The organism is Isosphaeraceae bacterium EP7, from assembly GCA_038400315.1.
GTDB lineage: Bacteria > Planctomycetota > Planctomycetia > Isosphaerales > Isosphaeraceae > EP7.
Window position 1 is genome coordinate 1,960,834 of record CP151667.1, and the last position, 461,373, is coordinate 2,422,206.

The 461,373-nt window shown below is 66.5% G+C and carries 331 protein-coding genes, 1 tRNA gene, 3 rRNA genes and 4 pseudogenes (2 of these 339 cut by a window edge); 144 read left to right on the top strand and 195 right to left on the bottom strand.

Features of this window, described 5'->3' with window-relative positions:
• Positions 1 to 704: the 3' portion of a beta-ribofuranosylaminobenzene 5'-phosphate synthase family protein gene (locus EP7_RS07580; protein WP_463527237.1), read on the top strand. It extends 259 nt beyond the left edge of the window; the window shows 704 of its 963 coding nt (coding positions 260–963); the start codon falls outside the window, past its left edge; it ends in the stop codon at positions 702 to 704.
• Between the two features lie 26 nt (positions 705 to 730).
• Here EP7_RS07580 and EP7_RS07585 read toward each other — a convergent pair whose 3' ends face one another.
• Together EP7_RS07585 and EP7_RS07590 are read right to left on the bottom strand one after the other, a co-directional pair.
• Entirely contained in the window at positions 731 to 1,402 is a 672-nt protein-coding gene (locus EP7_RS07585) for an IS630 family transposase (RefSeq protein ID WP_463528381.1), read from the bottom strand.
• 74 nt (positions 1,403 to 1,476) lie between these two features.
• Positions 1,477 to 1,884, bottom strand: a pseudogene (locus EP7_RS07590) (helix-turn-helix domain-containing protein); the annotation flags it as partial.
• Positions 1,885 to 2,339: 455 nt separating this feature from the next.
• On the opposite strand from EP7_RS07590, the gene EP7_RS07595 reads away from it, so the two are divergent.
• Together EP7_RS07595 and EP7_RS07600 are read left to right on the top strand one after the other, a co-directional pair.
• A complete protein-coding gene (locus EP7_RS07595) occupies positions 2,340 to 11,093 on the top strand; it encodes a beta strand repeat-containing protein (RefSeq protein ID WP_463527238.1) in 8,754 nt (2,917 codons plus the stop codon).
• A gap of 317 nt (positions 11,094 to 11,410) precedes the next feature.
• Complete coding sequence (locus tag EP7_RS07600; RefSeq protein WP_463527239.1) at positions 11,411 to 12,436, top strand: zinc-dependent alcohol dehydrogenase family protein; 1,026 nt, start codon at positions 11,411 to 11,413, stop codon at positions 12,434 to 12,436.
• A 691-nt stretch (positions 12,437 to 13,127) separates the two neighbouring features.
• Here the strand turns inward: EP7_RS07600 and EP7_RS07605 are convergent.
• The 6 genes from EP7_RS07605 to EP7_RS07630 all read right to left on the bottom strand — a co-directional run bounded on the left by EP7_RS07605 (position 13,128) and on the right by EP7_RS07630 (position 19,868).
• The gene (locus EP7_RS07605; protein ID WP_463527240.1) at positions 13,128 to 13,520 is read right to left on the bottom strand and encodes a hypothetical protein; all 393 of its coding nucleotides are present in this window, start codon (positions 13,518 to 13,520) and stop codon (positions 13,128 to 13,130) included.
• A gap of 86 nt (positions 13,521 to 13,606) precedes the next feature.
• Positions 13,607 to 14,212 (bottom strand): Imm31 family immunity protein, encoded by a 606-nt coding sequence (imm31, locus tag EP7_RS07610; RefSeq protein WP_463527241.1) that lies wholly within the window; start codon positions 14,210 to 14,212, stop codon positions 13,607 to 13,609.
• Positions 14,213 to 14,382: 170 nt separating this feature from the next.
• Positions 14,383 to 14,456: transfer RNA gene (locus EP7_RS07615), tRNA-Val, on the bottom strand.
• A gap of 138 nt (positions 14,457 to 14,594) precedes the next feature.
• Positions 14,595 to 14,702: ribosomal RNA gene (gene rrf / locus EP7_RS07620) — 5S ribosomal RNA — on the bottom strand.
• A gap of 262 nt (positions 14,703 to 14,964) precedes the next feature.
• Positions 14,965 to 17,781: ribosomal RNA gene (locus EP7_RS07625) — 23S ribosomal RNA — on the bottom strand.
• Between the two features lie 564 nt (positions 17,782 to 18,345).
• Positions 18,346 to 19,868 (bottom strand): 16S ribosomal RNA (locus EP7_RS07630).
• Together the 16S, 23S and 5S rRNA genes with 1 tRNA gene alongside form the textbook arrangement of a ribosomal RNA operon.
• A gap of 937 nt (positions 19,869 to 20,805) precedes the next feature.
• Here EP7_RS07630 and EP7_RS07635 point away from each other — a divergent pair.
• Positions 20,806 to 21,465, top strand: coding sequence for an SIMPL domain-containing protein (locus EP7_RS07635; RefSeq protein WP_463527242.1), 660 nt, complete (start codon positions 20,806 to 20,808; stop codon positions 21,463 to 21,465).
• Between the two features lie 378 nt (positions 21,466 to 21,843).
• Entirely contained in the window at positions 21,844 to 23,400 is a 1,557-nt protein-coding gene (locus EP7_RS07640; RefSeq protein ID WP_463527243.1) for an oligosaccharide flippase family protein, read from the top strand.
• Positions 23,401 to 23,421: 21 nt separating this feature from the next.
• Here the strand turns inward: EP7_RS07640 and EP7_RS07645 are convergent, their stop codons facing one another.
• From EP7_RS07645 to EP7_RS07660, 4 genes are all read right to left on the bottom strand, one after another.
• Positions 23,422 to 24,495: an SDR family oxidoreductase gene (locus EP7_RS07645; RefSeq protein WP_463527244.1), complete on the bottom strand. Its 1,074-nt coding sequence runs from the start codon at positions 24,493 to 24,495 to the stop codon at positions 23,422 to 23,424.
• Between the two features lie 219 nt (positions 24,496 to 24,714).
• Positions 24,715 to 25,869: a dienelactone hydrolase family protein gene (locus EP7_RS07650; protein WP_463527245.1), complete on the bottom strand. Its 1,155-nt coding sequence runs from the start codon at positions 25,867 to 25,869 to the stop codon at positions 24,715 to 24,717.
• Between the two features lie 25 nt (positions 25,870 to 25,894).
• Positions 25,895 to 27,091 carry a hypothetical protein gene (locus EP7_RS07655; RefSeq protein WP_463527246.1) on the bottom strand — a complete coding sequence of 399 codons (1,197 nt, stop codon included), beginning with the start codon at positions 27,089 to 27,091 and terminating at the stop codon, positions 25,895 to 25,897.
• On the bottom strand, positions 27,088 to 28,479 hold the full coding sequence (locus tag EP7_RS07660) for a DUF1501 domain-containing protein (protein WP_463527247.1): 1,392 nt from the start codon (positions 28,477 to 28,479) through the stop codon (positions 27,088 to 27,090). The genes EP7_RS07655 and EP7_RS07660 overlap by 4 nt, the downstream gene beginning before the upstream one ends.
• A gap of 473 nt (positions 28,480 to 28,952) precedes the next feature.
• On the opposite strand from EP7_RS07660, the gene EP7_RS07665 reads away from it, so the two are divergent.
• From EP7_RS07665 to hpnE, 5 genes are all read left to right on the top strand, one after another.
• A complete protein-coding gene (locus tag EP7_RS07665; RefSeq protein WP_463527248.1) occupies positions 28,953 to 29,849 on the top strand; it encodes a cyanophycinase in 897 nt (298 codons plus the stop codon).
• A 161-nt stretch (positions 29,850 to 30,010) separates the two neighbouring features.
• Positions 30,011 to 31,810 carry a pentapeptide repeat-containing protein gene (locus tag EP7_RS07670; RefSeq protein ID WP_463527249.1) on the top strand — a complete coding sequence of 600 codons (1,800 nt, stop codon included), beginning with the start codon at positions 30,011 to 30,013 and terminating at the stop codon, positions 31,808 to 31,810.
• A 185-nt stretch (positions 31,811 to 31,995) separates the two neighbouring features.
• Positions 31,996 to 32,946, top strand: coding sequence for a squalene synthase HpnC (gene hpnC / locus EP7_RS07675; protein WP_463527250.1), 951 nt, complete (start codon positions 31,996 to 31,998; stop codon positions 32,944 to 32,946).
• Complete coding sequence (locus EP7_RS07680) at positions 32,943 to 33,851, top strand: phytoene/squalene synthase family protein (RefSeq protein ID WP_463527251.1); 909 nt, start codon at positions 32,943 to 32,945, stop codon at positions 33,849 to 33,851. Before hpnC ends, EP7_RS07680 begins: the two co-directional genes overlap by 4 nt.
• Positions 33,845 to 35,332 carry a hydroxysqualene dehydroxylase HpnE gene (gene hpnE, locus EP7_RS07685; protein ID WP_463527252.1) on the top strand — a complete coding sequence of 496 codons (1,488 nt, stop codon included), beginning with the start codon at positions 33,845 to 33,847 and terminating at the stop codon, positions 35,330 to 35,332. Before EP7_RS07680 ends, hpnE begins: the two co-directional genes overlap by 7 nt.
• 84 nt (positions 35,333 to 35,416) lie before the next feature.
• Here hpnE and EP7_RS07690 read toward each other — a convergent pair whose 3' ends face one another.
• The 5 genes from EP7_RS07690 to EP7_RS07710 form a co-directional block, all read right to left on the bottom strand.
• Positions 35,417 to 37,195 carry an ABC transporter permease subunit gene (locus EP7_RS07690; protein ID WP_463527253.1) on the bottom strand — a complete coding sequence of 593 codons (1,779 nt, stop codon included), beginning with the start codon at positions 37,193 to 37,195 and terminating at the stop codon, positions 35,417 to 35,419.
• Positions 37,196 to 37,247: 52 nt separating this feature from the next.
• Entirely contained in the window at positions 37,248 to 39,047 is a 1,800-nt protein-coding gene (locus tag EP7_RS07695) for an ABC transporter permease (RefSeq protein ID WP_463527254.1), read from the bottom strand.
• 156 nt (positions 39,048 to 39,203) lie between these two features.
• Complete coding sequence (locus EP7_RS07700) at positions 39,204 to 39,878, bottom strand: DUF429 domain-containing protein (protein ID WP_463527255.1); 675 nt, start codon at positions 39,876 to 39,878, stop codon at positions 39,204 to 39,206.
• 20 nt (positions 39,879 to 39,898) lie between these two features.
• Positions 39,899 to 41,254 carry a replication-associated recombination protein A gene (locus EP7_RS07705; protein WP_463527256.1) on the bottom strand — a complete coding sequence of 452 codons (1,356 nt, stop codon included), beginning with the start codon at positions 41,252 to 41,254 and terminating at the stop codon, positions 39,899 to 39,901.
• A 54-nt stretch (positions 41,255 to 41,308) separates the two neighbouring features.
• Positions 41,309 to 41,524: a hypothetical protein gene (locus EP7_RS07710; protein WP_463527257.1), complete on the bottom strand. Its 216-nt coding sequence runs from the start codon at positions 41,522 to 41,524 to the stop codon at positions 41,309 to 41,311.
• Positions 41,525 to 41,734: 210 nt separating this feature from the next.
• Between EP7_RS07710 and EP7_RS07715 the strand changes: the two genes are divergently transcribed.
• Positions 41,735 to 42,985, top strand: coding sequence for a PP2C family protein-serine/threonine phosphatase (locus EP7_RS07715; RefSeq protein ID WP_463527258.1), 1,251 nt, complete (start codon positions 41,735 to 41,737; stop codon positions 42,983 to 42,985).
• A 23-nt stretch (positions 42,986 to 43,008) separates the two neighbouring features.
• Here EP7_RS07715 and EP7_RS07720 read toward each other — a convergent pair whose 3' ends face one another.
• Together EP7_RS07720 and EP7_RS07725 are read right to left on the bottom strand one after the other, a co-directional pair.
• Positions 43,009 to 44,475, bottom strand: a complete 1,467-nt coding sequence (locus EP7_RS07720; RefSeq protein ID WP_463527259.1) for a DUF1501 domain-containing protein — start codon at positions 44,473 to 44,475, stop codon at positions 43,009 to 43,011.
• Positions 44,476 to 44,479: 4 nt separating this feature from the next.
• Positions 44,480 to 47,584 carry a PSD1 and planctomycete cytochrome C domain-containing protein gene (locus EP7_RS07725; RefSeq protein WP_463527260.1) on the bottom strand — a complete coding sequence of 1,035 codons (3,105 nt, stop codon included), beginning with the start codon at positions 47,582 to 47,584 and terminating at the stop codon, positions 44,480 to 44,482.
• A gap of 207 nt (positions 47,585 to 47,791) precedes the next feature.
• Between EP7_RS07725 and EP7_RS07730 the strand changes: the two genes are divergently transcribed.
• Positions 47,792 to 49,144 (top strand): cytochrome P450, encoded by a 1,353-nt coding sequence (locus tag EP7_RS07730; protein ID WP_463527261.1) that lies wholly within the window; start codon positions 47,792 to 47,794, stop codon positions 49,142 to 49,144.
• Here EP7_RS07730 and EP7_RS07735 read toward each other — a convergent pair whose 3' ends face one another.
• The 3 genes from EP7_RS07735 to EP7_RS07745 form a co-directional block, all read right to left on the bottom strand.
• A complete protein-coding gene (locus tag EP7_RS07735; protein ID WP_463527262.1) occupies positions 49,145 to 52,633 on the bottom strand; it encodes a hypothetical protein in 3,489 nt (1,162 codons plus the stop codon). It abuts the gene before it with no gap.
• 132 nt (positions 52,634 to 52,765) lie between these two features.
• A complete protein-coding gene (locus EP7_RS07740) occupies positions 52,766 to 54,457 on the bottom strand; it encodes a PhzF family phenazine biosynthesis protein (RefSeq protein ID WP_463527263.1) in 1,692 nt (563 codons plus the stop codon).
• A gap of 83 nt (positions 54,458 to 54,540) precedes the next feature.
• Positions 54,541 to 55,107, bottom strand: coding sequence for a YceI family protein (locus EP7_RS07745; RefSeq protein ID WP_463527264.1), 567 nt, complete (start codon positions 55,105 to 55,107; stop codon positions 54,541 to 54,543).
• 504 nt (positions 55,108 to 55,611) lie between these two features.
• Between EP7_RS07745 and mug the strand changes: the two genes are divergently transcribed.
• From mug to EP7_RS07805, 12 genes are all read left to right on the top strand, one after another.
• Positions 55,612 to 56,163, top strand: a complete 552-nt coding sequence (gene mug, locus EP7_RS07750; RefSeq protein WP_463528382.1) for a G/U mismatch-specific DNA glycosylase — start codon at positions 55,612 to 55,614, stop codon at positions 56,161 to 56,163.
• Positions 56,164 to 56,220: 57 nt separating this feature from the next.
• Positions 56,221 to 57,444 (top strand): GspE/PulE family protein, encoded by a 1,224-nt coding sequence (locus EP7_RS07755; protein WP_463527265.1) that lies wholly within the window; start codon positions 56,221 to 56,223, stop codon positions 57,442 to 57,444.
• Positions 57,445 to 57,572: 128 nt separating this feature from the next.
• Positions 57,573 to 58,634, top strand: a complete 1,062-nt coding sequence (locus EP7_RS07760; RefSeq protein WP_463527266.1) for a type II secretion system F family protein — start codon at positions 57,573 to 57,575, stop codon at positions 58,632 to 58,634.
• Positions 58,635 to 58,682: 48 nt separating this feature from the next.
• Positions 58,683 to 59,774, top strand: coding sequence for a type II secretion system F family protein (locus EP7_RS07765; RefSeq protein WP_463527267.1), 1,092 nt, complete (start codon positions 58,683 to 58,685; stop codon positions 59,772 to 59,774).
• A gap of 34 nt (positions 59,775 to 59,808) precedes the next feature.
• Positions 59,809 to 61,185, top strand: coding sequence for a type II secretion system F family protein (locus tag EP7_RS07770; RefSeq protein ID WP_463527268.1), 1,377 nt, complete (start codon positions 59,809 to 59,811; stop codon positions 61,183 to 61,185).
• Positions 61,182 to 61,598: a PulJ/GspJ family protein gene (locus EP7_RS07775; protein WP_463527269.1), complete on the top strand. Its 417-nt coding sequence runs from the start codon at positions 61,182 to 61,184 to the stop codon at positions 61,596 to 61,598. Before EP7_RS07770 ends, EP7_RS07775 begins: the two co-directional genes overlap by 4 nt.
• Positions 61,595 to 62,110, top strand: coding sequence for a pilus assembly FimT family protein (locus tag EP7_RS07780; protein ID WP_463527270.1), 516 nt, complete (start codon positions 61,595 to 61,597; stop codon positions 62,108 to 62,110). Before EP7_RS07775 ends, EP7_RS07780 begins: the two co-directional genes overlap by 4 nt.
• Positions 62,107 to 62,535, top strand: a complete 429-nt coding sequence (locus EP7_RS07785) for a hypothetical protein (RefSeq protein WP_463527271.1) — start codon at positions 62,107 to 62,109, stop codon at positions 62,533 to 62,535. The genes EP7_RS07780 and EP7_RS07785 overlap by 4 nt, the downstream gene beginning before the upstream one ends.
• A complete protein-coding gene (locus EP7_RS07790) occupies positions 62,532 to 63,470 on the top strand; it encodes a DUF1559 family PulG-like putative transporter (protein ID WP_463527272.1) in 939 nt (312 codons plus the stop codon). Before EP7_RS07785 ends, EP7_RS07790 begins: the two co-directional genes overlap by 4 nt.
• A gap of 16 nt (positions 63,471 to 63,486) precedes the next feature.
• A complete protein-coding gene (locus tag EP7_RS07795) occupies positions 63,487 to 64,446 on the top strand; it encodes a DUF1559 domain-containing protein (protein ID WP_463527273.1) in 960 nt (319 codons plus the stop codon).
• A 117-nt stretch (positions 64,447 to 64,563) separates the two neighbouring features.
• Entirely contained in the window at positions 64,564 to 64,776 is a 213-nt protein-coding gene (locus EP7_RS07800) for a hypothetical protein (RefSeq protein WP_463527274.1), read from the top strand.
• Between the two features lie 93 nt (positions 64,777 to 64,869).
• Positions 64,870 to 65,604, top strand: coding sequence for a hypothetical protein (locus EP7_RS07805; RefSeq protein WP_463527275.1), 735 nt, complete (start codon positions 64,870 to 64,872; stop codon positions 65,602 to 65,604).
• A gap of 43 nt (positions 65,605 to 65,647) precedes the next feature.
• Here EP7_RS07805 and EP7_RS07810 read toward each other — a convergent pair whose 3' ends face one another.
• Positions 65,648 to 66,694, bottom strand: coding sequence for a peroxiredoxin family protein (locus EP7_RS07810; protein WP_463527276.1), 1,047 nt, complete (start codon positions 66,692 to 66,694; stop codon positions 65,648 to 65,650).
• A 218-nt stretch (positions 66,695 to 66,912) separates the two neighbouring features.
• Between EP7_RS07810 and EP7_RS07815 the strand changes: the two genes are divergently transcribed.
• On the top strand, positions 66,913 to 68,943 hold the full coding sequence (locus tag EP7_RS07815; RefSeq protein ID WP_463527277.1) for a hypothetical protein: 2,031 nt from the start codon (positions 66,913 to 66,915) through the stop codon (positions 68,941 to 68,943).
• Positions 68,944 to 68,946: 3 nt separating this feature from the next.
• On the opposite strand, the gene EP7_RS07820 is transcribed toward EP7_RS07815, so the two are convergent.
• Entirely contained in the window at positions 68,947 to 70,818 is a 1,872-nt protein-coding gene (locus tag EP7_RS07820) for a cation:proton antiporter (protein WP_463527278.1), read from the bottom strand.
• Between the two features lie 289 nt (positions 70,819 to 71,107).
• Here EP7_RS07820 and EP7_RS07825 point away from each other — a divergent pair, with 289 nt between their 5' ends.
• Positions 71,108 to 71,986 (top strand): creatininase family protein, encoded by an 879-nt coding sequence (locus tag EP7_RS07825; protein ID WP_463527279.1) that lies wholly within the window; start codon positions 71,108 to 71,110, stop codon positions 71,984 to 71,986.
• 5 nt (positions 71,987 to 71,991) lie between these two features.
• On the opposite strand, the gene argC is transcribed toward EP7_RS07825, so the two are convergent.
• Positions 71,992 to 72,933 (bottom strand): N-acetyl-gamma-glutamyl-phosphate reductase, encoded by a 942-nt coding sequence (argC, locus tag EP7_RS07830; RefSeq protein WP_463527280.1) that lies wholly within the window; start codon positions 72,931 to 72,933, stop codon positions 71,992 to 71,994.
• 27 nt (positions 72,934 to 72,960) lie between these two features.
• A complete protein-coding gene (locus EP7_RS07835) occupies positions 72,961 to 74,139 on the bottom strand; it encodes a M20 family metallopeptidase (RefSeq protein WP_463527281.1) in 1,179 nt (392 codons plus the stop codon).
• Positions 74,140 to 74,329: 190 nt separating this feature from the next.
• On the opposite strand from EP7_RS07835, the gene EP7_RS07840 reads away from it, so the two are divergent.
• Positions 74,330 to 75,556: an SGNH/GDSL hydrolase family protein gene (locus EP7_RS07840; protein ID WP_463527282.1), complete on the top strand. Its 1,227-nt coding sequence runs from the start codon at positions 74,330 to 74,332 to the stop codon at positions 75,554 to 75,556.
• Entirely contained in the window at positions 75,553 to 79,020 is a 3,468-nt protein-coding gene (locus tag EP7_RS07845) for a PVC-type heme-binding CxxCH protein (protein ID WP_463527283.1), read from the top strand. The genes EP7_RS07840 and EP7_RS07845 overlap by 4 nt, the downstream gene beginning before the upstream one ends.
• A 75-nt stretch (positions 79,021 to 79,095) precedes the next feature.
• On the opposite strand, the gene EP7_RS07850 is transcribed toward EP7_RS07845, so the two are convergent.
• Positions 79,096 to 80,157, bottom strand: a complete 1,062-nt coding sequence (locus EP7_RS07850; protein ID WP_463527284.1) for a TlpA family protein disulfide reductase — start codon at positions 80,155 to 80,157, stop codon at positions 79,096 to 79,098.
• A 301-nt stretch (positions 80,158 to 80,458) separates the two neighbouring features.
• Here EP7_RS07850 and EP7_RS07855 point away from each other — a divergent pair, with 301 nt between their 5' ends.
• Positions 80,459 to 81,556 carry a hypothetical protein gene (locus EP7_RS07855; RefSeq protein ID WP_463527285.1) on the top strand — a complete coding sequence of 366 codons (1,098 nt, stop codon included), beginning with the start codon at positions 80,459 to 80,461 and terminating at the stop codon, positions 81,554 to 81,556.
• 103 nt (positions 81,557 to 81,659) lie between these two features.
• Here the strand turns inward: EP7_RS07855 and nadB are convergent, their stop codons facing one another.
• The 4 genes from nadB to EP7_RS07875 form a co-directional block, all read right to left on the bottom strand.
• Positions 81,660 to 83,342 (bottom strand): L-aspartate oxidase, encoded by a 1,683-nt coding sequence (gene nadB, locus EP7_RS07860; RefSeq protein WP_463528383.1) that lies wholly within the window; start codon positions 83,340 to 83,342, stop codon positions 81,660 to 81,662.
• Positions 83,343 to 83,472: 130 nt separating this feature from the next.
• On the bottom strand, positions 83,473 to 89,280 hold the full coding sequence (locus tag EP7_RS07865; RefSeq protein ID WP_463527287.1) for a hypothetical protein: 5,808 nt from the start codon (positions 89,278 to 89,280) through the stop codon (positions 83,473 to 83,475).
• A gap of 178 nt (positions 89,281 to 89,458) precedes the next feature.
• Positions 89,459 to 90,562, bottom strand: a complete 1,104-nt coding sequence (locus EP7_RS07870; RefSeq protein WP_463527288.1) for a sugar-binding protein — start codon at positions 90,560 to 90,562, stop codon at positions 89,459 to 89,461.
• A 163-nt stretch (positions 90,563 to 90,725) separates the two neighbouring features.
• Positions 90,726 to 91,493: an SGNH/GDSL hydrolase family protein gene (locus EP7_RS07875; RefSeq protein WP_463527289.1), complete on the bottom strand. Its 768-nt coding sequence runs from the start codon at positions 91,491 to 91,493 to the stop codon at positions 90,726 to 90,728.
• Positions 91,494 to 91,861: 368 nt separating this feature from the next.
• On the opposite strand from EP7_RS07875, the gene EP7_RS07880 reads away from it, so the two are divergent.
• On the top strand, positions 91,862 to 93,421 hold the full coding sequence (locus tag EP7_RS07880; protein WP_463527290.1) for a glycerophosphodiester phosphodiesterase: 1,560 nt from the start codon (positions 91,862 to 91,864) through the stop codon (positions 93,419 to 93,421).
• Positions 93,422 to 93,434: 13 nt separating this feature from the next.
• Here EP7_RS07880 and EP7_RS07885 read toward each other — a convergent pair whose 3' ends face one another.
• A complete protein-coding gene (locus tag EP7_RS07885; RefSeq protein WP_463527291.1) occupies positions 93,435 to 93,824 on the bottom strand; it encodes an STAS domain-containing protein in 390 nt (129 codons plus the stop codon).
• 221 nt (positions 93,825 to 94,045) lie between these two features.
• Between EP7_RS07885 and EP7_RS07890 the strand changes: the two genes are divergently transcribed.
• From EP7_RS07890 to EP7_RS07900, 3 genes are all read left to right on the top strand, one after another.
• A complete protein-coding gene (locus tag EP7_RS07890; RefSeq protein WP_463527292.1) occupies positions 94,046 to 95,212 on the top strand; it encodes an amidohydrolase/deacetylase family metallohydrolase in 1,167 nt (388 codons plus the stop codon).
• A gap of 140 nt (positions 95,213 to 95,352) precedes the next feature.
• On the top strand, positions 95,353 to 96,681 hold the full coding sequence (locus EP7_RS07895; RefSeq protein ID WP_463527293.1) for a PQQ-dependent sugar dehydrogenase: 1,329 nt from the start codon (positions 95,353 to 95,355) through the stop codon (positions 96,679 to 96,681).
• A 67-nt stretch (positions 96,682 to 96,748) separates the two neighbouring features.
• On the top strand, positions 96,749 to 97,855 hold the full coding sequence (locus EP7_RS07900; RefSeq protein ID WP_463527294.1) for a DUF1559 domain-containing protein: 1,107 nt from the start codon (positions 96,749 to 96,751) through the stop codon (positions 97,853 to 97,855).
• Here EP7_RS07900 and EP7_RS07905 read toward each other — a convergent pair.
• Positions 97,852 to 99,456 carry an ATP-dependent DNA ligase gene (locus EP7_RS07905; RefSeq protein WP_463527295.1) on the bottom strand — a complete coding sequence of 535 codons (1,605 nt, stop codon included), beginning with the start codon at positions 99,454 to 99,456 and terminating at the stop codon, positions 97,852 to 97,854. The genes EP7_RS07900 and EP7_RS07905 overlap by 4 nt on opposite strands.
• Positions 99,453 to 100,517 carry a ligase-associated DNA damage response exonuclease gene (locus EP7_RS07910; protein WP_463527296.1) on the bottom strand — a complete coding sequence of 355 codons (1,065 nt, stop codon included), beginning with the start codon at positions 100,515 to 100,517 and terminating at the stop codon, positions 99,453 to 99,455. Before EP7_RS07910 ends, EP7_RS07905 begins: the two co-directional genes overlap by 4 nt.
• A 246-nt stretch (positions 100,518 to 100,763) precedes the next feature.
• Here EP7_RS07910 and EP7_RS07915 point away from each other — a divergent pair, with 246 nt between their 5' ends.
• Positions 100,764 to 102,974: a CotH kinase family protein gene (locus tag EP7_RS07915; protein WP_463527297.1), complete on the top strand. Its 2,211-nt coding sequence runs from the start codon at positions 100,764 to 100,766 to the stop codon at positions 102,972 to 102,974.
• A gap of 54 nt (positions 102,975 to 103,028) precedes the next feature.
• Positions 103,029 to 103,703: a DUF4956 domain-containing protein gene (locus EP7_RS07920; RefSeq protein WP_463527298.1), complete on the top strand. Its 675-nt coding sequence runs from the start codon at positions 103,029 to 103,031 to the stop codon at positions 103,701 to 103,703.
• Positions 103,704 to 103,763: 60 nt separating this feature from the next.
• Here the strand turns inward: EP7_RS07920 and EP7_RS07925 are convergent, their stop codons facing one another.
• The 3 genes from EP7_RS07925 to EP7_RS07935 form a co-directional block, all read right to left on the bottom strand.
• A complete protein-coding gene (locus tag EP7_RS07925; protein WP_463527299.1) occupies positions 103,764 to 105,110 on the bottom strand; it encodes a DUF3386 family protein in 1,347 nt (448 codons plus the stop codon).
• Positions 105,111 to 105,230: 120 nt separating this feature from the next.
• Positions 105,231 to 106,679, bottom strand: a complete 1,449-nt coding sequence (locus tag EP7_RS07930; protein ID WP_463527300.1) for a DUF1501 domain-containing protein — start codon at positions 106,677 to 106,679, stop codon at positions 105,231 to 105,233.
• A 38-nt stretch (positions 106,680 to 106,717) separates the two neighbouring features.
• Complete coding sequence (locus tag EP7_RS07935) at positions 106,718 to 109,564, bottom strand: DUF1553 domain-containing protein (RefSeq protein ID WP_463527302.1); 2,847 nt, start codon at positions 109,562 to 109,564, stop codon at positions 106,718 to 106,720.
• Between the two features lie 317 nt (positions 109,565 to 109,881).
• Here EP7_RS07935 and EP7_RS07940 point away from each other — a divergent pair, with 317 nt between their 5' ends.
• Positions 109,882 to 110,430, top strand: coding sequence for a GNAT family N-acetyltransferase (locus tag EP7_RS07940; protein ID WP_463527303.1), 549 nt, complete (start codon positions 109,882 to 109,884; stop codon positions 110,428 to 110,430).
• 15 nt (positions 110,431 to 110,445) lie between these two features.
• Here the strand turns inward: EP7_RS07940 and EP7_RS07945 are convergent, their stop codons facing one another.
• Positions 110,446 to 111,750, bottom strand: a complete 1,305-nt coding sequence (locus tag EP7_RS07945; RefSeq protein ID WP_463527305.1) for an MFS transporter — start codon at positions 111,748 to 111,750, stop codon at positions 110,446 to 110,448.
• Positions 111,751 to 111,941: 191 nt separating this feature from the next.
• Between EP7_RS07945 and EP7_RS07950 the strand changes: the two genes are divergently transcribed.
• The 5 genes from EP7_RS07950 (at position 111,942) to EP7_RS07970 (ending at position 119,897) form a co-directional block, all read left to right on the top strand.
• Entirely contained in the window at positions 111,942 to 113,666 is a 1,725-nt protein-coding gene (locus EP7_RS07950; RefSeq protein ID WP_463527306.1) for a hypothetical protein, read from the top strand.
• Positions 113,667 to 113,815: 149 nt separating this feature from the next.
• Positions 113,816 to 115,678 carry a M20/M25/M40 family metallo-hydrolase gene (locus tag EP7_RS07955; protein WP_463527307.1) on the top strand — a complete coding sequence of 621 codons (1,863 nt, stop codon included), beginning with the start codon at positions 113,816 to 113,818 and terminating at the stop codon, positions 115,676 to 115,678.
• 171 nt (positions 115,679 to 115,849) lie between these two features.
• On the top strand, positions 115,850 to 117,253 hold the full coding sequence (locus tag EP7_RS07960) for a hypothetical protein (RefSeq protein ID WP_463527308.1): 1,404 nt from the start codon (positions 115,850 to 115,852) through the stop codon (positions 117,251 to 117,253).
• A gap of 41 nt (positions 117,254 to 117,294) precedes the next feature.
• Positions 117,295 to 118,521 carry a hypothetical protein gene (locus EP7_RS07965; protein WP_463527309.1) on the top strand — a complete coding sequence of 409 codons (1,227 nt, stop codon included), beginning with the start codon at positions 117,295 to 117,297 and terminating at the stop codon, positions 118,519 to 118,521.
• Positions 118,518 to 119,897 (top strand): hypothetical protein, encoded by a 1,380-nt coding sequence (locus EP7_RS07970; protein WP_463527310.1) that lies wholly within the window; start codon positions 118,518 to 118,520, stop codon positions 119,895 to 119,897. Before EP7_RS07965 ends, EP7_RS07970 begins: the two co-directional genes overlap by 4 nt.
• Positions 119,898 to 119,904: 7 nt before the next feature.
• On the opposite strand, the gene EP7_RS07975 is transcribed toward EP7_RS07970, so the two are convergent.
• From EP7_RS07975 to metK, 9 genes are all read right to left on the bottom strand, one after another.
• Positions 119,905 to 121,371, bottom strand: coding sequence for a DUF1501 domain-containing protein (locus EP7_RS07975; protein WP_463527311.1), 1,467 nt, complete (start codon positions 121,369 to 121,371; stop codon positions 119,905 to 119,907).
• An 88-nt stretch (positions 121,372 to 121,459) separates the two neighbouring features.
• Positions 121,460 to 124,549 (bottom strand): PSD1 and planctomycete cytochrome C domain-containing protein, encoded by a 3,090-nt coding sequence (locus tag EP7_RS07980; RefSeq protein WP_463527312.1) that lies wholly within the window; start codon positions 124,547 to 124,549, stop codon positions 121,460 to 121,462.
• A gap of 58 nt (positions 124,550 to 124,607) precedes the next feature.
• A complete protein-coding gene (locus tag EP7_RS07985; RefSeq protein WP_463527313.1) occupies positions 124,608 to 125,534 on the bottom strand; it encodes an ABC transporter ATP-binding protein in 927 nt (308 codons plus the stop codon).
• Between the two features lie 68 nt (positions 125,535 to 125,602).
• Positions 125,603 to 127,855: a hypothetical protein gene (locus EP7_RS07990; protein WP_463527314.1), complete on the bottom strand. Its 2,253-nt coding sequence runs from the start codon at positions 127,853 to 127,855 to the stop codon at positions 125,603 to 125,605.
• Between the two features lie 61 nt (positions 127,856 to 127,916).
• Complete coding sequence (locus EP7_RS07995; protein WP_463527315.1) at positions 127,917 to 128,246, bottom strand: MazG nucleotide pyrophosphohydrolase domain-containing protein; 330 nt, start codon at positions 128,244 to 128,246, stop codon at positions 127,917 to 127,919.
• Positions 128,247 to 128,301: 55 nt separating this feature from the next.
• On the bottom strand, positions 128,302 to 131,142 hold the full coding sequence (locus EP7_RS08000; protein ID WP_463527316.1) for a tetratricopeptide repeat protein: 2,841 nt from the start codon (positions 131,140 to 131,142) through the stop codon (positions 128,302 to 128,304).
• Between the two features lie 126 nt (positions 131,143 to 131,268).
• On the bottom strand, positions 131,269 to 132,168 hold the full coding sequence (locus tag EP7_RS08005) for a diacylglycerol/lipid kinase family protein (protein WP_463527317.1): 900 nt from the start codon (positions 132,166 to 132,168) through the stop codon (positions 131,269 to 131,271).
• A gap of 41 nt (positions 132,169 to 132,209) precedes the next feature.
• Positions 132,210 to 133,433 carry a galactokinase gene (gene galK, locus EP7_RS08010; protein ID WP_463527318.1) on the bottom strand — a complete coding sequence of 408 codons (1,224 nt, stop codon included), beginning with the start codon at positions 133,431 to 133,433 and terminating at the stop codon, positions 132,210 to 132,212.
• A gap of 128 nt (positions 133,434 to 133,561) precedes the next feature.
• Positions 133,562 to 134,746, bottom strand: a complete 1,185-nt coding sequence (gene metK, locus EP7_RS08015; RefSeq protein WP_463527319.1) for a methionine adenosyltransferase — start codon at positions 134,744 to 134,746, stop codon at positions 133,562 to 133,564.
• A gap of 176 nt (positions 134,747 to 134,922) precedes the next feature.
• On the opposite strand from metK, the gene EP7_RS08020 reads away from it, so the two are divergent.
• Positions 134,923 to 136,350, top strand: coding sequence for an aminopeptidase P family protein (locus tag EP7_RS08020; protein WP_463527320.1), 1,428 nt, complete (start codon positions 134,923 to 134,925; stop codon positions 136,348 to 136,350).
• A 3-nt stretch (positions 136,351 to 136,353) separates the two neighbouring features.
• Here the strand turns inward: EP7_RS08020 and EP7_RS08025 are convergent, their stop codons facing one another.
• Complete coding sequence (locus tag EP7_RS08025; protein WP_463527321.1) at positions 136,354 to 137,181, bottom strand: hypothetical protein; 828 nt, start codon at positions 137,179 to 137,181, stop codon at positions 136,354 to 136,356.
• Between the two features lie 1,018 nt (positions 137,182 to 138,199).
• Between EP7_RS08025 and EP7_RS08030 the strand changes: the two genes are divergently transcribed.
• Positions 138,200 to 138,790: a hypothetical protein gene (locus EP7_RS08030; RefSeq protein ID WP_463527322.1), complete on the top strand. Its 591-nt coding sequence runs from the start codon at positions 138,200 to 138,202 to the stop codon at positions 138,788 to 138,790.
• Between the two features lie 140 nt (positions 138,791 to 138,930).
• Here EP7_RS08030 and EP7_RS08035 read toward each other — a convergent pair whose 3' ends face one another.
• From EP7_RS08035 to EP7_RS08055, 5 genes are all read right to left on the bottom strand, one after another.
• On the bottom strand, positions 138,931 to 139,632 hold the full coding sequence (locus tag EP7_RS08035) for a Calx-beta domain-containing protein (protein WP_463527323.1): 702 nt from the start codon (positions 139,630 to 139,632) through the stop codon (positions 138,931 to 138,933).
• Positions 139,633 to 141,849: 2,217 nt separating this feature from the next.
• Positions 141,850 to 142,884 carry an N-acetylmuramoyl-L-alanine amidase gene (locus tag EP7_RS08040; RefSeq protein WP_463527324.1) on the bottom strand — a complete coding sequence of 345 codons (1,035 nt, stop codon included), beginning with the start codon at positions 142,882 to 142,884 and terminating at the stop codon, positions 141,850 to 141,852.
• 175 nt (positions 142,885 to 143,059) lie between these two features.
• Positions 143,060 to 144,028, bottom strand: a complete 969-nt coding sequence (locus tag EP7_RS08045) for an amidohydrolase family protein (protein ID WP_463527325.1) — start codon at positions 144,026 to 144,028, stop codon at positions 143,060 to 143,062.
• 181 nt (positions 144,029 to 144,209) lie between these two features.
• Complete coding sequence (trhA, locus tag EP7_RS08050; protein ID WP_463527326.1) at positions 144,210 to 144,962, bottom strand: PAQR family membrane homeostasis protein TrhA; 753 nt, start codon at positions 144,960 to 144,962, stop codon at positions 144,210 to 144,212.
• 170 nt (positions 144,963 to 145,132) lie between these two features.
• Complete coding sequence (locus EP7_RS08055; protein WP_463527327.1) at positions 145,133 to 146,071, bottom strand: sugar phosphate isomerase/epimerase family protein; 939 nt, start codon at positions 146,069 to 146,071, stop codon at positions 145,133 to 145,135.
• Between the two features lie 290 nt (positions 146,072 to 146,361).
• Between EP7_RS08055 and EP7_RS08060 the strand changes: the two genes are divergently transcribed.
• The 7 genes from EP7_RS08060 (at position 146,362) to msrB (ending at position 154,570) form a co-directional block, all read left to right on the top strand.
• On the top strand, positions 146,362 to 146,748 hold the full coding sequence (locus EP7_RS08060) for a VOC family protein (RefSeq protein WP_463527328.1): 387 nt from the start codon (positions 146,362 to 146,364) through the stop codon (positions 146,746 to 146,748).
• 222 nt (positions 146,749 to 146,970) lie between these two features.
• Positions 146,971 to 147,876 carry a DMT family transporter gene (locus EP7_RS08065; protein WP_463527329.1) on the top strand — a complete coding sequence of 302 codons (906 nt, stop codon included), beginning with the start codon at positions 146,971 to 146,973 and terminating at the stop codon, positions 147,874 to 147,876.
• Positions 147,877 to 147,997: 121 nt separating this feature from the next.
• Complete coding sequence (gene rfbA, locus EP7_RS08070) at positions 147,998 to 148,885, top strand: glucose-1-phosphate thymidylyltransferase RfbA (protein WP_463527330.1); 888 nt, start codon at positions 147,998 to 148,000, stop codon at positions 148,883 to 148,885.
• Entirely contained in the window at positions 148,882 to 149,442 is a 561-nt protein-coding gene (gene rfbC, locus EP7_RS08075; RefSeq protein WP_463527331.1) for a dTDP-4-dehydrorhamnose 3,5-epimerase, read from the top strand. Before rfbA ends, rfbC begins: the two co-directional genes overlap by 4 nt.
• Positions 149,443 to 149,471: 29 nt before the next feature.
• Positions 149,472 to 152,279 carry a DUF1553 domain-containing protein gene (locus EP7_RS08080; RefSeq protein ID WP_463527332.1) on the top strand — a complete coding sequence of 936 codons (2,808 nt, stop codon included), beginning with the start codon at positions 149,472 to 149,474 and terminating at the stop codon, positions 152,277 to 152,279.
• Positions 152,280 to 152,307: 28 nt separating this feature from the next.
• Positions 152,308 to 153,735, top strand: coding sequence for a DUF1501 domain-containing protein (locus EP7_RS08085; RefSeq protein ID WP_463527333.1), 1,428 nt, complete (start codon positions 152,308 to 152,310; stop codon positions 153,733 to 153,735).
• Between the two features lie 118 nt (positions 153,736 to 153,853).
• Entirely contained in the window at positions 153,854 to 154,570 is a 717-nt protein-coding gene (gene msrB / locus EP7_RS08090; RefSeq protein ID WP_463527334.1) for a peptide-methionine (R)-S-oxide reductase MsrB, read from the top strand.
• A 99-nt stretch (positions 154,571 to 154,669) separates the two neighbouring features.
• Here the strand turns inward: msrB and EP7_RS08095 are convergent, their stop codons facing one another.
• Positions 154,670 to 154,831 carry a hypothetical protein gene (locus EP7_RS08095; RefSeq protein ID WP_463527335.1) on the bottom strand — a complete coding sequence of 54 codons (162 nt, stop codon included), beginning with the start codon at positions 154,829 to 154,831 and terminating at the stop codon, positions 154,670 to 154,672.
• 327 nt (positions 154,832 to 155,158) lie between these two features.
• Between EP7_RS08095 and EP7_RS08100 the strand changes: the two genes are divergently transcribed.
• Positions 155,159 to 156,127 carry an SMP-30/gluconolactonase/LRE family protein gene (locus EP7_RS08100; protein ID WP_463528384.1) on the top strand — a complete coding sequence of 323 codons (969 nt, stop codon included), beginning with the start codon at positions 155,159 to 155,161 and terminating at the stop codon, positions 156,125 to 156,127.
• 67 nt (positions 156,128 to 156,194) lie between these two features.
• Here EP7_RS08100 and EP7_RS08105 read toward each other — a convergent pair whose 3' ends face one another.
• Both EP7_RS08105 and EP7_RS08110 read right to left on the bottom strand, forming a co-directional pair.
• Entirely contained in the window at positions 156,195 to 158,072 is a 1,878-nt protein-coding gene (locus EP7_RS08105) for a CocE/NonD family hydrolase (RefSeq protein WP_463527336.1), read from the bottom strand.
• Positions 158,073 to 158,234: 162 nt separating this feature from the next.
• Positions 158,235 to 159,938 carry an ABC-F family ATP-binding cassette domain-containing protein gene (locus tag EP7_RS08110; protein WP_463527337.1) on the bottom strand — a complete coding sequence of 568 codons (1,704 nt, stop codon included), beginning with the start codon at positions 159,936 to 159,938 and terminating at the stop codon, positions 158,235 to 158,237.
• Positions 159,939 to 160,229: 291 nt separating this feature from the next.
• Here EP7_RS08110 and EP7_RS08115 point away from each other — a divergent pair, with 291 nt between their 5' ends.
• The gene (locus EP7_RS08115; protein ID WP_463527338.1) at positions 160,230 to 161,924 is read left to right on the top strand and encodes an N-acyl-D-amino-acid deacylase family protein; all 1,695 of its coding nucleotides are present in this window, start codon (positions 160,230 to 160,232) and stop codon (positions 161,922 to 161,924) included.
• Positions 161,925 to 161,976: 52 nt separating this feature from the next.
• On the opposite strand, the gene EP7_RS08120 is transcribed toward EP7_RS08115, so the two are convergent.
• From EP7_RS08120 to EP7_RS08165, 10 genes are all read right to left on the bottom strand, one after another.
• On the bottom strand, positions 161,977 to 162,621 hold the full coding sequence (locus EP7_RS08120; RefSeq protein ID WP_463527339.1) for an EF-hand domain-containing protein: 645 nt from the start codon (positions 162,619 to 162,621) through the stop codon (positions 161,977 to 161,979).
• Positions 162,622 to 163,145: 524 nt separating this feature from the next.
• Positions 163,146 to 164,054, bottom strand: a complete 909-nt coding sequence (locus EP7_RS08125; protein WP_463527340.1) for a dioxygenase family protein — start codon at positions 164,052 to 164,054, stop codon at positions 163,146 to 163,148.
• An 85-nt stretch (positions 164,055 to 164,139) separates the two neighbouring features.
• Positions 164,140 to 164,775 carry a choice-of-anchor R domain-containing protein gene (locus EP7_RS08130; protein ID WP_463527341.1) on the bottom strand — a complete coding sequence of 212 codons (636 nt, stop codon included), beginning with the start codon at positions 164,773 to 164,775 and terminating at the stop codon, positions 164,140 to 164,142.
• 339 nt (positions 164,776 to 165,114) lie between these two features.
• Positions 165,115 to 167,535 (bottom strand): protein kinase domain-containing protein, encoded by a 2,421-nt coding sequence (locus EP7_RS08135; RefSeq protein WP_463527342.1) that lies wholly within the window; start codon positions 167,533 to 167,535, stop codon positions 165,115 to 165,117.
• Complete coding sequence (locus tag EP7_RS08140; RefSeq protein WP_463527343.1) at positions 167,532 to 168,185, bottom strand: sigma-70 family RNA polymerase sigma factor; 654 nt, start codon at positions 168,183 to 168,185, stop codon at positions 167,532 to 167,534. Before EP7_RS08140 ends, EP7_RS08135 begins: the two co-directional genes overlap by 4 nt.
• Before the next feature lie 88 nt (positions 168,186 to 168,273).
• Positions 168,274 to 169,728: a DUF1501 domain-containing protein gene (locus tag EP7_RS08145; protein ID WP_463527344.1), complete on the bottom strand. Its 1,455-nt coding sequence runs from the start codon at positions 169,726 to 169,728 to the stop codon at positions 168,274 to 168,276.
• A 50-nt stretch (positions 169,729 to 169,778) separates the two neighbouring features.
• Positions 169,779 to 173,120, bottom strand: coding sequence for a PSD1 and planctomycete cytochrome C domain-containing protein (locus tag EP7_RS08150; RefSeq protein ID WP_463527345.1), 3,342 nt, complete (start codon positions 173,118 to 173,120; stop codon positions 169,779 to 169,781).
• A 741-nt stretch (positions 173,121 to 173,861) separates the two neighbouring features.
• Positions 173,862 to 174,506, bottom strand: a complete 645-nt coding sequence (locus EP7_RS08155) for an amino acid kinase family protein (protein WP_463527346.1) — start codon at positions 174,504 to 174,506, stop codon at positions 173,862 to 173,864.
• A complete protein-coding gene (locus tag EP7_RS08160) occupies positions 174,503 to 175,528 on the bottom strand; it encodes a hydantoinase/oxoprolinase family protein (RefSeq protein ID WP_463527347.1) in 1,026 nt (341 codons plus the stop codon). Before EP7_RS08160 ends, EP7_RS08155 begins: the two co-directional genes overlap by 4 nt.
• 1 nt (position 175,529) lies before the next feature.
• Positions 175,530 to 176,627, bottom strand: coding sequence for an ATP-grasp domain-containing protein (locus EP7_RS08165; protein WP_463527348.1), 1,098 nt, complete (start codon positions 176,625 to 176,627; stop codon positions 175,530 to 175,532).
• Here EP7_RS08165 and EP7_RS08170 point away from each other — a divergent pair.
• Entirely contained in the window at positions 176,611 to 177,357 is a 747-nt protein-coding gene (locus tag EP7_RS08170; protein WP_463527349.1) for a HisA/HisF-related TIM barrel protein, read from the top strand. The two genes, EP7_RS08165 and EP7_RS08170, sit on opposite strands and share 17 nt — an antisense overlap.
• Before the next feature lie 13 nt (positions 177,358 to 177,370).
• Here EP7_RS08170 and EP7_RS08175 read toward each other — a convergent pair whose 3' ends face one another.
• The 3 genes from EP7_RS08175 to EP7_RS08185 form a co-directional block, all read right to left on the bottom strand.
• Positions 177,371 to 178,084 carry a pirin family protein gene (locus EP7_RS08175; protein ID WP_463527350.1) on the bottom strand — a complete coding sequence of 238 codons (714 nt, stop codon included), beginning with the start codon at positions 178,082 to 178,084 and terminating at the stop codon, positions 177,371 to 177,373.
• A gap of 40 nt (positions 178,085 to 178,124) precedes the next feature.
• A complete protein-coding gene (locus EP7_RS08180; RefSeq protein WP_463527351.1) occupies positions 178,125 to 178,595 on the bottom strand; it encodes a DoxX family protein in 471 nt (156 codons plus the stop codon).
• Positions 178,596 to 178,677: 82 nt separating this feature from the next.
• Positions 178,678 to 179,181 carry a MarR family winged helix-turn-helix transcriptional regulator gene (locus EP7_RS08185; protein ID WP_463527352.1) on the bottom strand — a complete coding sequence of 168 codons (504 nt, stop codon included), beginning with the start codon at positions 179,179 to 179,181 and terminating at the stop codon, positions 178,678 to 178,680.
• 132 nt (positions 179,182 to 179,313) lie between these two features.
• On the opposite strand from EP7_RS08185, the gene EP7_RS08190 reads away from it, so the two are divergent.
• Positions 179,314 to 180,825 carry a hypothetical protein gene (locus tag EP7_RS08190; protein WP_463527353.1) on the top strand — a complete coding sequence of 504 codons (1,512 nt, stop codon included), beginning with the start codon at positions 179,314 to 179,316 and terminating at the stop codon, positions 180,823 to 180,825.
• On the top strand, positions 180,822 to 182,399 hold the full coding sequence (locus EP7_RS08195; protein WP_463527354.1) for a hypothetical protein: 1,578 nt from the start codon (positions 180,822 to 180,824) through the stop codon (positions 182,397 to 182,399). The genes EP7_RS08190 and EP7_RS08195 overlap by 4 nt, the downstream gene beginning before the upstream one ends.
• On the opposite strand, the gene EP7_RS08200 is transcribed toward EP7_RS08195, so the two are convergent.
• The 12 genes from EP7_RS08200 to EP7_RS08255 all read right to left on the bottom strand — a co-directional run bounded on the left by EP7_RS08200 (position 182,396) and on the right by EP7_RS08255 (position 197,988).
• Entirely contained in the window at positions 182,396 to 182,899 is a 504-nt protein-coding gene (locus EP7_RS08200; RefSeq protein ID WP_463527355.1) for a 6-pyruvoyl trahydropterin synthase family protein, read from the bottom strand. The two genes, EP7_RS08195 and EP7_RS08200, sit on opposite strands and share 4 nt — an antisense overlap.
• Before the next feature lie 45 nt (positions 182,900 to 182,944).
• Complete coding sequence (locus EP7_RS08205; protein WP_463527356.1) at positions 182,945 to 183,808, bottom strand: triphosphoribosyl-dephospho-CoA synthase; 864 nt, start codon at positions 183,806 to 183,808, stop codon at positions 182,945 to 182,947.
• Positions 183,805 to 184,698 carry an ATP-grasp domain-containing protein gene (locus tag EP7_RS08210; RefSeq protein ID WP_463527357.1) on the bottom strand — a complete coding sequence of 298 codons (894 nt, stop codon included), beginning with the start codon at positions 184,696 to 184,698 and terminating at the stop codon, positions 183,805 to 183,807. The genes EP7_RS08205 and EP7_RS08210 overlap by 4 nt, the downstream gene beginning before the upstream one ends.
• A 27-nt stretch (positions 184,699 to 184,725) precedes the next feature.
• Entirely contained in the window at positions 184,726 to 185,676 is a 951-nt protein-coding gene (mch, locus tag EP7_RS08215) for a methenyltetrahydromethanopterin cyclohydrolase (protein WP_463527358.1), read from the bottom strand.
• A 31-nt stretch (positions 185,677 to 185,707) separates the two neighbouring features.
• Positions 185,708 to 186,556 (bottom strand): formylmethanofuran dehydrogenase subunit C, encoded by an 849-nt coding sequence (locus tag EP7_RS08220; protein WP_463527359.1) that lies wholly within the window; start codon positions 186,554 to 186,556, stop codon positions 185,708 to 185,710.
• Positions 186,557 to 186,715: 159 nt separating this feature from the next.
• Positions 186,716 to 190,057, bottom strand: a complete 3,342-nt coding sequence (locus tag EP7_RS08225; RefSeq protein WP_463527360.1) for a WD40 repeat domain-containing serine/threonine protein kinase — start codon at positions 190,055 to 190,057, stop codon at positions 186,716 to 186,718.
• A complete protein-coding gene (locus EP7_RS08230) occupies positions 190,044 to 190,661 on the bottom strand; it encodes a sigma-70 family RNA polymerase sigma factor (protein WP_463527361.1) in 618 nt (205 codons plus the stop codon). The genes EP7_RS08225 and EP7_RS08230 overlap by 14 nt, the downstream gene beginning before the upstream one ends.
• Before the next feature lie 135 nt (positions 190,662 to 190,796).
• Positions 190,797 to 191,702 carry a formylmethanofuran--tetrahydromethanopterin N-formyltransferase gene (gene fhcD, locus EP7_RS08235; RefSeq protein WP_463527362.1) on the bottom strand — a complete coding sequence of 302 codons (906 nt, stop codon included), beginning with the start codon at positions 191,700 to 191,702 and terminating at the stop codon, positions 190,797 to 190,799.
• Positions 191,699 to 193,393 (bottom strand): formylmethanofuran dehydrogenase subunit A, encoded by a 1,695-nt coding sequence (locus EP7_RS08240; RefSeq protein WP_463527363.1) that lies wholly within the window; start codon positions 193,391 to 193,393, stop codon positions 191,699 to 191,701. Before EP7_RS08240 ends, fhcD begins: the two co-directional genes overlap by 4 nt.
• Before the next feature lie 39 nt (positions 193,394 to 193,432).
• On the bottom strand, positions 193,433 to 194,737 hold the full coding sequence (locus tag EP7_RS08245; protein ID WP_463527364.1) for a formylmethanofuran dehydrogenase subunit B: 1,305 nt from the start codon (positions 194,735 to 194,737) through the stop codon (positions 193,433 to 193,435).
• Positions 194,738 to 194,958: 221 nt separating this feature from the next.
• The gene (locus tag EP7_RS08250) at positions 194,959 to 196,320 is read right to left on the bottom strand and encodes a PhoPQ-activated pathogenicity-related family protein (RefSeq protein WP_463527365.1); all 1,362 of its coding nucleotides are present in this window, start codon (positions 196,318 to 196,320) and stop codon (positions 194,959 to 194,961) included.
• Between the two features lie 141 nt (positions 196,321 to 196,461).
• On the bottom strand, positions 196,462 to 197,988 hold the full coding sequence (locus EP7_RS08255) for a sigma-54 interaction domain-containing protein (protein WP_463527366.1): 1,527 nt from the start codon (positions 197,986 to 197,988) through the stop codon (positions 196,462 to 196,464).
• A 1,111-nt stretch (positions 197,989 to 199,099) separates the two neighbouring features.
• Here EP7_RS08255 and EP7_RS08260 point away from each other — a divergent pair.
• On the top strand, positions 199,100 to 199,483 hold the full coding sequence (locus EP7_RS08260; protein WP_463527367.1) for a hypothetical protein: 384 nt from the start codon (positions 199,100 to 199,102) through the stop codon (positions 199,481 to 199,483).
• Between the two features lie 95 nt (positions 199,484 to 199,578).
• On the top strand, positions 199,579 to 200,484 hold the full coding sequence (locus EP7_RS08265; RefSeq protein ID WP_463527368.1) for a hypothetical protein: 906 nt from the start codon (positions 199,579 to 199,581) through the stop codon (positions 200,482 to 200,484).
• Positions 200,485 to 200,557: 73 nt separating this feature from the next.
• Here the strand turns inward: EP7_RS08265 and EP7_RS08270 are convergent, their stop codons facing one another.
• The 3 genes from EP7_RS08270 to EP7_RS08280 all read right to left on the bottom strand — a co-directional run bounded on the left by EP7_RS08270 (position 200,558) and on the right by EP7_RS08280 (position 203,527).
• The gene (locus EP7_RS08270) at positions 200,558 to 200,899 is read right to left on the bottom strand and encodes a hypothetical protein (RefSeq protein ID WP_463527369.1); all 342 of its coding nucleotides are present in this window, start codon (positions 200,897 to 200,899) and stop codon (positions 200,558 to 200,560) included.
• A 40-nt stretch (positions 200,900 to 200,939) separates the two neighbouring features.
• Positions 200,940 to 202,277: a M24 family metallopeptidase gene (locus EP7_RS08275; RefSeq protein WP_463527370.1), complete on the bottom strand. Its 1,338-nt coding sequence runs from the start codon at positions 202,275 to 202,277 to the stop codon at positions 200,940 to 200,942.
• 425 nt (positions 202,278 to 202,702) lie between these two features.
• Positions 202,703 to 203,527 carry an alpha/beta hydrolase fold domain-containing protein gene (locus EP7_RS08280; protein ID WP_463527371.1) on the bottom strand — a complete coding sequence of 275 codons (825 nt, stop codon included), beginning with the start codon at positions 203,525 to 203,527 and terminating at the stop codon, positions 202,703 to 202,705.
• Between the two features lie 193 nt (positions 203,528 to 203,720).
• Between EP7_RS08280 and EP7_RS08285 the strand changes: the two genes are divergently transcribed.
• Positions 203,721 to 204,350 carry a response regulator gene (locus tag EP7_RS08285; protein WP_463527372.1) on the top strand — a complete coding sequence of 210 codons (630 nt, stop codon included), beginning with the start codon at positions 203,721 to 203,723 and terminating at the stop codon, positions 204,348 to 204,350.
• A gap of 73 nt (positions 204,351 to 204,423) precedes the next feature.
• Here the strand turns inward: EP7_RS08285 and EP7_RS08290 are convergent, their stop codons facing one another.
• Positions 204,424 to 204,975: a CAP domain-containing protein gene (locus EP7_RS08290; protein ID WP_463527373.1), complete on the bottom strand. Its 552-nt coding sequence runs from the start codon at positions 204,973 to 204,975 to the stop codon at positions 204,424 to 204,426.
• 195 nt (positions 204,976 to 205,170) lie between these two features.
• Here EP7_RS08290 and EP7_RS08295 point away from each other — a divergent pair, with 195 nt between their 5' ends.
• From EP7_RS08295 to EP7_RS08310, 4 genes are all read left to right on the top strand, one after another.
• Positions 205,171 to 206,004 carry a 3'-5' exonuclease gene (locus EP7_RS08295; protein WP_463527374.1) on the top strand — a complete coding sequence of 278 codons (834 nt, stop codon included), beginning with the start codon at positions 205,171 to 205,173 and terminating at the stop codon, positions 206,002 to 206,004.
• A gap of 114 nt (positions 206,005 to 206,118) precedes the next feature.
• Positions 206,119 to 206,724, top strand: coding sequence for a DUF6580 family putative transport protein (locus EP7_RS08300; RefSeq protein WP_463527375.1), 606 nt, complete (start codon positions 206,119 to 206,121; stop codon positions 206,722 to 206,724).
• A gap of 5 nt (positions 206,725 to 206,729) precedes the next feature.
• Complete coding sequence (locus EP7_RS08305) at positions 206,730 to 207,452, top strand: (5-formylfuran-3-yl)methyl phosphate synthase (RefSeq protein WP_463527376.1); 723 nt, start codon at positions 206,730 to 206,732, stop codon at positions 207,450 to 207,452.
• 150 nt (positions 207,453 to 207,602) lie between these two features.
• Positions 207,603 to 208,922: a DUF2142 domain-containing protein gene (locus EP7_RS08310; RefSeq protein WP_463527377.1), complete on the top strand. Its 1,320-nt coding sequence runs from the start codon at positions 207,603 to 207,605 to the stop codon at positions 208,920 to 208,922.
• 88 nt (positions 208,923 to 209,010) lie between these two features.
• On the opposite strand, the gene EP7_RS08315 is transcribed toward EP7_RS08310, so the two are convergent.
• Positions 209,011 to 211,029: a site-2 protease family protein gene (locus EP7_RS08315; protein WP_463527378.1), complete on the bottom strand. Its 2,019-nt coding sequence runs from the start codon at positions 211,027 to 211,029 to the stop codon at positions 209,011 to 209,013.
• Positions 211,017 to 212,183 (bottom strand): 1-deoxy-D-xylulose-5-phosphate reductoisomerase, encoded by a 1,167-nt coding sequence (dxr, locus tag EP7_RS08320; protein ID WP_463527379.1) that lies wholly within the window; start codon positions 212,181 to 212,183, stop codon positions 211,017 to 211,019. The genes EP7_RS08315 and dxr overlap by 13 nt, the downstream gene beginning before the upstream one ends.
• Positions 212,184 to 212,512: 329 nt before the next feature.
• Between dxr and EP7_RS08325 the strand changes: the two genes are divergently transcribed.
• Entirely contained in the window at positions 212,513 to 215,353 is a 2,841-nt protein-coding gene (locus EP7_RS08325; RefSeq protein WP_463527380.1) for a DUF4214 domain-containing protein, read from the top strand.
• A 26-nt stretch (positions 215,354 to 215,379) separates the two neighbouring features.
• Here the strand turns inward: EP7_RS08325 and EP7_RS08330 are convergent, their stop codons facing one another.
• Positions 215,380 to 216,585 carry a glycosyltransferase family 2 protein gene (locus EP7_RS08330; protein WP_463527381.1) on the bottom strand — a complete coding sequence of 402 codons (1,206 nt, stop codon included), beginning with the start codon at positions 216,583 to 216,585 and terminating at the stop codon, positions 215,380 to 215,382.
• A gap of 197 nt (positions 216,586 to 216,782) precedes the next feature.
• Between EP7_RS08330 and EP7_RS08335 the strand changes: the two genes are divergently transcribed.
• A complete protein-coding gene (locus tag EP7_RS08335; RefSeq protein WP_463527382.1) occupies positions 216,783 to 217,913 on the top strand; it encodes a mandelate racemase/muconate lactonizing enzyme family protein in 1,131 nt (376 codons plus the stop codon).
• Between the two features lie 10 nt (positions 217,914 to 217,923).
• Here the strand turns inward: EP7_RS08335 and EP7_RS08340 are convergent, their stop codons facing one another.
• From EP7_RS08340 to EP7_RS08370, 7 genes are all read right to left on the bottom strand, one after another.
• A complete protein-coding gene (locus EP7_RS08340) occupies positions 217,924 to 219,492 on the bottom strand; it encodes a hypothetical protein (RefSeq protein WP_463527383.1) in 1,569 nt (522 codons plus the stop codon).
• 37 nt (positions 219,493 to 219,529) lie between these two features.
• Positions 219,530 to 220,552, bottom strand: coding sequence for an HTTM domain-containing protein (locus EP7_RS08345; RefSeq protein WP_463527384.1), 1,023 nt, complete (start codon positions 220,550 to 220,552; stop codon positions 219,530 to 219,532).
• A complete protein-coding gene (locus tag EP7_RS08350; RefSeq protein ID WP_463527385.1) occupies positions 220,549 to 221,100 on the bottom strand; it encodes a hypothetical protein in 552 nt (183 codons plus the stop codon). The genes EP7_RS08345 and EP7_RS08350 overlap by 4 nt, the downstream gene beginning before the upstream one ends.
• A 128-nt stretch (positions 221,101 to 221,228) precedes the next feature.
• Entirely contained in the window at positions 221,229 to 221,456 is a 228-nt protein-coding gene (locus tag EP7_RS08355) for a hypothetical protein (RefSeq protein WP_463527386.1), read from the bottom strand.
• On the bottom strand, positions 221,453 to 222,262 hold the full coding sequence (locus EP7_RS08360) for a site-2 protease family protein (RefSeq protein ID WP_463527387.1): 810 nt from the start codon (positions 222,260 to 222,262) through the stop codon (positions 221,453 to 221,455). The genes EP7_RS08355 and EP7_RS08360 overlap by 4 nt, the downstream gene beginning before the upstream one ends.
• A gap of 272 nt (positions 222,263 to 222,534) precedes the next feature.
• The gene (locus EP7_RS08365) at positions 222,535 to 223,734 is read right to left on the bottom strand and encodes a hypothetical protein (RefSeq protein WP_463527389.1); all 1,200 of its coding nucleotides are present in this window, start codon (positions 223,732 to 223,734) and stop codon (positions 222,535 to 222,537) included.
• 37 nt (positions 223,735 to 223,771) lie between these two features.
• Positions 223,772 to 224,686 carry an LOG family protein gene (locus EP7_RS08370; RefSeq protein ID WP_463527391.1) on the bottom strand — a complete coding sequence of 305 codons (915 nt, stop codon included), beginning with the start codon at positions 224,684 to 224,686 and terminating at the stop codon, positions 223,772 to 223,774.
• 449 nt (positions 224,687 to 225,135) lie between these two features.
• On the opposite strand from EP7_RS08370, the gene hemE reads away from it, so the two are divergent.
• The 4 genes from hemE (at position 225,136) to acs (ending at position 231,098) form a co-directional block, all read left to right on the top strand.
• A complete protein-coding gene (hemE, locus tag EP7_RS08375; protein ID WP_463527392.1) occupies positions 225,136 to 226,185 on the top strand; it encodes a uroporphyrinogen decarboxylase in 1,050 nt (349 codons plus the stop codon).
• Between the two features lie 112 nt (positions 226,186 to 226,297).
• Entirely contained in the window at positions 226,298 to 227,257 is a 960-nt protein-coding gene (gene hemH / locus EP7_RS08380; protein WP_463527393.1) for a ferrochelatase, read from the top strand.
• Positions 227,258 to 228,790 (top strand): protoporphyrinogen oxidase, encoded by a 1,533-nt coding sequence (hemG, locus tag EP7_RS08385; RefSeq protein ID WP_463527394.1) that lies wholly within the window; start codon positions 227,258 to 227,260, stop codon positions 228,788 to 228,790.
• 343 nt (positions 228,791 to 229,133) lie between these two features.
• Entirely contained in the window at positions 229,134 to 231,098 is a 1,965-nt protein-coding gene (gene acs / locus EP7_RS08390; RefSeq protein ID WP_463527395.1) for an acetate--CoA ligase, read from the top strand.
• 236 nt (positions 231,099 to 231,334) lie between these two features.
• On the opposite strand, the gene EP7_RS08395 is transcribed toward acs, so the two are convergent.
• The 3 genes from EP7_RS08395 to rpmF all read right to left on the bottom strand — a co-directional run bounded on the left by EP7_RS08395 (position 231,335) and on the right by rpmF (position 233,269).
• On the bottom strand, positions 231,335 to 232,132 hold the full coding sequence (locus EP7_RS08395) for a hypothetical protein (protein WP_463527397.1): 798 nt from the start codon (positions 232,130 to 232,132) through the stop codon (positions 231,335 to 231,337).
• A gap of 504 nt (positions 232,133 to 232,636) precedes the next feature.
• Positions 232,637 to 232,957: a 50S ribosomal protein L28 gene (rpmB, locus tag EP7_RS08400; RefSeq protein WP_463527398.1), complete on the bottom strand. Its 321-nt coding sequence runs from the start codon at positions 232,955 to 232,957 to the stop codon at positions 232,637 to 232,639.
• A 126-nt stretch (positions 232,958 to 233,083) separates the two neighbouring features.
• Positions 233,084 to 233,269, bottom strand: coding sequence for a 50S ribosomal protein L32 (gene rpmF / locus EP7_RS08405; RefSeq protein WP_463527399.1), 186 nt, complete (start codon positions 233,267 to 233,269; stop codon positions 233,084 to 233,086).
• 291 nt (positions 233,270 to 233,560) lie between these two features.
• On the opposite strand from rpmF, the gene proC reads away from it, so the two are divergent.
• The 11 genes from proC (at position 233,561) to EP7_RS08460 (ending at position 242,354) form a co-directional block, all read left to right on the top strand.
• Complete coding sequence (gene proC / locus EP7_RS08410) at positions 233,561 to 234,400, top strand: pyrroline-5-carboxylate reductase (protein ID WP_463527400.1); 840 nt, start codon at positions 233,561 to 233,563, stop codon at positions 234,398 to 234,400.
• 67 nt (positions 234,401 to 234,467) lie between these two features.
• Complete coding sequence (gene guaA, locus EP7_RS08415) at positions 234,468 to 236,030, top strand: glutamine-hydrolyzing GMP synthase (protein ID WP_463527401.1); 1,563 nt, start codon at positions 234,468 to 234,470, stop codon at positions 236,028 to 236,030.
• A 100-nt stretch (positions 236,031 to 236,130) separates the two neighbouring features.
• Positions 236,131 to 236,403 carry a hypothetical protein gene (locus EP7_RS08420; protein WP_463527402.1) on the top strand — a complete coding sequence of 91 codons (273 nt, stop codon included), beginning with the start codon at positions 236,131 to 236,133 and terminating at the stop codon, positions 236,401 to 236,403.
• 20 nt (positions 236,404 to 236,423) lie between these two features.
• Entirely contained in the window at positions 236,424 to 236,795 is a 372-nt protein-coding gene (locus tag EP7_RS08425; RefSeq protein WP_463527403.1) for a helix-turn-helix domain-containing protein, read from the top strand.
• A 236-nt stretch (positions 236,796 to 237,031) separates the two neighbouring features.
• Complete coding sequence (locus EP7_RS08430) at positions 237,032 to 237,571, top strand: hypothetical protein (protein WP_463527404.1); 540 nt, start codon at positions 237,032 to 237,034, stop codon at positions 237,569 to 237,571.
• A 10-nt stretch (positions 237,572 to 237,581) separates the two neighbouring features.
• A complete protein-coding gene (locus tag EP7_RS08435; protein WP_463527405.1) occupies positions 237,582 to 237,962 on the top strand; it encodes a hypothetical protein in 381 nt (126 codons plus the stop codon).
• 103 nt (positions 237,963 to 238,065) lie between these two features.
• The gene (locus EP7_RS08440) at positions 238,066 to 239,268 is read left to right on the top strand and encodes a C45 family autoproteolytic acyltransferase/hydolase (protein ID WP_463527406.1); all 1,203 of its coding nucleotides are present in this window, start codon (positions 238,066 to 238,068) and stop codon (positions 239,266 to 239,268) included.
• A 133-nt stretch (positions 239,269 to 239,401) separates the two neighbouring features.
• Complete coding sequence (locus tag EP7_RS08445) at positions 239,402 to 239,995, top strand: hypothetical protein (RefSeq protein WP_463527407.1); 594 nt, start codon at positions 239,402 to 239,404, stop codon at positions 239,993 to 239,995.
• A 163-nt stretch (positions 239,996 to 240,158) separates the two neighbouring features.
• Positions 240,159 to 241,097, top strand: coding sequence for a hypothetical protein (locus tag EP7_RS08450; protein WP_463527408.1), 939 nt, complete (start codon positions 240,159 to 240,161; stop codon positions 241,095 to 241,097).
• Between the two features lie 25 nt (positions 241,098 to 241,122).
• On the top strand, positions 241,123 to 241,704 hold the full coding sequence (locus tag EP7_RS08455; protein ID WP_463527409.1) for a hypothetical protein: 582 nt from the start codon (positions 241,123 to 241,125) through the stop codon (positions 241,702 to 241,704).
• A gap of 68 nt (positions 241,705 to 241,772) precedes the next feature.
• On the top strand, positions 241,773 to 242,354 hold the full coding sequence (locus EP7_RS08460; protein ID WP_463527410.1) for a hypothetical protein: 582 nt from the start codon (positions 241,773 to 241,775) through the stop codon (positions 242,352 to 242,354).
• 15 nt (positions 242,355 to 242,369) lie between these two features.
• Here the strand turns inward: EP7_RS08460 and EP7_RS08465 are convergent, their stop codons facing one another.
• The 7 genes from EP7_RS08465 to EP7_RS08495 form a co-directional block, all read right to left on the bottom strand.
• Complete coding sequence (locus EP7_RS08465; RefSeq protein ID WP_463527411.1) at positions 242,370 to 243,164, bottom strand: esterase/lipase family protein; 795 nt, start codon at positions 243,162 to 243,164, stop codon at positions 242,370 to 242,372.
• Positions 243,165 to 243,403: 239 nt separating this feature from the next.
• Positions 243,404 to 244,798 (bottom strand): DUF1501 domain-containing protein, encoded by a 1,395-nt coding sequence (locus tag EP7_RS08470; RefSeq protein ID WP_463527412.1) that lies wholly within the window; start codon positions 244,796 to 244,798, stop codon positions 243,404 to 243,406.
• A 154-nt stretch (positions 244,799 to 244,952) separates the two neighbouring features.
• Complete coding sequence (locus EP7_RS08475) at positions 244,953 to 246,332, bottom strand: DUF1501 domain-containing protein (RefSeq protein ID WP_463527413.1); 1,380 nt, start codon at positions 246,330 to 246,332, stop codon at positions 244,953 to 244,955.
• 128 nt (positions 246,333 to 246,460) lie between these two features.
• The gene (locus tag EP7_RS08480) at positions 246,461 to 247,231 is read right to left on the bottom strand and encodes an SDR family NAD(P)-dependent oxidoreductase (protein ID WP_463527414.1); all 771 of its coding nucleotides are present in this window, start codon (positions 247,229 to 247,231) and stop codon (positions 246,461 to 246,463) included.
• Positions 247,232 to 247,314: 83 nt separating this feature from the next.
• Positions 247,315 to 248,139 (bottom strand): fatty acid desaturase, encoded by an 825-nt coding sequence (locus EP7_RS08485; protein WP_463527415.1) that lies wholly within the window; start codon positions 248,137 to 248,139, stop codon positions 247,315 to 247,317.
• A gap of 18 nt (positions 248,140 to 248,157) precedes the next feature.
• Positions 248,158 to 249,219, bottom strand: coding sequence for a hypothetical protein (locus EP7_RS08490; protein WP_463527416.1), 1,062 nt, complete (start codon positions 249,217 to 249,219; stop codon positions 248,158 to 248,160).
• A 150-nt stretch (positions 249,220 to 249,369) separates the two neighbouring features.
• The gene (locus tag EP7_RS08495) at positions 249,370 to 249,672 is read right to left on the bottom strand and encodes a hypothetical protein (RefSeq protein ID WP_463527417.1); all 303 of its coding nucleotides are present in this window, start codon (positions 249,670 to 249,672) and stop codon (positions 249,370 to 249,372) included.
• Between the two features lie 246 nt (positions 249,673 to 249,918).
• Between EP7_RS08495 and EP7_RS08500 the strand changes: the two genes are divergently transcribed.
• Both EP7_RS08500 and EP7_RS08505 read left to right on the top strand, forming a co-directional pair.
• The gene (locus tag EP7_RS08500) at positions 249,919 to 251,166 is read left to right on the top strand and encodes a Gfo/Idh/MocA family protein (protein WP_463527418.1); all 1,248 of its coding nucleotides are present in this window, start codon (positions 249,919 to 249,921) and stop codon (positions 251,164 to 251,166) included.
• Between the two features lie 144 nt (positions 251,167 to 251,310).
• Positions 251,311 to 252,192, top strand: a complete 882-nt coding sequence (locus tag EP7_RS08505) for an SPFH domain-containing protein (protein ID WP_463528385.1) — start codon at positions 251,311 to 251,313, stop codon at positions 252,190 to 252,192.
• Positions 252,193 to 252,309: 117 nt separating this feature from the next.
• Here EP7_RS08505 and EP7_RS08510 read toward each other — a convergent pair whose 3' ends face one another.
• Positions 252,310 to 252,747 (bottom strand): RrF2 family transcriptional regulator, encoded by a 438-nt coding sequence (locus EP7_RS08510; RefSeq protein WP_463527419.1) that lies wholly within the window; start codon positions 252,745 to 252,747, stop codon positions 252,310 to 252,312.
• A 133-nt stretch (positions 252,748 to 252,880) separates the two neighbouring features.
• Between EP7_RS08510 and EP7_RS08515 the strand changes: the two genes are divergently transcribed.
• From EP7_RS08515 to EP7_RS08530, 4 genes are all read left to right on the top strand, one after another.
• Positions 252,881 to 253,489: a protoglobin family protein gene (locus tag EP7_RS08515; RefSeq protein ID WP_463527420.1), complete on the top strand. Its 609-nt coding sequence runs from the start codon at positions 252,881 to 252,883 to the stop codon at positions 253,487 to 253,489.
• A 684-nt stretch (positions 253,490 to 254,173) separates the two neighbouring features.
• Complete coding sequence (locus tag EP7_RS08520; RefSeq protein ID WP_463527421.1) at positions 254,174 to 255,217, top strand: ThuA domain-containing protein; 1,044 nt, start codon at positions 254,174 to 254,176, stop codon at positions 255,215 to 255,217.
• Positions 255,218 to 255,528: 311 nt separating this feature from the next.
• The gene (locus EP7_RS08525) at positions 255,529 to 257,784 is read left to right on the top strand and encodes a PQQ-dependent sugar dehydrogenase (protein WP_463527422.1); all 2,256 of its coding nucleotides are present in this window, start codon (positions 255,529 to 255,531) and stop codon (positions 257,782 to 257,784) included.
• A gap of 167 nt (positions 257,785 to 257,951) precedes the next feature.
• Positions 257,952 to 259,610, top strand: coding sequence for an OprO/OprP family phosphate-selective porin (locus EP7_RS08530; protein WP_463527423.1), 1,659 nt, complete (start codon positions 257,952 to 257,954; stop codon positions 259,608 to 259,610).
• On the opposite strand, the gene EP7_RS08535 is transcribed toward EP7_RS08530, so the two are convergent.
• Entirely contained in the window at positions 259,601 to 260,941 is a 1,341-nt protein-coding gene (locus EP7_RS08535) for a tetratricopeptide repeat protein (RefSeq protein ID WP_463527424.1), read from the bottom strand. The two genes, EP7_RS08530 and EP7_RS08535, sit on opposite strands and share 10 nt — an antisense overlap.
• A gap of 83 nt (positions 260,942 to 261,024) precedes the next feature.
• On the bottom strand, positions 261,025 to 262,674 hold the full coding sequence (locus tag EP7_RS08540) for an ABC1 kinase family protein (protein ID WP_463527425.1): 1,650 nt from the start codon (positions 262,672 to 262,674) through the stop codon (positions 261,025 to 261,027).
• A 201-nt stretch (positions 262,675 to 262,875) separates the two neighbouring features.
• Between EP7_RS08540 and EP7_RS08545 the strand changes: the two genes are divergently transcribed.
• The gene (locus EP7_RS08545; RefSeq protein ID WP_463527426.1) at positions 262,876 to 263,202 is read left to right on the top strand and encodes a hypothetical protein; all 327 of its coding nucleotides are present in this window, start codon (positions 262,876 to 262,878) and stop codon (positions 263,200 to 263,202) included.
• Positions 263,203 to 263,536: 334 nt separating this feature from the next.
• On the opposite strand, the gene EP7_RS08550 is transcribed toward EP7_RS08545, so the two are convergent.
• Positions 263,537 to 264,859 (bottom strand): hypothetical protein, encoded by a 1,323-nt coding sequence (locus EP7_RS08550; RefSeq protein WP_463527427.1) that lies wholly within the window; start codon positions 264,857 to 264,859, stop codon positions 263,537 to 263,539.
• A 176-nt stretch (positions 264,860 to 265,035) separates the two neighbouring features.
• Between EP7_RS08550 and EP7_RS08555 the strand changes: the two genes are divergently transcribed.
• The 3 genes from EP7_RS08555 to uvsE all read left to right on the top strand — a co-directional run bounded on the left by EP7_RS08555 (position 265,036) and on the right by uvsE (position 270,828).
• A complete protein-coding gene (locus tag EP7_RS08555) occupies positions 265,036 to 265,410 on the top strand; it encodes a hypothetical protein (RefSeq protein WP_463527428.1) in 375 nt (124 codons plus the stop codon).
• A 365-nt stretch (positions 265,411 to 265,775) separates the two neighbouring features.
• Entirely contained in the window at positions 265,776 to 269,696 is a 3,921-nt protein-coding gene (locus tag EP7_RS08560; RefSeq protein WP_463527429.1) for an Ig-like domain-containing protein, read from the top strand.
• A gap of 229 nt (positions 269,697 to 269,925) precedes the next feature.
• Positions 269,926 to 270,828 carry a UV DNA damage repair endonuclease UvsE gene (gene uvsE, locus EP7_RS08565; protein WP_463527430.1) on the top strand — a complete coding sequence of 301 codons (903 nt, stop codon included), beginning with the start codon at positions 269,926 to 269,928 and terminating at the stop codon, positions 270,826 to 270,828.
• Between the two features lie 9 nt (positions 270,829 to 270,837).
• On the opposite strand, the gene EP7_RS08570 is transcribed toward uvsE, so the two are convergent.
• The gene (locus EP7_RS08570; RefSeq protein WP_463527431.1) at positions 270,838 to 271,539 is read right to left on the bottom strand and encodes a DUF433 domain-containing protein; all 702 of its coding nucleotides are present in this window, start codon (positions 271,537 to 271,539) and stop codon (positions 270,838 to 270,840) included.
• A 177-nt stretch (positions 271,540 to 271,716) separates the two neighbouring features.
• Between EP7_RS08570 and EP7_RS08575 the strand changes: the two genes are divergently transcribed.
• From EP7_RS08575 to EP7_RS08605, 7 genes are all read left to right on the top strand, one after another.
• Positions 271,717 to 272,202 carry an L-2-amino-thiazoline-4-carboxylic acid hydrolase gene (locus EP7_RS08575; RefSeq protein WP_463527432.1) on the top strand — a complete coding sequence of 162 codons (486 nt, stop codon included), beginning with the start codon at positions 271,717 to 271,719 and terminating at the stop codon, positions 272,200 to 272,202.
• A 120-nt stretch (positions 272,203 to 272,322) separates the two neighbouring features.
• Entirely contained in the window at positions 272,323 to 273,603 is a 1,281-nt protein-coding gene (locus tag EP7_RS08580) for a MotA/TolQ/ExbB proton channel family protein (RefSeq protein ID WP_463527433.1), read from the top strand.
• A gap of 38 nt (positions 273,604 to 273,641) precedes the next feature.
• The gene (locus tag EP7_RS08585) at positions 273,642 to 274,400 is read left to right on the top strand and encodes an Ig domain-containing protein (RefSeq protein ID WP_463527434.1); all 759 of its coding nucleotides are present in this window, start codon (positions 273,642 to 273,644) and stop codon (positions 274,398 to 274,400) included.
• 816 nt (positions 274,401 to 275,216) lie between these two features.
• Positions 275,217 to 276,647, top strand: a complete 1,431-nt coding sequence (locus EP7_RS08590; RefSeq protein ID WP_463527435.1) for a PepSY-associated TM helix domain-containing protein — start codon at positions 275,217 to 275,219, stop codon at positions 276,645 to 276,647.
• A gap of 197 nt (positions 276,648 to 276,844) precedes the next feature.
• Positions 276,845 to 278,158, top strand: a complete 1,314-nt coding sequence (xylA, locus tag EP7_RS08595) for a xylose isomerase (RefSeq protein ID WP_463527436.1) — start codon at positions 276,845 to 276,847, stop codon at positions 278,156 to 278,158.
• A gap of 435 nt (positions 278,159 to 278,593) precedes the next feature.
• Positions 278,594 to 279,508, top strand: coding sequence for a hypothetical protein (locus EP7_RS08600; RefSeq protein WP_463527437.1), 915 nt, complete (start codon positions 278,594 to 278,596; stop codon positions 279,506 to 279,508).
• 288 nt (positions 279,509 to 279,796) lie between these two features.
• Positions 279,797 to 280,465 (top strand): hypothetical protein, encoded by a 669-nt coding sequence (locus tag EP7_RS08605; protein WP_463527438.1) that lies wholly within the window; start codon positions 279,797 to 279,799, stop codon positions 280,463 to 280,465.
• Between the two features lie 29 nt (positions 280,466 to 280,494).
• Here the strand turns inward: EP7_RS08605 and EP7_RS08610 are convergent, their stop codons facing one another.
• Complete coding sequence (locus tag EP7_RS08610; RefSeq protein ID WP_463527439.1) at positions 280,495 to 281,019, bottom strand: TPR end-of-group domain-containing protein; 525 nt, start codon at positions 281,017 to 281,019, stop codon at positions 280,495 to 280,497.
• A 110-nt stretch (positions 281,020 to 281,129) separates the two neighbouring features.
• Positions 281,130 to 282,305, bottom strand: coding sequence for an ADP-ribosylglycohydrolase family protein (locus EP7_RS08615; RefSeq protein ID WP_463527440.1), 1,176 nt, complete (start codon positions 282,303 to 282,305; stop codon positions 281,130 to 281,132).
• A 594-nt stretch (positions 282,306 to 282,899) separates the two neighbouring features.
• Here EP7_RS08615 and EP7_RS08620 point away from each other — a divergent pair.
• Positions 282,900 to 283,643 (top strand): 3-keto-disaccharide hydrolase, encoded by a 744-nt coding sequence (locus EP7_RS08620; protein WP_463527441.1) that lies wholly within the window; start codon positions 282,900 to 282,902, stop codon positions 283,641 to 283,643.
• 4 nt (positions 283,644 to 283,647) lie between these two features.
• Here the strand turns inward: EP7_RS08620 and EP7_RS08625 are convergent, their stop codons facing one another.
• Positions 283,648 to 284,214: a DUF2617 family protein gene (locus EP7_RS08625; RefSeq protein WP_463527442.1), complete on the bottom strand. Its 567-nt coding sequence runs from the start codon at positions 284,212 to 284,214 to the stop codon at positions 283,648 to 283,650.
• A gap of 261 nt (positions 284,215 to 284,475) precedes the next feature.
• Here EP7_RS08625 and EP7_RS08630 point away from each other — a divergent pair, with 261 nt between their 5' ends.
• The 7 genes from EP7_RS08630 to EP7_RS08660 all read left to right on the top strand — a co-directional run bounded on the left by EP7_RS08630 (position 284,476) and on the right by EP7_RS08660 (position 293,254).
• The gene (locus EP7_RS08630; protein ID WP_463527443.1) at positions 284,476 to 285,195 is read left to right on the top strand and encodes a class I SAM-dependent methyltransferase; all 720 of its coding nucleotides are present in this window, start codon (positions 284,476 to 284,478) and stop codon (positions 285,193 to 285,195) included.
• Positions 285,183 to 286,682: a lipopolysaccharide biosynthesis protein gene (locus EP7_RS08635; RefSeq protein WP_463527444.1), complete on the top strand. Its 1,500-nt coding sequence runs from the start codon at positions 285,183 to 285,185 to the stop codon at positions 286,680 to 286,682. Before EP7_RS08630 ends, EP7_RS08635 begins: the two co-directional genes overlap by 13 nt.
• A 26-nt stretch (positions 286,683 to 286,708) precedes the next feature.
• Positions 286,709 to 288,601: an ArnT family glycosyltransferase gene (locus EP7_RS08640; protein ID WP_463527445.1), complete on the top strand. Its 1,893-nt coding sequence runs from the start codon at positions 286,709 to 286,711 to the stop codon at positions 288,599 to 288,601.
• On the top strand, positions 288,598 to 289,425 hold the full coding sequence (locus tag EP7_RS08645) for a CDP-alcohol phosphatidyltransferase family protein (RefSeq protein WP_463527446.1): 828 nt from the start codon (positions 288,598 to 288,600) through the stop codon (positions 289,423 to 289,425). The genes EP7_RS08640 and EP7_RS08645 overlap by 4 nt, the downstream gene beginning before the upstream one ends.
• Positions 289,426 to 289,566: 141 nt before the next feature.
• Positions 289,567 to 290,673 (top strand): Gfo/Idh/MocA family protein, encoded by a 1,107-nt coding sequence (locus EP7_RS08650; protein WP_463527447.1) that lies wholly within the window; start codon positions 289,567 to 289,569, stop codon positions 290,671 to 290,673.
• Between the two features lie 35 nt (positions 290,674 to 290,708).
• Positions 290,709 to 291,551, top strand: coding sequence for a sugar phosphate isomerase/epimerase family protein (locus tag EP7_RS08655; RefSeq protein ID WP_463527448.1), 843 nt, complete (start codon positions 290,709 to 290,711; stop codon positions 291,549 to 291,551).
• The gene (locus EP7_RS08660; protein ID WP_463527450.1) at positions 291,551 to 293,254 is read left to right on the top strand and encodes an ABC transporter permease; all 1,704 of its coding nucleotides are present in this window, start codon (positions 291,551 to 291,553) and stop codon (positions 293,252 to 293,254) included. Before EP7_RS08655 ends, EP7_RS08660 begins: the two co-directional genes overlap by 1 nt.
• Here the strand turns inward: EP7_RS08660 and EP7_RS08665 are convergent.
• Positions 293,226 to 294,293 (bottom strand): Gfo/Idh/MocA family protein, encoded by a 1,068-nt coding sequence (locus tag EP7_RS08665; protein WP_463527452.1) that lies wholly within the window; start codon positions 294,291 to 294,293, stop codon positions 293,226 to 293,228. The genes EP7_RS08660 and EP7_RS08665 overlap by 29 nt on opposite strands.
• A 175-nt stretch (positions 294,294 to 294,468) precedes the next feature.
• Between EP7_RS08665 and EP7_RS08670 the strand changes: the two genes are divergently transcribed.
• From EP7_RS08670 to EP7_RS08685, 4 genes are all read left to right on the top strand, one after another.
• A complete protein-coding gene (locus EP7_RS08670; protein ID WP_463527453.1) occupies positions 294,469 to 294,966 on the top strand; it encodes a hypothetical protein in 498 nt (165 codons plus the stop codon).
• A gap of 54 nt (positions 294,967 to 295,020) precedes the next feature.
• Complete coding sequence (locus EP7_RS08675) at positions 295,021 to 295,902, top strand: alpha/beta fold hydrolase (RefSeq protein ID WP_463527454.1); 882 nt, start codon at positions 295,021 to 295,023, stop codon at positions 295,900 to 295,902.
• Positions 295,903 to 296,067: 165 nt separating this feature from the next.
• Complete coding sequence (locus tag EP7_RS08680; protein ID WP_463527455.1) at positions 296,068 to 297,036, top strand: DUF1559 domain-containing protein; 969 nt, start codon at positions 296,068 to 296,070, stop codon at positions 297,034 to 297,036.
• Between the two features lie 603 nt (positions 297,037 to 297,639).
• Entirely contained in the window at positions 297,640 to 298,419 is a 780-nt protein-coding gene (locus EP7_RS08685; protein WP_463527457.1) for an XDD4 family exosortase-dependent surface protein, read from the top strand.
• A 516-nt stretch (positions 298,420 to 298,935) separates the two neighbouring features.
• On the opposite strand, the gene EP7_RS08690 is transcribed toward EP7_RS08685, so the two are convergent.
• Positions 298,936 to 300,042 (bottom strand): WD40/YVTN/BNR-like repeat-containing protein, encoded by a 1,107-nt coding sequence (locus tag EP7_RS08690; RefSeq protein ID WP_463527458.1) that lies wholly within the window; start codon positions 300,040 to 300,042, stop codon positions 298,936 to 298,938.
• 140 nt (positions 300,043 to 300,182) lie between these two features.
• Entirely contained in the window at positions 300,183 to 302,540 is a 2,358-nt protein-coding gene (locus EP7_RS08695; protein ID WP_463527459.1) for an FG-GAP repeat domain-containing protein, read from the bottom strand.
• A gap of 188 nt (positions 302,541 to 302,728) precedes the next feature.
• On the opposite strand from EP7_RS08695, the gene EP7_RS08700 reads away from it, so the two are divergent.
• Both EP7_RS08700 and EP7_RS08705 read left to right on the top strand, forming a co-directional pair.
• Positions 302,729 to 303,619 carry a hypothetical protein gene (locus EP7_RS08700; protein WP_463527460.1) on the top strand — a complete coding sequence of 297 codons (891 nt, stop codon included), beginning with the start codon at positions 302,729 to 302,731 and terminating at the stop codon, positions 303,617 to 303,619.
• Positions 303,616 to 304,611 (top strand): DUF362 domain-containing protein, encoded by a 996-nt coding sequence (locus EP7_RS08705; RefSeq protein ID WP_463527461.1) that lies wholly within the window; start codon positions 303,616 to 303,618, stop codon positions 304,609 to 304,611. The genes EP7_RS08700 and EP7_RS08705 overlap by 4 nt, the downstream gene beginning before the upstream one ends.
• 2 nt (positions 304,612 to 304,613) lie before the next feature.
• On the opposite strand, the gene EP7_RS08710 is transcribed toward EP7_RS08705, so the two are convergent.
• A complete protein-coding gene (locus EP7_RS08710; protein WP_463527462.1) occupies positions 304,614 to 305,984 on the bottom strand; it encodes a hypothetical protein in 1,371 nt (456 codons plus the stop codon).
• A gap of 271 nt (positions 305,985 to 306,255) precedes the next feature.
• Here EP7_RS08710 and msrA point away from each other — a divergent pair, with 271 nt between their 5' ends.
• Positions 306,256 to 307,131 (top strand): peptide-methionine (S)-S-oxide reductase MsrA, encoded by an 876-nt coding sequence (gene msrA / locus EP7_RS08715; protein WP_463527463.1) that lies wholly within the window; start codon positions 306,256 to 306,258, stop codon positions 307,129 to 307,131.
• 31 nt (positions 307,132 to 307,162) lie between these two features.
• Positions 307,163 to 307,552 carry a hypothetical protein gene (locus EP7_RS08720; protein ID WP_463527464.1) on the top strand — a complete coding sequence of 130 codons (390 nt, stop codon included), beginning with the start codon at positions 307,163 to 307,165 and terminating at the stop codon, positions 307,550 to 307,552.
• A gap of 76 nt (positions 307,553 to 307,628) precedes the next feature.
• Here the strand turns inward: EP7_RS08720 and EP7_RS08725 are convergent, their stop codons facing one another.
• Both EP7_RS08725 and EP7_RS08730 read right to left on the bottom strand, forming a co-directional pair.
• Positions 307,629 to 308,759, bottom strand: coding sequence for a glycoside hydrolase 5 family protein (locus EP7_RS08725; protein WP_463527465.1), 1,131 nt, complete (start codon positions 308,757 to 308,759; stop codon positions 307,629 to 307,631).
• A gap of 209 nt (positions 308,760 to 308,968) precedes the next feature.
• Positions 308,969 to 310,003, bottom strand: a complete 1,035-nt coding sequence (locus EP7_RS08730) for a DUF1559 family PulG-like putative transporter (protein WP_463527466.1) — start codon at positions 310,001 to 310,003, stop codon at positions 308,969 to 308,971.
• Between the two features lie 463 nt (positions 310,004 to 310,466).
• Here EP7_RS08730 and EP7_RS08735 point away from each other — a divergent pair, with 463 nt between their 5' ends.
• Positions 310,467 to 310,889 (top strand): hypothetical protein, encoded by a 423-nt coding sequence (locus EP7_RS08735; RefSeq protein ID WP_463527467.1) that lies wholly within the window; start codon positions 310,467 to 310,469, stop codon positions 310,887 to 310,889.
• A 162-nt stretch (positions 310,890 to 311,051) separates the two neighbouring features.
• Here EP7_RS08735 and EP7_RS08740 read toward each other — a convergent pair whose 3' ends face one another.
• Together EP7_RS08740 and EP7_RS08745 are read right to left on the bottom strand one after the other, a co-directional pair.
• Positions 311,052 to 312,050 (bottom strand): LIC_10091 family protein, encoded by a 999-nt coding sequence (locus tag EP7_RS08740; protein ID WP_463527468.1) that lies wholly within the window; start codon positions 312,048 to 312,050, stop codon positions 311,052 to 311,054.
• Entirely contained in the window at positions 312,047 to 312,316 is a 270-nt protein-coding gene (locus tag EP7_RS08745; protein ID WP_463527469.1) for a hypothetical protein, read from the bottom strand. The genes EP7_RS08740 and EP7_RS08745 overlap by 4 nt, the downstream gene beginning before the upstream one ends.
• 314 nt (positions 312,317 to 312,630) lie before the next feature.
• Here EP7_RS08745 and EP7_RS08750 point away from each other — a divergent pair, with 314 nt between their 5' ends.
• A complete protein-coding gene (locus tag EP7_RS08750; protein WP_463527470.1) occupies positions 312,631 to 313,704 on the top strand; it encodes an ankyrin repeat domain-containing protein in 1,074 nt (357 codons plus the stop codon).
• A 35-nt stretch (positions 313,705 to 313,739) separates the two neighbouring features.
• On the opposite strand, the gene EP7_RS08755 is transcribed toward EP7_RS08750, so the two are convergent.
• From EP7_RS08755 to EP7_RS08765, 3 genes are all read right to left on the bottom strand, one after another.
• Positions 313,740 to 313,967 (bottom strand): hypothetical protein, encoded by a 228-nt coding sequence (locus tag EP7_RS08755; protein WP_463527471.1) that lies wholly within the window; start codon positions 313,965 to 313,967, stop codon positions 313,740 to 313,742.
• 128 nt (positions 313,968 to 314,095) lie between these two features.
• On the bottom strand, positions 314,096 to 314,509 hold the full coding sequence (locus EP7_RS08760) for a hypothetical protein (protein WP_463527472.1): 414 nt from the start codon (positions 314,507 to 314,509) through the stop codon (positions 314,096 to 314,098).
• Between the two features lie 430 nt (positions 314,510 to 314,939).
• Complete coding sequence (locus EP7_RS08765) at positions 314,940 to 315,302, bottom strand: hypothetical protein (RefSeq protein ID WP_463527473.1); 363 nt, start codon at positions 315,300 to 315,302, stop codon at positions 314,940 to 314,942.
• A gap of 233 nt (positions 315,303 to 315,535) precedes the next feature.
• On the opposite strand from EP7_RS08765, the gene EP7_RS08770 reads away from it, so the two are divergent.
• The gene (locus EP7_RS08770) at positions 315,536 to 316,999 is read left to right on the top strand and encodes a di-heme oxidoredictase family protein (RefSeq protein ID WP_463527474.1); all 1,464 of its coding nucleotides are present in this window, start codon (positions 315,536 to 315,538) and stop codon (positions 316,997 to 316,999) included.
• Between the two features lie 90 nt (positions 317,000 to 317,089).
• On the opposite strand, the gene EP7_RS08775 is transcribed toward EP7_RS08770, so the two are convergent.
• From EP7_RS08775 to EP7_RS08810, 8 genes are all read right to left on the bottom strand, one after another.
• Positions 317,090 to 317,380 carry a hypothetical protein gene (locus EP7_RS08775; RefSeq protein ID WP_463527475.1) on the bottom strand — a complete coding sequence of 97 codons (291 nt, stop codon included), beginning with the start codon at positions 317,378 to 317,380 and terminating at the stop codon, positions 317,090 to 317,092.
• Positions 317,381 to 317,501: 121 nt separating this feature from the next.
• Positions 317,502 to 318,296, bottom strand: coding sequence for an NADH-quinone oxidoreductase subunit B family protein (locus EP7_RS08780; RefSeq protein ID WP_463527476.1), 795 nt, complete (start codon positions 318,294 to 318,296; stop codon positions 317,502 to 317,504).
• A gap of 70 nt (positions 318,297 to 318,366) precedes the next feature.
• Positions 318,367 to 319,899 carry a hydrogenase large subunit gene (locus EP7_RS08785; RefSeq protein ID WP_463527477.1) on the bottom strand — a complete coding sequence of 511 codons (1,533 nt, stop codon included), beginning with the start codon at positions 319,897 to 319,899 and terminating at the stop codon, positions 318,367 to 318,369.
• Positions 319,899 to 321,374, bottom strand: a complete 1,476-nt coding sequence (locus tag EP7_RS08790; protein ID WP_463527478.1) for a proton-conducting transporter transmembrane domain-containing protein — start codon at positions 321,372 to 321,374, stop codon at positions 319,899 to 319,901. The genes EP7_RS08785 and EP7_RS08790 overlap by 1 nt, the downstream gene beginning before the upstream one ends.
• A 6-nt stretch (positions 321,375 to 321,380) precedes the next feature.
• Complete coding sequence (locus EP7_RS08795) at positions 321,381 to 322,025, bottom strand: NADH-quinone oxidoreductase subunit K (protein ID WP_463527479.1); 645 nt, start codon at positions 322,023 to 322,025, stop codon at positions 321,381 to 321,383.
• Positions 322,022 to 322,945, bottom strand: coding sequence for a respiratory chain complex I subunit 1 family protein (locus EP7_RS08800; protein WP_463527480.1), 924 nt, complete (start codon positions 322,943 to 322,945; stop codon positions 322,022 to 322,024). Before EP7_RS08800 ends, EP7_RS08795 begins: the two co-directional genes overlap by 4 nt.
• Before the next feature lie 137 nt (positions 322,946 to 323,082).
• Positions 323,083 to 325,089: a proton-conducting transporter transmembrane domain-containing protein gene (locus EP7_RS08805; protein ID WP_463527481.1), complete on the bottom strand. Its 2,007-nt coding sequence runs from the start codon at positions 325,087 to 325,089 to the stop codon at positions 323,083 to 323,085.
• A 4-nt stretch (positions 325,090 to 325,093) separates the two neighbouring features.
• The gene (locus EP7_RS08810; RefSeq protein WP_463527482.1) at positions 325,094 to 325,807 is read right to left on the bottom strand and encodes a PTS sugar transporter subunit IIA; all 714 of its coding nucleotides are present in this window, start codon (positions 325,805 to 325,807) and stop codon (positions 325,094 to 325,096) included.
• A gap of 686 nt (positions 325,808 to 326,493) precedes the next feature.
• Here EP7_RS08810 and EP7_RS08815 point away from each other — a divergent pair.
• On the top strand, positions 326,494 to 327,285 hold the full coding sequence (locus EP7_RS08815; protein WP_463527483.1) for an inositol monophosphatase family protein: 792 nt from the start codon (positions 326,494 to 326,496) through the stop codon (positions 327,283 to 327,285).
• 95 nt (positions 327,286 to 327,380) lie between these two features.
• Here EP7_RS08815 and EP7_RS08820 read toward each other — a convergent pair whose 3' ends face one another.
• Positions 327,381 to 329,411, bottom strand: a complete 2,031-nt coding sequence (locus EP7_RS08820; RefSeq protein ID WP_463527484.1) for a M13 family metallopeptidase — start codon at positions 329,409 to 329,411, stop codon at positions 327,381 to 327,383.
• Between the two features lie 452 nt (positions 329,412 to 329,863).
• On the opposite strand from EP7_RS08820, the gene EP7_RS08825 reads away from it, so the two are divergent.
• On the top strand, positions 329,864 to 330,178 hold the full coding sequence (locus EP7_RS08825) for a plasmid stabilization protein (RefSeq protein WP_463527485.1): 315 nt from the start codon (positions 329,864 to 329,866) through the stop codon (positions 330,176 to 330,178).
• Positions 330,179 to 330,239: 61 nt separating this feature from the next.
• Here the strand turns inward: EP7_RS08825 and EP7_RS08830 are convergent, their stop codons facing one another.
• From EP7_RS08830 to EP7_RS08845, 4 genes are all read right to left on the bottom strand, one after another.
• Entirely contained in the window at positions 330,240 to 331,559 is a 1,320-nt protein-coding gene (locus EP7_RS08830; protein ID WP_463527486.1) for an MFS transporter, read from the bottom strand.
• Positions 331,552 to 333,141 carry a N,N-dimethylformamidase beta subunit family domain-containing protein gene (locus EP7_RS08835; protein WP_463527488.1) on the bottom strand — a complete coding sequence of 530 codons (1,590 nt, stop codon included), beginning with the start codon at positions 333,139 to 333,141 and terminating at the stop codon, positions 331,552 to 331,554. The genes EP7_RS08830 and EP7_RS08835 overlap by 8 nt, the downstream gene beginning before the upstream one ends.
• Positions 333,142 to 333,242: 101 nt before the next feature.
• Complete coding sequence (locus EP7_RS08840) at positions 333,243 to 334,661, bottom strand: DUF1501 domain-containing protein (RefSeq protein ID WP_463527489.1); 1,419 nt, start codon at positions 334,659 to 334,661, stop codon at positions 333,243 to 333,245.
• A gap of 20 nt (positions 334,662 to 334,681) precedes the next feature.
• The gene (locus EP7_RS08845) at positions 334,682 to 337,771 is read right to left on the bottom strand and encodes a PSD1 and planctomycete cytochrome C domain-containing protein (RefSeq protein ID WP_463527490.1); all 3,090 of its coding nucleotides are present in this window, start codon (positions 337,769 to 337,771) and stop codon (positions 334,682 to 334,684) included.
• A gap of 185 nt (positions 337,772 to 337,956) precedes the next feature.
• Here EP7_RS08845 and EP7_RS08850 point away from each other — a divergent pair, with 185 nt between their 5' ends.
• From EP7_RS08850 to EP7_RS08860, 3 genes are all read left to right on the top strand, one after another.
• Positions 337,957 to 341,247, top strand: coding sequence for an NACHT domain-containing protein (locus EP7_RS08850; RefSeq protein ID WP_463527491.1), 3,291 nt, complete (start codon positions 337,957 to 337,959; stop codon positions 341,245 to 341,247).
• Between the two features lie 156 nt (positions 341,248 to 341,403).
• Positions 341,404 to 342,771: a Gfo/Idh/MocA family protein gene (locus EP7_RS08855; RefSeq protein WP_463527492.1), complete on the top strand. Its 1,368-nt coding sequence runs from the start codon at positions 341,404 to 341,406 to the stop codon at positions 342,769 to 342,771.
• Between the two features lie 90 nt (positions 342,772 to 342,861).
• The gene (locus tag EP7_RS08860) at positions 342,862 to 343,311 is read left to right on the top strand and encodes a DUF6228 family protein (RefSeq protein ID WP_463527493.1); all 450 of its coding nucleotides are present in this window, start codon (positions 342,862 to 342,864) and stop codon (positions 343,309 to 343,311) included.
• Between the two features lie 59 nt (positions 343,312 to 343,370).
• Here the strand turns inward: EP7_RS08860 and EP7_RS08865 are convergent, their stop codons facing one another.
• The 8 genes from EP7_RS08865 to EP7_RS08900 all read right to left on the bottom strand — a co-directional run bounded on the left by EP7_RS08865 (position 343,371) and on the right by EP7_RS08900 (position 354,379).
• Positions 343,371 to 344,510 carry an ABC transporter ATP-binding protein gene (locus EP7_RS08865; RefSeq protein ID WP_463527494.1) on the bottom strand — a complete coding sequence of 380 codons (1,140 nt, stop codon included), beginning with the start codon at positions 344,508 to 344,510 and terminating at the stop codon, positions 343,371 to 343,373.
• Between the two features lie 25 nt (positions 344,511 to 344,535).
• The gene (gene devC / locus EP7_RS08870) at positions 344,536 to 345,753 is read right to left on the bottom strand and encodes an ABC transporter permease DevC (protein WP_463527495.1); all 1,218 of its coding nucleotides are present in this window, start codon (positions 345,751 to 345,753) and stop codon (positions 344,536 to 344,538) included.
• A 29-nt stretch (positions 345,754 to 345,782) separates the two neighbouring features.
• Entirely contained in the window at positions 345,783 to 347,051 is a 1,269-nt protein-coding gene (locus EP7_RS08875; RefSeq protein WP_463527496.1) for an FtsX-like permease family protein, read from the bottom strand.
• A gap of 10 nt (positions 347,052 to 347,061) precedes the next feature.
• Positions 347,062 to 348,015 carry an HlyD family efflux transporter periplasmic adaptor subunit gene (locus EP7_RS08880; protein WP_463527497.1) on the bottom strand — a complete coding sequence of 318 codons (954 nt, stop codon included), beginning with the start codon at positions 348,013 to 348,015 and terminating at the stop codon, positions 347,062 to 347,064.
• Between the two features lie 261 nt (positions 348,016 to 348,276).
• Positions 348,277 to 349,038 carry a 3-keto-disaccharide hydrolase gene (locus tag EP7_RS08885; RefSeq protein ID WP_463527498.1) on the bottom strand — a complete coding sequence of 254 codons (762 nt, stop codon included), beginning with the start codon at positions 349,036 to 349,038 and terminating at the stop codon, positions 348,277 to 348,279.
• Between the two features lie 111 nt (positions 349,039 to 349,149).
• Entirely contained in the window at positions 349,150 to 350,433 is a 1,284-nt protein-coding gene (locus EP7_RS08890) for an ABC transporter permease (protein WP_463527499.1), read from the bottom strand.
• Positions 350,434 to 350,487: 54 nt separating this feature from the next.
• Positions 350,488 to 352,113 (bottom strand): efflux RND transporter periplasmic adaptor subunit, encoded by a 1,626-nt coding sequence (locus EP7_RS08895; protein ID WP_463527500.1) that lies wholly within the window; start codon positions 352,111 to 352,113, stop codon positions 350,488 to 350,490.
• Positions 352,010 to 354,379, bottom strand: coding sequence for a TolC family protein (locus EP7_RS08900; protein ID WP_463527501.1), 2,370 nt, complete (start codon positions 354,377 to 354,379; stop codon positions 352,010 to 352,012). Before EP7_RS08900 ends, EP7_RS08895 begins: the two co-directional genes overlap by 104 nt.
• Before the next feature lie 214 nt (positions 354,380 to 354,593).
• Between EP7_RS08900 and EP7_RS08905 the strand changes: the two genes are divergently transcribed.
• Entirely contained in the window at positions 354,594 to 355,985 is a 1,392-nt protein-coding gene (locus EP7_RS08905) for a Gfo/Idh/MocA family protein (RefSeq protein ID WP_463527502.1), read from the top strand.
• Between the two features lie 772 nt (positions 355,986 to 356,757).
• On the opposite strand, the gene EP7_RS08910 is transcribed toward EP7_RS08905, so the two are convergent.
• Positions 356,758 to 360,273, bottom strand: a complete 3,516-nt coding sequence (locus EP7_RS08910; protein WP_463527503.1) for a sigma-70 family RNA polymerase sigma factor — start codon at positions 360,271 to 360,273, stop codon at positions 356,758 to 356,760.
• A 369-nt stretch (positions 360,274 to 360,642) separates the two neighbouring features.
• Between EP7_RS08910 and EP7_RS08915 the strand changes: the two genes are divergently transcribed.
• Genes EP7_RS08915 through EP7_RS08930 form a run of 4 tightly spaced genes read left to right on the top strand, consistent with a single transcriptional unit; the run spans position 360,643 to position 363,768 of the window.
• Positions 360,643 to 361,755: a mandelate racemase/muconate lactonizing enzyme family protein gene (locus EP7_RS08915; RefSeq protein WP_463527504.1), complete on the top strand. Its 1,113-nt coding sequence runs from the start codon at positions 360,643 to 360,645 to the stop codon at positions 361,753 to 361,755.
• Complete coding sequence (locus tag EP7_RS08920) at positions 361,752 to 362,630, top strand: amidohydrolase family protein (protein WP_463527505.1); 879 nt, start codon at positions 361,752 to 361,754, stop codon at positions 362,628 to 362,630. The genes EP7_RS08915 and EP7_RS08920 overlap by 4 nt, the downstream gene beginning before the upstream one ends.
• Positions 362,631 to 362,681: 51 nt before the next feature.
• Positions 362,682 to 363,080 (top strand): RidA family protein, encoded by a 399-nt coding sequence (locus EP7_RS08925; RefSeq protein ID WP_463527506.1) that lies wholly within the window; start codon positions 362,682 to 362,684, stop codon positions 363,078 to 363,080.
• 4 nt (positions 363,081 to 363,084) lie between these two features.
• Positions 363,085 to 363,768 (top strand): RraA family protein, encoded by a 684-nt coding sequence (locus tag EP7_RS08930; protein ID WP_463527507.1) that lies wholly within the window; start codon positions 363,085 to 363,087, stop codon positions 363,766 to 363,768.
• A gap of 9 nt (positions 363,769 to 363,777) precedes the next feature.
• On the opposite strand, the gene adhP is transcribed toward EP7_RS08930, so the two are convergent.
• Positions 363,778 to 364,794: an alcohol dehydrogenase AdhP gene (adhP, locus tag EP7_RS08935; protein WP_463528386.1), complete on the bottom strand. Its 1,017-nt coding sequence runs from the start codon at positions 364,792 to 364,794 to the stop codon at positions 363,778 to 363,780.
• Between the two features lie 278 nt (positions 364,795 to 365,072).
• Here adhP and EP7_RS08940 point away from each other — a divergent pair, with 278 nt between their 5' ends.
• Positions 365,073 to 366,182: a redoxin domain-containing protein gene (locus tag EP7_RS08940; RefSeq protein WP_463527508.1), complete on the top strand. Its 1,110-nt coding sequence runs from the start codon at positions 365,073 to 365,075 to the stop codon at positions 366,180 to 366,182.
• A 170-nt stretch (positions 366,183 to 366,352) separates the two neighbouring features.
• Here EP7_RS08940 and EP7_RS08945 read toward each other — a convergent pair.
• Positions 366,353 to 366,813: pseudogene (locus EP7_RS08945) on the bottom strand (IS3 family transposase); the annotation flags it as partial.
• Between the two features lie 312 nt (positions 366,814 to 367,125).
• Between EP7_RS08945 and EP7_RS08950 the strand changes: the two are divergent.
• Both EP7_RS08950 and EP7_RS08955 read left to right on the top strand, forming a co-directional pair.
• Positions 367,126 to 368,001, top strand: a pseudogene (locus EP7_RS08950) (recombinase family protein); the annotation flags it as partial.
• Positions 368,002 to 369,793: 1,792 nt separating this feature from the next.
• Positions 369,794 to 371,770: a hypothetical protein gene (locus EP7_RS08955; RefSeq protein ID WP_463527509.1), complete on the top strand. Its 1,977-nt coding sequence runs from the start codon at positions 369,794 to 369,796 to the stop codon at positions 371,768 to 371,770.
• Between the two features lie 203 nt (positions 371,771 to 371,973).
• On the opposite strand, the gene EP7_RS08960 is transcribed toward EP7_RS08955, so the two are convergent.
• Positions 371,974 to 373,203 (bottom strand): IS4 family transposase, encoded by a 1,230-nt coding sequence (locus EP7_RS08960; protein WP_463527510.1) that lies wholly within the window; start codon positions 373,201 to 373,203, stop codon positions 371,974 to 371,976.
• A gap of 263 nt (positions 373,204 to 373,466) precedes the next feature.
• Here EP7_RS08960 and EP7_RS08965 point away from each other — a divergent pair, with 263 nt between their 5' ends.
• Positions 373,467 to 374,861: a hypothetical protein gene (locus EP7_RS08965; protein ID WP_463527511.1), complete on the top strand. Its 1,395-nt coding sequence runs from the start codon at positions 373,467 to 373,469 to the stop codon at positions 374,859 to 374,861.
• A gap of 228 nt (positions 374,862 to 375,089) precedes the next feature.
• Positions 375,090 to 376,334 carry a Bcr/CflA family multidrug efflux MFS transporter gene (locus tag EP7_RS08970; protein WP_463527512.1) on the top strand — a complete coding sequence of 415 codons (1,245 nt, stop codon included), beginning with the start codon at positions 375,090 to 375,092 and terminating at the stop codon, positions 376,332 to 376,334.
• Between the two features lie 81 nt (positions 376,335 to 376,415).
• Here EP7_RS08970 and EP7_RS08975 read toward each other — a convergent pair whose 3' ends face one another.
• From EP7_RS08975 to EP7_RS09005, 7 genes are all read right to left on the bottom strand, one after another.
• Complete coding sequence (locus EP7_RS08975; RefSeq protein ID WP_463527513.1) at positions 376,416 to 378,701, bottom strand: PQQ-dependent sugar dehydrogenase; 2,286 nt, start codon at positions 378,699 to 378,701, stop codon at positions 376,416 to 376,418.
• 218 nt (positions 378,702 to 378,919) lie between these two features.
• On the bottom strand, positions 378,920 to 379,912 hold the full coding sequence (locus EP7_RS08980) for a lipase family protein (RefSeq protein WP_463527514.1): 993 nt from the start codon (positions 379,910 to 379,912) through the stop codon (positions 378,920 to 378,922).
• Positions 379,913 to 380,036: 124 nt separating this feature from the next.
• A complete protein-coding gene (locus EP7_RS08985) occupies positions 380,037 to 380,441 on the bottom strand; it encodes a hypothetical protein (RefSeq protein WP_463527515.1) in 405 nt (134 codons plus the stop codon).
• A 23-nt stretch (positions 380,442 to 380,464) separates the two neighbouring features.
• Entirely contained in the window at positions 380,465 to 381,562 is a 1,098-nt protein-coding gene (gene arsB, locus EP7_RS08990) for an ACR3 family arsenite efflux transporter (RefSeq protein WP_463527516.1), read from the bottom strand.
• Positions 381,559 to 382,518, bottom strand: a complete 960-nt coding sequence (locus EP7_RS08995; RefSeq protein WP_463527517.1) for a low molecular weight phosphatase family protein — start codon at positions 382,516 to 382,518, stop codon at positions 381,559 to 381,561. The genes arsB and EP7_RS08995 overlap by 4 nt, the downstream gene beginning before the upstream one ends.
• Before the next feature lie 283 nt (positions 382,519 to 382,801).
• Positions 382,802 to 383,680, bottom strand: coding sequence for an arsenite methyltransferase (gene arsM / locus EP7_RS09000; protein WP_463527518.1), 879 nt, complete (start codon positions 383,678 to 383,680; stop codon positions 382,802 to 382,804).
• A gap of 79 nt (positions 383,681 to 383,759) precedes the next feature.
• Positions 383,760 to 384,086, bottom strand: coding sequence for an ArsR/SmtB family transcription factor (locus EP7_RS09005; RefSeq protein WP_463527519.1), 327 nt, complete (start codon positions 384,084 to 384,086; stop codon positions 383,760 to 383,762).
• A 342-nt stretch (positions 384,087 to 384,428) separates the two neighbouring features.
• Between EP7_RS09005 and EP7_RS09010 the strand changes: the two genes are divergently transcribed.
• Both EP7_RS09010 and EP7_RS09015 read left to right on the top strand, forming a co-directional pair.
• On the top strand, positions 384,429 to 386,939 hold the full coding sequence (locus EP7_RS09010) for a hypothetical protein (protein WP_463527520.1): 2,511 nt from the start codon (positions 384,429 to 384,431) through the stop codon (positions 386,937 to 386,939).
• 176 nt (positions 386,940 to 387,115) lie between these two features.
• Positions 387,116 to 388,360, top strand: a complete 1,245-nt coding sequence (locus tag EP7_RS09015) for an anion transporter (RefSeq protein WP_463527521.1) — start codon at positions 387,116 to 387,118, stop codon at positions 388,358 to 388,360.
• Between the two features lie 5 nt (positions 388,361 to 388,365).
• Here the strand turns inward: EP7_RS09015 and EP7_RS09020 are convergent, their stop codons facing one another.
• From EP7_RS09020 to EP7_RS09050, 7 genes are all read right to left on the bottom strand, one after another.
• Positions 388,366 to 389,775 carry a DUF1501 domain-containing protein gene (locus EP7_RS09020; protein ID WP_463527522.1) on the bottom strand — a complete coding sequence of 470 codons (1,410 nt, stop codon included), beginning with the start codon at positions 389,773 to 389,775 and terminating at the stop codon, positions 388,366 to 388,368.
• A 13-nt stretch (positions 389,776 to 389,788) separates the two neighbouring features.
• Complete coding sequence (locus EP7_RS09025) at positions 389,789 to 392,791, bottom strand: PSD1 and planctomycete cytochrome C domain-containing protein (RefSeq protein WP_463527523.1); 3,003 nt, start codon at positions 392,789 to 392,791, stop codon at positions 389,789 to 389,791.
• Between the two features lie 341 nt (positions 392,792 to 393,132).
• Complete coding sequence (locus EP7_RS09030) at positions 393,133 to 394,101, bottom strand: alpha/beta fold hydrolase (protein ID WP_463527524.1); 969 nt, start codon at positions 394,099 to 394,101, stop codon at positions 393,133 to 393,135.
• Positions 394,102 to 394,426: 325 nt separating this feature from the next.
• Positions 394,427 to 395,269 (bottom strand): alpha/beta fold hydrolase, encoded by an 843-nt coding sequence (locus EP7_RS09035; RefSeq protein ID WP_463527525.1) that lies wholly within the window; start codon positions 395,267 to 395,269, stop codon positions 394,427 to 394,429.
• Positions 395,270 to 395,375: 106 nt separating this feature from the next.
• Positions 395,376 to 396,023: a cysteine hydrolase family protein gene (locus tag EP7_RS09040; protein WP_463528387.1), complete on the bottom strand. Its 648-nt coding sequence runs from the start codon at positions 396,021 to 396,023 to the stop codon at positions 395,376 to 395,378.
• Between the two features lie 531 nt (positions 396,024 to 396,554).
• On the bottom strand, positions 396,555 to 397,910 hold the full coding sequence (locus EP7_RS09045; protein WP_463527526.1) for a DUF1552 domain-containing protein: 1,356 nt from the start codon (positions 397,908 to 397,910) through the stop codon (positions 396,555 to 396,557).
• 5 nt (positions 397,911 to 397,915) lie between these two features.
• Complete coding sequence (locus tag EP7_RS09050; RefSeq protein ID WP_463527528.1) at positions 397,916 to 400,888, bottom strand: DUF1592 domain-containing protein; 2,973 nt, start codon at positions 400,886 to 400,888, stop codon at positions 397,916 to 397,918.
• A gap of 339 nt (positions 400,889 to 401,227) precedes the next feature.
• Here EP7_RS09050 and EP7_RS09055 point away from each other — a divergent pair, with 339 nt between their 5' ends.
• A complete protein-coding gene (locus EP7_RS09055) occupies positions 401,228 to 402,076 on the top strand; it encodes a spherulation-specific family 4 protein (protein WP_463527530.1) in 849 nt (282 codons plus the stop codon).
• A gap of 341 nt (positions 402,077 to 402,417) precedes the next feature.
• Here the strand turns inward: EP7_RS09055 and EP7_RS09060 are convergent, their stop codons facing one another.
• From EP7_RS09060 to EP7_RS09140, 17 genes are all read right to left on the bottom strand, one after another.
• Positions 402,418 to 403,980: a TonB-dependent receptor gene (locus EP7_RS09060; RefSeq protein ID WP_463527531.1), complete on the bottom strand. Its 1,563-nt coding sequence runs from the start codon at positions 403,978 to 403,980 to the stop codon at positions 402,418 to 402,420.
• 173 nt (positions 403,981 to 404,153) lie between these two features.
• On the bottom strand, positions 404,154 to 404,828 hold the full coding sequence (locus tag EP7_RS09065) for an acetyltransferase (RefSeq protein WP_463527532.1): 675 nt from the start codon (positions 404,826 to 404,828) through the stop codon (positions 404,154 to 404,156).
• Positions 404,825 to 405,451 carry a sugar transferase gene (locus EP7_RS09070; protein ID WP_463527533.1) on the bottom strand — a complete coding sequence of 209 codons (627 nt, stop codon included), beginning with the start codon at positions 405,449 to 405,451 and terminating at the stop codon, positions 404,825 to 404,827. The genes EP7_RS09065 and EP7_RS09070 overlap by 4 nt, the downstream gene beginning before the upstream one ends.
• Positions 405,452 to 405,470: 19 nt before the next feature.
• Complete coding sequence (locus EP7_RS09075) at positions 405,471 to 406,721, bottom strand: glycosyltransferase family 4 protein (protein WP_463527534.1); 1,251 nt, start codon at positions 406,719 to 406,721, stop codon at positions 405,471 to 405,473.
• Complete coding sequence (locus EP7_RS09080; protein ID WP_463527535.1) at positions 406,718 to 407,689, bottom strand: glycosyltransferase family 2 protein; 972 nt, start codon at positions 407,687 to 407,689, stop codon at positions 406,718 to 406,720. The genes EP7_RS09075 and EP7_RS09080 overlap by 4 nt, the downstream gene beginning before the upstream one ends.
• A complete protein-coding gene (locus EP7_RS09085) occupies positions 407,686 to 408,945 on the bottom strand; it encodes an O-antigen ligase family protein (RefSeq protein WP_463527536.1) in 1,260 nt (419 codons plus the stop codon). The genes EP7_RS09080 and EP7_RS09085 overlap by 4 nt, the downstream gene beginning before the upstream one ends.
• The gene (locus EP7_RS09090) at positions 408,942 to 409,850 is read right to left on the bottom strand and encodes a glycosyltransferase family 2 protein (RefSeq protein WP_463527537.1); all 909 of its coding nucleotides are present in this window, start codon (positions 409,848 to 409,850) and stop codon (positions 408,942 to 408,944) included. The genes EP7_RS09085 and EP7_RS09090 overlap by 4 nt, the downstream gene beginning before the upstream one ends.
• On the bottom strand, positions 409,843 to 411,033 hold the full coding sequence (locus tag EP7_RS09095) for a glycosyltransferase family 4 protein (protein ID WP_463527538.1): 1,191 nt from the start codon (positions 411,031 to 411,033) through the stop codon (positions 409,843 to 409,845). Before EP7_RS09095 ends, EP7_RS09090 begins: the two co-directional genes overlap by 8 nt.
• Positions 410,970 to 412,463, bottom strand: coding sequence for a glycosyltransferase family protein (locus EP7_RS09100; protein WP_463527539.1), 1,494 nt, complete (start codon positions 412,461 to 412,463; stop codon positions 410,970 to 410,972). The genes EP7_RS09095 and EP7_RS09100 overlap by 64 nt, the downstream gene beginning before the upstream one ends.
• Positions 412,464 to 413,654: a glycosyltransferase gene (locus EP7_RS09105; RefSeq protein WP_463527540.1), complete on the bottom strand. Its 1,191-nt coding sequence runs from the start codon at positions 413,652 to 413,654 to the stop codon at positions 412,464 to 412,466.
• Complete coding sequence (locus EP7_RS09110; protein ID WP_463527541.1) at positions 413,651 to 414,847, bottom strand: glycosyltransferase; 1,197 nt, start codon at positions 414,845 to 414,847, stop codon at positions 413,651 to 413,653. Before EP7_RS09110 ends, EP7_RS09105 begins: the two co-directional genes overlap by 4 nt.
• Positions 414,847 to 416,367: a lipopolysaccharide biosynthesis protein gene (locus EP7_RS09115; protein WP_463527542.1), complete on the bottom strand. Its 1,521-nt coding sequence runs from the start codon at positions 416,365 to 416,367 to the stop codon at positions 414,847 to 414,849. The genes EP7_RS09110 and EP7_RS09115 overlap by 1 nt, the downstream gene beginning before the upstream one ends.
• On the bottom strand, positions 416,364 to 417,611 hold the full coding sequence (locus EP7_RS09120) for an acyltransferase family protein (RefSeq protein WP_463527543.1): 1,248 nt from the start codon (positions 417,609 to 417,611) through the stop codon (positions 416,364 to 416,366). The genes EP7_RS09115 and EP7_RS09120 overlap by 4 nt, the downstream gene beginning before the upstream one ends.
• Before the next feature lie 69 nt (positions 417,612 to 417,680).
• Positions 417,681 to 418,865: a DegT/DnrJ/EryC1/StrS family aminotransferase gene (locus EP7_RS09125; RefSeq protein WP_463527544.1), complete on the bottom strand. Its 1,185-nt coding sequence runs from the start codon at positions 418,863 to 418,865 to the stop codon at positions 417,681 to 417,683.
• A 187-nt stretch (positions 418,866 to 419,052) separates the two neighbouring features.
• Entirely contained in the window at positions 419,053 to 421,809 is a 2,757-nt protein-coding gene (locus EP7_RS09130) for a polysaccharide biosynthesis tyrosine autokinase (protein WP_463527546.1), read from the bottom strand.
• A 143-nt stretch (positions 421,810 to 421,952) separates the two neighbouring features.
• Complete coding sequence (locus EP7_RS09135) at positions 421,953 to 422,372, bottom strand: hypothetical protein (RefSeq protein WP_463527547.1); 420 nt, start codon at positions 422,370 to 422,372, stop codon at positions 421,953 to 421,955.
• 186 nt (positions 422,373 to 422,558) lie between these two features.
• A complete protein-coding gene (locus tag EP7_RS09140; RefSeq protein WP_463527548.1) occupies positions 422,559 to 424,037 on the bottom strand; it encodes an O-antigen ligase family protein in 1,479 nt (492 codons plus the stop codon).
• A 71-nt stretch (positions 424,038 to 424,108) separates the two neighbouring features.
• On the opposite strand from EP7_RS09140, the gene EP7_RS09145 reads away from it, so the two are divergent.
• Positions 424,109 to 425,272: an IS701 family transposase gene (locus tag EP7_RS09145; RefSeq protein WP_463524442.1), complete on the top strand. Its 1,164-nt coding sequence runs from the start codon at positions 424,109 to 424,111 to the stop codon at positions 425,270 to 425,272.
• The gene (locus tag EP7_RS09150) at positions 425,269 to 425,436 is read left to right on the top strand and encodes a hypothetical protein (RefSeq protein ID WP_463524443.1); all 168 of its coding nucleotides are present in this window, start codon (positions 425,269 to 425,271) and stop codon (positions 425,434 to 425,436) included. The genes EP7_RS09145 and EP7_RS09150 overlap by 4 nt, the downstream gene beginning before the upstream one ends.
• 120 nt (positions 425,437 to 425,556) lie before the next feature.
• Here the strand turns inward: EP7_RS09150 and EP7_RS09155 are convergent, their stop codons facing one another.
• Together EP7_RS09155 and EP7_RS09160 are read right to left on the bottom strand one after the other, a co-directional pair.
• Positions 425,557 to 426,009 (bottom strand): hypothetical protein, encoded by a 453-nt coding sequence (locus EP7_RS09155; RefSeq protein WP_463527549.1) that lies wholly within the window; start codon positions 426,007 to 426,009, stop codon positions 425,557 to 425,559.
• A complete protein-coding gene (locus EP7_RS09160; RefSeq protein WP_463527550.1) occupies positions 426,006 to 426,506 on the bottom strand; it encodes a hypothetical protein in 501 nt (166 codons plus the stop codon). Before EP7_RS09160 ends, EP7_RS09155 begins: the two co-directional genes overlap by 4 nt.
• 344 nt (positions 426,507 to 426,850) lie before the next feature.
• Here EP7_RS09160 and EP7_RS09165 point away from each other — a divergent pair, with 344 nt between their 5' ends.
• Entirely contained in the window at positions 426,851 to 429,058 is a 2,208-nt protein-coding gene (locus EP7_RS09165) for a polysaccharide biosynthesis protein (protein ID WP_463527551.1), read from the top strand.
• Between the two features lie 369 nt (positions 429,059 to 429,427).
• Entirely contained in the window at positions 429,428 to 430,789 is a 1,362-nt protein-coding gene (locus EP7_RS09170) for a TolC family protein (RefSeq protein WP_463527552.1), read from the top strand.
• Between the two features lie 97 nt (positions 430,790 to 430,886).
• On the opposite strand, the gene EP7_RS09175 is transcribed toward EP7_RS09170, so the two are convergent.
• Positions 430,887 to 433,253: an arylsulfatase gene (locus EP7_RS09175; protein WP_463528388.1), complete on the bottom strand. Its 2,367-nt coding sequence runs from the start codon at positions 433,251 to 433,253 to the stop codon at positions 430,887 to 430,889.
• Between the two features lie 564 nt (positions 433,254 to 433,817).
• Here EP7_RS09175 and EP7_RS09180 point away from each other — a divergent pair.
• From EP7_RS09180 to EP7_RS09190, 3 genes are all read left to right on the top strand, one after another.
• Positions 433,818 to 436,841, top strand: coding sequence for a PSD1 and planctomycete cytochrome C domain-containing protein (locus tag EP7_RS09180; protein ID WP_463527553.1), 3,024 nt, complete (start codon positions 433,818 to 433,820; stop codon positions 436,839 to 436,841).
• Between the two features lie 23 nt (positions 436,842 to 436,864).
• Positions 436,865 to 438,313: a DUF1501 domain-containing protein gene (locus tag EP7_RS09185; RefSeq protein ID WP_463527554.1), complete on the top strand. Its 1,449-nt coding sequence runs from the start codon at positions 436,865 to 436,867 to the stop codon at positions 438,311 to 438,313.
• A gap of 146 nt (positions 438,314 to 438,459) precedes the next feature.
• The gene (locus EP7_RS09190; RefSeq protein WP_463527555.1) at positions 438,460 to 440,055 is read left to right on the top strand and encodes an Nramp family divalent metal transporter; all 1,596 of its coding nucleotides are present in this window, start codon (positions 438,460 to 438,462) and stop codon (positions 440,053 to 440,055) included.
• 238 nt (positions 440,056 to 440,293) lie between these two features.
• Here EP7_RS09190 and EP7_RS09195 read toward each other — a convergent pair whose 3' ends face one another.
• The 5 genes and pseudogenes from EP7_RS09195 to EP7_RS09215 form a co-directional block, all read right to left on the bottom strand.
• Complete coding sequence (locus EP7_RS09195) at positions 440,294 to 441,076, bottom strand: SDR family NAD(P)-dependent oxidoreductase (protein ID WP_463527556.1); 783 nt, start codon at positions 441,074 to 441,076, stop codon at positions 440,294 to 440,296.
• Between the two features lie 12 nt (positions 441,077 to 441,088).
• Positions 441,089 to 442,282 carry a dihydrolipoamide acetyltransferase family protein gene (locus EP7_RS09200; protein WP_463527558.1) on the bottom strand — a complete coding sequence of 398 codons (1,194 nt, stop codon included), beginning with the start codon at positions 442,280 to 442,282 and terminating at the stop codon, positions 441,089 to 441,091.
• A gap of 9 nt (positions 442,283 to 442,291) precedes the next feature.
• Positions 442,292 to 444,280: an alpha-ketoacid dehydrogenase subunit alpha/beta gene (locus EP7_RS09205; RefSeq protein ID WP_463527560.1), complete on the bottom strand. Its 1,989-nt coding sequence runs from the start codon at positions 444,278 to 444,280 to the stop codon at positions 442,292 to 442,294.
• Between the two features lie 616 nt (positions 444,281 to 444,896).
• Positions 444,897 to 446,318, bottom strand: coding sequence for a hypothetical protein (locus tag EP7_RS09210; protein WP_463527562.1), 1,422 nt, complete (start codon positions 446,316 to 446,318; stop codon positions 444,897 to 444,899).
• Between the two features lie 465 nt (positions 446,319 to 446,783).
• Positions 446,784 to 447,553, bottom strand: a pseudogene (locus EP7_RS09215) (IS3 family transposase); the annotation flags it as partial.
• 267 nt (positions 447,554 to 447,820) lie between these two features.
• Between EP7_RS09215 and EP7_RS09220 the strand changes: the two are divergent.
• Positions 447,821 to 448,099, top strand: a complete 279-nt coding sequence (locus EP7_RS09220) for a hypothetical protein (protein WP_463527564.1) — start codon at positions 447,821 to 447,823, stop codon at positions 448,097 to 448,099.
• 877 nt (positions 448,100 to 448,976) lie between these two features.
• On the opposite strand, the gene EP7_RS09225 is transcribed toward EP7_RS09220, so the two are convergent.
• Positions 448,977 to 450,926 (bottom strand): PAS domain S-box protein, encoded by a 1,950-nt coding sequence (locus EP7_RS09225; RefSeq protein WP_463527566.1) that lies wholly within the window; start codon positions 450,924 to 450,926, stop codon positions 448,977 to 448,979.
• 1,114 nt (positions 450,927 to 452,040) lie between these two features.
• Here EP7_RS09225 and EP7_RS09230 point away from each other — a divergent pair.
• From EP7_RS09230 to EP7_RS09240, 3 genes are read left to right on the top strand one after another with little or no spacing between them, the layout of a single operon-like run.
• Positions 452,041 to 452,196 (top strand): hypothetical protein, encoded by a 156-nt coding sequence (locus EP7_RS09230; protein ID WP_463527568.1) that lies wholly within the window; start codon positions 452,041 to 452,043, stop codon positions 452,194 to 452,196.
• Positions 452,193 to 452,651, top strand: coding sequence for a hypothetical protein (locus EP7_RS09235; protein WP_463527569.1), 459 nt, complete (start codon positions 452,193 to 452,195; stop codon positions 452,649 to 452,651). The genes EP7_RS09230 and EP7_RS09235 overlap by 4 nt, the downstream gene beginning before the upstream one ends.
• Positions 452,651 to 455,200, top strand: coding sequence for a response regulator (locus EP7_RS09240; protein ID WP_463527571.1), 2,550 nt, complete (start codon positions 452,651 to 452,653; stop codon positions 455,198 to 455,200). Before EP7_RS09235 ends, EP7_RS09240 begins: the two co-directional genes overlap by 1 nt.
• 228 nt (positions 455,201 to 455,428) lie before the next feature.
• On the opposite strand, the gene EP7_RS09245 is transcribed toward EP7_RS09240, so the two are convergent.
• The 6 genes from EP7_RS09245 to EP7_RS09270 all read right to left on the bottom strand — a co-directional run.
• Positions 455,429 to 456,535, bottom strand: coding sequence for a protein-glutamate methylesterase/protein-glutamine glutaminase (locus EP7_RS09245; protein WP_463527572.1), 1,107 nt, complete (start codon positions 456,533 to 456,535; stop codon positions 455,429 to 455,431).
• 40 nt (positions 456,536 to 456,575) lie between these two features.
• The gene (locus tag EP7_RS09250; RefSeq protein WP_463527573.1) at positions 456,576 to 456,965 is read right to left on the bottom strand and encodes a response regulator; all 390 of its coding nucleotides are present in this window, start codon (positions 456,963 to 456,965) and stop codon (positions 456,576 to 456,578) included.
• Positions 456,966 to 457,013: 48 nt separating this feature from the next.
• Positions 457,014 to 457,502, bottom strand: a complete 489-nt coding sequence (locus tag EP7_RS09255; protein ID WP_463527574.1) for a chemotaxis protein CheD — start codon at positions 457,500 to 457,502, stop codon at positions 457,014 to 457,016.
• A gap of 90 nt (positions 457,503 to 457,592) precedes the next feature.
• Positions 457,593 to 458,222, bottom strand: coding sequence for a chemotaxis protein CheC (locus EP7_RS09260; RefSeq protein ID WP_463527575.1), 630 nt, complete (start codon positions 458,220 to 458,222; stop codon positions 457,593 to 457,595).
• Positions 458,223 to 458,225: 3 nt separating this feature from the next.
• Positions 458,226 to 460,622, bottom strand: coding sequence for a chemotaxis protein CheA (locus tag EP7_RS09265; RefSeq protein WP_463527576.1), 2,397 nt, complete (start codon positions 460,620 to 460,622; stop codon positions 458,226 to 458,228).
• Positions 460,623 to 460,664: 42 nt separating this feature from the next.
• Positions 460,665 to 461,373: the 3' portion of a CheR family methyltransferase gene (locus tag EP7_RS09270; protein ID WP_463527577.1), read on the bottom strand. It continues 116 nt past the right edge of the window; only the last 709 of its 825 coding nucleotides appear in the window; the start codon falls outside the window, past its right edge; its stop codon occupies positions 460,665 to 460,667.

Below are 461,373 nucleotides of genomic sequence, written 5' to 3' on the forward strand. Positions count from 1 at the left end.
CCCCACCCGAGCACGTCGGCCTGGGGACCGGAACCCAGCTCGGCCTGGCCGTGGCCACCTTGATCTCGGCCTCGCTCGGCGACTCAACTCCGACCCTCGAACGCCTGGCCGCGCTGACCGGCCGCGGACTACGATCGGGCATCGGCCTCCACGGCTTCCAGCAAGGGGGCCTGCTCGTCGACGGGGGCCGAGGCCTCGGCAGCGAAATCCCTCCCTTGTTGACCCGACTCTCGTTCCCCCTCGATTGGAACATCCTCCTCGTCACCCCTCGGATCTCGCAAGGGATTCACGGCGAGGATGAACGACGGGCCTTCGCCCAGCTCCCGCCCATGTCGGGTGGCGACACGGACCGACTCTGCCGCCTCGTCCTCCTCAGCCTCCTGCCCGCCGTCGTTGAGCGAGACCTGCCCACCTTCGGACTCGCCGTCGATGCGATCCAGCGCATCGTCGGCCGAGCCTTCGCCCCCATGCAAGGAGGGGCGACCCTTCGCCCCGAACTCGAACCGATCGCCCAACGACTCCGCTCTCTAGGGTTATCCGGGGTCGGCCAATCCTCCTGGGGGCCCACCCTCTTCGGCTTTTCCGAGGCCGAAGGTCCGCGCCTTGGACAGATCGTCGATGCCATCCAAAGCGAGCATGGGATCGATCGAGCCGACATTCTCTGGACGCAAGCCAGCCAGTCTGGGCATGAACTCTGCCGATGATGCGGGATGTTCAGCGACTAAGTGGCTCATCCGGCAAGTGTCCTGACACCCGGTACGGCGGCGATTCCCGGCGTTCGGCGTGGTTGATGGCGACGACGACGGCCCCAGACGAAGGGGTGACGATGCGCGTTCCAGTACGCTGTCGCTCGTTCGACCGCCTGGCAGATCTCCTCCCAAGTCTCGAACCGGCGGCCCTTCAACGCCAGGCTTCTCAGCACCTTCCACCACGGCTCGATCAGGTTCAGGTACGCCGCGGAGACTGGCTGGAAGACGAACTCCCAGCGGGGATGGGCCAGGCTGAACAGCAGCACGTCGGTGGCGCGGTGGGCGCTCAGGTTGTCGAGGATGGCGTAGACCCGTTCGGCGTCCGCCGGGACCCACGCCTCGACCTGGCCGAGGAACTCGACCCAGTTGCGGGTCGAGCGGCTGTCGTAGGGGCGGGTGAAGGCTTCGCCAGTGGCGGGTCGGAAGGCGCCGAAGACGTAACCCTTGCCGCGGCGGCCGTAGTCGGCCTCCTGCCGAGCGCGGCCGGCGGGCTGGCGGCTGCCCTCGGCCGTCGTCTCGGGCTTGGTTCGCAGGGGGTTCTGTCCCGGGAAGCTTTTGGCGCTCTCCGGCCCCATTTCGTCGAGGCAGACGACCGCCGAATCCGCCGGAGGCTCGCGGTAGAGTCGCTCGATGGCCCCCTTTTTTCGGCGAATTCGGGGTCCACCCGCTCGCCGAACCACGTCTCCTGCTTGCGCCAGCGGAGGCCCTCCTCCGCGAGGATCTCGTCGATCCGACTCCGCTTGATGGCGATGTCCTTCTGCTCGTTGAGGTAGGCCTCCAGGCGGTCGAGCGTCCAGCAGCCGAAGGGCAGGCCCAGGTCCTGGGGGGCGGTCAGCGCGACGGCCAGGACCTCGGCCCGCTGGTCGACGGTATAGGTCGGCGGTCGGCCGGCGCGGGGCCGCTCCTGGAGGCCGGCCATGCCCAGCTCGCTGAAGCGACGGATCCAAGCATAGACGGTCGGCCGCGAGCAGCCGAGGGCCGCAGCGATGGTGGGGGCCGATCGGCCGTAGGCGGCCTCCTGGACGATGCGGGCTCGCTCGACCAGGCGGACCGGGGCGGTGCGCGAGTGGAGCAACTCGGCGATGGCCTGCTGCTCCTCGGACGTCATCGGGCGGAGAAGGACGCGGGCGGCCATGGCGAGGTCTCCTGGGAGATACCTCCATCCACCTGCAAATCACCTGCCGGATGAACCACTAAGTATCCTTCTCTTCTTGATTTACACCCCAGCATTGTCAGTTTTTGCAATTCCGTCGCCGGGGCAGAAGAGGCGTCGTAGGTTCTTTGCTAGAAGAACCTTCTCGCCAAAGATGAGCCGATTCCTCGTATGAATCGTGCTTACTCGTTGGAATCGAAGATGATTCCCGCCCGCAACACTCCATGTGACGTGGGGTGGTCGATCGCGCATCGCAGCCGGCGTGTCTCAGCTCCGGGAGCTGAGACACGCCGGACATTCTCCGAACGCTCGCTCACCGCGGTGATGAGTCTCGGCTGAAAACAATTGCACACATCGTCATATGACGTGCGTTGAGTTAATCGCGATGGTTCCCTCTCCGCCTATCGCACTCGCCCAACATCGTTGAGGAGCCTTTCATGTTCGGTCGCCCTCCCCGTTCGAAGCTCGCCGATGGACTTGCGCAATCCAGGAAGAACGAGCGGTCGCGGAGGCGGCAGCGGACGAATCTGAAATTCGAGCCCCTCGAAAATCGCCAGTTGCTGGCGACCCGAATCTGGGACGGCGGCGGCTCGGACAACCTCTGGACGACCGCCGCCAACTGGTCCACCGACGTCGCGCCCGTGGCCAACGATGACCTGACGTTCCCCACCAGCGGGGTCAGATACAGCCCGGTCAACGACTTCATCGCCACGACGTTCGGGACAATCACGTTCGGCGACTACGGCTACAACGTCACAGGCAACCCGATCAGCCTGACGGGCGGGATCACGTCCACCTACACCGGGGTCGTATCCTCGTCGCTCGACACGGATATCACGCTGCTCTCCAACATCGCCGTGAGCGTCTCCGGTGGTGGTCTTGGGCTGGGCGGGGCGATCAGCGACGGCGCCGATGCGTTCGGCCTGACGAAGACCGGCGCTGGGAGCCTCGGGCTTAACGGCGCCAATACGTACGACGGCACGACGACGATCAGCGCGGGGGCGATCTCGATCTCGAATGATCAGGCCCTGGGGAGCACCGACGGGAACACCGTGATCAACGGTGGCAGTCTCTATGTGCTCGGAGGTTCGCCGCGTACCGTGGCCGAGAACCTCTCGCTCACGGGGGGCGGTTCGGGCGCGTCGGTCCTCGTCGGGATCAACGGTGACTCGACACTCACCGGCAACATCACGATCGCGAGTCATCCCGGCATCAACGCATTGAACGGCACAACGCTGACTCTCAGCGGCGTGATCGATGACAGTTCCGGCACCTCCGCTCTGACGCTGTCGTCCGACTCGACGAGCAAGGTCGTCGTCGGGGGGACCAATCTCTACGACGGCGTCACCAACATCTCGACGGGCCTGGTCAATATCACCGCCGCCGGGTCATTGGGCGACGTCGCGACGTCGAACACAACGACGGTCGCCACGGGGGCCAGCCTGGAGATCTCGGGCGGTATCACGCTGCCGTCAACCAAGTCGATCAGGCTCAATGGCACGCCAATGTCCGGCCTGATGAAGCTGATCAGCAGCTCGGGCGACAACACAATCGCCGGCGGGGTCAGGCTGGGCAACAGCGCGACCGTTGATGTGGTTGCCGATTCGCTCACGTTCTCCGGCGTGATCAGTCAGGATGATCCCTTTAACCTCACCAAATACGGCATCGGCCTCCTCACGCTCGGGGCCGTGAATACTTACACCGGCACAACCACGATCAACGCGGGCACCCTGCTGTTAAACGGCACCGTCGCGGGGCCGGTGGCCGTCGCGGATGGGAAGCTCGCCGGATCGGGGACGATCTCGGGCGCCGGGATCAACACCAGCGGCACGGCCTCCATCGAGCCCGGCCCGATCGGGGGCGAGGGAATCCTCACGTACTCGGGCTCATCGGGCGTCACGCTGGCGTCGGACACCACGCTCACGATCGACCTCAACGGGACGACCGTCGGCACCGGCTACGATCAGATTGCCCTCACAAGCGGATCCGCCCTCTTCAACCCGAACGGCGCGATCCTGGACATCCACCTCGGGTTCATACCAGCTGTTAATCAGAGCTTTCAGATCGTCTCGCAAGCGTATTCTTCAGCGATCACGGGGCGATTCAACGGGATTTCCCAGTTCGGCAGCATCACGGTCGGGGTGGCGACGTTCTCCGTCGGCTACTTCAGCTCGGGCATCATTCTGACCGTCACCGCCGTGACGATGCCGACCTTCACCTGGGACGGCGGCGACGCGGACGACAGCCTCTGGTCGTCTCCAGACAACTGGCTCGGCGACGTGGCTCCGACAGCCGGGGCGAACCTGACCTTTCCGGCCGGCGCGTCAAGGCTCGCGAACGTCAACGACTTCTCAGCGGGGTCAGGCTTCCATTCGATCACCATCGCGGGGGCCGGCTACTCGATCCACGGCAACTCGATCGGCCTGGACGGCGGGATCACGACCAGCTACGCGTCGGGGAACTCGACGTTCGCCATCGAAACCACGCTCCTGGCCAACCTGACCTTCGATCTCGGGTCCGGCGGGACGCTCTCGATTGATAGCGACCTCGGCGATGGTGCCGGGGCGTTCGGCTTCACGAAGTCCGGAGCCGGGACGCTGGTCCTCTCGGGCACGAACACGTTCGATGGTGATGTGACGGTCCAGGGTGGTGGGGCAGTCCAGGTGGAGAGCGACCAGGCCCTCGGCTCAGCTCTTGGCATTACGACCATCGAATTCGCGAATGCCGTCCATTTTGCGGGTTCCGATCTGAATGTGCTCGAGTCGTTCATCATCTCGGGCTCGGGCATCGGCGACTCGGGGGCCTTGTCCGCGAGGAGCGGCTCGGCCATCCTCTACGGCACCGTCGACCTTTCTGCGGGTGCGGCGGTCGGCGCCTTGAGCGACGCGACGCTGACATTCAACGGCGTGATCGACGACAGCATCGGGACCTTCATCTTCGATTTCGCCAATGGTCCGACCGGGCGTACCGTCCTGGGTGGGACCAACCTCTTCGACGGTTCGTCCAGCAGCGTCCTGGGCGGCTTCCTCAGGTTGACAAACGACGATGCGCTCGGCCTCGCCACGGCGCCGAGAACCATCTACCTCGACTCGGGGGCCTCGCTCGAACTCGCGGACGGCGTCACGATCCCGTCGAACAAGGCACTGACCATCAGCGGTCTCCCCGTCTCCAACTTCTCCAAGATCATCAACGTCTCGGGCGACAACACCTACGCCGGCGACATCGGGATCACGGGCGGCAATAACGAGTCCACGGACGTCGCGTCGGGGACCACGTTGACGCTCTCGGGCGAGATCAGCGGCTCGAGAGACATGGACAAGAACGGCCCGGGGACGCTGGTTCTCTCGGGCACGAGCACGCATACGGGCAATTGGAACGTCGGCGACGGCTTCCTACTGGTGACGGGAGACATCTCGTCGAGCAACCAGGTCTTCGTCGACGGCACGCTCGGCGGGACTGGCATCGTTCCCGATGTTGTGCTGAGCGGAATCGGCACCCTCGCGCCGGGCATGTCGCCGGGAATTCTCCAGTCGGCCGGATTAACCTTCCAGGATGGGTCGAACTACAGCGTTCAGGTGAACGGGACGACCGCCGGTACGGGCTACGACCAGGTCGATGCGACCGGCTCCGTCACCCTCGGCGGCTCGCTCAGCCTCTCGATCGGCTTTTCGCCCGCGATGGGGGACGCGTTCACGATCATCAATAATGACGGCTCGGACCTCGTCAGCGGCACATTCAACGGCCTGGCGGAAGGCGCGAGCATCGTCATCGGTCATGCCACGTTCAACATCAGCTACAGCGGCGGGACGGGTAATGACGTGGTGCTGACGGTGGCCGACGTCACGTACATATGGGACGGCGGAGACGCCGACGATAGCCTCTGGTCCTCCCCCGACAACTGGGTCGGTGACGTGGCGCCGACGGCCGGGGCAAACCTGGTCTTCCCCGTCGGCGCGATGCGGTTCTCCAATGTCAATGACTTTGCCGCAGGGTTTGACGTCCACTCGGTCACCCTCGCGGCGGCCGGTTATTCGATCTTCGGCAACGCGATCGACCTGATCGGCGGGATCAACACCGACTACTCGTCCGGACTCTCGATGTTCTCCATCGACACGGACCTCGTCGGAAGCTCGAGCTTCGACGTTGCGACCGGTGGAAGAATGGTCCTCGGCGGTGTGTTGTTCGGCTCCGGCATCCTGGTCAAAGACGGCGGGGGGACTCTCCAACTCGACGGCACCAACTCTTACCTCGGCGGCACGACCGTCAACGCCGGCACCCTCGCCATCACCAAGTCCGAGGCCCTCGGATCCGGGACGGCCACCATCGGCGATGGCTCGATGACTTCGGGCCACCTGGAAATCAACCTCACCGGCCCGAGCATCGTCTCCAACACGTTCGTGTTCAACACACCAGTCGTCGCCGGCCTCAAGATCAACAGTGGAACCACCACGTTCAATGGTGGCACCACGCTCAACGAGGACCTGGTTGTCGACATCGCCTCGGGAGCCTCGCTCCAATTCGCGGGCCCCATCTCCGACGTCGGGCTGATCAGGTCTCTGACCAAGGACGGGACGGGCACCCTGATCTACTCCGGTGCCAATACCTACACCGGCACGACCTTCGTCAACCAGGGTCTGCTCCAGCTCAATAGCGGGACAGCCTCGATCCTGGGCAGTCTCGCCATCGGCGGGCTCGGCACGACCGCGACCGTCCAGGAACTCCAGGGGAATCAGATTGCCAACGGTTCCGCGGTCAGCCTGTCCAACCCCAATGCCACGCTCAATCTCAACGGCTTCTCCGACACGATCGGCTCGCTGGCGCTTATCGGCAGCACTGTGACCACGGGCGCCGGGATTCTGACCATCGCCTCGGGCGGATGTATCACCACGGTTGCGTCCTCGGTCACGGCGACCCTCAGCGGCCACCTCGCCTTCGGCGGCCCGAACAACCTGCTCAGCGTGGCCCAGGGGACGACCCCGAGCGGGATTGACCTCGCGATCTCGGCGGTCGTCTCTTCCGGCATGAACATCATCAAGGACGGGGCGGGCACGATGGCCCTCTCGGGGGCGAACACCTACAGCGGCGGGACCAACATCAACGCGGGCGTCCTGGCCATCAGCCACAACTCCGGTGCGGGCAGCGGGGTCGTGAACATCCTGGGGACCGGTACCCTCCAACTTTCCGGCGGGGTCACCGCGTCCAATTCCATCAACGTCGATTCGAGCACCACGGCGATCCGCAACTCGGCCGGGACCAACACGCTCAGCGGAATGTTCAACCTGGGGATCGACGCGACGATCGACACGGCCCAATCCTCCAGACTCGTGATCGCATCGACGGTGAACGATTCCGGGAACGCCTTCGGTCTGACCAAGACGGGCGCCGGCACCCTCGTCCTTAACGGCGCCAACACCTACGACGGCACCACGACCATCCTCTCGGGGACGATCGTCGCCAAGAACGAGCTTGCTCTTGGTTCGACCGCAGGCGGAACCATCGTCGCCGACGGCGCAACACTTTTATTCCAGATCGGCGGAGACACCGTCGCCGAGCCGATCACCCTGGGTAGCAATGGGGGGAGCGCGACGCTCGCGAGCGACACGGGCAACCTCGTCCTGACGGGCAACATCACCCTCCTGGCCACCGGCAACATCGTGACCGACGGCGAAAGCCTCGAACTCTCGGGCGTCATCGACGACGCCCACGCGGGGTTCGGCCTGTCCAAGAGCGGAAGCGGGACTCTCTTCAAGCTGTCGGGGGACAATACCTTCGATGGCGATATTCATGTCAACGCCGGTGAGCTCGAAGTCCTGAGTCTCTCGGCGCTCGGCTCGACACTGGGATCCACGACGGTCGCCGGAAACGGCGCCATCCTCTTTGACTTCCACGGCGGGACACTTGCCGAAACATTCCACCTTGGGTCGAGCGGCAACGGCGTGTTCCTCAGGAACCTGAGCGGCGAGACGACGCTCTCCGGTCCGATCGCCCTGGAGGGGATCAATCAATTCTTCAACGGCGTCGAGCCGCTCTCCATCAGCGGCGTGATCTCAGGCAGCGGGGGCATCAGGACCGTCGGCAACCGCCTGGTCTATCTCAGCGGAGCGAACACCTATCTGGGCGCGACCCAGGTAAACAATGGGACCCTCATCGCGACCAGCGCCGGTGCACTCAGCACTTCGGCGGTCACAATCAATACCGGGGCGACTCTGGCCATCCAGGGCGGCCACACCATCACGCCATCCTCGATCACGATGGGTGGACTCGGCGTTAGCTCCGGTGGAGCCCTCCAGAGCCTGGATGGAGTCAACGCTTATAACGGGCCGATCACGCTAACCAGCAACACCAACCTCGCCGTTAATACCGGCAGCATGACCCTTTCGGGCTCGCTCGGCGGGTCATACGCGGCGAGCATCCTCGGCGCTGGCACGCTCGTCCTGAGCGGTACCAACACGATCGGCGGCTTGTCCGTCCAGCAGGGGACGACGCTCATCAACGGCACTTCGACACTCCCCACGAATGGGGCCGAAGTGAACGTCGGAGCGACCCTCGGCGGCTCCGGAACGGTGGGGAACGTCCTGATCAAAAGCGGAGCCACGATCGCTCCCGGCAACTCCCCCGGCATCCTCAACGTCGGCAACGTGACCTTCCTTCCCATCTCGACCTATGCCGTACAGATCAACGGAACCGCGGTTGGCACCCAGTACGACCAGCTCGATGCCAACGGGACCGTCAATCTGGGAGGCTCGACGCTCAGCCTCTCCCTCGGCATGATCCCCACGGTGGGCGACACCTACACGATCATCAACAACGACGCCGTTGATGCGGTGATCGGCACGTTCGACGGGTTGCCCGAGGGCACCGTCTTCGCCTACCAGGGACAGCCCTTCAAGATCAGCTACGTCGGCGGGACGGGCAATGATGTGGTGCTCACCTCCGTCGCAATCGCGGCCGAACCCACCACGCTGACCAACCCCACCGTCGGCAGCGTCTACAGCCAGCAAATCACCGCCGTCGGAGGCTCTGGCACAGGGTATCTCTTCACCGCCACGGGCCTGCCCGCCGGCCTGAGCATCAGCCCGGGCGGCCTGATCTCGGGAACGCCGACGACTGCGATTTCCGACCCCGTCGAGGTCGCGGTGACGATCGTTGACAGCCTCGGAACCACGACCACGACGATTTACTTCGTCGCGGTCAACCCGGCAATCTCCGTCGCTCCGGGAACGCTGAGCACCTCGACCGTCGGCAGCTCCTACAGCGAGCAGCTCACGGCAACCGGGGGATCGGGCACCGGCTACACCTTCTCGGCCACGGGCCTGCCCGCCGGCCTGAGCATCAGTCTGAGCGGACTGATTACGGGCACACCGACGAGCACCTTGACGGCCTCCGTGCTGGTGACGATCACTGACGGCGACGGGGCGACGACCGTCAAGCCGTACGACGTCACTCCGGGCATCGCCGCAACCGCGACGAGCCTGAGCACATCACCCGATCCATCCCTCTACGGCCAGGTGGTCACCCTCACCGCGACGCTCACGTCGGGCGCCACGGGAATTGGCCTCCCGACGGGCACCGTTCAGTTCTTCCACGGCACCACACTGCTTGGCACCGCCTCGCTCAACAACCAGGGCGTGGCCACCCTCACGAAGACCCCGCTCTTGACCGGGTCGTCCACGGTTACCGCCGTCTACCTGGGCGATGCCAACTACGGCACGAGTACCTCGACTCCCACGACGCAAACCGTATCTCAGGCCGGCTCGTCGTCGAGCCTCACGGCCTCGACCACCACCCCGAGCCTCAACCAGCCGGTCACGTTCCAGGCGACCATCACCGGCCAGTTCGGCGGAGCCGTCAGCGGCACCGTGTCGTTCTTCGACGGCACCACACTGCTCGGCTCGGCCACGATCAATGATCAGGGGATCGCCACCTTCCTCACCTCCAGCCTCGGCTTGGGAATTCATTCGATCACGGCGGTGTTCAATGGAGATTCCAACTTCTTCGGCAGCACGTCCCCGGCCGTGACGATTACGCCGTCGGAGACGATCGCCGGCAGCGTCACGTCGTCGGATTCGCAGGTGTTCTACGGCCAGGACGTGACACTCACCGCCACGTTCTCCGCGACGTCGAATCGCGGTGCTTCGATGACCGGCACCGTGATGTTCTACGACGGGACCACATTCCTGGGCACGGCCACGCTGAATTCCACCACGAGTGGAACTGTGGCCAGCGCGTCCATCGGTGGTTTGCACGGTTCGATCGGGATCCTGGTGGATACAACCTCCGGCCAGGCCCAGTTCGCCACGACCGGGCTCACGGTTGGCAACCACATCATCCGCGCGGTCTACTCGGGCGACGCGAACTACTCGCCCGCGACATCCGAAACACCCGTTTCGGTCAACGTCGCCCTGGCGACGACCGTCACGACCCTCACGGCGAACCCCACGTCAACGGGCACAATCCTGACCGCCACGGTCGCGGTCACTTCCCCGGGAAACCCGCCAATCGTCGGGAACGTGACGTTCTTCGACGGCACGACACGCCTGGCCACGGTGCCGGTTGTGGACGGGATGGCATCGTACGACGCAGGAGTCTTGCCCCCCGGAATGCACAGCTTCAGCGCTGTGTACTCCTCTGACGGCGGAACCTCCTCCGGCAGCGGATCGACGGCGCAGGTCTCGACGGACGGCCCGAAGGTCATCGGCCTGAGCCGCTACGGGTTCCACAATCGGCCGACCAGCCTCGTCTTGAACTTCGACATGGTGCTGGATGCGTCGCGTGCCGCTAACGTGGCGAACTACCGTATCCTGGATGGCGCCGGAAGGCGGATCGCCGTGACGAAAGCGGTGTACAACCCGACGAACTTCACCGTGACGCTGACCACCGCGAGGTCCCTGAGCCTCTACAAGGTCTTCACCTTGACCGTGGCTGGCACGGAACCGAGCGGCCTGACGGGAGCAACTGGTATCCCTCTCAACGGCTCGGGGGCCAATCAATCCGGCTCAAACTTCACCTCGAAACTCACCTGGAAGACCCTGGCCGTCCCCGGATCCACCCCGGCGATCACATTCAGCAACGGCCAGACGATCTCTTACCATGGGAATATGCAGCGATACCTGAACGCCATCGTCCGAGCAACCAAGGCCCTCGCCTACCATACGCTCAGGTCGCCCGCCCAAGGTAAGCCCGGCCGTTGATCGTCGATCCGATACAACCCCGCATCGCCCCGGCGCTTCGAGCGAAGCGCCGGGGCGATTTCGCTATCCTTGCCCCTGAGCCGACGTGAACTGCGCTTTATGCACCATCACAATTGAGTGTTCGGATATGATGAAGACTCGAGGTTCAAGGAGCTCTGGCCCATCGAGAACTCGAGGCTCTTCTCCGAGCAGGTCGCCCTCACACAGGCATCCAACCCCGGGCGATTCCTAGGCCGTTTGAAGGCTGGAGCACTCTCGAACTGTCGAGAATCGGCTCGGGCCTCTTTATGAAGAATGGGTTGGGAGGTTCGATCTCAATGCGTGCGATGGTGCTTCGAAGCACAGGCTCACTTGACGAGAATCCCTCTCCCCTTGAGGCGGTCGATTGGCCGGACCCAATTCCGAAGCAGGGTGAGATTTTGATCCGGGTGAGGGTTTGTGGTGTCTGTCATACCGAGCTTGATGAGATTGAGGGGCGGACACCACCCTCGGTCCTTCCGGTGATCCTCGGGCATCAGGTGGTGGGGCACGTCGAGGCGTTGGGGGAAGGGGTCACGGACTTGAAACTGGGCAACCGTGTTGGAGTAGCCTGGATCTTCTCGGCCTGTGGAGTTTGTCCGCGATGCCAGCGGGGTGAGGAAAATCTCTGCACAAGATTTCGGGCCACCGGGCGTGATGCCAATGGCGGTTACGCCGAGCGAATGACGGTCGCGTCCGATTTTGCCTATCGCATTCCGAACGTATTTTGCGATGAAGAAGCCGCTCCGCTCCTCTGCGCGGGGGCTATCGGCTATCGGTCGCTGCGATTGACCGAATTGGTGGATGGCCAGACGCTCGGCCTGACCGGCTTCGGCGGCTCGGGGCACCTCGTCCTGAAACTGGTCAAGCATCGGTTCCCTCGATCGAAAATCTTTGTGTTTGCCCGCGACGAATCTGAGCGTGCTATTGCACGCGAGCTTGGCGCCACCTGGGCGGGAAACACCCGCGATGCCCCTCCCGAGCTGATGCAGGCCGTGATCGATACGACGCCGGCCTGGGAGCCGGTTGTTGCGGCACTCGAACACCTTGAGCCTGGAGGGCGCCTCGTCATCAACGCGATCCGAAAGGAAGAGAAGGACAAGAAAACCCTCCTCACGCTCGACTACGCTCGGCACCTCTGGTTCGAAAAAGAGATCAAGAGCGTGGCCAACGTGACCAGAGATGACGTCCGGGAGTTCCTCCGAGAAGCGGCCGAAATACCGATTCGGCCCGAGGTGACAACCTATCCCCTCGAAGAAGCCAACCGCGCCCTGAACGACCTGAAATCGCAGGCGATTCGAGGGGCGAAGGTGCTCATGATTTGAGACGGTCGAGCGAATTCAAGCCGGTCTTTTTCCGGGCGTCGATTCCAGACGCGAGACGAGGCCCGGAGTCGTGTCATGGATCATTCCGACCTCCGACACAAGCGACCCATCCCGCGCAATCGATGTCCCGAAATGGCGGCGGTTCACCACTCCTCACCGAGTCCTGCTCGTCATCTTCAGAGAGAATGATAGCGGTTCGCCACGACGGTTCTCCGATGAGTGGCCGCACGGCGCGGCAGTGAGCCGGGTCATGCTGAATCTCCTATCGACTTCCAGTTAGCCAGGTTCTTGCCCGACCGCTGGTGCGTCGCACTTTGGTCACCGAGGGGCCACAAGGCGGTGCTAAAGTACATCGGCTGCCATCGGGACGAAGTCTCCACGATCGCGGCTGTCAGCGTCGCCCCGCATCGGTGATGGGGCGGCAAACCAACCCGACCCACGGCATCGACGCGGCGGGAGTGATTGGGTTCCTTGGGGATCTTCCCCGGTACCTCCGCGGAATAGTCGGCGTGTTCTAGGACGGCGGCATCAAGCGCAAACAATGTCCAAGTGATGCGGGTCTCTATCGCGCATAGAACGATTGAGCCTTCGCGGGGGCGTAGCCCCGCGACTTGAAGTCTCGATCCCGTCGGCGAACTACTGTGAACCCTCGCTCATACTCCAGAGGTTGCGTTTTACAGGCACACCGGCGCTAGAGGCGATGAGATGTCAACTTGCCAAGATGCAACAAAATCAGACCGGGGATCTGTGCTTCGGCTCTCTTGAAGTCAAGATTGCTGATCTCTTCTTGATGATATAAGCCGAGCAAGTATCCGTTCGCAAGGGCGAAGAAAAACTTGACGTTATCCGAGTTCTCACCATATTCCCGTAATTCCTCCGTCGAGTAATCGTCTTCAATCCGAGACCTTACGAAATCGAAATGCCCTTTCGCCCATTCCCCAGTGGCAGAAGCATACGAGAAGCCAACGATTGCGGCCTTGATGGCCAGATCATCATCGGCGTTGGTGGTCTCTAAGCCCTTGGCGAGTTGGATATCGCGTTCAAAAGTCTCGATGAGCTGTTGTAGTTGTTGAAAAACAGTCACCGTCTGACCTCTCCTTGGATGAGGGGCGATCTGACAAAAGTGATCTCGACTTCACCAGATACAACCGGCGACTTGTAACGTTTCCTTCATACTCCAGGCGTTCCAGTCGGATCGCCGTTCGGTTGTAAGTCGTCCTCTTCACAATGCCAGCAGATGCCGATTCTGTAGATCCTCAAAGCGTAGGACCAGCATCCATCTTCGCCGCACGCCCGTCCCACGACGACACCCAATTCGCCCCTAACTTTGGAGAATTCTCGACGGGACCCGACGACGACGACCTTCTCATCGAAGTCGAACCGGGCATCGGAGCCCATCCAGGATACGTCAAGCGACATCCATCTCACCAAAGGTGCGAAACAAAGCCCCTCTTCGGAAGGGGTCCAAATCGCCCACAGATCGCTCCCCGATCCATGTCGATCCCATCCGGTGGCGAGCTCAGCTAACATGCACTCGACGGCGACAATCGTCTCGTCGTCCGGGCGTAGGTCGATACTGACCTCATAGTACTCCGGGATTTTCCAGTACCGCTCGACTGGTTGGGTCTGGACACCGCCAAGCTTTCCCGCCTTCGACTCGATCATAGCCGCAATATCGTTGGCGACCCTGGGGTCATCTGTCTCCGCGAACAATCGGAGGGAGATCAACCGCCAGCGGGTGGGAGCAAGGTCGTCTTTCGTAGCTGTCCTGTCCAATACAGGTCTCCAACCCTTCGCCCCCCCTCCATGAGGTTGTGGTTGAGCTGCACGTCCCTAAGTGGAGTTTAGCCGGACGGATTAGTATCCAGGAGCATATCCGCCGAATCGTATCTGAGAGTATCCAAGTTGCCTGAAACTTAAATCCTTGCTGACAAGAGACTTACTAATGGGCGATGAGGGACTTGAACCCCCGACATCCTGCGTGTAAAGCAGGCGCTCTAACCAACTGAGCTAATCGCCCTGATCATAGGTCGAATCATAAAGGATGGTCGTTTGATTCTCAACTGAATTGGAGCAAAACGTTTCGAGAGCCTTCGAAACGCCGAACGCCCCGCCGATTCCGTGGGGGGAATCGGCGGGGCGTTGGGCGATTGGGGGATCCCGGCGATGACCGACTTTCGCGCTTGCGCACTATCATGGGCCTGGCGGGCTTAACGGCCGTGTTCGGGATGGGAACGGGTGTGGCCCCGCCAGTATGGTCGCCGGGAAAGCGGACGGCGGGCGGTCAGGCCCGACGTTCGCGGTGGATGCTGCTCTGGCAATCCGGTCAGTCACGCGATCAGAATCTTCGGGCGGGATGCGATCGTCCGCGAGGGGCGTCGTTGGACGCCTCGTCTCGTGGCGAAAGATGGGCCGGAGCGGTGATTCCGCATCTCGACGGAGGTCGAGGGTGCGGGCACTCGCGGCAGGTTGAGGACACACCCTGTTCGTCTCGGGTGGCCCGCCTTGGGGGGCGGGGCCGAGTCGGGGTGGTCAAGCGTCTTGGCTGTTAGTACCGGTCGGCTGAGGCGGTCGCCCGCCTTACACTCCCGGCCTATCGACCTGGTCGTCTTCCAGGAGCCTTCGTGACCTGAAGTCACTGGAAACCTCGTCTTGGAGGGGGCTTCGCGCTTAGATGCTTTCAGCGCTTATCCGGTCCCGACCTGGCTACCCGACGATGCCCCGAGCGGGACAGCCGGCACACCAGAGGTCGGTCCTCCCCAATCCTCTCGTACTAGGGGAGACGCTCCGCAAGTTTCCGACGCCCACGGCAGATAGGGACCGACCTGTCTCACGACGGTCTGAACCCAGCTCGCGTACCGCTTTCATTGGCGAACAGCCAAACCCTTGGGACCTTCTCCAGCCCCAGGATGCGATGAGCCGACATCGAGGTGCCAAACCTCCCCGCCGCTATGGACGCTCGGGGGAGATCAGCCTGTTATCCCCGGAGTACCTTTTATCTGTTGAGCGACGGCCTTTCCATCCAGCACCGCCGGATCACTAACGCCGACTTTCGTCCCTGCTCGACTGATGGGTCTCGCAGTGAGGCACCCTTATACGTTTGCGCTCGTGTTGCCCGATTGCCGACCGGGCCGAGGGTACCATTGCACTCCTCCGTTACGCTTTGGGAGGAGACCGCCCCAGTCAAACTGCCCGGAGAACACGGTCCCGGCGCGAGCTCATCGCGCCGGTGAGGGCCAACGTCCAAGCAGGGTGGTATTTCACCGGTGGCTCCCCGCCGGCTGGCGCCGTCGGATCGTAGCCTCCCACCTATGCTACACAGCGTGGACGCAGGACCAATGTCATCTTGCAGTAAAGGTTCACGGGGTCTTTCCGTCTGACCGCGGGTACGTGGCATCTTCACCACGACTACAGTTTCACCGGGTCCCTCGTGGAGACAGCGCTCCAGTCGTTACGCCATTCATGCAGGTCGGAACTTACCCGACAAGGAACTTCGCTACCTTAGGACCGTCATAGTTACGGCCGCCGTTTATCGGGGCTTCGGTCGCCGGCTACGCTTGCGCTCACCGCCTCCCTTAACCTACCGACACCGAGCAGGCGTCAGACTCTATACGTCCTCTTGCGAGTTAGCAGAGTCCTGTGTTTTTGATAAACAGTCGCTAGAGCCGATTCTCTGCGGCTCCCATCTCGCGATGGGAGCTCCCCTTATCCCGAAGTTACGGGGTCATTTTGCCGAGTTCCTTCACGAGGGTTCTCCCGAACGCCTTCGGATGCTCGCCTAGCACACCTGTGTCGGATTGCGGTACGGGCCGACGGATCGTCCTCGCGGGGCTTTTCGTGGCCATGAAGTCATCAGGCTTCCAGATCGAATGCTGTCGGCCTTGCGGCACGGGGCAATCTAACGCCCCGACCTGACTCATCACGGCGTCCTCCGCGATTCAACCTCACCGCCGGGTGGAGGAATATTAACCCCCTGCCCATCGTCTACGCCCTTGGGCCTCGACTTAGGTCCCGACTGACCCTGGGCGGATTGACCTTCCCCAGGAAACCTTGTGCTTTCGGCGGATGGGCTTCCCACCCATCTTATCGTTACTCGTTCCGGCATTCGCACTCGGGGGCGCTCCACCGGTCCTTACGGTCCGGCTTCGATGCGGCCTCCGACGCTCTCCTACCATTCAATTAAGAATCCGCGACTGCGGCGCGACGCTTGAGTCCCCGTCATTTTCGGCGCGGGATGGCTCGACCGGTAAGCTGTTACGCACTTTTGAAATGGTGGCTGCTTCTAAGCCAACATCCCGGCTGTCACCGCGATCCCACTTCCTTTACCACTGAGCGTCGTCTTGGGGGCCTTGGTCGGCGGTCTGGGTTGTTTCCCTCTCGAGCATGGAGCTTATCCCCCACGCTCTGACTCCCGGAGTACATCGTGCGGTATTCGGAGTTGGGTTTCGGTGGGTAGGCGGGAAGCCCCCCATCCGAAGTCCGTCGCTCTACCCCCGCACGACAATGGTCCGAGGCTGGCCCTAAAGCCATTTCGGAGAGAACGAGCTATCTCGAGGTTTGATAAGACTTTGACTCCTCCCCACGGGTCCTCCCCCAGTTTTTCAACACTGGTGGGTTCGGTCCTCCACGGCCGGTTAGGGCCGCTTCAACCTGCCCATGGGTAGATCACCTCGTTTCGCGTCTACTGCGTGCGACTATGTCGCCCTGTTCAGACTCGGTTTCCCTGCGGCTCCCCTCCTGAAGAGGTTAACCTGGGGCCGCACACAGTAACTCGCCGGATCATTATGCAAAAGGCACGCGGTCAGGCTGGCACGAGGCCAAACGCCCTCCCACCGCTCGTAGGCACGGGGTTTCAGGATCAGTGTCCTCCCCTGGTCGGGGTTCTTCCCACCGTTCGGTCGCCCTACTGGGTTCGCTATCGGTCGTCATCGAGTGCTTAGCCTTGCGGGAGGGTCCCCGCCGATTCAGGCCGGGTTTCACGTGCCCGACCCTACTCGGGTACCGGATAGGAGGAGTTCCCATGTCGCCTACGGGACTATCACCCGCTGCGGTGCCGCATTCCAGCGGACTTCGGCTACAGAAACTCGCATTCCATGGCTCCGGCCCCACGACCCCGCCGGGTGTCCCCGACGGTTTAGGCTGGTCCCCGTTCGCTCGCCGCTACTGAGGGAGTCTCGGTTGATTTCTTTTCCTCCGGGTACTGAGATGTTTCAGTTCCCCGGGTCTTCCGCAGGTATTCCGGGATCAATGCTCGTTGGGCAGCTCCCCCGGACATTTCGCAGCCTTCCACGCCTGCATTCCTGATGACGCCTAGGCATCCCCCCCGTGCCCTTAGGAGCTTGACCACGCCGACCCGAACCCGCCCTGTCGGACCCACGACCTTTCGGCCTTGATCCAGCCTGGCTCATCCGGACCGATGCGGTCCTCTCTCTGCTCTGCAAGTCAATCGTCGCCTCACGGCGAGGACTGACTTATCACTATCGCTCCGAAGGTCCACTTTCGTGGAGATGAAACGTGCAAGTCGCCCCTCCGAGGCTCATGGGCCGAAGCCCACGCCCGCCGGAGGCGGAGATGTATCACGTCCTAGAAACTTCTTGCGTGACTGACACCGGATTGTCAAAGAGTGTCCCTCCGACGGCCGAAGCCGCCGAGAGACCCGGCCACCGGCCGGAGGGCGACGTCCGCACAGTCAAGTGCAGGCGACGCCCCCCGCCCGGTGAAGCAGGGGGGGGGACCGAATCCCCAAACCATCCGAGTGAACAATCGCCGGACGGGACGAACCCGGCCGGCGACTATCCGCGCGGTGATCGATCGAGCGAGAAGACAGATCCAGCGTGTGAACCTCTGAGGGAAGCCGACGCGTGCCGCCGCGGTTGCGGGCGGTGCCGATAACTTGGAGACATCCTTAGAAAGGAGGTGATCCAACCGCAGGTTCCCCTACGGTTACCTTGTTACGACTTAGTCCCCATCACGGGTTTCATCTTCGGCGCCTGCCTTGCGGCTCCGGCGACTTCGGATGCCCCCCGCTTTGGTGGCTTGACGGGCGGTGTGTACAAGGCTCAGGAACACATTCACCGCGGCATGCTGATCCGCGATTACTAGCGATTCCGGCTTCATGCGGGCGGGTTGCAGCCCGCAATCCGAACTGGGGGGCGGTTTTTGCGATTGGCGCACCGTTGCCGGTTGGCTTCGCTCTGTCCGACCCATTGTAGTACGTGTGCAGCCCCAGGCATAAGGGCCATGAGGACTTGACGTCATCCCCGCCTTCCTCCGGCTTAACGCCGGCGGTCTGTCCAGAGTCCCCGCCATGACGCGTTGGCAACTGGACACAGGGGTTTCGCTCGTTAGGGGACTTAACCCAACACCTCACGGCACGAGCTGACGACAGCCATGCAGCACCTGTGCACGTTGTACCTTGCGGCCTCACCGACGTTTCCGCCGGCTAATCCGTGCATGTCAAGCCTGGGATAAGGTTTTGCGCGTAGCCTCGAATTAAGCCACATACTCCACCGCTTGTGTGAGCCCCCGTCAATTCCTTTGAGTTTCAGCCTTGCGACCATACTCCCCAGGCGGGACACTTCACGGTTTCCCTGCGGCAGGGAGCCCATCGGCGAGCCCCCTACCCAGTGTCCATCGTTTACGGCTAGGACTACCGGGGTATCTAATCCCGTTCGCTCCCCTAGCTTTCGCGCCTCAGCGTCAGTAGACGTCCAGGGGCTCGCTTTCGCCACGGGCGTTCCTTCCGATCTCAACGCATTTCACCGCTCCACCGGAAGTTCCAGCCCCCCCTACGTCCCTCAAGACTGCCCGTTTCGGATCCAGTTCCCCGGTTGAGCCGGGGGATTTCAGACTCCGACGCGGCAATCCGCCTACGCGCTCTTTAAGCCCAGTGATTCCGAATAACGTTCGCACGGTTCGTCTTACCGCGGCTGCTGGCACGAACTTAGCCCGTGCTTCCTCCAGGGATCGGTCAAGGACGGCTCTGCGCCGCCCCTTCCTCCCCCTCGACAGGAGTTTACAACCCGAAGGCCTTCATCCTCCACGCGGCGTCGCTCGGTCAGGCTTGCGCCCATTGCCGAAGATTCTCGACTGCAGCCTCCCGTAGGAGTCTGGGCAGTGTCTCAGTCCCAGTGTGCCGGGCCACGCTCGCACGCCCGGTAGGCATCGAAGGCTTGGTGGGCCGTTACCCCGCCAACTACCTAATACCACGACGGCCCGTCCCACGGCGGAATCGCACCTTTGGTCGCGGGGAAATGCCTCCCCGCGACGTCGCTGGGAATTACCCGGGATTTCTCCCGGCTATGCCCAACCATGGGGTTGGTTACCGTCGCCTTACTCACCCTTGCGCCACTCACCTTGCGGTGCGTACGACTTGCATGCCTAATCCACGCCGCCAACGTTCATTCTGAGCCAGGATCAAACCCTTCGAGATGAGGTCGAGATAAGAGAAGCGTAGTCCGGGAATAAATCCCCGTCCCGCACTCCTCCTCCGAACCATTCCTCTGGGTCGAGGAAAAAAACTTGGTCGCACCAGCCAAGGGCTTTAACCCCCCCGGCCGGAGCTGAGTCCGCCCGCATCATCCGTCCGAGCGACTCCGAAGAGCCCCCCGTCCCGATGAGTGCGACGACTCGCATCGGCTTCCCTCAAGGGTCCACTCATGTGGACTGTCTTCTCGATCGACCGAATTGTCAAAGAACCGACTCGAACCGAACAGTCGATACCGGGGCCGCGATCGCTCGCCGCCCGTCGCGACCGGGTCGTCTCCGGGCGTCTGCACGCCCCTCGAACCCCCCGGCCACCTTCGACACCCGCATCCGCGTCACCGCGTTTCCGCAGCGTTTCGCGTCAGGAGGGGCCACTGTATCGCGTGGCCCCGTCAGGCGTCAACCCCGATTTTTTCGGCCCCGTCGTCTCGACCGGGCCACGTCTTGAATGATCCACCCGTCGGGTCTTGCGATCTTTGCCCCGAGAGGCCTGACCGCGGACTCGAGTGAACCGGACGTTTGAGTCACCCTTCGTGTCGTTTCGCGTCTCCGCGACTCGTCACTGGCGACAAGGGGGATATTACCCGAGCTTCACGGACAGTCAACACTTTCGTCTCGCTTCGTTTTTTATTCGAGCTTTTCGCTCAAGCCCTTCCTCTATATGGGGGCATTCCATATTCAGCCAAGATTCTTCGCCCAACTTCGTTTTAGAATCGCGGACTCGACACCTTTTTCACCGAACTTTCGAAGTGCTTACCGTTCGATTGGCCGATCTCTCCAACTCATGAGGTTTCCCGATGACTCGTTTCGTCCTCGCGGCCACCCCTCTCTTGCTCTCGCTTGCGGTTCAAAGCCCTACATTGGCGCAAGAAAAGGAGCATCGGATGCCCCCGACGATCACTGTGACTGGGATCGGCAAAATTTCGGCCGTCCCGGATATCGCTCAGATCAATGTCGGGGTCGTCACCCAGGCCGCCACGGCAGGGGAGGCCCTCGCCGGCAATTCGTCCTCGATGACCAAGCTTTACGCGATTCTCAAAGAGCGTGGTGTCGCCACCAAGGACCTTCAGACCTCTCAGGTCTCAATCTCCCCCGTCTATTCCCAGCCTGCACCCCATAATCCCCAGGCCCCGAACAACGAATTTGTCCCGCGAATCGTCGGCTATCGCGTGGACAATACGCTGGAGATCACCGCCCGGAAGATCGAGAAGCTAGGCGAGCTGCTCGACGCCCTGGTGCAGTCGGGGGCCAACCAGATTCACGGCATCTCGTTCCGCGTGGACAAGCCCGAGGGACTACTCGATTCCGCCCGCAAACAGGCGATGCAAGATGCCAAGCGGAAGGCCGAGATGCTCGCTGGTGAGGCGGGGGTCGTCGTCGGTCACCCCAGATCGATCTCGGAAGGCTCCGATTTCCAGCCCCCGGTGCCCAAGTTTGCCGGTGCCATGAGGATGATGGCCGCGGATTCGACGCCGGTGGCCGCGGGCGAGCAAGAATTGAGCGTGACGGTGAACGTCGTCTATGAGCTGATATTGCCCAAATAACCAGGATTAGCCACTTACCTTCAAGCTCCCGGTCGACGGAGGCCGAACACTTCGATTGACGCGACGTCGGGACGACACTACCATGCCGCCGCCTTCCGCTCCGCCGGCTTGTTGCGTTCGGCCAAGTTTTCCGGCCGCTCGCACGTGGCAGGATCCGGAGGGCGGTCCTCAATGGTCGAGTCCTTTCCCAATCGATACTGAACGCTCGATGCCCTGAGAGGGTGTCGGACGACCCGCCAGGTTCTGATCGAGACGTCCGCCAACGACCGAAGGTGGCCGAGTGCCCGCGAACGCGGATTCTTCGGCGGATGGGGTGTGGCCGACTCGCGGCGGCGAGCGACTCGGCGATACTCGCCCAAGAGGGAAGTGCGACCTCGCATGGCAACCATGACCCGACCGCCGCGCGTGCCGGCGATCCCACGCCGGGTATACCCCGATCGCCCCATCGCGGCGCCGCCGAAGGCTGCGAGCAAGGCCACGGGAACCCGCAAGATCGCAACGAACTTCCTGGCACTCAGCGTCGCTGAGATCCTCTGCCGGGGAATCTCGGTGGTCGTGACCCTGGGGCTTGCCAAGACCCTGGGCAGGGGCGGGTACGGGCGGATCGAGTTCGCCTTCAATGTCGTCTTCTGGCTGGTCTTGCTGGTTCGCGACGGATTCGAGGTCATCTCTTCGCGCGAGATTGCGCGTCATCCGCGCCTGGTCCGCCCGCTCGTCAATCACATCCTGGCCGTCAAGCTGCTCCTGGCAACGATCCTGCTGATCGGGCTGGTCGCGATTGGATGTGCGACGCTGACCGGCCCCCGCGAGCGCATCGTCCTGGGCTGTTATGGGCTGATGTTGCTGACGACGGCCCTCGGTTTAGACTTCGTCTTCCGCGGCAAGGAGCGGATGGGCCTGGTGGCCATCTCGCTCTGCATCAGGACGGCGCTCTATGCGGCGGGCGTCTGGCTGCTGGTCAGCAACGAGTCTCACATCATCTGGGTGCCTGTCTGCCTGGTCACGGGCGAGGCCTTCGGGATCGGCCTGGTCTGGGCGGCCTATGCACGCGAATACGGGATGCCCCGGCCTGTGCTCGGGGCCCGTTTCCTCAAGGTCTTCCTGCGCCGGGGTCGGCCGGTGGCCCTGATCCAGATCTCCCAGACGGTGATCGGGTCGGTTGACGTCATGCTGGTCGGCCTGATGAGCACCTACGCCAGCGTAGGCCTTTACAGTGCCCCCTACAGGATGATCAACGCGGTGTTGACGTTCGGCCTGATCTTCCAGCAGGTCGTCTTCCCCAGCATGGCCCGCTCCTGGCGCGAGACCCCCGAGGCCGGTCGACAGGCGCTTGATGCCCTGGTCCGGGTGCTCGTGTCGGTCTTGATCCCGCTTGCAGTCGGGACGACGCTGCTCGCCGATTCGCTGGTTGGCTGGATCCTGCCCGAGGATTTTGCCACCGCGGGGCTGCTTCTGGCCCTGGGTATCTGGCGGGCACCCCTGCTGACCCTGGCTTATCTCTATCAGATGGCCCTGATCTCATTGAACCGCGAGATCGCCGGGTTACGGCTTCTCTTCGCGGGTGCGATCGGGTCGGGCCCGCTCGTGGCGATTCTGGGTGCAACCTTCGGACTGGAAGGGGCTTCCGCGGCGGTCGTGATCGTCGGGCTGGTCTTGATGCTGGCCGGGTACATCTGCCTGGCGGGCGAAGGTCGAAGCCCCGCCTGGCACCATCACGTCGCCAGGCCCTTACTGGCCTCGCTGGCGATGGCACCCGTCTGTCTCCTGCTCCGAAACCGCAATCTTCCGCTCGCCGTGCTCAGCGGTGCGGCCACCTATGCTCTGACCCTCCTGGTTATCGGCGGACTGAGCATCCGCGACATCCGCGCCGTGCTGCACCCTGGACAGTTCGGGCTGGTGATCGCCGGCTCGGACGAAGCCGCCGAGCCGGCCTGATTCCACGTTCGTCCGCTCTGTTCAGCCGGGCCAGGTCGGGATGAGCCGGTCTTTCCTCAGCCTGGCGAACAGGTCGAGGAACGAGGCGAGGGTCGGCTGATATTCGGTGAAGCCGGCCACTCGACTTTTCGTCATGTCGGTGACGACTTCCATCTCGCGGCCCAGATCCAGGTCGGTGTGCCAGGCCGAAGCCAGCTTGCTCAGGTCCGGTTCGGCCAGCCCGTGTTTACCGGCGATCTCCGTCCAGAGTTGCCCTTTATCGGCCAGTTGTGGATCGAGCGGAGTCGCGTGCCCGGGGTAGGGGGCCGCCTCGAGGCCGAAATCGGCGGCGAGCCTCGGCCAGAGCCAGTTCCAGCGGAAGATGTCGCCGTTGACGACGTTGAACGCCTGGTTGCTGCCGGCCTCGCAGGTCGAGGCCCATTCCAGGTGCTTGGCCAGCAGCCGGGCATCGGTCACGTCCGTCAGCCCCTCCCACTGCTGGCGAGATCCCGGGAAGACGAACGGCAGGCCGGTCTCGCGGCAGATTGACGCATAGACCGCGAGCGTGACGCCCATGTTCATGGCGTTGCCGACCGCATACCCGATGATCGTATGCGGCCGATGCACGCTCCACGAGAAACCCCGCCGCTCGGCGGCCGCGAATAACTCGTCTTCCTGGGTGTAGTAGAAATTGTCGCCGGGAACTCGCGGCATCTCCTCGCGGAAGGGGGTCTCCGGCCTGGTCGCGGCGTAGGCGTCGAACGGCCCGAGGTAATGCTTCAGGCCGGTGACGAGCGCGACATGCCGGAGTTTTCCGGAGTGGCCGAACGCGTTCATCAGGTTCCGCACCATCGCCCCGTTCACCGCGCAATTTTCGGCCTCCGTGGCCTGGCGGAGCCACGTCGCGATGAAAACATGAGAAGGGTCGACCCCTTCCAGTGCCTTCCGCACTCCTTCGGGATCGACAAGGTCGACGGCCACCGGCTTCACGCCCTTAATGCCGATCGGCGGCTTGCGGGCGAGGCCATCGACCTCCCAACCGCGTTCAACGAGCAGGGTGGCGAGATTGTTCCCGACGATCCCGGTCACACCGGCGATCACTGCTCGGTTCGCCATGATAGGCCCTTTAAGGACGCGATCGTTCAACCGTGGTTCCGCAGCGAGCAGGTTCAATCACCTGCCGACTGTCGCCTCGCACATCGCACAAGCCGGCAGGGGACTCGTCGTTCGAAATCTCGAGTCGTCGGCCCACGAACTCTAGGCCGGTGACGGCCCCGGGACAAGCTGGGCCGTCACCGGCCGACGTCCGATTCTGCCCGTGTCGCTGCCAAACGCTCAGCGCGTCAGCCAGCGGTCGAACCAGTCGAAGGCCTCGGCCTGCATGGGGCGATCGAATTTGTGGGGGCCTGGATAGAAGCTGGCGCGGTAGCGGTCGGCGACGCCGGCCTTCTTGTAGACCTCACCCAGGATCGTGTCGGCCCGCTTCATCTCGGTGAGCGTAAAGAGCTCGTCGTCGATGTCGTTGAGGACGAGGGTTGGCCTGGGGACCCGCAGACCGAGGATTTCGGGATAATCCAGGTCCATGGGAAGGCCGGGGACGTAGCACATCCAGGTGTGGGTGTAGGCCTTGTTCAGGAGGTAGTCTCGCCAGGTGGTCATCATGCCGACGCAGACGGCGCAGGCGATCCGGTCGTCGGCACCGGCCAGGAAGACGGTCCGCAGCCCGCCCCCGGAAAGCCCCGCACAGCCGACCTTTCCGGCGTCGACGTCGGGCCTGGAGCAGAGGTAGTCGAGGGCACGCCGGTCCTCGGACAGGAAGATAGCCGGCCAGGTGGTCCCGGCGGAAAAGAGGGACTTGGCCATCAAGTCCTCGTGGTTCGAGGCCCAACGGTTGTAGGCCTTGATCTCGGCCTCGGTCTCGGTGGCCGGGTCGACATCCTTGCCTCCGTCACGCGCCTTGGGCGAGACGTCCTCGGGCCGGACCCTGCGGCTGGCGAATGCGAAGGTATCATGCACCAGCACGGCGTAGCCTCGCTTGGCCAGCTGGTTGGCCCAGGGGAGTCCGCCGTAATACTCTTCCTGATGGGACTTCATCAGGGGGTGTTGGTCGTCGCCCACCTTGGTGATCTTGCGGGCACCGAAGTATTTGTTGCCGCCGTGGTCGTGCAGACCGATGATCCCCGGCAGCCGCCCCTTGGCCCCTTCGGGCTTCAGGAAGTAGGCGTCGGTCGGAGGTCCGTAGGGGAGCGACCAGCGGAGCTGCTCGACGTCGAGGCCGTCGTAATTCCAGCGCCGGATCACCTCGGCCTTCGGGGTGCCGCCGGTGTCGGGGGTGAGTAACCGATCCTCGAACGCCTTGCGAGCCTGGACGCGCCAGACTCCGATCTCGTCGGCCTTGTAGCGATCCTGGCGGAACGAGAGTCGAGCGGGGCCATCGCCGGTGATGGAGGCCGCCCAGGGTCCGTACGCGCCGATCATTGACGGTTCCATGGCCGGTCGTCCTCTAGCTTTCGGTTCAAGGGAGATCCATCGAACGCTCGATGCGGACCTTACGGATGGCGTCGGCATAGGCGGGTGGCAGGGCCTTGGGGCGCCCGGCCTCGTCCCACCATCGGGGAGTCTCGGAATAGATCCAGACGTACCGATCACTGGCGTCGAGTGCGGCCCGCAAGCTGCTCGCAAACGATTCGGGAGTGAAGTAATTGCGCGACGGATCGTTCGCATCCCAGCCGCGTTCACGCCAGTCGAAGTCGAGCCAGAGCCCGAACGCCGCGTCGACCGTCCTGACGGGGGGTTCGCCCGGCTTGTGGAGTGGCTGGCGGATGTCCTCGGCCGCGAGTCGGAACTGGTCGGGCTCCCTGTAGCCGTAGGAGCTTTCGAAGCCGTCGACGATCCGCGAGTCGCCGCGGGCGGCCTCGACGAGCCCTCGAACGAACGGGACGAGCAGTGCATCGCTTACGTCGGCCAGCGGCTTATTCTCCCGACGCATACGCCGACGGGGGAGGCTCGGGCCGAAGGTCAGCAGGACCGTCAGGCCGGGCTGGCCCGCCTGGAACGCGTCCATCACCGCCCGGCCGCGAATCCTGGCCTGCTCGGCGCACTCGTCGAACGAATGCGCGGCGGCCCTGGGCTGGCCTGCGTAGTCGAACAGATGCCCCTGATACTGCTCCGTATCGAGCAGGATTCCTCGGGCTCCGCCGTCTCGGGCGAGCGACGCAGCAAGCCGGGCATTGGCCAGGACGGGGGCGAAGTCGTCGAACCAGTCGACGTCGCCGGGCGTCGTGTTGAACCGGAGGAAATTGGCTCGGAACTGGACGGGCTTGATCGCCTTGAGGTCAGCCCGAGCCGCGGCAACCTCGGGCTCAGAGAAGGCCCGACGTCCCCAGGCCTCCCAGGTGAAATTTTTCAGGGTGCCGTCGGGGAGTCTGGCGTGGACGCGGAAGACACAACCATCGAAGGGGTTGCGTTCCATCCCGGCGAGATGGGCTCGGAGATAGGCGGTGTCGGGCTCGTCCCAGCCGAATTCAATGAGGGCCTTCGGGGCGTCGGCGGCTGCGGCTGAACTGGTGGCCGTCATTGCCAGGCAGGCGAGAGTCAGAAACCGGGCGATCGCGATTCTCGCCGAGATGACAGGCCCGCTCCGAAGGACGTAGGGCAGGCCCAGTGATTGCATGGCCGCCGGAGATGAGTCGATCGGGGTGATCTGGGTCATCCGCCGTAGATCCCCTTGATGGGCTGGCCGGTGCAGAGGGCGAACGGGCGATTGAGGGGGTCGAGATATTCGTACGTCGGGTCGATGCCGAGGGCAGACCAGATTGTCGCGGCGATATCCCAGGGTCCGACGGCATCATGTGCGGGGTAGGCGGCGAAACGGTCGGATGCGCCGTAAACCTTTCCACGGCTCACACCTGCACCAGCCATCAGGATCGAGTAAGCCCCGGCCCAGTGCTTTCGGCCAGGCGTCGCTCCGTCGAACTTCGGTTCCAAGGCCACGAGCGGAGCCCGGCCGAACTCGCCCATGCAGACGACGAGGGTTGTTTCGAGCAAGCCGCTTTGATCGAGGTCGTCGAGCAAGGCTGACATGCTGCGGTCGAATCTCGGGAGGAGGTGGTCTCGCATGGTCTGGAAGATGTCGTTGTGCGTGTCCCACCCGTAAGCATCAATCTGCCCGGGGAACCGATCCTGGCCGCGAGCCGACTGGTTCCAGAACACCGTGACGAGCGGCACGCCCGCCTCGACGAGCCGCCTCCCGAGAAGGCACGCCTGGCCCGAACGATGGCGCCCGTAACGATTTCTGACCGACTCGGGTTCCAGGGACAGGTCAAACGCGGTGCGGCAGACGGGGGAGTCGATCATCTCGTAGGCGCGACGATAGTGGGCGTCCATCAGGTCGAGCGTGCGGTCGGATTTGAGCCCCCGGGCGGCGGAGGTGACCGATTCGAGCAGCGAGCGCCGGACCTGGATCCGCAGCGCATCGCCTCCAACCGGCCCGAGGCCTACCGGGAGAGGCGATCCGTCGGCCGGATCCTTCACCAATAATGGGTCGAACTCACCGCCGAGAAATCCTGCATCCTGTCCCGGCCCAGGGAGTTCGGGAACCAGGGCCGGCCCGTTGACGTGCACCGAAGGGTGGGGAAGGGGGCCGCCGGGCCTGACCTTGCCGAGGAGGGCGCCGAGCACGGGAAAGTCGGTGGGGGCGGGCGACGGGTTGCCCGATCGCTGGGGGTGATAGCGGCCCGTGAGCGCCAGATAGGTGGCCGATCCGTGGTCCAGGTCTTCGTGCGAAACCGACCGGATGAGTGTGTATTTGTCGGCCCTGCGGGCGAGCCCGGGGAGGTGCTCGCCAAGGAAGGTGCCGGGCACGGCCGACCGGATCGCGGCGAACTCACCCCGGATCTCGCGCGGGGCGTCGGGCTTGGGGTCCCAGGTCTCAAGCTGGCTCTGGCCGCCGTTGGCGTAGACCAGCAGCACCGACTTTGCCTTGCCGAACCCCGGGCCACGCCCCGAATCGGCCGCCCCGGACATGCCCGCGAGGCCGAACCCCAACCCTGTCAGGCCGCCGATCCGCAGGAATTCTCGCCTGGCGATAAATCGGATCAAGGGTTAACGCCTCCCGGTTCGACGATCGGATGTTTGATGTTATACGTGGCCCCGGGACGGCCCTCAAGCGATTGGGTTCGCGGCCGGGAGATTTTCGCATCAATAAAATAAGCATTATTTATAGGTTGCATCGATCGCCGGATCGCCCTCGAACGACCCTTCACGAAACGAACCCGGCGCGTCGCAACCCCTTGAACAATGGCAAGTTGGATCGGCGATCGGTCGCCGATTCGGTCGCCCATGCCGGCGATCCGGGACGAGGCCTGGATTCGCGCCGAGGTCCCGCTTGTCTCGACCGGAGGGGCGTGGTAGGTTTGAGAGATCCTGCCTCCGTCCACAGACGGCACACGGTTCCCTCCCCGGGCTGTGTCCCTCCTCGACAGCATCAGGCCGAACGGCCCGTTCGCCCTCCAGCTCCAACGAGGTCGCGCATGGAATCAAGGCATACCAATGCCCCAAAGCGGGGGGATCGCATGCGCCTTAACAGGCTGGCGTTGCTGGCAATCGCCGCGATCGGCCTCGGCACGGTTGCAGTGCTGGGCGGAAATCTAGCCCGATCGTCGACGGCCAAGGCCGCCGACCTCGAGGTCGTGGCCCCCGCCCCCAAAGGGAGTGGTGCCCTGGTCATCTGCGGAGGTGGGGCAATCCCCGACAGCGTCCGCAAGCAATTCGTCGACCTCGCCGGTGGCGCAGACGCCCGGATCGTGGTGATCCCCACGGCCCATTCCATTGCCGACAGGCCGAATGCCGCCGAGATGGTCCTCGCCCCCTGGAAGCAGTTCGGCGCCCGTTCGCTGACCGTCTTCCACACCCGGTCGAGGGAGAAGGCGGACGACGCCGAGTTCCTCCGCCCCCTCGTCGAGGCGACCGGCGTCTGGTTCGGCGGAGGTGTCCAGTCGAATCTGGTCGCGGCCTACCGAGGAACCGCCGTCGAGGCTCATCTCGCCGAACTGCTGAAGCGCGGCGGGGTGATTGGCGGGACCTCCGCCGGCGCGGCCGTGATGACCCGGGTGATGATCGCCAGCGGCCGCATCGAGGCCAAGCTCGGCGAGGGCTTCGACTTCCTGCCCGGCTCGGTAGTCGACCAGCACTTCCTCAAGCGGAACCGCTACAAGCGGCTCATGGGCGTGCTCAACAAGAACCCGAATCTGCTCGGTTTCGGAATTGACGAGCAGACCGCCCTGATCGTCCGCGGCCGTCGGCTCGACGTGGTCGGGAACTCCTATGTCGTCGCCTGCCAGGCCGCCGTCGGCGATCAAGGTCCTAGGACCGAGTTTCTCAAGGGCGGAGATCAGGCGGATCTCGATTCGCTCCGCGGGCCCAGGCCCATCGTGCTCCCCTCCCTCAAGGACTCCCTGGCCAGCGACTGATCGAAGGACTCGCCGGGGGATGACCCGGTAGGCACCATTCCCTGCCATCCACGGCTTGACGGTGGGACCGATCCGGCGAACAATCCCGCTCGGTCACCGAACCCGCGTGCACCCGACGAATCGTCGGTGCTCGACCGTCGCCGTCCGGCAGGGAGGCATCGTTGTCCGACGTCCAGCAGGACCGGCTCACATCCACGCCTCGCCGGAGGCCTACGGCCGAGACCCTCAATTCGGCTCTGGAAGACCACCAGGCCTGGCTCAACGCCGGCGGGGCCGACGGCCAGCGTGCCGACCTCTCCGGCCTCGACCTGAGCCGCCTGGACTTGCGGGGCGTTGACCTGCGCGGTGCGAATCTCTCTCAGGCGGACCTGACCGATACCAACCTGCGCGACGCGCAGCTCCAGAATGCCGACCTGAGCGACGTCCGGGGCCTACTCAGCAGCCAGGTTGGCGGGGCGAACCTTTCAGGCGCCCTGCTCCCCGAGTCGGTCCTCAAATTCGAGAATCTCGCAGGTGCGGCCGAGTCGTCTCGCGGCGCCCAGGGCCTCTTCACCTCGATTTTGCTGGCCTGCGCCTACACCTGGATCACGCTCGGCTCGACCACCGACACCCAGCTCGTCAACAAGGCGGCCCTGGCCTCGTCCAAGCTACCGATCCTGGGCATCGATATCCCGCTCGTCCGCTTCTACATGGCCGCGCCCATCCTCCTGCTCTGCCTTTACGTCTACTTTCACCTGGGGTTGCAGCGACTCTGGGAGGATCTCTCCGAGCTCCCCGCCGTCTTCCCCGATGGCCGTTCGCTCGACAAGAAGGCCCCGCCCTGGCTGCTCAACAGCCTGGTTCGGCCGAACTTCATCAGGCTCCGCGACGACCGACCTCAGCTCTCTCGCTGGCAGGCGTTTATCTCGGTCGCGCTGGCCTGGGGGCTCGTCCCGATCACGCTCCTGTTTCTCTGGGCTCGGTTTCTCCGGTGCCACGACCTGACCGTCTCGGGCATTCACGTCCTGATGCTCGCGGGAGCCATCGGTGCGGCGGTCGGATTCCATCGACTGACGATCAACACCCTTCGCGGAATGGGTCGCCGCAAGTTCTCCTGGCGTAAGAGCTGGCAGGATGCCCGGTTGCAGTTCATCCTCAATAGCGCACTTTCGCTCGTCATCCTCGGCCTGCTCACCTTCGGGGCCATCCTCGGCGTCAATCCAGACTCAGAGGGCCGGGGTGTCGTCGTTCCGAGTTGGTCCGAGAAGCCGCTCGATGTTCGCCACTGGGCCCCCCGGTTCTTCTCCTTCATCGGATACAGCACCTTCGCCCACCTCGACGGCACCGACCTCTCCGTCAAACCCCTCAACTGGAATGGGGAGAAGGCCACCCCTCAGGAGTTGGGGGAGGTCAAAGGGGCCGATCTCGGCGGCTCGAACATCCGCTACGGCAACGTCTTCGGCGCCTTCCTGGTCAACGCCTACCTCAAAGAGGTGAAGGCAGAAGGTTGCGACATGAGGGAATCGGACCTCCGACGTGCTGACCTGCGTGAGGCCCGACTCGTCGGCGTGAACTTCCGCTCGGCCGACCTCCGAGGGGCCGACCTCCGCTGGGCCGACCTCACCGGGGCCAGGCTCAAGGAGGCCAAGCTCGAGGGTGCGACACTGAATTCGGCCGACCTCACCAATGCCTGCCTCGACGATGCCAGGCTCGCCTCATCGAACGAGCAGGGGATCAAGCCGACCTCCTTGCGTGAGGCCAACCTCCACGGCGCCTCGCTCGTGAATGCTGATCTCCGCGGGGTCGACCTCCGAGGTGCCAACCTCGCCGATGCGATCCTCACCGGCGTGAATTTCAAAGGCGCCAACCTCGTCGATGTCATCGGCCTGACTCGCAAGCAGGTTGAGGTCAGCATCCGCGACGACACGACCAAGCTTCCGGCCTCACTCTCGCCTCTGGCAACTAACGTCAAATCGCCTTGATTGCCCGTTAAATTGCCCGCGTTTCCCCCAGTTTGAACTTGCGAATTCAGCTTCGTCACCCCGACCTGCGAATTCGCACCAGATGACCCCGGACGGTCCCGCGTCGTGGTAGACGCCGGGGTACGCCGGGGATACCATCGTCCGATCGACTCTCGCAAGCCCTCCCTACTCCCCGGCGCCGCTTAATGACGTTCGCCGACGATTTAGCCCTCTTCGGGCCCGATTCGCGCGCCCGCATCTCGCCGCCCGAGGCGGTCGCCTATTGCGCCGACCTCACCGCGCGGCATTATGAGAACTTCAGCGTCGTCACCTGGCTGACCCCGCGCGACCTTCGCCCCGCATTCCAGTCGATCTACGCCTTCTGCCGCTGGTCCGATGACCTGGGTGACGAGGTCGGCGATCGCGCCCGCTCCACCGAACTACTCGCCTGGTGGCGGGATCAGCTTCGGTCCATGTTCGAGGGCGAGCCGCCGACCCACCCGGTGATGATGGCCCTGGCCCCGACCGTCGCCGAATACGCCATCCCCATCGCCCCGTTCGAGGCCCTGATCTCGGCGTTTGAGCAAGATCAGACCCTCGTCGAATACCAGACCTTCGATCAGTTGCTCGACTATTGCGAACGCTCGGCCAACCCGGTCGGCCATCTCGTGCTCTATCTTGCGCGGGCGTATGACGCCGAGAATGCAGGGCTCTCCGACCTCACCTGCACCGGCCTGCAACTGGCCAACTTCTGGCAGGATGTGGCCCGAGACCTCGACATCGGCCGGATCTACTTGCCCGCCGAGGATCGGCGACGCTTCGGCTACGACGACGCCGACTTGCACGCTCGCCGGTTCAACCCCGCCTTCGCCCGCCTCCTCCAATTCGAGGTCGACCGGGCCCGCAGCCTTCTGGTTCGCGGTCAGGAACTGGTGGGACGCATGCCCAGGCCCCTGGACGTGGACGTGGACCTCTTCGGCCGAGGCGGCCTCGCCATCCTCGACCGGATCGAGGCACAAGGATATGACGTCCTGACCAGTCGCCCTTCGCTGGGGAAGGGGGCCAAGGTCGCCCTGGTGCTCAAGGCCCTCGTGGCCGGCCGGTTGCGGAAACCGGGGAGACGCCCGATCCCCGTCGGCGCGGGGACCAGATCATGACCGAGTCGCAGATGAAGGCCAGCCGGCGATTCTGCTGCAAGGTGGCCCGCCGCGAGGCACGCAACTTCTACATCAGCTTCCTGCTGCTCCCCCCCGAGCGGCGGCGGTCGATGTGCGCCCTGTATGCGTTCATGCGTCGGACCGACGACATCGCCGACTCCCCCGGACCCGAGGCCGGCCGTCGGGCCGCGCTCGATGCCTGGCGGATCGAGCTGGACGATGCCCTCGACGGCCGGATTCCCGCGGGAAGCTGGCCCGGCATGCCCGCGCTGGCCGAGACCGTGCACCGGCACGCGATCCCCGGATCGCTGTTTCACGACGTCATCGACGGCGTGGCGATGGACCTCGACCCCCAGCCGTTCGCCAACTTCGACGACCTCCGCGGGTACTGCTACCGGGTCGCCTCGGCGGTCGGCCTCTGTTGCTTGCATATCTGGGGCTACCAATCCGATGGCGGACGGGCCGAGTCGATGGCCGACTCCTGCGGCGTGGCGCTTCAACTGACGAACATCATCCGCGACGTACGAGAAGACGCGCTGAACGGCCGGGTCTATCTGCCTACCGCCGAGATGATTCGCTTCGGCGTGACCCTCGACGAACTCAAGGCCGCGAGCCCGAGCGCCAATCTCCGCGACCTTCTCGAATTCCAGGCGAATCGGGCGTATGAGTTCTACCGGGCGGCCGAGCCCCTCATCGAGCTGGTCGACCCGGTCGGCCGGCCGGTTCTCGCGTCGATCTCGGGCATCTATCGCTCGCTCCTCGACGAGATCGTGACACGGGATTACGACGTCATCTCCAGCCGGGTCTCGATCCCCGCCTGGCGCAAGGCCTGGATCGCCACCCGGTCGCTGTCGGCGCGATTCATCAGCCATGCGTCGATCCCCACGGAAGCACCCCGGTGCTGACGAACTCGCCGCGTCCGCGCATCCTCATCGTGGGGGGCGGACTCGCGGGCTTGGCCTCGGCCGTGTCGCTCGCCAATCGCGGACTCGACATCACCCTGGTCGAGTCTCGCCCCAGGCTGGGCGGGCGAGCCAGCTCATTCGTTGACCCCGCTACCGGCGAGCTGGTCGACAACTGCCAGCACGTAAGCATGACCTGTTGCACGAATCTGGCCGACTTCTGCCGCCGGGTCGGCACAGCCGACCTCTTCAAGCTCGTCCCCGAGATCACCTTCGTCGGCCACGACGGCGCGCTTTCCCGGCTCTCCTCGGGCCCGCTGCCCGCCCCGATCCACCTCTCCGGCAGCTTCCTTCGCACGCGATATCTCCGGATCGACGACAAGCTGCGGGTCGGCTATGGCCTGGCGAGACTCGCGCTTGACCGATCAACGCCCGCCGACACTTCGTTTGCAGACTGGCTGCTGGACCACGGCCAGACGACCCGGACGATCAACCTGTACTGGGCCACCGTCCTCGTCTCAGCGCTCAATGAGCGGCTGGAGCAGATGGATTTCGGCCATGCACGCAAGGTCTTCGTCGACGGCTTCCTTCGCAACAGGGACGGTTACCAGGTCGAGATCCCCACGGTCCCCCTCGGCGATCTTTACGGCACCCGGCTCGAATCCTGGCTGGCCGACAACCGCGTCCAAGTCCGACTCAAAACCGGCATCCGCTCGATCGATGCCGACCCCGCTGGCCCGATTCAAGGCGTCACGCTCCGCTCCGGCGAGACGATCGCAGCCGACCGCATCATCCTCGCCGTGCCGTTCGACCGCATCCTCGGCTTGCTGGACGACCCTCTCCGCGGCCGTCTTCCCTCGCTCGACGGGGTCGATCGACTCGAATCCTCACCAATCACCGGGATCCATCTCTGGTTCGACCACGGCGTCTTCCCTCTGAATCATGCAACCCTCCCGGGCGGCCTGGTCCACTGGGTCTTCAACCACTCATCGGACCGTCAGGACGAAGCCGAGGGCCAGTACCTCCAGCTCGTCATCAGCGCCTCATATGATCTCGTCCCTCTGAGCAACGACGCCATCCTCGACCTCGCGCTCGCCGATCTATCCGTTCATTGGCCCGGAATCCGCAGGGAAGGTCTCCGCCGCTGGCGGGTCGTCACCGAGCACGGCGCCACCTTCGCAGTCCGGCCGGGCGTCGACTCCTTCCGCCCCGACCAGCGTACCGAAGTGGCGGGACTCTACCTTGCCGGCGACTGGACCAGGACGGGATGGCCCGCCACGATGGAAGGGGCCGTGCGCAGCGGCTACCTCGCGGCCGAAGCGGTCCTCACCGACCTCGGTACGCCCGAGCACCTCGTCCGGCCCGATCTCCCCGCCTCGTGGCTCAGCCGCCTGCTCATCCCAGGCCTCACGCCCAATTCGCCGGCCGCACCGGGGCCAGGCTCTGCACGCGGCCCGACCGGCCGAGCCACAAACGACCCATGACGCCAATGCATGCCGAGTTATCTTGGAATCCCCGCGTCGAATCAGGGGAGCCTGCGGATCGTCACGAACGATCGGCGCCCGCCTTCAGAATCGCCGTGGCCGTTCGACGAACTCATCGAAACGCGCGTGGGATAGGCCGAACATCAACGCGGCTCCCGCCCCGTACCATAGGCTCCCCAGGACGCTGGCGAAGATGAGCTCGCCGAAATCTCGCCGATAAGTAAAAGCCGATCCGTTCCACATCTGAGTGTATTCCGTGGGCGTCAGCAGGGCCAACGCAACCAGGAACGGCCCGAATCCGGCGAAGAGTTCCATGCGCTCGTTCCTCATCATCGGGACGATGCAAAACAGGTAAGCCCCGTTCAGGAAGATCATCGTCCCGACCGTCGCCGCCAGGGCCCTGGCCGATGACTTCATCGTCAGCGAGAAGTAGACGCCGAGCGTCACCGCGAACGCGGTGAAGAGGCACAACTCCAGGAACGCGACGGCGGCCCCGAATGGGTGCACGGAGCCTACGGCCAGGCCGATGGCCCAGTAGACCATCATGAGCAGGGGGATCGGGAGGAGGCTCCAGATCGAACCCACGAGCTTGGCCCTCAGAACCTCGTGCGGATCGAGCGTCGAGGCCATCAGGCTGATCCACGTGTCGCCCTCGCGCTCCGACGTGATCGAGGCTGACGCGGCCGCCGCCACGGCCAGCAGCCAGCCCGCCGTGACGAAACCAGTCAGCACGCGCACGTACACATTGAAGTTATGCCTGGCCCCTCTCACCCCTCCATCCGAACCGAGAAAGTAGGCTTCGAGGGCGGCGTTCCTGATGAGTTCAATCGACGTAGCGATGATCGCGCCGATAATTCCCAGCGACACGAGCAGGATCAGGCCCTTGGTCAGGCCGCTGGTCCGGGCGACGAAACGCTCCTTCCAGAGCATCGCGTCGTCTCCGCACGCCGGCCTCGGCAACAACCGCCTGGCCCTCGCCATGTTCTTCGCCAGTGATCCGACCCTCGAAGGTCCCCCTTCCTTTCGGAACCCCGGACGCAATCGCAGGACCGCCAGCAGCACGAAGACCGACCCGTAAACGATCTGGAGGCCAACCATCCAGGCCAACGTCTCAACATATTGCCCCATGCTCGCGCGGAAGCTCATGTTGAGGAACGAAATCGGACTGATCACGCGGATCCAGTCATTGATGGGTCGGCACCACTCGTAGACCCAATCCCAGGGCCAGGCCAGCAATGCCCTCATCTGCTCGATCATCGGCGGCATCACGAGGCCGACGATCGCGAGCATGTACGCCACGGAGACCGCCTCGCGGGGGCTCCTTGACGTGGTGGAGACGAGGATCGAGAGCCCGCCGAGGAAGTAGGCCAGCGAGAGACTGAGGGCCGCCGAGAGGGCGACCAGTCGCGGGTCGATCCCGCCGAAGAGCGTCAGCAGGCTCATGACGGGAAGGCCCAGCGCCACGAAGACGGCGATGTGCAGGAGGCGGGCGAACAGCTTGCCCAGGACGATCTCTCCGCTGGAGAGCTGGCTGGCCAGTAAATAGTGCAAGGTTTTACGTCGGCGTTCATCGGCGATCACCCCGGCCACCATCGCAGGGGTCAGGAAGACGATCGCGAGGATCTGGACGACGAGGATTGAGGAGAAGATATTGTAAGCATACGTGCTCATTTCTGCGATCGTCATCTCGGACGTATCGCCCCCGGGCATCATCGTCCCGAAGCGGCGCGCGTTGCTCATCGAGTTATAAGCCTGACCGACGACCCAGAGAAGGATCAGCACGTAAAACGCGCGAAGCGCGAAATAGCGGGTCCGGCGGGCGCCCGTGATCAGTTCGATCCGGAAGACAGGTCCAGGCCCCATGCCGCTCGCCTCCTCACAATCGTGCCGTTCGGATCGAGAGACACGCCGAGACTCAGGGGATGAACTCAATTCCATCCTCGTCGGCAGGCTTGAGCATCCGCATCCGCCGGGCATGGTCGGAAGGGCCGAGATCTCCGCGTTCCTCTTCCAGCGTACGAACCGACGAAACCCAGAGGAGGTAAGCCGCCACGCCGTACCCGGCCCAACCGACGAACCCCGCGACGAATCCCATTCCGTCGAATGCGTCGAACAGCGTGGGCAATTCCGACGAGCTAAACAGGCTGCCGCCCATCGCGACCAGCGGAGAAGCGGCCAGCATCCAGGCTGTGGCCATGATCAAGGGCGAGCAGCAAAAGATGCCGATGCTCAGCATGAGCATGATTCCCACCGCGAACGCCTGGGCCCGCCATGTCGTCCGACTCTTCAATGAGAGGAACAGACCGAGCGATGCCGAGAACGCGGCATAGACCAGGATGAGCAGCGTGAAGAGGATGACACCCAGGGGGTGCAAGGTCCCGAACCCACTCCCGATGGCGACGAGCAAGACGAGCACGAGAGCGGGGATCCATGCCCCGGCGAGTGCGCCGGCCGCCTTTCCCGCCAGGATTTCGCGAGAACTGAGATCCGTCGCGATGAGGCTGAGCCAGGTATCCCCCTCTTTCTCCGACGTGATCGAGGAAGAGGCGGCACTGGCGACGGAGAGCATCAGAATGGCTCCCCACGCCGTCGCAAACGCCCGTATGCCCATCGTCAATGCGAAGTCGGGCCCAAACATTTGCGGTCCGGGGGGCGGATTCTGGCTCCACTGCTGGAAGACGACCGCCGCGAGATTGAACACGGTGATCCCCGTGAACGCGAGCATCATGACGCCGAGCAAGAGGACCAACAAACGGGCCACACCGCGGGTGTGGGCATGCCTCTCCTTCCAGACCATGGGCCAGTTGCCCACGGCCCTGGCGCGACGGAATCGGGCCGGGATCGGCAGCCTCCAGCGGCCATTCTCGACGGGCGATTGCGACTCTCTGCGGCGGAATGCAGGGCGGAGTTGGAACACCGCCAGCGTCGTGAACACCAGACCCAGGGCCAACTGCAACCCGACCATCAACCACAAGGCCCCGAAGAAGGCGGACGATTTCCCCTGATAGAGATCCCCGAATCGCGAGAAGACCGCGGACGGATTGATGGCCCATAGGGCTTCGGACACTATACCCAGGGCGACCAGCAGGGGGGGCCAGGCGAAATCCGAGATCATCCACATCAGCCAGGCGACGCACGCCGATCCGAGGAGCCAGATCGCCTCGATCGCATACGAGATGAGGACCGCGTCGCGCACCCGCCTCGCCAGGGTTGAGGCCAGGAGCGAGATCGAAGCCAGGAAGAATCCGGTCGCCGCCGACCCCACGATCAGGGCCATCTCCAGCCACGGGTCGACGCCCCCCGCCAGGCTGAGGATCGCCAGGATGGGGACGATGATCGCGATGAAGATGAAGATGTGGAGCAGCCGCGCCAGCATCTTCCCCAGGACGATTTCCGAGCTTGGCAGCGGCGTGGCGAGCACGAAATGGAGCGTCTTGCGCTGGGTCTCATCGGCGATTACACCGGCGACCAGGACCGGGGTCAGCCCCAGAACGGTGATGATCTCGACATAGGCGACCATCCCGAAGGTCGCCAGGCCGACCGCCGCGATCTCCTGAAAGGACATCTCAGCCCCATCCATCATCCGGCGGTACTGGCCGAACCACATCAGCATGAAGCCGAGGATGGCGGTGGCGTAGACCGTCCGGAAGACGTAGTAACGCCTTCGTCGTGCGGTCGTCAGCAGTTCCATCGCGAAGACAGGACCGGGGAGCATCTGCGCTGAACCTCCGCCGGCATTGATGGATCAACGAGCGATGCACTCACGTCGGGTGCCCGTCGTCGGATACCTCGAATGGACGCGCCTCTCTGGCGTCTGGAAATTCCAGGTTCGGCGAGACCCATGGCACCGCATGAGGGCATGATGACCGGTTCAGCGCGTCGTGGGAAGGGGGAGCTTTCGAGGGTCGGGGATGACCATCAGGCCCTCGTCGGCGATCCCCACGGTGCAGGTCTGCCGCTGCCGCCACATCAAGGCCGTGAGGGCGCAGACGACGGCATCGATCTGGTGTTCCGAGGCCCGGGGGTGATTCAGGCCGGGGACCAGCGGCTTCAAGGCTCGATGGATCTTCCGGCGTCCTAGCTTTGTCTTCTTCGCCTGCCAGGGGAGGCCCAGCAGCTTGAGCGTGGCGAACGGGTAGACCTCCAGGGGGTCGAAGCCACGTTCGCGGAGTGACGCGTCGAGGATTGCACCCCGGCGTGCCAGCACCTTGATGAGCGCGGTGGCCAGAGTGGGCACGCCCATCCGTCCGAGTTCGCGTTCCAGGGCCCTGCTGCGCGTACCCGGGTCGACCCGACATCGGCAGTCGTCTTCGAGGCAGCAACGACCCGCCGGTCGAGTCAGCGGTGCGTTGATCGCGATCGTTCCGCGGCGCCCCGCCCGGCTCGCGAGTTCGAGAATCTCGTCGTCGGTCGAAGCCGCGACGAGGAGGTCCAGCCGGCCATCCCGCAAGATCGCCACGCCGGTCTCGCGGTGCGGCACTCCGGCCAGGTCGATGCCGACGCAGATGCCCGGCACCCTGGGTCTCATCCGCGTGCGTGCGACCATCGCCTGCGACCCTCACAAGGTCAAACTGCGTCGTCATCCAACGGTGACTGTTCGTAGTAGACGTGCCCTTCCAGGGTTTCCGGGCGACAGGCCATCTCGCCACGCGCGGCGGGGTCGTCGTGGGCGTACCGATATCCCTGGCCGTACCCCTGCGCCTTCATCAGGTTTGTCACCGCGTTGCGCAAGTGCTTGGGAACCGGCTCGCTTGCCGTCGCGGAGGCGTCCTCGGCGGCGGCCTGGTAGGCTCGCTTGATCGCGTTCGACTTGGGGGCGCCGGCCAGGTAGATGGTCGCCTGCGAGAGCGGATAGAGGCCCTCTGGCAGGCCGATGAGCTGCACGATTTGCGCCGCCGAAGCCGCCTGCACCATCGCCTGAGGATCGGCCATGCCGATGTCTTCCGAGGCCAGGATACAGAGCCTACGCGCGATGAAGACGGGGTCGGCCCCCCCTTCGATCAGGCGGGCGAGCCAGTACAGGCCGGCATCGACGTCCGAATTGCGCAGCGATTTAATGAGCGCGGAGGCGAGGTTGTAATGCTCCTCGCCCCCCTTGTCGTACGCGTAGCGGGCGCGGCCCATCGCCTCGATGAGCGTGGCCTCGCTCATGCGACGCGTGCCGTCCTCATCCGGAGGAGTCGCCCGGACGGCGGCCTCCAGCGAGGTGAGTGCTGAACGCGCATCGCCGCCGGAGCCCGCCGCAAGTCGGCCGATCAGGCCTTCCGCCATCTCGGGCGAGAGGTCCGCGAGGCCTCGGGCAGCGTCTGCGAGTGCCCGGCGAATCAGGGCGGCGATGTCGTCGGGGCTCAGGGGGTTGAGGACCATGACCCGGCAGCGGGAGAGAAGCGCACCGATGACCTCGAACGAGGGGTTCTCGGTCGTCGCTCCCAGCAGTGTGACGGTCCCATCCTCCACCGCGGGCAGGAGTGCGTCTTGCTGGGCCTTGTTGAACCGATGGATCTCGTCGATGAAGAGGATCGTCCGCTGGCCGCGGCGCCTGGCGTCGGCCGCCTCGCCGATGGCCTGGCGCAGGTCCTTGACCCCGGCCAGGACGGCCGAGATGGCCGCCAACCTCGCCCCGGCGTGGGCCGCCAGCAGCCGGGCCAGGGTCGTCTTGCCGGTCCCCGGCGGTCCCCAGAAGATCAAGGAGGGGGGGAGCGAGCCGCGTTCGAAGAGGCGGCGGAAGGCCCGGCCCTCGCCGACGAGATGTCCCTGGCCGACGTACTCCGACAGCGACCTCGGTCGCATCCGGTCGGCCAGCGGGGCCTCGCCCGGGTCGCCGTCGCCCGGGGCCGTGGCGTACGGCTCGCCCGCGGTGTGGCCCCTCGGCTCGGGCTCATCCGGGTCGCCGAAGAGATTCCTGTGGATCGTCCTGGCCATCCGCGTCTCGCCCTCCATCCTGGCGTGGCGTTGCAGGCCAGATTGTCGCAAGTCTCAACCGGCGTGGACAGGTGAAGCAGCGTCCGGCTCGGCCTGACCCGGTTCGGGGAAGAGGGGGAGATCCCTGGACGCCCGAATGGAGAGTGCCTTGAGCTTCCGACCCAGCCTTGCGCTGACGCCGGCGTGCGCGGCCTGGCTCTGGAGGAGGTGATACAGCTTGGGCCCCGCGACCGGGCCATACTTCGACGCATAGCTGGACAACCGCCGCATTCGTCGTCTCCAAATCAGCCCCATTCGTCGACCGTTTTCCACCCCTATTCTACGACCAAAGATCGCCGCAAGTTCGTTTGGCACCAACAGATTTCGTCGATTTTTCCCTTCCTTGAAAGTCAGGCCCCCGTTCACGGGCATGGGTGTGACGGTATAGTCTCAACAAGGCCCGACCGCGTCCAACCGACCGAGATCCTGGAGCTGCGTTTGATGGCGACCGCGTCGAACTCTCTGCTGGTGGTCGACGATGACGAGAACAACCGCGACATGCTCTCGCGCAGGCTCGCCCGGCGTGGCTATGACGTGACCTGCGCCGTCGACGGCCAGCAGGCCCTCGAGATGATCGCCGCGCGTCCGTTCGACCTGATCCTGCTCGACGTGATGATGCCGGGCATCAGCGGCTTCGAGGTGCTGAAGATCCTCCGCGAGACGTACTCGGTCACCGACCTGCCGGTCATCATGGCGACCGCCAAGGACCAGAGCGACGACATCGTCGCCGCGTTCCAGGCGGGGGCGAACGACTACGTCACCAAGCCGCTCGACTTCCCGGTGGTGACCGCGCGGGTGCAGACGCAGCTCGCCTTGAAGAATGCGGTCGACCAGGTGCTGGAACTGGAGAAGCACCTCAGCGAGCGGAATCGCGAGCTTGAGCAGGTCAATGGCAAGCTGGCGACGACCAATGCGAGGATGGAGAAGGACCTGAGATCGGCCGCGAGGATCCAGGAGTCGACCCTGCCCCGTTCGGTCCCCAAGGCGCCCGAGGCCGAGTTCGCCTGGCACTTCCGCCCCTGTGACGAGCTTGCCGGCGACGGCCTGAACGTCTTCAGGCTGGATAAACACCTGATCGGGCTCTATGTCCTCGACGTGAGCGGGCACGGGGTCGCGTCGTCCCTGCTGTCGGTGGCCCTTTCACGACTGCTGACGCCGATCATCGACCCGACGGCCCTTCTGCGACAGCCGGTGGAAGGTTCGGACGAGTTCCGCGTGGTGCCGCCCGCCGAGGTGGCCGACCAGCTCAACCGGCGGTTCAGCTTCGACGACACGACCGAGCAGTATTTCACGATCCTCTACGGCATCCTCGACCTATCCACGGGTCTGCTGAAGTATGCCTGCGCCGGTCATCCGGGGCTGGCCCTGCTGCCGGCCGATGGGACGCCTCGGATCCTAGAGACGCCAGGTTTCCCGATCGGATTCTCCGAGGAGGGCTACCCCGAGCACACGGTGCAGATGCACCCCGGGGATCGAGTGTTGCTCTACTCCGACGGAGTGAACGAGGCCATGGCCCCGGGCAACGAGCAGTTCGGCGGCGGCCGGATCCTGGAGTCGATGTCCAGGGCCAGGCAAGAGCCGCTCCAGCAGAGCCTGCTCAGCCTGATGAGCGACGTCGAGACCTGGGTGGCCGGCGCCAGCCTTCGTGATGACATCTCGATGCTGGCCGTCGAGTACAAGGGGCCCGCCTGACCTACGGGCCCCCGAGCGGCGACTCAGGCGAGCAGGGGTTGGACCACCTTGCCGCTGATGTCGGTGAGGCGGAAGTCTCGGCCCTGGAACCGGAACGTCAGCTTGGTGTGATCCACACCGAGAAGGTGGAGCACCGTCGCCTGGAAGTCGTGGACGTGGACGCCGTCCTTGACGACGTTGTAGGCGAAGTCGTCGGTCTCGCCGTGCGTGATGCCGGGCTTGATCCCACCTCCGGCCATCCAGATGGAGAAGCAGCGGGGATGATGGTCGCGGCCGAACTTCTCGGCCGTGATGGCCCCCTGGCTGTAAGCGGTCCGGCCGAACTCGCCTCCCCAGATGACGAGCGTCTCATCCAGAAGACCCAGGCGCTTGAGGTCCTTGATGAGGGCGGCGGCGGGCCGGTCGGTGGCGTCGCACTGCCGCTTCAGCTCCTTGGGCAGGTCGCCGTGGTGGTCCCAGTCGCGATGGTAGAGCTGGACGAACCGGACGTCTCGCTCGGCCAGGCGACGGGCCAGAAGGCAGTTGTTGGCGAATGAGGCCTTGCCGGGTGTGGCGCCGTAAAGCTCGAGGACTTCCTTCGACTCCTGGCCGATGTCCATAAGCTCGGGGACGCTCGACTGCATCCGATAGGCCATCTCGTAGGCGCTAATGCGGGCCGCGATCTCGGGATCGCCGACGGTGTCAAGCTCGATCTGGTCGAGGTCGCGCACGCCGTCGATCAGCTTGCGTCGAGTCGCGGCGTCGATGCCCTCGGGGTTCGACACATAGAGCACCGGGTCGCCGGACGAACGGAATTGCGTCCCCTGATACTTGCTGGGGAGGAAGCCGTTGTGCCAGTAGCGCGAAAGCAGCGGCTGGCCGCCGCCGCCCGAGAGGAGCACGACGTACTCAGGAAGATTCTTATTGACGCTGCCCAGCCCATAGCTCAGCCACGAGCCGAGGGTCGGCCGGCCCGGCTGCTGGTTCCCCGAGAGCAGGAACGTGACGGCCGGGTCGTGGTTGATCGGGTCGGTGTGCATGCTGCGGACGATGGCGATGTCGTCGGCAACCTCGGCCAGCCTCGGCATCAGCTCGGTCAGCTCGGCGCCCGACTTGCCGGCCTTCACGAACTTGTTCGACGGCCCGACCATCAGGAGTTGCGACTGCCCGCTGGTCATCCCGGTGATACGCTGGCCGTTCCGCACCGAGGCGGGCAGCTCCTCGCCGGTGCGCTTGGTCAGGACCGGCTTGGGGTCATACAGGTCGATGTGGCTGGGGCCGCCCGACATGAACAGGTAGATGACCCGCTTGGCCTTGGGGGCGAAGTGCAGGTGCCCGAGCGCGCCGTCGGCCGGGAACAGGCCCGACGACGCGGCGCCTGCGCCCGCCCCGGCGAAGACGTCGCCGCCACGCAGCAGCGAGGCCAGGGCCATGGTGCCCAGGCCGGCGGTCGACCGGCCCAGGAGGGTCCGGCGAGTGATGGATCGGCTCAGCTCGTCACGCGGGTCCATTGCATCATCCCTTCGTGATCGTCTCGTCGAGATTCAGGAGCACATTGCCGATGGCCGTCCAGGCAGCAAGCTCGGCCTCGTCCATGTTCGCCGGCCGGGCCGACTCACCGATCGAGATCAGGGCCTTGGCGGCCTTGGGGTCGGCCTTGAAATGGTCGAGTTGCTCGCCGAAGACGCGGGCCAGGACTTCCATTTCGCGGGGCTTGGGCGGGCGAGCGAGGCAGAGCCTGAAGGCGTATTCCAGGCGACGCTCGGTGCCGTCGCCCCCCTCGGCGATAATCCGCTGACCCAGGGCCCGGGAGGCCTCGACGTAGGTCGGGTCGTTCATCAGCACCAGGGCCTGGAGCGGGGTGTTGGTCCGGGCCCGGCTGACGGTGCAGGTCTCGCGGTTGGGGGCGTCGAAGGCGCTCAGGCTGGGGTGTGGCAGCGACCGCTTCCAGTAGGTGTAGAGGCCGCGGCGGTTGAGGTCGGTCCCCTTGCTGGGGGTGTACTTCTGCGAGCTGAAGTCGCCGCCGAAGGAGACCTCTTCCCAGAGGCCGGGCGGCTGGTAGGGGTAGACGCTGCGTCCGCCGACGGCCGGGTTCAGCAGGCCGCTGACGGCCAGGGCGTTGTCGCGGATCGCCTCGGCGTCGAGCCGGAACCGGGGGCCTCGGGCGAGGAACCGGTTATAGGGGTCGCGCTCGAGCAGGTTGGCGTCCACCTTCGAGACCTGACGGTAGGCGGCGCTCGTCACGAGCAGGCGCTGCATGGCCTTCACGTCCCAGCCGGTGCGGATGAACTCGGTGGACAGCCAGTCGATCAGCTCGTGGTGGGTGGGCCACTCGCCCTGCGAGCCGAAGTCGTTGGCGGTCTTCACCAGGCCGGTGCCGAAGTAATGCTGCCAGTAGCGGTTGACCGTCACGCGGCTGACCAGCGGGTTGGCGGGGTCGACCAGCCAGCGGGCCAACGCCAGGCGGTCGGCCTTGACCCCGGCGGGCAGGGGGGGAAGGCTCTCGGGCACGCCGGCGACGACCTCGTCACCCTTGGACCGATAATCGCCCCGGACGAGGATGAAGGTCTTGCGCGGCTTGGGCATCTCCTCCATGACCATCGTGGTCGGGATGCTCGCCTCGAAGTCGGTCGCCGCCTTCTTCTTCGCGGCCAGGTCGGCGACGAGGGCCTTGGCTTCGGGAGAGATCTCGGCCCGGAAGTAGTCCTTCGCCGCCTTCGCCTGCTCGGGCGTACGCGTCTCGGGGGCAACCGCCAGGGCCTTCTCGACCGGCATCGGGTACAGCGGCACGATGGCGGGTGAGGGGGCCGAGGTGAGCGCCAGGCGGAATCGGCCGATTGTGTGCTGGCTGTACGGCGCCTCGAACTTCAGGCGGACCCGCAGGATCGTCCCGCCCGGGAAGCCGAACGGCTGCGAGGCGGCGACGGCCAGGTAACGCGGATCCTTGTACTGGTCGCCCTGAACGGACCACCCCGACTTGGCGTCGGCGTCGATCACCTTGACCGCCTGGAAGTTGCCCGGCTGGACGAAGTCGGCGGTGGCCGATGCGAGCGAGACGGGCTGGGCGACGTCGAGCTGGTCGGCGGGTGTCGCCTCGATTTCCAGGCCCGAGAGGACAAAGTTGCCGTTGCCCGAGCGGGAAAGGCTTTCCTTCGACAGACTCGGATCGGGCAGGGCCTCGACCCGCAGGCCGGTCAGGTCGGTGGCGTCGGTGCGAAGAACCGCCTCGTAGATGTCCCGGCTGGGGTTCTCGCCCGAGGCCAGCACCGATCCGTCGGCCTGCTTGGTCAGCGTGGCTCCGTTGCGGGAGAGGACGCTGGTGGGCTCGACCGTCTTCCAGATCGCGGCGGCCTGCTCGCGGGCGGCCTTGCGGTCGGCTTCCCACTTCACCTGGGCCGCGTCGATCTCGGGGAGGGGGCCGGCGATCCTGGCTTCCAGCGAGGCAACCTCACCCTTCAGCTCGTCCAGCCGCTTCGTCTGGGCGACGACCGGGACGGCCATGCGCGGGGCGGGCGACTCTTTGCTACCGTCCAGCCCCTTCTCCGGCACGTTGTGGAAGAAGGCGTAGAAGCGATAGAAGTCCTTCTGCGAGAACGGGTCGTACTTGTGGTCATGGCACTCGGCACATGCCAGGGTCGATCCCAGGAAGACCTGCGACGTGGTGGTCACGCGGTCGATGACGTACTTGCTCAGGTACTCATCTGGGTCGGCCCCGCCCTCGAAGTTGACCATGCCCGCGCGGTTGAATCCGGTGGCGATCTTCTGATCGACCGTCGGGTTGGGCAGCAGGTCGCCGGCCATCTGCTCGACGGTGAAGACGTCGAACGGCTTGTTCTTGTTGAAGGCGTCGATGACCCAGTCGCGGTAGAGCCAGATGTCGCGATGGTTGTCGATGTGATAGCCGTTGGTGTCGGCATACCGGGCCAGATCGAGCCAACTCTGCGCCATCCGCTCGCCGTAGCGGTCGCTGGCAAGCAGGCGGTCGACCAGCCGCTCATATGCATCGGGGGCGGAGTCGGCGAGGTAGGCGTCGACCTCGGCGATGGTCGGGGGGAGGCCGGTGAGGTCGAGCGTCAGGCGGCGGATGAGGGTCGCTCGGTCGGCTTCGGCCGCCGGGGCCAGGCTCATGTCCTCCAGTCGCTTCAGGATGAACTGATCGACCGGGTTCCTGACCCACTTGCGGCCGCGAACCTCGGGAGGCTCGCCTCGCTTCGGCGGCAGGTAGGCCCAGTGGCCGTCCCACTTGGCTCCTTGCTTGATCCAGGTCCGCAGCGTCTCGACCTGAGCCTTGGAGACGGCCTTGCCGAACTTGGGCGGCGGCATCATCTCCTCGGGGTCTTCGGAGACGAGCCGCTCGATGAGGGCGCTATCCTCGACGTTGCCCGGCACGATCACCGCGTGGCCGTCGCGGTCGCGGAACGGATCGTCCTTCAGGTCGAACCGCAAATCGGCCTTGCGCACGTTCTTGTCGGGCCCGTGGCAGGCATAGCAGTTCTCGGAGAGGATCGGCCGGACGTCTCGATTGAAGTCGATCACGGGCCCGTCGTCGGAGGCCGCCCGGAGACCGGGGCCCGAACCGAATACGACAAAAGCCATCGCGAGGATGAGCGTGCGAGTCATGGCGAGCATCCGCGGGGAAGGCGGGTCGGGCAGGAGAGACCCGTCGGGTTGCGGTGAGTCGCTCAATTCTAGGGCCTGGACGGTCGATGTGCAACAAGCGTCCATCACAGGAGCGGTCGTCCGACTGCCGAAGGGGCGGATTTTCGCGGTCGTGCCGGGCCGGTTAGGATGGGTGCTCACCGAACCTCTGAAGTTCAGGAGCCCCGCATGGCCAGCACGACCAAGAGCGATCCCCGGCCGCCGGGTCCCAAGGGCGGTTGGCTCAAGGGGAATCTGCCCGAGTTCGCGGCCGGCCGGCTGGAGGCCATCACACGCTGGTCGCAAACCTACGGCGACGTCGTCTCGGCGCGGTTCGGCCCCCGACCCATCTGGATGCTGAACCACCCCGACCTCGTCGAGGACGTGCTCGTCACCCAGAACAAGAGCATGAACAAGCACTTCGCCCTGAAGATGACCGGCGAGACGCTGGGAAACGGGCTGCTGACCAGCGAAGGGGACTTCTGGCGGCGGCAGCGACGGATGGCCCAGCCGGCCTTCCACAAGGAGCGGATCAAGGCCCACGCCGCCGTGATGGTCGACTATGCCGAGCGGATGATGGAGGGCTGGGACGACGGCCAGGCTCGCGACGCCCAGAACGACATGATGACGCTGACCCTGGAGATCGTCGCCAAGACGCTCTTCGACGCCGACGTGTCGGACGAATCGCGCGAGGCGAGCCATGCGATGGAGGTCGGCCTGGCCGCGTTCACACGCCGGGTCAGCGGCCTGATCCAGATCCCGACGTGGCTTCCTACCCCCGCGAACCGGCAATTCAAGAAGGCACTCGCGACGCTGGATCGGATCATCTACCGGATGATCGCCGAGCGGCGGGCCAGCGGCGAGGATCGGGGCGATTTGCTCTCGATGCTGCTGCACGCCAAGGACGAGGACGACGGCCGGGGGATGACCGACCGCCAGCTCCGCGACGAGGCGATGACCCTGTTCATGGCCGGACATGAGACCACCGCCAACACACTGGGCTGGGCCTGGTTCCTGCTGGCCAGGCACCCCGAGGTCGAGGCAAGGCTACACGCCGAACTGGACGAGGTGCTGGGCGGTCGGCCGCCGACACTCGATGACCTCCCCAGGTTGGTCTACACCGACCACGTGATCACAGAGACCTTGCGGCTCTATCCGACGGTCTGGCTGCTGGGGCGCGAGGCGATGGAGCCGATCGAGGTGGGCGGTTACCGCGTCCCGGTCGGCACCACGCTTTATATGAGCCAGTGGGTGATTCAGCGTGATCCGAGATTCTTCGACGACCCGCTCGCCTACAGGCCCGAGCGCTGGGAGGGGGGGCTGGCCAGGCGGATCCACCGCTACGCTTATTTTCCGTTCGGGGGCGGGCCGCGCATCTGCATCGGCAACAGCTTCGCGACGATGGAATCGGTGCTCTTGCTGGCCACCATCGCAGGCCGTTACCGGCTGACGATGGAGCCCGGGGCCGATGTCCAGAAGCTTCCCACGATGACGCTGCGGGCCAAGGGGGGCATCCCGGTGAGGCTACAGAAGAGGCGCTAGCTATCGGCGGGGGCGGGTCGAGCCCCGTCGTCCGCCGACTGGCACGAGCGGGAGCAGGCGGACTCCCTGGAGGAACCTCGGTGGGGTCTGGCCCATCAGGTCGCGTTGCCAGGCGAGCACCCAGCGCTCCCAGGGGACCTCGACCTTGGAGAAGAGAAGCCTTGAGGCCTCGAACGTCGGCAGCGAGATGGTTGGCCGGCCGTTGAGGGCTCGGGGGGTGAGCACCGGCGCGTCGAGGTCGTAAAGCGCCTCGGCGGCGGCATTGGTGGCGGGCCGGACGACGAGGCCCTCTTCGATCAGGTCGAACTGCGGATCCTGGGCGCCGAAGCTGGCTCGGACCTGTTCCGCGACCACCTCGACACCGGCCATCTTGTACAGGCCGGCGAGCACGGTGGTCAGCGACCGACGGCGAGCCTCGGTCAGGCTGGCCGACCAGCCGGGCTCGACGACCCGGGCGAAGAGCCAGCCGTGGCGGACCTCCAGGGCGAGCCAGAGCCCCGCCGACCCATGGCCGGCGCCCCCCGCGGTCAGCTCGATCAGGATCCGGTTGGTCGCCAGGTGCACCTCGCCCAGGGCGATGCCCAGCGGGCCCAGCGACCGGCTGCGCCGGACCAGGGCGATCAGCTCGCGCTCGACAAAGTGGCCGACCCCTTCTTCGATGTGATGCAGCGTGGCCTCGTGCTTGCGCGCCGACTTGCCCAGCCCGCCGAGCAACTCGTTGCGCTCGGCCCTGCGGAGCTTGGCGAACAGCTTGGGGAGCGTGCCCGAATGGAACCCCGGGCGGAGCAGCCGCGCGACGGTCTCGCCGTGGCTCCCCACCAGGACCGGCTGGAGCGACCTCGGCCGGTTGGCGCGGTACAGCCGCCAGTTCTCCTTCAGCTCCCAGGCCATGAATCCGAAGACGCCGGGCAACAACAGAACGGTGGAGACCGCGACGAACCGGGCGAGGTAGAGCCCCAGAAGCGGCATGAGCGCGGCCGACATCACGCGGGTCAGGGTGATCGACATCGGCAGGATCACCTTGTGCGAGACGGTGACCACCGGGAAGTGCTTGATCGGGTTGATCTGGGGCTCGATCAAGAGGTTGACATAAATCCGGACGAGATAGGCGACCGAGAACCAGAAGACCCCCAACGTCGCCTTGACCACCAGCGAGGCGCGGGACTCTCCGCCCCGGAAGCGAAGCCACTCGTCGACCGCATACAGCAGGCGTTCGACCCACTCCAGCAAGCGGTGGAAGGTGGCGATGATCCAGAGGACGAGGCCGGGGATCACTTCGAGGAAGAACCGCCGCCAGTTGCGGGCGATCGCCTCGGCGGTAATCTCCTGGAGGTCGCGGCCGTGCCTGGAATTCAACGCCAGGCTGAACACGCAGAAGAGGCCGCCCGTGGCCAGCCAGGCCCTCGGCCCGGTCAGGATGGGCGGCGGGCGCAGCAACAAGAAGGGCACCGCCCAGATCGGAGCCCCGGCCAGCGTGAGCCTCGACAGGAACGCCTCGGCGGCCACGAGGGGGGCGACGTACAGCGCAGGCTTGATCAGATAATTCCAGGCGTGATGGGCCGCCCGGCTATCGAGCAGGTCGCGGACCCAGGGAAGTCTCAGGAATCGGGCCGGCCAGACGAGAACCGCCTGCTTGAGCGTCAGGCCCGCGCGCCGCACGCCCCTCACGACCTTCCTCCGCACCGAGGGCAGGTTGATGAGCGTCATCACCAGCGTGCCCAGCAGCAGCAGCGAAGCGGGGGTGAGAAGGTGGATATGGATGTGGGCGATCCAGTTCAGCACCGGCCCGACGAGGTGCTGGAGCCCCTCGAGCGCCACGAAGGCGCCGCCGTAGGGAAGGAGGACGTACTTGGTGAGCACCCGCCCGGCGTGGGTGGCGAAGGCCAGCGAGCTGACGCGTTGGAGGGCGCGCAGATAGATCTCGCCCCGCCGATAGACGCCGTCGAGTGAGTCGTCCAGCGAGTGGTCGATGCGCAGGAGCCGGTCGCCGCGGAGGAACTCGCCCGGGCCGGAAAGGTCGGGCAGCTTGAGCTGGCTGCGCGAGCACGAGTCGCGCAGGTCGCCCATGGCGATGAAGCCGCGGTCGCTGATCTTGTCGAGTAGTTCCTCGACGAGCTTGTCCCGGGCAACCTCCTCGGGCAGGTTCGTCGGCACCAGGTCGTTCTCATCCAGGGCCTGCCGCAGCAGGGGCCTGAACCGCGACCTCAGGCTCTCGTGGGCCCGGTGCAGGGCCTGGTCGAGCAGCGCGGCCAGTGGGACTCGCTCGGCCTGGTCGAGCCTGGCGGCGCGGAGCCTTCGGGAGGCACCGCGGAGGTGGTTGGAGACCAGGACCTCGCGGAGATGGGGCAATGCCCTTCGCACCGGCTTGCGGCCGAAGGATAAGGCCCAGGCGACGAGGTCGACCTTGTAGACCTCGCGTTCGTGGTCCAGGCAGACTCGTTGGACGTCGTAGAGCACCCTCGCTTCGGGGGTCCAGAACCCGCGTGCGGCGCCGTCGAGCAGGGAGGGAAGGGCACGCCACCAGCGACCGGCCTCGGCGTCGTCGAAGCCGAGCGCGACCTGAAGACGGTCGACCAGCCGACGGATCTGGCCGAGAGCGGCCTGCCTGGCCTGGTCGTCCAGCGGCGATGAGCCGAACCGGGCGGCGCGAGTCCAGAGCACCGCCGATCGAGCCGCGTTGCCCCGCAGATCGGCCGTGTCGGCCCGGCCGATCAGGCGCTGGAATGAGGCGGCGAGCATCGCGCCGGCGGGGGGCTGGGGGAACCGCTCTGTATGCAAGGTAGGCGGCGGTTCATCGTCGCCGAAGTCTTCGCCCGAATCGGCATGCGGATCGGGCGCCCCTTCTGGCCGGGTCGTCAGGAAGTGGTCATGGTCGGCCACGTCCTCGCCGAAAACCTGGCGAGGGATCTCGCTGTCGGTGGCGGCCGGGAAATAATGCGGCACCAGGGCGGGCGCGAATCGGTCGAGTGTCAGATAGAGGGCGGCGAATTCGAGATAAATCTGGAAATCGTCGCCAGGAGGGAGAAGCAGCCCCTCCTGCGTCAGGACGATCCGGGCTTCTTCGAAGATCGTCCGGCCCATCCGGTCGACCCGGCCGGCCAGGGTCGCCGAATCGAGACGACCCGACTCGATCTTGTCGAGGATCGAACGCTGGATGGACGCGTAATAAAGCCTCGACCAGGACTCGATCAAGGAGTCGGCGGCGGGCTGTATCGCGAGCTCCGAAGGGTCGGGCCGGGGCAGGAGGGTCACCAGCTCAGGCCAGGGGCCGGCGCCGAGCGAGGCCAGCTCGTCGGCCTCGACGATCGATCGCAGGGTGGCGCCGCGGATCAGATAACAGGGGCGACGGAGGCTACGCCAGCCGACGAACCGCAGGCCACGATCGCGGCGGATCACCCGGGCCATGATCCGCGACGGCACCAGCACGGCCGAGGGTTCGACGGCCCGGATCAGACGCTCCAGCTCGATGAGGTCGATCGGAGCCGGCAAGGGTCCGCCGATTTCCGACGGGCGCGAGCCGGCCCAATCCGCGCCGGGATCGGCGGGACTTGAGGAGGCCGAGGGATGCCAGTCGATCGGCGTGGACAAAGGGGAAGCTCCGCTCGATTCGTCGAAAGAAGATCAGGCGTCGATCATAGCCGCGTCGGACAGCTCGCCCGCGAAAACCGTGACGGCCTGGCCTTCCAGGTCGACCCGGTCGCCGCGCAGCTCGACCCGCACAACGCCCCCTCGGGCCGAGATCTGTCGGCCGGTCATCCGGGTCTTGCCCAGCTTGGCCGACCAGTACGGGGCCAAGGCGCAATGGGCCGAGCCGGTGACGGGGTCTTCGGCGATGCCAACCGCCGGGGCGAAGAATCGGGAGACGAAGTCTTCATTCTGACCATCGCCGGCTGCCGTGACGAGGAAGCCGCGGGCCGGGATGTCTTTCAGAAGAGCCTGATCGGGGTTGAGGGCGAGCAGCGATTCAGCCGAGTCGACCTCGATGAGCCAATCATCTCCGGCACGCCCAGACCAGGTCGGGCGTGCGCCGAGGGCTTCGGCTAGGCCTTCCGGCAAGGCTTCGGCCGTGGAGACGACGGAGGGGAAATCCAGCCGGATCCAGTCGCCGTGATGGGTGGCGTTCAAGGTGCCGCTGCGCGTCAGGAACCGGGCGGGCTGGCCAACGTGCAGGTGGCCTTCTTCCCAGAGGACGTGGGCCGACGCGAGCGTGGCGTGGCCGCAGAGGTCGACCTCGACCATCGGGGTAAACCAGCGGAGACGGTAGGTTCCGGGTTCACCTTCGGAGTGGAGAAAGGCGGTTTCCGAGAGGTTCATCTCGGCCGCGACTCGCTGCATCCATCGGCCCGTCGCCTGGGTCGCAACGACGCAGACGGCGGCGGGATTCCCACGGAACGGGCGATCGGTGAACGCATCGACCTGGACAATTCGCTGACGCATCGGCGTAAAGTCCTTTCCAAAACCTTCGAGAGTATTCGGTGCCTCGGTCGGTGCTGCCCGATACGCCAGGCCCACTGCCGCGCCCAGCAGCACCGCGACTCCCAGCAGGCCCAGGGCGAATCGGATGGGCGTTCGAGCCGGCGTCACCAGGCCGAGCCAGGCACCGGCGGGGGCCGCGAGCACCAGGATGGCCGGGACCGCGGCGAGATTGCCGTAAACCTGGCCGATCAGGCAGAAACTCGCAAGTGCCGATCCCGCGACCGCCACGGCCCCAAGGCCCAGCCTTGCTGGTGGTTCCAGCGAGGAGATGAGGGAGATTCCAGCTACCGAAGCGGCAAATCCCAAGCCGAGTTGTCCGAGGACGAGATTCCCGGAGTAGGCCGCCTGGATCAAGCTGAGAATCAGGGCGGCGGCCAGCAGGATCAAGCCCAGGATCCAGCCGTCAAGCCGGCGCGACAACGCGGCGAGATTGCACCAGGACGCGGTGATCAGCAGTCCGATCACGGCGAACTGGGCGACGGATTCCCGACTGGACCACGTGTTCAGGGTCATCGGCCGCAGGAGCACGGCAAGGGTGCCGACGAGGAGTGCCGCATTCAGGCAGAGGCGGGCCCGCAGGCTGGGCATCCAGGCCGACTCGAACACGCCGACGACCGTGGCCGCACCGGCGATGAAGGGGAGCCAGTCCAGCAGGTCGAGCGGCGGGAACGGCGGGATCCCGCGGACGAACAGGTGCGAGACGATCCAGCCAAGGCCCAGCCCGAGCGCCAGGCCAATTTCCAGGCCGCGGCCGCGGCCGATCCGCCAGCCGACAAACGCGACGCCGCAGGCGAGCGCCAGCGGCGACAGGGCACCCAGGAGCAGGTAGTTGATCACGGCGGTGAGGCTCCCACGGTCAAGGGATGGCGACGGCCCCAGTTCGCTCGGCGGGGCCGCCGCGGCCTGGGCTCGGTCCTTGGTCAGGGGCGGTTGCCTTCGATGCTGACGATCAATCGGACGTCGTCGCCGATGGCCCCCGTCATGTTGGTCATGCCAAATTCGCTGCGCTTGATCGAGAACGTGGTCTCGAACCCGGCGAGCTTCTCCCCCTTCATCCCTTTGCCGGTGCCGCTGGGCTCGATCTTGAGGGTGAGGGGCTTGGTCACGCCGTGCAGGGTCAGGTCACCGGTCACGTCGAAGGCACCTTCGGAAGTCTTGGCCACCTTGGTGCTCTTGAAGCTGATGATGGGGAACTGCTTGGCGCTGAAGAAGTCGGGTCCTTGCAGGTGGCCTTCGCGGGCCTTGCTGGCGGTGTCGATGCTGGCGGTGGCCACCTTGATGTCGAGCTTCGACTGCGCCGGGTTCGTTTCGTCGAGGTCGAACGTGCCGACGATCTCGTTGAACCGGCCGTAGGCGTAGCTGACATTCATGTGCTTGACGCGGAAGATGACCGACGAGTGGACGGTGTCGACCTTGTAAGGCTCGGCGGCCTGGACCGGGGAAGCGGCGACGACCAGGGCAGCGACGGCCAAAATCTTGCGAAGCATGGATGCAGGCTCCGGTGGGCAATGAACAGGCGACCGCGGGCCTCCCGCGTCCCATGGGAATGAGGTTAGCCGGGTCGTCACTCCGTTGTCGACCGACCATCACCGCCAAGGTGTCGTCGATCGCCGGAGTCGCGCCGGGTTCGTTTCGTTTTCTGAGTTTTCGAGCGTTCGGGACGGTTGAGGTTTCTCGGGGACTTTGATTCAATCCTTCTTAAGGCGATTTCCAACAAAGGTTTACAGAAAACGTCTCATTCGAGAACCATGAGCGGCTCGGGCAGTTCGGTCGATCGAGAGACTCCAGATTCGCCCGAGGGGACGTTGTCGAATCGAGGACAATCGCCAAGGTTGGGCCGACCGAGAGAGCCCTTCCTAGAAACCATCGTAACTTTTTGAGATTTCGTCCTCTGTTTTTCGAAATTTTCTCAAGTTTTGACGAGTGGGGCTTCAACAGAACTCCCGTCGGCATGGGTTTCCTACTCGGCTTGGAGGTCGGACGTGGAACGATTGGGGCCATGGAAGCCGTCGAAGGCGGAGGTTGCGGCGGCGCAGGATGCCTCGGTTGCGGACGTGATCGGGCCGGGGCTGTCGGTGGTCTTCTGCGGGATCAACCCGAGCCTTTACTCGGCCGCCGTCGGACGGCACTTCGCCAGGCCGGGCAACCGGTTCTGGCCGGCCCTGCACGCGGCGGGGTTCAGCGATCGTCGGCTGTCTCCCTGGGATCAGGACGAGTTCTTGCGTATGGGCTTCGGCATCACCAACATCGCCGGCCGGGCGACGGCCACCGCCGCGGAGTTGTCCGCCGACGAACTGGTCGAGGGGGGACAGCTCCTCCGCGAACGCATGGAACGGTATCGCCCTCGGTTCCTGGCGGTGCTCGGCGTCACGGCGTATCGGGGCGCGTTCGGCCGGCCCAAGGCGGTCCTCGGGTTGCAAGCAGAACGGATGGGAGAAACCGGGATCTGGGTCCTTCCGAATCCGAGCGGACTGAACGCCCACTATCAACTGGCCGATCTCGGTCGGCTCTACGGCGAGGTCCGGCGGGCTGCGTTAGGATGAGCGGCGGGCGGCCTTCGCTTCGATCGAACGCCACCACCTCAGACGATCGGAGCCACCATGGCAGACACCCACGAAGACGAGTTTCGCAACGCGCTGACGGCCCTTGACGCGGCGGACCCCAGATTCGCCACTGACGTGGTCGAACTCGCCCTTCGGCTGGCCAGGGAGGCGGAGGCCAGCGACGTTCACCTTCTGCCGACGCCCGACGGGCTGGAGATGCGGTGGCGGGTCGACGGCGTCCTGCGTCCGGTGGCCATGCTGCCGGCCAGGCTTGGCCCGAACGTGGTGGCTCGCTTGAAGGTGATGTCCGACCTGCTGACGTATCGGACCGAGGTGCCGCAGGAAGGGCGGATCCGGGGTGAGGCCGGCGAGGTCGAGGTGCGGGTGAGCACCTTCCCCAGCCTTCACGGCGAGAAGGCCGTCGTCCGCATGTTCGCCGCGGCGGGCCGATACAACACGCTCGACGACCTGGGCTTGCCGGCCGAGATTTTGGCCGCGATGCGTCGCCTTCTGGCCGAGACCTCGGGGGCCATCCTGCTGGCGGGGCCAGCGGGAAGCGGCAAGACGACGACGCTCTACGCTTGCTTGCGCGAGCTGGTGGGACACGGCGGCGGCGGTCGCTCGCTGGCGACGCTGGAAGACCCGGTCGAGGTGGCGGTGGCCGGCGTGGCGCAATCTCAGGTGAACGAGGCCGCTGGCTTCACGCTCGAACTGGGCCTGCGATCATTGCTGAGGCAAGACCCCGAGGTCATCGCGGTGGGGGAGGTGCGCGACCGGACCACGGCCGAGGTCGCGTTCCAGGCCTCGCTGACTGGCCACCTCGTGTTGACGACCTTCCACGCGGGCAACGCCGCGGGAGTGCTGGGTCGGCTGGCCGACATGGGCATCGAGCCCTATCTGCTGCGTAGCGGGGTGCTTGCCGTCCTATGCCAACGGCTGGCCCGGAGACTCTGCGACTGCGCCATCTCCTGCGAGCACCCGGCCGCGAGGCTGGGCCTGCCGGTCTCGCAATGCCGCGAACCCGTCGGCTGCCCGCTCTGCGGCGGTACCGGCTATCGCGGACGGCTCATGCTCGCCGAGTTACTCTTGCCCGACATGGGAGACGTGGGCGCGTCGATCCTCCGTCGCGAAGACGTGGCCAAGATCGAGGCCGCGGCGCTCGCAGGCGGGATGGTCGGCCGTTGGCGGCGAGCCATCGACGCGGTCGAGGAAGGAATCACTAGCCCGGCCGAGATCCGCCGTGTTCTGGGTGTGGGCGAGCCGGTGCTGGAACCGTCCTGACCCCCGGGAAATGGTCCGACGCAGGGGAGACGGACGGAAAGTGACGCGAGGCCCTCGACATCCTTCGACAAACGTCGTAGACTCACGAACCATGCATCGTCGGAGCATGCTTTCGGGGGGGGTGGGCCTTGGGCAAGGCGGGCGGATCGGTCGACCTGACTCAGTTGATCGCGCTCAATGATGAGATTGCGGCGTTGGTGCGGGCCGGTGTGCCGCTGGAGCGGGGGCTATCGGCTGCGGGCGGGAGCCTGCCCGGACGGCTAGGCGCGATCTCGTCGAAACTCGCGGCACGAATGGAGCAGGGTGAAGGGCTGTCGGAGGCGCTTGCGGCGGAAGGCGACAGCTTCCCGCCCATCTATCGGAGCGTGGTCGAGGCCGGGGTCAAGTCGGGGCGATTGGCGGCGGCGCTGGAAGGCCTCGCGGGGTTTGCCCGCGGTTATGCGGAGATGAGGCGGGAGGTGGGGCTGGCGTTGCTCTATCCCGCGATTCTCCTGGTGGTGGCGACGGGATTGTCCCTGGTCTTAGTCGTCGGGGTGACGCCCCGGCTGGTGGCGATTTTCGGCGAATTGGGGTTGCGCTCGCCGGGGTTCCTGGTTGGTCTGGCGGGGCTTCGGGAGTGGGCCTGGGTCTGGGGTCCGCTGGTGCCGGCGTTGGTGGCCCTGGTGACGCTGGGATGGTTCGCTTCGAGGAAGTCGGCGAGCTTGCAGCCCGGGTGGTCCGGAGGCGTGCTCCGATGGGTCCCCTGGATGGGGGGGATGCTGGCGGCGGCGCGGGCGGCGAATTTCGCCGAGATGCTGGCGCTCCTGCTCGATCACGGCGTCCCGTACGCGGAGTCGTTGCGGCTGGCCGCGAGGGCGACCGGAGATGTCGCGCTGGCACGTCACTCGGGGCGACTGGCCGAGGCGGACGAGCGGGGCGAGCCGATCAGCGTGGCGATGGCCGCGGAGCTTCCGCCATTGCTGGCCTGGTTGATGTCGTCGGGCGGCGGTGGTGAACGAGGCCGAGTCGGGGCCCTGCGGGCGGTGGCGGCGAGCTACCGCAGGCGGGCGATCGAGCGGGCCTCGCTGATTCGCGTGTTCCTGCCGACGATCCTGCTGCTTGTGGTGGGAGGGACGACGGTGCTCGCCTACGGCCTGACGCTGTTCGTGCCGGTTTCCGAGCTTCTCTCGCGCCTGTCGAGCCCCGATTGAGTCGGTTCCAGTGATACGAATTCGACGTCGATAAAGGACAAGCCGAGGATGACTCCCGACGAGGAAAAGCGGCCCGACGTGGGGGCGAACGGGATCTCGGGCCGGCTGACGGCGGCCGAATCGGCGGAGTTCGCGCGGGGGCTGGCGAGCCTGACCGAGGGGTCGTTGCCGCTGCCGGGCGGGCTGCGGGCGTTGGCCGGCGAGCTGACTCAGGGCCGGGTTCGCTCGGCCTTGCTGGCGGTGGCCTCGCGGATCGAGCAGGGCGAACCGCTGCACGACGCGATCGACGCGGAGGGGAGGAGGTTCCCCGGCCATCTCCGGGGCCTGATCCTGGCGGGGGTGAGATCGGGACGGCTGGCCGAGGTTCTTGGCGGTTATGTGGCCGCGCACCTGACGGGGGCCGACTTGAAGCGTTCGATCTGGCTGGGCCTGGCGTACCCCGCGATGTTGCTCGTGGGAATGACCGGGGTGCTCGTGTTCGTCTGCGTCTCGGTGGTGCAAGACTACGATGAGGTTTTCCAGCAGTTCGGCGTCGCCCTTCCGGTGATCACGCGCAGGCTCCTGACGATCTCCCGATGGGTCAACGGGGTGACTGCGGGGATGGTGGCGGGGCTGGCCGTGCTGGTGCTGGCAATTGGCCTGATCGCTCGGTTCGCGATGGACGCGGTGCAGCGTCGGCAATTCCTGGTGGGCCTACCGTTATTCGGGCCTGCCTGGCGATTGCTCTCCCTGGCGGAATTTTCCAGGGTCCTGGCCCTGCTTCTGGAAGGGCAGGTGCCCCTGAAGGAGGCCTTACCTCTGGCCGGGGAAGGGTCACTGGACTCCGAGTTGGAAGAAGCCTGCCGAGAGGTGGCGGAACGGGTCGAGCGCGGAGAATGGCTGTCGGAGGCAATGTCCGACGTGAATGCGTTCCCGCCCACCTTGACGCAAGTCGTGGTCTGGGCCGAGGGACGCCGGACGCTGCCGGAGGCGTTGGGGATGGCGGCGGAGATGTTCGAAGCGCGGGCGCGGTCCCGGGTCCGGTTCGGGCAGATTCTCGTGGGAATCGTCGTGATGGTGCTGGCTCTGGTCGAGATCGGCTTCCTGCAACTGTCATTGATGCTGCCGATGACCCAGATCATCTCCAAGCTGTCGGGCTGAGCGGCGGAAAAACCATCGCAGGGGGAGATCGACCGTGGGAAACGAGGCAAGGCCGGGACAACGCAGACGAACGAGCCGGAAGCATGGGCTCCAGACCTTGATGCTGGTGATCGTCTATTGCGCGCTGACCTTCCAGATCGCCCGGCCTGCGGTGGAGACGGGGACGCCCGACGCCATCGCGTTGCTCGCCGCCTGGATCGGCCTGGGGATCACGCTGTTCGGAACACTGGGCCTGGCTCGTGCCTCGTCCGACGCGAGTCGCGTCCTCGCGTCGTTCGCGATCTTCCTGGGAATCATGCTGACGTGCGGCTCGGCTCTCGGGGTCTTCGGCCTGTTCGTGGGGCTCGCGCTGGTGGTTGCCCTGGTTGCGGCCATCATCCTGGGCCAGCGGGCCGAGTCTGAGTCGCTGCTCTGGACGATCGCGATCGCGGCCAGGCACGGAATGCCGCTGGCGGACGGGGTGTCGGCCTTCGCCCGGCAGAGCGGACGATGGGGTCGGGCCAGGGGGCTTGCCCTGAGCGACCGACTCAGAGAGGGCATCCCGCTGCCGCAGGCGATGCGGATGTCCAAAGGACTGATCCCCCAGGAAGGGGTACTGGCCGCGGCGATCGGGCTGGAGACGAACACGCTGGCCGAGAGCCTCGGCGAGGCCGCCGCGAGGCTGACCGGCCGAGGCACGGTGATCGGCCCCGCGGTGCGACGTCTGGTCTACCTGGGTCTCCTCGTGGTGGTGGGACAGTCGATCCTCGGATTCCTCGTCTACTTCATCCTGCCCAAGATGGACGCGGTCATGAGGGACTTCTCCATGCCGATGACAAACGGGACGATGCTGGTCCGGCAAGGGCTCGGCATCGTGACGGGCAATCAATTCACGGTGCTGGTGCCGTTGGCGGTGCAGTTCGGGCAATTGATGCTGGTGGCGGCGGGGCTGTTGCGGCTGATGGGCTGGCGGCTGGAGAACTCGTGGGCGTTCGCCTGGATCAACCCGGGCCGTCACTCGGCGGTCGTGATGCGATCCCTGGCTCTGGGGATCGAGGCGGGCCAGCCCCTGCGTGAGACGATCAACTCCTTGCGCAGGTGGTATCCGCCCGCGGGAGTGAGGCGACGCCTGGCGGGTGTGGACCAGGGCCTGGAACGGGGCGGAGACTGGATCGAGCTGTTGCGGACGACCCGCTTTCTCCGCCGGGTCGACTGCGCCGTGCTGGAGTCTGCGGTGCGTGCGGGCAACGTCCCCTGGGCCCTGCGCACCCTGGCCGGCCAGCGCGAGCGGGCGTTCTTCAACAAGCTGGAGTTCTGGACCCAGGTGCTCTTCCCGCTGGCGATGATCGCGATCGGGGCCGGCATCATGATGGTCGGCATGATCTGCTATCAGCCGATGGTCGAAATTATGGAGGTCCTGAGTAAGCCATGACCGGACCGGCAGGGCGCGGACAACGCCGCGCGGGATTCACCCTGATCGAGATCGTCGTCACCGGGGCTCTTGTGCTGGCGGGACTGACGCTCCTGGCGCAAACGCTCCTGCATGTGGCCGCCAGCCGCAAGCTCGTGGAGCGCCGCACGCTGGTGCAGCACGAAATGGGCAACCTGATGGAACGTCTGACCGCCGACGACTGGACGCGAGGGACGCCCGCGTGGGCTCAAAAGCCCGAGCTATCGGAGGACGCGAGGCGGCGACTCCCCGGCGCGATCCTGGCAGTCGCGGTCGACACGCCCGCCGGAGACCCGACGGCGAGGCGCATCTCGGTGACGCTGCGGTCGGGGAATCCGGAAGAGAAACCGGCCGGGCTGGTGAGCTGGATCTACCCGAGGGAGGCCGAGCGTTGAAGACTCGACGGCGCGGATTCACCCTCTTCGAGCTGCTGATGGTCTTGAGCCTGGGGATGGCCTGCCTGGGGACCATCGCGACGGTCATGCATGTGCTGCTCCGTCTCGACCGATCGGGCCGCGACCGGGTCGCCGAGGCGTCGAGCCTGATGAGGCTGGGCCGTGTTCTGAAGGCCGATGCTCATGCCTCGACGCGGCTCGAACCCGCCGAAGGGGGCATGGACCTGCACGGGCCGAATGGCCTGGTCGCGCGTTATCGATTGAAACAGGCCGGGATGGAGAGGGCCACCGAGGGAGCCGACGGCAAGGTGACGTCGCGGGCCTGGCACAGGCTGCCACCGGGCTGCAAGGCGTCCCTCGATGCGACGGATGCGAATGGGATCAGGCTGCTGGTGCTGACCGTGGCGAACGGAGGGGGCGGGCCGGGGAAGGCCAGGCCGCGCGTCGACCGGATCGAGGCGGCGCTGGGACGCGACTTCCGCTTCGTGCATCAGAAGGAGGTGGGCCGATGACTCCAAGAGGGACGATCGGCAGGCCGGCAATGATCGCCGTTCCCGCGATGGTCTGCCTGGTTCTGACCTTGATGCTGGCCGCCTCGCTATTACGCACCGGGCTGGCGGCGCGCGAGGTAACCCGCGAGGCCGAGCGTCGCCTCCAGGCCGACTGGCTGGCGGAAGCGGGCCTGGAGCGTGCTTCGGCCCGGCTGGCGGCGAGCGAGGATTATCGCGGCGAGACCTGGACCCTGTCGCCCGAGGATATGGGCGGTGCGGACGCAGGTCGGGTGACAATCGCGATCGAGGAGGCGGGAGATCGGCCGGGTCTGACGCTGGCGAAGGTGGTGGCCGAGTTCCCGGCGGGGGGCGCCTCGGTGGCGCGTTCGAGCCGGTCGGTGCGAATGGAACGGGTCAAACGAGACGACGAGGGAGGCGCCCCATGAGAGGTCGACGCGAGGGCTTCACCCTCATCGAATTGCTGGTCGTGATCTCGATTATCGCGGTGCTGATCGCGCTGCTGCTTCCGGCCGTCCAGAGCGCCCGGAGCGCGGCCAGGCGGGTCCAGTGCGTGAACAACATGATGCAATTGGGCCTGGCCCTGCAATCGTACGAGTCGTCGCACGAGGCCTACCCGCCGGGCGTGACGGACCTGGCCGGGCCGGTGGCCAACGCCCCGACTGGGATGCATCACAACTGGATCATCCGCATCCTTCCTTATATGGATCAGAGGAACGCCTACAATCGATTCAACTTCGATGTGTCCGTCTACGACGGCCGGCACGACACGGTCCGCGCCCTGAAGATCAGCACGCTGCTCTGTCCCAGTGAAGGCTTCCCGAGCATCGGCGGCAAGACGAACTACGCCGCCTGCCACAACGACGTCGAAGCGCCCATTGACGTGACCAACAACGGGATGTTCGTCCTGAACAGGAGCGTGCGGCACGACGAGATTACCGACGGCGCGGCGTTCACGATCTTCCTGGGCGAGATCACGCACAATCGCGAGGACCTGGGCTGGGCCTCGGGGACACGCTCAACGATCCGGAATACGAACAGCACGCCTAACCACCCGATCCTCAGTCTGATCGACGCGGGATACCAGGCGACCGTCCCCAAGGGAGAGCTCCCCGACGAGCCGGTGAATCCACTTGGGACGGCCGAGGTCGACGAGAATGGAGAGTCGATCGTCTCAGGACCGCTGGCCGGGCCCATCGTCCCGGGGCTGGTGGGAGGATTCAGCAGCACGCACGAGGGCGGGGCCGACTTCTCGTTCGGGGACGGCTCGGTCCGGTTCCTCAAGAATTCGATCAACCCGAAGGTCTTCCGCAACCTGGGCAACCGGGCCGACGGAGACCTGATCGGTGCCGACATGTTCTGAATCGAAGGGGAGACCGATGAGAAGGCCGGGACCTGGGGTGGGCCGCGGATTCACGATGATCGAGCTGCTGACCGTCATCGCCATCACGATGGTCCTGTTCGCGCTGCTGGTCCCCGCGGTGCAGTCGGCACGCGAGGCCGCCAGGCGGATCCATTGCGTCAACAATCTGGCTCAGCTAGCCCTGGCGTTGCAGCATTACCAGTCGGAACATCAGGTCTTCCCATCCGGGGTGGTCGACGGTGCCGGCCCGATCGCCAACAGGCCGCCGGGTTATCACATGGGCTGGATCGTTCAGATCCTGCCGGAGATCGAGCAGGGGCCGGCCTATCACCACCTGAACTTCCAGCACGGAGTTTACGCGGCGGCGAACTCGACCATCGCCGGCGTGCGAATCGCGACGCTCTCCTGCCCGTCGGACCCGTACAGGCCGATCTTCGAGCCCGACGAACCGGGGGCCCCGATTGCGGTCGAGCACGAGCAGTCGAACTTCGCGGGATGCCACAACGACCGCGAGTCGCGGATTCGCGTCACGGATCGGGGGATGCTGTTCCTGAACAGCTCCATCCGGCCGGAAGACGTCGGCGACGGGACGAGCCAGACGATCATGCTCGGGGAGAAGCTCCGGAATTACGGCGGACTTGGTTGGATGTCGGGTACCCGGGCAACCTTGCGAAACACCGGGTCGCGGCCCAATGCGAGGTCCTCGGTCGGGATCGACCAGATGGGACAGATGGAGGCCGACGACCCGCTCGACGAGCCGGTGCCGGATGCGATCATCAAGCTTCCCGACGGCACGATCACCCGTCGCTCGCAGATTGACCCTGTGGGGGGCTTCTCCAGCAGTCACCCCGGGGGGGCGAATACCGCATTCGCCGACGGGTCGGTGAAGTTCCTCAAGGACACGATTTCCAGGCCGGTGATGTGGTATCTCGGCAACCGCGACGATGGCGAACTGTTGGACTCCAGCAGCTATTAGGAGACCGGCAAAATTTGCCGCAACTCCTTTCCCTGGAACAACGAATCGATCGAACTTTGAGGCCCGTTTTGACGTAGAAGGGGGGTGGAAAACTCGGCACGTCTGGGGGAGATCGGGATGAGTCGCCTCGACCGCTACATCGAACGATATGGCCCGATCGCCGGGCCCAAGCTGTACCACGCGATCCAGAGCCGGTCGGCCTATATGGGAGTGAGCAGCCGGCGCCGCAAGGCGATTTCCGAGCTGACCGGTCGGCCGATCCGGGTCAGGCGCAAGGCCGAGCCAGCATCGGTCCAACCCCTTCTGGGCGGGATGGCCGAGGAGGGCTGACCTCGGCCGGTTGTGGGCGTCGGCCCCGTGGGTTACGATCCGGTCGGCGGTTGAGGGATGGTCCCGACGTCCGCCGACACGAGGATCCGCCGCATGCGACGCTTGACACCGGGAATCTGGGCGACCGTGGCCCTGCTTTCGGCCCTGGCAGGAAGCCCCGCCCGGGGACAGTTCGACATCATGTTCCCCTGGCCGATGCAGAATCAGCAGAGCCCCGGCGACTTCCTGAACGATCGGGCCCTTCAGAACGCCGCGACGGCACGGACCGCGCAGCAAGGGGGGGGCTCCGGCGGGGTCCAGCTCAACTCCGGGAACATGTACTGGAACAACCTGCGAGATCCCGCGTTCGTCGAGCGCTACGGCGCCGCGGACCGGGCTCCGCTCAGCCGCAGGACGACCACGCCGTTGAACCGTGCGCCCGCGGTCGCGGCCGCCGCGACACCCGCGGCGAGGCCGGCCGCGGCCCAGCCGAGCACCGCGGCGACGTCGATCATGGCCCCGGCGATCGTGCTGGATGCGTACTTCGACAGCATGGGTCGGTTCCGCTGGCCGGCGGACGCGGAGATCGCAGAAGACCTGGCGTCGAAGCGGCAGCGGGCCGAGGCCGAAGTCGTCGCGGCGCTCCGCGAGTGGCAGGCGTCGCGGGTCACCCGGTTGCAGACGGCAACAACGGCCAGACAGGCGCTGCTGGAGTTCGGGCAACCGACCTTGCAGAGGCTCCGGGAAACGACCTCGTCGCAGGTGGCCGAGACCTTCCATGTCTTCCTGCTCGGCCTGTACAACGGGCTCGAGCAGGCGACCATCCCCCCGCCCCCGCCGGTTCGCTGATCCGCGACACGGGACCGGGGGCGAAGAGACGATCGACCGGACGTTAGCGGGCTTCCAGGGCCTTCGAGATCGATCCGGTCATCGTCTGGCGGGTGAGGTCGAGATCGAGGACGTTCCCGTCGCGGCCGATCAGGACGTTGGCGGGGACCTCGGCCACGTGATAGGCCGCGGCGTGATTCTTCGGACCTTCGCCGTTGATGAGCGTGGGCCAGGTGACGTTGTTGTCCAGGGCATAGCGACGAACCAGCGCCAGGACCTTGGCGGGGTCGTCGTTGCCCGCCTGCAAGGCGTCGAGGTTCACGCCGATGACCTTCAGGCCCTTGGCTTGATAGGTCGCCAGGGCGTCGCGGATTGATCGGACGTCCTCGGCGTTGGAGAGCTGCCACGTCGTCCAGAACACGACGAGTACAGCCTCGCCCTTGAAGTCGGCCAGGCTCACGTTCTTGCCGTCCAGGTCGGGGCCGGCTAGCGCGGGCGCGGGCTTGCCCACCATCTCCAGGCGTTCAAGGCGGCCCTTGAGGTAGTCGACCACGACGGGGTCGGACGCGGCGGAGAGGGCCAGGGCGAAGTCTCGACGGGCGACGTCGAGGCGGCCTGCCCGCAGCAGGCGCTGGTAATAGGCCTCGCAGAGGGTGGTGACGATCGAAGAAGGGGGATACTCGGACGAGCGACCCGCCTTCGTCTTGGCGATGTCGATCGCGGCTCGCAGGTCGCGCGACGCCTCATCGAAGGCGCCCCGGTCGGCCTCGGCGATCAGGTTCACCAGCGACGCGTAGAAGCTGACGAGGGCCGGAGCGTCCCCTCGGGCGAGGATCTGGTCGGCGAAGGGCTCGGCCTGGCGGTACAGGTCGCCGTTCACCGCCATGCGCAGCAGGTGCTCGTTGGTGCGGGCCGCCTGGTCGGCGGGCTGGGTCGCGGCGAGTGCGGCCAGGCTCTCGAGTCGGCGCACTTCGAGGGCGGTCCTGGCCGTTTCGAACGCGCCATCGATGGCCTCGACGGAATTCGCCGGTGCGGCCTGCTGGGCCATGGCGGCCGGGGTCAGCATCAAGGCCAGAGGGGCCAGGCCCAGGGGCCATCGTGTCCATCGCATGGTCGTTCTTTGCTCCGGTTTGGGGCAGATCTGTCTCGGCGGTTTCGGGGAGTTTAACAGGTCGTTCCGGGGCCCGCCAACCGACCGGGTCCCCAGGGACAGCCGCTTGCCGCACGATCCGGGCTCCGCTACGGTGACGGCCGATGTCCAACGCCGGTCGGTCGCATGGGGCCACGCGAAGAGGGCCCACGCCGGCCGGTCATGAGGAAGCCACCACGATGCATTTCCAGGCAGGCCTGTTTCGCTCCTTGATGGTCTCGGCCGCAACCGCGGCGGTCCTGGCCTCCTCGCCGGGGGCCAGGGTTCACGGGCAGTCGGACAACTCGCCCGCCAACGTGAGGCCCGTCCCCAAGCCCGGCGTCGATGTGCCGGCCGCCGACCGCGAGGCCCTGGATGCGGGCCTGACGCAGCTCGGCGATGCGCTCAAGGAGCTGGGCGGGAAGAAGGGGCTGGATGACCTCATCCCCGACGTCGAGATCTATCACAAGGCGGTCCGCGACGCCCTGAAATACAACGAGTTCTTTGCGCCGGGCGACATCGCCAAGGCGCGTGCCCTGCTTGCCCAAGGACTTGAGCGTGCCAGGGCGCTGGCCAAGGGCGAGACGCCCTGGGCCACGCAGGCCGGTCTGGTCGTCCGCGGCTATCGGTCGAAGATCGACGGCTCCGTGCAGCCCTATGGGTTGGTGATCCCCAAAAGCACCTCCCCGACGGGACCGAGGCAGCGGCTGGACGTCTGGTTCCACGGCCGAGGCGAGTTGCTGAGCGAGGTGAACTTCATCGACGATCGCCAGAAGTCGCCCGGGACGTTCACGCCCGAAGACACGATCGTGCTGCACCCGTACGGCCGCTATTGCAACGCCTTCAAGTTCGCCGGCGAGGTCGACGTCCTGGAGTCGATCGACGCGGTGAAGCGGCAGTATCGCATCGATGAGGATCGGGTCTCGTCGCGAGGATTCTCGATGGGCGGGGCCGCCGCCTGGCAGCTCGGCGTGCACTATCCCGACATGTGGTTCGCCACCAATCCGGGCGCCGGGTTCTCCGAGACCCCGCGATTCCTCAAAGTCTTCCAGAACGAGACCCTGACCCCGACGCCTTATGAGAAGACCCTCTGGCGGATGTTCGACTGCAATGACTGGGCGATCAACCTGATCGGCCTGCCGGTGGTCGCCTACAGCGGCGATCAGGACTCGCAGAAGCAGGCGGCCGACGTGATGGAAGAGGCGTTACTCTCTCTGGGCGTGCGGATGACTCACATCATCGGCCCGAACACCAAGCATTCGTACGAGCCCAAGGCGCGGCTCGAAGTCGATCGCCGGATGGCGAGCCTGGCGGCGCATGGCCGTGACCGGACGCCCGAGGTTGTCAATTTCGTCACCTACACGCTGCGTTACAACAAGAGCCACTGGGTCGTGGTGAACGGCCTGACCGAGCACTGGAATCGTGGACTGGTGAATGCCAGACTGACCGGGCCGAGCCAGGTCTTGGCGAACACGAAGAACCTGACCGCGCTGAGCTTCGACATGGCCGCCGGAGAATGCCCGTTCCCGACCGATGCGCCGGTCGTCGTGACCATCGACGGCCAGTCATTTCAGGTGCCGGGCCCGATGTCCGATCGCTCGTGGAATGTGGCGTTCGCCAAGGACGGATGTCAATGGGTCGTCGGCACGATCGATGCTTCGAAGCCGCGCAAGGTGCACGGGCTGCAAGGGCCGATCGACGACGCATTCATGGATTCGTTCGTCTTCGTCAGGCCGACCGGAACGCCCGACAATGCAAAGGTCGGGGAGTGGGCCTCGAAGGAGATGGAGCGGGCGACGAAGCGGTGGCGGACCCAGTTCAGGGGCGAGGCCCGGGTCGTGGACGACTCGGCCATTTCCGACTCCGACATCGCCGGATCGAACCTCATCCTCTGGGGCGATCGGGCGAGCAATGCGGTCCTGAGGAAGATCGCCGACAAGCTGCCGATCGTCTGGACGGCGGCGACGATCAAGGCCGGGTCGCAGGAGTTCCCCGCCGCCGATCACGCCCTGATCCTGATCGCGCCAAATCCCCTCAACCCTTCGAAGTACGTCGTCCTGAACAGCGGATTCACCTTCCGCGAGTACGACGACCTGAACAACGCCCGCCAGGTGCCGAAGCTGCCCGACTGGGCGATCGTCGACGTGAAAACGCCGCCGGACAACCTGACGCCCGGGAAGGTGGTCGCGGCCGACTTCTTCGACGAATCCTGGCTGATCCGGCCCCGCTGAGCGTCAACCAGGGGGGTGATCATCACCCCTCTCGGTCAGGCCTCCGGCCACTTCCTCCGGATCGGTGGCCCGGGCCTCGGCCTCGCCGATCTCATCGGACCAGAGTCGGTTGGCGGGGATCTCCTCGGGGTCTGGCGACGCGATGAGGAACTCGGCGCGGATGCGTTCGCGTTCGCGGTCGATCTGATCGCCGCCGGCGTGGAGCTGGCGGAGGAGGAACTCGGTCATCGACATGGCGACCTCCCCCTCGCCCGAGAAGACGACGTCGGCACCCCGATTGCGCAGCGCGGCCATCTCGCGGACGTAGTTGGTCCGCACGAAGATGAGGATCTTGGGGTTGATCTCGCGAGCCAGGCGAATCACCTCGGGGGTCCCGGCCATACTCGAGCTGGTGAGGAAGAGGGCGACGGCGTGCTCCAGGCCGGCGCTCTCGAGGATCTGGCGGTGGATGGCGTCGCCGTAGATCGCCGAGGTCCCCTCGCTGTTGAGGCGGCGGACCGTGAGGTGATTCAGCTCGATCACGACCGGGTCGAACCGGTTGGCACTGAGGAGGCGAAGGAGCGTCCGGCCGACCGGGCCGTGGCCGACGATGACCGCCCGGTGCCGCGGCCTGTGCCCGCGCCTGGTCCGCCTGCGGTCGGTCCGGCTGTTGGTCTCGTCGACGTGTGTCGGCGTATCCCGCGGCCCCGGTAATGTGATGTGACGGCCGAGGAACCGCTCAATACGGCCGGCATTGCGATAGAGCGGCGGGTTCACGGAGATGGAGGCGATGGAGCAGACGACGAGAAGGCTCTCGACGGACTCGCCGAGTACGCCCAGGCCCTGGGCGGCGGAAGCCAGGATGAAGGAGAACTCGCCGATCTGTGCGGTGGCCAGGGCCACGGGCACGGCGACGCTGAGGGGATAACGCATCAGGAGCATGAACGCCGCGGCGATGGCGGGCTTGGCCAGCAGGACGATGGCCAGCGTGACGGCCACCGTGCCGGGGGCCTCCAGGATGTACGCGGGGCGGAACATGATGCCGACGGAGACGAAGAAGAGGACCGCGAATGCATCTCGCATGGGGAGGGCTTCGGTCGCGGCGCGGAGGCTGAAGTCGGTCCGGCCGACGATCATCCCGGCGAGGAACGCGCCTAGGGCCATCGAGACGTCGAAGATCCTCACCGATCCGACGGCGATGCCAAGCGCCAGCACCAGGACGGTGAGCGTGAACAGCTCGCGCGAGCGGGTGAGGGCCGCCTGCTCGAGCAGCCAGGGGATGAATCGCTTGCCCAGCACGAACGTCAACGCGATCATCCCGCTAACCTTGAGCAGGGCCAGGCCCGCAGCCCGGGCCAGGTCGACCGGCCCCGAGTGCTCGCCGAAAGCCAGGGGGAGCATGACGAGCACCAGGACGGTGAAGAGATCTTCCACGACGAGCCATCCCACCGCGACGTGACCGGACGGGGTGTGCAGCTCGTTGAAGTCTGCCAGGACACGCATCAGGACGACGGTGCTCGCCACAGAGAGCGACAGCCCGAGCACGACGCTCGCCGGCCAGCCCCAGCCCAGGGCCAGGCCCGCCAGAGCGCCCAGAATCGTGACGACAAGGCTGCGGGCGATCGCCCCGGGCACCGCGACGTGCCACACGGCCAGCAGTTCCTCCAGGTGGAATTGCAGGCCGACGCCGAACATCAGCAGGACGACGCCGATCTCGGCGAACTGGTCGGCTATCTCGGTGTCGACGACGATTCCCGGGGTATGGGGGCCGATGACAATGCCCGCGAGCAGGTAGCCGACGATCGGCGAGAGGCCGAGCCGGAAGGCGGCGTAGCCGCAGGCCAGAGCCGCGGCGAGGCCATAGGTCAGCGTGACGATCAGGTCGGGATGCGCCATACGTCGGGTCTTCCATTGGCAACGCGGCGAGGGGGGGCGGCGGCCAACTTTCGAAGACTGCTCCCGCATCTTCCAGTCTCGACAATTGGCCGGCGAATGGCGAGGCTTACGGCCCGGTTGTCGAGAACTCCGACTCGATGACTCCTCGCCCCGGCGGAGGCGGCCGGCACGCTTGACAGCGGGCCCCGGCGGGTCCAAGCTGTTCGGCACCGTGAGTCGGGCCGCGTCCTCTCTGGGAGAATCGTGGCCGACCGGACCCCGACTACCCTCCGACCGACGGCCCGCCCCCATGCCATCCCGCGCATCGACCGAACACCGCTACGAAAAGTTGACCTGGCCCGAGATCAACGACGCCGTCGAGATGGGGCCGGTCTGCATCATCCCCTGCGGCGCCGTCGAGCAGCACGGCCCGCACCTCCCGCTGGACGTCGACCTCGTCTGCCCCAACGGAATCGCGCACGGCGCGGGCCGGCTCTTGCCCGGATCGATCAAGGTACTGCCCATCGTGGCCTACGGCTACACCGGCCACGTGATGGACTTCCCCGGCACGATCAACGTCGACTACGACCACTTCATCCATCAGGTGCTGGACATCACCAAGAGCCTGGCCTACCACGGGTTCAAGAAGATCGTGCTCCTGAACGGGCACGGGTCGAACATGCCCAACCTCGACCTGGTGGCGAGGCGGACGAACCTGGAGACCGACGCCGAGTGCGCCCTGGCCGCCTGGTGGAACCTCCTGACGGTGGACAAGGAATTCCTGCCCAGCTGGCGCGAGAGCAAATTCCCCGGCGGGTGCAGCCACGCCTGCGAGCTGGAGACGTCGCTCTATCAATATCTGGATGGCGACGACGTGAGGACCGACCAGATCAAGAGCGGGACCATTTCGTTCAATGACGAAGGGAGCCCGTTCAACTGGGTCGACCTCTTCGGCGCCGGCCCCGCGACGACCGTGTCATGGACCAGCTCCTACTCCGACACCGGCGTGCTGGGCGACGCCGAGCTGGGCAGCGCCGAGAAGGGGAAGCGGGCCTACGACGAGGCGGTCAAGCAGCTCTGCCGGTTCGTGACCTGGTTCAAGGACCGGCCCAAGGACGTGCGCAAGGATATGCACCGGACCCCGCCGACCATGCCGATTCCCTGGGGACAGCGTTCGTTCGGGGGCTGACCTGATCAGGCGCGACGAGGTTCCAGGCCGAGCATCAGCTCCAAGTTCTGCACGGCTGCACCCGAGGCACCCTTGCCGAGATTGTCGAGCCGGGCGACCAGCAACACCTGGCGCTCGGCCGCATTCTCGAAGACGAACAATTCCAGGTCATTCGTGTCATTCAGAGCCTCAGGCTCCAGGTCATTGACCGGCCGGGGGTCCAACGGCATGACTCGCACGTGATGCGTGCCGGCATAATGCGCGACCAACGCCTGATGAATGGCCCGCCCGCTCACGTCGCCGGGCAAGGTGCGCAGATGGAGCGGAATCTGCACGAGCATCCCCTGGCGGAAGCGCCCCACGGCGGGAGTGAACAGGGGTTTAAAATCGAGATGCGCGTGTGCCTGGATCTCGCGAACATGCTTGTGCGAGAGTTCAAGTGCGTACATCTTATGGGCCGCGGCCGAGGCACCCGGGCCGGTTAATTCATAAGCCTCGATCATCCCCCGGCCGCCTCCGCTGTAGCCGGAGATGGCCTGGATGGTGACGGGAAAATCCGTCGGGACGAGCCCGGCGTCAATCAATGGGCGAAGCAATCCCAGCGCCCCGGTGGGGTAGCAGCCGGGGTTGGAGACACGAGCCGAGGCGGCGATGCGATCGGCCTGGCCGGGGGAAAGCTCGGGGAACCCGTAGGTCCAGTCGGGATGGACGCGGTAGGCCGTGCTGGCGTCAAGAATACGTGTCGTCGGGTTGTCGACGAGCGCAACGGCGGCGCGAGCCGCGTCGTCGGGCAGGCAGAGGATCGCCAGGTCGACGTCGTTGAGAATCCGCTTCCGCTCGGCGTCATCCTTGCGGCGCTCGGGGTCGATGTGGACGAGTTGCAGGTCGTCGCGACCTTCGAGCCGGGTGCGAATTTGCAGGCCGGTCGTCCCCGCCTCGCCGTCGATGAAGATCCTTGGCCGGCTCACGCTCAACGTCTCCAGGTTCGCGAATGACTACTGGCAGAAGACGAGTGCCGCCGTCGCATACAGGTTGGCCACGCGCACGAGGTCTTCCACCGAGACCCACTCATCGACGGTATGCTGCCCCCCCGCGCGAGGCCCGTGGGTGATCGCCGGGACGCCCGCGAGGGCGTAGACGCTGTTCCCGTCGTCGACGAATGGCTTCGGGCCGTCGGGCAGCCCGACGTTGCCCGGCGAGGTTTCGCGATAGGCGTCGCGGAAGACGGACACGAACGGGTGATCAAGGTTCAGGCGGAAGGCGTCGCGGATGAACCGGAACTGGACATCGGCGGTGGTGCCGGTCTTGGTCTCAACTTCGGCGATCAAGGCGCGGAACTCGGTCTCGACGTGCTCGCGGGACGTGCCGGGAAGCCAGCGTCGGGTGCCCTCGACGAAGCAAGAGACGGGCGCCTGATTGTAGATCTCACCGGCGTGGATCTGGCCGACGAAGACGGACTCGGCGCCAGCGACCGGGTCGGACTTGGCGGAAAGTCGGTCGTTGAGTTCCCAGGCCAGTTCGACGAGCCTGGCTCCCGCCGCGATGACGCTAGGCTGGCCAGCGGGGCGCATGACCTCGTGGACAGGAATCCCTTCGCGGCGGAAGGTAACCGTCCATGTGGCGGCGCCTCGGCCGGCGGTTGGTAGGCGGTCGAAAAGAGGTTCCGGGATCAAGACGGCGTCGCCCACGATGCCGTCGCGAATCAGACGGTCGAACTGGCGGCCGTCGCCCCAGGGGGCTTCATGATGGTCATGAGCGGTCAGAAGAATTCCGCCTGCGGCGAGCAGGCCCGAGTCTCGCACGGCACGTAGGGCCTCGACCGCGGCAGCCAGTCCACCCTTCATGTCGCACGACCCGCTCCCTTTCAGGAGATCGCCTTCGAGGGTGGGGGCGACATACGGGAGGTGGACGACGTCGATGTGGCCGTCAAACTGGAGGGTCCGCCCCGGTTTGGACGCCGAGAACCGGACGACAACGGCCGGGCTGGCGGGGTGATCGGCAACGGGTCGTTCGACCTCGAATCCGTCCTCGGCCAGGATTTGCGCGAGCATGTCGGCGGCGGGGCCGGCCTCGGCGGTGCGGCTGGGGACGGCGACCAGGCGCCTGGCGGTGTCGACCAGGCGATCGGGCCGGATGAAGGGTCGGATGGCGGCGGCGAATGCTTGGGCGTCCATGGGGCGGCATTCTATCCGCGAACGGGCGGCGACTCTAGTGCTCGACCCGATCCGGTCCTTCGGATAAAGTCATTTGCTGGATCGGGATCGGGCCGGCGGCCCGATCACCCCGACCGCCCCACCGCGCGGGATGCGAGCCCGCGAACGAGCCGCCCTGACGGCCTTCCTTACAGACCCGGAGGATTCCCCTTTGAAACGCACCACGGCCCTGGCGCTGGCCCTGGCGTGGCTGGCCACGTCGCCGGCCCAAGCCGCAGGCCCGGCACCCATCGAGCTGAAGGACGGCGACCGCGTCGTCCTGGTCGGCGGCACGTTCGTCGAGCGCGACCAGTCGTTCGGCTACTTTGAGACCGAAGTGACCCGGCGTAATCCCGGCAAGTCGATCCTCTTCCGCAACCTCGGCTGGAGCGGCGACACCGTCTGGGGCGAGTCGCGCGCCGGCTTCGGCACCGCCGAGGACGGATTTCGCCAGCTCAAGGGGCAGGTCGCCCTCATCAAGCCGACCCTGATCCTGGTGCACTACGGCGCGAACGAGTCGTTCGCCGGCTCGCAGGGCCTGCCGCACTTCGTCGAGGGGCTGGACAGGCTGCTCGACATGCTCGCGGAGACCAAGGCGCGAATCGCCCTCGTCTCGCCCATCAGGGCCGAAGACCTGGGCCGGCCTCTCCCCGACCCGTCGCGACATAATGCCGACCTGGCCCTGTACTCGGCCGAGATCAGCAAGGTGGCCGCGCGCCGGGGGTTGCCGTTCGTCGATATCCTCGATGTCGATGGGTCGAAGCTCAACCCGCCCGCCAAGCTGACCCAGGACGAGATCCAGCTCAACGCGCTGGGCTCGTGGCTGACCGCCCGCACCCTGGCCGATCGCGCCTTTGGAGCGGTTGAAGATGGCTGGCAGGTGGAACTGGAGCCCGGGAAGGCTATGTCGAAGGGGGCCGAGGTGGCGGTGGCTCCGGCGCCTTCGGATGGCTGGAAGTTGGGTCCGAAATTCCGCCTAACTGATGCCGTCCTGGCCGCCCCCGCGAGCCCGGCCGGCGGCCATACGGGCCGAAAACTGGCGGTGAAGGGCCTCGACGATTCGGCGAAATACACGCTCAAGGTCGACGGCAAGGCGCTCGTCACGGCCAACGGCAAGGCCTGGGCCGCCGGAATCGCGATCGAAGGGGGCCCCGACGCCGCCCAGGTCGAGACGCTCCGGTCCACGATCGGCCGCAAGAACTCGCTCTACTTCTACCGCTGGCGGCCCCAGAACGAGACCTACCTGTTCGGCTTCCGCAAGCACGAGCAGGGGAACAACGCCCGCGAGATCCCCATGTTCGACCCCTTGGTCGCGGAGCAGGAGTCGGCCATCGCCGGGCTCCGCGTCCCGACCCCCCGCACTTATGAGCTCGTCCGCGAAGGCGAGGTGAAGTCATGATCAAGCGCACTCATCCGTCGGGCCTTTGCCTGACGCTTGCCCTGGCGTGCGGGCTGCTCGCCGCCACCACGGCCCATGCCCAGCGGCCCCCGTTCGAGATCCCCAATCCGGACCCCGAGATCGAGCGCAAGTCGTTCCAGGTGGCCGACGGCTTCGAGGTGAACCTGTTCGCCGGCGACCCGCTGCTGGCCAAGCCGATCCAGATGAACTTCGACGCCAAGGGGCGGCTCTGGATCGCGAGCTCGGAGGTCTATCCGCAGATCCAGCCGGGGCAGACGGCCAATGACAAGGTCCTGATCCTGGAAGACAAGGACGGGGACGGCAAGGCCGATACCACCACCGTCTTCGCCGACGGGCTGCTGATTCCGACCGGGGTCGAGCCGGGCGACGGGGGGGCCTATGTCGCCAACAGCACCGAGCTTCTGTATATGAAGGACACCGACGGCGACGGCAAGGCCGACGTCCGCAAGGTGGTCCTCTCCGGGTTCGGCACCGAGGACACCCACCACATCCTGCATACGCTGCGATGGGGGTTCGACGGCCGCCTGAACATGAGCCAGTCGATCTACATTCATAGCCACGTCGAGACTCCCCACGGCGTCAGGCGCCTCAACGGCGGCGGGACCTGGCAGTTCCGCCCCGAGACGATGCAGCTTGATATCCTGATGAAGGGGCTGGTCAACCAGTGGGGCCACGCCTTCGACCGCTACGGCCAGTCGTTCGGCACCGACGGCGCCGGCGGCGAGGGGATCAATTACCTGCTTCCGGGCGCCTACTACGTCACCTCGCCCGAGGCCGTGCGCATCGTCCGTGGGCTCAACCCCGGCAGCCCGAAGCATGCGGGGCTGGAGATCGTCAGTGGCCGGCATCTGCCGGACGACTGGCAGGGGAACTTCATCACCAATGACTTCCGCGGCAATCGGGTCTGCCGATTCGTGGTCACCGAGGACGGCGCAGGCTTTGCCTCGCGCGAGCTTGGCGAACTGATCAAGACGTCTCACATGGCCTTCAGGCCGATCGACGTGAAGATGGGGCCCGACGGCGCGATCTACATCGCCGACTGGTACAACCCGATCATCCAGCACGGGGAGGTCGACTTCCGCGACCCCAGGCGCGACCACACCCGCGGCCGAATCTGGCGCGTGACGGCCAAGAACCGGCCGACCGTCGAGCGACCCAAGCTGGAAGACGCGCCCGTGACGGCGCTGCTCGACAAGTTGAAGTCGCCCGAGGATGCCACCCGCCACTTCGCCAGGCGCGTGCTCAAGGAACGTGGTGCGACCGAAGTGATTCCGGCACTCGCCGCATGGACTGCCGCGCTGGCGCCCGACGCCCAGGAGTTGCGGCTGGAAGCCCTCTGGACGTACCAGTCCCTCGACGTCGTCGAGCCCGCATTGCTGTCCGCGATGCTCGACGCCAAGGACGGCCGGATCCGCGCCGCGGCGGTTCGCGTGACGCGGAACTGGGCCGACCGGGTCTCCGATCCGCTGGCGCTGCTGGCCCCGCGCGTGCTCGACGAGCATCCTCGCGCCAGGCTTGAAGCTGTGCGTGCGCTGGCCCACATCCCCGATTCGCGGTCGGCGGGCCTGGCGCTCAAGGCGCTGGACAAGCCGCAGGATCGTTATCTCGACTACGCCCTCTGGCTGACGGCCCGCGAGCTTGCCCCGCAATGGCTGCCGCAGGCACAGTCTAAGGAAGGTCGCGAGGCGGCGTTCTCGAACCCGTCGCACCTGGTCTTCGCGCTCATCTCGCTGGGGAACAAGGACTCGGTGGCCCCCCTGATGGCCATGATCGCCGAGGGACTCGTGCCGGCCGACCGCGAGGACGCCGTGATGGACCTGATCGCCACCCAGGGAGGGCCGGCCGAGCTGACCAAGGTCTTCGAGATGGCGGTGGTCGACGGCCCGACGGCCGATGCACGACGGGCCTCGCTGCTGCAAGGCCTGATGAAGGCGACCCGCCAGAACAAGGGCCAGCCGACCGGCGACCTCGGCCGCCTGGCGAACCTGGCCAAGGCCGACCGCGACCCCGCCCTGAGGGCCACGGCCACCCGCGCCGCGGGCCTCTGGAAAGTCGAGCCGATCCTCGCCGCTCTCCGCGAGCAGGCCGGCAAGAATGTGGATGTCTCGCTGGCTCCCGCCCTGGTCGAAGCCCTTGCTTCGGCCGGCGACGTGCCGACGCTGGCGAAGTTGGCCGGCTCGGGCGACGTCCTGAGCAATCGATCGCTGGCCGTCGCCGCATTGGCGGGCCTTGATGCAACCCAGGCGGCCAAATTGGCCTCGGGGCTGATGGCCGGCGACTCCGCCGCGCCGGCGGTTCCGGTGCTGATCGGGGCCTTCTTGAACCGCAAGGGAGGGGCCGACGTCCTGGCCGGCGCCCTGAAAGAGACGACGCTTCCGGGCGACGTGGCCAGGGTCGCGGTGCGGCTGGCCCGTGGCTCGGGTGCCGAGAATCCCGGGCTGGTCAAGGCCCTGACCGTCGCGGGCAAGCTCGACGCGGCGCGCGAGCCGCTGGCGGGACCCGAGTTGACGGCGTTCCTCACGGACGTCGCGGCCAAGGGCGATGCGGCGCGGGGCGAGGCCCTCTTCCGCCGCGCCGAGCTGAACTGCATCAAGTGCCACGCCGTCGCTGGCGCAGGCGGACAGGTTGGTCCGGGTCTTGAAAGCATCGGGGCAAGCGCCCAGCCCGACTACCTGGTCGACTCGCTGCTCCAGCCCGCCAAGGCCGTCAAGGAGAACTACCACGCGACCGTGGTGGGAACCGTCGATGGCCAGGTCAAGACCGGCATCAAGGTACGACAGACCGACTCGGAACTCATCCTGCGAGACGCCGAGGACGCGGAGATCGCCATCCCGCTGTCGTCGATCGAGGACCAGAAGCCGGGCGGCTCGCTGATGCCCGCCGGCCTGACCGACTCATTGACCCGCGATGAGCTGCTGGACCTGGTCAAATTCCTGTCGTCGCTGGGCAAAGTGGGACCGTACTCGGTGGGCAAGGCCCGGCTGGCGCGGCGGTGGAGGGTGCTGGAGCCAAACGCGGCGACGGAAACTCTGCTCAGGCGCAACCGGCTGGACATCGCCGCTTCGGCCGACCCGGCCCTTCGGTTCCTGCCGGTCTACAGCATGGTCTCGGGGGTTCTTCCCCTGGCCGACCTCGCCCCGATTAACCTGACGATGAAGCTTGCCGGCCAGGATTACGGGTCGAAGTTCGGCTTCGCCCGGTGCGAGATCGACGTCTCGACGGCCGGGGCGGTGAAGCTGGGCCTGGAGGACATCTCCGGCCTGATGCTCTGGGTCGACGGCCGAGTGGTCGAGCCCAAGCCCGAGCTGACGCTCGACCTGCCTGCGGGCGTCCGGACCTTGACCATCGGCGTCGACCTTCAGAAGCGACTGACCCCCGTGCGGGTCGAGCTCGAGGAAGTCGCCGCGTCGCCGGCCCGTGCCCAGTTCGTCCTGGGCAAGTGATCGACGAATCCTGATGAAATCGAAACGGCCGGGGGAAGTCGCCGAAGGGCGGCCCCCCGGCCGTGTTCGTTCAGGTCACTTCGGGCTGGACTTCAGGGCCTTCTCGACTGCACTCCGGACCCGGTCGGGGCCAACTTCGATGTCGATGATCGTGCCATCACGGTCGACGAGGAAGCTGGCAGGGATCTCGTCGACGCCGTAGAGCTTGGTCGGGCACTGCTCGCTCGGTTCGCCATCAAGGACGATATTCGGCCAGTCGATACCCGCGGCGATGAGCAGCCTGCGGACGGCGGGGAGGGCCTTGGCCCGGGTGCCAACGTCGGACTTCTTGCTGTCGACGTTCACGCCGAGCACGACGAATCCGTCGCCCTGGTACGCGGCACTGGTGGAGGCCAGGGCCGGCATGGCTTCCAGGCAGGGGGGGCACCAGGTCGCCCAGAAGTCGACCAGGATGACCTTACCTTTGAAGTCGGACAGGTGAATGTCCTTGCCGTCGACATCCTTGCCGATGATCTCGGGGGCCGACTTGCCGAACATCGCCAGGCGGGCGCGACGGGCGGCGAAGTGGGCGCGGACGGGCTTCGACGGGCTCTCGCCGGTGATCTCGCAGACGAGGCGGGCCTGATCGAAGCGGCCGGCGCGGACGAGGCGTTGGATGGCGGCCTCGCCCAGGCTGATCAGGGTGGCCGCATCGGAGGAGTCGCCCTCGTCATCCGGGCTCGCCTTGAACGCGGCGGTGAGATCGGCGACCGCCGTCTTGTGATCGCCGCGATCGATCCTGGCGATGATCTTCACCAGCACCGCGAGGGCCCGGACGGCGGGGTCGCCTCCGGTTTTCGTCAGTCGGGCCTCGGCGGCGGGAAGGGCCTCTGCGTAGAAGTTGCCGGCGACGGCCACCTCGAACAGCTCGCGATAGGCGAGCTCGGATTCCTCGCCCTGGGCCTTGGCGGCCAGGGCCGTCAGTGCGACGATCCGGCCTCGTTCGAGTTCGGCGAGTCGCCTGGAATGCTCGGCGTTCAGGGCCTCGAGCCCGGCGAACGGGCTCTTCGAGGCCACGCCGGGCTCGTCGGCTCGGGCTGTGCCAGCCATGGCGAGTGCGGAGGCGGCGAGGAGCACGGCGCTGCGGGCGAGTCTCATGGTTCGCTCCTGAGTTCGCAGGGTGTCAAGGCCCGGCCGGGCCGCCTGGGACGGGCCATTGTCGCATGGATTGGTGACTTTTACTTGCCCTGAACCCAGGCGCGGGATACGTTTATCATAGTGCATTCCACGGCAGAAACCTGCCACCGATCGCCGGCGATCGAAGCCCTGAGAATCACCCTCAGGGAGCTCGACCGCGAGACCGGCGGCGGCGGGGCCGATGGGCATAAACCAACTCGTCGCGCCCGGGTCGTTGGCCGGTCGCTTCAGAATGAATGAAACCCAACAGGGAGTTGTCCCCATGATCCGACGACCGATTGCCTTTGCAACTCTCGCGGCGGGCCTGGCGTTTGCCATGCCGGCCCAGGCCCAGTTTGGCGGCTATGGCTGGGGCGGCTGGGGCGGGGCCAGCACCGCGCAGGGCGACTACGCGCGCGGGATGGGCATGTTCGCGGAAGGTGCCGGAATCTACAACCAGCAGACGGCCGTCGCCAACTCGATCAATGCCGACACCGCCATGCGGTTCAACCAGTACCTCTGGGAGTCGCAGCAGACGCTCAATCAGGAGCGTCAGGCCCGCGTGATCCGCACGCGCAACCTGAAGAACGAGTCGGTCAACTCGATCGCCAAGCGCCTGCGAGAGAACCCGTCGACCAGCGACATTCATAGCGGCGACGCCATGAACTCGATCCTGGACGAGTTGAACAACCCGAAGCTCTATGTCCGGGGCGTCTCATCGGCCAAGCAGACCGTGCCCGGAACCTTGATCCGCGAGATCCCGTTCCAGAAGGCCGCGGCAATGATCACGGCCAGCTATGACGAGCTGACCAAGGGCGGGCCCCCCGACTCGCTCAAGACCCCCGAGTTCGAGGCCGAACGGACCCAGTTCCGGGCGATTGCCGCGAAGATTCGCAAAGAGGAGCAGGAGCAGGGCAACCCGAATGTCGCGACCGTCGACGAGGCCCTGGAAATTATCCGCAAGACCCGCGCCAAGGTCGAGACGGTCTACCCGAACAGGACCAGCCGCCAACGCCAGCAGGCCGACCGCTTCCTGAAGGCGACCTATGGCCTACTGAAGATGCTGGAATCTCCCGGGATCGACGTCCTGCTCGCGGGCGTGGACAAGCGGCCCGAGGTCAGCCTGGGCGAGTTGCTCGCGTTCATGAACGCCTACAACTTCCGCTTCGGCTCGGCAAATACCTCGGCCCAGCGCAAAGCCTACTCCGACCTGTACCCGGCCCTGGTCAAGCTGAGGACCGAGGCCACCGAGGGCGTGCAGGGCGTGGCCGCCGCCGACACGCCGGCCCCCCCGGCACCCGACCGGACCAGGCACCCGCAGGAATTCTTCGAGAAGATGGAATACGAGCACGTCGCCCCGAAGGCGGTCCCGAAGAACTGACCGGGCCGGAATTCTCGGCCGGAACGCCTGACGCAAACACCCCCTGGGCCCATCCATTGGCCAACGTCAATGGATGGGCCCAGGGGGTTTCCGTCGACGGGGCTCAGGACGTTACGGTCTCGGCGAGGCGTCGGGGCTCGGCGGCGACCGAGGGACGCAGGACGACGTGCCTGGCCCACTCGGGCCGTGTCGTCGGGAAGTCGGATCGGGTGTGGACCCCGCGCGACTCCTCACGGGCAGTCGCCGCGGCGATCATCAGCCTCGCGATGGTGAGCATGTTCTGAAGGGTCCAGCCCGAGGGATCATCGAAGGTGGCGTTCAGGCCGTAGCGGCACCAGGCGTCGACCTGTTCGGCGGCGTCCCGCAGGCCGCCGGATTCGCGGGTGATCCCCACGGATCGCCACATCAGCGCGCGGAGCGATTCCCGGACGTCTGCAAGATCGAGAATCGACCGCTGGCCGTGAGATGAGAGGGACTCGACGGGGGGGACTTCCAGGCGGGCGGCCCCGGAGGCGAGCAAAGTCCGGCTGATGTCGTCGCCGGCGCGGGCGCCGTGGACGAGCCCTTCGAGCAGGCTGTTCGACGCGAGCCGGTTGGCCCCGTGCAGGCCCGAGCTAGTGACCTCGCCCGCGGCCCAGAGCCCAGGGACGGCCGTCCGGCCGTCGTCGTCGATGATCACCCCGCCGACCATGTAATGGGCGCCCGGGCGCACGGGGATGGGGTCCCGGGTGATATCGAGATCGAAGTTGCGGCAGAGCTTGTCGATTCCCGGGAAGCGGCGGCGGATGAATTCGGCGTCGAGATGCTTCAGATCCAGGTAAACGCACGGGTGCTGGGTCTTGGCCATCTGGGCGGTGATGGCACGCGACACGTCGTCGCGCGGGGCGAGCTCGGCCAGGCGGTGGGCGGCGGGCATGAACCGCTCGCCGTGGCGGTCGCGGAGGTAGGCCCCTTCGCCGCGGAGGGCCTCGGTGAGCAGGTGCCGCGACGACCCGGCGATGTAGAGCACGGTCGGGTGGAACTGCATGAATTCCATGTCGCGCAGGTCGGCCCCGGCCCGAAAGGCCAGGGCGTGGCCGTCGCCGGTTGCGATCGGAGGGTTGGTCGTCTCGCGGTAGAGCTGGCCGGCCCCGCCGGTGGCGAGCACGACGGCCCGCGCCCAGATGAGGCTGAGCCCTCGGCGGCGGTCCCAGACCAGGGCACCCCGGCACCGCCCTTCGTGGGTGAGCAAGTCGACGGTGAAGCTGTTCTGCCAGATGCGGATCCCGGCCCGGTGGCGGACCCGTTCGATGACGGCGCGCATGATCTCGCGGCCAGTGGCGTCGCCCATGGCATGGACGATCCGGGCATGCGAGTGGCCGCCTTCGAGCCCGAGCGACACGTGGCCGTCGACCTCGTCGAAGTGGGTGCCCCACTCGACCAGTTCGGCAATGCGCCTGGGGGCTTCGCGCACAACCAGGGCGACAACCTCGGGGTCGCAGAGTCCTTTGCCCGCGGCAAGGGTGTCGGCGATGTGGTCGGCGAAGCAGTCCTCGGGGTCGAGCACCCCGGCGATCCCCCCTTGGGCGTAGCTGCTGTTGCTCTCGCGGATCTCGTCCTTGGTGACGACCAGGACGCGCAAGGACTCGTCGATTCCAAGGGCCGCTCGCAGGCCGGCGACCCCTCCGCCGATGACGAGGACATCGGCGAAGTGGTGGGGGAGGTCGCGCGGGTCGAAACCGGCCAGATAGCGACGGAGCGGAGGCAGGGGGGTCAGGATCTCGGGTTCGAGCGGCTTGGGGTCCATGACGAAGCGTACCAAGGTCGACACGTCGAGGCCGCGGCTGGGCCAAGACGGCGGAGGCCGGCCCGGCACGAGCGTGGGGCCGGCCTCCGCGAGGATTCTACGAACGGGCCGATGCGGCAGGGGGCCGGCTTCAGCGGCTTCCCCCCTGCGGCGTGGCGGGGGTCCGGGCCGGGGGAGACGGCCGTGACAGGCTGCTGCGGTACGCCTCGACACGCGAGCGAACTTCGGCCGGGGCCACTGAGCGGGTGCCCTGGACATTGCCCTGGACGGTGTCCTGAGGCAGACCCTTCGTCGACACGGTCGACCGGCGATTGAACGACGTCCTGGGGTCGAGAGGCGGCAGGTCCGAAGCGGGAGTGGCCGCGCGACCCTGACCGGGCTTCACGGACAATTCGCGGCCTTCGCCCGCGGCGGCACTTTCCTTGGGCTTCTTGTAAGACTTGACGAACTGCTCCATCTCGCCGCGGGTCATCCCGGTCTCCTGCTCCATCTGTGGGGTGACCTTGTCGTTCTTCAGCAGATCGTCGAGTTTGCGCAAGACGAGCTCACTCTGGGGCATGTCCGGGGCCACCTGTTCACCGTCGTTGCCCGCGGGGGGCTCGGGCGCCCTGGGGCTGGGGGTGGTGGTGTCTGCCTTTGGCGTGCCGCCGTTGGCCTGTCCGCGCCCCCCATTCTGAGGATTGCCCTGGCCTTCTCCGGCCTCACCTTGCTGGTCTTTCGACTCGCCTTGCTGCCCATCGGGCTGACCCGGCTGAGGGCTGCCCGCCTTGCCGCCCGGCTGGCCCTGGCCACCGGCCTTCTGACCACCCAATCCGTCCTTGGGCTGACCCTGGCCCGGCTTGCCGCCGGCCTGAGTTGACGAGCCGGGCTGGGTTCCCCCGGGCTCGGACCCACCTTTTGCCTGTCCTTGTTTCTGGCCCGTCGAGCCGGAACCCTGAGAATCTCCGGCCGCCTCGCCCCCGGTCTTCCCGCTGGGAGTGCCTTTCGAAGAGGAAGAGTCGCCTTGTCCAGGCTTTCCGGGCTCACCCTGACCTTGTTGGCCCTGACCCGCCTGCTGCCCTAGACCCTCGCCCGCTTGACCCTCTCCCGCCTGGTTTTCACCAGCTTTGCCCTGACCTTGGCCGGACTGACCTTGGCCGGACTGACCTTGGCCGGACTGACCTTGGCCGGACTGACCTTGGCCGGACTGACCTTGGCCGGACTGACCTTGGCCTTGTCCCTCACCCTGACCTGTTTCTTGGCCCTTAGATTTTCCCTGTTGCCCCTGGCCCTGCTGGGCTTTTCCTTGTTGTCCCTGACCTTGTTGCCCTTGCCCCTGACCTTGCTGATCCTGACCTGATTGTGCCTGCTGACCCTCAGTTTGTTGACCCTGGCCCTGTTGGCCTGTCGCATTCTGACCCTCGCTCTGCTGACCCTGACTCGCTTTGCCCTGCTGGCCTTGTTGCCCTTGCTGTCCCTCTGCCTTTCGTCCTTGCTGGCCTTGCTGACCCTCGGACTTCTGACCCTGCTGGCCTTGGCTCTGCTGTCCTTGTGGACCTCGCTGCGGGTTGCTCTGATCCTGCTGACCCTGATCCTGCTGGCCCTCGGACTTTTGACCTTCCTGACCCTGCTGCGGTTGGGTCGACTGACCGGGAGGTTTTGAGGCTTCCGGGGTCTGCTGAGCTGGCTGCGAAGACGGTTTCGGCTGCACTCCGGTCTGGGCTTGCGGGTTCTTAGGCTGGCTGGAAGACGACTTCGGATCGGCCTGGGACGGATTCTCGGGGGCGGAAGGATCCTGCGACTTCTGAGTTGGATCCTGGGCACCAGGCTGACCTGGCGGCGTGTTTTCAGACTGGCGGCCGCCTTGCGGATTTGTCTGCGACTCACCCGGCTCGGGCTGGGCCTGAGCGGGGGAAGTCGGCAGGCCGGGCTTCGTGCCTGGTTGCGGCTGGTCGCCGAGCTTCGGGGGTTGGTCGCCGGTTTTGGGGGGCTGGCCGCTGGATCCGGGGGCGGGAGGCTTGGTTTCCGCTCCGGGCTTGCCGGATTGAGCCTGGGCCGAGTCCTGTGACTTGGTGCCGGACGGAGAGTCCTGATTGCGAGTTCCGGGCGTGCCGGACTTCGAGTCGGGATTGCCCGCTCCCTCCGGATTCTTCGAACCATCGGCGTTGGGCGACGCCTGCTTCGTGGGGTCGGCCTTCTCGGTCGCCGGCTGGCCGGGCTTGGTGGCCGGCGTCGTCCCCTTGGGCTGACCAGATTGCGTTGCGTCTGGCGAGGCACCCGGATTGCCGGACTTGGAGTCCTGTCCGGCTTGCGTCTTCGCGGAATCAGCGGGGCCACCGGGCTTGGCTTCGCCGCTGGCAGATGGCTGGTCAGCCTGAGGCTTGCCATCGGGACTGGCCTGGGAGGCTCCCTGACCCTCGGGGGTTTTCGCCTTCTGCGAGGCATCTCCGGGGGCCTGATTTCCCTTGGGCTGATTCGAATTCGAGGCCGAAGGGGAGCCGGCCTTGGAGTCGCCGGGAGCCTGAGCTTGATCGACTCCCTCATTCGCTCCACCGGGGGACTTCTGGGATTCGCCCTTGGCGGTTTCGCCGGACTTGGCCTGGGGATTCGACGACTTGGTCGCGTCCTTCGAGGCCGCAGAGCTTGCCCCGGATTTGCCAGGCTCGGCGGATTTCAATCCGGACTTGGTGTCGGCCGGATTCTCGCCGGGCTCGGGGGAAGTTGACTGGCCCGATTCTCCGGGCTGGCCGGCCTGAGGCTTCGTGGTCGAGCCTTCGGCGCCTGGATCCTTGGACTTCGTGGGGTCGGCCCCGGCGGGCGAGTCGGTCCCCTTGGGCTGGGCTGCAGAGCCGGACTGGTCGCCGCCAGCGGGAGGGTTGCCGGCTTTTGCACCGGACTTTGATGGATCCGTCTTCTGGGTTCCGTCCTCGGGCTGGGCACCGGTGGGCTTGGGGGCTCCGGTCTGATCGGCAGAGGAGCCTTCGGGCGTCTGGCCCGGCTTCGTTGTAGGCTTCGTTTCGCCCGGAGCGGTCCCGGATTTCGACTTCTCGGAGTCCGGACCCTTTTGGGAATTCGAGGGCTGACCGGCCTGGTCCTTAGCCGAGCTGGCTCCACCTTTAGTGGGGTTGGCTCCGCTCTGGCCGGTCTTGCTGGCGTCCCCGGACGGCGGAGTCTGTTCGCCAGTTTTGGTCTTCTGGGAGTCGGGTCGAGCGGCGGGGTCGGAACCCTGGGGTTGCGTTCCCTGCTGGCCGTCCTTCGAGTTCTTCGGGTCGCCCGATTGGCCCGGCTTGGTCGACCCAGTTTGACCAGAAGTGCCCGGCCTCTGGGGCTGCTGGTCGGGCTTGCCAGGTTGGCTCTCATCTCGAGTCGTGGAGTTCTGGCCCTGGGCGCCTTGCTGGCCGGGAGCCTGGTCCTTCACGTCACCCGGCTTTTTCGGCTCGCCCTTCTGCGGCCTTGTTTCGTCGGACTTCTGCCCACTCTGGGGCTGGGTTGTGCCCGTTGAGGAAGGCGGGGAGGTCTCGCCCGAGGGTTGCTGGGGTTTCGAAGAGTCGCTATTTGCCGACGGCTTCGACTCGTCCTTGCCTTGTTGGCCCTGACCAGCACCGTTGGGAGGCGATTGTTGCTTGGAATCAGCGGGGTTGGGCTTATCGGTCTTGGACGGCTCATTCGCCTGATCTTGCTTTGCGCCAGGCCGTTGCGCTCCCTGGCGGTTCTCCGCGCGGGAGACGGGCGACTTCCCGGAGTCGCCGTTCTGAGGCTGGTCTGTCGAAGTGCTTGGCTTGCCCTGCGGTTCGCGGGGCTCGCCAGGGTTCGCCGGATCGCGGGGCGCTGGGTCGGCCCTCTGGACTTGCTCATCCTGGGAACCAGGGGCGCCGGGAGGATTGGGTTGCGGCGGCGTGGGGTTGGACGAGCCGGGGTCGCGTCGCGGCTGGTTGGCAGCCTGAGGAGTCCCGGGCGGCTTGCCCTGGTCGCCGTTACGGGGGGCCTGCGGCTTGGAGTTTTCTCCCCCCTGGTTGGCGGGGGGGTTGCCCGACTGGGCGCCTTGCCGGTCATTGGCCGGATTGCCCTGCTCGGGAAGCTGCGGCCGGGGAGGGGTTCCGAGGGCTCGTTCGAGGCGTTTGAGCTTGTCCTCGAACTTCTGACGCTCCTGGGGGGTCATCTCCGGTTCGGACGGCGCTGGCGCGTTATTGCCCGGGTCGGCGCCTTCCTCGGGCTGGCCTTGATCCTGGCCTGTCTGCTCGACCTTGTCCTGATTGCCGGCCTGGCCTTCGCCGGTCTTGGCCGGTTCGCCGGGCTTGGGCTGGGGTTCTTCGGCGGGAGTCTGGTCAGGAGCGGGTTCTTCGGGTGCGGGCTGGGGTTCGGGCTCGGCCTGATCCTTGTCGAGCTGCGCCAGCTCGGCCGGGGGCTTGGGGGGGCCAACCTCGATGACCCGACGCGAGGTCTCGAACTTGTTCGACTGCGGCTGCTTGCTGTCGCGGACGGTCAGCCAGTACTCGATCTTCGAACCCGGCTGGACCTTGAACGCCTCCAGGTCGAGCACCTCGGAGCGGCGGAAGATGGGCTCGGGCTTGGCCTGAGTTTCCAGGAAGTTGGCGGCCGTGCGGAGGATCTCGTTCCCCTGGACGACGTGCAAAGTCACGTCCTGGAGCCCGAAGTCGTCGCCGGCCTCCATGTTCAGGCGGACCCGCGCGTTGGCGGGGGCCTTGAAGGGGTCTTCCGGCTGGGTGAATCGGGCCGTCGGCGGGTTGTCCTTGATCGACCGGATGTCGTAGACGACCGGGTCTGGATTCACCTGCCCGCCGGTGGTCGTGAACTTGATCGTGTAGGAGCCGGGCTTGGTGATGCCGAACTTGCCCACGAGGACGTCAGGGTCGTCGGGCGAGACGGACATCAGGGCCGGCGGGATGTTCTTGCCGAAGTCGAGCTGACCCGAGCGTGCGGGCTGGTTGGTCCGAGCCCTGACGGTCACCAATGTCCCTTCGAGCGCCTCGACGTTGCCCCCCTCGACGGCCGCTCGTCGTGCGACCCCGGCATAGGCGGGGAAGTCGAGGTCGTGCGTGACCCCGGTGACCATCGGGGCGGGGAGGACTTCGAGCTGATACCGGCGCGACTCGGCGTCGCCGGCGGTCAGGTAATACTCCATCCCCTGCTGCACGTTGCGGACGGTCGTCTGCCAGGGGTCGTAGCGGTTCGAGCCGGCGGCCAGCTCAATGGGGGCGAAGAAGTTGCCGCCGTCGGTGCTGACATGCAGGACGACCTTCTCGGGGGCGTTGCCTTGCACCTCGACGGAGAACGGAACATGCGTGCCGGCGACCACCCTGGCCAGCTCGGGATTGTCGCCCGGCTTGATCTTCTCCAACCGCGTGTTGGTCGGCCGGACGACGTCGGAGAGCAGGGCCCGCTTGGCCGAGTCGAGCAGGCTCTTGGGGGTCCAGAGCGCATAGAAGCAGTACAGGACGACGACGGCCGCGAGTGCGTAGGCCATCTGGGTGAGGCGGCCCTGGTTGACGACGCTCTCGACCTCGATGCGCGTCAGGTCATTGACCGCCTTGCGCTCGATCGCCGCCATGACCGACTTGGGCATCGTCTCGCGATATTTGCGGAGCTCGAGATAGTTGATCAGGCTATTCTTGAACTCGGAGTCGGTCTCCTCGATCGCCCGCGCGGCGTACAGCCCGTTGATCTTGAACAGCGATGGGCGGATGACCTGACGCCAGAGGTAATAGCCGGCCGCGGCAAGGCCGCCGTAGAGCATGATCCGCCTGGACCAGATGGGCAGGCCGAAGCGGTGGTCCAGGACGATCTCGACGAGCAAGACCGCTAGGGTGGCGAAGAGCAGGGTGAGCCCCGCGGTGATCAGGTCGGTGACCTTGATCCTGGCCCTGGTGCGGCCGATCTGGTGGTCGATGTACTGCTCGTAGTCGAGCAGTTTCCCTTGCGGCTGCGTTCCCAGGGCCATGCGGGGCTCCTTCCGATCCGGGCGAGGCCGCCCGGTGCGGTGCGTGGCGAAGGCGAGACGGGGCATCCGCGGGCGATGCCCAGCTATTATACGCCGCTCACGGCGGCCGGGAACAACCCTCAGACGAATGTCATGCGTGCATCGCCCGGGTCGGGGCCGCCGGCGTGGTCGGCGGGCCTCAACGGCCGGTCATCGCGGCTTCCTGGATCATCCGGGGGGTGACGGTGGCCAGCGGCTTGCCCGTCTTGGCCAGGACTCGGGCGGACGCGAAATAGGCTCCCGGGACGAATTCATCCACGGGCCATTTCGCGACGGCGCGGACGAACTCCCACTTCTCGGGCCCGAACGGCTCAATCGTGGCGGGGACCGTCTTGACGATGTGACCGCTGGAGTCGTGCAGGCGGAATTCGACCGAGCCGACGTAGGGGACGAACGTCGGAGGGATGGCGACCACCCCCACCACCTCGGCCCGCTCGGCCTGGACCCAGGGAGTCTCGACCCAGCAAGGGAACGACGCCGGGCCGGCCTGCGTGAAATAGTCGGGGTCGAACACATCGACCAACTGCATCGTGGCCTGGGAGGCCGGCTGCTGGACGGACAGCGGCGAGCCGAAGGCGAAGGTCCGGTCGACCCGGCCGGCGCCGTCGGCGCTGCAAAGCTCGGCGTCCAGGGCGATCAGCGATCCCGCTTTCGGCGTGAAGCCGGGGAAATTGATCCAGGGGATCTTCAGCTCCAGCTCATACCCGTCGGGGTTCCCCTTCGCCGCGATCTCGACCCCTTCCAGCACGACGTCGCTGGTGGCAATGCCCTTGCGCATTTCCCAGCGGGGCTTGACCTTGGTGCCCTCGAACGCGGAGAAGAAGAAGTGGATGGCCCCCTCGGACCAATCCTTGCTGCGGAATTTCTCGCCGGTGCGGGTGTCGAGATAGAACTCCACCGCGTCGCCATTCCAGAGCGAGCCCGGCTCGCCGATGTCGATCGGCCTCCGATCGAGAGACCGCAGCCCGATGTACAGCGAGCCCTCATCCCATGCGTAATAAAACTGGGCCGCTCGATCGTTGAGCTTGCCGTGGTTGTAGTGCACGGGGGTGCAGAACGCGTGCGACCACTCGTCGAGCTTGCCGTCGACCGCGATCGGCTTCTTGGCCCGGGTCACCAGCCCCCTGACCCCCTTGCCCAGCGGGGGTTCGTCGGCAACCGCCACCTTGCCCCCGACCGAGCCGAGGCAGGCAACCAACCCGAGGAGTAAGGTGAAACCGCGAAAGAGTGTCCGGTTGCTCATGGGAAATTCTCGAGCGGAGGGTGCAGCAGAATCGGCCCGCGGGGGCGGGAAACCCGCGAGGGGCGTGGGCCGACGCCCTGAGATGCTAGAGCGTTCGCCCAGAATTCTCAATGGCCTGAAATGTCCGGGCCGGATCACTTCCGACCGACGCGACCGGCCCGGTTCACTTCGAGCCTCGCTCGCGGATGACCGCCCAGATCGCCTCGGCGATGGCCTGCATCCCGCGGTCGCCCGGATGATTCGCGACGCCCGCATGGTCGATCTTTCGTTCGGCACCCGCCATGTTTTGGGGGTCGGCTCCGAGTTTCCCGAGGTCGACATGAAGGCCGCCCATCTCCTTGCAAATCGACCGCATGATCTCGTCTTTTGCGGGGTCGGCCCAGAAGCAACTCCGGACCACGATCGTGGGCTTGCCTTGACCCTGGATCGCGGAGATCAGACTGCGAAAGGCATCGCCGTACTCGGTCTTGAGCGCGTCTGACGTGAGGGCGGGGACGTTCTCCCCAATCGCGAGTACCACGAGATCTGCCTTGAATTCCAGTTCGCTCTTCAGGCTCTCCGCGGGGCGATAAGACTGGAAACCGCGTTCGAAGTCGGCGATATTCTTCGCCAGGATCCGCGGCTGTCCTTTCGCTTTCGTCGCGATCGTTGCCGTCAACAGATGGACGTAATCCTTCGTCTCCTCGCTGGCCGCCATGCCCCAGTTTCCCGTCCAGCCGATGTCCGGCTTCGGGCCATGCAACGTGATGCTGTTGCCGAGAAAGAGGATCTTGTTGACCCGAAGGCTCCCGACATGCAAGTCGGTGGGCTCGGCAGCCTTCTGGGGCAAGGCCATCGCTTGCAAGCCCATGAATCCCGCGAAAATGAGCGCCACGCCTACCACGACAATCCGACGCCGTCGGCCCACAAGGCCGGCCATCATTCCGTTCATCGCCATCGACGCTCCAATCGGACATTCGGGCCCTGAAACGCTTCTCACGCGGCCGACCTTGCGATCGAGTCGCGGATGAAAGCCCGCATCATAGAACGGACCTCGCAGGAAAGACATCTTCGGGATGCGGCTCGCGTTGGTTGGTGGCGGCTGCCCCAGGCGGCGGGCCCGACCCCCTCAATTTTCTGATCATCTTCCATGCTGGCCTACGGACTGATCTAAGGTGGTGATCGGATCTGGGTTCGAGTCGGACTCGATCACCTTCCCTTGCTCATCGGATCGACGGACCCGAGAGTCTTATCCCTTCGCCTTGATTCGGAATCCTGTCGAATCGTTGGCACGACATGACACGAACGGAGCGATTCGCGATGAGAGCTGGATCGAGTCGACACCCGACCACGCTGGCGATCGTATGCACGGCGAGCGTCCTGGGAGCAATCCGGGCCGGGGCCGGAGAATTTCCGTTCGTCCGGCCCGTTCATCCCACCGGCCGGGTCCAGGTGGTGGCACGACGCGGCGCCGAGGGGCTTGCACCCTACGCGACCGCACCGGCCATCGAACGCTCGATCGACAACGCCGTCGACTGGATCGAGGTCGAGGTCCGGTCGAGCCGCGACGGCCGGCATGTTCTCGTGGGAGACGATGACCTGTCCCACTCGACGGACGGGAAGGGCCCGGTTTCGAGACTCACGCTCGCGGAGCTGAAGCGACTGGATGCGGGATCGCACTTCGCCCCGAGATACGCCGGCACCCTGATCATGGAGCTGGGCGAGGCCCTGAAGCTGGCGAGGGGACGGATCAATGTCTTGCTCGAATGCGAAAAGGTCGACGCGGCCCGGCTCTCGGCCGAGGTGGTCGCGGCCCGCATGCAAAACCAGGTGGTCTTCGCCGGCACTCCCGACGTCTTGAAGAAACTGCGTGCAACCCAGGACGGCGGCCAACTTGGTCTGTTGCTAGGCAACCGCGCGGGGGGGCTTACCGACGCGAATTTCGATGGCCTGAGCCCCGCGGTGGTCTCGATCCCGGCCTCAGACGCGACGGCCGGTCGCTGCCGCGGCCTTCATGAGCGAGGGATTGTTGTGTTGGCGGAAGCGATCGGTGACGCGGATCGGCCGGAGGTCTGGGACCGGGCAATCGAGGCCGGGGCCGACTGGATCTTGAGCGACCGGCCCGAGGAGATCGTGGCCCGCGAGTCGATCCTGGCGGCGGGGGCGTCCCGCGTGAAAATTTCACACCACCGGGGGGCCTCTCATGACGCGCCCGAGAATACGCTCACGGCCTTCGACAAGGCGGCGAGGCTGGGCGCCGACTTCGTGGAATTCGACATCCGGACGTCGCGTGACGGCATCCCGTTCCTGCTCCACGACGCCCTGCTCGACCGCACAACCAATGGGCGCGGGCCGATTCGTGAGTGGGATTCTGCCGAGATCAACAAGCTCGATGCGGGGGCCTGGTTCGGGCGCCAGTTTGCCGGCACGCCCGTCCCCACGCTCGACGCGTTCCTCGGGTCAGTCCCCGCGGGAGTTGAGCTTTATGTCGACGCCAAGGACGTCTCGCCGGAGAACCTCGTCGCGGCATTGCGGAAGCATGCCTTGATCGAGCGATCGGTCGTCTATCAAGGGGCCGACTACCTCGCGAAACTGAAGGCGATCGAGCCGACATTGAGGCGGATGGCGGGCCTGGGCGACGCATCGGACGTCGAAGGGCTGGCGGTTCGCCTCGAACCTTATGCGTTCGACGCCCGCTGGAGCCTCCTCTCCAAACCGCTGATTGACGACTGCCACGCGCGGGGGATTCTCGTCTTCAGCGATGCGCTCGGGCTCCACGAGACCGCCGCGGAATACCGCAGGGCGATCGACGCCGGGGTCGACCTGATCCAGACCGATCACCCAATCCGGGTCCTGCGAGCCATCGCGGGCGGTCGTTGAGCTCCGTCGGAACTCAGGCGGCGTTGATCTCCAGGAGCTGATCCATGCGGGTGATCCGGAAGATCTCTTGCAGGTCGGGGCCGACGTTCCGCAGCTTCAGGCGTCGCGACGCGGACTTCTGCGTGCGATTGAGGCGGAGGAGCACGGCCAGCGTCCGGCTGCCCAGGAACGGGATCTGCTCCATGTCCAGGATGATCGCGGCCTTGGGATTGTCGGCCGACCAGGCGGCGAGGCCGGTGAGGGTGTCTGCCACGTCGACCTCGAACGCTCCCTCGAAGGCCGAGAGGCGGACGAGCAGGGTCGGGACACCCTCGGACTCGTCAAGAATCGAGGCCTGGCGGCAGGTCTGGCAGGGGACGGCGTAGGGCTGGCCGCAGATCGGGCAGAGGGTGAGCGGGAGCATTGGCGGTGTCCTTCAGCCCGGCGGGCGAGGTCTGGCGTGGCCCGACGCGAGCAATCCTACCGCGGATGTCCAGCGCAGCGGGGGGCCGGACGTCGTTCGTGACGCGGCGTCGTTCCCGGGGCGTCGGCTTCTGGGTTATGCTCGGCCAACGAGGCGTTGGGTGCAGGACCCGCGCGAACGACCGAAGTTGGCCGCTTGCCCGCACGCCCAGGAGGCCCGCCGTGGCCGTCCCGATCAAGTACGACATGCTCATCCGGGGTGCCCGACTGATCGACCCCGCCACCAGGATCGACGCCGTGCGAGACGTCGCCTTCGCCGGCGGACTGGTGGCCGAGGTCGGCACTTCGATCGACCCGGCGACCGCCTCCGAGGTGATCGACGCCCGTGGCAGGTTTCTTAGCCCCGGCTGGATCGACCTGCATACGCACGTCTATCACAAGGTGAGCCACTTCGGGGTCGACCCCGACGTCACCTGCCTGCCCAATGGGTGCACCACCGTCGTCGACGCCGGGACCGCGGGATCGCTGACCTTCGAGGGCTTCCGCTCCTTCGTCATCGACCGAGCAAAGACGCGGGTCAAGGCATTGGTGCACATCAGCGGGATTGGCCTGATCGCCGGAATTAACATGAAGCCCGCCTTCGGCGAGATTCAGGACCCGCTGTTCCTTTCCGCGGAGGGGGCCGTCGAGACGGCGCTCGCGCATGCCGACGTGGTGCTTGGCATCAAGGTCAGGCTGATGGACAACATCAGCGACGACGGCCGCGTCGAGCGCGAGGCGCTGCGCCAGGCGCGGGCCGCCGCCGATGCGATCAAGAAGCCGTTGATGCTGCACCCGACCCTGGCCGTCACGCCGACCGAGGAGATGGTCGAGGCGCTCAGGCCCGGCGACGTCTTCACCCACTGCTATCACGGCCTGTCCGGTTCGATCCTGGACGGGCGTGGCCTGGTCCTCGACTCGGTGCGAGCGGCCATCGAGCGGGGCGTTCGAATGGACGTGGGGCACGGGCAGGGGAGCTTCCATTTCGACGTGGCGGCCCGATGCCTGGAGCAGGGGGTCAGGCCTCACACGATCTCCACCGACCTGCACACCTACTGCGTCGACGGGCCAGTGTACGATCTGGCATGCACGATGACGAAGTTTCTGGCCCTGGGCCTGTCGGTGCGGGACGTGCTTGAAATGGTCACCTCCGAGCCCGCCTCCTGGATGGGTGAGGCCGGCGTGCTGGGCACCCTGGCCGTCGGGGCCGAGGCCGATGCCGTCCTCTTCGACCTGGAAGACGGGGACTGGGAGCTGGTCGACTCGATCGGCCAGGTCCGCCGCCATCCCACGAGGTTCGCCGTACGCTCCGTCTTCAAAGGCGGTCGGAAGGTGGGCGACACGCCCTGAGCCGGGACCCGGCAGGGAGTGGCGGAAGACACTCGTTGGCATTACGTTCGAACGGTATGCGACGGGGCGCCGGCTCGGCGGCGACCCAAGGCCCTCTCCGGCCCGCCCGTCCGCCGGTTCAATAGGCAGGAATCCACTCGATGAGCGACCGTATCCGACACGCAGCCCGCACCCTGGCCCTGGTATTGGCCGGCTGTGGGGGGGTGATCATGATGGCCGCCGCCCGGCCCGTCGCGCCGGCCGACACCCGGACGGGCAAGGACGCGCTGGGGGACTGGACGACCGACGCCCCCGGCGTCCGCCGCAAGATCACCCTGGACGACCTCGCCACGCCGTATGAGACCCCTTCGGCCAAGAACCACCCGAAGGTCATCAAGCGACCCGAAGGGGCCTGGCCCAAGGCCCCCGCAGGATTCAAGGTCACCGAGTTCGCCACCGGCCTGGACGCGCCGCGAGTCATCGTCCGGGCGCCCAACAACGACCTCTTCGTCGCCGAGAGCAAGGCCAAGCGCGTTCGCATCCTCCGCGACGCCGACGGCGACGGAAAGCCCGAGATCAACGCGGTGTTCGCCGAGGGCCTCGACCGCCCCTTCGGCATCGCCTTCCACCCGCCCGGGCCCAATCCCGAGCACGTCTACATCGCCAACACCGGCTCGGTCATCCGCTACGACTACAAGAACGGCGACACCAAGGCCGATGGCGAGGCCGAGGCGATCGTCCAAGATATCCCCACCGGCAACGAAGCGGTGGGCGGCGGCGGCCACTGGACCCGCGACATCGAGTTCTCGCCCGATGGCAAGACCCTGTTCGTCTCGGTCGGCTCGCGGTCCAATGCCGAAGATGACGGCCGCGAGAACCGACGCGCGAACATCCTGGCATTCGACGCCGACGGCAAGAACGAGCGCATCTACGCCTCGGGCATCCGCAACCCGGTGGGACTGGCCAAGGACCCCAAGACCGGCGAGATCTGGACATCGGTCAACGAGCGCGATGGCCTGGGCGACCAGCTCGTGCCCGACTACATCACGCACGTCAAGGAAGGGGGCTTCTACGGCTGGCCCTGGTACTACCTCAGCGGCAAGCATGACCCCCGGCACGAGGGGAAGCATCCCGAGCTGAAGGACAAGGTCATCACCCCCGACGTGCTGCTCCAGTCGCACTCGGCCTCGCTCGACCTGACCTTTTACGACGGCAAGAGCTTCCCCGACGAGTACAAAGGCGACATTTTCGCCGCCGAGCACGGGTCGTGGAACCGCGCCCGCCGCACCGGATACAAGGTGGTCCGCGTCCCCCTGAAGGACGGCAAGTCGGCCGGAGAATATGAGGACTTCCTCACCGGCTTCGTGAGCAATGACGGCGACGTCTGGGGCCGGCCCGTCGGCGTGGCCGTCGACAAGGACGGCGCGCTGCTCGTGACGGATGACGGCTCGGGAACCATCTGGCGGGTCAGCTATGCCGGGACGAATTAGCCCCCGCTTCAACCCCGGCCGGAGGGCACCCATGCGGCGCATACCCATGCCCTTTATGCCGGGGCCCATGCGATTCGGACGCGGAGGATTCCCCCCCGGTGTGGGGCTCCTCCTGTTCGTCGTGGTCGCGATGGGCGCGTTCGCGCTGCGTGCGCGATCCAGGAACGCCCAGGAGCCACCAAGGGGCTTCACGCTGATCGAGCTATTGGTCGTCATCGCGATCATCGCCGTCCTCGTCGCGCTGCTGCTCCCCGCGGTGCAGTCGGCACGCGAGGCCGCGCGGCGGGTCGAGTGCGTCAACCACCTGAAGCAGGTCGGCCTGGCGATGCACAACTACCACTCGGCCGTCGGCAGCCTCCCGGTCGGGTTCCTCTCCCCGACCGGGCCGGTCCCGGCTTACACCTCGGCCTTGCAATATCGGTGGTCGGCCCTGTCGCAAATGTTGCCGTATCTGGAGCAGTCCGCGCTCGCCCAGTCGATGAACTTCAATCTGCCTCTCGCCACGAAGCCGGCCGGAGGAGGCTCGGCGTTCTGGCCGTTCACGTCGGCCAATACCACGGCGATGGCCACGCGCGTCGCCGGCTTCGCCTGCCCCAGCGACGGTGCGCCGGCCCCCGCGACGGACACCGGCCCGACGAGCTACGCGTTCAGCTCGGGCGACGGTTCCAACGGCGGCGACGCCACCGGGGCCAACGGCGCGTTCATCCTGGGTCGGGCCCTCTCCCTGGCCGACCTCCAGGATGGATCAAGCCTGACCGCGGCGGCGTCCGAGCAGATCGTGGGCATCGCCGGCCCTTACACCCAGACCACGCCGACGCCCGTGCCCACGCCGCTCGCCCGTTCCTTCGCACGCGTGGCGGTTGCCCCGCTGACCGACGAGGCCTGCGCGAATGCGCCCGCCGGCTGGCTGCTGAACAAAGGGGCGGCCTGGTTCGACGGCAACTACTTGAACACCCTTTATAATCACCACTCAACGCCTAACGCCCGCCGTGCCGACTGCATCACCTACCACAACCCCGGCTGGAAGGCACCCCGCAGCGTCCATCCGGGAGGGGTGAATCTGCTCTTTTGCGATGGACACGTCACCTTCGCCCGGGACACCGTCGACCTTTCCGTGTGGCGTGCCCTCGCCACGAGAGCAGGCGGCGAGGTGGTCTCGGCCGACTCTCTCTAGGATCGAGGCATCTCCGGAAGCTGGGCTCGCAACGCTTTGAGCTGATCGGCTTCGGCCGGGACCTTGTCTTCGCGCCAGCGGACGATCCTCGGAAAGCGGACGGCCACGCCCGACTTGTGGCGGGGGGAGCGCTGGATCCCCTCGAAGGCGAGCTCGAAGACGAGCAGCGGCTTGACGCTGCGGACGGGCCCGAATTTGTCGACCGTGTTCCGCCTGACGAAGTTGTCGACCCGGCGGATCTCCGCGTCGGTGAGGCCCGAATACGCCTTGGCCACCGGCACGAGATGGCCCTCGTCCCAGAGGGCAAACGTGTAATCGGTGTACAGGCTGGCCCGCTTGCCGCTGCCTCGCTGGGCGGCGGTGAGCACTGCGTCGACGGTCAGCGGCACGATCTTCCACTTCCACCAGTCGCCGCGCACCCGTCCCACGCGATAGGGCGACCCTTTGCGCTTGAGCATCAAGCCCTCGACATTCCGGCCACGGCTATCGGCACGCGCCTCGGCCAGGTCGTCCCACGAGGTGGGGTCGACCACCGGCGAGGCCACGATCCGACCGTCCCAGCCCGAGGCCCGAATGATTTCCTCGAGCCTCGACCGGCGAAGCTCCAGCGGCCAGTTCCTCGTATCCTGCCCGGCATCCTCCAGCAGGTCGAAGGCCATGAGTACGACCGGAACGTCGGCAAGCAGCTTCTTGCCGACGACCTTGCGGCCGATCCGCCGCTGGAGCTGCGCGAACGGCATCACCTCGCCATCGCGCCACGGGAGAATCTCGCCGTCGATCGAGGTGCCGTCGGGTAAGTAAGGGCCGATCTCGGCGAGCTCGGGATAGCGGTCCGTGACCAGTTCCTCGCCGCGAGTCCAGACGAACGTGCGTCCTTGCCTGCGGATGAGCTGCGCCCGGATCCCGTCCCATTTCCACTCGGCGTGCCAGTCGGTCACGGGCCCCAGCGAATCCTCGGGCAAGCCGTCCAGGGCATGAGCCAGGCAGAACGGGTAGGGGCGGCTGACGTCGGCATCGGCCGATTCGAGGGAGAGCAGGCTTTCAAAGTAGGCCGGGGTCGGTTCCCAGTCTCCCATCAACCGATGTGCCACCGTCGCCGGCTCAATTCCCCCCACCGTCGCCAGCGCCCTGAGCACCAGCTGCTTGGAAACGCCCACGCGAAACGAGCCCGTGATGAGCTTGTTCAGCACGAACCGACGCCCGGTATCGAGCGACCGCCAGGCCGCCACGACGGCGTCGTGTTGCTCTCCTTCGGTCGCGGTGCGTAGGGGAAGCAGGCGATCCTCGACCCAGGTCGCGAGGTGCGTGTCATCCTCCCGGTCGGGGGGAGGTAGGAGCAACGCGATGGTTTCGGCGAGGTCGCCGACGGCGTGGTACGACTCCTCGAACAACCACTCGCTGACGCCCGCCTGGGCTCGGGCCCAGGCCCGCAGCCGGGCCGTGGGGATGACCTGACGGGGCCTGCGCCCGATCAGGAAGTAGACCGCCCAGGCGGCGTCGGCGCGGTCGGCATGCTCGAAATATCGGACGAGCGCGGCCACCTTCTCGCCGGTGCGGTTGGTCTCGTCGAGCGTGGCGTACAGGTCGGCGAACGCCTTCATGACGGCTCCTCCGCATCAGCCACGCCGGCGGCCGCGTCCTGCGGTTGCTCCTCGCCGGGGACGTCGTCCTGCTCGCCTCGGTACTGGGTGGCCAGCACGTCGGCATCCAGGCCTTGCTCCCGCAGCCAGCGCACGAGCACGGCGGTATATCCGTGGGTGACCAGGACCCGGCTCGCTCCGGTTGCTTCGATGGCCCCTTGAAGCCCCGGCCAGTCGGCGTGATCCGACAGGACGAAGCCGCGGTCGACCGCCTTGCGACGCCGGGGGCCCCTGATCCGCATCCAACCCGACGCGAACGCCGATGACGATGCACCAAATTTACGTGCCCAGGGGCTGCCGTGGGCCGAAGGCGGGGCCACCACCAGAGCCCGGCTGAAGTCGGCCCCCTTCGTCGCCTCCGACGCATAGGTGGTCGGTGGCAGCTCGATTCCCGTCGCTCGGTAGGCCCGGTTCATCGCCTCGACCGCGCCGTGGACATAGATCGGCCCGATCTCGGCGTCCACGCCCGCGAGTAGGCGCTGGGCCTTGCCCAGGGAGTACGCGAAGAGCAGGCTTGCGCGCCCCGCCTGCTGGTTCGCGCGCCACCAGGCGTTGATCTCGTCGAACACCTCAGCCTGCGGCGACCACCGGTAGATAGGCAAGCCGAAGGTCGACTCGGTGACGAACGTGTGGCAGCGAACCGACTCGAACGGGTCGCACGTCCGGTCGGGCTCGATCTTGTAGTCGCCCGACACGACCCAGATTTCTCCCTTGCTCTCCACCCGGACCTGCGACGAGCCGAGAAGATGCCCGGCCGGGTGGAACGAGACGTCCACCCCGTTCAGGTCGATCGAGCGACCCGGGCCGAGCCCGTCGACTTGCGCCTCCAGGCCCATCCGGCCTTGCAGCACGGCCATGCCATCCGTCGCGGTCAGGTAACGCCCGCAGCCGCTGGTGGCGTGGTCGGCGTGCGCGTGGGTGATCACAGCCCGGGGAACGGGACGCCAGGGGTCGACGTAGAAGTCGCCCCGGGCACAGTACAAACCCCGTTCGGTCGGCTCCAGCAATGGAACGCTCGCCACGTCCGCCCCCTCGAACCCCAGGCCCGCTCATCCCTGCACGACGCGTACGGACGAGACGAGTGTACACGCGCATGCCAGATCGGCCAGGCAAGCGAAGAGGGGCGCGCACTTTCGGGGTTGCTTCACGCTTTCTTTACAATCCAGTTCAGCAGAGCGGTCTCGCGCCGCTAGAATGCCGCGGTCCAGGTCGAGTCTCGCACGAATCGGCCACCCAACTTTCTTGAGATTCACGACGAGAGGCCCTTCATGATGACGCGATCTGCCGCGACCCAAGCGATGCTCGCCGGCTGCGTCGCCGTCTCCCTGGTCGCGTTGAAGACGGCATCCTCTCAGGATGGCGGGCCGCCGCCCGGAGGTCCGGGCGCCCAGAAAGGACAGTCCGGGCCGCCGGGATTCGGGCCTGGCACCTTCCTCGGCCCGCGGGTGATGGAGATCGCCGACGCCGACATGGACGAAAAGCTGACGCCCTCCGAGGCCGGCAAGGCGGCCGAGGAATTCGTCCGCTCGGCCGACCTGGACAAGAAAGGCTCGGTCGACGCCAGCACGCTCGGGCGTGCCATCAACCGGCGGCTGCGGCCGCCCGGCGAGGGGCCAGGGGATGGCCCCCCGGGGGGCGGCCCGGGCGACAACTTCGGGCCTGGTTCCATGATGGCCGGCCCCGCGCTGGCGGCGGCCGATGCGAACAAGGATGGCCGACTTAGCCCCGATGAGGCCTCCAGGGCCGCCGAAGCCTTCGTCCTCGATGCCGCCGGCAAGGCCGACGGAAGCCTCGACGGCGATGCGTTGGCCGGCGCGATGAACCGTCGGATGGGCCCCCCGCCGGGGTTTGGCCCGGGCGGGCCGATGGGCCAGGAACGCGCCATCGTCAAGGATCACGACAAGAACGGCGACGGCCGGCTAAACGCCGCCGAACGCCTCGCCGCTCGCGACGCCATGAAGAAAGCCCCGGCCGGCGGCCCTCGATTCGGCCCGCCGGGAGGCCCAGGTGGTCCGGGAGGCCCCGGCGGGCCGGGCGGAAGGCCGGGCGGCCCGGGAGGTGGACCCAGGTTCGGCCCGGGTGCCGATTCCCCCGACCCCACTCCCGGGGCGAAAGTCAGCCCCGCCGAAGTCACGGCCTACCCGGCCGACAAGCCCTTCTATGATCCGGCCGTCGTCCGCACCCTCTTTCTCGACTTCGAGGGGAAGGATTGGGAGGCCGAGATGGCCGAGTTCTACAAGACCGACGTCGAGGTCCCCGCCAAGCTCACAGTTGACGGCAAGGTTTACCCCGACGTCGGGGTCCACTTCCGCGGGCTGTCGTCATTCATGATGGTCAGGCCCGGCCAGAAGCGGTCCCTGAACGTCTCGGTCGACTTCGCCCACCCCAAGCAGCGGCTGATGGGCTACAAGACCCTGAACCTACTCAACGCGCACGACGACCCGACCTTCCTACACACGGTGCTCTACCTGGACATCGCCCGCAGATATACGCAGGCCCCGAAGGCGAACTTCGTCCGGGTGGTGATCAACGGCGAGGACTGGGGCCTGTATTCGAATGCACAGCAGTTCGACAAGACGTTCCTGGAGGAGAACTTCAAGTCGCCCAAGGGATCACGCTGGAAGGTCCCCGGAAACCCAGGCGGCGACGGTGGCCTCTCCTATCAGGGGGACGACGTCGAGGAATATAAGAAGCGCTATCAGTTGAAGAGCGATGAGAGCGACAAGGCCTGGAAGGCCCTGATCGACCTGTGCCTCACGCTGAACGAGACGCCCGCGGAGGAGCTTGAGCAGGCACTCAAGGGGAAGCTCGATATCGACGGGGCACTCTGGTTCCTGGCCCTGGAAAACGTGTTCATCAATAGCGACGGGTACTGGATCAGGGCCAGCGACTACAACATCTTCAGCGACGGCGCGGGCGTCTTCCACATCCTCACGCACGACGCCAACGAGACCTTCGGCCCGGCGGTGATGATGGGTCCGCCGGGCGGCATGCGGCGTGGCCCGGGTGCGCCGGGCAAGGGTGCTCCCGCCAAGAAGTCCGGCAGGCCGGGCGGCGGCCCTCCCGGTTTCGGGCCAGGCGGTGGAGGACCCGGCGTGGAGTTGGACCCGCTTCATGGCATGGACGACGCGCGCAAACCGCTCCGAAGCAAGCTGCTGGCCGTCCCGGCCCTGCGCGAGCGCTACCTGAAGAACGTGCGGACCCTGGCCGACCACTGGCTCGACTGGGACAACCTCGGGCCGCTCGTGGCCGAATATCGCACCAGGATCGATCCGATCGTCGAGGCCGACACAAAGAAGCTGGCCACGACCGAGGCCTACCACAAGGCCGTCTCGGAAGAGGTCGTGACGGACCAGCCGAAGGCACCCGAGCCCCCGAGGTTCGGGCCGGGTGGACCCGCGATGAGCCTACGGACGTTCGCAGAGCGACGCCGAGCGTACCTCCTCAATCACCCCGAGATCAAGAAGGCGGGACCGTGAGCATGTGCCACGCAACCGGCTTGCACCCGCGAGATGAGAGGAAAGGTTCGACCGATGCCTGAGTGGCTGGACGCGTCGCTGTCTGGGACCACCACGGTCACGCCCGCCATCCTGGCCTGGCGGATCGGCTGCGCCTTGGTGCTCGGCATCGTGGTCGCCGGCATCTGCCGCTTCGCCAGGCGCGGCGAGCCGGTGGCGGCGACCTTCTTGACGACGCTGGTGATGCTCTCGGCCCTGATCGCCATGGCCACCCAGGTCATCGGCGATAACGTCGCTCGCGCCTTCAGCCTGGTCGGTGCGCTCTCGGTGGTGCGGTTCCGCACAGTCGTCAAGGACACGCAGGACACGGCCTTCGTCATCTTCGCGGTGGTCGTCGGCATGGCCGCGGGGTCAAGCCACCTGGCGGTGGCCCTGATCGGCCTGGTCCTCTTCCTGCTGGTCACTCCGCTGCTCTGGCCCAGGCGCAGGGCCGATCCCTGGTACGCAGCCGAGAGCAAGCTCTCGATGCGGGTCGCGCTGGCGGAAGGGACGCGGACCTCGGCCGAGCTCAGGCTCGGCGAGGAATGCGAACGGTTCGCCCTGACCTCGGCGAGCACCGCCAAGCAGGGGTCGTGCCTCGACCTGACATACCGAGTCCGATTGCGGCCGGGCGTCGGCGCGGCCGATCTCGTGGCGGGCCTCGACGCCCTGAACGGGGTCGACAGCGTCGAGATTCGCCAGGCCGAATGATCGCGCAAACGCGTCGGCCCGGCCGATGATGGCCGGGCCGACGCGTCGCTCTGCCCTCAGTTACTTAGCGTCAGCAAGCTTATGCCCGGCCAGCGTGAATCCCCGGACGGCAAGTCCTTGAGACGTGGCATTCGTGACGGAATGCTCGACCGGCAGGTCGTACGCACCAACACGAGCCCATGTGTCGCGGACCGTCTCGACGCGATCGAGATTTCCGGTGCCCGCGTCCCAGTACTGCACGACATAGCCGCGAGGCAGGTCGCGGCCCTCGGCGTTCTTGGAGTCGTCGAGGGCAAGGATCGTCATGTCCATCTTGCCGACATGCCGATTGACCTCCGTGATCCGCCCGTCTTTCACCCGATAGCTCGACGCGAACCGCCCTCCCTGGAACAGCAACAGTCGCCCCAGCGGGTGCAGGTCGTCGGAGTCGGCGAACCGTAAAACCGGCGGGGGCGTGGATGCGGCCTCGACGCGCCGATGCATGGCCAGCGACCCGAGTTGGTCCTCGACCCAGGCCTTGGCGACGGCCTCGTCGGAAGTCATCTCGACCTTGCCCTCGGGCGAGACCGTCAGCTTGCCGTCGAAAGGCCGGCCCTCGATGGTCCCGCTCACGTCGGCCGAGAACCCGGGGAAGTCCTTCCACTGGGCCCTTGAGGCGATGGCGCCTTCAAACAGCGCAACAGCCTCGGGGTCGGCCCCCTCGCGGCCGAGCGGCCATTCGAGGGCGAGCGTGGCGAACTCGCGGATCTCGTCGTACTTCATGCCGCCCGTCTCGCCGGGCGTCTTCAGGTCGCGCCTGGTGTAGATGGAGTAGCGCCCTGGCGTGGACGGCTTCCAGGTGGCGACGCCATCAATTCCCGCGTTGATCTTCTCCTCGGTCAGATCGGCGGCCACCGAGTTGAACACGGCGCCCGGCATCGGCTTGCCGTCGACCAGGAGTTTGAGCTTCAGCGAGTCGTCGGCAACCTCGGCGACGATCTCCAGGGGGACGTCCGACTTCGGCTCCAAATGGGCCAGCTCGGTGGGAGATCCGGCGAGAGCCTTGGGGTAATAGCGGAGCAGGAACGGCGTCTGGTTGGGTCGTGCGATCACGCCATATTCGCTGATGCCAATGACGGAGACGCTCCCCATCGCGGGCAATTTCGCCCGCAGGCGGTCGACGGCCTTGGTCAGCTCGAGCGCCTTGAACTCGCCGGGCTTCTGCTGGATCCAGAGCTTCGACCCCACGAATCGCTCGACATACTTGGGGTCGCCGGCCTCGGCCTGCTCGCTGAAGAAGACCTCGGCGTAGCGGCCGGCCTCGGCGGTGGGGTTGACTCGGATGAACAGGAAATGCGCCCGCGCCTGACCGGCCCCGAGGGCCGCGAGCAGGGCGACAAGCGCCAGGGATCGTCGAGAAATCGGCATGGGTAAATTGTCCTGGATCGGCCTTGGTGAGGGCGCAAGCGGAGGGCCGCCGCAACGGTTGTACCCGCGCGACGGCCCTGTTGCAAAGTCGAGGCTCATCAAGGCAAGTCGGTTCGCAGCTCAGGCGAGGATCGACTTGACGACCTTGCCATGCACGTCGGTCAGGCGGAAGTCCCGTCCGGCGTAGCGATAGGTGAACGATTCGTGGTCGAACCCGAGGAGATGCAGCATCGTGGCGTGGAGGTCGTGGACGTGGACCTTGTCCTCGACCGCGGCGAATCCGAACTCGTCGGTGGCGCCATGCACGTGGCCCCCCTTCACGCCGCCGCCGGCCATCCACATGCTGAATCCGTAGTGGTTGTGGTCGCGACCGTTCATCTTGCCGGCGTTTGCCCCCGGAGTCGGTAGCTCCACCGTCGGGGTCCGGCCGAACTCTCCCCCCCAGAGGACGAGCGTGTCTTCGAGCATCCCTCGCTGCTTCAGGTCTTTGAGCAGGGCCCCGATCGCCTGATCGCAGTCGCCGGCAAGCCGCCTGTGCTCGGTGGCGATGTCGTCGTGGCTATCCCAGGGCTGGCCGGCGCCGTGCCAGACCTGCACGTATCGAACGCCGCGTTCCAGCAGCCGCCTGGCGGTGAGCAGCTGACGCCCTTGCAGGCCGTCGCCGTACATGGTGCGGATGTGCTCGGGCTCGCGGGCCACGTCGAAGGCGTCTCCCGCCTCAGACTGCATCCGGTAGGCCAGCTCGAACGACTGGATGCGTGCTTCCAGCTCGGCGTCCTTCTGGCGGCGCTCGCGGTGCTTGCGGTTCAGCTCCAGCAGCAGGTCGAGCTGATCGCGCTGGTCGCTGCCGGAGAGGCCCTTGTTGTGGATATGCTGAATCAGCTTCTCGACGTCGGTGTTATTCGTGTCGAGGTAGGTCCCCTGATAAATCCCGGGCAGGAAGCCGGCCTGCCAGTTCTGCGATTCCGCGATGGGCATGCCGCCGGGGCACATCACGATGAACCCGGGGAGGTTCTGATTCTCGGTTCCCAGGCCGTAAAGCGCCCAGGAGCCGACGCTCGGGCGCGCCTGGCGGGCGTCCCCGCAGTTCATCAGCATCAACGACGGCTCATGGTTGGGCACGTCGGCGTGCATCGACCGGATCACGCAGATGTCGTCCACGTGCTCGGCCGTCTTCGAGAAAATCTCGCTGACCTCGATGCCGCTCTTGCCGTACTTCTTGAACGAGAAGGGCGAGCCGAACGCGGCGCCGGTCTTGCGCTCCGTCGACAGGGTCGTCGGCAGCGGCTTGCCGTGGTACTTCGTCAGCTGCGGCTTGGGGTCGAAGGTGTCGACATGCGACGGGCCGCCGTTCATGAACAGGTGGATCACCCGCTTGGCCTTGGGGGCGAACTGCGGCGGCTTGCCGGCCAGGGGCGTGGTACTCTCGGCGGCGCGGGCCGAGCTCATCAGGCCCGACTCGGCCATCAGGCCGCCCAGGGCCAGGGCGCCGAAGCCCATGCCGCTGCGGCAGAGCAGCTCGCGGCGCGTCACGGGACGTTGGTCGAGCGAGAGCGGGAGGTGGGGCATGGGTCTCGGTCCGCCTGGGGCGATCGGTCGAGCTTCGATCAATCGACGTACGAAAATTCGTTGGTCAGGAGCAACGCCTGGGCGTAGGCCTCCCAGCCCGAGAGCCCGCCCGCGACGGGACTCTTGCCGGGTCGCGCCTGCACAAACCGCAGGGCCAGGTCACGCTCGTCGGTCTCGGGAAGTCGGCCCAGCCCCAGCCGATAGAGGCGGTCGACGCGTGCGCCCGGGTCGGTCAGTTGTTCCGCATCCAGCCGGGCGGCCAGGTGGCGGGCCTGCTCGGAGACGAACGGGCTGTTCATCAGGAAGAGGGCCTGCTGCGGGACGACCGTCACGAACCGACGCGGCGAGCTGGCGTCGGGGCTGGCGAAGTCGAAGGTCCGGAAGACGCCGTCGAGGTTCTGCCGGTCGATGAACCCATACACCGTCCGCCTCGTGGCGAACGGCTCGACCGTCAAGGGGACCGCTCGGCCGCCAACCCCCGTCTCGAGGCGGCCGGCGACCGCCAGCAAGGAGTCGCGCAGCCCTTCGAAGTCGAGCCGTCGCCGGTTCTGCCTGGCAAGCAGAAGGTTCATGGGATCGGCGGCCGCCATCGCGTCCGTGCCGTCGCTCGAACGCCGGTAAGCGGCCGAGGTGAGGATGATCCGGTGCAGATTCTTGACCGACCATCCCCCCTGGACGAACCGGCTGGCCAGCCAGTCGAGCAGCTCGGGATTGGTGGGGGCGTCGCTCCTCAGGCCGAAGTCGCTGGGGGTGGCAACCAGGCCGGCGCCGAAGTGATGCGTCCAGATCCGGTTGACCATGACGCGGGCCGTCAGCGGGTTGTCGGGGCTAGCGATGGCCTGCGCCAGCTCCAGCCGCCCGCTCCCCTTGCCGAATGGCTTGCGGTCGGGGCCCGAGAGGACCTGGAGGAACTGCCTGGGAACTTCCTTGCCGGGCCGGCCGGCGTTGCCTCTCAGGAAGACGTGGGGCTGAACCGGCTGCGGGCGGTCGACCATCACCATCGCCTTGGCGGGCACGCCGGGGTGGGTGGAGTCGAGCGAAGTGACGGCTTGCTGCTTCTTCTTGAGGACTTCGCGCTCGGCACGATCGGCCCCACGCACATCGGCGCCGGGCGGCGTCACGATCGGGCCGGCCTCACCGACCAGGAACAGTCGGAGCGGCTCCCATTCGGCATCGTTGATCGGGGCAGGCGCGGGCAGGCCGAAGGAGTCGGAAACGGCGCGGGCGAAGGCCGCGTCGGGTCCGCCTTGCAGGGCGGCCACCATCGCCGCGCCCATCCGATCGCCGGCCTCGTTCAGAGTCCTGGGCGGTATCACGCCTCGAAGGGCGCGGGCCAATGGCTGGGTGCGGGCCAACTCGTCGAGCAGTCCCGGGGCGCGGGCGGCGAACTCGGCCGGCGGCAGGGCGGCCAGTGCGTGCCAGGGGGCGAGAGGCGAATCCTTGGCGTCCTTGGTCGCCTTGAGGATCTCCGCCCAACGCGACGCGGCGAGCTTCAGCCGCGGGGGCGGCAGCTTCCGGCGACGCCCTTCGGCGTCGAGCTGCGGATGATCGCGGTGGAAGTCCAGGGCTCTTGAGGCAGCCCAGTATCCGGCCAGATCCCGACGCAAGTCTCCCTCGACCTTGCCACGCAACTCGGTCGCATAGGCGTCGAGCGTTCCCTTCAACTTGGCTCGCTGGGACCGGTAGTCGTCGATCTGGGCGCTGTTGGCCTGGGTCCGGATCTCGGGCAGTTCTTTCGGTTCTTCCGACGAGGCGAAGACGCCGAAGAGGGAGTAATAGTCGGCCGTCGGGATCGGGTCGTACTTGTGGTCGTGACAGCGGGCGCAGGCCACCGTCAGACCGAGCATCCCGCGTGTGACGGCGTCGATCCGGTCGTCGATGATGTCTTCGTTGTTGTTCAGGAACCGACGGCCGACCGTCAGGAAGCCCATCGCAGCGAGCCTGCTCGTGTCGCCGTCGGACGGGATCAGGTCGGCGGCAAGCTGCTCGGTCAGGAATCGGTCGTACGGCAAGTCGTCGTTAAACGCCTTGATGACGTAATCGCGATAGGTGTAGGCGAACGGATAGTTGCGATCCTCGACGAACACATAGCCCTTGGTGTCGGCATAGCGCGCGACGTCGAGCCAGTGCCTGCCCCAGCGCTCTCCATAACGGGGGCTGGAGAGCAAGCGGTCGATCACCTTGCCGTAGGCGTCGGCCGAGGGATCGGAGACGAAGGCATCGACCTCCTCGGGCGTCGGCGGCAGGCCGTGAAGGTCGAATGTGGCGCGTCGAAGGAGCGTCCGGCGGTCGACTTCGAGGGCGGGAACGAGGCCCTTGGCCTCCAGCTTCGCCTGCAAGAAGGCATCGACCGGGTTGGAGACCAGTTCGGTACGCTTGACAGCGGGCAGGGGGGGATCGGTCACTCGCTGGAACGACCAGTGCGAGGCTCTAGGATCCACGTCCGAAGCCGAGCTGGCCGCGGGTGCCACGGGCCAGGGGGCGCCCATCTTGACCCAGGCGGCCACGTCAGTCAGGGCCTGGTCGGCCAGCTTGCCCCCCTTGGGAGGCATCTTGTAGTCGCCAATGTGCCGCACCGCCTGCACCATCAGGCTGGCGTCCGGGTCTCCAGGGACGACCGACGGCCCTTCAAGGCCCCCTTCGAGCATCGCCTCGCGCGAGTCGAGCCGCAGCCCCGACGCCTGCTTGTCCGGCCCGTGGCACGAGACGCAGCGGTCGAAGATCATCGGCCGGATGCGCGTCTCGAAGAAATCGGCCGCCTCGGCAGCGACAGCCGGAGCGTCGGCAGCGGCCGGGCTCGCCCGGAGGAGCGAGACGCAGGCGATCGTCCAGGGAAGGATCACCCAGGACCAATCGGCGGTCCGGCAAGGTCGGGAACGCGGCATGGCAATCGCCTCGGGGGGCGACGGGTCCGACTGGGCGAACCCGTCAAGCAATCGTTCAACAGTCCGCGTGCAAAGGCAAGGGGAGTCGTGGAGAGATTGTCCGGTCGAGGGGCGGCACGCGGGCGGAGGTTCGGGGGGATCGGGGGCGGGTTGATCGTCGGAGGCGCATCGCGGATGCGCCCGTGCAACTTGGGCTAACGAAAGATTCTACACCCGTGAATGCCCGACGTCGACAGGTATCATCGTCGGCAAGCGTTGTGCGGGCCGACGCTTCGACCGGTTCTCGCATCTCGACCGATTTTCAGGAGGATCTCCCTTTGAATGCGGCCGAACACCTCCGGACCGAGCGACTGCTTTTACGTCCCTGGCGGGACGAAGATCGGGCCCCCTACGCGGCCCTGAACGCCGACCCCGCCGTGATGGAGTATTTCCTTGCCGCGCTCACCCGCGACCAGAGCGACGCGATGGTCGACCGCTTCATCACCCATCATGAAGAGCACGGATTCGGCCCGTGGGCCGTCGAGGTTCCCGGCATCTCCCCCCTCGTCGGCTACGTCGGCCTGCTGATCCCCCGGTTCGAGACCTCCTTCACCCCCTGCGTCGAGATCGGCTGGCGGCTGGCCCGCGAGCATTGGGGCAAGGGCTACGCCATCGAGGCCGCCCGCGCCGTCATCCTCGATGCCTTCGGCCGGCTCGGACTGGACGAAATCGTCTCGTTCACGGTGCCCGCCAATGTCCGCTCGCAGTCCGTCATGCAACGACTGGGCATGACCCGGTTTGAGGCCGACGACTTCGATCACCCGAATGTCCCCGAGGGCCACCCCCTGCGCCGGCACGTCCTCTACCGGATCAGGCGGCCCGCCTGAACGGACGACGTGGCCTCAGACCGGCTCGGGGATCTCGGACATTTCCGCGATGGCCGAGGGAGGGAGAGCGTCGGACAGGCGGGCGAGCCGACGGATCTGGGGCCAGATGGTGTCGGCGGCGACGACCACCAGCAGCGTGCCGATCCCTCCTCCGACCACCGAGGCGACCGGGCCGAACAGCTTGGCCGTCAGGCCCGACTCGAACGCTCCGAGCTCGTTGGAAGAGCCGATGAACAGGCTGTTCACCGCCGAGACCCGGCCGCGCATCGAGTCGGGGGTCAGGGTCTGCACCAGGGTCGAGCGGACAACCATGCTCACGTTGTCCAGAGCGCCGACGAGCAGCAGCATGGCGAACGACAGATAAGGGTTGCGCGAGAGGCCGAAGACGACCGTCGCCAGGCCGAAGCCCGCCACCGATCCCAGCAAGGCCCTTCCCGCGTGGCGCATCGGCGGCCGATGGGCCAGCATCATCGCCATGACCAGGGCACCGACCGCGGGGGCCGCGCGCAGTAGGCCGAAGCCGCGAGCGTCGACCTTGAGGATGTCCTGCGCGAAGATGGGCAGCAAGGCCGTCGCCCCGCCCAGGAGCACGGCGAACAGGTCGAGCGTGATCGAGGCGAGGATGAGCTTAGTGTCCCGCACGAAGCGGAACCCCGCCAGCAACGAGCCCATCGTCGCCTTCTTCGCCGCCCCCGGCACGAACTGGGGCGTCATCCGCGAGAGCATGGCGACCACGCTCATCCCGCAGAGGGCATCCAGCAGGTAGAGCGCCGCGGGTTGTCCGGTCAGGTAGATGAGCAGACCGCCCAGGGCGGGGCCCGAGACCGACGCGATCTGCAAGCCGCTGGTGTTCCAGGTCACCGCGTTCTGCAAGTGCTCGGCCGGCACCAGCCGGGGCAGGAGGGACGCCCTTGACGGCCTGAGCAGGGCGCTGGCAATTCCCGTCAGGCCGAGGCAGACATAGATGAGGAGAATCGAGCCCCTCGTCCACGACAGCCAGCCCATCCCCAGCGAGGCCACGATCATCAATGACTGCGCCAGGATCATGATCTTCCTGCGGTCATACTTGTCGGCCGCGTGCCCGGCGGGGATCACCAGCAGGACGACCGGCAGGAACTCGACGAGGCCGACCCAGCCCAGGGACATGGCCGATCCTGTCCGGCCATACAGGTCATAACCCACGACCATCGTCTGCATCTGCATGCCGAGCGACGACACCAGGTTGGCCACGATCAGGCGGCGACAATCGACGGCTCTCAAGGCGGAGTAGGGATCGTGCGCCGCGTGAGTCGGCGAGGCTGAGGTCGTTTCGGCGGGCATCCGGGCGGGTCTCGTGGGTCCGTTGTGTCTTGGAGCGGTGGAATCGGCGAGGCCGGCCGACCCCGAGATGATTCGCCGCGGCCATGCCTGCCGTCAAGCTCGCCCGGTCGCTTCCCAGGCCGGGCCGATTGCGGTTCAATGGCGTGGCGGGCGGCAAGTCGGAGAGGAAGCCGAGGACAGGAGGCTGCGCAGTGGCGTTGAGCTCAACCGTGGATCCCGCAACCGAGGAGCCAGGCGCCTCGGCGTTCATCCTGGGCATCGCCACTCTGCTCGGCTCCGCCTGGCTCACCCTCATCTCCCTCGACGCCACGAGACTGCCGATCTGGGACGACTTTCACATCGTCCCGGTGCTGACAGGCGTCGAGCCCCTCTCCGTCGGCTGGCTCTGGTCTCTGGCCAACGAGCATCGCCTGCCGCTGCCTCGCCTGATCCTGGTCGCGGCCTGTCACGCGTCCGGCATTGATTTCCGAGCGGGGATGGTCTTGAGCCTGGCAACTCTGACGCTCCTCACTGGCGTGTGGGTGCGTCTGGCGGCCCGGTTACGCGGCCGGACGAGCTACGGCGACGCGCTCTTCCCCTTGCTTCTTCTCGGATTCGGACATCACGCCAACATGCTCTGGAGCATCCAGTTCGCGTTCATCCTGCCCACGGCGCTCGCCGGCCTCTGGCTGGCGATCATGCTGGACGCTCCGGGCCCCCCGACCATCCGCAGGCTGCTGGTCTCGGCCCTGATCCTGTCCAGTCTCCCCCTCTGCGGCGCGACGGGCCTGGCTTATGTGCCCGCGCTCTCGGCCTGGACCGTCGGCTTTGCGATGACGGCTGCCGATCGGGCGCGCCGAGGGCTATTGGCGGCGTTGCTGGTCTCCCCGGCGCTGGCCCTGTCGGTGCTCTACTTCCGCGATTATCGATCCGTCGGCCAGCACGACTCGGCCGGTTCAATGACCGAAGCGTTGCGGGCCTCGCTTCAATTCCTGACCGGGGGACTGGGACCAGGCGCGTCGACCTTCTGGCCCTGGTCGGGCTGGCTGGCATCGGGGGTGTTGCTCACGGCATTCATGCTGCCTCTCCTGAGAGTCCGCAGGAACCCGGCCGCAGGGCCGCGACTCCTGGCGATCTCGGCCTACCTGGCGGGGACGTTCAGCCTGGCGCTGGGAGTTGGCCTTGGCCGGGCCGGCATGGGGCCGATGGCCGGATTCCAGGACCGTTATGTCACGATGGCCGCCCCCGCCTGGGGTGCCGCCGCGCTCGCATACGTGGCCTGCGGCTCGCCCCGGTGGAGTCGCCTGATGCCGATGGCGTTATTCACCCTCCTTTGCCTGCTCACCTGGCCCGCAGCCCAGGCGGCACTCGAGCACGGCCGGTCCCTCCGCGAGCAATCCGAGACCTTCACCCGCGACCTGAAGGCCGGGATGCCGCCGTCGATGCTCACCCGCAAGTACACACCGTTCCTCCACCCCTCGCAGGACCGCCTCCACCGCTTCCTGTTGATGCTCAAGGCCGACGGGGTCGAGCCGTTCCGGGCGATGCGCGACGACCCGTCGTATCGAGAGGTCGAGCTTCCCGTCCGGCCAAGCTCCCTCCGAATGGCCGAATGGCTCGACGGCAAGGCGATCATCAAGGGGGTCGACCCGCAACTCGTCTATGTCCTCGAAGCGCCGCAAGTCGTCGCGGGGGTGCGCATCCGCTACTCGCACCGCAATCCGGCGGGCACACCGGCCAGGTTCCAACTCTCCTGGCGCGACGACCAGCAGGCCGGCTTCTCTGAAGATCGCCGCTATTCCAACTGGGCCACACCCACGGGCGACAACCAGGAAATGACCATCTGGATCGGCCAGGCCGTCTCCCAGATTCGGATCCAGCCAGACAACCAGCCTTGCACCTTCGAACCCCACTCCATCACCCTCCTGATCCCCTAAATGCGCATCGCTTTGGCTCAACCGCGAGACCCAAGTGCATCGGAATCGGCACCCGGATAAGATGGAAGTCCGGGACCTCTCGCGCGGTTCTCTCCATGTCGCGGGCACCCTTCCCTCCTTTCGATCCGCACTCTCGGAGTTGCCCCTTCATGTCAAGTCTCCCGGTTCGCCTGCCCCGAGCCATGCTCGCCCTGGCCTTCGGCTCGGCCTTGTTCTGGCTCCCGACGCTCGCCCTGGTCGCTCAGGAACCCGCCCCCAAGGCCGACGAGCCGGCCAAGAAAGCCGATGACCCGGCGAAGAAGGCCGAGGTTCCCGGGCCGGTGAAGCAGGAGACGGCCGACGAGGTGGCCAAGAAGGCCGCGGACACTGCTAAGGACCAGGCCAAGGCCGACGAGGACCCGATCGAGCGGATCAAGAAGGAAGGGCTCGAACGGTCGCAGGTCATGGCCACGCTCAGCCACCTGACCGACGTGATCGGCCCCAGGCTCACCGCATCGCCGGCCATGAAGCGGGCCAATGAGTGGACCCGAGACCAGATGACCGAGTGGGGCCTGGTCAATGCCCACCTCGAACCCTGGGGACCGTTCGGCCGAGGCTGGACCCTCAAGCGGTTCAGCATCCAGGTGTCTGATCCCCAGTGCATCCCCCTGATCGCCTATCCCAAGGCCTGGTCGCCCGGATTCGACGCCCCCGTCACCGCGCCCCTCGTCTACTTCGACGTGAAGACCGAATCCGACTTCTCCAAGTATGCCGAGAAGCTCAAAGGGGCCATCGTCCTGGTGAGCGGCCCGCGCGAGGTCCCCGCCCGGTTCCAGCCTCTGGGACACCGGATCGACGACGCCGAGCTGCTGACCCTGGCCAACGCCGACGGCCCCGCCGCGCGTCGCCCTCGCGCCGACGGACCCGGCGGGCCCAACAGACCGGCTACCGGCACCGCCGTCGCGGGCCAGCCGAGCGTGCCCGACCGGATGGCCGGGATGCGCGCCGATCGCGAGCTGAACCGCAAGAAGATGGCCTTCCTCATGGAGAGCGGCGCCATCGCCCTGCTCGATTCCAGCCCCCAGGGAGACGGCGGCACCATCTTCGTCGCTCAGGCGAGCGTCCCCAATCCCGGCCCGGCCAACGCTGGTCCCGACGCCAAGCGCCCGTCGGCCTGGGACAAGGACGCCAAGATCCCGCCGCAGGTCACCCTGGCCAAGGAGCACGCCAACCGCCTGATCCGCATGATCGAGAAGGGCGAGCAGCTCAAGGTCACGCTCGACCTGTCGGTGCAATTCCACGAAGACGACGAGCTGATGGGCTTCAACACCCTGGCGGAGATCCCCGGGACCGACCTTAAGAATGAAGTCGTGATGCTCGGCGGCCACATGGACAGCTGGCACAGCGGCACGGGCGCCACCGACAACGCCGCCGGCGTGGCCGTGGCGATGGAGGCCGCCCGGATCTTGAAGGCGCTCGACCTGAAGCCGAGGCGCACCATCCGAGTCGCACTCTGGTCGGGCGAGGAGCAGGGGCTCTTCGGCTCACTTGCCTATGCCAAGGAGCACTTTGGCCAGGTCGATGGCCCCTCGCCGGGCTTCGGCGGTGGCGGTGGCGGTGCTCCGCCCAAGGTCAAGGTGAAGCCCGAACACGAGACGTTCTCGGCCTACTACAACCTGGACAACGGAACCGGCAAGATCCGCGGCATCTACCTGCAAGGCAACGAGGCCACCCGAGCCATCTTCCGCCCCTGGCTCGCCCCGTTCCGTGAGATGGGCGCCGCCACCATCACCAGCGCCACTACCGGCGGCACCGACCACCTCGCCTTCGACGGTCTGGGCCTGCCCGGTTTCCAGTTCATCCAGGACCCGGTCGAATACGACACCCGCACCCACCACTCCAACCAGGACCTTTACGACCGGGCCCAGGCCGACGACCTGAAACAAGCCTCCGTCGTCATGGCCGCCTTCATCTACAACACCGCCCAGCGCGACGAGAAGCTCCCCCGCAAGGCGATCGAGGTCGTCAAGTGACCCTCCAATAACTGGACTAACGTCCATTATTTCGAGGGCAAACCGCCATGACGAAACGAACCCGGGACCGCCTGGCGGCTCCCCGTCGCCGGCGGTCTCGGCTATGCTGGGGCCTTCCGCGGGCGGCGGGTTGGCCGCCCAGCTCCGGCCCGAAGGGGAGGACCGACCCCGGTGCATCCGATCGTCGTGGGACTGGTCGCCGCCCTCGCCCTGGCCGTCGGCCCCGGCGAGCCCGAGGCCCTGGTGGCAAGGCTGGGCGCCCCACGCCTGGCCGACCGCGAGGCCGCGGCCGCCGCGCTGACGGCGCTTGGGCCCGACGCCATCCCGGCCCTGCTCGCCGCCCGGCACACGTCCAACCTTGAGGCGAGGGCCCGCGTCGCCGCCCTTCTCGATGCCCTGGAGGCCACCAGGATCTCGGCCCCGACGAAGCTGCTGCTCGATTTCGAGCAGGCCTCGCTGGAGCAGGTGGCACGCACCCTGGGGCAACGGGCCGGCGTCCGGATCTTGCTGGAGCCGGAGAGCAGCCCCAACTGGAAGACCACCATCGTCAAGTTGGTCGATCCCGAACCGGTCCTGTTCTGGGAGGCCATCAACCGCCTCTGCAAGGTCGGGGGCCTGCGCATCGCGCCCGGCGACGCATGGAGGTTCCGCCAGATGGCCGGCAACGGCCGGCCCGAAGACCGAGGCTCGCCCTTGCTTGCCCTGATGGCCACGACGGTCGCTCCGGCCCCTTCGTCGATTGACGGAGCCTTCCTCGTCAGCCTGACTGGCCTGCACCGGAGCCGGGAGGTGGCCTTCCCGGCCCCCGTGGGGCCACCGGGCACCGCCCAGCCCGAGCCACTGCTTACCGACCGCTTCCAGGCCATGATCCAGGTGGCGGTCGAGCCCCGAATGAACATCGCTCAGGTGGGGCCGGCACAGGACGTCGAGGGACAGGACGACCGCGGCCAGGCCCTGAGCTCTCCAACCTCGACGGGCGGCGTCAGACCAATGCTCGAGCCCGGCCAGGGTCTGCCGATCGGCCCCGGGGACACGTCCATCGGCTCGATGCAGGTTCCTCTCGTCTACCCGGAGACCCAGGGCACGACCATCAAACGGCTCAAGGGGATGATCCCCGTCGTCATCTCAGGCCGTCGGCCCAATGCCCTGATTGCCTCACTGACGGAGGGCCTGGGCAAGGTCGTCCAGGACGACGACACCGCGATGCAGGTCCATTCCGTGCAGGTCGACCAGCAAACGAAGCGGACCACCATCGAGTTCTCGGTCTGGCCCAAGGCCGGCCAGCCGGGAGGGCCTCCGCGGCCGTCGATACCTGGGATCCCCAATCGACCCGGCAGCGGCCCCGGTCGCGCGGGTTTGCTGGTGGATCCCGCCCGCGTGGAGGTCCGCGACGCCGACGGCAAGCGGTGCCGACTGAACGCCTTCACCTCACGCCCCGAGGGCCTGGTCAGCCGCTGCCACTGGGTCCTCGACCCGGCCCCCGGCATCGGGCTCCCGACCGAGATTCGCTTCGAGACACACGTCTGGACGACCGTCGAGGTCTCCTTCGAGTTCCGCGACCTGCCGATGCCCTGAACCGGCCGGATCAGCCTATCCCCCAGGCCGGAGGCCTTTCGATGCTCGGACCGATGCTTGCCGCCTTCGTCCTGACGCTCGCCCCGGCGGACGACGCCATCCCCGTCCCGGCGAAGGCGACCGTGCTCACCCTGGACTTCCGCGACCGCCCCATCGGCGAGGCCGCCGAGGAGCTTGGCCGCCGCGCGGGCCTCAGCCTGGTCCAGGACAATCCCAGGGATGGCCGCTGGAAGAAGCGCACGATCACCCTGGAAGTCCCCGGGCCGGTCTCGCTGCTGGAGGCCCTCGACCGGTTCTGCGAGACGGCCTCGATCAGCCGATATTCCAACGCGTCACGCCAGCCGCTGGCCCCCCAGGAGCGTGAGATTAGGCTGACTCACCAGGGAGAACCGGCCCAGTCCTCGGCCACCGTTTACGTCGGCGCGTTCCGGCTGGGGCCGCTCACGCTCATCGAGCAAGGGGAGCTGAATTTCGTCTCGCCCCCCACCCCGGCCCTGCCAACAGGCCCGGTCCCACCCCCGTCCGACCCCTCGTTGTTGCCCGTCCCGGATGGTCCCGTCCACGTCGAGATCATGGTCACGCCGGAACCCGGCCGCCTTTGCCTGCAAGCTGGGCCCCTTCATTCCTTGGTGGCCGTCGATGAGCGGGGCCAGACGCTGCTCAGCCCCGGCGTGTCGAAGGATGGCCTGCCCCCTCCGCCGGGGGGCCTCGACCTGGGCGAGCTCGGCGGCTTGCTCAAGATTCCGCTGGAGATCCCCGCGAATCAACCCGGACGCGTCATCGCCCGGATCGCAGGCAAGCTGCCGCTGGATGTCGCCGCGAGGTCCGTTCGCGACCCGGTCACTGTCAAGCTCGCCGATGCCAAAGGGCGGACGATCCCCCTCGGAGGGGCCGCCCTCACCGTCCGCGAGGTGGCCTTCGACGGCGATCGCAAAGTCGACCTCCACCTGACACTCAAGCTCGATGGTCCACAGCCGGCCTCGACCAACCAGGCGAGGGATGAGTCCTTCGGCCGCTTGATGGGCTATGCCTCCCTGGCCGTCGAGGCCCTCGATGCGCAGGGCAAGCGGGCGAAGGGCCGGACCGTCAGCATGTCGGCATCGGCCGACGAGCTTCGACTCGGCCTGACCTTTGGTGCTTCCGCCGAGGCTGGGCTGCCGACCGAATTACGTACCTACGAGCTGGAACGGGCCCGCTGGGACCTCCCCTTCGAGTTCAAGGACATCCCGCTCGGCCCGGCGCCGGGCCCGCGAGGTGCCGATCGATGACCGCGATTCCAGCGTTCCTGGCATGCTGCCTCCTCGCGCAAGCCCCCAGCATCGACCGAGATCTCGCCGGCCTCGCCGCCTCCGACAAGTCGGTGAGTCTCGAAGCCGCGGGTGCCATCGAGGAACGGGGCAAGTCGGCCCTCCACGCACTCAGGACGTTCGAGTCCACTGCCCCGCCGGAGGCCAAGGTCCGGGCCAGGTCGCTCATCGACCTGATCGAGGACCAGCGGCTCCTCCGCGCAACCCCGGTTCGCCTCGACCTGCGAGAGACCCCACTGCCCGATGCCGTGGGCGAGCTGGCACGCTCCTCGGGCTATCGGATCGAGCTTCGGCGGGGCGTTGGGGCGGTTCAGCGGTCTCGCAAGGTCACGCTTCAAACCGACCCAGGTGTCGGTTTCTGGGAGGCCCTCGATCGGCTCGGCCAGGCCGGTAAGGTCGCCCAAGTCGCCGGAGCGTTCGGCGAGTTGCACCATGACGGCGCCTCGATCGTGCTCGCCGACGAGGACAGGCCAACACCGCCCACCTCCTACGCCGGCCCCTATCGCGTGCGTCTAAAGCGTCTCGAACGCGAGCGACGGACCACCCTGGCAACCAAAGCGACCGATTCGAGGCCCGTCGGCTCAATGACCGCCACGATCGAGGTGGCCGCCGAGCCAGGGATCATCCCCACACCCTCAGGCCCCGCCGTCGTGATCGAGGCGATCGACGACCTCGGCCAGGATCTCACCGCGCGTCCCTTCCCCAACTCCGGATCTCCCTCATGGAAGAGCCTCCGTGCACGTGACCTCGAACCGCTCCAGGTAGGCGGCGATGCCTCCTTCGAGGACGCGATCCCGTTGCACCTTCCCGAGCGTCCAGGTACTGCGATCCGACGCGTCAGGGGATACGCCCCGATCCAGGCGATCGCGCGCACGGGGGACACGCTCGAGATCCCGCTCGACGCCCCTCCCGAGCGAGAGCACACGCTCGGCGGCGTATCGATTCGCGTGATCTCCGTCCAATCGGGGGGCCCGCAGTCGGTCGTCCGGCTGTCAATCCTCGGGGCCACCCAGCCCCGGCCCGCGGTTTCCGCAGGCCGAAGGCAGGCTTCGCTGTCGGGCTTCAACCCGCCGTTCAGGGCAGAAGAGTGCCTCCTCCTGCTCGACGCCGACGGCCGACCCCTGCCACTCATGTCGACGCCCGTCGTCCCCGTCAATCCTCTGATCGTGCAGACTGGACCCGTCGAATTGACCCTGAAGACGATCGCCAACCCAGGTCTGGCCTCGATCCGCCCCGGTTCCGAACCCCAAAAGCCGCCGGTCCGCCTCATCTACGCCCGCGTCGTTGGGGTTTCGACCGAGGTTCCGTTCGAGTTCGCCGACCTCCCGATGCCCTGATCCACGCTCAGGCAAGGATCGAGTTGACCACCTCGCCGTGCACGTCGGTCAGGCGGAAGTTGCGCCCTTGATGGCGATAGGTGAGCCTGGTGTGGTCCAGGCCGAGCAGGTGCAGGATGGTCGCCTGCAAGTCGTGGACATGCACCGGCGATTCGATGATGTGGAAGCCCAGCTCGTCGGTAGCCCCCAGGGTCACCCCAGGCTTGATCCCGCCGCCGGCCATCCACATGGTGAAGGCCTGCGGGTGATGGTCGCGGCCCATGCTCCGGCCCAGGCTGGCGTTCGACTCGACCATCGGGGTCCGGCCGAATTCTCCCCCCCAGATCACCAGCGTGTCTTCAAGCAGCCCACGCCGCTTCAGGTCGGTGACCAGCGCTGCGGCGGCCCGGTCGGTCTGGCCACACTGCGATTTCAGGCCGCCCGCGACGTCGGAATGGTGGTCCCAGCCCTCGTGGAACAGGTTGACGAACCGCACTCCGCGCTCCACCAGCCGGCGGGCCAGCAGGCAGTTGTTGGCGAACGAAGGCTTGCCCGGCTCGGCGCCGTATAGCTCCAGGGTCTCCTTGCTCTCGCCCGAGACATCCATCAGCTCGGGGGCACTCGTCTGCATCTTGTAGGCAAGCTCGTAGGCCGCGATCCTCGTGGTGATCTCCGGGTCGCCGGAATCGGCCAGGTGGTCGCGGTTGAGCCGGCCGACCAGGTCGAGCGTGTCGCGTTGGAGGCCCGCGTCGACGCCCGCCGGGTTGCTCACGTTCAGGATCGGGTCGCCCTTCGACCGGAACGAGACCCCCTGATAGGCGGTGGGCAGGAACCCGCATCCCCAGTTGGCCGCGCCGCCGCTGGAGCCGCCGGCCGAGGAGAGCACGACGAAGCCGGGCAGGTCGTCGGCCTCGCTCCCCAGTCCATAAGTCACCCAGGCGCCCATGCTCGGGCGGCCCGGCAGCGACGAGCCCGTGTTCAGGAAGATCTGCGCCGGCGCATGGTTGAACTGGTCGGTACGCATCGACTTGACGATGGCGATGTCGTCGGCGATCTTGGCCAGATGAGGCAGCATCTCCGAAAGCTCGGCTCCGCTCGAACCGTGCCTGGAGAACTTGAACCGCGAGGCCATCAATGCGGCGTCGGGGCGGATGAAGGCGTAACGCTGGTTCTTGACCACCTCGGCCGGCACCGGCTTGCCGTCGAACTTCACGAGGCCCGGCTTGTTGTCGAACAGGTCTAGCTGGCTTGGCGCGCCCGCCATGAACATGTAGATGATCCGCTTCGCCTTGGGGGCGAAGTGCGACGACCGGACGAGCGGCGGGCCGTGGAGCGCCGCATGCACGGGCTCGTCGTTTCCCGCACGCGCCGCGCGGGCGCCACGATCCGCCAGGAGCGAGGCCAGCGCGATCTTGCCGACGCCGACGCCGCAATCGCGGAAGAATTGCCTGCGGGCGAGCGAAAGGGGCATGTCCGACTCGAATCCGTGGCTCATCGATCCGACCCTCTGCGTTGGGAACGTCCCGGACATCTCCGCTCATTCGGGGCCAGACTGGCACCCGCCCGGTCGAGTCGGGTCCCGCTCATTCCCTGGTGATCGTCTCGTCAAGATTCAGCAACGCCCGCGCGACGGTGGTCCAGGCGGCCCATTCCGGCTTGTCCACATCGGGCCGCGCCTTGGCGTCGTCCCCCAAGAGCTTCGCCGGATCGAGCCGGCCGGCCCTTGCGTGTTCGAGCTGAGAATCGTGGAACGCGACCAGCGCCGAGAGTTCTTCGGCCGACGGCTCGCGTGACAGGCAGCGGCGGAACGCCAGCCTCGCCCGGGCTTCCGTGTCCAGTCCGGTGGGCTCGAGGGCTCGCAAGGCCAGCGCCCGCGCGGCCTCGACAAAGACGACATCGTTGAGCAACGTCAGGGCCTGGAGCGGCGTGTTGCTCCGCTCTCGCCGCATGCAGGCAATTTCCGGGGTCGGCGCATCCATCAGGGTGAACGTCGCATAAGGCGCGGCCCGCTTGGTGAACGTGTACATCCCCCGGCGATAGCGATCGGCCCCGACGCTCGCCGGCCAGGCGGCCTGCCCGTAGGCGAGCGCGGTCACGCCGTCGGGCTGGGGCGGATAGACGCTGGGCCCGCCCACTCGTCGATCGAGCAACCCCGCCGCAGACAGCGCCAGGTCGCGCACCGTCTCGGCTTCCACGCGGAAACGCGGCCCTCGCGCCAGCAGCTCGTTGGCGGGGTCGCGAGCCAGAAGTTCCCGCCCCACGCGCGAGGTCTGTCGATACGTCGCGCTTGTCACCAACAGACGGTGAAGCGTCTTCAGACTCCAGCCCCGGTCGACCAGTTCGACGGCCAGCCAGTCGAGCAGTTCCGGGTGGCTCGGCCTCGCCCCCTGAACGCCGAAGTCGTCGGGCGTCGTCACCAGCCCACGACCAAACAGGGCCTGCCAGGCGTGGTTGACCGTCACGCGCGGGCTCAGCGGATTCTGCGGGTCCACCAGCCAGTGGGCCAGTGAGAGCCGGTCGGCGGGCCTGTCCGAAGGCAGGGGAGGCAGGACTGCGGGGACCCCGGTCTCGACCGGGACGGTCTCGCTGAGGAATTCCCCACGCTTGTGGATCTTCGTCGTTCGTGCATGCTCCGCGGGCCGCTCGACCATGACCAGGCTCGTCTGGTGTTTGGGCCTCGAACGCTTCAAGGCATCGATCTTCGCGCGGATCTCGGCCAGTTGCGGAGCCACGTCGAGGAAGTGCCCGCGGATCAAGCCCAGCTGCTCAGGCGTCCGATCTTCGGCCTTCACCAGCAAGGCTGCCTCAACGGCCGCCGGAAGTCCCGACGCCGAGACGGGCCGCGCCTGCGTGGTCGCCGAGATCCGGAACCGGCCAATCGTCGTCTGATGGATATATTGCTGCACCAACGTGAGGGCCAGCCGCGTCCCGGGGCCGCCTGCGAGCGGCTCCTTCAACTCGAAGACCGCGGCATGGGCCTTGCCGACGCCACCGGCGATCGACCAGCCGGTGTCGAAGATGCCGTCGATCGAGGTCGCGGCTCCATGCTTGGCCGCCCCGAAATCTTCGGTTGCCCGGCCGAACGCGAGCGGCGTCAGGTCGCCCGTGGCGGGACCTGCCTTGGCCTGGAACTCGGAGAGCATGAAGTCGCCGACGGAGAACAACGGGGCACGCCCCGGGCCATCGTCGGGCAGGCTCGGGTCGGGCAGAACCTCAAGCCTCAGCGCCGTGATCCCGGACAGGTCAGCCTCGAACTCGACGTCATAGACGTCCTGGTTCGGCTTGTCCCCGGTCGCCAGCACCGAACCGTCGGGGAGGACGTTCATCGTCGCGTGATTCTTGGAGACGACCCGCCGGGGAGTAAGCACCGTCCAGGCGACCGGAACCTGCGACGACTCCCAGGACGCCTGTCGTTCGGCGGCTCGGGCGCGTGAACGCTCCTCCGAGGGCCTGTCCAATGGCCCGACAAACTTGGGGTCGGCCGACTCGGGGAAATTCGCCTCGCGTGACGATTCCAGGGCGGCAATCTCGCGGCCGATCGCGGCGCGACGGGCGGAGACCGCCGGGTCGGGCAAGACCTCCTCGGGCTCGTCGACATTATTCAACAGGGCGAAGAAGGAATAGTACTCGCGATGCGTGATCGGGTCATATTTATGCGTGTGGCACTGGGCACACTGGATGGTCATGCCCAGCCAGACGGTGCCGGTGGTGGCCACGCGGTCGACGATCGAGGCGAATCGGAACTCCTCGACGTCGATGCCGCCTTCCTCATTCGTCATCGTGTTGCGGTGGAAGCCCGTGGCCACTTTCTGGCTCACGTCAGCCCCCGGCAGCATGTCGCCGGCGATCTGCTCCACAGTGAATTGGTCGAAAGGCATGTCGGCATTCAGGGCATTGACGACCCAGTCTCGATAGGGCCAGATCGGCCGATCCCGGTCCTTCTCATAGCCGTTCGTGTCGGCATATCTCGCCCGGTCGAGCCAGAGCCGCCCCCAGCGCTCCCCGTAGTTGGGGCTGGCCAGCAGGCGGTCGACTAGCCGCTCGTAAGCGTTAGGGGTCACGTCGGCGACGAACGCGTCGACCTCCTCGACCGTCGGCGGCAGACCGATAAGGTCGAGACTCAAGCGGCGGATGAGCGCGGCGCGTGGTGCCTCCGGGGAGGGGGCGAGCCCTTCCTTCTCAAGCCGCGCCAGGATGAACGCGTCGACCGGGTTGCGGGGCCAATCCGAATGAGTGACCGCGGGAAGGGTCGATCGGACGGGCTTCCGGAATGACCAGTGATCGAGCCTCGGGTCCTTCTCGTCGGAGTCGACCGGCCATGCGGCCCCCTGATTGATCCAGGAGGTGAGCAGGGCGATTTGCGCGGGTTCGAGCGGCTCGCCGGCGCCTTCCGGGGGCATCAGGTGGTCTTCGTCCTGGCCCGAGACGTAGCGGATCAGACGGCTTTCGGCCGCCTTCCCCGGGACGATCACCGCCCCATCGTCGCCGCCTGCGAGTGCAGGGGCGCGAGCCGCGAGATTCAGGCCCGCCTCGCGCTTCTTCGTCCCATGGCAGCCGTAGCAACTGCGTTTCAGGATCGGCCGGATATCGCGAGCGTAGTTCGCCGGCTCGTCGGCGGTGGCCAACTGCGAGAGCGCCGAGATCAGGGCGAGACTCAAAATCGTCCGGGGCATAAGCCGTGCGTCCCGTTGAGAGAGATCGGGAGGGCAGGGTGGATGCGACTTGCTCGGGTCAGCTCGTGATGCCCTTGGTCAGGTGCATGAAGGCCGACTCGAGGTTGATCTCATCTTCCTTGAACAGGGTCAGGTCGAACCCCTCGTTGATCAGGCGGCTGGCCAGCCCGCTGTACTGGACGACCCCCACGTTGAGCTTCACGATGAGCACGCCGGCCTTGTCCTGGACGCTCTCGACCTCGGGCTGACTCTCCAGCAGGTTGGCCGCGTCGACCTGACGATCGGCCACGCCGACGTTCAGGACGATCTCGGTGCGCACCTGCTTCATCACGTCGACGACGGTGCCGTTGACCAGCAGCTTTCCCTGCTCGATGATGCCGATCTTGTTGCAGATATCGGCGAGCTCTGGCAGGATGTGGCTGGAGACGAGGATGGTCTTGCCCATCGCCCGAAGCTCCTTCAGCAGCGCCCGGATCTCGATGCGAGCCCGGGGGTCGAGGCCCGAGGCGGGCTCGTCCAGCAGAAGGACCATGGGGTCGTGTAGCAAGACTCGGGCCAGGCCCAGTCGCTGGGTCATTCCGCGCGAGAGGCTCGTGACCAGGGCGTCCCGCTTGTACGTCAGGTCGACCAGCTCCAGCACTTCCTCGCAGATCTTCTTGCGCGCCGGGCCTTTGATGCGATAGGCTGCGGCGAAGAATTCGAGGTATTCGATGACCTTCATGTCGTCGTACACGCCGAAGAAGTCGGGCATGTAGCCGATGGCTCGGCGGATGTCTTTCGCGGAGGTGTAGATCGAGTAGCCGCAGACGGTGGCCTCGCCCCAGGTGGGGTTCAGGAGCGTGGCCAGGATGCGCATGGTCGTCGTCTTGCCGGCGCCGTTGGGGCCGATGAAGCCGTAGACGTCCCCCTTGTCCAGGGTGAGGTTCAGGCGATTCAGGGCGTAGAGGTCGCCGTACATCTTCGTGAGGTCGTGCGTCTCGATCATTGGGGTCGGCGCCTCGGCTCGTCTTCGCGTGCGTTGTGTCTGGGTCGTTGTTCGGACGCTTGCAGGGCTTATCTGGGGGTCGCGGCGGACGACTTCGGCTTCGGCTTGCCTTCGGTGTCGGCATCGGACAGGCCCAGGATGACCCGCAGGACGGTGGTCCGGTCGGTCTGGGGCGGGGCCGAGGCGTTGGACAGGTTCAGGATCGCACCGGGGCGATCGACGGTCGCGACGAGCATCGGCCGGTCGAGTGCGAGCTGGCCGGAGAGGTCGATGTAGCTCAGTGGGTCGCTCGACATCTGGCTGGTGATGGTCTCGGCGCCGGCGTCGTGGAACATGATCGACCGCACCAGCTTCGCCCGGGCCGATCCCGCAGTCGCCTGCAAGTCGTTCAGGTAGTTCGACAGCCGACGCTCCTCCTTGCGGTCGAGCTCCACGCGCACCGTCGCCCCCGGCTCGATCGTCGGCATCAGGTAGACCTGATCGTTGAAGGCGACCATCACGTCCTTGAGTGCCACGTCGAGCAGATTGGTGATCGTGCCGTTGAGCTGGTTGACGTTGAACGCCGTCAGCTCCGACTTGATCAGAGGGCGGGGCGCAGGCCCGAACCAGCGGGTCGAGACGCAGCGGGTGCTCCAGATGGGCACGCGCACGTCCGACAGCCGCTCTGCACCGCCGACGGGCTCGTACGAGTAGCCGCCGCCGGAGAACCCGATCCCGCCGCCGCCCATGCCTCCGAAGCCCGATTCGGGTGAGCTGAACCAGCTTGTGAGCGTCTCAATCCCCTGAGGTGCCTTCGCCTGGGAAGGGTCGTCGGGCGTCGTTGCGTCAAACGCCTGCGGGACGATCGAGACGTCGTAATCGCGGTTCTGGGGGCTGAAGAGGTTCACCCAGCTGGTGCCTCGCATCAAGCCCGCCTCCTGGTCGACGTCCACCGCGTCGACCTGATTGACTCGCAGCGCGGTCCCCTTCACCACATAGGCCGCCCAGTAGGCCAGCGAGCTGACAACGACGACAATCGCCGGGAAGGTCAGCCAGGTCAGCTCCATCCGGCCCTTCAGCACCTTCTTCAGGAAGAAGTAATCGCCGGGGCCGATCAGGAGGATGTAGAGGAAGATGAAGAAGGCGACCCAGCCGAACGGGATCAGGCGGACACCCGGGAACTGCTCCAGGTCGGTCCGCAGGGCGCCCGCCAGGTCCCTGACCCCATTCTGAGCGAATCGCCCGCCGCCGACCTGCGTGCCGCTGAGGACCACGTCGCCGCCTGCCCGCCTCAGGTCGATTGCCTTGACCCAGAATTGCGACCGGTCGTCCCAGGTCGAGAACGGTCGTTGGTCGACGTCGATCGCCAGCAAGGTGACACGGCCGAACCCGTAGCGGCCCCGGACGACCAGCGGCACCGACGACGAGGCGCTCAGCACGCGGGCGCCTCGCTCCTTGATCGGCTCTAACTTGGTGACCTGGATCCGCCGCCCTTCCGGGACCTCGATCTGTGCGGTCGAGCCGGCGAACGACTCCAGGGCACGCAGGTCGTCGATCTCGATCTGCCCGCTCGGCAAGGCGGGCAGGATCTCGCGCAACGAGCTATCCATCAGTTGCTGCCAGCGGGATCCGGCCGACAGGATCAGGTGGCCGCCGCGTGCCACCCATTGCTTGAGCGCCTCGCCCCGGCCGGTGTCGAGCGCGGACAAGACCTCTCGGGCGTTGCCATCGAGGACCACGGCCTCGGCGGCGTCGTAGCCATACCAGCGGCCGGGCAGCTCCTGCTCGGGGGCGTCGAGCTTCAGGGCCTCGAACCGCTTGACGATCGACGTGTTGACGTTCGAGAAGCCGGGCAGGGTGGAGACGCCTTCGACCCCCTGAGGGTTGCCGAGCAGCAGCACGAGCGTGTCGTCGGGCAGCAGGGCGTTGGCACCGGAGGAACTGCCCGCGCTGGAGCCGGTGAACCGCGCGCGGCCCCCGGTGTCGACCAGGCGAACCTGGATCTCGCCGTCATGCCCGCCCGACCGTACGTAGCCGGTGACGGAACGCGTCTCGCCGGGCGCGACGTCTACCGGTTGGCGGATCGTGGTCGGGGTCCCGCTGTCATCGGGGACGGTCAGTTCGAGCGTGCCCGTGAACCGCTCCGTCCCCCCGATCAGGTCGCCCCGGACGGGGGTCCAGGTCCCGATTTTCGATTGTCCCTTAAAGCCGACGCGGATGTTCTGGAACTCGACCCCCTTGGGAGCCCCGGTCTGCCCCGCCGCAGGCTGGCTGGCGAGCGGCAAGATCACGGCGGCGATCAGGGCCAGGGTCCAGGGTCGTCGTCGAGGGCCGGCGGGCATGGGGCGAGATCCTCGGGAGGGGTCGGGCGGCTCGAGCGTGCGTTCGAAGGGAAGATGCGGCTCAGGGCTTCTCGGCGGGGTCGCAGTCGCAGCTGAATTTGCCGCAGCCGGGGCATCCCATCCCATATTTCTTCATCAGGGCCGCCTCCAGGTCGATCTCGCGGATGTTGGCCAGGGTGACGAGCCAGGCGATGACGTCGGCCATCTCCAGGGCAAGCGCCTCCTTGGATTCGGAGCGGAGCGCCGTGGCAAGCTCGCCGAACTCCTCGGCCAGCCAGAGGAACGTGGCCGCGTCTCCGCGCGCCGCGTCCTTCTCGCCGTACATGTCCAGGATCAGGCGCTGGAAGGCGCGAAACGTCAGGCCGTCGGGATTGGAAGTCGGTTCAGTCATGGGACCTGTATCTTACGGCCGGCGGCCCCGCCTTGCCAGGCCCGGGGCGTCACGTTCATTTGTCCTTGAGCGACTTGCTCAATTCCAAGGCTCCGGGATGCTCGGGGTCGGCCTTCAAGATCGACTCGACCGTCGTGCGGGCGGCGTCGGTCGCGCCCATCGCCTGCTGGGCCTTGGCCAGCCGTACCTTCAGGTCGCCGGGCTTCTTCGGCTTCAGGGTGAGGGCGACCTCGTATTCCTCGACGGCGTCCTTGTACTTCTCCAGGCCCGCGTTGGCGTCAGCCAGGACGACGTGGCCGACGGGGTCGTTGACGTCGACGAAGAGGCATTCCGTGGCCCAGTGGATCGCGTCCTTCCAGGCCTTCGAGGCCAGGTGACGCTCGGCCAGGGCCTTGCGCACGCCCAGGTCGTCGGCGTCGCTGTCGGCCAGCATGGCCAGGTCGGCCAGGAACTTCGGCTCGTCCTTCTGCCTCAGGTGGACCCGGGCCAAGCTGGCGATCCACTTGGTGTGGAACGGGTCCCCTTTGTGGGCGATCTCGTAGAGCCTCCCCGCCTCGTCGAGGTTCCCCGCCTTCATCTGAAGTTCGGCCAGCAGGTCGACCACGCGCTCGTCGGGGTTGGCCTCGTCGAAGGCGGGAACCAACACCTCGCGAGCCGCGTCATCGTCGCCGATCGTTACCAGCAGGCGGGCTTTCACGTAGCTGGCCAGCGGCTGGTTGGGTTTCAGCTTCAGGGCCTTGTCGGCCAGCGGGCGGGCTGCCTTCAGGTCGCGCCTGGCGAAGTGCTCATAGGCCATCCGCGCGTTCAGGCCGGCGTCGTCGGGCTTAGCGGCGAGCTCACGCTCCAGCTCGGAGAAGGAAACGGGCTTCTCCTCGCTCACGCGGGTCTTGATCGTCTTGACCACGCCGTCGAGGAACTCGAGGTACTTGGCCTCGAAGTCTTTCTTCTCGACCTTGAAGCAGTAGCCGATCGCCTTCTCGGTCGTCATCCCCCGGCGATAGGCATCGAGCATCTTCATCAGGGCATCGTCGCCGAATCGCTTGAGCATGTACTGGGCATAGAGCTGGGCCTGGCAATAGGCCATCTGGCGGTCGTCGGGCTGCTCGGGCCGGATGAAGCCGAGGTTGATGTTGTCCAGGTTCAGGAGCTTCCGCGCGGGCACTCGCTCCTGGAGCAGTTTGTTCCAGGGCTGCGGCCGGGGGAAGCCTTCGCTCTCGACGGCCAGTGCTTCGGTGTACCAGTGCGGAATGTTGAACTCGGTCTGTTGCAGGGTGATGACGTGGACCACCTCATGCTTCAGGACCCGCGCCCAGTTGAATGGCTTCTGCGTCGCGCCCGGGCTGGCCAGGGCGACCACCTTCCCGGTGCAGGCGCCGACGGTCGGGATGAACGGCAGGCCGATCGTCCGGCCGCTGAACCAGGCGTGGTCCTTCATGATCTCGATCTTGGTCAGGCCCGGCGGCGAGTAGCCGAACCTCTTGGCCAGTTCGTCGTGCGTCTCCTCTAAGTAGCGCGACATGTATTTGCCCAGCAGGGCGTCGCGGCCGGGGAGGATCGCCACCGAGTAGCGCGGGCTCTCGATCGGCCGGTAGCCGGCCATGTGCTTGAGCACCTTGCGCATATTGTCGGCGCGAACATTGAACGGGTCGGCGGCGAAGGCGGCGTCGAACAGGTCGCGGGCCTCGACCTCGCGGCCGATCTGCATGTAGAGCATCCCCAGGCCGATCCGGTTGTCGGCACGCTCGGGGTCGGCGCGTGCGGCGAGCAGGAACGCTCGCTCGGCCTCGGGATACTTGCGTCGATCGGCGAGGCGCTCGCCCAGCATCGAGTAGAACGAGGCCGGCCGAGGGTTGTTGGACAAGACCACGGCCTCGGTGGCCAGGGCACTCTCGGGGTCGACCAGCAGCCGATATGAGGCGGCGAGACGGGCCAGCGAGTCCTCGTCCTTGGGGTTCTCGCCGAGCGCCTTCTTCGAGGCGTCGAGCGCCTCGGCGAACCGCTCGTCGGAGATGTTCACGTCGGCCTTCAGCACGAAGGCGGGGGCGTATTTTGGGTTGATTTCCAGGGCCAGGTCGGCCTTCTCGCGGCCCGCGGCGAGCTTGTAGCCTTGCAGGTCAGACTGGCCGAGTGTGACGATGACCTCGGCGGCCCTCGGGTTGATCTTGATGGCTCGTTGGAGCTCCTTGCGGGCGGCCCCTTCGCTGTAGCCCGAGAGGAACAGGCGTGCCTCCAGCCAGGGGGCCTGCCAGCATCTGGGATCGGCCTTGAGCGCGGCCTCGTAGATCTCATTGATGACGTCGTTGAGGGTCTCGCTCAACTCCTCACCGCGTGCCTTGGCCCGGTAGTATCGCTCGGCGGCCTGTCCGATGACGAGCAAGGCGTTGGCGTCCTTGATGTACTTATCCTGGTCGGCATTGAAGCTGTCGACGAACCACTTCCAGGCATCGAGGGCATCGCCCTGGCGGCCCTGGGCTTCGGCCAGGCGGGCGCCGACCCAGCGGCCGAGCAGGTGGTCGGCGTTGAGGTCGGTCGCGGCCTTGGCGGCGAGCGTTGCGCCGGCCCAGTCTCCTCGGTCGAACAGGAGCAATCCGAGCCTTGCGAAGGCGTCGGCGTTCTTTGGTTGGTCGGCGGTGAGTGTCGTCAGTCCCTCTTTCGCCTTGTCGATTTGGCCGGTGCTGGACCAGGCTTCGACACGGCCGAGGACGAGGGCGGCTTTCTGTTCCGGCTTCAAATCTTCGGGCTTGGCGAGCAGGACGTCGTAGACCTCGATGGCTTCGTCATACTTGCCGACCTGCCAGAGCTTGCGGGCCGAGGCGGCCCCCTCGTCGGGGTCGGCGGCCGTGGCCGAGGCGGCGGCCAGGCATCCCAGCGCGGCGAACCAGAGCATGCGTGCCATGCCGAGCCCTCATGGATTTGGCGGGTCGGTCGACCGGCCGCCCGGACCCCACGCGGGCCGGGCCGCCCTCCGACGGCCATAGATCCACGTTACCCGAGATCGACCCGAGCGATCTAGGGGCGGCGTTCAGGCGGGTCCGGCGACCAGCACCCGCAAGGCCCCCGCGTTGACCTCGATGCGCACGGGGGTCTCGCCCACCACCTCGCCGTCGGCCTGCACGGGCAGCGAAGGGCGGGCGTCAATCGTCACTTCGCGAGCGGCCTTCCAGTACTTCAAGTGGCTGTTTTGTTTGTGCTGTCCGCGGGCTACATGCCAGATCAGGCGTACGGTATCGGCGGCGTTCCAGACGTCCACCAGGCAGACGTCCACGCGGCCATCGTCGAGAGCCACGTCGGGGCCCCAGCGGTAAGGGGGTTCACCCAGAATTCCGCTGTTAGCGACGACCACCTGCACCCCTTTGATCGTCAGAGTCTTGCCGTCGATGCCGATCGTGAAGGTGCGACGTTTAAAGCCCGCCCAGCGTGCGACGGCCGTCCAGAGGTAAGCCACCCGGCCGAACCGACGCTTGTCGACGGTCGTGGTGTCGCGGATCATCAGCGAATCGAGTCCCACTCCGACCTGGGTCAGGTAGCTCCGACCGTTGATGCACATGGTGTCCACGGAGCGCTCCGCGGTGACGCCGGCCAGCAGCGCACAGCCGGCCTGGAGGTCGAGCGGCAGGTTCAGGTCCCGTGCCAGTACGTTCGCAGTTCCGAGCGGTAGGATTCCCAGAGGGACGCCAGTGCCGGCCAGGATGTCGGCGACCGCCGAGACGGTCCCGTCTCCGCCAGCGGCGATAATCGGACGCCGACCGCGGGCGACCGCGTCCTTCACCGCCGCGGCCAGATCGACTCCCTCGACGAGTTCGAAGATCTCGGCCGCGACCTGGAAGTGAGACTCGATGGCTCGTCGGACGTCCTCGGGCGAGCAATGGCCCGAGTTGGGGTTGATCACCACGAACGGCCCGGCGGGGCTGCTGGTCGTCATCGAGGCTCCTGAAACCTGGGGAATCTGGGCGGCCGCTCGATTCAACCGGCGAACGGGGCCGCGGTGGCTCCTTGGGCAGCCTGGCAAGTGGAGACGCCGGCGAGCAGGCCGGTCCTGCGACGATAGCCCTCGATGACCGCCGAGGCGAACTCTTCGGCCAGCTCAGCACGCACGAGATTGACGGTGCAACCCGCCCAACCGGCTCCCGAAAGCTTGCCGCCGAGAAATCCGGGGGCCTCTTGGGCCGACTCGACGAGGGCATCCAGCTCGCGCGAGCTATTCTCGAAGTCGTCGCGGCTCGACCTGTGCGAGGCAGACATCAATCGCCCGAATCCCTCGACGTCGCCGATGCGGAGGAGTTCGGTCCCCTCTTCGACACGAAGGTTCTCTGTTAGCACATGCCGCGCCCGTAGCCGGCCCACGCCGTCCAGCAATTCCCAGTCGGCCATCAGCTGGCCCAGGGAGACGTCGCGCAACTGGGTCACTCCTTCTTCGGGATTTCTGGCCCGAAAGAAGTCCACGACCCGATCGCACTCGGCCCGTCGGCGGTTATACATCCCCTCGGCCAGCTGGCGCGAGGTTGTGCTGTCACAGACCACGATCGCCGGGGCAGGGTCGCCCAGCGACAGCCGCTCGAAGGCCAGGGTCCGGCAGTCGAGCCGTAACGCGTGCCCGGTACGCCCGAGCAGGACCGAAGCCTGGTCAAGCAGGCCCGAACCCACGCCGACAAAGTCGTTCTCGGATCGCCTGAGTACACGGGCGAGATCCATCCGGCCTGCGTCGTCGTCCAGCGTCGAGGCCGGTCGGCCGGGCACTAACCCTGCCGCGACGAGCCAGGAGCCGAGCGCGGCCTGAAGGCTCGCCGAGCTCGAGAGGCCGCCACCAATTGGGACGTTGCCGACGAGCGTCACGTCGAAGGCCGAGGTCAGGGGGGCCTTGGCGTCGGCCTGGAGCGCCCAGGCGACGCCCCGGACATAGCGGGCCCAGCCCTGGGGCTCGGTCGACTCGGGGTTCAAGCCGGCCAGGTCGAAGGTGTCGCCCTGGTTCATGTTGAGGGACAGGACGCTGGCCCGCGTCCCGGCCGACGCGGTGCCGGCGACTGTAGTGAAGCGGTCGACGGCGGCAGCCAGGACCAGGCCGCCGTTATAGTCGGTATGGTTGCCGAGCAGTTCGACCCGGCCCGGGGCCCGTGCGACGAATTCCGGATTAGCGCCGGTAGAGCGGCGAATGTCGGCGAGAAGCCGGCCGTCGATGGCCTCGGACATGGCGGTACCCCCGGGGGAACAGGGAAGGGACCGGGCCGGGCACATTGGCCCGGCCCGGTCCCTTTTTTATCGGCGATCCCGGGGGGCTCGCCTTGCTCAAATCCGCCGGACGTGCCCTTCCGGGTCGTTCAGACGGCGACGGCCTTGATGCCGGCAGCCTTGCGGATGGCGTCAGCCTTGTCGGTCTTCTCCCAGGTGAAGTCGGCGCCGGAACGGCCGAAGTGGCCTCCCGAAGCCGTCTGGCGGAAGATGGGCCGACGCAGGTCGAGGTGCTTGATGATCCCGGCGGGCGTCAGCGGGAAGGTCTGGCGGATGATCTCGGCGATCTTCTGATCGTCGATCTTGCCAGTCCCCTCGGTGTCCACGTGGACGCTAACCGGTTCGGAGACGCCGATGGCGTAGGCGAGCTGAACCTCGCAGCGATCGGCCAGGCCGCTGGCCACCACGTTCTTGGCGACGTAGCGGGCCATGTAGGCCGCCGAGCGGTCGACCTTCGTCGGGTCCTTGCCGCTGAAGGCACCGCCGCCGTGACGGCCCCGGCCGCCATAGGTGTCGACGATGATCTTGCGGCCCGTGACGCCGGCGTCGCCGTGAGGCCCGCCCACGACGAAGCGGCCGGTCGGATTGATGTAGAACTTGGTGTTCTCGTCAACCATCTCCGGGGGCAGCTCGGGCAGGATCACCTGCTCCTTGACGGCCTTGCGGATGGTCTCGATGTCGATGTCTTCGGTCTGGGTCGAGACGACGACCGCGTCGATCCGGACGGGCTTGTCGTCTTCGTACTCGACGGTCACCTGGCTCTTGCTGTCGGGGCGGAGCCAGGGAAGCGTGCCGTTCTGGCGCAGCTCGGTGATCTTGTTGATGATCCGGTGCGACAGGGCGATCGGCATCGGCATCAGCTCGGGCGTCTCGTTCGAGGCGAACCCGAACATGAGGCCCTGGTCGCCGGCGCCAATGTCTTTGCCGCTGTCGTTGTCCGAGTCGACACCCTGAGCAATGTCGGGCGACTGCTTGCCCACGGCGATCATGACCGCGCAGGTCGTGGCGTCGAAGCCCATGTCGCTGCTGGTGTAGCCGATCTCGCGGACGACCTGGCGGACGATCGACGGATAGTCGATGTGGGCCTTTGTCGTGATCTCGCCGGCCACGACGACCAGACCGGTCGTCAGCAGGGTCTCGCAGGCCACGCGGCTCAGCGGGTCCTGGGCGAGCAGGGCGTCGAGGATGCCGTCGGAGATCTGATCGGCCATCTTGTCGGGATGGCCCATCGACACCGACTCGCTGGTGAATAAGTAGCGGCTCTCTTGCGCCACGGGCGAAAATCTCCTGAAAGAGAGGGCAGCGGCGGCGGAGGAGGGGTCATCGACCGACTTGATCGAGATGCGTCAGTTCACGTCGCCATCAAAGATCGACAGAGTCTAGCAAGCCGACACCGAGTCTGTAAAGTTGGCCACTGAAGTCGCAACAGACCGCGTCCGAGGGCAAATCGATGCACATTTCCGCGGGTCGGCCGCTCAGTTGGATCAGGGTCCTGACGACTCTCGCCCTCCTCTCCGGACCAAGCATAGTACAGGCCTCTGGTGTTGAGGGGCGATCCGGCTCATCAGCGGGCCAGCCGCTTGCCGTTTTCCGTGCCCGTCGCGCGGCACTTATCGAGGCCGCCTCGGCGGAGGCCAGGCAGTGCACGGGTAAGGAAGCGAAGCCAATCATCGTGATCACCGGGGCGGTCGTCGGCGAGCTTGCGGGCAAGTACCGACAAGACAATGACTTCTGCTACCTGACGGGCGTTGAGGCACCCCACGCGTCGCTGATTTTAATCCCCGACGCCGCCGGAGTGGGCGAGACGCTCTACCTTCCTCCCAGGGATCCCGAGACGGAGCGGTTCGACGGCCCCCAGCCCGAACCCGATGCTGAAACCGCACGCCTCCTTGGATTCGGCCGTGTCGAATCGACCACAAAGTTCCTGGCCGACCTCTTTACCTTGGTGGGCGACCCGCTGAAGCGGATCAAGAGGCCCGGGAAGGTCGTCCTCTTTGTCGTCCAACCGGAGGGGAGAGGGCTCGAGGAACCAGGATCGGGAGCCGCGTTGGTCCGCATACTCCGCGACGGCGCACCAACCACGCCGATCCGCGATATCCTACCATTGCTGCACGAGATGCGCCGAATCAAGTCACCACCGGAGATCAGCCTCCTGCGGCGGGCCATCGAGATCACCGGCGAGGCCCAGGCAGAGGTGGCCCGTTCCATCAGGCCCGAACTCTACGAATACCAGCTCGAAGGCAGGATCGTCGGAGCCTTCCTGGCGGGCGGGGCGATGCGTGCGGGGTTCCCCTCGATTGTTGGCTCAGGGCCCAACGCGACGGTCCTGCACCACATGGAGAACAACCGGCGGATGGGCGACGGCGAGCTGGTCGTCTGCGACATCGGGGCCGAATATCGCTATTACACCGCCGATATCACCCGGACTTATCCGACATCCGGCACCTTCACGCCCAGGCAACGGGCCGTCTATCAGCTGGTCCTCGACGTCCAATCCGACGCAGCAGCCCAGTTCCAGATCGGCGTCTCGACCCTCGACTCCATGCATCGGCGAGCCGTCGAGCACCTCAAGTCGAGCGAACTACGGGCCCGGGATTCCGAGGGGGTCGAGCGGACGATGGACGCCTTCTTCACCCATGGGCTGGGGCATTACCTGGGGATGGACGTGCACGACGTCGGTGATCGGACGAAGCCGCTGTCGGCCGGGTCGGTGTTCACGATCGAGCCGGGTCTCTACATCCCCTCCGAGGCGATCGGCGTACGGATCGAGGACGACTATCTCGTCAACGAGTCGGGCCTCGAGAAGCTCTCCAGGGCGATCCCGAGCGAACCCGACGCGGTCGAGAAGTCCATCGCGGCCGGCCGAGCCAGGCCCTGACGCTCAGGGATTCGTCGCGTCCGTCGATTGGGAGTCGCGATCGCGGCGGTACCAGCTCCAGAGGAGCTGATTGGTGGTGTAGTCAAGCAGGGCCTGCGAGTTGGGGAAGTCGTGCTCCGAGGGTTCGCGTTTCTCCAGGAAGGAGCGGGTCGCGGGCGTGATGTAAGCGCCGTCTGCTCTGGCGTACATCTCGGCCACGAGCATGGGGAAATTCTCGGCCGCCGACGGCCTGAGCCGATCTCCCAGGTAGGCGTAATTCATCTCCGCCTCGGCGATCCGGAAGGCGAGCCGGGGGTCAGACCGAACCAGGATGATCTCGCCGGTCGGATCCCTGGGGATACGCATCGCCCGATTTTTGCGGATGGCCCTGGGGGCCCGGCCGACCAGGGCACCCAGGCCGTCGGACACCGCCGAGGCCCAGCCCGGGGGCGAGACATGGCGATACTCATCCTCGGCCGAGATCCGGCCCACGCTGAGGAGCTCGACCTTGGGCCAGGGGATCCAGTGGGTCGTCTCACCGCGGAGACCCAGCACGCGGAACCCATCGGCCGTGCAGGCGCCCGAGTGCACCGACCGTGCAGGGCTGAGCTCCGGGAACAGGTCGACCCGCCAGGCCTCAGCGGCCACTCCATAGATATAGAGCCCATCAAGTAGCGCCCGCGTCTGCTGCTCGTCGAGCGGCCTGGGCCATGTTCCCGGCGCGCGCGACACCCACTGCATGGCGTCCGTCGGATGCTGGCCGGTGACCTTGCAAAGCAGATCCCGCACCCCCTCTGGCTCGTCCACCTCATCGAAAATGACCAGGCGATATCGCGGACTGGCCTCGGCCATGGGCCCCATCCTTCCCGCGTGTCTCTACGGAATCTCGATCAAAACCCGCTGGACGACATGGTAGCCGCCGGGTTTGTCCGCGGATAGGAAAGACTGGTCGGTGACTGAATTCTGAATGCCAGGCCGCCAGAATGACAGTTGGCTTGGTCCTCACCACTCAGCTGCCCGTCAACCAAAACCCAACATTAAGATGAAGTTACGTCATCGGATTCGGAGTAGTTTCGGCATCGTCATTCCATCGACACATGACTGCCAAAATGGCAACTGGGTTCGCATTTTCAATCCTCGCGGGTTAGGAGCTACGCAATCGTGAACAGGTTATGTAGACTTTGGCGATCGAGGAGAATCGTGCGATATTCGCGGCTCAAGTCAAACGCTCTCGTGTCGCATGGCTCGTTCCAAAGGAGCAGTTGGCCTCGAGCCGCGTTCGTGATTGGTGGGCTCGCGAGTTATCCCATCGAGCGGATCGTTCCCGCGAGCAAGTTGTTGCTTCGTTTTGGGAATCGATCTCGATTGAATCCGCCAGGTTCGAGCCAGTCCGATGACTCGCGGGACCGATTTCGCCAGTTTCCGAATGAACAAGATCGAATGGTTCTTGACTCGGGCATGGCGCAGGCCAAGTTTGGCGCCCCATTTGCTAAGGTTTTGGCTCCCGAATGATCGAATAGGGCAGTGTTGTCATGAGGTTTCAGGCCACCCAATCCCTAGGTAAGCCATGACCCGACCAAAGTAAGACGGATGTCTTTTTTTTACATCGCCAAATCATGACATTTTAGATTGCACAGGGACGATACGATTGTTTAAGTTCCTTGCGGCAGAGTAAGATGCCCTCCGCGTTCAAGAGACGTCGGGGCGGGGCCGTTTGTTCACCGAACATCGGTCGAGATCTGCGAATTTCGGGATGAACCCTCACCCCCGCGGCGGTTGTCTCGTCTCAATCGCCGCTGACTCTGTTCCCAGACGACACCAAGGACTCGGCAACATGAAATTCGGAAGATCCCTAGGATTCGTCGCTGTGATGGGTGCTAGCCTCCTCGCCGGCACCGCTGTCAAGGCTGAACAGGTCCAGTTCATCACCACCGGCATCTTCAGCGGTGGCGATGCGCCCGGTTCCAGCACCTATTCTGACGCCGCGAACGGCGTCTCCATCATCTTCAACAACTCCTTGGATAACACCGTCAACCCCCCGCCCACCTCGCAGGTCAGCTTCGGCACGTTCGACACGTCGGGGACGACTGCCACGGACTTCTCGGGGATCCTCGGCACCTTCACCCTGACCATCACGCAGGTCAGCGGCAGCGGCGGCCAACTCGACTTCAGCAGCACGCTGAACGGGACCATCCGGTTCGACAATAGCCAGGCTTACATCCAGTTCGATGGGCCGCTGACGCAGAGCCTCGGCAATGTGTTCTATCAAATCGCCTCGGCCGACGACGGCGTGGCTGGTCGGGTGAACCTCGGTGCACCCACCACGGGCAACGGCCTGGCGTCGATCACCGGGCGCGTTGGGATCACTGCCATCCCCGAGCCCGCTTCGCTGACGATGCTTAGCCTGGGCAGCGTCTCGATGCTGGTCATGATGGGCCGTCGCAAGCTGTCCAACAGCTAAGACCTGCAAGGTCAGACTGACGTCGATCCACTCACGGCGTGGCCCCGCACTCGGGGCCACGCCGTTCCCCATTACATCCTCCGTATGCCCCCATTCTCGGGGGCCCCATTCGCTTCGACGTCGAAGCGGCGATCGAGAACTCAGGCTCCGTATTTGAGCACTCCGGCCGCCGCCGTTCGGGCCAGTTCGACGTTGGCACCGGACAACTTGAGGTAGAAGATCTTGTCCGCAGAGACCGTCTCGGTCCCGTAAATGGTGATAAACACCTGCTTGATCGTCTCACCCGGCAAGAAGGTCAGCCTCTGGCTCAATGCCGCGTAATCCTTCCCGGCGAGCGCAGTCACGTTGCTGGTCGCGACATCCACGGTGACGGAAGTCTTGACGGTCGTGTTGAGGCTCACGTTGAAAACCATTGTTTTCGAACCCGTGAACCCTCGCATCATCTGGACGTCGCCGGTGTTCAACTTGGGAGCGACCCAGGCGTCGTTGTCCAGGATGGTGGCGATGCCCACCGAGCCGATCAGAACCCCATTCTGGGCACCCGAGAGCTGGATCCCGAACACCTCGCTCAATTCGACCGCCGAATCGCCGATCACCGTGACCGGGATGGTCTTGACCCGCTCGCCCGGCGCGAAGGTCAGCGTCCCGCTCGTCGCGATGTAATCGGAGCCGGCGAGGGCCGTCTTGTTGACGGTCTGATAATTCATCGTGACCGGGCTCGTCGAGGCGCTGGTCAGATTGACCGTGAACGGCACGACGTTGTTCGTGCCGGTCGCCTCGGTGATCTTCGGGCTGTTGATGGTGATGTAAGGCACCGTCGCCAACAGCTGTCTTCCTTCCATGCATTCCAACTCGGGACGACGAGCCATCGCGATGCGGCGGGCGGCTGTGCGACGACGCGCAGCCAAAGCTTGGAATCGGGTGAAGAGCATTCTTCAGTTCCCCAATGGAAAGGGCCGGATTTCGAGGCGCGTAAGACGATCTGCCCCGTTCCCGCCCGGATTGCCGAGGGGAAGGGACGGGAGGGGGAGAAATCGGACGTGCATCGCCGGCATCGAATGCCGCGAGGCCGTCGCTAGTTCAAAAGAGACTGAGTCGAGGATAGGTCACGGATTGAGGCCGGGAGAGAAGTTTCCCGGCGAGGGAAACGATGCAAGCACTTCCGACCCGCTGGGGGTCTGCAACATTGCAACGAGTCCCGACTTCGGGACGGCCTTCACTTTCGGCGAAGGAGGACAATCTCGGGTTCGTTCCGAACTGAGCGACCCCCTGCGTCGCAAGTGAGGTTGGAAAGTAACGAACTCGAATGACTTCATCAAGAAAAATTTCCCGATCTTGGCATAAATAACGTCTGATTCTCCCGAAGGCAACATATGCAGTATCTCGATTCAGACACCGGATGGCGACCCATCGCCTTCGAGATCAAATATCCTCACGTGCTGAATCAGTCCAATCAAATCGCAACATTTCCCTCAATCTTGCCCGATATTTTGCGGGGCAGAAGCCCCTCATGGATGCTTGCGGATTCGAATCCCTCCAGGCATCCACCACTGCATTGAAGAGAGAGGGCAGATCGGATTGCCACGAAATCATCCAGGATCGCCTCGCGTCATCAGGTTTTTAAAAGCAGGACGTCCGAATCGGCGTTCTGCATCGGAGCATTGATGACGTCCCTGAAACCGTCATGCGTCGGCGAGATCGGCCGCGGCGCCTTCGGGTTCGCATTACGACGGTTTCCTGCCGAATTCCGGGCCATTTCCGTCGGGTTTCGCGTTCGCTAGGCGACGTTGATTCGGGCCGAAGTGCGCTGACATTCCCGGTCACGCACACATCACCCACCACCGACTTGCCCCCCCGAGTGGCTATCTGTGGCAAAACGATGCCGAGGCGATTAGTCGCCGGGACGACGGTCTCCCGAGGAAATTCCGGCTCGACGACCGGTAGATCACCTTGGGCGCCACCGCACTCCGCACGCCTCAATGACGATCCGCCCGGCCTCTCCACACCGAAAGTTCGCCCGGGATCGCGGGAGTGAAGCCTGGCCCCATGACCCGAAACGGGGTATTCATGCCAGACTCCTTATGAACGAATCGCGGCCTCCCCGAGACGGATTACCTGACCGGGAAACCGCTCTGCGGGGGCAAAAACTCGATCGCTACGGCTGCACTCTGCGTCGGGGTTTGATTCGATTTTTCTCCCAGCGAACGCCGCGGATTACGCGAGAGAATCGACCAGCCGGCGGGATAGATCCGAATCGATCGCGTCGAATCGAGCGCGGCCGCGGTCGAAAAGCCGTCCGGTCGGCTCTGCTCAGGCAGCATGGCGGTGAGATGCTCGGGTTCGTATCGGCTCGAATGCGGCTTGGGCGGGTTATACGGGACTTTCGAGGTCCCGGCGTCGAGTCACGGGCGGGATGGTTATTGCCGCCTGACGCGACTGCACCGGCAGGATCGACGATGACGACAACGCGTTCAGGACCACTTTTCTTTTAAATGCACGCAAGACTGGATGCGCGCGGGCGCAAAGCCGGGGAAATGACTACACTGCAACTTTCGTAGGGCCGCCGCCCATAAACGGACTGACGCCAATCTCGTGCGGAGTCGAGAGGCCCAGGCGATCCGATTCTGTGGATCGAGACCATGCCCACGCCATAAGCGTCAACGCCTCCGACCACGCCGACATGGCCGCACTCAAGCGGAGTCGGAATCTTTGAATCGATCCACGCATTCCATCGAGCACACGAATGCCACAAGCGTGGATGCCACGCTCTTCGGCACGTAGACCGCAGGCCTCACCCCGGGCAGAATGGAAGTGCTGAGGGCCGTCAATGTTGAGGAACCACGGTCGACCGGCCGAGACGGTGTCTCGGCCAGGTCGACGAATCCGGGAGACTCCCTCCCGTGTGCTCACGGCGTCGGACGGCTGAGCCCGACCGGGCACGCGACGCCAGCGGTGGGAACAGCTCACGCCCTACTCTCGGCCTCTTGCGCGAACATCCATCCATCGATAGAAGGGCTCGTGCCGGAGGCGGTCTCTTGCATCGTTATGGCTTCAAACGATCAGGGGGCGGGCTTCAACAGGACGCGTGCACCCTCGATGACTTTGTCCCACTGGAAGGCGGGGCCGGGGTCGGTCTTGTTGAGTTGGACGTGGTAGTGACCGAGGATTCCGTGGTAGGCCTTGTAGGAGTCGGGGGCGAGCTTGCGTGGAATGAGAGTCCCGCTGGGGTCGCGTGGATAATCGCAGGTGATGCGGGGCAGGAGCGTGCAAAGCGTTGCAGTCAGCTTGATGAGGGCGGCGTATTGCTGGGGGGTGAGATCGTACTGATTCAGGGACTGATCCTGGACCCGGCCGACGATGAGTTCATCGCGGATCGGTCGGAGCGGGAGGACGGAAGGATCTCGGTATCCCTCGTTGTCCTTGCGGTTCTGGATCTGGAGTGCGACCTTGCCGTCGGCGCCGCGGGCGTACCAACGGTCCAGCGCCCCGGGATCTGCGTGGGCCCCCGCGTTGGCGATCTCGATGCCGACGGATCGCGAGTTGGCGATCGTGGCGTGGAAGCCTGCATCCTTCAGGTCGAGCGTCTGGTAGATGGTCCCGTCCAGGTCGAGCATGAAGTGGACGCTGAGGCCCCGCTTATCGTGCAGGGTCTCGAAGCAGCGGCGACTCGTGCCCGCGACGTCGTAATGAATGACGAACTGGTCGACGACCCCCTGGAGGGTAGGCAGATCCCAGCCGTCTGCCCGGGTCCGCTCGAAGGCGGCCGGCTCCATCGCGGCGCGTCGGGAGCCATAGCGGGCCGGCGACTCGAGCGCCTTCTCCTTCGCGGTCTCCTTCCAGCCCGCACGCTCGACCGGGACGAATCGGCGGTCGACCCGGTAGGCATCGAAGCCGCCGGGGTCCATCCAGGTCACGACCGGCGTACCCGTGTGATAGAGCTGGCCACAGACGACGATCTCGTCCCCGTCTCTGGCCAGCCTCGCGCCCACCTTAGGGGCGGATTTCGGCGGAGCATCGTCCGCGATCGCGGGACGGAATGCGGAGAGGGCGACGAGCGCCAAGAAAAGGCGTCGAATCTGGCTAGCGTGTCGCATCCATTCCTCGCATCGTCGAATTCACATTCGAGATGAATTGATTCGCCGGGACGCGCCGAATCGGTTGACAGGTTGCCCGGCATGGCCAGACTGTCCCAATTTCTTAGTAGATCCGTCAAGCGGGCCATCGCCCCCCGTGCCGGCCGGGGGCAGCTTTGCCTGGCTCACAACCGGCTTACGAGAGGTGGTAGATTCGCAGAGCGTTGTCGTGAAAGAGCTTGCGGCGATCGGACTCGGAGCGGTCGGCGATGATCTCCTTCAGGGCATCGAGCCACTCGATGTAGGTTGCGGCGAGGGTGCAGACGGGCCAGTCCCCGCCGAAGATGACGCGATCGGGGCCGAATGCATCGAGGACATGGTCGACAATGGGGGCGAGGTCGTCGGCAGTCCAGGGGAACCCCTTGGCGGAGGCGACGATGCCGGAGACCTTGCAGACGAGGTTCGGTTTCTTGGCCAGGGCATCGATGCCGGACTTCCAGGCGGACCGATCCTTCGACCGAACGTCGGCGTTGCCGCAGTGGTCGAGGATGAATGAGGTGCCGGGGCATGCGTCGACCAGCCTGGCGGCATCGGCCAGCTCGGCGGGACGGATGCAGATATCGTAGCTCTTGCCGAGCTCGCCCAGGTGCCGGATCCCGGCGATGAAAGCGGGGCTGAGGCAATAGCCGGGGGGGGTCTCCTCGCCGTGGAGGACCTGACGCAGCCCCTTGACCTCGGGTGTGTCCTTATATTTCCCGATGTAGGCCTTGAAGCCGTCGGACGAGGGCCTGCCCGAGATGACGGCGCCGACCATGGGGTTGTCGCCGGCCCGGCAAAGCCCGATGACGTAGTCGGCCTCGGCGGCCTGCTGGTCGACCCTGAGGTCGACCTCCATGTAGATGGTCTTGACGACGTTCTGGCCGGCGGTGGCGGCCAGGTAGTCGGCCATGAGATAGCTGCGCGAGAGGGGCTCTCCGGGCTTGAGCCAGGGGAGGGTGAACTTGGTCGTGTCCCAGAGGTGTTGATGAGTGTCGACGATGGGGATCATGGGTTCCTTCAGTCCAATCGTCGAGGCCTTGGCGGTCCGAATTGCTGGGGCGGAGGCGGCCAGTGCAAGCGCCGCGGTGTGGCGGAGGGCGTCGCGCCTGCTGATTCGATCGGCCATCTCGGGCCTCCACGGTCGCGTCTCGGTGGTCGGTCGGGGTTGTGGGGCTCGATTGTCGGGCGCCGGCCACGACGGATCAAGCGTGCGCCGGAGGGCGATTTCTTGGAAGCTGGCAGGGGCTCGAGTCGGCCGGCCTTCGACCGTTCGTCTTCGTGGAGTCGGGCGGAGGCGTGACCCGATCTCAGTTCTCGCCCGGCTTGCATTGGGGGGCGGCCATCGACTGTAGATCGAGGAGCGGGCCGCTGCCGATGCGGGTGTTGACATTGGGCCTGCGGCGGGTGGTCCCCCGGAAGGGGGCGATGACCCGGGCCATGAAGTCGATGTGAAAGGCGGTGCCAGCCATGACGAAGAGGTGGAAGATCTCGTGGTTGCCGAAGACGTTATCGACGGGGTTGGGCCAACCGGCGAAGTTGATGATCGCGCCGATGCTGTAGCTGAGACCGCCTAGCACGAGGGGCAACATCGCGCGTCGAGTGAGACGCTTCTCGGCCTCGAAGTAGAAGAGGAGCCCACCCCAGCCCATGCCCAGATACAACGCGGTGTTGAACAACGCGCGGGGCGTGCCGAATTTGACGTAGAGCCAGATGCAGAGGGCTGCATAACCCCAGACGAACGCCAGGGAAAGCGCCCGAGCCCGACCCCGGAAGACGACGCAGAGGATGGGTGTATAGGTTGCGGCGATGAGGCCGAAGATACCTACGCGATCGACCGTGATGAAGAACGCGATCTCGTTGCCCGAGCCCTGCACGCCGTGATACATGGTGCTGGCGGCGTAGCAGCCGAAGATCCCGGCGCCGAATACGGCGAAGCTCAGCCTGCGGGTCTGGTCGCCGATGCAGAGACGCCAGAGCCAGATGGCCACGGGCAGGGCAACGAATGCGCCAAAGGCATGAGTCCAGGTGCTGATCGGCTCGCGCGGGTCGAACAGGAACATCGAACCTCCCTCGCCTCGAGGGGCGAGCCGGGACTGCGCGGGGCGGCCGGGGGGATCGTTCGGACAGACGACTGAGCGACCGAAGAGATGTGCAGGATCATCCCGCAAATCGGCCGCCCTGGAACGGCACGTTGAGCAGAAAACTCCGGCGAAAGGTCGGAGTTTGAGGGTTAGGGCGCAAGGCTCGTCTGCACCGCGGCCTTGATCTTCTCCAGGCCTGTTCGGGCGACCACGAGCGGGTCTTGCTTCCAGAGTTCTCGGTTGAAGAGTTCCAGCGAGAGCATGCCCCGGAAGCCGATCGACCTGAGGTTGCGTAGGAGCGAAGTCAGGGGCGCGACTCCGTCGCCCGGGTAGACGCGGTGGGAGTCGTCGAGCTTGGAGGCCTCGGGGGTGGCGGGGAAGTCATTGACGTGGAAGACGTGAAAGTCCGAGCCTGAGAGCATGGGGATCGAGCCGAAGCCGGATCCTCCGCGATGCAGGTGGTAGACGTCCGGGAGGATGCAGGCCTTAGGGTGGCTGGCCTCGATGGCGACCAGCGCGGCCTCACCCAGCCGGCCGAGGGTCTTGGAGAAGCCCCAGATTTCGAGCTGAGGCACGACGTCCATTTCGTCGCCGAGCACGAGAAGCGCGCGATACCTCTCGGCGAGCTTGAGGAGGTCGACCCCGGCGACGTCGACGAGCCCGGCCGGGGGTGCGGCCAGCCTCTTTCCGCCGATCTGGCGGACGAGATCCATATTGCGCCGGGCCTCGTCCATAGCCTTGCCCCGGCGTGCCTCATCGTCAACGCCCCAGTCGAAGAAGCCGATGGCCCCTTCGACGCTGAGCCCCGCGTCGGCGATGCGAGTGCCGAGGTCCTTGAGCGAGCCGCCGTCGGCAACGTGCTGGTCCAGCTCGCGGACCCAGGGCTCGATCCCCCGATAGCCGGCCTTGGCGGCGATGTCGACGACCTGCGTGATCGGTAGCTTCTGACCTGAGATCGTGCTCGTATTCAGGCTGTAGCCGAAGGGCTCCGCGTCTTCGACAAGCCGGGCGCGGGAGGCGGCGGGTGCCGCGAGGCCGGCGCCCGTGAAAAGTGCGGAAGAGGAGGCGAGCCAGGATCGGCGTTTCATGGAGGTCGGTCTCGGCGGGATCGGCCGTCGGGCCGGGCGTGGTCGGTGGGCTCGCAGGGATGACGGATCATGCCGCCTGGCGCCCCAGACTGTCTATAGCGGTCGCGACGGCCTGGGTCGAGGGTCGACCGCGATTCTCAACGAGATAATCAATCAGCGTGGAGTGATCGCGCGACCACAATGAACAGGCGCACAAACCCAAGGGATTGACATCGGCATGACCCGCAGGAAAGATCAGCGGAGAGGCTTACTGGTCAGATGCATCCTATCTCCCGCCGAGGTCGTGTCCGATGTCACGAGTTCTCAACTTCGAGATCCACGCGTCCGACCCCGAGACGATGGCCGCGTTCTATACAGCCCTCTTCGGCTGGACGATCCGGAAGTGGGAAGGCCCCCTGGATTACTGGACGATGATCACCGGCCCGGCGGAGGAGCCGGGGATCAATGGAGGCCTGATCCGTCGGCATGGGGATGCGCCATCGAAGCAGTCAGTCAATGCGTTCGTCTGCACGGTTGGAGTGGACTCGGCGGAGTCGTCCCTGGCGAAGGCCGTGGAGCTGGGCGCGGAGGTGGCGCTGCCGCTGATGGCGGTGCCGGGGATCGGCTGGCTCTGTTACGCGAAGGATCCCGACGGCAATGTCTTCGGGATGATGCAGGCGGATCCGACGGCGGCCTGACCCTGGCCGGACGAGATTCGCGGGTCGAGGCGGGGGCCATCGTACTCTCGCGTTGGACGTTCCCGAGGCTAACGAGTAGGATATCGGCCCCCGGATGGCCGGGAGGACTCGGGGCGTCGTCGTCGCCGTGAGGTGTCGGACGCGGGTTCGATTCCAGATGCGATGAGGGGAGCGGGAGCCCGGCACTCGGGCCGGGTTATGGTCGAAAATCAGGCTCGGCCGATGGTCTGGATGCTGGCCGGCTCGTTCCTCTTCGCCGTGATGGGGGGGCTCGCGCACGCACTTGGCTCCCGGTGCGACTGGCGGGTGGTGGCCCTGACGCGGGCCCTGGTCATGCTCGTCTCGGCCGCGGCGATGGCCCGCGCGGCGGGCGTTCCGTTGCGGGTCTTCAGGCCGCGTTCACTCTGGATGCGGAGCCTGGCGGGGAGCTTCAGCCTGGTCTGCAACTTCTACGCGCTGGCGCGTCTGCCGGTGGGTGACGTGCTGACGCTGACGAATGCCTATCCGCTCTGGATCGTCCTGATGTCCGCGGCGGCGGCCGGGCGTGCCCCCTCGCTGGTGGAGACGCTGGGCGTGGCCTGTGGGCTCGTGGGGGTGGTCCTGATCCAGCAGCAGCCCGACCTGGCTGGGGATGACCGGGTGGCGGTGGCGGTGGCGATCATCAGCTCATTGTCGACCGCGGTGGCGATGTTCGGGCTGCACCGACTGCGCGGTGTGGATGCTCGGGCGGTGATGGCCCATTTCGCGGGGGTCGCCACGCTGGTGGCAGGGGCCTGGTGCCTAGCACCCCCGGAGATGATTGGGCCGCATACGCTCGAGCCGGCGACGATTGCGTTGCTGCTGGGCGTGGGGCTGACAGGGACTGCTGGGCAATATTGCCTGACGAAGGCGTTCGCCAGCGGCCCGCCGGGGCGGGTCTCGGTGGTCAGCTTCAGCCAGGTCGCGTTCGGGCTCGCCTTCGACGTCCTGATCTGGGGAGATTCGGCCACCCTGCGCAAGCTCACCGGGATGGCCCTGGTTCTCGCGCCGACCTGCTGGTTGGTGGTCCGAGGTGCGAGCAAAAGGAGGCCTCCCTCCGGTCCGACCGTGGTCGTTCGCGGCGAGGAGCTGGAACGAGGGTCAGGCTAGGCTGGCATGCTTGTCTACTCTGGCGGGATCGGGGCCCCGTCCGTTAGAATTCGTGGCCATCGATCGGGGCGCGCCGATCGGATTCGCGGAGCGGCGGAAGTGGGGGGTTGGATCCACGTCTATGAAGGGCATTATCCTAGCAGGGGGCTCCGGGACGCGCCTCTATCCGCTCACGCGGGTCGTGAGCAAGCAACTCCTTCCCGTCTACGACAAGCCGATGATCTATCATCCGCTGAGCACCCTGATGCTGGCGGGGATCCGCGAGATCCTGATTATCTCGACCCCGACGGACCTCCCACGGTTCGAAGCCTTGCTGGGAGATGGCTCGGAGTGGGGCCTGAGTTTCTCGTACGCAGAGCAGGCTGAGCCCAACGGGCTGGCGCAGGCGTTCGTGATCGGCAAGTCGTTCGTGGGCGATCAGAGCGTCGCCCTGGCGCTGGGGGACAACATCTTCCACGGCCACGGGCTGAGCGAGGCGTTGCAGCGTGCCGCGGCGCAGGACGGTGGCGCGACGGTGTTCGCCTACTATGTGAAGGACCCCGAGCGCTACGGAGTGGTCGAGTTCAACGCCGGCGGCAAGGCGATCGGCCTCGAAGAGAAGCCCGTCAAGCCTCGGTCGAATTATGCGGTGACGGGCCTCTACTTCTACGACAATACGGTGGTGGAGATCGCCGCCGGGCTGAAGCCGTCGAAGCGGGGCGAGTACGAGATCACCGACGTGAACCGAGCGTACCTCGATCGCGGCGACCTGAACGTCGAGATCCTGGGCCGTGGCACCGCCTGGCTGGATACCGGCACGCACGAGGCACTCCTGCTGGCTTCGGACTACGTGAGGATCGTCGAGCAGCGGCAGGGCCTGAAAATCGCCTGCGTGGAGGAAGTGGCCTACCGGATGGGCTACATCGACGACGCGCACCTTGCCAAGCTGGCCGACGGCATGAAGAACGACTACGGGACCTACCTGCGCAACCTCCTCGACGACAAATCGCGGACGAATCCCCTCACATGAACATCCAGAAGACCGAGCTTCCCGGCGTCGTCCTGATCGAGCCGCGCATCTTCCGCGACGACCGGGGCTACTTCGTCGAGACCTGGCAACAGGAGCGCTACGCAGCCGAGGCGGGGCTCCCCGAGCGGTTCGTGCAAGACAACCTGTCGTCATCGACGAAGGGAGTCCTGCGCGGGCTGCACTACCAGCACCCCAGGGGTCAGGGGAAGCTGGTGCAGGTGATCCAGGGCGAAATCTTCGACGTCGCGGTGGACATCCGCGTGGGCTCGCCCACGTACCTGAAGTGGGTGGGGATGCAGCTCACCTCGGCAGACGGGCGGCAGGCATATATCCCTCCCGGGTTCGCACATGGGTTTCAGGTCGTCAGCGACACGGCCCTGGTGATGTACAAATGCACTGACTTCTACGTGCCGACGGATGAGTCGAGCCTCGCCTGGGACGACCCCGACGTGGCGATTTCCTGGCCGGTCGACTCGCCGATTTTGTCGCCGAAGGATGCCGACGCGCCGAGGGCAAAGGACATCGCGCCCGGGCGCGTTCCGCGTTTCACGTCGTAGGGGCATGCCGGCCCCGAAAGGCTTCCGCGATGCAAGACCGGGTGCTTGGATGGGGCCTCATCCTGGGGCTGGCTGCCTTCGCCGGATCGCCCGAGGTCGCCCACGCCGGAGATGAGGCGGGGCTGGCGTTCTTCGAGTCGAAGATCCGGCCCGTGCTGGTCCGCGAGTGCTATGCGTGCCACGCCGAAGGGGCGAAGTCGATCAAAGGGGGCCTGCGCGTCGACAGCCGGCGGGCCTTGATCGAGGGGGGAGACTCGGGCCCGGCGATCGTGCCGGGTCAGGTTGACGAAGGCTCCATGCTGGCGGCGATCCGGCATGAAGGGCCGGAGATGCCCCCGAAGACGAAGCTGTCGACGGCGGTCGTCGAGGACTTCAGACGCTGGATTGAGATGGGTGCGCCAGACCCCCGTGAGTCCGGGACGGTTGAGGCGAAGAGGCCGGGGATCAACCTGGAGGCGGGGCGTCAATTCTGGGCCTATCGCCCGCCCGAGGATCGGCCCTCGCCCTCGGTGCGTGACGAGGCCTGGCCGCTCGGGGATGTCGACCGCTTCGTGCTGGCGAAGCTGGAGGCGGCGGGGTTGCCACCGGCCTCGGAGGCGTGCCCGGAGACATTGATCCGTCGGCTGACCTTCGACCTGGCCGGTCTGCCCCCCACGCCCGAGGAGGTGGCGGAGTTTGCCGCCGACGATCGCCCCGGTGCCTATGAGCGGGCCGTCGACCGGCTGCTTGCTTCGCCCCGGTTCGGCGAGCGTTGGGGGCGGCACTGGCTGGACGTGGCGCGGTTCGGCGAGTCTCAGACCCTGCGCGGGCTGGTGATGAAGGAAGCCTGGCGGTATCGCGATTTCGTGATCGACGCGTTCAATCGGGACATGCCGTTCGACCAGTTTCTTCGCGAGCAGGTGGCCGGAGACCTGATCGGCGGGAACACGCTGGCCGACCGGAGGCGGGGCCGGGTGGCGACCACGTTCCTGGCGTTGGGAAACACGAACCTGGAGGAGCAGGACAAAGGTCAGCTCCGGATGGACGTGGTGGACGAGCAGATCGACGTGATCGGCAAGGCGGTCCTGGGCCAGACGATCGCCTGCGCCCGCTGCCACGACCACAAGTTCGACCCGATCCCGACGAAGGATTACTACGCAATCGCGGGGATCCTCCGGAATACGAAGACGCTCGAGCATGCGAATGTCTCGAAGTGGCTGGAACGCCCGCTACCCGAGACTCCCGACGTCGAGGCGAAGCTGGCCCGGCATGAAGCGGCATTGGCCTCGCTCGAGTCGCGGATCAAGAGTTCGAAGGCGGCGCTCGCGGCTTCGGGAAAAGGTTCGGTGAAGGGAGTCGTCGCGGCCGGCTCCTTGCCGGGGATCGTCCTGGATGACATCGGTGCGAAGAAGGTGGGGAACTGGTCGGGCTCTACGCATTCAGGCACATACATTGGTGCGGGGTATCTGCACGACGACAATGCCGGGAAGGGGGCCAAATCGGTTACGTTCCAGCCCGAGTTGCCCGCGGCCGGCGAGTACGAGGTGCGATTGGCCTACGCGCCGGGCGGTAGCCGCGCGGGGCGTGTGCCGGTGACGATCCTCAACGTCGAGGGCGAGACAATCGTTCATGTCGACATGCGGGCCACACCGGCGGTCGACGGCCGGTTCTCATCTCTGGGGAGGTTCCGGTTCGAGAAGGGGAACCAGGCTTATGTACTGGTCTCCAACGAGGGGACGACCGGCCATGTTACCGTCGACGCCGTCGCGTTCCTGCCCGCGGGGTTGAAGCCCGAATCCTCGGGACCAGACCCGGATTCGGCGGCCCTCGATGCCCTGGAGGCCGAGTTGAAGCGGCTTAGGGCAGAAGGTCCCAGGCGAGAGATGGCGATGGCGGTCGTGGAGGAGTCGGAAATCGCCGACACGCGCGTTCATGTGCGAGGGAATGTGCATACACTGGGCGACCCGGCCCCTCGAGGTTTTCTGCAAGTGGCCTCAGCGGGCGAGCCGCCGGGTTTTTCTGCGAGCGAGAGCGGCAGGCGCGAGCTGGCCGACTGGCTGGCCTCGGGCGAGAACCCTCTAACGGCACGCGTCTATGTCAATCGGGCGTGGCAATGGCTCTTCGGGGCCGGCCTTGTTCCCACGCCGGATAACTTCGGCACGACAGGCGAGCCGCCCTCTCATCCCGAATTACTCGACCACCTGGCAATCGAGTTCATGCACGACGGCTGGTCGACGAAGGCCCTGGTGCGACGCCTGGTGCTGTCGAAAGCATATCGGCTGTCGTCGGCCGTGTCGGACGCAGCGACGGCAATTGACCCCGAGAACCGGCTGCTCGGGCGAGCGAATCGTCGGCGCCTGGAGGCGGAGTGCCTGCGGGACGCGATGCTCGCGGCTTCGGGGTCGCTGGATCCAGTGATGGGAGGCCCTGGCTTCGGGGCCGACTTGGCGGCGGATTACGGGTTCAAAGGAGAGGGGGAGCGAAGGTCGGTCTACGTGCCCGTCTTCCGCAACGCGTTGCCCGAACTGTTCGAGCTCTTCGACTTCGCCGACCCGAGCATGGTGGTCGGCCGCCGCGAGACGAGTACGGTGGCACCTCAGGCCTTGTTCCTTTTAAATCATCCGTTCGTGCTCGAGCAGTCGGAGAGGACCGCGCGAAGGCTGCTGAACGGGCCTGAGGCTGACGACCTAGGGAGGCTGGATCGAGGCTTCAAACTGACGCTGGGGCGGCGGCCGACGGATGAGGAACGCGTTATCCTCTTGCGTTTCCTCGGCGAGTCCGGGGGAGATCGTTTGCGGGCCTGGTCGATCGTCATTCAGGGGCTATTCGGGTCGCTCGATTTCCGCGATCTGGACTGAGAACACCGCTAGACCGGGAGGCGACGCCATGAGCCATGGGATCCGACGCCGAGACGCCCTGAAAGTCGCCGCATGCGGGTTCGGTCACCTGGCGCTGGCCGCCCTGACCTCGGAGCGGGCCGTCGCCGAGGTCCCGAAGGGAAACAAGTGGATCCCGGGCACGCATCATCCCGCGCGTGCCAAGCGGGTCATCTTCCTCTTCATGCAGGGGGGAGTCAGTCAGGTCGATTCCTTCGATTACAAGCCGAGGCTGGCGAAGGACGACGGTAGCCAGATGCCGTTCGACGATGCGCGGGTGATCGCCAATACTGGCGCCAGAGGGTCGTCGCAGCGGGTGATGAGATCTCCCTGGAGCTTCAGCCAGCACGGGGAGACGGGCGCCTGGGCCTCGGACCTGTTCCCCGAGATCGCCGGGCACGTCGACGATCTTTGCTTCATCAAGTCGATGCACACGGAGGGGGTTGCGCACGGGCCGGCCACCCTGTTCCTGCACTGCGGCGCGACGACGTCGGTGCGGCCTTCGATGGGCTCGTGGGTGCTGCGGGGGCTTGGGAGGGAGAACGAGAACCTGCCCGGCTTCGTCTCCATCTGCCCGTCGGCGGGCAACGGAGGGGCTCGCAATTACGGCAACGCATTCCTGCCCGCGTCGGTTCAGGGGACCGCGCTGGGACGGGCGGGGGGGCCCGCATCCGAGGCGACGATCCGCAATTTGAAGAACCCGAAGCTGTCGGCCGACGAGCGGCGGCAGGGGCTCGACCTCATCCGCAGGCTGAACGCGGAGCAGGCGGGACGTCGGCCGGGGGACGACGAATTCGAGGCGGTGATCTCGTCTTACGAGCTGGCCTGGCGGATGCAGTCGGAGGCCCCAGACGTCTTGGATCTAACTCGCGAAAGCGCGGAGACGAAGTCGCTCTACGGGATCGACCGACCCGAGACGGAGAATTTCGGCCGCCAGTGCCTGATGGCCAGGAGGCTATGCGAGGCCGGGGTGCGTTACGTGCAGGTCACCTACGGGGACAACACGGCCAACCCCGCCTGGGACCAGCATTCCGACCTGGCGAAGCACGCCACGCATGCAAGGGCCGTCGACCGCCCGATTTCCGGGCTGCTCTCCGATCTGAAAGCCCGAGGTCTGCTGGACGATACGATCGTCTGGTGGGGCAGCGAGTTCGGCCGGACCCCTTATGCCGAGCGCAACGGTACGGGCCGCGACCACAACCCGGGCGGGTTCACGGTCTGGCTGGCCGGAGGCGGTTTCAAGCCGGGCTTCTCGCTCGGCTCGACTGACGAGTTCGGCCACTACGCGGTGGAAGACAAGGTGCACATGCACGACCTGCATGCCACCATCTTGCACCAACTGGGCCTGGATCACGAACGCCTGACCTACACTTATGCCGGCCGGCCGTTCCGACTGACGGACGTGTCGGGTCATGTGGTTCGTGAGATCCTCGGATGAGGTGATCTCCGGGCCCGCATTGCCGGACAGAGCGGTACTCCTACAATGGGTCAAGGCGCCGGCCGGATTTCCGAGGTCGGATCGCGTCGATCAATCGGCGAACGGGGAGAACCAGGCCATGACGATCGGATGGAAGCCCTGGGGCTTGGCGGCGGGCTTGCTGATCGGTGCAGGGCTCGTCGTCCCGGCGATCGGGCAGGCGCCCTCGAAGAATGCAGCGGGCAAGGTTGAGGGGGAGAATCCGCCCGAGACGTCGGCGCCCGCGAAGGCCGAAGCGAAGGCGGACCCGGATGCCAAGGTGCGGCGGACGGATGCTCAGTGGCGGAAGCTGCTCACCCGCGAGCAATATTACGTGACCCGACAGAAGGGGACCGAGCAGGCATTCACGGGTCGATATGCGACGGGGCATCCCAAGGGCATATTCGTCTGCGTGGGCTGCGGGGCACCGCTGTTCAGCTCGAAGACGAAATTCGAGTCGGGCACGGGCTGGCCGAGCTTCTACCAGCCGGTGAGCAACAAGGCGGTCGAACAGGCGATGGATTACTCGGTCGCGGTCGAGCCCCGAGTCGAGGTGATGTGCAAGCGGTGCGATGCCCATCTGGGCCACGTCTTCAACGACGGGCCCGAGCCGACCGGGCTGCGGTACTGCATCAACTCGGCCGCGCTCCAGCTCAAACCGTTCACCGCCCAGCCCGCGGCAAAATCGAAGAAAGGCGAGCCGGAGAAGTCCGAGGAGAAGGAATTCAAGGAGGGTGACGCGGCAGACACGGAAGGCGACGAGACCAAGCCGACTCCCGCGAAGAATACGGCGCCCGTCAAGAAGCCGCGGCGATAAAAACCCCTTAATATGTCAAAGGGCCCGGACCGCGCATGAATTTCGCGACCCGGGCCGCTTCGATTTTTCAAGACCGCCGAGGTCCATCTGCGGCCGGGACTACTTGGCGGCATCCTTGATGTCTTTTCCGACCTTCTTGACCGCATCGCCGGCCTTCTGCGCGGCGCCCTTGGCCCCCTCGACGACCTTTTCGGTGGCCTTCTTGGCACCCTCAGCGGCCTTGTCGATGCCTTGCTTGGCCTTATCCTTGGCGTCGGACATGGTTCACCCCTTGGAATCGGTGGGAGAAGCTCGGACGCGGATGGCACAGTCAATTCACTGCATCTCGCGGGCCAATCGCACAAATCTCGCGAATCAATGCCGATTCGCGTTGCTCGACACGCGGGCGTTTCTCTCCGAGGCATCATGGCCGCTCGGCGGCCGATGATTGCGGGCGGCGGAGGTGCGGGCTAGGCTGTCGGCAACAACGGCCGAAGAGGCAGGCCAATCCTTCCCGCATCACGAGAGAGTTGAATCACCATGAATGACCTGCGCAAGGGCGTTCGCGTGAGCGTCGCGCCGCTGCTAGCCCTGGGTTTCGGGGCCGCGATGTGGCTGAGCGGAGAGGCACGCGGCCAGTCGACCACGGTCGGGACAATCGAGCGGATCGACCCGAAGTTCGACGCGATCGTGCCGGCCGGTGCGGTGGTCGAGCGGCTTGCGGATGGGTTCGACTGGTCCGAGGGACCGGTCTGGGACAAGAAGGAGGGGCGTCTGCTCTTCTCCGACGTCCCGCAGAACGTGGTCTTCCAGTGGAAGCAGGGGGCAGGAACCTCGGTGTTCCTGAAGCCGAGCGGTTACACCGCCGGCCCGGCCCGCGTCGGCGAGCCGGGCTCGAACGGACTGGCGATCGACGCGACCGGGAGGCTAATCCTCTGCCAGCACGGCGACCGCCGGGTCGCGGCCCTGGAGGCCGACGGCAAGTCGTTCTCCACCCTGGCCGACAAGTACGATGGCAAGCGGTTCAACAGCCCCAATGATGTGGTGGTGAAGTCCAACGGGGATCTCTATTTCACAGACCCGCCTTATGGCCTGCTGAAGCTGAACGACGACCCGAGTAAGGAAATCCCGTTCAACGGCGTGTACCGGCTGGGCAAGGACGGCAAGGTGACGCTGCTGACGGATGAGCTGACGTTTCCCAACGGCCTGGCGTTCTCGCCCGACGAGAAGACGCTGTACGTGGCCAACTCCGACCCCAAGCTTGCCCTCTGGAAGGCCTACCCGGTGAAGGCCGACGGCACGCTGGGCGAGGGGAAGATCTTCGCCGACGTGACGGCCAGCGTGGCCACGAAGAAAGGGCTTCCCGACGGCATGAAGGTGGACAAGGAGGGCAACCTGTTCGCCACCGCGCCGGGCGGCGTTCTGGTCTTCGCCCCCGACGGGACGCACCTGGGAACATTCGCCACCGGCGAGGCCACCGGCAATTGCGCCTGGGGAGACGACGGCAAGACGCTCTATATCAACGCGGATATGTACCTCGGTCGGGTCCGCGTGAACACCGGCGCCGCTCGATTCTAAACGAGAACGGCCGCTCCACAGCCTCCTGAAGCTGCGGAGCGGCCGTGGCATTCGCATCGGAGGGGTCTCAGGGGGCGAGAACGTTGATGGTCACCTTCGACGGCAGGACCTTCGACCGATGTATGGTCTGGGTCGCCCTGCGATAGTCGCCCGGCTTGGCGGAATAGATGTCGGCGAAGGTCTGCGGGTTGCGGTCGACCAGCGGGAACCAGCTGCTCTGGATCTGGACCATGACTTTGTGGCCGGCGCGGAACGTGTGCAGGGTGTCGTTCATCGCCATGTTCAGAGGGGTGGGCTTGCCCGGCTCGAAGGGCTGGGGGTCGCTGAAGTGGCCGTCCCGATACTTACCCCTCATCACGTCGCCGCGGACGAGTTGCTGGAATCCGCCCATGCGGACGCCCGTCGGGTTGGGATTTGGGTCGGGAAAGTCATTGGGATAGACATCGATGAGCTTGACGACCCAGTCGGAATCGGTGCCGGTGGTGGAGACGTGTAGCTCGGCGGTCACGGGCCCGGCGATGGTGAGGTCTTCTTCCAGGACTTCCGACTGATAGACGAGCACATCAGGCCGGCGTGAGGCAAATCGCTGGTCGCCGATCATATAATCGCCGGTCATGCCGATGTTGACACGGTCGAGGTGCGGGACGGGCCTGTCTGGATCGCTGACGTAATCGTCGGCGGCCGGGGCATCGGTACTGGCGGGCGAGTCGAGCAACGTGCCCGAGTCGCCCAGGTAGAGGGCCCTGGCCTTCACATCGGCGGGGGGCCACTGGGCGAATTTACGCCAGCGGTTGTGGCCGGTCTCGAAGACCCAGGCCTTGGGAAATTCCAGGACGGTGGCCCCCTTCAGGTGCTTCTGAAAGAAGGGGAATTCGATCGTCTCGCGATAGAACTCGGAGGTCTTGGCGTCGAACCCCACGTGTCCAAGCGAGGCGCCATCGCCACCGGCCCAGCCGCCGTGCAGCCAGGGGCCCATGACGAGGGTGTTAGGAGTCTCGGCGGAGCTCTTCTCGACGGCCTTGTAGGTTTCGAGGATGCCGTAGAGATTCTCGGCGTCGAACCAGCCGCCGACGTTGAGCACGGCGGGCTTGATGTTCTTGATGTGGGGGAGGACGTTGCTGGCCTTCCAGAAGGCGTCGTAATCGGGATGTCCGACGATGTCCTTCCAGTAGGGGACGTCCTTGAGGCTCGTCTCGGTGAGCTTGCTGAGCGGGCCGAGCCTGAGGAAGAAGTCGTAGCCGTCGGGCGTGCCGTGGTCGAAGGGGATGCCGGGCTTCTTGGTCGGCCCAGAGTGCGGCTTGTCGACGTTGGCCATGAAGTTGAAGGCGTGGGCCAGGAAGAGGGCGCCGTTGTGGTGCCAGTCATCGCCGACGAACCAGTCGGCGACCGGGGCCTGAGGCGATGCGGCGATGAGCGACGGGTGGGCGTTGATCATGCCCATGGTGGTGTAGAAGCCGGGATAGGAGATGCCCGACTGGCCGACCTTGCCGTTGTGGCCGCGGACGTGCTCCAGCAGCCAGGCGATCGTGTCGTAGGTGTCCGAGCTTTCGTCGATCTCCTTGCCGGCCTTCTCGGGCTTGTATGGTCGCATGTGGACGAACTCGCCCTCGGACATCCAGCGGCCTCGGACGTCCTGATAGGCGAAGATGTAACCCTCCTTGCCGAACAAGGCCGACGGTCCGAGGTTCTCTCTGGGCTTGTCCGTGCCATAGGGGGCGACGGAATAAGGCGTCCGATTCAACAGGATGGGGTAGGTCTTGGAGTCATCCTTGGGGACGTAGACCGCCGTGAACAGCTTGACGCCGTCGCGCATCGGGACCTTGTATTCATACTTCGTGTAATGAGCACGAACATATTCGATGCCTTGTGCGTGGGTATGGCCAGCGAGAGACCAGGCCGCGAGGGCGACGACGAACGTGAACGGGACCCGGGACGGGCGACGCATCGGGCGATCCTCCGGCGGTGCGTTCGAATCGAGTGGGGAGGCCCCGACAGGCTATTCGGCACGGGGCGGGATCGCAACGGCCTGGGGCGCGCGACGACGCCCCGCCGGCCACAACGGTGGGCGGGCGGGGCGTCGAATGATCGCGGTTCGGCACGCCCAGGCTCAGGCGACCGAGGCGTCGCGGCGGCGGCCCTTGGCGGCGGGCTCATCGCCGCCGGCCTTGGGGCGGGCGGGAAGGCCCCGGGTCAGGACGGCGAACGGGCTGTCGGAGTCTTGCTTGTTGGCCTTCATGAAGAGATAGCTGTCATACGAGCCCGGGTAGATCGTGGCCTTGCCGCGCTCGACCTCGATGACCTTGTTAGCCACGGCTCGGATGAAGTGCTCGTCGTGGCTGATGAAGCAGAGCGTCCCCTCGTAGCCTTGCAGGGCCTGCTCCAGGACGTCTCGGCTGGCGATGTCGAGGTGATTGGTGGGCTCGTCCATCATGATGAAGTTGTGGGCGACGGTGAGGATCTTGGCCAGGCAGAGGCGGGTCTTCTCGCCGCCGGAGAGGGCCGAGACGGGCTTGTCGATGGCGTCTCCGCCGAACAGGAAAGCGCCCGCCATGTGACGGAGGGCCCCCTCGCTGGCGTGCGGGTGCACCTCGCGGAGACTCTGAATCACGGTGTCCTTGGGCTTCAGGCTCTCGACGCGGTGCTGGGCGAAGTAGGTGGAGAAGACGTTGTTCCCCAGCGTCATCTTGCCGCGGGTCGGTTCGTGGATGCCGGCCAGTAGCTTCATCAGGGTCGTCTTGCCGGCGCCGTTGGGCCCGACGAGGACCAGCTTGTCGCCGCGTTCGATCTCGATGCTGAGGCCCGAGTAGACGACCTTGGTGCCGTAGGCGAAGGAGGCCTCCTCGACCTTGGCGACGATCTGGCCGCTGCGGGGGGGCTCGGGCAGCTTGATCCGAAGCGAGCTGTTGTCGGTCTGCGGGGCGTCGATGCGCTCGATCTTCTCGATGGCCTTCATGCGGCTCTGGGCACGCGACGCGGTGGCGGCGTTGGCCCGGTTGCGATCCACGAAGTCCTGCATCTGCTTGATCTTCTTCTGCTGGCCGTCATACGAGGCCTGCTGCACCGACATCCGGTGCTCTTTCTGCGGGATGTGCGCCGAGTAGTTGCCCTGATAGGTGTTGAGCTTACCCATGTCCAGCTCGAACGTCTTGGTGATGACGCGGTCGAGGAAGTCGCGGTCGTGGCAAGTAATCAGGATGGCGCCGGGGTAGGTGAGGAGGAAGTCCTCGAACCACTTGACGCTGAGCAGGTCGAGGTGGTTGGTCGGCTCATCGAGCAGCAGCAGGTCGTGCTGGAACGCGAGCAGACCTCCCAGCGCGAGCCTCATCGCCCAACCGCCGGAGAGGGTGGCAACCTGGTTCTCCAGGCCGTCGACGGTGAAGCCAAGTCCGAGGAGGATCGCCTTGGCTCGCGACTCCATCTCATAACCGCCGGCGACGAGGAACGACTCCATGGCGTCGTCGTACTCGTCGAGCGCCTTGGGATCGCCCTGCTCCAGGCCGAGCATGACCTGCTTGAGCTTGCGGTCGGCGACGGTCCAGGGTCCGAGGTGGCCGAGCATGGCCTCGAAGACGGTCCCCTCGCGCAGGGGGTGGATTTCCTGGGGGAGGTAGCCGATGGAGGACCGCCGATCGCGGGTGACCTCGCCCGAGTCGACGTGGTCGACGCCCATGAGGATCTTGAAGAAGGTGGACTTGCCCGCGCCGTTCTTCCCCAGCAGGCCGATCCGCTCGCCGCGGACGATCGACGCGTCGACGCCGTCGTACAAGACCTGATGTCCGTAGCTCTTGCGCGCGTTGGTCAGGCGGATCATGGGGGCGGCGTCTCGACGGGGTGGGGGAGGTCGGCGGAGGACTTGCTCGCGGACCGGGGAACGGGAGGAGAAGGGCGAGGAGCCCCTCGATGGGATTGAGCGCGCATCCGCGGCGGCATCGCCGGACAAACGAAGCTCATGATTGTAGGCCGGACGCCCATCCGCATCAAGTCGATCTTTTCATGGACACCCGATGATGGGGAGCCGGGGCACGCTGGCCGGGCGGCCCGTGGGGCCGTAGACTCGCCTTCGATAGCCAGGGTGACAACCCGCGAGGAGGAGGCAGCCGCCATGACGTGTCGGACGTTTATCGGGATTTGCGCGTTGATGCTGGGGGCCATTCCGCGGCCCGTTTCGGGCGCCGAGGAGCCCTACGACTTGATTGTCCGCAATGGACGGCTGGTCGATGGCACGGGCGGCCCCTGGAGGCGCGGGGACCTGGCGATTCGGGGCGACCGGATCGCGGCCATGGGGGTCATCCCGGCCGACGCCCCGACGAAGCGGACGATCGACGCCGGCGGGCGGATGGTCTCTCCCGGATTCATCGACGCCCATTCGCATTCCGACATGCTCATCCTGGAAGACGGCTCGGCGCAGAGCAAGGTCCGGCAGGGTGTAACCACAGACGTCCTGGGCGAGTCGCACTCGGCAGGCCCGTCGAAGGGGAAGCGACCCGCGGAGACGGTCGAGTTCGGCGGCGTGACCTATCGGTGGTCGACCCTCGGCGGCTATCTCGACTCGGTCGACAAGGCGGGCGTGGCCATCAACGTGGCCTCGCACGTCGGGATGGCCACGGTCTGGGAGTGCGTCATGGGCGACTCGTTCGATCGGCCCACGCCGGCGCAGTTCGACGAGATGAAGGCGCTCATCGCCGAGGCGATGGACGAAGGGGCGTTCGGCATGTCCAGCATGCTGGCCAGCCCGCCCGGCTTGCTGGCCACCACCGACGACGTCGCCCTGATGGCCTCGGCCATCAAGGCCAGGGACGGCCTGTTCTCGTCGCACATTCGCAACGAGGGGCCGGATGTCTTGAAGTCGATCGACGAAGCGATCGCGGTCGGCGAGAAGGCCGGCGTGCGGGTCGACGTGATCCACCTGAAGATCGCCGACAAGTCGAACTGGGGCCGCATGGCCGAGGTGGTCGCCCGGTTCGAGGCCGCCCGCGCCCGGGGGGTCGACGTGCAGGCGAACGTCTATCCGTACACCCGAGGCAACAACGACCTGGTGACCATCCTCCCCCCCTGGGCCCACGAGGGCGGGAAGGCCGACCTGCTGAAGCGACTGGCCGACCCCGAGGCCAGGGCCAGGATGAAGCGCGACATTCGAGGCGGAATCCCAGGCTGGTACAACCACTTCACGGCCGTGGGCGGAGACTGGTCGCGGATGTTGCTAAGCGCCAAGCTCAGTTCCAAGAACCAGAAGTACGAGGGGAAGACGATGGACGTCATCCTGCCCTCGATGGCCATCGGACGTAATCCGGCACCCGAGGACCTGGACCTGCTCTTCGACTTCCTGATCGACGAGGACGGGTCCATCGGCACGATCTACGCGCATCACACCGAGGAGGACATGACGACGGCAATGCGTCAGCCCTGGTGCTCGATCGGCTCCGATGGGTCGGCCATGGCCATCGAAGGTCCCCTGAGACGCGGGCATCCGCACCCGAGGAACTTCGGCACCTTCCCGCGCGTTCTCGGCGTCTACGCACGCGAGCGGGGCGTCCTGCGGGTCGAGGAGGCGGTGCGGAAGATGACCTCCCTGAACGCCAACAAGCTCGGCCTCACCGATCGAGGGCTGCTGCGGCCCGGGATGTACGCCGACGTGGTCGTCTTCGACCCCGACACGGTCATCGATCGGTCGACCTTCCTTGAGCCGTTCGCATACAACGAGGGGATCGAGGCTGTGATCGTCAATGGTGTTCCGGTGCTGGAAGCGGGCAAGCCCACCGGCGCAAAGCCCGGCCGGGCCCTGCGCAAGGGGCGTTGAGATCCGACAGCGGGACCCCCGATCACTTCAACGGTCGGGGGTCTCGCGTGCTTCATTCCTGGGGCTGCTCGAACCCTTGATCCTGGCCATTCTGGCCACCGAAGCCGTCGGGCGGAGGGCCACCGGGTCCGCCGAAGCCGCCCGGAGGAGGGCCACCAGGACCGCCGAAGCCGCCGGGGCCGCCTCGACCGCCAGGGCCACCAGGCCCGCCGGGATTCGTCTTCATCTGGGCGAGAAGCTTCTCCTGGCTCTTGTCGAGGATGGCCGCGAGCTTGGTGTCGACGTCCTTCTGCAACGCGGCGATCCTCTTCTCCTGCGTCGCAGTGAGCTTCAGGCGGCGGCGAACCGGCTGGGAGAGGATCTCGCCGGGACGGGACATGCCCCCGGGTCCGCCGGGGCCACCCGGGCCACCGCGTGGTTGCTGGGCGGCGAAGGTTGTCAGTTCGTCCTTGCTCACGGATCCGTCATTATCCGCGTCGGCCCTCTCGAAGAGCCGCTGGAGGCGCTCGTCGGTCACCTCAACCTTGGTGATCTTGCCGTCATTGTCCGAGTCGAAGGCCATCATCCGGGCCGTCAGGTCGCCGCCCGGGCCCCCCTGGCCGGGGGGCGGACCGCCTCCAGGTCCTTGTTGGGCCCAGGCATTCGTGCTGAGGAAGAGCAGTCCGCCGGTCATGGCGATTTTTCGCAGGGATTGCATCAATTTCCTCGTTGGTTCGTTGTTGTCTTGCCTGCCGGCCCGTTGCCGAAGGTTTGGATCCGCCGATCCTTCTCCTCTACCTGGGACGGTCGCAGGGTAGCCCGCGGACCTCACGGCGTCCGTCGGAGCATCGGGGGAGGTTCGCCGGCGAGTGAGAATCGTCCGGCCGCGGAGCCCTCGGGACCGGCTCCGTCCGAGATACGACCCGCCTCTTCCTGGGATAACGCCGGCCGCCTCCGGTCGGAGACACCCGTGCGTCGATATTCCAAGGACCCGGCCGGAGCATCTCCGCTCGTAGGTCAAAGCGGATAAGGCCTCGGCTTGCCGATCGGCCGTGATGTTCGTCGAGTCGTAGAAACGCCCGGAAATCCCGGGAGATCCGAGTGAGCGTCCCGGGGGAAATGTTCGTCTACGACGGCGAAGTGGATCATCCGTTCAGGCGTGGAGGCCGGATTGACCGATTTCAGCTCGCCGCCCCGCTCCGAGAGCCGAAGTGGGTCCGCGGGCCGAGCGGCTCGGATCTCTCAGGGAGTCGGAGGTATGCCGGTGCCGCCATTGGGGGGAGGGCCTGTTGGGGGAGTGCCGCCTGTCGGGGGGAAGGTGCCATCGGGGGGCACGCCTCCACCTCCGTCGGGGGGGAGCATTCCACCGCCGGGGGCGCCGCCGACCTCATTCGCCTCGTTTGTCAGGTCGAGCACGATGTTGAAAGACGCAGTTGCGCGGGAGCGATTCTCGAAGAGCCGGAGCATCAGGTAGGTGCCGGCGTTCGAGGCCGGGGTCCCGTCGTTCGACCCGCCGTGGTAGATCGCGTCGATGGCGTTGTTGGTGTCGCGGCCAGGCCGGGCGACGTAAGGCGCGACGTACGTGTAGACGTCGTCGGTGACTGTGTCGTCGAAGAAGAACTGAGTGGCGAAGTTATAAGTCACCGTCGTGCCATCAGCTTGATAGGTTCTCACTTGCGCGTGGATGTGAGTGGTACGTCCGCTGTACCAGCCCGGGTAGATGGAATAGAACCGGACGTTGCCGCGGGAATTGCTGACCTGGTAGCCGCGGAGGAACTTCTGGCCGAGTGTCCCCTCGACGGCCATATCCGAGTAGATTCCCAGGGCATTGCAGTGCCAGATGTCGACCACTGCGCCGGACAGGGGTGAGACCGTTCCGTCGGCATTGAGCTGCGAGACGTTGACAGCGAGGGCTGTCGGCAGGCCGGACTGGACCACACCGGTGGTCGGGTCGCTGCGGACGTCGGAACGATTAAGCAGTTCGTCCACCCAGTACGGGCCCTCCGTCAGGCTCGGAGTGTCATCGATCATGTTCTGGGCGAGGACGGTCCCCTTCAAGGACAGGAAGGCCAGGGCGGCGGCGCCTGCGACCCCACTGGTCAAGAAGTCGCGGCGATTTGGCGGAGTGTTAGGCTCGTGGTTCAGTTCCATCGCGGAATCCTTTCAAGGCGGGGCAATCGTTGAATCGCCCGGATTTTCGTGTGCACTTCAACTGATCGTCTGGACGCGCCGAGCCTCAGCGGCGTCGGGCAGCGATGAAAACTCCCGCGAGGCCCACGCCGATCAGGACCATTGAGCCCGGCTCGGGGACTGCGGCGGCCGAGACACGCATCTGCTGCGGGTAGTAGGTTTCTTGCGTGAACCAGGTGCCTCCCGCGTCGTCGGTCGAGCCGAACGTGCTCTGGAAGCCTTCGCCACTGCCAGCGTTGTTCGACGCCCAGGCCCAGCCGACCGAGCCGCTGGTCGCCTTGAGGACGACCCAGTAGGTGGTGTCCGCCGACAGCACGATGCCCGAGGCGCTGAAGGTGACGGCGGAGAGGGCTGTCGAGAACGAGCCGTCCTGGATCAGGGTGCCGATCAGGTCGCCGGGCTGGAGGCCGGAGTCGGAGTAGATGGCCAGCGCGGCGACTCCCGCGTCGGCGCTCGAGAGCAGGAGCGTGATCGACGAGAGGGCCGTGGCCGAGGAACCGCCGCCGAAGCTGGAGGTGATCCAGGTGTCACCGGCGGCGGTCTCCTGGCCTCCCGTTGGTGCATCGAGATTGCCGGACAGGACGAAGTCCGCTCGTGCCGAGCCCGGCGCGTAGAACGATCCCACCATGGCCAGGGCCGCGAGCATCAGCCCGGCCCGCCCACGCTGAAGATGCAGGTTCATCAATGCTGTTCTCGGTTGCGACGTGAAATTGCGTTGATATTGATGCGAGAGGGAGAAGGGCCGGACTGCGCCGGTCTCCGTCTCAGCATGTCAGTCAGCGTGAAGGGGAAAGCCGGGCGCGCGCCGAGGTTCCTTGCGAGACTTCCCATACGACGAAGTCGTCGCCATCGCCTGGAATTCACGCATGCTGATTGTCTTCGGAGGAACGAATCCGTCGACGTTCGTGGATCTGAGCGGACGCGGGAGCGAAGCTGCCGGAATGTTCCGGGGCGAGTCATCGGCCGAAAATCGAATCGACCGGACCGCGTGTGTCCCCGCCGTGCCATCCGGTCGGGCCGATCAGGGGCCTTGCGGCGGGCCGCCCTGCCTGGGCCTTCCCCTCATGGCGGGCCCACGTTCATGCGGCCCGACTTCGTCGCGCCGGTCCCGAATCAACTTCAGTAGCGCCTCGGCCTGATCCGACTCGCCGAGGTCGACGTGGAGCTGCGCCAGGCTCCGAATCCGGTCGGCAATCGGGGGGGCCGACGGGTATCCCATGGCGGCGGCCATCAGGTCGGCCCTGGTCGCCGCCAGCATCCCACGGGCGTCCTCGGTCTCGCCTCGCTCCATGCGGAGCCGGCAGAGTTCCTCGCGCACGTCGGCGCGATCGAGTTGCCCACGGAAGTCGCCGGGAGAGAGGGCGAGCAGCCTGTCGGCAGCCTCGATCGCCCGTCGATCGGCGGCCTCTGCCTCGTCGAGCCGTCCGAGCCGGTGCAGTGCCGCGGCGAGCTTGGCGTCGACGTGGACCCTCGATCGAAGAGTCTCGGAGTTTTCGGCCCGAGAGTCTCCGCGATCAAGCAGTTCCCCGGCCCGCCTGAGGCGGATGACCATCGGCTCGAGGCCCGCCTCGTCGGCCGTCCAGGGGTCGGCCATGATGAACAGCTTGACGAGCTCGGCGCGATACTGGGGCTCCTCCGGATAGCGGGCGACGAGCTCTTCGAACCGGCCGATCGCCAGCCCGTAGGCGGCCAGGGACTCGTCCTCCTTGCCCATCGCCTCGCGGATCACGCCGACCCGGAAGTAGGCCCGGGCAGCCTCGAACTGGAGCTTCGGATTGGTCGAATTCTGCCTTGCAAACCGGTCGTAAAACGACAGGATGCTCTCGAGCAATTCCGCGTCACGGGCCGAGGTGCGGCTGCCGCCTCGCGGGCCACCCTCGCCGTGAGCCTCTGGGCGACCTCTCCCGATCTCGATCGGGCGATGCCCTGACGGAGGGAGCGGGGGCCGATCCATTCCCGAACCGGGCGGGCCCATCCCCCTTTCGAATGGCGGCCCGAACTCGTCCGATCGTGGAGCGAAGCCGTCGCGCGGCCCGCGTCCGCCCGGCGGCCGGACTCGGCCGGTCGGCGGCGGGAGGAAGTCGACGTGCGGGGAAAGTTTGTCGAATAGCTCCCCGAAGACCTGGAGCGACAGGGTCACGTTCTCGTCGGCACGACGAGTGGCCCGCTGGGCCTCCTCTTTCTTGGTCGACTCGCCGAGGAGCGCCTTCGTTGTCGTGACGTAGCCGGCCCAGCCGACGATCGCCGCGAGCAGGAGCGAGCCGACGGCCGCGGCCGAAAGCGCCGCGACGGCCCGATTGCGACGTCCCCAGCGCCAGACTTTTTCGAGGGGTGTCGCGCGCCGCGCCAGGATCGGCCGGTCTTCCAGGTAGCGGGCCAGGTCGTCGGCCATCGCGCGTGCGGTCTGGTAGCGATGGCCCGGCTCGCGGGCGATCGACTTCAGGACAATCGTCTCCAGGTCGCGAGAAATCCCCGCGTCCAGCCTCCTGGGGGCGAGCGGCTGGCCCTCGCTGACCTGACGCAGCAGCTCGCTGGCGCTCAGCTCGATGCCGAACGGGGGGCTGAGTGTGAGCAGCTCATAGAGAGTGAGGCCCAGGCTGTAGACGTCACTGCGAGGGCCCGACTCTCCGCGTAAGGCCTCGGGGGCCAGGTAGCGCAGGGTGCCGATGACGTCGCCGGTGTTGGTCAGGTCATCCTCGCCGGTCATCTTGGCCAGGCCGAAGTCGGTCAGCCAGACGGCGTCGTGCTTGTCGACCAGCAGGTTGGCGGGCTTGACGTCGCGGTGCAGCACCCCCTGCTCGTGAGCGTAATGGAGCGCCAGGGCCGCCTGCGCGATGATTCCCGCGGCATACTCGGCCCGGTCGGAGATGGGGGGCGGGCCGTCGGCCCTCCAGCTTGCGAGCAGGGCGTCGAGCCCTCGGCCGCGGATGTGCTGCATCGCGTAGTAGGGGAAGCCCTCGTGATCGCCCACGCCGAAGATTGGCACGATGTTGGTGTGGTGGAGCCGTGCCACCGCCTGCGCCTCGCGGCGGAAGCGGCCGAGCCGCTTGGGGTCGACCAGGCCATAATGCAGGACCTTCAGGGCGACGTGCCGCCCTAGTGACTCCTGCACGGCCTCGTAGACGACGCCCATGCCGCCGCGACCGAGCTCGCCGACGATCCGGAACTCCCCCAGCCGTGTCGGGGGGGCGGCCAACGGGCCGCGCGGCGAGTTCGAGCGATCGGTTCGGCCGAGCTGCTCGAGCTTGGCGATGGCCGGGAAGAGCTTGCGAATCCGGTCGGCGAACTCGGGGTGACGCTCGGCATCGTCGGAGATCGAGGCCACCTCGCCGCGTCGGCATCGCCTGGCGAAGTCTTCGGCGAGCGCGTCGAATGGGTCGTCGGAGGCGTCGTGCCAGCCCACGTCGAGGGTCGGGTCGTCCCGGCTTGCATCGTGGCTCATCGGGGCTCCTCGCCCTGGTCCGGGAACGCCTCCATCGTCTCCTGGAGCCGCTCGATGGCGCGGACGTAACGCTTGCTGGCGGCGGCGGTCTGGATGCCGAGCACGGCGGCGACCTCGCGGTTGCTCAGCTCCTCGAAGTGGCGGAGGGCGAGGACCTCGCGGTCGCCGGGCTCGAGGCGGTCGAGCGCCTGGCGCATCCGTGCGATCATCTCGCCTCGCTGGGCGGCCAGGCTGGGCGACGTAAGATCGCCCATCAGCTCGGCCATCTTCTCGGAGCTGGGGTCGATCGATTCGCCCCCCCCACCATGTCCGAGCGAAACCTCTCGGGTCGCTGCGCGCGCCTGGGCGCCGATGTGCTTGCGGTGGACCTCGATGAGCCGCTGGATCGTGACGGTCCGCATCCAGACGAAGAAGGGGACGTCGCCGCCGACCGGGTAGTGCTTCAGGCGCTTGAGCGCCTCGATGTACGCCTCCTGCATCACGTCGGAGGCGGAGACCCGGCCGCGCAGGCGGGCATCGAGCCGGAACTCGACAATGCGGCGAAGGCGGTCGCGTTCGCGTGAGTAGAGGGTCGCCAGGGCGTCCTGGTCGCCCACGCCAAGGCGTTCGACCAGGTCCCGGCTCACCTCGTCGTCAGTCTCATCGGACATCGGTCGCCTCGGCCCAGGACCGCGGAATTGGTCTGGACCGAATTGTAGGCCTGGCCCGGCCCGGTGGGAACGGCGACCCGATCGGGTCTCAGGCGAGCAGGCCTGTGATCACCTCGCCGTGCACGTCGGTCAAGCGATAGTCTCGGCCGCTGTAGCGATAGGTCAGCTTGGTGTGGTCGATGCCCATCAGGTGGAGAATCGTCGCGTGCAGGTCGTGGACGTGCACCTTGTCGACGACCGAGTTCCAGCCGAATTCGTCGGTGGCGCCGTGGGTATGCCCCCCCTTGGTGCCGCCGCCGGCCATCCACATGGTGAAGCCGAACGGGTGATGCTCGCGGCCGTCGGTCCCCTCTGCGGTGGGGGTCCGGCCGAATTCGCCCCCCCAGACGACCAGGGTCTCGTCGAGCTGGCCGCGTGCCTTCAGGTCGGCGAGAAGCCCGGCGATCGGGGCGTCGGTGGCGGCACAGTTGTTGGGCAGCTCGGTCTTCAGGCCGCCGTGCTGGTCCCAGAGCTGGCAGCTCTTGCGCTTGGATGTCTCGGTGTGATAAACCTGCACGAACCGGACCCCGCGCTCCGTCAGCCGCCTGGCCATCAGGCACTGGGTACCGAACGTCGCGGTCGTCGGGTCATTCAGGCCGTATAGCTCGCGGGTTGCGGGGCTCTCGCCGGTCAGGTCGAACGTCTCGGGTGCCCTCGACTGCATCCGGTAGGCCAGCTCGAACGACTCGATCCGGGCGGCGAGCCTCGAATCGTCCTCACGCCCGTTGCGATGGTGCTCGTTGAGTTCCTTGAGGGCATCGAGCTGCCTGCGGCGTAAGCCGGGGGCCAAGCCCGGAGATTCGGTGTTGTCGATCGGCCGCTTCAAATCGGAGACGAGCGTCCCCTGGTAGGAGGCCGGCAGGAAGCTGGACGACCAGAGCGGGGCCCCCTGGGCCGGCTGGGCGGGGCTGATGACGACAAAGCCGGGCAGGTCACGGTTTTCGCTGCCCAGCCCGTAGGTCAGCCAGCTCCCCATGCTGGGGCGTGAGAACGTCTGCTCCCCGGTGTTCATCTGGAGGCAGGCGCCGTTGTGATTGATGTTGTCGGCGACCATCGACCGGATGATGCACATGTCATCGACATGCTTGGACAGCTTAGGAAACAGCTCGCTGACGTCGGCCCCGCACTCGCCGTGCTTGGAGAACTTGAACGGAGAACGCAGCAAGTTCCCGGTTCGGGTGCGTTCCAAGTGCGGCATGGCAAACGGCAGAGGTTTGCCGTTGTCGAGGTCGAGTCTCGGCTTCGGGTCGAACAGGTCGACGTGCGACGGTCCGCCGGACATAAACAGGAAAATCACCCGCTTGGCACGAGCCGGGAACATCGGCGGGCGGACCGCCAATGGGTCGCTTGAGGCCTGGGATGACCCCTTGGTCGAGGCGCTCGCCCCTGCGGCCTCTTCGGCAAGCAGGCCGGCCAGGCTGAGGTAGCCGAAGCCTGCACCAAGTCGCCTGAGGGCCTCGCGCCGCGTGGGCATCCCGAGCATATTCGTGTCATCGAGTGTCATCGGGGAACCCCTTCGTCTGACTGAAGTCGTTCGTCTGGATGTCCGGCGATTCAATCGATGAGGACGAATTCGTTGGTGCAGAGAAGGACGTGCGCATAGGCCGCCCAGCTCTCGGCTTCCGCGTCGGAACCCGCCTTGCGGGCATCGGCGAGCAGATTCAGGCCCGCCTGCCGCTCCTCGGAGTCGGCCGGGCGGCCGAAGAGCAGGGAATACAGCCGGCCGATCCGGGCCTCGTCGTCCTGCGCCTCCGCCATCACGCGGGCGGCGAGATCGTGGGCCCGGGCCAGCACGAACGGGTGATTGAGCAGGAATAACGCCTGCGGGGCCACCGTCGAGACCGTCCGCGTGTCGATGATCGCCGCGCTATCGGCCGCGTCGAAGAGCGGGCCGTACGACGACCGGTCCGAGCGGATTGTCATCAAGTAGAGCGTCCGCCTGAACGAGTTCAGGTCTCGGATCGACGGGCCGCCCAGCGACGGATCCAGCTTGCCCGAGACAGCGAGGAGGCTGTCACGCAGTGCCTCCGACTCGAGACGCCGCCGATTCATCCGGCCGATGAGTCGGTTGGCGGGGTCGAGCTTCGCCCCGTCGCCCGACGAAGTCGTCGACTGTTGATAGGTTTTCGAGAGCATGATCCGCCGGTGCATTGCCTTGATCGACCAGCCCTCGGCCGCAAACCGGCTGGCCAGGTGGTCGAGCAATTCAGGATGGGTGGGCGGGACGCCGAGCTTGCCGAAGTTGCCGGGAGTGCTGACCAGGCCCGCGCCGAAATGGTGCTGCCAGATCCGGTTGACCATCACGCGCGCCGTCAGCGGGTTTTCCGGCCGGGCGATCCAGCGGGCCAGCTCCAGCCGGCCGCTCCCCGTTAGTTCGGGCGGCGGGACATCGCCGGCGGCGATCCTGGGGAAATGGCGTGGGACCGATTCGCCAAGGCGTCGATAATCGCCGCGAACCTGGATCCTGGCGTCATTGATCCCCTCATACACCGATTTGGGCACGCCACCATCTTGCGCGGCCAGGGCCAGCGGGATCGGCGGGGGCGGGTTGGTCGCTAGCGAATTGCGCTCGGCTTCAAGCTTACTCAGATGCTCTCGTTCGGTCGGGGGGAGATCTCCGAGGGAGTCGGACCAGGTCGGGCCGGCGGGAGAGGCGATGGCGGCGGCAAACGCCGGAGACTCCGCGACTCGGCGCCCGATCAGGTCGGCGGCTTCCTCGATCTTCGCGGGATCATCCGATTGGGTCGCCGCGTCCCAGCTTGCCCAGACCGGGTCATCGGCCAGCGGACGAACCGCATTGATGCCGCCGGCCTCGACCTCGACGAATGACCAGACGGCGACATGGCCCTGGCCGTCGGAATGGGGATTGCCGGCGTGCAGGTCGGAGAGCAGGTCCGCGGCCAGGTCCCAGGTGGTCGATTTCCCGCCGGGCTCGACGGCCTCGATGACCAGGGTCACGGCGGTCGTGTCGCAGGTATATTCGGCCTTGGGCCCGACGGACAACTCGATGACGTCGCCCTCCTTCACATCGACCTTCTTGAGATCGATCGGCTGCGATCCGCCGTTGGCGACATCCCCCCTGGCCAGATTCCGGAGGACTCCGGATCGCCCAAGGCCGATGGACCAGGCCACGCCGTCGCCCCCGGCTGGATCGCCGTCCGCCAGCTTCCCGCGGAGGCTCAAGGTCGCCTGGATCGGACTACGCCAACGAATCGCGGCCGGATTGCGCGGGGCGGGGTGGAGGTCCACCGACCGCGGAGGAAGGGTGTATGTGGCGATGGAGGCGGCCTCGGCCTTGGTGTTCACACCGACCCAGGGGATCCCGCCGGGGGCCGACCAGGCGTGGACGCCCGGCATGCCCCCCATGTTGGTGACCACCTGATCGAGCATCTTCGTCGGTCCGACCAGGCCCAGGCAGGCAAGCCATCGACCAAGTGCGACGGGTGAGATACCTCGTGCGGCCGCGAACACGGGCAGGCTATTCGCCGGGCCGTTCGGTGAGGCTTGGGCAAATTCCCAGGCCGCATTTACATAGGAAGAGGTCGCGGGAAGCTGCCCCTTGGCCCAGGCGGCGAAGGCCGCGTCGCGTCCCGCATTGATCTGCGGAGTCAGCTCGGCCATGCGGGCCCTGTACCGCTCGGCTGCCGCGAGTTGTGCCTTGGTGGCGATCGGAGTGCGCAACATCGGCGAGCCGCCGGTCTTGGCCCCGGGCTCGGGCAAAATCCGGGTGCTGAAGAAGATGCCCGCCAGGCCGTAGTAGTCGGCCGTCGGGATCGGGTCGAACTTGTGGTCGTGGCAGCGGGCGCAGGCGATGGTCAGGCCCAGGAACCCTCGGCTCACCACGTCGATCTGGTCGGACACGATGTCCGTCAGCATCTTCTCCTTGTCGGCGTCACCCGTCCCCCACTCGCCGATCGTCAGCAGGCCGGTGGCAACAAGTCCGTCGACATTCGTCTCGCCCGGAGTCGTCGAGGGGAGAAGGTCGCCGGCGATCTGGTTGACGATGAATGCGTCATAGGGGAGGTCGCGGTTGAAGGCATCGACGACCCAGTCTCGGTAGCGATAGGCCTCGCCGATATCGTCGGCCCCGCCCACCCCTCGGGAGTCGCGGGAGTCGGCATACCGGACGACGTCCAGCCAGTGGCGGCCCCAGCGCTGGCCGTACCGGGGACTAGCGAGCAGGCGATCGACCAGCCGACCGAAGGCTCCGGGGGAGGTGTCGGCGAGGAACGCGGCAACTTCCTCTGGCGTGGGAGGGAGCCCGTGCAAGTCAAACGTGGCCCTGCGGATCAAGGTCGGCTTGTCCGCGGCCAACGCGGGAGTCAACCCCGCCGCTTCCAACCGAGCCAGGACGAAGCGGTCAACGTCCGACACAGGCCAGGCTGCGTTACGCACGGCCGGCGGTGCGGGGTCGACGACGGGCAAGAACGACCAGAACCTCCGCTGCTCGTCGGTGATCGGGGTCATGCCTCCTTTGGCGACGACCAGGGCAGCGGCCGCAGGCGTGCCCGAGTCGGGCCAGGGCATCCCGTCGGCCACCCAACGCGTCAGGATGGCGACCTCGTCGTCGGGCAGCTTCTCCTTCGGGGGCATCCGCGGCTCGTCGACGTATTTGAGGACCTCGACGAGCATGCTCTCCGAGGGGTTCCCCGAGACAGCCGCGGGCCCGCCGTCGCCACCGGCCAGGATCAGCTCGCGCGAGCTGAGTCGTAGTCCTCCCTTCGGCTTGCCGGCGTCCCCGTGGCACTCCAGGCAGCGCTTGACCAGGAGGGGGCGCACCTTCAGCTCGAAGAAATCGGCGTCCTCCGCCGCAAAGGCCGGGGTTGCAACCAGCAGGAAGGCCAGCACCTTCGCCGACGGCACGAGGGACCACGGCCGGAAGGCCTGGTTCGACACCATAGTCATGTCCCGCAGGTGGGTGGGCAGGTAGGGCGGGGAGGTCGAGGAACGCGGCGGGGTCGGGGCGGCTGCCGCCTTCCGACTGGCCTGATTTTGGGACGCCCGGGAGCCAATGGTCAAGGCGTCAGAAGGTCGGATCGACAGGACTGTGAAGTTTCGTCGCCATCTGAAAGCCGATGAAAGGCTGACCAATGATTGCAGACAATTCGTTTGACAACAGTCGGTTATGACAAGAAACCGCGATCGACTCGATGCAAGGGGTTGGTTAGCAACTACCGCTAGAAAAGTTCGACAAAAAACGACCCTTGATTCAGTTCAATTCACCGCCCACTAACGCGGGGTCGTCCGGAAATCGGAGTCAGGCCGAGGCAGCCAGGGAACATGCCTGGAAGGAGCCACGGGCGGATGATCGGCCGTAACAGTGGAGTGCGGGCCGCTCGAGTCCGCCGAATCGATGGGCGAAGCGCGCCGAACGCCACCAGGCATACCACGTCGCCCTGGCGAAGTCCCGCTCCCGCTCCTTGGCCGTCTGGAGTCTCCTGCGTCGTCCCCCGTCCATCTCCGGCCCCCTTCAATGCGATCAACTTATCGCGTCGCTCGATTCCGCATGCGTCTCGTCATGCGCTTTCTTTACGTACCAATCGCCGGAGATGGGACACACGACCCGGCAACTCACCACTCGACCGATCGAGATGGCGTGACAAGACGCTATTCCAGCGTAGTCCATGTTTCGCAGAGTCAACCTGAAGATGGGCCAGGTTCCCGCGAGTGGGTCGACGGGAAGGGAGCGAGAAGGACGGTCGAGGCGTTGTCGTCCCTCAGGTTCCGGTAGCAAACCCGACCCAAAGACGCTGCGGTCTTCTCGAAGGCGGTGTCGACGAGCCCGAGCCTGGCGGCCTCGGAACGAGTGGTGGGGACCGGGGCCGGGGCACTCTTCAGCATCAAGAGGCACGAGGCGTCCAGGCGGACGGCCAGGCGGGCGGCGATCGTATCCGTGGTCACCGACCAGTCGTGCGGCAGCGGATCCGTCGAATCACGATCTTCATCATCGAGGAACCGCCGCGGAGCCAGCACGGGAATCCGGCCCGAAGCCCGCGCAGACTCGAGCAGATCGAGTCGATCGACGACGACAAGACCGGGCATCATCGAGGCCAGGGCGTGCGCCGTCAGGTCGAGTGCATGAAGCGCCAAAGCGTGCGCGGCGGGCTCGCCCAGGCCGTGGACCAGGTCCAGGGTCCGGACGAAATCGGCGGCGGGACCTCCGCCCACGATGAGGACGGGCCGTCGGTCACGAAGCCCTTGCAGCAGAGTCGCCAGGCGGCCGGGCAGCGGGGGCCAATCGAGCAGGCTCCCCCCAAGCTTGACGACGAGCGGCCCGTTCATCGCTCCAGCTCATCCGCGAGGACGACCAGGGCGTGGGCGCAGGCGGCCCCTGATGCGACGGGCCCCCAGGCATCATCGAGCCGCACGATCGGGCTGCCGGCCCCGACGATCCGGGCTGCTAATCGCGCAGCCAGGAACGAGCCGGTCCCGGCGACGACGACCGCCGCTGGCGGGCCGCCTGCGGCCGCGAATACGCGTCTGGCCGCGATTTCAAGCCGGTCGAGTAGCGCCGAATCGGCGGCCAACGCCAGAGCTCGCGCCTCGTCGAGCGAGAATCCTTCGCGGTCGGCGCCGACCATCCTGGCCAGACGGTCGCGGGCGTCGTCCACCGTTGCGGGACGACCGTCGGCGGTCGAGTCGTCGAGGGGGTCGGGCGAGATGTCGCCCAGAGACAGATAGACATCCAGGGTGGTGGCGAAGAGTTCGGCGGCCAGCCCCGTGGGCCTGCCCCGGTGAGGCAATTCGGTGGCCAGGGCGCAAACGGGCGTCCGCCGCACCCCGGCGTAGACCAGCTCGCCGGTCTGAAGCCGCTCGGTGTCGGTCCGGCCCTCCGGGACGGCGCGACCGTCGCGCGTCGGGATCAGGTCGGCGGTGGTCGAGCCGATGTCGACGAGCAGTCCGGGTCCTTCTGGGATCAGCCTGGCGGCCACCTGGGCGAGCGCCAGCCAGTTCGCCGCGGCGGCGAGCATCGGGCGGGCCCGGATCTCGTCGGGGGAGTGGAACTCGCTGTCGACTCCCCAGACCAGGGGTGGGGCGACCGGGACGGCGTTTTCCACCGCGGCGAGCACGGCCAGGACGCCCGCCGTCTTCGTCTCGTAGCAGTCGCAGAGCTCCGCGGTCATCGTCAGCGCCAGAACTTCGGCCGCGGGCATCGACGCAGCAAGCCGGGCCAGGGCGCCACCGAGCTGGTCTGGCTGCTTCCAGAGCTCGAAGGGCATCGACCTCGCCATGCCCGAGGAATGGGCCGCCTTGATATTTGCCCCCCCAACGTCGAGCGCCAGGGTCCGTTTCGTCGCGGCCATCTCAGGCGGTCCCCCTGGGGTTGCTCGTGTAAACCCGCACATGGCCGGCGGCGGAGAAGTCGATTCGTGGCGTCTTGCGGACGTCGTCCCAGATGCGCCGGAGGTCCTCGAGGTCGAAGTCGGTCAGGCCGAGTAGCCCCAGCCAGGCCCGTGCCAACCGGCCGGGGGTGAGCTTCGCCCAGAGCCCGACGATTGAAGTTGTCACCCGCGGGTTGACCTCCAGGATCACCACCTTCCCGTCGTCGGCGGCGATCAGGTCCACACCGATGAGCCCGCGCAGGCCCGGGATCTTCTCCAGGGCCCTCTGGCCCAGCTCGGCGGCGGCCTTCGCTCGGGCCTCGTCGGGATCGGGCAAGGTCCCCCCCTCGTAGCGAAACCGACCCCCTTCAAAGGCCATTCGCTGGGTCCCGACTGTTAAGGGGTAGACCCGTCCCGCGTTGCAGACGAGGAAGATTGCGCCCAGCAAAACGCCGGGGAAGTAAGGCTGGGCCACCATCTCCCCCTCGGGGATGACATCAAGGGGGATCGGGTCGCCGTAGGCGTCGATGCGCACGGTGTCCACCGCGCCAGCTCCGTCGATCGGCTTGATGACGATGGGGAAGGGGAGGTCGGCGGGCAGGCCTTGGGCGAGGTCCACCAGGCGGGTCGGCAGCGTCGGCAGCCCCCGCAACTCAAGGTAGCCTGCCATGGTCAGCTTGTTCCCTGCGAGTGCGATCGCGCCGCGGTTGCTCCCCATCATGGGCTTGCCCGAACGCTCGATGATGCGGACCCGTTCGAGTAGAATGCCGCCTGCCTCGGGGGCAACGAGCACCGTCGCGTCGCAGGCGGCCGACAGCCGCTCGAGTTCGGCCAGCTCCTGACCGGGGCCGACGCGCGCGACCGTCCAGGCGCCAGGCTCGTCGGGCAGCTGCTCATCGAGCGTCATCACGACGTCGACGCCGGCTGCCGAGAACTCTTCGGCCAGGACACGCCTCATCGTGCTCCCCTCGCTCACCCAGTAGGAAGGGAGCTTGACGCCAGCAAGTCCTCCGCCGGTCGCGTATTCGTGGATCAAGACCGTCCGATTCGCGGAGCGATCGCCCATGCCTATCAGGCTCATCCCTGTCCTCGATCTGAAGGGTGGCCAGGCCGTCCATGCGGTCGCCGGCAATCGGGCCCATTATCGCCCGATCCGCGGTCGCTTGCATCAGGGTTCCGACCCGATCGGCCTGTCCCTCGCTTATCGAGACTCGCTCGGCCTCGAGGACCTCTACCTGGCCGACCTCGACGCCATCGAGGGGCAGGCGCCGTCATATTCACTCTATCATGAGATCTCACGCCTCGGAATCAACCTCTGGGTTGATGCCGGACTCGCGGGGCCTGGGCCCGTGCTCGCCCTGCTCGACGCGGGAGTCCGCACGATCGTGGCCGGCCTGGAATCGCTGGGAAGCCCGCTGGACCTCGCCGAGATCGTCCAGACCGCGGGGGCTGGTCGGGTCGCCTTCAGCCTCGACCTCCGGGACGGGGCCCCGATCGTGGCCCCTGGATCGGCCTGGCGCGAGCCCGGAAATCCCGACTCGATCACCCGAGAGGCCGTCGAGGCGGGGGTCGGTCACGTCATCGTGCTCGACCTGGCACGCGTCGGTCTGGGCCGGGGCACCGGCGCCTCGGACCTGATCCGTCGACTCAGTCCATCGCTTCCCGGCGTCCGCTGGGTCGCTGGCGGGGGGGTCGCTGGCGTCGAAGATCTCGACGAGTTGGGACGCGCGGGGGCGGTCGGTGCGCTCGTCGGGACGGCCCTGCATCGCGGAGTCCTGACGCGCACCGACCTCGAACGCTTCCGTCACTGAGGCCCCCGTCGGTTCAACCGAGGTCGAAGAGCAGGACCTCGGCCGGGAATTCGCTGGACCCGACCGTCGCCTCGATCACGATCTCCGAAACGTCGTCGACCCCGAGCGCATCGCCGGTTCCCAGAGTCTCACCGGCGACGCGGACCTGACCCCGGACGACCTGGATCCAGGCCGACCGACCCTCCGCCAGTGCGTGGCGGGCGGGAGTTCCCGGGGTGGCCTGGCCGATCAGGACATCCGCATCCTGGTGGATTCGCATCGACCCCTCACGGGCGTCGGGCGAGGCGACCAGGACGAACTGTCCGGGCTTCGTGGCGCCGGCGAACGACTTCTGCTCATAGCCGGGCTCCAGGTCATGGGCGTCCGGCAGGATCCAGATCTGCAGCAGGTGGACGGGATCGGTCTTCGAGGCGTTGGCCTCGGCGTGCATGATTCCTTTGCCCGCCGTCATCCGCTGCCATTCACCGGGCCCGATCGTCGAGCCGTGGCCCAGGCTGTCGCGGTGGGCTAGTGCGCCGTCGATCAGGTACGTCAGAATTTCCATATCGCGATGCGGGTGGGCGCCGAACTCGCCGCCCGGAGCGATCCGGTCCTCGTTCAAGACCCTGAGCGTGCGGTAACGCACCCAGGCGGGGTCGCGATAATCGCCGAACGAGAACGTGTGATAGGTGTCGAGCCAGCCGTGATCGAAGTGGCCTCGCTCGGTCGAACGTCGGACGCGGACCATGATCGGATCTCCTTCAAGCGTGGGGGCATCATAGCCCGGGTCAGTCGAGGCGAGTGGCTTCTGTTGCTCCAATTGACCGATGCCGGCGGCGGGCGAGCAGGGCGTCGAGCGACAGGCCCCCTGCGCCGGTCAATCCCAGGCCGAGGACGACGACCAGCAGCGTCAGGGGATACTCCATTCCGCCCGTGGCGGCGTTGAAGCCCTTGGAATGCACCGTGAGGATTGCCACCGCCATCGTCGCCACCATCGGGATGGCCGCGAGGCGGGTGAGCAGGCCGAGCACCATCGCCGCCCCGCCGAAGAACTCCGCAGACCCGGCCAGCACGGCGTTCACCCCAGGAGCCGGCACACCGAGCGAGGTCAGGAAGCCCGAGAACCCCGCAAGCCCAGGTCCGCCGAAGGCCCCGAACAGCTTCTGGCTGCCATGGTAGAGGAAGACCACCCCAATGATCAGGCGGATCGCCAGTAACCCCAGGTCACGCGCCGTCTTTTCCCGTTCGATCGTCGCCATGAGAATCACCCCTTTTCACGACTAATGTGACAACAAGCAATATCGACCGAGAAGCAGCCGCCACCGAAGCGGCCTTCCCGGGTCAGGACGCGTCGAATCGACGAGCCTTGACAAGCAGACGATTGAGCTCGGCAAGCTCGGCCGGGTCCAGATGCCCCAGGAGCCGCCGCTGCAAGTCGCGGACCGGCGTATCCAGCCCGGAGAGCACGGCCCGTCCCTTGTCGGTGATGCCGACCCAGACGACCCGCCGATCTTCGAGGCTCCTGGTCCGCTCGACCAGCCCCGACTCTTCCAGGCGGTCGACCAGCCGAGTGATGTCCGGCAGCCTCGTGATCATCCGCGAGGCCACCTCCAGGCAGGGGAGCGGGCTCCCCTCGCCGCGCAAGATCCTCAGGGCGTTGTACTGCGAGGACGTCAGGCGATGCTCGCGGAAGAGGGCCGAGAACGCAGACTCGAGCACGTCATTGGTCCGGGCGAGGTTGAGCAACGCTTCCTCCTCGGCCCGCTCGAACGCGTCTCGCTTCTTGATCTCGGCCTTCAGCCCCTCGTCGCCGGAACTCGAAGGCTTGCGGTCGGCGTCACTCATGACAGAATACTACGACACAACAATGGTTGTGTCAACAACAATTCGTCCGTGGCGCTTTCACGCGGTCGCTGTGCTAACTTAGCGGGCCTCGGCATGCGGTCAGGGCGCGAGAACCGATCGGGCGGGAAATCAATGAGGATCGCGGGCCTGCTTCTACGGGTTCTGGGCGGGCTCTGGGCGATCCTGGCCCTGGCCCGCGCGAGTTATTACCTCATCTACGCGGGCATCACGGTCACGACCCCGCTGGAGGCGTACCACCTTGAGGCCCAGTTCGTGCACCTGGCCTGGAGGGTGATGGCCGGGTTGCCCCTCTACCCCGCCAACTGGCACGCGCCGCACGTGACGAACATCTATGGCCCCCTCTATTTCTGGGTCGTCGGGGGGATCGGCAGACTGTCCGGCGCGAGCATCGACGACCTGTTCACGATTGGCCGCGCGACGAGTCTGGGCGCGACGATCGTCGGGTCATTAGCGATCGGGATCGCGGCCGGCCTGCGATACGGCCGGGGAGCGGGGGTGATCGGCTGCCTGGCGAGCCTGGGTGTTGCGCCCCTGTACGGGTTCTCGCCGATGGTCCGGCCCGACCTGCTGGCCGAGTTGCTGGGCATCCTGGGCTTCCTGGCCATGGGCAAAGGGTCGGGCCCCCGGCTCTGGCTTGCGGGCCTGCTGCTGGTGCTGGCGGCCCTGACCAAGCAGACGGCGGGCATCTTCCTCGTCACGTCCTCGCTGGTCCTGGCCCTGGAAGGGCAGCGGCGTCCGGCGCTGGCACTCGGCCTGGGCGGACTTGCGGCGATCGGCACCGTCGTCGGCGTCTTGACCCTGACGGCGGAGCCCGAGCTGGCCCGGGGTCTGGTCGGCGAGGTGCGCACACCGGTCAATCTCTTCATGTGGAAGCAATTGCTCTGGAGGATGGCGGCGGGCGGCCTCGACTTGTTCCTGATCCCCCTGATGGCGCTGCCGCTCTGGTGGCAGGGCGGGGGACGCGACCGCCGTTGGGCGGTCCTGACGGTGGTTCTCGCGGCGACGAGCCTGATCACTTCGGCAAAGCTGGGGTCCGACGCGAACTACTTCCTCAGCTTGCGCCTGGCCGAGGGGATGGCCTCCGCGACGCTGTTCTCGTGGGGCCTCGGTGCCGCCCGCAAGAGCGGCCCGGCGATGGGCGGGGCCCTTGTCGCCTTCGTCGTCGCGGGACTGCTGACCGCTCAGGGGACGCAACTGGCCATCGCGCAGGCGGCCCAGGCCGCGGTGCTCCAGGCGTTTTATGGGTCGCCGCGAGGAAAGGCCGTCTTGGGCGTCTATCACGAACTCTACGCCCTGGCGGCCGACCCCAGGCGGCAAATCCTCACCGACAGCGGTCTCGTGGCCCTGCACCAGAAGGAGCGAGCGCCGTTTGTCGACCCCTTCCTCTTCAGGATCCAGGTCGTCGATCAGCGGATCAGGCCCGAGGGGATCGCCTACATGCTCGAGCACCAGGTGTACGAGCTCTTGATCCTCACTGCCGACGTCGGCTCCCCGACCTACGACGATTACACCTTCGGGCTCCCGCCCCTCCTGGCACGCGTCGCGCGGGCTCGCTACCGCCTCGTCGAGGTGCAGGCCGGCCTCTTCTTCTTCAAGCCCAACTCGAAGGCAGACAGCCGATGAGCTCGACGGCGGAAAACGACGAGCCTGGATGGCTGGGCCTACCCGCCACAACCGCGGTCACGCTGCTTGCCGCGGCCCTTCTGGCCACCTGGATCCCTCACTATCTCACCTGGCCTTGGTGGCCCGATCTGGACACTTACGCCACCATGGCCCGGCAGTGGGAACTCGGTCTGGTTCCCTACCGCGAGACCATCGCGTTCAACTTTCCCGGTCAGATCTACCTGTTCCGCATCCTTGGCGCGACCGTCGGCTGGGGCCGAACGCATTGGATCTATGCGGTCGATGCGGGGCTGCTCGTCGCCTTCGGGCTGGTTCTGGCCGCATGGAGCAAACGTGTGTTGGGCCGGGCCTTGCCGGGCCTGATCGGTTACGTCGGGTTCCTCGGTTATTACCTGGGGCTGGACATCTCGGCCGTCGCCCAGCGCGACTGGCACGGGCCGGTCCTCTCGCTCTCGGGTGTCCTGCTGGCCCAGGCGAGCGGGTCGAAGGTTGCCCGACTGGTCTCGGCCCTCCTCTTCGCCGCCGGCGTCGTCTTCAGGCCCCACGTCGTCCTGTTCCTTCCCGCGCTGGCCCTGGCGCTCGACGAGAGGGCCCGCGATCCCGGCGAACCCTTGCGGCGCACGATCGGCCCGTTGCTCGGCTGGTCCATCATCTTCGGCCTGGCGCTGCTCGCCGCGTTTGCGCCCCTGATGCTCGCCGGGGCGTTCCCCGACTTCATCCGCGGGGTGCGCCTGGCAGGTTACGGCGGGACCTACAGCCGAAGCTCCGGCGGTGTGGTCCTCGCCGAGTTCGCACGCGAACTCTCCCAGCCCCGGCTCATGGTCGTCCCCGCGCTGGTCGTGCTGCTCGGGCGGGCGGCCGATCGAGGAATGCGTCGGTCGACTCTGACCTGGCTCGTCCTGATGGGCGCAACCCTGTGGTACCGGCCGCTCTGCCCGATGCAGCATGCCTACCTGGACCTCCCATTGCGGCTCACCTGGGCCGTCGGACTGGCGTACGTCTCCGCCCTGGTCCTGCGTGCTCGCGCCACGCCCGCGTTGAGGATGGCGACGCTCCTGCTGATGCTCGCCCTGGTGCTCCCCGCACGCCCGGCCAACTGCGGCGTCAGGGCCAGCCTTAGGGCGGTTGCGTCGATGATGCGCGGCGAGGAACCGGCCGAGACGCCCCCGGGTGCGCTCGCCCTGTTCGCGCCAGGGCGTCCCGACGGCCTGGACTGGCCCGACTATCGAGCGACGCTCGACCACCTACGACGGTCGGTCCCCCCCGATGTTCGGGTGGCCAACCTCCTCATGCCATTCGTCGGCCTAGACGGGCCGACGGGGCATCCTTCGCCTTTTACCAACGAGGCCGGCCTCATCTGGCTGAATCTCGTCCACGCATCCGACGAGCCAAGGCTCGTGGCCGACCTGGAGCTTGCCGACGAGAGTTCGCTCGTCGTCTGGGTCCCTGTGGCAGTCATCGGAAACGCGTACTTCCAGGCTCCCGAGTTGACCCGGGCCGTCCGCCGTCTTTACGAACCCGATCGGGCCTTCGGTCGCATCGAGGTCTGGCGGCGGAAGCGTGAACCCAGCTAGGAGACGTCATCCCGCCGCCATTCCATCACGGCGAGTTGACCGAAGCTTTCCTCGATCTCGATGCGGATCAAGGGGGGGATCACCAGCCCTCGGGCCTCGAGTTCCTCACGCAGGCGTTCGGCGAAGTAGCTGGCCAGGAGTTCGGCGGTGGTGTTGGCGATCGGCAGCAGGACGCATTCCTCCTTGGGGAAGCTCCATCGCCGCCCTTTGTACCGGGCCATCCAGTTCTCGCCGTCGTCCTCCAGGCGGATGAGCGGGCTCTGCGTAGGCAGGAGCATCCGATGATCGAGCGCCAGCGCGATCTTCTCGCCCAGCTCCTTCAAGGCGATGAAGTCGAAGACGTAGTGGTTCTGATCCAGTTCCGCCTCAACCTCGATCGCGGCCCGGTAGTTGTGGCCGTGGATGCGCTCGCAGTGGTCACCGTCGTAGGTGATGAAGTGGCCCGAGCAGAAGACGAGCGAGTCCTTCTCGACTCGGACCTTATAGCGCGACGCAGGCAAGGGCGGGCTCCGACTTGAGGGCGGGAAGCGAAGGGCGACTTGACCTCAACCCGACCAGCCCGGAGGACCGCCGGGCCTGGGCAGTTCGATTGTCCCATCGGTGACCGCCGCGAACAAGGCGGCCGTCACCAGGTCGGCCGAGGCGCCAGGGTTGCGGGCATGGCCGTCGTCGCGCATCCAGGCGTCGAGGCGATCGAATCGTGCGGCCGAGCCCGGGGCCTCGGGCCAGCCGCCGGCCACCACGTCCGAGGCGAGCCGGCGGGCCTCGTCGGCCATCTCCGCGCCCAGCTTGCGGGCGATCAGCGTCTCGGGCCGCGACGCCAGCAACGCCAGGTGCGCCCCGATGATCGCCGTCTCGAGCGGCAAGCCGGCCGACAGCCGAGCCCGAAGCGCGGGCAAGGCGCAGTCGAACACGTCCGCATATCCATTGGCGTACTGACGCGCGACGAGGTCCCGATCGGCGGCCAGCCTCATCGCATCGACCAGCCCGATCGTCGGCTCCCCGGCCACGTCCTGGTCGTCGACCTCGCCGAGCCCCCCCGGTCTGGCCATGCGGATGGCCCGATAGACAAGCCTCGTGTCCTCCACGGTCGTCGATTCCAGGACCTCGGCCACGCCGGTCCGAAGGTCGCTCCCCTCGGGAACCGCAGCCAGCGGGGCGAGCAGCAGGATCATGCCCAGATTGGTGTTGGTCCGCACCACCGCACGCGTCACTCCGACGGCCTCAAGAATAGTCCGGCCCACGCCGAGCTCGCGGGCGCGGCCCATCGGCCCCGCGATGGCGGCCGCGGAGAGCAGGAAGTCGACCAGGCCGACGTCCTCGAAGTCGGCCCCGCGGTGGACATTGCCCGGCTTGCGCGCGCAGACCTCGAATGTGCACGCGATCTGGGCGATCAGGCCTGGATTCATCGCCGGGCCTCGCCCTTCAGATGATCCAGCAGCGCCGCGGCGACGTCCACGCCGGTCGCCGCCGCCAGCGCCTTCCAGCCGGGCACGGCGTTGACTTCCAGCACCACATCGCCGTCGATCGCGGGATCATGGAGCAAGTCAACGCCAGCCATCGACGCCCCGACGGCCGCCGCCGCGCGGATCGCGAGGTCGGTTTGCGCCCCGGAAAGCGAGACCCTCTCGGGTCGCCCCCCCACGGCCACGTTGGTCCGCCAGTCGCCCGCGGGGGCATGCCGCTTCATGGCGCCCAGCACGCGGCCGGCCAAAACGAAAACGCGGATGTCGTATCCGGGATGCCTCACGTACTTCTGGACGTAGAGAACCGATCCGATACGCTCGATCGCGGCGAACACTCGGCGGGCGACCTCGGGTTCCTGCAGCCGGACCAACCCCCGGCCTTCCGACCCGAACAGGGGCTTGAGCACAACATCGCCACCGAATGCCTCGAAGGCCGCCATCGCCGACTCGGACGTCTCACCCGCCCAGGTCGCCGGCACCGGAAGGCCGGCCGCGGAGAGCCGGGCGGTGGCCAGATACTTGTCGACGGCCACCTCGACGGCCCTCGGCGCATTGAGCAACGGGACGCCGGCGGCTTCGAGGCGATGCAGGGCGTCCATCCGGAAGACGACCTGCTCCAAACTTCCAGGCGGCATCATCCTCACGAGGACCCCGTCGACCCGGGTCAGGTCGAGCGCATCGCCGGCCTCGACGCGGTCGGCCCCTGCGCCGATCGTGCCGTTGAGCGTGGGGAAGGGGACGGGGTCCAGGAAGACGCCCACGCTCTTCGAGGCCCGCAGGAGGTCCTGGACGTGCCAGCCCAGCCCCGAGACCAAGGTCACCAGCCGCGTCATCGCGTTGCGTCCCAATCCTGATCGAGGCTAGGACGGATAGAACGAGCGGACGAGCACGTCGGACTCGACCCGGCCGAAGGAATGCACGAGGCCCGTCTCCAGGTTGTGGAAGGCGACCTCGGCCGGGCTGAACAGGTGGGGATCAACCTTGTAGAAGTCGTTGTTGTAGCGGGCGAAGATCGCCGAGAACGGCTCCCCATGGTCGGTCGAGGAGCACGAGGGAACCTTGGACCCGACCTCGATGAGGCTGGCATCGTCGCCGACGACGTAGAGGACGACCCGGGCACCGTATAGGATCGCGTCGTTGGTCCGGCCGATGGCGGCGAGGTCGTGCTTTGCGACCGGGGGCAGGGGGACCACTCCGTGCGCCGAGATGATCCGGCTGATGTCGAAATGCAGGGTATGGAGCTTGTGCAGGGCGGTCTCGATGGCCCGAGCCACGATCTGGACACCCCCGGCCAGGCTCGCGGTGGGCGCCGCCAGCAGCGTGACGCAGGAGGGAGGCACCCCGCAGGCCGTCGCGATCGAGGCGATCACCGCGTGCGTCGGCGGCTTCCGACCTTCGAGCACACCGACGACGCAGGAGGCGTCCTCGGGGCCCAGGTGGAGGTCCTTGAAAATCGGCTCGCGGGCCGCGGCCAGCCGCATCGGGCCGGAACCCATCGCGAAGAACCCGGGCTCGTCGATCGCCCAGCCGGCGTACTGACTGGCCAGGCAGGCGAACACGGGATGGTCGGTCACCACCTGCACATGGGGGCAGGGCCTTCCGCCGACTTCGCCGGGGACGATCGTGACCTCGGCGAGCCCTGACATGCAAATTCGGGCCAGTTCGAGGCCGGCAAGCAGGCCGCCGGGCGCCTGGATGCCGCAGTCGATGAAGCGGCCCCCCTTTTCGATCGGCACGGCGCGCACTCGCCGCTCCTCGGCGCACGCCAGGAATGCCTCGACAAGGGTCGACGCCCGTGCATTCAAGTCCATGTCCGGCATCGCTCCACGGGGCCCACCCACCTCAGACTTGAATCATCGCCGGGCTCAGTTCGTCGGCGACCAGGATCTCGCCCTGGCCCCCCTCCGTCAGATCGCCATTGTAACGGGCAAACGTCGTGGCGAAAGCGTCCAGGGCGACCGGAAACCGCAGTCCATCGAGCAGTTTCCGATAAATCGCCAGGAACGGCGGCTGGAACCGGCCGCTGAACGCGAAGGTCGGCAAAACCCGGACGCCAGCGGAGCCCGTCCCGAAGAGTGCAATCGTCCCCCGCTTCATCCCCGCACCCGGTCGCGGCCCGACCGGACCGAAGGCGAAGATCGAGCCCGCGACCATGGCGCGGCCCAGGTCGGCCCCGACCCCCGCTCCCAACGCGATCAGGCCACGCCGCATCCGCAGCCCGGCGTCTGCACCGGTCGTTCCGTGCACCAGGACCGTGCCATCGCGCATCCCCAGCCGGCTGCCGGGAAGGGCCGCGGCCAGGCCCTCGCCGGCGTTCGCAAGGACCCGGAGCACCCCCCCGCGCATCTCCGCCGCCGCCCAGTCACCGACCGAGCCCTCGACGGAGATCGATCCCCCAAGCATCCCGGCGCCCAGCAAGGCCCCGGCGTCGCCTCGAACGATCAGCGAGCCGGATGTCATCCCGCGGCCGATGCCGACGACTCGGGACAGGTCGCCTTCGAGGATGATCTGCCCGTCGCGACCGTCTCCATCAATGCGAAAGAGGTCGCCGAGAGGAATCGGCATCCTCCCGACTCGCGAGGGGATCAGCGCCGCTTCGAGGGGGCCAATCGCAGAGAGCCGATCGGGACTGAGCATCTCGCCGGCCACGGGCAGCGTCGTCGCGTCGCGCCAGGTGAGGGTGAGGGGCATGAATGGGCGCCAGGGGGCCTGCGAGGTCGTCGTCCGCCCCACGCGAGGCCGGCGCCGTCGGCCCTCGAGCCGTGATTCCGAGGGACCGGCCCATCATAGCGGGCCGGGCGGGGACACGCCTCAGTGCCCCGAGGATTCGAGGTTGGCTCCGGCCGGCGATCAGGGGCTCAGAGGAAGTTTGCCAAACTTCCAGATCCGGATCCCCCCCTTATGGTCGGCCGACGCGAAAGCCTTCCCGTCGGCCGAGAGGGCCAGGTCATTCAAGCGGGTGCCGTGATCGCCCAGGCTGATGAGCTCCTGCTGAGCGACCACGTCCCAGAAGCGGAGCTTGCCGTCATGCCCGGCGGTCGCCACTGTCTCGCCGTCGGGAAGATACACGACCGCCTCGATCCCCTCCCCGCAGACACCGATATCCCGCCCCTCGGAGCCGTCGAGCTTGTACAGCCTTAGGTGTCCGTCTTTGCCGCCGACGGCGAGGGTCTTGCCGTCCGGAGAAAAGGCGAGCGTCCAGATCTCGTCGTATCCAACCTCGAAGGACGAGATGAGCTCCAGGGTCCGTGCGTCCCAGACGCGGATCTGGCGGTCCCCGCCCCCGCTGACGAATCGATCTCCCGCGGGGTTAAATTTCAGAGTGTGGAGGCCTGCCGTACTCGTACTCGCAGCGAGCTTTGCGAGCAGGCGACCGTTGGACGGGTCCCAGGCGCGGATGGAGCCGTCGAACCCGCCGGCGACGAGCAGGCGGCCGTCGGGTCGATACGCGATCGCCCGCGGGTGATACAGATGTCCAAGCATCTTGGGCGGGGCCTTACCGAGCTTCTTCAGATCCCAGAGAAGGATATTACTTTCGTAGTCGCCCGTGGCGACGTGCCGCCCGTCGGGGGAGGAGCAGACGACCGAGATCAACGCCCCCGTGCGCTGCGATCGGCCCACCTCCAAACCGGTCTTCGCGTCCCAGATTCGGATCAGATTGTCGTCCCCCACCGAAACCAGTCTTTTGCTATTGGGGAGCCAGGAGAGCGACCAGGCTTCGGCATCATGGCCGGTAGGCACGACAGGGTTGGGAGAAGGGTTCAATCGCCGGATCGCGACATGATGATCGCCGCCGCCGGTGATCCAGGATCTCCCGTTGGGCGTGAATGCAGTCCCCCAGACAGACCCACGGATATCGTGGATCGCCGTGTCGAGGATCGTCCCGGTCGTGGCGTCAATCAGATACGCCTCCTTGATCGACGTCCCGACCGAAATGCTTGCGGAGTCGGGCGAGAAGGTCATCGTCAGCGGCCTGCTCCCTTCAGGGATCTTGACGGTCAGGCGAGCCGCACCCGTCGCCGTGTCATGGATCACGATCCGGCTGAGATCCCGGCCCAACGCGAGGGCGAGTGAGCGGCCATTTCTGGAAACAGCGGCCACCGTGCAGGCACCTTTCGCCTCGGGCCCCAGTTTAAGCCAGGCTAGCCCACTGTTCACGTCGATAAGTCGCCCGCCGCGATCGTTGACCTCGATCGCGGTCAGGCCCCGGCCCGGTAGGTTGACGATCTGATCGACGTTTGTCAGGCCGGTCTCGACCCGCCGCAGCACGCCCGACCTGGCGTCGAAGAGGGCGTGTTTGCCCCACTGCTGGGGCGTACCCCCCGTGACCGCGAGGAACTTCCCCGCGGAGTCAAAGGTAACGCTGCGGAGCAGGTTGAAATCGAGGTCGAAGCTCGAGAGCGGGCGATCCGATCGGCGAGCATTCCAGAGGGAGACCCTGCCGGGCTGCCCGACGTGACCGGTCTCGCAGACGGCGAGCGTCTCCCGATCGGGCGAGAAGGCTAACGCGGTGACTTCGCTCGGCTTTTTACGAGCCTGGATCCGCGCCAGCGGCGGCCGTCTGGGCTGCGTCGGATCCCAGATCGTCACCCACGCTGGCGCGTACTGGTCGGCCCATCCCGTGGCCAGGAGCCGGCCGTCTGCGGAAATAGACATCGCGGTGACGCCCCCCATGCGCGAGGGGAGGAAGGCGACGTCGGTGTAACAGAGGTTGTTCATCAGCCGCCAGGCGAGGCCCCTCACGTCTCGTTCGCCGGCGGCAGGCGTCTCCTGGGCCAGGAGCGCCTGCGCCTCGGGGATCCGGCCGGCCTCTCGCTCGCGGGCGACGGCCGTGAGGCGAGCTGAATGCAGGGCCCGGCGATTGAGCCAGGACTGGGCCTCGGCCGCCTCTCGATTCCGCTCCGCCTCGACCGCGTTGGCGCGTTCTCGCACCGCCGAGGCCCAGAGCGAGGCGTTGGACCAGGCCAGGCCGGCCCAGATTCCCGCCGAGGCCAGCAGCAAGGCTGCGGCCAGGCCCCCGACCGCCGGTCTCTTCTTCAACCAGCGATAGGTGGTCCACCAGCGAGACGGGGCGCGCGCGAGGATCGGCTGATCCGCTTCGAAACGACGGAGGTCGGCCGCCAGGTCGCCGGCCGAGGCATAGCGCGAGCTCGGGGACTTGGCCAGGCAATTCTGCACGATCGTCTGCAAGTCGAGGGAGAGACCCGGGCGGAGCCGGCAGGGGTCGATCGCGTCATCCTGGATGACCTGGCGGATCGTCTCGTGCGGCGAATCCCCGCGGAACGGGACGCGGCCCGTCAGCATCTGATAGAGGATGATGCCCAGCGAGTAGACATCGGCCATCCGGCCGATCTCCGACGGTCTGCCCAAGGCCTGCTCGGGTGACATATACGGATAGGAGCCGATCGGATGGCCGCTGATCGTGTCATCCCCGACTTCGTAGAGGATCTTGGCCAGTCCGAAATCGACAATCTTGGCCGTCAGTCGCGGCTCGTCACCGGGCAGCTCCTCCACATCGTCATGGAGTAGGATGTTAGCGGGCTTCAGGTCCCGGTGCAGCACGTCATGGTCGTGCGCGTGCTGGACGGCCTCGGCCACGTCGGCGATCAGCGCCACGGCCGTGCCGATCGGCACAGGCTCGGTCCTGCCGTGCAGCCATTCGGCCAGGTTCATCCCTTCGATGTAGGCCGAGGCGATGTACGCAACGGGCCCGACCTCGCCTGCCTCATAGATCCGCACGATCCCGGCGTGGTCGAGGCTCGCCGCGGCGCGGGCCTCCCTCAGGAATCGCCTGCGCGAGTCGTCCTTGGCGAGCATATCGGCACGGGGCAGCTTCAGGGCCACGTAACGGTCGAGGACCGGATCCCTGGCCAGGAAGACCACGCCGAATCCCCCGCGTCCCAACTCACGCAGCACCCGAAAGCGGCCGAACCGACCCGGCGTGGATCGCACGTCGGACTCACCGCTCGTCATGGCCCAGACGCCGGTCCTGGGCAGCAGTTCCTCGACCACGCGCAGGAGGTTGCGGGCACGACCCAACTCCGGGTCATCATCAACTTCCTCTAGCGGAGATACCCCCGCGGCCAGAGCGTCATCGAACTCCGCCAGCCGGCCGATGAACGGGGTCTCGGATGCCGGATCGGCCTTCCCGGGGGGGCGCCCGAAATTCGACGATCGATCAGGTGGGCTCATCAAAGAACGGCTCCAGGTCACCGCGCAGCTTGGCGATCGCTCTCGCCCAGGCCTTCCGACCGCCGTCGGCGCCGATCCCGAGCCGTCGTCCGATGACCTCGAAGCTGCAACCTTCCTCATGCCGCCAGCTGAAGACCTCGCGGTCGCGCGGGTTCAACTTGTCGATGGCCGCTAGCAGCGCCCGCCTCAACTCGCTTCGCGAAGCCACATCCTGCGGGGTCGTCGAGGTCGCCACCGGGTCGTAAGCCCCACCCGGCTCGTATCGAACTTCGCGGTACAGGTTCTGCTTCTGAAGGGCGTAGTAGCTGCGGCGGAAATTCCTCAGCTTGTTGAAGAGGACCCGCCTCAGCCATGCTTGCAACTGGGCAGGCGACTCGCACCGGACCGCGACCAGCTTCCGCTGGGCGAGCATCATCGTTTCCTGGACCAGGTCGGAGGCCCCTTCCTTGGCTCGCAGGCTCGGGCTGATTTGACGATTGGCGATCAGCGTCAGATATTGCCGACACGCCTCGACGGCCGACCATTCCAGCTCCTCGACGACGGGAGACTTCGAACGGTCGTCCACAGTCATCTCGATCTCGGAGCGTCGCATGCGTGTCGGCATCGAGGAGCTCCACGACACATTATGGACCAGCATCCACTATGCGACTCCTCAACTCGCCGATCAAGAGCCGAAGTCGCCTCATGGTTCGAGCGTTGCGTTCCGGCAACATTTGTTGGCCTGTCACGTCATTGATATTCAAAATTTAGCTAAAACATCATGCAGGCGGAGATGGTGTGGACCAAGCTTGCCGCCATAGTTCCCCGAGGTCACGCGCAAGATGCCAGGCAGGCAGGCGGCACGGACCCCGACGGCCGTGGCTCGACCGACTGCGTCCAGGTCCAAACCGTCGATGACGATCTCGTAGGCCGCCCCAGCCGCATCGGGCAGTTCCGATGTGACCAACCCCCGCAAGGTCGGCGAGAAGGCGGCATTGCTGCTGGCCCTCAGTCCTTTGTACTTACTCCCGACCTTCGAGCCCGACCGCGCAATTCCCCCAGGGAACGGCAGGATCATGCCGCCGCCAATCCGGCCAATGGCCTCGACGGCAGCCTCGGCCGCGGCAAGGGTCGTCGGGCCGTCCACTCCGGCGATGATCAGGTTGCCGCCGGCCACACCCTTCACGGTGCCGAACAGGTCCTCGCAGGTGAACTCCCCGTCCATCACCGGGATCCGCCAGAACCTCCGGCCGTCGGGCAGGCGTTTGGAGATCTGCCAGCCGTCGCCGAAATATCGGAGTGCCCCCCCCACCTTGATCGACTTGTCGGTCAGGGCAAGGCCGTTGTAGCAAGCGCTGGTCGGGCAGGTCATCACACACTGCCCCACCCGGTTGATCATCGCCTTTTCCAGGGCATCCCGGCTGAACCCGAAGAGCAAGACCGAAACCCCGGGGCGGCCGTCGGGCGTCTCGGCTTCGTCCATCATGCGCTCGACGCCCGCCTCGGCGTCGCAGCCGATGACGCTCGTACCGTAGCCGGTCATCACCCGCGCAGCGGTGGCCGCCCATCTCGGGGTGTCCGCCGTCAGGATGGCGCGGGCCGCCGTCATCGGGAAGGCCTCGGCGAAGGTGTCGACGATCTCGACTCCGTCGATACTCAGGCTCATCTCGGTCCCCCCGTCTCGCGCGTCAGTGCCCGAGCGTTGGGCAACTCGTCGTCGGCAAGCGGGTAGTTGGCGAAGGACATCGAGTAGTGCTCTCGAAACCAATCGCCGATCGGCCCGACCTCGGCCTCGTCGTAACCAGGGGCCGCGTGCAGGGTCTGCCCCGTCGGTACGTCGCGCAGAGCTCCATCGTCCAGAACGACGCGTCCTGCCTTGATCAGGTAACGCGGCAGGCTGAACATCCGCCGCTTGTCGACATCGGGCCTGTAGATGGTCACGTCGCCGTCGGCCCCGGGACCCAGGTGCCCCTTGCGGTCCAGGCCAAGGAGCCTGGCCGGCCCGGCCCTGGTGATGATCGCGATTTCCGAGAGGCTGTACTCGCGGCTCAGCTCCCCCAGCCCGCAGCGGTCCCGGACCGACGCGGGCAGGCGGTCGAGCATCTCCGTGCGGAGTCCTCGGTCCATCAGCAGCGCGATCACCTGGGGATAGGCCAGGAACGACCCTCCGTTGGGGTGATCGGTGCTCATCACCACCCTCCAGGGATCATCGACCCGCAGATACCACTCCAGGCCGATCGCCCACTGGAGGGCATGGACGGCGTTCGTGTCCTCGTAGGTGATCGGCACCACGCCGCAGCCCGTCTCCATCTCCACGTCGGAGGAGTACCACTTTCGGCCGGTCAGCTCGTGGAGGAACTGCCCGACGGCGCCATCCGCCGTCATGCTGGTCGTCTCGCCGAAGACCAACTGGCCCACGTCGACGCTCACCCCCTCATGGGTGTTCACCCAGTCGGCCAGTTCCGGCACCCCCGACCCGAACTTGTTGAGGTCGCCCGGCTCGCCCGAATAACTGTGGAACTGGATGTGAGCGAAGTGGGCCCGCAGGCCATCCATCGCCTTCAAGGTCTCCAGGGTGATCCCGGCGTTGCCCGGCACCCCCAGGTTCAGGCCATGCAAGTGCAGCGGATGCGGCAGCCCGAGCTCGGTCGAGGCCCGCGCGATCTCGGTCAGGATCTGCCTGGGACTGACGCCGAAGCCGTCGACCGTATCATCCAGGCCGGCCAGCGTCCCTTTGCCCTGCTTCCAGGTCTCGACTCCGCCCGGATTGACCACCTTCAGGCCATACCCTCGAGTCGCGCCCAGTACCCAGGCCAGATAATCCTTCAACCGGCCCCGGGCCCCCTCGCGGATCCGGTCCATCGCGTAATGGTTGTTGCCCATCAGGATGAGCATCGCCTTGTCGATGACCGGCGTGTCATCCAGCTCCTGGTGCGCATGCCTCGCCCCCAGGGCTGGCACGGCGGCGTCCACGGCGGTCGCATAGCCAAGGCCAGCGTAGCGGTAGCCCGTCGTGAACGTGCTCGGCACGCTGCCCAGGGTGCCCGACCGCATCGACCCCGCCCGAGGTTCCGGCGCAACCCGAGCCTCCTCAGGGCGCATGATGCGGGCAGCGTTGACTTTCGGGCCGGCGATGTGGCAATGCAGGTCGACCCCGGCGGGCATCACCGCATCACCCCTGGCATCGATCGTCAGGTCCGCACGGGCTCCCGGATCGTCGGGAGACGGCACCACCCGGCCGTCGACGATCCAGACATCCGCCACAATCCCGTCGACACCTCTGGCCGGGTCGTAGACCGTCCCGCCCTTGATCCGCAGAACGCCCATGCCCGGCTCACCCCCGCCAATCCAGTCCATCGCGCTGGCCACTCGACGAGTCGAAGCATACCCGACCCGTCAGGCAACCGGCAGGCTGGCGAGCAGCCGCTCGAGACGGTCGGCTTCGGTGGGCACCGTTCCGCCCAGGGGTGGCCGCAGCGGTAGCATCACGCCGTCGACCCTCGCGACCGTCCCGCCCCCCTCCAATCCCGGCCTGGCGGCATCGATCGCAACGCTCGCTCCCAGGGCCGCCGGGCTCGTCGTGGCATCCGGGCCGATCACGATCGTCGGGATCCTGCCGATGACGCCGACCGGGATCGTCCCGCAATCGCCCAGGACCAGCAGGGCATCGGCCTCGCCCCGCTCCAGCCGCTCGCGTGCCGAAGTGACCCCGAGGTCAGAGGTCGGCGCGCCCGACTCGAAGCTGACGGCCGAGGCAAAGCCGGCCTGCCAGCCCAGGACCGCCTCGGCCCCCGCAGGGTTGCCCGGCCCTCCCAGCCCCAGCGTCACGAAGCGTCGGCCCGCGTTCAGGTCGCGAACCAGGGAATAAGCCGCCTCGACCGTCGCTGTGCCCTGAGACGTCAGCCGGTCATCGTGAAAGAAAACGCCATATCTAGCCGCCTTCAGACGCTCCAGCCAGCCCTGGAGCGACTCCAGCGAGAGGCCGGTCGCCTCCAACACACCGGCGGCATCAAGGGGCACGCCCCTCAGCAAGGCCCGCAGGGTCCAGAGCACCTCGAACTGGCGATCATCGGCCACCGGAAGGAGCGTGTCGGCGAGCTCGGAGGTGGGCGTCGGGCGATCATCGGCCACGAGAAGGACCCGGCCGGCTCGACCCTCGGGTATGAACCGCCCGGCCGGCTCGACCGAATAGCGTTCGAGATGCCTGGGATGCGTGGTGACCGGGTCGCACGCCCAGAAGACGACGACGTCGGCCCGGTTCTTGACCTCGCCAAGGGTGGCCGTGACCCGCCCGATGCGCTGGATTGCCTGCAAGCGGGCCCTCGAAGAATGGGCGTGGTCGACCGCGCCGCCGATCCGATCGGCCAGGCCCACCGCCAGGCGTTGTGCTTCCAGGGTCGAGCCCGAGAGCCCGAAGACCACCGGCGCCGACGCTCCGGCCAGGATCCTCGCCGCCTCGGCGATTGCCGCGTCCGACCCGACCTCCACCCCGTCGATCGTGGCCAGGGGACGCCGCCCCCCCCCCGACAGGAATAGTGCCCGCCCGATCGCGCAGGCCCGCGCCACCTCGACCACCTGCCCATCCCTGACGATCACGCTCAGGTCGTCGCACAGGCAACCGCAGCCCAGGCAGGTGACGTCCGTCACCTCCCGATCCTCTCGGCCGACCTTCTCGGGCCCGCTCTGGTTCGGCGTGGACATCGAGGGCGCTTCCCGGGGAAGGCTGGCCATGGCGAGTCATGCCGGAGCCAGACTTCACCATTATGCTTATCTTGGCAATTCGGAGCCATCGATGCATTCTGGCATGGGTGACAATTCCTGTCAACCAACCGTGGATGCCCGAATTTGTCACGCGGGAGGATCGCCACGCTTGCGCCGTCTGGCGTGGCGATCTCTCCCGTTAACGGCCCCTCAGCGTCCGATTATTCCGCCTTGGGGTCGGCCTTGTTATCGGTTTTCTCGGTAGCCCCGGCCTGGCGGACCTGGGTGGAGAGGTGGTAGCTGACGCCCTCGATCTCGAATTCGAGGTCGCCGACCAGCCCGATGAAGCCGGAATCGGGACGGGCAACGACGCCGGAACGGTTCCCCCCCTCACCTTCCATGGGGACGGATTCCCAACGGGACTTGCGGAAGTCCTTGGTCGCCGACCGGGCCACCCAGAGCTTCGCCGACTTGGGCGTCTCATCGCCGGAGACGGTCAGCTTCAGGGCCCCTTCGCCGGTGTTCGAATGCTTCCAGTCGAGCTTCGGCAGGGTCTTGCCCTGGACGGCGTGTCGGAAGAGGGCGCCGATGCCATGCAGCGCGTAGTCGCGGTTCTCGCCCAGGTTGTGCCCGGCATTGGGGAGATACACGACCGACTTGGGACCCTGCAGGTCGCCCCAGTAAATGTTCAGCGCGTCGAGGGTCCAATAAGGGTCATTGGTCCCGTTGATGATGAGCTTGGGCAGGCTCAGGCGGTGGCGATAGCTGAAGGGGTCGACCATCGTCCAGAGTTTCTTGCCGTCGACCGTGTCGAACTGCTCGGTCAGGCCCCTGCCGGTGTAATCGCCGATTTCCTCGCTCTGCTCGCCCCACATCTTCTTGGCGTGGTCGAACTGGGCCTTCATGTTCAGGGTATCGATGACCATCGGGGCGCAGGCGATGACGCGGGGATCAAAAGCGGAGGTCAGCCAGGTCGTCCAGCCGCGCTTCGAGGCGCCGGTGACCACGAAGTGGGAGACCTCGGGGGCCTTCTCGTCGCGGGCCAGGGCCTGGAGGGCGTCCATCGCTCGCACGGCGCTCTTGACCATGGGGAAGAGCAGGGGCCAGTTCTTGTCCTTCGTCTCCAGGTAGCGGACGAAGGTCTCGGCGATCAGGGTATCCTCGGACTTGTCGCCCAGCAGCGGCTGGTTGGGCACCTGCGAGAGGACGGCCACACGCGCCCCGGTGAGCTTGGACAGGTTGAACCCGAGCACGTCATCCTGAGGGCTCGACTTGCTGTCGATATTGCCGACGCCGCCGCCGGTGATGAACAGCAGCATCGTATCCTTGGTCTTGGCCTCGTTGGCGGTGAAGACCTGGAGCCGGTGCCCCCAGGTGATCCCCTGCCAGACCTGCGAGGTCAGCTTCAAACGCTTGCTCGAGCCGGCGGGGGTCTCCCTCGACTCCTCGACCGTCCAGGCGAAGGCCGCATCGGGCTTTTTCACGTACTCGTCAAGGTCCGCGCGGGCCCGTGCAGCGCCCTGGAAGGCCACGAACCCGGCCGCGATGGCGACCGCCAGCGATGAGAATCGACACCGACGCATGCGAAAAACTCCCCGGTGAGCACGTGCCCCGGGCCGACATCGGCCCCCGGCCCATTGCACCACGAGGGCGGCCGTGACGCCAGGCATCGCGCCGCTCGATTCCACCAGATATCTCGATCGGGCCCCGCCCGACTGGCCGCCTCAGGCCATCACGCCCGGGTCGCGCCGGGCGTCGTCGGGGGATTCCATCAGGCCGTATTTGTAGAGCTTCTTGTACAGGGTCATCCGACTGATGCCCAGCTCCGAGGCGGCCCGCAGGCGATTGTTGCCGTGCTTCTCGAGGGCCTCTGTGATGCAGGCGAGTTCCGCCTCCCCCTTGACCCGGGCCAAATTTGGCTCCGAGGGACGAACTGTGGCGGGCTCGGCCGGCTCCGCTCCGGGCCGGCTGGCAATGCCCCGGATCAGGGACTCGGGCAAGTCGCACGGCGTGATCTCAGGGCCCGGGCAGAGCACGGAGGCCCGCTCGATCACGTTGCGCAGCTCCCGGATGTTGCCCGGCCAGTCGTAATCGAGCAGGGCCTGGGACGCCGCGGCCGAGATCGCCAGTGGCATCCTCCCATTCCGCGCCGAGAACTCGGCCGCGAACCGCTCGGCGATCGGCAGGACTCCCTCGATCCGCTCTCGCAGGGGGGGCAGCTCGAACCCGACCACATTGAGCCGGAAATACAGGTCGCTGCGGAATCGGCCCGCGGCGACCTCGTCGATCAGTGGCCGGTTGCTCGCCGCGATCAGCCTGGCCCGCAGCGCGGTCGGCCGATTGGAGCCGACCTGCTCGAAGACGCGATCCTCGACGACCCTCAGCAACTTGGCCTGGATTTCAGGGCTGAGCATGTCCACCTCGTCGAGCAGGAGCGTGCCGCGCCCCACCTCGGCGAATCGCCCCACCCGGTCCCGGTCGGCGCCGGTGAAGGCCCCCTTCACGTGGCCGAACATCTCGGTCTCGATCAGCGTCGAGGAGAGGGCCCCGCAGTTGACGATCAGGAAAGGCTCCGACCGACGCGGCGAGAGGTCGTGCACCAGCCTGGCCAGCCGCGTCTTGCCCGTGCCGGTCTCTCCGCCCAGAAGCAGCGTGACGTCCTGCGCCGCGACCCTCCGGACTTGCCCGACCATCCGGATCATGTCGGCCGATTTCGTGATGAAGTCGAACTCGCCCGATTCCCCGGCCATCGACCCGGGGACGCGTGAGACGCGGGCGGACGTTGACACCGCTCTCGGAGCCGGCTGGAGTCGGGGCTCCTCCTCGATGCACGGATCGGGGCGAACGACTCCGGCCCCATTGATGCCCAGCGGTGCCCGGTGTCTGAGCGTCAGCGTCTCGATGAGGTATCCCAGGCGGCCCGTATCCACCGGCTGCGCCAGAGCATCGACGGCCCCAAGCCTCACCAACCCGTAGGCCTTCTCCGACATCGGCCTCTCGGCGATCAAGATCATCGGCACCGGCCGCCCCATCGCCATGACGGTCCTGAGCAGCGCCACGGCCCCCCCCACCTGACACTCCTCGGTCAGGTGGATAACCACGACAGCGGCATCGGCCCAGGTCGCCAGCAATGCCTCGTCGATGGTGCCGATCGACTCGACGCAGAGGCCCCCGAGTGACCTGACGACACACCCGATCGATGCGGCGAGGCGCGAGTCCGAGCCGATGATGACAATCTTCGATTGGGGCACCGAACAGGCTCCTTGGATGATCGCCGACATCATGTCGGCTGGTCCACCCTTGGTCCTCGTCCCCTCAGCCGGTCCGCGGGAGGCCGAGGCCCCACTGGCTGATGGAGATTCCTGGCAAATTTCGTCCGCGGTGAGATTCAACCCGAGAAGGGTGGGACCGATTGAAACCCGTCGGGCTCAATTCAATCCGGTGTGTGTCGGGCGGAAGGGAGAGGTGAAACGTCGGCAACTCTGGATGCCTTATTAAGAATAATATGGCGTCGCAGAATTAAAGCTAGCACCTGGATTTCGATTCGAACCAGATTCTAGTTCGAGTCTTCCGGACGTTCAAGCGCTAACGTGACGATCGTCGAACTTTTCAGGACCCGTTCCCGGACAATCCTAAGCCCCCAGGCTTGATCGCCCCCAAGGTCACTCGCATGCACTCACAAGTATGATCTCGGGGCGACCGGGATGCGGGCGGCGACCGCATAACGACTCCATGATACGTCAAAAACCCCATATTCTCGGCGAGATGGGCCGAAATCATGCGTCCGAGGGGCCGAGACGATCCGGTATTCCTCGATCGACCCTCTGCACTTCCGCCCGGCGAAGCAGGTCCGATCGAACTGACTCGAAAGCCCCCACGATGCCCACGCCCCGCCGACTAAGAAGCGTCCAAGAACAAAATAATAATGACCTGAAGATAGGTGAATAGTTCGGAATCGATCCGGAATCGGGAAGTGACCGCGGGGAACCTTCCGGAGAAATCGCCCCAGAAGCCGTTCAAATAATCGCTAGACCGAGGGAAGTTCTAGCCAAACTGAACGTAACAGAGCCGTCGATCTACGCCACAAAGCCGGCGAACCGAGACGACGAAGGACTTGTGCGAGCATGTTAAGCTCAACTCCTACAGCCGAGCGAGGACGCATGCATCGCCCAGGCGATGGACAACGTCCAAGAAAATGGGCAGCTGAGAGAACTCTTGCGGGCCGCACGGATTGCGATGCCGAGGCCCGATCCGAACCCGTTACGTTCCTCAGCCTGAAGGCAAGGCGTGGAGTAGGATTCAAGGCGGATTCACCGAGGGTCGTTCCGGCCCGGCAAGCGTGAGTCGAAAGGAAGTCACCTGATGCGCTCCTCACTCCGACGATCGCTGCCTCCGGTCGCGACGGCCCTCCTGGTCGCGAGCCTCCTGTCCGGCTGCCAGGGGGGTAGCAAGGGTATGTTCCGACGTTCGGCCGCCAAGGAACCCGCGCTGGTAGTCCCCGAGGGAGGGGTCGTCGTCGGCGAGACCATCCCCGCCAAGCCCGCGGCCTTCGCCGACCGGCATCCGATCCTGTCCAGGCCCAAGGAATACTACGTGGAGTCAGGCGGCGCCAACGGTGGCATGAGCAAGGTGGTCGCCACTGGTCGAGCGGCCTTCATCGGCATCCCGTCGGGCATCGGGGCCGAGATCAAGCAGATGGTCACCGGGGTACCCGCCCCGTCCCGGGGTACCTCCGTCACCTATTGATCCCAGGTAATCAGGCCGCCCGACTCGCACGGCCTGATTCCAATTTTCTCCAAGTCCCTGGCATGCTCGCTGCCGATCGAAGGAGGGTGAAATCGATGGGCACTCGTCGAGGCGGGAACGGGTCGAAGCTCGGTTGTGGATCTCGCGAGGAGGGGGCGCGGATGCGCTGGACGGCCGGCCTACTCGGTCTCGTGCTCACGTCGGCCCCGGACGCCCTGGCGACGGCGGCTGGGAATGACGAGCTTCCCCCGCTTACCGCGCCCGCCGACCTTCCCGCGCCGGCCGAGGCAACGGCGTTGCCGGAACTTCCCCCCGCGCCGGCCCAGGCCGAACCGGATCCAAGCTCGAGCCGCTCACTCCCAGGGCTTCCGCTCTATCCGGGCCCGAGGCGGCCGCCGACCCGCCGATCGCCCACGTTGCAGGCACGGGCCGCGTCTTCGGCCGAACTGCCCGCGCTTGACGGCCCCGCCGAGATGACCGAGGGGACCTCATCCACGCCCGCTCCCAAGGCCGATACGGCCCCGTTCACGATTCAGCCCGGGCGCGGGGCCAACCTTCCTCCAGGATCCTCTCGCCGCCCGCTCATCATCGAGTCGGAGGTGGGCGGCCCGACTTCAGAACTGGACGATCTCGACCGCATTCCACCACCTCGCGGCGGTCGGAACCTTGCGCCCATCCCCCCGGTCGAACGCCGATCCCGATTCTTCGGGATGGTCCCGCCGGCAATGACGAACACCCCGAAATCGATCGAAGATCCCGCACCGAATGAGCCCGACTTGGACAGCGACCCCGCCGCAGATGCCGCGTTGAAGCGTCGGATCGAGAAGACGGCAAAAGAGGTCGTCGGCACGAAGGTCAGGACAATCGACGTCTCGGTGATCGGCCACAAGATCACGATCCGAGCCCACGGAACTCGACTTCTCCAGCGGCGGGCCGTTCGGCGAACCTTGGAAGGTCTTCCGCCCATTGCCGGATATCGCACACAGATCGAAGTGAACTGAGTCTCGACGGCCCAGGCTCCGCCTAGCTCATTTCGGCCCTAAATCCTTCATCAATGAAGAGTTAGAGCGAGAGTCAAGACGCCCGGATCGATTCCGACCATGGACGGACGAGGGCCGTGACCGTCAGGCTGAGGTCATCTCCGGCGGCCAGCACGAAACGAAGCCGGGGCTCGACCGGCACGGGCAGGGCGAGCTTCAGGCTCAGGCAGAGGCAGACCCGCTCGTCGAATGAGCCAAGGGGGGCGCGGGCACGGACGGTGGCCGTGACCTCGGCGGTCCTGATCTGGGCGAGCCATGCCGAGCCCGGCTGGCATCGGGCGAGGAATTCATCGACCCGTCCGGGGTCATCGACCGTGACCAGGGCCTCGACCCGGTCCACCTCGCGTGCATCTGGGTCGGGGATCGCGGCGGGCATGGTCTGGCCTCGGTCGATCGGGCGTGGCGGGGTGTCCGGCTCAGCGTTCGAGGATCCCCGGCCTGTTCATCGCGTAACCCTTGACGGTCACCTCGATCATCGGCCAGTGCTGCGCCTGGGTGACGACCTCGAAGCCGCGGGCGTCGACCACGACGGTATCCTCCGACCGCGCGGTCCCCACGCTGGGCCCCCAGCAGAGGGCCGTCCCGGGCTGCAACTTCAGCGGGCTCTCGGGCAGCAGCAGCCCTTCATTGGGCGAATACCCGATGAACTGGCCGGCGTAGTCCAGGGTCCACTCATGGGGATGGTCATTCTTCTCGAACAGCCGCTTCGTGCGGCCGAGGATCGCCCCGACGGTCTCGCCCGGCCTGGAGAAGAAGATATTGCTTGCGGAGATCATCGACGCCAGCGCCTGGTCGGTCTTGAACGGTTCTTTGGCGAGCCCGAATGTGACGCAACGGCCCACCGAGGCGCACAGGCCAAACCGACGGCCAATGACCGAGATCAAGGCCTTCTCGCGGATCGGGACCCCCTTCAGGCCGGGTCTCCGGTACCGATCCGGCCGACCGTCGGCGGCGATCTGCAGGCCAACGGGAGCAACCCCCTCGCGCAGAAGCCGATGGGCCAGGTGGCCCGCCACGTCGGCCTCGGTCTCGCCCGGGTGGAAGTTCCGGCAGGTGGCCTCGACGGCCAGCGTCAGGGTCCGGCCCAATTCACGCAGTCGCTGCCGCTCTAGCTTGGTCAGCGGGCGGCGTAGGTTGATCAACGCCGCGGCCGAATCGTGCCCTTCGCGGCTCCAGGGGGAGGTACCCGCCAGGTCGCTGACCAGGGTCTTGTTGTGACCGAGCTCTTCGAGGACCCGGGCCGGGTCCTCATGCCAGGGGCGTTCCTTAAGTTGGAAACCCAGCCCGGCGAGTTCTTCCTCGAAGATCCGGGCGCTCTGGACGTTGTCGGTGACCACCGCCCGGCAGGAACGAGTGATGTAGATGAGCGCGGAGGCAATCTCGCCGGAGAACTCGCGACCAAGCTCGCCGCCCGAGGTGAACCAGGCGATCGAGTCAACCCGCCCCAGGGCCATCGCGTCGAGGTTGTGCGCGTCGAGATACTCTCGGACCCGCCGGTGTTTCTCCTCCACGTCGGCCCGCCGGTCGCGGAGTGCCGCGTCCTCGTGGTCGAGGGTCGGGTCGACGACCGGCGGCATCGTGTCGGTCACGGGCCGATCGGCGGCCGTGCTCAGCACCCGCTCGGTCTCAGCCTCAGCCTCCGGGCCCGATCTCAGGGCCGGCAGGTCGTGATAGCTCAGCACGTCGCCAAACCGGGAGCCATCCCCCTGATCGTGGAAGGCTGCCAGCGTGCTCAGGTCGAATTCGGAGGACAAGGGGCGTTCTCCCTCGATACTCCGCCCGGCGCGGTCGTCCTCGGAGACGGTCAGGAACGTCGATTCCTGGCCGACCTCATCGAGCCGCGGACGGATCGGGATTGGACCTGACGGGAGCAGGCGGGGATGACGACTTGCCGCAGACGAGGACCCACGGCAGCCTGACAAAGACGGCGGAAATGCCGATGGGGCCGCCCGAAAGAACTCAGGCCGTCCCGCCTTTATCCTTCCAAGCCTCCCGGAGAAAAGCAAGCACATCGGGGACTAAATCCCTGCGCCCCACCACCAACGGTAGCCATGGGTGATCTCCACCACGGGGACCAGCCCATCGGCCGTCCCAAGGACCACAGGCGTCGGTGCATCGCCGGGCGCGATGAGGTCCGATCGCCGACGCATCAAAGGGGCATTGAAGGCGGACTGGACCGTCAAAGAACCTCGCCGGGCACTCCATCGCCCCAGACAGATTGCAAGAACGCATGGATTTCGGCCTCCAGATCCCGTCCGCCCGGTTGCAGGCCAAATCCGTGACGTGCCCCATCGACCCGGATCAGGCGATGAGGCACGCCCGACTCGGCGAGCGCTTCCGCCAGCACCTCCGATTGTTCCAGCGGCACACGCGGGTCATCTGTCCCGTGGATCAGGAGCATCGGTGGGTCGCCGCCGGTCACGTGCGTCAGCGGCGAGGCCGCCCCCAGCAGCCCATCGGTGGGGGGTTCTCCGCCCAGGAACAGTTCCACCGACTCCGATGCCCCCGGACTCTGACGCAGGAGCGCGGCGAGGTCCGACGGGCCGAAGAGGACCACCGCGCCGCTCACCCTGGCCGACGGGACTCCCGGCCCCGGCCGATCATCGTCTCCGCGGGTTGAGAGCAACGAGGCCAGGTGCCCGCCCGCCGACGACCCGAGCACCGCGATCCGGGTCGCGTCCACCTCGATCATCGTGGCGTGACCGCGCACCCAGCGCACCGCCTCGCGGGCATCTTGCAGATTCACCGGCCAGCTCGGGCGGTCGGGTCTCGACAACTGATAATCGATCGATGCGACCACGATCCCTCGCCTGGCGAGGACGGCCATCGACCGGCCATACTCGCCGCGATCACCACCACGCCAGCCTCCCCCGTGGATCACGACCAGGGCGGGCCAGCCGGATCGGGGCGATGCCCCCTCCGGTCGATAGAGGTCCAGAGCGACCCGGCGTTCGCCCTCAACTCGATAGACCACAGCGCGCCGGGCGAGCACGCCATCGGGCAAGTCAGGGCGAGAAACCTCCGCTTTCACGAGATAACCGGTCGCAGCCGCGAGGGAACCCCAAACCAGGATCCTGGCCCAGGTCGAAAGCCCGAGTCGAGGTCGCCCCCCCCGCATCCCACTGAAAACAGGCATCGCCCGCCCCCCCCTTCGGCCGCTTCACTCACCGATCGATCCAGGCCATCGTAGGTGCACCATGGTTGCCATTCAACCTGAAGCCCCGCGAAGTTTTCCGTCGATCGAAGCGATTCTGCCGGCCAGGCAAGGTATGGGGAACGATCATGCGATTTCGAATTTCCAGGAAGCCGGCATCAATTTTGCATTCATCGTCAATCGGCATCTTATTCGTCCATCATCATTCGATGTACGTGCATGTCGTTGCCACGCCAGATCGGGCAAAACCGAGGAGTTGGTGGCATCGCTGCTGACTCGGAGCATGATCATGCAAACCGATCAACTAAGTATCACGCGAGTCTTACTCGTCGAAGACGCGCCGTTCCTTCGCTACGCCTTCGGCCGGCTCTTGAGGATGCAGGGGTTCGAGGTTCGCGAGGCAAATGACGGGCGCGATGCGCTGAATTGCCTCATCGACTTCCACCCTCACCTGATCCTTACTGACTTGATGATGCCGGTCATGAACGGGTTCGAGCTGATCCGTCAGCTCAGGGCCGATCCCAGCACGGCGTCGCTCCCCATCGTCGCGATCACGGCCGATGCCACCGACTCTGCCGAGCGTCAGGCCCGCCAGGCCGGGGCCATGGACGTGATTACCAAGCCCATTGACCTCCTCGCCCTCATCGCCCGCCTGAGAGCCCTTCCCAGCTGAACCAAATTGCCTGCAATCACGCAACCGATCGCTCAGTCTGGCAGCAAAGACTGCCCGACCCGATCGTTGACAATCATCGACGCGGCAGGCCGAAGGTGACGCACCAGTAGGGGATTCCATCCTCGGATTCGGCCAGGGCGATCCCGATCTGGCTGAACCCGCCCAGGATATTCTTCTTGTGAGGGGGGCTGTCCATCCAGGCCTTCATGAGATCCACGGCGTCGGGCTGCCCGTAGGCGACGTTCTCGCCGGCCCGCTTCCAGACGTACCCTGTGTCGTCGATCCGCTTGAACGGGGTCGAGCCATCGGTGCCATCGTGGGTCATCTTGTTGTGGGCGGCCATGTCCTTGGCGTGGCGTTCGGCGGCTTGTTTCAGCTTGTCGTTAACCTCCAACTTGGGCAGCTTTTCCTCGACCCGGATTGCGTTGTGCGCGTCGACTACCTCCTTGACTGCCTCTTCGTTGGTCTTGTCCGACTTGGGTCGGGCCGGACGGTCCTTGCTTGAGGGATCCTGGCCGGCGATGAGGGAGCGGGGCGGAGGGCCGACGCAACCGGCTATGGCGACCAGGGTCGTCCCGAGGAATGATCGGCGCGAGACGCCTCCTGGGTCGCGATCGAGACGCATGATGCGGATTCCTTCCAGGGTGACTGCGGATCGGACCGGGCACGCTTCAACTCGTCCGGCCCGGTCCGGGTATGCACGGCCCGTTCCAAACTTCCAAGGTTCCTAGGGGTCGCTCACTTCTCAAAACGCCACGACCCGCCATAATTCAATCGGCAGCGTTCTGTGCACATCTGAGGCGATGGGCGACTTTGAACTTTGACTGACGACCGGCCGACGTTCGTGGCATTCGACCTGGAGACGACCGGACTCTGGGCGGAGACCGACCGGATCATCGAGATCGGCGCGATTCGCTTCGATCATTCGGGCAAAGAGTCTGGTCGATTCGAGCGTCTGGTCAACCCGAGACGGCCCGTCGGGGCCTCGTCGCGGGCCATTCACGGCCTGGACGACTCGTTGCTTGCCACGGCCGAGGGCATCGAGAGTGTGCTGCCCGAATTCCTCAGCTTCCTCGGCCCGGCCGATTCGACCTTGTTGCTGGCCCACAATGCGGCCTTCGACGCGGGGTTTCTGGGCGCCGAGCTGGGCCGTCTCGGCCTGCCGATGCCGGGCCACGCCGTGGCCGACACCCTGGTCCTGTCGCGGAGGCGGCGGCCCGACGCCCCCAATCATCGGCTCGATTCCCTGGCCCGCCTGCTCGGTCTCGACGGCGAGGGCCTGCATCGCGCGCTGGCCGATAGCCGGCGAGTAATGGACCTCTGGCTGCAACTCGACGACGGCGAGCCGCCGACGACCTACCCGATCGCCGATCCTAGCCAGAACCCCGCTCCGCCGATTCCACACGGCTGGGAGACGATGTCCAACGCCATCCGCGAGGGCTTGCCGCTGACGATCATCTACAGCGGCGGGACCCAAGGCGACACCCCTCGGGCGATCAGCCCTCGACGATTCGTGCGTCGTGGTGGGCTGACGTATGTGGTTGCGTTCTGCCATATCAGCAGTCGCGACAAGGAATTCCGTCTCGACCGAGTGAAATGGCATGGGGTCATGGTCGCCCCCGATACGATTGAAACCGGTGCGAGGAACGGTTAGGTTAAGGGGATGCGCGGACCCCGGCCCGACCGAGGGTGTTCCGGACGTCGACCGAATTTCGTCGAATCGACCCGCCAGCCCATCGCCGCCCCGCACGATTGAGGATGTGTCCCTATGCCGTCGCCCGCCGAACGTCCCCGAGTGCTCAACGGACCGCCGACGCAACCGACGGCGCTGGGCCTCATCGCGCTATCCGCCCTGAGCCGCTCCGGCTTCATGCCCTGGAACATGGCCCTCGTCGGGGCAACCTCACTGTTTGCCGGTGCTCGCCTGCCCCTGCGCTGGGCGCTGGCCGTGCCCATGGTGTCGATGCTTGTCTCGGACCTCGTCATCGACTCCAGCAATGGCCGCGCCGCCTTTACATTCGAGCGGCTGACCATCTATGCCAGCTACCTGGCGATTGTGGCCCTTGGCCGTTTGATGCGTAAGGACTCGAACCTGCTGAAGGCCGGTGCCTTGGGCCTGGCCGGCTCGATCATCTTCTTCGCGGCGTCGAATTTCGGATACTGGGTCTCGGCTCCCGACGTCCCGCACACCCCGGAAGGGCTCTGGCTGAGCTACCTGGCGGCCGTCCCTTTCTGGCGTAACACGTTACTGTCAGACGTGATCGGATCGACCGCGATCTTCGGACTTGACGCCCTCGCCCGTCGCGCCGGCCTCTACGGTGTCGAACCGACCGCCGTGGCCGACGCCTCGCCGGCCATCGCACGGGCGGACTGACGCGCGTGGCTGGCTTGCTCGTGAGCGTGCGATCGGCGGCGGAAGCTCTCGCCGCCATCGCCGGTGGCGTCACCGTCCTGGATGTGAAGGAGCCCGACCGCGGCCCGCTGGGCCGCGCCGACCCCGAAGTCTGGGCCGCCGTCGCACGACTGGCGCCGGCCGGAATTCCGGTCAGTGTCGCGCTTGGTGAACTGCGAGAATGGGACAAGCAGCCACCGCCTCGCTCGGAGTCCTGGGCGGGGATCACCTACCGCAAACTCGGCCTGGCCGGATCTGGCCCCGATGGCACGGCGGCCTGGATGACCCTGCGACAGGCGTGGGGCCCCGGCCCCAGGTGGGTCGCCGTGGCTTATGCCGACTGGGCCGAGGCCAATGCCCCCGACCCCGATCAGGTGCTCGACATGGCCATCTCCGCCCCCGACTGCGTGGGCATTCTGGTCGATACCTGGAGCAAGTTGAAGCCCAGCCCCGTCGACCTGAGCTGGTCGCCCTGGATCGAACGGGCCCGCAAGGCCAGTCGATTCGTCGCGCTCGCCGGTGGCCTGGATGAGTCCGCCATCGCCCGCCTCGCCCCTCTGAATCCCCACGTCTTCGCCGTCCGAGGCTCCGCCTGCCAGCGGGGCCTTCGAACCGAAGCTATCAACTCCGAGCGAGTCTCCAGCCTCGTCCGGGCTGCCCGCGATGCCGGGCGAGTCCCGGCTCGGACCCAGTCCGGCCAGTGGGGCTAGGCCGCGAGGGATCGATTTTCGATCCGATGAGCCCGACAGCCCGACCCCCATCCCGTTTAGAATCGGGCGGGATACCTCATGGAAACTGAGGCGGGGCAAGTCGTGTCGAAGCTGATTGATCGAGGTAAGGACTCAAGGCGGCCCGCCCGGGTGAACGATCGCACCTGGGTGCTCATCGTCGGGGCCTCGCTGATCGTCAATCTCTGCTGGGCTCTGGCGGTCAGGCCGCTGGACGCGCCCGACGAGCCGGCTCACTTGCAGGCGGTGCGGCAGGTCCAGTTGAGGCGGATGCTGCCTGAGGTGCACTACTCGTTTGCCAGGGACCCGGCCGGCGAGATTGTCCGGACCCCCGACGACCCGGCGACTCGCTACTACGCGATGCGGAGGGGTGTCCTGGACGAGTACAAGCTGGAACCTTACGAGTCGATGCAGCCGCCGCTCTATTACCTCGTCGCGGGCCTGGCGGCGATGCCCGTCGGTCAGAATCCGGTCTGGGCGATGGTGACAGGGCGAGTCGTCTCGGCCTGCCTGGGCGCCTCGGCAGTCGGCTGTCTCTGGCTGGCCGTCCGCCGCCTCGCCCCCGGTTCGCCGGCTCTCGCCCTGGCCGCGGCAGGCTTCGTGGGCCTTTTACCCCAATTCGCGTTCAATAGCGCCAGCGTCTCGAACGACTCTGCGGTGAACTTCGCCAGCGCACTGGCCGTGGCCGTCTGGATCGGAGCCTTGAGGACGCCAGAGTCGGATCCTCGGCTTCTCCGCTCGGGGGCGGCCGTGGGGCTGGCCCTGCTGGCCAAACTCAACGCCGTGGCCCTGGTTCCAGGTCTACTCCTGCTGGTCCTGTTCCAGGCCTGGCCTGGGGCCGAAGGATTGGCGCGCGTCGGCCGGATCGCACGGCTGGCGGCCTGGACCGGGGCAGGCTTGCTGGCCATCTCGGGATGGTGGTTCGTCCGGAATTTCATCGTCTACGACGGTGATCCGACAGGCAGCCGCGACGCGATCCGGTTCTATCAGGCGAACTTCAAGCCGCTCAATGTCTGGTCGAGGGATGACTGGGCGTTGCTGCGGGCGATGAGCTGGGAAAGCTTCTGGGGCCGATTCGGCTGGCTGACGATCCGCCTGCCGGATTGGAGATACGTCGAAGCTCGATTGGCGAGCGTCCTGCTGCTCGTCCTCTCCGCCTGGGCCATCCTGAGACGATGGCGGGCCCTGGATGGCGTGCAGGTTCGCGCGGGAATCATCCTGGCGACGGTCTTCGCCACGTTACTGGCGTCCTACCTCCAGTTCAACTTCAGCGTCGCGTTCCAGTCGCAGTCTCGCTACCTCTTCCCGGCGATTCTGCCGCTGGCCCTCGCTCTGACCGGCGGGCTTGCGACGTTACCCCCCACCCCGAACGGACGACGCTGGGCAGTCGGATTGCTGCTCGTCTGGATGGCGAGCCTCAACCTGTCAGGGCTCTGGAAGGTGGGGCCGTAACCCGAAAACAAAGCCGGCCCGCGAGCCTCGGCCGTGGGGCCTGGCTCGCGAGCCGGGGTGTTGAGTGTCGTCGCTCTGCCCAACAGGTTCAGGAGAAGTACTGGCGGGTCAGCAGGAAGACGTCCTGGAGGTTGGTGAAGAGGATCAGGCCCAGGACGAACGCCACGCCGGCCCACTGGCCGACGACCATCGCCGAGTCGGGCAGGGGGCGGCCGCGAATCTTCTCGGCGACCAGGAACAGGAACTGGCCGCCGTCGAGGGGGAAGATCGGCAGGAAGTTGATCACCGCCAGGTTGATCGACAGCATCCCCAGGAACTTGATCAGGTCGACGAAGCTGCTATCGGCCGCGGCGTACGCCATTCCCGAGATCCGGGGGACGCCCGCCATGCTGCTCATGCTGACGCGCGACTGGAACAGGCCGCGGATCATCGCGTAGATGTTGACGACATTGTCGTAACCCTCATACAAGGCACGACGGAACGACGCGCCGAGGGGCTGAGGCGGCAACTGGCGGGTGAGCGTCTGGAATCCCAGCCCGCGATCGGGATAGAACCAGTCGGCCACGGCGACCGGCATGATCTCGACGGGGTTCTCTCGCCCCTTGATGCCGAGCGTAATCTGCGTGGTCGGCAGATTTTGGACCATGTTGAACGCATAGGCCCAGGGGCCGACCTGATCGGCCTCGAACTTGATGGTGAACGGCTTGGGCACCTCGGCCGGCCTGGCCTTCGCGCCTTCCTTACCTTCAAGCGCGGGGGTCGGCGTCGGTGTTAGCACCATCGAGGTCAGGGTGTCGCCCGCCTTGATCCCGGCGGCCTCGGCCGGCGACCCGACGGTCACGGCTCGCACCTTGGCGCCGACGGGGAAAGCCAGACCCAGTCCGGGGATTTCCAGGGACTCGCCCGGGAAGACCGCTTCGACCCAGGTGGGCGTCGCGTCGGGGGTGGCCCGGATCGTCTTCGACTCAGCGCCGCGCTTCACCACGAATTCGAGCGGGGTACCGGCATGAGACAGCCCGAGATCGGGCAGTCGCATCGGGTCGTCGACCGGCTTGCCGTCGATTGTCTCGATCAGGTCACCGACCTGGAAGCCTGCACGCTCGGCCGGTGAATTGCCCCGGATTGCCGAGATGGGTCCCATCTCCATCCGCAGGCCGAAGTCCAGGAAGTGATTGACCGGGAACGTCAATTCGAGCCGTTCGGGCGTCTCTGAGGGCTTATCCTTCGCAACAGGCCGGCGGAAGGCAGCGGTCAGCGGCACTCCTCGATTGGCCGAGGCGATCCGGTCGAACCCCAGGGAGTCCTCCGGCACAAGCTCGGTGAGTGGACCGCCGGCGGGGCCGACGGCGATGAGCCGATCGTCCAGCTTGAGCGTCTCGGCCTCCTTGAGCTCGTCCTTGGCGTCGGTGCCCGGGGGTCGGATGAACGGAGGCCGGGCCAGGTCCAGGCTCTTGCTGGGAACGATCCCGATGGTCGGGGTCTCGGCCGACTTCTCGCGGCGGGGCTCGAAGTCCATCGTGATCAGGCCGTCCTGGCCCGGCCGCTTGATCCCCAGGCGCAGGGTCTGGCCGGTGGCGCTCAGGGCCACCTTCATCTTCAAGGTGCCGAAGTCGACCCCGTCGCGGCCGTCGATCGAGACGATATCGTCGCCCGACCTCAGCCCTGCCTTGTAGGCGGGGGAGCCGGCGACGACCCGGCCGACCTTGGCGGGCAGTTCGAGGGTGCCGTTCATGTAGACGAACATGAAGAAGGCGATGCCCAGGATCAGGTTCATCACCACGCCCGCGGTGATGATGGCCATCCGGGCTCCGACGGACTTGTTCTTGTAGGCGCGGGGGTCGTTGGCGGCGTCGGGGTTCTCGGGGTCGTTCTCATCCCCCTCGCCCAGCATGCTGACGTACCCGCCCAGTGGCACCGCGCCGATGACGTATTCGGTCTCGCCCCAGCGGCGCTTCCAGAGCGCAGGAGGGAAGCCGATCGAGAAGGCCTTCACCTTGACGCCGTTCCACTTGGCCAGCGCGAAGTGGCCCAGCTCATGAAGGAAGATCACGAAGCCCAGGCCGAGCACGACCTTGGCGACGTTGAGCAGGAAGTTCAGGGTTTCCAACGGCGGACCTCCTGCCTGGCCTTCGCGTCGACGGCCCAGAGGGCATCGAGATCGGGCCGGGGGTCGAACGGGTGATGGTCCAGCGCCGCGCGGCAGGCGCGGGGGATGTCGAGGAAGCCCAGGGAGCCTTCGAGGAACCGCGCCACGGCGGCCTCATTGGCGGCGTTCAAGGCGGCGCCGGCCGTCCCGCCGCGCCGCATGACCTCGAACCCTAGCTCAAGTGCCGGGAAAGTCTCGCGGTCGGGCGGCTCGAAATGCAGGGCCATCACGCGGGTCAGGTCCAGCAGCGGGCAGGGGCCCGAGACGCGGTCGGGGTAGTTCAGAGCATATTGGATGGGCAGACGCATATCGGGCGGCGAGAGCTGAGCCAGGATGCTGCCGTCGACGAACTCGACCATCGAGTGCACCACGCTCTCGGGGTGCACCACGACCTCGATCTGCGAAGGCTCCAGGTCGAACAGCCAGCGGGCCTCGATCACCTCGAGCGCCTTGTTCATCAGGGTGGCCGAGTCGACCGAGATCTTGGGGCCCATCCTCCAGGTGGGGTGGGCCAGTGCCTGCTCGGGGGTGACCTCGGCCAACTCACGCGCCGTCTTGCCTCGGAAGGGTCCGCCCGACGAGGTCAGGATCACCCGCCGGACCTCGCCCGCCTTGCCCGAGCGCATCGCCTGGAAGATGGCCGAATGCTCGCTGTCCACCGGCAGGATGACGGCCTCGCGGCGCCTGGCCAGATCCATCACCAGGGGGCCGGCGACGACCAAAGTCTCTTTATTGGCGAGCGCGACGGTCTTTCCGGCCTCGAGCGCCGCCCAGGTCCCGCGTAGGCCCGCGGCCCCCACGATGGCGCTCAGCACGCGGTCGGTCTCGGGGTCGGTCACCATCCGCTCGATGGCGTCCGGCCCTTGGAGCAGCTCGACCCCGGTGCCGCGGAGCTGCCCGTCGACCTGGGCGGCGGCTTCCGGGTCGGCCAGCGCGATGTACCTGGGCCGGGCCTCGCGGGCCTGGGCCAGCAGCCCTTGCCAGCTAGAGCCGGCGGCAAGTCCGTGCGCACGCAGGCGGGCACCGCCGTCGTGGGCGATCACGCTCAAGGCGCTCCGGCCAACCGAGCCGGTGGAGCCGAGGATCACCACATTGTAAGGATCGCCCGACGGCATGGGCTGGCAGAACTCCAAGTTTTCGATGTGGTTGCGTCCAACCGCCGGGGCGAACACCTCCGGATGACGCCTCACCCGGCCGCGCAGCCGTCGCGGTTATCATAATCCCGGCGTCCTGCAACCGACAAGCCGGGCCGCCCGACGACCGCACCTGCAATGCCTCGAATCCATCCCTGGCGATTTGTCCATCGAAGAATTGCCAGCCCAGCCGCGGTGAGCTATCGTCGGACGGGTCGACTCCTCTCTCACCCCCCGGATTACGGTCGCCTCCTGGTCTCTTGCCGGGTGGGTTGGACTCGTCGATCCCAACCCAACGGCGACGATACACCATGCCCTTCACGGATCGCAGAGCGAAGCGGCGCCGACGGATACGGCTGACAATTGAGGGGCTGGAGCCGCGCTGGACTCCCGCCGGCACGCCTGCGCTCGTCCAGCGGATCGAGTTGCCCGGGGCGGGGACGGCCTGGAACTACAACATCGGCACATTCGTCGCCTCCCCCCTGATCGCCGACCTCGATCAGTCGGGCAGAAACTCGGTGGTGGTGCCCGGCGGCAACTACAACCTGTACTCCTACCAGTCAGGGTCGGGCCAGCCGACCAAAACCTTCTCCACCGGCGGGATCGGCGGCGAGTTCCAGACCACGCCCATCATCGTCGACTTGGGCAACGGGACGCGGGCCCTCTTCGCCGGCGACACCAAGGGTCAGCTCTGGGGCTGGGACGCGAAGACCGCCGCGCTGCTGCCCGGCTGGCCGCAAAACACGCTCCACCGCTTCAGCGATCAGGCCAACGAGCCCGACCAGATCCTCGGCGGGATCGCCACGGGAGACCTTGACGGCGACGGCTCGCCCGAGATTGTCGTCACGAGCATCAACCACCTCGTCTCGGCCTTCCACGCCGACGGCTCGCTCTTCTGGCAGTTCTCCAACGACGACACCGTCTTCAGCGCCCCGGTCATCGGCGACATCGACGGCGACGGCAAGCTCGACATTGTCATCGGCGGAGACTCCAGCAAGATCCCCTCGGGCCCGCCCAACAACGTCGACGTCTATTCCGCCGGGGGACGGCTCACGGTCCTTTCCTGGAACGGCCGCCGCGAGTGGGTGGCCCAGACCGACCAGGCCATCCAGTCTTCGCCCTCGCTGATCGACCTCAATTCCGACGGCAATCTGGAAGTGGTCGTCGGCAGCGGCAGCTTCTACCAGGGCGACCGGGGCAACGGCGTCTACGCCTTCAACGCCAACGGCACCCCGTTCCGGAACGGAAACAGCCTCTTCTACAGGACGGTGCCGGTGGGCTCGACCGTCAACGGCAAGGTGAGGACCTCGCCGGTTGCCGCCGACCTGGACGGCGACGGCTCGCCCGAGGTTGTCGTCACCGACTTCAACGGCCGCGTCCACGCCATCAAGGCCAACGGCCAGGCGCTCTGGGCGGTCGACTTCCTCCCCGGCCAGTACGTCGTCAGCACCGCGGCCATCGCCGACGTCAACGGCGACGGCACGCCCGACGTCATCGTGGCGCACTCCGATTACACCAAGGCATTCGACGGCAAGACCGGGCGCGTGGTCTGGACCGAGATCACCGACTCGCCCGACCCCTCCGTCCCAGACCGCTTCTTCAGCGGCGCGGCCATCGGCGACCTGAAGGGCGACGGCACCTTCCAGATGGTTTCCCTCGCCACGGCCCTCGCCCCGAACCGCTCCTCGGTTCTTTCTCCCAGCTACCTTCGGGTCTACGACCTGCCGGCGTCCACCTCGATCAACACCTGGGCCGAGCCCCGAGGCGACGCGTCGGGCGCGGCCATCGCGCGTTCGGAAGGATGGCTGACGAACTACGTCGGCCAGCTCTACAGCCAGGCCGTCGGCCGAGCCCCCACCGGCACCGATCTCGCCGCGCAGCTCGCCGGATTCCGCCGCGCCGCGTCTCTTCTCCCGGGTACGCTCGGGATCGTGGGCAGCGCCGAGGCCCGCGCCAAGCTTGTGACCACGTATTACCTCAGCTACCTGGGCCGGACGCCCGACCAGGCCGGCCTGCAAGCCAACCTCGCGGCCTTCGACCGGGGCGCCACCCCGCAGACCCTGCTCAACGCCTTCCTCGTCTCGCCCGAGTTCTACGGGATCGGCGGCAATACCAGCGACTCGGGATGGATCAACAACCTCTACCGCGCGACCCTGGCCCGCGTCGCCAGCCAGCCCGAGATCAACGCCTGGCTGGGCGTCCTCCAGTCGAACCCCAACGCTCGCGGCAACCTGCCCTTGAGCTTTATCGGCTCTCGCGAGTGGACCGAGGGGACCGTGCGTGACGTCTATTACCGCTACTTCGGCGGCAGCCCGGCCCCCGACACCCTGGCCTCGGCCGGACGCGACCTGCGGGCGGGAGTCTCCACAGAGGTCGTCACCGCCCGCCTGCTCGCCAGCGCCGGGAACTATGCCAACACCACGCAGGATGGCTCGACCATCCGCTTCCTCTATCGAGACGTGCTCCAGCGCGAGCCCTCGGGCCAGGAGGTCGCCAACTGGCTCAATCAGGTCGAAGCGGGCCTGAGCGTGGCGACGCTGACGCGAGCCTTCGTCACCTCGTCGGAGTACCGCGACATCGTCGTGGCTTCCTACTATCAGACCTACCTCGGCCGGGGTTCGACTCAGGCCGAGCGAGCGAGCCTCGTCGCCCTGATCGGCCAGCCGGGACGCACCCGAAATGACGCCCTGGCCGCCCTGATGGCCAGCGACGAGTACTACCGGAACGCCGGCAACACGCCGAACGCCTACGTCAACAAGGTCTTCAACGACCTCCTCGGCCACGGCCCCGATGCCAATCAACTCTCGACCTACACCACCAAGATCACGATCAGCCAGACCCGGTCTCAGCTACCAAGTGACCTGATCTACAACGCCGCCGGCGAATACTCGACGAAGATCTCCAATGGCCTGGTCTACCGCTACCTGCGTCGGTTCCCATACACCAAGCTCGACGGCACGGTGAATCCGCCCGACGCATCGGCCCAGGCCGCGGCCACCAAGCCCTTCGCCGACTTTCTGACCAACCGAGGCAACCCCGAAGAGCTGGAGATCGGCCTGCTGACCTCGGGCGAATACCTCAACCTGGCCAGGGGCAAGGCCGCCTGGAACGGCGTGCGCTGGGGCCTCGGGAACCGGGTCTACTTCGCCTGAGCGAGACGCGGGGAAGCGGGCCTCGATCAGAGCGTCCGCGTCCCCTTCCAGACCTCTCCGAGCCAGCGTTCACGGCCGCGAATGTGATATCGCAGGTCGGCCAGCGAGACGACTTCTCCACGGCGACGGATGCCACCACGCCTCAAGGTGCGCCAGGCCGAGCGGCCGAGGGACCAGGCGAAGAGGATCGACCCGACGGGGATTGTCAGCAACGAAGTTCCCGAAACCAGCGTGACCGCCGCGATGGCGAGCAGGCAGGCGAGGCGTGAGAAGATCGGTCCAACCGCCAGGCCGACGACTGGCGCCAGGCCGAGGATGAGCACAGCCGAGATCGACAGGACCACACGAAGCGTGCTGTCATTCAGGGTGGCGAACGCCGATCGTTCCAGCCGCCGGGTCACGCCAGATCGACCGGGCCGGGGCCTGACATGGACCGCGCCAGTTCCGTCGAGCACGCGGGTGCGGGCGCCGGCCGCCTTCAGGGCCCGGCCGAACTGGCGATCGATGTCGACGGAGAGCCTGACACGCCCGAACCCGCCGATGTCGCGGAAGGTCTCGGCGCGGACGAGCCGGAAGGCTCCCACGCCCAGCATGGCCCGGCTGCGGCGATCGTCCACCTTCCAGGGGGGGGTCAGGACGGCCGCGACAAGCCTCGAGAACTCCAGGACCAGCCGTTCTTCGAGCCCGCGCGTGACGACCTGCGGCACCGCCAAGAGCTGATCTGCGCCGACTCGATCAGCGAACGAAACGGCGCGACGCACGGAACCGGGTGCGAGCACCACGTCGGGGTCGGTGAACAGGAGCCATTCGACCCCGGCCGCGATGGCGGCGTCGGAGGCCGACTGAAGGCCGTGGAGCTTCGACAGCCAGCGATCCGGGGTCGCCGCGGACCGCACGACGAGCAGCCTCGGCTCGGCCGCGGCCAGGCGGTCGAGGATCGCGCCGGTGGCGATTGCGGCGCGAGGGTCGAGGGACACGACGACCAAGCCGGGCAAGTCCTCGGCAAGCAGCGAATGGGTGCCAGACTCGACCCACCGGCGGTCATCCGATGAGTCAATCACGGCGGCCACCATCGGCCACCCCCCAGGCGGCGGCTGGTCGGGCATCGATGCCAGAACGGGCGTCAGACGCCATGACTTCCGCACGTTGAATGCGGCCAGGCCCCAGAACGCCAACGCGGCGATGGCGAGCGTCCCAGCCAGAGCGGACCACCAGACCATGGGACGACCCATCCTCGGGACAGTCGCCGGGCCCTGAATCCGGGCCCGGGCTGGGCATGAGCTTACACCCGGCGGGCCACAACCAACACCGCCCCGCCCCTTGAACCGCGCCCGTCAGCGCGTTAGGTTCGCCGCTCGAGAGAATCCCAACCCGGGCCGACCGCCGCCGTCCCGTCGCCGAGTGGCGGGCCGGGCACTAAGGACCACCGATGACCAGCGACTTGAAGATCACGAAGGTCGAGGCGATTTATCTGCGACTGCCCGAGGTCAAGCAGCAGTGCGACAGCGGCCAGGACGCACTGATCGTCAAGGTCACCACCGACGCGGGCATCGTCGGCATCGGCGAGGTCGACAGCGCCCCGCTCGCCGCCAAGGCGGTCATCGAGGGTCCGTTCTCGCACACCGTCACCTCCGGCCTGGGCCACCTGCTCATCGGCGAGGACCCGTTCTGCACCGAGTATCTCTGGTCCAAGATGTACAACGCCAACATCTATGCGGGCCGCCGCGGCATCGCCATCCACGCGATGAGCGGCATCGACCTGGCGCTCTGGGACATCAAGGGCAAGGCCCTGGGCATGCCCGTCTGGAAGGTCCTGGGCGGCGGGTTCACCAAGAGCCTACGCCCCTATGCCAGCACCCTCTTCGGCGCCACCCCCGAGGAGACCGGCGAGCGGGCCCGCAAGTTCGCCGGCATGGGCTTCTCCGCCGTGAAGTTCGGCTGGGCCCCCATGGGCAAGGACGCCAAGACCGACGTGGCCCTGATCCGCGAGGCCCGCGCCGGGCTGGGCGACGACCTCGACCTGATGATCGACGCCGGACTCGTCTACGACGCCAAGACGGCCATCCAGCGAGCCAAGGCCTTCGAACAGTACAACCCGTTCTGGTTCGAGGAGCCGCTCGCCCCCGACGACTACGAGGGCTACGCCAAGCTCTCCGCGGCCAGCAGCTTACGCATCGCCGCCGGCGAGGAAGAGAGCGAGCGCAAGAGCTTTGCCACCCTGATGGACGTCGGCAAGGTTGACCTCATCCAGGTCGACCTGACGCGTTGCGGCGGTTTCACCGAAGGGATCAAGATCGCCGCCATGGCCGCCGACCGCGGCATCCCGGTGGTCAACCACGGCTTCACCACCTACCTGAACGTCGCCGCCGCCGTCCATTATCTGGCCAGCATCCCCAATACCCTCGGCCTGCTCGAATTCGTCGTAGAGGAGGGGACCACCCTGCGCCACCACATCAGCGAGCCGATCAAGTCGGTCGACGGCCGGGTCGCCGTGCCCGACGCCCCCGGGCTGGGCATCGAACTGAACGAGAAGGGCATCGCCAAGTACCGCGTCGACTGACCCGACGCCACTATCGCCGGTCGCCGGGACCACCACCGGCGACCCGGCTCGCGCCCGACAGGACGCCCAGCGCCAGCGATCGGCTGGGCGAATCCAGGGTTTTGAACGACGCGGGCGGCTTCCAGGCGGCCTGGCGCTCGGCCACCACGACCAGCACGACGCGCTGGCCTGGCCGTGCACGAGCGGCCAGCCGTTCGGCGTCGGCCGCGTCGACGGCTACCAGTGCCCCCTGCGAGACGAGCCCGAAATAGGTCGGCAGCGGGATCCGATGCCGGTCTTCGCCCAGCGCCAGGGCCGTCTCGGTGGTCAAGCCGCATGCGCCTGGGCTGGCGAGCACGAAGTCAGATTCGTCGATCGCTCGACCGATCGCCAGGGCCATCTCCGACTGCACGGCATCGGGCCGACGTGCGAACGCCGCCCGGTACTTCGGCAGCGACTCCCCCAGCGTGAACCAGGCCACGACCAGCCCGAGGAAGACCGCCCGACGACGGGGCGCCTCGAACCGGCTCGCCAGTCGGCTCGTCACCAGGGCCAGCGACAGCGCCGCCGACGGAATGAACAGGATCACGAAGAAGTCGTGCAGGTAGGCGATGTTCCGAGCCAGGTTTAGCGGCAACGCAAACGCCAGCAGCCCCACCATCCAGCTCGCGCCTGGTATCGGCTTGCCTCGCAAGCGACCGAAGACCATCGCCGAGATCAGCACGATCGTCGCGACGAAGGTCGACGTCCCGATGTTCCGCACCCATCGCTTGATGAGCAGTTGGACGATCAAGGGGTAGGTAATTTCCACCTTGCCGGCGTCGGCGCGGGCCGACGACCGTTCGACAACGTGGCGGGCGAAGCCGGCGAGGTCATCGACCACGTTCCCCGAGGCAAGACCAGTCGTGCCGACGTGCACAACCAACGGCACGACGATCGCCAGGAACGCGGCCGCCAGCGCAGGCGTGGCGCGGTTGCGGCGGGCTTCGACCAGGAGCGCCGGGATCAAGATCAGCCAGCAGATCCAGGAGTCCATCGCCGCCACGATCGAGCCGGCAATAACCAGGGCCCAGCCCCCCGCGGATCGGGAAGGCCGGGCCAAGAGCGCCAGCGTGACCATCAAGGGACCGAGTGCCAGGATCTCGAAGATGCAGGTCAGGCCGTGTCGCCAGAGCAGGACCGGGCAAAGGCCCGCGAATACGACGGCCAGGTTCGCCACCCGCTGGCCCCAGACAGACCGGGCGAACGACCAGAGACCGACCAGGAAGAGGTTGAGCGAGACGAGCACCGGCAGTCGTATCGAGGCGTGATAGGGCAGGCCCATCGCCATCGGTAAGGCGACGGTCCACGAGGCCATCGGCGAGTAGGACCGGTGGAGATCCAGCCGACCGTCATCGCGCAGGGTGGTGGCGTTGGCCCCCTTGGTCACGCCAAGCCCGAGCACCACATGGTTCCGCGCCACCCGGCCGATCTGCCGGCCGATGAACGCCTCGTGCCCCAGCCGCATCGGCCCATCGAACCTGGCGAGCTGAACGCTATTCCAGGCGAGCAAGACGGCCAACAATGGCCCACAGCCGGAGAGAACCGTCCGAATTCGCATCGACGACATCGGCCATCTTCCCCGGACCGGGTTCTTGTCAGCGAGTCTCGGCCAGCGTCACGACCCGATCCGAGCCAACCCGTTCCGGCCGATGCGAGGCGATGCCGATGTGGGGACCATCGACCCTGCCGGCGAACTCGGCACGCACCGCAGCCTTGCGTTCCCGAGCCGAGACCAGCGAGCGGAACGGACGGGCCACAGCGGCGAGTTCTTCGGGGGTCATGAAGAGGAGATAGGTGGCCATGCACAGCTCGTTGAACAGGGGGATGTTCATCACGAGCATCGCCCCGACGTGCAGTGTCAGGCCGCCGGCGATCATCCAGGAGCGGGTGGACTTGAACCAGAGCAGGAAGGGCAGGGCACCACCAAGGGCGACCGCGGCGAAGGTCAGCGCGTTGATCACCATCGGCTGCATCGAGAGCGGATCGAGGCGGAAGCGGCCCAGCTCGGGGTTATTCAGCAGGAAGTGCACCGCCGAGCCGTCAAACCAGTTGATTCCGCGGCCCCGATAGAAGGCCACCATCGCATAGGCGAGCACCAGCTGGATCTGGATGAGCCGCTGCCCCCAGGGCTCGATCAGGGGCTCCGCCGCCGTCCCCCGTCGCCTGGCCGCACGCAGGGCGTCCAGCGAGAAGGCCGCGCCGCTGGGGCTGAACATGAGCGCGAACGAAGTGGCGATCAGCAGGATATCGGCATCGTTGGCCGATGCGATGTTGCGATGGTGGAGTGTCAACTGAAGCAGATAGACGGCGACGCTCACCAGGCGGGTATGCCAACCGACGAGCAGCAAGACCAGGGCCAGGGCCTGCGCACCGAAGACGATTCCGACCACGGCGGGCGACTGCCAGGTCTGGAGCAGGGAGTAGCGCAGTGAGCCGGCGACGCCTGGGGCGTCCACCCCGCGGACGAGGCCGGCGGAGGTGAACCAGTGCGTCATGTCCGTCGCCAGCAGGGCCAGGTTGGCCAGCGCCAGCATGCCGAACGCGATCCGGAAGAGGCCCAGCGGGCGGGCCGAGACCGGGGCGAACCAGAACCGATTCCAGGCACGCAGGGGGTTCATGAGCGGACGTCCTCCGCGGTCGGGAACCGGTAGGTCTGGAGAGTGAACGGTACGGGGGCCAGCAACGGGTCGCGCGGCGGGCCGTTGTAGGCGGGCGGGGGAAGCAGCTGATACCGGAGCTGCACCGCCACCGGGTAGGCCGATCCGGGTAGCTTCAGCTCACGCAGGGCATGCTTGGCGCCCAACACCCGCAGCGAGTCGCTCTCCTCGGGCGCCAGGCTCGCCGCGAATCGTGCGTGCCGTGCCCGGGTCAGGCCCTGCATCAGGCCAGTGTCGGCATACCTGGGGAACTGGTAGACGTGAAGCATCCCCCGGGCGTCGACGGCGACGGCCTCCAGGGTGAACGTCTCCTTGGTAGGGTCGGCCCCCAGGATGCCCCAATATTGCCAGAGCCCGGTCGGCAGGATGTAACGCCCTGCCCAGGGGGCAAACGCCTGCTTCAGGGCACATTCCGGGGCGTTCCAGGCGACGAGAGCCGCCAGGTGCACCGCCAAGAAGGCCGAGATGATGCCGCGCCGCAGCACCTGCCCCATCGCCCAACTGCGCATCGGTCCGCTCCTCCTTGAGCCAGTGCCCCCAGTAGGGCGGGCGGACTCTAGAGGAACTCGGACGACCGGTCAAGCTCGACGCGCCGGCAACCCGCGCATGCAACAACCCGACGGGGTCGAGCGGAGTCTCAACCGGCCATCGGGTCGTCTTCCAGGCTCAGGCCCGCCGCGGCGAGCAGCTCGGGCGGGAATTCGAAGAACCGGCTCAGCAGCCAATCCCGGCCCCAGTCCTCATTCTCGATCGCATTGAGCGGCGGCATCCCGGCCATCCCGAACCGCGTCTCGAGTAGCTCATAGGCCTCGGCCACGCCCAGCTCGACGATGGGCGTGAGCTTCGGTCCGCCGGCGTCCGTCATTGCCAGGAACCACGACCGCCGCGGCGTCCCTGACCCATCTGGGATTCGGCCGGGATCGGGGCCAGCTTCCAGGTGCCGCTGCCATAGCTCCACTTCGTCTCTCGCGGGGGTGTCGCCCAGCGGATCCGATGTCCGCGTCCACCGGGAGGGCCGTTCTGGCTTTCGTCGATCACCTGCCGCAACTCTGCGCCGGCGGCAATATAGATGAACGCGGCCAGGAACATCTGGAGATAGGCCCCTGAGAAGAAGCAGTAGGCGCCAAACGCGACGGCCAGGCCACGCCCCAGCCCTGCGGCGATCTCGGTGGCACGCACCCGGCCCAGCCATCCGCTGAGCAACGCGCGGAGCACGCGGCCGCCGTCCATGGGGAAGGCGGGGATCAGGTTGAACAGGCCCAGCACCAGGTTGATCGCAATCAGGCCGGCGACGAACCGCCCGACCAGGCCTTCGGTCTCGAGGCCGATCACCGAAGAGACCGACCAGAGCATGGCGACGATGAAGAAATTCACCGCAGGCCCCGCCAGCGCGACGAGCAGCTCGACACCCGGCTTGCGCGGCATCCGCTCAAGACGGGCCACGCCGCCGATCGGGTACAGGGTGATATCGAGCGTCTCGATGCCGAACCGGCGGGCGGTCAGCGAGTGGCCGAATTCATGCAGCAGGACGCAACCGAACATCGCGACGGTGAAGGCGACGCCTAGGGTGCCGTCAAGATGCGCCGCGTAGGCGAGCAAAATCAGGAAGGTCGGGTGCATGTACAGGTCAATACCCGCGGCACGTCCGAGCTTCCAGGAGATGGTCTGCATGGGGTCGAGTCGTCCTTTCCTGGGGACAATTCCTCACCATCTATTTCGCTCATCGAGGCCGGAAAGTTCAACCCGATCACCAAAATCGCGAGCGTCCGCCGGGCGGAAGATGCCCTTGCGGACGACCAAACGCCTTGCCTGCTCTCAGGTTGCGAAACAATCCCCGGCCCAACGCGACATCGAACCGCATCCCCGAATGCCTTCGGATGGGACATGGGTCTCAGCCCATACCGAGCGCACTCTAGGATGACGGCGGGACGAAATCGTCGAACTCATGCACGCTCGTCCTGAAGGATCGCCGCGGCATATTGAACCAGGTCGTCGCGTTCGCGGCTGGCCCGTGACAGGCGGTCGAGCCGGCCGGCCTGATGGCAGAGCTGGGCCAGCGATGGGCAGTTGAGCATCGAGTCGGGGACCCCGGCGAGATGTTCGGCGGCCACGTCAATCGCGTCGTCGATGCGGTCAAGCCGGACGAGCAACCGGACCAGGGCTTGCGCCACGGCGGCGTTGTCGTCGCGTCCGTCGGGGTCGGCCGGGACGAGCTTGGACCGGAAGTGTGCCAGGCCTTTCTCGACCTCGCGGCCCAGCAGCACGCCAAGGTAAGCTGCATGGTCCACGAACACGTCGTCGAACGGGGGCTCCCCCTCGAAACGATGCCTGGCCGAGAGGTTCCGGCCGTACTCGGTCAGTTCCAGGGCGAGCGCCAGCCCCTCAGCATCGTCGATCAGCAGCGGCGAGTACCGCACGGACGCGGACAGATGCGAGACGTCGATGTGGTACGAGTCCTCGGCGAACAGCCATTCACGGCGCGCGATCAAGGCCGGGATGGGCGAACCGTCCGGAGGGAGAGGCTGGCCGCGTCGGGTAATCTCGCCTCTCAGGTTCTCGACCAGGTGAGCGTGGAGCTGGCGGACGAGCTTACCGGCGCAATGCTGGCGGACGGCCGGGTCCTGCGGCAGACCCTCGAAGGCGGAGATCGACGAGCAGGTGCCGTAATGCTTCAGGATCAGCTCGAAGCCCTTGCGCGGGGAGACCCCCTGGTTGAACGCGACCTCGACGACCTGCCCCAGCCGCTCGTCGATCTCGGTGCCGGGGGAGTAGTCCTCGATGGCCCGGACTACCTGGTCGGGCTCGCTGATGGCGCGGAAATAGGGCCAGGCGGCGGCGATCTCGCCGTGGTCGAGCATCAGCTTGCCGACCTTGCGGATCGACTCGACGTACCGCTCCTCGTAGTGCGTCCGGGTCGGCTCGGGCAGATCGGCCAAGGAACCTGGCTGCACCAGGGGCAGGTCGAGCTCATGCCTTGCCCTCAGGAGCATGGCGTCCAGCAGCGGGCGGAACTCGGCGCGCTCGGTGAGCGTCGCGATCAGGGAGTCGAGTACCGCGGCGGCCCCGGACGCCTTGAGGGCGTCATCCAGGGCTTCGAACGCGGCCTCGCGCCCGGTCTCGGCGGCTGTCGCACTGGCATCCATCGGCGGGTCTCTCCGGGCGGGCGGTTCAACGTCTGGATTACTGGGCGTCGGACTTGCTCGGGTCGATCGCCGTGGCCGGTGCGCCCGGCGGGTCGCTGTCGAGCTTCGCCCCTTCGGAGCGTTTCCAGGTCGTCCAGCAGCGAGTGTTGTAGCAGTCGACCAGGATATCGCGGGCCTCGTCCACGCTGTCGGTGACGATCAGGAGGTTGAGGTCTTCCGCGGAGATCGTCCCCTGCTCCAGCAATGTATTCTTGACCCAGTCGATGAGCCCACGCCAGTAGGACTCGCCGAACAGGACGATCGGGAACCGGCGGATCTTCTGCGTCTGCACCAGGGTCAGGGCCTCGAACATCTCGTCGAGGGTGCCGAAACCGCCGGGGAAGATGACGAACCCGTTGGCGAACTTGACGAACATCGTCTTCCGCACGAAGAAGTAGCGGAAGTCGATCGACAGGCTCAGGTACGGGTTGTGGTCCTGCTCGAAAGGGAGCTCGATGTTGCAGCCGATCGACAGGCCGCCCGCCTCGAGCGCGCCGCGATTGGCGGCCTCCATCAGGCCGGGACCGCCGCCCGTGATGACGGCGAAGCCGGCATCCACGAGCTTGCCGCCGAGCTCTCGGGCGGCCTTGTAGTAGGGCGATTCCTCGTTCATGCGCGCCGAGCCGAACACCGCGACCCCCGCGCCAACCTCGGCCAGGGTGTTGATCGCGTGCACGAACTCGCTCTGGATGCGCAGCACGCGCCAGGGCTCGCTGTGCGTGAACGCCGCAAGCTCGGGCACCTGGGGGCGTGGGCTGGCGGGGACCTCGCGGTTGAGCAGTTGCTCGTCCTCGGTCTCCCTGGGCAAGGCACGCGCGTGGGCGCCCACGATCTTGCGTTGTGCCGGGGCCTTCGCCGCCCCGTTGGACTTTTGCGGGATCATCCCGCCATTGCCGTCTTGGTCTCTGTCCATCGTAAACTGCCGCGTGGTTTCGTTTCGTCCAATCCGACGCCCTCGGATCGCCGCCGCCCTTCGATGGGCGGATTCGGCGAACTTCGTGCGTCACCGCTCATTCTACGTCCCTCATCCCCGATCGGCCGCCGAATCCGCCGGAACCCCTCCGTCCTCGGGATCCGGGGGGACCGCCCCGACCATTGATCGGCAACGCGCAACCCCCTGCTATTAGAGGCGTCGCGGCAAGTCGTGACTTCGACAGGTCGGATTTGAATCGCGACGTATCGTTCTTGTGTCCATTCGCCCCACGCACTTCGAGATTGGATCGCCTCCCACGACATCCATCCATTCTCGACCCGCTCGCCGACCGGCTCCTGAGTCATTCCCGATCCGTGGCCGATCTGCGTATCATGTGTGTCTGACGTTGGACGAATGCCCGCCCCGCCAAACGAGCCCCGACCGATCCCATGCCCGACCAGAACGCCCCCTGGCACGACAGCCCGTTCCTCCGTGCCTGCCGCCGCGAGCCCACCGACGTCACCCCCATCTGGCTGATGCGGCAGGCCGGGCGTTACATGGCCGAGTATCGCGAGGTGCGCGCCAAGGTCGGCTTCCTGGAACTCTGCAAGAATCCGGACCTGGCCACCGAGGTCACCGTCACGGCCGCCGAGATCCTGGGCGTCGACGCCGCGATCCTCTTCGCCGACATCCTCCTGATCCTGGAACCCCTGGGCCTCGACCTGGAGTTTGCCAAGGGGGAAGGCCCGGTGATCCATAACCCGGTGCGCACGGCCGCCGACGTCGACCGGATCCGCCCGCTGGAGTCGATGGAGCCGCTCGCATACGTCACCGACGCGGTGCGCAGCATCCGGTCGGCCCTGAATCCGAAGACCCCGCTGATCGGCTTCGCGGGCGCGCCGTTCACGCTGGCCTGCTATGCGATCGAAGGGGGGGGCTCGCGGCACTACGAGACGGCCAAGGCCTTCATGTACCGAGATTCCGGCGCCTGGGACGCCCTGATGACCAGGCTGGTCGACGCCACGGTGCTCTACCTGAACGCACAGGCCGATGCCGGCGCCCAGGTGCTGCAACTCTTCGATAGCTGGGTGGGCGTGCTCGGACCTGACGACTACCGGCAATTCGTCCAGCCGCACATGCGACGGCTGTTCGGGGCCTTGAAGCCGGGCGTGCCCACGATTCACTTCGGCACCGACACGTCGACCCTGCTGGAGCTCCAGCGCGACGCAGGCGGCGACGTAATCGGCCTGGACTGGCGCGTCGAGCTGGGCGCGACCTGGGACCGGCTCGGCCCTGGGGTCGCGGTTCAGGGGAATCTCGATCCGGTCACGCTGTTCGGCCCGGTCGCCGAGATCGAGCGGCGGGCGGCGCGGATTCTCGACCAGGCGGCCGGGCGGCCGGGCCACATCTTCAACCTGGGCCACGGGATCTTGCAGCACACGCCGGTGGACAACGTCAAGGCGCTGATCGACTTCGTGCACGGCTACCGGCCTCATTGAACGCGGGATACGCCCGAGTCGGCCATTCGACGGCCGCGGGCCGGTTGAATACAATGGCCGGAATCCGGTCCCCGAATCCGGCCCTCCCAGCGCATCGGACGCCGAGCTTCCCATGACCCAACCCTACGACAGCGTCCTGCTGATGGCCTACGGCGCCCCCGAGTGCATGGAGGACGTCCGCCCATTTCTGGACAACGTCCTGCGCGGCCTGCCCGTGCCCAAGGAACGCTATGAGACGGTCGTCCATCACTATGAGCTGATCGGCGGCAAGAGCCCGCTCAACGAGCTGACCGACCGCCAGGCGAAGGGGCTGCGGGCCTGGCTGGCCGAGCACGGGCCGGAGTTGCCGGTGTACGTCGGGATGCGGTTCGCCAAGCCGTACATGTTCACGGCGGTGCGCGACATGATCAACGACGGCCGCAAGCGAGCCATCGGCATCATCATGTCTCCTTATCAGAGCGAGCCGAGTTGGGAGAAGTACCAGGAGACCGTCCGCGAGGTGCTGGAGGCCGCAGGGCAGGACGTGGCGCCTCGGGTCGACTTCGTCACCCCCTGGTTCGACAGCCCGCTCTTCGCCGAAGCCCAGGCCGACCGGGTCCGTGCCGCTCTCGACAAGATCCCCGCGGAGCGCAGGGACCGCGCCGAGCTCGTCTTCACGGCCCATTCGATCCCCGTCCGAGTCGCGGCCAGGTGCCCGTATGCCCAGCAGATCGAGGCCGCCTGCACTGCCGTGGCCCGGAGGCTCGGCGACAGGGCATGGCGGCTCGCCTGGCAGAGCCGGAGCGGCAACCCGCGCGACCCCTGGCTGGAGCCCGACGTCAACACGCTGCTGCCCAAGCTGAAGGAATCAGGGGTTGAGGACGTCGTGACTTGCCCAATCGGATTCATTTCCGACCACGTCGAAGTCATGTATGATCTGGACATCGAGGCTGCGCAGGTGGCCCGGGACGCGGGCCTGGGCTATGTCCGGGCCGAGACCGTCAACGACCACCCAACATTCATCCATGCCCTTGGCGAGCTGGTCGCCGGGGCGGTCGCCGGATCCAGGGAAACCGTGGCTGTGGGTGCCTGAATGAAGACGGGGCAGGGCGACGACATCAGGGATGACGACGACCGGGGCGGGAACCGCCGGACCGATCGCGCCACGGCGGGCGCACGCGGCCGCGTCGTGGTCATCGGCGGCGGCCTGACCGGACTGGTCGCCGCCAGGCGCATCGCCGAGCGTGCCCAGTCCCTGCGCCGGCCCATCGAGGTCGTCGTGCTGGAGGCCAAGGACCGCGTCGGCGGGGCCATCTGGACCGACCACGTCGACGGCTTCACCCTCGAAGGGGGGGCCGACTCGTTCATCACCAATAAGCCCTGGGCCGTCGACCTCTGCCGCGCCCTGGGCCTGGGCGACCAGCTCATCGGCACAGACGAGCACCATCGGCGGTCATTCGTGGTCGGCAAGGGAAGGCTGCTGCCGGTCCCCGAGGGCTTCGTGCTGATGTCTCCCCGGCGCCTGATGCCGCTGCTGACCTCGCCGATCCTCTCCTGGAAGGGGAAGATCAGGGCCCTGATGGACCTGGTCCTGCCGCGCAAGGCCGACGAATCCGACGAGAGCCTGGCCTCGTTCGTCAAGCGTCGGCTCGGCCGCGAGGCCCTCGACCGACTGGTCCAGCCCCTGGTCGGCGGCATCTATACGGCCGACCCCAATGACCTGAGCCTGAAGGCCACCCTGCCGCAGTACCAAGCGATGGAACGCGAGCACGGCAGCTTGATCCGCGCCGGCCTGAGGCAGGCCAGGCTAGGCAAAGGAGTTGACGCCAACGCGTCGGGTGCCCGTTACGGCCTGTTCGTCAGCCTGATCGACGGCATGGACACACTTCCCAGGGCCCTGGCCGCCAGCCTTCCCGATGGCGCCCTGAGGCTCAGGAGCCCGGTGCGACGAGTGGGCCGGCCCGACTCCAAGTCGGAAGGCCTCTGGCGAGTCGATATGCTCGACGGCCCGCCGATCGACGCCGCCGCCGTGGTCGTGGCCACCGAGAGCCACGCCTCGGCCCGCCTGCTCGACGGCCTCGACCCCGAGTTGGCCCTGCACCTGCGGTCGATCCCTTACGCTTCCAGCGCCATCGTCAACATCGCCTTCCGTCGCGACCAGATCGCGCACCCGCTGGACGGCTTCGGCGTGGTGGTCCCGGCCATCGAGAACCGGGGGATCCTGGCCGTCTCGTTCACCAGCGTCAAGTTCCCCAGCCGTGCCCCCGCCGGCACCGTCCTGATGCGTGTCTTCGTCGGCGGGGCCACTCAGCCGCACCTCTTCGACCTCGACGACGCCGCGATGCTCGACCTCGTCCGCGCCGAGCTCGCCGACCTCATCGGCACCACCGGCGAGCCTATCCTCGCCCGGGTCGGCCGCCACGCGCGGGCGATGCCCCAGTACACCCTGGGCCACCTCGACCGGGTCGAGGCGATCCAGACGAAAGCCGCCCGCCACAGCGGCCTGATCCTGGCCGGCAACGCCTTCCACGGAGTCGGGGTGCCCGACTGCGTCCGCTCCGGCGAACTCGCCGCCGAGGCCGTCCTCGTCGCATTGGCCGACCCGGCCAACATCGCCGCGGCCTAATCGGCCTACCCCACCCCCTCGGCCCGGGCAATCGATTCGGCGCGAAGCCGCCGGGTCAGCCGGAAAGGCCCGGGTAAGGGACTCTAGATCGCCTCGAAATTGTTCGGGGTGAACTCGAATGCGTTGATCAGTCCGCCACGTGGAGATCGAGCGGCGATGTCATGTCTCGGCGGCCGATTCCCGCGTGTTGACCGAGGCGCCCGGCGGTCGTATCATCTCGTGCTTCGGCTGGGCCTCGCGGCGACGCGGAGGGCCAGTCTTATCCTGCATCCCGGCGCTCGTGCGAAGACGCGCCGGGGTGGGATCTCTCCCACCTTCCCCTGCGAGAGCGGAGCGCTTCCCCATGACGGTCGACGCCGGCGGCGGATCCATCGAAAGTTCGTTGATCGAAACCAGAGTCTTCCCGCCCCCGGCCGACTTCGCTGCCAAGGCGCACGTCCCCAGCCTCGAGGCCTATCAGGAACTCTGGGACCGGGCCAAGGCCGATCCCGAAACGTTCTGGGGCGAGGTCGCCCAGAACCTCCACTGGTTCAAGCCCTTCGACCGTGTTTTGAAGTGGGAGCCGCCGCACGCCGAGTGGTTCCTGGGCGGGCAGCTCAACGCGGCCTATAACTGCGTCGACCGCCACTGCGAAGGGCCGAACAAAAACAAGGCTGCGATCATCTGGGAAGGGGAGCCGGGCGACCGCCGCGTGCTCCGCTACCAGGACCTCCAGCGCGAGGTCTCCACCTTCGCCAATGTGCTGAAGGGCCTGGGCGTGAAGAAGGGCGACGTCGTCGCCATCTACATGCCGCTGGTGCCCGAGCTGGCCATCGCCGTGCTTGCCTGCGCCCGGATCGGGGCGCCTCACACGGTCGTCTTCGGAGGCTTCAGCGCCGAGGCCCTCGCCGGCCGGATCCAGGACTGCGACGCCAAGGTGCTCGTCACGGCCGACGGCGGCTTCCGACGGGGCAAGGTGGTCCCGCTCAAGACGAACGCCGACGGCGCCGCGGAACTCTGCCCGACCATCGAGAGCGTGGTCGTCTACAAGCGAACGGGCCAAGAGATCAACATGGTCGAGGGGCGCGACCACTGGTGGCACGACCTGGCCGCCAAGGCCAGCTCCGTCTGCCCGGCCGAGCCCGTGGACAGCGAGCACCCGCTCTACATCCTTTATACGTCCGGCTCCACCGGCAAGCCGAAGGGGATCCTGCACACCACCGGCGGCTACATGGTCGGCGTCACCGCGACGACCAAGTGGGTCTTCGACCTGAAGGAAGACGACACCTACTTCTGCACCGCCGACGTGGGCTGGGTGACCGGCCACAGCTACCTCGTCTACGGCCCGCTCTCCAACGGCGCCAGCGTCGTGATGTACGAGGGGGCCCCCAATTTCCCCGACGAGGGGCGGTTCTGGAAGATCATCCAGGACTACAAGGTCTCCATCCTCTACACCGCGCCGACGGCCATCCGGACCTTCATGAAGTGGGGCGACCACTTCCCCAAGAGCTACGACCTGACGAGTCTGAGGCTGCTGGGGACGGTCGGCGAGCCGATCAACCCCGAAGCATGGATGTGGTATCGCGACGTGATCGGCGGCGGCCGCTGCCCGATCACCGACACCTGGTGGCAGACCGAGACCGGCGCCATCATGATCGCCCCGCTGCCGGGCGCCGTCCCCTCGATCCCCGGCTCGGCCACCCGCCCGCTGCCTGGCATTGTGCCGGCGGTCGTCACCAAGGACGGCAAGCCGGTGCCGGACGGACAGGGCGGGTTCCTCATCATCACCCAGCCCTGGCCATCGATGCTCAGGACCCTCTACAAGGACGACGACCGGTACAAGGAAACGTACTGGTCCGAGATCCCCGGTGCTTACTTCACCGGCGACGGCGCCCGCCGCGACGCCAACGGCAACTACTGGATCCTCGGCCGTGTCGACGACGTCCTGAACGTGTCGGGCCACCGTCTGTCGACCATGGAAGTCGAGAGCGCGCTCGTCAGTCACCCCTCCGTGGCCGAGGCCGCCGTCGTCGGCAAGCCCGACGACCTACGAGGCCAGGCCATCTTCGCCTTCGTCACCCTGGAATACGGGCACGTCGCGTCCGACGATCTCAGGCATCTGCTCCGAGCCCACGTCGTCAAGGAGATCGGGGCCCTGGCCCGGCCTGACGACGTCCGATTCACCGAGTCCCTGCCCAAGACCCGCAGCGGCAAGATCATGCGTCGCCTCCTCCGCGACGTGGCCGCCGGCCGTGAAAGCACCGGCGATACCTCCACCGTCGAAGACCTGAGCGTCCTGGCTCGCCTCCGCGAGAGCGAAGAGGTCTGATCCCGCAGGTCCCGAAGCCCTTTGTCTGACACTCTGACGGCCGACCGGTTTCAAACCCGCGTCGGCCGTCGTCGTTTGACGACCGCCGATGAAGTTGGGTTCGTTCTGCGACGCCGCGACCGAGCACTGCCCGCGAATGGATTCGTTTCGCAGTCGCTCGGGTTCGTTTCGTCGTCAGGCTGAGGGAGTGATCGAAACGCAACCTAATCCGCCATAACTTATTTAAGTAGAAGAACTTACGAAGCACAAACGGAAGTCGGATGCTCGCCGTTCGCGGGGTCGGAAGGTTGCCATCTCCCAGGACGAGCATGATGCAAAGCCACGGCCAGGCCAGCTCGATGGCTTAGCCCGCGGGGGGTGAAGCCAAGGGTGCGGCCCGCCTCGTCTCCGTACAAGCACTCCATGATCGTGCGTGGAAGTGACTCGCCCAGGTCGGGTTCCAGAACCTGGCGCGTGTAGTCGAGATCATCGGCGTCCAGCGACGGTGCGTCGCAGCCGGCCGAGGCCATCGAGGACCCTTCCTGGTCCAAGAAATCGCGGAGGGTCCTCGCTGGACCATGACGGTGGGCGTAAGCCGATCGATATAAAGGGATTAGAACCGCCTCTCGGACAGCCCGTTCCGAGGCCGGTTCGCTCGACCAGAGGACACCCGAGATCCACCCGCACCTGAGAGCGGCGGGGCTTTTCGATGCCCAGGCGTACTCGCTCGCATAGCGGTTCGTCCACCCGCCGCCCAGGTCGTCGGCGATGACGAGGCCAACCTTGTACTCCCCGTTCACGTCGTTGAGTTGGGCCGATGCCTCCGCGGCCGCTTCGAACGCCAATTCCTCGGCGCCGAGATCGAGGAAGGCGTCGATCAAGACCGCCACATAATCTCTGGCCATCGGGTTGAGGGCGACGAGTGGCGCCACCCGGGAATCGTTACGGTCGTCGCCCTGCATCATTCGAAGGTAAGCCCGGAACCGGTCCAGGCCGCGCGGGATGCGATACAGCTCCCTCTGCATCGCCAGGAGTGGGACGAATTCCAGCCTCATGACGAAGTCCCCAGAAGCCTCTCTCTCTCGATGGCTGGAGTGGGCCGCCGAATCGACGGGGCCTTACCCACGCGTTCGACCGGTACTCGCTTCCACTCGCGACAGCGGTTCGGGGTCAGATCATCCCGAATCGACCCTGAATTCTACCCGAATCGGCGGCCTGGAGCCTCATGAGCGAGGCCTGGCGGGCCGCCCACTCCGCGCGATGGGGCGGCCCGCCAGGCGATGACATAGGATTGGCGTCGCCTTTGTGGTCATCCGGATTGCCAAAGTCCTGGTTCGCGGAGACCGGGGCCCCCAGAGGGAAGCCTCAGCACGCACTACGACCTTGGAGTTGCAATTCGCGGTCAAAACCGGCACTGTCTCTGAACAATTTTCGCAATTGAGTTCGAAACGACAAACACCCCGAATTCGCAGCCCTCGGGGAAGGGGAGCAAATCGGGGCGGTCGGATCTCTGAGGTTCGGACATGCCACCCGACCGGAGTCGGGCGGCTGGTGCCTGGTCAGATCGGGTAAAGGTTGCCGAGCTCGGCGCGGGCCTTGGCGCTGCCCTTGCTCGCCTTGATGAGCGGGAAGGACTGCATCTTGCCGTCGACTTCCAGGGTCAGTTTGCCGCTGCGGATGACCGAGGTGGCCACTTGGATGTACTTGGTGGTGCCGTTGGGCAGCCAGACGTGGATACGCTGGAGGTTGGGCCGGAAGGCACGACGGCTCACGCCGGTGCACTTGATGCCGACGCCGCCGAGGTACTTGGCCTTACCGCGGGTGGTAATCTGATTGCCGAACGTGGTCTTCTTGCCGCTGACGTCGCACGTGCGTCCCATGGGGCCGCTCCTTCGCTCGCTTCGAAAACTCGGACGGGGCGCATCGACGGTCGCAATTCGGCGGCTCGAACCAACTTCGGGAGCCGACGTCCCTTGCGAACGTCACCGGGACTTGCGGGACCTGACTCAGCGGGGCATCGGGCCCGGAGTCTCGGCCTTCTGATGCTGAAGCAGGCATTCCTTGTGCACCCGATGGGTGGGAACGGGCTGCTTGCAGATGGGGCACGTGGTCAGATTGATGGGGGTCAGGAAGTCATGGGCCCGCCGAGTGCCCTTGCGTGACTTCGATGTCCGTCTCTTCGGTACGCCCACGTCACCATCTCCCCGATATCAACCCCGAGCACTGCTCGACCCGGCACCGAGTACTGCTCGACCCGGCAAAGAGGGTGATTATCCGCAATCTCCGGGGGAATGCAACCCCGGCTCGGCCGAGGGCCGCATGAAGCGGGCCGGCTTGCCCGGTTGCGGCGGCCGGGCGTATGCTGGCCGGCTTGTTCCTATCTATGGACGATTCTGGTGAGTCGAGACGGGCAGCGAGGGCGGGCGTCGGCGTCGACGGCCGCCGGATGCGGGCCGGGTGCCCCGGGATGGGATGATTTCGCCATGGCCGACCGCTCGAACGGGCAGCAGACCGTAACCCGCTGGGGATTCATCGGTTCCGGCAAAATGGCCACCGCGCTCATGCGCGGGATGATCCGGGCTGGGACTGCGTTGCCCACCTCGATCGTGGCCAGCGACACGATCCCCGAAGCCAGGGAGGCGCTCGCACGCGAGACCGGCATCCGGGCCCTCGCGTCGAACGCCGAGGTGGCCGAGGCCAGCGACGTGCTTGTCCTGGCCGTCAAGCCGCAGAGCATGACCTCGGTGCTCGCCGAACTGGCGCCCCATGTCGACCCTCGTCACCTGGTCGTCTCGATCGCGGCGGGCATCTCGCTGGCCAAGTTGGACGAGGGGCTCGGTGAGGCGAAGCGGCGCATCGTCCGGGTCATGCCCAACACGCCGGCGCTCATCGGTCAGGGGGCGTCGGGTTACTGCCTGGGCGAGCACGCCCTCGAGGGCGATGAGGCGACGGTGCGGGTTTGCCTCGATGCGGCCGGGCGGTCGTACCGCGTTCCCGAGTCGTTGATGGACGCGGTGACGGGCCTCTCCGGCAGCGGCCCTGCATTCGCCTACCTCATGATCGAGGCCCTCTCCGACGGCGGCGTACGCGCCGGGCTGCCGCGCGACGTGGCGACGGCCCTGGCGGCTCAAACCCTGCTGGGGTCGGCGGCGATGGTCCTGGAAACGGGCCTCCATCCTGGTGCGCTCAAGGACCAGGTGACCAGCCCGGGTGGCACGACGATTGCCGGTGTTCATGCGCTGGAGCGGGGGGGACTGCGGGCGGCCCTGATGGACGCGGTGATGGCGGCGGCGGCCCGATCGGCCGAGCTGGGCTCGAAGTGACTCGGGCGTGTCCTCATGGTAAGCTGACGGTTTGGTCGCCCACGCCTTCGTTGAGGTCCAGACGTCGATGGAACGCCGCGATCCCGCCGACCGCCCCGTGCTGGTGCTCGACTTCGGCTCCCAGTACGTCCAGCTGATCGCCCGCAGGATCCGCGAGCGTCACGCGTTCGCCCGGATCGTCCGGCACGACATCACCCTGGAACGCGTCAAGGAGCTGAACCCGCTGGCCATCGTGCTTTCGGGCGGCCCCAGCAGCGTCTACGACGAGGGCGCGCCCCGCTGCGACCCCGCCCTGTTCACGATGGGCATCCCGGTGCTGGCCATCTGCTACGGGATGCAGCTCGCCTGCGAGGCCCTGGGCGGCCACGTCGAGCCCGCCCCCGCGCGTGAGTACGGCCGGGCCGAGTGCACGGTGATCGCCCCCGAAGACCCGCTCTTCGCCGGCGTGCCCCGGCAGATGCCCGTCTGGATGAGCCACGGTGACCAGGTGCACGTCGCCGGCGGTTCCTTCATCGCCCTGGCCGCCACGCCCACCTGCCCGATCGCCGCGGTGAAGCACGTCACCGACCCCGTCTACGGCCTGCAATTCCACCCGGAGGTGGCGCATACCCCGTACGGCGCCTTGATCCTGGGCAACTTCCTCGACAAGATCTGCGGCAGCGCGGGCACCTGGACGATGGGCGCGGTGCTCGAGCGATCGGTCGCCGAGATGAAGTCCCGCGTCGGCCCCGAGGAGCGGGTCGTCTGCGGCCTCTCCGGCGGCGTCGACTCCGCCGTGACCGCCGCCCTTCTGACGAAGGCACTCGGCCCGCGAGTCGTCTGCGTGTTTGTCGACAATGGCCTGTTGCGGGGCGGCGAGCGCGCCGCGGTGGTCGACATGTTCGGCACCCACTCCGACGCCGAGCTGCGCGTCGTCGACGCGACCGAGCAATTCCTGAACGTCCTGGACGGTGTGACTGATCCGCAGGAGAAACGGGTCAAGATCGGCCACACGTTCATCGATGTCTTCAAGAACGAAGCCCTGTCGATCCCCAACGCCCGCTTCCTCGCCCAGGGCACCCTCTACCCCGACGTGATCGAGAGCGGCGGCGGGATCGACGGCCCGGCCGCCACGATCAAGCACCACCACAACGTGGGCGGTCTGCCCGCGGAGCTTGGCTTCGAGCTGATCGAGCCCCTGCGAGACCTCTTCAAGGACGAGGTCCGCCGCCTCGGCCTGGAACTTGGCCTGCCCGAATCGCTCGTCTGGCGTCACCCGTTCCCCGGCCCCGGCCTGGCCGTCCGCTGCCTCGGTCCCATCACCCGGGCCAAGCTCGAAGTGCTGAGGCAGGCCGACGCCATCTTCCTCGACGAGCTGCGCCTGGCCGGCCTGGAACGCCAGATCGGTCAGGCCTTCGCCGTCCTCCTCCCCGTGCAAACCGTCGGCGTGATGGGAGACGGCCGCACCTATGAGAACGTCATCGCCCTGAGGGCCGTCGAAACCGACGACTTCATGACCGCCGACTGGTCCCACCTGCCGCACGATCTCCTCTCGCGGTCGTCGACCCGGATCATCAACTCGGTGAAGGGGGTCAATCGCGTGGTCTACGACGTGACGAGCAAGCCTCCGGGCACGATCGAGTGGGAATGACGCACCGGCGTCATAGGCCCTGAGATTGACTGCTCGCTACCGTTGCCATACAATACAACAAGCAAATGCGGGTAGAACGATCGTTCGTGGAGCCTGCTGAGTGCCGGACTTCGACCTCATTCTCTGGGACGATGAGGACGACCTCGACGGCAATGTCTGGCACATCAGGCTCAACGGACTCACGCCAGACGAGGTCGAGGATGCTCTTTCGGGTCCTGGCGTCCGCGATGTCTCGAGCCGTTCGACCGGACGCTCGTCCTCATACGCATCACTTCTCAATGGTCGTTCTCTCTTCATCGTCTATGAACTGAGCAAAGAGGCCGGGCTCGTCTTTCTCTATCCGATCACCGCCTACGAACTCCTCCAGGACTGACGATGAAGGCCGAGGGTGCCATGCCACTCAAACGGATCGAAGACCTGACTCCTGAACAGCGTGCCGCCGCGGATGCGATCCTGGCACGCAATCGCACGCCCGAACGACGAGCCGAACTGGCCCGGATCCGGGCCGATGTGATGCGTGAGTTCCCGCCCCTGACAATCTCGGCCGGGCTGGCCGAGTCCCTGGCCTCGCTCCGGCTGGAACGCGAGCGGTTGGGCCTGAGCCTGTCGGATGTCCAGGCAAGGAGCGGGCTCGACCGGGGGATGATTTCTCGGCTGGAGAACGGCAAGATCGCCAACCCCACGGCCTCGACTCTGGAGTCTTATGCCGCGGCACTGGGCCGTCGAATGATCTGGGCGACGGAACCGGCCGAGGCCGGGGACTGACCTCCCCGGCCGGGTGGAATGCGTTTCAGGGAAAACTGTCGGAGGTTCGATCTCCCGATCGCTCTCAATGGGAAGAACCTGGCCCGATTCTGAGGATCAGGGCGAACACGTCGCCTTCGCAAGTCTGCCCGTGACAGGACGGGGTAGAATGTGCCGTCGTCCGTGTTTCGAACTTCCAAAGATCATTGATAACTAAAATGACCGATAGCGCCGCCATGCGATCTCATCGGCTCCGCATGTTGACATTTATTCTTGTTCTTGGCGTATCCGCCACAATTGCCGCGATTTGGCACCTCCGGCCGCAGGTCTATGACACAGTCCGTCTCTCGAACCGGCTCGTCGTCTTCGAGGGCCTCCCTCACCCGATGTATGAGGAAGCGACGTTCGAAAAGGAGTTGAAGAGTCAGCAGACAATTCAGATATCAGGCTTTCCGTTCTATCTTGAGCCTCTCGACATGAAGGTCGAAGATCTCAAGGCACTTCGTGACCTGCTGGGAAACCGGAACACTTATCAGGCCTACAGTGGCGAGAAGAAATGCGGCGGCTTCCATCCCGACTACGCTGTCGAATGGACATTCGAAGGAAGGGTCTACCGCTGCCTGATTTGCTTCGGATGCTTCGAGGTCAGGTTCATCGACCCGAAGGGAAACGAGCGATCCTATGACCTGAGGCAGGATCGGGACGGACGCACTCGGAAGTCAGGGTTGTCGGATCTCCTCAAAACGTACCGGAATCATCGCCCTCCTCACGAACGATTCGGTCTGTTTCTACTCTAGGAAATTCGACATGTTTGTTCGCTTCGTCGCGGGGACGGAGGGAGAAAATGCCTTCTGGCTGGATGGCGTTTTCACGGTCGCCCGCCTCAAGGACGAGGCCGGGGAATTGTTCTCGCACGAATCGGCGATGTTGAGCGAGATTTTCGCATGGTTCAACGAGAATTTGCCCTGCCCGCCCTTCGGCCGAAAGCTGACGAGCGGTGAGTGGAGCATCGACGCTGTGAGTTGGTTCCGGGACGATGCCGGGGAGCCGTTGCGCCGGATGTGGGACCTCGTCGTGATCCTTCGAGAGCATGGCACGCCTGTCCGGCTGATCACGACGGAGCGACCGGGGACGATTGTCTACCGGGACAAATATCAAGTCGTGGCAGAGACACCTCCCTGGAAATAATGTAAGACTCTTCGGCAGGCAAGGGACGGCGTTCTCCTTCATCAGCCGATGAGCCTCCCTGCGTCCTGAACGGCTCGCTCAACGAACCGAGGGGCAGACGTCCATGATCCGACGAACCGCGCTCTGGGCCCTGGGCTTCGCGGCCCTGCTGGCGATTGCTCCCTCGGCCTCGATGGCCGAGACCCGGACGATCGCCCGGTGCGGGGCGGGTTTTCTGGAGGAAGTTGACGGGTCCAAGGTGCTGCATCTCAAGGGGACACCCTATGAGATGGGCTATCAGCAGGGGGCCCTGCTGAAGGACGAGATCCGCGAGCTGGTGACGTTCCTGTTCGAAGTGAAGGCGAAGGAACTGAAGGCGGGGATCGGCGGGCTGAAGCTGGACCCCAAGCGGCTGATCAACTCGATCTCGGAGCGGCAGAAGGCGTTCACGCCTCCGCGCTACTTCGAGGAGATGCGCGGGGTGGCCGATGGGGCCGAGATGAAGGTCGAGGACATCATCGCGGCCAACTTCATCCCCGAGCTGTTCCATTGCAGCGGATTCGCGCTGAGCGGATCGGCCACCAAGGACGGCACGCTCTACCACGGGCGGATCCTGGACTACGGCTGCGACTGGAAGTTGCAAGACCACGCAGTGGTAACGGTGGCCGAGCCCGAGGGGAAGATCCCGTTCGTGAACGTGACATACGCCGGGTTCGTCGGGTCGGTGACCGGGATGAACGCGAAGTCGGTCTCCATCGGCGAGATGGGGGGCAAGGGCCTGGGCCACTGGGAAGGGGTGCCGATGGCCTTCCTGGTCCGCTGGGCCCTGGAAGAGGGCGAAGACCTTGACTCCGCGGTTGCGATCTTCCGCGATCACCCCAGGACGTGTGAATACTACTATGTGATCGCCGACGGCAAGAGTGGCAAGGGGGTCGGCCTTGAGGCGTCGTGGGACACCTTCACCCTGGTGAACATGGGCGAGGTGCACGAGAAGCTGCCGAACGCCGTGAAGGACGCTGTGCTGCTCTCAGTGGGCGACCGTTACAACGAGCTGAGCAAGCGTGTGAAGGAAGGCCACGGCACCTTCGACGCCAACTCCGCCCGCGAGCTGATGAGCCGGCCGGTGGCCATGAAGTCGAACCTGCACAGCGTCCTGTTCGAGTCGGCGAGCACCAGGTTCTGGGTGGCCAACGCCTCGAAGACCGGGGAGCCCGCCGTGACGCAGCCGTACCACGGGTTCCAGCTCACGGAGCTGCTCGGGCACCAGGCCGACACGGCGGCGCCGCTGCTGCCCGGGCCGAAGGCCGAGACGACGGGATCGCGCTGAGAGGATGGGTTGTGGCCCCGCGACGACGGATGCCGCGCGGCCACGGCGCTTGTGGTGACCGCGGCTGCCTCGTACCATCCGGGGGTCCCATGTCGGGGACACCGCGATGGGGCGGCAACCGGGGGAGGGGCTGATGCGCGGGCTGGCTTGGATGTTGATGGGGTTCTTGGGGGTGTTGATTGGGGCGTCGACCGCGACGGCCCAGCAGAAGCTCGACCTTCGGACGTCGGAGGGGGTCGAGGCGGTGAAGGGGGAGTGGCGATACTCCGACGTGAAGCTGGTGGAGACGACGCCGACGAACCCGGGCGCCAAGGGGGCCAAGGGGTACGCGATCGAGCCGAAGGCGCACGGGGCCGATTACGACGACGGCGAGTGGGAGGTGGTCGAGCCGGCCTCGCTGGCCAAGCCTCGGGCGGCGGGCCGGGTCTGCTTCAACTGGTACCGGATCAAGGTGACGATCCCCGAGAGTGCCAAGGGGAAGCGGGTCTTCTTCCAGGCGATTTCCGACGACTATGGCGAGGTCTGGGTCGACGGCAAGCTGCCCAGGAAGCTGGGGCAGTCGGGCGGCGCGATCGTGGCCGGGTTCAACGCGCCCAACCGCGTTGAGCTGATGGATGCGAGGCCGGGGAAGGTCTACCAGGTGGCAATCTTCGGCATCAACGGACCGATCTCGGCCATGCCCAGCAACGCCATCTTCTTGCGCGAGGCGGTCCTGGAGATCCAGTGATCCGAGCCCGGGTGGTGCCTGACCTGCGGATTTGGGGAAGTTGGAGGGGGAGGGATTTCCTCGGCGGGGGACGGTCGTGGTAGCATCGAATTGCCCTATGCCGCCACGTTGCCCACCTTGAGCCCGCCCCCCCGGCCCGGCCCCGATTTGCCAGGAGGTTCGGATGCAGGACCCCCAGGATCCGTTCGACGCATTTGAGCCGGAGGCCCCGCACGCGAGACGATCGCAGGCCCCGGCCGTCCTGATCGTGACGGCCCGCAGGGGCCGGATGCTCGACGCGTTGCTGCCGCCCACATTGATCGCGGCGGCGGCCGGCCTGGTGCTCGCCTATCGAGGCGCCCAGACCGAATGGGATGGCCTGAGCTTGCCACGATTTGCCACGGTGGCCAAGGCCGCCCCCGTCCTGGTGAAGGCCGAGCCGAAGCCGCCTGAAGCGGCTCCGAACGCTGCGACCGTCCCCGTGACCCCGCCGGTTGTCGCGGCGGTCGAGCCCAAGCCCGTTGAGCCCAAGCCCCTGGTTGAGCCCGAGACGAAGCTGACTGACGCGGCCAAGGCGAAGGTCTGGGACGAGATCGAAGTCGAGGCAAGGAAGACCCGGGAGCAGCAGGCCGAGCTTGAGAAGATCAAGGACGACGAGGACGCGAGGGCGGCCGCGTTGCCTCCGCCGATCGACCGCAAGGCCCCGGGGATGCGCATCGTGGCCCGGGATATCAACGCGCTCCTCCAGGCCCAGATGCAGATGCAACGGAGGATCGCAGAGCGGCAGCAGGGTGCCCAGGCGGATGTGCTCCGGCGGCATGCGCAGCAGGTCGAGGCGTTGCGGCGGAGCTGGATCAACGGCGGCGGCCTGCCCAACCGGATGGGGGGACGGCCAGGCGTGCCGCTCCCGCCGAGGCCCATCCCCCCCGCGCCGCCGCACGAGGCATTCGCCGATCTTCAGCAGGATGACGCGCCGCGGGCCGAGCCCCAGGTGCGGATGGAGTTCCGGCAGTTCAATGGGCCGGGGAACCTGCAAGGCTACGTCTTCCGTAGGCAGATCATCGTGAAAAACGAGGGGGAGGCCCCCCCGCCGCCGAGACCGATCGAAGCCGAAAACGAGTGACCCGACCTGGATAGGAGCGGAACCGATGATGGCACTCCCTCGGGCCCGGACAAGCTGGAAGCCTCGGTTCGTCGTGATCGCATCGATCGCGGCGTGCGCAGCCGCCGTCGCGGTGGGGCGCGAGGCCCCGTCTTCGACCATGCAGGCGATCCCGCCCGAGGTCATCGAGGAGTGGAAACTCCAGGCCCACGAGGAGGTCGCGCGGCTTGAGGCGCTGGTCAAGATGCGGAAGTCCGAGGCCCGCGCGGCGGATGCCGAGTTGGAAACCTCCCAGGTCCGCCAGAATTACACCGAGAACATGGCGACCAAGGGGTTAACCTCGAAGGCGATCTTGAAGGCGAATCAGAACGCCAGGCTCGACTCCGAGATGCGCGTCGCGATTCGCGAGGCCCTGCTGAAGGAGGCCGAGATCCATCTCGCCCAGGCAAAGCGGCGGATGGCCAGACTTGACAGGGGGCCGGTGAATTTGCTCCTCGACGCCGGCGATTCCTCCGCTCGCATGCAGATCCGGATGCAGGAGCTTGAGGCGTCGATTGCCGACCTCCTCCAGCGGGGAGAATCGATGGATCGACGGCTCTCGAGCCTTGAGCAACTCGTCAAAAAGTAGGAACTGGGCCGGCCCCCGCTGCTCGATTGCCGGGTTCGATCGACGACGCCTTCATTCGGGGATGAGACATGAGAAATCGAGCCGCGCGAGTCCTCTGTGTCGTCCTCATGACCGTCATTCCCGCTGTGGTCGCCTCGTGGACCTTCGGGCAAGAGCCGCCCGCCGCCACGGTTGCATCCTCGACGATCTCCCCGGAAATCCTGGCGGAGTGGAAGATCCAGGCTCGTGAGGATGTCGAGCGGTACGGGGCGATGCTGAAGGAGTGGAAGCTGAAGGCACGCGAGGCGACTTCACTCCTGGAGATCGCCCAGGATCGCCTGAATCACATGGAGAACACGACCGCCAAGGGATATACGCCCAAGGTGATGGTGCGAACCAACCAGGCCGAACGGCTGACGGCCGAGGGCCTGCTCCTGGCCTGCGAGACACGGCAGAAGGACGCGGAAGTCCACTTCAACCGGGCGACGAGGAAGCTCGCTCGCCTCGAAAAAGGGACCGCTGATCCGTTGATCGACGCCCCCGACTCCGTCTCAGCGATCGCCCAGATCGTTTCGGATCTGAACTTTCGAATGGATAAAATGACTGCGGAGAACGTGACCCTTAAGGGAAGATTGCAGAACCTCGAGAGGAAACTCGGGGTAGGTGGCTGAGCCTTGACGCTCGAATCAACTGGCCTCGGCCAGTTCGAACGCACCTGCGGGCTCGCAGGCGACCAGGGACTCGACCAGGCCGAGATAGCGGCGGGCGATCTCGGAGCCGGTGGGATCGGCGGGCTGCGGGGTCATCCAGTTCATCTGACGCAGATGATCGAAGGGCCAGGCGGGCAGGGGGGTGCCGAAGGCTTCCGAGGACTCGACGGAGACGAGGCCATCGTTGGGGCCTTCCAGCTCGGACATGACCTCGAAGACACGCCTGAGGGGCCAGCAGACGTCGGACGGGGCGGGGTCGCCGGCGATGCTGTAGCAGGGGATGTCAAGCTGCCGTGGCATGGCCTTGTTGAAGGCGCGGGCCTCGGGGCGGGTGATGTCCAGGAACCCTCGGTAGTCGATGCCCAGGGATTCCAGCAGGCGATAGACCCGGCCCATGCGGAGCTTGGCGAAGTCGGCCAGGGGCGAGCCCAGGTGCGGGGTGGCGATGGTGGTGAGGCTCAAGATCCGGTTGGCCCAGCCGGGCTCGGCCATCAGGGCCCGGGCGTCGAGCCCTCCCATGCTGTGGCCGATGATGTGGACGGGCTCGCCGGGGAAGGCGGCCTCGATCCGGTCGCCCAGGCGACGGCCACGGCGGCGGATCCCCGCGGTGGGGTGGACCCGGGGGACCAGCACCCTGTAGCCGGCGGCGCGGAGCCAGCCGGGGATGCCGCGGAAGTAGCTGGACAGGACGAGTCGGCCGTAGCCCACCGTCGAGAAGCCGAAGAGCCCGTGAGCCAGGACAATCGGTGGCCTGGAAATGGTGTCGTTCAAGGAAGGAAGATCCCCGGCGCCCCTCGGATGTTCGACATCCGAGATGGCGAATCGCTCGTCTGTTTCCCTCCTGGCCCTCGCTGATTCCGCCGAAAATGACGGTTGCAGCGAGAGAGACGGCCGAAGAAAATCCATCCGTGCGATCAAAGGGTCTCGTCTAAAGCCAGTCTAGTAGACGGCCGGGCGAAGGCAAGTCGGACGCCGGAAATTTGGCCCGACCGACGCGACCCGGCCTCGCTTCAAATTAACTCGCGGATTGGCTCAAGCTCCTGGAGCAGCGGCATCGGCCGGTCCCCCTTGTCCGTCACCGCCGTCGCCGGGTCGATCCCCAACGCGTGGTACAAGGTCGCGAACACGTTCTGGAACGTCACCGGGCGGTCCTTGGCGAACGCCGCGATCTTGTCGCTCGAGCCGATCACCTGGCCGTGACGCATCCCACCGCCGGCCAGCATCGCCATGTTCAACGCCGGCCAGTGGTCCCGACCCGCGTCCTTGTTGATCTGCGGCGTCCGGCCGAACTCGCCCCAGACCACCACCGACACGTCCTTGTCCATCCCCCGCAGGTGCAGGTCCTCCACCAGGCTGGAAAGCGCCATGTCCAGCTTGGGGATCCGGTCCCGGCAGGAGCCGAAGTTGTCGCCGTGGGTGTCCCACCGGCCGAAGGAGATCGTCACGCACCGCGCCCCGGCCTCCACCAGCCGCCGGGCCATCAGGAAGTGGTCCATGCAGCAGGGAGGGCCGTCGGCCTCGTTCTTCATGTCGCCGACACCGTAGCGGGCACGGAGCCGGGGGTCTTCCTTGCTCAAATCGAGGGCGTCGTAGATCCGCCGCGAGGTGAGGATCTCGAAGGCCTGCTGGCTGAAGTTGTCCAGCCCCTGGATCGACTCGTCGCGGTCATACTCGCGGCGGAAGTTGTCCAGCTGGTTCAGGAGAGAGTGCCGGCCTGAGAGCCGCTCGGGGACCAGTACCTTCTCGTCAAAGCTCAGGCCGGCCGAGCCCGCCCCGAGCTGCTTGGTCTGCCGTGTCTGCTTCTGTAGCTCGACGCGGTTGGGGGTGAACGGGGCGTGCGCCAGCCCGAGATAGCCGGGGTCGCCGGGATTGCTCCAGCGGGGCTCGCCGGTGCGGGGCGAGAGGCCGATGAACGGGGGGACGTCGGGCCGTACGGGTCCGTTGAGCTTCGACAGGATGGCGCCCATGCTGGGCCGGCCCCCCTGGGTCTTGCTCTGAAGGTCGGTATAACCGGTCAGGCACTGGCCCACGGAATGATCCGGGCCGTTACCGACCAGCGATCGGATGACGGTGAACTTGTCCATCATCGCGGCCATCCGCGGCATGTGCTCGCAGATGTCCAGGCCCGGCACCTTCGTGTGAATCGGCTTGTACTCGCCCCGGATCCCCTCCGGAGCGTCGGGCTTCAGGTCCACCATGTCCTGGTGCGGCGGCCCGCCGGCCAGCAGCACCATGATCACCGCCTTGTGCGACGACCCCTTCGACGAGACACCCGCCAACGCCTCCTGGCGGAGGATCTGCGGCAGCGACAGCCCCCCCATGGCCAGGCCACCCAGGCGGAGGAAGTCGCGGCGGGTGACGCCATCGCAGAATCCGGAGCGAGTCTTGCCGGCGATCGTCAGCATGGGTCCAGACTCCTCGACAGATGCGGCGGGCGAATTCGGCGGGCGTGAAGCGTCTTTATCAAGTGCGCAAGCGGGGGCGCAACCTGACGCATTCTACTTGAGCGATGGCGAGGTGCAAGTCGGGTGCCGAAATTTCGGTCAGACCAAATCGAGATCAGATCAGTTCGCGGATTGGCTCAAGCTCCTGGAGCAGCGGCATCGGCCGGTCCCCCTTGTCCGTCACCGCCGTCGCCGGGTCGATCCCCAACGCGTGGTACAAGGTCGCGAACACGTTCTGGAACGTCACCGGGCGGTCCTTGGCGAACGCCGCGATCTTGTCGCTCGAGCCGATCACCTGGCCGTGACGCATCCCACCGCCGGCCAGCATCGCCATGTTCAACGCCGGCCAGTGGTCGCGGCCGGCATCCTTGTTGATCTGCGGCGTCCGGCCGAACTCCCCCCAGACCACCACCGACACGTCCTTGTCCATCCCCCGCAGGTGCAGGTCTTCCACCAGGCTGGAAAGCGCCATGTCCAGCTTGGGGATCCGGTCCCGGCAGGAGCCGAAGTTGTCGCCGTGGGTGTCCCACCGGCCGAAGGAGATCGTCACGCACCGCGCCCCGGCCTCCACCAGCCGCCGGGCCATCAGGAAGTGGTCCATGCAGCAGGGGGGGCCGTCATATTCGCTGTCCATGTTGCCGATGCCGTAGCGGGCACGGCGCCTCGGGTCTTCCTTGCTCAAATCGAGGGCGTCGTAGATCCGCCGCGAGGTGAGGATCTCGAAGGCCTGCTGGCTGAAGTTGTCCAGCCCCTGGATCGACTCGTCGCGATCGTATTCGCGGCGGAACGCGTCGAGTTGGTGCAGCAAGGAGTGCCGGCCGGAGAGGCGGTCGGGGACCAGCACCTTCTCGTCGAAGCCGGGGCCCGACGATCCCGGAGCGCCCGCTTGCTTCTCCGACTCGATCCGGTTGGGGGTGAACGGGGCGTGCGCCAGCCCGAGATAGCCGGGGTCGCCGGGATTGCTCCAGGGAGCATGGGCGGTGCGGGGCGAGAGCCCGAAGAACGGGGGGACGTCCGGAAAAACGGGCCCGTTGAGCTTCGACAGGATGGCGCCCAGGCTGGGCCGGCCCCCCTGGCTAATGCTCTGGGCATCGGTGTAGCCGGTGAGGCACTGCCCGACGGAGTGGTCGCCCTGATTGCCCACCAGCGAGCGGATGACGGTGAACTTGTCCATCATCGCGGCCATCCGCGGCATGTGCTCGCAGATGTCCAGGCCCGGCACCTTCGTGTGGATCGGCTTGTACTCGCCCCGGATCCCCTCCGGAGCGTCGGGCTTCAGGTCCACCATGTCCTGGTGCGGCGGCCCGCCGGCCAGCAGCACCATGATCACCGCCTTGTGCGACGAACCCTTCGACGAGACCCCCGCCAACGCCTCCTGGCGGAGGATCTGCGGCAGCGACAGCCCCCCCATGGCCAGGCCACCCAGGCGGAGGAAGTCGCGGCGGGTGACGCCATCGCAGAATCCGGAGCGAGTCTTGCCGGCGATCGTCAGCATGGGTCCAGACTCCTCGACAGATGCGGCGGGCGAATCCAACGGAGGTTAAACAATTCGATCGTACTTCGGCAAGGGAAATCTCCAAACTGATTACAACTTCAACGGGCCGATGCCCCAAAACAGGCATGTCAGCCCCCTTTTCGAGCGTCGTTCATCCAGAGGCCCCCGTCAACAAGCAGGGCGGTGCCGGTGATGTAGTCGGCATCATCGGAGGCGAGGAAGGCAGCGGCCTTGCCGATGTCGGAGGGCTGGCCGAGGCGACCCCAGGGGAGTTCGGGGGCGGCCGCGTCGAGGGCTTCGCGGCTGAAGAAGGCCAGCTCGCCGGGGGTATCGATCCAGCCGGGCTGGATGAGGTTGACGTTGATTCGGTGGGGGAGCAGCTCGGCGGCGATGGTGAAGGCCATGTGCTTCAGGCCCGCCTTGCCGGCGTTGTAGGCCACGCTTTTGGCATACGGGACCAGGTCGTGAATGCTGGAGATGAAGACGATCTTGCCCGGAGACTTCCGCCCGACCAGGTGGCGAGCGATGAGCTGGCTCATGTGAAACCCGCCCGAGAGCGTGGCGGCCACAACCCGCTCGAAGTCGTCGGGGTCATAATCGAGGAAGTCGGCCCGACGGTTGTGCGCAGGGTTGCTGACGAGGATGTCCAGCTGGCCGAAGGCGTCGATGGCGCGCCCGACGACCCCCTCGCAGCCGGCCCTCGAGAAGACATCGCCCTCGATGACCGCCGCTCTCCGGCCCAGACCGACGATCTCGTCGACGAGCGAGTCGACCTCGGGGCCACTTCGAAGGTCATTGACGACGACATCGGCCCCCGCGCGGGCCAGTTCTAGGGCGCAGCCGCGACCGATGCCTTGAGCGGAGCCGGTGACGAGCGCGATCTTGCCGAGCAGATTCAACGGAGAGGCTCCTGGACTTCGAGGAGAGCCTGGGATGCTCACCCTCCAACATCGAATCGAAGGGTTGGACGGTCTAGCAAAGTTCAGAACCAGATCCGAATCGGCCGGACGCCTGCTCGTTCCAGGTGGGGGTCGAGCCGCCTGGCGAGCCTCGCCCAGTTATGGTGCGGGACCGACGGGTAGAGGTGATGTTCCAGGTGGTAGAGGTGCTCCAGGGCGATTGCCGAAGCCACCAGTCCTCGGAACGCCCTCGTTTGCGTGAGCTCGTCCGTTCCGGTCGGGTCGTGCGGGACGTACGACGTGACGAGCGGGATGATCCAGCTTCCCATGATCATCAGGAGCGCATACATCGGGAAGGCGGAAGATGATCCGGCCAGCGACGCGGCGATGGTCACCAGCACCAGGCAAGCAATGACTTCGCAGATGATCCAGGACCTCGCGTGCTTGGCATGCCGCAATGCCCAGAACATGAGCCTGGGCTGGAAGACGATCCCCTGCGCCAGGGCGCCGACCAGGGACATCCTTGCCGCGGAGGCCTCGATATCGTCGGCGTGCGGGAAATGGGCGTGGTGGTGCAGGTGTGCGGCCCGATAGGCGTGACCGCTGCGGAGGGCGAGCAGTTCGATCAGGCAAAGCAGCGCATCGTTGACCGCCGACGGCAATGCCAGGTTGCGGTGCACGAGGTCATGCGAGATCGATCCATAGGTGAAGAAGCTGAGCGCCACCAGGCAGAAGACCGCCGGCGGCCACCAGCCCCGGACCGCGAACGCGAAATAGGCCCCGCACCAGAGGAAGGGACCGACCAGGCTGACCACTCGCCTCAGGGGAGAGATGCGGGCGAGGTCCGCGCCCAACTCGCGGAGAGGCGGCATGCCGTAGTTTTTGTGCTCAACGCCTTGCTCGATCACGAGACGCCCCCGATGCGTTCATGTGCCGGTCATCCCCGTCTCGATGCGGGCGGGCTCGACGCCCTCGAAGATCGACCCGCTTTGACCAACTGGCCGTCCTCCGCCGTGGCAGGCCGGGCGGTAGGCCAGCAAGCCGATCGCGTAGACGCAGGCCCCGAGGACGGCCGGGGCGAGGTGGACGGCGTCGTTGTAGCCGATGACCGGGTGGACGCCGATCGCGGTGGCGGAGCCGATGGTGCCGGCCAGGGCGAGCGCCTGCCAGAGGCTCTTCGAAGGGCGGGCGCACCAGACGACGCAGAGCAAGGTGATGCCGAAGCAGCAGACGGCCCCGCCGAATCCGGCGCGGTCGTGGGCGATGAGGGGGATGAGTCGGCCGTTGATCGCGTTGAACTCGTCGACGCCGATGTCGAGGAAGACGAGGTCCTGCGGCACGAAGACGGTCGTCATGCCGACGACCAGGATCGTCAGGCCGCCGCCCACCAACCCGAGGGCGGTGGCCAGCAGGCAGGCCCGGCCGAGGCCCGCGATCGACAGCCAGGGGAGGCGGACCGAGGGACTGAGCAACGAGCGGATTCCCGAGGGGCCGTTCAGCGTCTCCCGGGACAGGGCCAGGCCCACGGCGAAGCAAGGGAGCAGCCCCAGCGTGGCGATGCCATGCCAGGTGTCCAGGTAGCCGTAGCCGAGGTAGGCGAAGAAGCTGACGAAGCCCTCGGCGCCGCTGAGCAGGAACAGCCACCAGGCCCAGGGCTCCCCGCGCTTCAGGGGGAATTCGGCCATCCAGAGATAGAGCAGGCCGATCGCCACGAGCGCACCGCCGAAGGAGACGCGGTCGTGGATCATGAAATGGACGATCCGGCAGGCGTGCAGCGAGCAGAGATCGGCCGAGGTCATCCCCAGGTAACGCTCGTCGTGCGGCAGGAAATGACCGGTCGCGGCGAGGAAGAGGGCGACCAGGCCCGAAAGTGTCAGGGCCAGGCCCGTGAGGGTCAGCAGCGGCCGGCCGTCGCCGACCAGCGCCGAGAGGAATCCCCGCTCGTCGTCGAGGCGGGCCGCGTCAGATTCGGGGAATTCGTGGACCATTCTGCCCGCCCCTTGACGGCGATCGTGCGCACGCCCTTCGATGCGAAGTAAGCGGGGATCATCCTATCAAAGAAGGAGACCGGTCGTGACAGTCGGTTCGCAGGATGGTCTCGTTCAAGGGCGGGCCTCCGTGAGCGAGTCTCGATGCTCTCAGCTGATGAACAGCGCGGCGACCACGAGGAGGTTCACCGCGGGCAGGACACTGAAAGTGATCGCGGCCCGGTAGACTCGCCTTCGATAGCAGATCCAGGAGCCCGAGATTGAGACCAGCACGAGGAACGGGAAGCTCAGCATGCAGCAGACGAAGAGGATTGCCGTGGCGCTGAAGCCCTGATCGAACGCCATCAGGGAGAGGGGGCCGGCGACGATGGCCGGGACCAGAAGTGTTCCGAAGATGAGGCTCGTCAGGATCAGGATGACGAGGGAGGCGCGGCGAAGGGTCGACTCGGCCATGGGGAAACCTCTGCCTGAGGCCTGGTGTGACGGCGGGCTCGTGGGCCCTCCCTGACTCTAGGTCCTGTCGGCTCGGATCGATTGTGGAATCCGCCGGGCGAGAACCGATCGATCGGGCGGTGTTTGAGGATCCAAGAACGGTCGGAACTGCGAGATCCAACCGTGCGTCGGGCCCGGTTATGATGGGCGGCCACGGGACGAGGCCCCTTGTCCCCGGGGTCGATATCAAGAGCGAGGGCGATCACCATGCGATCGATCGGGGATTCTCGTCGCGCGTTCCTGGAGACGATGGGCCTGGCCGGGGCGGGCGCGCTGCTGGGCGGAACGTCCGTGGAGTCGGCCCGCGGGTTTGCGGCGAACGACACGATCGAGGTGGCCTGCATCGGCACGGGCGGGCGGTGTCAGGCGTTGATGAAATCGCTGGCGACGATTCCCAACGTGCGGATCGCCGCCGTCTGCGACATCTACGACAAGAACCTCGACGCCGCGCGGAAGCTTGCCGACCCCAAGGCGGCGGCGTCGAAGGATTTCCGGGAGATACTCGGGCGCAAAGATCTCGACGCGGTCCTGATCGCGGCCCCGGATCACTGGCACGTGCCGATGACGGTTGCGGCTTGCAGGGCCGGCAAGGATGTCTACGTGGAGAAGCCGCTCACCCATTCGCTTGCGGAAGGGACCGCCGTCATCGCGGCTCGGAAAGAAACGGGGCGCGTGGTTCAGGTGGGGACTCAGCAGCGGAGCATGCCGCACTTCCAGAAGGGGCTTGAGATTCTCAAGAGCGGCAATCTGGGTCGGGTTTTCAAGGTGAACCTCTCTTGGAACCGGAACACCAGCTCGCGGTTCAAGCGCGATTCGGCGGGGATCGACCCGAAGCAGGTGGACTGGAAGGCGTTTTTGGGCAATGCGCCCGACCAGCCTTTCGATGAATATCGGCTGCGCAACTGGCGATGGTTCTGGGATTTCGGCGGCGGCTTGCTCACCGATTTGATGGTCCACTTCATCGACGTGGCCCATTGGTATCTGGATCTCGAGCATCCCGTGCTGGCCACGGCCGTCGGCGAGCCGTTCCTGACGGAGGGGGTCTGGCAGACTCCCGACACGATCCAGTGTCTGCTGCAATATCCCGGGATGATCCAGGCCCATTTCGACGGGACCTTCTCCAACCAGCGCAACGCCGCGCGGATCGAATTTCTGGGGACCGAGGCCACGCTTTACCTCGACCGAGGGCGCTATGAGCTGATCCCCGAGCCCGGCAAGACGGTCAAGGCCGAGGAGTGGATTCTGGGCAGCAACCCGCGGAAGGGGCAGGATTTCTACGACAAACCCGACGGCGAACTGCTGCATCTGACCAACTGGGTCGAGTGCGTTCGCAGCAGGGCGGTGCCCAATTGCCCGGTCGAGGCGGGAGTCTCGGCCGCGTCGGCCGCCCACCTGGGAAACCTCGCCTATCGAGGGGGCGGCGCCGCACATTGGGCTGGGGCTGAGGCTCTGTGAGCTTGGCGGGGGCCATCGGGACAATACGGGGCCACGGCCGGCGAACACACAGGCACGCCAGGGATGTGGCCCGACGCTTCTAATGTCCCGGAGATAACGACGGTGGACGAGAATTGGGAGAGCACGGCTAAGCCGTCTCAGGTGATGCGAGAGATCCTGATCGTCCCGCGGTCGACGCCGGAGGTCCCGATCGCACTCCTGGCAGGAATCATCATCGGCGGCTTGATGGCCATGACCGGTGCGGTCATGGGGCCCAGGCCCATGGGGGTGATTCTCATCATGCTAGGGGCGCCGCTCGCCGCTTTCTGCTCGCTCGGGTTTCTGGTCAGCCTGTTCGGGTTGTTCACGGTCAACCCGAACGAGGCGAAGGTGCTCCAGCTCTTCGGCAACTACAAGGGGACGGTGCGCGAGCCGGGGCTGCGGTGGATCAACCCGTTCTTCACCAAGACGCGAATCTCGCTTCGGGTGCGGAACTTCGAGAGCGAGCGGCTGAAGGTCAACGACCTGGCGGGCAACCCGATCGAGATCGCCGCCGTGGTGGTCTGGCGGGTGGTCGACACGGCCGAGGCCCTCTTCCACGTGGAAGATTACAACAACTTCGTCCACGTCCAGAGCGAGTCGGCCCTGCGCAACATGGCGCTCAGCTATCCCTACGACGCACACATCGAAGGGGAAATCTCGCTGCGGGGCCACACGGCGGAGGTGGCCGAGCACCTGAAGACGGAGATCCAGGACCGTCTCTCGCAGGCGGGCGTCGAGGTGCTGGAGGCGCGGATCAGCCACCTGGCCTACGCATCCGAGATCGCCCACGCGATGCTCCAGCGCCAGCAGGCCGGGGCGGTCATCGCGGCCCGGCAGATGATCGTCGAGGGGGCCGTGGGCATGGTCGAGATGGCGCTGGAACGGCTCTCACACAAGCAGATCGTCGACCTGGACAACGACAAGAAGGCCGCGCTGGTGAGCAACCTCCTGGTCGTGCTCTGCTCAGACCGGGGAACCCAGCCGGTTGTGAACGCGGGAAAGTGAGGCCGTCCGTCGCAGCCCCGGCTTCGTTCAAGCGAGGACTCGGCGGCCGTCCCGGGAGCCGCCCTTCTCAAGTCTGATGACCCTCCGGCGCGTCTCACGACGATCCGTCGAGGGCCGTCAGGCAAGATGGGGCTTGAGGTCGCAGAGGGGGACGCTGGGGTTGGGGTCGGCCAGCAGCTCGGCGAGGGTGGTGTCGCGGAAGGCTTTCTCGACGGCGGCAAGGGCGTCATCCATCCGCCGGTGCAGGGGGCAGAGGTGGACGCCGTGCGACTTGAGGTCGAGCGGGCAGGTCTTGATGCGGCGGATCGGCTCGACGGCGTTGATGACGTCCAGCAGCGTCAGGTCGGCGGGGGCCTTCTCCAGCGCCATGCCGCCGCCGATGCCGCGCTGCGAGCGGACGATCCCGGAGCGGGCCAGGCCTTGCAGGACTTTCGACAGGTACGCCTTGGGGACCTTGGTCGCGGCGGAAATCTGGTCGGTCGTGCGCGCAGAGGGCGCCACGTCGGCCAGGTAGACGACCGCCCTCAGGGCGTATTCCACCGTCTGGGAGAACATCGCGGCCGGACCTCCCGGCTAAATTGGATCTTGACATCCAGATTAGCGGCGATAACCTAAATCGGACAAGGTCATCCAATGATCTCAGGCGGGGTGGTTCCCGTCAAATTCGATTCGCGAGAGGGGGGAGATCGTGCGACAGATCGACGAGGCTCGGCTGGAGGCGGACACGGCGTATCGGTTCGGGTATGTGGCGGAATTCATCGGGTTCGGCCCCGAGGACGTCGACGCGATCCACGGCGCGGCGGGCGCACTCGCGGGGCTGGTCCCGGGCCTGGTCGACGCGGTGTACGAGAAGCTTCAGGGGTACGACGCGACCTGGAGGCACTTCGTCCCACGGCAGTCGGGCTATGAGGGGAACGTGCCCACGAGCCTATCCGAGTTGACGGTGGATCACGAGCAGATCAAGTTTCGCAAGGAGCACCTGGGCCGCTATCTCGTGCGCCTGGTGACGCAGAAGTACGACGCGAAGATGGTGGGCTACCTGGACATGGTCGGCAAGATGCACACGCCAGGTGCGGGCTCGGCCAGCCTGGACGTCCCGCTCGTACAGATGAATTCGCTGATGGGTTTCGTGGCCGATGCCCTGACCGCGACGATCCTCGGCCTGGGCCTCGATCGCGACCGCGAGGTGGCCACCGTCCGCGCGTTCGGCAAGCTCCTCTGGATCCAGAACGACCTGATCAACCGCCACTACCAGGGGTCCAGGGTCGCGGAATTGGCGATCGGTTCCGTGGCCTGACCAGATCGGCGGATTTCCACGGTTTCCGACCCCTCGCGGATCTCGATGGAGTGATCTGCGGGGAGATAGCGGGAGGTCTGGGCGATGCCGCCGACCGGCCAGATGATGGCCGACGCGGACACGGAGCGTGGAATCGCCCAGGCCCACGGAGACTGTCGGGCGATTGCCACCGAAGTCGGAGCCGCCGTCGCGCCGGTGGATGCGCCGAATCGAGCCGTCGGTGGTGATGAGGTTGGCACGAATCCCGCCGCCCCGGGCCGACCGGCCGGGGTTGGTTCCGACCATGCGGAGCTGGAGCCAGCGGCGGCCTTGATCGGGATTTCTTAAGGGCGGTTGGAGGCACGGTCGCCGGGCGAGGGCTCCGCCGGCCTGGACAAATTGAGCGACGCCCCCTTCGTCATCGGCGAAGGCAATGCCGTATGACTTCTGCAAGGGGCGAGGCCCGAGGAGGCCCTCACGCCCACGAACGCGCGGCCGTTCCTATTATTGGAACTGGCATCGGGGACGGGCGATGAGTCGGCAGGACGGACGGTGCAGAGTAGGTCGGGCCTGCGCCGGGGCGCGAGGTCGGGTCGTTTCTTCGCGAGTCGGGCGAGACTAAGATGACCCTCCGGCGCGACCGGCTGGCCGGCGCGCAACCCGAGCTTCCGACGATTTTTACCAGTCCAGAAGGACGGCACCTCGATGATTCCGACGATCCGAAGACGGGGCCGATGCGCCCTACTGGCGATGGCGGCCCTTGCCGGCATGGGGATGAGCGAGGGGCGGGCGTATGCGGCCGAGGATCGGCTCGTGATCGAGGGCAAGGACGGGCCGGGCAAGGGGAAGCACGTCGTCCTGGTCAGCGGAGATGAGGAATACCGATCCGAGGAGGGCCTGACTCAACTGGCCAAGATCCTGGCCGCCCACCACGGCTTCAAGTGCACCGTGCTGTTCGCGGTCAACCCGAAGGACGGCACGATCGACCCCAATCAAGGGGATAACATCCCCGGGCTCGAAGCGCTGGACCATGCCGATCTGATGATCCTGCTGACTCGGTTCCGCCACCTGCCCGACGCCCAGATGAAGCACATCGCCGACTACGTGGAGAGCGGCCGGCCGATCGTCGGCCTGCGCACGGCGACGCATGCGTTCGACAACAAGAATGGCCCGTACGCCCGGTTCGGCTGGACGAGCAAGGAGCCGGGCTGGGAAGGGGGCTTCGGCCGCAGGGTACTCGGCGAGACCTGGATTAACCACCACGGCGCCCACGGGTCGCAGAGCACGCGGGGCATCCTGGCCCCCGGTGCGGCGGGCAGCCCGATCCTCAAGGGGATCTCCGACGGCGAGATCTGGGGACCGACCGACGTCTACGAAGTGCGCCTCCCCTTGACCGGCGACGCCGTCCCCCTGGTGCTGGGCGAGGTCCTGGAAGGGATGAAGCCCGACGCCAAGCCCCTACCAGGGCCCAAGAATCACCCGATGATGCCCGTCGCCTGGACCCGCACCTACACCCCCGAGGGGGGCAAGCCCGCGAGGATCTTCAACACCACGATGGGCTCGTCGACGGACCTCCAGAACGAGGCCCTGCGCCGCCTGCTGGTCAACGCCGCTTACTGGGCGACGGGGCTGGAGGGGCAGATCCCCGATCGCTCGAAGGTGGACCTGGTGGGGACGTACGAGCCCCTTCCGTTCGGCAACAACAAGTTCAAGAAGGCTGTGAAGCCCGCGGATCTGGCGGGCGAGTGACGCTCCGATGAACGCAGGCCGATGGCCCGACCTCGCACGGGTCGTCGGCCGTTCGCGTGGTCAAGATCCTGGCCTCGGACGGTAGGTGTTTTGGGTTCGGTGCTTGTCAAGGGGGCTAGGCTCCGGGATAGAATAGCTGAGGACGCCGCGCGGATCCTCTCGCGGCCGCGCGAATCTTCAACGCGCATCGTCATCGCGGGCCCTCCTCTCCGCTCGCCCCTCGAAGCCGTCAGATCTATCCCGTCCGACCAAATTCGACCTATCGTCGTCCGGGGTCCCACAGCCCGGGGACCCGCGCGGAGTTCTTGCGAATGCGGACCGTTGCACTGGTCTTGTCGATAATCGTCGCGACGGCCCCCACGGGAGCGCTCGCGGCGGATGGTAGCCGGGGCTCGAAGTCGAGCCGACCCCACGGCATCGAGCGAAGGGTCCCGCTGAAGACCTCGAAGGTGCTGGGCTCGCCCGAGCCGCCCCCTCCTTATCGCGCCGAGAAAGCGTTCCCGAATCTCAAGATCAAGCAAGCCCTGTCGTTCGAGCACGAGCCGGGGACGAATCACTATTTCGTCATTCAACATCTGGGGGGTTGGGCGCCGCCGGGGAAACTCCTGCGGGTCGAGGACAAGCCTGACGTCGACCGCTACGACGAGGTGCTCGACTTCGGCCCCAAGACGATCGCCTACGGGCTCGACTTCCACCCGAAGTACGAGGAGAACGGCTACCTCTTCGTCGGGATGAACACCGAGAACGACGGGCCGCACAAGACGCGGGTCAGCCGGTACACGGTGGACCGCAAGACGCGGGCGATCGACCCCAAGAGCGAGCTGATCATCATCGAGTGGGAGTCGAACGGGCACAACGGCGGCGACTTGGCGTTCGACAAGAATGGCCTGCTGTTCGTGAGCTCGGGGGATGGCACGTCCGACTCGGACACGAATAACCGTGGCCAGGACATGACGTTCCTGACCTCGAAGATTCTGCGCATCGACGTCGACCACCCCGCGCCCGGGATGAACTACTCGGTCCCCGAGGGCAACCCGTTCTCCCACATCCCAGGGGCCCGCAAGGAGACCTGGGCGATCGGGATGCGCAACCCCTGGCGGCTGACGTACGACAAGGCCAGCGATCAGCTCTGGTGCGGCGTCAACGGCCAGGATCTCTGGGAGACGGCCGACATGATCGAGCGCGGGGGCAACTACGGTTGGAGCGTCACCGAGGGGAGCCACCCGTTCCTGGCCACCCGCAAGTTGGGCCCGGCCCCGCTGACCCAGCCCACCGTCGAGCACAGCCACGCCGAGGCGCGGTCGCTCAGCGGCGGGACCGTCTATCATGGCAAGAAGTACCCCGAGCTGGATGGAGCCTACATTTACGGAGACTGGGCGACCGGCAAGATCTGGGCGGTGAAGATGGAAGGGAAGACGAAGGTCTTCCACCGCGAGATCGCCGATACGGCCCTGCAAATCACGGGGTTCGGCCTGGATTCGGCCGGCGAGCTGATCGTCATCGACCACCAGACGGCCTTCTACCGGTTGGTGCCCGGGAAGTCCGAGGACAAGGTCCTGTCGGAAAAGTTTCCGAGGAAGCTGAGCGACTCGGGCCTGTTCTCGAGCGTGGCCGAGCTGAAGATGGCCCCGGGCCTGATCCCTTACACCGTCAACTCGCCCCTCTGGTCCGACGGCGCCGGCAAGATCAGGCACATGGCCGTCCCCGGCGAGGAGAAGGTGGAATTCACCGAGCAGAACGGCTGGGCCTTCCCCGATCACACGGTGCTGGTCAAGACCTTCACCCTCAACCTGGCCGGGACCGATGCCAAGGCCAAGAAGCCGGTGCCGATCGAGACCCGATTCATGGTCAAGGAGCAGGGGGAGTGGGTCGGGTACTCGTACCTCTGGAATGACGACAAGACCGACGCCACGCTGGTGCCCAAGGAGGGGATGGACAAGGTCTTCGCCGTGAAGGGGGCCGACGGCAAGGCCGTGGCGCAAACCTGGCATTACCCGAGCCGGGCCGAGTGCATGGTCTGCCACTCCAGGGCTTCAAACTACGTGCTCGGGCTGACCGCCCCGCAGATGAATCGCGAGTTCAAGTATCCGCGGGCGACGGACAACCAGATCCGGACCCTCGAGCACATCGGCCTGTTCTCGAACAAGGTGGGCAAGCCGACCTCGGAGCTGCCGAAGCTGGACGACCCGAGCGACACCAAGCTCGCCCTTGAGTCTCGGGTGCGGTCGTATCTTCATTCCAACTGCTCCAGCTGCCATGTGGGCGCCGGCGGCGGCAATGCGGCGATCGAGCTGACGGGCGGGTCTTCGCTGGAGAGGCTAGGCGTTGGCCAGACGCCGCAGCAGGGTGCGCACGGAGTGAAGGACCCGAAGATCATCGCGCCGGGTCATCCCGACTCGTCGACGATGTACCTGGCCATGAAGCGCCGGGGTGCGGGTCAGATGCCGCCGCTGGGGACGAATGTGGTCGACGAGAAGGCCGTCGCCATGCTTCGTGACTGGATCAGCAAGCTGCCCGCCGACGCGGTCAAGAAAGCGAGCCCCGACAAGACGGCAGCCAACCCCTGATCCATTCGAGCCTCGATGAGTCTTCGCGACGGCCGCCGGGGGGAAACGTCCCCCCGGCGGCCGTCTCCCATTTCGAACTGCGCGGGCTGAAGCGAGACGGCCGGTTGTGCCGATCAATCACGGGAGATGGCCAAACTTCCATGACGACGGACCTACGCGGAGCATGGATGCGCGTTCGATGGGTCTTGGGGATTGGAGTCACGCTGGCCGCGGCCTGCTCGCACGCGGCGCGTGGCGAAGGCCCCCTCGCGCCCATTGCTGCCAAGACTGCGGGGGTCGAGTCGCGGCTGAAAGCCCTGGAAGACGTCAATAAGCGGATGGCCGATCGCTACGAGGAGCTGCTTCGCCGCGCCGAAGCCGACCGGAAACGGTCGGACGAGCGGTACGTTGACCTCCAGCACCGCTACGACGAGCTGCGGCAGAAGGTTGAGACGGGCGAGATCGAGGAAGTCGGGCCCACGCTCCCGGAACCCGAGACCGGCAGGCCCCTCCCGCGACCGGGGCCGGCATCGAAACGGTGGAATCGCCCCTCGTTCGGCGGCTCGACGGCCGCGGGCGAGCGTGCTCGAGGTGCGGGGGACGGCGGCGACGAGGCCGCGAGCCCGATGTTTCCCCACTTTGACGACGGCGTGGTCTTCAGCACCGAAGACGACGAGTTCAGCTTGCGCCTTCACGTGCTCGACCAGACCGACCTCAAGCTGTTCACACCCAACAACATGTCGCCGACGCACAGCGGGCTCTACATCCCGCGCGTGAGGCTCTACTTCGAAGGTCGGATGGGCAAGCCGTTCGAGTATGAGGTTTCATTGCAGCGCAGCATCGAGGGGGTCTGGGACCTGCTCGACGGCAACCTGAACTTCCGGCCGACCGACGCCTTGCAGGTCCGCTTCGGGCGGATGCTGGTCCCCTACAGCTACGACTGGTACGACCACCTCGAACAGTATTTCATCACGCCGGAACGCGGGCTCTACCCGCTGAACTTCGGCCTGTCGCGGTCGGCCGGCTTCATGGTCCACGGCCGGGTTGCCGGCGAACGCGTGCAATACGCCGCCGGCATCTTCGACGGCAGGCTGGCCGGCCTGGCGGACAACAACACCGTGCGCGACGCGGTCGGGTACCTGAACGTCCGGCCGTTCCTGGGTTCCGAGCGATTCACGGCCCTTCATGAGCTGAACATCGGCGGCTCGATCTTCTCCGGGATCCAGTCCGAGCCCCAGGACCCCTTGCCACTGAGGACGTCGCTGCAATCGTCGGAGAACGACGAGGGGGCGAGGGCCGCCTCGGCGACCTTCCTCACATTCAACGAGGGGGTCACGCCGCTGGGGGCACGCTCGGCAGGCGCCCTGCACTTTGCTTACTACTTCAAGCAACTCTCCGTCGAAGCCGAATTCCAGCGCGGGTCGACCGACTATTACAAACTCGGCCGGCCGGGGCTGACCAGCGTGCCTTCGTCCGGTTCTCACGTGACCGCGGGCTATTTCCTCACCGGCGAGACGGTCAAGAGACGCGAAGGAGTCGTCCCGCTGAGGCCGTTTTACGCCGGTGGACGCCGGTTCGGCCCGGGTGCCATCGAACTGTTCGGCCGCTACAGCACGCTCAGGCTGGGGCAGTCGATTTTCGACGCGGGCCTGTCAGACCCGACCGAGTCGACGCGAGCCCTGTCGATGGTCGACCTCGGCTTCAACTGGTATCCCAACCGGTTCGTCAAATTCTACGTGGACTATCAGCTGCCGTTCTACGACACACCCGTGCTGGTGAATCCGGGCCGCGAGATCTACAGCACGTCGGCCCCCTTGTTCTGGGTCCGTTGCCAGATCTATTTCTGAGCGGGTAGGGAGTCGTCGCCGGCCTTGAGCGCGTAGTAGCGGGCGAGGCCGGGGTTTCCTTTCCTGGTGTGATAGAGGGCCAGAAGGCGATTGGCCTGGGGACTGGCGGGAACGTCCTTGGCGACCTGCTCGGCCCAGGACTTGGCCTCGTCGGGGTGGTCGTGGTCGAGCAGCCACTGGGCGATCTTCAGGCGCAGGCCAACATCGCGCGGGGCGTGCGCCAGGGCGCGACGGAGGGCGCGGATTTCGAGGTCGTCGGCGCGGAGCCGGTCGGTGACCTTGCGCTCGGCCAGGGCCTCGGCGGTGCGACCGAGGCGCCCGAGGATCATGCTCCGAGTGAAGCGCGGGTCGGACTCGCCGGGATCGATGGCGATGGCCCGGTCGACGTAGTCGAGGGCGGACTGGAGCCTGCCGCTGCGGAGCTCGAGCTTGGCGCGGGTCATGGGCGCCTCGATGTTGCGAGGGTCGAGGGCCATGGCGCGGTCAAGCTCGCGGATGGCGCCGGGCTCGTCGCCCAGCTCGGCCAGGGCTTTCCCCAGGCTGGCCCGTGCCGCGGCATCGTCGGGCTTGCGGCCGAGATAGGCCACAAGAAGGTCCCTGGCCTCGGCGGTCTGGTGCTGGTCCAGGAGTTGAATGGCCAGGCCCACGCGTGCCTCGTCGAGCGAGGGGTCTCGCTTCAAGGCCTGCTCGTAATCGTTGATGAGAACCTCGGGGCCCTTGTCGGCCCGCTGGCCGAGGACGGCGTCCCACAGATACGGAAGCGCGGCGGCCGGGTCGTCGACGCGCCAGCGGGCCAGGACCTTGAGGGCTTCGCGATCTTGCGAAGTCCCCATGTAGTAGCGTGCCAGGGCCTCGTCGACGGCGGGGTCGGGGGGCGAGCCCTCCGCGACCAGGGCTTTCAGCGTGGGCTCGGCCAGGGAGGCCCGGCCGGCCTTGACGAGATTCAGGGCCCATTCTCGCTCGACCGGGGCGAAGGAGTACCCCACGGCCTCGGCCCGCCTGCGGACGGGGATCGCCTGATCGACCAGGCCGACCCCGAGCATGCTCCGGGCCAGCAGGGCCAGGGCCTCGGGCGACTCGGGCCGTGCCTTCAACCAGCGGACGAGTGGCGACCTTGCATCGTTGTAGCGTCCCTCGGACACCAGGGCGCGTGCCAGCGAGGCGTCGCGGCGGATGGCGAATACTTCCGCGATCCGCGGGCGAAGCAGGACCAGGGCGACCGCAACCACCACCAAGGCACCGACGGCGAAACCGATCGGCCGCCTCAGGCGCGGACGCTTCGGCCTGGCCGTCTCGGCATGGGTCGTTTGGTCAGTCTTCGATGACGGCATGGTCGCTCCTTACCGCCCGCCTTCTCGGGTCTCTCGCACCATTGTAGCAACGTCACGCCCCGCGGCCTTCGCGCGTCATGACCCTATTTGCGGAACATATACCAGATGAGCCAGAGACCCAGGAGGAAGGCGACGCCGTAGCCCGTGTAGCTGACCATGGCGGGCCCGACCCCGGCGCGAAGCACCAAAGCCGAGCCGATGATGAGCCCGGCGATGACGACGGAGGCCGCCAGGACGTTGCCGGCCCGGATGAGCTGGCGGACCAGGTCCTCGAAGTGCTGGAGGTCGAACTTGACGGTCAGCTCGCCGCGGCGGATCGATTCCAGCGACTGGCCGAGGACTTCGGGGAGCAGGGTGGCGATGCGCTGGAAGTCTTCGGCCGTGCGGATCGACCGGGTGAGCAGCCTCCAGGGGCTGAATCGCCTGAGAATAAGGTGACGCAGCAGCGGCAAAAGCTGGGCGCCGATATCGAAATGGGGATCTAGCCTGCGGCCTACGCCTTCGATGGTGACCAGCGAGCGGATGAGCAGGACCAGGTCGGGCGGGATCTTCAGGCGGTGGACTCGGACCAAGGCGAAGAGGTCGTGAAGCAGGTGGGACAGGTCGATCGCGTCCAGCGTCAGGTCGCTGTAGGCCGAGACCAGCTCGGCCAGCTCGCGGTGCAGGGCCCGCGTGTCGGTCGATTCTGGGCGGATGTCGAGGCCGTCCAGGGCCCGGATCAGGCGATCGACATCCTGGGTCATCAGGGCGTGCAGTACGTCGGCGATCCGCTCGCGCGTCGGCGAGTCGAGGTGGCCGAACATCCCGAAGTCCAGCGGCGCGATCACGCCGCCGGGGAGGACCCTGAGGTTCCCCGGGTGCGGGTCGGCATGGAAAAAGCCGTGGCGGAAGATCATCTCCAGCAGGATCCGGGCACCGGTGCAGGCCACCTTGGCGGGGTCGAGGCCAAGGCGTGCCAGGGCCTCGGCGTCGGCGGGCGAGACCCCCTCGATGAACTCCATCGCCAGCACTCGGCCCGTGGAGTACTCGGCATACGTCTCAGGAATGTGGGCCGTGGAGTCACCCTCGAACTGCTGGCGGCAGCGCTCCATCGTCCGGCGTTCGACGGTGAAGTCGAGTTCGCGGCGCAGCGAACGCTCGAACTCGCGTGCCAGCTCGATGGGCGCGTAGGGGGCCATGAAGGCGAGGTGCCGGTCGGCCAGCGCGGCGAGATTCCTGAGGATGTCCAGGTCGGCCTGGATGATCTTGTCGATGTTGGGGCGGCGGACTTTCAGGGCCAGGGTCCGGCCGTCGAACGTGGTGGCCCGGTAGACCTGCGAGACCGACGCCGAGGCGATCGGCTCGGGATCGACGGCGGCGAAGACCTCGGCCAATGGCTTGCCGTATTCTTCGGCCAAGATGGCCTCGGCCTCGGCGAAGGGGAAGGGGCGGACATCGTCGCGCAGCCGGGCCAGCTCGGTAGTGTAGGCCTCCGGGAGCAGGTCGGCGCGGGTGCTGAGGACCTGCCCGAGCTTGACGAAGGTAGGCCCCAGGTCCTCGCAGACCATGCGCAAGCGGATGGCCCGCTCCGGGGGCGGGACCCCCTCGCCCATGGCCACGCGTTCGATGGGCCCGATGAGTCGTTCCAGGCGCAAGGCCACGACGACGTCGTGGTAGCCGTAGCGGACCAGCGTGGCCAGGATCTGGCTGTAGCGCGGCAGGTCGCGCAAGTGGCCGACGGTCTCTCGAATCACGGCCTGTCAGTCCCTCGTCGACGGCCCGGGCCGGGGGAGATTCGCGGCCCGGGACGGGCCTGGATTCGGTGCGTCGAAGCGCCTCGGCGACGTCTGCCGTGGCCGCCGCCGAGCCATCCGCCCTTGCATGGCCGGGTTCAATCCGGTAGAGTAAGCTTCTAATTCATGATGCCGCAAGATGTTACTTCGGGGCCACTGGTTATGTCCACGCAGGAGCAGATCGGTGTCCGGCCGCTCGAGACCGCCGACGACTTCGCCGAGACGAGGCTTGAGGCCATCGGGTTCATCTTCCACGGCATGGTTCCCGAGCCGGGCGCCAAGCGCACGGCCGTCCGCGCCGGCACGAACCTGTTGCATTTCGCCCGTTGTGTCAAGCTGGACAAGGTTGGCGGCGTCGAATCCAAATTCTGGTATCGATCGGTCGCCCTCGCCAAGACAAACCTCGACGAAGCCATCGGCACCGGCCGCTGGAAGTGGTGCAAAATCTGCGAGCGTGAAGTCACCCAGCGCGTCCTCAACGAGCGCTGAGCGATGCACGACACGCCCTCCTCACGATCAACGCCCGCCCGGTTCGCGACTTTCCAGCAGGTCGCCCTCGCCTGAACCGAAAATCTGCGCCGGATCTCGAACCTATCGAATCGCGGTTCCGACCAAGCGAGCCGAGAGTGTGCCGAAGCTGCTGACCATCGAGTCCAGCTCGGCGTGCTCGCGGCCGATTTCATGCGCATCACTCGGTGGTTCTGACACCCGGATCCTTCAGGGTCGGGGTCGTCTCGCTGCGCCCGAAGCCGCAACCGACGGCGAGACGTGCCGCCGGTTGCGCGTTCGGAATCGGACGAGCATCCGTCCGGCGATGACCCGCTCAGTGCGGGATGAATGCAGGATAGCCGGGCAGGGCGAGGTAGTCGGCAATCTGTGAGCAGGTCTGGCCCATGACGCCGATCTGCGCGATGTTGGGCCCGAGCCGGCCTTTGGCCACGCGGTCGGTGCGGCGGGCCAGGCGGCGGTACGAGGCGTCGACGTCGCGGTAGCGGAAAGCGAGGTCTCCGACGGTCATGCCCGTCGAGGCATCCCGTTGGAACTTGATGGCCGCAATTCGCAGGCGCTCGGCGTCGCTGAGGAATCCGGCGCGCTCGGGAACTTGCGCCGAATTGGAGCTGAAGACGCGGAGGAAGTCCGAAACCTGCCCGACAAGTTGGTCGGACAAGGCGTTCACTTCCACCGGTGCGGGCACGGGCCTCAGCACGACGTGATCGATCGGCGGGTACGGCCGAATCGGAGGCTGCGGCCTGAACGGGGGGATTGGATTGACGACCACCGGAGGCTGGTAGGTCGGGTCGCTCTGGCGGATCAATTCGGCGGCTTGGTTCACCGAGCGCCAGGCGCTAAGCACGCCGCGGGTCGGGGGCGTCGAGGAGAGCGAACGGCCCACGCGATCGATCAGGTCGGCGACGGGGCGAAACTGGGTCGGGGCGAGCTCGGGGGGGAAGCCCGGAGTCGACAGGGCAACCTCATATTGGCCGGCGGCGCGGTCGAGGTCGTCGGCATCGCGCACCAGTCGATTGCCGCCGGGGGCGGCCATCATCTCGAACCGGGTGGCACGGGCGAGGTCACCGGTCCGCTGGGCCAGGATATCGGCGAGTCGCCTGGCCTCATCCTGACTGCTAGGGGCCCCCGGGCCGTAGCCGGGTGAGAACCCGAGCGCCTGACGCAGCTCGGTCTGGGCCTGACCGACCCGCGCCATCCCGCGGTCGACGGCCGGCGACGAGACGCCCGCGGCGGAGAGGCTCGACTGGAGGTATTGCCAGGTCCCATCGACCCCCGCATACGCCTGGCGGATCTGGTTGGGGTCTTGCTGGCCGCGGATGACGTTGCGGAAATCGTCGAGGCTGAGGGCTAGCTCGCGGACGTCGTCGATCAGCGCCGGGCCGTTCGGGGTACGCCCCAGGTCGAGGCCGATCGCGTGGCCAAGCTGGCGAACCTCCTCGGCCACCCGGTTGGCGATGCCGTTCAGGCCGCCTGACGCGGGGACGGGGGCTGGCATCAGCGAAGGGGCGTAGGACTGGGCCTGCGCCGGGATCAGGGTTACCTGGGCCGAGGACTCGGGCGAAAGGGCCAGTGCCACGACCGGGGATAGGATCAGGGCCGCGATTCTGGCGGCCTCGCGGAACGGGTGCCGGTGCATGATGGTTATTTCTCGGTCGCTCGAGGCGCTGCGGTTCGGCCGCAGGAGATTCGGACGCCAGGACTGGATGCGATTCGCATGCCACCCGGGCCACGCGATGCCTTAAGATTCTAAGTCGCCGGGCAGGAGTTGCGCGGCGCATTTTCCCTTCTCGCCAATTTCCTGGGTCATCATTCATGAGTACTTCCGATGCCGATCAGGAGACCGGGGCGGGCCCGTCGTCCCGAGCCGTGAGGCCCCTGAGCGCCCGCCCGGTGATCGGCTGGTTGATGCTGACGGTGGCCATCACGGTCGGCGGCTGGCTCGTCAACGAGATCCGCCGGACGATCGGCCTGGACTCTCCCCGATTCTGGGAGCTGTTGCGCGACGACCGGGTCTTCGACCTGGCGATGCTCGACTTCTTCCTCACGGCCGGATGGGCGGCCCTGGTGCTGGTGGAGCGTGCGGGGCGACGCCGATGGCTGATCGTGGCGACCCTCCCCCTGTTCTGCGTCGTGCCATCGCTCGGGATCGCCCTGTTCCTGCTTCTGGACCGCGAACGAATCGCCTAATGCCAGATATCATGGATTTGTCACGTGCAATGATTTTATCGATGCGATCCGGGAATTTCTCGAAATAGTGCCGACACCCGGGTATAACGTGCAAGTCGCGCACTAGATTTCTCCGGTGCCCGACGGATGTTCGACTCCTTTCGGCCTGACGAAGCCCGGGCCATCAAGGCCAAAAAAGTCGAAATATCTCCATCTACTGGGCCAACCCGCGTACCGGTCCCTCGTGCGACGAGGTCCGTCGGGCATGCGGCTGCGCGGCCCGGGAGATCGTCCGCACCGAGATGAGACACCCGCACGGACCGGGGGGTGGGATAGCACCAGCAAGGAAGCTCGCACGTCGCGACGCCCTTTCGGAGCACCCACCGATGCGAAATGGACGACGCAGGTCCGTCAGGCCAACCATCACACCGCTCGAATCTCGCCTACTCATGGCCTCATCGCCCGTGGGAACGTGGATCGGCCAGGATGGGCAGGACTTCACCGGCCCCTGGAACAACCTCGCCCCCGACGGCGTGCAGGACATGCACGTCAGGCTCACGGGGCTGGCGGGAGACCGTGCGCTGGGCAAGGTCCTCATCCGCGGCTATGGCAGCGGCCAGTGGGCGTACAACGCTCCGGGCGTTGCGTCACCCGCGGATGGGTGGGGCGTCGCCGTGGTGCGAGACGCGGGAGCGACGACCGCGGACCTCTTCTTCGAGCCCTACCAGGTTGAGACGGGCCGCCCGTTCCAGTTCGACATCACCTATGGGGACGGGGCGACCGAGGTCATCTGGGTCGCCGGCGGGGCGGCCGATCCCAACCTGCGGATGCCCACGACGAAGATGGCCGTCGCCTGGTCGGGGCAGGACGGCAAGGACCTGGTCAGCCCCGGGCCCGGCGTGGGCCCTGACGGACTCGTGGATGTCCATCTGGTCCTCTCGAACCTCTCGCCCGGCGACTCCATCAGTGCGGCCACGCTGAGTTCCTCGGGCGGCACGACCTGGCGATACGGCACGAATCGCACGCTGGCGAACAATGCCGAGCTGATCCGTCGGGCGGGCGACCCGACGAAGGCCGACCTCTATTTCTCGGCCATCGGCACGCTCGCCGGGCAATCGGTCCAGGTCCAGATCGAGTACGCCAACGGCAAGACGGACACGAGCACGCTCTCGGCGAGCGTGGTCAACCCGACCCTGGCCGTCGTGGCCGCCGCGCCACCGACGGTCGGCTTCGGGACGGTCTCCGCCACCTGGACAGGCCAGGACGGTGCCGACCTGACCGGACTCGGGGCAGTGGGCTTCACGGTCAACGGACTGCCCGCCGGGCGGGCGGTTGTGTCAGCCACACTGAGCAGCTCGGTCGGCCTGAGCTGGACTTACAAGGCCGCGGGGCAAAACCCTTACGCGGACCCCAATGCTGGGACGCTGGCTTTCCGCCGCACGACCGCGAGCTCACCAACGGCAACGCTCTCATTCGTCGCCGTACGCAACGAAGCTGGGTCGTCCCTGACCCTGCGTCTGACCCTCGATGACGGCACAATGACGGTCGCCACCCTGGCGGGCGGAGCGGTGGACCTGTCGAAGCTGGCGCCCAAGCCCGCCGCCTCGAGCGTCGTGGCCAGGCCCGGCGACGACCTGAACGACCTGGCCAATCGATTCGGCATCGTCCAGCTGACGGCGGGCACCTACACGTTGACGAGCCCGCTGGTCTTGAAGAGTGCGGTGACGATCAAAGGGGCCCCGGGAACCGTGCTCAGGTTCACGCAGCAGGCCGGCGACGCGCCCTGGACGGCGGCGATCAAGGTCCACGCGGGCAACACGACCCTCGATGGCTTCTCCGTCCGCTTTGGCGGGCCGGTGAGGTGGAATAACGGCGTCAGCTACGGGCCCGCGATCGTCGGGACGACCGACAATCTGGACGGCTTCCAGGGCAACGCCAAGGTGAACCTGGCCTTCACGAACCTGGACGTCGAGAGCTCCCCGGTGCTCAGCGGATGGGAAGAAGCCCCGCGGCTGTTCCGGCTGGTCTCGGCGCAGGGGGGCCGGCTGGTGGGCAACACCCTGAAGGGAGGGCCGACCGAGTTCTACCGAGGCCCCTGGACGATCACGGGGAACACCTATCTAGGGACCGTGGACAATACGTACTGCTACACCGCGTTCGCCGGCCACCTCACCTATGACCTGGTCCTCAGCGGCAACACGCTGAAGCCTTCCGCCGGGACGGGCAAGGCGTACAGGGCCGTCGTGATGACGGGCAGCGGCGTGGGAGATAAGGTTCAGGACAACACGATCGTGGGCATCGGGCCGATGGATTCCGACAGCCATCCCAACCCCAATGCGCCCGAGATCATCCTGACGGAGTCTTATGGGATTCGCTTCGAAGGCACGTTGCAGGCGGTCTCGGCCGACAGGCGGGTGGTGCAGATCCCGACCCCGCAGGGGGGAGGCGGCCAGGCGGGCGACGTCCTGGCCATCCTCGACGGACCGGCGGCCGGCCAGTACCGGCGGATCTTGCAGGCTATCAGCGCGACGACGTACCTGCTGGACTCTCCCCTGCCGGCGGGCAGCTCGGCCATCTCGATCGTCCCCGGATTTGTCGGCGAGTCCTTCAGCGGTAACCTGATTGACGCCCGTGGGAGCAGCTCGGCGATCGGCCTGGTGCTGGTGGGCAATCACTTCGGCACGGTCGTGGCGGAGAATCGTCTTCTGGGGGGGAGCGGGGGGATGAAGCTGACCGCGGCCCCCTCGGAAAGCCCCGTGATGTGGGGCTGGTCGCACGTCCCGTTCCTTGGGGCTTCGATCACGGGCAACACGGTGGAAGACTCGCCCGGGGGAATCTGGGTCGGCGTGGAGCACAGCGCGTATATCAAGAGTAACGGTGGCCGCGTCTATCTCACGGCGACCATCGCCGACAACGTCGTCGTGTGGTCGCCCTCGTTCCTAGCAGCCCGCCTAGCCGCGGGGGGCGCCGCGATCCCCTCGCTGCGGCTTGGTGACGTGCTGGCGACCGAACCAGGCGAGGGGCTGTACTCAATCTTCAACAACCGATTGAACGTGCCGCCGGGCACGAATCCGGGGCTTGCCTTCTGGGTCGACTCGGGGACCGTCAACGGACTGGCTTACATCGACGCCAGGCTGTCGATGGCCGCCGCCGTCCCCCTCGCCCCAACCGGCCTGGCGTTAGTCTCAGATACCGGGTCGGACGCCCATGACCGCCTGACGAAGGACGGCCGGGTGACGTTCAAGGCCGACGCTTCGGCCTCGCGTTATCAAGCTAAGGTGGGCAACGGGGCCTGGGTGGCCGTGGCCTCTCCGGCGGGATTCCTGCCGGCGGGCCTCACGCAGGGGTCGGTGACGGTCTGGGTCCGTGGGGTCGACGCGCTCGGCAATGCGGGGCCGGCCGCCTCACTCCAGTTCACCTACGACACCGTCGTGCCGAAGGCGTATTCACTCCAACTTCCTGCCGCGCTCGACACCGGGCGTTCGTCGACCGACGGGATTACGAATGTGCAGACCCCGGCGTTCGTGGCAACAGGGGCCCCGACGGACACGACCTACTTGCTGCGCAACGGCGTAGTGGTGTCCAGGAGGGTCGGGCCGGGCTCGATCGGCGAAGTGACTCCAGTCGCCGACGGCGTCTACCAGTACGGGTTCCGGATCGTCGACGCCGCGGGCAACTCGATCGACGGGCCGACGATCAAGGTCACCGTGAAGACGGCCACGCCGCCGATCGTCCCTAGCCTCACGTCCATGTTCGGCTTCGTGCTGATCCAGTGGGCGAGGGCCGACGACTGGTACGAATACCGCGTGGGTACTTCGGGGCCATACATCCCGCTCGGCAGGGTGGGATCCTTCATCCCCACCGGACTGTCGGTGGGGAATAACACGCTCCAGGTCCGGGCCGTCGACGCGGCGGGCAATGTCGGGCCGCCGAAATCGCTCACCCTGACGATCAACCCACCCCGCGTGAAAACGAACGCCTCGGCGACGATTCAGACGAGTCCCGCGGTCGCGACAAGCGCGTCGCCGACGCAGGCGAGCCCCGCGCCCACGACGGCGAATCCAATCGCAACGGCGTTGCACGCGGCGTCCATCGAAGGCGTGGGGGCTTCCAGCAAGACGACCGCGACCGGATCGACCAGGAGCGTCCCCTCGGCCGCGTTGATCCTTACGCGCTCATGGTCGCGGCCGCTGACGTCGCTCGGGTCGAAGGGGGTCGTGCAGACCCGGCCGCTCACACCCGTCGGTAGGGCGGGACTTAACCTGCTTGTCGGCCGAGACCTCGGCTCGAAGTCGTTCCGGGACTGAGGGGACGATCCCGTCACTCGTGCCTCGGGCGACCGTTCTCGATGAGGATCCTGGGGCGATTGGCGTCTACGAGACTGTCCGGGTCGGAGCGGAATCGGGCCCGGCGGACGAGGCGTTCCCTTCGACGTCGGGCCGAGGTTGGGCGGCGGGATGAGGCCGGAATGGAGCGGTCGACGGCCGCCTACAATCTCAGGGGCCCGAAAACGCGAAGCGCCGGGAGAAGCCGATCATGCGTAGCCCGAGGCTGGGCCTTTGCTGCCTGTTCGTCGACGAGCCGATCAAGTTCCGCACCACAACCGCCACGTCGCTCCTGAAGCTGGCGCCCGAGGCGCGTGCGGTCAAACTATCGGCCCTCTGCCTGGAGAACGCACAGGCCCTGATGGCGGCCCTGCAATACTGCGACAGGACCGGGATCGGCTGTTTCCGAGTCAACAGCCAGATCCTGCCGGTGAAGACCCACCCACAGACCGGCTACCGCGTGGACGACCTGCCCGAAGCGGCCGCGATTGTCGAGGCGTTCCGAGCCTGCGGCTCATTCGCCCGTGCTCGCGACATCCGGACCGTCTTCCACCCCGACCAGTTCGTCGTGATCAACTCGAACCGGCCCGACGTCGTCGAGAAGTCGATCGATGAGCTGGACTATCAGGCGGAAGTGGCCGAGTGGATCAACGCGGATGTCCTGAACGTCCACATCGGCGGCGTTTACGGCGACAAGGCCTCGGCGGTGGAGACGTTCTGCCGTCGACTCGAACTTCTGCCCGACCGAGCCAGGCGTCGCTTGACCGTGGAGAACGACGATAAGAGCTTCGCCCCGGCCGACATGATCGCGGCCTGCCGGACGAATGGCGTTCCGCTGGTCTACGACGTCCACCATCACCGCTGCCTGGCCGATGGGCTGAGCGTCGAGGAGGCCACCGAGGCGGCCCTGACGACCTGGGATCGCGAGCCCCTCTTCCACATCTCCAGCCCGATCGACGGTTGGGATGGGCCGAAGCCCCTGCGACACCACGACGAGATCGACCCTCGCGATTTCCCCGACTGCTGGCGAGGGCGGGAAATCACCGTCGAGGTGGAGGCCAAGGCCAAGGAACGTGCCGTGCGGAACCTGGCCGCTGCCCTGGCCCTGGCCTGATCCCCCCGGTCAGCGGACCCCGGCGACCTCGGCGGTGTATTCCAGCAGCCAGATCATCTCGGCCCGCTGGAGCCTGCGACCGACGGAAAGGGTCGGGGAACCGGGCCTGGCCTGGTCGCACCAGTTGATGAAGCCGAGCGGATCCCACTCGCCCCCTTTGACCAGGCGGTCGACGGGCGCGGGATTGGGCTCATCCGTCGGCCAGGTCGCGATGGTGCGTTCCATGGCGCCGAAGACGGGGTGGCGGCCAATCCTGCGGAACCAGTAAGTGGCGTTGCCGGCGTCGGGCTCGCGGCGGTGGGCGATGGCGTGCCAGTAGCCGGCCACCTTGTCCTCGCCGAGGTCGTCTGCTTCCTGAGCGGCCTCGTGACTGGCGCTCCACTCCTCGAAGATCTGGAGCAAGCCGGCGGACAGGGCGAGCCGGGCCGGCCTCGCGGCGTTGGGAAGCCAGGCCGCCAGCGCGGGCTCGGACAGGGCCTTGGCGATCGCGGGACGCCTGGGTTCGCCCTTGATCAGCGGGAGACCCAGCGACTTCTCGCCCCCCAGCGCCTCGAAGGCGAGGGCGGCGATGACGTCGAGGACCGGCAGGCCGAGCGTGGAGGGGGTCTCGCCCGCCTCGATCCGTTCAAGCACGTCGCGCGTCGGCCGATTGGTCTCGCCCACGGTGGGCCCCGTGTCGCCGAACGTCAGTCGATCAAAGAGCCCTACCATCGCGCCATCGCCTCCTGCTGCCCGCTCAATTGCCGCCCCGGCGCACATCCGGGCGCGACGAGGCCCCGCCACGATACGGAGTCCCGGCCGTCCATTCAACCGGCACGGACGGTCGAAGCCCGAGTAAGATGGGTGTGGACGTCCGCGAACGAGGCTACCAAGGGGGGAGGTCCGGCGATGGCCGACGAGGCACTGACCCTACTGAAACAGCGCGAGATCGAAGCAAAGATCGTGGCTCCCCTGATCCAGGCGGTCCGCGAGGAGATCGGCGAGGAGCGGGCCTTGGCCCTGCTAGGCCGGGTGATCGAGCGGCTGGCCCTCGACGCCGGTGCCGACCTGGCCAGGCAGTTCGGCCAGACCAGTCTGGAAGCATTCTCCGCCTGCCTGGGCCGGTGGAGCCAGGGCGGGGCCCTGGAAATCCGGATGATCGAGCAATCGCCAGATCGGCTCGACTTCGACGTCACACGCTGCCGCTATGCCGAGATGTACAAGGCCCTCGGGCTCGAAAAATTGGGGCCAAGTCTCAGTTGCGTCAGGGATTACACACTTGCCGAAGGATTCAATCCGGACATCAGGCTGACCCGGACCCAGACCATCATGGAGGGGGCCGACCACTGTGATTTCCGGTTCAGGGCAAATTCTGGTGAACCCCCCTCAAGTTGAGCCGGAGCGCCGGCCGATGCCGTTCAGGTGGCGTGTCGTGCCGGGTGGAACCCGCACGCCCGCGACGGCCGAGGCGCATTGGATTGGCCCGGCCCTTGAGTTCGTCAGGAGGATGGGCCCTTGAGCACGTCGACCGCCGCCCACGAGCCGTCAAGGCTGGCCTACCCGGCCACATTCGCCGCTCTGGCCCTCGCCCTGGCGTTCCCAATCTCGCTCATGATCTTCAACCCGACGCTCATGTTCGAGCGAGGGTGGGAGCAGTACGTCGGGACCTTGATCTACGGCTGGGCGCTCATCGCCCTGACGATGGAGGTCTTGCGACTTCGGCGCGAGGAGCGAGCCTTCGCCGAGGCCCCCTCGATGCTGGCCCGCCCCGGCGACGTCTCCACGGCAGATGGTCGCGTCCTGCCGTCCCGCCTGCGTCAGCTAGGCGTCAGGCCTGCCGGGGCGAGGGCGCCGTCTCCCGATCAGCTCATGGAACTGAACCGCGAGGCCTCGGGCCTGGACCAGGAGCATGCCGCGGGGCGGTTCACGCTGCCTCGTTATATCCTCTACTTGCTGCCGGTGATCGGCTTCATCGGCACGGTCGAAGGCATCTCCAAGGCCCTGATGAACATCAGCCGGGTTTTGCCAATGGTCAAGGACCTGGACGGGTTCATGAGCAACCTGACCAGCGTGACCTCGGCCTTGCAGGTCGCCTTCGATAGCACCCTGCTGGCCCTCTTCCTGAGCGCCTCGCTGATGTTCGTCCTGACGCTGGTGACTCGCCGGTCGGACGACGTGCTGGCGCGGGTCGACCGCTGGATCATGGAGCGAGCCCTTCCCGTCTTCGACTCCGGCCCGACGACGCCGATCGCGGCCGAGCTGATCGCCGTCCTGGGCCCGAAGCTCGATGCCCTGGCCGCGCACATGGCCGACCTGGCGTCGCACCTGGGCCAGGGGTTCGGCCCGCACGTCGAGCGGTTTGCCGAGACGGTCGACCGCCTGCCGGCCACGGTCGCCGGATTCCAGCGCGGGGCCGACGCCATCGGGCGGATCGGCGAGAGCCTCGGATCATTGGGTGAAGCGGGCGATTCGATGCGTCGCGGCGTCGCGGTCCTGGCACGGATCGAGGCCCAGATCGGAGAGTTGGGCGAGCCCGACGAGCGGATGGACGCAGTCCTCCGCGGGATCGACCGCACGGGCAATGCGATCGAGGCGATGTCGCAGTCGTGGGCGGCCGTCTACGAACGCTCCAATCGTGCCACGCAGGAGCAGCTCGCCCGGACCCTGGGCAGCCTGAAGGACACGATCGACCTGCTCCAGGTGAGCATGGAGCAGGGCAACACGCTGTACCGCAACATCGTTAAGAAGATGATCCCGACTAACTACGGCCCGACCTCCGATGAGCGAGCGGCCTGAACGGCGGGGCAGGGCGGCGGGCTCGAGTTTCGTGAGCGATGACCCAAGGATGGGGGCCGGCGACCATGCGGCGATCGAGGCGAGGCGGTCGAGGCGGAGGCGGGATGGAGTTCGGGGGCTCGGGCGAAGACTCGTTCGTCGCCGTCGTGGTCACCAAGCTCACCGGGGCCCTGCTGTTCATCCTGCTTCTGACCATGGTCATCATGGCCCTGATCCCCAAGGCGGTCGACCTGCCCAAGCCAGGTGCGGGCGCCGATGAGGGGCCGAAGCTGGCCATCGTCACCCCCGCGCAACTGCCCGAGGCCATCGCCGGCCGGCCTTATGCGGTGGCGCTCTCGGCCACGGGGGGCAAAGGACCGCTCTCCTGGTCGGTGATGGGCGAGCTTCCCGAAGGAATCAAGGTCGACACCAAGACGGGCATCCTCGGCGGCACTCCGCTGAAAGGGATGACGCAGCCCAGCCCCTTGACGCTCTCCGTGGGCGACGGGCTGTCCAGGGCGACGGCCACGACGACGCTGGTCGTCTATAAGCCCGACGCCCCGCTCGGGTTCGCTTCGAGGTTCAAGCCCGCGCTTCCGCCCGTCCCCTGGCGTTCCTGGGCCGAGAACGGCTTCGGGTTCCTGGTCGTGGCCCTCGTCGGGGTCGTCGGCATGAGTGCCCTGGCCGACCTTGAGCGTCGCCTGGGCAACCCCTCCCGCCGCCGTTTCCTGGCCTATCGCATGTTCGTTGGCGGGGCCACACTGCTCGCCACGGTGGTGCTCGCCATCTGGCTCTGGAAGCCGCCGTTCCAGGTCTGAGTGCGAGAGGCAGAACCCGAGACCTCGGCCAACCCGCGTGCTTATCCCTGGTCCTTGACCGGCCCTTCCAGGGCTGTCACGATGCGGCTCATAATCCTCGAGATGCAGCCTCCCGCCCGCCTGAAAGTCGCCGCGAGTGAAGTCCCACCCCGGATGTTTCCCGACCACCAAGCGTGCTCGCCGGCTGATGCCAGCGATCTTGATGCTGCTCGGATTCGGATGGGGTGACTTTTCTTTTGCGTCCTCGGTCTCTTCGGCCCCCGCCTTTGATGCCCAACAACGGGGCCATCATTGCAGGTGCGGCGACAGGTGTCGGCTAGCCTCCTGCTGCTGCAAGCCGAGGGGGGTGGAACCACGCGAGGCTCCGCCCGATCCTGTCGCGGTGCAGGAGGATTCGACGCCTTGCCTCGAATCTGCTCCTTGCGGCGACCCGGGCCTTCCGAGCTCCCCGTCGTCCGGAACATTCGGCCGGTCCGCGATCCTGGCCGCGTGCGCTCCACCGCTTTTCGCCCAGAGATCGAGGCTCATCCCCGCCTCCGCCCGGTGCATGTTCCCCCCTCCTCGGGCCTCCCGCCTGGACGACCCGCCGGACCTCCCGGCCGTCGCCTGAACTCGGGGCATTTTCTTCGACGACCGTGAGACCGATCCTCGCTCCGATGCGACGGATCGAGCCCACACACGTACACAGATGTGGCGAGACGTGGCCGGCTCGCGCCAAGGTTATCGACGAGAACGAGTTGACCACATCGAGACGCGCCCGACGCGGCGAGCTCGGCATACGCGCACTGATCCGAATCAGCTTCACGGAGCCTCCCCATGATCGAGACCGAGCCGCGATCCGAGTTGAAGTCCTGGCCCGATTATCGGGCCGTCTGGCGCTGGCATTTCTACGCCGGCATCGTCTGCATCCCGTTCGTCATCGTGCTCTCCATCAGCGGCTCGGTCTATCTCTTCAAAGAGGAGATCGAATCGTGGGTCGATCGACCCTATGATCATCTTCCCATCAAAGGGCAGCCCGCGTCGGCCGCAGCCCAGGTTGGCGCGGCGCTGGCGGCGTTCCCCGGTTCGACATTCGGCGCCTATGAGATTCCGGTCGTCGACGATGCGTCGGTGCGGGTCGTCGTCGGACAGCAGGGAAAGGCTCAGCGGGTCTACGTGCATCCCGTGACGCTGCAAGTGCTGCACTCGGTCGCGGAAGAGGATCGCCTCATGCGATGGCTCTTCAAGGTTCACGGCGAGCTGCTGATGGGCAGCAGGGGCTCCGCGGTCGTCGAGCTGGCCGCCTCGTGGGCGATCGTCATGATCGTCACCGGCCTTTACCTCTGGTGGCCACGCGGCACGAGCAGGATGGGCGGCGTGGTCTACCCGCGGCTGGCGCGTGGCTCGAGGGTCTTCTGGCGCGACATCCACGGGGTCACCGGCTTCTGGATCTCCGGTTTCGCGCTCATCTTGCTGCTCACCGGGCTTCCCTGGGCCAAGTTCTGGGGCGACTACTTCCGCAATGTCCGGCGGCTGACCGGGACTGCGGTGGCCCGCCAGGAGTGGTCGAACGGAGAGGTTCCGAAGCCGGTCCGGGCCGAGACTCGTGGCGCGGATGAGCATGCCGGCCACGGGTCGATGGGCGGGGGACGGGCCGATGCCGGCGCTCCGGTCGACCTCTCGGCGATCGACCGGATCGTGGCCACGATCAGGCCGCTCCAGCTGACGCCCCCCGTGGTCATCGCGCCGCCGGGCGCGAAATCGTTCGAGGGTACGAGCCCCGAGTGGACCGCCAAGTCGATGACGGCCAACCGCCCCTATCAAGTCGCCCTGACCATGGACGGGGCGACGGGCGAGATCAAAACCCGTAAAGACTTCGGCGATCGCCACATCATCGACCGGGTCGTGGGCACGGGGATCGCCGTCCACGAGGGTCGCCTCTTCGGCTGGCCCAATCAACTGATCGGCCTGGCGACCGCGTCCGGCCTGGTCCTCCTGAGCGTCAGTTCGGTTGTCCTCTGGTGGCGGAGGCGCGAGTCCGGCGTCCTGGGTGCCCCCAGGGTCCTCGTCCGACCACAATTCTCGATCGGCCTGATGGTCCTGGTTGTCCTCTTCGGAGTCTACCTCCCGCTGTTCGGAGCCTCCCTCATCGCGGTGCTGGTCCTCGAATGGACGCTGCTGCGCCGGATCCCGAGGGTTCGAAATTGGCTGGGACTCCAGGTTACGGATCATCGCTCCGAGGTGTTCGCCAGCGAGGCCAGGGCCTGAATGTGACGATGGAGCACGTGGATGAAGCGGAGCGACCTCATATGGGTCAGGGTCCGCGGCCTGATCCCCCCGAAGCCGGCGGACGAGACCTTGCCCCGTTGCCCCAAGAACCCTAGACTGGCCCGGTTCGCGGGGTCGAGATGCGGGGTGGGCGTGACGAGGTTCGCGCCAGGCGTTTGACTGGGGTATGAGTCGCGATGTCTGAATTCTTTGCAGGCGTGCCAAAGATCCAGTTCGGCGGGCCCAAGTCTCGCAACCCGCTCGAATTTAAGCACTACAACGCGAACGAGATGGTCGGCGACAAGACGATGAAGGACCACCTGCGGTTCTCGGTCGTCTACTGGCACACCTTCGCCAATCCGCTGACTGACCAGTTCGGTGCCGGCACGGCCGTGAGGCCCTGGGATGACGGGACGAAGAGCGTCGCCAACGCCCAGAAGCGGGTCAAGGTGGCGTTCGAGTTCATCGAGAAGCTGGGCGCCCCGTTCTACGCGTTCCACGACCGCGACGTCTCTCCCGAGGGGGCCACGCTCAGGGAGAGCCACTCTAACCTCGACGAGGTGGCCAAGGTCCTCGCCGACGAGCAAGGCCGGACCGGTGTGAAGCTGCTCTGGGGGACCGCCAACCTCTTCTCGCATCCCAGATATATGCACGGGGCCGCAACCAGCCCCAACGTCGAGGTCTTCGCCCACGCGGCCGCGCAGGTGAAGAAGGCGATGGAGGTGACCCACAACCTGGGCGGCCTGGGCTACACCTTCTGGGGGGGCCGCGAGGGCTACTCCACCCTGCTGAACACCGACATGAAGCGCGAGCTGGACCACCTGGCCCGGTTCTTCCACATGGCCGTCGAGCACAAGAAGGCCATCGGCTTCACTGGGCCGTTCTACATCGAGCCGAAGCCCAAGGAGCCGACCAAGCACCAGTACGACTCCGACGCGGCTGCCTGCCTGAACTTCCTCCGCACCTATGATCTGATGCCGCACTTCAAGCTGAACCTGGAGACCAACCACGCCACCCTGGCGGGCCACGAGATGTGGCATGAGCTTGAAGTGGCCGTCGGATCCAATGCGCTCGGCTCCATCGACGCCAACACCGGCGACCCGCTGCTGGGCTGGGACACCGACCAGTTCCCCACGAGTATCTATCTGACTTCCCAGTGCATGCTCTCGATCTTGGCCATGGGCGGCTTCACCACCGGCGGGGTGAACTTCGACGCCAAGGTGAGGCGTGAGAGCTTCGAGCCGATCGACCTGTTCCACGCCCACATCGGCGGCATGGACGCGTTCGCACGCGGCCTGAAGGTGGCCCACGCCATCCGCACCGACGGCCGGCTGCACGGGTTCCTGAAGGAGCGATACCGCAGCTGGGACGGCGAGTTCGGCAAGCGGATCGAGGCCGGCGGCGTCGGCTTCGCCGAGTTGGAGCAATACATCCTGCCCAAGGGCGAGGTGAGGAGCTTCGAAAGCGGCCGGCAGGAGATGCTCGAGAATCTGATCAATGAGTTCATCTGACCGCGTTGACGCGGCCCGGCCGCCGACGAGTTTCGGGGCCGGGCGGCAAGTCCGGACACCTTTCGGGTGCACCCTCCTGACAATTTTTGGTTTCTCCGTCCACTCCCACCTCACTTGTCGCTGACTTCGATTCATAGGGGGCGAAGATCCGCACTCGCCCCCGTTGGACCCAGTCCTGCCGCGGCGACACCCCCGGCCCCACCCCGCCCGGCCCTCGTGGCCGCAGGAGATGAGACGATGACCCCGGCCAGACGACTCGCCGTTGCGGCGATCTACGCGATGACGCTCTGCCTAGTCGCGGCCTCGGCAATGGCTCAGGATGCCGAGAAAACGCAGCAAGGCCCGGGGGGCGGCCGCGGAAATCGGGGCGGACCTGGAGGGGGCGGACCAGGGGGCGGCGGACGCGGTGGTTTTGGGGGTCAGAATGCCGACCCGATGAGCCTGATCCGGGATCCGGCCGTCCAGGCAGAGCTGAAGATCGAGCCCAAGCAGCTCGCTCAGGTGGAAGAGGTCCGAACCAAGATCGACAAAGAGCGCAACGACGCCTTCCAGAAGATGCGGGCGAATCGCGGCAATCGGGACAACAATAACAACAACAACAACGCGCAGGGCGACAACGCCGACCAGGCGGGTGGAAACGGCGGACGCCCCGACTTCGCGGCGATGCGCGTGCAGATGGAGACCATGCAGAAGAACGGCGAGCTGGCTTTGGCCAAGGTGCTCACCCCCAAGCAGCGCAAGCGTCTGAGCGAGATCTCCCTGCAAGTGCGCGGGCCGATGGCGGTGAACGAGCCGGAGATCGCCGACAAGCTGTTGATGGACGAAGAGCAACGAATCGCTGTCAAGCAGATCGCCGACAACAAGCAGCAGGCGCAAGGCGAGATCTGGCGAGCCGGATTTCAAGGGTTCGGCGGACGAGGCGGCCCCGGCGGGCAGGGGGGACGTGGCCAGGGGGGTGGCGGCCAGGGGGCTGATCGCCCGCCGGTCGACCCGGCCGTGCAGGAGCAGCAGCAGCAACAGCGCATGGCGGCGATGCACAAGATCCAGGCGCAGACGCAGGCCCTGGACAAGGAATCCATCAAGTCCCTCGGTCTCGTCCTGAACAAGCGCCAGAAGTCCGCCTTGACCAAGATGATGGGCGAGCCCTTCGACCTCTCCAAGCTCCGCGGTCGCGGCGGCCCCGGCGGGCCGGGACGCACCGCGGAACAGACGAGCGCCGACGCCACCAAGGCCGCCGATGGCGCCGCCGCGACGAAGGATCAGGCCGCCGCGGTGACCGCCACCAAGCCGGCCCCGGCCGCGGCCCGTAAGGGGAGCCTCAGCGCCCGCCGCAAGGCCACGGCCAACTGAGCGAGATTCGCTCCTCGGTCTGTAAACCGGATCCGGGGGGTTTGTCCGAAATCGATCCCTCCGATCGGCGACGCCCGGTCGAGTCCCCCCCATGGTGTGGACCCGTCCGGGCGTCTCGCTGCGCCCGGAGGTCGCCTTCCATGATCGGCCGATTGGGCGTATAAAACGCCGCGGCCTCGATGCGCCCGGGCCCCAGGGGCCGGCGGGAGGTCGCCCGCGAAGGGGGGCCGCGGCCCGCCCCGACCGCCGGAATCCGACGCCGTGACACGATGCCAAGGACCAAGGCCCATGCGCCAACGGACGACGACCCGAGCGCCGCAGATACGCCCTTGGACCGCGGCGATGGGCCTCCTCCTGGCCCTCTGCTCGTCGGTCGCGACGACCGCCGCGGCCGACGATTGGGTACTGCCCGACGACCGCCTCGGGGTCGCCACCGCGCCGATCCTGTTCCTGAGCCGACCCGACGTCCAGGAAGAGCTAAGGCTCGATCCCAACCAGGTCGAGGATGCGAAGCGGAAGATCGTCGAATTGTATCGCGCCGCGACCACGCTCAAGGGGAAGACGGGCGGCGAGTTGCTGGCGGGGCGACGCTCGATCGACGGCGAGCAGAAGCGATGGCTCACCGGCCACCTCAGCCGTGAACAGCTAGCCCGGCTGGCTCAGATCGAGATCCAATGGGAAGGCCCCTCGACGGTGATTCGCCGGCCCATCCTGGCTGATTCGCTGAAGCTGAAGCCCGAGCAACGCCAGACCCTGGAAAAGGCCGTGGCCGACCGCGAGGCCAAGGTGCGCGACGGGGCCCCGCCGCGTCAGGCCGACCACGACCTGGCCGAGGTCGTCCTGGGCACGCTCGACGTCGAGCAGAAGTCGATCTGGAGGTCGATGCTCGGCACGCCGTTCGAGGTCAAGCCCACCGTCGCCGCAGCCGCCCCGAAGGCCGCGCCGGCCAGGCGCTGAGGCCAAGGTCCAACATCCCCGCGTCGTGGTCAGGCGAGCGGGGCGGGGCCGACGATCAGGCGGGCGAACGAGGGATCGCCGCGGATCGCGTCGAAGTCGGGCTCGTCGGCGAGCTTCGCCCGCAAGGAGGGCTCCAGGTCGAGTGCTAGCGCCAGCTCGTCGAGCGACTTGGTGGCGTTACCCGCCAGGCTCCAGTAGCAGGCGAGATTGTAGTGCAGCAGCGGCTGTTCGGGAGTGACCCGCGCGGCACGCTCGAGCACGTCGATGGCCTGAGCCAGCCTGTGGGTTCGTTTGTAACACCAGCCGAGGGCCAGGGCGACGCCCAGGTCGTCGGGGTGCAGCCCCGAGGCGACTTCCAGCGGCTTGAGCGCCTCACGGAACCGGCCCAGGTTACGAAGGGCCTCCCCGGCGAGCAGGCTCGCCTCGAACTGCATGGTCGCCCAGTCCGAGCGTGCCTGGAGAATCTCCAGGGCCCGTTCGGGGAGATTGAGCATCAGGTAGCCCTCGGCCTGGCCGAGATGCCGCTTGATCCGGTCGTTGACGATCCGGGACATCGTCGAGCAGCCCCCTGAGAACCGCGTTGCTCGCCATCCGGACTCAACCACCAGTTTATCCCACGAAAGTCCCCCGGGGGAAGCATGCCCGGGGGTTCTCGTCAGATCGGTCAGGGGGCGCGGTGGGCCTCGGCCTGCTGGGAGAGCGCGAGCAGGCCGTCGCGGTAGGCCTCTTCTTCCTTGCTCAGCACGGCCTCGGTCTCGATGAGATCGGGAATGACCAGCCCCTCGGTCGAGCGTAGATCGAGGGCGGCGGCGCGGGCCTCGACGCCGGCCCTGTTCTTGAGGCGGTCGAGCCAGCGAGTCGGGATCTCCTGCGGGCCGTAACATGCGCCGGCCAGGGCACCCAGGATGGCGCCCGCGGTGTCGGCGTCTCCCCCCAGGTTGATCACGTCGACGAGTGCATCTTCCAGGCTCTCGGTGGTCAGCAGCAGGTAGAGACAGCACGGGACCAGGGCGGGGGCGAAGCCCATCGTCGGCCTGCGGCAGACGGGCTCGGCGCCGTGGCGGTTGGCCTCTTCGACGAGCGAGGCGAGGGCCTGCTCGCGGGGCATCTCCAGCATCGGCTCGACGCGGGCGACGGCCGTCGAGAGGCTGTGCAGATGGGCGCTGAGGCCGGCCACATGATTCCCCCAGCCCGCGGCGATCTTGTCTTCCGCGGCGTGGACGTCGGCGGCGACTCGATAGATCAGGCTGGGCTCGCGGCCGGCTCCGGCGAGCAGTCGCCTCGCGGCGAAGGCCACGGTCATGGCCCCCGCCAGGCTCCGGATGTCCCGGTGGGTCATCAGGCTGGCGGCCATCACGGCGTCGAAGAGGGCCTCGGGCTCGTGGACATAGTAGATCGCCAGGGGGGCGATCCGCATCGCGGCCCCGGCCCCGGCCGACGTCTGCCCGGTCCTGGACGGGTCGATGCCCGCGTTCAGGTCGTCGAGCACCTTGCGGAAGCTCCGGCCGATGCCGCGGTGCACGCCGGCGTAGGCCCCCTTCGGGGTCGCCATCCGCTGGTAGAGGGCCGACAGCGCGGCCGTGTCGACCTCGCCGTGGGCAAGCAGCACGTCGCTCAGCGCCAGGGCCTGCTGGGTGTCGTCCGAGTAGAGCCCGGGCATCCGCCAGCGGAACGGCTTCTTCTTCCAGGCCTTGTGCCCGTCCAGATAGTCGTCGACCTGACCGTAATGGACCCGGATCTGTTGCGCGCTGAGCCCTTCCAGCGGGGCCCCGAGAGCATCTCCGACGGCCAGACCGAGCAGGCAACCACGTGCACGGTCGGAACGGGTCAGGTGAGGCATCTTGTCAAGGCTCCTTCGGTTCGCGGGGACGGCCCACTCGTCGGGCAACGGGCGGCCGAAATCCCGTCTCACCGGGACGGCACGACCATAACGATTGGGCGACACCACGCCAACACTTTTTCCGCGCACTCATGCCCTCGCGACGCACCCGCGGCAACGCCGGATTCAGGCACCGGCCCAAGTTAGGATCGCGTGAAGTCCCCTTCCATCGCGGCCATTTTTCTCGCCGGCCATGCCCCCTGCGCCCTTCCGTTGAGATTCCGCCGGCCCGCCCCGGCCGGGGGTCTGAACGGATGATCCGCGCGAGAATCGGGCCCGCGATCGCATGTTCAGGTCTCCGAGCCGAAGACCCGCCGGGAATGGTCTAGGCATCGCCCTGACCTGGATTATCGGCCGCCGTCGGGGGGTCCCGAATGCCTCACCGCCCGAATCGTCGGGGGCGGGTCATCGCCCACGGCGCAACCGAAGCAATCCAGCGCCCGCGACCGTTGACGACCGCGCCCGGACCGGACACCATGGCTCCGACACGGCCCGGATCCGACGGATTCCCGCCCCCCGACAGGCCGAGCCTTCCCGCCCAGGAGTACCGAAGCCATGTCACCCCGCTCACTCCGTCTTGTCGGCCTCGGACTCGTCGCGTCCACGCTCGCCGGGATGGCCCCCGAAGACGGCGCCGCCCCCTACGGCAGCATCGCCGGCTTGACTCTGGCCAGCCCGGAGCATGGCGTCGACACGCCGAGCACGCCTCCGCCCGCAGGCGCCATCGTCCTCTTCGACGGCAAGGACCTCGACGCCTGGGTCGGTCGCGACGGCAAGCCGCCCGGGTTCACGCTCGTCGACGGCAAGGCCGCTCAGGTCAAAGGCGGCGACATCCGGACCAAGGAGACGTTCAACGTCCCCGTCCGCCTGCACGTTGAGTTCCGCACGCCCTACATGCCCGAGGCCAAGGGACAAGGACGGGGCAACAGCGGCGTCTACCTGCAAGGGCGGTACGAGGTGCAAGTGCTGGACAGCTATGGGCTGAAGAGCCAGGACAATGACTGCGGCGGCATTTACAAGGTGGCCGTCCCGCTGGTCAACGCCTGCAAGGCGCCCACCGTCTGGCAGGCCTACGATATCGACTTCACCCCGCCCAGGTTCGAGGCCAAGACGAAGGTCGAGCCGGCCCGCATCAGCGTCCGGCAGAACGGCCAGGTGATCCACAAGGACGTTAAGATCGAACTCGACAACACCGTCTCCGGCATGGGCGGAGACCCCTCGACGCCCGGCCCCATCATGCTGCAAGATCACGGCAACCCGGTGCAGTACCGCAACATCTGGATCTTGAAAACTCCTTGAATCCTCAGGAGTGTAGCCCCTCGGGCCGCCCCAGCTCCAGCAGCGAGAGCGTGCGGACGATCGCACGCTCGGCCGGGAATGTGTGGAACGCCTGGATCGAGACACCACGGCCCCGGGCCTCGATGTGGACGCGGCTGAGCGGCGGCGGCGCCATCCGGTCGGCCACGGCGAAGCGGACGAACAGGTCGCCGCGCGACGCGTCCAGGGTTAACTCCTCGGAGAGATGGGCGAAGACCTCGGCGTCGAGCCGCTCGACGTCGAGGCAGGCCTGGTAGTGCGGGCCCAGACCCAGGTCGAGTTCCGCAGAGCGATCACGCCGGACCGGGGAATGGTAGAGCAGGCCTGACTCGGGAAGCTCGGCCAGCGGACCTGCCAGCACCTCGGTGAGCCTCGTCGCCCCCGACCGCCAGGTGACGGTGTGCCCCCCCTCAATGATCCGGACATCGGCCTCCCAACCGTCGCCGCCCACCCTCGTGTGGGCACGGGTTGCGAACCAGTCCGGATGTAACGATCGCCCGAAGAGCTGGAAGGACAGGTCGGCGACCCGCGATTTACCGAAGCTGACGCCCATGTCACGCTCGCCCTCTCTTATCGTCGTCGTCCATCCGTGCCGGTCTGGTGGGACGCGGTTCATTCCAGCATAAGCCGCGATAACCCCGTCGCCAACCGCATCAACCGAGAGCAACCCCGATGCCGCGACCAGCCGCACGGCCCGCCTTGACGGGGGGGCGAGCCGGCGATAGAGTCCCGCCGGCCGAGGACAGGCGCCCCGGGCGACGGAATGCCCGAGTGACGGCCGAGACCCACCCACGGCCGCGGTGCGGAGCCTGGCGTGCCGACACGGACGATGCCGATCCTTCCGGTGCGTGCCCTTTCCGCCATCCGGCGCAAAGGCCCGCGATACGCCTGGCACAAGGCCCTCAGGCGAGGTCTCTCGCGCTGGCCCGACTGGAAGCGTCGTCTCCTCTACGCCGACCCCCGCGACTATTGGACACTGCGCGGCGGCGATGAATATTACAGGGAACAGGAAGGGCAGGCCGCCCGGACCGAACGGGCCGAATGGCTGGCCGCCCGCATCGCGGGCTTGCAGCCCAAGTCCATCCTGGAAGTCGGCTGCGGCTACGGCAAGCAGCTGAGGGCCTTGCGTCAGCACGTCGACGTGCCGATGGTCGGCCTCGACTTCAGTCCGTCCCAGCTCGGGCAGGGGGCGACCTACCTGGACGGCCTGGACCGGATCTCCCTCGTCCTGGGAACCGGCGACCGGCTCCCGTTCGCGGACGGCGCCTTCGACCTGGTCCTCACTTCGGCCGTCATCCTGCACAACCCCCCCGAGATCGCCGACCGGATCCGCCGCGAGGTCATCCGCGTGTCGCGCCGACTGGCGGCGCACAACGAAGACACCGACGTGACCTACAACCGATACGGCTACGACACCGCCGCCTGGTACAGGGCCAACGGCTTGCGGGTCCTGGAAGCCGGACCCATCCCCGTCGGGCCCGCGGACGCCCGCGTGGCGTCGCAATTCTGCGTGGCCGGGCCGTGGACCGACTGACCCGCGACCCGAAGACCCCGAGGCGTCTGCGTCGACTCGTCGTCGAACCGAGTCCCGGCAACGGGCCCGACGACCCGCGCCGCAGGCTGCTGCGCAACGGCCTGATCGTGACCGTGGGCGGCCAGGTCGAACGAGGTGTGGGAATTCTCACCGCGCTAGCCCTGCGCCGCTGGCTCGACCCCGCGCAGCTCGGCGTCTATACCGGGCTACGACTTTTCCTGGACAACACCAACCGCACGAGCCTTGGCATCGGCCTGGGTGCGGTCCAGGAAATCCCGCTGCTGCGCGCCCGAGGGCGCGAGGCCGAGGCCCGCCACCTGGCCGACGTGGCCCACACCACCAACACGCTCACCTGCCTGGCGTACGCCCTGGCGCTCGTGGTCTGGGGCCTCTACGGCCGCCACGAAGGGCCGATGGCCCGCGAGTGGGCGCTCGGCGCGCTCGGGGTCGCGGCGCTCGTCATCCTGCGCCGCCGCGAGAGCTTCACCATCGCCGTGCTCCGCTCGCTGGGCGAGTTCCGCCTGACGACCGAGCTGGACCTGTTTGAGGCCGTCGTCTCGGTCGTCGCCATGGGCTGCGGCGTGATCCTGGCCGGATTCTGGGGCCTGCTCGGCGCAGTCGGCATCGTCCTGGCCGCGAAGGTCCTCTACCTCCGCATCCGGCACCCGCTGCGGCTGGCCTGGGCCTGGGACGCGCCGGCGGCCTGGCGACTCTTGAAGGTCGGCCTCCCCATCCTGGCCAACACCACCGCCTTCGCCGCCGTCAGCTCGTTCGATCGCGGCCTGATCCTCGGCCGCCTTCCCGACGGCGAGCGGCTGGCCGGGCTCTACACCGTGGCGCTTCTGGGCACGAACTGGTCGGTCGACCTGGCCGGCCGCGTGGTGCTCGTCCTGTATCACGACTTCCAGCAGGTGCTGGGAAAATCCGGCGACGTGGCCGAGGTCGCTCGTCGCGCCCGCCGGGCCACCGAGATCCAGGCGCTGGGCCTCTCGGTGCTGGCCGCCTGGGCCGCCTTGCTGGCCCCGCCGCTGCTGGGGTGGGCTTTGCCCAAATATGTCGAGGGCTTGCCCGCCCTGCGACCGCTGCTGCCGGGGATGATCCTTCTGGGCCTCTGCTGGCCCGCCCGGCAAATGCTCATCGCCATCGGCCGCCCCTATTCACTCTGCGCCGCGACACTGGCGGGGCTGGCAGTACTCGCGACGGCGGGCATCGCGGGGGCTGACCGCTGGGGCATCGTCGGCGTGGCCGGAGGCGCCTCGGTCGGCTATGCGGCAATCTTCCTGCTGACCACCGCCGTCGCCTGGATCCCGAGTCTGGGACTGCGAGCCTGGGCGGCCGGCATGAGCCGCATCGCGAGGCCGCTCGCCTGGTCGGCCCTGGGAGCGACCCTCGCCCTGCGCTGCCCGAGCCTCCCCTGGTCAATGGCCCTTCTCGTCGCCTGGACCGCCGTGCCGGCCTGGCAGGCCTGGAAACTCAAACGGGCCTGACGCCCGAGCCGGGGAGTGCGCCAAGGATGGTCGATCTCGCCTTCGTCACCCTGCTCGCCCTTCTCGCCTGCGTCATCGGCGACGCCTTCGCCCGGCGCCTCGCGCCAGCTCCGTTGGATCTGCTCGACCGACTGGCCCAGTCGCTTTCCCTGGGACTCGGGGCGATCGCCCTGGCGGCCACCTCTTCGGCCTTGGCGGGACATCTCGACCGCGGCGGCCTGGCCGTCTCCGTCGGGCTCCTCGCCGCCTTCGCCCTGGCAGTCCGCCCGCGAGGTGGCGCATTCGACCGGGGCGAGTCAGTCCTTCAAATGATCCGAAACCGCGTCGTCCCGACCTGGAATGATCCGGCGAGTGTCATTCCGCTCCTGGGCCTGATCGCGCTCGCCGGCACCTTGTTAACGGCGATGGCCCCCCCCACCGATGGCGATGCGCTCTGCTATCACCTGCAAGTTCCCAAGGTCTTCCTCGAAGCGGGATCATTGACCTTCGACGCAGACTTGCATGAGACGATCTATCCGCTGGCCACCGAGATGCTCTACACGCTGGCCCTCGCCTTCCGGGGGCCCGTGGCCTGCCGGCTGATCCACTGGCTGTTCGGCATCGCATTCGCCCTGAACGTCGCGGCGCTCGCCCGGCCCATGCTCGGCCCGCGTGCAGGCTGGGCGGGGGTCGTTGCTCTGCTGACACCGGCCGTCTCCAACGGCATGGGCGCACCGATGAACGACATCGCCCTGGCCGCCTTCGGCAACGCCGCGATCGTCGCCGTCATGCGACTGCGCGATGATTCTTCGATCCGATCCGCCCTCCTGGCGGGCCTCTTCGCCGGGCTGGCGATCGGGGTGAAGTATCCCGCGCTGGTGCTCGTCGGCGTGCTCGGCCTGGCCATCCTCTGGCCCTCGCGAGACTCCGCGTTCCGAGACCGGATCTGCCTGGCAAGCGTGTTCGGCCTGGCCACGCTCGCGACCGGCGGGATCTGGTACGCGAGGGCCTTTCACTACACTGGCAATCCCGTCTATCCGTTCTTCCGCCGCGTGTTCGGCACCGGGCTGGATATCGTGCTCGACCCCGCCAGCCTGCCCATGGCCGCGACCCCCTGGAATGTGCTGACGGCGCTCTGGCCGATGACGCTCGATCCCGACCGGTTCGACAGCCTCTCACATCAGTTCGGCCCCGCCTTCCTCATGTTCCTGCCGGCGCTCTTGCTGGAGAAAGCCCCTCGCCGGCTGTTGGGCGTGCTGGCCATCGGTTACGTCTTCCTCACCCTCTGCGTCACCCAGCGTCAGAGCATGCGCTTCGTCCTCATCGCCGTCGGCCCGCTGTCGGTGGGAGTCGCCTGGCTCGCCTCGCGCTGGTCCGACCGACGGACGATCCCCGCGCGCCTGCTCGTTGGCGTCCTCGTCTCGCTCCTCGCCGCCGAGGCCGGACTGGCCGCCTCCCGGGCCAGGCACGGCCTTGACGTGGCGCTGGGGCGGGAATCCCATGCGGAGTTCCTCACTCGAAGGGAGCCCACCTACCGCGTGGGTGAATGGATCAACGAGAACCTTCCCGTCGATGCGAAACTGATTGGCCAGGAGCATCGGGGGTTCTACATTCCTCGGCCGTACACGATGGAACTCGCCCACCGTCGCCGCACCGCACTGGCCGCGCCCGGGGATCGTCCCGAGGAGGTCGTCCGGTCGCTCACCGGCCGGGGGTTCACGCACCTGCTGCTCTGCCCGCCGCAGCCCGAAACCGCCGTCGAATTCGATCCAACGCTCTCCCGCGCCCTCGCCCCCTGGCTGGCCAATCGCAGTCCGCTTTATCGGGAATCGATCACCGACCCCGACGGAGTGACACGCCTCTATTCAATCTATGCCCTGCCGGCGATCGAACCTACGTCGGCCCTGGTGATTGGCCCCTTCGACGGAGGCCCGCGATGACCGGATACCCCACGCTGGGCCAGCTCCGTGCCCGAGTCCAAAAGGGCAGGCACCGCGAGATCGGCAACTGGCTCGCCCGCCGCGTCGCCCGACCTGCCGCGATCTACGGCACCTGGGGCGCAATCCGGCTCGGGCTCTCGGCCAACCAGGTCACGGCTGCCTCGCTCGCCTCGGCGCTGGCCGGATGTGGGGCGATCGGCACCGGGAGCGAGCCGGGGTTCCTGATCGGCGTCGCGCTGCTGCACCTGGCCTTCTGGCTCGACCACGTCGACGGCCAGGTCGCGCGCTGGAGGGGGACTGCCGGGCTCGACGGCGTCTATCTCGATTATTTGATGCACCACGCCCAGACCCTCGCCCTCGGCTTCGCGCTGGGGCAGGGGGTGGCGATGCGCACGGGCAACCCCACCTGGTCGGCCGCGGGCTTCTCGCTGGCGCTCGGCTGGGCGATGCTCTCGCTGCACAACGATTGCCGATACAAGGCGTTCTTCCAGCGACTGAAATCTTCCTCCGCCCGCTATCGCGTCGACGGCGGATCCGGGGGCCGGCCCGCGCCGCCCGCCCCCTGGCCACGCCAAGGGCTAGGAGTTCTGACCTGGCCCTTGTTCAAGGCCTGCGAGGCCCACGTCGTCCTCGTCGCGTTGACGCTGCTGGCTCTTCTGAACCTCGTCGCCCCCGCAATCTGGGACCACGCGACCCGCCTCGGCGTGATGGCCTTCGCCGTGATCGCCCCGATCCTCGCCGCCGGTAGGATCGTCCGCTCGGCCCGCGGCAACTCGGTCGAGGCCGAATTCAACCGCTGGTTCCGGCCCGATTCGGGTCGCTGACGTCCGGCGATGGAACTCCTGCCCGCGTCGTACTCGACGGACGGCCTCGCGGGCGGTCGGCCCAGGACGCTGCATCGGCCCTGGACTCGGGCTATGATGCCACGTCGAGCGCATCGACGCACGATCTCAGGGAGCCCTTCCATGACGGACACCATCCACGGGAACCTGGGCCACCGCCACGAGATGCCCGCCGGGCGCGGGCCCTGCATCGGCGTGGTCGGGGCCGGCTTCATCGTCCGCGACTGCCACCTCGTCGCGTATGCCGACGCCGGCTTCCAGGTGGCCGGCATCACCTCACGCACCCCGGAACTGGCCCGAGAGGTCGCCCAGCTCCGCGGCATCCCCCGCGTGCACGACTCGCTTGGGTCGATGCTCGACGACCCCGAGATCCAGATCATCGACGTCGCGGTCCCTCCCCTGACCCAGCCCGAGATCATCCGAAGCATCCTGGCCCATCCCGGCAAGCACGTCCGCGGCATCCTGGCGCAAAAGCCCCTGGCGATGTCTTCCGCCGAGGGGAAGGAACTCGTCGAGGCCTGCGAGGCTGCCGACGTGCTGCTCCAGGTCAATCAGAACATGAGGTATGACCACTCGGTGCGGGCCTTGCGCAGCCTGATCAACCACGGGACCTTCGGCGACCCCGTGCTCGCCACCATCGAGATGCGCGCGGTGCCGCACTGGATGGCCTGGGCAAAAGATGGACCGTCGCTCTCGACGTTCATCATGAGCATTCACCACCTCGACACCCTGCGCTACTGGCTGGGCAACCCCGCCCGGGTCCTCGCCAGCACCAGGCCCGATCCTCGGACCAAATTCGAGCATCGCGATGGCCTGAACCTTTACATCCTCGAATACGAGAACGGCGCCCGCGCATCATCCTGGGACGACGTCTGGGCGGGGCCGGTCCAGGAGGGGGCCGCCTCCGAATTGTTCGTCCGCTGGCGGTTCGAGGGGACCGAAGGGATGGCCCTGGGCACGATCGGCTGGCCCGAGTGGCCCAGCCATTCCCCCAGCACGATCGACTATACGACGATCGCCGACCGGGGCGACTGGCATCGCCCGCGCTGGCCCGAGGCCTGGTTCCCGGATGCCTTCGCCGGTCCCATGGCCGGCCTGATGCGGGCCCTCGAGACGGGCACCAGGCCCGACATCTCTGGCCGAGACAACCTCGACACGCTGGCCCTCTGCGAGGCCGTGATGACCGCCGCCCTCGAACACCGCGTCGTCGACTTCGAATCGATCGCCTGACCAGGCCAAGCCGCCTTGCCCCAGGGGAACCACCGATGAAACTCGGCCTGATCAATTCCGCGTGGGCCCAGGCGGGCCGCGACACCGCCTACGGGATCGCCCAGACCCGCGCCATTGGCTTCGACGCGATCGACATCTTCGCCGATCCTCTCGACATCGGAGCCGCCGAGCGGGCCCTCATCAAGTCAGAGGCCGATCGCGCGGGGCTGCCGATCATCAGCGTCGCATGCGTCGCCGTCGGGCTCGTCGACTTCAATCCGAGCGTCCGCCGGTTCCACGTCGACCGCTGCCGGGCCTATCTCGACATGACCCGCGAGTTCGGCGGAAAGAATCTCTTGCTCGTCCTGGGCGAATACATCTGGCAGCGCGAGGTGATCCCCCCCACCGAGCAGTGGGCCGCCGGCGTCGAGTGCGTCCGCACCCTGGGAACGCACGCCGGGGCGCTCGGCCTGGAGATCGCCCTGGAACTCGAGCCGTTCCGCGAATCACTGCTCAACGACGTCGACAGCATGGTACGGTTCCTGGCCGACGTGGACCACCCGGCGGTCAAGGCAAACCTCGACATCTCCCACCTGGTCCTGTCCAACCAGCCCCCGTCGGCCGTCGAGCGGCTCCGGGGCAAGGTGGCCCACGTCCACATCTCGGATTGCGACGGCAAGGTCCACGGCGACCTCCCTCCTGGACGCGGCGTGGTCGACTTCCCCCCCTATCTTCAAGCCATCAAGGCACTCGGGATCGACGATCTGACCGTCTCGATCGAGCTTGAATACTCGCCCGAGCCCGACAAGATCGTCGGATGGGTCACCGAGGCCTACAACTCGACCAGTGCCCTGATGCGCGACGCCGGCCTTCGTGAACCGAAGCCCGGGCGCCCCTGATGCGCGACTTGCCGTTGGTAGCATGGACGAGGATGGTCGGCCGCGGTTCTCGGGCCGAAGGGCTCGCGGCGGCATTCTTGCTCGTCGCCGCTCTCGTCATCGTCATCGGTTGGCCCCTGCTGGCGACGATCCTGGCCGCATGGGAAGGTGACGCCGGACCATCGGGGGGCCTCATCGATGCGGCGATGGCCGGCGGCGTGGCGCGCCCGCTCGGACTGGCCATCACGACCCTGAAGCTTGTTGCGCTGGCGGAGCTTGTCGCGCTGCCCGCGGGCATTGCGCTGGCGCTCGTCCTGGCACGCACCGACGCCCTGGGAGGTCGGGCCTCGCGGGCCGCCCTGGCGATGGCGGCGTTCGTGCCGATGCCGCTGCATGCGGCGGCCTGGCTGGGTTCGTTCGGCAACATGGGCCGTTCGCAAGCCTTCGGCCTGCCGCCGCTCCTGGTCGGCCTGCCTGGCGCCGCGATCGTGCACGGACTGGCGGCGTTGCCCTGGGCGGCCCTGCTCGTGGGCATCGGCCTGAGGTCGGTCGAACCCGAGCTTGAAGATGCGGCGTTGCTCGACCTGCCCGCGTGGCGGGTCGCTGTTGGCCTGGGATTGCGCCGGAGCCTGGGGGCGATCGCGACGGCGGCGCTCGCGGTGGCGGTGCTCACGGCCGGCGACATGACGGTGACGGACCTGCTCCAGATTCGGACTTATGCTGAAGAAGCGTATGTACAGTACGGCGTGGGCAACGGCCCGGGCGCAGCGGCGACGGTTGCCCTGCCGCCGCTGCTGGTGCTCGGCACCCTGATCGCGGGGGGGGCCCGTTGGCTGTCCACCGCCGACCCCGCGCGTCGGTCTTCGGGGCGGGCGCGCACCTGGGAACTCGGCCGCGGGCGCCTGCCCATCGGCGTCGCGGCCGCGACGCTGGCCTGCGGGCTGCTTGCCGTGCCGGTGGCGGGCCTCGCCTGGCGGGCGGGCAGGGTGGGGGGGGTGGCCGCTCGGGGGATCGCCCCGCACTGGTCGATCGGCGGGTTCCTGGGGACGATCCGGCGGGCCTGGTCGACGATCGCCTGGCCGATGGCCGAGAGCGCCACCTGGGGGGCAATCGCCGCGACAATCATCGTCTGTCTCGCCTGGTCGCTCGCCTGGAAAGGGCGCAACGGAGGCCCCTGGGCCTGGGTCGCGGCGGGCGCGGCGGCCCTCTCGCTGGCCGTGCCCGGGCCGGTCGCGGGCATGGCCCTGGTCCTCGCCTACCGAGACGTCCCGCCGATCTATGACACCTCGGCGAATCTCGTCATCGCGTATGTCTTGCGGGCCTGGCCCTACGCACTCCTCGTCCTCTGGCCGGCCATGCGATCGATCCCACGAGCCTACCTCGACGCCGCCGAACTCGACGGCTGCACGCCGCCTGGGGTCATCACGCATGTGGCCCTGCCGATGACCCGGGCCGCCACGGTCGCGGCGTGGGGGGTCGCGTTCCTGCTCTCGGTGGGGGAGCTGCCCGCGGCGAATTGCGTCTACCGCCCCGGCACGTCGATCGCTTCGGTCGTCATCTGGGGGCTGCTGCACACGGGGGTCGAGAGCCACCTCGCGGGCGTTGTCCTGGTGCTGCTGGGGGTGGTGGGCGTCTCGGGCCTTGTCGTCGCCCGCCTGATCTCGGCGGCGTACGGCTCGCGCAACGGGTCCGCGCTCAGAGGCTCGGGTTGGAGAATTCCTTGAGCGGCAGGTCCACCGGACCCTGGTGCCGGGAGCTGCGTGCGACGGCCTCGGTGAACTGCATATACCGGACGCCGGTGGCGAACGTCGTGTGCGTCACAGGGCGTTCTCCGCGAATCGCCGCGACGAAGTCGGACTCGACCTGCCAGCCCCCGCGCAGCTCATCGGGGATCGCGACGGGGGCCAGCTCGCGCTCCCCCTTGCGGGCCCCTCGAATCTCATCGAGGGCCAGGTCGTAGTCGAGCGTCCCCTCCGAACCATACAGCGTCACCCCCAGCGCGTGGCCATGCAGGGCCACGCCGCTGAGCCGGTAGACGCCCCGTGATCCGTCTCCGTGCGAGGTCAGCACGTCCACGCTGTCGGGCGTCCCGGCGCGGGCGAGCTTGCCCGTCTCTTCGTCCCGGCGCTGGGCAATGAAGACGGTCGCATTGGCCAGCACCCGCGTCGCCGGGGTGACCCAGCGCAGGACGGTCTCGTAAAGGATCCCCAGCTGGAGCATGTTGAAGCCGGAATATTTGGTCTTCTGCCGCCACGAGAGCGGAGTCTGGGGGTCGGCCAGGTCTCCGTGCACCGCCCGTGCATGGACCTCGCGCAGGGTGCCGAGGTAGCCTTCGGCGATCAGGGCCCGCATCGTGGCGTCGCCAGTCAGGCCGAAGGGGCTGGGCACGATCATGGTGGCCAGGTTCGGGCTCTCGTGCGCGCGGTCGTACATTCGCTGGGCTTCGCGGGCGTTCATGGCCATGCGGGCCTCGGTCAGCACGTGCTTGCCGGCGTCGAGGGTCGCCAGCGTGACCGGGCAGTGCAGGTTGGGCCAGGCTGCGACGACGACCGCGTCGACCATCTCGTCGTCGACCAGCGACTCCCAGGTGTCGTGGATGTTCGGGATGTCGAACTCACGCGCGATCTTCGCGGCGCTCTCGCGCCGTCGATTGCACACGGCCGTCACCCGGACCCCAGGCAAGGCCAGGAAGCCGGGAAGATGCCGGGTCCGCGCAATCCCCCCTGCGCCCACAATTCCGATCCGGATCACGCCCGAGCCCATGCCATCCCACCCTCAACGGGGAACTCCGCCCCTTGCAGAGCCCATGATAGGCCGGGGCGGGCCCCGCCGTCCAAGCAAGGTTGGTGAAACCTCGGCGCGCCCGCTACGATAAGGCCGAACGTCCCGCCCCGGAACTCCCTCCCGCACCGCCTCACTCTCCACGCGGAGCCCGCCCATGCGTCGTCTCAACCTGCCAGCGTCCGTCGCGGCCATCGTCCTCGTCGCCGCCTCAGCCTCCGCCCGCGCGGAGCATGCCAAGGTCCACCTGGAAGTTTCCGCCCCCGGAGTCCAGGAAGTCGCCTTCGTCGACCAGACCCCGCCGGAATACGGCAAGAACCCCCGGCCCGTCCTGAAGGTGAAGGCCGGCGACCCGATCAAGGTCATGTGGACCTTCGAGAACATCTACCCGCACAAGACCCTCGAAAACGTGGTCGTCCATTTCTTCGTCGCCCGCCAGGACAAGGTCGGCCAGAAGCCCCTTCCCAGGCTGGACGACGACGTGCTCCACGAGTCGGCCTTCGACATGGACTTCAAGCCCGGACGCAAGGCCGGCTCACGCATGACGCTCCGCATCGACACCCCCGGCGTCTACCTCGTGCGCGCCGAGAGCAAGGAAACCCAGAGCGACCACGAGCACTTCGCGGCCATCGACCTCGTCGTCGAGAAGCCCTGAACGAGCCGCCGCCAATCCTTCGCACCCGAAGCCCAGGCACGGAACCAGTCGACCATGACGTTTTCATCCCCGGTCGAAGGATTTCGGCTCGCCTACGACCGCTTCGGCGCCGGCCCGCCCGTCGTCCTGCTCCACGGCTGGCCCGGAGATCGGACCGACTACCGGGCCCTGGCCCCACTCCTGTCAGACTCGGCCGACGTCATCGTCCCCGACCTCCGCGGCTTCGGCCAGTCCGACAAGCACGTCGCCGAGCCGGAGCTCGCCTATTCGGGTGCGGCCCAGGCCCGCAGCATCATCGGCCTGATCGAGGAGCTGCGCCTGCGCCCCGCCGTCCTGGCCGGCTACGACGTCGGCAGCTTCGTCGCCCAGACTGTCGCCAGGCTACGTCCGGACCTGGTTCGTGCCCTGGTGGTCTCGCCCCCGCTGCCTGGAGCCGGCAAGCGGGTCCTCTCCCCGGAGTCGACGCGCGAATTCTGGTATCCCGCCTTCCATCAGCTCTATCTCGCCGAGATCCTCATCGACGGCAAGCCGCACTCGGTCCGGGCCTACCTGAAATACTTCTGGTCCCACTGGTCGGGCCCCTGCTACGCGGTCGACCCGGCCCATATCGACCACCTCGTCAACGTCTACTCACCCCCGGGCGCCTTCACGGCCTCCATCGCCTGGTACCGAACCTCCTCCAGCCCCGTCGCCGCGTACATCGCCGAGGCCGCCCCGAATCTCGCGAATCGGATCAAAGCCCCGACGACGGTCCTCTGGCAAGAACATGACCCCATCTTCCCCACCGAGTGGTCCGATCGCCTCGACGAGTTCTTTGCCGACGTGACCCTGGAAAAGCTCGCCGGTGTCGGCCACTTCACGCCCCTGGAGGCGCCCGCCAAGTTCGCGGCGGCCATCCAGAAGCGGCTTTCGGCGCCGATGTCCCCGATGAGATGAGATCGGGATGTCAGGCCCGTTCGGGTTGCCTGAAGAGAGAAGTGATCTCGACAAATCCCGAACTCTGCTGGACATTTCTTTCGTGCAGGGCCTTCAAGGCCGATCGACACAGCGACGACTCAGCTTGAAAAGCTCGGCCCATCAACGGGAAAGGACTTCCCCGCCATGTCTGATCGGATGGATTCCTCGAAACGTCGCGCGTTCACCCTCATCGAACTTCTTGTCGTCATCTTCATCATCGCCATCCTGATCGGCCTCCTGTTACCGGCGGTGCAGGCCGCTCGCGAGTCCGCGCGCAGGCTGAAATGCGCCAACAATTTCAAGCAGATCGGCCTGGCGATGCATTCTTATCAGGATTTGCATCAGTGCTTCACGCCGGGCTTTGTCTTCGATCCTCCCTCGATTCAACAGGGCTGGGCCTGGGGAACCCTTCTCCTACCGGGAATCGAGCAAGGGCCCCTCTACAACTCGATGAACTTCAGGCACCCCGCCTATTCCGAGGTCCAGAGCACGGCAACACTGACGAACGTGGACGACTACCTGTGCCCCAGCGGAGGCGGCCCCGGCCCGGTCGACGTTTTTGCATCGACGTCGAACATGCCGTACAAGGACAAGCTGGTTTGCAGTCAGTATGTCGCATCGGCGGGCTGGTTCCGGATGTACGAAAAGATCGGCCCGAACCTCAGCAAGATCGCCGCGACGGGCACCGGTGCCTTCTTCATGAACTCCGCGACCTCGCCGGCGTCGATCCTCGACGGCATGAGTCAGACGTTGATGGTCGGCGAGCGATCGAGGAACGTCTCGGATGCTGCCTGGGCCTCATTCGGCCACACTCCCATCCAACTCTACAACAAGCCCGGTTGGCCGACGCAGACGACGGTGTCGAGCGTGTTCCTCGTCCTGGGCAGGACCGGCGGGCCGAAATCCGACTACGAGAACGACACCCCGCACCCCGCGATGTTCAACGCCCCGGACGCAGGCCCCGACACCTTCTGGAGCCAGCACCCCGGCGGATGCGGCTTCCTGATGTGCGACGGCTCGGTCAGGTTCCTCAAGTCGACCATGCAGTTCCCCGTCTTCCAGGCCCTGTCGACACGCTCCGGCGGCGAGATCGTCGACGGCTCGGCTTATTAATCCGCGCCGCCCTTCTGTGCCGTGAAGCGGCCTCGAATTCATTCCACCCCTGAATGAACCTGATTCTCCCCGGGCGAGATTGGAAGTCTCGCTGCATGCCCTTCTTGCGAGTCGGGCCGGGACGATGAAAGTTCGAGATCCGCGAACGGCCGGGACCTCACCCCGAGGTGCTCAAGGCCGTTGTCTACACGTTCGGCCGCCAACGGTCGAAGCGTGGAATGGATTTCATCGCTCTGCGTCACGCCCAGATCACTCGGGGGCATCGGGAACCTATTCCGGAAGGAGATTGACGATGCCCCCCCATGCGGGCGCCGTCAGTCAAGGTAGCCCATGTTTCGATGGGGCCTCGTCGTACGACCCTACGACCTTCGGCGTTCCTAAATAACACCATCATTCACGCTATCTATTACGAATCAGGGCATTGGACTGCAAAAGATTGCAATTCCATCTCCGAGGCCGAGGAGGCGTGGGACGCAAGGAGAATGGCGGCGTACATGACTTAGTCTCGACGGCTCGCGACCTTGTTTGCCGAGGATTTAAGGCCGCATCCATGTAGGCTGCGGTCGTAGGGTTCGAGCCCGAGAGCAACTTAGGACCTAGAGCATGGCAAATTGGAAGCGACTCGGCTTGACCGCCTTCACCTTCGTGTCCCTCACGGCGATGAATGCGGCACACGCCGATCTTGTGTTCAGCGGCGCGGGCTCGAATAACGAGACGGGGAACCAGGTCTCCGGGGCGGCCACCTTCAAGGTCTCCGGTAACATCCTGACCCTGACCCTGACGAACACCACCCTGGGCGGGACGACCCTCCGCGGTGACGTCCTTCAGGGCATTGCCTTCAACGTCAATGGGGTCAATCCCACCCTGACTCTGACGACCATCGCCCTGACGAGCCCGGGCAGCAGCTCGACCGACGACCGGATCTTCACCACGAAGACGGCGGCCAACACGTCCGACCCGTTGAGCGGGTCCTATACCACGGTCCTCGGAGTCAGCCCGGTCGCCGAGTTCGGCGTGTCGTCCACCGGCTTCGCTGGGGGGTTCAACGCGGGCTCCATCACCCGGGGCACTGGCGGCGCCGATTACGGCATCGTGGCGGCCGGCACCTTCCCCCCCGGTTCGGGAAGCAGCAATAGCTTCAACGCGGCCTTCCCTCTCATTCAGGACTCGCTGTCGTTCACGTTCCAGGTGACCGGAAACCTGGCCGAGTCGCAGTTCGAGGGCGTCAAATTCCTCTTCGGCACCGATGGCACGGGGATCATCAATGCCTCGACCCCCGCGGTTCCCGAGCCCTCCTCCCTCGTTCTGCTCGGTTCCGCCGGGGCAATCCTGCTCGCCGGCCGTACGGCACGCGGTCGCTATCTCAGCAAATGCAACGCATAAGGCTGGCTCTTCAAGCCGTCACCGTGCTGACACCGCGGACGACGATCGGCGATCGACCCATCATCTGGGCAACGATCGCCCCGTCGTTCGCGGAATAGGTCGGCAACGACGGCCTTGCTCGAACCCGAGCCGCGTCTTCGAACTTCTCCAAGGCGATTTGATCGATCTGCCTTGCGAAGTCCCCCCCTCGACGACCGGCTTGGAGAGACCCGGCGATCGGTGAGAATCCGGTCGTGGACGACGAAGACCTGGCCTCTCGGGACGTCGCCTTCGAGTTCCGCACCCAGGTCAACTCCCGATTGCCCCGTCTACTCTCGGGTGGCTAACGGGCATCGAATCCCGGAAAGAGCCAGCGAAAACCCCGTCGGAATCTCGCCAATTCAGCCCAACTCACGCGAGATGGTCGCCGGTGGCCGGGTTCTGAGCCCGGCCAGATCCGGCCGACGATCAACATCGGCTTTCAACGACTTGATCGAGGCGTGGCACCCGATCGGCGCCGACAACGCATCGGCGATCTCATTTTGAAGGCGCGGCATTCGCCCTCTCCGATTCGCGAACGATCGCCGCGAGGGTGAAGCTCGGGCCATCGCCGACGGCGACGATCGCCGATCCCGCCGGGAGGCCCGAGACGCCCGGTTTCCAGGTTGCGCCGAGGTCGTCGCTGAGTGCCGCGGCCCCCGGAGAAGTCCCCGCGATCACGTTCGGGCCTGCATTGCCGAGGACCCAGATCGGCGCATCGTCTGGCACGCCCGGGGCGAGGCGCCAGGTGGCCCCTTCATCTTTTGATTGGTGGATTCCGCCCGGGTTGTGTCCGGCGAGGAGGGAATGGCCCCGAACCAGGAATCGGAGCGGTGTCACATCCCCCACCCTCTCCCAGTTGCCGCCATCCGCGTTCATGCGGTAGAGCCCATTGTGATACAGGGCCGCGTAGAGATTCTGCCCCTTCACCGCGAGGTCGAAAACCTGCGGCCTCGCGGGCAATCCCCGACCGAGCGGGGTCCAGGATTCATCTCCAGCCTGGAGTCTGAACACACCTCCGGAGTCGGTTCCCGCGTACACGACGGAGCCTCGACTCGCCAGCGATCGGATGTGTGGGTCGGTCAGCCCATGCGCGACTCGACGCCACGAGCGACCTTCATCCTCGGTGACGAAGACTCCCGCCTTCCTGGTCCCCGCGTAAATGCGACGACCCGCGATCGTCAAGCAAAGGACCGGCGATGCAGGGGTCTGCTCGCGAGCCGCCCACAGGCGACCCCCATCGAGCGAGATGAAGAGGCCTTCGTCCGTCGCCGCGTAGGCAGTCGTCCCCTCGATGGCGAGTGCGTGGACCCTGGCGGTGCCGAGGAGCCCCTTCCCGGCACCGGCCCAGGTTCTGCCTGCATCATCGGAACGATAGACGTCGAACGATAAGGCGGCGGCCGGAGGCCGGATCGCCTTGGGCGGGGTGCACTGCGAGCGGGCCGAACCCGGGCTGATGAGGAACAGGACGACGAACACTGCGTGCCTGAACCGATGGCCTGAAGGGCAACCCTCGGACAGCCTGAAAGAGTCGCTTTCGGCCGGCTGCACATGAGTCGGATTCGCAGGTTGATCGGATAGCTCGACGGCGTGGTGAGGCATCATGGGGGGTGAGATCCCCGGGCCAATGTTGACGCCTGAACCCGACCCGACTTCCCGCGAAACTGCGATCGGACGCCACAAGTCAAGGAGGGAGGAGGGTCGGGACGGCGCGGGGTTCGAGCCGTCCCGACCGATGGACTCGCTTATTTCACCGGCTCGGCCGCTTTGGGATCGGGGCCGGGGTCCTGACGGTAGACGAGGACCCGATCATGGACGATGAGGACCAGGTCTTTCAGGCCGTCGCCGTCGACGTCGCCGATGCCCAGGTCTCGGGGCTCGACGAATCCCCCACCGTCGCGGAAGCTCTTGCGGTCGAAGACCTTGAAGGAGATCGCCCGCTGGAGGTCGCCGGGCTTGGCGTAGGTCACGATCTCGACGAAGTGCTCGGCCACGTCAATCAGGACGATGTCAACCTTGCCGTCATTGTTCAGGTCCCCGGCGGCCAGGTCGCCCAGGCGTGCGTCTTCGCGGTTCGACTCGTAGCTGGCCAGGGTCTTCAGGCGTAGGCCCTTGCTGCCGGTCACCACGACGCCGAAGCGGTCGGTGCCTGAGAGGAGGAGGTCGTTCTTGCCGTCGCCGTTGAAGTCGGCCACGTGGACTCCCTGGAAGTCGATCGGGCCGACGGAGAGGGTGCCTGAGGGGCGGTAGACCCCGTCGCGGGCCTCCAGGAAGATCAGGGACTTGGAGGCCCGGTCGAGCAGGACAATTTCCTGTTTGCCGTCGCCGTCGATATCGAGCGCCGCGGCCCCCTGGATCTGGGCCGATGCACGGCCGGCGTTGTACTGGTCCTTCACTTCCCAGCGGCCGTCCTTGTCCAGCTTCAGGTTGCGCGCGAACGCGTTCTGACTGACGAGCAGGCCGGGGCCATTCAGGTTCACCTGGGTCAGGCCGGCGGGGGTCACGCCCGAGAGCGGGCCGAGACTGCCGGCCGGGGTGGGCTCGCTGCCTTCGTGGCCCAGCAGCAGGACGGGTGCGCCGAAGGCGTTGAAGATGAGGATATCGGCGTGGCCGTCGTCGTTGACGTCCAGGGTCTTCATCGCGGGCGGCAGGCCCGAGAGGCCCTTGATGGCCACGGAGTCGGCGGTGCCCCAGCGGTAGGGGACGAACGTGCCCGACTTTTCTCGCTTCAGGGCACGCAGGCTGAACGCGTCGGTGCCGGTGCCGCCGCCGCGGGTGATGTACACGATCTCGGGGGTCTTGTCGCCGTCCAGGTCGGCCAGGTCGAGGGCGACGGGGTCGCCGCCGACGGTCGGGAGCGGTGCGGGGAAGCCCAGGCGATCCCCTTCGAAGGTGGCCCGGCCGATCTGCTTCTCGGTGTCGGAGAGGACGTAGACCTCGGCCTTCTTGTCGCCGTCCAGGTCGGCCAGCCTCACGGTCCGGCCGCCGACCAGGCCGGGGAAGGTCTGGGCCGAGCCCAGGCCGGCGGTCCCGCTCTGGCGATAGACGAGGAACTGGGCGTTGGCCGGGTCGGTCACGACCACGTCGGCCTTGCCGTCGCCGTCCAGGTCGCCCACGTCGGTGGTCCGGCCGCGAGCTGTTCCGGGGGGGAGGGGGTAGAAGATCAGGCGGCCGCGTTTGCCCGCCTCGTCCCCTTCGGCCTCGTCGAGGGTGAGCACCTTGACCCGGCCCGACTGGTTCTCGATGGAGAGCATCTCGACGCCCGGCTTATCGTCGATCTGCGCGAAGGCGTAGGCCCTCAGCACCTCGGCGGCGAACCGCTGCTCGGGGCCGAGCTTCCCCTTCTCGCCCGAGAACCGGATGCGGACCGGGTCGTCGCCGGCTCCGTCCATCAGCACGAGGTCGTCGCCGCCGTCACCGTCGACATCCGCCGCCTTGATGAACCGGGGGCTCGACGCGGTGTGCGGTGTCCGTTCGGGCTCGGAGAGCTTCCCCTTGTCTTCCTGGTAGACGAAGACAACTTCGCTGGGGGTGAGAAGCGCGAGGTCGAGCTTGCCGTCGCGGTTCAGGTCGCCGACGGTCAGCGAGCCTCCCCCTTCGATCGCCTCGCCGGTGCTGACCCGTTTGGGAGAACCGAACTTGCCCGAGCCCTCGTTGGTCAGCACGGTCAGCTCGGCGGGCGTACCGTAATAGGCGATGTCGAGCTTGCCGTCGCCGTTAAAGTCGGCAAGCTGGAGGCTGACGACCTCCTTGTTCACCGGCAGGCTGACCAGCCTCATCCGGCGGTCGTAGGCGATGTCGTTCGAGTCGCCCTTGACCCTGGCGTCGTCGCCGGCCGGCCCCTTGCTGCTCAGGAGCAGGTCGATGCGCGAACGGCCGTTGTTGACGATGAGGATGTCGTCGACCTTGTCGCCGTCGAGGTCGCGGACCAGCAGGTTGGCGATCCGGTTCTCGAGCTTGTAGACCTCGAGCGGCTGGAAGCCGAAATACTCGGCCAGGCTGGGCTCGTCGGCCCCGGCCGCCTTCTGGGCCCCGACCCCGGCCGTCAGCAACAGCCAGGTTGCCGCCGCCCAGATCCATCGCCGCCTCGTTGCGTGCTTCACGGCCGCTCCCTCGTCGCGTGTCGTCGGGCCCGCGCCCGCGTTCGTTCGGGCAAACCGCCCAGCGTAAAGTCCGCCGCACCCCGCGGCAAGCCCCGGCGCCCCGTCCGTCCATGTCCTAGGCTGCTTGCAGTCGGGCGCGAATCTCGAAGGGACCGACACCCTCCCTCGATCCAAGGAGCCAAGGCCCGATGGACGAAGCCCGGCCGACCGACGCAAGGCGCAGATTGCTCAATGCCGCCAACCCGCGAGGCGGCTGGGGCGAACGAGCCGGCGTCCCCTCACGCGCCGAGCCCACCGCGCTCGCCTGCCTGGCCCTCGCCGGCGAGACCTCCGCCGAAGCCCCGCTCGCCCTCGCCGCCCGATGGCTTGCTGCGCGTCAAGGTCCCGACGGCGCGGTCACCGCCGCCGAAGCACTCCCCGGGGTCGCCTGGGCCACCCCGCACGCATTGCTGGCCTGGCGGTCGCTGGGCGTGGACCGCGAGGCGCAGAAACGGGCCGCTCGCTGCCTTCTGGCGCGATCGGGAGCGGTTTCCGAGGCTGACGCCGTGGTCGGCCACGACCAGTCGCTAATCGGCTGGTCCTGGGTCGAGGGCACCCATTCCTGGGTCGAGCCGACCGCCTGGGCCATCCTGGCGTTGGCCTCGACCGGCGATCGCGGACATCCTCGGGTGGAGCAGGGCTTGGCCTTGATCCTGGATCGGTCGATCCCCACGGGCGGCTGGAATTACGGCAACCGGACCGTCTTCGGCCGGGCACTGCGGCCCCATCCCGGCCCCACCGGCCTGGCCCTGCTGGCCCTGGCCCACCTGGGCGGGCCGACTCCCCCGGCTGTCACCAAGGCCATCTGCTACCTGAAGGACGTGTTGCCCGCGACCCGCGCCGGCGGCTCGCTCGCCTGGGGCGTCATGGGCCTGAAGGCCTGGGGCGCCGCGCCACCCGAGTCCCCGCGATGGCTGGCGACGGCGCTCGATGATTCCGACCATCCGGACCAAGTCTCCAGGAAGGCCGCGCTGTTGCTGGCCTCGGCCCAAGACCCGCTCGCCCGCTTCGGCCTCAAGGCCGGGAACGCCCCACGATGACACCCATCTCCCCCTCCCGGAGACGCTTCCTGGCCGTCGCCGGCATCGCCACCACTTCCGCGATGTCCGCCCAGGCATGGGCCGGCCGCAATGAGAGGGGTTGGCGGTCCGACGTCTTCATCGCCCGCGCCGGCTCGTATTCGGTCGACCTCCGTCAGCCGATCATCGAGGGGCTGGAAGCCCTGGGCATCGTGCACGAGGTGGTTCGCGGCAAGACGGTCCTGCTCAAGCCCAACCTCGTCGAGCCCGCGGCGAAGGCCCCTCACATCAACACCCACCCCACCGTTGTTCTGGCCGCCGCCGAGGCCTTCCGCTGCCTGGGTGCCGCGAGCGTCCTGATCGCCGAAGGGCAGGGGCACGTCCGCGACACCGAGCTGGTGCTCGACGAATCAGGCCTGGGCGCCGAACTGCGGCGCGAAGGGCTCCCCTTCGTCGACCTCAATCACGACGAGGTCGACGAGGTCCCCAACGCCCTGCGCCTGACCGGGCTGAAGACGCTCTGGCTGCCGCGAGCGGTGCGGACGGCCGACATCGTGGTCTCGATGCCCAAGATGAAGACGCACCACTGGGCGGGCGCCACCCTGTCGATGAAGAACCTCTTCGGCATCATGCCGGGGGTCTGCTACGGCTGGCCCAAGAACGTGCTGCACCGGGAGGGAATCCCGCAGTCGATCCTCGACATCAACGCCACCGCCCGGCCTCACCTGGCGATCGTCGACGGCATCGTCGGCATGGAAGGCGACGGCCCGATCATGGGGACGCCCATCGACTCGGGCCTGCTCGTCATGGGCACCAATCTGACGGCGGTCGACGCCACCGCGGCACGCCTGATGCGCCTCGACCCGAGCCGGATCGCCTACCTCGCCGGGGCCTCGGGACGGCTGGGGCCGATCGCCGAGTCCCACATCGGCCAGCGCGGCGAATCGATCGCCTCGCTGGCCCAGACTTATGCGTTGCTCGACCATCCGAGCCTCGCCGGGCTGCGGGCGTGAGGTCACTTCGGCGAGGTCGGGGCCACCCCGGGTGCGCCGCCTGCGGCCGCGCCGGCCAGCCAGGCCTGCCAGCCCACCGGCTGCGTCCAGGCCTGCGCCTTCTGGTCGGGGTAGGACGGATTCTCGGGCGGCTTGTCGGACGTCACCACCGCCCTGACATAAAGCTCGTCGCCGGTCAGCTTGTACGTCGCATTGGTCCCCGCGACCGACGCCAGCACCCTGCCCACGTCTTCGCTGTACCGCTGGGTCACCGCCAAGGGCTTGCCGTCGGGCCCCTCCACAGGCTTGCGGGCGGGGTCCCAGCCGGTCTTCGTCCCCACGAACTGAATGGTGTAACTGGCGTCGCCCTGCGGCAGAACCTCGACCGTCAGGGTCTTGGCCGACTCGTCGTGCGTCACCTCTTTCAAGGTCACGCCGCTGGACGCGTAGAAATCCCCCTTCACGATCGACGAGATCAGCGACTCGGGCGTCAGGAACCTCGCCCGGACGTTGATCCAGCCCCGGCCGGGGTACGAGCCCCCCGCGCCGAAGTAGTGGTGCGAGTCGTCGGTGGCCAGTCCGCTCAGCGGGGCGACCTTCATCTCGCCGATGCGCAAGGTGTTGATGATATCCCACATCCGGTCGACGCTCGCATGCGTGGCGTCCCCCTGCTGGTGCACGCCCGGGTGGCCGTTGTAGACCTCGAAGAACCGCTCCTTCGTCACCATCGCCAGCTCCTCGGCGGTGATGGCGTAGCCGAAGTTCGGGTGGTTCAGGTGCCCCAGGATCGGCCTACCCAGCCGCTTGGCCTGCTCCTCGATCGCCTCGAGGTTGTTGGTCATCACCTCGACGACGCTCTTGCCCCCCTTGGGCTCGATCAGCTCGGCCAGGTTGGTCGCGTTCATGTGGATCGGCTTCTCACCGAACCGGTCGGTGATCTCCTCCCCCTGGATCAGGAGGAATTTGCCCGGCTGCTCAAAGAGCGACCGGAATTCGTTCAGCGGCTTCAGCCTGACCTGGGTGACATCGCCCAGCTCCCTCGTCTGCACCCAGTCCTCGCCGAACCGGGTCTTGTACAGCGCCACCGCATCGCGCCCGGCGAGCTTGTTTGCCTTGGCCACGTCGACCCATTTCCGACCCTGTCCCAGCGTGTTGTGGTCGGAGAGCGCCAGGAACTGGTATCCGCGGCGGGCATACCAGTCGACGATCATCTCGGGGTAGTCGTTGCCGTCGCTCCAGAGCGAATGGGTGTGCAGGTTCCCCTTGAACCACCGAGGGCCGCCCCCCAGCGCCGAGGCCAGCGGGTCGTCGGCCCCCTGCGCCTGGGCGTCCGGAATCCAGGCGCCCAGCAGGGCCGCAAGCGCGATCGACGGGGCAATCCAGGAGCGGGGCATGATGGTCTGGTTCCTCGCCGCGTGGCGTCGAGATACGCCCGCGCCGCCCGTTCAATCGGGGCCGGGCGCGGCGCCCGCGGGCCCGCCAGGCTACACGCGCCTCCCCTCGAAGTCAGCCCCCAAGGCCCCCTCTCCCCTCGACGCGCCGGTTTCTTTGCTTAAGAATGAATGAAGAGGAGAGCCGGCCCCGTCGTGCGAGGCCGGCCGGCCCATTCCCTCGCACCCCACCGGCCCCGCGTCCAACCGAAGGGACTCCCACGGAGGTCACCCCATGCTCATCCGATCCTCGGCGGCATGTCTCGGGATCTGCCTGGTCCTGGCATCCGCCTCGGCCCCCGCCATCGAAGATGCCAGGGCGAAGCCCAAAGCGACCGCCGCCGACCCGGTGCCGGCCGACTCGGAGAAGCCCGCCGCCAAGCCCGAGCTCGACGCCGAGGGCGCCACCAAGTCCAAGGCGAAGCCCAAGGGCAGGCCGAAGACCGAGGTCGCCACCTTCGGCGCCGGCTGCTTCTGGTCCACCGAGGCCGTCTTCGAACGCCTCCCGGGCGTCCTCTCCGTGGATTCGGGCTTCAGCGGCGGACAGGTCCCCAACCCGTCCTACGAGCTCGTCTGCTCAGGGACTACCGGCCATGCCGAGGTCGTCAACGTCCGGTTCGACCCCGACGTCACCACCTACGACGCCCTGCTCAACGCCTTCTGGACATCGCACGACCCCACCACGCCCAACCGGCAGGGCGACGACTTCGGCACGCAGTACCGCTCGGCCATCTTCTATCACAGCGAGGCCCAGAAGAAGGCCGCTCTGAAGTCCTACCGCGAGCTCACCACCCGCAACGCCTTTCGCGGGCCCATCGTCACCGAGCTGCTCCCCTTCGGCGGCTTCTACCCGGCCGAGCCCTATCATCAGGACTATTTCCGCACCAATCGCGGCTCCGACTACAGCCTGATCTACATCATCCCCAAGCTCCGCAAGCTCCACCTTCTGGACACCAAGCCCAGGTCGGCCGCCCACGCCCCGGCCCGACGTCCGCTTGACCGCGCACGCACAATCGGGGCACAGTCGACGGAGACTCAGGACACCGCCAAGGACCAGGGGGACGCGCCGGCCACCTCGGGGACGACCTCCCCGCCGGCGCCCGGCCGCTGACCCCATCCGCATCCGCCCAGGAACTCTCCCCATGGCAGGCGCCCGCATCCTCAGCGTCGGACAGTGCAGCTACGATCACGGCAAGATCCGCGGCGCGCTCAACCGCTCCTTCGAGGCCGAGACCGTCGCCGCGGCCACCGCCGCCGACGCCTTCCGCGCCATGGCACGCGACCACTTCGACCTCGTCCTGGTCAACCGAGTCGGCGACTCCGACGGCGAGCCCGGTGTCGACCTCATCCGGGCCCTGAAGGCCGACCCCGTCAACGGCGCCGTCCCCGTCATGCTCGTCAGCAACTACGCCACGGCCCAGGAAGAGGCCGTCGCCGCCGGCGCCCTCCGCGGATTCGGCAAGGGCGATCTGGGCACCCCCGTCGCCGACGACCCCATCCGAGCCGCACTCACTCCGGCGGCCAAGGCCTGACGGGACCGGCAGCGATTGGCCAACCATCGGCCTCGCCCGACGCCCTCGAAGCGTCGGGCGAGGCCGTTTCGTTCCCTCACTTCCCGGCCGCCCCGGTCAGCCCCCGGATGTACGCCACTTCGCCGGCATCATAGGGCGTCCCGTCGCGGCGGAAGATGTCGTGGAACCAGACCGGCGGCTCGGCCCTGTAAGGGGTCTTCCACGAGTCCCAGGGGATCGTCGTCTGCGACTTGCCGTCGACGAACCCCCAGTTATACGCCCCCACCTTCTTCGACTTCAGGAACGCCAGGCAGGGGTCGAACCGGCTCCCCTCGGGCCGCGCCATGTACTCGGTGCAGAGCACGGGCCGGCCGTACGCCTCGACGCTCTCCAGCCGAGCCTTCAGCTTGGGCAGCGGCGAATAGTCGTGGAAGCTCAGGACGTCCGACTCCTCGAGCTGGAATGTCTGGAGGGGTGTCAACTTGCCCCGCTGCCACTCGCCCACCCAGACGCCCGACGTCAACGGCTGGGTCGGGTTCTCGTCGCGGGCCCAGGCATAGGCCTTCTTCAGGAGCATCAGGGCCAGCTCCGACTTGTTCGCCGGCTCGAACTTCATGTAGCTCGAACCGTTGGTGTTATCCGGCTCGTTGCAGACGTCCCAGACTTGCACCCTCGGATCATCCTTGAACCGGCCGACCACGCCGCGGACGTAGCCCTCAAGCTCGCCGTGCCGCTCCGGGTGGCTCAAGATCTCCACGCCCGGCCCCTGCACCCAGCCCGAGTTATGCACGCCGGGCTTGGGCGCACGCTGCGGCCCCGCCTTGGGGAAGGGATCCCAGACCGAGTCGAACAGGACCAGCATCACGCCGATCTTGTGCTTCGCCGCGATCGCCAGGAACCCGTCGACACGCTTGAGGAACCCATCCGGGTCCTGCTTGTACGCCAGGTCGTGAAGGAAGACCCGCATCGAGTTGAAGCCCAGGCCATGCGCCAGGCCCAGCTCCCGGTCGATCGTCGCCGGGTCGAACGTCTCCGCCTGCCACATCTCGAGTTGGTTGATGGCCGTGCTGGGGATGTAGTTCGACCCCACCAGCCAGGGCGTCTTCTTGCCCCAGGCCTGCGCCTGCTCCTTGGTCCAGAGGTCGCGGGCCCCCCCTTCCACGGCCCAGCCCAGCAGCACCCCGGCGACGCACGCCATCAGGGCGATCGATCTTCGGACGCGATTCATCGGAATTCCCACCCCGGTCCTGCGACCCTCCTTGCCCGACCGGCCCCCATCCCTGGACGGCCGACCCGGCGGGAAAGGCCGGGGCGTCCAGCCTACGCCAACCAAGGCGGCCGCTCCAGGCCGGCGAACGACGAAGGGCGACCCCGCGGACATCGTCCCCGGGGTCGCCCCTGTTGTCTCGTCGATCCTGGGTCGCGCAGAACGCTCGCTCAGTAGGAATCGGAGCTGATGACCTCACCGCCGCGCATGCTGCCCAGCGCCCGCCAGGCCTCGCCGTTGACTGTGTTCTTGATGAACCGGATCGAGCCGTCGCCCAGCATCGTGTTGACGCCGCCGGGGTGGTAGCTCCGGGAGGTCACGGCCGCGTAGACCGGTCCCCCTCGGTTCTCCCTCAGGCCGACCAGGTCGAGGTCCTGGCCCTGATCGCCGCCGACCCGGGTGATCTTCTTGTTCGGCGGCCAGGCCGTCGTGAACCCCGTCTCGTGGACGGCGCCGTCAACCCACTCGGTGTGGCCATTCAACCCGAGGGTGCATCCCGTGTTGTACTCGGGCGCCACCTCGTAAGGGCTGGCCGACGCGGGCGGCAAGTTGTTGATGTTGTTGACATTCGCCAGGCCCGTCCCGCAGTTGCCCAGATTCGGCTGATACGTCTTCACCTCGGCGGCCAGCATCGTGTTGCTCAGGCCGTCGGTGAACTCGGCAAACTTGCGGGCCAGATTCACGTCGAAGGCCGACCGATTCGCGGTCCCCGTAAACCCACCCCAGGAATACCAGTCGCCCCGAGCCCAGGCGTATGAAGTGACGCCATATTGCTTGACGCCCGTCGTCGCGTTCATCCTCGGCTCCGGCTTGATCTCGCTCGGGCAGAGGAACCCGGCGACAACCACCGCGCCGATCGTCGAATTGTCGGCCACGCTATATCGCAGAGTGAAGTTGATGTTGTTGAAGATCGACCCCTGCTCCATGAACGGCAGGATCCTCGCGTGTGCACTCCAGCCGTTCGTCCAGGTGATCGTCGACCCGCTGCCGATCTGGATGAACGCAGGGGGAAGGGCCCCATTGGTTGACTCGTAGTTGTGAATCCCGAGGCCCAACTGCTTCAGATTATTGGTGCACTGGATCCGCCGCGCCGCCTCGCGGGCGCTCTGCACGGCCGGCAGCAGCAGCGCGATCAGGACCGCGATAATCGAGATCACGACCAGCAGCTCGATCAGTGTGAAGCCACGCCGTTGGGGCACTCTCATCGGAATTCAACCTTCGAAAGCAAAGGAGCGGAGGTTTCCAAGCAGCAAAGATTTCGGTGGGGGGAACTGGGTCCGCGACGATCCCGTCGCAACTCATCCCGCACTTGAGACTCAATCTCTCGCGGAAGGATCATGACGCAACAGAGTTTCAACGTCAAGAACCCGGAATTGAATCGACAGCTCTGCGACGCTTACTGCCGCGTCGATTCGCGGAACTCACCGAGAACGTCCGACGCAAGTTCAGACGTCGAGTCGGGCGGCCTTCATCACGACTCCAGGTGGGCCTGGAGTCTCGAGAAGAACTCCCGCACAATCGGTCGCACCAGCAGGGGTTGGGCCGTCGAAGGCCCCTTGCATCCGACGCGCGTCGGCGGGGGTTCGCTGTCCAACGGATCAACTCAGGTCCGGTTCGATCGGTTGGCCTGCCGGGCTGAGCTGGTTGACGTGGAGGTGGTTCTTGGGAATGGCCCGTCAAATTATGTGTGCCATCGTCGCGGCATCGGTCCTCTTCATGGTCGGGGTGGCCTTCCACCTGGCGATGCCGCTGGTTGCCCCCGGAATCCCTCCCCAGTTCTCCGATTCATCGCTGTACCGCCCCTGGACCGGGTGGACCTCCACGTACATGCTGGTCCATCCGCTGTGGTTCGGCGTGGTCTTCGCCGCGATGTATCAGGCACTTCGTACCCGCGGCATGCGGATTCGAGGTTGGCGGGGTGGACTGTGCTATGGATTGGGGGTCTTCCTGGTCGGGAGTCTGCCGGTCTTTCTCCTTGCCTTCGCCTCATTCCGGGTGTCGGGAGGGGTCATCTTCTCATGGGTTGCCCAGAGCCTGTGCCAGTACGCGGCGGCAGGTGCGGCGGTCGGGGCGGCAGCCGGCCAGGACTGATCCAAGATCAAACGTCGTCGGTCGGGCCGATTCCCGAGTTTCGTGCGGATGGCCGGTCGGACGCTACGTCGGCCGAATACGTGCCTCAGTCGATCTGATGCACCATCAGGGAACCGGTCAAGGGCGGTAATGAGCGACCGGGCCAGCCCAGGCTCGCGACCCTCAGCGAAAGAGGTCGTCCACCGCCTCGATCCGCCCGGCATGAGCCTCGACCAGGAACGCCGAAACAGGGCGGGCGATCGTCGTCGAGCTGTCGCCGGCAACTCGTTCGGGGTGACCGATCTCGCGCGTGCTCGTGCGGACGATCAGGGCCCCCGGGGCCCAGGGCATGGCCGAGAGATTGGCGAGGTACGCCTTGAACTGGCCGGCTCGGAGCAGGAAGAATTCGACGTCGGAGATGTACAGGACCCCAACCTTCAGGCCCCGCGAACGCAGCCAGGCCGCCAGCCGGGGAAGGGTGTCGGCGGCCGAATAATCGCCGACGAGCGGGACGCAGCGATCGGCCCGTTGCAAGTCGCGGACGGTTACGTAGCCCGCCTCGGTCCCCAGGAAATGCCCCGGCTTGCCCCCGCGATCGGCCGTCCCGATCAATCTGCCGAGTGTCGGATACATCGGCAAAGCCAGGAATCGGGCCGCCATCCCGGGCCCGGCCAGCCTCGCCTGGATCCGCGCGACCGCTTCGAACTCATCGCGGCCCGCCAGCACGCCCAGCCCGCGCAAGACGCCCGCCACGTCGAGGATCGCCCGGTCGAGCCGCCCCCGTTCCATCTCCGGGCCCGAGAACGCCGCCACCAGTTCGGAACCCGTCGCCCCGGCCCCGACGGCCAGGCCCGCCCTGGCCGTCAGCCTCTGGAGATAGCCGACGCGGTCGTCGGCCAGAGTGAAAAGGCCTTTGTGCAGCAGGTGGACAAGCGTATTGCCGCGTCTGCGGTCGACGATGAACGCCCAGGACGGCCGGCACGCCGCGATCATCGAGAAATTCTGATCCGGCCCCACTCCGAGGTAGACCGAGCCCGCCAGCCCGGCCGAGGCGAGCTCGCCGGCGACCCTCGGATAAGAATCCTCGTTGCTCACCAGATTATCGGCGGCCGGTCCCGCCTCGCGGCCCGAGAGCCCGGCGACAAGCCCCGCGAACCCGTCCAGCTCCCGCCCCGGGCTCACTCCTTGACCCGGACGTGCCTGACCTTGTTGGCCTGGAGCCAGCCCAGGAACACTTCCTGCTCCTCGGTAATCTCAACCTCGGTCATATTCGCCGTATCCAGGGGCGAAACGAGGTAGAAGACCCCCTCATCGAGCCACTTCGCCACCTCGTCGTCCGAGAAGAAATACTCCCCCTCGATCAGGTCCGGGGCCCCGCGAGATCCCCCCGGGGTCATGAAATAAACGAGCTGAGCCCGTAGCCGATCCGTGATCGGATAAGCCGCCAACCCCGGGCGATCCAAAGCAATCAGAGCCGTCCCAGCCATCGCCCCTCCCACCGAACAAACCGTCCACCACCAGGCCAACACGACCAACGCCCGCGATTGTACGGCCAACGACCATCCGCACGCCACCGGACAACGGCATTCCATCGATCGGGCCGAATCGAGGTCGCTGTGTCGCTCGCAAACCGCCTTCGGGCGGACAATCGGGCAACACCAAATGGGCGACAACTCCAGCTCATCGATACGATGAACCACAGATGGTCATCGCCGACTCCACCATTTCGAACGACATGTTACAGCTCATGGAGAGGTTTTCGATGAGCGATGAATGGTTCCAGGCCGTCGAGCGAGACGACACCGAGGCGGTCCTCGACATGCTTGGGCGTGGGACTGATGTCAATGTCTTGAAAAATAGTGCCAAGGACACGGCATTGATGCTGGCCGTCCAGAAGGCTCAGATCTCGATGATCGAAATTCTCCTTCGCCACGGCGCGAACACGAACCTCCGCGATTCCAGGGGTTACTCCGCGGTCACGCTCGCCGTCATCCTCTCGCTGCCCCGTGAACGACACCACTGGAAACTCCCCTGTCCCGAACCGCGGCCGCTGGAAATGCTCCTCGCGGCGGGCGGCCGACTGGGAATCATCGAGTCGGTCTTGCTCAATGACCTCGATCTCGCCCGCAAGAGTCTGGACGGAGGAGACGACCCGAATGAGGGTGAGTGGCAGTACCACGGCCCCGTCCTCACGCTTGCCGCGCGGCTCGGTTATCTCGAAATGATCAATCTGCTGATCGACCGCGGAGCGAATGTCGAGGCGATGGATGACCTGGCAAACAGGCCGCTGCGGGCCGCCGCCTCCTACGGACAACTCGAATCCGTCCGACTCCTGCTCGATCGAGGTGCTGACATCGACGCGACAGATGGGAACTCGCGTAGCGCCCTCACAAACGCCGTGTTTGAGGGCCATCGGGAGGTCGCCGAGTTCCTCCGTTCCCGAGGCGCCAGAGTCGGCATCGTTGAGTCCGTCTCCCTGAAGGACGAGGCGCTTCTCGAAGAAGCCCTGAAGGAGCAAGACGAGCTTGGATGGATCGACGATCGGGTCAACGCGATCCAGACTTTCGCGGGAAGCCTGTGGTCTGCGAAGATCGTCCAACATCTCCTCGATCACGGACCCATCAATCTGGACGATCCTTGGCACATGGCCGCAGCCGCAATGACCGGCGATCGGGAAATCCTCCGCATGCTCCTCGACCGAGGCGCCGACGTCAACGCCGACCACTTTGATATGACGCCCCTCGACTGGGCCATCCGCGAAGGTCACGACGAGGCCGCAGCATTTCTAGAAGAACGCGGGGCTAAGCGCGGTCCGACGCCGTCGGCCCGCGATTGAACTCCCTGGATCGACGGCCGAAGTCATACGGCCGATCAGGCCAGCCGGTCAATCTTTCCGTGACGAAGGGCCGGCCAATCGGCGAATGCGAGGACGAGGATCAGGCCGATGTTAACCACGGGGACCATCGAGAGCAGGCCCATCGCGCCGGGGAAGCCGGCCTTTTCGCAGATCCGCCAGGCCGCCCAGACGATGAGGAGACAGCAAGACGCGAAGACGATGAACTCGGGCAGGCCGATGGTGGGCAAGTAGGCAAAGAGCATCGGCAATGTCCCGGATGAGGTGAGCAATGTCGAGCCAGGGATCGTCATCCAGAGAACCGGCAGGCCGTGGTTGGCCACGATGATTTCAGGTTACCTCAATCCCAGGCTTGTCCGGCCATCAACCGGCATCAGTCCTGGTCGAGTTCCTTGACCGAGAGGATCGCGGGCTCGGGAATCCAGACGGGCTTCTCCTCGCCGGGCTTCATTCTCCCGATGCCGACGTTCCGAAAGAAACGATTCAGGATGGGGATCTTGCCCCCGAGCACATTCGTCGTATGCGTGCGCTTGACGGAACTGACCGCCAGCGTGATCCCGTCTTCCTTGGAGTCCGAAACCTTCCCCTCGTAGCTGACCTCGATGATGCGCCCCTTGTCATCCTTCTCGGGCTTCAGCTCGACCCGGCATTGAGTCCCTGTCGCGGGCAGAACCAGTGCAGGCGGCGAGACAGGTTGCTCGGGGTCATCGAAACCCGCACCCACCGCCGTCAGAACAAAGGAGAGACCCAAGACGGCGAGCAAGCAGACCGATCGCTGTCGAATCATGGCAACCTCCCGAGCGAAGAACACGGCTGGAATTCGTGGGCTCAATACCGCGTTTCCATCGGTTTGACAACCCTGGATCCCACCCGCACAACTCAACCTAAGCGATCCCCCCACGACCGTCGCCCTCGAAAAAGCGAGCGGCCTAAATCCCTGCAACCACCTAGCTTAAAACGATTTCCGTTAGATAAAACCTCAAAAACTGGCCATCGGCACGGCCATAACTGCGGATCAATGTGCTTCGCGACGTGCTCACAATCAGCCAATCAGCGGGAAGACGAAACGAACCCGGGAAGACGAAACGAACCCGGGAAGACGAAACGAACCCGGGAAGACGAAACGAATCCGGGAAGACGAAACGAACCCGGGAAGACGAAACGAACCCGGCGCGGGCTGGGATTCTCGAGCGGGATCAATCGCGTGGCCTGGAAACTCAGGAATGCGGCGAGGCATCGTGGCCGGCGGCTTCAGCGACGTACCAGTCTCGGTAGGGGGTATTCACCGCCATCCGCCGGTTCTGGTCGGGCGATCCGTCTGTCCACCAAGGCGAACCCCGCTCACCGAGCGACTCCTTGGCGGCCTGGATGGCCAACCTGGCGGCTTTTCGGGCTTCGTCGTCGCCGGCCTTCCTGGCCCGCCCCAACGCGGAGCGGGCACGCATGAGATCTCGTTGGAGGGAGGATCGCCGGTCGTCGGTCAGCGAGGGGTCGGCCATCCGCCAGAGGCGGCCCCGGACGACGAAGTAGCGACCGTCGGGCGTGACCGGGTAGGGGGGCTTGCGGGGCGGTTCGGACATCGGCGGTTCCTTGTTGGGTCTCGTGCTGATCGTGGAGGACGGCGAGATCGTCCGGTCTTGAACGAGCGGAGGATGAACCTCGCTTCAACCCGGCATTCGACCAAGGAGATGGCCCGGCATCCCTTGATTTGGAGGTTCGCGCCTTGCCTGTTTGATCGGCCCAACCTACACTTGTCGGAAGGCAGCGGAAGGCGGCGGACTTCGTGCAGGGATCGGCATCGAGGGGATCAGCGATGCAAGGTTGCAACGAGATCGAGCGGACGCGGAAGCGGGTCGGCTGGTTCATGGCCGGTTGCTTCGGGTTGCTGGGCACCTGGACACTCTCGCCGGGCATTCCCGTTCTGTGGGCCCCACGCGCCGAGGCGTCGGTGAAGGCCGCGGGCATGGAGCTGTTCAACCACCGCTGGGAGCCCCACGATGCGCTCGCCGGCGTGGGCGGCGACGGCCTCGGCCCGGTCTTCAACGCCCGTTCGTGCGTCGCCTGCCACTTCCAGGGGGGAGTCGGCGGAGGAGGCGGCAACAAGCAGAACGTCAGCAGCTTCGAGACCGCTCCCACCAAGGGCGACCCCAACCTGCACGACGGACTCATCCACGCCTTCGCTGTGGATAACCGCTACGTCGAGGACCACGCCTCGCTGCACAAGCTCTTCCCGGTCATCCCCAACGGCGTGAAGGTGCAGGCCGGCTGCGGGATCCTGACCCGCGACTTCGACCCCGTTCGCACCATGAGCGTCAATTCGACCGCCCTGTTTGGCGCGGGCTGGATCGACCGGCTGTCGGACAAGAGCATCACCAACAACTACCTCAAGACGTCGTTGAAGCAGGTGGGCCGCGAACTTGACGGCAACTTCAAGGGGGTCGTCTCCGGCCGCCCGCGGGTGCTGCCCGACGGCCGCGTGGGCAAGTTCGGCTGGAAGGCCCAGTTCGCCACGCTCGACGAGTTCGTCGCCGCGGCGTGCGCCAATGAGGTCGGCCTGGGCAACCCGCGCCGCAATCAGGCCAAGCCCTTGGGAACCGCCGGCTACCCCGACGTGAAGCCCGACCTGGACGACACCCAGTTCGACGCCCTGATCGCCTTCATCGACACCCTCGACCGACCCGACGAAGTCGCCATCGAAGACGTCGCCCTGGCCTCGACGGCCGCGCGCGGCAAGGCCCTGTTCAGCTCGGTCGGCTGCGCGGCCTGCCACGTCCCCGACATGGGCGGGATCAGCGGCGTCTACAGCGACTTCCTGCTCCACCGGCTGGACGACCCCAACCGCGCAGGCGGCGAGGGGGGCGGCTACGGCGGGGGAAGGGCATCGGGCGCCACCGAGACGGTCGAGGTCCCGTTGCCCCGCGACCACCCGCTGCCCGAGGAGTGGAAGACCCCGCCGCTCTGGGGCGTGGCCGACTCGGCCCCCTACATGCACGATGGGGGCTCGCCGACGTTGCAAATGGCCATCGCCCGCCATATGAACAACGCCCAGGCCGTCACCGATGCCTATTTCGAGCTGGCGCCCGACGACCGGGCGGCCGTCATCGCCTTCTTAAAGACCTTGAAGGCCCCGGCCACCGCCCAGCCCGCCGACCCCTCGGTGCTGGCCGACTCGTTGTTGCCGCCCGAGGTCAAGCGTCCCGAACCTGCCAGATCGAAGCCCAAGGCTCGCCCCAAGGCCCAGGCCCGTGCGACCGAAATCACCGCACCCGAAGCCTGAACCCGGACGGATTCACCCTCAACGCCAAATGCGACGCCATCCCCATCCGCCGACGGGGGTGGCGTCGCATTCATTGGTGAACTGCACGGCTCAGGCCGCCTGCTTGTCGTCCTCGTCCTGGTGGAGGATGAGCAGGCTGGTGCGATGGAACTCCTCCTGGGTGACCTCGAAGGGGGCCCCGTTGATGGCCCAGAGGGCCTCGATCACGGCGTCCCGATCGGACTCGGGCTCGTCCCAGGTCACGCAGAAGCGGGACTCGTCGTGGACGGCGACATCTAGGCCCAGGTCGTGCAGGTGCTGCTCGATCTCGGCCCGATGGCCGGGGTCCGAGGCGAAGGTCCAGCGGACCAGGTCGGTGAGGTGGTCGTTCGAGTCGCCCATCTGCGGGTCCTCCGTGCCTTGCCCGTCGGGCGGCCCGGCGCGTTCGAAAAGGCGCCGGCCCGGCCGCCCACCGAGTTGTATCGGAGGCGGACGGGCCGGAACTTCAACCCGGGCGGGGCGATCAGGGCGTGTGGACGGCCGGCAGGCTGGCCGCTTCCAGCCGGCCCATCAGCCGCAGGAATCCATCGAGGATCGTGAGTGGGTGCGGCGGGTTGCCGGGGATGTACAGGTCGATGGGGAGAAGCCCCTCGGCGCCGTTGTTGACTTCGGGGTGGTCGCGGAAGATGCCGCCGGAGATGGCGTCGGTCCCCACGACGATGACCAGCTTGGGCGAGGTCGTCGCCTCGTAGGTGCGCAGCAGGGCTTCCTTCATGTTCTGGCTGACCGGGCCGGTGATGACGATGCCGTCGGCGTGGCGAGGCGAGGCGACGAACTGGATGCCCAGCCGGCCCATGTCGAAGACCACGGTGCCCAGCACGTTCAGGTCGGACTCGGCCGAGTTGTCGCCGCCGGCGCTGACCTGCCTCAGCTTCAAGGACCGGCCGAAGAGTCGCTTGATCTTGTCGTCGAGCTGCCTGGCGGGCTCGTACACGGTGCCCGACCGGACGACGAGGTCGGCGCGGCTGCGGGCGGCCAGTCGGTAGTCCTGGGTGAACGTGATGGCCCCGGCTGGGCAGTCTTCCACGCAGTCATTGCAGAAGAGGCAGCGGCCCATGTCGAGGCTCAGGCCCGACGCGTCGCGGGCGACCGAGTCGCTGGGGCAGGCGTCGACGCAGGCGGTGCAGCCGTCGGAGCACTTCGAGTCGTCGAGCACGGGCAGGCCGAGGAACCGGTCGGGCAGGGCCGGCGCGGGGGCGTCCGGATAGCTGATCGTGCGGCGGCCCTGCCTCAGGCGCTCCTTGATGATCGAGATCATGCGACGGAACCTCGGCGTGTCGGGGTCGGAACGGTGAAAGGTCTCGGACCCGGGCGGGCCGGGCCCCGCATCAGAGGTCGTGCCCGCAGTAGGACAGGTTGAAGCTCTTGTTGCAGAGCGGGAAGTCGGAGATCCCCTGGTCGCGCAGCGACAGCGACAGGCCGATCCAGTTGTGGAACGACGGGTCGATCACCTTGTAGTGGGCGAACGCCCCCGCGTCGTCGGTGATGGCGACGTGACAGATCTCGCCGCGCCAGCCCTCGACCAGCGAGACCACCAGCGAGCTGGGCGTCAGCGGACCGACCTCGACATTCGTCGGCCCTTCGGGGAGCTGGCTCGCCTGCTCGAGGACGAACTGGCCCGACCGCCGCACTTCCAGGTAGCGGACATAAGCCCTCGCGAAGACGTCGCCGGTCGCCTGAACCGAGATCGGGATATAGTGGAAGCGGTAGATCCCGCTGGGATAGTCCAGCCGCACGTCGCGGTCGAGGCCCGACGAGCGGCCCGCGGGACCGACCAGGCCGAGGGCCAGGGCGTCGTCACGCGAGACAGTGCCGGTCCCCTCGAACCGGGCCTGAACCGAGAGCGAGTCCCAGAGCAGGCCGGCCGCGCCGTTGACGTCGACGAGGGCGGGCTCGACACGCTTACGCATCCGATCCAGGAGTTCGCCGTCGAGGTCGTAGCCAACCCCGCCGGGCCGGACCAGGCCCCGGCCGAAACGATTGCCGCAGATCATGGCGGTGGAGTTGAGGAAGTCGCCCCGGATCCGGCCACAGTACGATGCCGTCGGCAGGTAGCCGACGTCGTTAGCCAGCGCCCCGAGGTCGCCAGTGTGGTTGGCCATCCGCTCCAGCTCGAGCGCGATGCCGCGGATCGCCTGGGCCCGCAACGAGGGGCGGGCGCCGGCAAGGGCCTCGACGGCCTGGCAGTAGGCCGTCGCGTGGCCGACCGACGTGTCGCCGGCGATCTGCTCGACAAGCCTGAGCGACTTCCGGTTCGGCCCTTCCCAGAGCGCCTTTTCGATCCCACGGTGCTGGAAGCCCAGCGCGATTTCCAGGTGGAAGACCCGCTCGCCGTGGCACTGAAATCGAAAGGCCCCCGGCTCGATGACCCCGGCATGAACCGGGCCGACGGCGACCTCGTGGACTTCCTGCCCCTCGACCCGATAAAACTCGGTCCCAGCCGGCTGCACGCCGGGGAGGATGGGCGTGTCGGAGGAACGGCCCCAGGCGTCGTGGCCGGGCCGGTAGGAGGCATGGAACCGGACCGGCTTGAGCCAGGGATGCCCCTCCGGCACGACGCCCCACTGCTCGGCGATCTCCCGCTCGAACATGTGGGCCGACGGGCAATCGGGCGTCAGCGACGGGTAGCGGTCGGGCACGTCGGCGGAGAGGACCGCCAGCTCACCCTCGTCGTCGAGGGCAAGGACGGCGTAGAGCCGGATCCTGCCGTCGACTGGCCGGCCGAACAAGGCCACCAATCGGCCGCCCGATCGAACCGACTCGACGACCTCGTCGCGGAATCCGCCGAAGGCGAGGTGCGGCACGTCGGCCAGCGGGATCGGCTCATTGTGGGCCAGGCGGGTCGCTTGGGCCGTCGCCATCACTGTCCTCCCAGGGAATGGGCCATCATGTGCAGGACCGACTCCAGGGCCGGCGGGATGTACAGCCCGAGGGCCAGGCCCCCCAGACCCAGGGCCGCCGGGGGGACGGTCGCCCAGAGCGACTCGCGCAGCGGGGTTCCCTCGACGGTGGCCGTCGCCTTGCCCTGGCCCATCGGCAGGACCAGGTTGGCCATCCCCACGAAGATCACCGCCAGCAGCGCCAGGTAGGTCGCGGCGACCAAGAATCGGCCCTGGTCGAGGGCCGCCTTGAGGATCACGAACTCGCCGAAGAACGCGCCGAAGGGCGGGATGCCGGCGATGGCGAACAGGCCGGCCCCCCAGAGAAGGCCGGTCACAGGCAGCGAGCGGCCGAGCCCGCGGATCTGATCGCCCGACTTGGTCTTGTAGGCCGCCAGGATATTCCCGGCCGTGAGGAACAGGGCCGCCTTGCCCATCGACTGGCAGACCGCGAACAGGCCGGCGCCGTAGGCTCCGACGCCGCCCAGGCCCACACCGAGGGCCAGGATGCCCATGTACTCGACGCTCGAATACGCCAGCATCCGCTTGTAGTTGTTCTGGCCGACGATGAAGATCGCCGCCACGGCCATCGACACTAGCCCGAAGCCGATGAGCAGGTTGCCGCTGAACCCCGCGGGGCCCGCCGAGAGCATCACCTGGTGGGTGCGCAGGATGCCCAGGAAGGCGCAGTTGGAAAGCGCCCCGGCGAGCAGGGCGGTCACCACCGACGGGGCCTCGCTGTAGACGTCCGGCAGCCATGTATGCAGCGGGGCCAGCCCCGCCTTGGTCCCGTAGCCGACCAGGATGAACAGGAACGCCGCCTCCAGCCAGCCCACCCGCAGGCTGGGGCCGGCCTCGATCAGCTTGCTCAGGATCAGGCCCGAGGATGCGTCCCCTTTGGACACCGCGACGGCCAGCATGAAGTTGCCCATCAGGGCCAGCGCGATGCCGACCGAACAGATGAGCAAATATTTCCAGGTGGCTTCCAGGGACCTCGGCTGGCGATGGAAGTAGACCAGGGGTGCGCTGACGAGCGTGGTCAGCTCGATGGCCACCCAGAGCAGGCCGAAGTGCTGGCTGACGGTGACCAGGGTCATCGTGGCCAGCAGCATCAGCAGGCAGCCGGTGAACGAGGCCTCGGGCCCGTTGTCGAACCGGAAGCTCGACTTGTAGTCGATATGCCGCTTCGTCTCCGCCTCGCGCCTCAGATAGCCCACGGCGTAGAACGACGAGGGGAGGAACAGCACGCTGATAATGCTGAGGAACAACAGGCCGGTCTCATCCAGCGCCAGCCAGCCGTCGGCCATGGTCGCAGGGCGATTCGCCCAGGCCCCGGCCGTGAACAGGGCGTGGAACGCGGCCGTGAGCACCAGCAGGGCGCGCCGGGGCGTGTCCGACTTCAGGAAGAAGGCGGCGGCGCCGGCGGCCACCAAGATCGCCAGGAAGGCCAGGATCATTGCGATTCAGTCCCTCAGCGTGGAAAGCTGGTCGACGTCGATGTGGTCGAACTCGCGGCTGATGTGGAAGATGGCGATCCCCATGACGAAGACCGCCACGAAGACGTCGAGCAGCACGCCCATCTCCACCAGGAACGGCTCCTCGTGGGCCATCGCGACGCCGAAGATGAAGATGCCGTTCTCGAGCACGAGATAGCCCACCACCTGCATCACCGCCGTGCGGCGGGAAATGATCAGGAAGAGGCCCACCAGCACCGAGAAGAAGGCCATCGGCAGAACCAGCGGGGACGTGGTGGGGACCGGCAGCTCGAACCGGCTCCCCAGCCAGACCGACAACATCAGCATGCCCACGCCCGCCATCGCCGACGCCGCCAGCCCGACGTAGGGCTCCGTCTCGTGCTTCACGTCGGCCGTGCGCGTCGCCCTCAGCAGCAGGGTCGGGAACAACCAGCCCTTCAGCGCGATGGTGATGATGGCCACGGCCACCAGCCGAAATCCGACGCCGTCGTGCGACAGCGGCAGGGCGAGCACGCCGAGGGCCACCCCCTGCCAGGCCGCCAGCCGGATGCACGCCCGCAGGCGGCCCGTCACCAGCATCGCCAGGTTCAGCAGGGCCACCACCACCAGCAGCGGATCGATCAGGGACTTCAAGAGACCACCCCCCCGTGTTCGAGGACCAGGGCCAGGCCGGCCAGCGTCACCGCGCCGATGAGGAGCTCGGGCACCCGCATCATCCGCAGCCGGGCCATTGTCGACTCGATCACCCCCAGGGCTACCGCCAGGGCGATCATCCCCGCCACGGCCACCGTCAGGTCGAGCGCCGGGATGCCGAAGTGGAACGGGATGACCAGGCCGACGATCAATGACCCCAGCATCCAGAGCTTCAACGCCGCCCCGTAGAGGATGAAGGCGAGGTCGGGACCGCCGTGGTCGAGCACCATCACCTCGTGGATCATCGTCAGCTCCAGGTGGGTGTTGGGGTCGTCCACCGGGATCCGCGAGTTCTCCGCCAGGAAGACGATCATCAAGACCACCGCGACCAGCCCGAGCACCAGGCCCGAGTGGCCCCAGACGTGCAATGAGATCGCCTGATTGATGCCCGACAGCGAGATGCTTCCGGTCTCGCGGGAGACGGCGACCAGGCCAAGCAGCAGCGCGGGCTCGGCCAAGGCCGAGAAGAACACCTCGCGGCTGGCCCCCATCCCCTCGAACGGCGAGCCGGTGTCCAGCGCTGCGAGCACGGTGAACAGCCGGGCCAGGCCCAGCAGATAGGCCAGCAGCAGCAGGTCGCCCTCGAATGAGATGGGCGACCGGCAGCCGCCCAGCGGAACCAGGGCGATGGCCGCCAGCATCGCGCCCAGGCCGACGACGGGACCGGCCCGGAAGACCCAGGTGGTCACGTTGCTGTAGACCGTCCCCTTGCGCAGCAGCTTCCAGAGGTCGTGATACGCCTGGAGTAACGGGGCCCCGGCACGGCCGGCGAAGAGGGCCTTCGTCCGGTTGGTCACGCCCAGCAGCAGGGGCGCCAGCGTCAGGGCCAGCAGCGGTGGCAGGAAGGACGAGACATTCATGGAAGGTTTGATCCGTGAGACATCCGCCACCACGTCGGGCGCCGAGGCATCGCGATTCGATGCGATGCGGCTCCGACACGTCCCATTCTCGTTGATCTCGTCGCGTCGCAAGCAACCGGGCGCGAGGCCGGGGCGGCTCAGGTCGGCATCACCAGCCCCAGGTACCAGACCAGGAGCACGATGAGCGTCAGGGCCACATAAAGGATGTAGAGGTGAGTCTGGCCATTCTGGATCCAGCGCATCAGGTCGGCGACGCGGCCGACACCCCGGAATGCCGGCCGATAGATCAGCTCGGTCGCCACGTCGGGCATCTCGCTGGAGTACGACCCGGGCGCCGGGAAAAGGCCGGTCGAGGGGACGATGCTCCGCCGCTCGCGGAAGACGCCGGCGAAGAAGGTGCCCAGCGGCTCGACGAACGACGAGCCCGTGTACTGGATCCGGGGGGTACCGCCCTGGTAGCCGCAGCCCCAGGTCGTCGAGGTTGCGACCTCACGGTTGCGGAACAGCAAGGCCCGCAGGCCGTAGAGCGAGGCGACCAGGACGAGCAGCAGGCCCGAGACCGTCACGACCGAGGTCAGCGCGGGGGCCACCTCGGCCGTCGCGGGGACCACCCGGTCGGGCGCCAGCTTGGCGACGCCCGCAGCGACCGGGGCCAACACCTCGGCGATCCGCGGGGAGCCGAGCCCCACCGCCACGCAGAGCAGGCCCAGCACGGCCATCGGCCCGGTCAGGCCCAGCCCAGGGGCATGGGCGTTGACCGCGTCTTCGGTTCGGGGAGAGCCCAGGAAGACGATCCCGATGACCTTGGCGAACGTCAACGCCGCCAGCCCGCCGATCAGGGCCAGGGCCCCGACCACCACCGCGGACGGCACCGCGTAGAGGTTGCCCGATTCCATGTGGCCGCGGAACGCGCCCAGATAGATAAGGAACTCGCCGGCGAACCCGTTCAACGGGGGCAACCCGCAGATGGCCACCGCGCCCAGCACGAACAGGCCCGAGAGCAGCGGCATCGTCTTGGCAAGTCCGCCCAGCCGGTCGATCTGACGGGTCCCGGTGGCGTGCACCAGGGCGCCGGCCCCCAGGAAAAGCATCCCCTTGAACAGGGCGTGATTCAGGACGTGCAGCAGCGCCCCGGAGAACCCCAGGACCGCCACCGAGGGCATGTTGCCGGAGACGCCGACGAGGCCGATGCCCAGCCCCAGAGCGATGATGCCGATGTTCTCGACCGTGCTATACGCCAGTAGCCGCTTGATATCCTGCTGGGTCGCGGCGAACAGGATGCCCCAGACGCCCGAGAGCACACCGATGCCCACCAGGAGCCAGCCCCACCAGGCGGGTCCCGCCGGCAGCAGGGTCAGGGTGCGGATGATGCCGTAGATGCCCGTCTTGACCATCACGCCGGACATGACCGCCGAGACGTGACTGGGGGCCGCGGGGTGCGCCTCGGGCAGCCAGACATGCATGGGCATGAATCCGGCCTTGGTGCCGAAGCCGATGACCGCCAGCACGAACAGGACGCTCGCCGTGCCGGCCGCCAGCTTGGGCGACGCCGCGGCGATGGCGTCGAAGTCGAGCGAGCCGGCGCCCTGGCCCAGGATCGCGAAGAAGGCGAATAGGAAGGCCGTCCCCAGGTGGGTCGCGATCAGATAGGTACGCCCCGCCTCGATCACCTGCGCGTCCTCATCGTCGAAGACGACGAGGAAGTAGGAGGAGATCGACATCACCTCCCAGGCGACGAGGAACAGGATGCCGTTGCGCGACAGGACGACGGCGAGCATGCTGGCCGTCAGGACGTTGTACATCAGCCAGGAGAAGCCCAGCGAACGCTCGCCACGGTGCTCCATCAGATAGGTCGCCCCGTAGACCGCGGCGACTCCGCTGAGAACCAGGATCGGCAGCGCGAACCAGGCCGAGAGCGGGTCGAGCGTCAGCCAGAGCGAGCCATAGGGCACCGACCAGGGACGATGGAACGTGGACGAACGGGAGTAGACGATCGAGTCGACCACAGGAGCCAGGCCGATCAGGCAACCGACTAGCGAGCCGCCCGCGCCGAGCCAGGTCGCCAGGCGGGGCCTGGGCCCCGAGAGTATCGAAAGGACGCCGCCGCCGAGCATCACGGACAGGGCGATCAGTAAGGTATCCATATCCTTAGGCGGGCTCCCCGGCGGTCACGGCGGACGTGGGCGAGGACGATTCGTCCACCCGTCGCAGCTCCTCGGCGAGCTGCTCGAGCGGCGCCCGCCGCTTCAAGGCCTGGCGTAGCGAGGGTTCCTGCAACGCCCGGGACAGCCGGGCGAGCACCCTGAGATGAGACCGGATTGTCGGGCTGATCAGCACGAAGAGGGTCTGGACCGGCAGCCCGTCGGGCGCGTCGAAGGCGAGCGGCGCGGCGAGCTGGCAGATGGTCAGCGATGGGCATCCGAACCCGCCCAGCACCAACGGCTGACGCGGATGAGGGATGGCGATGCCGTCCCCCACGGCGGTCGAGCCGACCGACTCGCGGGCCATCAGCAGTTCTTCGACTGCGCCCCGGTCCGCCCCATCGGGAAGGTTGAGGCGACGGACGAGTGCGGCGAAGACCTCGGCCTTCGTCGAGCCTTCGACCCCCTGGATCAGGCCGCCCGTGGCCAGGGCCCCGGCGAGCGTCTCCTCGGGCGGACCTTCGTTGTTCTTGCCGTTGACCAACCCGACGTCGAACGGGATCCGGTGTAGTCCGGCCCATTCAAGCAATTCAGTGCGGTCGAAGTAGGTCCGGCCGCCGACCTGGCGCGAGGGAAGGTCCTCGTCGTGGGCCCACTTGTAGACGTGGGACTCGGGCACCCTGAAGATGGCGGCCACGTCACGGACGGTCAGTTGTTGCATCGCCTTGCACTTCTCCCGCCCCGGCGAACGCCCCATGAGGTCGGTCGCGGACGGGCCGTCCGCGAGAGCCTTGGAGAGTCGGTCGGCGATCAACAAGCGTCAGATCCGGCCCGGTCTCGGTCACACGTCCATCTCCCAGACCTGATCCGCCCCCGTTGCCGATAGGCGTCACGATTGGGGAGAAGGGTCGAGAGACTCGTTGAGGACTTCCGGGTGGATCGCGCGCCTGGGGGGGAGGGCACGCCCATGCTGGGCAAAAAGAAGGGAGGGGCCGCGAGCGGAACGGGGGAGGGACCGATCGAGGCCAAATGCGGCGACGGGGTCACCTCGTCAGCCGTCACCGCCAGGCCCCGATGGACGGGGCAAACGGGACAACGAGGCCGATCGGCGAGCCGTCATCCGCCTTCAGCGGACCACCTCGGGAGTCTGCGGGCCTAGAACCTTCAGACTCCTCCGGCCCTTCACTTCTGTCTTCGCCAATCATCGGCAGGTCATCACCGAGTGTCAAGCCAGAGCTTAACTTCGGCGCGTTGATTCTCGGAGCCGTGATGACCTGCTCCCCCCCGAGCCGGCAAGCGTCGGGCCGCCGTCGAGGTCGTCGCCCGACCGACGTTCGGTTACGATGGCGGCCTTGCGCGAGGCCGAGGGCCCGCGAAATCCACCGCTCCTCACGAGGTGAAGGCCGAATGACGACCCCCGAATTCCAGGTGGCCGAGGACGCGGCGCGTCTCGGCGGGGCCATCGTGGCGCGCTACTTCCGCGAGGGGGTCACCATGCGATCCAAGGATGTCGGCAATCTCGTCTCCGACGCCGACGTCGAGGCCGAGCGTGCCATCATCGCCGAGATTCGAAGGGCCTTTCCCGGCCACGCCGTCCTCGCCGAGGAGGAGCACAGCGGAGACGCCGCGGGCGCCGAGCATCTCTGGGTCATCGACCCGCTGGACGGCACCAACAACTTCGCCCACAAGATCCCCCACATCGCCGTCTCGATCGCCTATTACCACAAGGGCGAGCCGAGCTGCGGGATTGTCTACAACCCGCTCGACGACACCTGGTACACCGCGATCCGCGGCCAGGGCGCACGCCACAACGGCAAACTCGTGCGCGTGGGCGAGGAAGACAGGTTGGAGGACATCGTCGTCGGCACCGGCTTCGGCTACGACCGCGGGGCCTTGATGGAAGCGACCCTGGCATCGATCGCCGACCTGAGCCGGCACGGAATCCACGGAGTCCGCCGCTTCGGCGCCGCGGCGCTGGACCTCTGCTGGGTCGGCACCGGCATCTTCGGGGCCTTCTACGAGTACACCCTGCAACCCTGGGACTTCGCCGCCGGCCGCCTCTTTGTCGAGGAGGCGGGGGGCCGCGTCACCACCTGCCAGAACAAGTCCCTGCCCATGGCCCCGTCGAGCATCCTGGCCACCAACGGCTTGGTGCACGAGGCGATGCACGATGTGCTCCGCATCCACTGGCCTGACTGATCGGGACCTTCACGAGACGACGGCGGCGTGCCCTCCCCGGGAGCACGCCGCCGTCGTTCGTCTCGTCGAAAGAGAAGGTCGGTCCTCCCCTGACCTCACCAGATGCTGACGCGCTGCTCGGGGGGGAGGTAGAGCTTGTTCCCCGGCTTGACGTCGAACGCCTTGTAGAACTCGGGGATATTGCGGACGACGCCGTTGCAGCGGAACTCGGGCGGGGAGTGCGGGTCGGTCGCCAGCCTGCGAGCAAGCTCGGCGTCGCGCTGCTTGGTCCGCCAGACCTGCGCCCAGCCCATGTAGAACCTCTGCTCGCCGGTCAAGCCGTCGATCACCGGCGCGGTGGCCCCCTTGCGGGCCAGGGCGTAGGCCTTGTAGGCAATGGTCAGGCCGCCGAGGTCGCCGATGTTCTCGCCGATGGTCAGGGCGCCGTTGACGTGCTGCCCAGGTAGCTGCGCCGGCTCGAAGGCGTCGTACTGCGCGATCAGCTTCTTGGCGCGGGCGTCGAACTCGGCCCGGTCGGCGGCGGTCCACCAATCCTTCATATTCCCCTCGCCGTCATACTTCGACCCCTGGTCGTCGAAGCCGTGGCCGATCTCGTGGCCGATCACCGCGCCGATGCCGCCGTAGTTCGCGGCGTCGTCCCCGTCCAGGTCGAAGAAGGGGGGCTGGAGGATGGCCGCCGGGAAGACGATCTCGTTCATCCCCGGGTTGTAGTACGCGTTGACCGTCTGCGGGGTCATCCCCCACTCCAGGCGGTCGACCGGCTTGCCGAGCTTTGCCAGCGTGCGGTTGAACTCGAAGGCCACGGCCCGCTTGATGTTGCCCACCAGGTCGTCGCGGCTGATTTCCAGCTTGGAATAGTCGCGCCACTTGTCGGGATAGCCCACCTTGGGGGTGAACTTGCCCAGCTTCTCCAGCGCCTTGGTGCGCGTCTCGGGGCTCATCCATTCAAGCGTCTGGATGTCCTGCCGATAAGCCTCGACCAGGTTGGCCACCAGCTCATTCATCCGGGCCTTGGCGGCGGGGGGGAAGTGCTTGGCTACGTACAGCTTGCCCACGGCCTCTCCCAGCGACATCTCCACGGCGCCCACCGCACGCTTCCAGCGCGGCTTCAGCTCCTGGGCCCCGGTCAGCACCTTGCCGTCGAACTCGAAATCTTCGTCGACGAGCGCCTTGGTCAGCAGCGACGCACGGGCTTTCACCAGATGCCAGCGTAGCCAGGACTTCCAGTCGTCGATCGGCACCTCGTCGAGCGCCTTGCCGGCCGCCGTGAGGAAGTCGGGCTGGCGAACGACGAGCTCCTGCACGTCGCCGGCGCCGATGGCGCCCAGCCAGACGGCCCAATCGATGCCCGGCGCGAGCTTCGCCAGGGCGTCGCGGTCGACCTTGTTGTAGGTCAGGGTGTCGTCGCGGCTCTTGACCCGGTCCCAATGACCCTTGGCCAGCCGGGTTTCCAGCGCCATCACCTTGTCGGTCGCGGCGCCCGCCTCGGCCTGATCGGACAGCTCGAACATCTTCTTGAGGTGCGGCGTGTAGGCCTTGCGGATGGGCTCGAACTTGGCGTCCCGGTAGTAGGCCTCGTCGGGCAGGCCCAGCCCCCCCTGATTCAAATAAACGATGTACCGATCCGACTTCTTGGCGTCGGTGTCAACATAGAGGCCGAAGAGGCCGTCCACCCCGGTGCGCTGGAGCGTGCCCATCGCCTTGAGCAAGCTTGCCTTGTCGGTCACCGAGTTGACCAGGGCAAGCTCCTCGGCGATCGGCGTCAGGCCCTTGGCCTCGATGGCCTTCTCGTCGAGGTAACTGGCGAAGAGATCACCGACCTTGCGGGCCTCGGGCGTGCTGTCGGACTTGGCGGCGGCCTCCTCGATAATCACGCGAAGGTCGGCCTCGGCCTGATCCCTGAGCTTGTAGAAGGCCCCGTCGGACGACCGATCGGGCGGGATGACGGCCTCGGCCAGCCACTTGCCGTTGACGTGCCTGTAGAGGTCATCCTGCGGGGCGACCTTGGGGTCTCCCTCCTTCAGGTCGATTCCCGAGCGAGTCGCCGCGGGCCTGACGTCGGCCGCGAATGCCAGGCCCAGGCCGAGCAGGCCCAGGGCCGCCGCGGCGGGAAGAGTGCGTTTCATCCTGACGAAACTCCTTTGGATGTGTGGTCCGAGGCCCGGCCTCTTCGCCCCGATTCGGGGAAACGCGGCCGGATCGAACGTCGCGACCGCCGTTGTGCCGTGCCATTCTAGTCGCCCGGCTCGTCGGTCCGTCAATGATTCGAATCGCCCGGCCTGGCTCGCCCCGACACCCGGAGTCCCCCCGAGGAAGGCGCAATCCGCCAACGACTTGACCGCCAGAGGGCGTCCACCGTCACGCCATTCGGAGGCGAAAGTCCGGGCGAAGGTCGCGGCCCGAGATGACCCGACCAGGGAGCGCACCTCGGCCAGTACGGACCGATCGTCGGCCTACCCGAGTGATGAGACATCGAGACGCAATTCGACGAGGCCGACGCCCGATTCTGGCATGCGGATTGCTAAATATGCGGTCGTATCGATTCCCAGATCCCGCTGACCTCGCGACGGAGGTTGTGATGCCCAAGGGTGACAAATCCAAGTACACCGACAAGCAGAAGCGGCAGGCTGAGCACATCGCCGAAAGCTACGAGGAGCGAGGCACACCCGAGAATGTCGCCGAGGCGCGGGCCTGGGCCACGGTCAACAAGGAGACAGGCGGAGGCAAGAAGTCGGGCAGCGGCCGGGGCAAGAAGGTTGACACGACACCCAGCGTGACCGGCGGCAAGAAGGGCGGAGCCGCGTCTTCCAAGCGCACGCCCGAGGAGCGGTCGGCCTCGGCCAAGAAAGCCGCCGCCACCCGCAAGCGGAACCGAGAGGCCGCCGCAGGCTGAATTATCGGCAAGGCCGTTTAATGCCCGGCGCGACGCCCCAGGCGGGCGCCGCGCCGGGCTGTTATGAAGCCGGCCTGGCCGGGCCGATGACCGGCCGGTTGGGGTCGAGGACCAACCAGCTCAACGCCGCGGCCAGATAGACGCAGGAGAAGAGCAGGAGGATCGGCGTCCAGCTCCCTCCGGACCTGGTGATCGAGTCGATCTGGTAACCCACGATGATCGGGCAGAGCACCGACCCGAGATTTCCCAGCGTATTCATCACCGCGAAGACAAGCGGGGTCGACTTGCCGCCGACGTCGATGGCGGTCGCCCAGGTCGCCGGGCCCGAGAAGCCCGAGAAGAATGTGCCCAACGTGACAAGGGCCACCACCCAGACGGTTCCCCCCGCCGGTGCCATCGCGGCACATGCGGTGGCCAGCGCGCAAAGCAGGAGCGAGCCCGCGGCCACGCCGCTGCGGCTGGCCCAGAGCTTACCCGTCAGGCGATAGACCCGATCGACCGCCCAACCTCCCGCGAAGCTGCCCGCGACCACGCCCGCCAGCGGCAGCATGTTCAGCTCACCGGCCCGCTCTCGGCTGACCCCGTAGCCCCGCTCCAGGAACGTCGGGAACCAGGTGACGAAGAAAAAGTAGCCGAACGATCGGAAGAAGTGCTGGAGGCAGAGCGCCCCCATCGTGGGCGACCTCAGCATCTGCAAGAAGACAGCCGCCATCGGCTCACTCGGCTCCTCTGGCGCTGGGGCGACACCGTCGAGGATCAAGGCCCGCTCGGCGTCGTTGACCGCGGGGTGCTCGCCGGGAAGGTTCCGATACCAGGCCGCGAAGACCGCGGAGGCGATGACCCCCGCGATCCCGAAGATCAGGAACGCAGGCCGCCAGCCCAGGGGGCCCATCAGGCGGATGGTCAGGCCGCTCCCCAGCACGCCGCCGACCGACATGAATGACGTGATGACCGAGCTTGCCGAGCCACGCCTGGCCCGCGGATACCAGGACGAGACCGCCGCGTTGGCCACCGGGAAGAGCACCGCCTGCCCCAGCCCGACCGCCAGCCTCGACCACCAGAGGAGGCCAGCCGACCCGGCGAGCGCCGTGGCGATCGTTGCCAATGACCAGACGAGGCAGGCCAGCGACAGGCCCCAGCGTGCGCCGAGCCTGGCACCCAGCCAGCCCCCGGGGACCTGCGCCCAGTACCCCATCGCGAACGCGCCGAGGACCCAGCCCATGCTCGCGTTGGAGAGGCGCAGGTCGGCCTGGATCGTCGAGGCCGCCGGGGCCAGGCAGACCCGCGTCAGGTAGGCATGCACCGTCAGGGCCGCGAGCGACCCCAGCACCAGGTGGCGCACCCTCGTCGGCAAGGCCGGGCCTGCGGCAGCTTCACTCATCAAGGAATCGCCCCAGGACATTGGCCGTGATTGCGGAGATGTGCTCATCGACCAGCAGCGCGGCGGGATAGGCGATCGAGCCGGCTGAGAAGACCGAGCCGCCCCCTTCGACGTCAAACTGCACCATGTCGGCCCCGCCGTCGCCCGGATTCGTCCCCTTGGCGATGACATGCACACCGGCCGGAGAGCTGGGCGAGACCTTGTCGGTCTCGTGGCCCGAAGCTCCCCCCGGGCAGCGCATGTGCAGGCTCTGGGTGCCGAACAGGTCCCCCTCGTCCAGCCCCGTGCCTTCGAACACCCAATGGTCGGCATCGACCACGCGATAGGGGGCGCCCGTCATGATCCCGCGCTCGTCGAAGACCACCCCGAGGAGGCTCGCCTCCGAGTCGCCCGACAGGTGGAAACGGCCTTCAAGCTTGCGACTCGTCACCTCGCGGGCGTCGCCATTCTTGTAGACGGCCGTGAATTCGTCGAGCAGCTCGACCTCGCAGTTCACCCCGTTGCCACCCAGGTACATCAGGCGCCCGCCGCGTGTGTTCACCCAGTCGCGCACGCGATCGAACATGCGGCGGGTCCAGTACTCGGGGTGCGTGCTGATGATCAGGACGCGATAGCGGTCCAGGTCGAGGTCCCCGGAATCGAGTTGCGTCTCGGCATAATAGTCGTAGTCGAACTCCTCGCGTTCGAGCCAGGCCAGCAGCCTCCACTCGGCCGGGGCCAGGTGGCACGCGGCCCGCCCCTCGATGGGATCATCGGGCTCCTCGCCCTGGTCGATGTGGTTGATCGCCTCGGGCCGGTCCATCGACAGCGGGGCATACTCGTCGACCCCGTAGGCGATGTTGTCCGGGTCGGTGTACCGCCGCAGCTCCTGCCGCGAGTTGACGGTGGGCGTCTCGGGCAGGCGGTCGGGATTGATGTAGTTGCTCCGGCCGCCGAAGCTGTTGTATGCGTTCCAGGTCAGGTTCGACGCCAGCACGGCGACGTCCGCGGTGGGTTCCGCGGGGGCGACGATCCAGGGAAACGAGAAGTCGAGCCCCGACTTCGTCTGGGCCCGGAAATAGTAGAGGCCCGATCGTTCCGGCGCGGCCACGAACTGCTTGTGTGCGGGGCTGGTATAGCCCTGCGTGTTCCAGCCCACGCCGGTACGCGAGTAGTCGCCGTCGGGCGTGATCTGCATCGTGGCGCGCGGGCCGTGCTCGTCGAACCAGCCGAGGTTCTTGATGAATTCGGCCGTCGCGCCCATCCTCCAGAGGCCCAGCGTATAGGCTTCGACGGAATGGACGCGGAACTCCGAAGACTCGCCGCCCCGCACCCACTTGGGCCAGGCATAGCCCATCAAGCCGTCGGCCAGCAGTCGGAAGTGGTGCGGCAATCCTTCGGCCACCTGCACGATCGAACGCTTGGAGCCGAATCCCGCTTTCGACAGCGTGACCCGATAAGTGCCCGGCGGGACGTCTGCGTAGACGGCGCCTGTGGCCCGCGATCGAGCCTCGACGGAGCCGACGATCGAGGGGCCCTCGAATTCGAGCAGCACGTCGGGGAGGGCCACATACCGCTCATCGCTCACATATCCGACCAGCATCAGATCCAGCTCCGCCCGCGCAATCTGGCCGGAACGCCCGGCCGCCGGCAAGGTTATGCCACGCGGCGGCGGGCCGGTCCAGGGGCTGGCACGTGGGGGCCTCAGGCGAGCAGGGCGGGGACGACCTTGGCGTGGGTCACCTCAGCATCGGTCAGGCTATCGTCGCGGCCGTCGTGCGGGTGCGTCAGCCGGCGGTGGTCGAGACCCATCGCCCGCAGGATCGTGGCCTGTAAGTCGTAGACGCTGACCACGTCCTCGACCGACTTGTAGCCGAACTCGTCAGTCTTCCCGTGGACGTGCCCCGCCTTGAAGCCGCCGCCGGCCAGCCAGAGCGAGAAGGCGTGCCGGTTGTGGTCGCGGCCGTCGGCCCCCTGCGAGACCGGCAGCCGGCCGAACTCGCCGGTCCAGAGCACGATCGTGCTATCCAGCAGCCCGCGACGCTTCAGGTCGGTGACTAAGGCCGCGCTCGGCTGGTCGGTGCGGGCGCAGAGGCCTTTCAGGCTCTCGGCATTCTTGCTGTGCGTGTCCCAGGGCTGGCTGTTGAGGAAGAGCTGGACGAACCGAACGCCTCGCTCGACCAGCCGGCGGGCCAGCAGGCAGCGGGTGCCATATTCCTGGCTCGCCGGGTTGTCCAGGCCGTAAAGCCGCTTCGTCTCGGCCGACTCGCCCGACAGGTCGAGCGCGCCGGGGACGGCCGTCTGCATCCGCGCAGCGGTCTCGAAATTGGCGATGCGGGCCTCCAACTCGTCGTTGCCGGAGTGCCGACCCAGGTGGGCCCGGTTCAGCGAGTCGAGCAGCCCGAGCTGGCCGCGTCGAGCCTCGGCCGAAACGCCTTCCGGGGTGGCTAGATTCAGGACCGGCGAGGCCCCCGAGCGGAAGCTGGTCCCCTGATAGACCGCGGGCAACCAGCCAGACGACCAGTTGCGCACGCCGTCGACCGGCAGGCCGCCGGGGTCCGACAGCACGACATAGGCCGGCATCTCCCGATTTTCCGAGCCGAGCCCGTAGATCACCCACGAACCGAGCGTCGGCCTGCCGGCCTGAATCTTCCCGGTGTGGATCAGGCGAAGGGCCGCCTCGTGGTCGACCGAGTCGGTCTGCATCGAGCGGATCAGACAGAGATCATCGACCACCCCGGCCGTGTGCGGCAGCAGCTCGGAAAGCTCGACGCCCGACTTGCCGGCCGGCCGGAACTTGAACGGCGAGCCCAGCAGGTTGCCGGCCTGCTTGTCGAAGTGGATTTCCAGCGAGCCGGGATAGGGCTGGCCGTTCCTCTTCTGAAGCTCGGGCTTGGCGTCGAACAGGTCCATCTGGCTCGGGCCGCCATGCTGGAACAGGCAGATCACCGACTTCGCCTTGCCGGGCGTCTCCAGCGACGACGACTTCGTCGAGCCGGCGCGAGATGTCCCCTCGCCCAGCAGATGGGCCAGTGCCAGCGGCCCGAGCGCGCCGGCGGACCGGCCGAGGAAGGCTCGCCGGTTGAGGGCGAACGGGTTTGATGCGTCGAAGATGCCGGCCATGGTTCGTCGGGCCTCCGCGTTCATTCGACATAGAGAAATGCGTTGCTCGCCAGCAGCATCTGGCAGAAGTCGGCCCAGGCGCGGGCATCGGCACCCGGGCCGCCGGGGTAGCGGGCCGGCTGCTCGGCCAGGAACGCATTCGCGGCGGCCAGCTCGTCGTCGTCGGGCGGGCGGCCCGCGACGATCCGGAAGGCCAGATGCACCCTGGCGGTCTGGTCGGCTCCAGCCTCGCGCACCAGGCGATCGGCCAGGCCCCGGCCGCGTGCGGCCGCGAACTCGGAGTTGAGCAGGCTCAGCGATTGCAGCGGGATCGTCGAGGGCTGCCGCACGGTGCAGCTCGTGACGATCGAAGGGGCGTCGAAGACGTCGAGCAGGCTCAGCATCTGAGTCCGCCGCTGCTGGAAATAGACCGAACGGCGGTGCGAGCCCTCGGCCGCCTCGGGGACGAGGACTTCCCCCGCACCGTCGCGATTGGTCTGCACCGAGGGGCCCCCCGGCCTGTCATCCAGCTCGCCAGAGGCCGCAAGCATGGCGTCCCGGATCGCCTCGGCATCGAGCCGACGCAGCGGGAACCGGCCCAGCAGGCGGGCGTCGGGGTCGAGCGGATCGAGGTCGGGACGGGGCTTCGACGACTGGAGATAGGCCCTCGAACTCAGGATCAGGCGATGGATCGGCTTCTGCCGCCAGCCGCCGGCCACCAGCTCGGCGGCCAGATATTCGAGCAGCTCCGGATGCGACGGCTCCGCGCCCGCGATCCCGAAGTTGTCGGGCGTTGCCACAAGGCCGGTGCCGAAATGGTCCTGCCAGATCCGGTTGACCAGCACTCGGGCTAGCAAGGATGACGCCCGCGAGCCCGGCTTCGTCAGCCAGCGGGCCAGGGCCAGCCGTCGGCCGGTGGTCGCCGATCCTGGGGGCTCGATCGTCAGGGTGTTGTCGGGGTCGCAGAGAACCGCGGGCGCACCGGGCTCCACAACGGGGCCGGGCGTCGAGTAGTTCCCTCGCAGCAGTAGGTGGACCGGCGATCCGGCCGGCGTCATGTCCGTGACCCAGGCGATGCGGCCCGGCCGCTCGCCGCGCTCGGACCACTTCGCCTTGATCGAGGCGTCGAACGCCTTCACGCGATCGGCCCGTTCCTTGGCCTTCGCCCCGGTCGGATCCGCCGATCGGTCGCGCGTCTCGACCCTCAGGCGGCCGACGACGAAGCTACGTCCGCAGCAATACTCGAAGCCGAAGCCGCCGTCGGGCAGGTCGATCTTGTCGAGCGTGACGGCGGGCTCCTCGGGAACGCCGTCGACCACCTGCTCGACCCGGAATTTATCCTTCCCAGCATTGGTCACACGGACGCCGTAGTTCCGGCCCGAGGCATATCCGGTGGACCCGACCTTTCCGGAGGGTTTCGCGTCGGAGCCCGGATAATCGACCGTCACCGTGGCCCCGCCCGCGGGGTCGCCGTCGAGCAGGATGTTCCCGCCCGGCACCGCGTCGCTGTCGTTGAAGTCGCGCAAGCCGATGTAATAGCCGATGCGTTCGGCCGCCTTGCCGCCGACTTCCGCGGCGTCGAGGTCGAAGGTCGCCTGGATCCAGTCCCCCTCGGCCTCGGGGGTCCAGTCGAACGACTCGACGGTGGAGAGCCAGCGGTTCCCGGCGCCGCCCGATTCGTTGAGATGAAGCCGTCCGCCACGCACGGCGGCCGAAGGGGCGGGGGCTTCGCCCAGCGTCACCGGCGGCGTCCCCGCGGGGGCATCGTCCCCGGGTGCGCGGGGCGACCAGCGAGACGCGAGCGCGGCGGGGTCGTCAAAGTCTTCGCGGAAGGCCAGGATGCCGGCCTCGCGGTTCTCGCGGAGCCAGGCCCGATGGTCGGCGTTCATCCTGGCCAGGTCGGCATCGATGCGCCTGGAATTGGCCTCCCAGCGAGCCAGGTCGGCGGCAAGCGGGGCCTCGACGACGCGGTCGTTGGGCTTGACCCAGGCGTTGAGATCGAAGGCCGGGGCGAGCACGGCCTGGAGTCGATAATAGTCATGGTGGCTGATCGGCTCGAACTTGTGGTCGTGGCATCGCGCACACTGGAAGGTCATGCCCATTAGAGACGATGCGAGGATCTGCTCGGCGCCTTCCAGGGCCGCATATTTGTCGGCACGCACCTCGTCGGGGTTACCGTCGCTCTCGCCGGTGCCGTCCTGCGAGTTGCGCAGGAAGTGGGTCGCCTCCAGCAGCCGGATCACCTCCGGCGTGACCGTCATACCGGGCTTATAGCCTGCGATCTCATCGCCCGCGAGTTGCTCGCGGACGAACTGGTCGAGCGGCACATCGTCATTGAACGATCGGACGACGTAGTCGCGATACCGCCAGGCGAGCGGCCTCTCGGAGTCGGCGCTGAAGTGGCCGTTGGATTCGGCATATCCGGCGGCGTCAAGCCACCGCTTGCCCCAGCGCTCGCCGAGCCGCGGGCTGGCCAGCAGTCGATCGACCATCCGCGCGTGGGCGTCCGCGCCGGCGTCGGCGGCGTAGGCGTCCATCTCGGCGGGCGTGGGGGGGAGCCCGGTCAGGTCGAATGAGACCCGCCTGAGGAGCGTGGCGCGATCGGCCACATCGGTAAGCCCGACGCCCGGGGCCGCGGCATCCAGGGCCGCCTGGATGAAGTGGTCGATCGGGTTGGCGACGCGAGACGGGTCGACCGCCGCCGGGACCTCGGGTCGTTCCAGTCGCTTGAACGCCCAGTGGTCGGCGCCTGCGGGCTCGCCCGGTGAGGGCTCGGGGAGGCCAGGGGCTCCTCGTTCGATCCAGCTTTTGAGCAGGGCCTTCTCGGACTCGTCCAGGGGATCCTTCGGCGGCATTTCGTCGGCCGCCACGCGTTCCCAGAGCAGGCTCTCGTCGAGCTTGCCGCGGACGACGGCCTCGCCCGACTCCCCGCCGCGGGCCAGGCCCTTGGGCGTGCTCAGGTTCAGCTCAGCCTCGTGCTTGCCCGGCCCGTGGCACTTCACGCAGCGGGCCTTCAGCAGCGCCATCACAGCACGGCCCGGCGAAGGCTCGGGCCGAGGCCCGGCGGCCGCCGCGTCGCGCATCGAGATTGCCATCAGGGCGAGTGCCGCCACGGTGCGGGCGCTTCGCATGGGGCGGGGCCTCGGTGGGGTCGGACGGTTTGCGCAGGGGCAATTCAGCGACTTTAATACGTCCGAGGTGCCCGACGCAACCCACCGGCAGGCCCGCGGGCCCTCCCCTTGCGCGACTCGGTCGTGCGTGGGTGGTTGCCAGCTGCTACACTCAAGCATCCGTGCGCCGAGTCTAGGAGCGATTGATGTCGACCGAAACGCCTCGACGCTGGGGCATCAAGGACTGCCTTGAGTTCAGCAAAGGACTCAAGGAATTACTCGGCGCGGCATTCGAGAAACTGCGCCGCTACGTGGGCCTCCTTAACGCCCTGGAGAAATACCGGCTCGGACTTCAGACCGAGTTGGATCTGGTCGAGCAGCCACTTCTGCGGATGGTCGCGACTCCTCCGCGTCGCTCACAACTGTACATCGACCAGCAACTGATCGAGGTCCGTGACGAGCGGAACCAGCAGGCAGCCTCGCGAACCGTCCAATTGAACACACTGGTAAACCGCCCCAGAGTCCGGGTGCTCATCACGGGGGAGGCCGGCGACGGAAAGTCGACCGTTCTCAAGGAATTTCTTGCCCGCTGGATCGCGGAATCGAGCCGCGGGAGACGGCCCAGCCTGCTACCGGCCTTTGTCCGGCTCGGATCGCTGTTCTCCGGCGTTCCGGAATCCGGGAAGGGGCCAACGGAGGGCGCGATCTTCGGGGCGATCGCAGAGGGGCTCCGTCAATTCGTCAAGTCGGGCCTCGGAGGCGTGGAGGCCGCTCAGGAGCTCGTCCGAGAGGCCCGAAACAAGGGCGAACTCGTGGTGGCGCTCGACGGCGTCGACGAGTGCGTCGATTACGACAGGGCGGTCCGCGAGATCCGCGACTTCTGCCTATGGTGCAGCGTCAACGATGGCAACGCCGTCGCCTTGACGTCCCGCACCTCACGCCTTCCCACAAGCTTGTCGGAGGCCCTGCCCCTGCGGCTGGCTGTCGAGCCGTTGTCGCTGACGCAAATCTACGAGTTCCTCGACCGCTGGCCGCGCCTGGTGGGCCGACTCGCCAGCGACCTGAAGGCCAAGCTGATGGCTTCGCCAGATATCCGCGCCTTTTGCAGCAACCCGCTGGTCCTGACGCTTGTGGCCCACCTCTACCTGGAAGGAACCGCCGAAGGGACGTCGTTCGAGATCCCGCCCACCCGCGCAGACCTCTACGATCGGGTCTTCAAGGAACTATTGCTGGAGCGACGCGAGAACCGCGGACAGCCGCCTCTGTATCCACCCAGCGGTAAGAGGCTCATCCTGCGTCGTCTCGCATCCCGACGCTTCTGGGATTCCACGGACGACCCCGAGCGGATCGAGCCCCGCGACCTCGCGTTGGCAATCTTTGAGGTCATGAAGGGCCCCGAAGGCCCGAACATGGGCAAGTCCTTCTACGGGTTGACCGAGCCTGCCGGCGAGGAGAAGACAGACGAGTTGGCCGTCGAGGAGAAGACAGACGAGCCGACCGGCGAGGAGAAGACAGACGAGTTGGCCGTCGAGGAGAAGACAGACGAGCCGACCGGCGAGGAGAAGACAGACGAGCCGGCTCGAGTGGATATCGAGCCCCGACTGACGCCGGCTGGTGAAGCCCTCCTCGACGAATTGCAGGGGAGGGACGGGGTCCTGATCGCGATCCGCGGCACCAAGTCGCGTGGAGACGGACGCCCGGACGCCTACCGGCCATCCCACCGAACGCTCCTGGAGTTCCTCGCCGCCGAGCAGGCGGCGTCGGATCCGACGATCGGGGCCGAGGCAATGCGAGATCGCTTCCGGACGTCCGAGTTCAACCTCCTGGTATTCTACGCCGCCTTGGTCACATCACCCGAAGCAGTGCTTTCTCTGACCAAGGGATATTATGATCCGGATCGCTACCTCAAGCGGGCCCGGCTCCTGGCGAGCGCCGAGGCCATAAACGAGGCTGTCAAGAGACGCGTCGAGGAGACCGCGAAAGGGATCGTCGACGCGGCCCTCAAGGAGCCGGGCCCGTCCCGCGAGACGGAGGAATTGCAAGCGCTGGCCGCGATGGCTGCAAGAGGGCACGAGGCGTTTGCCCCCGCGCGCGAGCAGTTGCGGCTCTACATCGAGCACCTCGCCGGTGGACGGGTTGGCGGCGCCGAGCTTGACCGGGTCATCCGGGCGTCTCCCGATCCCCTGCTAGGGATCCTCTACGACCTACGCGCCAACATCGCGGCCGACTGGAGAGCGGCCCTCATCCGGGGGTTGGCCGAGCGGTTCAAGTCCCCCGACGGCCCGCTCGCGCTCCGACGCCTCGTCGGCTTCCTCGAAAAGCAGGATCCGGAAGTCCGGCACGAGGCCGCCGCTGCGCTGGCCCGGGCCGTCAAGGAGATCCCCGCGGAGGTGAGGGCACTCTGCGACGACGAGATCTTCCGCGAGGTCCCCGAAGCCGCGTCTCAAGTCATTTGGCCCTTGGAGCGGCTCCTCCCGGGCAAGATTGTTTACCGTTTGGTTGAGGCCGCCAATAAAGACGACGGTCTAATCTTCGATGCATTGACCCAATCCCGACGCGCCTTGACGGGGACCCTCGACTCCAGGGAAACGCACAAATGGCGACGAGCCGACACCGACTCGCGACGCGACGCCCGGGTCACGCGATTGGCGACCGCATGCATGGTCGCGATCACGGCCGTCGCCTTCCTCTTCGACTTCTCGTTCTTGTTCAACGCAGTGCGGGGCTCGATCACCGGCCAGGCCTTCCAGTTCACCTGGGATCGGGGCTTCAGCAAGATCCCAGCGGAGGTTACTCGCAGTTTCGAAGCCTTTAATGTCACAACGCAAAAGCTCATCGAGCAAGTCCGCGCGAAGCACCCGGAGAAGCAATCTTTAATAACTATGCCACATACCCCAAGATATGTAGCATACGTAGACAACGTACCTGAACAAGAATCATTACACTTCGAGAAACTGAAAAAGATTGCCGATACGCTCGATCCACGGATTCGGCTCACATCCGAGGACCGAGCGTCAATCGAGAGGCTGGGCGGCGCCCTCGCCCTCGTCTCGCGACTAGATCAGATCGAGACGAACTTCGATCCGCGATGGGCCCATGACTACGATCGAGGCTGGCGAGTTCCGGGAGTCTGGGTCTATTGTCAGTGCTGGTACTGGCTGATCCCCAGCATGCTGTTCGTGGTCGTGTCACACCTCGTCGGCTGGATCGTCGTGATCGGCTTGGTCGTAGAACTCTTCCAGTTCGAGCGGTGGGACATTAGTCGCAATATCTTCTTAGTCGGCGGGGTTTCCACTATTATTGCATTTGTACTATTGATTTGGCGAGCACTGACCTGGAATGGTTGCTCGGGAGATCGAGTAACCTGGTTAATCCCGATCCTCATGTGCTTCGGTGGTCTGCTGCTGGTCCGCCTGATTAGCTTCCTCTGCCGCCCGCAGAACCGGTTCATCAAATCGGTCCGCGAGTTCGAGGCGGGGATCAAGGTAGCCAGCTGATTGGGAAGTCGCCAGAAACTGGATAGCCCTATTTCTGGTGCCGACGCGTCTGATAGACTACACGATGACTCCGCGACCCGGCCGTGCGGAGCCCCCCACCTGCCCAGGCCACCCCCACCCGCCCGAGCTCTCCGAAAACGTGCGAGGATCTGCCCGATGACCGAGCCCAGACCGACGACGACGCGGCGCACCTTTTTGGCCGACACCGGCAAGGTTGCCGCCACCACCGCACTGGCCGGGATGGCCGTGCCGATGGTGCATGCGGCCGAGGACAACACGATCCAACTGGCCCTGGTCGGCGCCGGCGGGCGTGGCACCGGTGCCATCGGCGACGCCCTGTCGCCCAAGAACGGCCCCCTGAAGCTCGTCGCCATGGCCGACGTCTTCCAGGACAAGCTCGACAAGAGCTACGAGAACCTGAGCAAGGAAAATGCCGCCCAGGTCGACGTGCCGCCCGAGCGCCGGTTCATCGGCTTCGACGGCTACAAGAAGGCCATGGACGTCCTGAAGCCGGGCGACGTCGTCGTGCTGGCCACCCCGCCCGCCTTCCGCTGGCCCATGTTCCAGTACGCCATCGAGAAGGGCCTGAACGTCTTCATGGAGAAGCCCGTCACCGTCGACGGCCCCACCTCCCGCAAGATGTTCGAGCTGGGCGAGCAGTCGGTCAAGAAGAACCTCAAGGTCGCCGTCGGCCTGATGTGTCGCCACTGCGACGCCCGCCAGGAGCTGCACGACCGGATCAAGGCCGGCGAGATCGGCGACATTACCCTGCTGCGTGCCTACCGCGTGGCCGGCGCCACCGGCATGGCCTTCTCGCCGCCCAAGCCGGATGACATCTCCGAGCTGATGTACCAGATCCGCCGGTTCCATTCGTTCCTCTGGGCCAGCGGCGGAGCCTTCAGCGACTTCCTCATCCACAACATCGACGAAACCTGCTGGATGAAGGACGCCTGGCCCGTCGAGGCCAAGGGCTACGGCGGCCGGCACTACCGCGGCGACAACATCGACCAGAACTTCGACGTCTACACCACCGAGTACACCTTCGAGGACGGCACCAAGCTGATGCTCGAAGGCCGCACGATGGAAGGCTGCGACGGCGAGTTCGCCAGCTTCGCCCACGGCACCAAGGGCTCGGCCGTCATCTCATCCTCGGGCCACGCTCCGGCCAAGAGCCGGATCTACAAGGGCCACGTGATGAACCGGAAGAACCTCGTCTGGTCGGCCCCCCAGCCGGAAGAGAGCCCCTACAAGCTGGAATGGGTCGACTTCATCGACTCGATCCGCAACGACAAGCCGCACAACGAGGTCAAGCGCGGCGTCGAGGCCAGCCTCGTCACCTCGATGGGCCGCATGGCCTGCCACACCGGCCGAACCGTCACCTGGGACGACATCCTCAACAGCACCCACGAGTTCGCCCCCGACGTCGACAAGCTCACCATGGACGGCCCCGCGCCGCTCCAGCTTGCCAGCGACGGTAAGTACCCCGTGCCCCAGCCCGGCATCGTGGTCGACCGCGAGTTCTGAGCCGAAACCACAGGCTTCAGGCGATTCGCGGGGGAGGGCTTCGGCCTTCCCCCGCGTCGTTTCGCCCCTCAGTCAATGGAGTGGTAGATTGTGGAATCCTTGCTCATTCAGAGTGTATCGGGGAAAGGGACACTCGAATTTCTCGACAGGATGCCTCTAGATGCGGCCCTTTCGATCGAGGGATTCCGAGTAAGAGTTACCGACAGGAATTTGTCCGCATCCATAATTTTGTCCGCACTGAAAGTCTGTGATGACAGCGGAGAAGTCTATTCCCTGTACGAGACATTTTCTCCTGCCGTCTTGTTCCGCCAGATGGCAGAGCGTTGGAAGGGATGGACGGGAGAACTCGACTGGGAACCTTTGGAGGGCGCCTTCGGTCTGCATTGTAGGCAGGATCGAACAGGTCACGTCTCCATCCGTGTAAACATGCGATCCGGGTGGATGGACAATGATTGGTCAATCGAGGCCACGGTCATGGTCGAAGCTGGGCAACTCGAATTGATCGCGCGGCGAGCTGAGTCATTCTTCGGTTGCGAATGATCACCACGTCCAATTCATCCAAGAATTTGAATCCTATTGAGACTTAATACTCGGCCTTACTACTGGCGAGACATATAATACTGACGGACCCGCTGATTCAGGTCCTTGTCGGTCGCCAGCACACGCTGGAGCGCGGCGGTCCCCATCACGAAGAGTTCGAGCCGGGTGCGGGCGATGACGGTCTCGGGGACGGTTCGCTTCGAAAGCTCGGAGATGGTCCCGAAGGCCTGGCCGACATTCAGCTCGCGTGTCGAGCCGTCTTCATCTTGAGCCTCGGCGATGCCCTGGCCGATGACATAAATCCGGTCGCCTGGATCTCCACGCTGGACGACGACGTCGCCGGCCGAGGCGTATTCCACGAGCATGTGGTCGGCCAGTCGGGCCAGGGTTGCGGTGTTCAGGCCTTCGAGCTGCGGCAGCGTGGCCAGCGTCCTCACGACGCGAATCGAGAGCTCGGGCTTGACGTTGGAGACGATCCGGCCGCCCACCAGGTTGACGATCCGATCGGCGCGTTCGAGCACGCGCTGGTCATGGGTGACGATCAGGACCGTCGTGCGCGTTGGGCCCGAGGCAAGCTCCTGGAGCAGGCCGAGGACCTCCTGGCCGCTGCGCGCGTCGAGAGAGGCGGTCGGCTCGTCTGCCAGGATCAATCGAGGCTCGTTGACCAGCGCCCGCGCGATCGCCACGCGCTGGCTCTGCCCGCCCGAGAGCTGCGACGGCCGGTGGCCGATGCGTTCGCCAAGGCCCAGGCGCCCCAGGATCTCGACGGCCCGGTCGTTCATCGTGCCGACCGAGCTCGGCTTGAGGGCCGTGGCCATCCGAACGTTCTCGAAGGCGGTCAGCGAGCTGAACAGATTGTGCTTCTGGAAGATGAAGCCGATGTCACGCCGCAGGGACACGCTCTCCGACGAGGAGAGGCCGGCCATCTCGCGGCCCAGCACGCGTAACGACCCTTGCTCGACGCTCCTGAGCGCGCCGATCAGTGTCAGGAGCGTGGTCTTTCCCGACCCGGAAGGACCGGTGAGGATCACGATCTCGCCGGGTTCGACCTCGAGCGCCACGTCGATCAGCGCCCGCGTCTTGTTCTCGCCCTGGCCGAACCAGTACGAGACCTTGTCGGCCCGCACCGCCGGCTCGACCTCGCCCAGGTCGATGGGCCGGTAGTTGGTCGCCGACTTGAATGCTTCGACCGCGGACATGGGCATTCCTCGATAATTCAAGGGCTCAGGCGTACAGATCGGCCGGGTCGACGGAGGTCAGACGGCGGCCGGCGAGCCCGCCCGAGACCAGGCACATGGCCACGGTCAGGCCGAAGATCAGGGCCGAGTCGAAGGGCTTCAGTCGCATATTCAGACCGGTCTGGCGCTCCAGCCAGACGAACAGGACGGCCGCGGTCGCCAGGGCCGTCGCGTAGCCCATCAGGGCCAGATACCACGCCTCGGCCAGGATCGTCCGCATCAACTGACGGTTGCTATATCCCATCGCCTTCAGGGTGGCGAACTCGGGCAGGTGGTCATCGATGTCCGAGGAGAGCACCTGGTAGCAGATCGCCAGGCCGACGACGAAGCCCATCACCACGCCGATATCGAAGACGATGCCGACCGGCGTCACCTTCTCCCAGAACGCCTGCTCCTTATGCATCAGGGCGGCGCGGGTCAGCACGATCACGTCGGCGGGAAGGCGTTCGGCCACCGCACGGCGGACCAATTCGGCGTTGGCGCCGGAGTCGAGCCTGATCACGCCGACGTCGACACGATCGCCGGCGGGAGACGCACCTCGGCGGGCTGGGTAGGTGTCCAGGAAGTTGCGGGCGCTCATCACCAGTGTGCCGTTGCTCTTGAAGTCGGTTCCGAGGTCGAAGGTCCCGCCGACGCGGAATTTGCGGCCCGAGACCTCCGATTCGACCCCCTCGGCGAACTTGCCGTAGATCTCTGACTTGGACCTGACGTCGGCCAGTACCACGCCGGTTTGCCTGAGCTGGTCGACCTTGCCTCGCACGCCTTCCAGGTCGAAGAGGTCGTCTCGGGGGTCGAACGCCAGCACCCTGATCCGGCGGGTCAGGCCGCTCGCCGGGTTACGCCAGCGGGTCTCGTGGTCGTCGCTGAAGAAGAAGGGGCGAGCCGAGGCCACTCCGGGCACCGATTCAACGAGGTCGAGCCTCTGCCTGGGGAAGCTCAGTGGCTCGGGCAGCACGTAGCGGTTCCGGTTCGTCACCATCAGCTGGCCATCGAGGTGCGACGCCACGGCGACCATGTTGTCCAGCAACGCGTTGCGAAACCCGTTCTGCACGAGCATCAAGATCACCGCGAACGTCGCCCCGCCCACCGAGGCCAGCAGGCGCATCTTCCCCTCGGTCAAGTTCCGCCAGGCCAGCGGGACGATGAGGCGGCTTGCAGAGCGGGGTCGTCCGTTCGGTTGTGGATGCGTCGAGGCGATGGACATCGTCTGGCGGAATCTCCTCGTGAAGCCGTTCAGTACAGGTCAGCCGGGTCGGCGCCCCGCAGCCGGTTCATGGTCAGCAGGCCCGAGACGAAGCCGATGCCCAGGGTGAGCGCGAAGACCAGGGCCAGGTTCGACGCCGTCATCACCATCGGGATCCCCGCGAGCGCCTCGGTGGCCCGGTACAGGGCGTAGCTCGCAGCGACCGCGGGGAGGTAGGCGAGGACCCCGTAGATGATCGCCTGGATCAGCACCACACGCACGAGATACGAATTGGCATATCCGAGTGCCTTGAGGGTGGCGTACTCGGAGAGGTGGTCGCGGATATCGGCCGAGAGCACCTGATAGATCACCGCCGCGGCCACAAGCAACGCGATTAGCACGCCGAAGCCGAAGATGCGCCCCGTGGCCGTCTGGTTGACCCAGAAGTCTTCCTCCTGTTCATAAAGCTCGGCGCGCGTCAGGGCCCGGACGTCGGCGGGCAGGCGGGCGTTGAGCCGCGACGCGACTCGGGCGGAATCGGCCCCCCCGGCCAGCTTGACGAGTCCGAAACTGACGGCCACCTCGGGTGAGGAGAGGCCGAAGTTGCGGGCGAAATTCACCGCCGAGCAGAGCACCGCCGCATCGGCGCCGAAACTCCGAGTCAGCGTGAATCCGCCGGCAAGGATCGCCCGACGTTGGCCCACTTCCCAGCCGTCAAACTCGTCGCGCTGGTCCCAGCCGAAGTCGGGGTTCGACCGCTCGTTGAGGAGCAGCCTGTTGTCCAGCCGTAGCAGCCCCTCGGCCGCCTCGATCTGCGCCCGGATCGGGTTGCGAAACGGGTGGGCGTCGAGTTCTGCCCCCAACACGAGCAACTCTCGACGCTGAAGCGGGCGCGGGCGCTTCCGGCCCAGCCACCAGCGTTCGATCGCCGAGAGGTCCTCGCCGGCGTGGTCGTCGAGATTGTCGAGCGGGTAGGGGGGGCATCGCCAGAAGTTCATCCGGGCGTACAGGGGGCGGGCCCACTCGACCTGATCGGCGCCGGCGGCCAACCGCAGGCGTTCGCGGGGGAACTGGCCGGGGTCGTAGAACTGCTCGAAGTCGGACGAGACCAGGGCCAGATCGAAGTTGAGCTGGTCATAGTTCACCGCCGCGGTGAACCGGACCGCCTCCAGGAATCCGAGCTGGAGCAGCACCAAGACGGTGGCCAACGACGTGCCGACGATCGCGACGATCGACCGCTTGCCCCCGTGCAAGATATTGCGGAGGGCGAGCGATGGCCGGCGTGTCCAGAGGCTCGGTCGAGGGTCGGCGCGGGTCATCGGCACCGCCTCAATGCGACCGCGCCGGACGCGGGTTGATGATCGTCTCGACCTGCATGCCCACCAGGTCGGCCGCCGCCTTGGCGTCGTCCAGCTTGATGACGACCGGCACGATCCGCAGGTCTTGCTGCGCCCTGGGATCCACGCTCACCAGCCTGTTCCGGCCGACGACCAGGCCCACCTGGCTCACCTTGCCGGGCAGCACCTTGCCGAGCACGTTCACCGTCGCTGCGTCGCCCACGCGGATCGAGGGGAGGTCGGCTTGGTCGACCTCGGCGCTGGCGACCATCGCGGTGGTGTCGCCGAAAAGGAGTAGCGGCCCAGATCCGACCTCGCCGGCATGCACCAGCAGGTCGAGCACACGACCGGCCCCGGGGGCCTTGACGATGCACTGCTCCAGGTTCGCGCGGGCGAGGTCAACCTGCGCCTTGATCGCCTGGTTCGCGGGAGAATCCTCGGCCAGGGCCCTATCTTCGAGGGCACGCTTGCGGTCGAGAAATTCCAGCTCGGAGTCGAACGCCCCCTTCTCGGACTGGGCGCGATAGACCTCGGCCGCGACCTTCGACAGGTCGGCATCCAGTTGCGACTTGTTGGGCACGGGCTCACCCTCGGCCGGTTTGGTCGCGACCTCTGCGCCGACCCGTGCCTTGCGAAGGTTGTTCAGGAGCAGATTCTGGCCTTCCGCAAGCTGTTTCAGGCCATCCACCTTGGCTTGCTTCGTCTTGTCGAACGCCTCGCGCTCGAGTTTCAGGCTCTCCCGCTTCAGGTTGAGCGCGTCGATGGCCTGGCGTTGCTGGGTCTCGGCGAGCGCGAGCTGGGCCGTCGCGGCGTCGAAGCCTTCGAGGTGGGCCAGCGGGGCTCCGGCCTCAACGCGTTCGCCCTGCTTGACGAGGATCGCCAGCACGCGCTGGCCGGGTCGCGAGCCGACGAGGATCAGGCCCGTCTCGGGCTCAAGCCGCGCCAAGGCGTGCGACTCGTCTCGAGGTGCCGCGGCGGTTGGGGTTTGCCCCGCGACGGGACGACCTGACAGCGACAGGATCGCCGCTGCGAGGATGGGAATGGTCGCGGCTCGGATCGGGCGACGGACATCCTCTCGCACAGAGACAGCCTCCGTGGGCCGGGGCGCGCGGTGCCCCGACGGTCGATCCGATGGGAGGGAGGGACTCCCCCTCCCTCAGCGGGACGTTTCCAGGATCACACCGCAATGCATGCGGCGTGCCGGAGATCAGGGAAGCTCTCGCACCTTGAGGCCGCGGAACTCGACGGGCGAGCCCTCGGCTTCCAGGCAAAGATAACCCTTGCTCGGCGTGCAGCCAGTACCACCCGAGACCTCGCGGCCGTTGACCCAGAGGCGGATCTCGCCGTTGATCCCGCGCACGTAGTAGTGGTTCCACTCGGGCGTGCCGCGGCTCAGCTTCTGGGTGGGGAAGCTGCGCGAGCCGTCGGGCGAGGTCGGGGGGAAGGGGGTCATCTTCGAGGTGCCGACCGGGAACACATCCCCGTTCGTGCTGAACCAGTCGCCCACCTTGCCGGTGCTCTTCAGGTACTGATCGGCGTATCCGTGGTCGAGAATCTGGACCTCGATGCCGCCGCGGGGCAGGGTGCCCGGCTTGATGCCCTTGAGGGCCTCCTCAGGGGCCCAGACGAAGACGCCCGAGTTGCCGCCCGGCTTGAGGTGCCGCCACTCGGCCACCAGTTCGAAGTTGCCGTAGGGCTTGGCCGTGCGGATCACGCCGACGGGCAGGCCGGTGCTGTGGATCACGCCATCCTTGAAGGTCCAGGTCCCCGGCTCGTCGTTGACCCGGGCGAAGTCGGCCTCGGTCAGAGCCTTCCAGCCCGGCCCCTGACCGTCGAGGATCGCGTGCGGGCCCTCATTTCCCTTGGCCGCGGCCTTGGGCTCGTCGGCCGACCGGGCGGTGAGGGCCAGCGGGATGAGACCCGCGACGCCAACCAGCAATGTCCATCTCAGCACGGTGGAGGCTCGCATCGGCGTCGCTCGCTACTCGAATGGGGCCAAGGGGGCAGGGCCGCCGAGAGAGTCGGCGACCGGCGCGGCCCCATGGTAAGGCGCACGACCGGCCGACGCAAACGCCCCGCGTCATTCGCTGCGCAGCGCATCGACCGGGTCCATCATCGCGGCCCGCCGCGCCGGGTAGACGCCGAAGGCCACGCCGATGATGAGCGCGATGAAGAAGGCGATGATCGGCGAGTACGGCTGGATCACCACCGGAAGCCCCGAGAACTGCGAGACCACCGGCGGCGCGATCAGGCCGAGCACCACGCCGATCAGGCCCCCCGTGCCCGAGAGCACGGCCGTCTCGATGAGGAACTGGAGGATGATGTCCTTCCGCTTGGCCCCCAGCGCCCGGCGGATGCCGATCTCGCGGGTGCGCTCCGTCACCGTCGCCAGCATGATGTTCATGATGCCGATCCCGCCGACCAGCAGCGAGATGCTGGCGATCGACCCGAGCACCATGTTGAAGATGCGCTTGGTGGCCTCGGCCTTCTCCAGCAGTTCCAGCGGGACGGTCACGGCGTAGTCGGTCCGGGTGTGGAACTGCTTGAGGAGGCTCTTGATCGCCTCGTCGGTGCGCTTGACGTTCTCCATCGCATCCACGGTCACGGTGATCTGGCTCATGGCGATCTTCTCGAACGTGAGCGTCCCCTGCTTGGTGTTGGAGAGGATCTCGCCGAAGCGGGCCAGGTCGGTGGGCAGGGGTATGTACACGTCCTGATTGAAGTCCTGCGCCGCCAGGCTGCTGCCGCTGCCCGCCGAGGATGCCTTGGGCGCCGCCACGCCGATGACCTTGAAGTACTGGCCGTCGTCGATCCGGATCGACTTGCCCACCGGGCTGCCGAACGGGAAGAGCTTCTCGGCGACCTCAGCCCCCAGCACGGCCACGTTGGCATATCGGGCCATGTCCAGGTCTTCGAAGAACCGCCCTTGCGCGACGGAGTGGTTCGACATCCGCATGAAGTCGGGGTTCACTCCGACGAGCCGGATGTCCATGTCCTTGTCCAGGTAGCGGGCATTGCGGCGGAACTCCCGCAGCGGGGCGGCCGTCAGGACGGTCGGGATGGTGGCGATGATCCGGTCGTAGTCCTTCTGGGTCAGCCCATAGGCGAAGACCAGACTCTCGTTGCTCTGCCGCTTGGCCGACGCGTTCTCGTCGTCGGGCTTGCGCGAGCGGATGATGAGGTTCGTCGCCCCCAGGTCGGCGATTTGCCGCTGCGCCTCGAGGCTGGCCCCCTCGGCGATGGCGAGCATCGCGACCACCGACGAGACGCCGAAGATCAGGCCGAGCACGGTCAGCAGCGACCTGAGCTTGTAGAGCATCAGGTTGCGCAAGGCCAGCTTGATGGCATTGAGCGTGCGATTCATGGCGGGCCTCGGTCCCCGTTGCGGAGTCTGCGGCGGCGTCGTCGTTGACGCGGTTCAGGGGCCTTTGGTCGCGGGCTTGGCCGGCTCGGGCTTGTCCAGGGGCGTCCGGTCATCTTCCTTGAAGTAGACCGCCGAGCGGGTGCGGGCGTCGAGCGTGACGACCTCGCCGACGTCGAGTCCGCTGAGAATCTCGACGAATTTCTCGTCGGTCTCGCCCACCTTGACCGGCTTGGGCAAGAAGGCGCCGTCCTTCTCGACGAAGGCGTAGAAGGCCCCTTTGCGCTCGGCGATGGCCTGGATGGGGACCTGCAACACGTCGCGCATCTCCTGGACCAGGATGACGACCTCGGCCGACATGCCGGGCTTCAGGCTGGAGTCGGGCGGGGTGTTCTGGACGTCGACGACGGTGCTGTATTCCTTCACGCCGCCGTTCATCCAGCCGCGGTTGGAGTCGGCCAGGTTGGAGACGGTCTTGACGATGCCGATGAGTTCCAGGTTGGGGAAGGCGTCGACCCGGATCGTGGCCTTCTGGTCGGCCTTGATCTTCTTGATCATCGACTCGTGAATATTCACCTTCACCTGCATCCGGGTGAGGTCGGGGATGCTGAAGATCTTCTGCCTCGAGTAGACGGTGGCCCCCTCGCGGATCTGGCGGCTGGAGTCGTAATAGGCCTCGTTGGCGTAGGCGAGGATGCCGGTCTGGCCGGCCTTGATCTCGGTCTTGGCCTTCTGCTTGAGGAACTCCTGGAGCTGCTGCTCCTCGATCTCGTGGGTGCCGACGGCGGAGACCACCTCGCTGTCGGCCTTGGCCACCTTGGCCTTGCCCTGGGCGGCGGCCTTGTCGACGGCCTTCTGCGCCATCTGCACCTTGGAGGCGTTCTCGACCATGTTCTTCTCTTTTTCGTAGGTCTTCTTGACCGTGTAGCGCCTCTCCTCGGACGACTTCATGAACTTGTATTGTTCGAGGGAGTTCTCAAGGGGGCGGAGCTGCTGGGGGCTCTTGAAGCCCTTCTTGACGAGCCCCTGCATCTTGTCCAGCTCGTCGCTCGTCTTCTCCACGTCCTTGGTGGCGAGCTTGATCTTGGACTGGGCCTCGTCGAGGTCGGCGGGGTTGGTCCCCTCCTCGAACAGGATGCGGGTCAGCTCGGCGACCTTCAGGTCGCCTTTGGCCTTCACCTCCTCGCTCTCGGCGTCGTTCCTGGCGATCTCAAGCTCTTGCTTGCTCGTCTCGATCTTGGACTTGGCCTGCTTCGACTTGATCTGCTGCTGGGCGATGCTCTTGTCGATCTCCGAGGAGTCGAACCGGCAGACGACCTGCCCCTTCTCGACGCGCGAGCCCTCGGCGACCAGTTCGATGATCTTGTTCTGGTAGCCGTTGAGCTCGCAGGTGCCGTCGACGGTGACGGTGCTCTCGAGGTTCCCCCGCTCGTTGACCGCAACGCGCAGGGTGGCGCGGCGGACGACGGCGGTGAGCGGGCGATCGACCACCTTGCCGCTGCCCAGGATCCGGTCGCGGCCCAGGTAGGCGGCCGAGGCGACCCCCGCGACGCCGAGCAGCAGCGCCAGGACCTTGCCGCTACCCAGGATTCGCCGGTACAGACGGCGGGGCTTCGGGCTCGCCGTAGGTACCGCGGACGGGGTCGACGGCGGGGCCAGAACCTTCAGCTCCTCGAGTGCCACGGGGGAATCCGGCGGTTCCGCTGAATTCATTGGTCCAAACTCCACGGGGGTCGATCTGCATGACGTCAAGGTCGCGATAGAGGCTCATCCTGGCGGTCTCATAGCTGACCCAGCTCGCGATCAGGTTGTTTCGGGAATTCAGGAGGCCGTTCAGTGACTGTAAGAGATTAAGCGCCAGGCTCTGGGTCTCTTGCCCGGGATTCCTGACGTTGTACTCGGCCTCGTCAACCTGCCTCGCGGCGATGATGAGGCTCTCGCGGGCAATCTCGAACTGACGTTCTGCCAGGCCGAGGTTACGCATGTCGAGCCTGATGTCGAAGATGACCTGATCATGCACGAGCATGTAATTACGGCGGGCACGTTGGTAGGTAATCTGAGAGGCCCGATAGGCGTTACGCTCGGCACGACGGTTGATTGGTGCGTCGAACCTCAGGCCGATCCGATGGGTGCTGTTGGACGAGTCGAAGCGGAAGATGCCGTCATGCTTGGGGTCGGTGCCGAGCACGCCGTCGTAGACCACATCGAGGCCGGCCAGGAGTTGGTTGGCGGCGAACTCCTCGTTCCGCCAGGTGTCGGTCACCTGGGCCAGGGCGTTCATCAAATCCTGGCGATTGCCGAGTGCGTACTCGATGGCCTCGTCGAGCCCGAGGGCGACGGGGTTCAGGTCGATCAGGAAGACCCGAACCTGGCTCTGGGTGACGAAGACCTCGGCGAATCGGGCGCGATATTCATCGCCGGCCAGTCGCTGAAGGGACTTCTTCGAGTCCTTGCGATCGACCACGCCGAGCGTGCTGCTGAGGTCGTCCAGCGCCTTGAGGTTGTCGGCGAGCCGTTCCTTGGAGACGGACAGTTCCTCGGCCAGGTTCTCTGAGAGGGCCGACAGCCGCTCGCGATCTTCGGGCCCGTCGACCTCGACGGTCGTCTTACTACGCTGGCCCTTCTCGACGAGCCTGGCCGACTCCGTGATGGCCCCGTCCAGGATCTGGCCCAGCTCGACATAGAGCTCCCGGAGCTTCGCGGCGATGTCGGGCAGCGGCTCCGACAGCGGCGAGTCGTCCTGCACGAGCGAGAGCACCAGGGCATCGCTGCGAGACCTCAGGTCGTCGAGCTTCGGGTCGGAAAGCTCGAACAACTTCAGGGGCGAGTCGTCGAGCTTCACTGGGAGGTCAGACGGCAGGCCGAGCTGAATCTTGTAGGCGTCGAGCGAGGTCTGAAGCGACGCCTCGTTCTGCACCAGGACGAATCGGGCCTGCTGATACTGCTGGTCGATCAGGTCGCGCTGGAGGATCGACGACTGCTCGGCCTCCACCAGGGCCCTCGCCTCCTTCACGTTCCGGTCGAGGGCCTGGATGTTGCTCTCCTGGTTCCGCAGCGCCTGGAGCTGCTGGAGCAGGCCGAGATAGCCGTTGCTGGCCACCGTGTTGACGTAGAAGACGCGGCGGAAGTGGGAGAAGTCCCGCAGGGTGTAGAGCACTCCGCGCTCCTGGATCGACAGCGCCTGCGTGGCGATCCGGGCGAAGGCGTTGCGCAACAAGGGCTGGGTCAGCGCGACATGCAGTGAGGACAATGAGGTGTTGAAGCCTTTGCCGTTGTACTCGAAGACCATGTTGTTGGCGAAGTCGACGAGCAGCTGGGCGCCCGAGGCGAAGTTCTTGGTGAAGCCGGTGTCGGTGCCCGGCTGGATCTGGTTGCTGTCCGTCTCATTCGTGCCGAAATGCTGGAAAAACAGGGTGTTGCGGCTGAAACCCTGGACCGAGAACTGGAACCGGGCGAGGGTCAGCGCGAGCGAGGCGAGGTACAGGTCTTCGAACTGGAACTGGTAGTCGCGGCTGTGGATCAGGGCCAGCTCCATCACCGACTCGCGCGAGAGCTTGACGCTGCCGTCGGGCTCGCGGGGGATCAGGTCGCGCCAGGTCAGGTCTTCGACCTGGGTCGTCCCGCGCTTCTTCCAGCCGTGGTACTCGAACGGGAAGGCGCCCGACACCTGGTAGGGGCGTGCCCCCTTGTCGTCGAGCGGGATGGGCGTGGCGTCGGGGTCGTTGACGTCCCTCATCCTGGAACGAGGGTCGGCCTCGACCGGCCGCGCCGGCAGCTGCCAGCGCTTGTCGAACTGCCGCTCCTTCTCGATGTCGTAGACCTGGGCGTCGGCCATGGCGTGGTACCCGCGCCTGGTACATCCGGCGGACAGAACGCAGAGCAGGGCGATGAAGGCCAGGCCCGGCAAGACCGCGACGCGGCCCCGCAACGACGGATCCATTCCCCGCATGAGCCTCATCTCCTCCTTGAGATGCGAGTTGGGGTCAGATCCACCGAACTCGACATCGCCGATCTTCTACGATTGTCCAAGGCGTGTCAAGCGCACCCCTGCATGGCTCAAATCGAGCGGCGGGCGGGTCGGCAATTGCCCCGGGGCGGGGGGCTCACTATGCTCCAAGGTCTCTGACGGGAGACGGTTGTCGACAACGTAAGGGGGGCTGTCCATGGGTCTCGAACTGAACCGGCGTAACTTCCTGGGCACGGGCACGGCGGCCGGCCTCGGCTACTTCTTCACCGCCAACGCCTCGTCGGCCGCGCGGGCGGCCCGCAAGCCGAACGAGACGCTGCAAATCGCCGGCATCGGCGTAGGCGGCAAGGGGTCGAGCGACATCGACCAGGCCGGCAAGCTTGGCGAGGTCGTCGCGCTCTGCGACATCGACGACGCCATGCTCGATCCGAAGCTGAAGAAGTGGACCTCTGCCAAGAAGTTCTACGACTACCGCAAGCTGCTCGACGAGATGGGCAAGCACATCGACGCGGTGACCGTCAGCACGCCCGACCACACCCACGCCCTGGCCGCCGTCACGGCGATCCGGATGGGCAAGCACGTCTACTGCCAGAAGCCCCTGGCCCACACCGTCTTCGAGGCCCGCGTTCTGAAGGAGGCCGCCCGCAAGCACGGGGTGGTCACCCAGATGGGCAACCAGGGCTCGGCCTCCAACGGCCTGAGACGGGGCGTCGAGCTGATCCAGGCCGGCATCATCGGCCAGGTCAGCGAGGTCCACGTCTGGACCAACCGGCCCATCTGGCCGCAGGCCCCCATGATCATCAAGCGGCCCGATCACGCCGACGTCTGGCCCGAGTCGATCCACTGGGACGAGTTCCTCGGCGGGGCCCCGAGCCGTCCTTATGTCAAAGGCATCTACCATCCGTTCAACTGGCGAGGCTGGCTCGATTACGGCACCGGCGCCATCGGCGACATGGCCTGCCACACCGCCAACATGCCCTTCCGCGCCCTCAAGCTTGAGCACCCGACCCGCATCTCGGCCGAGAGCGGCGATGTCAACCCCGAGACCTACCCGGCCTGGGCCAAGGTCAAGCTCGAGTTCCCCGCCCGCGGCGACCTCTCCGCCGTCAACCTCCACTGGTACGAGGGCAAGAAGGACGGCAAGCTCGTCCTCCCCTCCGAGGAGCTGACCTCCAAGTTCCTCAAGCCCGACGGCAAGCTGCCCGGCAGCGGCTGCTTCCTGGTCGGCGACAAGGGCATCCTGTACTCGATGGACGACTACGGCGAGAAGTTCAACGTCACCCCGGGCGACCTGGGCAAGGACATGAACTTCACCGACCCCGAGTCGATCCCCAAGAACGGCAAGGGCGACCAGGGCCAGAAGAACGAGTGGGTCGAGGCCATCAAGGCCGGCAAGCCCGAGCTGGCCTACGCCAACTTCGACATTTCCAGCCTGCTGACCGAGGCCTTCCTGCTGGGCAACGTCGCCATCCGCACCGGCAAGGCGCTGGACTGGGACGGCCCCAACCTCAAGGTTACCAACGTCGCCGAGGCCAACGACCTCATCAAGACCGAGTACCGCCGAGGCTGGGAAGTCACCCGCGCCTGACCTCGCTTCTTGACCTGACCAACCCCCGTCGGGCGGCGGCCCATGTCGCCGCCCGACACCGCTCGGGTTCGTTTCGTAAAAAACGATATCCAGTCCACGCGGGGCGGGCGGCGACGCTCCTGCCTACACAGCTCATGACTTAACTTCCTAATAGGCCAACGAGTTCGGCATTGGGTTCGTTTTCCCGAATTCAAACGTTGACGTCGGCCCCCCTGCTGAAACCGGGCCAGCGTTGGGTTCGTTTTCCCGATTTCTAATCTGCGATGGTCTGTGTTGGGTTCGTTTTTTCAACGCGCGTTGGGTTCGTTTTTCCCATTTCAACCCGACCCCGGCACGTCTCGCAGTGAACAAAAGAATAGGATCGTCCGACTCGGGCGGGGTCGGACAATCCGAGCACGGGAGTGTCCGTCCGCTCCTCCGTCGTTCCGAAACACGACGGCATGAATCAAGGGGACAACCGCGACGGCGGAAGGGTGTCGCTCCAAATCCGGATTTCCAAAGAAGGCGAGGGAGGCGAGCCGATCCGAGGAATCTGCGCCGATGACGAATCGCTGCCCCCTCATTGAAGAGAGTCGTTCGAAGACGAGGTCTCGTTCTGCCTATTTTGGAATTCTTTCAAAATTCATTTCGACGTTCTTTTTAAGCATCAAGCGACATTAAGCGGAATCTTCCCGCAAACGCCATCCCACGAATGCAGGACGAAGGAACGTCTCCGAGTTCGGGAGTCTCGGACGGGACGTAGACGTTCGTAACGTTCCCAACTCAGACCGGCTCAAGGCGACTTTGCCAGGGCCTTGGCGACTTCGTCCTTGAGGTCGTCGGCCCTGCTACCTCGGGCGATGATATGACCGTCGGGGCCGATGAGAATGTAGGCCGGAAGGGCGCGGATCCCGAAGGAGGTGGCTTGGCCGTGCAGGCTGCCGCCGATGTTCACCTGAGTCCAGGGAAGCGTGTGGGTCTGCAGGAAGGCGTTGAGATCCTCGAGCGAACTGCCGACGTTGACTCCGATGATCGCGAATCGCGGATCCTTGGCGTGGGCGTCGTGGAGGGCTTTGAGCCGGGGCAGGTCGACGAGACTGCGGTTGGACCAGGTCGCCCAGAAGGCAAGCAGGACGTTTTTGCCCCTGACCTCGTTGAGCGAGAAATACTTGTCATCGAGGGTAGAGGCCGAGAAAGGGATGGGCTGGGCATCGGCGGGCGGGATGTCCTTGTCGAAGGCGGATCGCACGCCCGTGTTTGGGGGGGCCTGCCTCCGAACCGAACCGGCGCGGATGGCTCCCAGGTCGTGCGGACCCGGTGATTCGGGCCGGTAGATCGAGGCCAGCCAGGTGGCGCCGTCCCTGGTCATAAGAACCTCGTACTCCTGGCCGACGACGAGGTTAGGCAGGGTGAATCGGCCGTCGGCATCGGTCTCGACCTTCGGCACGAAGGCGAGGGTCGAGAAGTCGTACGCGTCATCCAGGGCGATCCTCCGCCCCCAGGTGAGTTGCTGATTCGAGGCTGGCTTGCCCTGCTCGTCGAGGAGAAGGCCGGTCGCCTGGGCGGTCGGGGCGAGGCGGACGCTGAAGTCGGGCCCCTCGATATCGAACTCGACGATCGCGGCGAGCGCCCCGTCGGGACTTCTGGCGTGGAGGAATGTCCTGTTCAGCCGACGGTACGCGACGAACCGTCCTTCGGCATCGGCCACAACCTTCGCACGGTCCCCCCCTCGCTCGCTGGCATCGAGGATTTCAACAACGGCCCCAGCAACCCCACGACCTTCCGGGCCCGCGACGACCTTGCCCGCAAGGCTACCTGACCCGGGTCGTGGTAGGCGGAAGTCGCGGACGATCTCCGGCTCGTCCTTGATGGAGAGCAAGTTGGAGTTCGACCCGGTGCCGGTGGAATTGCTCTGTCCGGCGGGCGGTGCGAACCCGAAGACATACTTCCCTGGTCCGACCCTGATCGAGTAGCGGCCCTGGGTATCAGTATTCGCACCGTAGGTTCGCGAAACACGGAAGTTGTTCGTGCTTCCTCGGTTCTGCAATCCCCCGGCGGGCAGATCATTCCACTCTTGCAACACGACCGATCCATCCGTGACGGGGCGTCCATCGGGATCGATGGTGAGTCGGCCTCGGACGATGGTTCCCGAGGAGAGCTTGAAGTCTACCGGAGCGACCGGCACCCCCACGCGAAGGACGACATCCATGCGAGTTGAGGCCGAGAATTCGGGGTCGTCCACGCCGACGTGGTAGGCCTCGCCCGGGTTGAGTTGAAGTTCATACGTCCCATCGGTGCCCGTGCGGACCTGATCCCGGCCTTCGGTGTTCCCCCAGCCGGAGCCGGCTGCGACGATCAGGATGCCCTTCGCGGGCGTACCGTCGGGGCGAGTGACTCGGCCGCGGATGGTCTCGTTCCGTGCGAGGGCGGCGACAATCGGACCGGAATCGCCAGGTTTCACGATGATCTGACGCCGGCTGTAGCCCTCCTGACGCGGATAAATCACAATGTAGTGATCTGTTTGTGGTAACCAGTCGAAGGTGGCGATTCCGTCGGGGCCCGTCGTCGCGCCGAGGCTGCGACTCGAAATCCTGATCTCGGGGGATTTCCCTTTCTTCCGGATTTCATTCGGGGCAAGCCTGACTCCTGCCAGGGGCTTGTTGTCGCGGTCGACCGCCTTGATCTTCAGGGTGCGAGGCGAGTCGAGGGTCAAGTCGGTGGTGGAAGGGAAATCCGCGGCCTTGGTTCCGAGCAGGACCGTGGCCAGCCCGAGGCCAAGCATGGATCTCGAGGTGGTGAAGTCGAACCCTTGGCCGGCTTTGAGTGCGTAAATGACATGAACCGAGGAATCGGCCGGGATGTGGAGCATCACGGTGCCGTTGGGGCCGGTTGTCCCATCGGAGATAATGCCAGGTCCGTAGGGAGAAAGAATGCTCGTGGGGCCGGTCGTCCCATCGGAGACGATGCCATTACCGTACGCCTGGACCGTGGCGCCGGCGATGGGGGCCTTGAAGTTGTCGAACACCCGAACGGCCACATTGACGGCCGGCTTCAGGATGATGCGCGGGGGGGCCTCGATGGCCGCTAGAGTCGGCCTGTTCGTGTAGTTGAATAGGCCCACCATCCAGCCATCGCTCGACACGGCGAGCAAGGTCAGATTGTCCACCTGTCGGCGCCTGATGGGCAGCGAGAACGAGCCGTCGGCGGCCGTGACGGTCAGGGTTTCGAGGTGATCGAAGGCCTCGGACCTGACGGTGACCCCGACGGCCGGTTTGCCCGCTTCGTCGACGACGTGCCCCCGGATCACGATCGGCTCGCGGTTCGTCGGCTCGACCGGTGTAACTTCGGCAGGCCTGGGCTCGGCGGGCTCGGGTTTCGGGGGGGCGATTTTCCCGGCCTTGACGACGAGTGGCGGCGGCTCGGTGGGCAGTTTGGACGGCCCCGGCGCGGGTCGCGCGGCCAGGGTGATCGTCAGGCAAGTCGCGGCGGCGAGCACCAGTGCGGTTCCCAGCATGAGCTTGAAATTGGCCACGATCATCGTCTTCAAGATCCTCTGGGCGAGCGCGGCGATGGCCGCCGTGACGGCGCCTCCCGATGCGAAGGTTAGCGCGAGACGGACGGTGGAATCGGCCAGCGATGGGGCGAGAGCGGGCAGCGAAGCGGGCAGGGGGAGGAGGCCGGCGGGGGTGGTGATTCCTCGGCGGATGAGGCGGTCTCGGAGCAAGGTGCGTCCCCGGGAAAGGCGGCTGGAGAGTGTCCCTTCGGGGAGGTTGAGCTGGCGTGCGGCGTCCTGCCGGGAGGTGCCTTCGAGGTCGCAGAGCATGAGCGGGGTTCGGTAGCGGGCGGGGAGGCGGGTGAGTTCTTCGTCGAGGAGGGCGAGGAGGTCGGCGTGGTTGGGGTCGGTCGCGGTGGTGCTGGGAATGTTTGTTGCGTCGAAGGTTCCTCCTTCCATGTCACGACGCCTGGAGGAGTGGCGGCGGGCCTCGCGGGAGGTGCGAACGGCGACGCCGTAGAGCCAGGGCTTCAGGGCGTCGGGACTTCGGAGTGAGGGGGCCTTGCGGGCGAGGATGAGGAAGACGGCCTGGAAGGCGTCGTCGGCGTCGGTGGAATGCAGCAGCATCCGCCGGCAAACCCCCAGGACCATCGGCCCGTGCCGCTGGACAAGCGCCCCGAACGCGTCCTCGCGGTCGATGCCGTCGCGGGCCACGAAGCGGTCGATGAGCTGGGAATCGGTGAGCCCGCCCACCGCGCCCACCGCGAACAGGGTGCGGAACTCTCGAGAGGCCTGACCGCCGGAACTGCTGACCATGCGAACAGACCCCGTGCCTGACGATGCGTGACTTACCCCCATACTGGCGGGAAGGAGGCGGGCGCGTCCCGATTTTTCAGGAGTTTTTTGGGTTTCGGGTCGGGCAGGCGACCCTGTGGAAGACGGAGACGAGGAATTGGGGCGGGATCAAGGCGAAACGGGCGGGGCGATGGACCCTTTGATGGGCGCGCCGCCTGAGTTAAGGTTGGGGCCGAGAACCGTCAGCGGACCTCGGATCGATCGGATGCGCGTGTTCGTTGTCGCCGTTCGCCCCCATGAATAATCATCCCCGCTTGCACACCCCCGCCTTCGTCCGGCACGAGCCGAGCCAGGGGCGGGGGACACGCCTGTTGCCTCCGAGAACTCATGATGAGCCTCCGAATCCAGCGGATCGAAGCACGCGTCGTCGACCATCCGGTGCGCAGCGAAGGCGCGATCATCTCGTTTCTGGGCCGGCACGTGGCGTCGAGATATGTGACCGTGACGGTCACCGGCGACGACGGCCTGAAGGGCTACGGCGAGGCGACCACCGCGCCGATCTGGAGTGGGGAATCGGCCGAGACGGCCAAGTGGATGCTCGATGAGTTCATCGCGCCCAAGATCGTCGGGGCGACCTTCGGCGAGCCGGCCGAGGCGCTGGCGGTGCTCGACCGCGAGCTGCACGCGAATGGGTTCGCCAAGGCGGCGCTCGACATCGCGCTCTGGGACCTCTGGGCCCGGCAGAAGGGGGTCTCGGTCTCGAGCCTGATCGCCGACCGGACGCCCAAGGAGTGGATTCCCAGCCGCGCGAGCATCGGGGTCTATCCGCCCGAGGAGACGGTGAGGCTGGCGGTCGAGTTCTGGGAGAAGGGGGTTCGCACCCTCAAGTTCAAGACGGGCAAGCCCGGCCTGGACGACGTGGCTCGGCTGAGGGCGGTCCGCGAACGGCTGGGGCCCGACCCGATCTTCACCATCGACGCCAACGGGGGCTACGCCACGGCGGACATCGCCGTACGGGCCATCGAGGAGCTGCTTCCGTTCAACCTGGCCCTGGCCGAGCAGCCGACGCCGAGGGACCGGATCGGGATGCTTGCCGAAGTGAAGAAGCGAGTGAACGTGCCCATCCTGGCCGACGAGGCGGTGTTCACGCCGGGGCACCTGGAAGAGGCGATCGACCTGGACGCGTTCGACATCCTGTCGATCTATCCCGGCAAGAACGGCGGATTCAGCCACTCGCTGGCGATGGCCAGGCGGGCCCAGGCGGCGGGCAAGGCGTGCGCAATCGGGTCGAACCTGGAGACCGACCTGGGCCAGGCGGCGATGGCCGTCCTGGCGGCGAGCCTGTCCGCGTTCCCCACCGAGACCTATGCCTGCGACCTGATGGGTGCGCTCTTCTACGCGAAATCGTACGTGACGCCGCCGATCGTATTCCGCGACGGCGGGGTGGTGGTGCCGACGGGGCTCGGGTTCGGGGTCGAGCCGGTTGACGGAGGCGGGGCATGATCGTCGACGTGCACACGCACGCCTGGCCGCGCCGGGATTGCTTCTCCGCCTCGTTCCTGGCCGACTCCCGGCGCATGCGAGCCGACGCGGTCGAGCCGGTGAATTGCTACGAAGACTATCGCGACAGCACCGCCGGCGAGGACGTGCTGGCGGTCGTCTTCGGCGGCAAGGCACGCCTCGGCGGGATCTGGGTGGACGACTCGGACGTGGCCGATTACGTGGCGAAGGCTCCCGACCGGCTGCTCGGGTTCATGTCGCTCGACCCGACCCAGCCCGGCTGGGAGGACGAGATGCGCGAGGGGCGCGAGCGGTTCGGGTTCTGCGGCATCAAGCTGATGCCCATGTACGCGGGCTTCATGCCCCAGGATGAACGCCTCGACCCGCTCTGGAAGTACGCCACCGACCACAGCCTGCCGGTGCTGCTGCATACCGGGACGACCTTCGTCTCCAACGCGCCCATCGAGTGCACGCTGCCGCGGCACCTGGACACGGTGGCGATCCGGTTCCCGCACGTGAAAATGATTCTGGCGCACCTTGGTCACCCCTACGAGGGGGAGACCATCGCCGTGATCCGCAAGCACGCCAACCTGTATGCCGACGTGAGTGCCTTGTTCTATCGCCCCTGGCAGCTTTTCCACTCCCTGATGCTCGTCCAGGAATACGGGGTCTGGGGCAAGATCCTGTTCGGAACAGACTCCCCCATCACGACGGTGGCCGAGAGCCTGGCCGGCCTTCGAAGCCTGTGCGACATCAAGATCGACCGGTTCCAGATTCCCCGCGAGCGGATCGAGGAGATGATCTACCGCGACTCCCTGACGCTGCTCGACCTGCCCGATCCGCGACGTGCGAATGCGGCAAGTCGTCACCGATTCTGATCGACATGATCTCGGGTTCCTCTCTTTTGATCCGAGAGGGTTGAGTTTCCCATGAGCCACGAAGATATCCAGGCGATCCGGGTTCCAGGGGCCCCCGTCGGCCCACTGCCGTACTCCCCGGCCATCCGCGCGGGCGACTTCGTATTCGTCTCGGGCCAGGCGTCGACCGTCGATAATGAGATCGTCCACGACACGTTCGAGAACGAGGCCCGGCGAACTTATGAGAATATCGGCAAAATTCTTGCCGCGGCCGGCCTGGATTTCAGCAGGGTCGTGCAGGTGCGCTGCTACCTCAACAGCAAGGCCGACTGGGACGCGCACAACCGGATCTTCCGCGAATACTTCGCGGAGCCGTACCCGGCCCGCACCTCGCTGGTCGGTTGCCTGGCGGACTTCGTGAAATACGAGGTCGACGTGGTGGCCTATGCTGGTCGCTCGAAGGAGGCCTGAGCCGATGACCGCGCCCGACACATTCGCCGACGACCGGGGCCGCCTGGCCTGGATCCGGGAGAACCTGCACGTCCCGGCCGTCTGCGACATCCTGGACGACCTGGGGCATCGCGACCGGGCGATGCATCAGCGCCTCAGGCCGCTGGATCCCGCCTGCTGCACGATCGTGGGCCGTGCCCGGACGTTTCGCTGGATGGAAACCGACTACGTGGTGGAGGCCGATCCCTACGGCCTGGAGATCGACGCGATGGACTCGCTGGGGCCCGGAGACGTCGCGGTGCACTCCAGCGATCCGGGCTGGACGAATGCCCCCTGGGGCGAGCTGATGAGCACCCTGGCCAAGCGCAACGGGGCGGCCGGCTGCATCTGCGACAGCATGGTGCGCGATTGTCGTCAGATCATGTCGATGAGCTTCCCCGTCTTCGCCGCGGGCATCCGGCCGCTGGACAGCAAGGGACGCGGCCGGGTGATGGCCTACGATGTGCCGGTGCGATGCGGCGGGGTGCTCGTGCGGCCGGGGGAGTTGGTCTTCGCCGACTACGACGGCGTGGTGGTGATCCCCCGCGAAGTCGAGGACGAGGTGATCCGGCTGGCCGGCGAGAAGATCACGGCCGAGAGCGCCACCCGGCGCGAGTTGCTGAAGGGGCGCACGCTGCGCGACGTCTTCGACGAGTACGGCGTCCTCTGAACCGCGTGCTCAGGAATGGAGGTCGAGGACGACACGGCCCTCGATCGTTCCGGCGCGCATCCGGTCGAAGACGTCGTTGACGTTCTCCAATGTGTCGGTGGTCACCGTGGCCTTGACCTTGCCCGCGCCGGCAAAGTCCAGGGCCTCGCGGAGATCGAGCCGGGTGCCGACGATGGAGCCCCGTACCGTGATGCCGGCGAGGACGACGTCGAAGATGGGCAGGGGGAAGTCGCCGGCGGGCAGGCCGTTCAGGACGATCGTGCCGCCGCGCCGGACCATGCCGATCGCCTGGCGGAACGCCCCGGCGGAAGCAGCCGTAACGAGGACGCCGTGGGCCCCGCCGATCTCCTTCTTGAGATAGGCCGCGGGATCGGTCTCACGGGCGTCGACGACAACCGTCGCGCCGAGGCGTCGCGCGAGGTCGAGCTTGTCCTGGCCCACGTCGACCGCGGCGACCTGATAGCCCATCACCTTGGCATATTGCACCGCGAGATGACCCAGGCCGCCGACGCCGGAGATGACCATCCACTCGCCGGGTTTGGCGTCGGTCATCTTCAGGCCCTTGTAGACCGTCACTCCGGCGCAGAGGATCGGGGCGATATCGACGAAGCTGACGTTGTCGGGCAGGTGGCCGACGTAGTCGGGGTCCGCCAGGAGATACTCGGCGAAGCTTCCATTGACGGAGTAGCCGGTGTTCTTCTGCGCCTCGCAGAGCGTCTCCCAGCCACCCCAGCAATGCTCGCAGTGCCCGCAAGCGGTGTAGAGCCAGGGGACCCCGACGCGGTCGCCTTCCTTGATATGATGCACGCCCGAGCCGACCGCGGCGACGAAGCCGACCCCCTCGTGGCCGGGGATGAACGGGGGCCTCGGCTTGACCGGCCAGTCGCCCTCGACGGCGTGCAGGTCGGTGTGGCAGACGCCGGCAGCCTCGACCTTGACGAGGATCTCGCCGGCCCCCGGTTCCGGGACGGGGACCTCCTCGATCACGAGCGGCTTGCCGAGTTCGCGGGATACGGCCGCCTTCATCATCGTCTTCGTCGTCGCCATCGATCGCCCCCCCCAGATTCGAGATGGGGACCGCGCCGGCCCCAGGCCGAGACGATCAGGACGATGAACGAGTCGCCCTTGCCGCCTCAATTCTAGGCGTCCGGGACAGGCGGCACAACAGACTGCGAGAGGGGATGGGACGGAGATCGTGAAGGGCGAGCGGCTCGTCCAGCATCTTGGCAAGGTCGGCCGTCAGCCCGATACTACGGGATCACGGACCTGCCCCAGGCTCGACAACCCGATCGGGAGAACCGGCGATGAGACGATTTCTAGCCGCGACCCTGCCCGCCCTGGCCCTCCTCGGGCCCCCGGCCGCATTCGGCCACGACCCTGTGCCTCTCGCCATCGGGGCCAAGGCCCCCGAGTTCAAGCTTCCAGGCGTCGACGGCAAGGACCACAAGCTCGGCGAATACGCCGCAGCGAAGGTCCTGGTCGTCTGCTTCACGTGCAACCACTGCCCGACCGCGCAGGCCTACGAGGCGCGTGTGGCGAGGCTCGTCGCGGACTACAAGGACAAAGGCGTGGCCGTCGTCGCCATCTCGCCCAATGATCCGAAGGCCGTCAGCCTCGCCGAGTTGGGCTACTCCGACCTCGGCGACTCGTTCGATGAGATGAAGCTCAGGGCCAAGGACGGCAACTACAACTATCCCTATCTCTACGACGGCGAGACGCAGGAGACCGCCAAGGCCTACGGGGTGCTGGCGACCCCCCACATCTTCATCTTCGACAAGGACCGCAAGCTCCGCTTCCAGGGCCGGTTCGACGACGAGGAGGTGAAGCCGCCGACCTCTCACGACACGATCAACGCCGTGAATGCGCTGCTGGCCGGCAAGCCGGTCCCGGTGGCGACGACCCGCGTGCAGGGCTGCTCGACCAAGTGGTCCGACAAGCGGGCCGACACGCTCAAGGCGATCGCGAAGTGGGACGCCGAGCCGGTCGAACTGAAGTCGGCCGATGCGGCGGCCGTCTCGAAGCTGCTGGCCAACGACTCCAAGAAGTATCTGCTCCTCGGCGTCTGGTCGTCTGAGAGCCAGCCGGCCGTCGCCATTCTCGACGACCTGGTCACCATCAACCGGATGTACCGTGGCCGGCCGTTCGAGATGGCGACCCTCAGCCTGGACGGGCCCGAGAAGCGAGACGAGACGCTGAAGGTGCTGCGCAAAAACCACGCGTCGGCCAGGAACTATCTGTTCCAGGGATCCGACCGCGAGACGATCGTCGATGCGATCGACAAGGAGTGGACGGGTTCCGGCCCCTACACCCTCCTCATCGCGCCCGGCGGCAAGGTGGTCTACCAGAAGGCCGGGGCCTTCGATGCGCTCGAACTGAAGCGGGCCATCGTCGGGCAGCTTGGGCGAACCTACTGAGCGATCCGCCGAGATCGATACCCGGGACGGAGCATCGATCGCAACAAGGGCGAACGACGATGATGTCTTCGCCCCTCGTCCCTGCCCAGCCGCGGGCAATTCCTGGTGCCGCGGCAGGTCGCCCCTCTCCCTCTGAACCTCCCCACGAATGGCGAGCGCCGAGTTAACGATTATCCCGCACGTTCGTACTCAATCGGTGACATGTAGCCCAGCGTCGAATGGCGCCGGACGCGGTTGTAGAACACCTCGATGTACTCGAAGAGGCTCGACCTCGCTTCTGCTCTCGTGGCATCGTCCTCGCCGTGGACCAACTCCTTCTTCAGGCTGGCGAAGAACGACTCCATCGGTGCGTTAACCCAGCAGTTGGCTCGACGACTCATGCTGCAGGTGATCCCCTGGCTGGTGAGCAGCCGCTGCGAGTGCTCACTGGCGTACTGGCTGCCCCGGTCGGTGTGGGCCACCAGGTCCCTCCCCGGCAGGCGTCGCGAGACCGCCATCTCCAGGGCCTCGACGACCAACCGGCTGTGTCGCCCCGCTCACTCATCGACCAGCCGACGATCTGCCGCGAGAAGAGATCCTCCACGGCGGCCAGGTAGAGCCACCCCTGGCGAGTCGGGATGTAGGTGATATCGATGGTCTAATCGCAAATGACAAGTTTTGCCTGAGCCGCACCGTCCGGATGGCGCCGAAACCGCGCCTTTCCCGCTGAGCCAACCGGGCTCTCGGTGGGCCCTTTATCCTCTCTCCGAGGTACACCACCTCGGGGAGGGGATCATGAGACACGACTGGCGGGTCACCCGCCGACTCGAGCCCCATCCGGACGGGCAACGGCGATGGGACCGCGCCTACCAATTGCTCCTGGACTGGGCCATGACCGTGCCCGCATCAGGGCAGCCCCTCGCGTCGGCCCCGTCGCCATCGATTAACACGCCGGAGGACGTCGATGAAAGTCGCGATCTATGTGCGCGTCTCGACACAACGACAGGCCCAGACTCAGACCATCGACCAGCAGATCGAGAGGCTGAGTGGCCACGCCAAGGTCCAAGGCTGGGAGTTGCCCGCGGCGGATGTCTTCCGTGACGACGGCTACAGCGGGGCCGCCCTCAAACGGCCCGGGCTCGACCGCCTCCGCGACCGGGCCGCCACGGCCTCGTTCGACAAGATCCTCGTCACCGACCCGGATCGGCTCGCGCGAAACTATGTCCATCAAGTCCTCCTCATCGAGGAGCTGCAGAAGAGCGGCTGCCGCGTCGAGTTCCTCGACCGGCCGATGTCCCAGGACCCGCACGACCAGCTCCTGCTCCAGATACGCGGCGCGGTCGCCGAGTACGAGCGGGCCCTGATCGCCGAGCGCACCAGGCGCGGCCGGCAACGCCAATTCCGGGCCGGCAAGATGCTCCCCTGGACCCGGGCCCCCTATGGGTACCGGATGGCGGCCGACCGGCCCCGCGACCCCTCGGGCGTGTACCTCGACCCGGCCGAGGCGGCGGTCGTGGCCGAGATGTTCGCCTGGTACCTGCAGGGCCGCCGCACCCTGCTCGGCCTGGTCAACCACCTCCACGAGATGGGCGTCACCTCGCCGACGGGCAAGCCGTTCTGGGGCATCGCGTCGGTGCGTGGGGTCCTGACCAACCCCGTCTACACCGGACGGATCTACGCCGGGCGGAGCCGCTACCGAGTCCCCCGGGTCCGTCGTTCCGCGACCCACCCGATCGGCAAGCCCCAGAAGACCGCCGAATTGCTCCCGCCCGAGGAATGGATCACGGTGGGGGTCGTCTCGGCAGTCGTTACACAGGAGCAATTTGATCAGACTCGGGTCAAGCTGGACGCCAACAGGTCGTTCTCCGCCCGGAACAACAAGGCCCAGACATATCTATTGCGAGCCCTGGTCAGCTGCGGCACGTGTGGCCTGGCCTGTCAGGCTCGCCACGTCGCACCGTGCCATTCTTACTACATCTGCACCGGGAAGAACTCCCAGGTACGCCGGAGGACCGGTGTCTACTGTGCCACGAAGTTCATCCGGGCCAAGGCCCTGGATGAGCTGGTCTGGCAAGACCTCTGCGACCTGATTGGCCATCCCGCGACCCTCTCCCATGCCTTCCACCGTGCGGCGGGCGGTAGCTGGCTGCCGCAGGAATTCCATGCACGCCGGGAGGGCTTGCGACGCGGATTGGCCGGCCTGGATCAGCAACTCGAGCGCCTCACGGAGGCGTACTTGGGAGGTGTGATCCCGCTCGCGGAATACCGGAGACGGCGAGCCGAGATCGGCCAACGGAAGGCGGCACTGGAACAGCAGGAAGCTTGCCTCACCGGGGAGGGCATCCGCCTCGACGAGATGGCGGGGGTGGCGGCCTCCCTCGAGGCCTTCAGGGAACGCGTCTCATCGGGCCTTCGGGGCGTGTGCTTCGAGGAGAAGCGGCAGTTGGTCGAATTGCTGATCGATCGGGTCGTCGTCACCGGGGACGAGATCGAGATCCGGTACGTCTTCCCGACCAACCCCGGAAGCGAGAACGTCCGTTTTTGTCATTTGCGTTCAGACTATCTCGGCGGTCCAGATCCGGTTGGGAGCCTCCGGTGCGAACTGGCGATCCACCACATTCTCGGCGATGGGTCGATCGTGATTCGAGTCGGTGGTGCAGTGGATCGACTCGATCTCCTGGATCAGGGCCTCGCCCCATGCCTGGCGGGCAGGGGCTGTGCGGCCTCGCCACCGGTAGTAGCCGCCGGTGGAGGCCTCCAAGACCCGGCACATCAGCCGGGTCGGCCACTCCTGGCGATGGGCCTCGATGCAGTGAATCGACCAGGCGGTTATAGAGCACATTGGGCTGACCGGAGCGGAGCCCCTCCACCACCTGGCCGCATCAGTAGGCGTACCACTCGTTGGGACACGGGTCGAGCGTGTAGACCATGCCTTCCTCAAGCGGGCGGCAGAACGCCGGGAAGACGTAGGGATCGGTGGAGGCGTTGCCTCGGGAGTCCTTCAAATGGACCTCGGCGAAGGCCGCCGTGATCCGCCCCTCCCCGTCCTTCACTGCCTCGATGCGGACCAGATCCGCCCGCTGGGCATAGAGCATCTGCTTCGGCGTCAGGCTGAACTCCGACCGCTCGGCCTCGGGCAGCCGAGCATCGCACCCGGCTGGGGAAGGTCTGGGCCTACGGCAAGTACCACAACCACGCCCTGAACGGTTGGATGAAGCGGGCGAAGGCGGGCTACGTGATCGAGGTGGTGTGCCGCCCGGCCGGGGCCAAGGGGTTCGTGCTGCTGCATCGCCGCTGGGTGGTGGAGCGGACCTTCGCCTGGATCGGCCGGTACAGAGCGGAACAGCCGGGACTACGAGTGGTCCGTCGAGTCGAGCGAGGCGATGATCAAGGTCTGCTCGATCCATCGCATGCTCAGGCTCTTGAAGCCCGATCCCGCCGAGGCGATCCCCTACAGATACCCGAGAAAACCGAAGATTATTACCGGATAGACTCTGAGTGCTCAAATGATTGGTGCGAATCATCTTGAAGCTTGTCTTTTGTTCCAAAGTCGGCAATGCTCGATTTCGTCGTTGAATCAATTCAGGAAAGCAGATTCGTGGGTCGCAACGATCTACCCCGGAGAATCCCGAGTGAAGGCTCTTAGGGGACGTGTCGCATCCAGTCATTTCTTGACCGTCGGCCTCGGGGCCTCGATTGTGTTGGCCGTCGCCGCCTTGTTTTGCGGCGACGTGCTTCACCACTTCAGCAACTGGGGATTTCACGACTGGGAAATCTTCTACTTCCATAACATCAGCATCTACCGAAGCATCGTCGAGTTCCGGGAGGTGCCGCTATGGAACCCCTGGTGCCTGGGCGGGATGCCGCTGATGGCGAACCCGCAAACGCCCGTCCCCGACCCCTGGTTCGTCCTTGACCTGGTCTTCGGTCCGCTGGTCGCGATCCGTCTGAAAATCGTGGCCCATTACGCCGTCGGACTCGGGGGGGCCTACTGGTGCGCCAGGCAGTTTCGATTGTCCCGAATCTCCTCGATTTATTTCGCGGGGACGCTCATGTTCTCGACTTGGCTGTCGCTACGGATTCAAGCCGGTCATTTCTGCTTCCTCTGCGCAGTCTATCTCCCCTGGGTCGTCGGCTGCTTGCAACTGGCGAGGACGTGCCCGTCCCGTGCTTTGGTCGGCAGCTTGCTTTTGACACTGATGGCGTTTCAGGGCGGGGTCTTCGTTCTCATAGGCGCCGCGGCGCTGACCGGCCTGCTGTCTCTGGCGTGGTCGGTTCAGGATCGCTCGATCCGCCCATTGCTCTCCCTTGGGCTTCTCTGGACCTGCTTCCTGGGCCTCGCGGCCGTGAAGTTGATGCCTGCTTATGAGTTGGTTCGTGAAGTCCCCAGGTTGAGCAACATAGACCCCGAAGGGCGGACCCGCGACGTGGTGGGGGGGACCATGTGGACTCGGTACAAGAGCCTCCTACTGGGCGAGGGACCCGCTCCCATCCCGGAGACGCCGGCGGCCAATCAGAAAGCGTCGGCCGAGCTTACGAACGCCGCGAGCGTCGGCTCGGGACCACGGTCGATACCATCGAAGTGGGATATGCCTTCCTTCGTGGTTAGGGTTTTCGCGGGCCGGGAGCAGCGCAGCCTCCAGATGTACTATCCGATCCAAGGGTTTGGCTGGGAGGAGTACGGCTCCTACATCGGCCCGCTGGCTCTGATCCTGATCGCCGTCTCCCCATTCGTCCTCCGCGAGGCATGGCCCTGGATGGTCGCCGGAGCTTGCTGCTTCGTGATCGCCGCGGGAAACTTCGCCCCGTTCGCACCCTGGACGCTCCTTCATCGCCTCCCCGTCCTGAACAGCATGCGGGCGCCAGGTCGGTTCCTGATTCCATGCACCTTCGCCGCCTGTATGCTCGCCAGCATGGTCCTTGACAAGCTCTTGTCGCAAAAAGGGACGCTTGTGGATGCAGATGAGGAAGCGAGTCCCTCGACGCTCCAGAGACGTCGCAGGCGATACGGCCTGGCGAGTCTGCTCGTTGCGATCGCCCTTGTCGATTCTTTCATGGTGGGTCGTCACAGCCTCGAAGGCGCATTCCCCGAGCCTCGTCCACCCATCGCATCCAGACTCCCTTCGATCATGACCGTGCGGAGGGGAGAGCGAGGGCAGACCGCCGCGATGCTCGCGAACTATTGCGTCCTGCGGGCGGACGAGGCCCTCCCGATCCCGATCAAAGTCACCCCGCGCGAAGATCCGGATTATCGAGGCGAACTCTATTTCCTGCCGGATCGGACCGGAAACGGCGAAGGTGGAGACGAAGTGGCCTTGCTCGATTGGAGCCCGAATTCGGTGACGGTCGAGGTCAAGGCGGCTAGTCCGGGCCGTGTGGTTCTGAATCGGAATTGGTCGCGGGGCTGGGTCGTCGAGGGGCCATTCGAGCTTTCCCCTCACCAGGGCTTGATTTCCGCTCGTATGGAAACCGGCCGACATACGATTCGGTTCTTATATCGCCCCAAGATCGTCCGCCTGGGGCTGCTCGTGAGCGCCGTATTCATCCTCGGAGTCGCGGTGTGCCTGCTCCGGACTCGCCGTGGACCCGCTCCCGTTCCGTCGCCCTAGACCAGACGGAGGGGAAAAGGGGACATTCCAATCGTGTTCGGCACCGGGCATGCTGAGCCTGGGCCGTGATGGTTCGAGGCCGGTGCCGGCCTCGAAACGCGGACGAACTCTGCTTATTCCGATCCGGTCGCGGCAATCGGGCCTTCGCGACGCGCAGCGTCGACCGCCACGCGACCCGGCGAAGGGGGGGCGGTGGGGACGATTCAGGGCTTGGGCGGGGCGGATTCCCGGGCCGCCAGCTTCGCCAGGTGGGCCGTCATCTCCTCCAGGCTCGCCAGGCCCAGGAAGTCGTAGCAGAGCATCTCGTAGGTTCGACGCGCCGGCTTGCGGCCCGTCGAATGATTGATCAGCAGGCAGGCGATGATCGCGCAGTACGTCTCCAGCAGGATCCCCTTGGGATGCTCCCAGAGCAGGTGGTTGCAGCCCAGCGTTTGCTTGAAGAACCGGAAGAAGATCTCGATCGTCCACCGGTAACGATAGATCAATGCGATGATCGCTTCCGGCACGTCCGCGAGGTTCGTCGCCAGCAGCAGTTCGCCGTCGCTGGAGGGGCCCGCGGTCTTGCCCTTGCGGCCGCCTCGCTTCTCGTGCGGCTGCGTTTTCACCGCGACCAGCCGCGTGGCGTGGCCGGGACGCCGGGCGACGGCCGACGACAGGCCGAGACTGACGATCGAGTCGGAGGCGACCCCGGCGGCGATGGCCTCGTCGGTCAGGGGTCGGGACTCGACGACCTCCACCCGGCTGTTGTCGCGGATTCGGCAGACATAATCACTCTTGGCATGCACGATCGCGTTGAAGAGGGTGAACTGGCCGAACCAGCGGTCCATGACGTAGGTGCGCCCGGCCTCGGCAGACTTGCGGAGCACGGCCTTCTCGTCGGAGTCGCCCGAGTTGGCCGGACCGGTCAGCTCGACGCGGGCGGGGACCGAGCGGTCGACGTCGAAGTGGACGTGAAGCCGCCAGGCATGCCGCGGCGTGCCGTGCCTGCTGTCCAGCCAGGCCGACTCGACCATCCTCGGCAGGGCCTTCAGCAGGGTGCCGTCGACGGCCGTCAGCGGGTTCTTCAACGCGGCCAGTCGGGGGTCCTTGGCGACGCCACGGACCTCTCCGGCCAACTCGGCGATGACGCCCGCGAGCGCCTCGGGATCGAAGAGTCGCGCGGCCTCGGAGAGCGATCCGGTCGCGGCGTGGGCGACGCCGAACCGCTTGCGGACGTGTCCCAGGTCGCTGACCTGCGAGAGCGCCCGCAAGCTGCGAGCGACGGGATTGAACATGGCCAGGGTGACCAGCGAGGCGAGCTGATCGAGGTGAAGCGTGCGATTCTTGGCCTTGTCGCGGTGACAAGCGTGGTCGTGGAGATGGGCGAAGAGCGGCCGGATCCGACCGAGAATCTTCAGCCCGGCGAGGTTCCGGAGCTCATCGGGAGTGCCCATGCCCGACAATTCTGACGGAGAGGCGGCGGTGGCGCAAGAGGAAATCGATCAAATCGGGTGACGGCCGCATGCGCAAAACCGGTGCCGAACACGATTGGAATGTCCCCTTTTTATCCCTTGCAGTGGACTCCGGCGTCTTCTTTGTGAGCCTCGCTCGCTTTCCGAGAGATCAGGCTGACTCGATCGCTTCGTCAGCGGAACTCTCGGTCGGGCGCAGACGTCGAAAGTTCGGTGATTGGTCGACACCGCGCGGAGGAGATCCGATGGGCCTCACATCGCCAGGAAGTGTCCTAAGCCCGTACGGCGGGCAGATCGGGGACCCATCGAGGCTCGCGATCCTGGTCTTCGCTTTGGTCGCGGCCACCGCGGCCGGCGAAGAGCAAACTCTCCGTCGCGTGAAGGAGGGGGTGGCCGAGCCTCCGGGTCAACATCGGCCTTGGGCCGCGCCCGCGACGAAATTGCCGGAGTTCCTGCTGGACGCGACGGCCCATCTCTTCGAGGAGGGCGTCTCCGACCCCCGGGGGTGCGAATACCGCCAGGTCGGGATCTCGCGGGACCAGGTCGAGAGGGGCCTTATCGCGACGGCCCGGGGATTTGTCCTACCCGAGCGCGTCGACCTCCCCGGGCATTTCTTCGTCGGCTGGGACGGCCTGGTCCATCGCGCCGTGAGCGTCGGCCCTCCGATCGACCTCGATGCCGACATCAGGGCGCTGGCCGAATCCCTGACCATGAGGAAGAAGGGGCCCGAGAGCCGCAGGCCGCCGTGGTTGCCGGAACGGCCGGGCTGGTCCCTGCCTACGGAGGAGGGAGCCTCTTATTCCTACTCCGGCGTCGACGACTCCTCGCCGATCAAGCTCTGCATGCTGCTCAGGCTGGGCCGGTCCGACCTGGCCGAGGCCCTCCTGGCCGCCGGCACGACCTGGAGGCCCGGGGACGCGGCCGGCGACCGGGCGGACTACGGGGTCGGCGAATTCTGGCAGGCCTCTTGCTGGGCGGCCAATGCCTTCAGAATCTCGGCCCAGGCACACTCACAGGGAGACGACGTGACCGCCCTGGATCTGGTCCGCAAACTGGCGAGATTTCGCGACCTTGCGACCGCGCGGGCCGACGCGATGAGTGTCCCACGGGTCGACTGGCGAGGCAAACCCCTCGGGCCAACCGATCCGCGGTTCCAATTCCTCGGCCAGCTCGACGACCTGCTGCGTGACCAGCGGCGTCGGGTCGCCCTCCCCCCCCGGATCCCGATCCTCGAGAGGAGGGAAAACCAGGCCGCTCGCATCACTGCCATGATCAGCGACCTCGACCAGATCAACGTGCCGTGGCACCCTGCTGGGGGCGCCACCAGGCTCGAGGACTCTCCCCTTGTGGCCGCGCTGATCGCCGAGGGGGGGCCGGCCGTGGCCCCGCTGCTCAAGGTCCTCGAGTCCGACGACCGGATGACGAGGTCGTACAGCCCGGGGGGCAAATTCCTGTCGACCGTCGTCTATCCGGTTTTCCAGGTCGCCCACTCCGCCCTGACCGCGATCCTCAAGACGAGCGATTTCGATGCGGGAAGATCCACCCCTCTGTGGAACGCCGGGCACGCCGAACGGACGGCCCTCGCCACATCGATCCGCCAGTTCTGGGAGAAGACGAATCAAGGATCCAGAGGCCGTTGAACGGCCGCCACCCGGCGTCGCCGATCTACGGAACTGCCGGCAGGTTGACGGTAGGCTATGACCTGTCGAGGTGGAATCGATGAGGAAGGGAAGAGAAAGGGGGGTGGGGGCAGACCCATGGTCCCGGCGCGACTTCGGATTTGCCCTGGCCGGTAGAATCTCACCGAACCAGCCAAATCAAACCCCGCCGGCCCCCTCCCACGGCCTCCGCCCCCGAGACCCTACCCGATGCCGCTCGACGAACAGGCGACGCTCAGCCGTGGCGCCAAGGCCGTTCCCGGTCTGCGTTTCATCCTCCTTCTCGGACTGCTCGACGCCTTCGGGCCGCTGGGCATCGACATGTACCTGCCCGCGTTCCCGCAGATCGAGCGGGACATGAACGCCGGCGGGGGGGCGATGCAGCTGACGCTCTCGCTATTCCTGGCCGGGCTGGCGATCGGCCAGATCGTCTGCGGGCCAATCTCCGACCGGATCGGCCGGCGCACTCCGCTGCTTTATGGCTCGGCCGCGTTCGCCGTCGCATCGCTGGCCTGCGCGTTCACGCGGTCGATCGAGGGCCTCATCCTGGCCCGGTTCATCATGGGGCTGGCGGGCGCCACGGGGATGGTCGTCGCGCGGGCGGTCGTGCGCGACTCGTTCGAGGAGGCCGACTCGGCGCGGGTCTACTCGATGCTGATGCTGGTCATCGGCATCGCGCCGATCCTGTCGCCCACGGTTGGCGGCTGGCTGATGCAGTTTGGCGGCTGGGGGTCGATCTTCTTCGCCCTGGCGGGGTTCGCCTGCGTCTGCGGGGTTGCCGTGGCGGTGGACATGCCCGAGACGCTGCCGCCTGAGCGCCGGAGCCGTGACGCGATCGGGTCGGTCTTCCGCCGCTATTCCGAGATGATCGTTGACCGTCGATTCGTGGGCCACGCCGCGCCGGTGAGCCTGGCGCTGGGCCTCATTTTCGCCTACGTCGCGTCGGCCCCGTTCGTGTTCATGCAGCTCTACAAGCTGACCCCGACGTCGTTCAGCCTGCTCTTCGCCGGCAACGCGATCGGCCTGATCGGCGCGGCGCAACTTAACCGTGGGCTGACGCGGCGTTATGACACTCACGTGATCCTGCGTGCCGCGTCGCTGGTCAACGCGGGTGCGGCATTGCTGCTGCCGGTGCTCGCCTGGACGGGCGTGGGGGGCCTGCCCGCATTCTTCGGGGCGATCTTCCTCTGCCTGGCAACAGTCGGCCTGATCCTTCCCAACGCGACCGCCGCGGTGATGGCGCCGTTCCCCGACCACGCCGGCGTCGCCTCGGCCCTGCTGGGCATGCTCCAGTTTGCCGTGGGGGCCGCCGCGGGCGCCCTCGTCGGGTTCTTCCACGACGGGACGGCCCGCCCGATGGCCCTGACCATGGCCGGTTGCGCCACGATCTCGCTGATCGTTACCCTCACCGCCGAGAAGCAAGTCGAAATCGCCGCCTCGCCCGCGACCGCCTGAATTCGAATGACGAAACGCACGCCGGGGCCCCGTGGCGCCCCGGCGTGCGTTCGTGTTTTAAGCCGAGTCAGCGGGAAGCGGTCAGTCAGCTTTCCGGGAAATCTTCCCCGCGGCGCCTCGATTGCCGCGACGTCCCTGCCTGGCTGGCTCCTTGCTCACTCCGCCGTCGGGCGGCATGCGGCGGATCCAGTCGGTGATGAGGTCCACGGCGGCGTGGTCGACCTCGGTGGAGACGAGCGGGGGCATCTGGGCGGAGCCTCGCTGCGAGATCCGATGGAGCAGCACCGATCGCTCGGGTGCCCCAGGGGCGATGAGACGAGCGTCGGGCAGGTTGAACTTGTCGTGGGAGGGGACCTGGTCGATAAGGCTCATCCCGCCCAGAGGCATCCTGAAGCCGAGCTGCATCAAGGAGTTGCCGCCCCCCTCCTTGACGTGGCAGGTGGCGCAATTGACGTCAAGATATGACCTGGCGCGAGAGGCCAGCGGGGCCTTGGTGTCGTACGGGTCGACCATCCGAGGGCGGTCGTCGCGGAGCTCGGGGAGTGTGCCCTCGAAGACGTTGATGTGCTCGAAGGTCCTGAGCTGGTTGTCGGTCGCGGCTCCGAAGTTACGATCGCGATCCAGCTGCATCGGGCTGAAGCCGAGGACGAATCCCAGCGCCCTGGAATGGCAGACGAGGCACTCGGTGCGGGAGGGGAACCGCCAGATCTGCTCGCGGCGGCCTTCCGGCTTGGTCGAGTCGACCACCTCGAAGGCATCGGCGGTGCCCGCCGACGGGACGAGCTCGGCGTCGGTCTGCTCGGGATTCCAGCGGTAGGAATAGCCGGTCCATTGCCCCTGGAGTCGGACCATCAGGCGAGTCTCGATCCGCTTGCGCGAGGCCTTGCCGGCGTCGTCGGCCAGGTCCAGGCTGAGGGTCTGGACCGTGACCGAGCCGTTGGGGAACGACCAGGCGCCGCCGGCGTTGAGCTGCGGCTGCTGCTGGACCTTTTCCATGCCGGTCAGGGCGATGAACCGGGTCATCGAGGCGCCGTCGGCCCACTGCGGAGCGACCACCTCGTAGGGGAGCGCGGCCGTGTGCGGGGTGAGGTCGGGAACCGAGGCGAAGAGGCCGGTCTCGCTCAGCTTGGTCGGGAAGGGCTGGGTCGGCTTGTCGGCCTCGGTCGTGGGTTGCAGGCGATAGAACCCCGTGACCTGGTCGATGACGTAGAGCTCATTGTCGTGGTCGGTGCCGAATCCGGTGATGTTGAATGGGGTGTCGACCAGTTCGCGGTTCCAGATCGCCTTGGTGCCGTCGTGCTTGATCCCCCAGACGCGGCCGGTCGACCAGTCTCCGTAGACATAGGCGCCAACGAGTTCGGGCAGGCGTTTGCCGCGGTAGACTCGGCCGCCGGTGAGCGATCGGAACTCGCTGTGGGAATGCTCGGCGGCGGGCCCCAGGATGGGGTCGGCCCCGGCCTTGCGGGTGACGTGGAAGGGGTGGCTCCCCTCGACGATGCTCCAGCCGTAGTTGCCCCCCTTCTTGACCAGGTAGACCTGCTCCCAGAGGTCCTGCCCGTTGTTGCCCGCCCAGAGCTGCTGCGACTCGCGGTCGTAGCTCATCCGCCAGGGGTTGCGAATCCCGTAGGCCCAGACCTCGGGCCGTGCGCCCGGGCGATCGACGAAGGGGTTGTCCTTGGGAATGCCGTAAGCGCGGCCCTCGGTGGGGTGGTCGACGTCGATCCTGATGATGCAGGCGAGCAGGTCGTCGAGGGTCTGGCCGGTCAGGTTGGCGTCGGAGTCCGACGAGCCGTCGCCGGCGGAGGCGTAGAGGTAGCCCTCGTTGTCGAAGGCGACGTCGATGCCGTCGTGACCGTTGGAGGGCCACTCGACGATCAGGAGCCGGGAGGCCGGGTCGATCTTGCCGCCGGGCTGCGGCCCGACGGTGTAGCGGACGACCTTCGAGGCCTTGCCCTCGCCCTTGTCCGCCTGCCCGTTCATGCCGAGGTAAATATAGCCGTTCTTCTCATAGTTCGGGTGCAAGACCATGCCATAGACGAGCGGCTCGACCTCGAGCAGTTGCTCGGGCTCGCTGGCCGCCTGGTCATCGGGGATGGCCAGGATCCGGCTCGGTCCCCCCCAGCCGCCGAGATGCTGGAGGATGAAGAGCCGCTTCGTGCCCGGCTCGGGCAGCAAGACGAGCGGCTGCTTGATGTTCAGCTTCGGGAACGCCCGCTCGACCTTGTAGGGAGAGAGCGGATCGGGCGAGCCGACGACGCGCGAGTCGTTCCAGGGGAGGCGTTGATTCAGGCCAAACGGCTTCTCTTCGGCCATGGCCGCGGCGCCGAGGAGAAAATAGACCGGGATTAGAACGCGCAACGAACGCATAGGCGTTGCCTCTCAACGGACCAGATTGGTGAGGACGCAGGCCGACCCTGGTGAGGGTCGCGAAGAGGGGGGCGAACGCCCTGGGCGGAATGATGGGCGAGATCGAGTGTAAACCAGCCGGGATGCAACGCCAAGGGGCCGCAATTCGGCCCCCGCCGGCGGACTTTCACCCGCACGTACGAGGCGAACATAGAACCCCACGCCCGAGGCCGATCGGATCAAGGGGAGTCTGCGGCGACGGGCGAGTCCATCCGGCCGAGGACCATGACGACGGCGCCGATGATCGCCCGCCGAGACTTCCGGCGCGTGCGGGTCGCGGGAAACCGCCGCGTCAGGTCGGCATGGCCGGCGTCCAGCACGCCCAGGCTCGTCCCCAGGCCTGGAAGCGACTGATCGTCCACGGCCACCAGCCCGTCGTTGGGTCCGTAATAGGTGCCGAGGTACGTCCCCATCGTCCGCTGGAAGAGCCTGAGCCGGGCGGGATGAGACTCCGTCTCGACGAAGAAGACCTTCGGCCCGATCAGCCGCGCAGCCTCGCAGCGGTCCTCCATCTCGACCCGCCAGTAGGCACGCGAGTCCTCCCGGGTCAGGCCGGCCATGCCGGCATGACGCCCATCCTTGAGAAGGCCCGCCTCGCGGCGGCCGATCAAGGTGCCCAGCCAGCGATAGCCGGCCGACATCCGGTCGTCCATCGGCTCCGCGTCTCCCACGACGTAGTCGGCAAGCGCGGTGCCCCCGAACGGGCCCTGGATCAGGAACATGGCCTCGACATGCTCGTCGACGAACTCGGGATGATGCAGGGCGAACGCCAGCGCGTCGCAGGCCCCCCGACTGTGGGCAATGACGACCAGTCGTTCGTCGCCCAGCCCGGCAACCCGCCTGAATTCGTCGCGTACCTCGTCGAGGTTCTCCTCGACCGTCCTACGCGAACTCGGGTGGATGAAGTGGATCGCCGGCTTCGGCACCCCCAGCGCACGCAACTCGGCGGCATTCTGGGCGAAATAGGCGGGCATCCGCTCGGAGCCTAGCCCGCCGACGAAGACGTACCGCAGGCTGACCGCCTTCCGGATGGCGGACTCGGGCACGCGAAGCTTGCCCCGCGAGGCTGCCTCGAACCAACCGCCGAAGTCGGCCGCCGTGACGATTGGCTCGTCGGTCGAGCCTCCAACCACGAGGCAGATCCCCAGCAGGGATGCCGTAAGGGCCGCCATGAGGCCTCCTTGAAGTCCAACTCCCGCGAGCCCGCGTCGATCGACCGCTCCTGGCCGAGCCTCCACGATACACCCTGTCTGGCCGGGGCCGCCATCCTTGAAGTTCCAGGTTGAGCATGCCCGGTCAGGCGAATAGCAACGCGGCGAACGCCAGGGTCCAGGAAACGGTCCTGATCCAGTTGTTCGCGATGAGCCGCCGGATCTCAGTCTCGTCCTGACCGGTGGCTCCGAGCCTTCCGTGGGCCGGCACCGCCAGGGCGAAGGTCGAAACCCAGGCGATCGCCACCAGGGCCGCGGCCACAATCGCAGGCGGTGACGGTCGGACGACGAGGAGCCACCCCAGCAGGAAGACCTGGCCGAACATCAGGGGGGCCACCACCCAGGTCACCGATCGGGTATACCCCGCATGCCAGCGGAGGAAGCGATCACGCTCGATTTCCCCGAACGCCGGGTAGATCACGAGCTGGACCAGCCAGATCAGGACGACCAGGCCGAAGGAGACGATGCGAGTGGCTTCGAGCAGTGTCACGCCAGATCTCCGGGACCGCGAGATCAGGTGGGAACCGGCCCCGCGGTCGGCTCGAAGTAACGCCGCTGGAAGACCCGTGCGACGCCGACCAGTCCGATGAGGACGGGCACCTCGACAAGTGGCCCAACCACCGCCGCGAACGCCGCACCCGAGTTGATCCCGAAGACGGCGACCGCCACCGCGATGGCCAGTTCGAAGTTGTTCGAGGCCGCGGTGAATGACAGCGTCGCCGTCTTCGAGAAGTCGGCCCCCAGCTTACGCCCCATCCAGAACGAGACCAGGAACATCGCGATGAAGTAGACGAAGAGGGGCAGGGCGATGCGAAGGACGTCCAGGGGGACCCGAACAATGTTCCCCCCTTGCAATGAGAACATGAGCACGATCGTGAACAACAAGGCGATCAGGGTGATCGGGCTGATCGCCGGGATGAATCGGGCGTCGTACCAGCCACGCCCTCGGGCCTTGACCAGCACCAGTCGTGTGATCATCCCGGCCAGGAACGGGATGCCCAGGTAGATCGCGACGCTCAGGGCAATCGACCCCACCGTGATCCCCGACAGGTCGACGTCGCCGAAGTTGACCCCCACCAGCGGCGGCAGCACCTTGAGAAACAGCCAGGCGTAGACGGGATAGAAGAGCACCTGGAACACCGAGTTGAACGCAACCAGGCCCGCCGCGTACTCCGGGTCGCCGCCCGCCAGGTCGTTCCAGACGATCACCATGGCGATGCAACGGGCCAGCCCGATCATGATCAGCCCGATCGCATATTCGGGCCTGTCCGACAGGAACGCGAGGGCCAGACCGAACATCAGCAGAGGCCCGATCACCCAGTTCTGCACCAGTGAGAGGCCCAGAATCCGGGTGTCGCGGAACACGCGACCGAGGTGCTCATATTTCACCTTCGCCAGGGGCGGGTACATCATCAAGATCAGGCCGGCCGCGATCGGGATGGAGGTCGTGCCGGCCGAAAAGCCCGTGATGACCCGAGTGGCAGACGGGGCGAAGTGACCGAGCGCGACGCCCCCGAGCATGGCCGAGAAGATCCAGAGCGTCAGGTAACGATCAAGGAACGACAGCCGACCGGGAGACCTCGGGCGGCAGGTGGGTGTGGCTTGACTCATCGCGAAGCACCCCGGGCCTGGACCATCGCCGACATCATCAGGCGGCCGATGTCGTCGCGACGCTCGGCATATTTGATGGCCTCGTAGGCCCCGCCGTCGTAGATCTTCGGGTCGAGATAGGGCATCGACACGCGCAGGGCGGCCCCCCTGACCGTCGGGCAGCTCTCGTCGGCCTCGCCACAGACCATCAATGCCGCGAAGCCCGATTGCGGGTTCGATGCGTCGCCATAATGTTTCGAGAACTCGGTCGCTTCCAGCCCGTCGCCCCAGCGCACCCTGTAAATCGAGTTGGCCGTGCCGGGCTCGCCGCGCGTGGCCTCCTGGCCGGTCGACTCGACCTCGAAGCCGATCGCTTCCAGGGCCTTCGCGGTGCGCGGGTTGAAGGCCGTCGGGGCGGTGCCGCCGCTGTGGAAACGGATCTCGGGCATGCCGTAATAGCTGGCCGCCAGGTTGCCCATCGACGAGCCCAGGATGCTGCGCCTGGAATTGCCCGTGCAGACGACCGTGACTTGCAGCGGAGTTCCCGGCCGATAGTTCGCCGCGATCCAGGATGCGAGCTTGGCACCGGCCTCGCGATGCGGCTCATCGATCAGGTCGAAGGTTGTCGCCAGGTAGTCGGCATGCTCCCTCAGGGCCGGCAACATCCGCTCGCGGCTCTCGGGCGTCGCCTCACCCACGGCACGGGCGATCTCCGAGGAATCGAGCTTCGCATCGGCCCCTGCAAGCGTATTGAACGTCTCGGATTCCATGAAATTTCCCAGTTCGGGACGCGTTATCAGTCCGTCCTTGGCGAGTGCCTTCGCCAGGACTCCTTTGATTCGTTGATCGTTCGTCGGATCCTTCGCCTCGGCCGTCCCGTGCCGCTGCACGAGCCAGAGAGCGCGGACGAGCGGGCCGGGATCCGGGGCGGATGGTGCGGCCTGGCCGAGGCAGGCGACGAGGAGGAGCATGGGCATCGGGCGGTGATCCTGGATGGGGTGCAGCGTGTGATCGGCGTTTGATGGGGAGGACCTTCGCTCCAACGAATCGGTCCTATTTGGGGATTGGGGATGACTTTGGTCTGCCAGTCGCCGAAAATAACGATGGCTGACGTAGGACGATGCGGATGCTTCTCCAAGTCCTGGACCGCAGCAAAGAGGGGGATGGAGCCATCCGAAAGGATGCCCCCTACCATTTATTTCTCAGCCGTCAGTGCGGTTCTAAGAGAACATCAATCGTCGGTCACACCCGTCGCGGAGATCAGGGCTTGAGGGCGAACACGCGGACGCTCGCGGCGTATTCGTTAATGTTGAAGCGTTTGAGCAACTCGACGAAGCCGCCGTGCACCTCGTTAGCCCTCGCGTCCGGCGAGCATGCGCCGCCGACCACGGTGAGGCCCCTGGATGTGGCCGGGGTTTCAGGCGGAGGGCAGCAGGCCACCTGGCCTTCCACCGCGCCGTAGGCGTTCAGGTCCATCGCGGTGTCCACAACCTCCACCGAGGCGAACCCGGCGGCCTTCAGGCCCTCGACGTACTCAGCGATGGGGACGGCTCCGGCGATGCAGCCGATGTAAGCGTAGAGATCCTCGGCGATCTCCGGCGGCAGCGGCTTCTTGAGTGCGATGTCGGAGACCGCGACCCTCCCACCTGGCTTCAGCACGCGGGCGATCTCGCGGAAGACGGCGGCCTTGTCGGGGGCGAGGTTGATGACGCAGTTGGAGATGACGCAGTCGACCGACGAGTCAGCCAGGGGGAGCCTGTCGATGGTCGACTCGTGGAATTCGACGTTCTCGTATCCCTGCCGCTCGGCATTCGACCTGGCCCGATCGAGCATCTCAGGCGTCATGTCGATGCCGATGGCCTTGCCGGTGGGCCCGACCTTCTTCGCCGCCAGGAAGACATCGAGCCCGCCGCCGCAGCCAAGGTCCACGACCACCTCGCCGGGCCGCAGGTTGGCCGTGGCCGTCGGGTTCCCGCAGGAGAGCCCCATGTTGGCCTCGGCCGGGATGCTCGACAGCTCCGCGGCCGAGTAGCCGAACGCCTCGGCCACGCCCCGGACGCCCGCGTGCTCGCTCGACAGCGAGCTGGCCGCGACCGTCCCGTACTTCTCCCTCACGACCTCCTCGATCGACTTCGGCATCGGTCCCTCCGTCTTTCAATGGTCAATATGGGGCCAGGCGAATACAGGAGTGCAAAAAAAGGAGGACGCGGTCGTCGTCTCAGCAGCATGAGGTCAGCCGGTCGAGCCGCCCGCGGTCGTCCTTGAGAATGTCGAGGCCCGCGAGACAGGGGCCGACGCAGGCGATGAGCATCCGGTGCAGGTCGCTTGTCGGCTTTGCCAGCCGGTAGTAGACCCAGAGCCCTTCCTTGCGGGTCGCGACGATCTCCCGCTTCCGCAAGTAGGCCAGGTGGCGCGAGACTGTCGGCTGCGGCAGGCCCAGCGCCTCGTGCAGGTGGCAGACACAGACCTCGTCCCTGCCGGCCAGGAGGTGCACCAAGCGGAGGCGCACCGGGTCGGCGAACGCCTTCAGGAGGTCCGTGGGCAAAGCCAGAGGATCGGTGGTCGCCTCATTTATCCGCATAAACGAATATAGAGCCGCTCGGGTCGAGAAGCAAGCCCGGTCGGCTTTCAAACCGGCCGCCAGAATCCGGACGGCGGACGATCTACCCGCAGCGCCAGTTTTCAGGGTCGCCCCCTCGGGCCCGGGCGAGGTCGGGCCCAACCAATCGATGCAACCTATCCAACTCCCTACAACGCGAACGTTCCTTGGCGTCTCCGCACCTCGTCCCGCCCGAACGTCTTCCATATTAAACCAGTTAGCGAGATGGATCGGGGTTGCCCCGGCGTCGCAGCGAGCATTGCCTCTCCCAATGACACGAGGTCGACGATGATTCGCAGGAATCGCATGCGGGCGCTGCCACAGGCATTGGAAACGCTCGAGTCGCGCTGGCTGCTCGCCGCGCCGCAGATTCCCGGCAATCTGGGGGAGATCCTCTTCAGCCAGTTCCAGCCGAATGGATTCAAGACGACCGTCGGGACGCAGCTCCAAGACGTGAAGCTGCGGGGCCCGTTCAGCATCGATGTCGTGACCGCGGCCCCGTCGGATGACATGAACCGGGTCGCCGCCACCCCGCCGATCAATTCGGGCCTTATCGAGGGTAGTCAGTTCAACGCCGGCGGATTCCTCACGATCGGGCTTCAGCTCGATCGGATCTACCTCGGCGGCGGGCTGACGGTCCACGGGTACGACGATGAGGGCTCCGGGGCAGGGGCCGTCGATGCGTCAGGCCTCTCGATCGCAGCCGAGACACCGTCCAACGCCACGCTCCCGGCGCTGGTCAACCGCGGCCTGATCTCCAACTCGCAATTCAGCGACGGCGGCTTCGGCACTGTCATCTTCAACCCGGACGGGACGGTTCTCGTTCGCGAAGGGCGTGTCGGGTTCCAGTGGCTCGACGCCCGCGTCCGCGGCTCGGTCGACATCGGGATCGACGACCAGATCATCCAGCCCGGTGCGGTGGTCCTCAATCCCGAAGCCTCCAACTCCGCGGCCATCGTCGCGAGCGCCGCGCCCGGGCTCTCGTACCCGGGCAAGACCGTGATCGACAAGACCAAGAACATCGGCCGCATCCGCAGATCGCAAGTCAATGACGGCGGGTTCGGCGACATCGGCCTGCAATGGTCGGATGTGGCCGTCGGTGGCGGCGTGGGGACCTCAACCAACACCCTCTTCATCAAACCGCAACTCGACAATAACGGGCCAATCACCGTCGCTGATCGGGTCTTCGGCCGGCGCGCCAAGGTCGCGGCGTTGAAGACTGACGCGACCACGGCGGTCAGCAAACCGGTCGCCCAATCGAGCGATCTCTCGGCCTCCGCTACCGCCGCTGAGTCCCCTTACCTGACGACCTACACGAATTCGGCGACCAACAGCGGGCAGATCATCGGGGCGCAATTCAATGACGGCGGGTTCGGCGACGTCGGGCTCCAGTGGAAGAAGGTCAGGGTCGGCGGGAGCGTGACGGCCGTCCACAACTCGCTGACCGTGCAGCCCGAGAACAAAGGGCAGGGCCTGATCACGGTCAGGGGGGTGACTTTCCCGACGGTTCCCGAAGTCGGGACCAAGCCGGTCCGCGCGAAATTCCGCACGCTGCCGGCCAATCCTGCGGTCGTCGAGAGCGACGGCGCACCGCTGACGACAACGCTGCCCAAACCGACCGGACCTCTCAGCCCATTCTTCCCGACGCCGTTCGATGGCGCCGGCACCGTGACACTCCCGTATCCCGGGAATTATCCGCTCGTCAATTCGGCGAGCAACAGCGGGCTCATCGCGGGCGGCCAGTTCAGCTCGGGTGGGTTCGGCGACCTGGGGATGCAGTGGCAGCACGTCGGGGTCAGCGGCAATGTCCGGGTCGTGCATAACTCGCTCTCGGTGCACCCCGAGGGGTCGCAGCTCGAGGGCATCTCGGTCTCCGATGTCTCGTATGGCCCGGCCATCTCGCGCAGGGTCGCCCGTCACCTCGCGGTGCTGCCGTACGCGGTCATCTCGCCGGGCTCGGTGACGACGGAGAGCCGTGCGCCCGTCCCCGGCGCCAAGGTGCTCAACCCGCCGAACAGTCGGTGGCTGACCGACCAGCAGCTCGCCGCGGCGAGCGGGACCGACATCTTCCTCCAGTGGAACGGGATCGAGCACCGTCGCGGGCTGGTCGTCGTCCACAACATCATCAAGATCACCGGAGTGGGGGTCGACACCGGTCCGATCACGCTGAAGAACATCCGGTTCCCGTACCTCGTCCCGCCCCTCGGCCCCTTGAAGGCCGCGGCCCTCCAGCCCATCGTCACGGTGGGCGATGATCCCCGGGATGCCACGCTGCTGAACTCGGCGGACAACAGCGGGATCCTCAGCCATGCCCAGTTCAGCGACGGGGGATTCGGCGACGACGGGCTCCAGTGGCGGAACGTCAGCGTGGACGGATCGGTCGAGGTCGTCCACAATACGCTGGCGGTGGACGCCTCGTCGGACCTACCCGATGGCGACGTCGCGGGGCCGATCACGATCTCGAACGTCACTTTCAATAGCGGCGCCCTCGAAGGTAACCTGTCGAGGCAGCAGAACCAGCTCATCGTGTCGCCGCCCGACGTCTTCCAGCGCGTGTCGTCGCGTCACGTGAACCTGGGACGCGCCCTCCCACAGAACCGCTCCGTCAGGAATGAAGCCACGAATAGCGGCATCATGGCCGGCGGGCAGCTCTCCGCGGGCGGGGCTAACCATACGTTCCTTCAGTGGCAGTGCGTCAAGGTGCACGGGAAGGTGAGGGTCATCGACAATATCCTCTCGATCAGCGTGCAGGACCGGCCGTCGGGGCCGATCACGATCTCGGACGTGACCTTCGCCTGACGAATGCCGCAGAGGAGATCTCAGGGCGCACGCCGCTCGGGTCATGACCCGAGCGGCGTGCGCCCCCTTGCATGGTCCGGCTGATCCTCGGCGCGTTTTGTGCGAGGCGGGTGTGTGACTTGCTCCAGACCTCTCGCCGACGGCCTGAATCGTCAGACCTTGTGGACTCAACGAACGTGACCACGCATCTGCCCCCAGTCCCCCTTGTCTCGACCATCTTCGGCCTGACCTATCTGGCGCTGGCGATTGGGAAGGTCCCCGGCCTTCGGATTGATCGATCGGGGATCGCGTTGGTTGGCGCCTCGGCGATGCTCGGCTTCGGCGCGCTTGACCTGCACGAGGCGGCGACGGCGGTCGACTACGAGACGCTGATCCTTCTCTTCGGGATGATGGTCGTTGTGGCCTATCTCCGCCTGGCAGGCTTCTTCGCCCTGGCCACCGAGCAGATCGCCGCGAGGTTCGCCTCTCCCCGGCCGCTCCTGGCGGTGACGATCGGGATGTCGGGCATCCTGTCGGCCTTCCTGGTGAACGATGTGGTCTGCGTCGCGTTGACGCCCCTGGTGCTCGGCCTGACCCGTCGCCTGCGCCGCCCGCCGCTCCCTTATCTCGTGGGGCTGGCGACGGCCTCGAACGTCGGCTCGGTCGCGACGATCACGGGGAACCCGCAGAACATCATCATCGGCTCGCTCTCGCATATTTCCTATCTACGATTTTCCGCGAGGCTTGCCCCGGTGGCTGCCGTGGGACTATTGATCAACTACGCCGTCGTCGCGTTTGTTTATCGCAGGGCGCTAAACGAGCCGGTGGCGACGCCAGATGAAGACCGGACTGCCCCACGAGTCCACCGCGGCCTGCTATTCAAGAGCGTCGCGGTGACCTTGTTGACGGTGGCCTTCTTCTTCGCGGGGGCCCCGATCGCCCTGGTGGCCCTGTCGGCGGCGGCCGTCCTGATGCTCGACCGGGTGCGCCCGGAGAAGGTCTACGGATCGGTCGACTGGCCGCTCCTGGTCATGTTCTCAGGCCTGTTCGTGGTGGTGCATGCCTTCGAGGCGACGGTGGTCCGGACCTGGGAGATCGACCGCTGGCACGCGCTCCTGGACTCGCCCGTCGTGATGGTCAGCGGCCTCTCGATGGTCCTGTCAAACCTCGTCTCGAACGTCCCGGCGGTCCTGCTGTTCAAGCCCTTGATGGCGGCGATGGCCGAGTCTCAGCGGGAACAGGCGTGGCTGGCCCTGGCGATGTCGAGCACGCTCGCGGGGAATCTGACGGTGCTCGGCTCGGTGGCCAATCTGATCGTCGTCGAGAGTGCCCGACGCGAGGGGACGACGCTCGGCTTCGTCGAGTATCTGAAGGTCGGCGTCCCTCTGACGATCTTGACGACCCTGGTCGGAGTCGCCTGGCTGGCCCTGACTTTTTACTGAGAGGATCAGGTGATGATCCTCTGCACGACCTCTCCGCTGACGTCGGTGAGGCGGTAGTCTCGGCCGACGTGGCGGAAGGTGAGACGTTCGTGGTCGAGGCCGAGCAGGTGGAGGATCGTGGCGTGGAAGTCGTGGACATGGACCCGATCCTGGGCGACCGCCACGCCGTAGTCGTCGGTCGCGCCGTGGACGATCCCGCCTTTCACTCCGCCGCCGGCCATCCATGACGAGAAGGCCTGGTGGTGGTGCTCGCGGCCTGCGTGGCCGGCCTGCTCGTGATACGGTGTGCGGCCGAACTCGGTGGTCCAGACGACCAGGGTGTCTTCGAGCAGGCCGCGCTGCTTGAGGTCGGTGAGCAGGCCCGCGATCGGACGGTCGACCTTCTTCGCCAGGCCTGCGTGGTCCTGCATGTTGCCGTGCGAGTCCCAGTTGCCCGACGAGCCGGTGTCGATCAGCTCGACGAACCGCACCCCGCGCTCGGCGAGACGGCGCGCGACGAGACACTGCCAGCCGAACCCGGTCGCCTGCCCGCGTTCGAGGCCGTAGAGGGCGAGGGTAGCGTCAGACTCCTCGGACAGGTCGAAGGCGTGGGGCGCCTCGTTCTGCATCCCGAAGGCCGTCTCGAACGAACGGATGCGGGCCTCCAGCGCGGGGTCGGCGGCGCGTTCGGAGAGATGCCGCCGGTCGGCCAGAGCGATGAGGTCGAGCTCGCGTCTCTGGCGGGACTCGTGCGTAATTCGCGGTCGGACATTGGGGATCGGCGTAGGCCCGGGGACGACGTGCGTCCCCTGATGGCAGCCGGGGAGGAAGTCCGACGCCCAGGTCTGGGCGCCCGCGTAAGGTGCAGCCGGGGCGATGACCATGAACGACGGCAGGTTGCGGTTCTCGGTGCCAAGGCCGTAGCTGACCCAGGCCCCAATGCTCGGCCTGGCGAAGGTGAACGACCCGGTATGCATGCCGAGCGTCCCCTCATAATGGTTCGTGTGGTCCGAGGACATCGAACGGATCACGCAGAGGTCGTCGGCGCGATCGCGAACGTGCGGGAAGAGGTCGCTGATCTCGGTGCCGCACCGGCCGCCGGGGCGAAACTCCCAGTTGGGACGCTTGAAGAATCGCTGAAACGCCCCCGTCTTGCCCTGCCAGTTGTCGACCGTGATCGACTTTCCGTGCCCCGCGATCAGCAGCGGCTTGGGGTCGAACGAGTCGACGTGGGAAACCCCGCCGGTCATGTAAAGGAAGATGACACGCTTGGCCTTGGGCACGAGATGAGGTCGCTGGGGGGCGAGCGGATCGCCCACGGAGGCGGCGACCTGCTGATCGGCGAGAAGGCCCGCCAGGGCGATCGCGCCAAACCCCCCTGAGGCGCGGGCGAGCATCTCGCGGCGTGAGATCGTGCGGTCATCGGGCTCGAACATGGGGAGCATCCCATCAATCGACGAAGAGGAATTCGTTGCGGGAGTAGAGCGTGCGGGCGAGGGCCGACCAGGCGAGCGAGTCGGCCTCTCGCGGGGCGACGCCCGACGATTCGAGGTCTTCTCGCTCGGCGACGAGGAAGGCGAGGGCGTCCGACTCGTCCTCGGCCGACGGGGGCCGGGAGAGAGTCGTCTCGAAGGCAAGGCGGAGGCGTGCCCGGTCGTCAGTTTGGGCCGTCTCCAGCCGACGGGCGAGCGCATCGGCCTGCCCGTGGACGAACGGGTCGTTCATGAAGAAGAGGGCCTGAGTGGGGACGGTCGTGGCCGACCGATGCGCCGTGGACGAGTTGGGGTCCGGGCCGTCGAAGAGGGCGAGATACGGGTGCCGCTTCAGGCGCTGTGTCATCAGATAGACGCTCCGCCGATCCGACTCATACACGGCGGAGAAGGGGCCGTGCTGCGTGAACTTCCAGGTCTCGACGGGGGGGAACGGGTGGGGGCCGGCCGGTGAAGTGTCGAGCGTGCCGGCGGTGAAGAGCATGGCGTCGCGGATCTCCTCGGCGTCGAGCCTGCGGCGGGGGAACCGCGCCAGCAACTCCGTCGAGGAGTCTCCCGAGCCGGAGGTCTGGTAGACGTTCGAGAGCATGATCGAGCGATGGAGCGATTTGACCGACCAGCCGCCGTCGATGAACTTACGGGCGAGGTGGTCGAGCAAGTCGGGATGCGTGGGCGGGAGGCCTCGCCGGCCGAAATCATTCTCGGTGGCCACGAGGCCGCGGCCGAAGTGGTGCTGCCAGACCCGGTTGACCATCACGCGAGGGGTCAGCGGGTTGGACGGCCGGGTCAGCCAGCCGGCCAGGGCGAGCCGGCCGCTCCCCGAGCCGGGAGGCACCCGATCGCCTCCGAGGATCTGCAAGAACCGGCGCGGGACCTCGTCGCCAGGCGTCGTCGGCTCGCCACGTTTCTGGATGCGAGCGTCGAGGGGGGTGCCCTCGGCCACTCCGTAGGCCACGGGGAAGGGCCCGATCTTCTGGAGGGCGCGGCGCGATCCCTCGGCGGTGGCGCGGCGGGCGTCGAGGGCGTCGAGCGTGACCCTCAACTCGCGGACCTTCTCGCGGGTTTCTCCGGACTGGTTGGATGCCCCCGCGGACGAGGTCGCATCGAGGGTCGGGAACAGTGCGTCACCGATCGCGAGGTTATCGACATCGCTGGCCGGCTTTTCTCCGGGAATCTGGCCATAGCCGTCGACGAATGCCGTCTCGAGAATCCCGTCCCAGCCCGTTGAGAACGCCTTGCCGGTGAATCGGGTCAGGTCACCCGGCAGGCCGACTGTGCCGGAGTAGGTGCGTGTGTCGAGGTTGGCGATGACCTGAAGGTTGTACCAGACACCTTCCTTCAACTCGCGGATCGGCTCGCGGGCGTCGCCCGATCGCAGGATGAGCTGGCTCGCGTTGAACTCGACCTCGATGGCGGCCGAGGTGCCCGGCCCGTGGCCGAGGTAGATTCGGTACGTGCCCTCGCCACTCGAGACGGGGCGGAAGTCGACATTGAAATGGACAAGATCGTGGGTCGCGGGCGTGCGGTTGACCGGCAGCGTCTGGACGAACGCGTTGTTCGCGGCGTTGTTCGGGAGCGAGACACCCCGCGACCCCGCGGCATACACGTTGGTATAGGGGCTCTGGGACGCGGCACTCACCTTCGCCCCTTCCAGAGAACTCCAGGGCAGGCCCGGCCCCGCCGCGATCCCTTGCGCCTCGAACGAGCCATCGATCCCGACGGCCGCGAGGATCTCGGGGCCGATCGAGGCCTTGCGAGCGTCGACTTCCTCGACCTCGGCGTTGAGTCGGGCCAGGGCCTCGTCGTAGTTCTTCTGCCTGACGGCGGCCTCGGCGGGCGGCACCAGCGGCACCAGGTCGCGCGGACGGTTCTTCTCTTCCGAGCCGGGGAAGGCGTAGCGGGTGCTCTCGAAGATCCCGAAGAGTGCGTAGTAGTCGGCCGCCGAGACCGGGTCGAATTTGTGGTCGTGGCAGCGTGCGCAGCCGATGCTGAGGCCGAGTACCGACTGCCCCAGTGTGTCGATCGTGTCCTGGATCGTCAGATGCTGGTAATTCTGAGGGTCGAACCCGAACCGGCGCGAGGTCGCGATGAATCCGGTGGCCGTCACCAACTCGGCGTGCCTGGAATCCGGGAAAGTCGCCGCGAGCAGGTCACCGGCGACTTGCTCGCGGATGAACTCGTCGTAAGGCTTGTCGCGGTTGAAGGCATCGATGACGTAGTCGCGATAGAGGCGAGCTTCGCGTACGGGGAAGTCGGCCGTCTCACCCGCGGTGTCAGCATAGCGGACGACGTCGAGCCAGTGCCGACCCCAACGCTCGCCATAGCGGGGGCTGGCAAGCAGGCGGTCGACGACCTTCGCGAACGCATCGGGCGAGGGGTCGGCGGTGAAGGCGGCGATCTCGGCGGGGGTCGGCGGCAGGCCGATCAGGTCGAACGAGGCGCGCCGGATCAGGGTCCGGCGGTCGGCCGGGGGCGACGGTCTGAGGCCCTCGGCCTCCAGGCGGGCGAGGATGAACGCATCGATCTCGGCGATTGGCCAGGCGCGGTCGGCGGTCGTAGGGACGGGCGGGTCGGTCAATGGCGAGAACGACCAGAACCGGCGGTCGTCATCGGTAACCCCACCGGAGCGTACGGCCACGGGCGTCTCGCCGCCAGGCCAGGGAGCGCCCCGCTCGACCCAGAGCTTGAGGATGCCAATCTGCTCGTCGGAGAGTTTCCGATCGGGCGGCATCTCGAAGTCGCCCTGATGATTGACCGCCTGAATCAGCAAGCTCTTGGCAGGGTCTCCGGGCACCACCGCCGGCCCGCTATCTCCGCCCCGGATCAGGGCCGACCGGGCGTCGAGCCTCAGCCCAGACTCCTGCTTCTTCGCTCCGTGGCACTTGGTACACGACGCGACCAGGATCGGCCGAACCTCCCGCTCGAAGAAGGCCTCTCCGGGCCCGTCCGCCGGCGTGGCCATTGCGGCGGCTCCGCCTGCCACCACGACGAGCCATGCTGCTACCCACCTCATGAGTCGTCCCCGCCGCCGGAGGAATGAATGGCTTCGACAGTCCGTCGCCTTCTACGCATTGACACAAGGATGCACCGAATCGGGTCGGCCCGCGAGGAAATTCCCAACTTACCCAGGAATGCATCGCGTCCAGGCATGATTGCAGGGCCTCGACCGTCCCGGCAGAAATCCGGCGCGATGTCTTCGTATCTCGTAGGCTCCATTGCCCCTTGTGCGCGGGAGAATTCTCCAGAGCCTCGAAGCCATTCAGGCGTCCCCGTACGGGCGGGGAACGCCTCGACGACCGGATGCTACTTCCTGGAAACATGCTTGTCGAGGAACTCTCTCATCAGCTTGGCGATGGTGTTGCCGTCCGTCTCCAGGGCGAAGTGCCCGGCGTCGATCAAGTGATATTCAAGGGACTTCAGGTCACGCTTGTAGGGTTCGGCGCCTGCGTCAGGGAAGATCTTGTCGTTCTTCCCCCAGGCGATCAGCATGGGCGGCTGGTGCTCGCGGAAGTAGGCCTGCCACTTCGGGTACAGCGGCGGGTTGCTGCCATAACTGAGGAAAAGGTCAAGCTGGACCTCGTCGTTCCCCTTGCGGTCCAGCAGGAACTGATCGTGGGCCGCCCCGTCCGGGCTGACGAGCTCGGGGTCCTTCACCCCGTGTGTGTACTGCCACCTGGTCGCGTCGTACGTGATCAGCGAGCGCAAGGCGTCACGTTTCGCTTTGTCGTTCGGCTCCTTCCAGTAGGCCTTGAACGGTTTCCAGAAGTCATTGTCGAGGCCCTCGTCGTAGGCGTTGCCGTTCTGGACCACGATGGCGGTAATCCGTTCCGGGTGGGCCACCGCCAGGCGGTAGCCGACCGGGGCCCCGTAATCCTGCACGTAGATGGCATACTTCGACAGCCCGAGCGCCTCGGTGAACCCGTCGACGACCTTCGCCAGATTCTCGAAGGTGTAGGCGAACTTGTCCCGCGTCGGCATCGAGCTGTGGCCGTACCCGGGGTAGTCGGGCGCGACGACGTGATACTTGTCACCGAGCATGGGGATCAGCTTGCGGAACATCTGAGAGCTGGTCGGGAAGCCGTGGAGCAGGAGCACCGCGGGCGCGTCTTTGGGGCCGGCCTCGCGGTAGAAGATTTCCAGGTCGCCGACCTTCACAGTCTTGTGGCGCACTTCCACCGAATGTTGAGCAAGGGCTGGGCCTGACAGGATGAGTGCACACCCTACGGCTGCGAGCAGGGGAAGGGTTTGCTTGAACTTCGTCGCGAAGACCATGGTCGTATCTCCGAGGATGGGGTGTCGAGGATCGAAATCCATCGGCAAGAGGATGTTGTTGCGAGATAGTGAATCAGTGCCAGAACGACCACCAAGCCCGAATCGCCGACCTCAAGCGCGGCCGATGACGCCCACGAAATCGGCAGAAACCGCGGTCTCATAAAATCCGCGTCTACCTGCTCCGACGTCTCGCGACGTGGCTTCTTGCCGAAGCTGAGAGGCGAGGTCGGACGACGACTCAGAGAATCCTTCCAGAACGAACTTGCTGGTGCAGTTGACGGACAACATTGGCCGGGAGAAAACGCCGGCACAATACGGAGTCGCTTCAAGACTTGAAGAAGGCGAGCAGATCCGCGTTGACCTCGTCCTTCCTAGTCGAGCAGAGGCCGTGAGGCGCGCCTTTGTAGACCTTCAGGTGCGCCCCTTTGATGATTCGGGACGACTCCATGGCCGATGCGCCGATCGGCACGATCTGATCGTCATCGCCGTGCAGGATCAGTGTCGGCACGTCGAATTTGCGGAGATCCTCCGTGAAATCCGTCTCCGAGAAGGCCTTGATGCACTCGTAGGCCGCGTTAAATCCGGCCGCCATCCCCTGGAGCCAGAACGAGTCGCGCAGACCTTGAGAGACCGCGGAGCCTGGCCGATTGGCCCCATAGAAGGGGGCGCTCAGATCTTTGAAGAACTGAGAGCGATCGGCGAGGACTGAGGTTCGGATCTGGTCAAAGGCATCGATCGGCAGGCCGCCTGGGTTGGCGGATGTCTGAAGCATCAGCGGCGTGACCGATCCGATCAGCACGGCTTTTGCCACGCGGCTCGTGCCGTGACGTCCGATGTAGCGGGCGACCTCGCCGCCGCCCGTGGAGTGCCCGACGTGGATCGCATCCTTCAAGTCGAGCGCCTCGACGAGCGCCGAGAGGTCGTCGGCATAGGTGTCCATGTCGTGGCCGTCCCAGGGCTGGCCCGATCGCCCGTGACCCCGGCGGTCGTGGGCGATGCAGCGGTACCCGCGAGCGCCGAGGAAGAGCATCTGGTCCTCCCAGGCATCGGAGTTCAGTGGCCAGCCGTGGCTGAAGACGACGGGCTGGCCCGTTCCCCAGTCCTTGTAGTAGAGATCGACGGCTTGAGCGTTCTTGCGATCGGAGGTGACATATCGCATCTTGATCATCCCCTTGTATCGAGCTCGTTCGCGGCGAGATCGTAGCGTTTCCCCCGGATAAACAATGCAGGGGAGCCGGCCTCCCGTTTCACTCAACGCTCGAGCGACAACGCCACTAAACCATCGCCTTCACGGCGTCGCTCGTAGACAGGACGACATTCGCCAGGTAGGCGTAGTTCACGATCGCCGACTGGTAACCGTCGCCCAGCTCGGGGTGTCGGGGGCCGGCCGTCGCGTCCTTCACCACCGCGACCTCGAAACCCTGTTCCAGCAGTTCACGCAGGTGGCTCTCGACGCAGAGGTTCGCCAGCATCCCCGCCAAGATGACCTTGCTGATCTGGCGCTTGCGAAGTTGAAGGACGAGGTCGTTGGTCTGGGGGCCCCACACCTTGTGAGGGCTGACGACCACCGTCTTGCCGTCTTCGATATAGGGCTTGTAACACTCGAGCCAGTCGGCCCCGGAGCCGGCGAACCCGCCAACGTCGAGCGGGCCGGGGCGATAGAACTCCTTTCCATCGAGCATCATCCGCTCGACGGCACCGCCGAACTGCCATGCCTGGTCGGCGGGGTACAGATAGTGGGGCGAGATGAAGACCCCGAACCCGCTGCGTTTCGCGGCCCGGAAGAGCCGTTCGAGGTTCGCCACGGTGTCGTTCTCCTTGACACTGTCGCCGACCAGGCCCCAAGAGACCCCGGCCTCGCTCAGGACATCGTTCTGCGGGTCGATGACGACCAGTGCGGTGTCACTCTTGTGGAATTCCATGGTCATTTTTCTCATCTAGATATCGACTCCAAGGAATTCGAGGTGAGCCGACTGTCGTTCAGCGACCAGCTCTCGCCGACTCCGGCTTGGGCGAGAGGTCACGTGGAGTTGTCCAACCCTCGCTGGTCGGCCTGCGACTGGTCGGCCCAGCTCACCGTTGACGTGTCCATCAATAATGCCCCGAGCGGCTCCATACCGTCGCGGGAATTCGAGCAGCGGACTGTGTATCGGCTCTACACGGTACTTCTTCGTCGCGAACAGGAACGACTGGGCATCCGGGACATGCCGCTAACCAGGACCCCGCGTAAGCTGGGGGGACACTGCGACCACCCGGCCGAGCGCAACGATCGCCGCGCCGTGGCTCTGAGCGAACGAATCCGTCGGGTTCCGCTCGCGCCTCGATCGACTGGCAACAAAACAAACCCTGATCTGCGATCGGAGTATGTCGCCGGATCAACCGCGTTCAGGTCGATCCGGCGGTGCATATGAGACCCCGCCTGCGATCCGGCGAGGCCTACGACGACGGCCGCCTCAGAAATCGGCGAGTCGCTCGTTGGCATCGCCGAATCGTTCGAGGCTCATGCCCATCCGATCCGTGAGCGAGAGATACATGCTGCAAAGCTTTCGGCGATCGTCGCCCTTGCCGGTGTAGTCGAGTACTCGGCCGGTTGGGAGGGTGCCGCCGAGGCCACCGGCCAGGAGGACCGGGAGCTTGCTCGCGTCGTGCCTTGTTCCCGACCACATGCTGTTGGTGAACAGCAGACAGGAGTTGTCCAGGACCGTTCCCTCGCCCTCCGGCATCGCGTCGAGCTTCGAGGCGAGGTAGGCGAGCTGACTCACGTAGAAGCGGGTCACGCGCTCGTAGGCCTCGGACTTGTCGTCGTGGGACGCGCCGTGATGTGCGGTCTTCACGTCGAGGAAGGGATAGAACAGGCCGGAGATGTCGCGGCAGAGCAACAGCGAGGCAACCCGAGTCTTGTCGGTCTGGAACCCCAGGGCGACGAGATCGCACATCAGCCTCATGTGCTCGCGGATGTCCTCGGGCAGGCCGTTCTCCGGCCGGGGCATCGTCAGCGGCGGGCGGCCGCGGTCGGCGGCGCGGGTGTCACCGGCCGCCTTCTCCTTCCGCATGGGGACAACCCGGCGCTCGACCTCGCGGACGCTGGTGAGATATTCGTCCAGCTTCGCCCGGTCGCCGGCACCGACTTTCTTGCTCAAGCCCGATGCCTCCTCGCGCACGCGGTCGAGGATGCTCCGATTGCGCTTGCTGCCCCGGTTATTGAAGAGGGCGTCGAAGGCCAGCGAGGGGTAGACCTCCATCGGCACCGGCGAGGTCGCGCTCTGCCATGAGATGTGCGAACTGTAGGCCATCGAGAAGTTCGTCTCGTGGTAGCCGGTGATCGGCTGCTCGCAGCCCAGGACCATGCTCGGCTGGTCGGTCTCCTGGCCGAGATGTCGGGCGAGCACCTGGTCGACGCTGATGCCTCCCTTCAGCTCGGCCCCCTTCTGCAAGGCGGCCCCGGAGAGGATATTGCCGGTCTGTCCGGGATGGATGCCGACCCCGGTGGCGTGCTTGTTGAAGAGCCCGCTCACCACGTTGATCTTCGACCGCAACGGCGCCAGCGGTTCAAGGCACCTGCCAAGTTCCATCGAGGCGCCCGAGCCCTTGGCCCACCACTGGTCCTGGTGGACGCCGCAGCCCATGAAAATGGCGGCAAATCGCTTCGGCGGGGCCGCCTGGCCATCCGCCGTGGCGGCGCCCCATGCGGGCAGTGACTCCAGCCAGGGCAGGGCCATCGTCACCCCGGTACCGCGGAGGAAGGTCCGCCGGGTCGCCCGGGCGAGGTCCCGGCCCTGATCATCTCCCGACGCGGTCGAGTGAGACATCAAAATCACTCCGGCTTGTCGCCATCGATTCGCTTGTTTCGGAACTGAGGGCTCGCGACGATCGTCTCGACCAGCGCACCGAATCGGTCACCTTCGGCTTCCGACCTCTTGCGCATGACGTCGATCGTCTCATCGTCGGACGGGATGAGGCTCCGACCGAGCGCGTAAGCCAGGAGCTTGCGGCAGAGGTTCTCGACGAACTCGTCGCGTCGATTCGATTCCAGGTAGGCGCGAAGTCCCTCGACGCCTTCGCCTTCACCGCCGCGGGGGAATGTCGCGCGGACGTCGACGGGACGGCCGCCGAGGTCCAGGGTCCGGGCCTCGCCGACCGGCCCGTATCCCTCGAAGGCGAGGCCGATCGCGTCGAATCGCTCGTGGCAACCCGCGCACGCCTTGTCAGCCCGATGGACGGCCAGGGCATCGCGCAACGACCGTTCGCCGAGCTTGGACTCGTCATCCGGGAGGTCGGGCACGTTCGCCGGTGGCGCTGGGATATTCTCGCCGAGGAGACGGCGGACAACCCAGTAGCCACGCTTGACGGGGCTGGTTCGCAGACCGGGGGAATTCCTGGTAAGGAAGACCGCCATGGGAAGCAGGCCACCGCGGCCGTATCGCGTCGCGTCTTCGACTCGCGACCACTCATCGGACCCTGCTCCGTTGGCTGGCATGCCGTAGTGGCGGGCCAGCACGGGGTTGACGAAGGTGTGAGTGCCGTCGAGGAACTGGATCACGGGGCGGTCGTTGCGGACGAGATCCACGAAATAACGGAGCGGCTCTTCGAACATCGCCCGTCGCAACTCGTCGTCGAAGGCTGGGAATCGCCCTCGATCGACGCTGTTGTGCTCCTCGAACCGGCGGAAGTCCAGCCAGTTGCCGCCGAACTCGGTGGCCAGCCCGCGCACCCGATCGTCGCGTAGCATGCGAAGGGCCTGGGCCGAGAGAACCTCGGGCCGGTGCAAGTCGCCGGCGGCGGCGTGGTCGAGCAATTCCCGATCGGGCATGCTCGCCCAGAGGAAATAGCTCAGGCGGCTGGCCAGGTCGTGATCCGAGAGCGGTCGGACGTTCCCGCCCCCGCCGGGCAAGTCGACCCGGTAGCAGAAGTTCGGAGACATGAGGAGGCTCACGACCGTGTCCCGGACGGCGTCCTCATGGCTCAGCCCATCCCCCTGGCGAAGGGCCCGGTAGAAGTCGGCCACGCCCTGCCGCTCTTCCTCGCCTAGTGGCCGTCGATAGGCTCGCTCGGCGAGTTCCTGGAGTGCCGCGACGTGCCTGGGCTCGGCCTCGACACGCTCCCCCTCCACGCGGCGGATCGTCTCGCCGATGATCCGGAATTGATCCCGGATGGCGGCGATCGCAGTGTCTCCCGCCCCGACCCGACGCGCCTTTGCCAGGTAGGCCTCCGCAAACCGGCCCATCTTGGCCTCGGACGCGGCGTCCTTGTCTTCGGCCCGAACGAAGTCGAACTGCGGTTCTCCCCTCAGAAAACCGGTCTCGGCTCGCTCGTACCAGAGATAGCTGGAGTACTGACGCATCGGGGCGCCGGTGATGAAGTCAAAGTCGCGCCAGAGGCGATCGAGTTCCCGCCGTCCCTCGTCGTCGAGCATCAACTCAAATAAGGGGCCGTCGTCGCGGAAGTATCCGGTCATGCTGTGGAACCCGGCGCTGAGCAGTCGCCCGGCGTTCCCTTTCGCTTGCTTCGGGTCGAGGTAGATGCGGGCCCGCTCCGACACGAAGAAGGCGTCGGGGAAGGTCCGGCAGAAGCGTTCGAGGGTCGCCTCGTATCGCTTACGCTCGGCCGGCTCGTCGGGAACTGCGAGTGCCCGGGCGGCCGCGCCCGCAAGATTCAAATCGTCGGTCTTGATCTTCGATATATTGCCCGCGTAGCGCATCCGATTGGCGACGAACTGGCGATTCTTCCAGAGGACGAACGGTTGGGTCCCGTTCTCGATCCCGCTCGCGGTCAGGTTGGGGACTTCCGGGACCAGGCTTCGTCGTAGTCCGACGGCGAGGTCGCGCATCCGTTCGCAGCCGGCTCTCGCGGCATCTGTCCCGCCTTCGTTGGGGGGAGGCAGCTCGCCCCACATCGCCTGAATCGCGGCGATCGGACCGAGATCCTCCAACGGCTCCGTGAGCGTGGACGAGATCGTTGCGAGGTACTTACGGCTCAGACCCGACTCGTCCGCGATCGCGTCCAACGTAGTGTCGGGCTTGCCCAATGCGGAACGGTGACGAAAGCGCCAGGCCGCGAAGAAGTAGTCGGCGTAGTCGGTCTTCTGCCGATTGTAGAAGTCAATGATGGCGTTCACGCAATACTTGTCGCGATCGGTGTCGGCGAGCATCGGGTGCGGCGCGAATGCCAGCCCGTCGGGCTTCAGGACGAGATGATCGGCGACGACACGTGCCGCTTCCAGGTACTTCTTGACCAGGGCGGGGGACATCGCCAGCGATTCGGCCGAATTGTCGAACCCAGCCCCGTTGGCGGGGTCGACCGGGAATTCTTTCGTCGGCCGCAGGTCCACGCCGGTCAAGTCGCGGATCGTGTGATCGTATTCGGCGTTGCTCAGCCTTCGAGCCAGGACCGGGCCGGGGTCTCCCGCGTTCCTTGTCCCCTCGAGCTTCCGAATCGCCCCGATCCAGGCGATCACCGCATCGCGTGACTCGGCCGTCGGCTGATGCTTCGCCTTCGGCGGAGGCATCAATCGTTCCTCGAGTTGCTCTTCGACGAGCTTCCAGCGCGGCAGGTCCTTCGCCACCGACTCGGCGGTCGTGAACCCGCTCAGATCCAGGTCGCCTTTGGGGTCGTCCTTACCATGGCACCCAAGACAATGGGTCTCGAGAAATGGCCGGACAACCTCGCCGAAGCGAGCATGCACCGCAGGCCCCGGCGGCTCGGTCTGGTCGTCGGCGGCCGTCCTCAACCCCACGGCGGCCAACATGAGGCAGGCCGCAATCGCAAGGCTTCCCGTCGTTTGCGTCATCCAAGATAGCCCTCGGCGGTTCGGCCGAATCCTGCTCAACAAGAATTAAGCTATCCGGAGCAGCTCTGGCGAACAAGCCTTGGCGTGCAGTCCCCCCTTGGGCGAGCGGACGTTTCGCACCGCTCGAATCGAGGTTGCTTCGAGAGTCCGCTCCCCGAGATCCAGCCCAGGTTTCTGCGGTTACACCACGAAAACGATCACACCGGTCGCCAGCCCATTTAAAAATCATGCTACATGGCCATATTACGTCGATTGAACTCTTATGGCGTAAGCCTTACGATAATTCGGCCTTACTTTGCCTGGCTAACGGCTTTAATCTTTCTAGGGAGTGCCTCCTCCATGCGACGGCCGCATCTTGCATCGCTGCTTGCACGCCGCCTGACGCTGGTCCTGGCGATCGTCTCCGCCTCCCCGATGTTCGTGGCGCCCGCTCAAGCGGGCGAAATTACCGCCTTGGTGCCGGCCTACTTCTACCCGACCTGGTGGGTCGGATCGGCCTGGGACGACCTCAATGTCGCGGCAGCGAGGATCCCGATCGAAGCGATCATGAACCCGGCAAGCGGGCCCGGTTCCGGTTCGAATTCGGATTACCAATACGCGGTCGGCTCACTGCAAGCTGCCGGCGGCAAGGTGATCGGCTACGTGGCCACCGGGTACGGGTCTCGCACTGCGGAGGAGGTCCTCGCCGACGTGGTGTCCTACCTCGATTGGTACGACGTGGACGGCATCTTCGTGGACGAGATGGGCAATCAGCTCGGCGGGTTGGACTACGCGGCGCTCTACTTTTCCATCAAGGCGTTGGGCGTCGACCTGCACGTCGTCGGCAACCCCGGCACCCCGTTCGCCCCGGCCAATACGCTCGTCACGGCCGTCGACACGCTCGTCATCTACGAGGGACCGCTGCAGAACGCCGACCCGAACGGCGCGAGCTTCCGGATGTACCCGAATCGCGGCCCTTACACGGGCCTCCCGCAGTGGTTCACCGCCTACGACTCCTCCAAGATCGCGAACCTGGTGTACGACGTTTCGACACCGCTGAAGATGATCGCCACGCTCCTCAAGGCCCTGGAAACCAACGCCGCCTACGTCTTCATCACCAATGATGTGCTGGTCAACCCTTGGGATACGCTTCCTCCCTACTGGAAGCATGAGGTCGACGCGATCGAGTTCCTCAATTGTGTACTCTGATACGCCAACAGGTATGCACCGGGGCTAGGCCGGTGGCCAACGGCCTAGCATCCGATCTCCAAAGCGTGAATCGCCGGTCGTCCTGGAATCGAACGAGGTGCTGACCGAGGTGGCGAGCTCGCGTTCGGTGCCGACTCCGGTTTGGCACCGATCCCAAAACCTTCGAGGGTTGTCCACGGCCCCGCATGTCACCCCGAAGCTTCGAGAACAGCGGGCGGGTGCCCTCGGCCTCGATTGCCCGAAATCGAGGCCGAGGGGCCATTTCAGACTGCATGAGCTCGACAAACAACTCGCGGAGAATCGCTCCTAAATCTCCAACTCGGTCGAATGCGGCCCCGAGATCAACGGGGCCGATCTGCACTTGCCGCCGGATCGACAGGCTTGTCGTTCGGAGCGTCGCCCCGAACCTCGGATGGGTGCGTCTCCCCGACCGAGTCGACGGGGGGGTGGTCGGCGTCTCGATAGCCGAAGAAGTGGCGTTCCTTGATGAGGCTCGCGACTGCCGGCGGCACCATCGTCTCCCAGGAAGGATCGTTATTGCCGATCTTCATCAGCACATCTCGCGAGAAGATCCGCAAATAATCTTTGTTGTAGAAATCGATGCTCTCGATATAGCCATTCTCAGCGAGGTGGTCGTAGAGCCCCTGAAGACCGGGTGAAACCTTGAGCTTCTGCACCGTGACGAGTTGCCGCGTCGCCCCGTCCAGGAGCGGATAGACGTAGAGCCTGAGGTCGTTCCGGAACAGTCTGCCGAACGATTCTAGGATCCCGCCTTCGAGGTGCTCGTAATACTTCTCGTTGAACAGTTCGATCAGGCTAGGGATGCCCATCGTGATCCCGATCGACTTCTTCGTATAACGTCGCAGGTACGCGGCCAGCCGGTAGTACTCGAAGTAATCCGAGATCAGGACCGTGGCACCGGTCGCGGCCAGGACGTCGGCTCGGGCGAGGAAGTCGGTGTAGTCGATCCCGCCGTGCTCGCCGCCGGTCGAGAGCAGGTTGCGCATCGTCAATTCCATCAAGGACACGACTTCCGGCTCACCTTCCTCTTCCTGACGTAGGCCGACGTGATTCACGAACTGCTGCCGCGCCGAATGAAGCATATCCACATTAACATACGTAACCGGGCGGAAGGATCCGCGCTCCACCAGGATTGCCTTCTTGTGGAGGACCTCAGACGGCTGCAAGACCTCCCCGGTGGCCGAGAACATCGCCGCGTCGCTCAGCTCGAGCTGGACGAGCTTCAAGCTCATCAGGCGATGGTCGATCCCGAGGAACTCAGGCCCGGTGAACTTGATCATGTCGACCTCGATCCGATCTGCTGTCAGATCGTCGATCAAGGAATGCAGCAGCTCGTCGGGGTCCGCGAAGTGGTAGAGAGCGCCGTAGATCAGATTGACGCCGATGATCCCCAGGGCCTGTTGCTGGGATACATTGTCCTTGTCAAGCATGCGGACATGAACCACGATCTGAGATGGCTCGGCGCCCGGCGTGGCTTGATACTTGATGCCCATCCAGCCATGGCACTCGTTCGTCCCATGGAAGTTGCGAGCGGACACCGTGTCGGCGAAGACGAAGAAGTCGGTCTCCGCTCCTCGCTTGGAATGGAGTCGATCCTGGACCAACGCGTACTCATAGTCCAGCATCGTCACCAGCCTGTCCCGCGACACATAGCGGGGCGTCGGGCCATAGATGGCGTCACTGACGGTCATGTCGTAGGCTGAGATGCTCTTGGCGATGGTCCCGGCCGCCCCGCCCACCTGAAAGAACCAGCGGACGACCTCCTGGCCGGCACCGATCTCGGCGAATGTCCCGTATTTTCGCCCGTCCAGATTAATGGCCAATGCCTTCTGCTGAGTCACCAGGTTCTTGCGGTCGGCCTTCGGTTTCAAGCTCGTCTCCATCCTTCTCGATCTCCCCCGGCCCGTCTGCGCGTTGCGAGGATTGTATCAAGCCCAGACGGCCTGTGACTCCTTGGTTAGCCCCAATCGAACGAGCTTTCTCCGCGGCGTATCGGCGGCTGGTCGAAGGGACTGATTGAGCGGGTTTGAAAACGGGGAGCACATGACTGGCGAGGTCACTCGCCGGCGAGCGGGTCCTCGATCGGATTTTGCGCCTGTGAGATCGTCCTCTCCACGGGCCGAGCTGGGATCCCGACCGCCGTGATGCCCGGGGCGATGTCGCGGATGACCATGCCGCCGGCTCCGACCGTCGCCCAGGCCCCCACCGAACACCGGGGGATGATTCCGCTCCCCAGCCCTATCAGGGCTCCCGGCCCGATCCGAACACCGCCGGCGAGCCGTGCGCCAGGGGCGATGTGGGCGAAATCGCCGACGTGAGAGTCGTGGTCGACACTCGACGCCGTGTTGAGGATCACGTGACGCCCGATGATCGCATCCGGCTGGACAATCGCCCCGGCGCAGACGACGGAACCCTCTCCGACCGCGACTCCCGACGCCAGGCAGGCAGTGGGGTGGACCACGGTCGCCCAGAGAATCGAGCCGTCGAGCCGCCGGGCGAGGTCGGCCCTGGCGCGGTTGCATCCGACGGCGATAATTGCATGGCGGATCCCACACCGCTCCACCACCTCGGGCGAGATCCCTTCGAGGATCGGGACTTCGAGTACCCGCATGCCACGCCTGCTCGGATCGTCGTCGAGTACGCCGACCACCTCGAACAGGCCCGAGGCGCGCGCGGCGTCGATCACCACCTTGGCGTGCCCCCCCGAACCGAAGATCCAGAGAGGAGTCATATCGTCCCCCCCTCCGATCCGACGAAACGTGCCATCGTCGCCTCGCCCGGGCTGGTCACCCCACGACCGCCCACGACTCGCTGAAAGGTCAGGGCGAGGATTTTCAGGTCCAGGACGAGCGATCGGTGGTCGACATACCAAACGTCATTGTCCAGGCGATCGTCCCAGCTGACCGCGTTGCGTCCCCGGACCTGGGCCCACCCGGTGAGGCCAGGCTGTGCCTCGTGGCGCCGGGACTGCTCCAGGGAGTAGAGCGGCAGGTACTCGGTGAGCAGGGGGCGAGGGCCGACGAGGCTCATTTCTCCTCTGAGGATGTTCCAGAGTTGCGGCAGCTCGTCGAGACTTGTCCTCCGCAGAATCAGGCCGAGCCGCGTCAGGCGTTCGGCATCGGGCAGCGACTCGCCATCGGGCCCCGTCGCCACCCGCATTGTGCGAAATTTGATCAGAGTGAACGGCGTGGCATGGTAACCGGGTCGGACCTGACGGAAGAGTACCGGGCGGCCCATCGTCGCCAGGACCGTCGCCGCGATCGCTACCATAAGCGGAGCGAGCAGGAGCAGCCCGACTAATGCGGCAACGACGTCCAGGGCCCTCTTGAAGGCGGCCGGGACAAGCCCAACCATGACGCTCGGACCTTCCCGTTCAACGCCCGAGCGCTTGCGGGCGGTCTCCCCCGAAGAGGGAAGGGGTCTGCAATGGTCGGGTCCGCTCGGTGTCCTGGATCTCGAAATCGCGTTCGTGGTCATCGCTTACCGGTCCCTCGAGGATTTTACGGTAAATATCCCGGATCTCGGCCGCGCATGAGCGGGCGTCGAACATCGTCCTGGCGAGCGCCCGGCCGCGAACGGCCATCGCTCGCGCGGATGTCGGATCTTCCAGGGTTTCCAGGATCGAGGACGCCAACCTGGCCGGGTCGCGAGGCGGGACGAGCCGCCCGGTCTTCCCGTGGATGACGAGGTCGGGGAAGCCTCCCACATTCGTGGCGATGGTCGGGATCCCAGCCAGCAGGGATTCGACCGCACCGCCGACGTTTTCCGAGTGGGACGGGTGCACGGCAACGTCGAGGTCAGGGTACAACTCGGCGACGTCGGCTCGCGTCCCCAGGAAACGCAGGTGGACACCAAGCCGGCTCCCCGCATAAGCCCGCACACGGGTCGCGTAGGCGGTGGCGCCCTCCCAGGCGCCCCCGATACAGACGCCGAGGACCTCGGGATCGTGTTCCCGAACGAGAGCCAATGCGTCGATAAAATCCTCGTGCCCCTTGAGGCCTCGTACCTGACCGAGGAACCGCTTCGGCGCGTACATGTAGGCGACCATACCGACGAGTTTCGTCCGCGCGTCGCATCCCAGCTCCGCGCGAAGCGTGCCCGGCGCCCGGTCGCCGAACGATTCCGGATTGGTGCCGTAATAGGACAGGAACACGCGGTCATCGGGGATGCCCGAGGCCCGATAGCGGTCGCACGTCCAGCGACAGGCGCCGACCCATCGATCAGAGCGGCCCGCAACGAGGAGTTCCGCCCGTCGGAAGGCGGCGTGTTCGAGGTGGAGTGGACCGGGGACCTGAAACAACCTCGGCACCGGATGGTCGCGGCCCAAGGCCAGCCGCATCGTGAGCGTCGTGCCCACGAAGTGGCTGTGGATCAGGTCGGGCCGGATTCCGGAAACCAGCTCGCGGGCCCGCCTGCGCAGGGCAGGCCAGCTCCAGGGATCGCGCGTGGGGAAGTCGAACTGCCCGCGGTGAACCGTCACGCCGGCAGCCTCATAGAGCGGGACCAGGGGACCGCCCGACGGCATCGCCGCGTGGACCTCGACGCCCAGGCGTACCAGCTCGCGCATCTGGCGCAGGGCCCAACCGGCGCCGAGAGATGTCTTGACCAGATGCAGGACTCTCATGTGGGACCTCGCGTCGCCATCGCCATCTGGCCAAGGCATGAGCGTGCGAGGGCCCCGTCCTCTGCGCGATCCACCGGGCCGAAGTGCCGCTCGGCGACGTTGGCCACCTCCGTCAACGCCTGGCCGAAGCCGCTCCGCTCGTCGGCCGTCGGGGTTCGCGACCTCCGCTTGATCAGCCGATACCCCAGGCCGAGCGCGAATCCCGAGCGATAGATTCCTTCTTTGGCCATCACCTTGGCGACGTTGGCCCGGCTCTCGATCGGGAACCGCTCCTTGTGCTTGCGGAAGACTCGCCTGAGCGAACGCAGGCCGCCGACGATCTTCTCGAGAGTGACCGATTCATGCTCACTGTAGGCGTAGGCAGGGGCGGGGAGAATCGCGTACCGACCTTCCAGGAGCACTCGGATCAGGAAGTCGACATCCTCGCCGAGATTGATGGTCGCGTCGTATCCAGCCCGACGCGCCGCCGGCATTCGGATCAGCGATGGCGCATGTGCCAGCGGCGGCTGGGCGAGCCGGCTCATCTCCCCACGGGCAACAGAACTTCGATCGGAGGGCCCGCAGCAGCGGATGCCCACCAACTCGTCTCGCCCGGCGACGATCGCCATGCCCGTGCTCACCAGGGCCACATCGGGGGCGGATCGAAGAAAGTCGACCTGCCGGGCCAGCTTGGACGGATAGAACCAATCGTCGGCGTCCAGCATGCCTAGGAACTCGCCTCGCGCGTGATCGAGGGCCACCTGGCGGGCGAAACCACGCCCTCGATTGCGATCGAGCCGGATGTAGCGGATCCGCGAGTCTCCCGCGTGGGCAATCAACTCGCCCGGCCGGTCCGTGGAACCGTCGTCGACCAGGAGGCATTCCCAGTGCTCATAAGTCTGGGCGCGTAGCGATGCCAGGGCCATCGGAAGGGTGCGGGTTGCGTTGTGGCAGGGCATCGCGATCGACACGAGCGGCTCGAGAGTCATACATCCCGACCTTCCGGAGCGAAGATATCTTTGAAATCAGCGTGCCCCGACCACACGGGCTCCGGCTGAATCAAGTGACATCCGACGGGCGCGAAGATCAGGAGCAGGGTGAAGATGACCATGCCGCCGTAGAAATATTCCCCGGAAAGGCCGCCGACGAGCGCGGCGACCAGGGCGGAGCGCGTGGGAACATCCAGACCGAGCCCCCGCGACTGGGCCGATCCGGCCAGAATCCAGAGCCGGAGGAAGATGGAGAGGACCAGGAGGCCGCCGATGAGTCCCGTCTCCAGGAACATCTGGAGGAAGAAGTTGTGGCTCCCCGTGGCCCACAAACCGGAGGCCCCGCCACGGTGGTAGAAGCCTGTCCCGAGCAGGGGCGAACGGGTGAATGCCGACAGCTCGTGGGACCAGGTGCTCAGCCTCGCCCCGTCATCAAATCCGCCCACGCCGGACTGATACCAGACCATCGCCTGCTGATCAGGCCAGATGGTCCGATCGAGTTCGACGCGAAACTCGGGGATGAAGACGTACGCGACGCCAGTCAGGACCACGGAGCCCGCCATCCCTGCCAGCAGACGCGGGCTTAGCCCCCTCCGGCAGATTAGATAGGCGGCCCCGGCCAGAGCGGCGAGCCACCCTCCTCGACCGCGAGAGATCAGGAACCCAAGGGTCATCAGGGCGAGCCCGGGGCCAGCCAGTCGACGCCAGAGAGGCGTCCCCAGCCCGACGATCCAGAGCCCCCCGAGATAACAGAGGAGCATGGCCATCATGACACTGACGGCGTTCGCGGCCTTGTAGCCGGACGCCGCCTGGCCGGTATGGAACGCGTCATTCGGGTCATGCACCTTCATCAAGGCGATCCCGACGACGAGCCCCGATGCCAGCAATGCCCAGGGGTAGTTGCGTCGCGATGATTCGTCGGACAACGCCCCGGCCGCGAGCACGCCGGCGAAGCCATAAAGCGCGAGCCGGCCAAGCTTCAGGGCACCGTTGAAGATGGCGATGTCATTGCCGTAGCCGTAACGCTCACGGATGAGGAGCGTGGAGAGCGACGCCCAGACGATGAATCCGATGAGCAGGGGCGAGAGGCGATGGATGGCCGTCCGACCTCGTCTGCGTCCGGCCAGCGCCGCGAGGATGAGAAACGGCCCGATGAGGAAGTCGGATAGTTCCAGAATCCCGAATCCTGTCGAACCGCCCAGCCCGAAATTCGGCAGGAACAGGAGGGGCAACCATGCGAGCCAGAGGCACCTCACGCGGGAGCCCCCTCAGCGTAGATTGAGCACGAAGGCGCCCGGCCTCCGGCGCGGAGGCCTTGAAAGGACCCCTTGATGCAGGCGGGCAGCGCACCTGGCACGCGGTAGTGGCGAGAGTATGAGAGCCCCAGCGCAGCCAGGCGAGCCAGGGCGACCGGGGCATGGAACCATCGCCCATGCCTGCGAATCATGATGCCTCGATTATGGGACATTGCGTGGACGTAGTCGGCGACACGGTCCACACGGCATCCGCCCCCGGGCGCGGCCAGATGAATCAACCGGGCCCTGCCGTTGAAATAGACGCGGTACCCGGCGCGACCAGCCCTCAGGCATAGGTCCGTCTCTTCATACAACGCCGCTCCCAGGCCCAGCGCCTCGTCGACGCCACCGGCAGCCCGAAGGGCCCGACGCCAGGCGGAGAAGTTACCTCCCGGTGCATGATCGGTGTCGCCTTCGCCGCTCGCGGCGAATCCACGCAGAGGAGTCGCAGTCCAGCGGCGGTAGGCGCCCGTCCGGCAGGCAAGGTCCGTCGGGCCCGCCGGCGTGTCGATCCCGCCCCCGACCAGGCCGACACCCGGCAATTGGAGGGCTCGGAGGTGCTCCGAGATGAGATCAGGGCCGCAGCGGATGTCGTCGTCGACGAAGAGGATGGCCTCGTGCTTCGCGTGCTGCCAGCCATAGTTGCGGGCGAGCGGCAGACTTCGGAAGGGGACGCGGTGGTGTGCGATCACGTCTCGGTGTCGCGAGATGAGCTCGGCGAGGTCGTCCCCGACCGCATCCGACTGATCGACGACGAGGATTTCCAGCGGACGGTGGCGCTGAGCCACCAGGTCCGCCAGGCAGTCATGCAGGAACCCGCCCCGGTTCAGAGTTGGGACGACCACAGTCATTCCAGGTTCAGCCAAGGTCGATTCCTTCCGCATGCAACGTCCGCTGAAGCCGCCCGAGATAGTGTTCCCAGGTCCACTCGCGCTCGACCCGAAGCCTGGCCGCCTCGCCCGCACGCCGGAACGACTCCGGCCGCTCACCCAACTCCAGCAGGAGATCTGACAGGCCCTGGACGTCATCCGCCTCGATGAGCCATCCTCCGTCCTGATGAGCGATCGCGTCAGGGATCCCACCAGTGCTCGTGCCGACGACGGGGGTTCCGCACGCCTGGGCCTCCAGGAAAACCAGGCCAAAACCTTCGACTTCCTGGAATTCGGGTGTTTCGCGGGTGCAGAGGACGAACAGGTCGGTGGCGCGATAGAGCTCGGGTAGATCTTCCTCCGCAACATAGCCAAGCCATCGGACAAGATCCGTCACGCCGAGCTCCTCGGTCCTGGCCCGCAGGAGACCTACGTCAGGGCCCCGGCCGGCCACCAGGTAGATGAATCTGTCCCGGAGCGGCGATGGCATGGCGGCCATGGCCCGGAAGACGGTCTCATGTCCCTTGTATGCCTGGATCCGGGAGACCGAGGAAAGCACCAGACGATCTTCGACGTCAAAGCGAGCCTTCGCCGCGGCCCGATTTCCCGGACAGAACCTCCGATGATCGACGGCCAGGGGAACTGCCACCGCCCGACTCTTCGGTGCGGACGCCAGAACCAGGCCGAGAGTGTACTCGCTGTCCGCGAGGACCAGGTCGGCCGAACCGAGCACGAGCCGCTGAAGGCGGCGCCAGATGCCGCGGCGCCAGCGAGCTCGCGGAGGCATCAATTCGGAGCCGTGTGCCATGATCACGCGCGGTCGGATCCCCGCGAGAGTCGCGAGAAGTCCCTCCGGATACCAGATCCCGCAGAGGACCGCGGATCGATCGGATCGACTCCTCCACAGATGACGCAGCGCCTGCCATTCCCGCCACGGTCGTCGAGAAGTAACCCGGTCCTCAAGAAGAGCGGGGATGCTGCTCCCGCCCGTCCCCTCGGCGGCCTGACCCAGGATTCTGACGCACGCACCTCGGCGGTCGAGTCCGATGGCGACCTCGGCGCAGAGGCGTGAGATGCCGCCATGAGTCGGAGGATAGTCGAACGAATGCAGGATCATCAGACCTCCACCGGCAGACGAGCCTTCGGGCAGGAGACGGGGGCAGCCGCATCGCCTTCCCATAATCCAAGTTGCACGCGGCCTCCTCCTTGAGCAATGTAAGCCGCAGCGGTATGGCAAGCGGTCACGGGGTCCGAATCTCCGCCTCCGATCAGGTCGTCGAACAGCCTCGCGAACGTTCTCACCTGCTCGTTGGCCAGGAAGCGATCGCAAGCGGCGGCCGAGGGGATGGGCCTCGCCGTGCGGCCGACGAGGAAATCGGCAAGCTTCGAGGCGCAGGCCTCGCGGTCACCGTCGAGGAACAAGCCGAGACCGGCGTCACTCAGGCGCGTGCGTGCTTCGCTCGGGTCCGGCAGGATTGAGACGACGGTCTTACGCATCGCGATGTAGTCGACCAGCTTCGCGTAAAGGCACCACCAGTGGGATCGCCGCGAGCTGATCAGGACTCCTGCCTCGGCACCCTGGAGCAGCCGGTACAGCTCGCGCTGGGGGACGTGGTCGACGAACTCGACATGAGATTCGAGCCCAAGCCTCCGTACGATGGGCTCAAGCTGCGGCCCGTTCACGTTCAGTCGACCGACGACGAGTAGCTTTGCCCCCAGCGCACGGACGCCGGGGCGAAGCAATGCCGACGCGAAGATTTCCAGGAATTCCGGGCCATATTCGGACAAGAACTCGCCGGAGAAGAGCAGGTAGGGAAAGGGCCGGGGACGGGGCTGATCGCCCGCCGGGACCAGATTCTCATCGAGTCCGGTCGGGATGAAGTGGGTCCGGTCCAGGGCCTCGATCCCGTAGCTATCCGCGAGGATCATCGCGATCGCGGAGGAGGCCACCGTTACCGCATCGGCCCGGAGCACCGCGTCGCGTTCCAACTGCCGCTGCCGGGCGTAGACGGCCGGATATCGCGAGTGCATGCGGCCGCAATAGGCGTGCGGGTCGCGTAGATCGGCAATCCAGCGGCATCCCTCACGTTGCAGTGTCCGGCCGATCTTGTGGCTGGTGAACGGGTCTGCGGAGGTGTAGACGAGAGGGATCTCGTGCCGCCGGATCAGTTGGCGCGCCGCCCTGACCGCCGGCCCATACCAGGTCCAATGCGCGTCCGGGGTCTGGACCCACCTTCGCAGGAGGTAATCACGGACGCGTCCGATCCCGCCAGACCGGGAGGTTCCCCCCTTCGATCCTTCGTACGGGGCCAGGCCACGTTCACTCTTCAGGCCGGCAAAGGTCCGATCACGCCCTCCCAGTGCCATCCGAAGGCCCCGGAGGGAAGGCTCGATGTAGCGGGCGGTCGTCACCTCGACTTCGGCGGGAAGATCTTCCAGCAACGTCGGATCTTCATTGTAGAGGTAGTTGCGGTCGACGGTGAGCACGTATGGCTTCCAGCCGAATTGCGGCAGATATTTCGCCAGCTTGTAGGCGCGGAAGACCGCCGCATGGCTCTGAGGCGCGAAGAACGGGGTGACAATCAGGATCGATCGATTCATGATGTTCACCTATGAAGCTCGACGATCGAGTCCATAGAGCCTGTAAAGCCGGTCGACGTAATCGCCGACGGAAAATCTCTCGATCGCGGCGAGGCGACCCGCTTCGCCCATGGACCGACGCAGGTCGGGCCGCTCGTGCAGGCGAATCATGTGACGGGCCAGTGCCTCGTGGTCGAGTGCCTCGTAAATCAGGCCCGTCACCCCGTCATCGACTGCCTCTCGAATTCCGCCAGAGTTGGGCACCACGACGGGCAGCCCCACGGCCATCGCCTCGATGCATACGATGCCGAACGGCTCGAAGGGGGCTGCATGGCAGAATGCGTCGCATGAGGCCAGGATCTCGGGGATATCCGCCCGAGTCCCCAGAAATGGCACAAAACCCGCGATCCCAAGCCCTTCGGCGAGCGCCTCGAGTTCCGCCCTCTGCTCACCATCGCCACAGATGACCAGCCCGACATTGCCCCCCATCGATCGCGCGGCCGCGACGGCCCGGATGGCGACATCGGTCCGCTTGTTGACTCCTCGGCCCAGTGTGCCCACGGCACCGAAGACGGTCGTGCCGGCCGGAAGGCCGAAGACGATGGGAGCGGGTCCGCCCTGCCGGGGTTGGAAGCGATCGAGGTCGATGCAACAGTGCATGACCTCCAGACGCGCGAGAGAGATGCCGTGGGTCCTGCGATTCCAGTCCGCCAGGGCCTCGCTGCAGACGACGATCCGTTCCGCGAAGTGCTGGCCGATCTGATTGGCCACGCGGAACTTCCATGAATTCAGATAGACGTCCCCTTGTTCGAAGCCGATTCGCCGCGGGACTCCCTCGCGCCAGGCGGCATACAGTCCCAACAGTCGGCTCCAGGTGAGGTGGGCTTCCACCAGGTCGGGCCGGTGTTCTCGCATCAGATCAGCGAGGATTCGGGACGCGGCGAGGAAGCGACGACGGCCGAGGTGGGGCCTCAGATCGAGGACATCGACCTCGATTCCCATTTCTCGCAACTGCCCGCCCACCGGACCGTCGCCGAACAGGACGACGACGCGATGATCCACGTCAAACCTCGCCCTCGCCTCGCGAAGCATGCTTACCAGGTGAGTCTGCGCGCCGCCGACCTGAAGCTCATCGATCAGGTGGAGGATCGCGGGGCGAGCCGTCGCGAGGAGTGGGCCCGAAACTCCCCTCGGGACGAAATGCGGGGCGAGGTGGATCATCCGAGATTCCTTTCATGAACACGTTTGAGTATCTCGCTCAATCGTCGATTCTGCTCATGGAGGCCGAATCTCCGTCGGACCAGGTCGCTGCCAGCGGCCCCCAGGCGTTCCCGTAGCCCCGGATCGCGCGCCAGGGAGAGGATCGCAGCCGCCATCGCGGCCTCGTCGCCGGGCTCCACCACGATTCCCGTCCGGCCGTCCTCGACGGCCTCGGGCACGCCGCCCGAGCGGGTCACGACCACCGGCAGCCGGTGTGCTGACGCCTCCAAGATCGAGCCGCCAAGGCTCTCCTCCTGTCCTGATGGCGTCTGAACATTGTGCTGGAGGAAGACGTCCGAACGTTTCAGAGCTCGATAGACTTCGGCGAGAGGAAGGCTCCCTTTGAACTGAATGCGATCGGTGAGGCCGAGTTCGGCGACCAGGGCCAGACACGTGGGCATCAATTCGCCGTCGCCGATGACCTCCAACGTCGCGCCGGGGATCTCGGCCGCGATCCGTGAGAAGGCCCTTATGGAATGTACGATGCCCTTGACGGCCGAGAGTCTGGAAACCGTGATGGCCCGAAATTCACGCCCCTCGCCAGCCGCCGGGGTCTCATCGGGTTGCGGGAGTTCGATGCCGATGTAGTGGACGATCAGCTTTTCTTCCGGGGCGCCCAGGGCGATCAGCCTGTCCCGCAGGAACGCCGACCCGCACAGGACGAGGGCCGCGCGGTCGCAGGCTAGCAGCAGCCTGCCGAGGTAGTCCTCTCCCAACGAGCGGGCGGAGGTGATGTCCGATCCCCCGGCGAGGAATACGAGGGGGACGGGCCGATCCAGGCGATCGAGGACGTCGAGCAGTTGTGCGGCGTTCCAGCCGAAGAGGCAATAGATCAGGTCAACCGGATCTCTGCGCAGATGGGCAGAGATCCGTCGAATCGCATGCGGAGGAAGCCGACTAGTGGCGGGCCGGTCCCGGTAGAGCCGCCGCAGAAACGCGTGACGGGCGCGAATGATCGGCCTACGGAATTCCTCGGCGAGGAACAACGAGGGAACCGGAAACTCGTCCAGGCAGGCCCCCCAGCGGGCGATGGCCCGGACATTCGCCCCCGTCACCCCCATCATCTGATCGTGGAGGAAATGCTCCGTGCGGTAGAAGCACGTCTCGGCATAGAACGCATAGGTCGGGCCCGGATCGGCCCGGAATGCGGCCATCACGCCCCTCCCGCGGTGCGGCGTCGCAGGCCCGCGAAGGCCCCGGACGCCAGGTCCTCGAAAAGGCGTGCCCCGCCGATGACCAGGGCAAGGGCCCCGGCGGCGGACTTGGCCATAAGGAGGATTCCCCGCGAATCCGTCTGCATGGACACGAACTCACCCCCAATCAGACCTGCCCCAATCGCAAAGGCTGTGACGCGGGCGACGGGCCAGACTGCATGGAGGGTTTCCGAAAGGCGGAGTCCGGCCAGTCGATGCGCGATCCAGAGCGTGGGCAGGGCGAGCGATACACTCGACAGGGTATAGGCGATGGCGACCCCGAGTGGTCCCCATGAATTCCCGACGATGATTGCCGACGAATGGACCGCCGTGAGCGCGAGTCCCACGACCAGCAGCGCACGGCCGTGCCCAAGGGAGACATACAACCATCCGGAACTTGCCACGAGAGTCTGGGCCATACCCGCCAGGGCAAGCCAGCGAAGAAGCGGGATGACCGCGGTCCAGCGATCCCCGTAGAGCAGATGCACGACCTCCGGGGCGGCGACGAGCAAGAAGGCGGCCAGCGGCAGGCCGATCAGGCTGATCGCTCGCGCGGCCTGCCGATACGCCCGGCCCAGCCGGTCTCGATCGAACTCCAGGCTCGACAGCAACGGGATCATCACACCGGACAGTGCGCTCGTGGCGAGCATCAGCGGCATCGACATCAGGAAGTAAGCGCGTGCGTAATAACCCAACGCCGCCGGTCCCCAGGATCGCCCGATCACGATGTTGTCGAGATTCCTGCCGACGTAGGTGACCAGGGCATAGGCCGTGAGATATCCGCCGAACGCGAGGAGCCCGCAAGTCCCCGCCCCCGACCTAGGAAGACCGGGTCGGTAACCGGTCGCGGCCAGGACCAGGACGAGACGCATGAGTTGGGTCGCCAGCGACTGGCCGACGAGCGCCCAGTATCCGTAGCCCAGCCGAGCAAGCCAGACGGCCGTCACCGCCCCGGCCAGGCAAGCTGTCACATCCACGCCGAAGATCGCACGCGAGCGGAATTGCCGGGCCAGGAGCGCCGAGGGCTGGGCGGCCAGGCCGCCAATTGCGAACGTGGCGCCCAACGCGGCGGCGATCCCGGAGAGCTCGTCCCGGCCGAAGAATGCGGACAGGGCTGGGCCGGCTAGGGCGCATCCGCCCCAGAGCAGCACGCCGGCGGCGGCGTTGATCCAGAAAAGGTTGTCCACCTGAGCCCGAGTCAGCCCTTCTCGCCTGACAGCGGCCAGGGACAGGCCCATGTCCGAAAAGGCTTGCAAGAAGGCGGTCAGGACCGCGGCCATCCCGATGAGCCCATATTGGTCCGGGGTCAGCAGCCGAGACAGGACGGACGTCGCGGCCAGGCCGATCGGCTGGCGAGCCACGACCAAGAGGATCGACCAGGTCGCGCCCTTCCGCGCCAGGTGGCCGATGTTCTCGGTGCTCGGTGGGTTGAGGCTCCATCGAGCCGGACGAGCGTCCTGAGCGAGCGCCGACGAACTCATGAGGCCACCCCGACCAGCGAGATCGTCGGGACTGAACGCCTCGGCGCCGATGGCGGCGAATCGGGGCTCGTGCTGGGCCCTTTATGCGGCCGATTGCAGAACCGACGCTCGACCAGCGTGAATAAGCCCCATCCCAGCAAGAAGCTCGTCCCGAGTGCGACGGGGATGCTCACGAGCAAGGTCGACCAGACGTCCCGGAAGCCCGCCATCCAGAGTGTCCTGCTGACGGCCTTGCATGCGGTCCAATGGACCAGATCGATGCTGTAAGACCGCGTTCCGCACCATGAGAGCGGGCGCAACGCCCTCAAGCTGGCCAGACGCACGTCGCTCCCCCAAAGCAGGATCAGCGCCGCTCCGCACAGGCCACCGACGATCATCTCGATCACGAGTTGGGAGCCCAGGCTAGCGAAGAGTGCGCTGCGGCCGGCGAATCCGCCGAGCGCGATGGCCGCGAGGCTCGGGGGGAGCAGCCGGGGCGCCGCCCCGGTCGCGTGGTGGATCCGGTAGTAGACCGACACACCGACCGCGAAGAGAAACCAACGGCCGTCGAAGAAGACGCCCGAGATATTTGGATAGGAGGGGATGAGCCAGGTCAGGATCACCCTCGTCGCGACGAGCACGCTGACCGCCCCGACGCCGAGGAAGAATCTGCAAGGGACGATTGCGACGAGCAGGCCACAGATCAGATAGAATCGTTCTTCATAGCAGAGGGTCCACGTCTGAGCCGCGACGAAGCGATAGTCGCCGCCGAAGAGGGGTGCCCGCCACGTCTCGATGAGTGCGACGTTGCCCGCCCAGTTGCCCCAGGTCAGGCTGGATAGCCTGGGAATCGGGTGGATTCCATCGTGGAACAGCTCGGGCCACCCGACGAATGAAACCCCCCAAATCAGGGCGATCGCGAACGCGAGCGCAGCCCAGTAGGTCGGGTGGATCCTGCGGAAACGCCTGAAGATGAAGGCCCCGAGCCCCCTGCGATGCTCGCGTGCGGAGTCGGATGCCGATGCGATGCAATAGCCGCTGATGACGAAAAAGATGGGAACGCCGACCCACATGAGCGAGACGATCTTCAGGAGCGACCCGCCGATGCCCGCAAAGCCCGTCCCGGAGCCGGGTGCGGCGGCCGTCGCATATCCATCATTGGAGGAGTGGAAGGCCACGACCATCAGGCAGGCGATTCCGCGCCAGGCATCCAGGCATTGATAATGACGTCGCGCCGGGATGGACGTGAGATCGGAGGGATTCATCCGCTGACTCCTCTGAGACCTTCCGCGACGGCCCGCCCGACTTCGATGTCGTGGCGAGCCCTGGGCTGCTCAATTCATCGCGATCCCGGCGGGCATCCATCGAGGCAGGGCCGACCGATCGCAGTGCAGACCTGCCCCCACAATTTGAGCCTCGACATTCAACGCGAGTCGTTCGCAGACGTAGTCGATTTGCTCGTCGGTCATCTCGGTGAAGAAAGGCAGGGCCAGCGTGGACTGGGCGACCCGCTCGGTCACCGGGAAGTCTCCGGGCCGGTGGCCAAGCCGCTCGCGGTAGAGCGGTTGCAGGTGGATCGGCACGAAGTAAGGTCGAGTCGGGATGCCGTCCGCCTCGAGCGCCGCCATGAGTGCGGGCCTGTCGATCCCCTCTTCAAGCCTCACGACGTAGACGAACCAGCTCATCCGCGTGGTCTCGGGCGCGATGAATGGGATCTCGACCCCATCCTGCGAGGCGAGTCGCCTGTTGTATCGGGCGGCGACTCGTGCGCGGCGGTCGAGGATCTCGTCGAGCCGCCCTAGCTGCGTCAGGCCCATCGCCGCGCTCATCTCGTCGAGCCGGTAGTTGAAGCCCAGCCGCACGTGGTTCATCCAGGTCCCGTCGTCGTCGCGCCCCTGATTGGACAGGCTCCGCAGGACTCGCGCGAACGCGCGGTCGTCGGTGACGATCATGCCCCCCTCGCCGGCGGTGATTTGCTTGTTGGGATAGAAGGCGAAGACCGCCGCCCTAGCCTGGCTTCCCACACGCCGGCCGTTCCGCTCGGCACCGATCGCCTCGCACGCGTCCTGGATCAGCTCGAGGTCGTGCTCCTCGGCGATCGACCTCAGCTCTTCGATGGGGCAAGGCTGGCCGAAGACGTCGACGGCGACGATGGCCCGGGTCTTCGGGGTGATCAGGGCCTCGACATTGCTCGGGTCGATGTTCAGCGTCCGCGGGTCGATGTCGGCGAAGACCGGCCGCGCCCCCTGGTAAAGTGCGCAGTTGGCCGAGGCGATGAAGCTGAACGGGGTCGTGATCACCTCGTCGCCGGGGCCGATCCCAGCGGCGGCCAGGCAGAGGTGCAGCCCGCTCGTGCCGCTGTTGACGGCGACGCCCTCGGCAACTCCGGCGGACTCCGCAGCCGCGCGTTCGAAGGCGCCAACCTGCGGCCCCAGGCTCAGTGTCCGTGTCCGCAGGACGGCGAGGACCGCTTCGATCTCGACTTCGGTGATCGAGGGCTGGGACAGTGGGACTCTCATCGATGCGCGGGCCTTGCTCACAGATCATCCTCCGTTGAATTGGACGTCACCGCATCGCACTCGCAACCAGCTCGCTCGGAGACCGGACCGAGGGCCGGATGGCTGCCTGTACGTAAAATCGGGACCGGTTTTGCCGCTTCGTGGGCGAGAGACCTCGGGACACGGTTCTCCGTCCCTGTGATTCAACTTAAGTCGCCGATCGAGGCCGGTCGTCGGGGTCAGTCGGAATCCCGCCGCCCCGACGCGTTTTCCGGGCAGATTTCTCGCAGTCGGTGGGCGATGCTTGGTCGTCGACGCCGTGCGCAGGCGACTTGTTGGAAACCACATCAAGTCGTCTAGGGCTGGTTCGCGGGATACTCAGGGGCAGGTTAGACGCGCGATCCGCCCCGTAGCCGTACCCGCATTCCCGACCATCGATCCCGTTGATCACGACCCCAAAGACGGGGGAGCCGATGCTTTTGAGGGACTCGCTCGTCCGCTCGGCGTCCTGCCGGCGGATGGCAGAGGCCCGGACGACGAGTAAGACTCCGTCGACCAGCCCGCCCAGGATCGCGGCATCAGCGACGGTCAGGAGCGGCGGGGAGTCGATGATCACAGAGTCGTAGGACCGGCGGACCGCGGCGAGGAACTCCACCAGCCGGAGCGAGGTCAGTAGCTCGGCCGGGTCGTCGACGTCCGGGCCTGCCGTGACGACGTCGAGCTTCGCGACCGATGTGGCCTGAACGGCCAGGTGGACCGGCACTCGGTCCTGGAGAATCTGAGAGAGACCGAAATCGCGGCTGAGGCCGTGGATCGCGTCGAGCCTGGGGCGGCGGAGGTCGGCATCGACGAGCAGGACTCGCCGGCCGGCCTGGGCCAGGCTGATCGCCAGGTTACTGGCCGTGGTCGTCTTGCCGTCGCCCGGCATCGGGCTGGTAACCATGATTACCTGCAGGGGTCGGCTGCGGCGCAGGAAATCGAGGTTGGTCCGGACGACCCGGAAGCCCTCGGCCGCGGGAGACCGGGGCATCACATGACCGAGCAAGCCGGGCCCGCCCGGCGTGGCGAGACGGCCCCCCGTTAACCTGGGGATCAGGCCCAGTACGGAGAGGCCGACCGCATGGCGGATCTCCTCGACCGTATGCAGTCGAGAGTCAAGCTGATCAACGACCACCGCGCTGCCCAAGCCCAGAACGAGCCCGGCCGCCAGCGCCACGCCGAGGACCAGAACCGAATTCGGGCGGACCGGGGACGTGCTGGGCGGGTCGACGACCTGGGCCGAGATCCCATTGAAGTCGCCAGCAAGCTGCACCTGCTTGAGCTGGTCGACCACGGTGTTGAACAATGCCCTCTGGCGCTCCAGATTGCTGCGGACGTTGGCGATGGCTAGCCAATCGACCTCGGAACGCTTCGATGCATCCAGGTCCTCGGCAAACTTCCCCTGGATCTCCACGCGCATCGCCTCGACCGAGGCGAGGCCGTGCTCGATCGAATCGAGCAGGTCGCGGATCGCGCCGTGCTCCTGATGAGAGGGGCCCTTCGAGCGTCCGTCCCGCAGCCGGGCGATCTGGGACCGGACGGCGATCAACGGGGCATCCTTCGGGCCGAACTTCCCGGTCAGCTCTCGCTCGCGATTTTCCAGGCGTAGCAGGATGTCCGCGTCGATCGCCGCCAGCTTGTCCTTCAGGGTCTGCTCGCGGGCGAGCACCACGTCCAGCTGCGCCTTGGCCCTGTTGGCCTCGGCATCGGCGAATTCATCCCGCCCGAGCTGCTGTAAGAGCATTGGCCGCCGCTGGGCCATGAGCCGGTCCAGTTCTGCCTGCAACGTCCCGACTTGCCCCGCGGCCTGCCGCGCCGCCAGGTCGCTCGAATTGCGGGCCCTGATCCGGGACGCCGAACGCTGCTGCTGGGCGGCTCGCAGCCGGTCCCGCAGTTCGGCCACGTCAGGGTCCGCGGCGAGCAGCCTGGCCAGTTGCGTCTCGTCGATCGGCCGGCTCGGATCCCGGCCCGAGCGCCGACGTTCGTGGCCTTCGAGCAGGCGGGTGGCCGCGCCTCGCTGCAGCTCGAGGTCGGTCAGCTCCTCGAGAAGTCGAGCCGCGAGCGCGGTGTCGGGATCGGCCGAGCCATCGTCTTGAGGCTGGGCATTGGGGGATGCCGCTCCGCCGAGGTGTCCCATCGCCTGATTGATGGCCCTCAGGCTGGCTCCGTTGGCCGCCAGCTTCCTGCCGAGCTCGAGCTGGGCCTTGAGATAGACGGTCTTGAGCCTCGCCTCTCCCGCGGCGTGATCCCAGAGCTCGACTCGACGAGCCTGAGACGACCGGCCCGCGTCGTCCGCGGCCTGTGCGGGGGCCTCCTTGTAGAGCTCCAGGTACTTCTGCTCGAGCTCCTGCAGATCACGGCCAAGCTCGTCCCTCGCCTTCACCAGTAGCTCGGTCACGTCGTGATTCTTCTTGTGATACCGATCGTCCAGGAAGGATTCATAGCTCGCCAGAACGGCGCGAAGGACCGCCTCGGCATCAGCGGGATCGGCGGATAGATAGCCGACCTGGAGCACCTTCGCGGCGGGATCAGGGCGGCTGACCGTCAGACGATTGACGACCTCGCGTGTCGAGCGATCACCAAACCCGAGCGACACGAGGGCACGGCCCACGACCAGTGGACTGCGGAGGATCAGCGCCTGAGTCGGCAGGTAATCCTCAATCCCCTCGACTGACTGCCCCGCGTCGCCCCGCGTGAGGCTGAGAGGACTCCGACCTTGCTGGAGGACGAGAAGTCGGCTGGTCGAGTGAAACGAGGTCGTCTTCCTCGCCAGGTAGACGACCGAGGCCGTCAGGCAGGCCAGCGCCGCGACCGTGACGATCGGCCAGTTGCGTCGCGCCGTGCTCAGCAGGCGGCGAATGTCATCGAGGAGCCCGGCCGAATGGGATCCCGGCGCCGGGAGGGCGTGTGATGCCGATTGCGGCATGGGACTCTCCGATTCTTGTGGGGAAATTCGCGGGACGTTCCGGGTGGGTGGTTTCGAGCCCGTTCAGGTACGACAAAATTAAGTTAAGGCGCGGATCGACCACTTCCGCCGCTCATTCGCCAGATCGGCATCGCTCCGCCCCATCAGGGAGCCGGAACGGTCCGGGCGAGCGTCCCGGCCGTTGATAGCACGGCACGGCGCAGGCCCTGATGTTCGGGGTTGAGCTGTTCACCGATGACGGCCTGGCGATAGGCGAGCTCGGCCTCTCCCCGAGCCACTAGCCAGGTGATGAATTCCTCGCGCCACTCCGCTCGCGAGGGCTCGAGGGCCAACGCCCTCACCCAGAGCGATTTTGCGAGATTGGATTCCCCCAGCCCGGCCCTGGCGAGGGCCTCCAAGCGGAGCCGCTCCGGAGCCGACAGGCTGGTGTCGTCCGGAGTTCGCTCCAGGGTCGCCCGAAAAAATCGGAGCCGTACCTCCGCGCCGTCAGCGTGGGTGTATAGCCCGTTCACGAATGGAATCGGCCAGGCACCTCCGCTGGGGAGGACTCCGTCGAGGATCATCCCCGGGTCGAGCACGGCCGAGGCCGCGTCTGCGACCTCTTCCCACGAGGTCGGCCGGACTTCCAGGCAACGCCTCCAGCACAGGGTCGCCAGGTCGAGGTCGCCGGCCTGCGCGTCCAGCGCAAGTATTGAGCTGTCGGCCCCGGCAAGCCGGAGGGCGCGGCCGGCATGGACACGAGTCGGCTCTCACCCGTCGATCAGGTAGCTGAGGATTGCCAGATGGGCATGGGCCGAGGCCAGGGCAGGCGAGCTCCGTCGAGCATCCAGGAAGCAGCGGGTGGCCGGGACGAGGTGGCGCCGGAGGGGCTCATGCCCGATCACCTCGGACCCCCACCCGACTCCCGAGTGCGGCGCGGAGTGGACCGTGGCATGGAGCCAGAGTGGGTCGGCCAGTTGGGCAACTGCCGCCGGATTGTCGACCGAATCGCCGAGCCTTTCGGCCGCTTCACGCTCGTACAGGTCCAGGTGCGTCATCCCGAGCCGGAGATGCCCTTTGCCCCAGTCCGGTCGATCGAGGAGGGCCAGTTCCAGGGCCGACTGCATCCGCTCAAGTGCGGCCTTCGTCACAATTCGGGGAATCGCCATCGGCGTCCCGGCCCCCGGCGTGGGGTGGCCGGTGCCGGCCAGCTTCGACTCGGACCGGGCGCGGCCGAAGTCATGATAAACCAGGGCGAGGGCGAGCCCGAGCACGGCCAGGATCAGCCCTGCTGCGACCGACCGAGCCATCCTCGGCCCGGCGTCGACCGGTCGAGCCTTACCGGCTCGGGTCGGGTCGCAGACATGCCCGCAGAGAACGACGGCGGGGATCGCGACCCTGGGGATGTGCGGGCTGAAATCGAACAGGCTCTGCACGGCCAAGGCCGTCAGGCCGAACAGGCCACCCGCAGCCAAGGCCCGGTCGGATTCCGTCGGGGCCTGGCGGACGGCGCGGACGCCCTCGAGACCGACGGCAGCCACCCCCACGAAGGCCATGCCCAGGCCAAGCAGGCCCCCCTCGACAAGCAGGTCGAGGGGCTCGTTCTCCGCCCGGGCGAAGATTACCCCTTGACCGTGACGGAACGAGGGGCCAGCCGCGACCCCGAAGCACCCCAGGCCCGAGCCGAGATACGGGTGTGCCGCCCAGGCCTGGGCGGCCGCCCCCCAGATTTCGAGGCGGTCGGAGTAGGCAGATCCATCCCGGAGCGAGCCCAGGCGGTGGTAAGCGGAAGTTTCGCCCACGATCGCCAGGAGCAGGACGGTCATCGCGGCAATCACCGCGAGGACACCGCCGATCTGCACGCCGACCCGGCCGCGGAGCAACAGGGCCATCACAGCCGCGGCGACCATCGTTGCCATAAGACCACTGCGCGAATGCGAGCTGACGATCCCGACGATGATCAGGCTGGCGGCATACGCCCCCCAAGCTCGTGAACCTCGGCAGCGCAGCACCGGGCCTGACAAGCCGAGACCCAGGGCCAGGTTGAGCGATGCAGCCAGCGGGTTATGGCCGACAAACGGGCCCCCCGTACGCCAACCGTCGACGATCGGAGAGGCCCGGAACCCGTAAATTTTGCCGCCCCACGACAGGGATTGCAGCAATGCGAACAGTCCCATCGCCGAGGCGCTTACGACCATCGCCACGCCGAACCGGCGCATCGCCGCATGGCCGCCACCCAGGCCGCGCACGCCTAGTACTACAGTTGCAACTAACCGATCAGCCCGGTAGTTTGGCCATGGAATCCCCGAGGAGGATCACCATGGCCAGCACCGATGCCGCCTTCAGCCCCGAGGACGTCCACGATTGGGGGCGGCAGATCGACGAGGTGGCCCGCCGGATCGGGGCGAGGTTTCCTCGAAGCGAGACCCGCGATCGCGTCCGGGCCTATCTCATCGGCCTGCTCGGGCCGGTCCAGCGGAAGAACGCCTGGCAGGTCGCCGAGCAGATCGGTGACGAGACGCCCTACGGCGTCCAGTACCTCATGGGCCGGGCCGACTGGGACCCCGACTCCGTCCGCGACGACCTGCGGGCCTACGTCGTCGAGACGCTCGGCGACCCCGACGCCGTGCTGATCCTCGACGAGACCGGGTTCCTCAAGAAGGGGACCAAGTCGGTGGGCGTGGCGAGGCAATACACCGGCACCGCGGGCCGGATCGAGAACGCCCAGGTCGGGGTCTTCCTCGCGTACGCCAGCCGGCATGGCGTCGCGTTCCTCGACCGCACGCTGTACCTGCCCGAGGAGTGGGCCGGCGACCCCGGGCGGTGCAAGGCGGCGGGTGTCCCGGAGAAGACCGCCTTCGCGACCAAGATCCGGCTGGCCAGGGCGATGCTCGAGCGGGCGTTCAAGGCCGGGGTGCCTGCGGCGTGGGTGACCGGCGACGAGGTCTACGGCGCGTGGGAGTTGCGGCGGTGGCTGGAAGAGCAGAAGCGGCCGTACGTGCTGGCGGTCCGGGCCAACCAGTATGTCTGGGCGGGGTCCGGGCAGGCCGCGGTCGCCACCCTGACCAGAGCGTTGCCGAAGCAGGCCTGGCACAAGATCACCATCGCGGCGGGCAGCAAGGGGCCGAGGCGGTACGCCTGGGCGTGGCTGGAGATCAACAGCGACCTGGGCCCGGCATGGAGGCGGTGGCTGCTGGTGCGCAAGAGTCTGGATGGCCGCGAGGAGTTGGCGTACTCCATCGCGGCCGGCCCGAGCCGCACGACGTTAACCCGGCTGGCCCAGACCGCCGGGGCTCGCTGGGCGGTGGAGGGCGGTTTCGAGGCGGCCAAGCAGGAGGCTGGACTGGCCGACTACGAGGTGCGGAGTTGGACCGGCTGGCATCGGCACATCACCCTGGCCCTGCTGGCCCATGCCGTCCTGGCCGCGATCCGGAGACTTGCCGGCGCACCGCCCAAAAAAAGTCGGCCGACGAGCCGGAGTTGATCGCCCTGACGGTGCCCGAGGCCCGTCGGCTCCTGGTCCGACTCCTGTGGGGACGCCTGCCGGAGGCCGTCGAGGTCCTGGATTGGTCGGTATGGCGGCGCGCCCACCAGGCGTTCGCGCGGCGTTGCCACTACAAGAAACGCGAGGCCGGGCCCCCGGGTTAGTTACAACTGTAGTATTAGGAACAGAAGTAAGGCGGACGCCAGCCTTGCCGGGGCGTGAATCGACTCCTCGGAGACCAGGCTGAGTCTCGCAGCCGGCAGCTTGAAAGGCGGCACAGCATCTCAGATGACCACCCCCTGAGCGGACGGGACCGATGCCGCCCGGTTCTCAGCCGCCACGGAGTCGAGCCGTTTTAGAAGGGCCTCGGGAAGTGGGGCGGCTTGCACCATGGCCAGCAAGGCAAGGCCCGCCAGCGACAGGCTCGTCAGGCCGCAAAGCCAGTTCGGGCGACTTCCCCGGTTCCAACCGGCCAGAATGCACAGGACTATGGCCACGAGGATGCACAGGTCCAGGACCACCTCCGCCCAGGCATCCACCGATCCGAACATCCAGGGGGCCAGGCAGGCCAGGCCGAGGATCGTCGCCGCCGAGAACCGCCCCGCCACCCGCTGGAATGCCGACCCCTCGGCCGTGATTAAGCGCCTCTCCAGGATCCGGACGGGCTCTCGGCACCGGGTGGCCGATGAGTCGCCCCCGACCCGCGTCGAAACCTCGAAATCCACCATCCATGTCACAGGCGTCCCTCGAAAACGCTTGCAACATTCAGGGGCGCGGCCGGCGTTGCCGCGAGCCGGTCGAAGGTGGCAACTTGTGCGGTTGTCCGCTGAAGCTGCACCCGCAACGAGGCCATCGCTTGCTCGATCTGGCGTGCCTGCCTCGGATTGCGCGCGACGGTCTGGGCCAGCCGGGCCAGCCGAGCTTCGAGCTGTTGCACCTGCCGGAGGAGCGCCCGTTTCTGCTGATATAGCAGGGTGCGTACCGGTGAGTCGGGAGGATTGGCGCTCGTCCGCTCTACGGCTTGCACACGCTGCCCGATCCGCTGCTCGGTTAGTTTGATCTGGGCTGGCTGCTGCGGATTACGCGGGATCAACTTCTCCAGCCGATCCAGTTGCCGCTGGAGCTGTGCCTTCTGCCGGGTCAGCAACAGCTCCATCGCCCGGTCCTGTCGCAACATGAGGAGCGACAGGAATCTCTCGCGCTCGGCAGTCATGGCAGGGAAGTACTGGGCCATGGTCGGAGTGGGCCCCCAAGCCGCCAGGAGCTCGAGACACGCCAGCAGGCCGAGGAATCGGGCGATTCGCTGCATCCTTGCACGCTTACTTTCTGATAATTGGAAATGATCAGAAAAGTATAAGTTCAGTGTCGACATTAGGACACTTTGCCCGGGGAGTCAAAAAACCGAATCCTTAAGGAACAGCCCCCGCTTTCAAGTCCTAGGTTGGAATGCGTACCCGCCCCCGACGGAGCAAGATCGTCGCTCGGCATCGTCTCGAGTCGAACAGTTTGAAGTGGAGCTTCACCTTGGCGAGCCTAAATCCCATACAACCCTTGCTGACGGGTCGATGGCCCGGGCTCGTGCCGAATCCCATCGGCGCCGTCCGGGGCGGAAATCTCGAGGCCGATCGCGACTCCGGGGCGGCTACGCGGGATAACAATGAACGCGGATCGTCGAGATGCAGGAGGGCCGCCGGAGCCTACCAGGAGCTGCTCGCGGACGTCATCCCGCGTTGCCGGATCCCGATCTTGCTGATGCTCCACGGGCTGGCCTTCGCGGGGGTCTATCTGCTGGCCCACGTCATCCGCTGCGACGGATCGGTGCCCACGTCCCTCGCGGATGCGGCGATCGCGGCCCTCCCGCTAGTCGTCGGGCTGAAGGTGGCGACCTTCTTGGCGTGCGGGTGCCACCGAGGGTGGTGGCGCTCGGCGACCTTCTCCGACCTGACCGGCCTGGCCGAGGTTGCCACGATCAGCTCACTGACGCTGGCACTGGCCAGCGTGCTATCCCGGGGGCTCTGGCCCGCCCCGCGATCGGTCCTGGTCATCGATTGGGCCGGCAGCCTCCTCGCCCTGTGTGGTGCCCGCGGGACCGTCCGGCTGCTCCACGATCGATACGGGCCCCTCTTCGCGACACGGCGGATAAGCCGCGTGCTCGTCGTCGGCGCAGGCGAAGCCGGCGAGGAACTGGTGCGGCAGATCAGCTCTCACCCCAAGATGGGCCTGAAGGTCGTTGGCATCCTCGATCACGATCGCCTCACTCATGGACGTGTCTTGGCCGGCGCACGGGTCCTCGGCGACCCGGCCGAGCTGGCGAGGCTCTCCGCCCGCCATCGGGTCGAGGCCCTGCTGATCCCCAGCCCAGCGGTTCCGGCGACCGAGGTCCGCGACCTGTCCAGGGCCTGCGGCGCGGCGGGGCTGAAGGCCCAGGTCGTCCCTGGGTTCGACTCACTCCTCTCCGGCGCCCTGACTGTCCAGCCCCGCGATGTCGACATCGAGGACCTGCTCTGCCGCGAGTCGGTTCGGCTTGACGGACCGGCGATCGCCGCCTTCCTGGAGGGCCGCGTCGTCCTGGTCACCGGCGCATCGGGCAGCATCGGCTCCGAACTCTGCCGCCAGGTCCTCACGTTCCGCCCCGCACGCCTCATCCTTCTCGACCACTCGGAGAATGGGCTGTTCTTCCTGGAGCGTAGGCTCCGACCCTTCGTGTCCGGAGCGACCGAGGTCGTCCCCTGCATCGCCAGCATCACCGATGCCGAGAGGATCAGGGCCCTGTTCGCCGAACATCGTCCGCACGTCGTCCTACACGCCGCGGCACACAAGCATGTCCCGATGATGGAGTCCAACCCCGGCGAGGCGGTCAAGAACAACGTCTTCGGCACGCGTACTGTGGTCGACGAGTCGCTCCGCGCCCGCGTCGACGCGTTTGTGATGATCTCCACCGACAAGGCGGTTAACCCGACCAGCATCATGGGAGTCTGCAAGCGACTCGCCGAGATCTACATGCAATCGCTCTCCGGACGGACAAACACGCGGCTGGTCACCGTCCGCTTCGGCAACGTCCTGGGCTCCAACGGCAGCGTCGTGCCGATCTTCAAGGATCAGATCCGTGATGGCGAGCCGATCACCGTCACTCACCCCGACATGACCCGCTACTTCATGACCATCCCCGAGGCGGCGCAGCTGGTCCTTCAGGCCGGGGCCCAGGGGAGGGGGGGCGAGATCTTCGTGCTCGACATGGGCGAGCCGGTCAAGATTGTCGACCTGGCCCGCGACATGATCCGGCTGTCTGGCCAGGCCGAGGGGCGCGACGTCGAGATCATCTTCACGGGCATGCGGCCCGGCGAGAAGCTCCACGAGGAATTGTACGACCAGGGCGAGGAGTTGCTCGCGACGGCTCATCCCAAGATCCGCGCAGCCCGGCACCGCCCTTATCCGCAAGACAGGATCGACGCCGGGCTCGATCGGCTCGTCGCCGCCGTCGACGGCCCCGCCAAGCAAATTGTCGCCATCCTCGCCGACCTAGTGCCCGGCTATCGACCCGATCGAATCGACCCCGCCCAGCACTCCTCCGATCGTCGCCCCGCCACCATCGGGGGACCAACGCAAGATTCCCTGCCCGAGATTCAAGCAATTCACTCACAAACCTTGGGAACGCTTGAAACAAGAGGTCCTGGCGCAACATTCGAGCTCGCCGGATCCAACGTGGTGTCCTCGATCTATCCCCCGGCTCGCCCGGCCGCGCGTCCCGAGCGGCTCGGCCGACTCGTCGGGTCCGCTGTGTCATAGGGATATTGATCGATGGACTGAAAACAGATGCGTTTGAACATCGGCCGACACGTTCGCCCCTAATCTCGGAGCCCGGATCGCGATCGCGACGGAGGCGAGCCGATTCCTCGGTCGCGAGGCCGCCGGGAAGGAGGGCCTCAGCCTGGTCACCCTGCCGCGATGAGCCCGACCCTTGACCTACCCACGCCCAGTTGCCTGAAAATCCTGGAACTCTGGGTCGGAAAATGAGCCCGGCGTGCCGATAAGGATGGAGATCACGGCTAAGCGGGTTGCTTCGGTCAATCGGGCCATGAGAGCCTGCCCAATCAACCGGATCACCCCCAAACGCCTCGAAGCAATCGAGCGAGGTGAATGCGGAAGGCGGACCCTGTGAACGAAAAGAAGCCCTTCACCCTACTCGGTATTCGAAAGTCTTTGGTCGTCATGGCGATGGTGAGCACCGCCCATCTTGCCGAACTTGGCGTCCACCGCTGTTGGGCACAGCCGCAGGCCGTCCTGATCCCTGCCCTGCCACAGCACTCCACGCCGGAAACCTTCCGCCTGACACTCGACGACGCCAGGCAGCGGATTCTCGCGAATCATAAGCTCCTCAGGCTCGCCGCCCTTAACGTCCAGGGAAAGGGTCATGAGACGAGCGCAGCCCGAGCCGACTACTTCCCGAAGATCGTCGGGAACACCGTGTATCTGCACTTCAATGATTCGTTGGGTTCGGTCGTCAGCACCCAGGGGCGCCCGATCCTTGGAATCCCCGCGAAGACGGTTGCCGTGAACGTGTTGAACCAAAACACATCGTTCACGAACGTCACGGTCCTCCAGCCTATCACGGACCTCATTAAGGTCCGCCAGGGGGTCCAGGTCGCCCAGGCCGATGAGAATATTGCTCAGGCCCAGCTCGAAAAAGGGATGCGAGAACTTCTCGGTGGCATGGAGCAGCTCTACTGGGGGCTCCTGGCGACTCAACGAATCCGCGCCGGTGTCGTCGAAGGATATTCCGGGGCACAGAAACTTGCCGAACTCGGCACCGTCGAGACCCGGACTGCGTTGCTCGAGGCAAGGCAGGCACTCCAGCAAGTTAACGTCCAGTTTGCTGACCTTCAGGAGCAGCTCGATATCCTCTTGGATCTGCCCCCTTCCACGATCCTAGAATTGATCGAGCCACCCCTGCCCGGACTGCCAGTCGCCTGCGCCGATGATGCGATCAAACTCGCCATGGAAACCAGCCCGGACCTGCGGGAAGCCGCGGCCAACATCGCCAAGGCCGACGCCGCGACCCGCGCCGCCCGTCTCGACTTCGTGCCGAGTATCGCCGCGATGGGCGGCTATACGAACCAGACGGGTGCGTCGTACATCCAGCAGAATATCGGCTACGTCGGCCTCGTGGGTTCGTACACGTTCGTCGACTGGGGCAAGCGGAAGAATGTGATCCGCGGTCGCGAGCACCTGATCAGCATGGCGCACCTGAAATACAGGCAAACCCAGGACGAGCTGTTTCAGAAGACGTTGAAAGCATATCGGGGCATGTCCGAGAGCCATGAGGCCCTGATCCTCGCCCAGGAGCTGGTCGAACTCCGCAAGGAGGCCGAGGAGAAGGCGCTCCCAGCGGCACAGACGAATCCCGTTGGCCTGATCGAGGCGTCGAAGGCCCGCACGACGGCGGAGGTGGACTACGTGAAGGCGGATCTCGGTTACCGCCAAGCCCACATGGAGCTTTGCATGCTGATCGGCCGTTAGTCGCATCGACTCGCGGCCCGGGGGGTGAATTCGCTTCGCGGGCCGCGAGACGCGAGCCCCGCCCAGGCACAAGCCGGGGCGGGGTCGAACGACTCTGCTATTTCAGATCGACGGTCACCTTGCCGATCTTGCCGGTGAACTTGTTGTCGCGTTCCTTGTAATCGTCGGTCACCGGTGTCTCGCCATCGAGGCCGACGTCCGCGCCTTCGTCGGCCGAGAAGATGTTGGCCTGCGTGCGGTCGATCCGCCCCTCGGCGACCTTCTCACCGTCGACGAAGATCGTGCCCTTGCCGCCCTTGCCCTGACCGCCGTCGTACACGAACTCGTAGCGGATCGTCACCTTGCCCTCGGGCAGCGGTTTGGGAGCAGCAACCTTATATGAACTGAGGCCGAGGAAGTTGTACGTGTAAGCCGGCTTGCCATCCTTGACGTACAAACTCCATCCGCCGAATCGCCCGGCCTGGGACAGGATCACGCCGTTCACGCCACCTTTCGGAACCTGGACCTCGGCGGTGATGGTGTGCGACTTGTTCTTGGTGTTGATGAAGACGTTCTCCGTCATCCCGATCATGCCCTCGTAGACCGTGAGCGAGGTGCGGCCTGCCATCAGGTCGGGACGACCCGCGAGAGCGGCATTCGCACGCTCGATCACGCGATCATCGAGCGGCAAGGCATGGTTTTTGGTGGCCTCCTTCAGGAAAAGCTCCTGCAATTCCTTGAGCTTCTCGGGATGCTTCGCGGCCACATCGTTCGCCGAGCTGAAGTCCTCGTCGACGTGGTACAGCTCCCACTTGTCTTCGAGGAATGGCCTCCGTGGTGTCATCTCCCAGGCGGCACGGTGAACGGTGTGGGCCAACCAGCCGTCGTGGTAGATGCCGCGGTTACCGAAGATCTCGAAGTACTGCGTCTTGTGCCGGTCCTTCGCCTTCGCGTCCGCGAACGAGTACAGCATGCTCACGCCTTCGATGGGCGTCTGGGGCGTGGTGTTGACCACCGTGGGTTCGGGCAGGCCGGCCGCTTCGAGGATCGTCGGTGCGATGTCGATGACGTGATGCCACTGCGAACGAATCTCGCCCTTGGCCGCGATCCCCTCGGGCCAGTGGATCACCATTCCGTTGCGAGTGCCGCCGTAGCTGCCGGCGACTTGCTTCGTCCAGGCGAACGGCGCGTCGCCGGCCACGGCCCAACCGGCGGCGTAGTGGCCGTAGGAGCTCGGGCCGCCCAGTTCGTCGAGATGCTTGAGGATCTCAGGCACCGTTTCCGGTACGCCGTTGAAGTACGTCATTTCATTGAAAAGCCCGTTCATGGTGCCTTCGCCGCTCGCGCCGTTGTCGCCGACGATGTAGAAGACGAGCGTGTTGTCCAACTGACCGAGGTCGTCGATAGCCTGGATGACGCGGCCGACTTCGTAGTCGGCATATTCGCCGAACCCGGCGAAGACCTCCATCTGGCGGGCGAAGAGTCGCTTCTCGTCGACGCCGAGTTTGTCCCAATCCTTGATGGCATCGGGCTTGGGCGCGAGCTTCGTACCGGAGGGGACGACGCCGAGCTTGATCTGGCGGGAAAGCGTCTCTTCACGAAGCGTGTCCCAGCCCTGGTCGAATTTGCCCTTATACTTGGCGATCCACTCCTTCGGCACGTGATGCGGGGCGTGCGTTGCACCAGGCGCGAAGTAGGTGAAAAACGGCTTGTCAGGCGTCAGCGATTTCTGGAAGTTCGTCCACTTGATCGCCTGGTTGGCGAGGTCCGTCATGAGGTGGTAGTTCGGGTCCTTCGGTACCTCGATGCGGGTCATGTCCTCGTAGATCGCCGGGGACCACTGGTTCGCCTCGCCGCCGATGAATCCGTAGAACTTGTCGAAGCCGGCGCGGGTCGGCCACCGGTCGGTCGGGCCGGACGGGCTCACTTCCCAGGCGGCGGTCTCATGCGACTTGCCGAAGGCGGACGTGCTGTACCCATTGAGCCGCAACATCTCCGCCAGCGGTGCTACGCTGTTCGGGCGTTGCCCGGTCTGGCCTGGGAATGCGGTGGCAGTCTCGGTGATCGATCCCATGTTACAGACGTGATGATTGCGTCCGGTCAGCAAGGCAGCGCGGCTCGGCGAGCAGAGTGCAGTGGTGTGGAACTGGTTGTATCTCAGGCCGCCCTTGGCCATTTTCTCTAGCGTCGGCATGTGGATCGGTCCGCCGAAGGCGCTGGACTGACCGAAGCCCATGTCGTCGATCAGCACGACAAGCACGTTCGGGGCCTTGGCAGGCGCCTTGACCTCAAACCGCGGCGGGGCCTTCGCGTTGCGGGCGTCGAGTTCGGTGATCGGCGGGAGCTTCGGCTCAAGAATCGGCAGGACCGTCCGGTCGAGTTTGAACGTCTGCTGGTCGTCGACCGAGGAGTTCGGACCCAAGTCCGCGGCCGTCGCGAGTCCGGGACCTGCCGTGCCGTTCACCGCCGCATGGCCTAACGCCATGCATACGGCGAGAACTAAGATCGTCAGCCATGTCATGACTCTCTTCACGATGGAAACTCCTCGATGTCATCGGGTGAGAACTCAGACACTTCGCAGTCGGTCGCCGTCAGGCATGCGGGACGCGTGATCGTCAGTCCCGGGGGACGACTACGGACTTCCAGTCGGTCTTCTGTGCTCGGCTCACCATGACCAGCCGTGCTCCCGCTCGGCTTACGCGATCCCGCGCCAGGCGTCGTCGTGTTCGACAAGTCGCTTCAGCGACCGCAGCTTACTGCTCCGGAAGTTGCATCGCATGGTGGTAACGACCCGTTGTTGGCGTTTCCTACGGATAGGAACTGTGTGCAGGAGGTCTACAGGGCAGGACTTCGCCATTCTGAGGGGAGTAAGACGACCAGGATTGCCGGCAAGGATTTACTCCCGCACGATCTCACGATGTGGCCGGCCTGTGAGTCGCTCCTGTCTCACGTCAGCCTCATGGAATGTGAAACATTGATTTCATCGGACCGCTCGACGCGTTATGATGCTGTCGGGTCGGGAGCCGCAAGGGTTCTCTCGAGGCATTCGATGATTCGACGAACGCAACCCCGCAACATCCTGCGAGGCTGGACGCTGACGCTGATCCTCGCCCTTCCTGCGATGGGTGCGGGAGACGTCGCGGAACGCGACTTCTTCGAGGCGAGGGTCCGCCCTGTCCTCGTCAAGCATTGCTACGCGTGCCACTCGGCCGGGGCGTCGAAGGCCAAGGGTGGTCTGCGGCTCGACGACCGCCAGGCCACGCTCGCCGGTGGCCACTCGGGGCCCGCCCTTGATCCGGGCAAGCCCGACGAGAGCCTGATCATCCAGGCGATCGAGCAGGGGGGCGCTGTCGAGTCGATGCCGCCCAAGGGCAAACTGCCCGACACGGCAATTGCGGACCTCCGCAGGTGGGTCGAACGTGGCGCGTTCGATCCCCGCGAGCCGGCCACATCGCCGATTGTTGCCGCGGAGGCCGACCCCTGGGCGCTCAGGCCCGTCGTTCGGCCGATCGTCCCGACTCCCGAGGCCGATGGGCGACGCTGGGTGCGAGGTCCGATCGACGCATTCATCCTCGACCGCCTCGTTCGGGAAGGGCTGGCCCCCTCAACCGAGGCAAACCGACGGACACTAATCCGGCGCGTGACCTTCGACCTTCTCGGCTTGCCCCCCACGCCCGGTGAAATCGATGCCTTCGTAGCCGACCAGTCCCCCGACGCCTACGAGCGTCTGGTCGACCGCCTGCTGGCCAGCCCGCACTACGGCGAGCGCTGGGCCCGTCGGTGGATGGATCTGGCTCACTATGCCGAGACCCACGGCCACGATCAGGACCGGGTCCGGCCCAACGCCTGGCCGTATCGCGACTATCTCATCAACGCATTCAACGTCGACAAGCCATACGCTCGATTCGTGCGCGAGCAGGTGGCCGCCGACGCCCTCTATCCCGACGAGCCGGGGCTGGCCGTGGCGATGGGCTTCCTGGCGGCCGGGCCCTGGGACGAAAGCTCGCTGCGCGACATCCGCGAGGACAGCATCGACCGCCAGGCGGGTTATTACCTCGACCGCGACGACATGGTGGCCACGGTGATGTCCACCTTCGTCAGCAGCACCGTGCACTGCGCACGCTGTCATGATCATAAGTTCGATCCCATCAGCCAGTCAGAATACTACGGGCTCCAGGCCGTCTTCGCCGGTGTGGGACGGGCCGACCGAGCCTACGATGCCGACCCCAACCTAGCCAAACTGCGTCGCGACCTGACGGCACGGCGAAAGGCACTGACGAACAAGGAACCCGGCCTGATGGCGTCGCTGCTGGACGACACGACGCAGGCCGATGTCGCCTCTTGGGCTGCCACGCGGAAGGGGCCGCTCGTCCCCTGGACGGTGCTGAACCCCTCGGAGATGAAGGCCGAGGGAGGGACGACCCTGACACTCCAGCCCGACCGATCGATCCTGGCCGAAGGGCCTCAGCCGTCCGAGGGCACCTACACGATTATTGCCACAACAGACCTGCCGGGTATCACCGCGGCGAGGCTTGAGTTGCTGCCCGACGACCGCCTGCCCAGCAAGGGCCCGGGGCGAGCCGGCAACGGTAACCTGCATCTGACCGAACTGGTTGTCTCGCACTCATCGACCTCGGCCCCCGATCGTTGGCGGCCAGTGAAGATCGCCGGATCGATGGCCGACTACGACCAGCCCGGTTGGGGGATCGCCGGTGCCATCGACGGCGACCCGAAGACGGCCTGGGGCATCTATCCCGAGGTCGGCAAGCCGCACGAGGGGGTCTTCGAATTCGGCGAGAACATCGGGGCCTCGTCGCTCCAGTTCGTGCTCCGACAGACCTTCCCGGCCGGCCACCCGATCGGACGATTCCGGATCTCGATCACGAACGCCCTGCGTCCGGTCCGCACGGGCTCGCCTCCGGGGCCGCTCGCCGTCCTCCTAGACATCCCGGCCGAGCATCGGACGACCGACCAGAAGCGAGAGCTTGCGGCGATCTACCTGGCCGAGACCCTGGACCGTCAGATTGCCGCGTTGCCGCCGCAGCAGCTCGTCTATTCGGGCACGAGCGACTTCGCCCCCGACGGCAGCCACAAACCGACCTCCACCCCGAGGCCCGTCTTCATCCTCAATCGAGGCGAGATCCGTCAGCCTGGGGCGGCGGCCGTGCCGGGTGCCCTCGGCTGCGTTGCTGGCCTCGTCTCGCGGTTCGACCGACCAAGCGAGGCCGAACGACGCGCCGAGCTAGCCCGATGGCTGGCCGATCCGGGCAACCCGCTTACCTGGAGGTCGATCGTCAACAGGGCCTGGCAGGCTCACTTCGGCCGCGGGCTGGTCGACACGCCCAACGACTTCGGGCGGATGGGCAGCAAGCCGTCCCATCCCGAATTGCTCGACTGGCTTGCCTGGACGTTTCGCGAGGGCGGGGGCTCGCTGAAGTCGCTCGACCGGATCATCGTCACGTCGGCCTCCTATCGCCAGAGGTCGGACCACAACCAAACCGGGGCGAAGGTCGACGCTGACAACCGTCTGCTCTGGCGGATGAACGTGGCCAGGCTCGACGCCGAGTCGATCCGCGACGCGATGCTGGCCGCCTCGGGACGGCTCGATTCGATGATGGGCGGCCCTTCGGTTCAGCACTTCGCGATGGGCAAGGGGGTGCACGTCACGCCCACGGTCGACTACACGGCGTATGACTGGGACTCGCCCGGCGCTGGCAGGCGGAGCGTCTACCGATTTCTGTTCCGGACGCTGCCCGACCCGTTCATGGAAGTCTTCGACGCCGCGGATTCGTCGCAGTTGACCGCCACGCGAAACGCTTCGGTCACGGCGCTCCAGGCCCTTGCACTCCTGAACGACCCGTTTGTGATCCGCCAGGCCGAGCATTTCGCAGAGCGGCTGGCGGGGCTCGCACCAGACGACGCAGGCCGGGTTCGCGAAGGGTACCGGCTCGCCGTCGGTCGTGAGCCCGAACTGGCCGAGGTCCGCGAGTGGGTCGAGTACGGCCGGAGGCATGGCCTGGCGAACTTCTGCCGGATGCTCCTCAACAGCAGTGAATTCCTGTTCATCCCGTGACGATCGATCGGGAACTTCACCGGATGCAGACCGAGGGCTGGGACATGCACGGGCGGATTTCGCGACGCGAGATGCTCTGGGGCTTGGGGGGTGGCCTTGGCGGCATTGCGCTGGCCGAGATGCTCGGCCGCGGCCGGGCGCTGGCGGGAACGGACGAGGTCCCGCTCGGGCTCAACGGCGGCCTGCATCATCCGGCGAAAGCCAGGCGAATGGTGCAGATTTTCCTCAATGGCGGCGTCAGCCAGATGGACACCTTCGATCGCAAGCCGGAACTGGACCGCCTGCACGGTCAGGCGTTCGATCCCGGCGAGCATGTCGAAGGGGTCACCAGCGTTCCCGGGCAAGTGATGAAGTCGCCGTTTGCATTCCGACAGCACGGCGAGTCAGGCCGCTGGGTGAGCGACGTCTTCCCGCACCTGGCGACCCGCGTGGACGACCTGGCATTCCTGATGGCGGTGACCTCGAAGACCAACGTCCACGGCCCGGCCAGCTACCTGATGAATACGGGGTTTCTCACCCCGGGATTCCCCTGCATGGGGGCCTGGGTCTCGTACGGACTGGGTGCGTTGGGCGACAATTTACCGACGTTCGTCGTGCTGCCCGACCCTAAGGGCCTGCCCTACAACGCCAAGGGCAACTTCTCGGCGGGATTTCTGCCGATGGCCCACCAGGGGACCCCGATCAACGCGGCCGCCCCCGACCCGATTCCCGACCTCTTCCCCCCGAAATCGGCGAAATCGCTGACGGCCGAGTCCGAGCGAGAAGGACTGATGCGACTGGCGGCGATGAACGGTCGGCACGCGGCAAACCATCCGGGCGACTCGCGGCTCGAGTCGCGAATTGCCTCCTACGAGTTGGCCGCCCGGATGCAGCTGAGCGCCCCCGAGGCGCTGGACCTGGCCGGCGAGACCAAGTTGACTAGGCGACTCTACGGGATGGACGAACCCGAGACGGCCGACTTCGGCCGCCGCTGCCTGCTGGCCCGGCGTCTGCTAGAACGGGGTGTCCGGTTCGTGCAGGTCTGGAGCGGCGCGGGCGGTCCCAAGGACAACTGGGACAACCACAGCGATATCCCCAAGGAGCTGCCGGCCATCGCTCGCAGCGTCGATCGGCCGACCGCCGGGTTGCTCGCCGACCTGAAAGCTCGCGGCCTGCTCGATGACACGCTGGTCGTCTGGTCCACCGAGTTCGGACGGATGCCGTTCACCCAGGGGGCCACAGGGCGCGACCATAACGGCGGCACCTCCGTCGCCTGGCTGGCAGGGGCTGGTGTGAAAGCGGGGGTGGCCCATGGCGAGAGCGATCTCTGGTCATGGCGGGCTGCCGCAGGTGCGACGTCAGGGTACGACCTGCACGCGACCATCCTCCATCTCCTCGGGATCGACCACGAACGACTGGTCGTCCGCCACGACGGGATCGATCGCCGGCTCACCGACGTCCACGGCAGGTTGATCCCGGAAATCCTGGCCTAACGTGACGGACCGTGAGACAAGATCGATCCCCGTCGCGCCCGGCTCGGGTCCAGGACCTTCCCGCGCCTCGTCCAACTGACCGACGAGATCCTCAGTTCCAGTCACGGCCATCCAGAATGCTACCTCGCGCAGAAAGCCAGCGACCCATGCCCGAAAACGTGCCACGCCCCAAGACGTGCTTGCCCGATTGGGACGTTGCGGAGCTTCCCGAACCGCATCCATTGAGTTGGCGGAACTGGACGCGGTTTATCGGTCCGGGCGTCGTGATGATGGGCATTCAGATCGGTGGCGGCGAGTGGCTGCTCGGCCCGGAGGTCACCGCCAAGTACGGCGGCGGACTGATGTGGATCGCCACGATCGCCATCATCCTTCAAGTTTTCTACAATATCGAATGCGGCCGATACTCTCTTTACTGCGGCGAGCCCGTCTTCACAGGCTTTCTCCGCACCCGACCGGGCCCTCGATTCTGGATGGGGTTCATCCTCTTCCTGAACCTCAGCGCCCTGATCCCCGGCCTCTCGACCCATGGCGCCGCGATGGCGGCGTCACTCTGGCTGGACCGACCGCCGACGCAGGCGGACAGCAAGCTCGTCACGGGCCTGGCCTACGTGTTCCTCCTGGCCGTCGCGCTGCCGGTCCTGGTCGGGGGAAAGGTCTATAACATGCTCCAGGCGATCATGATGGCGAAGGTCGCCGTGGTTCTGGGGTTCTGTCTGATCGTGGGCGTGCTCTTCGTCAGCCCTGAGAACTGGTGGAATGTGTTCAGCGGCTTCGCGAAGTTCGGCACGGTCCCCACCGTCGTCGATGGCCGCGAGACGACCGTCAACCTCGTCAGTCACTGGGCGAACGGGGAGGAGTGGCCCCTGATCGCGCTTGGGAACATCGCCGTACTCGGGGCGTTCGCGGGCTACGCAGGTGGGGGGGGTCTTTCGAACGCCACATACGGCAACTTCGTGCGAGATAAGGGCTGGGGGATGGGCAGTGTCGTCGGGGCCATCCCCAGCGCCATCGGCGGACGCCACGTGACGCTTAGCCACATCGGCAAGGTGTTCGTCATCGACGCCGAGAACCTGCGGCGATGGAAGGTCTGGTGGCGGTACGTCCTGATCGATCAAATCTATGTCTGGGCCCCTGGCTGCTTCATGGGAATGGCCCTTCCTGCGCTACTCTCTCTCGAGTTCGCGCCGAATTCCCCGCTCGTGGGCGCGAAGCTCGATTGGGCGCAATCGCTCATCACGGCCGATGGCATCCGGCATTCCCCACACTTCCTGGCGACGACGGCGAAGTCGATGTGGATCGCAACGGTGTTGGTCGGGATGATGGTGATGCTGCCCAGTCAGATGTCGATCGTCGACGACTTCAGCCGCCGCTGGACCGACATGATCTGGTCCGGCAACCGCCGGGTCCGCGAGTCGCTGGTAGGCCATCAGGCAGGGCGGATTTACTACTCGATCCTGTGCACCTACGTGATCTGGACGGTGGTCGCGGCCTACGTGTTCAGCACCTACGGCACACCCAAGCTGATGACCCTGGTGATTGCCAACCTCAACAATCTGGCGATCGGCTTGACCGCCTTCCATCTGCTATGGATCAACGTCACGCTATTACCCACCGAGCTAAGGCCGCGGTGGTATCAGCGAGCGGGACTCGCGGCGTGCGGGGTCTTCTATCTGTCGATGGCGGCGTTGGTATTCGTGACGAAACAATGGCCGATAATCCAGCAAATGCTAGGACGCTCGTGAGTCATGTGTCCGGGTGAGGCCGTTCACCCGGCCGGTGCCTCGGGCACTCCTGGAAGGTGCACCCGCACACCGACGCAGCGCCCCCTGCATACGGACACAGCCCCCCCTGAGTTCCCCGGCACGAGGCGAACTACCCGGCGTCTCGTGCCGCGGACATTCCTTCAACTTGATTTGATGAGATAAGGGAGAACGGGCCTGAATCAACGGCGCTGGCCGCCTCGTCCGAACGCAGGCGGTTCTAGAATTCCCGGGCATAGCCCGCCGTCCAGCCGCCGTCGACCGTGAGGATATGACCGTTCATGTAGCTATTCTCGGGATCGGCCAGGAAGAGGGCCGCGACGGCGATCTCGCGGGCCTCGGCCGGGCGGCCGAGCGGGATGTGCGCCAGCATCCTCTGAACCGAATCGCGGAAGAGGCCGTCCTCGCCATAGAAGAGCTGACGAGTACCGTCGGTGAGCGTCGAGCCCGGCGCGATCCCGTTCACTAGGATGCCGTGCGGGCCGAGTTCCAGCGCCATCGCCTTCGTCAAGTTGATGACGCCCGCCTTCGCGGCCACAAATGCGCATTGCAGACGCAGCGGCACCAGGCCGGCGATCGAGGCGATATTGATGATCCGGCCCGACCCCTGCGCCTTCATCGCTTGCGCGGCGAACCGGCTGACTTCGAACAGACCGGTCAGGTCGACCGAGAGAATCCGGTCCCACTCCGATCGCGGGAATTCATCGATGTTGACCCGGTGGGCCATCGTGTTGATGCCCGCGTTGTTGACCAGGATATCGAGCCGCCCGTGTGTCTCCACGACGCGACGCATGACGTCTTCGACCTGGTCGGTCCTGGTCACATCGAGCGGCATCGACGAGGCACCCGGGGTCCTCGCGGCGGCCTGGCGTGCGCCTGCCTCGTCCACGTCGGTGTAGACGACTCGGCTGCCGTTGGCGGCCAACGCATCGGCGATTGACTGGCCGATGCCGCGTGCGGCACCCGTCACCAGGCTGACTTTCTCGGAGAGATCGCAGCGCATCGTCGGGCCTCCTCAGGCGATCAGCCAAGGGCCTGGATTCTCAACCATCAGGGACAGATCCTGGAGGAATCGCGCCGCCGGCCCGCCGTCGACGATCCGATGGTCGAACGTGAGGCTCAGCGTCATCCGCTCGCGAGAGACGATCTGTTCGCCGATGGTGACGGGCTGACGCGCGATCCGACCGAGCCCCAGGATGGCGCACTCGGGCGAGTTGATGATCGGAGTGAACGCCTCGATGCCGAATGCACCGAGGTTGGTGATTGTGAACGTCCCACCCCTCATGTCGGCGGCGGGCAGGTGCCCCTCGCGTGCCTGGCCGATGAGTGCGAGCGACCGTTCGGCGATCTGCCGCAACCCGAGTTCTCCCGCTCCCCGGACCACCGGGACCAGCAGGCCGGCCTCGGTGTCGACGGCGAAGCCGACGTGGGCTTCGTTGCTCAGCTCGATCCGATCGTCGGCCCATCGCGCGTTGAGCATGGGATGATCGGCCAGCGCCAGGGCGGTCAATTTGATGAAGAAGTCGGTGAAGCTCGGCACCGGAGCCTTTGGAGACCGGGCGTCGCGGAACTGGAGTCGAAGGCTCACGAGATTCGTCGCGTCGATCGTGGTCATGAGCGTCACGGGGGCCGTCGTCCGGCGGCTCTCCACCATCCGCGCCGCGATGGTTCGCCGGATGGGGCTGACGGCAACTGATGGGACAGGGGCAACTTCAGCACGCGACGAGAGATCGCGGGCTGCCTCCAGCACGTCCACCTTGCGGATTCGACCGCCGCTACCGCTCCCTGCGAGACGAACCCAATCGATCCCCAGCTCTCGCGCGATTCGGCGTGCGAGCGGGGTCGAGCGGACCCGCCCCCGGCCGTTCGCGCGGACGACGACGAGCACCTCCGGTTCCGCCGACTTGAATGCCTCAACGGTGCGAACCGGCCGCGACGCCGGAGAGGCGGCGGGCGCGGCTTCGCCGGGCGTCAGGAGGTAGCCGAGGATCGCGCCGACGAGGACCTTGTCGCCCACGGCCGGTGCGTCGGGCGGGATGTTCAGGGTGCCGGGGTCGATCGACTCGACATCCTGGGTGGATTTGTCGCCTTCGAGGCTGAACAGGGGCTCGCCCTCGCGGACGGGGTCACCGTCTCGCTTGAGCCAGCCGGCGAAGACGCCTTCTTCCATGTTCCAGCCGAGGCGGGGGACGGTGATGGCGGTCGGCATGGGAGCGGTTCACTCGCGGATGAGGTCCCGGATGGCCGCGGCGATCGTGCCCGGATTCGGCACGACGCTCGCTTCCAGGGTCGGACTGTAGGGGATCGGCGTGTGGGCCCCGTTGAGACGGCGGATCGGCGCGTCGAGGTCGTCAAATCCGGCGTCCGCCATCCGTGCGGCGATCTCCGCGCCGATGCCGAACGGCGCGAATGCCTCGTCCACAATCAGAAGACGGCCGGTCTTCCGCACCGAGTCGTGGATCGTCTCGAAGTCGAGCGGGGCGACCGTACGAGGGTCGATCAGCTCGACGGAGATCCCCTCGGCGGCGAGGACCTCGCAGGCCTTCAACGTGTGATGGACCATGAGAGCCAGGGCCACGACGGTGACGTCGGCCCCCTCGCGGACGACGGCGGCCTTGCCGAACTCGATCTCGTAAGGCTCCTCGGGCACCGGCCCCTTGATCGCGATGACCTCGCGATGTTCCAGGAAGAGCACCGGATCGTCGCAACGCAGGGCCCGGGCCAGCAGACCCTTCGCATCGTAGGCCGATGACGGGACGACCACCCGAAGGCCCGGGAAATGGGCATACATCGGGTAATAGTTGCCCGAATGATGGGTCGCTGCCGAGTGGCCGACGCCGACGCATCCCCTCAGCAAGACCGGCATGGTCAGCCGACCGCTGCTCATGTACTGGACTTTGGCGATCTGGTTGAGGATCTCGCCGACGGCGTCGAGGACGAAGTCGGCGAACATGAAGTCGATCACCGGTCGCGTGCCGGTCATGGCCGCCCCGGTGGCCAGACCGACGAATCCGCGTTCACAAATCGGCGTGTCGCAGAGCCGCGCCGGGCCATATTTGCTGAACAGCCCCACCGTCGTGGCGAAGTTGCCCCCGCGTGCCCCGATCCCCTCGCCCATGACGAAGATCGACGGGTCCCGCTCCATCGCGTCGGCCAAGGCCTCCAACGTCGACTTCATGGAGGGGATCTCACGGACACCCGGCGGCGGGGGGCCGTTGCGGACCGGAGATGCCGGATCGTCGGCTTTCGGGGCCGCGTAGATATGATCCGTGGCGGTCGAGCCGTCGGGATAGGTGCCAGCCTCGGCGAACTGGATCGCGTCGGCGGCCACCTCCTCAACCTCGTCGTCCATCGCCTGCAGTTCGGCCTCGGTCGCGAACTTTTCCAGGAGGAGTTTCTCGCGGAGCCTGCGGATGGGGCATCTTCCTTTCCAGCCCTCCACATCCTCGCGGGTCCGATAGGTGTAGTCCCCCATGCCCTCGGCGTGGGCCCGGGTGCGGTAGGTCTTGCACTCGATCAGGGTGGCGCCTCCGCCCGAGCGGGCCCGCTCGACGGCTTCGCGGGCGGCCTCGGTGACGGCCAGGACGTCATTTCCGTCGACCTCGATACCGGGCAACCCATAGGCGCTCGCCCGTCCCGCGACCGAAGGGTTGCCGCTGGAGTAGGAGAACGGGACCTCGGTGGCGAACTGGTTGTTCTCGCAGATGAAGAGCGCGGGCAGCTTCCAGATTGAGGCCATGTTGAGGCCCTCATGGAAGGCCCCGTTGTTCACGGCGCCATCGCCGAAAAAGGCAACCGACACTCGCCCCGTTTCCATGAGCTTGGAGCTGTACGCCGATCCGGCCGCCTGGAGGATGCACGGGCCGACGATGCCACTTGTGCCCATCATGCCAACCTCGGGGGCGAAGAGGTGCATGCTGCCGCCTCGCCCGCGTGAACAGCCTTCCCGCCGGCCGAACAGCTCCGCCGCCAGTTCCCTGGGGGTCACGCCCTTGGCCAGGGCATGGCCATGCCCTCGGTGGGTGCTGAAGACGGTATCCGCGGCGTCGAGGTTGGCGCAAACGCCGGTGGCGATCGCCTCCTGGCCGACGTAGGTGTGGCAGGCTCCGTGGACCAGCCCCTTCTGATGAGCTCGCGCGAGATGCTCCTCGCACCTGCGAATCGTCTGCATCGTACGATAGAGCGACAGCAGGCCTTGGAGCGTCATGCTCTCGCCTTGAATCAGGGTTTCGGCCACTCGAGCACCACCTCATGTTGGATCGGCGTCGAATCCTCGCACTGGGGAGGGGGATTATCCCAGGTCGGGGCCCGAGACGCGAGGCACCGCCCATCCTCGGAATCAAGGTCCCCCTGACATACCCCCGCCAGTGATACGATGTGCGATGTTCTGGATCCGCAATTTGGTTAATGCGACTCCGTTAGCTTGGGGCTAAGTGCGGCGTGTTGAGCTGGCCGTTGGCCTGCGCCTCGACGAGCAGCCAGATTGGCGACCCGCGACACCTCGAAGCACTGGCCGGTCGCCCAGCCCCCAGCCGGCCAGACCCGATTCCAGGAGAATCGCCCGTCCATCGGGACCTTGGTCCCCTCGCGCCAGATCCCCTTGTGCCGGGGCGACCGGGCGGCAAACGCCGACAGGCTCACCGGCCGCGAGCCCGCGTCGCTTCCGCGGCTTGCGCTTGCCCCCATCTCCACACCTGTTCGTAGTCGCTGATCACCCGCTGTTTTGGGTAAAATGGCGGAATCGGTCGAATGGATCGTAGGAGAAGCCTCGAGCGTTCAAGGAAAGGCGGCGGCATTCGGATTCGTTTGGCCGTCTGGGCAGCTCACTCCTTCTTCGGTGCAAGTTGCGTCGCCATCTCCACCAGCGCGTCGAGCATCGTCTCGGAGGCTTGCGGCTCGAGATAATTGGTACCAGGCCAGGTCTCGTAGCCACCTAGCGCGAAGTGCCGCGGCGTGGGCAGGTAGCCGATGTAGCCGTGGTTGAGCTCGACCATGAACGAGTGGGCGATGGGACTCCTGCGTTTGAATGCCAGGCCGGTCTCGGTGAACGTTTCGCAAGGCGTCGTGCCGATGGCGATGTCGCCGATCCGCAAGACCTGAAGCGGCACGGCCGCGGTGTCGGCGGCCGCCGCGAGACTCTGGACGCGTGATGCGTAGCTCGCCGTGACGATGTCCGGCGAGTCGCCCCTGGCCTCAGTCGCCTTCGCCCATGCGAGCAACTCGGCGTCGATCTTGCGATATCCGATCTGCGGCTCCCGGTAGAGAGCCTGCAACTCCGCCACGTCCTTCCACTCTGCCTTGGTTAAGGCATCGCTGACCCTGCGGGCAACGTCCTCGGCCACATGCCGCATCTGCCCGTAAGCGGGCTTTGCCGGGCGAGGGTGGCGGAAGTCGATGTTGTTGACGTCGCCGCTGGTGCCGTTGGCCATCATCGCGACGTAGGGCGGATCGCCTTCCGTCCCACCCTGGAGTTTCGCCAGCGCCTTGCAAAACATGCCGTAGTAATCGGCCGAGATGTGCCCGTCTCCCACCCCGCCGACGTAGTGCAGCGAGTAAGCACAAAAGGTGGAAATCGGCTTCCCGGACGGCTCGCGCAGGCCGATGATCGAGACCGTCGGGTCAGTGGGTCCTGCGGGTTCGGTCAGGTCGGGGCTGCCCGACGGTGGGTTCATCCTGACCTTGTCCACCTTGCCGAAGGGATTCTTCGGCATCGTACCTTCCTTCATGAACCAGCGGCGGTTGAAGAGGTGCTCGGGGGCTTCCGCCGTCACGAAGGCGATCTGGGCGGGCCTTGCCAGGTTGAGCGCCCGCCTCACGCCGTCGGCCACGCGTCTGGCCACGAACCGCTGATAATCGTCGAGCGGCTGTTCGGAGGTGTAGGCACCCTTGCCCAGCGCGCTCGTGGCGGAGTGGGTGTGTGTCGCCGAGATCAGCACTCGTTCGGGCGGGATGCCCGTTTCTTCCTGGATGAGCCGCCGGGCCTCGACGCTGACGCTGCGGTGGAGACCGAGCAGGTCGCAGACGACGAGCGCGAGCTTCGTCTTGCCGTCGTCGAACACCAGGCAGCGAGCATGCAGTTCGTCGTGGACGTGCGTGGCGGGAAATCCCTTGAAGCCGCCGATGATCTCCAGGCCTAATTCCGGGGTGATGTTGCTCGTCGCCGCGCCGGCCCGGAGCGTTGGCTCGGCCGCGAAGACTGGGGCACACGCCAGGAGGGGTAGTAAGAAGGTAAGTAGCGTCTTCATGGTCCGGCACTCCGTGGGCAGCCGTCGGACGTGTCGCCTCATTGCGGGCGGGGCGGGATCCGGGCCGAGGGGGGCGACTGAGTCGATGGTGGGGGGCTAGCTGAACCGTGAGCTCGGCAAGCTCGCAGGACATCTTGCCCCGCCTGTGAAGGCACCGCAACGACTTTGTCGATCCCGGACGGATGAAGCGTCGAAGTCGTCCGCCAAACTGGAACCCATCTTCTTAGGCAGGCCCCGATGCGACGTCGTTCGCCGATTTCCCACGAGGGGCACGTCGACTGCGTCCATTTCCTTCGAGCACAAGCGCATCCTGACACTCTCCGGAGGAGTCTGAAGCGATACCAACCAGGGCGAATCATACAGACCAGGGATTAACCTGCAGCGGGCACGGGGCGTTCGGCATGGGCGGTCAGCCGTCGGATGGACGTCCCCACCGAGGACGGGCGCCGGGTTCACGATCGATCCGGCTCTCTCGTACTCGATCGGTGATCGGTATCCCAAGGTCGAATGACGACGGATCCGTTTGTAGAAGACCGCGATACACTCGAGCAGGTTCGACCTGGCCTCCTCCCTCGTGGGGAAGATCTCGCCCCGTGTCAGTTCCTTCTTCAGACTCGCGAAGAGGCTCTCGATCGGCGCATTATCCCAGCAGTTGCCACGGCGGCTCATGCTGCAGGTGATCCCGCGCCCGGCCAGCACACGTGGTAATGCTCGCTGGCGTCTTGGCTGTCCCGATCCGCGTACGCCACCGGCCCACCGCCGGGCTGGCGACTTGCCAGTGCTATCTCCAGGGTGTCCACAACCAGAGGGCTGTCAATCCGCTCGGACATCGACCAGCCGACGATCCGACGCGAGTCCAGGTCCTCGACCGCCGCAAGGTACAGCCAACCCTCGCCGGTCGCCACATTCGGTGTGTCGGCCGTCCAGGCCCGGTTGGCCGCCTCCGGCTCGAATCGGCGATTCAGTACGTTCTCAGCCAATGGGCGGGCATGATTCGAGTCAGTGGTGCAGCGGTTCTTCCGCTTCAACTTGGCGGCGATCCCATGTGTCCGCATCAGCCGGGCCACGGTAATCACGCAGCAGGGCTCTCCGTGAGCCACCCACTCGACATGGATCCTCGGGCTGCCATGGCGGGCCTTCACCCGGCCGCGGGTGGCCTTGATCGCGAAGACCAGGGCCTCTCCGCTCACCGACTTGGCGCTCGTCGGCCTTCCGCGCTAGTCGTAATAGCCGCCTGAGCAAGTTCGTCGAGACGGCGACGGAGCTGACGAGCTTGCCGGGGTCGCCTTCCCGCCCCCGGAGTTCGCCTCGAGACCTACATCGCCTCGCGATTGTGACCCATCGTTGCTCGATCCGCACTCAGATCCACCGCGCCCCGTGAACATGGCCTACCCTAGATTGTGCCTGACGGGTGAGCCGCAGGCAGCAAGGGCGAACGATGACGTCGGAACAAGGGGGCAATCCCGATGCCTCCTCCCGAGAAACGGCACCCGAGGTGAGTCATGATCCAATCAAGCCATCCCGCCGCGATGCGACGCTCCTCCCAGCAGGTAGGCACCTTACAATTCTCCTCTGCGGAGATGGCGTGGCCCTTGGCCGACGCCCGCGGGCACCGGGATTGGAAGAGGGGGCCGAAGTTCGTGGCCTGCGCCGCGGCCGGCTTCGCCGCTTGGTCCCGCGACTTTCTCTATCTGGCCGCCGTCGGCATCCCCATGGTCGATGAGTCGTACGACGCTCGGCGCAACGAGCGCGGTGTGGCCGGCCGCCGTCCCCCAAACTGAACGTCAATAGGGGTCGGTTATCTACCCGCAGGCAGCCGCCAGTACGTTCCGCCGCTCCTCTCCCACATACTCCGCAGCCTCGCCCAACACCACGAACCGAAGTCCCAAGCCAATTCATCGCCCAGGGAGGCTCGGACCTGCAGATGGACCGCCGGTATATGGTGACGGGCCCCTTTATGTCGGCCATCTGGCCCATGGCATGGGAGATCCCGGATGCCATCGCGCAATGATCGGAATGCTTGCGTCAGTTAGGTCGGCCGGGTCGATGCAAGAGCAGGCGGGCAGGTCGTGGTTGGTGCAGTTCGGGCCATTGGGCGGGCTGCACGAAGATCAGAAGGGGCCGGACGGTTTGTTGAGGGTCTGAGTCTCGAGGTGGTCGGTATCATAGGTCATCAACGGAAGTTTTAGATCCATCGTTCGGGCTCCCCGGATCCGTCCTCCCACCTAGCCTCGACCCTGTTGCCCGGGCGGATCCATGCGCCACGCACGCGATGTTGCCCTTGAATGAGCGGAGCGAAACAAAGGCCGTCGTGGACTTCAACTTGGACGGCAGCCTGCCGGCATGTTTCGGATGGATCCGCGCGGTCAACCACGTCGAGGCCTGTCGCTGTTCCGTCGCCATGCGGCGTATCATCGCTCGGCCGGTTCCCGCCTCGGCCCTTCCGGCGAAGATGCCGGGGTAGCCACCTTTGAGCAAGCGCACAGCTACCGCACTCGATCCGGGCAAGGTTCTGCTGCTCATTCTGAATGACAGCCCGAGAACTCAGGCCAATAAATAAACTGGGCCGATCTGTTCCGGCCAATCGGTGACCGACGGACCGTCATCCTCCTCGGCCCGCCGAGGCGCAGGCAAGGGTCGCTGGACGAAGGCGAGTCGTCACGCCGCTGTTCGCCGGATCAAGTCCACCAGCTGATTCAGGCTCGATGGCTTGGGCAGGTGGTGAGAGAAGCCCGCTGCGAGGCTGTCGCTCACATCCTGCGGCGAAGAATAGCCGCTGAACGCGATCCCCTTCAGGCCGAATGCGTCCCGGCTGTGGTGCATGATCTCAAGCCCGCTGCCGTCCGGCAGACCGATGTCGCTGATCAGCAGATCGAAACGCTCCAACGACAAGGCCTCCATGGCTTCGGCTACGTTCGACGCGGTCCGCAACGCGAAGCCCATTGTGCGCAGTAGCTGGCCGACCGCACGCAGGGTGTCGGGGTTGTCGTCCACCAGCAACAGCCGCAGCGGCAACTCCGAGGGTCTCGACGTCGATCGGGGCGATGGGGTCGAGGCCTCCGCACCGGCCAGCGTTTCCAACTGAACACACGCCGAATACTCCGACTCAACACAGGCCAGCTGCTCGACCTCAACACCGGCTACCTGCTCCAGTTCGACGCGGAACGTCGAGCCGAGGCCCAAGCCGTCGCTCGCCGCCGTCAGCGCGCCGCCGTGCTGATCCACCAAAAGCTTCGCGATCGAAAGGCCAAGACCGAGACCGCCTTGACGACGCGATGCCTCCGGGTTCCCCTGCTCGAAGGCGTTGAAGACCCGGGGCAGGAACTCCGGGTCGATCCCATCGCCCGAGTCTGAAATCTCGATCGCCAGGCGCCCCGACCCGGCATCCATCGAGCGGATCCGGATGATCCCCCCCGGGGGCGTGAACTTCGCCGCGTTCGTGATCAAATTCCAGAACACCTGCTGAAGTCGCGACGAGTCACCCCACACCAGATGGGACGCCGCCCGCATCGCCTGCGAGACTTCCAGCTGCTTGGAGTCCACCTCCACATGGCACAGTTCCACGGCCGAACGCAGTACGACGTGCGCGTCGAGCACCTCGAAGTGCAAATCCGGCTTCCCTCGCCCGGCCCGTGTCACCTCGAGAAGGTCATCGATCAGTCGCGACTCGAGCTCCACGTTGCGGCGGATCGTGGCAAGGTCCGCTCGCAGCCAATCGGCAAGGTCGGCCATCGACTCCATGCGGGAGACCGTCGCCAGCACCGGCGTCAGCGGCGTCTTCAGTTCGTGGCTCAGAGCCGACAGGAACATGTCTTTGGCGCGGCCCGACACCTCGGCCTGATCCTGGGCACGCACCAGCTCCGCTTCGGCACGCTTCCGATCCGTGATGTCGCGGGCGATCTTCGACGCGCCGATCAATCGACCGGCCCGGTCCCGGATCGGCGAGATCGTCAACGAGACGTCGACCAGCACGCCGTCCTTGCGCCGGCGGACCGTCTCGAAGTGATCTACCCGATGGCCTCCACGAAGCCTCTCGAGGATTGCCGCCGCCTCATCGAGACGGTCGGCCGGGATAATCCGCGAGATCGACTCGCCGACGGCCTCCTGCTCCTCGTAGCCGAAGAGCCGCGCCGCGGCAGCGTTCCAGGAAGTCACCACCCCACCGAGGTCCTTGGCGATGATTGCGTCGTCGGACGACCCCACGATCGCTGCCAGCCGGGCGTTCGTCGCCTCGGCACGTTTCCGATCCGTGATTTCGCGGATGTTGCACTGGATGATCAGGTGGTCGCCCGTCCGGTACACGTTGCTTACGAACTCCACCTCCACGCGGCGGCCGTCTCGCGTTTCCAGCGGCAGGTCGTCATACCTCACGTACCCCAACGCCTGGAGTTCGCGGAATGCCGCGCGGCTGGCCCCCTCGTCACCCAGAAGGCCGATCTCCCACAGGTGACGTCCTTCCACCTCTGCACGCGAGTAGCCGAGAAGCCCCAGCAAGTATGGGTTCGCGTCGACGATCGCCCCGCTGTCACGGTCGACGAATAAGATCCCGTCGCGGGCCGCTTCAAAGAGCCGTCGGAACTGCTGCTCGGAGTCCGCCAACGAGAGCACCGGCCGAGGGACGTCCCCCGGGGCCGGCGGATCCCCAGCGTCGATCGAGTCTGCGGCTGCGTTCGCGGCCGACGTTGACGTCATCTTCATCTTCCCTGGTGGGCGGGGAACTTCCCGGTGCCCGAGCCCAGTACCCGGATCGAGGCACGAGAGCGCGGGCGGATACCTCGCATGATTCATCACATCGTGCGACAATGATCATTCCACATCAATTTTTAGGCATATTAATTAAATAATTGGCTCATAATTCCGGTCTTTTACCGAACATAACGAAGATCGCAACTATTAAATAAATATAAAATCCAACGACTGCAGCCTTGAAATGCTTCGGGACACGCACGACTTCCGACCTTCTCAGAGCTTCGTCTGAGCATCGTTGTCGGTGTGCGATGGGGCAGACTCTACCCCTGCGACGGCAGGCACTGGGGTGCCGTGTTCGGCGTACCGAGGCTTCGCTGAATCGTGCGTCGACCCCCAAACCATTTCTTGAGGATGCAGGATCTGGTTGCCAGGCGCTAAAATGGACACAACCCGAGGAACAACTCCGACTGGCCAACGACCCGCACAGCATCACCGCCAGCGTTTCAGGGGCCTTCAAGTGCCCTTGCGGTGGACCAAATTCCTTCGTGACGCCTCGGGCCTCCTGCGGGCCGACCAATCGAGCAGCGTGGGCTTTCCGACCGAAGGGGCGTCGGTGTAGGGGAAGGCCAGCATTGTTGGGAACAGTCAGACGTCGAAGTCAGCGAGCCGCACCCAGGGTCCTCGAGCCACGCCGTCCGGCGGGAAGTTGATGGGGCCGGTCAGGGGCACGGCGGCCTCGGCAGGCGGTCAAACGTTCGTATATTTCACGATCAAACGATCCGTTCAGATACAAAATTCGCGATGGCATAAGCCATTATTATCACCGACTTTATGGCCAAACATCCCGATCTGCCCGACTTTACCCAACCTTCTCCGCACTGCGGCGAGGTACGCTTCAGGTAGCCGACCTCTCCCCGTAATGCCTTGCGGTGCATCCATCCCGGTCGCGCGAGGGCCGGCAGCGGTCAGGCCCGTAACGCCGAACTCCGGGCCGCTCCCGCCCAGACCGACCGACGACGGAAGAGTCCGCTCGATGAACGAGACCATCCCCACCGGAGAGGACGTCAAACGACCCGAGCTGACCAGGAGCGGCGCAGCCGCATCAAACAACCTGGGGTCGTTGTCCATGCCCGGTTGGACCTTCGGGCTGGAGCCCCTCAAGTGTGTCATCCCCGGCCTGCCAGGATGAACCCGAACTCCGCCCTGACCCTGATCCTGGCAGACGTAGCCCTCCGGAACATTCGCGAGGTTCGCAGGAACACGGCGAACTCTCACCTCGCTCGCTCGGTCTCGCTGACTGGGCTCCTCATCGGCTACGCTTCGGGCGACGACTCGGACATCGACCAGCCCCTCGTCCGAGAGCCGACGGGTGCCATCGGATCGCTCCGACCCGGCCGAATCGACCCGGTGGTCGCGATGAATTTCACCGCCCTCGTCTTGATCGCCAACAATCGAGGCGATTGGGTTGCCCATACGCTGGCGAAGTTGGCAGCCTCGACAGCCGACTCGTCCCTGTTCGGCGAGCTCTACGTACTCGGTCGGGTCGAGGGACGTTCCGCCTTTAATCAGATGTCGATGCACACCGCCATCGGTACGCCGACGCTGGCCGCTGGCATCAACTCGGCCCGCCCAGGGGGGGCATGATGGCGGCGAACGCCGGAGATCAGATGGCGAGGCGGCTCCTGCCGGTGGCGATCCTCCTGCCCGTCGCCCTGGAAGGCCTGTCCCTGATGGCTGGCCGCTCCGGACTCGTCGACGAGGGGTCCGCCGCGGCTGTCCGCGTGGTCGCCACCATCGCCATCCTCGCAGCCTGCATCGGCGCCAATGCGCATGCCCTGTACGGGGCAGGACGCGATCGACTCCGAGTCGAGGGACGCTACCGCTTCCTCGCCGAAACGATGCCCCTCATCATCTGGACGGCGCGGCCCGACGGGGGGGCCGATTACATGAACCGGCGGTGGACCGAGTTCACCGGGCAGGGTCGCGAGCAGTACGAGGGGAGGGGATGGGAGCGGGCCGTCCACCCCGACGACCTGGACCGCTGTCGCGGCTCATGGGGACGGTCGACCGGCGACGGCACGGACTACCAGTGCGAGTTCCGCCTCCGCAATGTCGACGGCTCATTCCGTTGGCACCTTCGCCGGGCCGAGCCGATGCGCGGCGATGACGGGAAGGTCCTCCAGTGGGTCGGGACCTGTGCCGACATCCACGACCGAAAGCTGGCCGACGAGCAGCGCTATCGGTCGCTGGTGGAGGCCACTTCGGCGATCGTCTGGATCACGCCGGCTTCCGGCGAATTCGAATCGGACCAGCACGCCTGGTCCGCCTTCACCGGCCAGTCCTTCAACCAGCTCAGGGGATGGGGCTGGCTCGATGCGGTTCACCCCGAGGACCGGGACGAGACGGCACGCGTCTGGGCCGAGGCCACCGCGAGCCGTTCGCTCTACCAGGTCGAGCATCGGCTCAGGCGGAACGACGGCGAATATCGGCACATGTCAGTAAGAGCTGTCCCGATCTTCTCGGAGGGCGGGACGATCTGCGAGTGGATCGGGGTGCACGCCGACGCCACCGAGCGCAGGCGAGCCGAGGGAGAGCTGCGCCATGCCAAGGAGGCGGCCGAGGCCGCCACCCGGGCCAAGGGGGAGTTCCTCGCCAACATGAGTCACGAGATCCGCACCCCCATGAATGGCATACTCGGCATGACCGAGCTGGCCCTGGGCACCAAGCTCGACCCGCGCCAGCGCGAATATCTTGGCCTGGTCAGGACCTCCGCGGAATCGCTACTCACGGTCATCGACGACATCCTCGACTTCTCCAAGATCGAGGCGGGCAAGCTCACGCTCGACGAGGCCCCCTTCGACATCCGCGACGCCGTAACGGACACCCTAAGAGCCCTGGCGATCAGGGCCCACGACAAGGGGCTGGAGCTTGCATGCCGGGTCGGCCCGGACGTCCCCGGCACGGTCGTCGGCGACGCTGGACGTCTCCGGCAGGTTCTGATCAACCTGGTCGGAAATGCGATCAAGTTCACCGAGCGAGGCGAGGTCTGCGTGGCCATCGAGGCCGGCGAGCCCGGCAAGGAGGACTGCGAGATCCGCCTGGCCGTGTCGGACACCGGGGTCGGAATCCCGGCCAACAAGCGGGCTTCGATCTTCGCGCCGTTTGAGCAGGCCGACGGATCCACCACCCGCAAGTTCGGGGGCACCGGCCTAGGACTATCGATCTCGGCCCAATTGGTCGGGCTGATGGGGGGGCGGATCTGGGCCGAGGCCAATCCCGTCGGCGGCAGCATCTTCCGTTTCGAAGTCCACCTGGCACCAGGACCCGTGGACAATTCTCTCGCCGTTGGGCCTGGAGCGGCACCGCCGGCCGGCCTCCGCGTCCTCATTGTTGACGACAATCGCACCACTCGCACGATCCTGGAGGAGCAACTGTCGGCCTGGGGCTGCCGGGCCAACGCGACCGACCCCGAGCAATGCCTCGAGGCCATGGCGGAGGCCGCTCGACGTTCCGAGCCGTTCGAGGTCGTCGTGCTGGACCGGACGATGCCCGGGATAGACGGCCTCGCGTTGGCCGACCGGATTCGCCGCAATCCCGAGCTAAACGAGGTCAAGATTCTGATGCTGACATCCGGCGGAGCCGACGAGTCGCCCCGCTTCCGTGATCTCGGGATCGGAGCCTGGCTGGCGAAGCCGGTCCGCCAATCTGAGTTGTTCAACGCCGTGGCGGCCTTGGTGGGCTTGGCCGAGGATGAGTCCCAGACGGCCGTGCCTGACGGGGCCGAACGTACCCCGACCTCGTCGCGGCAGCTATGCGTACTGCTCGCGGAGGACCATCCCGTCAATCAGAAGGTGGCGGCCCGGATGCTGGAGAAGCTTGGGCATGTGGTTACGATCGTCGGCGACGGCAGGGCGGCTGTCGAGGCTGCCGCGGCCGGTTCCTTCGACGTCGTTTTCATGGACGTTCAGATGCCCGTGATGGACGGCTTCGAAGCCCTGGCGGCGATCCTCGCGTTGGAACGGGGCACGGCCCGGCGTCCCTCGGTCGTGGCGCTGACGGCGCACGCCATGGCCGGCGACCGCGAGCGCTGCCTGGAAGCCGGCTTCGACGACTACCTGACCAAACCGATCCGCGCCGCCTCGCTCCACGACGCCCTGGCCCGACTGGACGATGACGGGAAGAGCTCCATCTGATCTGCGGGGCGGAGAAAAGTCACCGATCGTCCAGAACCGCACCCTCGTCGGTGACCCGAGCCTCGACGCGGCGTACGGGTGGGGGCGTTGCGATTGATGCGCCGGCCATGGTCTGGCCTCGGCATCAACGAGCCGAGCTCGAGACGATGAGAGTCGAGCCCGAGACATTGCGGGAACGACATCCCCTCCGGGACGCATCGACGTTATCGCATTGACCTTCGCGGGTCGTCAGTCATTCGCTGGGGTCGGCCTGGGTTTTCTTCGCGCCAGCCGGGCCAGGATCTCGGGCAATTCTTCGAGGGCGAATTGGCGGCGAACCCCTCCCTCGAGGAACGCGGCCTTGTTCATGCCGTAGACAACAGAGGTTGCCTCGTCCTGGCCTAAGGTCAATCCACCCGCGGCGAGGATCGACTTGCACCCTTCGACACCGTCTCGCCCCATCCCGGTCATGATGATGCCCGTGGTCGCCGCCCCGAATACTTTAGCTGCCGAGAGGAAGAGCGCGTCGACCGACGGCTTGTGTCCGCTGACATGCGGTCCGTCGGAGATCGAGACGTGGACGCGAGGCGAACGGCCGGTGAGAGTCATCTGCCGGCCGCCGGGTGCGATCAGGATCTGGTCGGGCAGGACCCGGTCCCCCTCCTCGGCCTCCTTCACTGTCAGGTTGCACTGTCGGCCCAGCCGCTCGGCAAAAACCTGGGTGAACCCGCTCGGCATGTGCTGCACGATGAGAATCGGCGGCATCGGTGGCGACATCCCGGCGAACACCTGCCCCAGCGCCTGGGGGCCGCCGGTGGAGATGCCGATCACCACCACCTCGGCCGCCGCGGTTGGGGTCGTTGCCGGCGCCTGGGACGTGGGGATGTCCTGGCGCGAAGGGGGCCGGGCCGCGGGCTTCGGTTGCCTTGGCCCCGGCCGCCTGACGTGGCTTTGAGCAGCCGCGAGCACCTTGCCAACCAGGACCTCTCCCAGGGCCTTCAATTCGGCAAGCTGGTGGTGGGTCGGCTTGGGCAAGAAGTCGAAAGCCCCCAGCTCAAGCGCTTCCAGGGTCACAGCCGCCCTCTCCTGGGTGAGGACGCTGACCATGATCACGGGGGCCTCGTGGACGGCGAAGAGCAGGGGGAGTGTCTCCAGGCCGGACATGCCGGGCATCTCGACGTCGAGGGTGATCACGTCGGGGCGGAGTTTCTGCGCCAGCTCGATCGCCTCGGTCCCGTCCCTGGCCGAGCCGACGACCGTGATCTCGGGGCTGAGGCCGAGGATGCCGGCCAGAAGCTTGCGCATCAGAGCCGAGTCGTCAACGACGAGGACGCGGACCGGTTCTGTTCTCGACAAGGGACCGCCTCCTGCGGGCACGATCGGGGCTCGATGCAATTCAGGGCTTGGGGCTCGTGGTCGAAGGGGGCAAGGCCTGGACCTTGCCCAGCAGGGCGATGAGGCGGTCGCGGTCGAACGGCTTGACGAGGAAATCGAGGGCGCCGTCGCGGATGGCCTCCTCGATGGTCTGCTTCTGGTTCAGGGCCGAGACCATCACCACGCGCGCCTCGGGGTCGATCTCGCGAATGAGCCGGAGTGCCTGGAGGCCCCCCATCTCGGGCATGACGACATCCATCGTGACCAGCCCTGGCCTGAGCCGATCGTAAAGGTCGACGCCTTCCTGGCCATTTCTGGCCTCTCCGACGACTTCCCAGCCAGCCGCTTCGGCCGCACCTCGGATCATCCGTCGCATCATCATGGCGTCGTCGACGACCAGCAAGCGTCCCATCATAACTCCCCCGGGGCCTTGGCGTGGCCGGTTGGCCCGGCCTCGACCTCAGATCTTATATTCTTCGCCGCCGGGAACTCGAATCTGGACGATCCCCGTCGCGAGGTCGAGCGTTAGCCGTCGGCCCGCCCCTCCCCCGACATCCCTGGCCAGCACGGGGATTCCCAGCGTGCCGAGGATCTGGTCAACCGCATCCTGGTTCATCTTGCCGATATTCAGGGCGGGCCCCGTCTGGAACATGCTCGCGCCACCGACGACCTTCGCCGTCAGACGCCCTCGAGAGCTTCGGCCGAGCAGCCGCTCAAGATCGGCGATCATCGCCGGGATCGCTGTGTCGGCGAATTTCCCAGGCTGGTCGGACGTCCCCTTCGAGTCGGGCAGGACAATGTGAGCCACCCCTCCCAGCTTCGCGGCTCGGTCGTGAAGGATGACCCCTGCGCACGAGCCGAGCAACGTCCTGAGCTGATTCGGCGCGGAGGTGACCTGCCAGCGACCGATCGGGACCGACACGATCTCGAATGGGTCCCGATTGCTCAAGGGTCGGCCTTTCGGGGGTTCGACGGGAGGATTCGTGTCCTGGATCTTCGGCAGACGGAGTTTTTGAGGCTGGAAGCGACCGAGACCAGGCTAGACAACCTGGGCCAGCCACTCCAGCGAGTCGCTGCTCGGGACCAGAAGAAGCGACCAGCCAAGCTCCTTCGCGTCAGACTCGAAGCGTGTCTTGATCAGGAGGAGCCGGTCGAGTTGACACGCCTGCTCCATCAGGGCGAATTCGAGGAGGCTCCCAGCGAACTCGTGCCGGAAGCTTGGCGGTGAAGGGATGATCCCCGCGGCGGCATCGCTCGACCCCTCGCGTGGCCGGGGGAGCATGACGGCCAGCGAATTGAGGTAAGCGCAGCCGACGATGTTGGCCGTCTCGTTGGCCGCGGATTGCTCCAGCTCGCCCCAGGAATCGGCCGTCCCGTCCGGCTGTCGGAGGAGCAAGTCGACCAGAGCCAGGCCCGACCGGCCCTCGAAGACGAGCAGGAGCTGGCCGCTGATTTGACCGAGGATCTCCATCGAGCTGACGGCCACGAGCTCGTCGGCCGGGCCGAGGAGTTCGGCGGCCTCGGCGAGGTCAACCTCCTCGACGTCGCTGGTCCGGAGCGTCGCTGGCTGGCCGAGCCATTTCGAGAGCGCGGCCGAGGCATCCTCCGCCCCGCGTTCGAAGATGGCCCTGAGGCGTTGCCGTGCATGTTCGTTCAAGGACTGCCCCATGATTCAAAGCCCCCGCCAACCGGCCGCGGCCGAAGTCGCGTCGATCCGGCCGGCCTCGAGCGCGGCCATCCCGATAAGGGCCTCGACGTCAAGGATCAGGCAGACCCGGCCGTCGCCGAGGATGCTCGCCCCGGAGAGCCCACCGATCGGCCTGAAGTTCCTGGCTAATGACTTCAAGACCGCCTCCTGCATCCCGAGCAGCTCGTCAACGATCAGGCCGATGGTCGCCTCGCCGTCGGAGACGATCACGACGGTGTGCTTCGCGTCGATGGCTTCCGCCTCGGCGACGCCCGGGTGGGTGTCATCCGGCCTGAAGACATCGGCGAAGGAGACGAGTGACGTGATCTTGCCGCGGATCTCGATCGACCGTCGGCCGTGGACCCGGTAGATCTGGCCCGGTCCAATCTCGACGATCTCGTCGAGGTGATCCAGCGGGATGGCATACGTCTCCTCGCCCACTCTTGCGAGAAGGACGGACATGATGGCGAGGGTCAGCGGCAGGCGGATGGTGAAGGTCGTGCCGCGGCCGGGCTCGGGGCGGGCCTCGACGGTGCCGTTGAGGGCCTCGATCCGGCTCTTGACGATGTCCATGCCCACGCCACGGCCGGAGATGTCAGTCACGGTCTCGGCCGTGCTCAGGCCGGGGTGGAAGATGTACTGGACGACCTGACGGTCGCTCAGCCTGTGCGACTCTTCCTCGCCGATCAGGCCCTTTGCCACGGCCTTGCGGCGGACCTTCTCGCGGTCGATGCCACGGCCGTTGTCGCTAACGGTGATGACGACGCTATTCCCCCGATGTGAGGCGGCCAGCGAGACCGTGCCTACGCGGGGCTTGCCCGCGGCCTCGCGGACGTCGGGCGCCTCCAGGCCATGGTCGACTGCGTTGCGGATCAGGTGGACGAGCGGGTCGCCCAGCTCGTCGATCATCCGCTTGTCCAGCTCGGTCTTCTCGCCCTCGGTCCGCAGGACCACCTCCTTGCCCGACGTCTGCTTCAGGTCGCGGATCACGCGATGGAATCGGTCGAAGAGCGGCCCGATCGGCACCATCCTGGTCTCCAGGACGCCTCGCTGGATGCCGTCGGAGACCCTGGAGAGATGATCGATGGCCTCCGACATGGCGGCGAGCCGCTCGCGCCCCTGGCGGATCAGGTCGAGTTCGACCTCGATCACGCGGAAGTTCTCGCGGAGCCTGCGGATCTGTGCGGCCCAACGGCCAATCGAGCCGCCCGCGAGATGCTCAGTGGCTTCTCGCCCCTCAAGGCCCTGGGCGATCCCATCGAGCCGGTCAAGGGTGTCGGCCGCAAGGAGCTGCGCGTTCGAGTCTCGGAACAGCTCGTCGAGCCCGCGGGCGATCTCGGAGAACCGAGACTTGCTGATGACCAGCTCGCCCGCCAGGTTCATGAGCTGGTCGAGCCGGTCGACGTCGACGCGGACCGTCTCGGCAACTCGCTTCCTGACCTCGCCCAGAGGCGAAGTCGCGGCCTTGGTGTCGGCCGCGGAGGCCTCGGGTTCGATTGCCGGGGCAATCTCATCACGCATCGAGACGTGAGAGTCAGGCGATTCTCCAACCTCGTCTTCGCGTTCTCCGGAAGGTTGGGGGGTGGGGACGACGGGAAGGGCAGGGGGCGCGATCGGGTCGGGAAGTCGGCCTTCGTCGGGCAAGACGCCAACGCCCGAGACGGCCTCGACGTCGGATCCCGCCACGCCGTCGACGTCGACCAGGGCTAGCAGGTCGCCCTCGCTGGCGTCGGCGACCAGCCAGATCCGGAAGCAACGGAGATCCTCGTTGTCTTCGAGCTGGTCGGCGGGCGGGTCGGTGGCCAGGATTCGGGCCTTGGCGGCGAGCCGATTCAGGACGAGTTTCGCCTTCATGTCGGGCCAGGGCAGGTTCGGCTCGAACCGGAGTGTGAGGCAGGTGATCACCTCGCCTTCCAGGCTCACGGTCGGCCGGATAGGCTCGGCGGTCGAGGAGGGCTCGTCCTCGGCCGACGGCGCGGACTCCTCCTCTTCGTGGCCTTCGGAAATCCGGACGACCAGGGCTGTCAGGGCCGCAAGGTCGACGGCGCTTTGGCCCTCGGCCCGGAGATCCTTGTGGTAGTCGCGGAGGGCGTCCAGGCAGCGGAAGCAGAGGTCGAGCGAGCGCCGATCGAGAGACCTCTTCCCGCTCCTGAGGGCGTCGAAATAGGCTTCGAGGTGGTGGGTCAGGTCCTTCACGGACTCGAACCCGAGCACCATCGAGGATCCCTTGATGGTGTGGACCAGGCGGAACACCGCGCGCAGCGACGCCTCCTCGGTGGGCGCCTGCTCCAGCTTGAGCAGCGCGTCGCTCAGGCTGGCGATCTGCTCATCGGTCTCGTCCAGATAGTAGGGAAGTAGGTCTGTCAGATCGAAGCCCGACATGGACAGGATCCTCTGGATTCGAGGCGATTCGTCGCGACCCGGTCAGGCCGGCTTCTGATAGAGCCAGGTCTTGTGCTTGGTCAGCTCGCCGAGCATCGTGAAGATCCCTTCGGTGGGCCCGACCACCAGATACCCGCCCCGGGCGAGCGCGTCGAGAAGGCGTCGAACGACGACTCGCTTGGATTCGTCATCGAAGTAGATCAGCACGTTCTTGATGAAGATGCAGTCGAAAGGCTCCTGGGCGATGGGCCTGAGGAGGTTGTGGAGCTTCCAGGTCACTAAGTCACGCACCTCGGGCTTGAGCGTCCATCGCTGCTGGGCTGCGTCGTGGTCGAACGCCTTCTTCCGCTCCTCAGCCCCGATCAGGCGGACCGCCCTGGCATCGTAGCTCGCCAGGCGAGCAGTCGCCAGCGCGGCCCCGCTGATGTCGGTGCCCAGGATCGTGAGCTTGCGACCGCCCATGGCTAATCGGTTCGCGAAGACCTTCAGCGCGAGCGAATAAGGCTCCTCGCCCGTGGCACACGCGGCCGACCAGACACGCAGCGGCTTGTCGCGGGGGCGACCCTGCGTGGCGAGGCCGGGCAGGAACGTCCCGCCGAACCATTCATAATGCTGGATATCGCGATAGAAATAGGTCTCGTTCGTCGTGATGGCGTCGAGAAACGCCGGCATCTCGGACGCTCCGGCGAGCGAGGTCAGGTGGATGTAATAGGACTCGAAGGATCCGATGCCGGTCGCCCTGAGGCGGCGC

What these genes read in the sequence shown, in the direction of transcription:
- EP7_RS08965 (WP_463527511.1), top strand. Translation starts at nt 373,467, where the DNA reads ATGGGCCTCACATCGCCAGGAAGTGTCCTAAGCCCGTACGGCGGGCAG.
- EP7_RS08660 (WP_463527450.1), top strand. Translation starts at nt 291,551, where the DNA reads ATGCGCGACTTGCCGTTGGTAGCATGGACGAGGATGGTCGGCCGCGGT.
- EP7_RS08570 (WP_463527431.1), bottom strand. Translation starts at nt 271,539, where the DNA reads ATGGTAGGGCTCTTTGATCGACTGACGTTCGGCGACACGGGGCCCACC.
- EP7_RS07970 (WP_463527310.1), top strand. Translation starts at nt 118,518, where the DNA reads ATGACCGCGATTCCAGCGTTCCTGGCATGCTGCCTCCTCGCGCAAGCC.
- adhP (WP_463528386.1), bottom strand. Translation starts at nt 364,794, where the DNA reads ATGAAGGCGGCCGTATCCCGCGAACTCGGCAAGCCGCTCGTGATCGAG.
- EP7_RS08530 (WP_463527423.1), top strand. Translation starts at nt 257,952, where the DNA reads ATGCGCGTTCGATGGGTCTTGGGGATTGGAGTCACGCTGGCCGCGGCC.
- EP7_RS08475 (WP_463527413.1), bottom strand. Translation starts at nt 246,332, where the DNA reads ATGCTGACGATCGCCGGCAAGACTCGCTCCGGATTCTGCGATGGCGTC.
- EP7_RS08605 (WP_463527438.1), top strand. Translation starts at nt 279,797, where the DNA reads ATGCGCCAACGGACGACGACCCGAGCGCCGCAGATACGCCCTTGGACC.
- EP7_RS08575 (WP_463527432.1), top strand. Translation starts at nt 271,717, where the DNA reads ATGGCCGACGAGGCACTGACCCTACTGAAACAGCGCGAGATCGAAGCA.
- EP7_RS08900 (WP_463527501.1), bottom strand. Translation starts at nt 354,379, where the DNA reads ATGCGGGGAATGGATCCGTCGTTGCGGGGCCGCGTCGCGGTCTTGCCG.
- EP7_RS08850 (WP_463527491.1), top strand. Translation starts at nt 337,957, where the DNA reads ATGTCGACCGAAACGCCTCGACGCTGGGGCATCAAGGACTGCCTTGAG.
- EP7_RS08995 (WP_463527517.1), bottom strand. Translation starts at nt 382,518, where the DNA reads ATGCCCATGCTCCTCCTCGTCGCCTGCCTCGGCCAGGCCGCACCATCC.
- EP7_RS08940 (WP_463527508.1), top strand. Translation starts at nt 365,073, where the DNA reads ATGAGACGATTTCTAGCCGCGACCCTGCCCGCCCTGGCCCTCCTCGGG.
- EP7_RS07805 (WP_463527275.1), top strand. Translation starts at nt 64,870, where the DNA reads ATGCGACGCTTGACACCGGGAATCTGGGCGACCGTGGCCCTGCTTTCG.
- EP7_RS08455 (WP_463527409.1), top strand. Translation starts at nt 241,123, where the DNA reads ATGATGGCACTCCCTCGGGCCCGGACAAGCTGGAAGCCTCGGTTCGTC.
- EP7_RS08755 (WP_463527471.1), bottom strand. Translation starts at nt 313,967, where the DNA reads ATGCTCTTTGCCTACTTGCCCACCATCGGCCTGCCCGAGTTCATCGTC.
- EP7_RS09030 (WP_463527524.1), bottom strand. Translation starts at nt 394,101, where the DNA reads ATGGTCTTCGCGACGAAGTTCAAGCAAACCCTTCCCCTGCTCGCAGCC.
- EP7_RS07935 (WP_463527302.1), bottom strand. Translation starts at nt 109,564, where the DNA reads ATGCCGCGTTCCCGACCTTGCCGGACCGCCGATTGGTCCTGGGTGATC.
- EP7_RS07680 (WP_463527251.1), top strand. Translation starts at nt 32,943, where the DNA reads ATGACCGAGTCGCAGATGAAGGCCAGCCGGCGATTCTGCTGCAAGGTG.
- EP7_RS07765 (WP_463527267.1), top strand. Translation starts at nt 58,683, where the DNA reads ATGACTCCCGACGAGGAAAAGCGGCCCGACGTGGGGGCGAACGGGATC.
- EP7_RS08165 (WP_463527348.1), bottom strand. Translation starts at nt 176,627, where the DNA reads ATGAGCCTGATAGGCATGGGCGATCGCTCCGCGAATCGGACGGTCTTG.
- EP7_RS08185 (WP_463527352.1), bottom strand. Translation starts at nt 179,181, where the DNA reads ATGAGTGACGCCGACCGCAAGCCTTCGAGTTCCGGCGACGAGGGGCTG.
- proC (WP_463527400.1), top strand. Translation starts at nt 233,561, where the DNA reads ATGGCCGACCGCTCGAACGGGCAGCAGACCGTAACCCGCTGGGGATTC.
- EP7_RS08245 (WP_463527364.1), bottom strand. Translation starts at nt 194,737, where the DNA reads ATGTCCACGCCGAACCAGAGCGGGCCCGAGAAGGTCGGCCGAGAGGAT.
- galK (WP_463527318.1), bottom strand. Translation starts at nt 133,433, where the DNA reads ATGTCCGAGGCCATCGACGGCCGGCTTCTCGCCGACATTCGCCGCTCT.
- EP7_RS08495 (WP_463527417.1), bottom strand. Translation starts at nt 249,672, where the DNA reads ATGGCCGAGTCGACCCTTCGCCGCGCCTCCCTCGTCATCCTGATCCTG.
- EP7_RS08615 (WP_463527440.1), bottom strand. Translation starts at nt 282,305, where the DNA reads ATGCCTCACCTGACCCGTTCCGACCGTGCACGTGGTTGCCTGCTCGGT.
- hemH (WP_463527393.1), top strand. Translation starts at nt 226,298, where the DNA reads ATGACCCAACCCTACGACAGCGTCCTGCTGATGGCCTACGGCGCCCCC.
- EP7_RS07725 (WP_463527260.1), bottom strand. Translation starts at nt 47,584, where the DNA reads ATGACTCGCACGCTCATCCTCGCGATGGCTTTTGTCGTATTCGGTTCG.
- nadB (WP_463528383.1), bottom strand. Translation starts at nt 83,342, where the DNA reads ATGGACCCCAAGCCGCTCGAACCCGAGATCCTGACCCCCCTGCCTCCG.
- EP7_RS08685 (WP_463527457.1), top strand. Translation starts at nt 297,640, where the DNA reads ATGGCAAATTGGAAGCGACTCGGCTTGACCGCCTTCACCTTCGTGTCC.
- EP7_RS08440 (WP_463527406.1), top strand. Translation starts at nt 238,066, where the DNA reads ATGATCCGACGAACCGCGCTCTGGGCCCTGGGCTTCGCGGCCCTGCTG.
- EP7_RS09265 (WP_463527576.1), bottom strand. Translation starts at nt 460,622, where the DNA reads ATGTCGGGCTTCGATCTGACAGACCTACTTCCCTACTATCTGGACGAG.
- EP7_RS08030 (WP_463527322.1), top strand. Translation starts at nt 138,200, where the DNA reads ATGGGTGCTAGCCTCCTCGCCGGCACCGCTGTCAAGGCTGAACAGGTC.
- EP7_RS08690 (WP_463527458.1), bottom strand. Translation starts at nt 300,042, where the DNA reads ATGATGCCTCACCACGCCGTCGAGCTATCCGATCAACCTGCGAATCCG.
- EP7_RS09075 (WP_463527534.1), bottom strand. Translation starts at nt 406,721, where the DNA reads ATGAGAGTCCTGCATCTGGTCAAGACATCTCTCGGCGCCGGTTGGGCC.
- EP7_RS07875 (WP_463527289.1), bottom strand. Translation starts at nt 91,493, where the DNA reads ATGAACGGAATGATGGCCGGCCTTGTGGGCCGACGGCGTCGGATTGTC.
- EP7_RS08670 (WP_463527453.1), top strand. Translation starts at nt 294,469, where the DNA reads ATGCGTCGTCTCAACCTGCCAGCGTCCGTCGCGGCCATCGTCCTCGTC.
- EP7_RS08120 (WP_463527339.1), bottom strand. Translation starts at nt 162,621, where the DNA reads ATGCAATCCCTGCGAAAAATCGCCATGACCGGCGGACTGCTCTTCCTC.
- EP7_RS07915 (WP_463527297.1), top strand. Translation starts at nt 100,764, where the DNA reads ATGATGACGCGATCTGCCGCGACCCAAGCGATGCTCGCCGGCTGCGTC.
- EP7_RS08080 (WP_463527332.1), top strand. Translation starts at nt 149,472, where the DNA reads ATGCAAGACCGGGTGCTTGGATGGGGCCTCATCCTGGGGCTGGCTGCC.
- xylA (WP_463527436.1), top strand. Translation starts at nt 276,845, where the DNA reads ATGTCTGAATTCTTTGCAGGCGTGCCAAAGATCCAGTTCGGCGGGCCC.
- EP7_RS08005 (WP_463527317.1), bottom strand. Translation starts at nt 132,168, where the DNA reads ATGACGACCAGCAGCCCCGCCGGGCCGTTCGTGGTGATCAACCCCAAC.
- EP7_RS08460 (WP_463527410.1), top strand. Translation starts at nt 241,773, where the DNA reads ATGAGAAATCGAGCCGCGCGAGTCCTCTGTGTCGTCCTCATGACCGTC.
- EP7_RS07815 (WP_463527277.1), top strand. Translation starts at nt 66,913, where the DNA reads ATGCATTTCCAGGCAGGCCTGTTTCGCTCCTTGATGGTCTCGGCCGCA.
- EP7_RS08915 (WP_463527504.1), top strand. Translation starts at nt 360,643, where the DNA reads ATGAGCCTCCGAATCCAGCGGATCGAAGCACGCGTCGTCGACCATCCG.
- EP7_RS09095 (WP_463527538.1), bottom strand. Translation starts at nt 411,033, where the DNA reads ATGGGAAGGCGATGCGGCTGCCCCCGTCTCCTGCCCGAAGGCTCGTCT.
- EP7_RS07955 (WP_463527307.1), top strand. Translation starts at nt 113,816, where the DNA reads ATGTCAAGTCTCCCGGTTCGCCTGCCCCGAGCCATGCTCGCCCTGGCC.
- EP7_RS08175 (WP_463527350.1), bottom strand. Translation starts at nt 178,084, where the DNA reads ATGGTCCGCGTCCGACGTTCGACCGAGCGAGGCCACTTCGATCACGGC.
- EP7_RS08115 (WP_463527338.1), top strand. Translation starts at nt 160,230, where the DNA reads ATGACGTGTCGGACGTTTATCGGGATTTGCGCGTTGATGCTGGGGGCC.
- rpmB (WP_463527398.1), bottom strand. Translation starts at nt 232,957, where the DNA reads ATGGGACGCACGTGCGACGTCAGCGGCAAGAAGACCACGTTCGGCAAT.
- EP7_RS07820 (WP_463527278.1), bottom strand. Translation starts at nt 70,818, where the DNA reads ATGGCGCATCCCGACCTGATCGTCACGCTGACCTATGGCCTCGCCGCG.
- EP7_RS08655 (WP_463527448.1), top strand. Translation starts at nt 290,709, where the DNA reads ATGAAACTCGGCCTGATCAATTCCGCGTGGGCCCAGGCGGGCCGCGAC.
- mch (WP_463527358.1), bottom strand. Translation starts at nt 185,676, where the DNA reads ATGGACTTGAATGCACGGGCGTCGACCCTTGTCGAGGCATTCCTGGCG.
- EP7_RS07695 (WP_463527254.1), bottom strand. Translation starts at nt 39,047, where the DNA reads ATGCTCCCCGGTCCTGTCTTCGCGATGGAACTGCTGACGACCGCACGA.
- EP7_RS07755 (WP_463527265.1), top strand. Translation starts at nt 56,221, where the DNA reads ATGGCAGACACCCACGAAGACGAGTTTCGCAACGCGCTGACGGCCCTT.
- EP7_RS08285 (WP_463527372.1), top strand. Translation starts at nt 203,721, where the DNA reads ATGGTTGCCATTCAACCTGAAGCCCCGCGAAGTTTTCCGTCGATCGAA.
- EP7_RS08835 (WP_463527488.1), bottom strand. Translation starts at nt 333,141, where the DNA reads ATGCTGGTCGGATATGTGAGCGATGAGCGGTATGTGGCCCTCCCCGAC.
- EP7_RS08645 (WP_463527446.1), top strand. Translation starts at nt 288,598, where the DNA reads ATGACCGGATACCCCACGCTGGGCCAGCTCCGTGCCCGAGTCCAAAAG.
- EP7_RS08535 (WP_463527424.1), bottom strand. Translation starts at nt 260,941, where the DNA reads ATGCCGTCATCGAAGACTGACCAAACGACCCATGCCGAGACGGCCAGG.
- EP7_RS08435 (WP_463527405.1), top strand. Translation starts at nt 237,582, where the DNA reads ATGTTTGTTCGCTTCGTCGCGGGGACGGAGGGAGAAAATGCCTTCTGG.
- EP7_RS08550 (WP_463527427.1), bottom strand. Translation starts at nt 264,859, where the DNA reads ATGCACCGGCACCCGTTCCGCGAGGCCGCCAGAATCGCGGCCCTGATC.
- EP7_RS08545 (WP_463527426.1), top strand. Translation starts at nt 262,876, where the DNA reads ATGTCCACGCAGGAGCAGATCGGTGTCCGGCCGCTCGAGACCGCCGAC.
- EP7_RS08785 (WP_463527477.1), bottom strand. Translation starts at nt 319,899, where the DNA reads ATGGCGACGGCCCAAGCGACCCGCCTGGCCCACAATGAGCCGATCCCG.
- EP7_RS09220 (WP_463527564.1), top strand. Translation starts at nt 447,821, where the DNA reads ATGATCCAATCAAGCCATCCCGCCGCGATGCGACGCTCCTCCCAGCAG.
- EP7_RS07650 (WP_463527245.1), bottom strand. Translation starts at nt 25,869, where the DNA reads ATGGAACCGTCAATGATCGGCGCGTACGGACCCTGGGCGGCCTCCATC.
- EP7_RS07895 (WP_463527293.1), top strand. Translation starts at nt 95,353, where the DNA reads ATGAGCGACCGTATCCGACACGCAGCCCGCACCCTGGCCCTGGTATTG.
- EP7_RS08290 (WP_463527373.1), bottom strand. Translation starts at nt 204,975, where the DNA reads ATGCGTCTCGATCGCGACCCAGGAGGCGTCTCGCGCCGATCATTCCTC.
- EP7_RS08905 (WP_463527502.1), top strand. Translation starts at nt 354,594, where the DNA reads ATGGGTCTCGAACTGAACCGGCGTAACTTCCTGGGCACGGGCACGGCG.
- EP7_RS08055 (WP_463527327.1), bottom strand. Translation starts at nt 146,071, where the DNA reads ATGAAACGCCGATCCTGGCTCGCCTCCTCTTCCGCACTTTTCACGGGC.
- EP7_RS07995 (WP_463527315.1), bottom strand. Translation starts at nt 128,246, where the DNA reads ATGACTGAACCGACTTCCAATCCCGACGGCCTGACGTTTCGCGCCTTC.
- EP7_RS08270 (WP_463527369.1), bottom strand. Translation starts at nt 200,899, where the DNA reads ATGCCCGCCGCGATCCCCGACCCAGATGCACGCGAGGTGGACCGGGTC.
- EP7_RS08360 (WP_463527387.1), bottom strand. Translation starts at nt 222,262, where the DNA reads ATGCAGACCATCTCCTGGAAGCTCGGACGTGCCGCGGGTATTGACCTG.
- EP7_RS07745 (WP_463527264.1), bottom strand. Translation starts at nt 55,107, where the DNA reads ATGCTTCGCAAGATTTTGGCCGTCGCTGCCCTGGTCGTCGCCGCTTCC.
- EP7_RS07690 (WP_463527253.1), bottom strand. Translation starts at nt 37,195, where the DNA reads ATGGGGCCTGGACCTGTCTTCCGGATCGAACTGATCACGGGCGCCCGC.
- dxr (WP_463527379.1), bottom strand. Translation starts at nt 212,183, where the DNA reads ATGCCGTCGGGCGATCCTTACAATGTGGTGATCCTCGGCTCCACCGGC.
- EP7_RS08525 (WP_463527422.1), top strand. Translation starts at nt 255,529, where the DNA reads ATGCGGACCGTTGCACTGGTCTTGTCGATAATCGTCGCGACGGCCCCC.
- EP7_RS08125 (WP_463527340.1), bottom strand. Translation starts at nt 164,054, where the DNA reads ATGGAACTGAACCACGAGCCTAACACTCCGCCAAATCGCCGCGACTTC.
- EP7_RS08160 (WP_463527347.1), bottom strand. Translation starts at nt 175,528, where the DNA reads ATGGCCGCGACGAAACGGACCCTGGCGCTCGACGTTGGGGGGGCAAAT.
- EP7_RS08105 (WP_463527336.1), bottom strand. Translation starts at nt 158,072, where the DNA reads ATGCGTCGCCCGTCCCGGGTCCCGTTCACGTTCGTCGTCGCCCTCGCG.
- EP7_RS08735 (WP_463527467.1), top strand. Translation starts at nt 310,467, where the DNA reads ATGGCCCGTCAAATTATGTGTGCCATCGTCGCGGCATCGGTCCTCTTC.
- EP7_RS08145 (WP_463527344.1), bottom strand. Translation starts at nt 169,728, where the DNA reads ATGACACTCGATGACACGAATATGCTCGGGATGCCCACGCGGCGCGAG.
- EP7_RS08585 (WP_463527434.1), top strand. Translation starts at nt 273,642, where the DNA reads ATGACCCAAGGATGGGGGCCGGCGACCATGCGGCGATCGAGGCGAGGC.
- EP7_RS08825 (WP_463527485.1), top strand. Translation starts at nt 329,864, where the DNA reads ATGCCCAAGGGTGACAAATCCAAGTACACCGACAAGCAGAAGCGGCAG.
- EP7_RS08330 (WP_463527381.1), bottom strand. Translation starts at nt 216,585, where the DNA reads ATGGGTCGTCCCATGGTCTGGTGGTCCGCTCTGGCTGGGACGCTCGCC.
- EP7_RS08335 (WP_463527382.1), top strand. Translation starts at nt 216,783, where the DNA reads ATGACCAGCGACTTGAAGATCACGAAGGTCGAGGCGATTTATCTGCGA.
- devC (WP_463527495.1), bottom strand. Translation starts at nt 345,753, where the DNA reads ATGTCCATCGCCTCGACGCATCCACAACCGAACGGACGACCCCGCTCT.
- EP7_RS08350 (WP_463527385.1), bottom strand. Translation starts at nt 221,100, where the DNA reads ATGCGCAGTTGGGCGATGGGGCAGGTGCTGCGGCGCGGCATCATCTCG.
- EP7_RS08195 (WP_463527354.1), top strand. Translation starts at nt 180,822, where the DNA reads ATGAGCTCGACGGCGGAAAACGACGAGCCTGGATGGCTGGGCCTACCC.
- EP7_RS07705 (WP_463527256.1), bottom strand. Translation starts at nt 41,254, where the DNA reads ATGGCCAGGACGATCCACAGGAATCTCTTCGGCGACCCGGATGAGCCC.
- EP7_RS08365 (WP_463527389.1), bottom strand. Translation starts at nt 223,734, where the DNA reads ATGGATGCCAGTGCGACAGCCGCCGAGACCGGGCGCGAGGCCGCGTTC.
- EP7_RS08855 (WP_463527492.1), top strand. Translation starts at nt 341,404, where the DNA reads ATGACCGAGCCCAGACCGACGACGACGCGGCGCACCTTTTTGGCCGAC.
- EP7_RS08470 (WP_463527412.1), bottom strand. Translation starts at nt 244,798, where the DNA reads ATGCTGACGATCGCCGGCAAGACTCGCTCCGGATTCTGCGATGGCGTC.
- EP7_RS09130 (WP_463527546.1), bottom strand. Translation starts at nt 421,809, where the DNA reads ATGCCGCAATCGGCATCACACGCCCTCCCGGCGCCGGGATCCCATTCG.
- EP7_RS08355 (WP_463527386.1), bottom strand. Translation starts at nt 221,456, where the DNA reads ATGACGGACGCCGGCGGACCGAAGCTCACGCCCATCGTCGAGCTGGGC.
- EP7_RS09230 (WP_463527568.1), top strand. Translation starts at nt 452,041, where the DNA reads ATGAACGAGACCATCCCCACCGGAGAGGACGTCAAACGACCCGAGCTG.
- guaA (WP_463527401.1), top strand. Translation starts at nt 234,468, where the DNA reads ATGGAACGCCGCGATCCCGCCGACCGCCCCGTGCTGGTGCTCGACTTC.
- rfbC (WP_463527331.1), top strand. Translation starts at nt 148,882, where the DNA reads ATGAACATCCAGAAGACCGAGCTTCCCGGCGTCGTCCTGATCGAGCCG.
- EP7_RS08000 (WP_463527316.1), bottom strand. Translation starts at nt 131,142, where the DNA reads ATGGCACGCATGCTCTGGTTCGCCGCGCTGGGATGCCTGGCCGCCGCC.
- EP7_RS08430 (WP_463527404.1), top strand. Translation starts at nt 237,032, where the DNA reads ATGTTGACATTTATTCTTGTTCTTGGCGTATCCGCCACAATTGCCGCG.
- EP7_RS07800 (WP_463527274.1), top strand. Translation starts at nt 64,564, where the DNA reads ATGAGTCGCCTCGACCGCTACATCGAACGATATGGCCCGATCGCCGGG.
- hemG (WP_463527394.1), top strand. Translation starts at nt 227,258, where the DNA reads ATGAAGACGGGGCAGGGCGACGACATCAGGGATGACGACGACCGGGGC.
- fhcD (WP_463527362.1), bottom strand. Translation starts at nt 191,702, where the DNA reads ATGAGCCTGAGTATCGACGGAGTCGAGATCGTCGACACCTTCGCCGAG.
- EP7_RS07665 (WP_463527248.1), top strand. Translation starts at nt 28,953, where the DNA reads ATGCGCCTTAACAGGCTGGCGTTGCTGGCAATCGCCGCGATCGGCCTC.
- EP7_RS08095 (WP_463527335.1), bottom strand. Translation starts at nt 154,831, where the DNA reads ATGTCCGACGCCAAGGATAAGGCCAAGCAAGGCATCGACAAGGCCGCT.
- EP7_RS08060 (WP_463527328.1), top strand. Translation starts at nt 146,362, where the DNA reads ATGTCACGAGTTCTCAACTTCGAGATCCACGCGTCCGACCCCGAGACG.
- EP7_RS08130 (WP_463527341.1), bottom strand. Translation starts at nt 164,775, where the DNA reads ATGAACCTGCATCTTCAGCGTGGGCGGGCCGGGCTGATGCTCGCGGCC.
- EP7_RS08240 (WP_463527363.1), bottom strand. Translation starts at nt 193,393, where the DNA reads ATGGACTGGATTGGCGGGGGTGAGCCGGGCATGGGCGTTCTGCGGATC.
- EP7_RS08370 (WP_463527391.1), bottom strand. Translation starts at nt 224,686, where the DNA reads ATGGACAGAGACCAAGACGGCAATGGCGGGATGATCCCGCAAAAGTCC.
- EP7_RS08180 (WP_463527351.1), bottom strand. Translation starts at nt 178,595, where the DNA reads ATGGCGACGATCGAACGGGAAAAGACGGCGCGTGACCTGGGGTTACTG.
- EP7_RS09240 (WP_463527571.1), top strand. Translation starts at nt 452,651, where the DNA reads ATGGCGGCGAACGCCGGAGATCAGATGGCGAGGCGGCTCCTGCCGGTG.
- EP7_RS09125 (WP_463527544.1), bottom strand. Translation starts at nt 418,865, where the DNA reads ATGAGAGTCCCACTGTCCCAGCCCTCGATCACCGAAGTCGAGATCGAA.
- EP7_RS07980 (WP_463527312.1), bottom strand. Translation starts at nt 124,549, where the DNA reads ATGCCCCGGACGATTTTGAGTCTCGCCCTGATCTCGGCGCTCTCGCAG.
- EP7_RS08730 (WP_463527466.1), bottom strand. Translation starts at nt 310,003, where the DNA reads ATGAGAGTGCCCCAACGGCGTGGCTTCACACTGATCGAGCTGCTGGTC.
- hemE (WP_463527392.1), top strand. Translation starts at nt 225,136, where the DNA reads ATGCCCGACCAGAACGCCCCCTGGCACGACAGCCCGTTCCTCCGTGCC.
- EP7_RS07885 (WP_463527291.1), bottom strand. Translation starts at nt 93,824, where the DNA reads ATGCTCCCGCTCACCCTCTGCCCGATCTGCGGCCAGCCCTACGCCGTC.
- EP7_RS07975 (WP_463527311.1), bottom strand. Translation starts at nt 121,371, where the DNA reads ATGAGCCACGGATTCGAGTCGGACATGCCCCTTTCGCTCGCCCGCAGG.
- EP7_RS07640 (WP_463527243.1), top strand. Translation starts at nt 21,844, where the DNA reads ATGGCAACCATGACCCGACCGCCGCGCGTGCCGGCGATCCCACGCCGG.
- EP7_RS08560 (WP_463527429.1), top strand. Translation starts at nt 265,776, where the DNA reads ATGCGAAATGGACGACGCAGGTCCGTCAGGCCAACCATCACACCGCTC.
- EP7_RS08805 (WP_463527481.1), bottom strand. Translation starts at nt 325,089, where the DNA reads ATGGATACCTTACTGATCGCCCTGTCCGTGATGCTCGGCGGCGGCGTC.
- EP7_RS09200 (WP_463527558.1), bottom strand. Translation starts at nt 442,282, where the DNA reads ATGCCGACCGCCATCACCGTCCCCCGCCTCGGCTGGAACATGGAAGAA.
- EP7_RS09120 (WP_463527543.1), bottom strand. Translation starts at nt 417,611, where the DNA reads ATGAATCCCTCCGATCTCACGTCCATCCCGGCGCGACGTCATTATCAA.
- EP7_RS09185 (WP_463527554.1), top strand. Translation starts at nt 436,865, where the DNA reads ATGCAGACCGAGGGCTGGGACATGCACGGGCGGATTTCGCGACGCGAG.
- EP7_RS08225 (WP_463527360.1), bottom strand. Translation starts at nt 190,057, where the DNA reads ATGAGCCCACCTGATCGATCGTCGAATTTCGGGCGCCCCCCCGGGAAG.
- EP7_RS08045 (WP_463527325.1), bottom strand. Translation starts at nt 144,028, where the DNA reads ATGGCCGATCGAATCAGCAGGCGCGACGCCCTCCGCCACACCGCGGCG.
- EP7_RS08840 (WP_463527489.1), bottom strand. Translation starts at nt 334,661, where the DNA reads ATGGCCGGCATCTTCGACGCATCAAACCCGTTCGCCCTCAACCGGCGA.
- EP7_RS09070 (WP_463527533.1), bottom strand. Translation starts at nt 405,451, where the DNA reads ATGGTTGGGCTTGTCCCGGCCGCCTTCAAGAGGGCCCTGGACGTCGTT.
- EP7_RS08910 (WP_463527503.1), bottom strand. Translation starts at nt 360,273, where the DNA reads ATGGTCAGCAGTTCCGGCGGTCAGGCCTCTCGAGAGTTCCGCACCCTG.
- EP7_RS07715 (WP_463527258.1), top strand. Translation starts at nt 41,735, where the DNA reads ATGGCGACCGCGTCGAACTCTCTGCTGGTGGTCGACGATGACGAGAAC.
- EP7_RS07775 (WP_463527269.1), top strand. Translation starts at nt 61,182, where the DNA reads ATGACCGGACCGGCAGGGCGCGGACAACGCCGCGCGGGATTCACCCTG.
- EP7_RS08725 (WP_463527465.1), bottom strand. Translation starts at nt 308,759, where the DNA reads ATGAATCGCGTCCGAAGATCGATCGCCCTGATGGCGTGCGTCGCCGGG.
- EP7_RS08505 (WP_463528385.1), top strand. Translation starts at nt 251,311, where the DNA reads ATGCGAGAGATCCTGATCGTCCCGCGGTCGACGCCGGAGGTCCCGATC.
- EP7_RS09045 (WP_463527526.1), bottom strand. Translation starts at nt 397,910, where the DNA reads ATGTCTCACTCGACCGCGTCGGGAGATGATCAGGGCCGGGACCTCGCC.
- EP7_RS08875 (WP_463527496.1), bottom strand. Translation starts at nt 347,051, where the DNA reads ATGACCCGCGCCGACCCTCGACCGAGCCTCTGGACACGCCGGCCATCG.
- EP7_RS08970 (WP_463527512.1), top strand. Translation starts at nt 375,090, where the DNA reads ATGCCGCTCGACGAACAGGCGACGCTCAGCCGTGGCGCCAAGGCCGTT.
- EP7_RS07825 (WP_463527279.1), top strand. Translation starts at nt 71,108, where the DNA reads ATGCCATCCCGCGCATCGACCGAACACCGCTACGAAAAGTTGACCTGG.
- EP7_RS08555 (WP_463527428.1), top strand. Translation starts at nt 265,036, where the DNA reads ATGAGTACTTCCGATGCCGATCAGGAGACCGGGGCGGGCCCGTCGTCC.
- EP7_RS08885 (WP_463527498.1), bottom strand. Translation starts at nt 349,038, where the DNA reads ATGCGAGCCTCCACCGTGCTGAGATGGACATTGCTGGTTGGCGTCGCG.
- EP7_RS09025 (WP_463527523.1), bottom strand. Translation starts at nt 392,791, where the DNA reads ATGGCCACGCCGGCGGACGGGCCCGGAGAGGCCTTCTTCGAGCGGGAG.
- EP7_RS07925 (WP_463527299.1), bottom strand. Translation starts at nt 105,110, where the DNA reads ATGCCGATTTCTCGACGATCCCTGGCGCTTGTCGCCCTGCTCGCGGCC.
- EP7_RS08135 (WP_463527342.1), bottom strand. Translation starts at nt 167,535, where the DNA reads ATGAGCCACGATGCAAGCCGGGACGACCCGACCCTCGACGTGGGCTGG.
- EP7_RS08705 (WP_463527461.1), top strand. Translation starts at nt 303,616, where the DNA reads ATGACACCCATCTCCCCCTCCCGGAGACGCTTCCTGGCCGTCGCCGGC.
- EP7_RS09060 (WP_463527531.1), bottom strand. Translation starts at nt 403,980, where the DNA reads ATGGAGACGAGCTTGAAACCGAAGGCCGACCGCAAGAACCTGGTGACT.
- EP7_RS08220 (WP_463527359.1), bottom strand. Translation starts at nt 186,556, where the DNA reads ATGCCCCTCACCCTCACCTGGCGCGACGCGACGACGCTGCCCGTGGCC.
- EP7_RS09050 (WP_463527528.1), bottom strand. Translation starts at nt 400,888, where the DNA reads ATGACGCAAACGACGGGAAGCCTTGCGATTGCGGCCTGCCTCATGTTG.
- EP7_RS07930 (WP_463527300.1), bottom strand. Translation starts at nt 106,679, where the DNA reads ATGCCCCACCTCCCGCTCTCGCTCGACCAACGTCCCGTGACGCGCCGC.
- EP7_RS09020 (WP_463527522.1), bottom strand. Translation starts at nt 389,775, where the DNA reads ATGTTCGAGCCCGATGACCGCACGATCTCACGCCGCGAGATGCTCGCC.
- EP7_RS07905 (WP_463527295.1), bottom strand. Translation starts at nt 99,456, where the DNA reads ATGAAGGCGTTCGCCGACCTGTACGCCACGCTCGACGAGACCAACCGC.
- EP7_RS07865 (WP_463527287.1), bottom strand. Translation starts at nt 89,280, where the DNA reads ATGGCCCTGGGAACGCAGCCGCAAGGGAAACTGCTCGACTACGAGCAG.
- EP7_RS08020 (WP_463527320.1), top strand. Translation starts at nt 134,923, where the DNA reads ATGCACATTTCCGCGGGTCGGCCGCTCAGTTGGATCAGGGTCCTGACG.
- EP7_RS09035 (WP_463527525.1), bottom strand. Translation starts at nt 395,269, where the DNA reads ATGATCAAGATGCGATATGTCACCTCCGATCGCAAGAACGCTCAAGCC.
- EP7_RS09175 (WP_463528388.1), bottom strand. Translation starts at nt 433,253, where the DNA reads ATGGCGTTAGGCCATGCGGCGGTGAACGGCACGGCAGGTCCCGGACTC.
- EP7_RS07850 (WP_463527284.1), bottom strand. Translation starts at nt 80,157, where the DNA reads ATGAGACTCGCCCGCAGCGCCGTGCTCCTCGCCGCCTCCGCACTCGCC.
- EP7_RS07920 (WP_463527298.1), top strand. Translation starts at nt 103,029, where the DNA reads ATGCCTGAGTGGCTGGACGCGTCGCTGTCTGGGACCACCACGGTCACG.
- EP7_RS07785 (WP_463527271.1), top strand. Translation starts at nt 62,107, where the DNA reads ATGACTCCAAGAGGGACGATCGGCAGGCCGGCAATGATCGCCGTTCCC.
- EP7_RS08600 (WP_463527437.1), top strand. Translation starts at nt 278,594, where the DNA reads ATGAGCCTGATCCGGGATCCGGCCGTCCAGGCAGAGCTGAAGATCGAG.
- EP7_RS09260 (WP_463527575.1), bottom strand. Translation starts at nt 458,222, where the DNA reads ATGGGGCAGTCCTTGAACGAACATGCACGGCAACGCCTCAGGGCCATC.
- EP7_RS08960 (WP_463527510.1), bottom strand. Translation starts at nt 373,203, where the DNA reads ATGGGCACTCCCGATGAGCTCCGGAACCTCGCCGGGCTGAAGATTCTC.
- EP7_RS08920 (WP_463527505.1), top strand. Translation starts at nt 361,752, where the DNA reads ATGATCGTCGACGTGCACACGCACGCCTGGCCGCGCCGGGATTGCTTC.
- EP7_RS08300 (WP_463527375.1), top strand. Translation starts at nt 206,119, where the DNA reads ATGCCGTCGCCCGCCGAACGTCCCCGAGTGCTCAACGGACCGCCGACG.
- EP7_RS08140 (WP_463527343.1), bottom strand. Translation starts at nt 168,185, where the DNA reads ATGTCCGATGAGACTGACGACGAGGTGAGCCGGGACCTGGTCGAACGC.
- EP7_RS08110 (WP_463527337.1), bottom strand. Translation starts at nt 159,938, where the DNA reads ATGATCCGCCTGACCAACGCGCGCAAGAGCTACGGACATCAGGTCTTG.
- EP7_RS08445 (WP_463527407.1), top strand. Translation starts at nt 239,402, where the DNA reads ATGCGCGGGCTGGCTTGGATGTTGATGGGGTTCTTGGGGGTGTTGATT.
- EP7_RS09105 (WP_463527540.1), bottom strand. Translation starts at nt 413,654, where the DNA reads ATGATCCACCTCGCCCCGCATTTCGTCCCGAGGGGAGTTTCGGGCCCA.
- EP7_RS08230 (WP_463527361.1), bottom strand. Translation starts at nt 190,661, where the DNA reads ATGCCGACACGCATGCGACGCTCCGAGATCGAGATGACTGTGGACGAC.
- EP7_RS08025 (WP_463527321.1), bottom strand. Translation starts at nt 137,181, where the DNA reads ATGGCCGAGGCCAGTCCGCGATATCGCCTGGTCATTTTCGATGAGGTG.
- EP7_RS08820 (WP_463527484.1), bottom strand. Translation starts at nt 329,411, where the DNA reads ATGAAACGCACTCTTCCCGCCGCGGCGGCCCTGGGCCTGCTCGGCCTG.
- EP7_RS09110 (WP_463527541.1), bottom strand. Translation starts at nt 414,847, where the DNA reads ATGGCCGCATTCCGGGCCGATCCGGGCCCGACCTATGCGTTCTATGCC.
- EP7_RS07710 (WP_463527257.1), bottom strand. Translation starts at nt 41,524, where the DNA reads ATGCGGCGGTTGTCCAGCTATGCGTCGAAGTATGGCCCGGTCGCGGGG.
- EP7_RS08815 (WP_463527483.1), top strand. Translation starts at nt 326,494, where the DNA reads ATGACGACCCCCGAATTCCAGGTGGCCGAGGACGCGGCGCGTCTCGGC.
- EP7_RS08925 (WP_463527506.1), top strand. Translation starts at nt 362,682, where the DNA reads ATGAGCCACGAAGATATCCAGGCGATCCGGGTTCCAGGGGCCCCCGTC.
- EP7_RS08800 (WP_463527480.1), bottom strand. Translation starts at nt 322,945, where the DNA reads ATGAATGTCTCGTCCTTCCTGCCACCGCTGCTGGCCCTGACGCTGGCG.
- EP7_RS08100 (WP_463528384.1), top strand. Translation starts at nt 155,159, where the DNA reads ATGTGGCTGAGCGGAGAGGCACGCGGCCAGTCGACCACGGTCGGGACA.
- EP7_RS07795 (WP_463527273.1), top strand. Translation starts at nt 63,487, where the DNA reads ATGAGAAGGCCGGGACCTGGGGTGGGCCGCGGATTCACGATGATCGAG.
- EP7_RS08250 (WP_463527365.1), bottom strand. Translation starts at nt 196,320, where the DNA reads ATGCGTCGGTGTCGATTCTCATCGCTGGCGGTCGCCATCGCGGCCGGG.
- EP7_RS08810 (WP_463527482.1), bottom strand. Translation starts at nt 325,807, where the DNA reads ATGCAACAACTGACCGTCCGTGACGTGGCCGCCATCTTCAGGGTGCCC.
- EP7_RS08760 (WP_463527472.1), bottom strand. Translation starts at nt 314,509, where the DNA reads ATGATTCGACAGCGATCGGTCTGCTTGCTCGCCGTCTTGGGTCTCTCC.
- EP7_RS07635 (WP_463527242.1), top strand. Translation starts at nt 20,806, where the DNA reads ATGCCCCCGACGATCACTGTGACTGGGATCGGCAAAATTTCGGCCGTC.
- msrA (WP_463527463.1), top strand. Translation starts at nt 306,256, where the DNA reads ATGCTCATCCGATCCTCGGCGGCATGTCTCGGGATCTGCCTGGTCCTG.
- EP7_RS08085 (WP_463527333.1), top strand. Translation starts at nt 152,308, where the DNA reads ATGAGCCATGGGATCCGACGCCGAGACGCCCTGAAAGTCGCCGCATGC.
- EP7_RS08890 (WP_463527499.1), bottom strand. Translation starts at nt 350,433, where the DNA reads ATGAATCGCACGCTCAATGCCATCAAGCTGGCCTTGCGCAACCTGATG.
- rfbA (WP_463527330.1), top strand. Translation starts at nt 147,998, where the DNA reads ATGAAGGGCATTATCCTAGCAGGGGGCTCCGGGACGCGCCTCTATCCG.
- EP7_RS08700 (WP_463527460.1), top strand. Translation starts at nt 302,729, where the DNA reads ATGGACGAAGCCCGGCCGACCGACGCAAGGCGCAGATTGCTCAATGCC.
- EP7_RS09235 (WP_463527569.1), top strand. Translation starts at nt 452,193, where the DNA reads ATGAACCCGAACTCCGCCCTGACCCTGATCCTGGCAGACGTAGCCCTC.
- EP7_RS08325 (WP_463527380.1), top strand. Translation starts at nt 212,513, where the DNA reads ATGCCCTTCACGGATCGCAGAGCGAAGCGGCGCCGACGGATACGGCTG.
- EP7_RS08865 (WP_463527494.1), bottom strand. Translation starts at nt 344,510, where the DNA reads ATGTCCGCGGTCGAAGCATTCAAGTCGGCGACCAACTACCGGCCCATC.
- EP7_RS09145 (WP_463524442.1), top strand. Translation starts at nt 424,109, where the DNA reads ATGGCCAGCACCGATGCCGCCTTCAGCCCCGAGGACGTCCACGATTGG.
- EP7_RS08845 (WP_463527490.1), bottom strand. Translation starts at nt 337,771, where the DNA reads ATGCGAAGCGCCCGCACCGTGGCGGCACTCGCCCTGATGGCAATCTCG.
- EP7_RS08610 (WP_463527439.1), bottom strand. Translation starts at nt 281,019, where the DNA reads ATGTCCCGGATCGTCAACGACCGGATCAAGCGGCATCTCGGCCAGGCC.
- EP7_RS08040 (WP_463527324.1), bottom strand. Translation starts at nt 142,884, where the DNA reads ATGCGACACGCTAGCCAGATTCGACGCCTTTTCTTGGCGCTCGTCGCC.
- EP7_RS09135 (WP_463527547.1), bottom strand. Translation starts at nt 422,372, where the DNA reads ATGATCCTCGACGGAGTCCTCCCCAGCGGAGGTGCCTGGCCGATTCCA.
- EP7_RS08425 (WP_463527403.1), top strand. Translation starts at nt 236,424, where the DNA reads ATGCCACTCAAACGGATCGAAGACCTGACTCCTGAACAGCGTGCCGCC.
- EP7_RS08620 (WP_463527441.1), top strand. Translation starts at nt 282,900, where the DNA reads ATGTCACCCCGCTCACTCCGTCTTGTCGGCCTCGGACTCGTCGCGTCC.
- EP7_RS08930 (WP_463527507.1), top strand. Translation starts at nt 363,085, where the DNA reads ATGACCGCGCCCGACACATTCGCCGACGACCGGGGCCGCCTGGCCTGG.
- EP7_RS08155 (WP_463527346.1), bottom strand. Translation starts at nt 174,506, where the DNA reads ATGAACGGGCCGCTCGTCGTCAAGCTTGGGGGGAGCCTGCTCGATTGG.
- arsB (WP_463527516.1), bottom strand. Translation starts at nt 381,562, where the DNA reads ATGAGTCAAGCCACACCCACCTGCCGCCCGAGGTCTCCCGGTCGGCTG.
- EP7_RS08980 (WP_463527514.1), bottom strand. Translation starts at nt 379,912, where the DNA reads ATGGCGGCCCTTACGGCATCCCTGCTGGGGATCTGCCTCGTGGTTGGA.
- EP7_RS08590 (WP_463527435.1), top strand. Translation starts at nt 275,217, where the DNA reads ATGATCGAGACCGAGCCGCGATCCGAGTTGAAGTCCTGGCCCGATTAT.
- EP7_RS09195 (WP_463527556.1), bottom strand. Translation starts at nt 441,076, where the DNA reads ATGCGCTGCGATCTCTCCGAGAAAGTCAGCCTGGTGACGGGTGCCGCA.
- EP7_RS08510 (WP_463527419.1), bottom strand. Translation starts at nt 252,747, where the DNA reads ATGTTCTCCCAGACGGTGGAATACGCCCTGAGGGCGGTCGTCTACCTG.
- EP7_RS07965 (WP_463527309.1), top strand. Translation starts at nt 117,295, where the DNA reads ATGCTCGGACCGATGCTTGCCGCCTTCGTCCTGACGCTCGCCCCGGCG.
- EP7_RS07720 (WP_463527259.1), bottom strand. Translation starts at nt 44,475, where the DNA reads ATGGACCCGCGTGACGAGCTGAGCCGATCCATCACTCGCCGGACCCTC.
- EP7_RS08170 (WP_463527349.1), top strand. Translation starts at nt 176,611, where the DNA reads ATGCCTATCAGGCTCATCCCTGTCCTCGATCTGAAGGGTGGCCAGGCC.
- EP7_RS07730 (WP_463527261.1), top strand. Translation starts at nt 47,792, where the DNA reads ATGGCCAGCACGACCAAGAGCGATCCCCGGCCGCCGGGTCCCAAGGGC.
- EP7_RS08975 (WP_463527513.1), bottom strand. Translation starts at nt 378,701, where the DNA reads ATGCGTTCGTTGCGCGTTCTAATCCCGGTCTATTTTCTCCTCGGCGCC.
- EP7_RS08650 (WP_463527447.1), top strand. Translation starts at nt 289,567, where the DNA reads ATGACGGACACCATCCACGGGAACCTGGGCCACCGCCACGAGATGCCC.
- EP7_RS07790 (WP_463527272.1), top strand. Translation starts at nt 62,532, where the DNA reads ATGAGAGGTCGACGCGAGGGCTTCACCCTCATCGAATTGCTGGTCGTG.
- EP7_RS07870 (WP_463527288.1), bottom strand. Translation starts at nt 90,562, where the DNA reads ATGAGCAACCGGACACTCTTTCGCGGTTTCACCTTACTCCTCGGGTTG.
- EP7_RS08675 (WP_463527454.1), top strand. Translation starts at nt 295,021, where the DNA reads ATGACGTTTTCATCCCCGGTCGAAGGATTTCGGCTCGCCTACGACCGC.
- EP7_RS08260 (WP_463527367.1), top strand. Translation starts at nt 199,100, where the DNA reads ATGCGCTCCTCACTCCGACGATCGCTGCCTCCGGTCGCGACGGCCCTC.
- EP7_RS08750 (WP_463527470.1), top strand. Translation starts at nt 312,631, where the DNA reads ATGAGCGATGAATGGTTCCAGGCCGTCGAGCGAGACGACACCGAGGCG.
- EP7_RS08500 (WP_463527418.1), top strand. Translation starts at nt 249,919, where the DNA reads ATGCGATCGATCGGGGATTCTCGTCGCGCGTTCCTGGAGACGATGGGC.
- EP7_RS09190 (WP_463527555.1), top strand. Translation starts at nt 438,460, where the DNA reads ATGCCCGAAAACGTGCCACGCCCCAAGACGTGCTTGCCCGATTGGGAC.
- EP7_RS08640 (WP_463527445.1), top strand. Translation starts at nt 286,709, where the DNA reads ATGGTCGATCTCGCCTTCGTCACCCTGCTCGCCCTTCTCGCCTGCGTC.
- EP7_RS08765 (WP_463527473.1), bottom strand. Translation starts at nt 315,302, where the DNA reads ATGTCCGAACCGCCCCGCAAGCCCCCCTACCCGGTCACGCCCGACGGT.
- EP7_RS07600 (WP_463527239.1), top strand. Translation starts at nt 11,411, where the DNA reads ATGCGTGCGATGGTGCTTCGAAGCACAGGCTCACTTGACGAGAATCCC.
- EP7_RS08790 (WP_463527478.1), bottom strand. Translation starts at nt 321,374, where the DNA reads ATGATCCTGGCCTTCCTGGCGATCTTGGTGGCCGCCGGCGCCGCCGCC.
- EP7_RS08720 (WP_463527464.1), top strand. Translation starts at nt 307,163, where the DNA reads ATGGCAGGCGCCCGCATCCTCAGCGTCGGACAGTGCAGCTACGATCAC.
- EP7_RS09205 (WP_463527560.1), bottom strand. Translation starts at nt 444,280, where the DNA reads ATGACGCTCCAAGGCCTGCTGTCGCTCTATCGTACGATGCAGACGATT.
- EP7_RS08035 (WP_463527323.1), bottom strand. Translation starts at nt 139,632, where the DNA reads ATGGAAGGAAGACAGCTGTTGGCGACGGTGCCTTACATCACCATCAAC.
- EP7_RS07835 (WP_463527281.1), bottom strand. Translation starts at nt 74,139, where the DNA reads ATGGACGCCCAAGCATTCGCCGCCGCCATCCGACCCTTCATCCGGCCC.
- EP7_RS07900 (WP_463527294.1), top strand. Translation starts at nt 96,749, where the DNA reads ATGCGATTCGGACGCGGAGGATTCCCCCCCGGTGTGGGGCTCCTCCTG.
- trhA (WP_463527326.1), bottom strand. Translation starts at nt 144,962, where the DNA reads ATGTTCCTGTTCGACCCGCGCGAGCCGATCAGCACCTGGACTCATGCC.
- EP7_RS08340 (WP_463527383.1), bottom strand. Translation starts at nt 219,492, where the DNA reads ATGCGAATTCGGACGGTTCTCTCCGGCTGTGGGCCATTGTTGGCCGTC.
- EP7_RS08625 (WP_463527442.1), bottom strand. Translation starts at nt 284,214, where the DNA reads ATGGGCGTCAGCTTCGGTAAATCGCGGGTCGCCGACCTGTCCTTCCAG.
- EP7_RS08205 (WP_463527356.1), bottom strand. Translation starts at nt 183,808, where the DNA reads ATGAATCCAGGCCTGATCGCCCAGATCGCGTGCACATTCGAGGTCTGC.
- EP7_RS08345 (WP_463527384.1), bottom strand. Translation starts at nt 220,552, where the DNA reads ATGAACCCCCTGCGTGCCTGGAATCGGTTCTGGTTCGCCCCGGTCTCG.
- EP7_RS09080 (WP_463527535.1), bottom strand. Translation starts at nt 407,689, where the DNA reads ATGACTCTCGAGCCGCTCGTGTCGATCGCGATGCCCTGCCACAACGCA.
- EP7_RS08490 (WP_463527416.1), bottom strand. Translation starts at nt 249,219, where the DNA reads ATGGTCCACGAATTCCCCGAATCTGACGCGGCCCGCCTCGACGACGAG.
- EP7_RS07945 (WP_463527305.1), bottom strand. Translation starts at nt 111,750, where the DNA reads ATGCCCGCCGAAACGACCTCAGCCTCGCCGACTCACGCGGCGCACGAT.
- EP7_RS08520 (WP_463527421.1), top strand. Translation starts at nt 254,174, where the DNA reads ATGATTCCGACGATCCGAAGACGGGGCCGATGCGCCCTACTGGCGATG.
- EP7_RS07700 (WP_463527255.1), bottom strand. Translation starts at nt 39,878, where the DNA reads ATGGTCGCACGCACGCGGATGAGACCCAGGGTGCCGGGCATCTGCGTC.
- EP7_RS09160 (WP_463527550.1), bottom strand. Translation starts at nt 426,506, where the DNA reads ATGGCCCAGTACTTCCCTGCCATGACTGCCGAGCGCGAGAGATTCCTG.
- EP7_RS09065 (WP_463527532.1), bottom strand. Translation starts at nt 404,828, where the DNA reads ATGACTCCTCTCTGGATCTTCGGTTCGGGGGGGCACGCCAAGGTGGTG.
- EP7_RS07985 (WP_463527313.1), bottom strand. Translation starts at nt 125,534, where the DNA reads ATGATCGAGACGCACGACCTCACGAAGATGTACGGCGACCTCTACGCC.
- arsM (WP_463527518.1), bottom strand. Translation starts at nt 383,680, where the DNA reads ATGCCGAAGTCGATCGAGGAGGTCGTGAGGGAGAAGTACGGGACGGTC.
- EP7_RS07990 (WP_463527314.1), bottom strand. Translation starts at nt 127,855, where the DNA reads ATGCCCGCCGGCCCTCGACGACGACCCTGGACCCTGGCCCTGATCGCC.
- EP7_RS09250 (WP_463527573.1), bottom strand. Translation starts at nt 456,965, where the DNA reads ATGGGACGCTTGCTGGTCGTCGACGACGCCATGATGATGCGACGGATG.
- EP7_RS09055 (WP_463527530.1), top strand. Translation starts at nt 401,228, where the DNA reads ATGCGACGGCCGCATCTTGCATCGCTGCTTGCACGCCGCCTGACGCTG.
- EP7_RS08065 (WP_463527329.1), top strand. Translation starts at nt 146,971, where the DNA reads ATGGTCTGGATGCTGGCCGGCTCGTTCCTCTTCGCCGTGATGGGGGGG.
- EP7_RS07810 (WP_463527276.1), bottom strand. Translation starts at nt 66,694, where the DNA reads ATGCGATGGACACGATGGCCCCTGGGCCTGGCCCCTCTGGCCTTGATG.
- msrB (WP_463527334.1), top strand. Translation starts at nt 153,854, where the DNA reads ATGACGATCGGATGGAAGCCCTGGGGCTTGGCGGCGGGCTTGCTGATC.
- EP7_RS08450 (WP_463527408.1), top strand. Translation starts at nt 240,159, where the DNA reads ATGCAGGACCCCCAGGATCCGTTCGACGCATTTGAGCCGGAGGCCCCG.
- EP7_RS07645 (WP_463527244.1), bottom strand. Translation starts at nt 24,495, where the DNA reads ATGGCGAACCGAGCAGTGATCGCCGGTGTGACCGGGATCGTCGGGAAC.
- EP7_RS07655 (WP_463527246.1), bottom strand. Translation starts at nt 27,091, where the DNA reads ATGACCCAGATCACCCCGATCGACTCATCTCCGGCGGCCATGCAATCA.
- EP7_RS07845 (WP_463527283.1), top strand. Translation starts at nt 75,553, where the DNA reads ATGATCAAGCGCACTCATCCGTCGGGCCTTTGCCTGACGCTTGCCCTG.
- EP7_RS08190 (WP_463527353.1), top strand. Translation starts at nt 179,314, where the DNA reads ATGAGGATCGCGGGCCTGCTTCTACGGGTTCTGGGCGGGCTCTGGGCG.
- EP7_RS08770 (WP_463527474.1), top strand. Translation starts at nt 315,536, where the DNA reads ATGCAAGGTTGCAACGAGATCGAGCGGACGCGGAAGCGGGTCGGCTGG.
- EP7_RS07880 (WP_463527290.1), top strand. Translation starts at nt 91,862, where the DNA reads ATGAGAGCTGGATCGAGTCGACACCCGACCACGCTGGCGATCGTATGC.
- acs (WP_463527395.1), top strand. Translation starts at nt 229,134, where the DNA reads ATGACGGTCGACGCCGGCGGCGGATCCATCGAAAGTTCGTTGATCGAA.
- EP7_RS08780 (WP_463527476.1), bottom strand. Translation starts at nt 318,296, where the DNA reads ATGATCTCGATCATCAAGGAGCGCCTGAGGCAGGGCCGCCGCACGATC.
- EP7_RS08710 (WP_463527462.1), bottom strand. Translation starts at nt 305,984, where the DNA reads ATGCCCCGCTCCTGGATTGCCCCGTCGATCGCGCTTGCGGCCCTGCTG.
- EP7_RS09115 (WP_463527542.1), bottom strand. Translation starts at nt 416,367, where the DNA reads ATGAGTTCGTCGGCGCTCGCTCAGGACGCTCGTCCGGCTCGATGGAGC.
- EP7_RS07595 (WP_463527238.1), top strand. Translation starts at nt 2,340, where the DNA reads ATGTTCGGTCGCCCTCCCCGTTCGAAGCTCGCCGATGGACTTGCGCAA.
- EP7_RS08210 (WP_463527357.1), bottom strand. Translation starts at nt 184,698, where the DNA reads ATGACGCGGCTGGTGACCTTGGTCTCGGGGCTGGGCTGGCACGTCCAG.
- hpnC (WP_463527250.1), top strand. Translation starts at nt 31,996, where the DNA reads ATGACGTTCGCCGACGATTTAGCCCTCTTCGGGCCCGATTCGCGCGCC.
- EP7_RS08830 (WP_463527486.1), bottom strand. Translation starts at nt 331,559, where the DNA reads ATGAGTGAAGCTGCCGCAGGCCCGGCCTTGCCGACGAGGGTGCGCCAC.
- EP7_RS09040 (WP_463528387.1), bottom strand. Translation starts at nt 396,023, where the DNA reads ATGGAATTCCACAAGAGTGACACCGCACTGGTCGTCATCGACCCGCAG.
- EP7_RS09010 (WP_463527520.1), top strand. Translation starts at nt 384,429, where the DNA reads ATGATTCGCAGGAATCGCATGCGGGCGCTGCCACAGGCATTGGAAACG.
- EP7_RS08775 (WP_463527475.1), bottom strand. Translation starts at nt 317,380, where the DNA reads ATGGGCGACTCGAACGACCACCTCACCGACCTGGTCCGCTGGACCTTC.
- EP7_RS08395 (WP_463527397.1), bottom strand. Translation starts at nt 232,132, where the DNA reads ATGAGGCTGGAATTCGTCCCACTCCTGGCGATGCAGAGGGAGCTGTAT.
- EP7_RS08665 (WP_463527452.1), bottom strand. Translation starts at nt 294,293, where the DNA reads ATGGGCTCGGGCGTGATCCGGATCGGAATTGTGGGCGCAGGGGGGATT.
- EP7_RS09210 (WP_463527562.1), bottom strand. Translation starts at nt 446,318, where the DNA reads ATGAAGACGCTACTTACCTTCTTACTACCCCTCCTGGCGTGTGCCCCA.
- EP7_RS07855 (WP_463527285.1), top strand. Translation starts at nt 80,459, where the DNA reads ATGATCCGACGACCGATTGCCTTTGCAACTCTCGCGGCGGGCCTGGCG.
- EP7_RS08265 (WP_463527368.1), top strand. Translation starts at nt 199,579, where the DNA reads ATGGGCACTCGTCGAGGCGGGAACGGGTCGAAGCTCGGTTGTGGATCT.
- EP7_RS09180 (WP_463527553.1), top strand. Translation starts at nt 433,818, where the DNA reads ATGATTCGACGAACGCAACCCCGCAACATCCTGCGAGGCTGGACGCTG.
- EP7_RS08680 (WP_463527455.1), top strand. Translation starts at nt 296,068, where the DNA reads ATGTCTGATCGGATGGATTCCTCGAAACGTCGCGCGTTCACCCTCATC.
- uvsE (WP_463527430.1), top strand. Translation starts at nt 269,926, where the DNA reads ATGCGTAGCCCGAGGCTGGGCCTTTGCTGCCTGTTCGTCGACGAGCCG.